The 460072-nt window shown below is 65.5% G+C and carries 419 protein-coding genes, 7 pseudogenes and 2 riboswitches (1 of these 428 cut by a window edge); of the genes and pseudogenes, 174 read left to right on the forward strand and 252 right to left on the reverse strand.

Translation table 11 applies throughout. The annotated features are described in order from the left end of the window. Window positions 1-1390 (forward strand): condensation domain-containing protein (locus KHP16_RS17610; protein ID WP_244835851.1); only part of this gene is annotated, 1390 nt, incomplete at its 5' end. Window positions 1391-1400: 10 nt separating this feature from the next. Further along, entirely contained in the window at window positions 1401-6977 is a 5577-nt protein-coding gene (locus KHP16_RS17615; RefSeq protein ID WP_211960765.1) for a non-ribosomal peptide synthetase, read from the forward strand. Window positions 6978-7002: 25 nt separating this feature from the next. On the opposite strand, the gene KHP16_RS17620 is transcribed toward KHP16_RS17615, so the two are convergent. After that, window positions 7003-7263 (reverse strand): hypothetical protein, encoded by a 261-nt coding sequence (locus tag KHP16_RS17620; protein ID WP_109584661.1) that lies wholly within the window; start codon window positions 7261-7263, stop codon window positions 7003-7005. Next, window positions 7260-8414 carry a PepSY-associated TM helix domain-containing protein gene (locus KHP16_RS17625; protein WP_115955082.1) on the reverse strand — a complete coding sequence of 385 codons (1155 nt, stop codon included), beginning with the start codon at window positions 8412-8414 and terminating at the stop codon, window positions 7260-7262. Before KHP16_RS17625 ends, KHP16_RS17620 begins: the two co-directional genes overlap by 4 nt. A gap of 139 nt (window positions 8415-8553) precedes the next feature. On the opposite strand from KHP16_RS17625, the gene KHP16_RS17630 reads away from it, so the two are divergent. Next, on the forward strand, window positions 8554-9615 hold the full coding sequence (locus tag KHP16_RS17630) for a GNAT family N-acetyltransferase (RefSeq protein ID WP_109584659.1): 1062 nt from the start codon (window positions 8554-8556) through the stop codon (window positions 9613-9615). A gap of 60 nt (window positions 9616-9675) precedes the next feature. Here the strand turns inward: KHP16_RS17630 and KHP16_RS17635 are convergent, their stop codons facing one another. Next, window positions 9676-11025: a lysine N(6)-hydroxylase/L-ornithine N(5)-oxygenase family protein gene (locus KHP16_RS17635; protein ID WP_244835853.1), complete on the reverse strand. Its 1350-nt coding sequence runs from the start codon at window positions 11023-11025 to the stop codon at window positions 9676-9678. Between the two features lie 152 nt (window positions 11026-11177). On the opposite strand from KHP16_RS17635, the gene KHP16_RS17640 reads away from it, so the two are divergent. From KHP16_RS17640 to KHP16_RS17660, 5 genes are all read left to right on the forward strand, one after another. Further along, window positions 11178-11396, forward strand: coding sequence for an MbtH family protein (locus KHP16_RS17640; RefSeq protein ID WP_109584657.1), 219 nt, complete (start codon window positions 11178-11180; stop codon window positions 11394-11396). A 3-nt stretch (window positions 11397-11399) separates the two neighbouring features. Beyond that, a complete protein-coding gene (locus KHP16_RS17645) occupies window positions 11400-12149 on the forward strand; it encodes a thioesterase II family protein (RefSeq protein WP_211960766.1) in 750 nt (249 codons plus the stop codon). Further along, window positions 12143-12898, forward strand: coding sequence for a 4'-phosphopantetheinyl transferase family protein (locus KHP16_RS17650; RefSeq protein ID WP_211960767.1), 756 nt, complete (start codon window positions 12143-12145; stop codon window positions 12896-12898). Before KHP16_RS17645 ends, KHP16_RS17650 begins: the two co-directional genes overlap by 7 nt. A gap of 7 nt (window positions 12899-12905) precedes the next feature. Beyond that, window positions 12906-13889 carry a TauD/TfdA family dioxygenase gene (locus KHP16_RS17655; protein ID WP_211960768.1) on the forward strand — a complete coding sequence of 328 codons (984 nt, stop codon included), beginning with the start codon at window positions 12906-12908 and terminating at the stop codon, window positions 13887-13889. A gap of 101 nt (window positions 13890-13990) precedes the next feature. Beyond that, window positions 13991-15058 carry a LacI family DNA-binding transcriptional regulator gene (locus KHP16_RS17660; protein WP_211960769.1) on the forward strand — a complete coding sequence of 356 codons (1068 nt, stop codon included), beginning with the start codon at window positions 13991-13993 and terminating at the stop codon, window positions 15056-15058. On the opposite strand, the gene gcvA is transcribed toward KHP16_RS17660, so the two are convergent. Continuing rightward, complete coding sequence (gene gcvA / locus KHP16_RS17665) at window positions 15051-15947, reverse strand: transcriptional regulator GcvA (protein ID WP_211960770.1); 897 nt, start codon at window positions 15945-15947, stop codon at window positions 15051-15053. The genes KHP16_RS17660 and gcvA overlap by 8 nt on opposite strands. 148 nt (window positions 15948-16095) lie before the next feature. Between gcvA and KHP16_RS17670 the strand changes: the two genes are divergently transcribed. Next, the gene (locus tag KHP16_RS17670) at window positions 16096-17385 is read left to right on the forward strand and encodes an adenylosuccinate synthase (RefSeq protein ID WP_211960771.1); all 1290 of its coding nucleotides are present in this window, start codon (window positions 16096-16098) and stop codon (window positions 17383-17385) included. 156 nt (window positions 17386-17541) lie between these two features. Here KHP16_RS17670 and KHP16_RS17675 read toward each other — a convergent pair whose 3' ends face one another. The 8 genes from KHP16_RS17675 to KHP16_RS17710 form a co-directional block, all read right to left on the reverse strand. Continuing rightward, window positions 17542-18546: a Bug family tripartite tricarboxylate transporter substrate binding protein gene (locus KHP16_RS17675; protein ID WP_109584650.1), complete on the reverse strand. Its 1005-nt coding sequence runs from the start codon at window positions 18544-18546 to the stop codon at window positions 17542-17544. A 10-nt stretch (window positions 18547-18556) separates the two neighbouring features. Beyond that, a complete protein-coding gene (locus KHP16_RS17680; protein WP_211960772.1) occupies window positions 18557-20554 on the reverse strand; it encodes a hydantoinase B/oxoprolinase family protein in 1998 nt (665 codons plus the stop codon). 3 nt (window positions 20555-20557) lie between these two features. Beyond that, window positions 20558-22612 (reverse strand): hydantoinase/oxoprolinase family protein, encoded by a 2055-nt coding sequence (locus tag KHP16_RS17685; RefSeq protein WP_211960773.1) that lies wholly within the window; start codon window positions 22610-22612, stop codon window positions 20558-20560. A 112-nt stretch (window positions 22613-22724) separates the two neighbouring features. Then, on the reverse strand, window positions 22725-23633 hold the full coding sequence (locus tag KHP16_RS17690) for a LysR family transcriptional regulator (protein WP_167468516.1): 909 nt from the start codon (window positions 23631-23633) through the stop codon (window positions 22725-22727). A 156-nt stretch (window positions 23634-23789) separates the two neighbouring features. Beyond that, window positions 23790-24071 carry a DUF4148 domain-containing protein gene (locus tag KHP16_RS17695; protein ID WP_211960774.1) on the reverse strand — a complete coding sequence of 94 codons (282 nt, stop codon included), beginning with the start codon at window positions 24069-24071 and terminating at the stop codon, window positions 23790-23792. A 134-nt stretch (window positions 24072-24205) separates the two neighbouring features. After that, window positions 24206-25168, reverse strand: a complete 963-nt coding sequence (locus tag KHP16_RS17700; RefSeq protein ID WP_211960958.1) for a tripartite tricarboxylate transporter substrate binding protein — start codon at window positions 25166-25168, stop codon at window positions 24206-24208. A 112-nt stretch (window positions 25169-25280) separates the two neighbouring features. Further along, the gene (locus tag KHP16_RS17705; protein WP_244835855.1) at window positions 25281-26372 is read right to left on the reverse strand and encodes a Bug family tripartite tricarboxylate transporter substrate binding protein; all 1092 of its coding nucleotides are present in this window, start codon (window positions 26370-26372) and stop codon (window positions 25281-25283) included. A 138-nt stretch (window positions 26373-26510) separates the two neighbouring features. Further along, the gene (locus KHP16_RS17710) at window positions 26511-26957 is read right to left on the reverse strand and encodes a winged helix-turn-helix transcriptional regulator (RefSeq protein ID WP_115955107.1); all 447 of its coding nucleotides are present in this window, start codon (window positions 26955-26957) and stop codon (window positions 26511-26513) included. Window positions 26958-27056: 99 nt separating this feature from the next. On the opposite strand from KHP16_RS17710, the gene KHP16_RS17715 reads away from it, so the two are divergent. The 3 genes from KHP16_RS17715 to KHP16_RS17725 all read left to right on the forward strand — a co-directional run bounded on the left by KHP16_RS17715 (window position 27057) and on the right by KHP16_RS17725 (window position 30531). Next, window positions 27057-28310 carry an MFS transporter gene (locus tag KHP16_RS17715; RefSeq protein WP_415831223.1) on the forward strand — a complete coding sequence of 418 codons (1254 nt, stop codon included), beginning with the start codon at window positions 27057-27059 and terminating at the stop codon, window positions 28308-28310. Between the two features lie 77 nt (window positions 28311-28387). Further along, the gene (locus KHP16_RS17720; protein ID WP_211960775.1) at window positions 28388-29320 is read left to right on the forward strand and encodes a LysR substrate-binding domain-containing protein; all 933 of its coding nucleotides are present in this window, start codon (window positions 28388-28390) and stop codon (window positions 29318-29320) included. Between the two features lie 80 nt (window positions 29321-29400). Beyond that, entirely contained in the window at window positions 29401-30531 is a 1131-nt protein-coding gene (locus KHP16_RS17725; protein ID WP_211960776.1) for a DSD1 family PLP-dependent enzyme, read from the forward strand. Between the two features lie 52 nt (window positions 30532-30583). On the opposite strand, the gene KHP16_RS17730 is transcribed toward KHP16_RS17725, so the two are convergent. Further along, window positions 30584-31573, reverse strand: coding sequence for a tripartite tricarboxylate transporter substrate binding protein (locus KHP16_RS17730; RefSeq protein ID WP_121492799.1), 990 nt, complete (start codon window positions 31571-31573; stop codon window positions 30584-30586). Window positions 31574-31704: 131 nt separating this feature from the next. On the opposite strand from KHP16_RS17730, the gene KHP16_RS17735 reads away from it, so the two are divergent. After that, the gene (locus KHP16_RS17735) at window positions 31705-33465 is read left to right on the forward strand and encodes an ABC transporter ATP-binding protein (RefSeq protein WP_244835859.1); all 1761 of its coding nucleotides are present in this window, start codon (window positions 31705-31707) and stop codon (window positions 33463-33465) included. 30 nt (window positions 33466-33495) lie between these two features. Here the strand turns inward: KHP16_RS17735 and KHP16_RS17740 are convergent, their stop codons facing one another. Then, complete coding sequence (locus KHP16_RS17740) at window positions 33496-34002, reverse strand: hypothetical protein (protein ID WP_211960777.1); 507 nt, start codon at window positions 34000-34002, stop codon at window positions 33496-33498. Between the two features lie 123 nt (window positions 34003-34125). Beyond that, window positions 34126-34803, reverse strand: a complete 678-nt coding sequence (locus KHP16_RS17745) for a GntR family transcriptional regulator (protein WP_121492800.1) — start codon at window positions 34801-34803, stop codon at window positions 34126-34128. Between the two features lie 116 nt (window positions 34804-34919). Between KHP16_RS17745 and KHP16_RS17750 the strand changes: the two genes are divergently transcribed. Both KHP16_RS17750 and KHP16_RS17755 read left to right on the forward strand, forming a co-directional pair. Continuing rightward, window positions 34920-35633 (forward strand): HAD-IA family hydrolase, encoded by a 714-nt coding sequence (locus KHP16_RS17750; RefSeq protein WP_211960778.1) that lies wholly within the window; start codon window positions 34920-34922, stop codon window positions 35631-35633. 40 nt (window positions 35634-35673) lie between these two features. After that, window positions 35674-35824: riboswitch (yybP-ykoY riboswitch) on the forward strand. A 72-nt stretch (window positions 35825-35896) separates the two neighbouring features. Beyond that, window positions 35897-36463: a manganese efflux pump MntP gene (locus KHP16_RS17755; protein ID WP_211960779.1), complete on the forward strand. Its 567-nt coding sequence runs from the start codon at window positions 35897-35899 to the stop codon at window positions 36461-36463. Between the two features lie 35 nt (window positions 36464-36498). Here the strand turns inward: KHP16_RS17755 and KHP16_RS17760 are convergent, their stop codons facing one another. Further along, on the reverse strand, window positions 36499-36927 hold the full coding sequence (locus tag KHP16_RS17760; RefSeq protein ID WP_115955119.1) for a TOBE domain-containing protein: 429 nt from the start codon (window positions 36925-36927) through the stop codon (window positions 36499-36501). Between the two features lie 73 nt (window positions 36928-37000). Further along, a complete protein-coding gene (locus KHP16_RS17765; RefSeq protein ID WP_115955121.1) occupies window positions 37001-37606 on the reverse strand; it encodes a TetR/AcrR family transcriptional regulator in 606 nt (201 codons plus the stop codon). A 71-nt stretch (window positions 37607-37677) separates the two neighbouring features. Between KHP16_RS17765 and KHP16_RS17770 the strand changes: the two genes are divergently transcribed. The 6 genes from KHP16_RS17770 to KHP16_RS17795 all read left to right on the forward strand — a co-directional run bounded on the left by KHP16_RS17770 (window position 37678) and on the right by KHP16_RS17795 (window position 43906). After that, the gene (locus KHP16_RS17770; protein WP_211960780.1) at window positions 37678-38478 is read left to right on the forward strand and encodes an SDR family NAD(P)-dependent oxidoreductase; all 801 of its coding nucleotides are present in this window, start codon (window positions 37678-37680) and stop codon (window positions 38476-38478) included. Between the two features lie 168 nt (window positions 38479-38646). Further along, window positions 38647-40608: a COG3904 family protein gene (locus tag KHP16_RS17775; RefSeq protein ID WP_211960781.1), complete on the forward strand. Its 1962-nt coding sequence runs from the start codon at window positions 38647-38649 to the stop codon at window positions 40606-40608. Between the two features lie 149 nt (window positions 40609-40757). Beyond that, window positions 40758-41294 carry a DUF421 domain-containing protein gene (locus tag KHP16_RS17780; RefSeq protein ID WP_121492803.1) on the forward strand — a complete coding sequence of 179 codons (537 nt, stop codon included), beginning with the start codon at window positions 40758-40760 and terminating at the stop codon, window positions 41292-41294. After that, window positions 41287-41793, forward strand: a complete 507-nt coding sequence (locus tag KHP16_RS17785; RefSeq protein ID WP_211960782.1) for a CinA family protein — start codon at window positions 41287-41289, stop codon at window positions 41791-41793. Before KHP16_RS17780 ends, KHP16_RS17785 begins: the two co-directional genes overlap by 8 nt. A gap of 219 nt (window positions 41794-42012) precedes the next feature. Continuing rightward, complete coding sequence (budC, locus tag KHP16_RS17790; RefSeq protein ID WP_211960783.1) at window positions 42013-42774, forward strand: meso-2,3-butanediol dehydrogenase; 762 nt, start codon at window positions 42013-42015, stop codon at window positions 42772-42774. Window positions 42775-42793: 19 nt separating this feature from the next. After that, window positions 42794-43906 carry a flavodoxin family protein gene (locus KHP16_RS17795; protein WP_211960784.1) on the forward strand — a complete coding sequence of 371 codons (1113 nt, stop codon included), beginning with the start codon at window positions 42794-42796 and terminating at the stop codon, window positions 43904-43906. Between the two features lie 2 nt (window positions 43907-43908). Here the strand turns inward: KHP16_RS17795 and KHP16_RS17800 are convergent, their stop codons facing one another. Next, a complete protein-coding gene (locus KHP16_RS17800) occupies window positions 43909-44967 on the reverse strand; it encodes a zinc-binding metallopeptidase family protein (protein ID WP_179594597.1) in 1059 nt (352 codons plus the stop codon). Between the two features lie 110 nt (window positions 44968-45077). Here KHP16_RS17800 and KHP16_RS17805 point away from each other — a divergent pair. The 5 genes and pseudogenes from KHP16_RS17805 to KHP16_RS17825 all read left to right on the forward strand — a co-directional run. Then, window positions 45078-45557: pseudogene (locus tag KHP16_RS17805) on the forward strand (aminotransferase class I/II-fold pyridoxal phosphate-dependent enzyme); the annotation flags it as partial. Window positions 45558-45631: 74 nt separating this feature from the next. Further along, window positions 45632-45817: a hypothetical protein gene (locus KHP16_RS17810; RefSeq protein WP_121492806.1), complete on the forward strand. Its 186-nt coding sequence runs from the start codon at window positions 45632-45634 to the stop codon at window positions 45815-45817. 155 nt (window positions 45818-45972) lie between these two features. Then, window positions 45973-47559 carry a MocR-like pyridoxine biosynthesis transcription factor PdxR gene (gene pdxR / locus KHP16_RS17815; protein WP_211960786.1) on the forward strand — a complete coding sequence of 529 codons (1587 nt, stop codon included), beginning with the start codon at window positions 45973-45975 and terminating at the stop codon, window positions 47557-47559. A gap of 97 nt (window positions 47560-47656) precedes the next feature. Next, entirely contained in the window at window positions 47657-48307 is a 651-nt protein-coding gene (locus tag KHP16_RS17820; RefSeq protein ID WP_121492808.1) for an FMN-binding negative transcriptional regulator, read from the forward strand. Window positions 48308-48539: 232 nt separating this feature from the next. Next, the gene (locus KHP16_RS17825; RefSeq protein ID WP_211960787.1) at window positions 48540-49949 is read left to right on the forward strand and encodes an amidase; all 1410 of its coding nucleotides are present in this window, start codon (window positions 48540-48542) and stop codon (window positions 49947-49949) included. A 6-nt stretch (window positions 49950-49955) separates the two neighbouring features. Here the strand turns inward: KHP16_RS17825 and KHP16_RS17830 are convergent, their stop codons facing one another. The 5 genes from KHP16_RS17830 to KHP16_RS17850 form a co-directional block, all read right to left on the reverse strand. Further along, window positions 49956-50762, reverse strand: coding sequence for an ABC transporter ATP-binding protein (locus KHP16_RS17830; RefSeq protein WP_211960788.1), 807 nt, complete (start codon window positions 50760-50762; stop codon window positions 49956-49958). Beyond that, window positions 50759-51538: an ABC transporter permease gene (locus KHP16_RS17835; RefSeq protein ID WP_211960789.1), complete on the reverse strand. Its 780-nt coding sequence runs from the start codon at window positions 51536-51538 to the stop codon at window positions 50759-50761. Before KHP16_RS17835 ends, KHP16_RS17830 begins: the two co-directional genes overlap by 4 nt. A 4-nt stretch (window positions 51539-51542) precedes the next feature. Next, window positions 51543-52571 (reverse strand): taurine ABC transporter substrate-binding protein, encoded by a 1029-nt coding sequence (locus tag KHP16_RS17840; protein WP_211960790.1) that lies wholly within the window; start codon window positions 52569-52571, stop codon window positions 51543-51545. A 130-nt stretch (window positions 52572-52701) separates the two neighbouring features. Then, the gene (locus tag KHP16_RS17845) at window positions 52702-53622 is read right to left on the reverse strand and encodes a pyridoxal-phosphate dependent enzyme (protein ID WP_211960791.1); all 921 of its coding nucleotides are present in this window, start codon (window positions 53620-53622) and stop codon (window positions 52702-52704) included. Window positions 53623-53703: 81 nt separating this feature from the next. After that, window positions 53704-54516, reverse strand: a complete 813-nt coding sequence (locus KHP16_RS17850) for a YggS family pyridoxal phosphate-dependent enzyme (RefSeq protein ID WP_211960792.1) — start codon at window positions 54514-54516, stop codon at window positions 53704-53706. A 178-nt stretch (window positions 54517-54694) separates the two neighbouring features. Here KHP16_RS17850 and KHP16_RS17855 point away from each other — a divergent pair, with 178 nt between their 5' ends. The 5 genes from KHP16_RS17855 to KHP16_RS17875 are packed head-to-tail and all read left to right on the forward strand — an operon-like array spanning window position 54695 to window position 59522. Continuing rightward, complete coding sequence (locus KHP16_RS17855) at window positions 54695-55462, forward strand: DeoR/GlpR family DNA-binding transcription regulator (protein WP_211960793.1); 768 nt, start codon at window positions 54695-54697, stop codon at window positions 55460-55462. A 39-nt stretch (window positions 55463-55501) separates the two neighbouring features. Then, window positions 55502-56488, forward strand: a complete 987-nt coding sequence (locus KHP16_RS17860; RefSeq protein WP_211960794.1) for an ABC transporter ATP-binding protein — start codon at window positions 55502-55504, stop codon at window positions 56486-56488. 55 nt (window positions 56489-56543) lie between these two features. Beyond that, on the forward strand, window positions 56544-57839 hold the full coding sequence (locus tag KHP16_RS17865) for an ABC transporter substrate-binding protein (protein ID WP_115955165.1): 1296 nt from the start codon (window positions 56544-56546) through the stop codon (window positions 57837-57839). Window positions 57840-57843: 4 nt separating this feature from the next. Beyond that, window positions 57844-58716: a carbohydrate ABC transporter permease gene (locus KHP16_RS17870; protein WP_121492814.1), complete on the forward strand. Its 873-nt coding sequence runs from the start codon at window positions 57844-57846 to the stop codon at window positions 58714-58716. Beyond that, complete coding sequence (locus KHP16_RS17875; RefSeq protein WP_211960795.1) at window positions 58713-59522, forward strand: carbohydrate ABC transporter permease; 810 nt, start codon at window positions 58713-58715, stop codon at window positions 59520-59522. Before KHP16_RS17870 ends, KHP16_RS17875 begins: the two co-directional genes overlap by 4 nt. Before the next feature lie 32 nt (window positions 59523-59554). Here the strand turns inward: KHP16_RS17875 and KHP16_RS17880 are convergent, their stop codons facing one another. From KHP16_RS17880 to KHP16_RS17890, 3 genes are all read right to left on the reverse strand, one after another. Beyond that, window positions 59555-61024: a LamG-like jellyroll fold domain-containing protein gene (locus KHP16_RS17880; protein ID WP_211960796.1), complete on the reverse strand. Its 1470-nt coding sequence runs from the start codon at window positions 61022-61024 to the stop codon at window positions 59555-59557. Between the two features lie 310 nt (window positions 61025-61334). Further along, window positions 61335-61859: a GNAT family N-acetyltransferase gene (locus KHP16_RS17885; protein WP_211960797.1), complete on the reverse strand. Its 525-nt coding sequence runs from the start codon at window positions 61857-61859 to the stop codon at window positions 61335-61337. Between the two features lie 60 nt (window positions 61860-61919). Then, window positions 61920-62834, reverse strand: coding sequence for a LysR family transcriptional regulator (locus KHP16_RS17890; RefSeq protein WP_211960798.1), 915 nt, complete (start codon window positions 62832-62834; stop codon window positions 61920-61922). A 93-nt stretch (window positions 62835-62927) separates the two neighbouring features. Between KHP16_RS17890 and KHP16_RS17895 the strand changes: the two genes are divergently transcribed. Genes KHP16_RS17895 through KHP16_RS17905 form a run of 3 tightly spaced genes read left to right on the forward strand, consistent with a single transcriptional unit; the run spans window position 62928 to window position 64479 of the window. Continuing rightward, window positions 62928-63512: a VOC family protein gene (locus tag KHP16_RS17895; protein ID WP_211960799.1), complete on the forward strand. Its 585-nt coding sequence runs from the start codon at window positions 62928-62930 to the stop codon at window positions 63510-63512. Continuing rightward, window positions 63509-63976: a hypothetical protein gene (locus tag KHP16_RS17900; protein WP_211960800.1), complete on the forward strand. Its 468-nt coding sequence runs from the start codon at window positions 63509-63511 to the stop codon at window positions 63974-63976. The genes KHP16_RS17895 and KHP16_RS17900 overlap by 4 nt, the downstream gene beginning before the upstream one ends. After that, complete coding sequence (locus tag KHP16_RS17905) at window positions 63973-64479, forward strand: nuclear transport factor 2 family protein (RefSeq protein WP_244835861.1); 507 nt, start codon at window positions 63973-63975, stop codon at window positions 64477-64479. Before KHP16_RS17900 ends, KHP16_RS17905 begins: the two co-directional genes overlap by 4 nt. A gap of 5 nt (window positions 64480-64484) precedes the next feature. Here the strand turns inward: KHP16_RS17905 and KHP16_RS17910 are convergent, their stop codons facing one another. Then, window positions 64485-64946: an Lrp/AsnC family transcriptional regulator gene (locus KHP16_RS17910; protein ID WP_109584610.1), complete on the reverse strand. Its 462-nt coding sequence runs from the start codon at window positions 64944-64946 to the stop codon at window positions 64485-64487. A 164-nt stretch (window positions 64947-65110) separates the two neighbouring features. Between KHP16_RS17910 and KHP16_RS17915 the strand changes: the two genes are divergently transcribed. Beyond that, a complete protein-coding gene (locus tag KHP16_RS17915; protein WP_211960801.1) occupies window positions 65111-66334 on the forward strand; it encodes a diaminopropionate ammonia-lyase in 1224 nt (407 codons plus the stop codon). Window positions 66335-66367: 33 nt separating this feature from the next. Here KHP16_RS17915 and KHP16_RS17920 read toward each other — a convergent pair whose 3' ends face one another. Next, a complete protein-coding gene (locus KHP16_RS17920; RefSeq protein ID WP_211960802.1) occupies window positions 66368-67297 on the reverse strand; it encodes a LysR family transcriptional regulator in 930 nt (309 codons plus the stop codon). Between the two features lie 141 nt (window positions 67298-67438). On the opposite strand from KHP16_RS17920, the gene KHP16_RS17925 reads away from it, so the two are divergent. Next, window positions 67439-68212: a LamB/YcsF family protein gene (locus tag KHP16_RS17925; protein WP_211960803.1), complete on the forward strand. Its 774-nt coding sequence runs from the start codon at window positions 67439-67441 to the stop codon at window positions 68210-68212. Between the two features lie 14 nt (window positions 68213-68226). Then, complete coding sequence (locus KHP16_RS17930) at window positions 68227-69237, forward strand: Bug family tripartite tricarboxylate transporter substrate binding protein (RefSeq protein WP_211960804.1); 1011 nt, start codon at window positions 68227-68229, stop codon at window positions 69235-69237. 15 nt (window positions 69238-69252) lie between these two features. Here KHP16_RS17930 and KHP16_RS17935 read toward each other — a convergent pair whose 3' ends face one another. The 7 genes from KHP16_RS17935 to KHP16_RS17965 all read right to left on the reverse strand — a co-directional run bounded on the left by KHP16_RS17935 (window position 69253) and on the right by KHP16_RS17965 (window position 75883). Continuing rightward, complete coding sequence (locus KHP16_RS17935) at window positions 69253-70506, reverse strand: type II toxin-antitoxin system HipA family toxin (RefSeq protein ID WP_211960805.1); 1254 nt, start codon at window positions 70504-70506, stop codon at window positions 69253-69255. Beyond that, the gene (locus KHP16_RS17940; RefSeq protein ID WP_211960806.1) at window positions 70490-70840 is read right to left on the reverse strand and encodes a helix-turn-helix domain-containing protein; all 351 of its coding nucleotides are present in this window, start codon (window positions 70838-70840) and stop codon (window positions 70490-70492) included. Before KHP16_RS17940 ends, KHP16_RS17935 begins: the two co-directional genes overlap by 17 nt. A 155-nt stretch (window positions 70841-70995) precedes the next feature. Continuing rightward, window positions 70996-71922, reverse strand: coding sequence for an alpha/beta hydrolase (locus KHP16_RS17945; RefSeq protein ID WP_211960807.1), 927 nt, complete (start codon window positions 71920-71922; stop codon window positions 70996-70998). A gap of 32 nt (window positions 71923-71954) precedes the next feature. After that, window positions 71955-73469, reverse strand: coding sequence for a GMC family oxidoreductase (locus KHP16_RS17950; RefSeq protein ID WP_211960808.1), 1515 nt, complete (start codon window positions 73467-73469; stop codon window positions 71955-71957). Between the two features lie 21 nt (window positions 73470-73490). After that, window positions 73491-74117: an isochorismatase family protein gene (locus tag KHP16_RS17955; protein WP_109584599.1), complete on the reverse strand. Its 627-nt coding sequence runs from the start codon at window positions 74115-74117 to the stop codon at window positions 73491-73493. Between the two features lie 136 nt (window positions 74118-74253). Then, on the reverse strand, window positions 74254-75162 hold the full coding sequence (locus tag KHP16_RS17960; RefSeq protein ID WP_109584598.1) for a LysR substrate-binding domain-containing protein: 909 nt from the start codon (window positions 75160-75162) through the stop codon (window positions 74254-74256). A gap of 67 nt (window positions 75163-75229) precedes the next feature. Continuing rightward, window positions 75230-75883 (reverse strand): TetR/AcrR family transcriptional regulator, encoded by a 654-nt coding sequence (locus tag KHP16_RS17965; protein ID WP_211960963.1) that lies wholly within the window; start codon window positions 75881-75883, stop codon window positions 75230-75232. Between the two features lie 102 nt (window positions 75884-75985). Between KHP16_RS17965 and KHP16_RS17970 the strand changes: the two genes are divergently transcribed. Genes KHP16_RS17970 through KHP16_RS17980 form a run of 3 tightly spaced genes read left to right on the forward strand, consistent with a single transcriptional unit; the run spans window position 75986 to window position 78870 of the window. Beyond that, the gene (locus KHP16_RS17970) at window positions 75986-76726 is read left to right on the forward strand and encodes an SDR family oxidoreductase (RefSeq protein ID WP_211960964.1); all 741 of its coding nucleotides are present in this window, start codon (window positions 75986-75988) and stop codon (window positions 76724-76726) included. After that, window positions 76723-77934, forward strand: coding sequence for an MFS transporter (locus KHP16_RS17975; RefSeq protein ID WP_211960809.1), 1212 nt, complete (start codon window positions 76723-76725; stop codon window positions 77932-77934). The genes KHP16_RS17970 and KHP16_RS17975 overlap by 4 nt, the downstream gene beginning before the upstream one ends. A gap of 3 nt (window positions 77935-77937) precedes the next feature. After that, complete coding sequence (locus KHP16_RS17980) at window positions 77938-78870, forward strand: LysR family transcriptional regulator (protein ID WP_115955195.1); 933 nt, start codon at window positions 77938-77940, stop codon at window positions 78868-78870. Here the strand turns inward: KHP16_RS17980 and KHP16_RS17985 are convergent. The 5 genes from KHP16_RS17985 to KHP16_RS18005 all read right to left on the reverse strand — a co-directional run bounded on the left by KHP16_RS17985 (window position 78867) and on the right by KHP16_RS18005 (window position 83659). Next, window positions 78867-79754 (reverse strand): fumarylacetoacetate hydrolase family protein, encoded by an 888-nt coding sequence (locus KHP16_RS17985; RefSeq protein ID WP_211960810.1) that lies wholly within the window; start codon window positions 79752-79754, stop codon window positions 78867-78869. The genes KHP16_RS17980 and KHP16_RS17985 overlap by 4 nt on opposite strands. A gap of 1 nt (window position 79755) precedes the next feature. Further along, the gene (locus KHP16_RS17990; RefSeq protein ID WP_211960811.1) at window positions 79756-80739 is read right to left on the reverse strand and encodes an alpha/beta hydrolase; all 984 of its coding nucleotides are present in this window, start codon (window positions 80737-80739) and stop codon (window positions 79756-79758) included. A 57-nt stretch (window positions 80740-80796) separates the two neighbouring features. Then, complete coding sequence (locus KHP16_RS17995) at window positions 80797-81756, reverse strand: Bug family tripartite tricarboxylate transporter substrate binding protein (protein ID WP_211960812.1); 960 nt, start codon at window positions 81754-81756, stop codon at window positions 80797-80799. Between the two features lie 78 nt (window positions 81757-81834). Beyond that, the gene (locus tag KHP16_RS18000; RefSeq protein ID WP_109584592.1) at window positions 81835-82371 is read right to left on the reverse strand and encodes a 3-isopropylmalate dehydratase small subunit; all 537 of its coding nucleotides are present in this window, start codon (window positions 82369-82371) and stop codon (window positions 81835-81837) included. After that, window positions 82364-83659, reverse strand: coding sequence for an aconitase family protein (locus tag KHP16_RS18005; protein WP_211960813.1), 1296 nt, complete (start codon window positions 83657-83659; stop codon window positions 82364-82366). The genes KHP16_RS18000 and KHP16_RS18005 overlap by 8 nt, the downstream gene beginning before the upstream one ends. 389 nt (window positions 83660-84048) lie before the next feature. On the opposite strand from KHP16_RS18005, the gene KHP16_RS18010 reads away from it, so the two are divergent. The 3 genes from KHP16_RS18010 (at window position 84049) to KHP16_RS18020 (ending at window position 86652) form a co-directional block, all read left to right on the forward strand. Continuing rightward, on the forward strand, window positions 84049-84408 hold the full coding sequence (locus tag KHP16_RS18010) for an outer membrane lipoprotein YfiB (protein ID WP_415831219.1): 360 nt from the start codon (window positions 84049-84051) through the stop codon (window positions 84406-84408). Window positions 84409-84723: 315 nt separating this feature from the next. Further along, complete coding sequence (locus tag KHP16_RS18015) at window positions 84724-85719, forward strand: Abi family protein (protein WP_211960815.1); 996 nt, start codon at window positions 84724-84726, stop codon at window positions 85717-85719. A gap of 420 nt (window positions 85720-86139) precedes the next feature. Continuing rightward, on the forward strand, window positions 86140-86652 hold the full coding sequence (locus tag KHP16_RS18020) for an outer membrane lipoprotein YfiB (protein WP_211960965.1): 513 nt from the start codon (window positions 86140-86142) through the stop codon (window positions 86650-86652). 450 nt (window positions 86653-87102) lie between these two features. On the opposite strand, the gene KHP16_RS18025 is transcribed toward KHP16_RS18020, so the two are convergent. Further along, window positions 87103-87444, reverse strand: coding sequence for a YHYH domain-containing protein (locus tag KHP16_RS18025; protein WP_211960816.1), 342 nt, complete (start codon window positions 87442-87444; stop codon window positions 87103-87105). Window positions 87445-88234: 790 nt separating this feature from the next. Beyond that, a complete protein-coding gene (locus KHP16_RS18030) occupies window positions 88235-89341 on the reverse strand; it encodes a DUF3800 domain-containing protein (RefSeq protein WP_211960817.1) in 1107 nt (368 codons plus the stop codon). A 772-nt stretch (window positions 89342-90113) separates the two neighbouring features. On the opposite strand from KHP16_RS18030, the gene KHP16_RS18035 reads away from it, so the two are divergent. The 4 genes from KHP16_RS18035 (at window position 90114) to KHP16_RS18050 (ending at window position 97471) form a co-directional block, all read left to right on the forward strand. After that, on the forward strand, window positions 90114-93875 hold the full coding sequence (locus KHP16_RS18035) for a DEAD/DEAH box helicase (protein WP_211960818.1): 3762 nt from the start codon (window positions 90114-90116) through the stop codon (window positions 93873-93875). 272 nt (window positions 93876-94147) lie between these two features. After that, on the forward strand, window positions 94148-94702 hold the full coding sequence (locus KHP16_RS28550) for a DUF4145 domain-containing protein (protein ID WP_280528144.1): 555 nt from the start codon (window positions 94148-94150) through the stop codon (window positions 94700-94702). 498 nt (window positions 94703-95200) lie between these two features. Then, the gene (locus KHP16_RS18045; RefSeq protein WP_211960820.1) at window positions 95201-96145 is read left to right on the forward strand and encodes a hypothetical protein; all 945 of its coding nucleotides are present in this window, start codon (window positions 95201-95203) and stop codon (window positions 96143-96145) included. Between the two features lie 33 nt (window positions 96146-96178). After that, a complete protein-coding gene (locus tag KHP16_RS18050; RefSeq protein ID WP_211960821.1) occupies window positions 96179-97471 on the forward strand; it encodes a phosphoribosyltransferase-like protein in 1293 nt (430 codons plus the stop codon). A gap of 625 nt (window positions 97472-98096) precedes the next feature. Here the strand turns inward: KHP16_RS18050 and KHP16_RS18055 are convergent. Continuing rightward, complete coding sequence (locus tag KHP16_RS18055; RefSeq protein ID WP_211960822.1) at window positions 98097-99392, reverse strand: RNA-binding domain-containing protein; 1296 nt, start codon at window positions 99390-99392, stop codon at window positions 98097-98099. 492 nt (window positions 99393-99884) lie between these two features. Between KHP16_RS18055 and KHP16_RS18060 the strand changes: the two genes are divergently transcribed. Both KHP16_RS18060 and KHP16_RS18065 read left to right on the forward strand, forming a co-directional pair. Continuing rightward, window positions 99885-100577, forward strand: coding sequence for an ArsR/SmtB family transcription factor (locus KHP16_RS18060; protein WP_211960823.1), 693 nt, complete (start codon window positions 99885-99887; stop codon window positions 100575-100577). Between the two features lie 106 nt (window positions 100578-100683). Then, window positions 100684-101190 carry a DUF6630 family protein gene (locus KHP16_RS18065; protein ID WP_109584574.1) on the forward strand — a complete coding sequence of 169 codons (507 nt, stop codon included), beginning with the start codon at window positions 100684-100686 and terminating at the stop codon, window positions 101188-101190. 3 nt (window positions 101191-101193) lie between these two features. Here the strand turns inward: KHP16_RS18065 and KHP16_RS18070 are convergent, their stop codons facing one another. Continuing rightward, the gene (locus KHP16_RS18070) at window positions 101194-102282 is read right to left on the reverse strand and encodes a LysR family transcriptional regulator (RefSeq protein WP_211960824.1); all 1089 of its coding nucleotides are present in this window, start codon (window positions 102280-102282) and stop codon (window positions 101194-101196) included. Between the two features lie 230 nt (window positions 102283-102512). On the opposite strand from KHP16_RS18070, the gene KHP16_RS18075 reads away from it, so the two are divergent. Further along, the gene (locus tag KHP16_RS18075; RefSeq protein WP_211960825.1) at window positions 102513-103913 is read left to right on the forward strand and encodes a carotenoid oxygenase family protein; all 1401 of its coding nucleotides are present in this window, start codon (window positions 102513-102515) and stop codon (window positions 103911-103913) included. A 38-nt stretch (window positions 103914-103951) separates the two neighbouring features. On the opposite strand, the gene KHP16_RS18080 is transcribed toward KHP16_RS18075, so the two are convergent. The 6 genes from KHP16_RS18080 to KHP16_RS18105 all read right to left on the reverse strand — a co-directional run bounded on the left by KHP16_RS18080 (window position 103952) and on the right by KHP16_RS18105 (window position 112275). Then, on the reverse strand, window positions 103952-105586 hold the full coding sequence (locus KHP16_RS18080; RefSeq protein WP_211960826.1) for a methyl-accepting chemotaxis protein: 1635 nt from the start codon (window positions 105584-105586) through the stop codon (window positions 103952-103954). 230 nt (window positions 105587-105816) lie between these two features. After that, window positions 105817-108963: a CusA/CzcA family heavy metal efflux RND transporter gene (locus tag KHP16_RS18085; RefSeq protein ID WP_211960827.1), complete on the reverse strand. Its 3147-nt coding sequence runs from the start codon at window positions 108961-108963 to the stop codon at window positions 105817-105819. Between the two features lie 14 nt (window positions 108964-108977). After that, a complete protein-coding gene (locus KHP16_RS18090; protein WP_211960828.1) occupies window positions 108978-110237 on the reverse strand; it encodes an efflux RND transporter periplasmic adaptor subunit in 1260 nt (419 codons plus the stop codon). 17 nt (window positions 110238-110254) lie between these two features. Continuing rightward, window positions 110255-111520, reverse strand: a complete 1266-nt coding sequence (locus KHP16_RS18095) for a TolC family protein (protein ID WP_121492833.1) — start codon at window positions 111518-111520, stop codon at window positions 110255-110257. 82 nt (window positions 111521-111602) lie between these two features. Beyond that, on the reverse strand, window positions 111603-111968 hold the full coding sequence (gene czcI / locus KHP16_RS28555; RefSeq protein ID WP_279636832.1) for a cation efflux protein, CzcI family: 366 nt from the start codon (window positions 111966-111968) through the stop codon (window positions 111603-111605). A gap of 28 nt (window positions 111969-111996) precedes the next feature. Then, window positions 111997-112275, reverse strand: coding sequence for a TFIIB-type zinc ribbon-containing protein (locus KHP16_RS18105; RefSeq protein ID WP_211960829.1), 279 nt, complete (start codon window positions 112273-112275; stop codon window positions 111997-111999). Between the two features lie 362 nt (window positions 112276-112637). Here KHP16_RS18105 and KHP16_RS18110 point away from each other — a divergent pair, with 362 nt between their 5' ends. From KHP16_RS18110 to KHP16_RS18130, 5 genes are all read left to right on the forward strand, one after another. Further along, window positions 112638-114119, forward strand: a complete 1482-nt coding sequence (locus KHP16_RS18110; protein ID WP_211960966.1) for an aminotransferase-like domain-containing protein — start codon at window positions 112638-112640, stop codon at window positions 114117-114119. Between the two features lie 357 nt (window positions 114120-114476). Further along, a complete protein-coding gene (locus KHP16_RS18115) occupies window positions 114477-116789 on the forward strand; it encodes an FdhF/YdeP family oxidoreductase (protein ID WP_211960830.1) in 2313 nt (770 codons plus the stop codon). A gap of 42 nt (window positions 116790-116831) precedes the next feature. Next, window positions 116832-116924: riboswitch (glycine riboswitch) on the forward strand. A gap of 167 nt (window positions 116925-117091) precedes the next feature. Next, entirely contained in the window at window positions 117092-118339 is a 1248-nt protein-coding gene (locus KHP16_RS18120) for a D-amino acid dehydrogenase (protein ID WP_211960831.1), read from the forward strand. Between the two features lie 95 nt (window positions 118340-118434). Further along, a complete protein-coding gene (locus KHP16_RS18125; RefSeq protein WP_211960832.1) occupies window positions 118435-119148 on the forward strand; it encodes a DJ-1/PfpI family protein in 714 nt (237 codons plus the stop codon). Beyond that, window positions 119145-120449, forward strand: coding sequence for an aminotransferase class I/II-fold pyridoxal phosphate-dependent enzyme (locus tag KHP16_RS18130; RefSeq protein ID WP_211960833.1), 1305 nt, complete (start codon window positions 119145-119147; stop codon window positions 120447-120449). Before KHP16_RS18125 ends, KHP16_RS18130 begins: the two co-directional genes overlap by 4 nt. A gap of 10 nt (window positions 120450-120459) precedes the next feature. On the opposite strand, the gene KHP16_RS18135 is transcribed toward KHP16_RS18130, so the two are convergent. The 8 genes from KHP16_RS18135 to KHP16_RS18170 all read right to left on the reverse strand — a co-directional run bounded on the left by KHP16_RS18135 (window position 120460) and on the right by KHP16_RS18170 (window position 128327). Continuing rightward, window positions 120460-121344: an MBL fold metallo-hydrolase gene (locus KHP16_RS18135; RefSeq protein ID WP_211960834.1), complete on the reverse strand. Its 885-nt coding sequence runs from the start codon at window positions 121342-121344 to the stop codon at window positions 120460-120462. A gap of 36 nt (window positions 121345-121380) precedes the next feature. After that, window positions 121381-121830 carry a cyanase gene (cynS, locus tag KHP16_RS18140; RefSeq protein ID WP_109584561.1) on the reverse strand — a complete coding sequence of 150 codons (450 nt, stop codon included), beginning with the start codon at window positions 121828-121830 and terminating at the stop codon, window positions 121381-121383. 40 nt (window positions 121831-121870) lie between these two features. Further along, complete coding sequence (locus KHP16_RS18145) at window positions 121871-122821, reverse strand: ABC transporter ATP-binding protein (RefSeq protein WP_109584560.1); 951 nt, start codon at window positions 122819-122821, stop codon at window positions 121871-121873. Window positions 122822-122828: 7 nt separating this feature from the next. Continuing rightward, window positions 122829-123740, reverse strand: a complete 912-nt coding sequence (gene ntrB, locus KHP16_RS18150; RefSeq protein ID WP_109584559.1) for a nitrate ABC transporter permease — start codon at window positions 123738-123740, stop codon at window positions 122829-122831. Between the two features lie 13 nt (window positions 123741-123753). Beyond that, on the reverse strand, window positions 123754-125169 hold the full coding sequence (locus tag KHP16_RS18155; protein ID WP_115955231.1) for a CmpA/NrtA family ABC transporter substrate-binding protein: 1416 nt from the start codon (window positions 125167-125169) through the stop codon (window positions 123754-123756). Window positions 125170-125242: 73 nt separating this feature from the next. Next, window positions 125243-126601 (reverse strand): FAD-dependent oxidoreductase, encoded by a 1359-nt coding sequence (locus KHP16_RS18160; protein ID WP_211960835.1) that lies wholly within the window; start codon window positions 126599-126601, stop codon window positions 125243-125245. Then, entirely contained in the window at window positions 126598-127737 is a 1140-nt protein-coding gene (locus KHP16_RS18165) for an acyl-CoA dehydrogenase family protein (protein ID WP_179594568.1), read from the reverse strand. Before KHP16_RS18165 ends, KHP16_RS18160 begins: the two co-directional genes overlap by 4 nt. A 50-nt stretch (window positions 127738-127787) precedes the next feature. Next, the gene (locus KHP16_RS18170; protein ID WP_109584555.1) at window positions 127788-128327 is read right to left on the reverse strand and encodes an OsmC family protein; all 540 of its coding nucleotides are present in this window, start codon (window positions 128325-128327) and stop codon (window positions 127788-127790) included. Window positions 128328-128649: 322 nt separating this feature from the next. Between KHP16_RS18170 and KHP16_RS18175 the strand changes: the two genes are divergently transcribed. From KHP16_RS18175 to KHP16_RS18185, 3 genes are all read left to right on the forward strand, one after another. Continuing rightward, window positions 128650-130173 carry a sigma-54-dependent Fis family transcriptional regulator gene (locus tag KHP16_RS18175; protein WP_115955392.1) on the forward strand — a complete coding sequence of 508 codons (1524 nt, stop codon included), beginning with the start codon at window positions 128650-128652 and terminating at the stop codon, window positions 130171-130173. A gap of 126 nt (window positions 130174-130299) precedes the next feature. Next, window positions 130300-131052 carry an SDR family NAD(P)-dependent oxidoreductase gene (locus KHP16_RS18180; protein ID WP_109584554.1) on the forward strand — a complete coding sequence of 251 codons (753 nt, stop codon included), beginning with the start codon at window positions 130300-130302 and terminating at the stop codon, window positions 131050-131052. A gap of 194 nt (window positions 131053-131246) precedes the next feature. Beyond that, window positions 131247-133487: a rhodanese-like domain-containing protein gene (locus KHP16_RS18185; protein WP_211960836.1), complete on the forward strand. Its 2241-nt coding sequence runs from the start codon at window positions 131247-131249 to the stop codon at window positions 133485-133487. A 36-nt stretch (window positions 133488-133523) separates the two neighbouring features. Here KHP16_RS18185 and metC read toward each other — a convergent pair whose 3' ends face one another. The 7 genes from metC to KHP16_RS18220 all read right to left on the reverse strand — a co-directional run bounded on the left by metC (window position 133524) and on the right by KHP16_RS18220 (window position 140622). Continuing rightward, the gene (metC, locus tag KHP16_RS18190) at window positions 133524-134741 is read right to left on the reverse strand and encodes a cystathionine beta-lyase (RefSeq protein ID WP_211960837.1); all 1218 of its coding nucleotides are present in this window, start codon (window positions 134739-134741) and stop codon (window positions 133524-133526) included. Continuing rightward, entirely contained in the window at window positions 134738-135568 is an 831-nt protein-coding gene (locus tag KHP16_RS18195) for an amino acid ABC transporter ATP-binding protein (protein ID WP_211960838.1), read from the reverse strand. The genes metC and KHP16_RS18195 overlap by 4 nt, the downstream gene beginning before the upstream one ends. Then, window positions 135555-136250 carry an amino acid ABC transporter permease gene (locus tag KHP16_RS18200; protein WP_109584550.1) on the reverse strand — a complete coding sequence of 232 codons (696 nt, stop codon included), beginning with the start codon at window positions 136248-136250 and terminating at the stop codon, window positions 135555-135557. Before KHP16_RS18200 ends, KHP16_RS18195 begins: the two co-directional genes overlap by 14 nt. Beyond that, window positions 136240-136980: an amino acid ABC transporter permease gene (locus KHP16_RS18205; protein WP_109584549.1), complete on the reverse strand. Its 741-nt coding sequence runs from the start codon at window positions 136978-136980 to the stop codon at window positions 136240-136242. The genes KHP16_RS18200 and KHP16_RS18205 overlap by 11 nt, the downstream gene beginning before the upstream one ends. Beyond that, window positions 136980-137771 carry a transporter substrate-binding domain-containing protein gene (locus KHP16_RS18210; protein WP_115955251.1) on the reverse strand — a complete coding sequence of 264 codons (792 nt, stop codon included), beginning with the start codon at window positions 137769-137771 and terminating at the stop codon, window positions 136980-136982. Before KHP16_RS18210 ends, KHP16_RS18205 begins: the two co-directional genes overlap by 1 nt. A 124-nt stretch (window positions 137772-137895) precedes the next feature. Beyond that, on the reverse strand, window positions 137896-138888 hold the full coding sequence (locus KHP16_RS18215) for a tripartite tricarboxylate transporter substrate binding protein (RefSeq protein ID WP_415831217.1): 993 nt from the start codon (window positions 138886-138888) through the stop codon (window positions 137896-137898). Window positions 138889-139008: 120 nt separating this feature from the next. Then, entirely contained in the window at window positions 139009-140622 is a 1614-nt protein-coding gene (locus KHP16_RS18220) for a rhodanese-like domain-containing protein (RefSeq protein WP_211960839.1), read from the reverse strand. Window positions 140623-140812: 190 nt separating this feature from the next. Between KHP16_RS18220 and lhpI the strand changes: the two genes are divergently transcribed. Next, window positions 140813-141763, forward strand: coding sequence for a bifunctional Delta(1)-pyrroline-2-carboxylate/Delta(1)-piperideine-2-carboxylate reductase (lhpI, locus tag KHP16_RS18225; RefSeq protein ID WP_211960840.1), 951 nt, complete (start codon window positions 140813-140815; stop codon window positions 141761-141763). A gap of 42 nt (window positions 141764-141805) precedes the next feature. Here lhpI and KHP16_RS18230 read toward each other — a convergent pair whose 3' ends face one another. Continuing rightward, window positions 141806-142972 carry a GGDEF domain-containing protein gene (locus KHP16_RS18230; protein WP_211960841.1) on the reverse strand — a complete coding sequence of 389 codons (1167 nt, stop codon included), beginning with the start codon at window positions 142970-142972 and terminating at the stop codon, window positions 141806-141808. A gap of 263 nt (window positions 142973-143235) precedes the next feature. Here KHP16_RS18230 and KHP16_RS18235 point away from each other — a divergent pair, with 263 nt between their 5' ends. Beyond that, the gene (locus KHP16_RS18235) at window positions 143236-143436 is read left to right on the forward strand and encodes a hypothetical protein (protein ID WP_211960842.1); all 201 of its coding nucleotides are present in this window, start codon (window positions 143236-143238) and stop codon (window positions 143434-143436) included. Here KHP16_RS18235 and KHP16_RS18240 read toward each other — a convergent pair. Beyond that, window positions 143433-144572 carry a citrate/2-methylcitrate synthase gene (locus tag KHP16_RS18240; protein WP_181366220.1) on the reverse strand — a complete coding sequence of 380 codons (1140 nt, stop codon included), beginning with the start codon at window positions 144570-144572 and terminating at the stop codon, window positions 143433-143435. The genes KHP16_RS18235 and KHP16_RS18240 overlap by 4 nt on opposite strands. Before the next feature lie 127 nt (window positions 144573-144699). Here KHP16_RS18240 and KHP16_RS18245 point away from each other — a divergent pair, with 127 nt between their 5' ends. The 4 genes from KHP16_RS18245 to KHP16_RS18260 all read left to right on the forward strand — a co-directional run bounded on the left by KHP16_RS18245 (window position 144700) and on the right by KHP16_RS18260 (window position 148135). Next, window positions 144700-145653 carry a 2-hydroxyacid dehydrogenase gene (locus tag KHP16_RS18245; protein ID WP_121492848.1) on the forward strand — a complete coding sequence of 318 codons (954 nt, stop codon included), beginning with the start codon at window positions 144700-144702 and terminating at the stop codon, window positions 145651-145653. 8 nt (window positions 145654-145661) lie between these two features. After that, complete coding sequence (locus tag KHP16_RS18250; RefSeq protein WP_211960843.1) at window positions 145662-146348, forward strand: fumarylacetoacetate hydrolase family protein; 687 nt, start codon at window positions 145662-145664, stop codon at window positions 146346-146348. Window positions 146349-146372: 24 nt separating this feature from the next. Next, window positions 146373-147131: an SDR family oxidoreductase gene (locus tag KHP16_RS18255; protein ID WP_211960844.1), complete on the forward strand. Its 759-nt coding sequence runs from the start codon at window positions 146373-146375 to the stop codon at window positions 147129-147131. 80 nt (window positions 147132-147211) lie between these two features. Next, a complete protein-coding gene (locus tag KHP16_RS18260; RefSeq protein ID WP_415831227.1) occupies window positions 147212-148135 on the forward strand; it encodes a Bug family tripartite tricarboxylate transporter substrate binding protein in 924 nt (307 codons plus the stop codon). A gap of 12 nt (window positions 148136-148147) precedes the next feature. Here KHP16_RS18260 and KHP16_RS18265 read toward each other — a convergent pair whose 3' ends face one another. Both KHP16_RS18265 and KHP16_RS18270 read right to left on the reverse strand, forming a co-directional pair. Then, the gene (locus tag KHP16_RS18265; protein ID WP_211960845.1) at window positions 148148-148759 is read right to left on the reverse strand and encodes a M23 family metallopeptidase; all 612 of its coding nucleotides are present in this window, start codon (window positions 148757-148759) and stop codon (window positions 148148-148150) included. Window positions 148760-148814: 55 nt separating this feature from the next. Further along, entirely contained in the window at window positions 148815-149711 is an 897-nt protein-coding gene (locus KHP16_RS18270; RefSeq protein ID WP_211960846.1) for a LysR family transcriptional regulator ArgP, read from the reverse strand. 72 nt (window positions 149712-149783) lie between these two features. Between KHP16_RS18270 and KHP16_RS18275 the strand changes: the two genes are divergently transcribed. The 3 genes from KHP16_RS18275 to KHP16_RS18285 all read left to right on the forward strand — a co-directional run bounded on the left by KHP16_RS18275 (window position 149784) and on the right by KHP16_RS18285 (window position 152708). Further along, entirely contained in the window at window positions 149784-150437 is a 654-nt protein-coding gene (locus tag KHP16_RS18275) for a LysE/ArgO family amino acid transporter (RefSeq protein WP_179594559.1), read from the forward strand. A 199-nt stretch (window positions 150438-150636) separates the two neighbouring features. After that, the gene (locus KHP16_RS18280) at window positions 150637-151359 is read left to right on the forward strand and encodes a substrate-binding periplasmic protein (protein WP_183084836.1); all 723 of its coding nucleotides are present in this window, start codon (window positions 150637-150639) and stop codon (window positions 151357-151359) included. Window positions 151360-151391: 32 nt separating this feature from the next. Continuing rightward, on the forward strand, window positions 151392-152708 hold the full coding sequence (locus KHP16_RS18285; RefSeq protein WP_179594558.1) for a GGDEF domain-containing protein: 1317 nt from the start codon (window positions 151392-151394) through the stop codon (window positions 152706-152708). 23 nt (window positions 152709-152731) lie between these two features. Here KHP16_RS18285 and KHP16_RS18290 read toward each other — a convergent pair whose 3' ends face one another. Next, window positions 152732-153799 (reverse strand): VWA domain-containing protein, encoded by a 1068-nt coding sequence (locus KHP16_RS18290; protein WP_211960847.1) that lies wholly within the window; start codon window positions 153797-153799, stop codon window positions 152732-152734. A 74-nt stretch (window positions 153800-153873) separates the two neighbouring features. On the opposite strand from KHP16_RS18290, the gene KHP16_RS18295 reads away from it, so the two are divergent. Genes KHP16_RS18295 through KHP16_RS18310 form a run of 4 tightly spaced genes read left to right on the forward strand, consistent with a single transcriptional unit; the run spans window position 153874 to window position 158095 of the window. After that, window positions 153874-154923 carry a S1C family serine protease gene (locus tag KHP16_RS18295; protein WP_109584533.1) on the forward strand — a complete coding sequence of 350 codons (1050 nt, stop codon included), beginning with the start codon at window positions 153874-153876 and terminating at the stop codon, window positions 154921-154923. Window positions 154924-154936: 13 nt separating this feature from the next. Then, window positions 154937-155950, forward strand: a complete 1014-nt coding sequence (locus tag KHP16_RS18300) for an AAA family ATPase (RefSeq protein ID WP_211960848.1) — start codon at window positions 154937-154939, stop codon at window positions 155948-155950. After that, window positions 155928-156995: a DUF58 domain-containing protein gene (locus KHP16_RS18305; protein WP_179594557.1), complete on the forward strand. Its 1068-nt coding sequence runs from the start codon at window positions 155928-155930 to the stop codon at window positions 156993-156995. Before KHP16_RS18300 ends, KHP16_RS18305 begins: the two co-directional genes overlap by 23 nt. After that, window positions 156992-158095: a VWA domain-containing protein gene (locus KHP16_RS18310; protein WP_179594556.1), complete on the forward strand. Its 1104-nt coding sequence runs from the start codon at window positions 156992-156994 to the stop codon at window positions 158093-158095. Before KHP16_RS18305 ends, KHP16_RS18310 begins: the two co-directional genes overlap by 4 nt. A 31-nt stretch (window positions 158096-158126) precedes the next feature. Here KHP16_RS18310 and KHP16_RS18315 read toward each other — a convergent pair whose 3' ends face one another. From KHP16_RS18315 to KHP16_RS18330, 4 genes are all read right to left on the reverse strand, one after another. Continuing rightward, window positions 158127-159716 carry a GMC oxidoreductase gene (locus KHP16_RS18315; RefSeq protein WP_211960849.1) on the reverse strand — a complete coding sequence of 530 codons (1590 nt, stop codon included), beginning with the start codon at window positions 159714-159716 and terminating at the stop codon, window positions 158127-158129. Window positions 159717-159724: 8 nt separating this feature from the next. Then, the gene (locus KHP16_RS18320; protein WP_244835868.1) at window positions 159725-161752 is read right to left on the reverse strand and encodes a preprotein translocase subunit YajC; all 2028 of its coding nucleotides are present in this window, start codon (window positions 161750-161752) and stop codon (window positions 159725-159727) included. Between the two features lie 161 nt (window positions 161753-161913). Then, the gene (gene ggt, locus KHP16_RS18325; protein ID WP_109584528.1) at window positions 161914-163539 is read right to left on the reverse strand and encodes a gamma-glutamyltransferase; all 1626 of its coding nucleotides are present in this window, start codon (window positions 163537-163539) and stop codon (window positions 161914-161916) included. 2 nt (window positions 163540-163541) lie between these two features. Beyond that, complete coding sequence (locus KHP16_RS18330; RefSeq protein ID WP_211960850.1) at window positions 163542-164525, reverse strand: Bug family tripartite tricarboxylate transporter substrate binding protein; 984 nt, start codon at window positions 164523-164525, stop codon at window positions 163542-163544. A gap of 122 nt (window positions 164526-164647) precedes the next feature. Between KHP16_RS18330 and KHP16_RS18335 the strand changes: the two genes are divergently transcribed. From KHP16_RS18335 to KHP16_RS18345, 3 genes are all read left to right on the forward strand, one after another. Further along, window positions 164648-165580 (forward strand): LysR family transcriptional regulator, encoded by a 933-nt coding sequence (locus KHP16_RS18335; RefSeq protein ID WP_244214853.1) that lies wholly within the window; start codon window positions 164648-164650, stop codon window positions 165578-165580. A 103-nt stretch (window positions 165581-165683) separates the two neighbouring features. Beyond that, window positions 165684-166220 (forward strand): TetR/AcrR family transcriptional regulator, encoded by a 537-nt coding sequence (locus KHP16_RS18340; RefSeq protein ID WP_244835870.1) that lies wholly within the window; start codon window positions 165684-165686, stop codon window positions 166218-166220. Between the two features lie 90 nt (window positions 166221-166310). Beyond that, a complete protein-coding gene (locus KHP16_RS18345) occupies window positions 166311-167051 on the forward strand; it encodes an SDR family oxidoreductase (RefSeq protein ID WP_211960852.1) in 741 nt (246 codons plus the stop codon). A gap of 51 nt (window positions 167052-167102) precedes the next feature. On the opposite strand, the gene KHP16_RS18350 is transcribed toward KHP16_RS18345, so the two are convergent. The 4 genes from KHP16_RS18350 to acnA form a co-directional block, all read right to left on the reverse strand. After that, window positions 167103-168584, reverse strand: a complete 1482-nt coding sequence (locus tag KHP16_RS18350; protein ID WP_211960853.1) for an ImmA/IrrE family metallo-endopeptidase — start codon at window positions 168582-168584, stop codon at window positions 167103-167105. Beyond that, window positions 168581-169027 (reverse strand): hypothetical protein, encoded by a 447-nt coding sequence (locus tag KHP16_RS18355; RefSeq protein WP_211960854.1) that lies wholly within the window; start codon window positions 169025-169027, stop codon window positions 168581-168583. Before KHP16_RS18355 ends, KHP16_RS18350 begins: the two co-directional genes overlap by 4 nt. A gap of 134 nt (window positions 169028-169161) precedes the next feature. Next, window positions 169162-170046, reverse strand: coding sequence for a GntR family transcriptional regulator (locus KHP16_RS18360; protein WP_211960855.1), 885 nt, complete (start codon window positions 170044-170046; stop codon window positions 169162-169164). Beyond that, window positions 170043-172733, reverse strand: a complete 2691-nt coding sequence (acnA, locus tag KHP16_RS18365) for an aconitate hydratase AcnA (RefSeq protein WP_211960856.1) — start codon at window positions 172731-172733, stop codon at window positions 170043-170045. Before acnA ends, KHP16_RS18360 begins: the two co-directional genes overlap by 4 nt. Window positions 172734-172917: 184 nt before the next feature. Between acnA and KHP16_RS18370 the strand changes: the two genes are divergently transcribed. The 3 genes from KHP16_RS18370 to KHP16_RS18380 all read left to right on the forward strand — a co-directional run bounded on the left by KHP16_RS18370 (window position 172918) and on the right by KHP16_RS18380 (window position 176493). Next, entirely contained in the window at window positions 172918-174234 is a 1317-nt protein-coding gene (locus tag KHP16_RS18370) for an MFS transporter (protein ID WP_109584522.1), read from the forward strand. 9 nt (window positions 174235-174243) lie between these two features. Further along, entirely contained in the window at window positions 174244-175470 is a 1227-nt protein-coding gene (locus KHP16_RS18375) for a metal-dependent hydrolase family protein (protein ID WP_115955285.1), read from the forward strand. A gap of 120 nt (window positions 175471-175590) precedes the next feature. Then, window positions 175591-176493: a LysR substrate-binding domain-containing protein gene (locus tag KHP16_RS18380; RefSeq protein ID WP_109584520.1), complete on the forward strand. Its 903-nt coding sequence runs from the start codon at window positions 175591-175593 to the stop codon at window positions 176491-176493. A 147-nt stretch (window positions 176494-176640) separates the two neighbouring features. On the opposite strand, the gene KHP16_RS18385 is transcribed toward KHP16_RS18380, so the two are convergent. From KHP16_RS18385 to KHP16_RS18420, 8 genes are read right to left on the reverse strand one after another with little or no spacing between them, the layout of a single operon-like run. Then, a complete protein-coding gene (locus tag KHP16_RS18385) occupies window positions 176641-177591 on the reverse strand; it encodes a 2-hydroxyacid dehydrogenase (protein WP_211960857.1) in 951 nt (316 codons plus the stop codon). 6 nt (window positions 177592-177597) lie between these two features. After that, window positions 177598-178641, reverse strand: coding sequence for an ABC transporter substrate-binding protein (locus tag KHP16_RS18390; protein WP_109584519.1), 1044 nt, complete (start codon window positions 178639-178641; stop codon window positions 177598-177600). Beyond that, window positions 178641-179882, reverse strand: a complete 1242-nt coding sequence (locus KHP16_RS18395; protein WP_211960858.1) for an NAD(P)/FAD-dependent oxidoreductase — start codon at window positions 179880-179882, stop codon at window positions 178641-178643. The genes KHP16_RS18390 and KHP16_RS18395 overlap by 1 nt, the downstream gene beginning before the upstream one ends. Further along, window positions 179875-181308: an FAD/NAD(P)-dependent oxidoreductase gene (locus KHP16_RS18400; RefSeq protein WP_211960859.1), complete on the reverse strand. Its 1434-nt coding sequence runs from the start codon at window positions 181306-181308 to the stop codon at window positions 179875-179877. The genes KHP16_RS18395 and KHP16_RS18400 overlap by 8 nt, the downstream gene beginning before the upstream one ends. Then, window positions 181305-181631 (reverse strand): (2Fe-2S)-binding protein, encoded by a 327-nt coding sequence (locus tag KHP16_RS18405; RefSeq protein ID WP_109584516.1) that lies wholly within the window; start codon window positions 181629-181631, stop codon window positions 181305-181307. Before KHP16_RS18405 ends, KHP16_RS18400 begins: the two co-directional genes overlap by 4 nt. Continuing rightward, a complete protein-coding gene (locus tag KHP16_RS18410; RefSeq protein ID WP_109584515.1) occupies window positions 181631-182425 on the reverse strand; it encodes an ABC transporter permease in 795 nt (264 codons plus the stop codon). Before KHP16_RS18410 ends, KHP16_RS18405 begins: the two co-directional genes overlap by 1 nt. Window positions 182426-182437: 12 nt before the next feature. Continuing rightward, entirely contained in the window at window positions 182438-183355 is a 918-nt protein-coding gene (locus tag KHP16_RS18415) for an ABC transporter permease (protein WP_211960860.1), read from the reverse strand. Beyond that, window positions 183352-184443, reverse strand: coding sequence for an ABC transporter ATP-binding protein (locus tag KHP16_RS18420; RefSeq protein WP_211960861.1), 1092 nt, complete (start codon window positions 184441-184443; stop codon window positions 183352-183354). Before KHP16_RS18420 ends, KHP16_RS18415 begins: the two co-directional genes overlap by 4 nt. Window positions 184444-184630: 187 nt before the next feature. Between KHP16_RS18420 and KHP16_RS18425 the strand changes: the two genes are divergently transcribed. Further along, window positions 184631-185446: an IclR family transcriptional regulator gene (locus KHP16_RS18425; protein ID WP_109584513.1), complete on the forward strand. Its 816-nt coding sequence runs from the start codon at window positions 184631-184633 to the stop codon at window positions 185444-185446. Window positions 185447-185473: 27 nt separating this feature from the next. Here the strand turns inward: KHP16_RS18425 and KHP16_RS18430 are convergent, their stop codons facing one another. The 4 genes from KHP16_RS18430 to KHP16_RS18445 all read right to left on the reverse strand — a co-directional run bounded on the left by KHP16_RS18430 (window position 185474) and on the right by KHP16_RS18445 (window position 190733). Next, complete coding sequence (locus KHP16_RS18430) at window positions 185474-186955, reverse strand: MmgE/PrpD family protein (protein ID WP_109584512.1); 1482 nt, start codon at window positions 186953-186955, stop codon at window positions 185474-185476. A 116-nt stretch (window positions 186956-187071) separates the two neighbouring features. Next, window positions 187072-187875 (reverse strand): sterol desaturase family protein, encoded by an 804-nt coding sequence (locus tag KHP16_RS18435; RefSeq protein WP_109584511.1) that lies wholly within the window; start codon window positions 187873-187875, stop codon window positions 187072-187074. A gap of 119 nt (window positions 187876-187994) precedes the next feature. After that, a complete protein-coding gene (locus KHP16_RS18440) occupies window positions 187995-189374 on the reverse strand; it encodes an MFS transporter (protein WP_109584510.1) in 1380 nt (459 codons plus the stop codon). Window positions 189375-189443: 69 nt separating this feature from the next. After that, window positions 189444-190733: an iron-containing alcohol dehydrogenase gene (locus tag KHP16_RS18445; protein WP_211960862.1), complete on the reverse strand. Its 1290-nt coding sequence runs from the start codon at window positions 190731-190733 to the stop codon at window positions 189444-189446. Between the two features lie 123 nt (window positions 190734-190856). Here KHP16_RS18445 and KHP16_RS18450 point away from each other — a divergent pair, with 123 nt between their 5' ends. Then, on the forward strand, window positions 190857-191585 hold the full coding sequence (locus KHP16_RS18450; protein WP_211960863.1) for a GntR family transcriptional regulator: 729 nt from the start codon (window positions 190857-190859) through the stop codon (window positions 191583-191585). Here KHP16_RS18450 and KHP16_RS18455 read toward each other — a convergent pair whose 3' ends face one another. Both KHP16_RS18455 and KHP16_RS18460 read right to left on the reverse strand, forming a co-directional pair. Beyond that, window positions 191586-192866, reverse strand: a complete 1281-nt coding sequence (locus KHP16_RS18455; RefSeq protein WP_244214855.1) for a GGDEF domain-containing protein — start codon at window positions 192864-192866, stop codon at window positions 191586-191588. Between the two features lie 128 nt (window positions 192867-192994). Beyond that, complete coding sequence (locus KHP16_RS18460; protein ID WP_109584507.1) at window positions 192995-193231, reverse strand: hypothetical protein; 237 nt, start codon at window positions 193229-193231, stop codon at window positions 192995-192997. A 318-nt stretch (window positions 193232-193549) separates the two neighbouring features. Here KHP16_RS18460 and KHP16_RS18465 point away from each other — a divergent pair, with 318 nt between their 5' ends. The 4 genes from KHP16_RS18465 to KHP16_RS18480 all read left to right on the forward strand — a co-directional run bounded on the left by KHP16_RS18465 (window position 193550) and on the right by KHP16_RS18480 (window position 198519). Continuing rightward, entirely contained in the window at window positions 193550-194638 is a 1089-nt protein-coding gene (locus KHP16_RS18465) for a tartrate dehydrogenase (protein ID WP_211960864.1), read from the forward strand. Window positions 194639-194768: 130 nt separating this feature from the next. After that, a complete protein-coding gene (locus KHP16_RS18470) occupies window positions 194769-196046 on the forward strand; it encodes a glycerate kinase type-2 family protein (RefSeq protein WP_211960865.1) in 1278 nt (425 codons plus the stop codon). A gap of 15 nt (window positions 196047-196061) precedes the next feature. After that, window positions 196062-197480 carry a pyruvate kinase gene (gene pyk / locus KHP16_RS18475; RefSeq protein WP_115955309.1) on the forward strand — a complete coding sequence of 473 codons (1419 nt, stop codon included), beginning with the start codon at window positions 196062-196064 and terminating at the stop codon, window positions 197478-197480. Between the two features lie 37 nt (window positions 197481-197517). Next, on the forward strand, window positions 197518-198519 hold the full coding sequence (locus KHP16_RS18480; RefSeq protein ID WP_109584503.1) for a Bug family tripartite tricarboxylate transporter substrate binding protein: 1002 nt from the start codon (window positions 197518-197520) through the stop codon (window positions 198517-198519). A 23-nt stretch (window positions 198520-198542) separates the two neighbouring features. Here the strand turns inward: KHP16_RS18480 and KHP16_RS18485 are convergent, their stop codons facing one another. Further along, window positions 198543-198872 carry a DUF2322 family protein gene (locus KHP16_RS18485; RefSeq protein WP_121492862.1) on the reverse strand — a complete coding sequence of 110 codons (330 nt, stop codon included), beginning with the start codon at window positions 198870-198872 and terminating at the stop codon, window positions 198543-198545. A gap of 260 nt (window positions 198873-199132) precedes the next feature. On the opposite strand from KHP16_RS18485, the gene KHP16_RS18490 reads away from it, so the two are divergent. The 4 genes from KHP16_RS18490 to KHP16_RS18505 all read left to right on the forward strand — a co-directional run bounded on the left by KHP16_RS18490 (window position 199133) and on the right by KHP16_RS18505 (window position 204185). Beyond that, window positions 199133-200353, forward strand: a complete 1221-nt coding sequence (locus KHP16_RS18490) for a Bcr/CflA family multidrug efflux MFS transporter (protein WP_244835872.1) — start codon at window positions 199133-199135, stop codon at window positions 200351-200353. Between the two features lie 161 nt (window positions 200354-200514). Continuing rightward, window positions 200515-201498: a sulfonate ABC transporter substrate-binding protein gene (locus KHP16_RS18495; protein ID WP_109584500.1), complete on the forward strand. Its 984-nt coding sequence runs from the start codon at window positions 200515-200517 to the stop codon at window positions 201496-201498. Between the two features lie 99 nt (window positions 201499-201597). After that, complete coding sequence (locus tag KHP16_RS18500; protein ID WP_109584499.1) at window positions 201598-202824, forward strand: acyl-CoA dehydrogenase family protein; 1227 nt, start codon at window positions 201598-201600, stop codon at window positions 202822-202824. Window positions 202825-202844: 20 nt separating this feature from the next. Further along, window positions 202845-204185, forward strand: a complete 1341-nt coding sequence (locus KHP16_RS18505) for an LLM class flavin-dependent oxidoreductase (protein WP_211960867.1) — start codon at window positions 202845-202847, stop codon at window positions 204183-204185. 4 nt (window positions 204186-204189) lie between these two features. Here the strand turns inward: KHP16_RS18505 and KHP16_RS18510 are convergent, their stop codons facing one another. The 4 genes from KHP16_RS18510 to KHP16_RS18525 all read right to left on the reverse strand — a co-directional run bounded on the left by KHP16_RS18510 (window position 204190) and on the right by KHP16_RS18525 (window position 209584). Then, window positions 204190-205914: an ABC transporter ATP-binding protein gene (locus KHP16_RS18510; RefSeq protein WP_211960868.1), complete on the reverse strand. Its 1725-nt coding sequence runs from the start codon at window positions 205912-205914 to the stop codon at window positions 204190-204192. A gap of 11 nt (window positions 205915-205925) precedes the next feature. Continuing rightward, window positions 205926-206852 (reverse strand): ABC transporter permease, encoded by a 927-nt coding sequence (locus KHP16_RS18515; protein WP_211960869.1) that lies wholly within the window; start codon window positions 206850-206852, stop codon window positions 205926-205928. Between the two features lie 16 nt (window positions 206853-206868). Further along, window positions 206869-207843, reverse strand: coding sequence for an ABC transporter permease (locus tag KHP16_RS18520; protein WP_211960969.1), 975 nt, complete (start codon window positions 207841-207843; stop codon window positions 206869-206871). Between the two features lie 76 nt (window positions 207844-207919). After that, window positions 207920-209584: an ABC transporter substrate-binding protein gene (locus KHP16_RS18525; protein ID WP_211960870.1), complete on the reverse strand. Its 1665-nt coding sequence runs from the start codon at window positions 209582-209584 to the stop codon at window positions 207920-207922. Between the two features lie 213 nt (window positions 209585-209797). Here KHP16_RS18525 and KHP16_RS18530 point away from each other — a divergent pair, with 213 nt between their 5' ends. Together KHP16_RS18530 and KHP16_RS18535 are read left to right on the forward strand one after the other, a co-directional pair. After that, window positions 209798-210748 (forward strand): TauD/TfdA dioxygenase family protein, encoded by a 951-nt coding sequence (locus KHP16_RS18530; protein ID WP_211960871.1) that lies wholly within the window; start codon window positions 209798-209800, stop codon window positions 210746-210748. A 329-nt stretch (window positions 210749-211077) separates the two neighbouring features. Then, on the forward strand, window positions 211078-211899 hold the full coding sequence (locus KHP16_RS18535; RefSeq protein WP_211960872.1) for an alpha/beta fold hydrolase: 822 nt from the start codon (window positions 211078-211080) through the stop codon (window positions 211897-211899). A gap of 10 nt (window positions 211900-211909) precedes the next feature. Here KHP16_RS18535 and KHP16_RS18540 read toward each other — a convergent pair whose 3' ends face one another. The 4 genes from KHP16_RS18540 to KHP16_RS18555 form a co-directional block, all read right to left on the reverse strand. Next, window positions 211910-212188 (reverse strand): 2Fe-2S iron-sulfur cluster-binding protein, encoded by a 279-nt coding sequence (locus tag KHP16_RS18540; protein ID WP_244835897.1) that lies wholly within the window; start codon window positions 212186-212188, stop codon window positions 211910-211912. Between the two features lie 95 nt (window positions 212189-212283). Continuing rightward, window positions 212284-212598: a ferredoxin gene (locus KHP16_RS18545; protein ID WP_109584669.1), complete on the reverse strand. Its 315-nt coding sequence runs from the start codon at window positions 212596-212598 to the stop codon at window positions 212284-212286. Next, the gene (locus tag KHP16_RS18550; protein WP_109584492.1) at window positions 212598-212900 is read right to left on the reverse strand and encodes a 2Fe-2S iron-sulfur cluster-binding protein; all 303 of its coding nucleotides are present in this window, start codon (window positions 212898-212900) and stop codon (window positions 212598-212600) included. Before KHP16_RS18550 ends, KHP16_RS18545 begins: the two co-directional genes overlap by 1 nt. Window positions 212901-212925: 25 nt before the next feature. Further along, the gene (locus KHP16_RS18555) at window positions 212926-214464 is read right to left on the reverse strand and encodes a hypothetical protein (RefSeq protein ID WP_109584491.1); all 1539 of its coding nucleotides are present in this window, start codon (window positions 214462-214464) and stop codon (window positions 212926-212928) included. A 314-nt stretch (window positions 214465-214778) separates the two neighbouring features. Between KHP16_RS18555 and KHP16_RS18560 the strand changes: the two genes are divergently transcribed. The 7 genes from KHP16_RS18560 (at window position 214779) to KHP16_RS18590 (ending at window position 220658) form a co-directional block, all read left to right on the forward strand. Continuing rightward, window positions 214779-215711, forward strand: a complete 933-nt coding sequence (locus tag KHP16_RS18560) for an ornithine cyclodeaminase family protein (protein ID WP_115955333.1) — start codon at window positions 214779-214781, stop codon at window positions 215709-215711. Window positions 215712-215767: 56 nt separating this feature from the next. Beyond that, window positions 215768-216487: a TenA family transcriptional regulator gene (locus KHP16_RS18565; RefSeq protein WP_109584489.1), complete on the forward strand. Its 720-nt coding sequence runs from the start codon at window positions 215768-215770 to the stop codon at window positions 216485-216487. Between the two features lie 17 nt (window positions 216488-216504). Then, on the forward strand, window positions 216505-217953 hold the full coding sequence (locus KHP16_RS18570) for an aldehyde dehydrogenase family protein (protein ID WP_115955415.1): 1449 nt from the start codon (window positions 216505-216507) through the stop codon (window positions 217951-217953). Window positions 217954-218004: 51 nt separating this feature from the next. Continuing rightward, complete coding sequence (locus KHP16_RS18575; RefSeq protein WP_109584488.1) at window positions 218005-218484, forward strand: GlcG/HbpS family heme-binding protein; 480 nt, start codon at window positions 218005-218007, stop codon at window positions 218482-218484. Window positions 218485-218504: 20 nt separating this feature from the next. After that, window positions 218505-219506: a 2Fe-2S iron-sulfur cluster-binding protein gene (locus tag KHP16_RS18580; RefSeq protein ID WP_211960874.1), complete on the forward strand. Its 1002-nt coding sequence runs from the start codon at window positions 218505-218507 to the stop codon at window positions 219504-219506. 101 nt (window positions 219507-219607) lie between these two features. After that, window positions 219608-220345, forward strand: coding sequence for a GntR family transcriptional regulator (locus tag KHP16_RS18585; protein ID WP_121492896.1), 738 nt, complete (start codon window positions 219608-219610; stop codon window positions 220343-220345). Between the two features lie 118 nt (window positions 220346-220463). Next, window positions 220464-220658, forward strand: a complete 195-nt coding sequence (locus tag KHP16_RS18590) for a hypothetical protein (protein ID WP_109584486.1) — start codon at window positions 220464-220466, stop codon at window positions 220656-220658. A gap of 17 nt (window positions 220659-220675) precedes the next feature. Here KHP16_RS18590 and KHP16_RS18595 read toward each other — a convergent pair whose 3' ends face one another. The 3 genes from KHP16_RS18595 to KHP16_RS18605 all read right to left on the reverse strand — a co-directional run bounded on the left by KHP16_RS18595 (window position 220676) and on the right by KHP16_RS18605 (window position 223311). Beyond that, entirely contained in the window at window positions 220676-221218 is a 543-nt protein-coding gene (locus tag KHP16_RS18595) for a cytochrome b (RefSeq protein WP_109584485.1), read from the reverse strand. Beyond that, on the reverse strand, window positions 221215-222327 hold the full coding sequence (locus KHP16_RS18600) for a catalase family peroxidase (protein WP_109584484.1): 1113 nt from the start codon (window positions 222325-222327) through the stop codon (window positions 221215-221217). Before KHP16_RS18600 ends, KHP16_RS18595 begins: the two co-directional genes overlap by 4 nt. A 192-nt stretch (window positions 222328-222519) precedes the next feature. Further along, entirely contained in the window at window positions 222520-223311 is a 792-nt protein-coding gene (locus KHP16_RS18605) for an SDR family oxidoreductase (RefSeq protein WP_115955335.1), read from the reverse strand. Between the two features lie 121 nt (window positions 223312-223432). Here KHP16_RS18605 and KHP16_RS18610 point away from each other — a divergent pair, with 121 nt between their 5' ends. After that, the gene (locus tag KHP16_RS18610; RefSeq protein WP_109584482.1) at window positions 223433-224401 is read left to right on the forward strand and encodes a LysR family transcriptional regulator; all 969 of its coding nucleotides are present in this window, start codon (window positions 223433-223435) and stop codon (window positions 224399-224401) included. Here KHP16_RS18610 and KHP16_RS18615 read toward each other — a convergent pair. The 14 genes and pseudogenes from KHP16_RS18615 to KHP16_RS18680 all read right to left on the reverse strand — a co-directional run bounded on the left by KHP16_RS18615 (window position 224380) and on the right by KHP16_RS18680 (window position 240818). Next, on the reverse strand, window positions 224380-224793 hold the full coding sequence (locus KHP16_RS18615; RefSeq protein ID WP_211960875.1) for a VOC family protein: 414 nt from the start codon (window positions 224791-224793) through the stop codon (window positions 224380-224382). The genes KHP16_RS18610 and KHP16_RS18615 overlap by 22 nt on opposite strands. A 176-nt stretch (window positions 224794-224969) precedes the next feature. After that, the gene (locus KHP16_RS18620) at window positions 224970-225587 is read right to left on the reverse strand and encodes a TetR/AcrR family transcriptional regulator (RefSeq protein WP_109584481.1); all 618 of its coding nucleotides are present in this window, start codon (window positions 225585-225587) and stop codon (window positions 224970-224972) included. Window positions 225588-225590: 3 nt separating this feature from the next. Next, the gene (locus KHP16_RS18625) at window positions 225591-226307 is read right to left on the reverse strand and encodes a hypothetical protein (protein WP_167468518.1); all 717 of its coding nucleotides are present in this window, start codon (window positions 226305-226307) and stop codon (window positions 225591-225593) included. Between the two features lie 300 nt (window positions 226308-226607). Continuing rightward, on the reverse strand, window positions 226608-227564 hold the full coding sequence (locus KHP16_RS18630) for a Bug family tripartite tricarboxylate transporter substrate binding protein (protein WP_415831225.1): 957 nt from the start codon (window positions 227562-227564) through the stop codon (window positions 226608-226610). Window positions 227565-227766: 202 nt separating this feature from the next. Continuing rightward, a complete protein-coding gene (locus KHP16_RS18635) occupies window positions 227767-228351 on the reverse strand; it encodes a glycerol-3-phosphate responsive antiterminator (protein ID WP_115955341.1) in 585 nt (194 codons plus the stop codon). A 2-nt stretch (window positions 228352-228353) separates the two neighbouring features. Further along, window positions 228354-229907 carry an FAD-binding oxidoreductase gene (locus KHP16_RS18640; RefSeq protein WP_115955343.1) on the reverse strand — a complete coding sequence of 518 codons (1554 nt, stop codon included), beginning with the start codon at window positions 229905-229907 and terminating at the stop codon, window positions 228354-228356. Beyond that, window positions 229904-231583 (reverse strand): glycerol-3-phosphate dehydrogenase/oxidase, encoded by a 1680-nt coding sequence (locus tag KHP16_RS18645; protein ID WP_109584476.1) that lies wholly within the window; start codon window positions 231581-231583, stop codon window positions 229904-229906. The genes KHP16_RS18640 and KHP16_RS18645 overlap by 4 nt, the downstream gene beginning before the upstream one ends. 22 nt (window positions 231584-231605) lie before the next feature. Further along, window positions 231606-233138: an FGGY family carbohydrate kinase gene (locus tag KHP16_RS18650; protein ID WP_109584475.1), complete on the reverse strand. Its 1533-nt coding sequence runs from the start codon at window positions 233136-233138 to the stop codon at window positions 231606-231608. Next, window positions 233135-234602, reverse strand: a pseudogene (locus KHP16_RS18655) (MFS transporter). The gene KHP16_RS18650 and the pseudogene KHP16_RS18655 overlap by 4 nt, the downstream one beginning before the upstream one ends. A gap of 201 nt (window positions 234603-234803) precedes the next feature. Next, window positions 234804-235724, reverse strand: a complete 921-nt coding sequence (locus tag KHP16_RS18660; RefSeq protein ID WP_109584474.1) for a LysR substrate-binding domain-containing protein — start codon at window positions 235722-235724, stop codon at window positions 234804-234806. Window positions 235725-235784: 60 nt separating this feature from the next. Further along, window positions 235785-237188 carry a M20 family metallopeptidase gene (locus tag KHP16_RS18665; RefSeq protein ID WP_211960877.1) on the reverse strand — a complete coding sequence of 468 codons (1404 nt, stop codon included), beginning with the start codon at window positions 237186-237188 and terminating at the stop codon, window positions 235785-235787. A 23-nt stretch (window positions 237189-237211) separates the two neighbouring features. After that, window positions 237212-238183, reverse strand: coding sequence for a Bug family tripartite tricarboxylate transporter substrate binding protein (locus tag KHP16_RS18670; protein WP_115955347.1), 972 nt, complete (start codon window positions 238181-238183; stop codon window positions 237212-237214). A 171-nt stretch (window positions 238184-238354) separates the two neighbouring features. Beyond that, on the reverse strand, window positions 238355-239248 hold the full coding sequence (locus tag KHP16_RS18675; RefSeq protein WP_121492875.1) for an NAD(P)-dependent oxidoreductase: 894 nt from the start codon (window positions 239246-239248) through the stop codon (window positions 238355-238357). Window positions 239249-239327: 79 nt separating this feature from the next. Next, on the reverse strand, window positions 239328-240818 hold the full coding sequence (locus tag KHP16_RS18680) for an aldehyde dehydrogenase family protein (RefSeq protein WP_115955351.1): 1491 nt from the start codon (window positions 240816-240818) through the stop codon (window positions 239328-239330). Between the two features lie 264 nt (window positions 240819-241082). On the opposite strand from KHP16_RS18680, the gene KHP16_RS18685 reads away from it, so the two are divergent. Next, window positions 241083-241475: a carboxymuconolactone decarboxylase family protein gene (locus KHP16_RS18685; RefSeq protein WP_244214859.1), complete on the forward strand. Its 393-nt coding sequence runs from the start codon at window positions 241083-241085 to the stop codon at window positions 241473-241475. A gap of 6 nt (window positions 241476-241481) precedes the next feature. On the opposite strand, the gene KHP16_RS18690 is transcribed toward KHP16_RS18685, so the two are convergent. The 7 genes from KHP16_RS18690 to KHP16_RS18720 form a co-directional block, all read right to left on the reverse strand. Beyond that, the gene (locus tag KHP16_RS18690; protein ID WP_167468519.1) at window positions 241482-242003 is read right to left on the reverse strand and encodes a DUF4142 domain-containing protein; all 522 of its coding nucleotides are present in this window, start codon (window positions 242001-242003) and stop codon (window positions 241482-241484) included. A 165-nt stretch (window positions 242004-242168) separates the two neighbouring features. After that, a complete protein-coding gene (locus KHP16_RS18695) occupies window positions 242169-242621 on the reverse strand; it encodes a PRC-barrel domain-containing protein (protein ID WP_115955355.1) in 453 nt (150 codons plus the stop codon). Between the two features lie 80 nt (window positions 242622-242701). Further along, on the reverse strand, window positions 242702-243718 hold the full coding sequence (locus tag KHP16_RS18700) for an SDR family oxidoreductase (RefSeq protein WP_121492876.1): 1017 nt from the start codon (window positions 243716-243718) through the stop codon (window positions 242702-242704). Between the two features lie 104 nt (window positions 243719-243822). Further along, window positions 243823-246018 (reverse strand): phosphocholine-specific phospholipase C, encoded by a 2196-nt coding sequence (locus KHP16_RS18705; protein WP_121492877.1) that lies wholly within the window; start codon window positions 246016-246018, stop codon window positions 243823-243825. A 130-nt stretch (window positions 246019-246148) separates the two neighbouring features. After that, a complete protein-coding gene (locus KHP16_RS18710) occupies window positions 246149-246352 on the reverse strand; it encodes a hypothetical protein (protein WP_146208470.1) in 204 nt (67 codons plus the stop codon). 324 nt (window positions 246353-246676) lie between these two features. Further along, on the reverse strand, window positions 246677-247777 hold the full coding sequence (gene alr, locus KHP16_RS18715) for an alanine racemase (protein WP_211960878.1): 1101 nt from the start codon (window positions 247775-247777) through the stop codon (window positions 246677-246679). A gap of 104 nt (window positions 247778-247881) precedes the next feature. Beyond that, entirely contained in the window at window positions 247882-248268 is a 387-nt protein-coding gene (locus tag KHP16_RS18720) for an HIT family protein (RefSeq protein WP_211960879.1), read from the reverse strand. A gap of 243 nt (window positions 248269-248511) precedes the next feature. Here KHP16_RS18720 and KHP16_RS18725 point away from each other — a divergent pair, with 243 nt between their 5' ends. Continuing rightward, window positions 248512-249480: a GSU2403 family nucleotidyltransferase fold protein gene (locus KHP16_RS18725; protein ID WP_244835876.1), complete on the forward strand. Its 969-nt coding sequence runs from the start codon at window positions 248512-248514 to the stop codon at window positions 249478-249480. A 9-nt stretch (window positions 249481-249489) separates the two neighbouring features. Here the strand turns inward: KHP16_RS18725 and KHP16_RS18730 are convergent, their stop codons facing one another. Then, complete coding sequence (locus tag KHP16_RS18730) at window positions 249490-250335, reverse strand: class II glutamine amidotransferase (RefSeq protein WP_211960880.1); 846 nt, start codon at window positions 250333-250335, stop codon at window positions 249490-249492. A gap of 221 nt (window positions 250336-250556) precedes the next feature. On the opposite strand from KHP16_RS18730, the gene KHP16_RS18735 reads away from it, so the two are divergent. After that, window positions 250557-251096 (forward strand): carboxymuconolactone decarboxylase family protein, encoded by a 540-nt coding sequence (locus KHP16_RS18735; protein WP_211960881.1) that lies wholly within the window; start codon window positions 250557-250559, stop codon window positions 251094-251096. A 26-nt stretch (window positions 251097-251122) separates the two neighbouring features. Beyond that, window positions 251123-251785 carry a peroxiredoxin-like family protein gene (locus tag KHP16_RS18740; RefSeq protein ID WP_109584461.1) on the forward strand — a complete coding sequence of 221 codons (663 nt, stop codon included), beginning with the start codon at window positions 251123-251125 and terminating at the stop codon, window positions 251783-251785. Here the strand turns inward: KHP16_RS18740 and KHP16_RS18745 are convergent. The 10 genes and pseudogenes from KHP16_RS18745 to KHP16_RS28705 form a co-directional block, all read right to left on the reverse strand. Further along, complete coding sequence (locus KHP16_RS18745) at window positions 251782-252339, reverse strand: BON domain-containing protein (protein ID WP_244835878.1); 558 nt, start codon at window positions 252337-252339, stop codon at window positions 251782-251784. The two genes, KHP16_RS18740 and KHP16_RS18745, sit on opposite strands and share 4 nt — an antisense overlap. 99 nt (window positions 252340-252438) lie before the next feature. Continuing rightward, on the reverse strand, window positions 252439-252642 hold the full coding sequence (locus KHP16_RS18750) for a hypothetical protein (protein WP_147452873.1): 204 nt from the start codon (window positions 252640-252642) through the stop codon (window positions 252439-252441). Window positions 252643-252717: 75 nt separating this feature from the next. After that, window positions 252718-253416: a hydrolase gene (locus KHP16_RS18755; protein WP_211960882.1), complete on the reverse strand. Its 699-nt coding sequence runs from the start codon at window positions 253414-253416 to the stop codon at window positions 252718-252720. A 180-nt stretch (window positions 253417-253596) separates the two neighbouring features. Further along, a complete protein-coding gene (locus tag KHP16_RS18760; protein WP_211960883.1) occupies window positions 253597-254334 on the reverse strand; it encodes a hypothetical protein in 738 nt (245 codons plus the stop codon). A gap of 345 nt (window positions 254335-254679) precedes the next feature. Further along, window positions 254680-255132: pseudogene (locus tag KHP16_RS28700) on the reverse strand (integrase core domain-containing protein). A gap of 381 nt (window positions 255133-255513) precedes the next feature. Further along, window positions 255514-255799, reverse strand: a pseudogene (locus KHP16_RS28390) (transposase); the annotation flags it as partial. A 479-nt stretch (window positions 255800-256278) separates the two neighbouring features. Beyond that, window positions 256279-256917, reverse strand: coding sequence for a GIY-YIG nuclease family protein (locus KHP16_RS18770; protein WP_211960884.1), 639 nt, complete (start codon window positions 256915-256917; stop codon window positions 256279-256281). Between the two features lie 325 nt (window positions 256918-257242). Further along, window positions 257243-257380, reverse strand: coding sequence for an Abi-alpha family protein (locus KHP16_RS18775; protein ID WP_211960885.1), 138 nt, complete (start codon window positions 257378-257380; stop codon window positions 257243-257245). Next, window positions 257377-257682, reverse strand: coding sequence for a hypothetical protein (locus KHP16_RS18780; protein ID WP_211960886.1), 306 nt, complete (start codon window positions 257680-257682; stop codon window positions 257377-257379). Before KHP16_RS18780 ends, KHP16_RS18775 begins: the two co-directional genes overlap by 4 nt. A 48-nt stretch (window positions 257683-257730) precedes the next feature. After that, window positions 257731-258645, reverse strand: a complete 915-nt coding sequence (locus KHP16_RS28705; RefSeq protein ID WP_415926788.1) for an Nmad2 family putative nucleotide modification protein — start codon at window positions 258643-258645, stop codon at window positions 257731-257733. Window positions 258646-259016: 371 nt separating this feature from the next. Between KHP16_RS28705 and KHP16_RS18790 the strand changes: the two genes are divergently transcribed. Together KHP16_RS18790 and KHP16_RS18795 are read left to right on the forward strand one after the other, a co-directional pair. After that, window positions 259017-259574: a hypothetical protein gene (locus tag KHP16_RS18790; RefSeq protein WP_211960888.1), complete on the forward strand. Its 558-nt coding sequence runs from the start codon at window positions 259017-259019 to the stop codon at window positions 259572-259574. Between the two features lie 170 nt (window positions 259575-259744). After that, complete coding sequence (locus KHP16_RS18795; RefSeq protein ID WP_211960889.1) at window positions 259745-260101, forward strand: hypothetical protein; 357 nt, start codon at window positions 259745-259747, stop codon at window positions 260099-260101. A 541-nt stretch (window positions 260102-260642) separates the two neighbouring features. Here KHP16_RS18795 and KHP16_RS18800 read toward each other — a convergent pair. From KHP16_RS18800 to KHP16_RS18810, 3 genes are all read right to left on the reverse strand, one after another. Next, the gene (locus KHP16_RS18800) at window positions 260643-260954 is read right to left on the reverse strand and encodes a hypothetical protein (protein ID WP_211960890.1); all 312 of its coding nucleotides are present in this window, start codon (window positions 260952-260954) and stop codon (window positions 260643-260645) included. Window positions 260955-261133: 179 nt separating this feature from the next. Next, complete coding sequence (locus KHP16_RS18805; protein ID WP_211960891.1) at window positions 261134-262534, reverse strand: CBASS cGAMP synthase; 1401 nt, start codon at window positions 262532-262534, stop codon at window positions 261134-261136. 3 nt (window positions 262535-262537) lie between these two features. Beyond that, window positions 262538-263539, reverse strand: coding sequence for a CBASS cGAMP-activated phospholipase (locus KHP16_RS18810; protein WP_211960892.1), 1002 nt, complete (start codon window positions 263537-263539; stop codon window positions 262538-262540). An 816-nt stretch (window positions 263540-264355) separates the two neighbouring features. Here KHP16_RS18810 and KHP16_RS18820 point away from each other — a divergent pair. Then, the gene (locus KHP16_RS18820) at window positions 264356-265156 is read left to right on the forward strand and encodes a hypothetical protein (RefSeq protein ID WP_211960894.1); all 801 of its coding nucleotides are present in this window, start codon (window positions 264356-264358) and stop codon (window positions 265154-265156) included. Between the two features lie 52 nt (window positions 265157-265208). On the opposite strand, the gene KHP16_RS18825 is transcribed toward KHP16_RS18820, so the two are convergent. The 3 genes and pseudogenes from KHP16_RS18825 to KHP16_RS28560 all read right to left on the reverse strand — a co-directional run. After that, window positions 265209-265697 carry a Mov34/MPN/PAD-1 family protein gene (locus KHP16_RS18825; RefSeq protein WP_211960895.1) on the reverse strand — a complete coding sequence of 163 codons (489 nt, stop codon included), beginning with the start codon at window positions 265695-265697 and terminating at the stop codon, window positions 265209-265211. Beyond that, complete coding sequence (locus tag KHP16_RS18830; RefSeq protein WP_244835880.1) at window positions 265682-266896, reverse strand: HesA/MoeB/ThiF family protein; 1215 nt, start codon at window positions 266894-266896, stop codon at window positions 265682-265684. Before KHP16_RS18830 ends, KHP16_RS18825 begins: the two co-directional genes overlap by 16 nt. A 78-nt stretch (window positions 266897-266974) precedes the next feature. Then, window positions 266975-267214, reverse strand: a pseudogene (locus tag KHP16_RS28560) (hypothetical protein); the annotation flags it as partial. On the opposite strand from KHP16_RS28560, the gene KHP16_RS18835 reads away from it, so the two are divergent. Then, on the forward strand, window positions 267192-267920 hold the full coding sequence (locus tag KHP16_RS18835; protein WP_211960896.1) for a hypothetical protein: 729 nt from the start codon (window positions 267192-267194) through the stop codon (window positions 267918-267920). The pseudogene KHP16_RS28560 and the gene KHP16_RS18835 overlap by 23 nt on opposite strands. A 662-nt stretch (window positions 267921-268582) precedes the next feature. Here KHP16_RS18835 and KHP16_RS28400 read toward each other — a convergent pair. The 14 genes and pseudogenes from KHP16_RS28400 to flgB form a co-directional block, all read right to left on the reverse strand. Next, window positions 268583-268899: pseudogene (locus KHP16_RS28400) on the reverse strand (integrase core domain-containing protein); the annotation flags it as partial. 202 nt (window positions 268900-269101) lie between these two features. Continuing rightward, window positions 269102-269650 carry a hypothetical protein gene (locus KHP16_RS18845; protein WP_109585462.1) on the reverse strand — a complete coding sequence of 183 codons (549 nt, stop codon included), beginning with the start codon at window positions 269648-269650 and terminating at the stop codon, window positions 269102-269104. Then, complete coding sequence (locus KHP16_RS18850) at window positions 269640-270137, reverse strand: hypothetical protein (RefSeq protein ID WP_211960897.1); 498 nt, start codon at window positions 270135-270137, stop codon at window positions 269640-269642. Before KHP16_RS18850 ends, KHP16_RS18845 begins: the two co-directional genes overlap by 11 nt. A gap of 191 nt (window positions 270138-270328) precedes the next feature. After that, window positions 270329-271549 (reverse strand): flagellar hook-associated protein FlgL, encoded by a 1221-nt coding sequence (flgL, locus tag KHP16_RS18855; RefSeq protein WP_109585474.1) that lies wholly within the window; start codon window positions 271547-271549, stop codon window positions 270329-270331. A gap of 35 nt (window positions 271550-271584) precedes the next feature. Next, window positions 271585-273504, reverse strand: a complete 1920-nt coding sequence (gene flgK / locus KHP16_RS18860) for a flagellar hook-associated protein FlgK (protein ID WP_109585460.1) — start codon at window positions 273502-273504, stop codon at window positions 271585-271587. Between the two features lie 253 nt (window positions 273505-273757). Beyond that, on the reverse strand, window positions 273758-274783 hold the full coding sequence (gene flgJ / locus KHP16_RS18865; RefSeq protein ID WP_109585459.1) for a flagellar assembly peptidoglycan hydrolase FlgJ: 1026 nt from the start codon (window positions 274781-274783) through the stop codon (window positions 273758-273760). Continuing rightward, window positions 274783-275991, reverse strand: a complete 1209-nt coding sequence (locus KHP16_RS18870; RefSeq protein ID WP_115955734.1) for a flagellar basal body P-ring protein FlgI — start codon at window positions 275989-275991, stop codon at window positions 274783-274785. The genes flgJ and KHP16_RS18870 overlap by 1 nt, the downstream gene beginning before the upstream one ends. 7 nt (window positions 275992-275998) lie before the next feature. Next, window positions 275999-276703 (reverse strand): flagellar basal body L-ring protein FlgH, encoded by a 705-nt coding sequence (gene flgH / locus KHP16_RS18875; RefSeq protein WP_109585457.1) that lies wholly within the window; start codon window positions 276701-276703, stop codon window positions 275999-276001. Between the two features lie 5 nt (window positions 276704-276708). Further along, on the reverse strand, window positions 276709-277494 hold the full coding sequence (gene flgG / locus KHP16_RS18880; RefSeq protein ID WP_109585456.1) for a flagellar basal-body rod protein FlgG: 786 nt from the start codon (window positions 277492-277494) through the stop codon (window positions 276709-276711). A gap of 46 nt (window positions 277495-277540) precedes the next feature. Continuing rightward, entirely contained in the window at window positions 277541-278284 is a 744-nt protein-coding gene (gene flgF, locus KHP16_RS18885; RefSeq protein WP_109585455.1) for a flagellar basal-body rod protein FlgF, read from the reverse strand. Between the two features lie 19 nt (window positions 278285-278303). Continuing rightward, window positions 278304-279539 (reverse strand): flagellar hook protein FlgE, encoded by a 1236-nt coding sequence (flgE, locus tag KHP16_RS18890; RefSeq protein WP_109585454.1) that lies wholly within the window; start codon window positions 279537-279539, stop codon window positions 278304-278306. Between the two features lie 43 nt (window positions 279540-279582). Continuing rightward, window positions 279583-280248, reverse strand: a complete 666-nt coding sequence (locus KHP16_RS18895; protein ID WP_109585453.1) for a flagellar hook assembly protein FlgD — start codon at window positions 280246-280248, stop codon at window positions 279583-279585. A 44-nt stretch (window positions 280249-280292) separates the two neighbouring features. Then, window positions 280293-280700, reverse strand: a complete 408-nt coding sequence (gene flgC, locus KHP16_RS18900) for a flagellar basal body rod protein FlgC (RefSeq protein ID WP_109585452.1) — start codon at window positions 280698-280700, stop codon at window positions 280293-280295. A gap of 34 nt (window positions 280701-280734) precedes the next feature. Then, on the reverse strand, window positions 280735-281142 hold the full coding sequence (flgB, locus tag KHP16_RS18905) for a flagellar basal body rod protein FlgB (RefSeq protein ID WP_109585451.1): 408 nt from the start codon (window positions 281140-281142) through the stop codon (window positions 280735-280737). 170 nt (window positions 281143-281312) lie between these two features. On the opposite strand from flgB, the gene flgA reads away from it, so the two are divergent. From flgA to KHP16_RS18935, 6 genes are all read left to right on the forward strand, one after another. Continuing rightward, a complete protein-coding gene (gene flgA / locus KHP16_RS18910) occupies window positions 281313-282089 on the forward strand; it encodes a flagellar basal body P-ring formation chaperone FlgA (RefSeq protein ID WP_115955736.1) in 777 nt (258 codons plus the stop codon). A 211-nt stretch (window positions 282090-282300) separates the two neighbouring features. Then, window positions 282301-282621: a flagellar biosynthesis anti-sigma factor FlgM gene (gene flgM, locus KHP16_RS18915; RefSeq protein WP_109585449.1), complete on the forward strand. Its 321-nt coding sequence runs from the start codon at window positions 282301-282303 to the stop codon at window positions 282619-282621. A gap of 1 nt (window position 282622) precedes the next feature. Beyond that, window positions 282623-283087, forward strand: a complete 465-nt coding sequence (locus KHP16_RS18920; protein ID WP_109585448.1) for a flagella synthesis protein FlgN — start codon at window positions 282623-282625, stop codon at window positions 283085-283087. 165 nt (window positions 283088-283252) lie between these two features. Next, window positions 283253-288412, forward strand: a complete 5160-nt coding sequence (locus KHP16_RS18925) for a trifunctional serine/threonine-protein kinase/ATP-binding protein/sensor histidine kinase (protein WP_211960898.1) — start codon at window positions 283253-283255, stop codon at window positions 288410-288412. A 66-nt stretch (window positions 288413-288478) separates the two neighbouring features. Next, the gene (locus KHP16_RS18930) at window positions 288479-289213 is read left to right on the forward strand and encodes a response regulator transcription factor (protein ID WP_244214886.1); all 735 of its coding nucleotides are present in this window, start codon (window positions 288479-288481) and stop codon (window positions 289211-289213) included. Window positions 289214-289367: 154 nt separating this feature from the next. Further along, the gene (locus tag KHP16_RS18935; protein WP_211960899.1) at window positions 289368-290264 is read left to right on the forward strand and encodes a sensor histidine kinase; all 897 of its coding nucleotides are present in this window, start codon (window positions 289368-289370) and stop codon (window positions 290262-290264) included. On the opposite strand, the gene KHP16_RS18940 is transcribed toward KHP16_RS18935, so the two are convergent. From KHP16_RS18940 to KHP16_RS19000, 13 genes are all read right to left on the reverse strand, one after another. Beyond that, entirely contained in the window at window positions 290251-290664 is a 414-nt protein-coding gene (locus KHP16_RS18940; RefSeq protein ID WP_179594665.1) for a flagellar protein FlhE, read from the reverse strand. The genes KHP16_RS18935 and KHP16_RS18940 overlap by 14 nt on opposite strands. A gap of 38 nt (window positions 290665-290702) precedes the next feature. Next, window positions 290703-291419, reverse strand: a complete 717-nt coding sequence (locus KHP16_RS18945) for an RNA polymerase sigma factor FliA (protein WP_109585443.1) — start codon at window positions 291417-291419, stop codon at window positions 290703-290705. Window positions 291420-291556: 137 nt separating this feature from the next. Continuing rightward, window positions 291557-292279, reverse strand: a complete 723-nt coding sequence (locus KHP16_RS18950; protein WP_244214887.1) for a MinD/ParA family ATP-binding protein — start codon at window positions 292277-292279, stop codon at window positions 291557-291559. A gap of 3 nt (window positions 292280-292282) precedes the next feature. After that, window positions 292283-294832, reverse strand: a complete 2550-nt coding sequence (gene flhF / locus KHP16_RS18955) for a flagellar biosynthesis protein FlhF (protein ID WP_211960900.1) — start codon at window positions 294830-294832, stop codon at window positions 292283-292285. A gap of 13 nt (window positions 294833-294845) precedes the next feature. After that, complete coding sequence (gene flhA, locus KHP16_RS18960; protein ID WP_109585441.1) at window positions 294846-296936, reverse strand: flagellar biosynthesis protein FlhA; 2091 nt, start codon at window positions 296934-296936, stop codon at window positions 294846-294848. Next, window positions 296933-298075: a flagellar biosynthesis protein FlhB gene (flhB, locus tag KHP16_RS18965; protein ID WP_115955780.1), complete on the reverse strand. Its 1143-nt coding sequence runs from the start codon at window positions 298073-298075 to the stop codon at window positions 296933-296935. Before flhB ends, flhA begins: the two co-directional genes overlap by 4 nt. 211 nt (window positions 298076-298286) lie before the next feature. Beyond that, window positions 298287-298991, reverse strand: a complete 705-nt coding sequence (locus KHP16_RS18970; RefSeq protein WP_109585440.1) for a YceH family protein — start codon at window positions 298989-298991, stop codon at window positions 298287-298289. 142 nt (window positions 298992-299133) lie between these two features. Continuing rightward, window positions 299134-299553, reverse strand: a complete 420-nt coding sequence (locus tag KHP16_RS18975; protein WP_109585439.1) for an organic hydroperoxide resistance protein — start codon at window positions 299551-299553, stop codon at window positions 299134-299136. Between the two features lie 53 nt (window positions 299554-299606). After that, window positions 299607-299924, reverse strand: coding sequence for a hydroxyquinol 1,2-dioxygenase (locus tag KHP16_RS18980; RefSeq protein ID WP_109585438.1), 318 nt, complete (start codon window positions 299922-299924; stop codon window positions 299607-299609). A 256-nt stretch (window positions 299925-300180) separates the two neighbouring features. Further along, window positions 300181-301497 (reverse strand): ATP-binding protein, encoded by a 1317-nt coding sequence (locus tag KHP16_RS18985; protein WP_109585437.1) that lies wholly within the window; start codon window positions 301495-301497, stop codon window positions 300181-300183. Further along, window positions 301494-302234 carry a response regulator gene (locus KHP16_RS18990; RefSeq protein ID WP_109585436.1) on the reverse strand — a complete coding sequence of 247 codons (741 nt, stop codon included), beginning with the start codon at window positions 302232-302234 and terminating at the stop codon, window positions 301494-301496. Before KHP16_RS18990 ends, KHP16_RS18985 begins: the two co-directional genes overlap by 4 nt. 202 nt (window positions 302235-302436) lie before the next feature. Further along, the gene (locus tag KHP16_RS18995; protein ID WP_211960901.1) at window positions 302437-303726 is read right to left on the reverse strand and encodes an ATP-binding protein; all 1290 of its coding nucleotides are present in this window, start codon (window positions 303724-303726) and stop codon (window positions 302437-302439) included. Next, window positions 303723-304466: a response regulator gene (locus KHP16_RS19000; RefSeq protein WP_109585434.1), complete on the reverse strand. Its 744-nt coding sequence runs from the start codon at window positions 304464-304466 to the stop codon at window positions 303723-303725. The genes KHP16_RS18995 and KHP16_RS19000 overlap by 4 nt, the downstream gene beginning before the upstream one ends. Before the next feature lie 214 nt (window positions 304467-304680). On the opposite strand from KHP16_RS19000, the gene KHP16_RS19005 reads away from it, so the two are divergent. Next, the gene (locus KHP16_RS19005; RefSeq protein WP_211960902.1) at window positions 304681-306507 is read left to right on the forward strand and encodes a redoxin domain-containing protein; all 1827 of its coding nucleotides are present in this window, start codon (window positions 304681-304683) and stop codon (window positions 306505-306507) included. 32 nt (window positions 306508-306539) lie between these two features. Continuing rightward, a complete protein-coding gene (maiA, locus tag KHP16_RS19010; RefSeq protein WP_109585471.1) occupies window positions 306540-307190 on the forward strand; it encodes a maleylacetoacetate isomerase in 651 nt (216 codons plus the stop codon). 46 nt (window positions 307191-307236) lie between these two features. Here the strand turns inward: maiA and KHP16_RS19015 are convergent, their stop codons facing one another. Next, window positions 307237-307647 (reverse strand): RidA family protein, encoded by a 411-nt coding sequence (locus KHP16_RS19015; RefSeq protein ID WP_208648310.1) that lies wholly within the window; start codon window positions 307645-307647, stop codon window positions 307237-307239. A 223-nt stretch (window positions 307648-307870) separates the two neighbouring features. Between KHP16_RS19015 and KHP16_RS19020 the strand changes: the two genes are divergently transcribed. From KHP16_RS19020 to KHP16_RS19045, 6 genes are all read left to right on the forward strand, one after another. Then, the gene (locus tag KHP16_RS19020; protein WP_211960903.1) at window positions 307871-310306 is read left to right on the forward strand and encodes a hypothetical protein; all 2436 of its coding nucleotides are present in this window, start codon (window positions 307871-307873) and stop codon (window positions 310304-310306) included. Window positions 310307-310413: 107 nt separating this feature from the next. Beyond that, window positions 310414-311625, forward strand: a complete 1212-nt coding sequence (locus KHP16_RS19025) for an efflux RND transporter periplasmic adaptor subunit (protein WP_211960904.1) — start codon at window positions 310414-310416, stop codon at window positions 311623-311625. Beyond that, window positions 311622-312326 (forward strand): ABC transporter ATP-binding protein, encoded by a 705-nt coding sequence (locus tag KHP16_RS19030; protein WP_109585430.1) that lies wholly within the window; start codon window positions 311622-311624, stop codon window positions 312324-312326. Before KHP16_RS19025 ends, KHP16_RS19030 begins: the two co-directional genes overlap by 4 nt. A gap of 7 nt (window positions 312327-312333) precedes the next feature. After that, entirely contained in the window at window positions 312334-313488 is a 1155-nt protein-coding gene (locus tag KHP16_RS19035; RefSeq protein WP_109585429.1) for an ABC transporter permease, read from the forward strand. 16 nt (window positions 313489-313504) lie between these two features. Continuing rightward, window positions 313505-314671, forward strand: a complete 1167-nt coding sequence (locus KHP16_RS19040) for an ABC transporter permease (protein WP_211960905.1) — start codon at window positions 313505-313507, stop codon at window positions 314669-314671. 295 nt (window positions 314672-314966) lie between these two features. Beyond that, window positions 314967-315611 (forward strand): carboxymuconolactone decarboxylase family protein, encoded by a 645-nt coding sequence (locus KHP16_RS19045; RefSeq protein ID WP_244214888.1) that lies wholly within the window; start codon window positions 314967-314969, stop codon window positions 315609-315611. 85 nt (window positions 315612-315696) lie between these two features. On the opposite strand, the gene KHP16_RS19050 is transcribed toward KHP16_RS19045, so the two are convergent. Then, window positions 315697-317067 (reverse strand): M20/M25/M40 family metallo-hydrolase, encoded by a 1371-nt coding sequence (locus KHP16_RS19050; RefSeq protein WP_415831349.1) that lies wholly within the window; start codon window positions 317065-317067, stop codon window positions 315697-315699. 233 nt (window positions 317068-317300) lie between these two features. Here KHP16_RS19050 and KHP16_RS28710 point away from each other — a divergent pair. Continuing rightward, window positions 317301-317429: pseudogene (locus KHP16_RS28710) on the forward strand (DUF2917 domain-containing protein); the annotation flags it as partial. A 41-nt stretch (window positions 317430-317470) separates the two neighbouring features. Here KHP16_RS28710 and KHP16_RS19055 read toward each other — a convergent pair. Next, entirely contained in the window at window positions 317471-318409 is a 939-nt protein-coding gene (locus KHP16_RS19055; protein ID WP_211960906.1) for a LysR substrate-binding domain-containing protein, read from the reverse strand. Between the two features lie 195 nt (window positions 318410-318604). Between KHP16_RS19055 and KHP16_RS19060 the strand changes: the two genes are divergently transcribed. From KHP16_RS19060 to KHP16_RS19095, 8 genes are all read left to right on the forward strand, one after another. Then, the gene (locus KHP16_RS19060; RefSeq protein ID WP_109585424.1) at window positions 318605-319834 is read left to right on the forward strand and encodes an MFS transporter; all 1230 of its coding nucleotides are present in this window, start codon (window positions 318605-318607) and stop codon (window positions 319832-319834) included. Between the two features lie 76 nt (window positions 319835-319910). Then, window positions 319911-320813: an SDR family NAD(P)-dependent oxidoreductase gene (locus KHP16_RS19065; RefSeq protein WP_211960907.1), complete on the forward strand. Its 903-nt coding sequence runs from the start codon at window positions 319911-319913 to the stop codon at window positions 320811-320813. 18 nt (window positions 320814-320831) lie between these two features. Next, on the forward strand, window positions 320832-321239 hold the full coding sequence (locus KHP16_RS19070) for a Zn-ribbon domain-containing OB-fold protein (protein WP_115955748.1): 408 nt from the start codon (window positions 320832-320834) through the stop codon (window positions 321237-321239). Continuing rightward, window positions 321236-322405, forward strand: coding sequence for an acetyl-CoA acetyltransferase (locus KHP16_RS19075; protein WP_109585421.1), 1170 nt, complete (start codon window positions 321236-321238; stop codon window positions 322403-322405). The genes KHP16_RS19070 and KHP16_RS19075 overlap by 4 nt, the downstream gene beginning before the upstream one ends. A 25-nt stretch (window positions 322406-322430) precedes the next feature. After that, on the forward strand, window positions 322431-323102 hold the full coding sequence (locus KHP16_RS19080) for a 3-oxoacid CoA-transferase subunit A (RefSeq protein WP_121493033.1): 672 nt from the start codon (window positions 322431-322433) through the stop codon (window positions 323100-323102). Beyond that, a complete protein-coding gene (locus KHP16_RS19085) occupies window positions 323099-323779 on the forward strand; it encodes a 3-oxoacid CoA-transferase subunit B (protein WP_115955750.1) in 681 nt (226 codons plus the stop codon). Before KHP16_RS19080 ends, KHP16_RS19085 begins: the two co-directional genes overlap by 4 nt. Before the next feature lie 65 nt (window positions 323780-323844). Further along, window positions 323845-324807 carry a tripartite tricarboxylate transporter substrate binding protein gene (locus KHP16_RS19090; protein ID WP_109585418.1) on the forward strand — a complete coding sequence of 321 codons (963 nt, stop codon included), beginning with the start codon at window positions 323845-323847 and terminating at the stop codon, window positions 324805-324807. A 64-nt stretch (window positions 324808-324871) separates the two neighbouring features. Continuing rightward, window positions 324872-325606: a GntR family transcriptional regulator gene (locus tag KHP16_RS19095; RefSeq protein ID WP_109585417.1), complete on the forward strand. Its 735-nt coding sequence runs from the start codon at window positions 324872-324874 to the stop codon at window positions 325604-325606. Between the two features lie 32 nt (window positions 325607-325638). On the opposite strand, the gene KHP16_RS19100 is transcribed toward KHP16_RS19095, so the two are convergent. After that, window positions 325639-325965 carry an NIPSNAP family protein gene (locus tag KHP16_RS19100; RefSeq protein WP_109585416.1) on the reverse strand — a complete coding sequence of 109 codons (327 nt, stop codon included), beginning with the start codon at window positions 325963-325965 and terminating at the stop codon, window positions 325639-325641. 131 nt (window positions 325966-326096) lie between these two features. Between KHP16_RS19100 and KHP16_RS19105 the strand changes: the two genes are divergently transcribed. Further along, window positions 326097-326813: an SDR family oxidoreductase gene (locus KHP16_RS19105; protein WP_109585415.1), complete on the forward strand. Its 717-nt coding sequence runs from the start codon at window positions 326097-326099 to the stop codon at window positions 326811-326813. A gap of 31 nt (window positions 326814-326844) precedes the next feature. On the opposite strand, the gene KHP16_RS19110 is transcribed toward KHP16_RS19105, so the two are convergent. The 3 genes from KHP16_RS19110 to KHP16_RS19120 form a co-directional block, all read right to left on the reverse strand. After that, a complete protein-coding gene (locus KHP16_RS19110) occupies window positions 326845-327909 on the reverse strand; it encodes a phytoene/squalene synthase family protein (RefSeq protein ID WP_109585414.1) in 1065 nt (354 codons plus the stop codon). 113 nt (window positions 327910-328022) lie between these two features. Continuing rightward, the gene (locus KHP16_RS19115; RefSeq protein ID WP_211960908.1) at window positions 328023-328718 is read right to left on the reverse strand and encodes a DsbA family oxidoreductase; all 696 of its coding nucleotides are present in this window, start codon (window positions 328716-328718) and stop codon (window positions 328023-328025) included. Between the two features lie 74 nt (window positions 328719-328792). Next, window positions 328793-329842, reverse strand: a complete 1050-nt coding sequence (locus KHP16_RS19120) for an aldo/keto reductase (RefSeq protein WP_211960909.1) — start codon at window positions 329840-329842, stop codon at window positions 328793-328795. A gap of 252 nt (window positions 329843-330094) precedes the next feature. On the opposite strand from KHP16_RS19120, the gene KHP16_RS19125 reads away from it, so the two are divergent. Further along, on the forward strand, window positions 330095-331093 hold the full coding sequence (locus KHP16_RS19125) for an AraC family transcriptional regulator (protein ID WP_211960910.1): 999 nt from the start codon (window positions 330095-330097) through the stop codon (window positions 331091-331093). 26 nt (window positions 331094-331119) lie between these two features. Here the strand turns inward: KHP16_RS19125 and mdcH are convergent, their stop codons facing one another. The 25 genes from mdcH to KHP16_RS19250 all read right to left on the reverse strand — a co-directional run bounded on the left by mdcH (window position 331120) and on the right by KHP16_RS19250 (window position 356981). Further along, window positions 331120-332040, reverse strand: a complete 921-nt coding sequence (mdcH, locus tag KHP16_RS19130) for a malonate decarboxylase subunit epsilon (RefSeq protein WP_109585411.1) — start codon at window positions 332038-332040, stop codon at window positions 331120-331122. Next, window positions 332037-332813 (reverse strand): malonate decarboxylase holo-ACP synthase, encoded by a 777-nt coding sequence (locus KHP16_RS19135; RefSeq protein ID WP_211960911.1) that lies wholly within the window; start codon window positions 332811-332813, stop codon window positions 332037-332039. Before KHP16_RS19135 ends, mdcH begins: the two co-directional genes overlap by 4 nt. A 3-nt stretch (window positions 332814-332816) precedes the next feature. Beyond that, window positions 332817-333638, reverse strand: a complete 822-nt coding sequence (gene mdcE / locus KHP16_RS28565) for a biotin-independent malonate decarboxylase subunit gamma (RefSeq protein WP_109585409.1) — start codon at window positions 333636-333638, stop codon at window positions 332817-332819. Next, a complete protein-coding gene (locus tag KHP16_RS28570) occupies window positions 333635-334486 on the reverse strand; it encodes a biotin-independent malonate decarboxylase subunit beta (protein WP_109585408.1) in 852 nt (283 codons plus the stop codon). Before KHP16_RS28570 ends, mdcE begins: the two co-directional genes overlap by 4 nt. Then, complete coding sequence (locus KHP16_RS19150; protein ID WP_109585407.1) at window positions 334483-334797, reverse strand: malonate decarboxylase subunit delta; 315 nt, start codon at window positions 334795-334797, stop codon at window positions 334483-334485. The genes KHP16_RS28570 and KHP16_RS19150 overlap by 4 nt, the downstream gene beginning before the upstream one ends. Before the next feature lie 2 nt (window positions 334798-334799). Continuing rightward, on the reverse strand, window positions 334800-335792 hold the full coding sequence (locus KHP16_RS19155) for a triphosphoribosyl-dephospho-CoA synthase (protein WP_211960912.1): 993 nt from the start codon (window positions 335790-335792) through the stop codon (window positions 334800-334802). After that, window positions 335792-337450, reverse strand: a complete 1659-nt coding sequence (gene mdcA / locus KHP16_RS19160; RefSeq protein ID WP_179594513.1) for a malonate decarboxylase subunit alpha — start codon at window positions 337448-337450, stop codon at window positions 335792-335794. Before mdcA ends, KHP16_RS19155 begins: the two co-directional genes overlap by 1 nt. Before the next feature lie 119 nt (window positions 337451-337569). After that, a complete protein-coding gene (locus tag KHP16_RS19165; protein WP_109585404.1) occupies window positions 337570-338481 on the reverse strand; it encodes a LysR family transcriptional regulator in 912 nt (303 codons plus the stop codon). A gap of 132 nt (window positions 338482-338613) precedes the next feature. Further along, window positions 338614-340869 (reverse strand): gamma-glutamyltransferase family protein, encoded by a 2256-nt coding sequence (locus KHP16_RS19170; protein WP_211960913.1) that lies wholly within the window; start codon window positions 340867-340869, stop codon window positions 338614-338616. A 147-nt stretch (window positions 340870-341016) separates the two neighbouring features. After that, window positions 341017-341802 (reverse strand): DUF4410 domain-containing protein, encoded by a 786-nt coding sequence (locus KHP16_RS19175; protein ID WP_121493039.1) that lies wholly within the window; start codon window positions 341800-341802, stop codon window positions 341017-341019. Between the two features lie 132 nt (window positions 341803-341934). Further along, entirely contained in the window at window positions 341935-343245 is a 1311-nt protein-coding gene (locus KHP16_RS19180; protein WP_121493040.1) for an ATP-binding protein, read from the reverse strand. Beyond that, window positions 343245-343958, reverse strand: coding sequence for a response regulator (locus KHP16_RS19185; RefSeq protein ID WP_121493041.1), 714 nt, complete (start codon window positions 343956-343958; stop codon window positions 343245-343247). Before KHP16_RS19185 ends, KHP16_RS19180 begins: the two co-directional genes overlap by 1 nt. 31 nt (window positions 343959-343989) lie before the next feature. Next, window positions 343990-344298 (reverse strand): EF-hand domain-containing protein, encoded by a 309-nt coding sequence (locus tag KHP16_RS19190; protein WP_121493042.1) that lies wholly within the window; start codon window positions 344296-344298, stop codon window positions 343990-343992. Between the two features lie 86 nt (window positions 344299-344384). Next, window positions 344385-345305 (reverse strand): hypothetical protein, encoded by a 921-nt coding sequence (locus tag KHP16_RS19195; RefSeq protein ID WP_121493043.1) that lies wholly within the window; start codon window positions 345303-345305, stop codon window positions 344385-344387. Between the two features lie 170 nt (window positions 345306-345475). Further along, window positions 345476-346600, reverse strand: coding sequence for an oxamate carbamoyltransferase subunit AllG family protein (locus KHP16_RS19200; RefSeq protein WP_121493044.1), 1125 nt, complete (start codon window positions 346598-346600; stop codon window positions 345476-345478). 20 nt (window positions 346601-346620) lie between these two features. Further along, window positions 346621-347886: an amidohydrolase/deacetylase family metallohydrolase gene (locus tag KHP16_RS19205; protein ID WP_121493045.1), complete on the reverse strand. Its 1266-nt coding sequence runs from the start codon at window positions 347884-347886 to the stop codon at window positions 346621-346623. A gap of 48 nt (window positions 347887-347934) precedes the next feature. Beyond that, a complete protein-coding gene (locus KHP16_RS19210) occupies window positions 347935-348639 on the reverse strand; it encodes an ABC transporter ATP-binding protein (RefSeq protein WP_109585395.1) in 705 nt (234 codons plus the stop codon). Then, the gene (locus tag KHP16_RS19215) at window positions 348626-349408 is read right to left on the reverse strand and encodes an ABC transporter ATP-binding protein (RefSeq protein WP_121493046.1); all 783 of its coding nucleotides are present in this window, start codon (window positions 349406-349408) and stop codon (window positions 348626-348628) included. Before KHP16_RS19215 ends, KHP16_RS19210 begins: the two co-directional genes overlap by 14 nt. After that, on the reverse strand, window positions 349405-350457 hold the full coding sequence (locus KHP16_RS19220) for a branched-chain amino acid ABC transporter permease (RefSeq protein WP_115955764.1): 1053 nt from the start codon (window positions 350455-350457) through the stop codon (window positions 349405-349407). Before KHP16_RS19220 ends, KHP16_RS19215 begins: the two co-directional genes overlap by 4 nt. Continuing rightward, complete coding sequence (locus tag KHP16_RS19225; protein ID WP_109585392.1) at window positions 350454-351326, reverse strand: branched-chain amino acid ABC transporter permease; 873 nt, start codon at window positions 351324-351326, stop codon at window positions 350454-350456. The genes KHP16_RS19220 and KHP16_RS19225 overlap by 4 nt, the downstream gene beginning before the upstream one ends. 37 nt (window positions 351327-351363) lie before the next feature. Continuing rightward, on the reverse strand, window positions 351364-352539 hold the full coding sequence (locus tag KHP16_RS19230) for an ABC transporter substrate-binding protein (protein WP_244214890.1): 1176 nt from the start codon (window positions 352537-352539) through the stop codon (window positions 351364-351366). A 57-nt stretch (window positions 352540-352596) separates the two neighbouring features. Further along, the gene (locus KHP16_RS19235) at window positions 352597-353235 is read right to left on the reverse strand and encodes an SRPBCC family protein (RefSeq protein ID WP_121493047.1); all 639 of its coding nucleotides are present in this window, start codon (window positions 353233-353235) and stop codon (window positions 352597-352599) included. A gap of 10 nt (window positions 353236-353245) precedes the next feature. After that, the gene (locus KHP16_RS19240) at window positions 353246-353767 is read right to left on the reverse strand and encodes a (2Fe-2S)-binding protein (protein ID WP_121493048.1); all 522 of its coding nucleotides are present in this window, start codon (window positions 353765-353767) and stop codon (window positions 353246-353248) included. Further along, window positions 353764-354582, reverse strand: a complete 819-nt coding sequence (locus tag KHP16_RS19245; protein WP_109585389.1) for an FAD binding domain-containing protein — start codon at window positions 354580-354582, stop codon at window positions 353764-353766. The genes KHP16_RS19240 and KHP16_RS19245 overlap by 4 nt, the downstream gene beginning before the upstream one ends. Beyond that, complete coding sequence (locus KHP16_RS19250; RefSeq protein WP_109585388.1) at window positions 354579-356981, reverse strand: xanthine dehydrogenase family protein molybdopterin-binding subunit; 2403 nt, start codon at window positions 356979-356981, stop codon at window positions 354579-354581. The genes KHP16_RS19245 and KHP16_RS19250 overlap by 4 nt, the downstream gene beginning before the upstream one ends. A 351-nt stretch (window positions 356982-357332) precedes the next feature. Here KHP16_RS19250 and KHP16_RS19255 point away from each other — a divergent pair, with 351 nt between their 5' ends. Next, window positions 357333-357842 (forward strand): MarR family winged helix-turn-helix transcriptional regulator, encoded by a 510-nt coding sequence (locus KHP16_RS19255; protein ID WP_109585387.1) that lies wholly within the window; start codon window positions 357333-357335, stop codon window positions 357840-357842. A gap of 30 nt (window positions 357843-357872) precedes the next feature. On the opposite strand, the gene KHP16_RS28635 is transcribed toward KHP16_RS19255, so the two are convergent. Continuing rightward, window positions 357873-358463 (reverse strand): FUSC family protein, encoded by a 591-nt coding sequence (locus KHP16_RS28635; RefSeq protein WP_310794135.1) that lies wholly within the window; start codon window positions 358461-358463, stop codon window positions 357873-357875. Then, window positions 358439-358951 carry a hypothetical protein gene (locus KHP16_RS28640; RefSeq protein ID WP_342344363.1) on the reverse strand — a complete coding sequence of 171 codons (513 nt, stop codon included), beginning with the start codon at window positions 358949-358951 and terminating at the stop codon, window positions 358439-358441. Before KHP16_RS28640 ends, KHP16_RS28635 begins: the two co-directional genes overlap by 25 nt. A 227-nt stretch (window positions 358952-359178) precedes the next feature. Here KHP16_RS28640 and pcaD point away from each other — a divergent pair, with 227 nt between their 5' ends. Beyond that, a complete protein-coding gene (pcaD, locus tag KHP16_RS19265) occupies window positions 359179-359955 on the forward strand; it encodes a 3-oxoadipate enol-lactonase (RefSeq protein ID WP_121493049.1) in 777 nt (258 codons plus the stop codon). Here pcaD and KHP16_RS19270 read toward each other — a convergent pair. Genes KHP16_RS19270 through KHP16_RS19280 form a run of 3 tightly spaced genes read right to left on the reverse strand, consistent with a single transcriptional unit; the run spans window position 359924 to window position 363566 of the window. After that, window positions 359924-360853: a LysR family transcriptional regulator gene (locus KHP16_RS19270; RefSeq protein WP_115955769.1), complete on the reverse strand. Its 930-nt coding sequence runs from the start codon at window positions 360851-360853 to the stop codon at window positions 359924-359926. The two genes, pcaD and KHP16_RS19270, sit on opposite strands and share 32 nt — an antisense overlap. A 50-nt stretch (window positions 360854-360903) precedes the next feature. Beyond that, window positions 360904-362238, reverse strand: a complete 1335-nt coding sequence (locus tag KHP16_RS19275) for an MFS transporter (RefSeq protein WP_211960914.1) — start codon at window positions 362236-362238, stop codon at window positions 360904-360906. A gap of 32 nt (window positions 362239-362270) precedes the next feature. After that, entirely contained in the window at window positions 362271-363566 is a 1296-nt protein-coding gene (locus KHP16_RS19280) for a M20/M25/M40 family metallo-hydrolase (protein WP_115955771.1), read from the reverse strand. 542 nt (window positions 363567-364108) lie between these two features. Here KHP16_RS19280 and urtA point away from each other — a divergent pair. The 10 genes from urtA to KHP16_RS19330 all read left to right on the forward strand — a co-directional run bounded on the left by urtA (window position 364109) and on the right by KHP16_RS19330 (window position 374209). Then, on the forward strand, window positions 364109-365308 hold the full coding sequence (urtA, locus tag KHP16_RS19285) for an urea ABC transporter substrate-binding protein (RefSeq protein ID WP_211960915.1): 1200 nt from the start codon (window positions 364109-364111) through the stop codon (window positions 365306-365308). Window positions 365309-365320: 12 nt separating this feature from the next. Further along, entirely contained in the window at window positions 365321-366223 is a 903-nt protein-coding gene (urtB, locus tag KHP16_RS19290; RefSeq protein WP_211960916.1) for an urea ABC transporter permease subunit UrtB, read from the forward strand. 4 nt (window positions 366224-366227) lie between these two features. Continuing rightward, entirely contained in the window at window positions 366228-367286 is a 1059-nt protein-coding gene (urtC, locus tag KHP16_RS19295; RefSeq protein WP_244835882.1) for an urea ABC transporter permease subunit UrtC, read from the forward strand. A gap of 41 nt (window positions 367287-367327) precedes the next feature. Next, window positions 367328-368095, forward strand: a complete 768-nt coding sequence (urtD, locus tag KHP16_RS19300) for an urea ABC transporter ATP-binding protein UrtD (protein ID WP_115955782.1) — start codon at window positions 367328-367330, stop codon at window positions 368093-368095. Between the two features lie 11 nt (window positions 368096-368106). Then, window positions 368107-368796, forward strand: coding sequence for an urea ABC transporter ATP-binding subunit UrtE (urtE, locus tag KHP16_RS19305; protein WP_109585380.1), 690 nt, complete (start codon window positions 368107-368109; stop codon window positions 368794-368796). Window positions 368797-368836: 40 nt separating this feature from the next. Next, window positions 368837-369874 carry an aliphatic amidase gene (locus KHP16_RS19310; RefSeq protein WP_109585379.1) on the forward strand — a complete coding sequence of 346 codons (1038 nt, stop codon included), beginning with the start codon at window positions 368837-368839 and terminating at the stop codon, window positions 369872-369874. Window positions 369875-369947: 73 nt separating this feature from the next. Further along, the gene (locus KHP16_RS19315) at window positions 369948-370754 is read left to right on the forward strand and encodes a CbbQ/NirQ/NorQ/GpvN family protein (RefSeq protein ID WP_179594499.1); all 807 of its coding nucleotides are present in this window, start codon (window positions 369948-369950) and stop codon (window positions 370752-370754) included. Further along, entirely contained in the window at window positions 370751-372412 is a 1662-nt protein-coding gene (locus tag KHP16_RS19320) for a nitric oxide reductase activation protein NorD (protein WP_211960917.1), read from the forward strand. Before KHP16_RS19315 ends, KHP16_RS19320 begins: the two co-directional genes overlap by 4 nt. Window positions 372413-372426: 14 nt before the next feature. After that, window positions 372427-373578, forward strand: a complete 1152-nt coding sequence (locus KHP16_RS19325) for a transporter substrate-binding domain-containing protein (RefSeq protein ID WP_109585376.1) — start codon at window positions 372427-372429, stop codon at window positions 373576-373578. A 1-nt stretch (window position 373579) separates the two neighbouring features. Next, window positions 373580-374209: an ANTAR domain-containing response regulator gene (locus KHP16_RS19330; RefSeq protein ID WP_109585375.1), complete on the forward strand. Its 630-nt coding sequence runs from the start codon at window positions 373580-373582 to the stop codon at window positions 374207-374209. Here KHP16_RS19330 and KHP16_RS19335 read toward each other — a convergent pair whose 3' ends face one another. The 3 genes from KHP16_RS19335 to KHP16_RS19345 form a co-directional block, all read right to left on the reverse strand. Continuing rightward, the gene (locus KHP16_RS19335; RefSeq protein WP_373561984.1) at window positions 374210-375598 is read right to left on the reverse strand and encodes a tripartite tricarboxylate transporter permease; all 1389 of its coding nucleotides are present in this window, start codon (window positions 375596-375598) and stop codon (window positions 374210-374212) included. A 16-nt stretch (window positions 375599-375614) separates the two neighbouring features. Continuing rightward, window positions 375615-376157: a hypothetical protein gene (locus KHP16_RS19340; protein ID WP_244835884.1), complete on the reverse strand. Its 543-nt coding sequence runs from the start codon at window positions 376155-376157 to the stop codon at window positions 375615-375617. Between the two features lie 118 nt (window positions 376158-376275). After that, on the reverse strand, window positions 376276-377559 hold the full coding sequence (locus tag KHP16_RS19345) for a hydroxymethylglutaryl-CoA reductase, degradative (RefSeq protein ID WP_115955775.1): 1284 nt from the start codon (window positions 377557-377559) through the stop codon (window positions 376276-376278). Window positions 377560-377657: 98 nt separating this feature from the next. Between KHP16_RS19345 and KHP16_RS19350 the strand changes: the two genes are divergently transcribed. Further along, entirely contained in the window at window positions 377658-379052 is a 1395-nt protein-coding gene (locus tag KHP16_RS19350) for an aminotransferase-like domain-containing protein (protein ID WP_211960918.1), read from the forward strand. Here the strand turns inward: KHP16_RS19350 and KHP16_RS19355 are convergent, their stop codons facing one another. From KHP16_RS19355 to KHP16_RS19370, 4 genes are all read right to left on the reverse strand, one after another. Then, complete coding sequence (locus KHP16_RS19355) at window positions 379053-379616, reverse strand: hypothetical protein (protein ID WP_179594495.1); 564 nt, start codon at window positions 379614-379616, stop codon at window positions 379053-379055. 37 nt (window positions 379617-379653) lie between these two features. After that, window positions 379654-382449 (reverse strand): EAL domain-containing protein, encoded by a 2796-nt coding sequence (locus KHP16_RS19360; RefSeq protein ID WP_211960919.1) that lies wholly within the window; start codon window positions 382447-382449, stop codon window positions 379654-379656. A gap of 203 nt (window positions 382450-382652) precedes the next feature. Beyond that, window positions 382653-383066 (reverse strand): Hsp20/alpha crystallin family protein, encoded by a 414-nt coding sequence (locus KHP16_RS19365; protein WP_109585370.1) that lies wholly within the window; start codon window positions 383064-383066, stop codon window positions 382653-382655. Between the two features lie 25 nt (window positions 383067-383091). Beyond that, complete coding sequence (locus KHP16_RS19370) at window positions 383092-383526, reverse strand: Hsp20/alpha crystallin family protein (protein ID WP_109585369.1); 435 nt, start codon at window positions 383524-383526, stop codon at window positions 383092-383094. Between the two features lie 307 nt (window positions 383527-383833). Here KHP16_RS19370 and KHP16_RS19375 point away from each other — a divergent pair, with 307 nt between their 5' ends. After that, complete coding sequence (locus KHP16_RS19375; protein WP_115955779.1) at window positions 383834-384241, forward strand: hypothetical protein; 408 nt, start codon at window positions 383834-383836, stop codon at window positions 384239-384241. Between the two features lie 130 nt (window positions 384242-384371). On the opposite strand, the gene KHP16_RS19380 is transcribed toward KHP16_RS19375, so the two are convergent. From KHP16_RS19380 to KHP16_RS19420, 9 genes are all read right to left on the reverse strand, one after another. After that, a complete protein-coding gene (locus tag KHP16_RS19380; protein WP_179594492.1) occupies window positions 384372-385070 on the reverse strand; it encodes a hydrolase in 699 nt (232 codons plus the stop codon). A 228-nt stretch (window positions 385071-385298) separates the two neighbouring features. Next, window positions 385299-386219 (reverse strand): tripartite tricarboxylate transporter substrate binding protein, encoded by a 921-nt coding sequence (locus KHP16_RS19385; RefSeq protein WP_244835898.1) that lies wholly within the window; start codon window positions 386217-386219, stop codon window positions 385299-385301. 218 nt (window positions 386220-386437) lie between these two features. Beyond that, window positions 386438-387505 carry a 2-aminoethylphosphonate aminotransferase gene (locus KHP16_RS19390; protein ID WP_211960921.1) on the reverse strand — a complete coding sequence of 356 codons (1068 nt, stop codon included), beginning with the start codon at window positions 387503-387505 and terminating at the stop codon, window positions 386438-386440. Beyond that, the gene (gene aepY, locus KHP16_RS19395) at window positions 387505-388698 is read right to left on the reverse strand and encodes a phosphonopyruvate decarboxylase (protein WP_211960922.1); all 1194 of its coding nucleotides are present in this window, start codon (window positions 388696-388698) and stop codon (window positions 387505-387507) included. Before aepY ends, KHP16_RS19390 begins: the two co-directional genes overlap by 1 nt. Continuing rightward, a complete protein-coding gene (gene aepX / locus KHP16_RS19400) occupies window positions 388695-390386 on the reverse strand; it encodes a phosphoenolpyruvate mutase (protein ID WP_109584694.1) in 1692 nt (563 codons plus the stop codon). Before aepX ends, aepY begins: the two co-directional genes overlap by 4 nt. Beyond that, window positions 390383-391147, reverse strand: a complete 765-nt coding sequence (locus KHP16_RS19405; RefSeq protein WP_109584695.1) for a phosphocholine cytidylyltransferase family protein — start codon at window positions 391145-391147, stop codon at window positions 390383-390385. The genes aepX and KHP16_RS19405 overlap by 4 nt, the downstream gene beginning before the upstream one ends. 69 nt (window positions 391148-391216) lie before the next feature. Further along, complete coding sequence (locus KHP16_RS19410; protein WP_211960923.1) at window positions 391217-392206, reverse strand: lysylphosphatidylglycerol synthase domain-containing protein; 990 nt, start codon at window positions 392204-392206, stop codon at window positions 391217-391219. Continuing rightward, the gene (locus KHP16_RS19415) at window positions 392203-393009 is read right to left on the reverse strand and encodes a HalD/BesD family halogenase (protein ID WP_375153840.1); all 807 of its coding nucleotides are present in this window, start codon (window positions 393007-393009) and stop codon (window positions 392203-392205) included. The genes KHP16_RS19410 and KHP16_RS19415 overlap by 4 nt, the downstream gene beginning before the upstream one ends. Window positions 393010-393031: 22 nt before the next feature. Next, window positions 393032-393700: a CDP-alcohol phosphatidyltransferase family protein gene (locus tag KHP16_RS19420; protein ID WP_109584698.1), complete on the reverse strand. Its 669-nt coding sequence runs from the start codon at window positions 393698-393700 to the stop codon at window positions 393032-393034. Window positions 393701-393910: 210 nt separating this feature from the next. On the opposite strand from KHP16_RS19420, the gene KHP16_RS19425 reads away from it, so the two are divergent. Next, on the forward strand, window positions 393911-394477 hold the full coding sequence (locus tag KHP16_RS19425; protein WP_109584860.1) for a TetR/AcrR family transcriptional regulator: 567 nt from the start codon (window positions 393911-393913) through the stop codon (window positions 394475-394477). Window positions 394478-394524: 47 nt separating this feature from the next. Then, complete coding sequence (locus KHP16_RS19430) at window positions 394525-395493, forward strand: quinone oxidoreductase family protein (RefSeq protein ID WP_179594488.1); 969 nt, start codon at window positions 394525-394527, stop codon at window positions 395491-395493. Between the two features lie 14 nt (window positions 395494-395507). Here KHP16_RS19430 and cynS (KHP16_RS19435) read toward each other — a convergent pair whose 3' ends face one another. After that, complete coding sequence (gene cynS / locus KHP16_RS19435; RefSeq protein ID WP_109584700.1) at window positions 395508-395978, reverse strand: cyanase; 471 nt, start codon at window positions 395976-395978, stop codon at window positions 395508-395510. Further along, window positions 395979-396653 (reverse strand): carbonic anhydrase, encoded by a 675-nt coding sequence (locus KHP16_RS19440; RefSeq protein WP_109584701.1) that lies wholly within the window; start codon window positions 396651-396653, stop codon window positions 395979-395981. A gap of 120 nt (window positions 396654-396773) precedes the next feature. Between KHP16_RS19440 and cynR the strand changes: the two genes are divergently transcribed. Next, window positions 396774-397715, forward strand: a complete 942-nt coding sequence (gene cynR / locus KHP16_RS19445; RefSeq protein WP_109584702.1) for a transcriptional regulator CynR — start codon at window positions 396774-396776, stop codon at window positions 397713-397715. Here cynR and KHP16_RS19450 read toward each other — a convergent pair. Next, on the reverse strand, window positions 397660-398205 hold the full coding sequence (locus KHP16_RS19450; protein WP_211960924.1) for a hypothetical protein: 546 nt from the start codon (window positions 398203-398205) through the stop codon (window positions 397660-397662). The genes cynR and KHP16_RS19450 overlap by 56 nt on opposite strands. An 84-nt stretch (window positions 398206-398289) precedes the next feature. Then, the gene (locus tag KHP16_RS19455; RefSeq protein ID WP_109584704.1) at window positions 398290-399609 is read right to left on the reverse strand and encodes an MFS transporter; all 1320 of its coding nucleotides are present in this window, start codon (window positions 399607-399609) and stop codon (window positions 398290-398292) included. A 203-nt stretch (window positions 399610-399812) separates the two neighbouring features. Here KHP16_RS19455 and cyoA point away from each other — a divergent pair, with 203 nt between their 5' ends. The 4 genes from cyoA to cyoD are packed head-to-tail and all read left to right on the forward strand — an operon-like array spanning window position 399813 to window position 403932. Then, window positions 399813-400805: a ubiquinol oxidase subunit II gene (gene cyoA, locus KHP16_RS19460; RefSeq protein WP_244214814.1), complete on the forward strand. Its 993-nt coding sequence runs from the start codon at window positions 399813-399815 to the stop codon at window positions 400803-400805. Window positions 400806-400854: 49 nt separating this feature from the next. Further along, window positions 400855-402858: a cytochrome o ubiquinol oxidase subunit I gene (gene cyoB / locus KHP16_RS19465; RefSeq protein WP_109584861.1), complete on the forward strand. Its 2004-nt coding sequence runs from the start codon at window positions 400855-400857 to the stop codon at window positions 402856-402858. Next, on the forward strand, window positions 402851-403507 hold the full coding sequence (gene cyoC, locus KHP16_RS19470; RefSeq protein ID WP_109584706.1) for a cytochrome o ubiquinol oxidase subunit III: 657 nt from the start codon (window positions 402851-402853) through the stop codon (window positions 403505-403507). Before cyoB ends, cyoC begins: the two co-directional genes overlap by 8 nt. Continuing rightward, complete coding sequence (gene cyoD, locus KHP16_RS19475; RefSeq protein ID WP_109584707.1) at window positions 403504-403932, forward strand: cytochrome o ubiquinol oxidase subunit IV; 429 nt, start codon at window positions 403504-403506, stop codon at window positions 403930-403932. The genes cyoC and cyoD overlap by 4 nt, the downstream gene beginning before the upstream one ends. Before the next feature lie 9 nt (window positions 403933-403941). Here cyoD and KHP16_RS19480 read toward each other — a convergent pair whose 3' ends face one another. The 5 genes from KHP16_RS19480 to KHP16_RS19500 form a co-directional block, all read right to left on the reverse strand. Next, complete coding sequence (locus tag KHP16_RS19480; RefSeq protein WP_109584708.1) at window positions 403942-405483, reverse strand: methyl-accepting chemotaxis protein; 1542 nt, start codon at window positions 405481-405483, stop codon at window positions 403942-403944. Between the two features lie 63 nt (window positions 405484-405546). Beyond that, entirely contained in the window at window positions 405547-406119 is a 573-nt protein-coding gene (locus tag KHP16_RS19485; protein ID WP_109584709.1) for a histidine phosphatase family protein, read from the reverse strand. A gap of 53 nt (window positions 406120-406172) precedes the next feature. After that, entirely contained in the window at window positions 406173-407417 is a 1245-nt protein-coding gene (locus tag KHP16_RS19490) for an MFS transporter (RefSeq protein WP_211960925.1), read from the reverse strand. A gap of 209 nt (window positions 407418-407626) precedes the next feature. Continuing rightward, on the reverse strand, window positions 407627-407761 hold the full coding sequence (locus tag KHP16_RS28575) for a hypothetical protein (protein WP_280528143.1): 135 nt from the start codon (window positions 407759-407761) through the stop codon (window positions 407627-407629). A gap of 225 nt (window positions 407762-407986) precedes the next feature. Next, a complete protein-coding gene (locus KHP16_RS19500) occupies window positions 407987-408391 on the reverse strand; it encodes an FKBP-type peptidyl-prolyl cis-trans isomerase (protein ID WP_109584862.1) in 405 nt (134 codons plus the stop codon). A gap of 144 nt (window positions 408392-408535) precedes the next feature. Here KHP16_RS19500 and KHP16_RS19505 point away from each other — a divergent pair, with 144 nt between their 5' ends. Further along, entirely contained in the window at window positions 408536-409267 is a 732-nt protein-coding gene (locus KHP16_RS19505; RefSeq protein WP_109584712.1) for a GntR family transcriptional regulator, read from the forward strand. A 93-nt stretch (window positions 409268-409360) separates the two neighbouring features. Then, a complete protein-coding gene (locus KHP16_RS19510) occupies window positions 409361-410857 on the forward strand; it encodes a fumarate hydratase (protein WP_109584713.1) in 1497 nt (498 codons plus the stop codon). A 22-nt stretch (window positions 410858-410879) separates the two neighbouring features. Here the strand turns inward: KHP16_RS19510 and KHP16_RS19515 are convergent, their stop codons facing one another. Continuing rightward, on the reverse strand, window positions 410880-411812 hold the full coding sequence (locus tag KHP16_RS19515; RefSeq protein WP_109584714.1) for a dihydrodipicolinate synthase family protein: 933 nt from the start codon (window positions 411810-411812) through the stop codon (window positions 410880-410882). Between the two features lie 50 nt (window positions 411813-411862). Between KHP16_RS19515 and KHP16_RS19520 the strand changes: the two genes are divergently transcribed. After that, window positions 411863-412819, forward strand: coding sequence for a LysR family transcriptional regulator (locus KHP16_RS19520; RefSeq protein WP_109584715.1), 957 nt, complete (start codon window positions 411863-411865; stop codon window positions 412817-412819). On the opposite strand, the gene KHP16_RS19525 is transcribed toward KHP16_RS19520, so the two are convergent. Next, window positions 412759-414531, reverse strand: a complete 1773-nt coding sequence (locus tag KHP16_RS19525; RefSeq protein ID WP_115954874.1) for an IlvD/Edd family dehydratase — start codon at window positions 414529-414531, stop codon at window positions 412759-412761. The genes KHP16_RS19520 and KHP16_RS19525 overlap by 61 nt on opposite strands. 92 nt (window positions 414532-414623) lie before the next feature. Next, a complete protein-coding gene (locus KHP16_RS19530) occupies window positions 414624-415619 on the reverse strand; it encodes a Bug family tripartite tricarboxylate transporter substrate binding protein (protein WP_244835886.1) in 996 nt (331 codons plus the stop codon). A 304-nt stretch (window positions 415620-415923) separates the two neighbouring features. Between KHP16_RS19530 and KHP16_RS19535 the strand changes: the two genes are divergently transcribed. Both KHP16_RS19535 and KHP16_RS19540 read left to right on the forward strand, forming a co-directional pair. After that, window positions 415924-416394 carry a hypothetical protein gene (locus tag KHP16_RS19535; RefSeq protein WP_211960927.1) on the forward strand — a complete coding sequence of 157 codons (471 nt, stop codon included), beginning with the start codon at window positions 415924-415926 and terminating at the stop codon, window positions 416392-416394. Between the two features lie 76 nt (window positions 416395-416470). After that, window positions 416471-417169 carry a dienelactone hydrolase family protein gene (locus KHP16_RS19540; protein WP_109584718.1) on the forward strand — a complete coding sequence of 233 codons (699 nt, stop codon included), beginning with the start codon at window positions 416471-416473 and terminating at the stop codon, window positions 417167-417169. Between the two features lie 34 nt (window positions 417170-417203). On the opposite strand, the gene KHP16_RS19545 is transcribed toward KHP16_RS19540, so the two are convergent. The 4 genes from KHP16_RS19545 to KHP16_RS19560 all read right to left on the reverse strand — a co-directional run bounded on the left by KHP16_RS19545 (window position 417204) and on the right by KHP16_RS19560 (window position 421600). Then, window positions 417204-418727, reverse strand: a complete 1524-nt coding sequence (locus KHP16_RS19545; RefSeq protein WP_211960928.1) for a tripartite tricarboxylate transporter permease — start codon at window positions 418725-418727, stop codon at window positions 417204-417206. Between the two features lie 10 nt (window positions 418728-418737). After that, complete coding sequence (locus KHP16_RS19550) at window positions 418738-419244, reverse strand: tripartite tricarboxylate transporter TctB family protein (protein WP_109584720.1); 507 nt, start codon at window positions 419242-419244, stop codon at window positions 418738-418740. Window positions 419245-419305: 61 nt separating this feature from the next. After that, entirely contained in the window at window positions 419306-420307 is a 1002-nt protein-coding gene (locus KHP16_RS19555; protein ID WP_109584864.1) for a Bug family tripartite tricarboxylate transporter substrate binding protein, read from the reverse strand. Window positions 420308-420394: 87 nt separating this feature from the next. Further along, window positions 420395-421600: a pyridoxal-phosphate-dependent aminotransferase family protein gene (locus KHP16_RS19560; RefSeq protein WP_115954880.1), complete on the reverse strand. Its 1206-nt coding sequence runs from the start codon at window positions 421598-421600 to the stop codon at window positions 420395-420397. Window positions 421601-421848: 248 nt separating this feature from the next. On the opposite strand from KHP16_RS19560, the gene KHP16_RS19565 reads away from it, so the two are divergent. Beyond that, window positions 421849-422541: a GntR family transcriptional regulator gene (locus KHP16_RS19565; protein ID WP_211960929.1), complete on the forward strand. Its 693-nt coding sequence runs from the start codon at window positions 421849-421851 to the stop codon at window positions 422539-422541. 78 nt (window positions 422542-422619) lie between these two features. Further along, complete coding sequence (locus tag KHP16_RS19570) at window positions 422620-425658, forward strand: FAD-binding and (Fe-S)-binding domain-containing protein (protein WP_211960930.1); 3039 nt, start codon at window positions 422620-422622, stop codon at window positions 425656-425658. 3 nt (window positions 425659-425661) lie between these two features. Here KHP16_RS19570 and KHP16_RS19575 read toward each other — a convergent pair whose 3' ends face one another. The 6 genes from KHP16_RS19575 to KHP16_RS19600 all read right to left on the reverse strand — a co-directional run bounded on the left by KHP16_RS19575 (window position 425662) and on the right by KHP16_RS19600 (window position 433090). After that, window positions 425662-428160, reverse strand: a complete 2499-nt coding sequence (locus tag KHP16_RS19575; protein WP_211960931.1) for a penicillin acylase family protein — start codon at window positions 428158-428160, stop codon at window positions 425662-425664. A gap of 130 nt (window positions 428161-428290) precedes the next feature. Beyond that, window positions 428291-429964 carry a sulfite reductase subunit alpha gene (locus KHP16_RS19580; RefSeq protein ID WP_211960932.1) on the reverse strand — a complete coding sequence of 558 codons (1674 nt, stop codon included), beginning with the start codon at window positions 429962-429964 and terminating at the stop codon, window positions 428291-428293. Next, on the reverse strand, window positions 429961-430965 hold the full coding sequence (locus KHP16_RS19585) for an FAD:protein FMN transferase (RefSeq protein ID WP_211960933.1): 1005 nt from the start codon (window positions 430963-430965) through the stop codon (window positions 429961-429963). The genes KHP16_RS19580 and KHP16_RS19585 overlap by 4 nt, the downstream gene beginning before the upstream one ends. Window positions 430966-430994: 29 nt before the next feature. Beyond that, a complete protein-coding gene (locus KHP16_RS19590; protein ID WP_244214816.1) occupies window positions 430995-431828 on the reverse strand; it encodes a DUF4198 domain-containing protein in 834 nt (277 codons plus the stop codon). A gap of 41 nt (window positions 431829-431869) precedes the next feature. After that, complete coding sequence (locus tag KHP16_RS19595; protein WP_109584727.1) at window positions 431870-432391, reverse strand: DUF2271 domain-containing protein; 522 nt, start codon at window positions 432389-432391, stop codon at window positions 431870-431872. Between the two features lie 33 nt (window positions 432392-432424). Continuing rightward, window positions 432425-433090, reverse strand: coding sequence for a PepSY-associated TM helix domain-containing protein (locus tag KHP16_RS19600; protein WP_211960934.1), 666 nt, complete (start codon window positions 433088-433090; stop codon window positions 432425-432427). Window positions 433091-433396: 306 nt separating this feature from the next. On the opposite strand from KHP16_RS19600, the gene KHP16_RS19605 reads away from it, so the two are divergent. Then, complete coding sequence (locus KHP16_RS19605; protein ID WP_244835888.1) at window positions 433397-434587, forward strand: mechanosensitive ion channel family protein; 1191 nt, start codon at window positions 433397-433399, stop codon at window positions 434585-434587. A gap of 4 nt (window positions 434588-434591) precedes the next feature. Here the strand turns inward: KHP16_RS19605 and KHP16_RS19610 are convergent, their stop codons facing one another. The 4 genes from KHP16_RS19610 to KHP16_RS19625 all read right to left on the reverse strand — a co-directional run bounded on the left by KHP16_RS19610 (window position 434592) and on the right by KHP16_RS19625 (window position 439483). Then, window positions 434592-435323: a DUF4198 domain-containing protein gene (locus KHP16_RS19610; protein WP_211960935.1), complete on the reverse strand. Its 732-nt coding sequence runs from the start codon at window positions 435321-435323 to the stop codon at window positions 434592-434594. Between the two features lie 33 nt (window positions 435324-435356). Then, window positions 435357-437738 (reverse strand): TonB-dependent receptor, encoded by a 2382-nt coding sequence (locus KHP16_RS19615; RefSeq protein WP_244835889.1) that lies wholly within the window; start codon window positions 437736-437738, stop codon window positions 435357-435359. 163 nt (window positions 437739-437901) lie between these two features. Continuing rightward, window positions 437902-438951: a FecR domain-containing protein gene (locus tag KHP16_RS19620; protein WP_211960937.1), complete on the reverse strand. Its 1050-nt coding sequence runs from the start codon at window positions 438949-438951 to the stop codon at window positions 437902-437904. Between the two features lie 10 nt (window positions 438952-438961). After that, window positions 438962-439483 (reverse strand): sigma-70 family RNA polymerase sigma factor, encoded by a 522-nt coding sequence (locus KHP16_RS19625; protein ID WP_109584733.1) that lies wholly within the window; start codon window positions 439481-439483, stop codon window positions 438962-438964. Window positions 439484-439724: 241 nt separating this feature from the next. Between KHP16_RS19625 and hisD the strand changes: the two genes are divergently transcribed. The 11 genes from hisD to KHP16_RS19680 all read left to right on the forward strand — a co-directional run bounded on the left by hisD (window position 439725) and on the right by KHP16_RS19680 (window position 450361). Further along, the gene (gene hisD / locus KHP16_RS19630; RefSeq protein WP_211960938.1) at window positions 439725-441047 is read left to right on the forward strand and encodes a histidinol dehydrogenase; all 1323 of its coding nucleotides are present in this window, start codon (window positions 439725-439727) and stop codon (window positions 441045-441047) included. Next, complete coding sequence (locus tag KHP16_RS19635; protein WP_211960939.1) at window positions 441044-441814, forward strand: SDR family NAD(P)-dependent oxidoreductase; 771 nt, start codon at window positions 441044-441046, stop codon at window positions 441812-441814. The genes hisD and KHP16_RS19635 overlap by 4 nt, the downstream gene beginning before the upstream one ends. After that, a complete protein-coding gene (locus tag KHP16_RS19640) occupies window positions 441811-442863 on the forward strand; it encodes a LacI family DNA-binding transcriptional regulator (RefSeq protein WP_179594473.1) in 1053 nt (350 codons plus the stop codon). The genes KHP16_RS19635 and KHP16_RS19640 overlap by 4 nt, the downstream gene beginning before the upstream one ends. Continuing rightward, on the forward strand, window positions 442860-443834 hold the full coding sequence (locus KHP16_RS19645; protein ID WP_211960940.1) for a 3-hydroxyacyl-CoA dehydrogenase: 975 nt from the start codon (window positions 442860-442862) through the stop codon (window positions 443832-443834). The genes KHP16_RS19640 and KHP16_RS19645 overlap by 4 nt, the downstream gene beginning before the upstream one ends. A gap of 57 nt (window positions 443835-443891) precedes the next feature. Then, the gene (locus KHP16_RS19650; protein WP_109584738.1) at window positions 443892-444887 is read left to right on the forward strand and encodes a Bug family tripartite tricarboxylate transporter substrate binding protein; all 996 of its coding nucleotides are present in this window, start codon (window positions 443892-443894) and stop codon (window positions 444885-444887) included. Between the two features lie 34 nt (window positions 444888-444921). Beyond that, complete coding sequence (gene leuC, locus KHP16_RS19655) at window positions 444922-446325, forward strand: 3-isopropylmalate dehydratase large subunit (RefSeq protein ID WP_115954904.1); 1404 nt, start codon at window positions 444922-444924, stop codon at window positions 446323-446325. Then, entirely contained in the window at window positions 446322-446927 is a 606-nt protein-coding gene (gene leuD / locus KHP16_RS19660; protein ID WP_211960941.1) for a 3-isopropylmalate dehydratase small subunit, read from the forward strand. Before leuC ends, leuD begins: the two co-directional genes overlap by 4 nt. 35 nt (window positions 446928-446962) lie before the next feature. Then, window positions 446963-447826, forward strand: a complete 864-nt coding sequence (locus KHP16_RS19665) for an isocitrate lyase/PEP mutase family protein (protein WP_115954908.1) — start codon at window positions 446963-446965, stop codon at window positions 447824-447826. An 81-nt stretch (window positions 447827-447907) separates the two neighbouring features. Next, a complete protein-coding gene (locus KHP16_RS19670) occupies window positions 447908-448885 on the forward strand; it encodes a tripartite tricarboxylate transporter substrate binding protein (protein ID WP_109584742.1) in 978 nt (325 codons plus the stop codon). 507 nt (window positions 448886-449392) lie between these two features. Beyond that, window positions 449393-449836 (forward strand): ferric iron uptake transcriptional regulator, encoded by a 444-nt coding sequence (gene fur, locus KHP16_RS19675; RefSeq protein WP_115955051.1) that lies wholly within the window; start codon window positions 449393-449395, stop codon window positions 449834-449836. 126 nt (window positions 449837-449962) lie between these two features. Further along, window positions 449963-450361, forward strand: a complete 399-nt coding sequence (locus tag KHP16_RS19680) for a hypothetical protein (protein ID WP_115954912.1) — start codon at window positions 449963-449965, stop codon at window positions 450359-450361. A gap of 28 nt (window positions 450362-450389) precedes the next feature. Here the strand turns inward: KHP16_RS19680 and KHP16_RS19685 are convergent, their stop codons facing one another. Then, window positions 450390-451295 carry a DMT family transporter gene (locus KHP16_RS19685; protein WP_109584744.1) on the reverse strand — a complete coding sequence of 302 codons (906 nt, stop codon included), beginning with the start codon at window positions 451293-451295 and terminating at the stop codon, window positions 450390-450392. Window positions 451296-451878: 583 nt separating this feature from the next. On the opposite strand from KHP16_RS19685, the gene KHP16_RS19690 reads away from it, so the two are divergent. Beyond that, entirely contained in the window at window positions 451879-452202 is a 324-nt protein-coding gene (locus tag KHP16_RS19690; RefSeq protein ID WP_115954916.1) for a PadR family transcriptional regulator, read from the forward strand. A 97-nt stretch (window positions 452203-452299) separates the two neighbouring features. Here KHP16_RS19690 and KHP16_RS19695 read toward each other — a convergent pair whose 3' ends face one another. Beyond that, a complete protein-coding gene (locus KHP16_RS19695; RefSeq protein ID WP_211960942.1) occupies window positions 452300-455164 on the reverse strand; it encodes a bifunctional diguanylate cyclase/phosphodiesterase in 2865 nt (954 codons plus the stop codon). Window positions 455165-455400: 236 nt separating this feature from the next. Between KHP16_RS19695 and KHP16_RS19700 the strand changes: the two genes are divergently transcribed. After that, window positions 455401-457386: a diguanylate cyclase domain-containing protein gene (locus KHP16_RS19700; protein ID WP_211960943.1), complete on the forward strand. Its 1986-nt coding sequence runs from the start codon at window positions 455401-455403 to the stop codon at window positions 457384-457386. A gap of 57 nt (window positions 457387-457443) precedes the next feature. On the opposite strand, the gene KHP16_RS19705 is transcribed toward KHP16_RS19700, so the two are convergent. Further along, window positions 457444-457815, reverse strand: a complete 372-nt coding sequence (locus KHP16_RS19705; RefSeq protein WP_109584748.1) for a hypothetical protein — start codon at window positions 457813-457815, stop codon at window positions 457444-457446. A gap of 242 nt (window positions 457816-458057) precedes the next feature. On the opposite strand from KHP16_RS19705, the gene KHP16_RS19710 reads away from it, so the two are divergent. After that, complete coding sequence (locus KHP16_RS19710) at window positions 458058-458408, forward strand: four-helix bundle copper-binding protein (protein ID WP_109584749.1); 351 nt, start codon at window positions 458058-458060, stop codon at window positions 458406-458408. Window positions 458409-458556: 148 nt separating this feature from the next. After that, window positions 458557-459972 carry a class II fumarate hydratase gene (gene fumC, locus KHP16_RS19715; protein ID WP_109584750.1) on the forward strand — a complete coding sequence of 472 codons (1416 nt, stop codon included), beginning with the start codon at window positions 458557-458559 and terminating at the stop codon, window positions 459970-459972. Window positions 459973-459988: 16 nt separating this feature from the next. Here fumC and KHP16_RS19720 read toward each other — a convergent pair whose 3' ends face one another. Then, a protein-coding gene (locus KHP16_RS19720; RefSeq protein ID WP_211960944.1) for an OPT/YSL family transporter crosses the window boundary here: on the reverse strand, window positions 459989-460072 show its 3' portion. The gene runs 1716 nt beyond the window's last position; 84 of the gene's 1800 nt are visible here — the last part of the coding sequence; the start codon falls outside the window, past its right edge; its stop codon occupies window positions 459989-459991.

Raw genomic sequence — 460072 nt, forward strand, 5'->3', positions numbered from 1 at the left:
CGCGCACGCCACCGACGAGGCCATGCCCACCGGCGAGGTGCCGTTGCTCCCCGTGCAGCGGGAGTTCTTTGAGACCGCCATCCCCGAGCGGCATCACTGGAATCAGGCGGTTTTGCTGCGGCCGAAAGAAGCGATCGATCTCGTGCGTTTGCAGGCGGCGGTGGATCGGGTCGTCGCGCATCATGATGCGTTGCGGATGCGGTTCAGTCAGCGCGATGGCCAATGGACGCAGCGGTACGCCGACACATCGGTCACCACGGTGACACACGAGCCCGTCGATACCGACGCGCTCACCGATGCATGCACGCGCGCGCAGCGGAGCCTGAACCTCGAACAAGGCCCGCTGCTGCGCGTGGCCCGCTTCACGCTCCCGGACGGCTCGCAGCGCCTGCTCATCGCCATCCATCACCTCGTCGTGGACGGTATCTCATGGCGCATCCTGCTGGAAGACCTCCAGCAAGCGTACAGGGACGATGCGCCGCTGCCCGCCCGCACCTCGTCCTATCAGACGTGGGCGCGGAGGCTGCAGCAATACGCCGACTCGACCACCATGTCGGGTGAGGCCGCGTTCTGGCTCGCGCAAGCCGACGCGCCGCAACCGGTCCCCGACCATGATGTGCCGGCACGAACCCGCGATGCCGCCCACGAGACCGTGCGGCTCGACGCCCACCGGACCTCGCAGTTGCTTCAGGACGCCCACGCTGCCTACCGCACACGCATCAACGACCTGCTGCTCGCGGCAGTGGCATCCTCCGTGGGACAGTGGCTCGGCCATTCACGCGTTGGCATCGTGCTCGAAGGGCATGGCCGCGCGTCCCTGTTCGAGGAGGTCGATCTGTCGCGCACGGTTGGGTGGTTCACGTCGATCTACCCGATCGTGGTTCCCGTGGGCCTCGACATCGGCGATGGCATCCGGCAGGCCAAGGAGGCGTTGCGCGCCGTGCCGCAACAGGGCATCGGCTATGGGCTGCTCAGGCATGACGGCCCCGATGCCGTCCGCAATGCCCTCGCGGTGCGCGACCTGCCGCGCATCACCTTCAACTATCTCGGCCAGTTCGATCAGGGCGCCAGCGATCCCGGCGCGCTGTTCGTGCGCGCCGACGAGCCCTCCGGTGCAGGCCGCGGCCCCGATGCCCCGCTGGGCAACTGGATCACGATCAACGGACAGGTCTTCGACGGCGTGCTCGAGTTCCGCATCGGCTATAGCCGCGCACAGTTCGTGACGATGCAGCCCCTGGCGGAGGCGTTGCAGGGCGCGCTGGAGCGCGTGGTCGACCACTGCATCGCGCAGAGCACCGACGCGCAGCATCAGAGCCTCACGCCGTCGGACCTTGTGAACGTGAAGATGGATCAGGCGTCGCTGGACGCGCTGCTCGACACCGTGTTGTAGGAACATAGGCATGACTTCGGAACGACGCAAGCAGGACATCGAAACCATCGCCGCGCTGACGCCTCTGCAGCAGGGCGTGTTATTCCACGCGCTGGAGCGCGGGCACGAAGACCCGTATCACTATCAGCGCGTGTTCGTGCTGGAGGGCGACCTCTCCGTGCCGCGCTTCGAGCAGGCATGGCAGCAGGCTGCCGACCGGCATCAGGCACTGCGCACCGACTATATCGTCGGGGAGAGCGACACGCCGTTGCAGGTGATCTACAAACAGCGGCCCGTCGCGATCGAACAGGTCGACTGGCGCGATCAGGACGCACAGCGCCAGCGCGCGGCCCTCGAAGCATGGCTCGCGGTGCGGCGCGCGGAGGGCTTTGCATTCCGTCGCGCGGCCGATGCGCGGTTACGACTGATGCGCGTGAGCGACGCCCAGTGGTGGCTCGCCTGGAGCTTCCACCACGTGCAGATGGATGGCTGGAGCGTCGGCATTGCGCTGTCCGACGTGCTGCGCGCCTATTGCGGAGATGCCCTGCCACCGTCGTCGCGGCCGTTCAGCAGCTATCTGCAATGGCTGGGGCAACGCGATCATGCAGCGTCGTTGACGCACTGGCGGTCGGTGCTCGATCTTGCCGACGGACGTACGCCGCTCCCTTGCGCCGGTATCGAACGGCGGGCCGCGCGCGCGGGCTATGCCGAGCAAAAGCTCAGTTGTCCGCCGGCACTCAGTACCGCGTTGCGCGATGCCGCGCGCGGGGCGGGCGTGACGCTCAATACCGTCGTGCAGTCGGCATGGGGATGGCTGCTGGCACGCCATGCCGGCACCGATGGCGCGCTGTTCGGCACAACCGTGTCCGGCCGCTCCGGCGAGCTGCCCGGTATCGAGCAGACCGTGGGGTTGTTCATCAACACACTGCCATTGCATGTGGCGTCGCCTGCCGACATGTCCGTGCGCGACTGGTGGCGGGCGGTGCAACGCACCGCTGTCTCGAACCAGCAGCATGAACATACGCCGCTGCCGGATATTCAGCGGTTGCGCGATGGCGGGTCGCTGTTCGACAGCATCGTCGTGTTCGAGAACTATCCCGTGGACGCGGCCCTCCGGCAGCCCATCGAAGGACTTTCCATCCGTCTGCTCGATCTTCGGCAGCCGACGGGCGGCGGCGATGCGGTCGCGACGCACGGGCGAAATAATTTTCCGCTGAGCCTCATCGCGGTGGGCGAAGCGCAGCTGCATCTGACGCTGGCGTATCGGCGCGACGCCTTTGACGACGAGGCCATCGCTGCCCTGCTGAGGCAACTGGAGGCGGGGCTTCAGGCGATGGCGGACGATCCGTCGCGGCCGCTGGGGACTGTGGCGCTGCCCGCCGCTGACGGCGACGGGGTGCTGCGCGGTGAGGCGGCCGCGCCCGCCCCGCACGTGCTGGACGCGTGGGCGCGGCATCTGGCCGCCGATGGCGATGCGCCTGCATTCCAGGACGACGCCACCGTGCTGACGCGTGCCCAGGCGGATGGCCTGGCGAATGGCCTGGCGAATGGCCTCGCGCATGCGCTGCGAGCGCGGGGCGCGGGGCCGGAGCGCGTGGTGGCGCTGTGCCTCGATCGGTCTGTGGCATTTGCCGTCGGCTGGCTGGGCGTGCTGAAGGCGGGCGCTATCTGCCTGCCGCTCGACCCGGCGCAGCCTCCCGAGCGCTTGCGGCAATTGCTGCATGACGCCGGGGCCGTGGCGATCGTTGGCGCCGCCGCCGCGACGGACCTGCCCGTGTTGGACCCAATGAGCGTAGCGCCTCGCGCCGACTCACCGATGCACGAGCCGCCGATGCACGAGCGGCCCGATCAGGGCGCCTACCTGATCTACACATCCGGTTCGACGGGCGCGCCAAAGGGCGTGGTCATCAGCCATCGCGCGATCGCCCACTACACGGCCGGCGTGCTGGCACGCCTCGGCCTGCCGCGGAATGCCAGCATGGCGATGGTATCGACGCCGGCGGCCGACCTTGGCCACACGATGCTGTTCGGCGCGATCTGCGGCGGCCATCTGCTGCATCTGATCCCGGCACGGCGCGCGACGGATCCTGATCGCTTTGCCGAGTACATGGCGAGGCATCGCGTCGGCGCGCTCAAGATCGTGCCGGCGCATCTGCGCGGACTGCTGGAGGCGAAGGACGCCGCCAACGTGCTGCCCGCCCATGCGCTGGTGCTCGGAGGCGAGGCAACGTCCGCCGACCTGGCCGCGCGTCTGCGGGCGCTACGGCCGGAGATGCAATTGTTCAACCACTATGGGCCCACCGAGACGACCGTCGGCGTGTTGACGCATCAAGCGGAGATGGCGGGCATTGTCGCGAGTGGACCGGCCGTGCCGACGGGCTCGCCCCTCCCCGGTACGCAGGTCTACGTGCTCGACCGCGGGCTGAATCCCGTGCCGCCTGGCGTATCCGGCGAACTGTATGTCGGCGGTCCGCAGGTGGCACGCGGTTACCTGCGTCAGCCGGGCGTGACCGCGAGCCGCTTCGTGCCGGATCCATTTGCGTCGGGTGGACGGATGTATCGCACGGGGGACCGTGTGCGTCAGGACGAAGCGGGCCGCATTCACTATATCGGCCGCGCGGACGATCAGGTCAAGATTCGGGGCTATCGTGTCGACCCCGGTGAGGTCGCGCATGCGGTCCGGGCCGTCGAAGGTGTACGCGACGCAGCCGTGCTCGTGCGCGACGGCCGACTCGTGGCCTGGTGCGTGCTGGACGACGCCACGCCAGACGCCGTGCGTGCCGCGCTGCGGGACACGCTGCCCGACCATATGGTGCCGTCGCATGTGGTGCGGGTGGACCGGCTGCCGGTCACCGCCAATGGCAAGCTTGACCGGCGCGCGCTGCCCGATCCCGACGCGGCGGCTGACGCGTTCGTCCCGCCGCGGACCGAGACCGAGATCGCGCTCGCGCAAATCTGGCAGGACGTGCTGGGTGTACCGCAGGTCAGTGCGGGAGACAACTTCTTCGCGCTCGGCGGCGATTCGATCCTGACGCTCAAGATCATCGCCCGGCTCAAGAAGGGAGGCCGGCGTCTGTTGCCGAAGCAGGTGTTCGAGCACCCGGTGCTGGCCGATCTTGCCGTGGCGATGGATGCGATGATGGATGCGGCGGCGGCGACCCCCGCAGCCTCGGTCGTCTCCACCCTCGCCGACCGGTCGCAGCCGCTGGCCCTGTCGTTCACGCAGCAGCGGCTGTGGTTCCTCTGGCTGCTCAATCCGCAGGGCGGGACCTATAACATCCCGCGCGCGGTGCGTCTGCGTGGCAGGCTCGATCGCAAAGCGCTGCAACGGACGTTCGATGCGCTCGTGGCGCGTCATGAGGCATTGCGTACGACGTTCGATGCCGAAGGCAGCGCGGTGTGGCAACGCATACGCACGCCCGAACCCGTGAAGATCGGCGTCACCGATTTGCGCGCGGCGCCCGATACCGCGCCGGCCCATGCCGACGCCGAAGCGTTGGCGCCGTTCGATCTGCGCGACGGACCGTTGCTGCGGGTGCGATTGCTCCAACTGGCCGATGACGACCATGTGCTGCTTGTCACGTTGCACCATATCGTTGCCGATGGCTGGTCGATGGGCATCGTGATCGACGAGTTCGCACGGTTGTATTCAGGCTTCGCCACTGGCGCGCCCGTGGCGCTTCCACCGCTGGTCCAGCAGTATGCGGACCATGCGGCATGGCAGCGGCGGCCCGAGCAGGCCGTCGCGATTGCGCGGCAGCTCGACTGGTGGCGTGGGCATCTCGATGGCGCGCCGCCTGTGTTGGCACTGCCGACCGATAAGCCGCGGCCGGCCATGCCTTCCCATGCGGCGGACGTGGTGCCGATTGTGTTTGCACCGGCGCTGGTGGCGCAACTACGCGAGGTCGCGCAGGCTTCGCGGACGACGCTGTTCGGCGTGTTGCTGGCGGCGTTCCAGACGCTGTTGTATCGCGTGTCCGGCGAGACCTCGCCGTGTGTCGGCGTGCCGATTGCCAACCGGCATCGGGTGGAGACGGCGGATGTGGTCGGGGTATTCATCAATACGCAGGTATGGCGGGCGCGGCTCTCGCCGGCCATGACGTATCGCGAACTGCTGGCGCAGGTGCGCGAGACCGCTGCCGGCGCGCAGGCGCATCAGGACCTGCCCTTCGAGCAACTGGTCGAGGCCTTGCAACCCGCGCGCGATGTGTCCCGCAATCCGCTGTTCCAGGTCATGGCGAATCATCAGCGGCGCGATCGCCAGGCGTCGCGGCGCATTGCCGGTTTGACGGTGGAGCCTGTGGAGCGCCTGTCGCGCCGGACGAAGATGGACCTCTCGCTCGATACGCAGGAGGATGAGAGCGGCGCGCTGGAGGGCGTGCTGGGCTATGCCACCGACTTGTTCGACGCGGCGACCGTGGCGCGGTGGCGCGATCGGTATCTCGACATTCTTGCGGCCATGGTGAACCGGCCGGATGGCGCGCTGGGCGCCACGGATGTGGTGCCCAGCGCGGCCGCGCCTGCTCGGCCGCCCGCTCGTCCATCCAAGTCGGTAGCGTATGTTCCGCCGCGCACGCCGACGCAGCGATGGCTTGCCGGTGTGTGGGCAGGCGTGTTGGCCGTGCCGCGCATCGGCATTCACGACGACGTCTTCGCGACCGGGGCTCATTCGCTGCTGTGCCTGCAGGTTCTGGCGCAATTGCGCGCGTCGCCGTTGGGCGCTGGTGTCGCGCTGCGCGACCTGATGCAGTATCCAACGATCGCCGCGTTGAGCGATGTCATCGATGGCCGCGTCGGAGAGAAGGATGGCGCGGTGCCGCTCAATCGCGTGGTGACAGGGCCGCCGCTCTTCTGTGTGCATGCGTCGTTCGGCACGGTGTCCGACTACGCGCCGCTGGCGCAGGCGCTCGATGGGCAGCGCACGGTCTATGGGCTGGCATGTCCGCCGGTGGAACGCCTGGGCGACATCGAGGCGCTGGCTTCCGCGCACGTCGAGGCGCTGCGTCGCGCGCAGCCGCACGGGCCGTACCACCTGCTCGGGTGGTCGCTGGGCGGCGCGCTGGCCGCGCGCATGGCGTCGATGCTCGAGCGATCTGGCGAACAGGTGGCGTTTCTCGGCCTTGTGGACAGCTATGTGCCGAGGGCGGCCGGACATGTGGGGCGGTCGCGCGGGTCGATCGGGGAGCTGGTGGACTATCTCGAGCAGGCACTGCCGGGGCTCGATCGGGCGGCGCTCGAGGTGGAGGCGAACGCCGCAGGGGCGGAGGACGAGGCGCCCGCGCGTGTCGAGCGGATCGTGCGCGCGGCATTTGCGCAGTCGGGCGACGCGTCTCAGGCGGTCGTTCAGTCGGAGGTGACGTGCATGCTCGATACCGCGACGCGCCTGCGCGCGCTTGTTGCGGCGATACCGCTTGCAACGGTGCGCGTGGCCGTGGACAACTGGTGGACCGTGGACCGGGCGGATGCGGATATCGAACGCATGCACGCGCTGCTGCCGTCGTGCCTTGCCGCACAGCGGATCGATGCGACCCACCTCGGCATCGTCCGCGCTCCCGACTGGATCGCGGCGGTTACTGCCCGGCTTGCACACGGCGAGGTGCCGGCCTGATCAGGAAGGCGGTGAGGGCCCCGCCTCACCGCCCATCGGCGCTGGGCTCACGCTCCGCGCCCGGCAAAGGCGCAACGCGCCGTGGTGCGGCGGCGCGCGTCCTGGCCGAGGGCTTCAGTGCGTACCAGAGGCCGGTGGCCGTCATGGCCCCGAGCGCGGCCCATGAGATCCAGTCCCAGATGCCATCCGCAAACAGCGCCGCGGCAAGCCCGACGAGACCGATGGCCGCGAGCCATAACGGCGCGCCGTAGATCCACAGGAACGTACCCGTCCGCTTGTCGCTCATCGCGCCGCCTCCGCCACCGCCGGCGCGCGATGCGATGCCTCGATGTCCCGCAGGCGGGTCTGCATCTGCCGCGTCCGTCCGATCCACAGGTACAGCCCGCTCCCCAGCAGCACGATGGCAATCACATCGAGCACTGCCCATAGCACCTTCAAAGGCATCGCGCCATAGTCTCCAAAATGCAGCGGCCCAGAGATCCGTAGCGCTGCCACATACCAGGGCATGTCCCGCTTGGCCGCGAACTGGCCCGTCTCCGCGTCCACCAGCACCGGCTTGATGAGCCGCGACGTGATATGCGCGTCCCCGCGCATGAACACCGCATAGTGACGCGGCCCCGCAAGCGGCGTCCCCGGGAAGGCGACGAACGCGGTGGTCATATGCGGCTCCTCGGCCTGCGCAAGACCGATGGCCTTGTCCAGGGAGCTCAGCGCGCGCGGCGCCCCCTGCCCCACGAACGGGGCGACCATCGCCTTGAGCTCCGTCGATTGCCAAATGCTGTAGGTCGGCTTCGCCAGCGTGAGCAGCACGCCGGTAATGCCGACCACGGTCAGCCACGACAGCGTCGCCATGCCCAGCACGTTATGCAGATCGAGCCATTTGAGCCGCGAGGAGCGTTCGCGCCGAACCGTGCCGAACGGCAGCTTCTTCATCAGCGGTCCATACACGACCACCCCCGAGACGATCGACACCACGAACAGCAGCCCCATGAAGCCGAGGAACAGCGTCCCCGGAAGACCCGCAAACAGATCGGTATGGAGCTTGACCATGATGAGCATGAAGCCCGACCGCAATGGGGTATCGCGCAGCAGATGCCCCGTGCGCGCGTCGTAGGTCAGCAGCGCCCCACCCTGCCGCGGCGACTCGCGCGAAGACAGCGAGACGAACCACACGGGCTCCTCGTCATCGGCGGTGACGAAGCGGACGGCACTGCCGGGCCGGCGTTCCAATGCGTCCGCCACGATGCGATCCACCGGCATGCGGGCCGTGTCCGCCGGCATCTCCGGCGCCTCCACGCCGTTGCCGAACCAATGGTCGATCTCGTGCCCGAACACGAGCGGCAGGCCGGTCAGGCACAGCAGCAGCAGGAAGATCGTGCAGACGAGGCTGGTCCATTTGTGGACCAGATACCAGATTCGAAACGTGCGGATATGCATGGCGATCCGGCGATTTTGAGAATGATTCGCATTTTAACGAGTGTCGTCGCGGACATCTACCTAAATTCGCCGCGATCCCACGCGTCTCCTCGGATATCGGCCCCGCGTGGGGCTGTGAGAACCCATCCGGGAAAACACCATGTCTACTGACTTCACGCCGATCCACGGCTTCCGCGCGTTCGAGGCGAGCGGCAGGCCACTGCTCGTCTCCGCCGACGGGGAACAGCTCACGGTGCGCGCACGGGGCGCCGCCGAAGCGGAGGCCAGCTTCGCGCTGATCCGCACCGGGACGCCCGTCCTGCGGCTCGCCAGCACGACGCTCGACGGCGACGCGCTGACCAACGCCACGCTGGCCGCGCTGGAGGCCGTTACGACCTGCTGGCGCGTGCCGGCGGCAGGCCTCGATATCGAGCACCCCGCCACGCTCGACGCGCTGACGCAAATGGGTCTGGCCGAACCGGCCCGCGGACTGCCGCACGCGCAGCGGCAGTGCCGCGCCGAAATGCTGTGGCAGCATGCGCCGCTCTGGATGCCCGCCAAGACGCCCTATCCGCTGCGCTACACGATGACGGGCGAGAAGCGCCATCCCGTCCGTCCGCCCAAACCGAATGGCACGGTTTACGCCCGCTACATTCCCTGGCTCGGCCGCACGCTCACGCTGCGCGCCGCGACCGTCCAGGGCGATACCCCGTTGCTGCATCGCTGGATGAACGATCCCGACGTGGCGTACTTCTGGCAGGAGGAAGGCGACGAGGACAAGCATCGGCGCTATCTGCAGGGGCTCGTCGACGACCCGCACATGCTGCCGCTGGTGGTCGGCCTCGACGACTCCCCTTTCGGCTATTTCGAGATCTATTGGGCCAGGGAGAACCGTCTCGCGCCGTTCTACGACGCGCACGACCACGACCGCGGCTGGCATGTGCTGATCGGTGAGCCGGCATTCCGTGGCAAGTCCTTCCTGACGGCCTGGTTCCCGGCGATCCAGCATTACCAGTTTCTGGACGACCCGCGCACCCAGCGTATCGTCGGCGAACCGCGCGCCGATCATCACCGGCAGATCGCCAATCTCGACAAGGCGGGGTTCTCGAAGGTGAAGGAGTTCGATTTCCCGCACAAGCGGGCGATGCTCGTGATGTTGCTGCGGGAGCGGTTCTTTGGCGAGGGGCTGTACCTTCCGCATACCGAGGCAAATACGGCCTGAGCCGAGCCCGTCATCCGGCACGAGCGCGGGCGGTCGGGCTACGGCCGCCCACGCTGTCCGTCATTGCGACATCGGCACTGCCTCGGCCATGGCCTGCCGCGCGTGGGGCACGGCGTCCAGCGCGGGGAGCATGCGATCGTGCAGCGCTTCCACGATCTCCTGCGAGCGGATCGACAGCACCGACAGCAGCGTATCGCTGAGGCCATGGCTGTCCTCGCAGGCCCCCTGCAGGAAGATCCGCGCTTCGCACGACTCGCAGGTCCTGAGCCGGTAGCGGCGATCGACGCCAAAGCCGTCCTCCGGCAGCAAGGTGCCGAGCGGCGCAAGCATGCGCTGATAGGCGTCGCGCCGGTAGCCGGTGGCCACGATCACGAGGTCGTAGACGTGACGCTCGGCGCCGCCCTCTTCCCGATCGCGCAGCAAGCATTCGATGCCGTCGACGGAGGGCGTCACGCGTTCGATGTCACGGCTCGCGAGCAATGCATGCGGGGCGTGACCGCGCACGCGTTGCAGGTAGAGCATGTGATAGATCCGCTCGATCAGATCGACATCCACCACCGAGTAGTTGGTATTGCGGAACTCGTCGAGCATGCGGCGGCGGCGCTCGTCGGGTTGCCAGTAGATATAGTCGGTGAAGCCCGGGTTGAAGATCTCGTTCACGAACGGACTGTCGTCCGAGGGCTTGAGCGCGCCACCGCGCATGATCAGGGACACCGATGCGTCGCTGAAGCGTTGTATCAGGTCCATATAGACCTCCGCGGCGCTCTGCCCGCCGCCGATCACCGCGATGCGCCGCGGCTGCAAACCCGGGTTGGCGGCCAGATGTTCCAGATAGCGCGACGAATGCACGATGCGCGCGTCGCGCTGACCCTCGAACGCTTCCGGCACGAGCGGCTCCCCGCCCACGCCGATCACGAGATTGCGCGCGAAGCGTTCGTGCAGCCGCCCTTCGGCGTCGCGCGACCGTACCAGGAGCCGGCGCACCGCATCGTCAGTACCGGTCCCGTGGTCGGGCAGGATTTCGACGACCTCTTCCCCGTAGTAACAGCGGTCCTCGAAGTGGCCCGCCACCCATGACAGGTAATCATTGAACTCGAGCCGCGACGGGAAGAACGTCTTCAGGTTGATGAACGATTCGAGCCGCCCCTTGGCATGCAGGTAGCTGATGAACGAGTAGGCGCTGCGCGGATTGCGCAGCGTCACGAGGTCCTTCATGAACGAGATCTGCATGTCGGCATCCTCCAGCAGCATGCCGCCGTGCCAGACGAACGACGGCTTGCGCTCGATGAACGCGAACTGGGCGCGCGTGCCGTGGCTGGCGGCGTGCTCCTCCATGGCGATGGCGAGGGCCACGTTGGAGGGGCCGAAGCCGATACCCAGAAAGTCGTATTCCATTGCTCGATTGTTCATGCTGTCGCACCTTTCTCCGTCTGAGAAGCCCGCATCGGATACGGGTTGTCCCCCAGTGACGAACCGGCGCGCGCGATATTTACCCCGCCGTCGCGCTAAATCGGCGGCGAGGTCGTTCGTCTATGGCATATCGACACCGGGAGACCGACAACATGAGCATCGACAGCGACACCATCGACTTCCACGTCGTGATCAACGACGAGCAGCAGTACTCGATCTGGCCCGCGTATCGGCCCGTGCCCGCGGGATGGAATACCGTGGGCGTGACGGCGCCGCGGGCGCAGTGCCTGGCCTATATCGAGGCGCATTGGACCGATATGCGGCCGGCCAGCTTGCGCGCGCAGATGGATGCCGCGGCGTCTTCCCACTGAACGATGCGCGAGCCGGTCACGCTCTGGTGCCTCCCCAATGCGGGTGCCAGCGCAGCGTTCTACGCGGGATGGCGCCGGCATTTGGCGCCGCCGCTTCACGCGGCGCTCAGGGTAGCGCCGCTCGAGCTGCCGGGGCGCGGGGCACGGGCGGCCGAGCCGTTGCTTGAGGATTTCGATGCGCTGTGCGATGACCTCGAACGCGCGCTGATCGGTCGGCTTTCGCCCGGTCAGCCCTATGCCTTGTTCGGGCACAGCATGGGCGCTTTGCTTGCGCATGAACTCGCCCATCGGCTGCGTGAGCGACATCCGCCGCTGGCGCTGTTTGTCGCGGGTGCGGCGGCGCCGTCGTTGCGGGACCCTTCGCGTTTTGCGGGGCCGCTGGACGATGCGAGCTTGCTGGCGCAGATGCGGGAGCTTGGCGGGACGCCGCCCGAATTGCTGGATGATCCCGAGATGATGGCGATCGCATTGCCAATCTTGCGGGCCGATTATCGGGTGTGCGCGAGCTATCGAAGCAATCGGCTGCACCCTGTAACCCCGCTAGCCTGCGCGCTGCATGCGTTTGGGGGGCGTGCGGATCGTGCCGTCGGGGATGCGATTGCCGGCTGGCGATTGGCGTCTACCGGGCACACCTCGTTGACCTGGTATGACGGAGGGCATTTCTTCCTGCGGGATGCTCTGGGGGACATGCTTGCCCGGATGGCCAGCATGTTGGCGGATGTTCGTGCATCGGATGCCGCGACGCCATGCTGATCGAGCGGACGTTCCGGACGTTTGGGTTGGCCGGTGCGGTGCGGTGGTGGCTGGTGCCGATTGCCATCGAGCGGGAGCCCGCGGACGACCTGTGGGCCGATCTCGATGCGCTGGAGCTTCAGCGATTGACCCACTACCGCCAGCGCGCCGACCGCGCGCGGTTCGCCACGGTGAGGGCGACCCTGCGCCGGCTGCTGGGCGAGCGCCTTGGGCTCGCGCCGCGCGACGTCGCGTTCGAGCCTGGCGTACGCGGCAAGCCTTGCCTGCACGTCGGATGCGATGGCGGTGGCGCGGACAGCGACGGCGGCCATGCCCGTGACGCCGGTCGCTGGCACTTCAACGTGTCCCACAGCGGCGCGTGGGGCGCCATCGTCATCGCGCCGGGGAGCGCGTGCGAGGCCGTCGGCATCGATATCGAGCAGTGCCTGCCCGTGGCGCCGATGCCCCTCGCGGACATCGCGTTCTCGGCGCGGGAAGCAGGCCATCTCGCCGCGATGCCCGACGAGCGAGCGCGCCTGGAGCGGTTCTACCAGCTTTGGACAGTGCGGGAGGCGTATGCCAAAGCCACGGCCACGGGCATTGCCGAGCCACGATGGCAAACGACCACCTTCGTCCCAGCGGCCGGGGGCCAGTGGCATGCCGACGATGGCGGCGCCACGCTCGCATGGTCGCTGCCGCTTCCCGATGACCTCGCGCAGTACCGGGCCGCGCTGGCGCTGACGTCGCAAACATTGACACCTACGACCTGAGGTTCGCATGACCGACCTATCCCAACCGACCGCCGCGCACTTGAGCCAGCACGACCTCCCGCGCATCATGCGCGCCACGCATCAAGGCGAGTCGCTACTGGAAGCCCTCCCCCGCCTGCAGGCCGACATCGAGGCCACGCTGCTCACCGTCGGCGGCGTGCTGCTCCGCGGTTTCGACGTCGGCGGGCCCGAAGGCTTTCGCGCGTTCGCGGCCGGCTTCGGCCACCCGCTGCTGACCTATGAGTTCGGCTCGACGCCCCGCAGCCAGGTCACCGGCGGCGTTTACACGTCCACCGAGTACCCGGCCCACCAGTCCATCCCGCTCCACAACGAGCAAGCCTACACACGCGACTGGCCGATGAAAATCTGGTTCTACTGCGAAACCGCCGCACCGGTCGGCGGCGAGACGCCGATTGCCGACAGCCGCGCGATCTATCGCGCCGTGGACGCGGGCACGCGCGAGCGCTTCGCATCGCGGGGCCTCATGTACGTGCGCAATTACGGCAACGGACTCGACGTCCCCTGGCAGCAGGTATTCAACACCGAAGACCGCGCGGAGGTCGAGGCGTACTGCGCGCGCCACCAGATCGCCTGCGAGTGGAAGGATGACGGCGAGCTTCGCACGCGCCAGCATGTTCAGGGCGTGGCCGCGCATCCGGTGACGGGGGAGCACGTGTGGTTCAATCAGGCCCACCTGTTCCACGCCTCGGCACTCACCGAGGAAATGCGCGAGGTGCTCGTCGATGCCGTCGGTGCCGACAACCTGCCGCGCGACGTGTTCTATGGCGACGGCACTCCCATCCCCGACACCGAACTCGATGCCGTGCGTGGCGTGCTGGAAGCGCACAAGATCGTGTTCCCGTGGCAACAGGGCGACGTCGTCATGCTCGACAACATGCTGACCGCGCATGCGCGCGAGCCGTTCAGCGGACCGCGCAAGGTCGTCGTCGCCATGGCGCAGGCGCACGGAGCGAACCACGGCGCGGGATGACCCGATGCCACGCCACCCTGTTACCTTGTTACTGGCCCAGCCGGGTCGCCCGCCGTAATCTGCGACAATGCTGGCCGGACGACTTCACGGAACAAGGCGACATGGCTTCGAGTCGGGATCACGTACCTCGCCGCGCGCCCACCGCGCACGATGTGGCCGCGCTCGCGGGCGTCTCGCAGTCGGCCGTGTCGCGCTGCTTCACGCCGGGCGCGAGTATCTCCGAAGAGACGCGGCAACGCGTGCAGGCGGCGGCCGAACAGCTTGGCTATCGTCCGAACCTGATCGCCCGCTCGCTGATCAAGCGCCGCTCGACGATTGTCGGCGTCGTCATCCCCGGTCTCCAGAATCCGTTCTACGCCGCGATGCTTGAGGCCCTGTCCGCCGACCTCGCCACCGCCGGCTATCGCATCCTGCTATTCAACGCGCCCGCCAGCGACACGCCCGATCCCGTGCTCGACGAGATGCTGAACTATCGCGTCGATGCGCTGATCCTGGTTTCGTCGTCGCTGTCGTCGGGCCTCGCCGATGAATGCCAGAAGATCGGCCTGCCCGTCGTGCAGCTCAACCGCACCACCGAACGCAGTACCGTATCCAGCGTGGTCGGCGACAACCGCGGCGGCGCGGAAGCGCTCGCGCGGTTTCTGCTCGCCTGCGAACACGAGCGCTTCGCGTTCATCGCCGGACTGGAGACGTCGTCCACCGGCAAGGCGCGCGAGGCGGCATTCCTCGGCACGCTTGGCGCGGCGGGCAAACCCGTCGCACGCGGCGTCGCCAACTACGTGTTCGAGGAGGCCGAGGCCGTCGCCCGCCAGATGCTCGGCGGCGCCGAGCCGCCCGATGCGATCTTCTGTGCCAGCGACCATATGGCCATCGCCGCGCTGGGCGTGGCGCACACGGAATTCGGACTCGCCGTCGGGCAGGACATTTCGATTGTCGGCTTCGACGATATCCAGATGGCGGCGTGGCCGCAGATCTCGCTGACGACGTTCCGCCAGCCCGTGCGCGCGATGTCTTCCCGTGCGGTCGCCATCATCGAAGCGCAGCTGCAGGGCACCGGGACCGGGCTCAGCGAAGTCGTGCCCGGCGACCTCGTCATTCGCGGCTCCACGCGCATGCCGTCGCACGGCGTTGTCGACCTCGGATACGAGCGCGTCTGGCGCCCTAGCTAGCGGAAAACGCCGCGCCAACCTCCAGCAGCCACGTCACGAATGCGGCGATCGCGGGCTCCTCGCGCCGCGCGTTGTGCACGTAACACCCATAACGCCACGCGGGCAACGCGGGGCGCTCGAACGGGAAGACGAGGCGGCCTTCCCTGACGTCCAGCGCCACCAGCGCGGTGGGCCCCATCGCAATGCCGAGCCCATCGATCGCGGCCTGCAACGTCAGGTAGAAGTGATCGAGCTGCAGCGACTGGCCGCCCGCGAGCTGCGGATTGCCGCACGCCGCGAGCCACTGCGGCCAGAGTTCGGGATAGGTCGCGGTGTGCAGCAGCGTGTGATGCGCGAGGTCCGATACGTCGCGGATCGGATGGGCCTGCAACACCTTCGGCGAACACACCGGCAGGCGCACCTCCGTCAGGAATTCGGTGACGACATAGCCGGCGGGCTGCTGCTCGCCGCCGCGAATGGCTACGTCGAAGGGCTCCCGCACGCGTTCGATGGGCTCGTCCGACGTTGTCAGCCGCACCTCGATCGATGGATGGGACAGCTGGAAGTTCGACAGCTGCGGCAACAGCCAGCGCAACGCGAATGTGGTCGGCGCATTGACGCGGATGACCTGCTGCCGCGTTGCCTTGAGCTGCTCCGCGGTGGCTAGCGCCAGCCGGTCCAGCGCCGCCGATACCTCCGAGAGATAGCGCCGGCCAAGCGGTGTCAGGACCACGCGGCGGCCACGCCGGTCGAACAGATCGTGGCCGAGCCATGACTCGAGCTGCGCCACCTGCCGGCTGACCGCGCCATGCGTGACGGAAAGCTCGTCCGCGGCGGCACTGAAGCTTTCGAGGCGCGCGGCGGCTTCGAAGACGCGGACGGCATTGAGGGGCGGTAGTCGACGTGGCATAGGAACAATAGGGCGCTATGTGAGTTTTCCTGACAAGCACACTGAGTTTATATCGATTTTCATCGTGGCGGATGGCGGCTACATTTCGTCCGCAGGAAACGGCATGACGTCGGACCTGTCTCGTTTAATCACCAGCAGGAGTCGATCGATGTCGAATGTCGTGGTAGTGGGCGCGCAGTGGGGCGATGAAGGAAAGGGACGAATCGTGGACTGGCTGGCGGAGCGCGCGGATATCGTTGCGCGCTACAACGGCGGCCACAATGCCGGCCATACGCTCGTCATCGACGGCAAGACGTACAAGCTCGCGCTGCTGCCGAGCGGCGTGGTGCGCGGCAAGCGCGGCGTCATCGGTAATGGCGTAGCGCTCGATCCGGAGGCGCTGCTTGCCGAAATCGGACGCATGGAGGCGCTGGGCGTACGCATCACGCCGGACCTGCTACAGATCGCCGAGACCGCGACGCTCGTGTTGCCGATTCACCGCGCCATCGACGCCGCGCAGGAACAGCTACGGACGCGCCTGCAGGAATGCCCGCTCGGCACGACGCTGCGCGGCATCGGTCCCGCCTACGAGGACAAGGTCGGCCGCCGGGCGCTGCGCGTTTGCGACCTCGCCAATCCGGAATACCTGTCGGCACGGCTGGACCTGCTGCTCGCGCACCATAACGCGTGGTTCCGCGGGCTGGGGTTGGAAACCTTCGACAAAGCGCCGCTGCTCGGCGCACTGCTCGCCATGGCGCCGAAGATCCTGCCGTTCGTCGGCCGCGTGTGGGAGCAGCTCGACGCCGCCCATCGTCATGGGCAATCGGTGGTCTTCGAAGGCTCGCAGGCCGTGATGCTCGATATCGACTGGGGCAGCTATCCGTACGTCACGTCGTCCAGCACGGTCGCCGCGGGCGCGGCCAGCGGCACCGGCATTGCCCCCTCCCGGATCGGTCATGTGCTGGGTGTCAGCAAGGTCTACGCGACGCGCGTGGGAGAAGGTCCGTTCGTGTCCGAGCTCGACGGCGCCCTCGGCGAACGGCTGCGCGACCGTGGCCGCGAGTATGGCGTCAACACGGGCCGTCCGCGCCGTTGCGGCTGGCTCGATGCGGTACAGCTGCGGCAAGCCGTCAAGGTCGGCGGCATCGACCGCCTGGCGCTGACGAAGCTCGACGTGCTCGATGGCTTCGAGACGATCAGCCTCTGCGTCGGCTATGAACGCGATGGGCAGCGCATCGACTACATCCCGGCGAGCGACGCGGCGCTGGCCGGCGTGCGTCCCGTGCTGCGCGAGTTTCCGGGCTGGTCGCGGCCGACGCAGGGTGCGCGCGCGATGGACGCATTGCCGGCGGAAGCCGTTGCCCTGATCGAGGCGATCGAGGCCGAAGTTGGCGTGCCGGTGACGATGGTCACCACCGGCGCCGAGCGCGACGATGTGGTGCTGCGGAACGTGGAGTGACCTGCGTTATGTGGAGTGACCTACGTTATGGTCGCTTCGGGAATGACGGCCAGGTTCGCGCGGGGTCCTGCATCTGTCGCATGCGCTGGCCGGAATGCAAAAAACCGCATGGCACACAGGTGCCATGCGGAAAGCCCTCACATCAATCGCACGTTCTCAGATCATCTGCACGCCGGCTTCCGTCATCAGCGCCTTCCAGCGTGGCAGCTCGTCGGACAGGAAGGACGCCAGCGCGGGCCGCGTCAGCGGCGGGTACCTGAGGAAGCCCATGTCGTTCACCGACTTCTGGATGCGCTCCTTCGCCAGCGACACGTTCACCTCCCTGTTCAGCAAGTCGAGAATGTCGTCCGGCGTCTTCTTCCGGGCGAACACCGCGTGCCACGATACAAGGTTGTACTTCTCGCGAATCGCGCTCTGGATGGTGGGCATCTGGGGCGCGAACGGCAGCGCCTGATCGCTCGTCACGGCCAGCGCCACGGCGCGTCCCGCCTGAACCATCGGCGCCGCTACCGACCACGCTTCCATCATGAACGTCAGGCGGCCCTCCACCAGATCGCTCGTGATGCGGTTGTCCTTGTAAGGGACGTGGACGATCGAGGGCAGGCCGACCTTCTTGAGGAAGATCGACGCCGCGACGTGCGACGACGTGCCGATACCATAGCTGCCATAGGACGCCGCCTGCTGGTTGCGCTTGAGGTAGTCGATGAGGCCCGTCACGCTCGTGACGCCCGTCTCCTTCCCGACGATCAGCACCAGCGGCAGTCCAACGGTGCGCGCGATCGGGGTGAAGTCCGCGATCGGGTCGTACGGCAGGTTCTTGTACAGCAGCAGGTTGGTCAGGAACGCCGCCGTGGTGTACAGCAGCGCGTGCCCGTCCGGCTGCGCGCGGAGCACGCTGGACGTACCGATGCTGCCGCTGGCTCCCGGCTTGTTCTCCGGAATGAACTTGCCACCGAAGCGCGTGCCGACGTCCGTCATGATCAGGCGGCCCATGTAATCGGTGCTGCCGCCCGCCGTAAACGGGATGACCACATTGACCGGGCTGGTCGGATACTCGACGGCCTTCTCGGCCCAGGCCATCCGCGGCAGGGCCGACGCCCCGCCGACACCGGCCCCGATGGCGGCCATCGCACGCAAGAAATTGCGACGCTGAAAACTCACGACTTTTCCCCTAGAACGTTAGCGTCGGCAGATCCGAATGGCGCTTCGCCAGCTCGGCATAGGCTGCATTGACCTTGGCGGCGCCGCCATCCTCGGCGGTGACACCTACCTCTTCTCCGATGGCAGTGAAGATCGAATTCTTCACGTAATGGCGCCATGTGATGGGCACCTGCGCGAGAATCTTCGTCAGCGCATCGTAGCGGCCGCGCGTCCAGACGGCCTCGAACGCATCGCGCTTCTCGCCATAGCTGAAGTGGGCACCGTCCTTCCACAGCGGGCGGGCGGCACGCAGCACACGCGTCTCGCTTTCGTTCACCGACAGGTCGTCAGTGAGCTCGACACCGTACACCGCGCGCGCGGCCTCGCGGCTCACGAACCCCGCCGCGACGTCGCGCGCCACCGCATGCACGCAGCGTTCGAACGGATCGCCATAACCCCCGCCGCCCGGACCGATGATGCGGAGCACGTCGCCCGGCATGCAGCTGACAACGTCGGAGTTCACGAGATCGACCTCGTTCGGCTGGCCCGGGTTGCGCAGGAACTGCGAATTGCCGCCGGCGTTGCCGCCGAGCACGCCCCAGGTGCTGAAGCGCGTGCGGTTGCGGTTACGCGCGGTCACCACGGAGTTCGGCGAGAACACCTTGAACTCCATGACCATGCCGAGGCCGCCGCGATACCGGCCCGCGCCGCCCGAGTCGCGCACCAGGCCGTACTTCATGACCTTGATGGGCACTTCGGTTTCGATCATTTCGACGGGCGTGTTTTTGAGGAACGAGCGATTGCCGCCGCTACCCTCGGCGCCGTCGTCCGACACCGAACCGCCACCGCCGCCGCTGATCGGCCCGATGGACGCCATGATCAGGCGGCCACGACGATCGTTGGTCTTGACGTTCATCAGCGATGCGCTGCCGGCCGGTGCGGCCGCGAGGCGCTCTGGCAGGGCCTGCTGGAACGCGCCAAGCACGGCCAGCTGCGACACCGCCACGGTCAGGCTGCGCATGCCGCAGGCGGCCGGGGCCTCTGCATTCATCACCGTGCCGCGCGGCAGGATGGCGTTCACGACACGCGACGTACCGGCGTTGAGCACGAGGTGCTCGTTCAGCGTGGCCAGCGTGTAGATCAGCGCGGGCGTCACCAGCGCGTGTTGCGGATGACCGCCCGTCGGCATGTTCAGCGACGAAGCCAGCTGCGGATCGCTGCCGGTAAAGTCCATCGTCAGTGCATCGCCCTTCACGGTCAGCGTGACCGCGATGCGGCACGGGTAGCCGTTCACGGAGTCCTCGTCGGCATAGTCCGCGAAGAAGTACTCGCCGTCGGGAATATCGCGCACGACCTCGCGGGCCTGGCGCTCGGCGTAGTCAAGCAGTTCCGTCTGCGCGGTCTTGAACACCTCCACGCCGAAGCGGCGGATGATCTCGTGAATGCGGCGCTCGCCCGAGTTCATCGCGGCGATATGCGCCTTCAGGTCGCCCCAGTTCTGGTCGGGCGTCCGCACGTTCAGCAGCAGGATGTTCAGCACGTCGTCGTTGAACTTGCCGCCTTCGACGAGCTTGGTCGGCGGAATGCGGATGCCTTCCTGATGCACTTCATTCAGCGATCGCGACAGCGATGCGGGCACCGCGCCGCCAACGTCGGTGTTGTGCACGTGGCCGGCCACGAAGCAGACCAGTTCACCCTCATGGAACACCGGCTTCCACATGTGGATGTCCGGCGTATGCGTGGCCACGAAGCCGCTGTACGGATCGTTGGTCAGGCAGATGTCGCCCTCGCGGTAGTCCTTCACCAGCGGCAGCACGCCTGAGTAGTTAATGCCCGTGTACCACGTCGCGCCGAGGCCCTTCGGCGACGCGAAGGTCTCGCCACCCGGCGTCACCAGTTGCGTCGTGAAGTCCTCCGTTTCCTTGACGAACGAGGAGTGCGCGGTGCGCATCACCGTGTACGCCATCACCTCGGTCGCCGCCGCGCAGTAGTCGGCGAGAATCTGAAGCGTTGCTCGATTGAGTTTCATCGTTTAATCCTGTTGAGCCGGGTTGGACGTGATGCGCAGGTTGCCGAACGCGTCCACGCGAACTTGCATATGCTGCGGAACGAAGGTGGTCGTGTCGTCTTGCGTGACGATCGCCGGGCCCGGGAACGTTTGCTGTGCGCGCAGCTCCGCGCGGCGATACACCGGGGTCTTGCGGCGCGCGCCGTCCGACCACACTTCCACCGTCTTGACCGGATCGGGGCTGCCGGTGCCCTCCGCGATGCGCGGCATGTTCGGCTGCGGCGTCTTGCCGCTGACCACCAGACGCAGGCTCACGATCTGGATCGATGCTTCCGGATCGCTGTGGCCGTAGAGCTTTTCATGCGCGTCGTGGAAGGCCTGGCGAATCGCGGCATAGTCGCCGGACTCGATGGCCTGCTCGTCGATCGTCGCCTCGATCTCGTACGACTGGCCGCGATAGCGCATGTCCGCCGTGTACACGTACTGCTCTTCCCCGCGGTAGTCCTGCTCCTCGCGCAGCCAGTTGATAGCGGTGCGGCGCAGGCGGCGGTATTCGGTCTGCAGGATGCCGACGGTCTCGGGTTCGAGGTCCTCGTACACCGTCTTGATGAAATCGTTCTTGAGGTCGGCGATCAGGCCGCCCATCGCGCTCAGCACGCCCGGCACCAGCGGCACGATGATCTCGGTCATCTCGAGTTCGCGTGCCAGCAGCGCGCCCATCATCGGGCCCGCGCCGCCGAACGGCAGCATGGCCATCGAACGCGGGTCCACGCCGAAACGCGTCACCAGGCCGCTGACCTTGGCGAACATGCCCGACACCGCGATGTTGATGATCGCTTCCGCCGTTTCTTCCACGGTCTGGTTCAGCTGCGTCGCGAGCGTGCCCACGGCGGTCCGCGCGCGCTCGATGTCCACCTTGACCGCGTTGAAGCCGATTTCGCCCTGGCCGACGATGCCGCAGACCGCGAACGCGTCGGTGATGGTCGGGCGCTCGCCGCCGCGACCGAAGCATGCGGGGCCGGGGCTAGAGCCCGCGCTGTCCGGGCCCACCTTCAGCACGCCGAGCGAGTCTACCCATGCAATCGAACCGCCGCCGTCGCCGATCGACGTCACCGACACCGATGGAATAAAGATCTGATGTTCGCCGATGTACTCGCCGATGCCATATTGCGGCTCGCCGTTTACGATCAGCGCCACGTCCGCGCTGGTGCCGCCGATATCGAGGCTCATGCACTCCGGCACGTCGCATTCCTTCGCGACGAACGCGGCGCCAATCACGCCCGATGCGGTGCCCGACAGGATCATCTGCACGCATTCGCGCTTGGCCTGCTCGGCGGTCATCACACCGCCGTTCGACTTGGTCACGCGCGGCTCGGGCTGCACGCCGGCCTGCTTCAGCGCGCGCTGGAACGACGACAGGTAATGCTCGACGCGCGGCTGCACATAACCGTTGATGATCGCCGTGGTGGTGCGCTCGAATTCGCGCACGATCGGCCAGATCTTGGCCGAGCTGAACACGGGCATTTCCGGTGCGAGGCTCTTGATCAGATCGCATGCGGCCTGCTCGTGCGCGGCATTGCGATACGAATGCAGGAACGACACGACCACGCCTTCGGCGCCGGCCTGCTTCGCCAGCGCGAGCGCTTCCGCCACGCTGTCGAGGTCGAGCGGCTCATCGACTTCGCCGTCGCGGAACAGACGTTCCTTGATGCCGAACACCATCTCGCGCGGCACCAGCGGCGCGGGACGCTTCGACAGCAGGTTGAACATGCTGGGCAGCTTCAGGCGGCCAAGTTCCAGTACGTCGCAGAAGCCTTCCGTGGTGAACAGCGCGAGCTTGAGGCCCTTGCGCTGGATGACCGCGTTGACGCCGACCGTCGTGCCGTGCGTGAAGTAGGTGACTTCCGCCGGATCGATGCCGTAGCGCTCGGTCAGCGTCTTCACGCCGGTGATGACTTCCGCGCCCGGCTCATCCGGGCGGGAGAACACCTTCAGCGCCTGGACCTGTAGCGTTTCCTCGTTCAGTACCGCAAAATCGGTGAACGAGCCACCAATATCCACACCAATTCGATAACCCATGATCGTCCCAACAGGTTGATTTCCGTTTGCACAGCGTTTGCTGTCAGGGAAACTGTAGAGACGCGCCGCCGGATCAACAATTGATCCTTTTTCAGACGGCCATTCCAGAAATTCAAAGCCCCTGGAATGCCACGGTATCGAGCAGCCAGCGGCGGAAGGCGGCGATGCCGGGCGCTTCCGTCCGGTCCGGGGAATAGAGCAGGTAGTAGCACTGCTGCGGACGGAAACAGGCATCGGACAGCTTGACGAGCTGTCCGCGCGCGATCGCTTCCTCCGTCAGGTAGTCGGGCAGCAGCGCGCAGCCCAGCCCGCTGACGGCAGCCTGAAATCCGAGCGAGAGGATGGAGTAACGCGGACCGCCGAGGCTATGCCCCTTCTCGTGGCCATGGGCGCGGAAGAACTCGCTCCATGCCTCGGGGAACAGCGACTGATGGAGCAACGGCAGTTCGGCGATCTCCGCCAGCGAGGGCATCTGCTTGCCGTCCAGCAACGACGGCGCGCATACGGGGTATGACTCCAGGCCCATCACGAGATCGCTGCCATAGCGCGCGGGCGGATTCGCATTCGTGACGATGGCCACGTCGAGCCCTTCCTCGTTGAGGTCGGGAATGCCCGTCCGCGTCGTGATGTTCAGCGTGATGTCGGGATAGTGCTTCGCGAAGTCGGAAAGCCGCGGCAGCAGCCAGAACGATGCAAACGAGGGCACCACCGACAGATTGAGGCTGCCAGCCTCGCCACGCATCGACATCAGGTCGGCGGTGGCGTCGTCGAGGTCGTCGATGATGCGCGTGACGCGCCGCAGGTATTCCTTGCCCGCGACCGTCGGCACCACGCCGTTGGGCGTGCGCTCGACGAGCTTGAGGCCGACGAAGGATTCGAGTTCCGAGACCTGCTTGCTGACCGCGCTCTGCGTCAGGGACATCTCGCGCGCGGCGAGCGTGATGCTGCCCAGGCGGGCCGTCGTCGCGAACGCGATCAGGTTCGAGATTGCCGGCAGGTTGCGTCGGCCAATGCGTTTCATCGGGTCAAATCGTATGTCATCGATCCGGAAGCGCAGCATCCAGAACTTTGAGGGGGCGTCATGGAAACATCAGCCGGGAATGTAGCATCGGCGCCTGGCGTCGCTCAAGCGCGGCATGCGAATCCAGCCCGGCAGGCGTCACCCGCCCCGTGCCGATCAACCTCCGCTCGACGATGGCGGTGCCGTCGCAGGCACCGTTGTGGCGCGCAGCCGCTGATACTCGGCGAGCTGCTTCTGCAATGAAGGGTCGAAGAACGGCGGCGCGCCGTCGCCACGGTACCGATTGCGCAGGCCCGCCTTCTCCCATGCCTCGAGATCGGCGCGGACTTCTTCGCGCGTAAGGCCGCGCGGCGCACCTTGATAGGGCGGATCGGCCGCTAGTGCGGCGGCCGGCGCGAGCGCGCTGGCCAGCAACGTGACGGATATCAGGCGCTTCATGTCTGCTCTCCCCGCCGGCACCCGACTGCCGGCAAACGACATCGACGATATGACGAGCATCTCCGGAGCAAGCATAGGCGCTATCGGAAAACTACCTCCGGCAACCGCGCAACGTTTCACGAGAATTCACGCGGCTACTCCAGCTTCACCCCGGCCTCCTGCACCACTTTGTGCCAGCGCACCAGTTCGGTGTCGATATGCACGCCGAGGGCCTCGGGCGTCGAACCCACCGGCTCGTAGCCGTTCGCCGCGATCTGCGCGCGCAAATCGGGCAGCGTCAGGACGCTTGCGATCTCCGTACTGAGCTTGTCCACGATCGCGCGTGGCGTGCCCGCGGGCGCAAGGATCGCGTACCAGCCATTGATATCGAAGCCCGGCACGCCGGCTTCCGCGAGCGTCGGCACGTCGGGCGCCAGGGCCGCGCGCTTGCTGCTGGTGACGGCCAGCGCCGTCATGCGACCCGCGCGAATCTGGGGCATCGATGTGGAAATGCTGTCGAAGGTCAGCTGGATATCGCCGGCCAGCATCGCGTTGACCACCTGCGCGCTGCCCTTGTACGGCACGTGCGTCATCTTCACGCCGGCCATCGCGTCGAACAACTCCCCGGCAAGATGACCCGTGTTGCCATTGCCCGCCGAACCGAACGTGATCTTGCCCGGTGCGGCCTTCGCGGCGGCAATCAGCTCCGGCACGGTGCGCGCCTTCAGCGACACGCTGCCTGCCAGAATCAGCGGCAGGTTGGCAACGAGCGAGACCGGTGCGAAATCCCTGCGTGTGTCGTAGGGCAGCTTCGGATAGAGGCTCGGATTGATCGCATGCGCGGCCAGCACCATGATGAGCGTGTAGCCGTCCGGCTTGCTACGTGCCAGCGCCTGCGATGCGATGGTGCCACCAGCGCCGGGGCGATAGTCGAGCACGATCGGCTGGCCGAGCTTCTCCTGCAGCTTGGAGCCGAGCGGCCGCGCGAGCAGGTCGGCACTGCCGCCGGGCGGATAGGGAATCAGCAACTGGATCGGCTTGGCGGGCCAGGCATCGGCAGCCGTGGCCGTCGGGACGGTCACGATCGTCGCGGCGGAGACAGCGCCGATGGCCGCCATCGCCAGCATCGCTTGCCGCCGTGTCAGTGGAACTGCTTCCGTTGGCTCCCGCTTTGGCATCGGCTTGGTCATCGTCCTCTCCTCTGGCTGTCGCGACGCAGTTTCGATGCGCCTATTGCAACGGAATGCCCGTGTCCTTGACCACGCGCGCCCAGCGCTGGCGCTCCTGATCGATGAACTGACCGAAATGCTGCGGCGTGTCGCCGCCCGCCTGACCGCCGAGTTCGGCGAGCCGGGTCTTGATCTGCGGCTCGGCCAATGCCGTGGACGCGGCCTTGTACAGCTGGTCGATCGCGGCAGGCGGCGTTCCCGCGCGCGCCACCAGTCCGAACCACGCCGTCACCTGAAAGTCGTCGTAGCCGGCCTCCTTCATCGTCGGCACGTCGGGCAGCTCGGGCACGCGCGTCGCGCTGGTGACCGCCAGCGCCCGCAGCTTGCCGGCCTGTATCTGCGGCAGAGAGCTTGGCAGGTTGTCGACCATCATCGTCACCTGTCCGGCGACGAGGTCTGCCACGGCCGGCGCGGCGCCCTTGTACGGCACGTGGATGATGTCGAGGCCCGCGCGCTTCTTGAACAGTTCCCCGGACAGATGCACGGACTGCCCGGTGCCCGACGAGCCGAACGACAGCTGACCCGGTTGCGTCTTCGCATACGAGACCAGTTCCGCCACGTTGTGCGCGGGCACCTTCGGGTGGACCACGAGGACATTGGGCACCGACACGACCAGCGTGATGGGCGTGAAATCCTGCGGCTTGTAGGGGAGCTGCTTATACAGCGCGTAGTTGATCGCGTTCGGGCCGATATTGCCCATCATCAGCGTGTAGCCGTCGGCAGGCGCCTGCAGCAGCGCCTGCGAGCCGATGATGCCCGCCCCGCCCGCGCGGTTATCGACGACGACAGGCTGCCCGAGGATCTCGCTCATGCGCTTGCCGACGAGCCGGGCGGCGATATCGGTGGTACCGCCGGCCGCGGCGGGCACGATCAGGCGGATCGGACGATCGGGATAGGCCGCGTGCGCGCCGCCGGCTATGGCGAGCGCCAGTAATGACGCGGCGATATATGACGCGGCGACATATGACGCGGCGATATATGGCGCAGCGATATGTGTGAGTCGCCCCGTGGATACCCGGCCCGGTCTCCATACCGAGGACGATCGGAGCGTCCATGCGGCGGCCCGGCGCGCAGCGCCCATCGCTGTGGTCATACCTGTCTCCTGTCCGGCATGGTTCCAACGTTCCGCTGGCAACGCCGTATTGTTTTATGGCGTGTTCACGATAGGCCACGCCGGGAGACAAGGGAATTCTTGTTTCCGAAGACTAGTCTTCGGGTTCGTGAAAGGAGATCACCCGACCTTCCTGACCTCGGTAGCGGCTGGCGCGATCACCGAGCCATCTTTGGCCAGCGGCTGCATGGGCGGCACGGGCCTCCCGGTGCGTTTGTCGATCAGCACCGAATGGGGCTCGCCGCGCGAAAACAGATGACGCTCCCCCCATTGACGCAGGGCCACGACGACAGGGAACAGCCGCTCGCCGGCGGGCGTCAGCACGTACTCGAGATAGGACGACCCGTCCGATGCCGGCTGCGTCTCGAGAATCCCCGCCTCGACGAGCTTCTGCAGCCGATCCGTCAGGATGTTCCGCGCCATGCCGAGCCCGCGCTGGAAATCCCCGAAGCGCCGGACGCCATCGAATGCATCGCGCACGATCAGCATCGACCAGCGGTCGCCGACGATGCCCAGCGAACGGGCGACGGGGCATGGGTCTTCACTGAGGGGGCGGGATCGGGTCATGACTGCGCTCGGGATGGAGTGGTTGCATTTTAAAACTGGTCGGCATAGCATTCAACCAGTTTCGTTTTGCAACTACTTCTGGACACCGAACGATTTGCCATGACGCACCCTGCCGCCCCTGCCGATCCAAACGATTGCCCTGCCTTGCCGTCTCCGCCGCCCATCGAGGGCGCGACGATGCCGCGCGCGCTCCTGATGCTCTTTGCCGTGGCAAGCGGACTCAGCGTTGCGAACGTGTATTACGCCCAGCCGCTGCTGGACGCCATCGCGCGCGATCTCGGCATCGCCGAGGCCGCGGTGGGTGGCGTCGTCACGATGACGCAGATTGGCTGCGCGCTCGCGCTCGTGCTCCTCGTTCCGCTTGGCGATCGTCTCGACCGCCGGCGGCTGATGATGGCGCAGCTCGCGGCACTGGCGATCGCACTGGTCGCGGTGGCCGCCGCGCGCACCACGCCGCTGCTCTACGCGGGCATGATCGCCGTCGGCATGCTGGGCACCGCGATGACGCAGGGATTGATCGCGTATGCCGCGAGCACGGCCACCGGCGACCTGGCTCGTGAACAGGGCCGCATCGTGGGCGCCGCGCAAAGCGGTGTCTTCATCGGGCTGCTCGGCGCCCGAGTGTTCTCGGGCGCCATTGGCGACCTGGCGGGCTGGCGCGGTGTCTATCTCGTCTCCGCATTGCTGATGCTTGCGCTCGCGGTGCCGCTATGGCGATCGCTGCCCCGGCTGCCTGCGGCTCGTGTCGCACCGTCCTTCACTGACCTTTTGGTTTCCATGCTCGGGCTTCTGCGAGAGGAGCGCGTCCTGCGGCAGCGCGGCCTGCTCGCGCTCGTACTCTTCGCGGCGCTGAATATCTTCTGGAGCGCGCTGGTCCTGCCGCTGAGCGCGCCGCCGTTCTCGTTTCCGCACACGGTCGTCGGCGCCTTCGGTCTGGTCGGCATCGTCGGCGCGCTGGCCGCCGCGCGCGCGGGGCACTGGGTGGACAGCGGGCACTCCGCCCGCACGACTACGGTTGCGCTGATTGTGCTGCTGCTTGCGTGGTGGCCTCTGTCCTGCCTGGAGGGTGCATCGAAGCCCATCGCGCTTGCCGCGCTCGTGCTTGGCATCGTGCTGCTCGATGCCGCCGCGCAGGCGCTGCACGTCACCAACCAGAGCCTGATCCTGCGCAACCGCCCGGAGGCGGCGGGCAGGCTCATCGGGCTGTACATGCTGTACTACGCCGTGGGCAGCGGGCTCGGGGCGATCGGCAGCACGATGGCGTATGCGCGAGGCGGATGGCTGGGGGTCTGCGCCCTCGGCGCCGGCGTCAGCGCGATCGGACTCGTGCTGTGGAGCCTGCGTCGCCGCTGATAAGCATTGGCCTCCATACCGCAAGTTCGTGTTTAATGGCGGAATCCATCGGCATTTAGTCCAGCTTAAGTCCCGCCATGCTCAGCCTTGACGATCTGCGCCTGATTCGCGCTGTCGGCGCATCCACTTCGCTCGCCGCCGCCGCGCAACTGCTCGACCTGACGCCGCCAGCGGTGACCGTTCGTCTCCAGCGCATCGAGGCGAAGCTGGGCGTGCGGCTGGCGGCACGGCAGTCGCGCGGCATTTCGCTGACGGACGAGGGTCATCGCCTGCATCAGGAGGCGATCGAACTGCTGGACCGCATGGAAGCCCTGCCCGCACGCATCTCGGGCGACGAGGGCGAGATTCGCGGCAAGCTGCGCATCGTGGCGCCGTTCGGCTTTGGACGGAAGCACGTCGCGCCGGTCGTACGCGACTTCCATCGCCAGCATCCGGAGCTCGAGATCTCGTTGCATCTGTCGGAGAGCCCGCTGTCCGATGCATCTGGCGCGGATCTGTTGATCACGATCGGCAAGCTCAAGTCGTCGTCGTGGGTCGCCCATCCGATCGCGCCGAACGAGCGCATTCTGTGCGCGAGCGCGGCCTATGCGCGGCGGTTGGCCGACCTCGCGCATCCATCGGACCTCGTACGCCATAGCTGCCTGTGCCTGCGCGAAAACGAGGAAGACGTGACGCGCTGGCGCTTCCTGCCGGGCAATGGCAGGCAGGCCGATGCGCGCAAGGCGGTCACGATCCGCGTGCCGGGCACGCTATCCTCGAACGACGGCACGATCATCTCCGACTGGGCGCTCGCGGGCCTCGGCATCGTCGAGCGATCCGAGTGGGATGTGGCCCCACTGATCGCCACGGGCAGGCTCGTCCGCCTGCTGTCGAACTGGAGCTTGCCGCCGGCCCCGGTCACGGCACTGCTGCCATCGCGTACGGGCGTCTCGCTGCGGCAGCGCACCTTCCTCGACGCGTTGCGCGCGGCCATGTCGCCGCCACCGTGGCGCAGCATTAAATCGCGCTAAATGAAGCATTCACCGAGCATTAATCACGGCGGACCGACGACCGCCTATAGTGTCGTCATTCGCAAGAGATCCCTGCCGCCATGCGCTTCGACAACCTCAACACCCCCGCCGCCCTGATCGACCTCGACCGCATGCAGCGCAACATCGCGCGCATGCAGTCGCGCATGGACGCACTCGGCGTCCGGTTTCGCCCGCACGTGAAGACGACGAAATGCCGCGAAGTCGCCGAGGCGCAGATTGCCGCCGGCGCCCGGGGCATCACCGTCTCGACGCTCAAGGAAGCCGAGCAGTTCTTCGACGCGGGGGTCCGCGACATCGTCTACGCCGTCGGCATGGCGCCGACCAAGCTCGCGCAGGCGCTGGCCCTGCGCCGCAAGGGCTGCGACCTCAAGATCGTCGCGGACAGCGTGCAGACCGCGGAAGCCATCGCGGCGTTCGGGCAGGCGCAGGGGGAAGTGTTCGACGTGTGGATCGAAGTCGACGTCGATGGCCACCGTTCGGGCATTCCACCCGAAAGCGGCACGCTGCTAGACGTGGGTCGCGCGCTCGTGTCTGGCGGCATGCGGCTCGGTGGCGTGATGGCGCATGCGGGCTCGAGCTACGACTACGACACGCACGATGCGCTCGTGAAGATCGCCGAGCAGGAACGCGCGGGCACCGTGCTGGCGGCGGAACGCCTGCGCGCGGCGGGCCTGCCCTGCGACGTGGTGAGCATCGGCTCCACGCCGACGGCGCTGACCGCGGAACAGCTGGCCGGCGTCACCGAGGTGCGCGCGGGCGTGTACGTGTTCTTCGACCTCGTCATGCACAACGTGGGCGTGTGCGAGACCTCGGACATCGCGCTGTCCGTGCTGACGACCGTGATCGGACATCAGACGGAAAAGGGCTGGGCCATCGTCGATTCGGGATGGATGGCGATGAGCCGCGACCGCGGCACGCAGGGCCGGCGGCGCGACTTCGGCTACGGTCAGGTCTGCTCGGAGGACGGCGACGTCCTGGACAGCTATGTCATCAGCGGTGCCAATCAGGAGCACGGCATCGTGTCGCGCGCGGGCACACCCGATCTGTCCATCGCCGACACCTTCCCGATCGGCACGAAGCTGCGCATCCTGCCGAACCACGCCTGCGCGACGGGCGCGCAGCACCCCGAATACCAGGCCGTTGGCGCGGATGGCTCCGTGCGGACATGGCCTCGGTTCTACGGCTGGTGACCTACGGCTGGTGATCGACGGCTGGTGATCCACGGCTGGTGACGTCCCTGCGTTAATCCGCGGTGGCGCCCGACCGCTTGACGACGGTCGCCCACTTGCGTATCTCGCTGTCGACGAACTTGCCAGTCTCCGCAGGCGACATCGGCATCGGCTCGGAGCCGCGGTCCGTGATGAACTTGTGCAGCTCCGGCGATTGCAGCGCCTTCACCGTTTCCGCATTAAGCTGACTCACGATGGCCGGCGGCGTGCCGGCCGGGACCATCATCACGGCCCAGCCGAGCGCTTCGAAGCCAGGTACGCCCTCTTCGCGCACCGTCGGCACCGCCTGCAATTGCGGCACGCGCTTCGCGGTGGTGACGGCAAGCGGCACCGCCTTGCCCGTATTGATCAGCGGCATGGCGGCCGTGACCGAGTCCACCATCAGCGGAATCTGGTTACCGAGGAAGTCGGCCTGCGCGGGACCGCTGCCTTTGTACGGGATATGCACCATGAAGATACCCGCCTGCGCTTTCAGCATTTCGGCGGATAGGTGCTGCGTACCGCCGATGCCCGCGCTGGCATAGCTGTACTTGCCCGGCGCGGCCTTAGCCTTGGCGATCAGTTCATGCAGCGACTTGAAGCCCGACTGCGGCGTGGCGAGGAACACCAGCGGCACCGAGAACACGCCGGTCACCGGCGCGAAGTCCTGCAGCGGATCGTAATTGACCTTCTTGTAGAGCGTCTGGTTGATGGCCATGGCACTGCCCGCCATCACCAGCGTATAGCCATCGGCCGGGGACTTGGCCGCGACTTCCATGCCGATATTGCCGCCCGCGCCCGCGCGGTTCTCCACGACGATCGACTGGCCCAGCTGCCTGCCGAGCTTCTCCGCGAGGGCACGCGCGAAAATGTCGGTGGCCTGCCCGGGCGGGAACGGGACAATCAGCTTGATGGGGCGGTCGGGATAGGCGGCGTGGGCGTTGGCGGCAATCCCCGCGATGGCGATCAACAGCGCGGCGGCGTACTTGCGCGATGGCTTCAATGGTGTCTCCTTGAATATCATGGCGACGTCTATGGTGGCGTCTTGCAAAGGTGAAAGGCTACCATGCCCGCCATGTCGGACGACGCGTGACGGCGAACGCTTGCTGCACAATAGAGCCCTTCGGCAATCACCCGACGAGGAGGGATGACTGCATGACGGAAATGCAAACCCCGAAGCTCTCACCGGACGCCGCCCGGCCACGCGCCATCGGCCTCGGTAGCGCCGCGCGGGAACTGTATCGCGCGCTCTGGCTGCATGCGGAGGGCGTGCGGGCCCATATGCTGGGCGCGGCGGCGCTGCTCTCCGCCGCGCAATTGCTGCGGCTGACCATGCCATGGCTCGCCGCGCAGGCCATCAACGCGCTCCAGCAAGGCCAGATGGAAACCGCTGGGCGATGCATTCTCTATCTCATCAGCGTCTATCTGCTGTCGTGGCTGCTGCATGGCCCGGGACGCGTACTCGAGCGCAATGTGGGCGTGCGGGTGCGGGAGCGGCTCGCCGATCAGCTCTATGCGCGCATCGCGTCGGCCCCGCTCGCATGGCGCGACGGCCATCATTCGGGCGAGCTCCAGCATCGCGTGGTCCAGTCGAGCCGAGCGCTGTCGGATTTCGCGCAGAATCAGTTCGGTTATCTTCAGAGCGCCTTCAACTTCGTCGGCCCGATCGTCGCGCTCGCGCTGCTTTCGCGCACCAGCGGCGCGATTGCCGTGACCGGCTACGTGATCGTCGCGCTGATCATCCTGCGCTTCGACCGCACGCTCATGCATCTGGCGCGCGCGGAGAACGATGCCGAGCGCCGCTATGCGGCCGCGTTGCTGGACTTCGTTGGCAACGCGGGCACCGTCATTGGCCTGCGTCTGCAGGCCGCGTCGCGCAGGTTGCTCGACCACCGCATGGCGGCGGTCATGGCGCCGCTACGCCGTGCGGTGATGGTCAACGAGGGCAAATGGTTTGCCGTCGATCTGCTTGGCATGGGGCTCACGTGGATTCTGGTCGTGGTCTACGTGCTGCAGTCGCGCCAGCCGGGCCAGGCCGTGCTGCTGGGCACGATCTTCATGATCTACCAGTATGCGCAACAGGCCGCGACCGTCGTCGGCGCGATGGCCACGAACTTCCAGAGCTTCGCGCGCATGCATACCGACTACGGCAGCGCGGAACCGATCTGGCAGGCGCCAGGCGACCCCGAAGCGGTCGTGCCCGCCGTCGTGCCCGATGCGCCGTGGCGGACGCTGGCCTTGCGCGGCGCGACGTGGCGCTACCCGAACGATGCGCGCGGCGGTTTGTACGGCGTGGATCTGGTGCTCCATCGCGGCGCGCGCGTGGCCCTGATCGGCCCCAGCGGCGGCGGCAAGAGCACGCTGTTGCGCGCGCTGGCAGGCTTGTATCGGCCGCAGGAAGGCGAACTGCTGCGCGATGGCGCGCCACGCGACTGGAGCGAACTACGGACGCTTGCCACGTTGATACCGCAGGAAGCGGAGGTGTTCGAAGCCAGCGTCGAAGAGAACCTGACGTTCGGCGTACCGGCCGACGCCGCGGCGCTGGAATCCGCGGTCCACGCGGGCGTGTTTGACGAGGTGTTGCAGCGCATGCCCGATGGGCTGGCCAGCCCGCTCAACGAACGTGGCAGCAATCTCTCGGGCGGACAGCGTCAGCGGCTTGCGCTGTCGCGCGGTGCGCTGGCCTCGGCGGGCAGCTCGCTGCTGCTGCTCGACGAGCCCACCAGCGCGCTCGATCCGCAATCCGAAGGACGCGTGTTCGATCGCATGTTCGCGGCGTTTCCCACGGCCTGCATCGTCGCCTCGGTCCACCGGCCGAGCCTGCTCGCGCGCTTCGATACCATCGTTGTGGTCGAAGCCGGCCGCGTGGTCGATGCCGGGCCGCGCGACGCGGTGCTCGCGCGGCGGCCCGCCTGAGGGGGATAGTGAACGGGACCGCGCCGCGGCTCAGCGAATCTTGCCGAAGCCGTCGGCTGCCCAGCGGCCCGCGCTCTCGCGCGTGAGGCGGAAGTCCGGGCGCACGTTGACGGTCGCCATGACATCGCCGAACGCGTTCACGGCGGTCAGCGTGCCAAAGGGCTCGAATTCGTCAGGCGTGATCGAGAGGCGCACGGAGATGACGTCATCGCCCATCTCGATCGACACCTGCTTGTTCAGCTGCGCGTGCAACTGCTGCTCGTGGCGGCGAATCACTTCGGAGGCGGTCTTTACCAGCGTCTGATGCGCGGTGGCGTCGAGCGGCTTCGGGTCGACCTTGTTGCGGCCCATGGTCCAGGGGCCGACGAGCGCGGGCTCGGCGCTGCCATCGCGAATCATCTCGACGGCCCAGCCTTCGCCGTCTTCGTTCTTGATGACGCGCGCAGTCCAGCCCTTGTCTTTCCAGAGACGCGGTTCGTGAATCTGCTCGGGTTCGCCCGTGTCGGGTGTGTCGGGTGTGTCGTGCTGCGAGTCCATGCGTAAGGCCGGAATGCGGGAAAGCGGGTCGGGCGTGGATTTTAGCCCAGGTGGCGTCGCCTCCCGCAGTGCACGCCGGCGTTACCGCAGTGGACGCTGGCGTTACCGCAGTGGACGCCTGCGCTACGCATCAGCCTGCAACCGCTCGATCAGCAGCTTGCCCGTGCCGGCGATATGCGCGCGCAGCAGATCGCACGCCGCGTCGACGTTTCGCTGGCGGCACAGCGCCAGTAGTTCCCGATGCTCGTGCTGCGATTGCTCGACGTGCGATGTCGCTTCCCACGTAAAGCGCAGGTAGCGCTCGAACCCGAGACGCAGGGTCTCCACGAGCGCGATGGTCCGGGCGCGGCCGCAGGCGGCATACAGCGTGCGGTGGAACTGCGCGTTCAGCAGGATGCGTTGCCCCACATCCTTCGCGCGATCGAGTTCCTTCGATAGCCGTTGCGCGGTATCGAGGTGCGCGTCGGTCATCAGGGGGATGGCCCAGGCCAGCGCCTGTCCTTCCACGAGTATACGCAGCGCGGTGGTCTCCTCCGCTTCTTCGGCGGACATCCGGGCCACGCTCACGCCGCGGCGCGGTTCGGCCACCAGGAAACACTCCCCGATCAGGTCCTTGAACGCCTCCCGCGCGACGGTCTGGCTCACGCCGAAGCGCGAGGCGATGGCGTCCTGCTTGAGCCGCTCCCCGGGCTGAAGCTTGCCCTGGATGATTTCGGTGCGGAGGGTGTCCACGAGGATGCCGGCCGTCGAGCGGTCCGGCATCGCCGTGACGGGGGCGTCGAGTTGTGATGAGGGCGGCATACGGGCGTCTCCAGTTGGCGGAATTCTACACCAACATGTCGACTTTACCGATTATCGATAATCGCTTATCGTTAACGACATCGCCTTACCGACCGACCCACATTGAGAACCTTCGCATGACGACGCTGCATCTTTCCGACTTCGACGCCATCACCTTCGACGTCTACGGCACCCTGATCGATTGGGAGCCTTCCATCGCCGCCTTCCTGCTCGACTGGGCCGCCGGACATGGTATTTCCGCCGACGCCGGCACGCTCGTCATGGCGTTCGACGGCGCACGGGCGCGTATTCAAAAGGAGCGCCCCGCCCATCTGTATCCCGAAGTGCTGAACCGCTGCTTCGACGAGATCTGCGCGCACTTCGGCGTCCTCCCCGACGCGGAGCGCCGCCGGCAGTTTTCGTTGAGCCCGCACACATGGCCGGCCTTCCCCGATAGCCATGACGGGCTCGTGCGGCTGCAGCAGTCCGTGCGCATCGGCGCGCTCAGCAATATCGACGTGGCATCGCTCGAAAGCTCATGTCGGATTCTCGATGTCCGCTTCGACGTGGTCGTCACCGCGCAGCGCGTGGGCGCCTACAAGCCGGACTGGCCGCACTTCGACACGGGTATCGGCGACCTCGCGCGGTTGGGGGTGCCGCGCGAAAGAATTCTGCACGTGGGGCAAAGCCTGCGGGCCGATATCACGCCGGCCAACAAGCTCGGATTGCGCAGCGTCTGGATCAACCGGCCCGATCGGCTGCTCGGCCTCTCGGGGGAAGGCGCGGCAGAGGCGCGCCCTGACCTCACCGTCTCCAGCCTCGCCGAACTGGTGGACGTGCTGACAGGCTGAAACGGTCACGATGGCAGGCGCGGTGGCGTCGTGTTAGCATCGACGCGTCTTAGGGGAGTAGCTTGCCTCCGTCAGGTTCGCCACGGAGGCGCCGGCGTCAACACACTTGGCCGCACAGGCCATGGCGCCGGCGGCAGGTTTCCGCAATGGAAGCCCGTTCTGCGAGACCTTTGACTTTTCGTTCACCAGCCGGGGCTGGCACTGAACGGCAAAGTCATTGGTCCATCTGTTGCCAGCCCCCTTTGTTACCCTTCTCGCTACCCATGACACTGGCATCGATCATCCTGCTGGCATTCGCCATGGCCACCGACGCTTTCGCCGCGGCCATCGGCAAGGGGGCGGCACTCTATCGGCCCAGGCTCTCGGAGGCCGTCAAGACGGGCGTCATCTTCGGCGTCATCGAAGCCATCACGCCTGCGGTGGGCTGGGCACTTGGCAGAGCGGCGTCGAACTATATCGCCGCATGGGATCACTGGATCGCGTTCGGATTGCTGACGGTGCTCGGCCTGCGCATGATGCTGAAGTTCTCCAGCGGGGAAGCGCACGAGGACAAGCCGCAGTCCCATTCGTTCTGGAATCTCGCCATCACGGGCTTTGCCACGAGCATCGATGCCATGGCGGTCGGCGTCGGTCTCGCATTCGTGAACGTCAACATCGCGGTCGCCGCCGGGGCCATCGGCATGGCAACCACGCTCATGGTCACGCTCGGCGTCATGATCGGCCGCCTCGTCGGCCCCGCGCTGGGTCGTTGGAGCGAAGCCATCGGCGGCGTGATCCTGATAGCGATCGGCGTGGTCATCCTGGTGGAGCACCTCCAGTTATTGACGTAGGGGAGCCCCCCTTCCCCGGGGCGTGCCGGTGAGTGTCAGGCGTCGATGCCGATGATCACGCTCGAGGCCTTGAACATCGCGGCGGCGGCGGCGCCCACGGCCAGCCCGAGGCGGTCCACGCTGCTGTTGGTGATGATGGCCGAGACGACGAGGCCGTTCGAACCGGTGATGGTCACGTCGGCATTGACGGCGCCCTTCGTCAGCGCTGTCACCTTGCCGTCCACGACATTGCGCGCCGACACCTTGCTGGGATCCGCACCCACCATGACGATCACCGATGTCGCCTTGACCAGCGCCAACGCCTTCGCGCCCGCCTTCAGGCCAAGACGCGTCGCGCTGTCATGCGTCACCGTGGCGACGATCTCCGCGCCGCCATCGGTCTTGATCGTGACTTCGTCATTGACGGCGCCCGCGGTGACCTGACCGACAACGCCGGAGAATTGATTGCGTGCACTGGTTTGCATGGCGAGGGTCCTTTCAATGGATGCATGCCAACAGAGACGCGTCAGTTTGGCCCCAGCCCGCACGCCTGACAAGTCATCCCATCGTGTGAGGCGCTTCCGTATCGGGCGCGATCGCCACGGCGAGCAGCGCTTCAAGGCGTTTGCCCAGTTTGCCGGGCGTCGCTCCGCGCAAGGCAGGCAGGTCGATGATCTGCCGCATCAGCTGGATGCCCGAGATGATGGCCAGAAAGACCGCGGCACGCTGAGCCGCGTCGGCGCCTGGCAATAACGTCGCCAGTGGCCGGGCAAAATGCGCGTCGATCTTCTTGCGGAGAATGGCGGTGGCCTGCGCGTTGTTGGACGAGCGCAGCAGAACTAGAAAGCCGTCCATCGGCGTGGTCCCGGGCGTCGTGCGCGCGAGCAACGCCTCCGCGACGTCGTGGCAGAGTGCCGCAAGGTCCGGCGCCGCCCGCAACGTGTCGCGCGTGAGGATGCCCGGCGCCGATAGCACCGTGTCCACGACTTCCTCGAACAACTGCTCCTTGGAGCCGAAATAGCGATTGACGAGCATCGCGGTGACGCCCGCGTTCTCGGCGATCTCGCGAACGCCCGCGTCGTAACCGGATTCGGTGAAAACCTTGCGTGCCGATTCGAGAATGGCTTCCCGCGTGGCGGTACCCTTCCTGCCTAGCGCCTTCATAATCACACACCCGTATACTTTTCGTCTTCGAAATTCTACACTAGTAGAAATTTTCGATGCAAGGGTATGGCATGGACTTGAACCTGAAAGGAAAACGCGCGCTGGTCACGGGATCGAGCGCGGGACTCGGTGAAGCGATCGCGAAGCTGCTGGCGGCCGAGGGTGCCACGGTGGTCGTGCACGGGCGGAGCGCCGAGCGCGCGCGGGCGGTAGCGGACGCGATCGGCGCGGCAGGCGGGCGCGCCGAAGTCGCGCTCGGCGATCTGGCCACCGACGAAGGCGCCGACGCCGTGGCGGCCAAGGCCACCGAAGGCGGCGCGATCGACATTCTCGTCAACAACGCCGGCTACTATCACCACCTGAACTGGACCACGGCACTCCCGGAAACCTGGGTGGAGACCTATCAGGTCAACGTGCTGTCCGGCGTCCGCATGATCCAGCGGCTGGTGCCCGCGATGCGCGCCCGCGGATGGGGCCGCGTCATCCAGATCGGCGGCGGCCTCGCGGGCCAGCCGATTCCCATGCAACCGGACTACAACGCCTCCCTGGCCGCGCGCCACAATCTGGCCGTCTCGCTGGCGCGCGACCTCAAGGACACGGGCGTGACCTCGAACATCGTCGCACCGGGCGCGATCCTCGTCCCGTCCGTGAAGGCGCTGCTGGAAACCATCGCGCCGAAATACGACTGGGGCGAGTCGTGGGAAGCCATCGAACGCGGCTGCGTCCGCGACCTCGTCCCCAACGACGTGGGCCGCCTCGGCCGCCCGGAAGAAATCGCGGGCGCCGTGGCATACCTGTCGAGCCCTTTCGCCGACTACATCAGCGGGGCAACGATCCGCGTGGACGCGGGCACCATCCGCTCGGCATTCTGACCGTGCGCTACCACTCCGCCGGCATGCCGTAATCCGGAGGAAGGTGGGGTATGTCGTGGTCGCGCAACGATCGTCCTCCCGCGGGGCGTTTAGGGTAGATTTAGCGCCCAATAGAACAATAAACACGGGTCGGTCATGAGGGCGAGCATGTTGGTCCGCGGCATGCGGATGGTGAATACCGTTCTGATCGGGGTGGCGGCCATCGGCCTGCTAGCCGCATTCGAGGTGTGGCGCACCGGGGGTGCCATCTACTCGCTGCTTGGCGCGTCGATCTGGCTGGCGCCGCTCTTCCTTACGCGGCAGGCGCTGGGACAGAACGCCAATGCGCAGGCGGTCAGGACCGCGACGATCGCGAACTTCGTACTGATGGGCTTCTGCGGGGTGGGCCTGCTTGGAGGGTTCGTGCGCGGCGAAGCGGGAACCACGGCCAATGCGGCTGTCGCGCGTGCCGTGCCCGTCCTGATCTTTGCCGGGCTCATCGTGCTGAACCTGCGGGCACTCTCACGGCGTACCCAGGACCTTGCGCTGGCGGCCAGTAGCGCGATCTCGCCTCGCGATGCCGTCTTCACCATCGGCAGCGACATCCCATCGGCACCCGCCGCGGTGAGCCAACCCGCGGAGCCGCCGGCCCGGGGACGCTATGTCATGCGCCACTGGCGCGGGCAGCTGCCGTTGCCGGTGTCCTACTGGATCAACGGCACCCTCGTCGCCACGCTGCTCGGCATGGCCCTGCCCGCGCTCGGCAAGCTGTTCGGCGTCAGCGACTCGCTGCGCCAGCTCGCGATGTTCTCCATCCTGGCGATCTGCGTGGTGTATCTGTCGTGGGTATGGTCGTTCGTGGGCATCTGGCGTTCCGCCGGTCGCCATGCGATGCGCGGCGGCAGCACGTTCTGGGCCTATGCCGCGCGCGGCAGCGTGCTGCTTGGCGTGTGTGCGGCCGTCGGGCAGATGGTGACCACCTACGGCCCCGAATTGCGCGAGTTCGCCGCGCTGGCGATGGGCAGGGATGCCATCGGCGAGGTCGACGTCAAGCCATCCCCGAATGGCGAAGCGGTCATCGTATGGGGCACGCTGCGCGAAGGGTCGGCGAAAACCGTGCTGACGGTGCTCGATCGCACGCCCTCCGCGCGCACGCTCATCCTGAACTCGAATGGCGGTCGCCTGCTCGAGGGGCGCGTGCTGGCCCAGGCCGTGCGTCAACGCGGCCTCAACACCTATGTGGAAGGCGAATGCAGCAGCGCCTGCACGTATGTGCTGATGGCGGGCGTGGATCGCGCCGCGACGCCGAACGCGAAGATCGGCTTCCACCGCGCGAGCTTCAGCGGCATGGATTCGGCCGTGGAAGGCGCCGCGGTGAAGTCGATGCTCGACTACTACCGCAAGGCTGGCCTGCCCGAAGACTTCGTGCGCCGCGTCAGTACGACGCCGGCGGACACCGTCTGGTATCCGAGCCGCGAGGAACTGCTGCGGACGCGCATCCTGACGCGCGTGGCACTGCGCAGCGAGGCGCCGGGCATGCTGATGCAGGTTGCCTCGCGCGACGCGCTGGCCGCGCGCCTGAAAACCTCTCCGCTGTATCGCGCCTTCGACCAGCGCTTTCCGGGTGCGGTCGATCGCGCCGCGGAACGCGCCTGGGCGGTCAAGACGCGCGGCGGCACCGATACCGAGATGGGCGCCGCCTTGCGCGGCGAGCTGAAGCAGGCCATGCCTGGGTTGCTGAGGCAGGCGAGCGACGACGCACTGACGGAGTTCGTCAAGCTGCTGGCGGCCGAGACCAACGCCGCACGCAACATCGGCGTGGAAGCCTGTTCGCATTTCCTCGAAGGCACGCTCGATACCTCGAACGCCCTGCCCCCCGTCCTCGTGGAGGAGGAAACAAAGACGATCGTGATGCTGCTGAACTCGCCGCCGCAGAAACCGCGGCAACAGGATCCGTACATGGCCGACGCGATGATGCGCGTGGCCCTGCAAAACCTGACGAAGGACCAGTCGCGCGCATTGACGGACAAGGCCTTCGGGGCACGGCAACCAGAAGCGCGTTGCGAGGCCACACTGAAGTTCTACCGCAACGTGGCCGCGATGCCGAGACCCGCGCAAAGCGCTGTGCTGTGGTCGATGTACCGGCGCTGATCCACGACCGCCGGCATGTCCGGAAAGCAGGCCAAGCGAACTGCTACACGAGCTGATCCATGAGCTTGATCCATGGACGCGACGCGCGTCCGGCGGCGATGTAGGACAGTTTCCGATTGCGGGAAACGGGCCGCGCGCCCAACACTGGCATGGAACCCATCGAACAGGAGACGCCCATGGGCGACATCCTCGCGGAGGTTTTCGGTCAGGGAGAAACGCTGGCGTGGTGGCAGATGGCCGCGCGCGCCGCGCTCATATTCGTTGCCGCATGGATCATGCTGCGTGGCGCGGGACGCCGGGCGTTCTCGCAGCAAACGCCGTTCGACCTCTGCATCATGCTGCTGCTGGGCGCCGTGCTGTCGCGCGCGGTCGTCGGTGCCAGCCCCATCGGCGGCACCCTCGCGGCGTCGCTGGTCCTCGTTGCACTGCACCGCTCGCTCGGCTTGCTCGCGAGCCGCTTTCCCGGCGTCGACCGGATCATCGGCGGCCATCGTATCGATCTCTTGCAGGGCGGCCGCATCGATCAGGACGCGATGCGACGCGCCATGCTGAGCGCCGAAGACCTGCAGGCGAATCTGCGCGCGAGCCTGCAGAGCGAGTCCCTTGCGGGTATCCAGCGCATCGTCGTGGAGCGCAACGGCAAGGTGACCTTTGTGCGGCGACAAGAGGAGACCGAACATGCATGATGCTCAGGAAGTTGCACACTATCTGGTACGTCACGGGGTCGTACTGGCCACAGCGGAGTCTTGTACGGCCGGACTGATCGCATCGAAGCTCGCGGAGGTGCCGGGATGCGGCAGCTGCCTGAGGCTTGCGGTCGTAACGTACGCGCCGGAAGCCAAGAACAACGTACTCGGCGTGGAACACGCGTTGATCGAGCGGCATGGCCTGACGAGCGAGCCCGTGTCGCTGGCCATGGCGCGCGGCGTGCTTGAAATGTCCGGCGCGGATCTCGCCGTGTCCAACACGGGCGTCGCCGACGAGGGCGCACCCGATGGCACCCCCGCCGGCACGCAGTGCTTCGCGTGGGTCGTTCGCGCGGCCGGACGTAGCGGGACGCCTATCGAGTACACGGAGACGAAACGCTTTCAAGGTGAGCGCAACGAGATCCGCGATGCGGCGGCGGCGTATGCGCTTGGGCGCATTCCGCACTATCTCGCGCTGGCCCGCGGTACGCCGGAGTAGCTGTCGGAGAGACGGCCCCGGCGACGCGGGACGCCTCCTACATGCCCTTACATGTACAAGTCGCTCGATGCTGCATTTTTGCACGGCGATCGCACGCGTTCGCGCACGCGGACCGAGGGCTGTCCAGCCCGCGCCACAGCGGCGTTGGCCGGTGTCGTGCGCGCAGCGGTATGAAATTTGCGCGCAGTGCTCCTGAACCTAAAAAAGGGGAGCGACATCATGAAGCGATTCGAAAACCGGGTAGTCATCGTCACCGGCGCCGGCTCCGGCATCGGTGCGGCCGCCGCGCGGCGGTTCGCGGCGGAAGGCGCGCGCGTCGTGCTGGCGGGCCGCACGCGCGAGAAACTGGAAAAGGTGGCTGCCGACCTGCCTGCCGACAAGCAACTGGTCCACGTGACTGACGTCAGCGACTACGAGCAGGTGGAGGGCCTCGTCCGCGCGGCGGTCGACAAATTCGGCCGGCTCGACGTGATGGTGAACAACGCGGGCGTAGCCTCCGAAGGACGTGCAACCGAGGACAGTTTCGAGGCCTGGCACAAGGTGATCTCGATCGACCTCGAAGGCGTGTTTCATGGCGCGCGTGCCGCGCTGCCGCATTTGATCAAGACCAAAGGCAGCATCGTCAATACCGCCTCGGTCTCGGGTCTCGGCGCGGACTGGAACATGGCCTTCTACAACACCGCGAAAGGCGGCGTGGTCAACCTCACGCGTTCGCTGGCGCTGGACTATGGCCGCGAAGGCGTGCGCATCAATTCGGTCTGCCCGTCGCTGACGCGCACGGACATGACCGTCGACATGTTCAAGGACGAGCAACTTGTCGAAAAATTCCGCGAGCGCATCGCGCTGGGCCGCACGGCGGAACCCGAGGACATCGCCGACGTCATCGCCTTCCTCGCGAGCGAGGACGCACGGTTCGTCACCGGCGTGAACCTGCCCGTCGATGGCGGGCTCAGTGCGTCGAACGGTCAACCACCGCAATAAGAAAGGGACAGGTGACCAGATGCCTCACGGGAATATTCTGCAAGACGATATCGACGACGCCGCACAGGACGTCCGCAAAGGCCAGGTAACAGAGCATCTGACGCGCGAGGAGTTCGGCCGGCGTTTTCGCGCGCGCTTCTACGACCCCGCGTTTCGCGCGGAAGATGCCGCGCTCGAGCGCATCGAGGCGATTGCGTGGGAAGCGTATAGCAACAGCCGCAAGGCCCCCATCACCGAGAAGGCCGGCCCCGGCGCGGCGGACCCCGGCTACGATCTCTCCGTCGAATGGCGGCAGGCGCGCGACGCCATTCGCGATGCACAGCGCCTGCAGCAGGATGCCGCGAGTGCAAGTCGCGTGCTGCTCATTGTCGCCTCCTCCCGGAACGACCTGACGTGTCCGGGCGAGATGTCGAAGTCATGGCGTCTGGCTGGCATCGTGCGAGCGCGCATGCAGGAGATGGGCATGGTCGTCGATACGCTCGACCTGAGCCGGCTGGCGTCCGACCCCGATCTGCACATCCATCCCTGCAAGGGGTGCGCATCGACGGCCATGCCGCTGTGCCACTGGCCTTGCAGCTGCTATCCGAACCACAGCCTCGGGCAGGTCAACGACTGGATGAACGAGATCTATGCGCGGTGGTCCGCCGCGCACGGCGTGGTGATCGTCACGCCCACGTACTGGTATCAGTCCACCAGCCCGCTCAAGCTGATGATGGACCGGCTCGTCTGCGCGGACGGCGGCAATCCCGATCCGAGCAGCACGCACGGCAAAAAGGTGCCGGAAGCCAAGGCAATGGAGCTCGGCGGATGGCATTATCCCAAGCATCTCGCAGGCCGCGTCTATGGGCTCGTCGTCCATGGCGATGTCGCGGGCGTCGAGGGGGTTCGCCGCGCGCTGAGCGACTGGCTCTCGTGGATGGGGCTGATCGATGCAGGCCAGTTCGGACAGCTGGATCGCTATATCGGTTACTACAAGCCGTATGCCACGTCGCACCGCGAGCTCGATGACGACACGGATGTCCAGGCTGAAGCGGCCAACGTCGGCGCGGCGGTGGCGCAGGCCATCCAGTTGCATCGGCAAGGCCGGCTGCCGGCGGTGGGCGAATCGTTCCGTACGCCCAGGCAGAAGTAACGTCAGGAACTGGCCTTGCTCGCCGCCGTGATGACGCGGTGGACGAAATGCAGTTTGTCCACCGCGGCGGGCGATAGCGAGAACGGATACGCATCGGGTAGGCCGAGACTACGATTAAGGCTGTTCATCGCGTAAGTCAGCGGCTGCCATCGTGCCAGCAGGCTCTGGAAATCCGAGCGGCCGATGGGCGTGCGGTCGGTCATCCCGGGGTCGGCCTGCGCGCGGGGTTGCAGTGTGAGCCCACTCCAGTTGGCGGTGTCCAGCGTGTCGACCATATGCAGGTAGTGGGCCCACGTCTCGGCCCAATCCTCGAACGGATGCATCGAGGCGTACGCGCTGATGAACCGGTCGGCATGATCGCTCGGCGGCCCAGCGTCGTAATAGTGCTTCTGGGCGGCGGCGTAATCCATGCGCTCGTCGCCGAACAGCTTGCGGAACGGCTGAATCCGGCGCGTGCCCGCGATGAGGTGCTGAAAGTAGAAGTGCCCGGATTCGTGCCGCAGGTGCCCCAGCAAGGTCCGATACGCCTCGCCCGCCCACGCCCGCGTGGTCTCGCGCTCGACGTCGTTCGCTTCCTTGACGTTGACGACGATGCAACCGTTGTCGTGTCCCGTCATGACGGGCTCGACGGCCGAAACATCCTCGAGGAACTTGAACGTCAGGTCGCCCCCCTCGCCATCGAAATGCGTGGGCAGATGCAAGGCCGACAGCGAGTACAGCAACCGCCGCTTTGCCTGTTCGAGCCGGTACCAGTACAACCTGTTATCGGGCTTGGCCAGCGCGGGAATGACGCGTGTCAGCCGGCAGGACTCGCATAGCGGATTTGAATCCTCGACTGGGACCATCCAGTTGCATACATGCTCCCGCGCATAATTGGCACACCGCCGATAGGTTTGCTCCGACGCCTCGGGAAGCATGCGCCACCCCTGCTCGTCGCTTCCTTCGAACGCTCCCACCTCCCGCAAACCGGGAACGTAGCCGAGCACGGCCTGACAGCGATTGCAGACGAAGCTCTCGAAGAAGACGAGGCTTTGGCAATGTGTGCAGTGGAATGTCTTCATGCCCGGACCATCGCAAGGTCCGTGCCACGCCTGCACATGATTCACCCGGCATGCATATATCCGGAAACGCCGTCCCATAGCAGCTTCAGCGCCGTGATGACCAGCAGGCCGTAGCAGGGCTCTCCAAGAGCGCTGCCACGGGATTGCGCGTAGGCGCCGTGCGTGCGCCGCCGGAATCGATCGCAAGGATCGAGCGGGCGATTCGCGCGACGACATGGCACACGCCGGCCCTGATGACGGGCATTGCGTGCGGCTGGATCGAGGATGGCACCGTGGCGATGCTCGAAGCCGGGAAGCGCCGCGACGCCCGCGCGCGGCAGCAAATCGTGACGGAGACGCTGGCTCATCTCAAGCCCGTCCGTCACCCGGCGTCCTATTTCGTCTGGCTGCCGATGCCGGAAGAGGTGCGCGCCGATGTGGTCGGCAAGGCGCTGATGCGCGCGCGCGTGCTCGTGTCCACCGCGCACCCTTACGCGACGTCGAAGCAGGTCCCGCATGCGCTGCGGCTGGCGCTCGGGTCGGTAGACATGGACACGCTGCGGCAATCGCTGAAGACGGTGGCCGACGCCGTCGGCACGTATGCGTATTAGAGCGCCGATGGCACGGCGTTTGCAGCGCTCCACGGACCGGCGCAACGCGTCGTCAACCCGATGGAGGACTCGAGATGGAGAAGCAGAGCAAGCGTTCCACCGCCAGCACCGAGCCGCTTAATCCCGGTGTGCGCACGGACAAGCAGCAGGTGAAGAGCCGCAGCGCGGATCCGGGGCAAAGCAGCTACGGCGGGTTCAAGAACGAGGACACGCGCCGTCAGCATCAAACGGATGCCAAGGGCGGGAACGGGAAGTCCTGACATTCCGGATGTAATAGCTACCGGCAACATGCGCTGGTAGCCGGGACGCGCCATGGCGGCGATGGAGGCGTCGGCGTTGGCCTGGTGTTGGCATCAAGCGGCAGACTGGTTATCGTATGTGACCCATATCGACATAAGCCAGTGAGCCGGTATTCATGCCAAGACGCCGCCAGGCCATGGAGTTGCCCTTCATGGGCAAGCTCGACCGCACGCAGGGCGAACTAGGCCGGCAGCTCACGCGCGTGCTGCGGGAAGCCATTCGCTCGGGCGAACTGAAGCCCGGCGAATCGCTTCCCTCCACCCGCCATCTGGCCGAGACCGTCGGCATCTCTCGCGGACTCGTGACCAACGCGTTTGAACAGCTCATCGCCGAAGGGTTCCTCGAAGCCCAGGCGGGGTCGAGCACACGCGTTTCCAGAAGCCTTTCGGCATTGCTTTCGACATTGCCCCCATCCGAAACGGCCGGGCAGCCCCGAAAGACAAGCAGGACAAACAGGACGAGCGCCACAATCCCCGCGCCAACGCTCCCGCCGCGCGCCGCGGCCTTTGCGGACGTCGCACGCCAGTTCACGCCCCTCCCACCCGTGCCGTTTGCGGTCTCGGTGCCGATCGGCCCCACCGCGCCCGACGACACCTGGCGAAAATTGGGCAACCGCACGCGAGGGCTGCGCGCCGCGGCGCCGTCGGGGTACGACGATCCGCAGGGCGTCCCCGCGCTCCGGGCGGCCATTGCCGATTACGTGCGCAAATCGCGCTCGGTGCATTGCACGCCCGGGCAGGTCATCATCACCGCCGGCACGCAGCAAGGCCTCTATCTCGCTTGCCAGATCCTGCTGGAGCCGACGGACCGCGCATGGGTCGAGGACCCCGCGTACCGCGGCATCACGGGCATTCTCGAAGCAACGGGCAACGCCATGCGGATGCTCCGAGTGCCGGTCGACGAATCCGGTATCGATGTCGAAGCGGGCATCCGCAAGGCACCCGATGCGCGCGTGGCGTTCGTGACCCCATCGCATCAGTATCCGCTCGGCATGCCGCTGAGCATGGCGCGGCGGACCGCGCTCGTCGCGTGGGCCAGAGCCAACGATGCATGGATCGTCGAGGACGACTACGACAGCGAACTCCGCTACGTCGGTCACCCTTTCCCCTCGCTTCAGGGCCTCGCGCCCGACCGCGTGATTTACCTCGGCACGTTCAGCAAGATCCTGTTTCCGTCGCTGCGGCTCGGCTACGCCATCGTGCCGGAGCATCTCGTGCCGTCCTTCTGCGGCGCGCGGGGGCTGATGGACCGACACCCGCCGAGCGCGGACCAGCATACCCTCGCTGCGTATATCGCCGAAGGCTACCTCGACCGGCATATCCGGCGCGTGCGGCTCGTCTACGCGGAGCGCCGCGAGCATCTGATCTCGACCATCGCATCGCGCATTCCGTCATCCCTTGCGTGGCTCCAGCCCGGAGATCAGGGCATGCATCTCGTCTTGTGGCTGGCGGCGCCGATCGACGACCTCGCCGTCGCGGCTCAGGCGATGGCGGCCGGCGTGGCGGTACGCGCCGTGTCGCCGCTGTATGCGGCCGGCAACGGGCGGCCGGGGCTGATCCTGGGCCTCGGCGGCTACACCGATGCGCAAACGGAAGCCGCGGTGGACAAGCTCGGCGCGATCATCGCCGCCGCATCCGGCGCCCCCCGGCCGCGAAAGCGCCGGGTATCCGCCAAAACGATCGCTGGCTCGATCGCTGGCTAGAATACTGGTCTAGTGAAATCACCTCAAAATGGCCCTTCACGGTGACACGTTGCGCGGCCATCATGCAGCCAGACCACGTCCCCAAGCGGAAGCGAACATGTACGTCCCTGCCCATTTCGAAGCCACCAACGTCGAAGATCTGCATCGCCTGATGCGCGATTTTCCGTTCGCGATCCTGATGACCCACGGCACGGCGGGACTCGATGCCAATCACCTGCCCTTCGAGCTCGATGCGGACGCCGGCAGGCACGGCGTGCTCCACGCCCACGTCGCGCGCAACAATCCCGTGTGGCAGGACGTGAAAACCGGTGACGACGTGCTCGTCGTGTTTCGCGCCGAAGACGCGTACATTTCGCCGAACTGGTATCCGAGCAAGCAAGAGACCCACAAGGCGGTGCCGACATGGAACTACCGCGTGGTCCACGCGCACGGCAAGATCACGATTCGCGACGATGAGCGCTATGTGCGCGGTGTCGTCGCCAAGCTCACGCGCAAGCATGAAGCGACGCAGCCCAAACCATGGAAGATGGGCGACGCACCGGCCGACTTCCTGGATCAGATGCTCAAGGCGATCGTTGGCATCGAGGTAGAGATCGAGCAACTCGTCGGCAAGTTCAAGCTCAGCCAGAACCGTGACGTGCGCGACAAGCTCAGCACCGGGGAAGCGCTCAAGGCGCAGGGTCACGTGGCCATCGGGCAGGCGCTGCTGGATGCGATTCCCGATGCGGCGATGAACCCGCAGCGTTGATCCCGCAGCGTTGATCCCGCAGCGTTGATCCCGCAGCGTTGATCCCGCAGCGCTGACCCGGCGGCGCCCGGCCACAGGCGCCGCCTTCGATACCTTCCCCCTCGACAGAAAAGCAGTTGACGTGCCGGGGCGGACCGTCTATCTTTCCCCCTAACAAACGTTAGGTAGGCAAATTGCTAAACCCCGGGGCCGCCGCGTTTGTGCCGACCAACACATTCACGAGGCCAACCCCATGACATCCGAACTCGTTTATCACGACGCCACCAGGCTTGCCGAACTCATCCGTACCAGAGAGGTTTCGCCAGTGGAGGTGGTGCAGGCCCACCTCGATCGCATTCAGGCGGTGGATCCCAAGGTCAATGCCATCGTCACGATTGCCGACGATGCGCTGCAGGCCGCGCGGGCGGCCGAAGCCGCCGTGCTGGACGGCGCGCCGCTAGGGCCCATGCATGGCGTGCCATTCACGGCAAAGGACTCCATCGACACGGCCGGCGTGCTGACGCAGCGCGGATCGCCGATCTTCAAAGGGCGGGTGCCGGATGCGGATGCGACGAGCGTCGCGCGCCTCAAGGCCGCGGGAGGCATTCTGCTCGCGAAAACCAACCTGCCGGAGTTCTCCTACTGGATAGAAAGCGACAACCTGTTGTCGGGCCGGTCGAACAACCCGTGGGATCTCGAACGGACGCCGGGCGGCTCTAGCGGCGGCGAATCCGCGGCGATTGCGGCGGGCATGTCGCCCCTCGGTCTCGGCACCGATCTCGCGATCTCGGTACGCGGCCCCGCCGCGCAGACCGGCATCGTGTCGCTCAAGGCGACGCACGGCCGCGTGCCGATGACCGGCATCTGGCCGCGCGCGCCGCGCCGATTCTGGCATGTCGGCCCAATGGCGCGATCGATTCGCGACCTCGCCATGGCCTTCTCGCAGCTGTCCGGCCCCGATGGCCTCGACGCGTTCGCCACCAGTACCGTGCCGTACGACGCGGGCATCGGCCGCGCGCCCGATCGCCAGCTACGCGTGGGCTGGCTTGTCGAGCCGGGCTTTGGCCCGATCGACCCGGAGGTCGGCGCCACGGTCCGCGCCGCCGCGGACGCCCTGCGCGATGCGGGCGCCTTCGTCGAGCCCGTACGCATTCCCGCGCTCGAGCGCGACTTCGCACTGGACGTATTCAACAAGCTGCACGTCATGGAGATGAAGCCCGCGTTCCGCGCCGCAACGGCGGGGCGCCGCGACGACGAGCTCTACATGATGGCGAAGACCATGCTGTCGTTACCGGACACCTCGCTGGAGGACTACATCGAGGCCGAACAGGCCGCGGAACGCCTCCGCGATGGCTATGCCGAGTATTTCTCGCGGTACGACGCGCTCATTACCCCCGTGCTGCCGATTCCCGCGCACAAGCATGGCCAGTCGTCGTTCACGATCAATGGCCAGACCGTCGGCGCCACCTATCTGCAAGGCGCCACGGTTCCCTTGAACGTGACCGGACTGCCCGGCCTGTCGATGCGGTTCGGCACGAGTCGCGAAGGTTTGCCGATCAACGTGCAGTTGGTGGGGAAATGGCAGGCGGAGTCCACGCTGCTGCATCTGGCATCGCTGCTGGAGTCGGTCAGCCCTGTGCGGGATCTGCGTCCGGCGCTTTAAGCGACATCAAGCAACTTTCAGCGGCTGCATCGCTTCCAGGTGCCTGCGTGCCTCCTCTCTGACCCGATGCAACGCATGCGCGCGCAGGGCGCCATACTGGGCATTCGTCGCCAGCGCTTCGGCATCGCGCGGATAGGCGAACGGCACACGGATCTCCTCGCGAATGCGACCGGGGCGCGCCGACATGACCAGGATGCGCGTGCCCAGCAGCAGCGCTTCATCGACGTCGTGCGTCACGAACAGGATCGTCGTCCGGCGCTGCGCCCAGGTACGCAGCAGCAGTTCCTGCATCAAGGCGCGCGTCTGCGCATCGAGCGCGCCGAACGGTTCGTCCATCAGCAGGATGTCCGGCTGCATGATCCACGCGCGTGCTAGCGCCACGCGCTGGCGCATGCCGCCGGACAACTCCCACGGCGAGGCATCGCGGTACGGCAGCAGCCCCATCTGCCAGAGTAGTTCCTCGGCTTGCGCCGCATACTCGGCCTCCGGCGTGCCCCGCATGCGCGCGCCAAAGGTCACGTTGCCCCAGACGTTCAGCCATGGATACAGCATCGGCTGCTGGAAGACCATGCCGCGCTCGGGAGAAGGCCCCTCGATGGTCCGGCCGTTGCTGGCCACGCGCCCCGCAAGCGGACGCTCGAAGCCCGCTATCAGATTGAGAATGGTCGACTTGCCGCAGCCGGAAGGACCGAGCAGGACGACGAACTCGCCCTCGTCGATACCCAGGTTGACGCGTTCCAATACCGGCGGCGTGGCCACCTTCCCTTCCGCGCCAAACGTGAACGTCACGTCGTCCAGAACGATATGTGTCATGCCTTGCCCGCCCACGGAACGATCCACTTCTGCAATGCCACCAGCGCCACGTCGAGCGCGTAGCCCACGATGCCGAGGATCAGGATGCCGATCATCACCACGTCGGTCCGAAGGTAGGACCCCGCGTTGACGATCATCCAGCCGACACCCGCGCTCGATGCCACCAGCTCCGCCGCGACCAGCGCCGTCCAGCCGATGCCGATCGACAGCCGGATGGTCGTGAACAGGTCGCCCGCGCAATGCGGAAACACGACGCGCCAGAACACCTGACGGCGGTTGAGCCCCAGCGTCTGCGCGACGCGGATATACCCCTCCGACACGCCGCGCACGGCGGCGGCGGCGCCTACCAGCACATTGAGGAATGTGGCGATGAAGATCAGGAAGAACTTCGACGCCTCGTCGATGCCGAGCCACACGATGGTCAGCGGAATCAGCGCGATCTTCGGCAACGGCCGCAGGAATTGCACGAACGGATTCAGCGCCGCAGCCAGCGTCTCGCTGCGTCCCATCAACAGGCCCAGCGGCACGCCAATGACGATGGACGCGACAAAGGCCGATGCGGCACGCGCGAGGCTGATCCCCACATGCTTCCACAGCGGAATCTGCCCATAACCGTCATGCCACAGATGCGACAACGATACGGCAAGCTCGGTGGGCGGCGGCAGGAATAGCGCGTCCACCCATCCGCGGCTTCCCGCGACCTGCCATAGCGCGAGCACGGCAACGACTGCCGCCGTGCTCACGGCCAGGCTGGAATACCGGCGATCCAGCACCATGCGCTTACTTGTCCGACTTGATCTGCTGCGCGAGCTTCAGATACCGGGGGTTAATGGCGTTCGCGAACGACGCCGGAATGTCTTGCTTGCGAATCTGGTCGATGCTGCCGAGGAACTCCGCGGTCTTCCGCACGGCACCGGCCAGCGTGCTGCTGTCTGGGCTGCTGCCATCGCCGAACCACTGCGGCTTGAGCTGATCCGCGATCGTTGGGTACTCGTTGCCGTTGATGGAATCCGTCACCGCCGCAGGCGTCGAGCCGAGTTCCTTCGCGATGGCTTCGGCGACTGCCTGCGGGTTCTTGCGATAGTTCGCGACCTGCTGTTCCAGCACGAGCAACAGCTTTGCCACCAGTTCCGGATGCTTCTCGCCGAACGCCTTGCTGACCGAGATGCCGTTGAAGATCAGATAGCCGTCCTTCTTCAGGTCCTTCGTGTAGAAGATCGGCTGCCCGCCATTGGCTTCCAGCGTCGAGTTGAATGGCGCCCAGACGTACCCGGCATCCACGTCGCCACGGCGCCATGCGGCGACGAGCTCGTCCGGCTTGAGCGGCACGAAACGGATCTTCGACCGGTCGATCTTGTTGAGCTGGATCGCGGTGTCGAGCGCATATTGGGCCGTGGAGTTGGCGGGATAGCCGACGGTATGCCCCGCGAGATCGTTCAGCGAGTTGATGTTCTTGCTCTTGCGCGCCACCAGCCGCTCGTAGGTCGCGATGTCGGCGGACACCCCGGCCAGCTCGATCGGCAGCTTGCGCACGATGGCGGAGACGGTGGGGCTCGAACCGAAGTTGGCGATATCGACGCTGTTGCTTGCGAAGAGATTCAGCACATCCGCGCCCGTGCCGAACTGCACCCACTTGACCGGCACGCCGAGCGCCTTCTCGAGCGAGCCATCGACCTTGGCGTTGACGATCAGCTGCGCGCCGCCGCTGTAGGCGATCCGGACTTCCTTCGGCAAGGGCTCGGCGGCCACAGTACTCGCCAGGGCAAAGGCAGCGCTGGCGACGAGCCAGTTGCGAAACGATGTTTTCATGGGGCGGTGGCAGGAATGATTGGGGCGTCCATGCTATGAAGGAAACCCGCGTGCCACAACGAATCGAATCAGATATCCACATGTGGCGCCCATGTCGCGCCTTCATCGTTTCGCGCATAAGCGCCGGTGGTCAAGCCAGCGTGCGCGCCCACTCCTGCAGTTGTGCCAGCGTTGCCACCACCCCGCCGCATACGACGATGAGGATCGTTTCCGCCTCGGCCAGTGCCGGGGAACGCTTCTCGGCGGCGGCCAATGCCGCGCCGCAGGCGGGTTCCACGAGCAGACGATGGTCCTCGAGCAGCTGAAGCGCGGCGGTCACCGCCTCACGGTCGGACACCTCGACGCTGGAGACCGGCAGGCGCCGGCTCCAGGCGAATGCCTCGGTGGCAGGACGCTTGGCCGCCAGCGACGTCGCGATGCCCGTCACCGCGGGCAGTTCCACGACGGCGCCCGCTTCGAGCGATCGGGCGAACGAGGCGGTGCCATGCGTTTCCGCCGCGACCAGCGGCACATCGTGCCAGCTCTGCCGGTGCATCCCCTCGGCCACGCCGCTCAGCAGACCGCCGCCACCGACCGACAGCACGACCGCATCCGGGCGGACGCCGGCTTCGGCGACTTCGTCGACGAGCGAGGCATGGCCGCTCCACAGCAGCGGATCGTCGAACGGGTGGATGAAGGCGGTGTGCGCGTCGAGCTTCGACTGAGCCAGCGCATTCGCCTCGGCCCACGATTGCCCGTGAACGATGACCTCGGCGCCTTCCAGGCGGAGCAGTTCGAGCGCGCGCGCCGACGTGGTTTCCGGCACGACCACGGTGACGGGGATGTTCAGCATGCGGCCGCAGTAGGCAACCGCGACGCCCGCATTGCCGCCCGACGACGAGACGAAGCGCCGCGCGCCGCGTTCGGCGTGCGTCATGCACGCGTGGCCGACGCCGCGAAGCTTGAACGAGCCGCTCGGCTGTAGCGCCTCCAGCTTGAGCCAGACGGTTTTCCCGAGGCGCGCGGACATCGGGAGGGAATGCAGGAGGGGGGTACGAATATGGAGCGGCATGCTGGGAACGGAATCGATGCGGGATGACGACGTTGGCCGGCGCGATGGAAAGACATCGGCGCGCCAACGCGCATTATGCCGTCATGCGCGCGCCGCCTCGGCGGTCGGCCAATAGTGGCTGTCCGGCGTCGCGCGCGCGCCGAAGATCGCCTGCCCGACGCGCACGACGGTCGCGCCCTCCTCGATGGCGATCTCGAAGTCGCCGGACATGCCCATCGACAGCGCGTCGAGCGCGACGCCCGCGGGCACATCGTGACGCAGCCGATCGCGCAGCCCGCGCAGTTGCACGAAGCAGGTCCGCACGCGCTCCGCCTCCGCCGATAACATCGCCAGGGTCATCAGTCCCTTCACGCGCAGGCTGGAGAACGCCGGCAGTTCGCGCAGGAACGCGGCGACGTCACCGGGCGCGAGACCGTACTTGCTGTCCTCGCCCGAGGTGTTCACCTGCACGAATACATCCAGCCCGCGGCCTTCGGCCTGTAGCCGCCGGTCGAGCGCCTCGGCCACCCGCAGGCTGTCGAGCGCCTGGAACTCGCTGGCGAACTGCGCCACGAGCTTTGCCTTGTTCGTTTGCAGATGGCCGATCACCGACCATTGGAGATCCGGAAGACCGCGCATCGACTCCCATTTGCGATGGGCTTCCTGCGGCTTGTTCTCGCCGAGCATCTGGCAGCCGGCCGCATGGGCCAGCCTCAGGATGGCTTCCGGCTTGGTCTTGCTGACCGGCAGCAGCCGTACGCCGGCAGGATCGCGACCCACGCGCTGACAGGCGGCCGCGATGCGCGCCCGCACCGCCGCAAGGTTGGCGCGGAAGTCGTCCACCGACGTGGCTTGCGGCCATTGGTTGTGGAGAGCGTGGAGGGTGCCGGTTGGCGGCGCGTTCAGCGATGACATGACAAGCCTCTTTCGATGCGGTGGCCCAGTATCGCGCGGGCGATGCGCCGCAATCCATCCATTCGTACACGGTTACTACCAATTCGTCCACGGTGCGTCTCACGCGCGCGGGCGTCATCCAAGTGACATATTGCCCGCTTACATTTTCATTCGAACGCACGACATGATCGAATGAGCCATGAGCTTAACCCCGCGCCAGCGCGAGATCTTCGGCTGGCTCAACGACGCTGGCTACCTGAGCACCGAACAGCTCGCCAGCCGCTTTGGCGTGAGTACGCAGACAATTCGCCGCGACATCAACGAGCTCAGCGTGCAGGGTCTCGCGCGGCGGACGCATGGCGGATTGAGTCTTTCGGCCAGCCAGCACAATCTTAGCTACCTGCAACGCAGCGCCAACCACGTCGAACGCAAGCGCCGCATCGCCGCGGTGGCTATCGCGATGCTGGAGGCGGACTCGACGGTGTTCCTGGGCTACGGCACGACCGTGGCGGACTTCGCGCGGGCCTTGCCGGCCGATCTGCCCTTGCGCGTCGTGACGAACAACCTCGGGGCCGTTCATGCGCTTGCCGACAAGCCACGCATCGAGACATGGGTGGCCGGCGGTCGCCTGCGCGCGGGCGACCTCGACGTCATGGGCAGCGCGTCGCTCGACTTTCTGCGCCGTTTTCGCGCGCACGTCGCGGTCTGCAGCGCGGCGGGCTTCGACGAAGACGGGGCCTTCTACGAATTTCAGCCCGAAGAGGCGGAGCTGAGCCGCGTGCTGCTGTCGAACAGCCACGTGCGCATGCTGCTGCTCGACAGCAGCAAGTATCTACACAACGCTCCGTGCCGCGTCGCCACGCTGCATGACGTCGATCACCTATACACCGATCACGAGGCAACCGATGTGCTTGCCACGCTGCCTTCGCTTTGCGAGCAGGCGAACGTCGCGCTGCATCTCTGCTGACCGCCCCCTGCTAACCGGACCGCTCCCCCTCCCACTGCCATGGCTTATCTGCGACTCGAACGGCTGCGACAGCGCTTCGGCGATCACGACGTGCTGCGCGGCATCGATCTCGAAATCGAACGTGGTGAATTCATCGCGCTGCTCGGCGCTTCGGGCTGCGGCAAGACTACGCTGCTGCGGCTGATTGCCGGCCTCGACCGCCCTGCCGAAGGCAGCATCCACATCGATGGCCGCGATGTCACGGCGCTCGACCCCGCGCAGCGGCTGCTCAGCATGGTGTTCCAGTCGTACGCGTTATTTCCCCACCTCAGCGTGGCGGACAACATCGTGTTCGGCCTGCGCGCGCGCAGGGTAGAACGCAACGAGCAGGCACGCCGCCTTCAACACGCCGCCGATCTGCTGGGACTCGGCACGCTGCTCGCTCGCAAACCCGGTGCGCTGTCCGGCGGGCAGAAGCAGCGCGTGGCGCTGGCCCGCGCGATCGTGTCGCAGCACCCGCTATGCCTGATGGACGAACCGCTGTCGAACCTCGATGCGCAACTGCGCGCGGAGATGCGCGCCGAGTTACGCAAGCTCCAGCAGCAACTTGGCCTCACAGTGGTCTACGTCACCCACGATCAGGTGGAAGCGATGAGCATGGCCGACCGGATCGTGCTGATGCATCAGGGCCAGATCGCGCAGCTTGGTACGCCGGCGCAGCTTTATGACCAGCCGGCGACGCCCGTGGTGGCCCGCTTTATCGGCCAGCCGCCGATGAACCTGATTCGCCTGCCCGGCGCCAGCGCGTGGACGGGCGTGCGGCCGGAACACATCGAATTTGGCGGTGGACATGCGGCTGTCGTGACACGCGCCGAGTATCACGGTGCGGACACGCTGATCGAAGTCATGCTGCACGGCCAGCCGCTGCTTGTGCGGCATGCCGGCCGCGTCTCGATGGTGCCGGGTACGGCCCTGTCGCTGCGCTGGTCTCCCGACCGCGAGCATCGTTTTGCCATCGATCCGATGACCGCGCCATCCCTGCCCTGATCGCTGATTCCCGACTGCCTCTGCGTCATTCCCCCATCGTCATCAAGGAGCCACCATGTCGTTCAAAACCCGATGCCTGGCGCTTGCGCTCGGCGCTGTCGCAGGCCTGACCGGCCTGACCCCGCTTGCCGCGTCCGCCGCCCAGACCCAGGTCACGATGTACTACCCCGTGTCCGTCGGCGGCCCGCTCACGCAGGTCGTGGACAAGCTCGTGGGCGAGTTCGAGCAATCGAACCCCGACGTCAAGGTCAATGCGATCTATGCGGGCAACTATGACGATGCGCGCACGAAGGCGCTGGCCGCGCTCAAGGCCGGCACACCGGTGCAGACGTCCGTGCTGTTCTCCATCGACCTGCACGAACTGAAGGACATGGGTGTCATCCGCCCGTTCGACGACTTCGCCACGTCGCCCGACGACAAGCAGTGGCTGCAGAGCTTCTACCCCGGCCTGATGGACAATGGCCGCGCCGATGGCAAGACGTGGGGCATCCCGTTCCAGCGTTCCACCATCGTGATGTTCTACAACAAGGACGCGTTCCGCCAGGCCGGCCTCGATCCGAACAAGCCGCCGCGCACGTGGGCCGAGATGCGCGAAGCGGCGGCCAAGCTCGTGCAGCGCGATGGCGCCAACACGAACCGCTGGGGCGTGATGATCCCATCCACCGGTTACGCGTACTGGATGTTCGGCGCGCTGACCAAGCAGAACTCGCAGACGCTGATGAACTCCGCCGGCACGCGCACGATGTTCGACAGCCCGAAGGCCGTTCAGGCGCTCGAATTCTGGACTTCGCTGTCGAAGGACGGCCTGAGCCCGAAGGGTCTGATCGAGTGGGGCACGCTGCGCCAGAACTTCGTCGAAGGGAAGACCGCGATGATGTGGCACTCCACCGGCAACCTGACGGCCGTGCTCAAGGAAGCCAGGTTCGACGTGGGCGTGGCGCCTCTGCCCGGCAACACCGAGCCGGGCTCGCCTACCGGCGGCGGCAACTTCTATCTGTTCAAGAGCGGCAGCGATGCCGAGCAGCGCGCCGCGTTCCGCCTGGTCAAGTTCCTGACCGCGCCCGAGCGTTCGGCGCAATGGAGCGTGGCAACCGGCTACATGGGTGTGAGTGCCGCGAGTTACGAAACCCCGACGCTCAAGGACTATGCCGCCAAGGTGCCGCAGACCCTCGTGGCGCGTGACCAGCTGTCCGTGGCCACTGCCGAGCTCTCCACGCACCAGTCCGGCCGCGTGCGCAAGATGCTCGAGGACGCGCTGCAATCCGCCATCGCGGGTCAGCAGGAGCCGCGCGCGGCGCTGACCGGCGCGCAGGCACAGGCGGACCGTGTTCTGAAGCCCTACCAGCGTTGATGGCATGAGCCACCCTCGTCAAGCCGCGCAGGCGTGGCTCATGCTGTTGCCCGCGCTGGTCCTGCTGGCCGCGTTCACATACTGGCCCATCGCAGGCAGTCTCTGGCATAGCTTGCATACGCAGGCGCCGGGCCTGCCGGCCTCGTTCTCCGGTGCCGAGCAGTTCGCGGCGCTGCTCGACGATCCCGTCTTTCGGCAGGCGCTGCGCAATAACCTCTGGTATGCCCTGGTGACCGTGCCGGTGTCGGTCGTGCTGGCGCTCGCCATGGCCCTGTGGGTGAACCAAAGCTATGCGGGGCGCGGTCTGCTGCGTCTGGCGTTCTTCACGCCGACCGTGCTGCCGATGGTGGCGGCCGCAAACGTCTGGTTGTTCTTCTATGCACCGGATATCGGCCTGCTGAACCGGCTGCTGGGCGGCGTTGGCATTGCCGGACGCAACTGGCTCGGCGATACGGACACCGCGTTGCCGGCGCTGATGGTGGTGACCATCTGGAAGGAAGCGGGGTTCTTCATGATCTTCTACCTCGCGGCCCTGCAATCGATCTCGACGGAACTGCTCGATGCCGCGCGGCTCGAGTCGCCTTCCGCGTGGTATCGGCTGCGGCGCGTGGTGCTTCCCCTGCTCGCGCCCACCACGCTGTTCGTTGTAGTCAATGCGCTGATCAACGCGTTCAAGCTCGTCGACCACATCTTCGTGCTCACGCGCGGCGGCCCCAATAACGCGAGCACGCTGCTGCTGTACTACCTCTACGAAATCGCGTTCAAGTTTCAGGACGCGAGCTATGCGGGCGCGCTGACCGTGGTGCTGTTGGCCCTGCTTGCGCTCTGCTCCGCCATCCAGTTCTGGCTGTCCCGCAATCGCGTGCACTACCGATGACCGCTTTCCGCCATGCATTGATTCCCGCAGCCGCGCTGGTCGCCGGCCTGTTGTGGATTTCGCCGCTGCTGTTGCTGTGTTGGGGCGCCTTCCATCCCGGTGGCGAAGCCATGCGGCTGAGCTTCGCGACGCCCTGGGGGCTCGGCAATTTTTCGCAGGCGTGGCATGTGGCGCCGTTCGCGCGGTATCTGATGAACACCGTGGCCATCGTCACGCTGCTGCTCGTGTTGCAGCTCACCGTCTGCACGCTGGCGGCGTTTGCGCTCGCCCGCATGCGGTTCACAGGGCGCGGGATTGTCTTCGGTCTCGTGCTGTTGCAGCTGATGGTGATGCCCGAGGTGCTGATCGCCGAGAACTACCTCACGATCGCGCGGCTGGGTCAGGTGGACGCCTACCTTGGCGTGGCGCTGCCTTACGTCGCCAGCGCGTTCGGCATCTTTCTGCTGCGGCAGACCTTCATGACCGTGCCGCAGGAGCTCGAAGACGCCGCGCGCATCGAAGGCCTGAGCCGGCTCGGCATTCTGCTGAAGGTCTACGTGCCGCTCGCGCGACCGACTTACCTCGCCTATGCGCTGGTATCGATCAGCTACCACTGGAACAATTTCCTGTGGCCGCTCGTCGCCACGCAGACCGAGAAGAGCCGCCCCGTCACCGTCGGCATGGCGCTGTTTGCCGCGCCCGAGACGGGTGTCGATTGGGGCGTACTGTCGGCCGGGACCCTGCTCTGCGTCGGGCCGCTCGTGCTGGCCTTCCTGCTGTTCCAGCGGCAGTTCATGCAGTCGTTCATGCAGGCCGGCGTCAAGTAGCCGGCCCGCATGTCGTCCTCAGCGTTGCGCGATCAGTGGTCGCGCCAGCGCTGCACCATCACCTGCTGGATCTTTCCCTTGAAGAAGTAGCGGCGATCGGTCGCGCCCTGCGGGTCCGCGCCGATGACGATCGGGCTCGTGTTGAGGCCGACGCCGCCCGTGACGGAGACCGACGGCGTGCGCTCGACGTTGTTCACCCACAGGCGCACCGCGCCGTTGCCGTCATAGGCGCCGACGATGAAGTATGAGTCCGTCCCGTTGAACAGCGAGAGCGGCGCGGTCGCGTACTGGTAACCGCCGTTCACATAGACGCCGAAGCGCAGCAGCGTGCCGGCCTGCTCCAGTGCAAACCCGCCCGAATCGCTCTTCGCGACGATGGCCGCGGTCGCGCCGGATGTCAGGTCGTCGAAGTTGACCACCGCGCTGACCATGAAGCCGCCGTTGGTGTCGTTGTCGGCCTGCCATGTGGTGGCCGACTGCGCGCCCGTGAACACCATGCTGCCGCCCACGCGGTCTTCATCGGATGCCACCGACAGCAATTCGAGCGCCGGGGTCGCGGTGCCTTGTGCGATGGCGTAACGCGTCGCATTGGTACGCGCGTACGTCAGCGGCCAGGCGGTCTGCTGCGCCGTATTCATATGCACGAGCGAGGTCGGCTCGGCGATCAGCGCGCGGGCGGACGTCGCCATCGGGGTCGTGCCGCGGTCGTAGTCGCTCGTGATGAAGTCGACGTCCTCGCGCAGGGCCGACAGATACAGCTCGCCCATGTTCGCCGGCGTGGTGTAGACGCCCACGCCGAGGCCGAGCATCCTGGCCTGCATCAGCGCGCCGAACAGGCTTGTCATGCGGTACTCGAGTTCCACGCCGTCGAAGCCGAGACTCTTGGTCGTGCGGATGTTGTTGCGGATATCGCTTTCGATGAGCGTATGAAATCGCACGTAATCGCGAATGCTGGCGAACTCCGATTGCGCGAGCAGCGCCTTGGCGCGTACCAGGTGGTTGTGGCGGCCATCCATGAACGCCCGCAGGAACACCGGGCGGCCGGCCTTGGCGTACCCCCAGTCGCGAATCGACCGCAGCACGGAGAGCATCATCGCGTCGCTGGCGGCGGCGGTGGAATAACTCTCCTTGATCTCGAGGAACAGTAAGCGGTCGCTTTGCTGGAGATTGCTATTCGACAAGGCATCCACAAAGCTCCCGACCGCAACACCGCTGTCGGCGTGCTCGACATACACCTGCCCATACGCATGCGCGGTGAGGTCGAACTCGATCAAGTCGAACCCACGCGACAGCGCGGTGGCCACCTGCGCATTGGTGGCGGCGGTACTAGAGCCGTAGCAGTTATGGCAGGAAAGCGCCACGGTATTGCCCAGCGGCGACACTGGAAGCGCGCGGCTGACACCGCTCCAGTAAGTACTCGCCTGCACTGCAATCGGCGCCGCGCAAAGGAGCAGCGCTCCCGCGCGAATGAAACGTCGGTACAACTGGATGGCTCGGGGCATTCAGGATCTCGTCGTGTTGAAGGTTTGGGAACACGGACCCCGACGCGATGCATCCACTCCCAGCGGGCCCGCCACCACACAAGCTCCTGGCTCGGCGACCCGAGCCTCACTCATGTGACGCCACCGATTCTCGGCAGCGTTCGGGGCAGCGGTATGACGGGGAGGTGACGGCGATATGAAACCGGCGGGCTTTCGTTTGCTCACATGAGCGAGTCGCTAACCTGGATAGCGCAAACGCGCATCTTAGCTGTGCAGCTAAACTAGCCGTTTCGCCTAATATGATCTATGCGTATCTTATGGCCGCGAGCCGTCATATTTGCTTGTGATAGAACGTCGTCCCGCAAAAGCTGCCGTCCGGCATCAGCGCGTAGTTCGGCACGTCACCGACCCGTTCCCATCCCGCCCGCTTGTACAGTCGCTCGGCATCTCCACCGGTGACGGTGTCCAGCACGAGCACCGACTTGCCCGCGGCGCGGGCGGCCTCGTCGACGGCGGCGAGCAGGCGTTCGGCGATGCCTTGCCGGCGGGCGTTGCGGTGGACGAGCATCTTGGCGACGTCGGCGCGATGCGGTTGGTTCTCCGGCTGAGCCGTGATCAGCTGCACCGTCCCGACGACCCGGCCCTCGTGTTCGGCGACCAGCAATACCCGCTCATCGCGCACCACGCCTTCGGCGACCTGCCGCCAGAACCGCTGCGCCGTCTCCCTCGCGATCGGCAACATAAAACTGACCGAGGCCCCGCCCTCGACGCAATCGATGAGGACATCGGAAAGCGGATCGATGTAATCGCTTACCTCATCGGGACCGATACGGCGGACGGTAACAGCGGCATTCATGTGACGCTCCAAAGAAGAGGTGGGAGACAAGCGGACACTACGCGGACTGCCCGCTCTCCATCAAGGCCACTGCCATACCGGCTCGGCAAGATGCTCGGCGAAGAAGTCGGATAGCGCGCGGATCTTTGCGGGTCTTGAGCGGGCGGAGGGGGTGACGAAGTACAGGCCGCCGCGGGCCATGTGCCATTCGGGCAGGAGGCGTTCGAGGCGGCCGTCGGACAGGTATTCGCTGGCGATGAACTCTGGGAGTTCGGAGATGGCGAGGCCTTCGAGCAGGACCGGGATCATCGCTTCCGAGTTGGTCACGCGCAGCGGGCCGCGGGGGACCACGCTTTCCTGCGTGCCGTCGTCATGCGTGAATTTCCATTCCTGCGTGCGCGCCCGGTAGGCATAGCTGAGGCACGCGCGGCCCGCCAGGTCGCGCGGATGCTGCGGGCGGCCGTAGCGTTCGAGGTAGGAGGGCGACGCAACGAGGTACTGCGTCACGGTGCACAACTGCCGCGCCACCATCGAGGAGTCGGGCAATACGGCGATTCGTAATGCCGCATCGAAGCCATCGGCAATAAGGTCGACGGTGGCATCCGACAGATGGAGGTCGACGGACAGCTCCGGATAACGCTCGAGCAGCTTCGGCAACAGCGGCGCCACCCAGCGCATGCCGAACGCCATCGGCACAGCCAGCCGCACCAGCCCGCGCGGGCTCAGCGAGAGCTCCATGGCTTCGCTCTCCAGTTCCTCCGCCTGCCGATAAATCTCCCCCGCCTTGCTGGCCACGTTGTAGCCGAACTCGGTCAGCGACAGCTGCCGCGACGTTCGATTCAATAACCGCCCGCCCAGGCGCTCCTCCAGCCTGCCCACCGCGCGGGAGACGGTCGGCACCGACACGCCCATCAGCCGCGCGGCCGCCGCGAACGAGCCTTCTTCCGCCACCCGCGCGAACATGGCGATGCCTTCGAAATCCGGAAACTTGCTCATTTCAATTCTGCAACGATGCGTTTCTTCGGATTCTATTTTGAATGCGGCGCGTCGTCGATATGCTGCGAATACGACTCGCCGTTTAGATTTCTCATGACAAGCCTGAAGCTCGGCCTGCTGAGCGCCGCCATTGCGCTCGGCACCTCGGCCTATGCAACACCCTCCCCTATGGCCGCCGCCACCTCCGCCATCCCCGCTACGACCACCCTCCAGGTCTCGACCCTCGATCACGTCGGCATGAACGTCCCCGACATCGATGCCGCCGTGACGTTCTTTTCCGACCTGTTCGGCGCGCGGATCGTCTCCGACATGCACCCCGAAGGCATACCCGCCGCATGGAAGACCCAGTTCCGCTGGCGCCCGACCAGCGACCTGAAGCGGTTCGTCATGGTCCAGCTGACCGGCGGCCCGAAGGTCGAGCTCTTTCAGTATGAAGGACCGGACATCGACCGAAGCCATCCCCACGGAGACGACATCGGCGCCAGCCACATCGCACTGCGGACAGACGACATCGCGCGCAGCCTGTCGATCGTGAAAGCCAAAGGACTGAAGGTCCTCAACGAGCCGATCACCAATGCGGACGGCGTCAAGTGGTTCTACTTCCTGACACCGTGGGGCGCGCAGATCGAACTCGTCTCCTTTACCAACCCTTCCCACTCTCAAACCCGAACGCAATGACGCAGATCGGTAATATCCCCCCGGTGTCGCCGTGGACCCACACGGCCGCAGACCTCGGGACGACCAATGCATCGTCGCCCCCGGCAGCGGCAGCGGCAGCGGCAGATCATGACGTCCAGCACGCAGAGGGCGATGCGCGGAACGAGCCTTCCGCCGACAAGCCAGCGGCATCCGCTGGCGACGCCACCAAGAACAAGCAGGCCGAATCCGCGAAGGCGATCCGCGAGCAGATCGAACGCATGCAACAGCAGCTCGCCGAACTGATGGCGCACCTACAGGCCGTACGTGCCGGGCATACCGACGAGCGCCAAAAGTCGGCCATGCTCGGCGCGCTGGAAACGCAGGTCGCCATGCTGCAATCCTCGATCATGGTCGCAACGATGAAGCTGGCCGAAGCCATCGCGAACGAGGGCGGCAAGATCCTGGACAGCACCGGCGGGAACCCGCCGGCGTCGCGCACATGACCATCGGGCTGACGCGGCAGTTGCACACCCGCCGCCTCCGCGCGGCACCGCTGGCATTGCAGGCAGTGCTGGCACTGATGGCACCCCTTGCGACACCCTCTCTCCATGCCCATGAGGCAACGATCATGACCCATACCGCGTCCGACGCCGTAGACCTCGCCGCCATGCAGCGGCTGCTGGACCGGCATTTCGAAATCTGGAACGCGCCGGTATCGCCCGCCACCATGGCGAAGTTCCAGGACATCTATACCGCGGACTTCTTCGTCGCGGACGAGCACGGCAAGGGGGTTGGCTACGAGCAGGTGGCCAAACTGATCCAGAAGGTGCAGTCAGGCCATCCGGACTTCGTGTTCACGCCCGCGCCCGCGTCGTGGAATCACGGGCTGGGCCGCGTGACATGGGGGTACGGGCCGAGAAGCAACCCAAATCAGGTGCGCGGGGAAGACATCTTCACCATCGAGAATGGCAAGCTGTCCAGTGCGCGGGTGTTCCTGGATAAATAGAGGGTTCAGGCCAACGGTACCGCCAGACTGACCTTCGACCGCTGCATCGACACGTAGGTCTTGAATTGCCTGATATTGCCCGAGCCGAAGAACAACTCACGCGTCAGGCCTTCATACTCGGTCATGTCCTTCACGTTCATGATCAGCAGAAAATCGAAGTCGCCGGTGACGTAGTACACCTGCTGCACCTGCGGACAAGCCACGAACCGGTGGCGGACCTCGTCGAGCAGGTCGAGCCGTTCGTTCTCGACCTTGACCTCGACCAGAATCGTGATGGGCCGACCGACCGCCGTCGGATCCACCACGGCGACCGTCGCCGTGATGACACCTTCCGCCTCCAGCGCGGCAATCCTTCGGTTGACCGCCGAAGGCGAGAGATTGACCGCCTCCGACAGCTGCCGCTGCGACAGCTTGCTGTTTGCCTGCAGCAGGCTCAGCAGCTTGATGTCATAGGAATCCAGAACCATGGCGCATTGGGGGAGAAGATTGGCGAGAGAACGTCGTGACAACGCGATTTTGCACGTTTGTTCCGTTTCCCGCCGCCAAATCGATTCGGCCGTGCGCGACTGCGACGCTACGATGGATCCGGTACCCCCTTTCTCCTCCTTTCCACCGCCGGATACGCCCGACCATGCTTATCGCCAATCCCCACGCCTCGCGGAAGCCCTACCCTGCCGACCTGCGCCAGATCATGAACATGGCGGCCGCCGAAGAGAGCCTCAGGTGGCTCTCCGCATGGGACCGTATGTCCAGCGAACCGACGCCCATCCATGACCTTCCCGATCAGGCCGCACGTCTCGGCGTGGCGCAGATCCTTGTCAAGGACGAGTCGGTACGCTCGCCGCTCGGCAGCTTCAAGGCGCTGGGCGCCCCCGTCGCACTGCTTCGGCTCATCCGCCGTCGCTGGCCGGCACATGACATCGATCCCACGCAACTGATCCGCGGCGCATACGCCAGCCTCGTCAAGGACTTCACCGTCATCAGCGCGACGGATGGCAACCACGGCCGGGCGCTGGCCGCCGCGGCAAAGAGCGTCGGATGCGCCTGTGTGATCGTGCTGCATGCGAACGTCAGCGCGGAGCGCGAGGAAGCCATCGCCGCCTATGGCGCGAAGATCGTGCGCATCGCGGGCAACTATGACGCGTCGGTCGAAGAAGCTGCTCGCCTTGCGGCGGCGAACGGGTGGGAGGTCGTCTCGGATACCTCGTACGACGGTTACGAGGACATCCCGCGCGACGTGATGCAGGGCTATGGCGCGATCGCCGCCGAGGCAATTCGGCAACTGCGCGCGCCATTCACGCATGTCATCCTGCAAGGCGGTGTCGGCGGCATGGCCGCGGGCGTCATCAGCTATCTGTGGGAGCGCTATGGCGAAAAGCGCCCCACGTTCATCGTCGTGGAACCGCGGCAGGCCGACTGCCTCTACCAGAGCGCAAGGGTCGGCTATCCGGCCAAAGCGACAGGATCAGTCGATTCGGTGATGGCGGGACTCGCCTGCGGCGAAACGTCGCCGCTCGCATGGAAGTTCCTGAACGAGAGCGTCGACGTCTTTATGACCCTCTCCGACGACGATGCCGTCGCGGCGATGGTCACGCTCGCGGCGGGCGGCGCGCGTGACATCCCCATCGTCTCCGGCGAGTCCGGCGCCGCGGGGTTCGCGGGGCTCGCGGTCTTGTGCGCGGATCCCGCACTGCGGCAGGAGGTCGGCCTCGATGCGAACTCTCGCGTCCTGCTCGTCAGCACGGAAGGCGCCACCGCGCCGCAGGTCTATCGGGAACTCGTTGGCGAGTCCGCGGACGCCATCATCGCGCGCCAGATCGTGCACCAGACCGCGCATCGGCAGCGCGACGTCTAGGATCTAGTCTCGCTCACGGCCAATCGGTGCCGCTCACTTCCGCTTGCCTCGGGGGCGCCGGTAAGCCGGCGACGACGCCACGTGCGCGTCCAGCTCCCGCAGAAACGGATTCAGGATAGACGACCGCGAACGCCGTGGATTCCATACGGCGCAGATCATCTGCCCCAGCGGCTTGCCATCGAGCGTCAGCGAGACGATTCGGCTCTTGTCCGTCGGCGCGCGATGATGGATGGCGGTCGAGGACACGATCGCGACGCCGTGTCCCGCGTCCGCCAGCGAAAGAATCGTCTGCGTGCTATCGCTCTCCAGCAGCGCATGCGGCCGCACGGCCGCGGCCAGGCAAGCGCGGTCGAAGAGACTGCGCGTCATGAACCCGCGCCTCAACAACAACACGGGATGCGTGGCAAGCGTCCGGATGTCCGCCGCCTCTCCCGATGGAAACTTGTGCTGCGCGGGCACGACCGCGAACAGCCGGCCCATGAAGAGTTCCTTGTATTCGAAGTCATGCCGTTCAGGCAGCGCGGCGATGGCCACGTGCGCCGTGCCCAACTGCAGTTGTTCGAGTAGATAGTCGTTCGGACCTTCGACAAGCGACGTCTCGATCGAGGGATACTTCTTCCGCATCGACACGAGCACGCCGGACAAGAGCCCTTCGATGGTCTGAGGGGTCGCTCCGATTCGCAGCAGCCCGACCTCTCCCCTGACCATCGATTCCACCCGCGACGACAACTCGAGCGCCTGATCCACGAGGCTCGCCGCCCGGGGGAACAGGTCCTCGCCCTCGGCCGTCAGGACGAGGCGCTTGCCGACGCGGTCGAACAGCTGGATGCCGAGCGCTTCCTCCAGCCCCTGGATCTGCCGAGACAACGCCGACTGGCTGATATGGAGCAATGGCGCGGCCTTCGACACGCTCAGCAGTTCCGCCACCACGACGAAGCAGCGCAGCGCTTTCAGATCGACCATCTTCGCCCTCTCGCCGCTTGCTTATGCATGTTGTGCATCGATGAACGCTCTATAAATGCATTGGACACAGTTTCAGGCCGATTCTACATTCAATGCAACGCGTACGAACGCGTCACGACCCCCACGACAGGAGCGACCTGGATGCAGCAAGAGATCAACCTCAACGCCGATATGGGCGAGAGCTTCGGCAAGTACACGATCGGCAATGACGCGGCGTTGATGAAGGTGATCCGGTCCGCCAACATCGCCTGCGGCTTCCATGCGGGAGATGCCACCGTGATGACGAAGACGGTCCGTCTCGCGCTGGAGTGCGGCGCCTCCATCGGCGCGCATCCGGGCTTCAACGATCTGTGGGGCTTCGGCCGCCGGCAGATCGCGATGAACGCGCAGGACCTCGAGTACATGATCACGTACCAGATTGGCGCACTGCAGGCGATCGCGGCCGCGCAGGGCGCGCGGGTCACGCACGTCAAGCCGCATGGGGCGCTCAACAACATGGCGCATCACGACTACGAGATCGCCAGCGCCATCGCGCGCGGCATCCGCGCCGCGGACCGCGAACTGATCTTCGTGGCGAATGCCTGCTCGGAAATGGTCAAGGCAGGCCATGCCAAGGAGCTGAAGGTGGCCGAAGAAGCGTACGTGGATCGCACCTACACGGACTCCGGCCTGATGACACCGCGCACGGAAGCGAACGCGGTCATCAAGGATGCACAGGTCGCCGCGCGGCAGGTGCTGTCGTTCATCGAGGAGCAGGCGATCATCACGGCATCGGGCAAGCGATTGCCTTCGGCCATTCGGTCGTTCTGCACGCACGGCGACGAGCCCACCGCGGTGACGCTCGCCACGCTCGTACGTGCCGAGCTAGAGCGCCAGGGTGTGCGCGTCGTGCCGCTGACCGAGATGTCCTTCTGACAGGAGAACCGATCATGAAACCGATCATGATGCCGCTGCGCACCGTCCTTCCGCGCGCGCTTGCGGTCGCCGCCCTCTGCCTTGCCGCGGCCGGCAATGCCGCTGCCGCCGCCGACCCCGCGGTAAAGTTCCCATCAAAGCCGATGCGCATCGTCGTGCCATTCCCGGCGGGCGGCTACTCGGACGCCCTCGCGCGGCTGATCGCGACGGACATGTCCAACGCGTTCGGACAACCCGTCGTGGTCGAGAACCGGCCTGGCGCCGGTGGCAACATTGGCGCAGACGTAGTCGCCAAGAGCCCGCCTGACGGCCACACGCTTGTCATGGGGACGATCGGCACGCAGGTCGTCAACCCGCTGATCTACCGCAACATCCCCTACAACGCGACGAAGGACTTCTCGCCGGTCGCGTTCGTCGCGGACGCGGAGACCGTGCTTGTCGTGAACCCCAAGGTGCCCGCGACGACGTTGACGCAAGTCGTCGCCCTCGCCAAGACGCGGCCCAACGAGTTGACCTTCGCCTCCGGCGGCACGGGCACAACGAGTCAGCTCGCGGGCGAACTATTCCAGTCCACGGCCGGCGTATCCATGACGCATGTGCCCTACAAGGGCAACGTGCCGGCGCTCAGCGACCTCGTGGGAGGTCAGGTCGCCATGTCGTTCGCCACGCTCGCGCCGGCGTTGCCGTTCATCAAGGGCGGCCAACTGGTGCCGATCGCGACGCTGGGCAAGACGCGCGCGCAGGCGTTGCCGAACACACCGACGCTCGCGGAAGCCGGGCTGCCCGGCGTAGAGGTCCGCAACTGGACGGGCATGCTCGCGCCCGCGGGCACGCCACTACCGATCCGCGAGAAACTGGCGATGCAGGTCGACAGGACGATGCAATCGCCCACGGTGAAAACGATGCTGGAGGCGCAGGAGCTGACGTACACGCGCATGGGACCCGATGCGTTCGATGGCTTCATCCGCGCCGAGTCGATCAAATGGAAGAAGGTGGTCGATCAGGCGAACATCAGGGCGGAATGAGCGCCCGCGCCGTCGCTATGCCTGAATGACGCTCGCCATCCGTTGAATTTCGATGGAGGGAAGCTTCAGCTTCCGTGCCTCTTCGCGCCAGTCCGCGATCGCAACACGCACCTCGTCAAGTATCGCCTGAGCGTCTTGCTTGCTTAGGCGGTACAGATCCGCCTGCGCCATGGCCACCGCAACGTTAGGCGATGCGTTCCTGCTGTCGATGGCGAGCGCGTGCTCCTGTTTTGCCATATTTGGATTGACATCGAATGCGGGGGAGAGCCGCCAGCCGGTCGGTTCACGAATGAATCCGTGGTTACGCAGGTGGTCGTCCCGATTGCCGACCAGGATGTTGAAGATGACGCGACGAAAGAGCTGTGCGAGGTCCTCGGCCACGTGCCCCTGCGCCCCGTGGTCCGAGATGAACTCGACGAGGTCGAGATAACTTCCGCCCGCTTCTCCGTCTCGCCGCTCGAGCAAGGTCATGGCAGACGCATACATCCGCCGTCCGCTGCCCACCCGGTCAAACCGGGATGAACAGAACGTGCCGTAGCGATCGGTGAGATGCGCCAACCGAGCGTCGGGCACGACGATGCCGGCCTTTTTCGACAGAAGGTGCATGAGATATTCCCAGCTGCCTACGTCATAACGGTCGTCCTTCGCAGGGAACTTGGCAATCCACAGCCGATTGTCGTCCGTGAAGTTGGCCTTCGGTCTGGCGCCCCCAAGCGAGGTACCGGGAGCGATGAGCATCGCAAGCCAGCGCTCATATTCCGGTAGCTTTTCGACGCCGGGCTCTTCAATACGGCGGCTGATGTGCGCCAGTTCCTTGAGATCGGTGACTGGAGGCGCAGCGCTCTGGTGGTTGTCGAGAAAAACACCATCGCTCCCGCGAAAGCGAAGCCCACCCATACGCGTGTGGTCGAAGACGCCAAGGAGGAAGTCCATCTCTTGCAGGGCCCGCATATTGCGCCCCTCGCGCTCGGCGGCAGCGGCCTCTCGGCGCTCCATCAGAACGCGGCCCCAGCGGTCGGGTGCAGAGTCCATAAATACGCCGAAAGCTGCGGCTTCCACTGGCGGATGCTGCTCGCCCCGCCACAGTTCCAGGCGCGGATCGAGCGCGAAGCGTGAATCGCTCTCGAGCCAGTCCTTGTCGTACTCGAACGAGGCGGCGACGTCGGTGCGGTGCGTGTGACGGTGTAGCTTACCCACCCGTTGGTTCACGCCGAGCTCTGGCGCGTCGAGATGCACGTCATAGGTGATTCGGTCAGGTGGCTTCGCCATGTCCACTCTTCCTCGTGGTGCCAGAGGCCTTGCGAATGCGCGGCTTCGGCTGGGGCAAGGCGAGATCCTGCAGCTTGCGGCCGAGCGTGTCATCGCGGGCAACCGCTTCGATGTCGCCGTCCAGACCTAGCACGCGCAAGGCACGCATATACGTTCCCATGGCGATGGTCGGGTCCCCGAGTTCCAGCCGGCGAAGCGTCTCTCGTGAGACCCCCATCCTCTCCGCGAACAACTCCGCAGTCAGTTGCCGGCGGAGCCGGGCAAGTCTGAGGCGCTCGCCGAGGGCGGCAAGCTGGCGAACCACAGAGGGAAACGGGGGCAGCGTCGTTTTCATGATGCCACATATATTAGCCAATATCGCCTTGATCGTCCAATATATGTGTATTCTGTTTGTAGCGCCTAACACATCACCCTATAAATTAGGCAAACTTCTCCGATTCGACTAACTTATGTGGTACAGCACAACGACAGGTCCTCCGGCCCTGCATTTCACAGATAGCTCGCGAGGAACCCCGCCACGCGATTCAGCGCGGCGCGCGCACTCGCGAGCTCGGCAACGTTGAAATGGAATACGTGATGCAGGCCCTCCCAGATTTCGAGCGTCACGGGATTCCCCAACTCGCGCGCCCGCTCAGCGTACCGGAGCGAATCATCGCGCAGCAGCTCCTCGCTTCCCGCCTGAATGTATAGAGGGGGCATGCCCGGCGGTATGCCAAACAGCGGTGAAGCCAGGGCATGTCTCGGGTCGGCGCCGGCAAGATACTTCCGCGCGCAATCCGCGAGGTAGTCCCGCGTCAGCAACACGTCGCGAACCCGGGGGTCGGTCATCGTCTCCCCTGACAGCGACAAGTCGGTCCATGGCGAGAACGCCGCGCCGGCCCTAAGCGCCGGCAGATTGCCATGGCCATCCCCGCTTGCCCCCGATTGGGCGTGCTGTACCAGTGACGCCATCACCGAGAGCGATAATCCTCCGCCGGCCGAATCCCCCACGATCGCAAGGCGGCGCACGCCCTGGCGCCCAAGCCATTTCACAGCGGCGAGGGCGATGTCGTGCGCCACGGGCAGCGCCCGCTCCGGCGCGAGGGGATAGTCGAGCAAGAACATCGGACGGTTCACCCGCTTCACAATCTGGCTCGCGAAGTGCCGGTACGCCGTAGCGGACCCGAGCACATAACCGCCACCATGCAGGTAGAGCAGGGCCGAATCGGTCGTACGGTCCTCCATTCCCGCCGGAAACAGCCACCATCCTCTGGCATCCGCCTCATCCACCGCCACGGCGGTCACGCCTGTCGCCGATGGCGTCGCCGCGACGAAGCTGTCGTAGGTAACCCGAAGATCGTCCCCTGCGCGCTCGGCCCAGAAGCGGACGAACGCATCCAGCAACGTTCGTTCCGCGGCGACGTCTTCCTCGATCAATGGAACACGCTGTGTTGAATGAGTGAAAGACATCATCGGCTCCAGTCGGTCACGCGCGCCGCGATATGCTCGGCCGCCATGATCGTCGTCAGGTTCGTCGCCACGGAAGGGATCTCGGGCAGGATCGATGCATCGACGACATGCAGGCCGCGGATGCCACGTACCGCGCCGAGCGTATCCACCACTGCGGAGGGATCATCTTCCGCACCCATCGGCGCGGTCGAGGTCGCATGCTGGTACGTGTCCAGCGCGGCGACGACAGCCGCTTCGAGTTCCACATCGGTCTGTATATGCCGTCCCGGTTCCATCTCGTGCGCGACCAGGTCAGAAAACGGTGCCGTGGCACCTATCTGGCGCGATAGCCGGACCCCTTCGAGTAGCCGGCGCCGATCACGCGCGGTGGAAAGAAAATTGAAATCGATACGCGGCGCGGCACGGGGATCGACACTGGCCAGCCGTACCGTGCCTGTGGATTCCGGCAGCGTCAGCGCGGTGGCCAGGACGATGGCGCCGCCCGTTGGGCTCGCATCGGCGTCCCAAATATGCGTGGCCGAGATATGCAGGTCCAGTTCTCCCGTTGCCGCGTCCTGCGAACGCGTCCAGAGGATTGCGCCGGCCGCGGGCGTCATCGCGTTGAACTCGCGCCGCAAGGCGTAGACGTTGTAGTAGAACGGGTGGTCCATCAGTCGGCGGCCCACAGGCAGATCGGCAACCGGCGCAATGCCGAGCGCGCGCAAGTCGTCCGCGGGACCGATTCCCGAACGCATCAGGATCGAGGGGCTTCCGTAGGCGCCCGCGGACAGGATGACCGCGCCGGCCGCGATCAGCGTGCCATCGACGAGCCGTACCCCATACGCGCGCCCACCTTCCATCATCACGCGATCGACTTCCGCTCCCGCGCGGATCTCGAGGTTCGCGCGCCGGCGCACCTCGCTGGTGAGATACGCGATGCCGGTGTTCTGCCGCACGCCGTCGACCACGTTGAGCGGATACGGCCCCACGCCATGCTGCGTCTCCGCGTTGAAGTCGGCGATGCGTTCGAAGCCGAGTGCGGCGGTGGCATCCACAAACCCGCGCAGCGACGGCGTCAGCGCCTTCGATGCCATCTGCCGGATCTGCAGCGGACCTTCACGTCCATGCCAGGCCTCGTCGCCATAGGGTGCGGACTCGAGTTTCCGAAAGCTCTGCAGGACCTCGGCGGGGGACCATCCCTTGATGCCGCGCCGCGCCCAGCGCTCGAAGTCCGCGGAACGCGCGCGCATCGCCACTGCCGCGTTCACCGCGGAGCTGCCGCCCAGGACGCGGCCGCGGCGTGCGTGAATCGCGTGCCCGATGCCCCCTGCCTCGGACTTGTACCCCCAGTCGTGCGCCGCGTCGCCGCCGACGCGGTCAGCCAGTGCAAGCGCGTCGGGGTAGCCGGACGGCCGATAGGCCGGACCCGCTTCCAGCAACAGGACGCGACGATGCGCGACTTCGCTCAGCCGGCGGGCCAGCACGGCACCCGCGCTGCCGCCGCCCACGATGACGATGTCGTATTCCATGGTCATTCTCCCGATCGGCGCTGGCGCTCAGCCGCGCGAGAAATACTGCTTGAGGCCGAACACGAGACCGCCGAACGGCATGCCCAACGCCGCGTAGACGGCCTGCGCTTCCGGTGCGGCGTTGTCGGCGAGGATTTCCACGGCCACGTTCGAGTAGCAGACCGGCACCACGCCAGCCTGCTGCATGCGGGCAACGCCCATCTGCACCTGCGTCTTCGAGAAGCCGCCGGAGGCATCGATCACAGCGAAACTGTCATAGCCCGCATCGAGGGCGGACATCGCGGGGAAGGCGAGGCAAACGTCGGTCGAGATTCCCGTGACAATCAGCTTCTTGCGGCCCGTCGCTTCCACAGCGGCGACCACGCGCGGCTCGTCCCATGCATTCACGGTCGTACGTTCGATCACTGGCACGCCGGGCAGCGCGTCAGCCAGCTCCGGGATCAGCGGGCCCCAGACGTTCTCGGTGGTCGTCGTCAAGATCACGGGCACACCGAGCGCGACCGCCGCCTTTGCAAGGCCCACCACGTTATGCGTCAGCTCCAGCGTGTCGATATCCCGCACGCCGGTGTAGAGGCCGATCTGGTGGTCCACCAGCAGCAGCACGGCGTTGTCACGGGTCAGGCGGTTGTTGCGGGAAGTGTTCTGGGCGTTCATGGGTTCTCTCCGTTGGGGTGGGACCGCATCCGGATTCGGTCGCGGCTTGAGAACCACTTTACTGATGGGACGATGAGAAAACAGCGGCTGCCGACGGAACCCAACGTCCCATTTTTGGGACGATTCGCGCCGGGAATCATTGCACCAGCAGCGGCACCTCCTCGGCCAGGTACTCACCAAACGCCCGCACGGACGGCAGCAACCCACGCCGAGACGGCATCAACAGCGTCAGCGTCGCCACGCCCGCGATCCATTGCGGCAGCACGCGCACGAGCTTGCCTGCGGCCATTTCGGCCTTGCCCACATAGCCGGGAAGCGCGACGATACCCACGCCTTCGCACGCGGCCGCCTTCAACGTCGCCATGTCGTCGCTCACCAGCGACGGCTGGTACGTCACGGCATGGAGCTGGTCCGCGTGACGGACATCGCGCAGGTTCCACACATACGTATCCTGCGGCGCACCGAGTGCGATGGCATCGTGCGCGGCGAGGTCCTCGGGCGAACCGGGCGTGCCTTTGCGGTCGAGATAGCGCGGGCTCGCGAACAACGTCCACGGAATCCGCGCGAGCGGACGCTGGACCAGCGACGAGTCGGGCAGCGGCGTCATATGCGCGCGCAGGCCCATGTCGAACCCCTCGTGGACCAGGTCCACATGCCGGTTCGTCGCATGCTCCACGATGCGCACGCGCGGATGCGTCGCCATAAAGCGCGGAATCAGCGTCGCGAGCACGAGCTGCGCCACCGCGACGGAACACGTGAAGCGGATCGTACCGCTCGGCTCGGCCGTGCGCGTGCGCACGACGTTCTCCGCCGCTTCCGCCTCGACGAGCATCGCCAGCGCGTGACGATGAAACTCCGCGCCGATCTCGGTGATGACGAACCGGCGCGACGTACGTTGAAGCAGCCTTGCGCCGAGCGCGGCTTCGAGGGCGAGGACGCGGCGGCTGATGCTGGACTTGGGGACGTCGAGCACGCGGGCGGCGGCAGTAATGCCCTGATGCTCGACGACCTTGGCGAAATAGTAGACGTCGTTGAGATCGATCATGGGAATACCATCATGGGCAATACCGTCATCGGCAATAGATCGCGGGACACAGGAAGCGCCGCTCCGCTCATGTTGCCTCGATCCGGCTGCTCGCTGTAGTCAGCGACTCCCATCCGGCCAGGGCGGCCTTCGCGATCTTCAACAAGGCGTGTCGGCTCATGCCATTTCGAGCCTGCATGGACATGCCCTGCTGGATCGTCATCAGGTAGGCGGCCAGCGTATCGATGTCGGTGGATGGCGCGATCTCCCCGGTCTGGACGCCCGCTTTGAGCTTCCTGGCGAGGTACCTTTCGCACTCGCGTCGCCGTTTGATCGCAACCGCGCGGACGTCGTCACCCTCGTCACCCTTGTCACCTATATCGCCCTTGTCGAGCGGACCAGCGGCCGATAGCACGACCAGGCACCCTGCCGGCTTGCCCTGCCGCGTAAATGCACGCGCGCTCTCCATCAAGAACTGTTCTGCCGCCTCATACGCGCTCTCGGCGTTCTGGACCGCCAACCATACCGAAGCGCCGTCCGTTTCGACATACAACGCCAGCGCGTCGCGGAACAGCGCTTCCTTCGAATGAAAGGCGGCGTAGAGGCTGGGCGAGCCGATGCCCATCGCCGATGTCAGATCTCCCATCGACGCGCTGTCGAAGCCCTTTTCCCAGAAGACGTTCATCGCTCTGGCAAGTGCGGCCTCTCTGTCAAAGGCCCTGGGTCTGCCGCGGCTAGCCATGGTGCGCTCCGTTATTTCTGTGTAGATCATTATATAAATCCCTTGACCGTTCGCCAACTCTCGCATAATTTTGTGTCAATCGACACAGAATTGGAGCGCATCATGGGAAGCCTTCAGGAAAAGCGGGCACTTGTCACGGGCGGCAGCCGAGGTATCGGCGCCGCCGTCGTACGGCGATTCGCCGCGGAGGGCGCGGCGGTGGCCGTGGGCTACGAGCGCGCCGCCAGTCGGGCCGAAGCCCTCGTCCGCCAGATCGTCGAAAGCGGCGGACGCGCCATTGCCGTGCAGATGGACGCGGCGGACGCCGCCTCCGTACGCGGAGCGGTAGCACGCGCGGCAGCCGAATGGGGCGGCCTCGACATCCTCGTCAACAACGCCGGGATCATCCGCGCGGGATCGATCGATGACATGTCGCTGGAAGACATCGACGCCACGCTAGCCGTCAACGTCCGCGCGGTGATGGTCGCTACGCTCGCGGCCCTGCCCTATATGAGCGAAGGCGGACGGATCATCAACACCGGCAGCAATCTCGCAGAGCGCGTACCCGATGCCGGCAAGACGCTCTATTCCGCAAGCAAAGCGGCACTGATTGGCTGGACCAAAGGCCTGGCCCGCGATCTGGGGCCGCGCGGCATCACCGTAAACCTGGTGCACCCGGGTTCGACCGACACCGATATGAATCCTGCCGATAGCCCCCGCGCGGACGCTCAGCGCGAACGCATGGCGATCAAACGATATGGCAGCCCTGACGATCTGGCCGCATTGTTTGCATTTATCGCCAGCCCCGAGGCGCGCTCCATCACCGGCGCCGGCTTCACCGCGGACGGCGGGGCGAACGCATGAACGCGCTCGCCCATCGACGTGAAGCCGACCTGAAGCGCGTGCTTCTCTTGCTCGCCCCGGCCATCGCGATAGTCGTCGGCACCGAGTTCATTGTGGTCGGGTTGCTTCAGCGCATCGCGATCGATCTCGGGATCTCGCTTGCGACCGCCGGACAACTAACCGCATTGTTCGCGCTGGCGGCGGCGATCGCGGGCCCCTTCGTCACACTCTTCGCCGGAAGGTTCGCCACGCGCAACGTATTGGTCGCCATACTTGCCATCTACGCCGTGGGCAACGCCGTCATGGCGTTGACGCCGAGTTTTCCGCTGATGCTGCTTGCGCGTATCGTGCAAGGCGCGGCATTGCCCGCATTCATCAGCGTGGGCACCGCCGAAGTCGGGCGGTTGGCGGTGGCCGGCAAAGGCAAGGCGCTCGCACGCGCCAATCTCGGCTTCGTGCTCGGCGTGCTGATCGCCCTGCCCGCCGGTATCGCGCTGGCGGAGGGGGCCAACTGGCGCCTGCCGTTCATCGTCCTGACCGCCGCGCCATTGATCGTCGCGGCAACGCTCGCAACGCTCCTCCCCGATACGGGCCCACATGTCCCGCCCAGCACGGCACACCAGCTTGGTCTGCTGCGTAATGGCACATTCATCACGCACCTGGCCCTGTCGATCGCGCTGATGGCCGCCATGTTCTCCGCCTACACTTACCTCGGCGTCCTGCTGGAAAGCGCCATCGGCCTCGATGCCGACGGCGTCGCGCTCGCGCTGCTCGCATTCGGCATCATCGGCCTCGGTGGCAATGCGATCGCGGGACGCGTGGCGGACCGCGCGCCCCTCCTCGCCACGGCAGTCATGGTGACGACGCTGGCGATATCGGTGATTGCCGCCAGCCGGTCGCACGACCTGCTAAAGGCCGCCGTGCCGCTCGCGATCTGGGGGCTGACCCACACCGCTGGTATCACGCTGAGCCAGATCCGCGTCACGCTCGCCGGTGCCGGTGCACCAGCCTTCGCCATGACGCTCAACGTGTCCGCGGCCAACCTCGGAATTGCACTGGGCGCCTCGGCGGGCGGATGGGCCGTCGACCAGTGGGGCCTGCCAATGCTTGGCGTGGCCCCGGGTATGCTCGCGCTGCTCGTCCTCCTCATCGCGTATGGTCTCGCCAACGCCGATGGTCTGCGCCTGCGCCTGCGCCTGCGATTCCGTCGCGCGCGCGCTGAGGCCTGATCCATGCACCTGAACCTTCATCAGCTGGATGCGTTCGCACGCGTCGCGCGGCTCGGCGGCTTCTCGCGAGCGGCCGAGCAAATGCATCTGAGCCAGGCGGGCCTCAGTATCCTGATACGCAAGCTCGAGACACGACTCTCGGTTCAGCTGTTCGAGCGGAACCCACGCGGCGTCACGCTTACTGCCTCCGGAAAAGGCCTGCTTCCGATCGCGGAGCGCATGCTGCAGGATGCGGCGTCGATCCTGAACAATAGTCAGCAGCTTGCCGAGCAAGCGGTCCGACGAATCACGGTCGCGCTGCCCCCTCTGCTTGCATCGACGCTACTGCCGGGTGTGCTGTCACAGTTCCAGGTCTCGCACCCGGCAGTGCATGTCAGCTTTCGGGAGTGCGTCGGCGACGAACTGGTTCATCACGTCTACACGCGAGGCGTCGACTTTGCCATGACATTCCAGCCCGCCGACAACGGTGAAGTGGAGAGCCTCCCCCTCGGCCGTGACCAGCTCTGCGTCGCCCACATGCCCGATCATCCGTTGTCGAGGCTGACCCGGGTTCGCTGGTCCGATCTCGTCGGCCTCCCCATCATCGTGAACGCGCCGGGCAGTGTCGCCCGGATGCTGGCGGAGGACGCGTTTGCGAGCATGCAGGAGCCGTTTCAGCCTGCCTTCGAGACGGGGAATCACATGACTTCCGTGGTCCTCGCCAGTGAAGGACTCGGCGTTGCTATCGTCTCCTCCACCGTTCAAGCACTCGCCCTGTCGATGAACGCCGTGGTGCGGACATTGATCGGCCCGCAGATCACGCGTTCGCTTCAGGTGCTGAAACGTCGCGGCTCGCCGCTGACCGAACCGGCAAGAGCCTTCCTGGACCTGTTCGGCAAGGCCGCGACACGCGAGATGTCGGCGGCGAGGGCGCCCATCTCGCGCCGTTCGCCTTAGGCGAACCGGTTCTCGATCGCGCCCAGGCCGTCCACTTCGATCCGCACACTGTCCCCGTTCCGCAGGTAGCGCGGCGGCGTCATCCCCATGCCAACGCCGGCGGGAGAGCCCGTTGCGATCACGTCCCCGGGATACAGCGTGATACCCCGGGAGCAGGTTTCGATCAGCGTGGGGATGTCGAAGATCAGATCCGTGGTCAGGGCATCCTGACGCAGTTCACGCTCCCCCGACGCGGTGGTCACCCAGCAGCGCACACGTGTGTTCGTACCGTCAAGCTCATCGGCGGTAACGATCCACGGGCCCATTGGGCAGAATGTGTCGAACGACTTGCCCAGATCCCATTGCTGATGGCGAATCTGCACGTCGCGCGCCGTCACGTCATTGATGATCGTGTAGCCATACACATGGTCCATGGCCGCTTCGCGGGAGATGTTCTTGCCGCCCTTGCCTATCACGATCGTCAGTTCGGCCTCGTAGTCGATCTGTGCCGACAAGGCGCCGGGCAACGCCACCGTATCGGTCGGCCCGATGACGGTCTCCGGGGCCTTTGTGAAGAAAATGGGCCACGCCGCCGGATCTGGCGCGTTGTCCTTGAACACCGTCGTCTCCAGCTCCTTCGCATGGGCACGGTAGTTGCGGCCCACGCACCACAGGTTGCGGCGCGGGACCGGCAGCGGCGCTTCCAGCTTCGCCTCGCGCAGATCGAAACTGTGTGGTTCGAGCGGAGGGAGCTCGCCGCCGTTGGCGACCGAGTGCTCGATCACGGCCAACGCGCCACGGTGCGCCAGATCGGCACGGAGCTGGAACGGGCGAAAGGATTTGCCATCACCAGAGACGATGCCTGTATGACGAGCGCCATCTTTAAGGATTACACCGATACGCATGTTAATTCCCAGAGGTTGAGTGAGTCATTCGATAGACGGGGGCCGGTTGCGTGAAGAACGAGCGGAGGATGTGATAGACCATCCTGTAGTTCTTCTGCTGAAAGCTGGCGTGGGCGATGCCCGCCATCACGGCGAACTGTTTGTCGCTGTTTGGCAGAAGACTGAAGAACTCAAGAAGATCTTCCTCGCTCGCGATGCCGTCGTACTCGCCGCGCATCACGATGGTCGGCATCGGCATCTTTGCGGGATCCACGATCGGCAGCTTCGAACACATGTCGACGTAGGTGCCCGTGGGCACCGAATCGTCCAGCGTCAGGATGGCATCGGCGAACGCGTTGACGGTCGCGTCATCCGCGGTGCCTGGATGATCGCGATTGAAAATGCTGTGGACGAATGCGTTGTCGATGGGACGCCGATTCTTGCTAAGCCACTCGTCGAGCCGCTTGCGCCGCGCCTCGAGCGTGGGACTGCCCTCTCCGGTCCACACAAACGCATCCAATGCGAGCCGCTCGACGCGTTCGGGATGCTGCTGCGCGAACAACGCCGCCTTCAGCGCACCGGACGAAATGCCATAGACGAGAAATCGCTCCGCCCCGGTATGCCCGGTCATGTACGTCGTCGCGGCAGCGAGGTCCGCCGCGCCATTCGCGATGTCGAAGTTGATGTCGCGATGTTTGCTGGATCGGCCATAGCCCTCGCTGTCGACGCACCACGTGTCGAACCCCTGTGCCGCGAACCAATCCATGACCGACGAGTCGGGCCGGCCCGGCACCTGCAGGTCGAAAGTGGGTTGCCCCGCCATCGACGATCCATGCACGAACAGAATCGTGCCGATCGGCTTCTGCCCGCCGGTCGGCGGCTTGCGCCACATGAAGAGATCGACGCCGCCGTCGCGGGTGGTCCAATGCTCTTCGCCGCCTGTCCACTGCACGTCCGGCTTCCGATACGAAGCCGTTGCCGCGGATTGATGGGTCGTCGTGTTCATAGGCTTTCCTCCTTGGAGAGATGGGTTCTCATGAATGTCAGGTCTGGTGGGATCGCTTCACTCCAGCGTGATGCGCATTTCACCGGCAAGCTTGCGGACATTGGCGACATAGCTTTTCAACATGTCGTCCATCTGATCGGGCGTGCTCGACACGGGCTCGGCACCCACGCCAACAAACACCTCACGCACGTCGGGAAGCTGGAGGATCCGCGCCAACTCCTTGCCGAACTTCTCGCGGATCGCTTTGGGCACCTTTGACGACACCACCGTCCCGAACCAATCGGCGCCGTCATAGCCGGGTGTGCTCGCCTGCGGCAGCGTGGGCGTACCCGGAATGAACCTAGCCCCTTCCGGTGAACTGCTGCCAAGGATCGCGATCTGGCCCGCCTTGGCAAGGCTGATGACATTGGGGGCCGGCGCGAAGGCATAGAGGAGCCTGCCGCCAATCACGTCGTTGATGGCTTCGGGGGTGCCACGATATGGAACATGCGTCGCCGAGAAGCCGCCCACGCGTGCGAGCATGGCGCCATGCAGATGCGCCGTGCTTCCCACGCCAGCCGAGCCATAGTTCACGCCTTGGGGAACGTCTTTCGCACGTGCTATCAGCTGCGCGGCATTGGCCAGCTTCTCTCTGGGCGATACGACGAGGAAGGCGGGAGAGCGGCCGATCAGTCCGATGCCGGCAATGTCGCGCAACGGGTCATACGCCAGCGCGCGGTCCAGCGCGGCATGCACGCCAAAGGCGCTGGGCACCATCATGACCGTCTGGCCATCAGGCTTCGCTGCCAGCAAGGCGGTGGCCCCCACGACGCCGCCGGCACCGGCCTTGTTCTCGACGATGACCGGCACCTTCCAGGCCTCCTGCAAGTGCCGCGCCAATACACGCGCGAGAATGTCCGTCGTGCCGCCGGCCGATGCCGGGACGATGACGCGGATGGTCTGGCCCGGCGCCGGAAACGCTGGCGCGGAATCCTGCGCCGAAGCACAGGTGGCGATAAGGGCGGCGGCGGTGGCCATCAGCCAATGACGAGGTCTTGCTGTAAGCGGCACGGGGAACTCCCGGAAGACGTGGAACAGAAATTGAGGCGCGATACGTCACGCGTCAGCGGCACCGCGTTCGCGTTGCCACCAGTGGGAGAGCCAGCCAGCGGTACCGCCCCGCGCGACGAGATCGCGCAGGATTGACGGGATGGGCGCGAGCCCGATGCGGGTGCCGCGTGTCTGGTTGACGAACAGGCCCGTGGCGAAATCCACTTCCAGCAGGTCGCCGTCGTCACAGAGGTCGAGGATGCCCGGGTTGGGCGCGAGCACCGGCACGCCTTCTCCCAGTGCAGCCCGATAAGCCTGCACCGGCATCGATTCGCACACCAGTCCGAGCCCAAGCGCACGCATCGCTATGTAGCCGGGAACCTTCGGCCCCATGCCGAATCGCTTGCCCGCGACCACGATGTCCCCCGGGCGGCATCGTGCGGCGAATCCGCTGCGGATCTCCTCGAACAGATGCGGCTTCAGGACTTCCGGATCGGTCTCGCGGGCCGTGACGAAGTGAGCCGGGACGATTCCGCCGGCGTGCGCCACGTCGTCGCCAAACTTGTGGCAACGGCCACGCAATATCCATTCGAACTCAGACATAGCTGGTCTCCAGTCGCTCGAGCAATGCAGCATCCGCGATCGCGGTGCGGGGGTCCGATATGCGTCCGGCGATCGCGGAGGCCGCGACCGTCGCCGGGCTTCCAAGATAGAGGCTGGCGTCTCGCGGGCCGAAGCGGCCCTTGTTGCTATTGGTCGCCGTGGAAATCGACACCTCTCCCGAGGCGAGCGGGCCCACGACGGCGTCGTTGCATGGGCCGCATCCCGCGGGTAACACGATCGCGCCCGCATCGAGGAACACTTGCATGAGTCCGTCTTCCGCGAGGCGCCTGGTCGAACGTTCCGAACCGGGCACGACAAACAGGCGCACTCCATCGGCTAGCTTCCGGCCCTTGAGCAGGCTGGCGGCAATGATCATGTCGTCGTACATGCCGGATCCGCACGAGCCGATGAAGGCGTGGTCCACCGGGGTGCCCAGCGAGGCTGCGACGTCGGTCGCATTCGTCACGTCTCCGGGCGGCACGACCTGCGGGCTTATCACCGTGAGGTCGATGGTCGCCTGCGCCTCGTATTGCGCGTCCGCGTCGGGAAAGACTGGCTCGAACGGCCGCTTCGCGTGCGTCGCGCAGTAACGCAGGATTTCCTCCGAGGGCGGTACGAAGACCCCCGCGGCGCGCATTTCTGTGGGCGTACTGCAGAGCGCTACACGCGCACCGAGGCCGAACTGATCCAGGTCGCCCGCCAGTTCGAGCACACGGTAGTCGAGATCGAAGGGAATACGTCCGGCTTGAATCTCGCGAGCGAGATAGAAGCCGACATCGCGTGCATACACGCCTTGAGGCAGCCGCCCCAGCAGTTCCAGTCGGACGGTGCGCGGCACTGTGATCCATGTCGTGCCCGTCGCCAGTACCCGCGCGATCTCGTTGCCGACACGCAGGCCCACCGCGCCGACCGCGCCGGCATTCGTCGCGTGGGTATCGTTATCGAAATAGAACATGCCCGGAAGAACCAGCCCCTCTTCCATCGGAAAGATGTGGCCGTGCCCTCCGCGGCCGGCGTCGTAGAAGTTCTGGATCTTCCAGCGCTTGACCGCTTTGCGGTTGTACGCCCCGCGTTCGGCAGCGCGCGCGCTGCCGTAGAGCACGTCATGGTCGCTGACGACCATGGTCTTCTCGGGCGCATGAATCCTGTCGATACCGATCGCGTCCAGCGTCTGCTTGGCTTCGCGCAATAGTCCATCGTGGACCATGACCATGTCAGGATCCGGAAACAACAAGGCGTCGGCCGCGACGCCGTCGCGGTGCGCGGGATCGCGGCTGACGCGGCCCATGATTTTCTCTATCGCTGTATAGCCCACGGCGTCTTCCCATTCGTTCGATTGGTATGACACGACTCTAGGGTTCACGCAGCGATTCGTAAATTATGGGGATGTCATAGCGATATTGCGGTTCTTTATGCCATGGCTCACACTTTCGCGATCGGATCGAAGTCGCAGCTGTGTGGCGCCGTGCTGCCGCCTGGTCCGACGCCTAAATCCCGATCAAACTCACCATCTCCTGATCATTCATGTCTCATCGCTCTTCATTCCAGTTGCGGCGTACCCTTTTGCTAGCAACCGCCGGGTTGGCAGCGTTGTCGCTAACCGGATGCGCGACACCCGAGTCGCGCAGTAGGCTGACACCTGCTCAGGTGGCCCTGTTGCAATCCGAGGGTTTCAAGTTGACCGACAACGGTTGGGAGCTGGGAATCTCGGACAAGGTCCTCTTTGGCGTCAACGAGGACACGATCACACCCGAGCGGCAGGCGCCGCTGTTGCGGCTGGGGCGTCTTCTCAGCGAAGCGGGAATCTCGGACCTTCGTGTGAACGGCCACACTGACGACACGGGCAGTGTCGAATACAACCAGCTGCTTTCCATACGCCGGGCGACTGCCGTGGCCAGGACACTGGAAAGTGCTGGCTTCTCCCAAGGCGAAATCAAGGTGCGAGGTCTCGGGAAGACGATGCCCATCGCCGACAATCGCACCGCCGCAGGGCGCGCGGAGAATCGTCGTGTGGCGATTATCGTCACGGTGGATTAACGACCCTCGCTCGTCCCTCTCCGTTCAGGCTACTAAACGCGAGGAGCAGGTCACCCACATTCCATGAAACGACTAGATGCACGGAAGCCGCACCGTCGTACCCTTCGGCAACAGGCGATGAGGCCCCTAGCAGTAATCGCGCATCGCCGCGAAGATGTTAGGGCGTAAAAAAACGAAAGGCCACCCAAGGTGGCCTTTCGCTTCATTGGCGTCGTGGATGTTGGCGGCTGTTGGTGCCTGCACTGTTGGTGCCTGCTGAATACCAAGAGCACAGCCAAGATTTGGCCCACGCGCGTACAGGCAAAGTCTAACGCAATGAGTACTCTCAAGCAACAGCATGTCGCAGGCGCGGTACGGGCGCTTTCGCGAGCAAGGTTGAGTAGCTACCAATCATTCTTCACGGCACTCACGGACCGGGAGGTCTTCGGCCTGTACTGTTGGAATGAATCGATATCGCAGTGCGTGTCGCGTGCATTGGCTTTCGCGGAGGTGGTCATGCGGAACCAGCTCCATGGCGCACTCAGCCGCCGCTACGGCGGGAACGGCTGTCCGACTTCGCGGGATTGGTACCTGCACCTCTGCTTGACCAAAGCTTCCGAGGAAGCGGTCAAGAAATTGACCCATGAGCGCTGCCGCGTCGGAGGTCGTTGGCAACTCGTGGCGCGCACTCCCATGCCATGGCCTGACGATGTCATATCAAAGCTGACTTTCGGATTTTGGTCTCACCTCCTGGATTCAAGTGAGGACGACACCGGCACGTCCATCGACTGGCCAAGCATCCTTGTCGAGGCTCTTCCAGGGCACAGGTATAAGAGCAAGACGTATTGGGCTTCGCGCAAGCACCGTGACCGTTTGTTCGCGAGGCTCGACTACTGCAATAGCCTCCGAAATCGCATCGCGCATCTCGAACCCATCTGGAAGGCTGGCCCTCTCCTGGAGGAAGATCGGCCGCGGCGACACCGAGCCTTAGAGATCGTTCAAGTATCGCCATCCAACCCGTCCGAGGCCATCGCAAGGCTGAGCCTCAGCTATGACCGCATCATGGAAATGATGAGATGGTTCTCTCCCGAGATGTACTCCACCTATCTCATCTCCGAAAGCCATCACCGCTTCAAGACATTGAACACCAGCGCCGGCCTTGATGCCTACCGCCTCCACGGCGGACATCGACGCGAACGACCGATCGAGATTGGCACATTCCGCCGCTTTCGCGAACTCAAGCGGGAGTTGAGGCGTGTTGGCAAACAGCATGGCGCGGCCGAGGTCGTGCAGGGCGGAAGAAAGCTGGCAATCTGGACTCCCTTGCTTTGAGGCACGAAAACGGAGCGAAACAACGTCCGCCGGCTCCGCCGCCCGGCGCTTCCGAAGGCTTGCAACCATGAATCGACAGGACCAGATAAATCTATGAGCAGAAGAGCGATATCTCACCAGCCAAATCGCTCGACTACCCGCTAGTGCGGGCATCACCAAGCGAAGCCTGGAATCTCGCCTGAAAATTGTTCGGGAAGCGTTGACCACCCAGGGCCTCAATGCAATTCGACCCGCAACATCACCCAATCCTTAACCGCCGCCCCGCGCTCGGCCGCATGGGGATGTCGCAGCGATATTGCGGTTCTTTATGCCATGGCTCACACTTCACGCGACCGGATCGAGGGCGCGGCTGTGTGGCACCATGCTGCTGCCTTGTGCGACGCCCAGATCCCGATAAAAATCTCACCCTCTCCTTCATTCATGTCTTATCGCTCCTCATTCCAGTTGCGGCGGGCCCTTTTGCTAACCACCGCCGGGTTGGCCGCATTGGCCCTAACCGGATGCGCGACACCCGAGTCGCGCGCCAGGCTGACACCTGCTCAGGTGGCCCTGTTGCAATCCGAGGGTTTCAAGTTGACCGACAACGGCTGGGAGCTAGGAATCTCGGACAAGGTCCTCTTTGGCGTCAATGAGGACACGATCACACCGGAGCGCCAGGCGCCGCTGTTGCGGCTGGGGCGTCTTCTCAGCGAAGCGGGAATCTCGGACCTTCGTGTGAACGGCCATACTGACGACACGGGCAGTGTCGAATACAACCAGCAACTCTCCATACGTCGGGCGACCGCCGTCGCCAGGACACTGGAAAGTGCTGGCTTCTCCCAAGGCGAAATCAAGGTGAGAGGTCTCGGCAAGACGATGCCCATCGCTGACAATCGCACCGCGGCAGGACGCGCGGAGAATCGTCGCGTGGCGATTATTGTCACTGTGGATTAAGTCCGGACAGCCCCCCGTTTCTCGTAGCCTCGGACGCATCATTCGATCGAACTACTAGATGCACGGGAGCCGCACCGGCGTACCCTTCGGCAACAAGCGATGAGGCCCCCGAGTAGAAATCGCGCATCGCGCGACGACAGGGGCGTAAAAAAAGGGGCGTAAAGAAAGGGGCGTAAAAAAAGGAGCGTAAAAAAACAAAAGGCCACACAAGGTGACCTTTCGCTTCATTGGCGTCGTGGATCGTGGCGGCTGTTGGCATCCTTTCGGATATCAAGAGCACAGCCAGGATTGATTCCACGCGCGTACATGCGAACTTTAACCTCATGAGCCCTCTGCAAGCAACAGCATGTCGTAGGCGCGATACGCACCCTCGCTAGAGCAAGGTTGAATGGCTATCGACGTTCTTCACAGCGCATGCGGATCGCGACGCGTCCGGTTTGCAGACACGCGCTAGCAGCCGCCGTAGTTCTTCCTGCCGCTCGCGGTAATCGTGTACGTCCCACCGCGAGGACCCGTGTAGCAGGTGGGGCCTGCGGACGGGCGTACGGCTGGCTTCGTCGCGTTTGCGCGCGGCGGGTTCGCTTGCATGAATTGCGCGGATGGCGCGGATGGCCCGCTCGTGCCGCCGCCGCGGTGACAGTGGTACTCACCCGTTTTTCGGTTGTTGTGGCACCCCTCCGCATTCAGCCCGCCACCGTGAGCGTGGGCATTCGGTGTGAGCAGCACGCAGAGGATGCCGCTCAGCACGGCACCTCTCGCCGTCGTCAGCGCGGCGAGGTGGAATTCGTTCATGGGACCGCGCATTATGATTTGTCTTGTGCGACGCAATGGCGACGCGAGGGGGCATTTTGGGGTTTCGGCTATGAAGGGCACTATCCCGCCGGAGTAGGGAGGGACGAGCAAGGAAGCGGCGATCGTCTCTGGAGACGGAGTCACAAAGGATATCGGCCTTCACGAAGCTTTGCAGAGCGACCGGTTCGTCGACCGCGGATGCATCTCAATCGAGGAGACCTTGATTTGAGGATGACCTCGGACATCAAAATTCTGGCAGTTGCCCCCGCTGAGTCCCTGACTCATATAGGCGCCCTGACCGAGGCCTCAAACAATAATCCTTTGCGTCACTTGTTGAGGATTAAAACGCGTTCCGGTTGTATCGCGCCCTCCTCCGCCTAGGACCTGTCGCTCCTTCGCTCGACCCGACGTATGCGCGCCCATGGAACTCTCCTGCAACGACGGCGCTAAAGATAAGGGCCACTATGGCAGGCCAGCGGCTGACGCCGCCATGATGGGAGCACGCACCAACGCGCCCAATCGAGGAAGATCCCCAGCCATCGGAGCACGCCAGGGGTGTCCGATTATTAGCATGCCGACACCGAAAACCACAGCGAACAAAAGGATGGTCGGCCACAGCGAGACGTCCTCAGTCAACTGGGGCCCACGAGCGGTGCCGGACACCTCACTAGGCTGCTAGAGCCACCAGATTGGTGGATGGAGCATTCAACTCTAGGCACTCTCCCATCGGTGCAAATTACCGGTGCCACTTGGCTCCCTGAACTAGTATGCGGTCCGGCGCCTACAATACTCAACAGATCCTCGTAACCTCCATCACTTCAGCGGCGGGCACGACTTGGTTCACCCCCTGCCCTGTCTCGGCATCGGTCGTCCACAGGAGTACGCCTAGCGTTCGGACATGGTCATTCATCTGCGCCTCGTCGCCAAGTTTCCGGGCCCGACAGAAGCGCATGACAGTTCCCGCAACGAGATCGGCTACCTGGATGCCTACAGACTCATGTGAAACCGCAAACTCCAGACTGCTCGCCTCTGAGAATTTGTAGTTGGCGTTCGGAAACTCGGGAAGCTCACCTGAGCGGGCGAGCTCTTCGGTCAAACCTTTGGCGTCACGCAGGATGTTCTCGTACTCCAACTGAACATCATGGACCAAGCGAACGTTAGCGATTTCCCCCTTCATGTACTTGTTGATACGTGCATAGATACTTGTGAACGACGTCAGGTTGGGAAGCATCCAAACTAGCTTATCGCGCTTGTTCCTGTCAGGGCTTGGCAAGAACCTCTGGAACGCCAAAGCATCTTCCGTCAGCATTTGCTCAAGGTCGTCGAGCGATTCAATGCACATCCTTCGAAGTGCCTCAGAAACCATCGGCAGCGCCGTGGTTGACATGACTGAAGTCGCGAAATCAATCTGGCTTTGCAGGGACTGACGCACGATATCGGCGCTTGGAGCCAAGCATGCATTCACATATCCCTCGAAAACTTCATCTGGTGCGTACGCATAGATGAAATCCGCAATCTGATTGCGAAAGTACATGACACCAGGGGACTCCGCTACACCTGCTGAAGGCGGCAGGACCTGAGTGTTCACGATGTGAATAGCGATGAAGTATTTCTTGTCAACGAGCTCCACAAATATCGGAAGTTCCTGCTTGCACAGCCAAGTGACAAGGTCGCCGACAAAGGACGGCTTGCTCACGAGGGACTTCGCCTTCAGTTCCCCACTTGGTAGCCGATACTTTTGGCGTAGTTCGGAGAGCTTTTCCGACAATGCCTTCTCATCTCGCAGACCGACAGCGGCGAGCACAAAGAACGGCTGATCTTTGAAGTCGAAACGATCCCCGGCTTTCACCGCGTCTCCGCTATGTCCACTTTCATCAAGATAGAACGTCCATGCCATTGAAATACCTCTCGTTTTGTTCTGTAACACGCAACTGCGTCGGGTGGCCGAAGGTGTCATCCATCAGCACTCGTCATCCGGTTCCTCGTTGAGCCTGCGGACTCGTCGGCTCCACCAGCGAAAATACAACCCATGCCTGCCATCGTGCACAGTTCCATGACCATACGGATGTAATTTGCAAGTCCACCTTGGAAACGCCGGAAGACGAACGCCGAAAGGACGGATAGGGCAAGCAGACTTGCCAGTGCTATCGCCCACGCGAGGAACGTGAACCAACCTTTTCTACCAAAGTCGGCGCGCCATCTGCGGGCATAGACTGCTCGTCCGGCTTAATGCACATCTATGAAAGATAACGCAGTGGTCGACAATCCATAGAACGTCTGAACCGAGTCCACTTCCTCCTCGTAACTAAACGGGCCGCTTCCATATGTAACCGTCTGGGGTCCACCCAGGTCGGTGCTGGTGGGAACACCAAGTGCCCTGCCTCCCCAGGAAAGTAGTACCCCCACAGCAAGCAAGACGATGATTCCGACACACCAAACAATCAGTTTTCGAGGCGCCATGGGGTCACGAGGTTACGGTAGGATATGTAGACCATATTGTCCCGCAATTTGAGCGCTGCGAGACGTGACTACGGATTAAAATGCACGCCTTAAATTAAGGTCCGCTGATGCATCCCTACGTCAATAGTCAATTCCAGAATCGCAAAGTTATATAATATGTTCGCCAAACAAAACAGACGCCGACAGTTAAACGTTAGGGGCAGTGGATCATGATGGCGAAGAACTTAATAACGGTAGAGCACAAGAGTAAGGTTCGCAACAATTGGAAGGAGGCAGAAGCGGCGGTCAATTTTTGGCAGGCACTCGAGTATCTTGCTCCACAGTCCCCACCAGCCGTAAAACTAGATGAATCGGTCTGGGAATTCGAGAGTGACGCATCCGAAGACGAACTGCCATGGAGCGACCCGAAGAAGCAAGCTATTCTTGACCGCCAAATCGGGGCAAATAGAAGGTTCCAGCTGTATGCTGGCATTATTGACGGGCCTTACTTCATTGAAACCGCGCGTCAATATCTTGGCGCGGACTCCATCGATCAAGCGGAAATGCGGCCGCCTTCGCCAGCTGCATGTGTGGTAATTAACGTCGATGGGAAGGGGCTAGCAAGCGGACAATTGTTTGTCAGCACAGTACCGTGGGCAATGGCTCAAATTTCCAGCGTATCGGGAACGGACACTCCCCTGAACTTCAGAGGGTTCTTTGGATCCGACGGGTTGGAAGAGAAGATTCGCGAAAAAGTCCAAGACCTCATGGTCGCGCGCCGACTCTTCGCGAAGAAGCCGGAAGGCGGGCTTGGACAGAACGAGACCTCCGTCGAGAATCCCGGAACCCCCGCGCCAGCGAAAGGCTCAATCGGCAGCACAACCCCACCCCTCGATGATACGCGCCGTGCCCCGGCCCCTGTGCGCCCGATTACATCGGAGGATGTTCGTGCTATCACTGCACTAGTCTTCGCGTTATCTGGCTGGCTGCCTGAGCAGCAAGAAAAGTGGCGCGTCCAGGCGCACTGGGCACCCGCAAAGGAGTCGGGCGATGCGGACTCCGTAGCTTCGCAAGACGACCCTCTGAACAGTTTCTATGCCGAAGATCTTGAGGAATTGGGCGATGCGATCGCGAGCCGGGACATTGGCACCGGGCTGAAAGCGTATCTCAGGGGCCAGGACTCTACAGGGCGCATCGATCTTGAATCTGACGTCAGTAAATTAATCTATGGCGTTTACCCTTCGAGGTTGCCACCGGGATGCTGGCCCTCCAAGCACCCACTCGTGACGGCGCAGCAGTTCGCCGTGAATACCGTGATGCAGGACCTTGCCCTTGATGGCGGTTTATTTTCGGTCAACGGTCCTCCTGGCACCGGCAAGACGACCATGCTCAAGGACATCGTTGCCGCCGTCGTAGTCAATCGTGCAGATGTCATGGTGGATTTCGATACACCGGCATCAGCGTTCAAGCGGCGTCTGGAGATTGAAGACTATCAATATCCTGTCTACGAACTTGACGCCCGTCTTCGTGGCTTTGGGATTGTCGTTTCGTCAGCCAACAATGGCGCCGTAGAGAACATCACGAAAGAACTTCCCGGCCTGGCTGCAATCGCAGACGACGTCGACATCGACTACTTCTCCAAGTTGGCCGATTCAGCGGCTGCACCACCCAAGGCAAAGAGACGGCCCACCACACGCCAGCGTTGGGGGCTCATCACCGCGGTGCTAGGCAACAAGTCCAATCGTAACCAGTTTGCCAGCCGATTCTGGCTCTCAGGCCTGCAGAAGAAGCCGAAAGAGGGGCAGCCAGCCGCCGAACTGGATCCCCTTCGCTTAAGATCACTGCAGGATCTCGTCAAGTCCGGAGATCATGGTGCGCTCTCATGGGAAGAAGCTCGCAGGCAATATCGAGAAGCCCGCCGTAAAGTGGATGCGTTGACTGCCATGGCGTCCCATACCGCCGATGCGATGCGAACGTGCGCGGCTGCCCAGCGTGATTTGTCTGAGGCTCACGCAGCGCTCGCGGAAAATCGGGATACGCTCGATGGGCAAATTGAGGCTGCGCATCATGCAAAGACTCGACTTGAAGCAGCCCACGTGGCTTACGAGCGCGCAGAACAATGGGTATCGCTTTGCACGAACTGGTCCGACGCGGATGCTCACCTGAGAAGTCAACAAAAAGCATATGAGGCTCTTAGTGAGAAGGTCGCTCCAACGGGTGTCGAGCAAGCCCGCAGCGAACTCGAGCGCGCGGTCGCCGCAGTGCGCAGCGCCCAGGAGGACATTGAATTCCATCACCGCAGCAAGCCCGGATTCCTATCTGAGCTTTTTCGCACTCAGTACAGTCGCCAGTGGAATGCTTATGCGGTTGACCTCGAAGGGCAGCTACGCAAGGCCCGCACGAAAGAGACTCGCGCAGTCGAGAATGTTGCCAACGAAGAGGTCCTGGCTCGAAAACTTGACGGGCAGAAGCGGGCGTTGGTGGCCGCGAGCGAGCGTAGTGCAAACTGCAGGACCAAGGCCTGCCTCGCCGGGCTGCCTCTTACCGACAACGCTGGTTCGGCGGTAGACGCCGATCTAGCTGATGGAATGCTCGCGAGCCTAATGGAGGGACGCGATAAGGCAGCCAGCATTGTGCGGAGATTGCGGAGCGAGGCTGCGACGGCACAACGTTTAGTCGACGCCACCCGCGCGAACATTGCTGCCGACCAAAAGCAGATGGCGCGAGCCGAAGCCGAACTGGAAGCCGCTCAGAAAATCCTAGCCGCCTCCCAGGTGCCGCCTGACAAGCTGCCGTTTTGGGACCTGGCGGCGCTGGGGCGCGAGGGATTGCACTGCGCTGTGCCCTACGACTTCCCTTCGCTCTTCCGAGCACGACGGGAAGTTTTTGTCGCGGCAATGAAGCTGCATCAGGCTTTCATTGTAGCTGCCTGGAATCCGCTTTCCCGCTCGCTCAGCGCGTTTGTAAACCTGCTACAGGGCAACCTCAACGTCGCGCAAATCACGAAGGGACCAATTCACTTGTGGGACGCGTTTTTTCTGGTGGTACCAGTCGTCTCCACAACTTTTGCTTCTTTCCCCCGACTTTTTCGCGGAATAGGTAGTGAGCAACTCGCTTGGCTGATGATTGACGAAGCTGGACAAGCGGCCCCTCAGCAGGCGGCGGGAGCAATCTGGCGCAGCAAACGCTCAGTCATCGTTGGCGATCCGCTTCAATTGGAGCCTGTCGTTGGCGTGCCAAAGGAACTGATGACGCCCTTGTTGCTCCGCTGTTCTGCGGAACCTCAATGGGCACCCCCACTAACCTCTGCACAGACGCTGGCCGATCGCGCCAACCGGTTTGGAATGTATCTTGGAGATGTCGACTCGGATGAGCGGATTTGGCTCGGGTCTCCTCTACTGGTCCACCGGCGGTGCCTCGACCCAATGTTCCGCATCGCCAACAGCATTGCGTACGACAATAAGATGGTCTACGGCGCAGGTGAGGATTCTGGTTCGCACGGCATCGGACCCAGTTGTTGGGTGCATGTTCCTGCCAAACACTCCGATGGACATTGGGTGGAAGCCCAAGCAAAGCGGACCATGGAACTGGTTGAGGAAATCTGCGCGGGAGATCTGATGACCAACGGGCAGTTCAAGGTCTACGTCATCACGCCGTTCCGGACAGTCGCTGAGAAGATCCGACGCCAGCTCTATCTTCGATACGGCGAGAAGAGCAAGGGCATGTCGGGCACCGTCCATACTTTCCAAGGGAAAGAAGCCGAGAATGTAGTGCTTCTTCTTGGCGGGAATCCGTCGAGTCCGGGCGTAATTTCATCGTTTGCCGGGGCGAAGCCAAATCTGGTCAACGTCGCTGTGACTCGTGCGAAGCGCCGGCTCTATGTTGTTGGGGACCATGGCTTCTGGACAGGGGCGTCTGACGTCCATCGAATCTTTACCCGCATGGCGGAGCACTTGGCCGAAGATGCCACAGATACCGAGGTCGCTGCGTAGATCATGTGGATAGCCAAGACGGTGGCCGGCGTTGTTGTACAGTAGCTGTACCAAATTCCCAAGGTTGTGCGCCTAAGGGTCGAACGTTACACCATGAGCGAAAGAACCATCAAGGAATTCTCAGTTCAGCAGAATGTAGGCCAAACGCTGGATGTACTATGCATTCAATGCAGCCGAGACACTGAGCATAAAATTGTCGCCCCTTCGTTTCGCGAGCCGGGTCCCAGGGCGAAGACGATTGGAGTATCGACTGGCAGGAGGATTACCAAATCCTGCAGTGCGGCGGGTGCAAGGCCGTCACCTTTCGCCATCATCACTACTTTTCAGAAGACGCCAACCCTTGGGAGCCCAACCACGGAAGGGATTACTACTATCCCAAGCGCGACGACAGGACGGCAAAGGAATTCGACCATGTTCCGACAACGCTCGGTCTTCTCTATGACGAGGTCGTACAGTGCTTCAACAACGGCTCGCTCATCTTGTGTGCTGCAGGCTTGCGCGCGCTAGTGGAGGGCCTGTGCTTGGACCGCGGCGTTAATGAGGGCCCAGTCCCCCAGCCCAATGGCGCCCCGAAGCGCTCCCGAAACCTTGAGGGTAAGATTTACGGTTTGCACGAACAAGGGGTTGTTACCGCAAGCAGTGCTGGCTTTCTTCACTCCCATCGGTTTCTTGGAAACGAAGCTGTTCATGCGCTGGCTCGGCCGCCGCGCGACGAGTTGGCGCTCGCAATAGACATCGTTGAGCACATGCTCGAGCAGGTCTATGAGATTCCCGCCAAGGCCGCCAGCTTGAAGAACGCAGGGGATGCTCGCCGGCAAAAAACCTAAGAGTCCGGGGATGCTGCCTGGAAGCGAAGCCCCATATGGAACGTTACCGGCCACAAGAGTGTCCTTCGGGTGCCGGACCCTTCTGAATTGACCAAGCGTTTAGAGCACCGCACTCGTGTCTACTTCAGAACAGCTTCAAACTGCACTGGAGCTCGTGAGTTAAAATCACAGTTCGTCCCTTTCGGCGCGGGATACCTGATCAGCCCCCTCATACGGTGGCGCCCCCCCGTCTCTCCCCTCCGAGGGAGGAGATGCGCGAGTGTGTTCTGTGCTATACTTTGCGCTATGACGAGGCTTTGTAAGGGAAGCGCATATCAAATTGATCATGCAGCTTCAAAAGTCCGCGCGGTCATCTTTCACCTTCGGGCGGGGTGGCGACTTCGTCAGTGGGGTGGATGCGCTAAAGACCCTGTCCTCTGCAAGTGGCTGGCTTGTGAGGTCTGACTATCCAGCAAACAGGCCCACGATTAGTGGGCTTTGGTTTTTTCTGGGGATAGAGTGCAAACACAACAGTATCCGCTAGTCGCGCAAACTCCGGTCGAACTCAACAAGGAAGACCTTCAAAGGGACATCGCCTCAAAGCTCCAGGAACTCGGCGCCGCGAAAGTCGTAGGAGCCAAACTCGCTCCAATCGTCGCTCAGGTACTTCCCGCCGGCACCATATACAAAAATTACCTTCCGACCACAAAGACACCTCGCCTGAAGGACTTTGTGGAGTTGTATCTATCGGATCTCATTTTCACCAACGACGAGCGGCAAGGCACCGATATCGTCTATGAGCTCAGGCAACAAAGATCTGACTCCCTAGCCGTCGTCAAGAACGGCGACGGGATGCTCTGGAAGTCCTTCGTTGCACTGTCGCCGTCCAGAAAACTCGTCTTTGACACCAGCATAGGCGAGATTGGCACTGTGCTCGTGACCGCTCAGCAGCCTGCGGAATGCGTAGAGATTCGTCCGGTTCAGTTCGAAGAACACCGCGAAATGTGCGAGCGCTTCGTAGCCAAACTCGGAAGCGAGCATCGCGACACCGCGGATCTAGCCGCCGTCGTCGAAAATTTTGATGAGCAATCATACCCACTCTGGCTGAAGGCACTGAGAACATCGCGGCCACCCCTGGACAAGGAGTGGGGCAAGTTCCGGCAAGACTCCGTGCTGAAACTCTTCCATGAACGCCTCATCGCGTTCCAGGTCAGTGAAGACCGGATTGCTCAGTTGAAAGTGCAACTCGAGAGAGACAGAGGGCAGGCTCAAGCAAACGCGACAGGCGTACCGCCTGCGACAGCAATCTCGAACGAGCCCTCGCTATCTGCGAAGGAGCTCAGGGAGCGTCGTGCACGTGAATTGCTCCATGCCGCCGTGGACAAAATGAGCTACGAGCAAATCCAGAAACTCGAAGTTCCTTTCGGAGTCCTGCTGGACCTGGCAGCAGTCCAAGCCAGTTAAGGCTTGTTCCGTAACCCGCTCTAGGCAAAGACCGTGGTTTCTCTCATTGTTGCAGTAAGCCCTACCCAAGCCGTCGGTATCGAGTCAATGCTGGAGGATCGAACCGCCGGCACTTGGCGCACACGTGTACTAATGCGTCACTTGGGCGCGAAGCCCCACGACAAAGAGACAAACAACGCAGCCATTGAAAGTTTGGTGAAGGACCATCCGGCAGCCATTGTCGTTGCAGCGGCGAATCTTTGTGGGGCGTGGCTCGAAGACGAGTATCTCAAGGTAAAGAGACTGTCGAAAGACAGACTGCACCTTGCAGTGAAATCTTGGATTGAGTCAGAAGGCCTGTCCTGGCGGTTGAATGCCGAGAAATGCAGCCAACGAGGCAGCTTCAAGTGGCAAAAAATTGACGACTGGTGCAATCAATTCCGTCTTGTCGACCCAGAGCGAGGGCACCGCGTTGCAGCAGCGATCCTGTCTCAGCTGAAAGTGGCCACGGTCGCTGAAATGGCGGATTGGTTTGATGGTCTACCACCGGTCGACCACAGCGTCTTCTTTATTGGCGCGGACCCACACAGCGGTGACCACGGTCTCGTCAACATCCTTTCGGCACGCATTGAAGGTCCGAAGCTTATCGAAGCCACCAAACTGCAACTCCAGACAGCGAACGCAGAGGTGCGCTTGTTCGCTGATGCAGCTTGGAGCGGCGGGGAGTCCGAGCGTCGACTTGAATGCCTATACAAACCGTGCAACAAGAAGGCCAGCGTCATCGGCCACGGAAATAAACTTCACCTGCGATTCGCATACCTCACCACTACCGCACAGGAAGCCCTCACGAAGAAGATCAATGTTCTTGAGGCGACAGGTGCTTGTTCACCAAACAGCGTCCAATCATCGTGCCCTGAGAACAACCTTCTGCATGTCAATCCGACCGGTAAGACCAAGGGCTTGGCATTCCAACGCAAGGATCTGAACGACTATGTCGATCCCGCAAATTCCTCGTCAATGAGGGATATCTGCAAGAGCATAGGAGTGCAAATTGCCAAGAAGAGGCCTCTCGGCACGGATGACGTTGCCTCCACCATCATGTTTGAGCACAGTATTCCTAGAGCAGTCTTGCCAGTGCTTATCTTCGGTGGCGCGAAGGTAAAAGCGCATGACGGTACGGAGTTTGTTTGGAAAGCATTGGTAGGCAGCAGCCACGTGGAAAAACCAGCAAATGCCGACAACGATGTGCACTGCAAAGAATGTCCCCTGGTGCGCGACGAGCGCGCAGCCCGAGAAGCGCAGGCGGCAGAGGCTGCTCAGGGAGAAGCATCCGCTGCTGCCGCTTAGTTCTTAAGCAGCAGCGCAGTTCGAAAGGGGCAACGCAAGACTCGCGTTGCCCCCCCCCCTCGAACCGATCCGCCAACGAGCAATCCAATACCCCGTCTCGAAGGCACAGATCTGGGCCTAATGGTTGGATAGCAGCAATTGCGGCTCGTCTCACACTCGCAGTCTGAATTCCGCCACACACGCCCTCGCGTATGAACGTGCATACCTTGGCACGCACGAATTCTTCCCTCCGACACCTATGTGCTGGCACGCCCCCCCCGAGGCGGCCGCAACGATCCGGCATCGCTAGCCATTCTCAACAGCACTAGCCTCCCAGTGACCTTCGGCGTCCACCTTTAAGGCGCAGCCGTCTTGATACGGCAAGGCAGCGCGACGGGTGAGTGCCGCCTCTGCCGTCTCTCCCAGCCTTCGAATCATCCAATCGCCAGGAGCCAAATACACAAATGCGGATGGCCACACGTGGGGCGGAACAGGACCGATGCCGGCCTGGCTTATCACGGGCAATGAAAGCGGGGCAGCGCGTCGAACACTTTCTGACGGAGGCAACACCGGTGTCGAAGGGATGACCGCAGGTCTCCAAAAGTCTGCTGGCTCCGACGTTTCGCTCGCGCGGGCCGAGGAAACGTCAGATCTCAGGGGAGATGCCAAGCCGGCGAACAAGCTCCTGCTGAAGCTCTAGGGTCGACAGCTTCTTCTTTCCCGCGTCGGTTTTCACATAGACCTCTTGCCCGCCGGTAGCAAATAGCAAAGTTCGTCGCATCGCGGGTACGCGAACCTCGACGATGTAGAGATCTTCGATGACTTTGAAGCGACCGTCGTTAATCGGATGAATTTCAATGCGATACGCGGTCGGTGCAATCGGAGGGACAATCTGAAACAGGCGCTCAGTAACGACTCGCCGCAGTTCGTCGCACTCGCGGACTGTGAGCCGCACACCGACAACTTCGCGGTCCTCATCTCGAATCCCCCAGAATATCGCGCCCTCCTGGATGTCTCCCGCGTTCAAAAACGCGACGGCGTATTGGTCGACCACACCCTTAATAGAGCCCAGAGGGTTGCTTCCCTTGACCTCCTTAAATTCACACGTACGGTTTTCTTGACGCGAGAAGGTACTGCCCAGCACCCAAGCAGCCCTCTTTTGCGGCTTGAGATTGGGACGACGGGACTCATACCTGTAGTCATACTGGGCCAACGCATCAGACGCTACGTTAGTTCGTCCGTCCAGGGATATCAGTTGCTGTCCGGCACGTCCTGCATCCGCCGCAAAGACGATTACTTGCGAATCCTGCGCGCACGCTTGAAGCAGTTTTATCATCACTGAGTTCAAATCCTGCGGCCAACGATCCCAATCGTCAACCAGCATCGGGAGCTTTACCCGCGCACGCCGACGGGCTGCTACCTGCCGGCTCAACTCCATCACGGCAACTTCTCCAGTCGAGCCTCCCCGATTGTGGAACACACCGCTTGCTCGGATGCGCATCCATACTAAGCCGTCCACGATTTGACGCGGAATTGCCCCTTCGACGTCTTCGATTCGTAAGCCATAGGGGTCCCACTGCCCAAGTCTAACGATGAGCTTCTGTCCTTCTGGGTCGGACATCGCAGATAGAGCTTCCAAGATCAGCGGACCAGTAGTCTTGGAGACAGTCACTCTGTCATCCGCGTCCCTGGTGACCGAGAGTTCTGCAACCTCCACTTGACTGCCCTCCTCCATCACGAGCTCCACTTCAGATGGGCCGAATCCGTCCTGTTTCACGGAAAGAGCGGGCCTTCCCACAATGGCGGCAAGCATTGCACCGGCGAGCTGGGTTTTCCCAGATGCGTTTCTACCCGTTACCCAATTGACCTCGCCCGGGGAGAAGCAATACTCGCCATCTGAGAACGGGCCGAAATTTCGGACTGTCACTTTCGTAAAGTTCATGAATTCTCGCTAACCAAGGGCGCGACAAGCCCGTCCTTTAGAGGTTTCTCGGGACGTAGTAGGTTAGCGCATGTGGCCTCTTGCACCGGTTGGGCGCGGCGACCTATCTCGTCTGGCGTGCTTCCTTTTCGGTATGACGCTCCTACGATACGTAGCAATTTCCCTGTGAAAACGAAAAGTGAAGCTCGTCGTCACTACGGGTCGTGAGCACCCTGCGCACTCCTACCTCGTTACGAAAGCCCCAAATTCCGGCGGACTTTCTACCGTGGTAGTTCGTGTTCTGCTGCGAGGCATGCTGCTTGTAGGCGTCGCCAATCACCACGAGAGAGCCATGGAGTGCGACCAATACATTTGGGAAGCACACTTTTGCATAGGAAAGCGCTTTTATGTTTAGGACAGCATTGTAATGTGCAAACAGGCTTTTTATGTCCGAGGTCAGAGGATCCTCCGATCTATACTCCCCACATCCCACCCTTCATCCCCCACCAAATAATGGAATACGCCCCCGGTATCAGCCACCTCGCAGGTCTTCTTGCCGACCCGGGTCGGGCCGCCATGCTGTGGGCGCTCATGGATGGTAGTGCGCGCCCTGCCGGGGAACTGGCGTTGATTGCGGGGTTGTCGGCCTCTTCCACCAGTGGGCATTTGAATCGGTTGTCCGAGGGTGGGTTGCTGGCGGTGGAGACGCGGGGGCGTAACCGGTATTACCGGCTTTCCACGCCGGAGATTGGCGTGGCGATCGAGGCGTTGGCTTCGGCTTCGCTGGCCAGTCAGCCGCCGCGGCTGCGGGCGGTGCCGGTGTCGCGGACCGCGCCGCCTGCCTTGCGGCAGGCGCGGACCTGTTATGACCATATGGCCGGTGAACTTGCAGTGGGCGTTTTCGATCGTATGAGGAACTCGGGATGGGTGGTCGTCGAGGGCACCTCGGTGGACCTCACGGCCGAGGGAGCCGAAGCGATGGTCGGGCTCGGTATCGACCTCGGCGACGCGCGCCGGAAGCGGCGGCAGTTTGCCTGCACCTGCCCCGACTGGAGCGAGCGGAAGCCGCATCTCGGAGGTGCGCTCGGGGCGGCGATGTTGCAGAACATGCTGACGCAGGGATGGATCGAAACCACCGCCACGTCGCGCGCGTTGCGGGTGACGCCGCGGGGACAACGGGCGATTGCGGGGATCGCGGCCGCATAGCGGTCAGCCACTCACGCACGCGCCTGGTGGTTGCCTCGCACCCCCGCCCTGCGGCATCATCCCGTCCCTGCAAACGACTGAACCGGCAAGACAAGGAGACCGAACGATGGCGATTGAACTGGAAGACGACGCGGCCGATGCGGTCAGCCGGCTCATCGGGCTGATCAACCTTGGAGACAGCGCGCAGACCGAGCGTCAGCAGGCGCTGTTCGACGAATCGCTCGAAGACGCCGAGGAAGACGATGCCGATGGCGAGGAACTGCTCTGGGTCCTCAAGGACATCATCGACTGGGAGTCGGGCTTCTATGTCGATTGGAAGGATGCCGAATCGTTTATCGGCAGCATGAACCAGCTGTGCGAGCGGATCGATCTCGAGATCGACTGGGGCGTGGAGGACACCGAGGATGAGGACTTCCTGGAGAGCACCAGTGTCCCCGAACTCATGGAGATCGCGTTCAATCAGCTGCGCGTGGCGGGCTATACGCTGTGGAACTGGGACACCGGCGGCGACGCCTACGCGGGATGGATCACGCGTAGCGAGGACGATGAGGAGATGATCGAGATCGCCGAGACGCTCAACATCGAGCTACGTACCGGCGATCAGCCTTATTGACCTTCAAACCCCGTCGTCAAGCGTGACGATGGGGGGTGTGCCGTCTGGCGGGGGCACCAACGCGCCATCGATACCCCCCGCCACGTGGATCCCGGCACCGGCATCCGCGAGTCCATCGGGCAAACCCAGCGACTCTGCCGTCAGCGTCGCCCACTTCGGCGCCGCGCCAAGCAGCGTGCGTGGGATAGGCTTGCGGCCGTCCGGCACGCCCAGGGTTTCCTCCAGCACATCAAGGAATGCACGCACGCTCGCCGGCATCAGCTTGCGCGCGGGCATGAGTACATAGACCTTCAGCGGCGACGACATGTAATTGGGCAGCACGCGAACCAGCTGGCCATGGCCGAGCTGCTCCTGCACGAAGCGCGGCGACAGCCGTGCGACGCCGAGTCCGTCGATCGCGCCCTTGAGCCGCACTTCCGCGTTGTGCGTGCAGATGCGCGGCTCCACCTCCATCGTGTGCATTTCCACACCGTCGCGCAGAAATTCCCAGCGACCGTCGTCGATGCTGCCCAGCGTCGGCCAGCCTTCGAGGTCCTGCGGCACGCGCGGCAGGCCGCGCTCGCGGATCAGCGATGGCGCCGCATAGAACGCGCGCTCGATCAGCACCACGCGCTTGCTGGCGAACGAGCTGTCGTGGAGACCCGTATCCGTCATCACGAACGCGAGGTCATACCCGTGCCGGATCAGATCGGGTTGGTCCCAACTGACGTCGAGCTGCACGCGCAGCGACGGATGCAGCTTGAGCAGCCGCGACAGCGAGGGAGAGAGATGTTGGGAGCCCACTTCGTAGGGCGTGGCGATGCGCAGCGTGCCGCTGACCTCCGCGCTGACGGACGCGGCTTCCGCGCTGATCTCGCGCAATTCGCCGAATAGCGGCGCGACCCGCTCGTAGAGTTGCTGCCCGCGCTGCGTCACGCGCACGCGGCGCGTCGTGCGTTCGAACAACCGGATGCCAAGCTGACCTTCGAGCCGCGCCACCGCGGCGCTCGCCGATGACTTGGGGACCTCGGCAAGCTCCGCGCCTTGGGTGAACCCCCCGCCTTCCACCACGCGGCAGAAGATTTCCCAGTCCTTCCAGTCGATCGATTTCATCCGGTACTCCGTGCGTCGGCGCCCATCCGGACGCCGACCGCGATTGTCCCACAACATGAACAATGATGAAGTCCACGTTCCCGGCAGGGTTAAGCGGCGGCGGAGACGTTTCGCGCGACGTTTCGCGTTCGGCCAACGGATTCGTATTCGCACGCTTCCCCTTGGCTGGGCCCGCCCGAACTGTCAAGATGCCGCTACCGCTCTCGAACGACCGGCACACGAGGTACCGCATGAGCCTGCCCTTTCCTCCCCACTTCTACTTGTCCGGCAACTTCGCGCCTATCTCGATAGAGGGCGAAGCGCATGACCTGCCCATCGTCGGCGAGTTGCCGCGTGCGCTGCATGGCACCCTGTATCGCAACGGACCGAACCCACAGTTCGCGCCACGGGACAATGACTACCACTGGTTCACCGGCGATGGCATGGTCCACGCGTTCGAACTCGAGGATGGCCGCGCCCGTTACCGCAACCGATGGGTCCGGACGCGCAAGTTCGAACTGGAGCGCGCGGCGGGGCAGGCGCTGTTCGGCAGCTGGGGCAACCCCGCGACGACCGATCCCTCGGTGCGCGACGAGACATCGAACCTCGCAAATACCAACGTCGTCTGGCATGCCGGCCGATTGCTCGCGCTCGAAGAAGCCGATCCGCCGGTCGAACTGGATCCGCGCACGCTCGCCACGCGGGGCGAGTACCGCTACGACGGCAACCTGCGCGGCGCGATGACCGCGCATCCGAAGATCGATCCCGTTACCGGAGAGATGGTGTACTTCGCGTATTCGGCCTCTGGCCCGCTGTCCAACGGCGTGGCATTCGGCGTCGTCGATGGGGAGGGACGCATCGCGCGCACCGCGTCGTTCGATGCGCCGTTCTCGAGCATGGTGCACGACTTCCTTGTGACACCGCGCTATGCGCTGTTTCCGATCCTGCCGATCGTCGGCAGCATGGAACGCGCGATGCGGGGAGAGTCGATGTACCTGTGGGAGCCCGACCGTGGCGCGCATATCGGCATCCTCCCGCGCGATGGCGACGTGGCGAAGCTCCGCTGGTTCCGCGGGGAGTCCTGCTACGTGTTCCACACGATGAACGCCTGGGAAGACGGGGATCTGATTCACGCCGACGTGCTGCAGTACGACAACCCCGGCATGTTCAACCCCGGCGCCACGGGGCCGGGCACGCGCGCCCGGTTGTGCCGCTGGACCTTCGACATGGCCGGCGACAGCGATACGTTTCAGCGCACATGGCTCGACGATCTAGGTAGCGAGTTCCCGCGCATCGACGATCGCTACACGACGCTGCCGTACCGGCATGGCTACTTCGCGTCGCGCATGCACGCGGATTCGCTACGTTCCACGTACGACACGCTCGTGCATGTCGATCAGCTGACGGGCAAGCGGCGCATGCACACGCTGCCGCTCGGCGATGCGTTGTCGGAGCCTGTCTTCGTCCCGCGCGGGGACGATGCCGATGAAGGCGATGGCTGGCTGCTGGCCACGGTCTATCGTGGCCAGCAGCATCGCAGCGATCTAGTGGTGTATGACGCGGACGACGTCTCCGCGGGCCCCGTAGCGACGGTGCAGCTATCGCACCGCGTGCCGTACGGCTTCCACGGGAACTGGGTGCCCGCGGTGTAGGTCACCCACGCCCCTCAACGCCCCAGGCCCTCAGGCCCTCAGGCCGCGATGGCCTGACGCGGCTGCCAGGCGCCCGCCTGCGGCGCTTCGATCAGCCGCGACGTCATGACCTGCCCGCTCGGCAGCCGGAAGAACGAGACGGCTTCGTCGAGCTCGCGCCCCTGCTCTTCCAGCGAGCGCGACGCCGTCGCGGCCTCGTGCACGAGCGTGGCGTTCTGCTGCGTGACCTGATCGATCTGCACGATCGCCTGGTTCACCTGTTCGATACCGCGGCCCTGCTCCGCCGAAGCCGAGGAGATCTCCTGCACGATCGCGGTCACGCGGCCCACGGCGTCGGTCACCGCGCTCATGGTCTGCCCCGCTTCGCTTGCGAGGGACGAACCGGCGGTGACCTGCTCCACCGACGTCTCGATCAACTCCTTGATCTCCTTGGCGGCATTCGACGAGCGCTGCGCGAGGCTACGCACCTCGCTGGCCACGACGGCGAAGCCGCGGCCCTGTTCGCCCGCGCGCGCGGCTTCCACGGCGGCATTGAGCGCGAGGATGTTCGTCTGGAACGCGATGCTCTCGATGATGCCGGTGATCTCCGCAATCTTGACCGAGCTGGCGCTGATGCCCTCCATCGTGTGCACCACGCGGCCAACGGTCTCGCTGCCACGCTGCGCGACATCGGCGGCGGTGCGAGCGAGGTCGCTCGCCTGGCGCGCGTTCTCGGCGTTGTGGCGCACCGTGGCGGTGAGCTCTTCCATGCTTGCGGCGGTCTCTTCAAGCGACGCGGCCTGCTGTTCGGTGCGGCTCGACAGATCCATGTTGCCGTTGGCGATCTCCGCGGTGGCAATGCCGATGTTCGCGCTCGAGTCGCGTACGCGCGCCACCGTTTCGGTCAGGCGATCGTTCATGTCGCGCAGGGCGCCCAGCAGCCGGCCCGTCTCGTCATCCGACGTCACGTCGATGCGCGTGCCGAGTTCGCCGCGCGCCACCGTGCGCGCGAGTTCCACCGCCCGCTGGATAGGGCCCGTAATCGCGCGCGTCAGCAGCAGTCCGCCGATCAGGCCGAACGCCACGGCGGCGATCGACGCAACGATCAGCAGGTTGCGCTGCGTCACGTAGTCGTCCTGCAAGCGCCGCACCATCTCGTGCTGCCGCTCGTACGTGAAACTCAGATAGGCGTCGGTAGCCTTGACCAGCGCCGCCAGCAACGGGCGGCACTCCGCGTTCATCTTCGCGATGGCTGCCCCCTGCTGCTTGTCGAGCGCCAGACCGACGATCGCGGTGGCAACCGGCCCGTACCTGGCCTCCACGCGGTCCACTTCGCCCACCAGATCGCGCGCGCCCTGGCTTGCATTCCCGCGCACGATCATGTCCTTGAGCCTGGCGAGGTTCTTCGTCACATCGTCATGCGCGCGCAGGACCTCGGTACGCTCGAGTTCGAGGTCCGCGGGCGTGGTCACGAGGACAAGATTGCGCGCGGCGATCGCGCGGCGATCCACCGCCGTGCGGACCTCGATGGCCATGTTGGCGCGTGCGTTGAGTCCGTTGATGTACTCGTTGAAGCCATCGATGGCGCGATTGAGCGCGTATAGCGATAACCCTGACACCACCAGCACGACAAGTGCCAGCACGCCGAAGCCAGCCAGCAGCTTCGTCTTGATGGATAGATTGCGGAATGCCACGGCTCTTCCCCCCTCTTTCTCTTCCCGGTTGCAATAAAGAGACGCGCCCGCTAGTGACGCGTTGCACCGCTGAATGAGCCCGTTCCTGCATATCTGTGCGGCAACTTATGCGATCTTGTAGTCGTTGTCGCCAGACATTTGTTTGTGAGCAGCCTAACGGCAGATTCGGCCGTAGCTAACCCCCCCGACGGTGGGGGGACGGACACAAGGGGGGTGAGATCGAGGCGGCGCTAAAGCCCCCGAACGTTGTCTTCCCGGCGATGCGCCCACCGGTAGAGGGCCGGCAGCACAAGAAGGGTCAGCGCCGTCGACGACAATATGCCGCCGATCACCACGGTGGCGAGCGGCCGCTGCACTTCGGCTCCGGTACCCGTGGCAACCGCCATCGGCACGAAGCCCAGCGAAGCGACCAGCGCCGTCATCAGCACCGGCCGCAACCGCGTCAGCGCGCCTTCGCGCACCGCGGCCTCCAGCGGCTGCCCCGCCTCCCGCAGCGTCCGGATGAACGACAGCATCACCAGCCCGTTCAGTACCGCCACGCCGCATAGCGCGATAAAGCCGACCGCGGCGGTAATCGACAGCGGAATGCCGCGCAGCCACAGCGCCAGGATGCCGCCGGTCAGCGCGAACGGAATGCCCGTAAAGACAAGCAAACCATCGCGCAGGTTGCCGAACATCGCGAACAACAGCACGAGCACCAGCAACAGCGCGACAGGCACGACAATCTTGAGCCGCGCGGTAGCGGATTGCAGCTGCTCGAACGTCCCGCCCCACGCGGTCCAGTAGCCGGCGGGAATCTTCACCTGCCGCTGGAGCGCGGACTCGGCCTCGCTGACGAACGACCCGATATCGCGCCCCCGCACGTTTGCGCTGACCACGATGCGCCGCTTGCCATCCTCGCGCGAGACCTGATTCGGGCCGGGTGCTACATCGAGCGTGGCGACCTCGCTCAGGGGGATGAACGTCGTGCGCGCGTCGGTGGCCGACCCCTTCGGCAGCGGCACCGGCAGGCGACGCAACGACTCCACATCGTCGCGCACGGCGTCGGGCAGCCGCACGACGATGTCGAAGCGGCGATCTCCCGCGAAGAACGTACCCGCCTCGCGTCCGCCGATCGCGATCGCTACCGCGTCCTGCACGTCGCGCATGTTGAGTCCATGCCGCGCGGCTTTCTGGCGATCGATCTGAACGGTGAGCATCGGCAGCCCTGTGGTCTGTTCTACCTTGACCTCGTTCGCGCCGCGAATCCCCTGCAGCACCGCGGCCACGCGGTTCGCGGTCGCTTCCAGCACCGCGTTGTCGTCGCCGAAGATCTTGACGGCGACATCGGAGCGCACGCCGGAGATCAGCTCGTTGAACCGCAATTGAATCGGCTGCGAAAACTCGTAAAGGTTGCCCGGGATCTTGCCGCTCTCCTGCTGGATGGCCGCGACAAGTTCCGCGTGCGTCTTGCGGGGTTCGGGCCACTGGTCGCGCGGCTTGAGCATGATGTAGCCGTCCGAGATGTTCGGCGGCATCGGGTCCGACGCAATCTCGGCGGTACCCGTGCGCGCGAAGATGCGTTCGATCTCCGGAAACTTCGCCATGAGCGTGCGCTCGATCTGCTCCTGCATCGCAACCGATTGCGTCAGGCTCGTGCCGGGAATGCGCAGCGCCTGGATCGCGATATCGCCCTCGTTGAGGTTCGGCACGAACTCGCTGCCTAGCCGAGACGCCACCGCCGTGCACACCACCACAATCATGGCAGCGAGCGCGAACACGACCGGCGTGTTGGCCAGCGTCCGGTCGAGCATTGGCGCATAGCGCGCGCGTGCCCAGCCCATGAGGCGGTTCTCCTTCTCCGCCACGCGCTCGCCGATGAACAGCGCGACCGCCGCGGGCACGAACGTGACCGACAGGATCATCGCCCCGATCAGCGCGATGACCACCGTGAACGCCATCGGATGGAACATCTTGCCTTCCACGCCCGTCAGCGCGAACACCGGCAGGTAGACGATCATGATGATCAGTTGCCCGAACAGCAGCGGACGCCGTGCCTCCCGCGCGGCGGCGAATACCTCGTCGAACCGCTCGCGCCGCGTCAAGGGGCGTCTCAGCGCGGCCTGCGCATGGGCGAGCCGCCGGACGCAGTTCTCGACGATCACCACCGCGCCGTCGATGATGATGCCGAAGTCGAGCGCCCCCAGGCTCATCAGGTTGGCGCTGACGCGGTACTGCACCATGCCCGTGAACGTGAAGAGCATCGCCAGCGGGATGATCAGTGCCGTGATCAGCGCCGCGCGGATATTTCCGAGGAACAGGAAGAGGATGGCAATGACAAGCACCGCGCCCTCCAGCAGGTTCTTCTTGACCGTGGCGATCGCCTTGTCGACGAGCTTCGTGCGGTCGTAGACCGTCACCACTTTCACGCCCTCGGGCAGCGTGCGGTTGATGGCCTCTACGCGCGCCGCCACGGCCTGCGAGACCGCGCGGCTGTTCTCGCCGATCAGCATGAACACGGTGCCGAGCACGACCTCGCGGCCGTTCTCGGTGGCGGCGCCCGTGCGCAATTCGCGGCCGGACTCTACCGCCGCCACGTCTCGCACGCGGATCGGCTGGCCTTGCGCGGTGCCGACGATGACTTGCCCGATATCGTCGATCGACTTCACCTGCCCGGGCACGCGGACGAGGTACTGCTCGCCGCGACGCTCGATATACCCCGCGCCCACGTTGTCGTTGTTCTTGTCGAGGGCGCCGACCACATCGGCCAGCGTCAGCCCGTACGACGACATCCGCTCCAGACTGGGCGCGACGAGGTATTGGCGGTCGAAGCCGCCGATCGCGTTGACGTCCGCCACGCCCGTCACGTTACGCAGTTGCGGGCGCACGATCCAGTCCTGGATCTCGCGCAGATCGGCCGCGTCGTAGGGACTGCCGTCAGGCTTGCGCGCACCGGGCTCCGCTTCGACAGTCCACAGGTAGATCTCTCCAAGCCCGGTGGAGATCGGCCCCATCGCGGGCGTGATGCCGTCCGGCAGCGACGACCGTGCCTCCTGAATGCGCTGGTTGACGAGTTGCCGCGCGAAGTAGATGTCGGTGCCGTCGCGGAAGATCACCGTGACTTGCGACAGGCCGTAGCGCGACAGCGAGCGCGTCTGCACGAGGCCGGGCAGCCCGGCCATGACCGTCTCCAGGGGATACGTGATGCGCTGCTCGGTCTCCAGCGGCGAATAGCCAGGCGCGTGGGTGTTGATCTGCACCTGTACGTTAGTGATGTCGGGCACCGCATCGATCGGCAGCCGCGTGTAGTTGTACCCGCCGAGCAGCGCCATGCCCAGCACGGCCAGCAGGACGAGCCATCGTTGCTCGATGGCGAAGCGAATGAGACGTTCGAACATGCGCGCCTCCCGCTTCAGTGGCTATGCTCGGTGCCGGCCTTGCCGAGCTCCGCCTTCAGCACGAAGCTGTTGGCGGCCGCATAGCGGCGGCCGGGCTCGAGGCCGGAGACGATCTCGGACACGGTGTCGGAGGTCCGTCCCACGGTGACGGGCTGCGCGCGGAAACCGTCTGGCGTCTCCACGAACACCACCGTGCGGCCTTCGACCTGCTGCACCGCGCCAGCGACGACCGCTACCGGCACCTGCTGTGCGGCGCCCAGCACGTTGACCGTAACGAACAGGCCCGGACGCCATGCCATGTCCGGGTTGGTGAGCGTCACGCGCGCCTTGGCGGTACGCGTCTGCTCGCCCAGCAGCGCGCCCACATACGACACCGCGCCATCGGCCTTGCCGTCCGATGCCGTCGAACGAATGGTGGCGCGCTCGCCAACGCGGACGTTGCCGAGATCGCGCGCGGAGACGACGAACTCGGCCCAGACGGAACGCAGGTCGGAGATCGTGAAGATGGCCGCATCGGCCGCCACCGCCTCGCCGAGCGTCAGGTGTTTCTCGACGATCATCCCGTCGAACGGCGCACGAAGCTCAAAGCGATTGAGCGCGCCACCGCCACCCCCGCCCCCATCCGCGCCGATCGCGGTCAGCTTCTGCCGCGCGTTCTGCACGCTGATCTCGGCCTCCTGCAACGCATTGCGCGCCGCGAGGTAGTCCTGTTCCGCGGAGATTTTTTGCTCCCACAACGACTTCTCGCGCGCATAGGTCGTGCGCGCGAGTTCGAGCCGCCGTTGCGCGGCGAGCAGTTCGCTGCGCTGGTCGGACAACGCGCTGCTGGCGATCACGGCCAGCACCTGTCCCTTGCGCACCATCTGGCCGAGGTCGGCGGGCACGGCTTCCACCACGCCGGCCAGCCGTGGCACCACGTGGGCGGTGCGGTCTTCGTTGAAGCGGATCTCGCCGGGAAAGGACAGCGCGCCTTGCACGGTGCCCGCCCTGGCCTCCGTGACGGTGATGCCGGCTTGGAGGATCTGCTCGCGGGTCAGGCGTACGGCGTCCTGAGCAGGCGCAGCGGTAGGCGCCGATGCGCCGCCGGCGGATGGCTTGTCATCGCCATGGGCGTGGCTGGTTTCCTCGCGCGCTCGCTCGTGATCGCTATCGTGACCGCTATGGTGATCGTGGTCGTCGCCACCGCGGCCCACCATCAGCACCGCGGCTGTGGCCAGCAGGCCCGTCATCAGGATCGCGATGATCGTCGTCTTCTGCTTGTTCGTCATGGTCATGTCTGTAGCGCGTTCGGTCAGCGGCCGAGAATGCGGTCGATCGTGGTAGCGGATTGATACGTCCGCGCGAGCACGCCCAGATAGCGGATCCGCGCCTGGAACAGCGTGCGCTGGGCGTCCAGCACGTCGAGGTAGTTGAACTTGCCCGACTCGAAGCCGATCGTCGCGGCGCGATAGGCCTGCTCGGCCGCGGGCAGCACCGTGCCCTTGAGCGTCTGCGCCGAGGCGCGAGAGACGGACAGCACGTTGGAGGCGACGAGCAGGTCGTTGCCGAGGCGGATACGCGCGGCGAGGTACTCGTCCTGCGCCTTGTCCGCGCGCCGGATCGCTTCGTACAGGTTGCCCTGGTTACGGTCGAACAGCGGCAGCGGGATCGACACGCCAATCACGGCCATATTGCGGTTGGCATCGTTGTCGCGCTTGGCGCCGACGCTAACCGTCAGGTCCGGATACTGGCGGCTGCGCTCGACGCCGATCACGGCCTGCCGCCGCTCGATCTCGACACGGCTCGCGACAATGTCAGGCGATTCGTCGAGCGCCGCGCGCAGCGCCTCAGGCGCGGGCCGGGAGGGCAACGCGTCGAGGTTCCCCTGCGCCTCGGAAAACTGCGGAGCATCGTTGCCCCACAGCGCCGTCAGCGCCTGTCTCGCGCTCCGCAACTCGGCCGTTGCCTCGTTCAGCTCCAGTTCGACGTTGGCCTGCTCCACGCGCGCCTTGGTCTCTTCGACCGGCGACACCTTGCCGGCAGCCACGCGTTTCGCGGCCACATCGGTACCGCGCGTGGCGATGTCGAGCGAGCCCTGCGCGAGCTTGACGCGCTCCTGCGCGATGAGCACGGTGAAAAAACGTTCGATCACGGCCGCGCGAAGGTCCGCACGAATGCTGCCGAGCGACGCCTGCGCGAACTCGCGCCCGCGTTCGGCGGCCGCGATGCGGGCCGAGCGCTTGCCGCCCAGTTCGATCGGCACATTGATCTGAGCGGTCGAGGTGCGGGACGCGCGGCGGGTGTCCTCCATCAGCGTCGCGATCTCGGGGTTCGGGATCACGCGCGCCTGCATGACCGCGCCTTCGCTCGCGTCGACCTCGCGGCCGGCCGCGGACAGCGTGAAATTACCGCCCGCGGCAAAGGCGAGCGCGGCATCGAGCGTCAGCGGGCCGGCGGGTTCGGTGACCGCATTGGCATAACCGGGCGCCGGCGGAAGCGCCTGCGCGTGCGTGGATAGTGAAACGAATGAGCTGGTAATAGCGGCCGCCAGCCCGAGCGGCAACAGAAGGGTTCGCATCGAATTGCACCTGAATGAATAGCAGGAGAATCCGGCGGGACGGCTGGCTGGAAATCAGGAAGACAGGACGCGTCTCGCCGGGTCAGGCGAGACGGGACCAGTTGGGACGTTCCGGTGCCTCGGGCACATGTGACTGAATCTTGCGGTCTACCGCGGCGATCGCCGCGGGAATCCGCTCGTGCGTGGTCACCCCGGATGGGGTGATCGAAGCGAGCGGCGTCGACGCGACGTGGCAGTAGTCGCAGTCGGCGTCGGCCAGCAGCTTCGTATCGTTCGTTGCATCGTGCTGCTTCACGTCCTGCTGCTGGCTGGCGTCGTGCCGATGCTCGTGATGCCCCAGATGCGATCGCGCCGGTTGCTGTTCGTGCTGGCAATACGGCACCGCCGCGGACCAGGCGAACTGGAACGGCAAGACGAGCAGCAGGAAGATCAGGAAAAAACGGCGCACAGGTGCAGGTGAATCCGAAACCGATAGCTTAATCGAAAATTTCTTCGAGCCAGGATTTGCGGCGCTTGCCATGCCCATATCCCTGGTCGCGGGGGGGCTGCTGCGGGTAGCGAGAGTCGGACGACCCGTGACGCTCGCGCGCCGCGCGCGGGGCCGGCGACACGCCGGAATCGGTGGCGCGTTCGATCAGCTTGTCCAGTTCCCCGCGATCGAGCCAGACGCCGCGGCATTGCGGGCAGTAATCGATCTCAATGCCCTGACGGTCCGTCATCGTGAGCACAGCATCTGGGCAGACGGGACATTTCATGGGGAGGTCTCCATTCGAAAGCGTTGCGACGCGAACATTTTATGGGCGCCCTCTCCTATCGAAACGTTTCTGACCGAAATGTAATGTCGATAGGCGTCTTCGCCACATTGCCCGCGAGAATTGCCATAAAGGTTGCACCGCTTTCACATTCGCCCGCGCTGTTTCGTCATGTATGGTCAAGCAGTCAAAGTTAATGACGGATCTGTCATTGTTCTGAGCGGAATTTGTCCGGCTGGGCTCCTTAATGTGTCGCCATGTGTTCAACGCAGAATGCGCCCACCCGGAGTCTCCCGATGATCGCGACAACGCTCGAATCCCGCCACGACGTCCTGCCCGGCCAAACCGGGTCCGATATCTCGTCCATGCTCTATCACCGCCTTGCCGATGCCATCGAGCGGTCCATCGATCAGGGCATCTTCCGCGCGGGCGAGCGGATTCCGTCGGTACGGCAAGCCAGCCAGCAACATCGCATCAGCATCAACACCGTGGTGCGCGCCTATCTGCTGCTGGAAAGCCGTGGCGTGATCGAGAGCCGGCCGCAGTCGGGGTTCTTCGTGCGGCCGCGCGTGGACTTCTCCGCGATGGCCTCCCCGGCATCCGCCGCCTGCGACACCGGGCGGCTCATCGCCATGCATGACGGCTTGCGGGGTCCGAGCGACGACAATATCGACGTCACGTCGCTCGTGCTCGGCACGCTGCGCGCGATCCAGCAGGACAATGCGATGCCGCTAGGCTCGCCCTATCCCGATACCGCGCTGCTGCCGTCGCAGCGCATCGCGCAATACGTTGGCGTGCAGGCGCGCCGCTGCGAAGACAGCGCGATGCTCGATGGTCTGCCGCCCGGGCATCCGGCACTGATCCGACAGCTCGCGCGGCGCTACGTCGAGCGCGGGCAGCCGGCCGATCCCAACGAATTCATCGTGACATGCGGCGCAACCGAAGCGGTGCGTCTCTGTTTGCAAGCCGTGGCGCGGCCGGGCGATGCGGTGGTCGTGGAGTCGCCGTGCTACTACGGCATGCTCGAGACCATCACGCACCTCGGCATGCGTGCCATCGAGATTCCGAGCGATGCGTCCGGGAGCATCGACATGGCGTTGCTGCGCGAGACGCTCGACACGCAGACCGTGGCCGCGTGCGTGATCACCGCGAACTTCCCGAACCCGTTGGGTCGTCAGATGCCCGAGGACAAGAAGCGCGAGCTCGTCGAGCTGCTCACGGGACAGGACATTCCTATCGTCGAGAACGACGAGTACAGCGAGTTGTATGTGGGCGCGCAGCATCCGACTTCACTGAAGACATATGACACGCGCGGCCTCGTGCTCCACTGCGGATCGTTCTCGCGATGCCTCACGCATCGGCATCGGATCGGATGGGCTCTGCCGGGACGCTTCCGCCAGCAGGTGGAGAAACTCAAGTTCCTGAGCGCGATCACCACGCCGCCGAGCGTGCAACTCGCGATCGCCGAGTATCTGCAGCACGACGGCTACGATCATCATCTGCGCCGGCTGCGCCGCCGCATCGTGCAGAACGCCAGCATCGCCATCGGCGCGATTCGCCGCTGCTTCCCCGCGGGCACGCGCGTGCATGCACCCGAAGGCGGATACCTGCTGTGGATCGAACTTCCGCACGGCGTCGACACGCTGGCGATGTACCGCAGTGCGCTCGCATGCGGCATCTCCATCGCGCCGGGCCGCCTGTTCGGCAGCGACCATCGCTTCGCCAACTTCCTGCGGCTGAACTTCAGCGGGGAATGGACGAGCGCGACCGATCGCGCGATACAGACGCTCGGCGAGCTCGCCACGGCATCGATGGCGACCTCGGATCGCCCCCACGGCCTGCATTGACGCCTGGAAAAAGGTGCCCGGAGTCGCCGCGCGCGCAGCACCCGCCGGAACGCCTCACCCTGGCGGACTCCGGGCACCAGTGCAGCCAATGCGCCAGGGTGAAAACGGCTCGCTCCTCATTGATGTGAGGAGCAACGACAAAACACAAGCATCGTCCGCCTGCACTGTAGTGCGAATGCGCTACGCCGGGGGACACAGTGCATCGGCGCCAGAGGCAATACAGCGCGGTTGGGAAACACAGCCGGCACTGTGTCCTCCCGACGTTCAACGGGTTGTATCCGTTTGTACCGCGATGCCAGACCTAATCTTGGAACCACCGAGCATTCACGCCCCCTGAAGATCGAAGGAAACAAAGTCATGAGCAGCAAGCCGACCCCCGAAGACGGTTACATCGCCCCCTATACCCACCCCGCAGCGGGATGGGGCGCTCTCAAGTACGTGGCCATCAATCTCGTCAAGGAGAAGGTGGCCGGCGGCAAGTACGTGACGCTGTTCCGGCAGAACCAGCCCGACGGCTTCGACTGTCCCGGCTGCGCATGGCCCGATCGCGAACATGGATCGACCTTCGAGTTCTGCGAGAACGGCGTGAAGGCCGTGGCGGCGGAAGCCACGAGCAAGCGCGTGACGCCCGAGTTTTTCGCCGAGAACTCCGTCACGTCGCTGCTGACGCAGACGGACTACGAACTCGAGCAGCATGGGCGCCTGACGCATCCGATGGTCTACGACGCCGTCGCGGACCGGTATGTCGAGATCGACTGGGACGAGGCCTTCGCGCTGGTCGCGCGTCATCTGCGCGGACTCGATTCGCCGGACCAGGCCGCGTTCTACACGTCGGGCCGGGCGAGCAACGAAGCGGCCTTCCTGTATCAGCTGTTCGTGCGCGCATACGGCACCAATAATTTCCCCGATTGCTCGAACATGTGCCACGAGGCCACGAGTCGCGGCATGCCGGTGACCGTTGGCGTCGGCAAGGCGACCGTGCTGCTCGATGACTTCGAGCATGCGGATACCATCCTGATCTTCGGGCACAACGCGGCGACCAACCACCCGCGCATGCTCGGCGAACTGCGCGAATGCGCGCGCCGCGGCGCAATGATCGTGTCGATCAATCCGCTGCGCGAACGCGGCATGGAGCGCTTCACGAGCCCGCAGCACGCGTCGGAGATGATCACGGGCAGCAGCACGAAGATTGCCTCGATGTTCGTGCAGCCGCAGCTCGGCGGCGACTTCGCGTTGATCAAGGGCATGGCCAAGCGCCTGATCGAAATGGACGACGCCGCCCGCGAACGCGGCGAGCCGCCGTTCATCGATGAGGACTTCGTTCAGCGTCATACGCATGGCTACGACGTGTTTGTCGCGGACCTGCGTGCGGAGAACTGGGCAGACATCGTCGAGCAGTCCGGCACGACGTTCGAGGAGATCGACGCGCTGACGGGCGTCTATGCACGGGGCAAGAATGTGATCGCGTGCTGGGGCATGGGCCTGACGCAGCACAAGAACTCCGTGCCCACGATCCAGATCCTGACCAACCTGATGATGATGCGCGGCAATATCGGGCGCCCGGGTGCGGGTCTGCTGCCCGTGCGCGGCCACTCGAACGTGCAGGGCAATCGCACGGTGGGCATCGAGGAGCAGCCCACCGAGGCCTTCCTGGACCGCCTGGAAAAGGTCTTCAACTTCGAGCCGCCGCGCCACCATGGCTATGACGTGGTGCGCACGATCTCGGCAATGCTCGAGGGCAAAGTGAAGGTCTTCGTCGGGCTGGGCGGCAACTTCGCGGCCGCCACGCCGGACACGCCGCGCACGCAGCAGGCGCTGCGTCAGTGCGACCTGACGGTGCATATCGCCACCAAGCTCAACCGCAGCCATCTGATCCACGGCCGCGATGCCCTGATCCTGCCCACGCTGGGCCGCACGGAAGTCGATATGCAGAATGGCGTGGCGCAGGGCGTGACCGTGGAAGACTCCGTCTGCATGGTGCACGTGTCGTACGGCATGAACCAGCCGGCCTCGCCGCACCTGATGTCGGAGACCGCGATCATCGCCAACATGGCGGCCGCCACGCTCGGCAATCGCAAGATCGACTGGCTCTGGTATGCGCAGGACTACTCGCGCATCCGCAACGCGATCGAGAAAGTGCTGCCGGGATTCGAGGACTACAACGCGCGCATCGCGGTGCCCGGCGGCTTCCATCTGACGCCCCCCGCGCGCGATCGCATCTGGGATACGCCGTCGGGCAAGGCCGAGTTCATCGTGCATCCGATCGTCAAGGACACGCCGATCCATCAGGCGCGCGCCGAGCATGGCGACAAGCTGCTCGTCATGATGACCACGCGCTCGCACGATCAATACAACACCACGATCTATGGCCTCAACGACCGCTATCGCGGCGTGTTCGGCCTGCGCCGGGTGGTCTTCATCAACCCGTCGGACATGGATCGCCTGGGCTTCAAGGCGGGCCAGCATGTCGACATCACCAGCGTCTGGGCCGACGGCGTGACGCGCCATGTCGAGGACTTCCGCCTCGTACCGTACGACATCCCGGTCGGCTGCATCGGTACCTACTACCCCGAGACCAATCCGCTGGTGCCGCTGGAAAGCACGGGCGATGGCTGCGGTACGCCGACGTCCAAGTCGGTGCCGGTGTTGTTGACGGCCAGCGCGGCCTGACAGATCTCACTTGACACCTTCGGCGGTTGATAGGCATAGTTGCCCTCGACATCGGGAGAGTCCGTGCCACCGTGCACGGCGCCGAAGGAGCAACCGCCCCGGAATCTCTCAGGCACCCCGGACCGGTGTCACCATTGCACTCTGAAGAACCGCGGCGCGTACGTCCGCCGCCGGTACCGAAGGAGCAAGCGGCGCATCTTTCCTGCTGCCGCGAATCTCTCAGGTCAAGGACAGAGGGGGCGTCCGTATTGCGCAATCCTGCGCGCGGACTGCCATTTCCCTGACGTCCGGAAGACCTTTCCATGAAAAACATCGCAGTGATTGGCGGCGGCATCACCGGCGCCACGACCGCCTACGCCCTTGCCCGGCGCGGCCTCTCCGTCACGATGTTCGAGCGTCACCGCTATGCGGCGATGGAGACGTCGTTCGCCAACGGCGGGCAGTTGTCCGCTTCCAACGCGGAGACATGGACGCACTGGTCCACGCTGTTCAAGGGCCTCAAGTGGATGCTGCGCAGCGATGCGCCGCTGCTCGTCAATCCGCGTCCGTCCTGGCACAAACTGAGCTGGTTCGCCGAGTTCATCGCCTCGATGCCGCGGTACCGCGCCAACACGGTGGAAACCGCGCGCCTCGCCATCGCCGCGCGCGACCATCTGTTCGCTTGGGCGGACGCGGAGGGCATCGACTTCGACCTCAAGCGGCGCGGCATCCTCCATATCTATCGCAACAAGGGGGGCTTCGACCATGCGGGCCGGGTTTCGCAGATGCTGGCCGAAGGCGGACTCGCGCGGCACGCCGTGACGCCCGAGGAGATGCGCGCCATCGAGCCGACGCTGGCCGGCACCTACTACGGCGGCTACTACACCGAGAGCGACTCCACCGGCGACATCCACAAGTTCACCACCGGTATCGCCGCGGCAGCCGCGCGGCACGGCGTCACCACGCTGTACGACCAGCAGGTGACGTCGGTAAGGACGGACGGCACCTCTGCCGTCATCACATCGGTATGCGACGGGCTGCCTGCAACGCGGGAGTTCGACGCGGTGGTGGTCTGCGCGGGCGTGGCGAGCCGCGACTTCGCGCGTCAGTTCGGCGACCGCGTGAACATTTACCCGGTCAAGGGTTACTCCATCACGGTCAACCTCAACGATGCGCAGAGCCAGGCGTCTGCGCCGATCGTCAGCCTGCTCGACGACGAGACCAAGCTCGTCACCAGCCGCCTCGGCGCCGACCGATTCCGCGTGGCGGGCACGGCCGAGTTCAATGGCATCAACCGCGACATCCGCGCGGATCGCATCCGTCCGCTGATCGACTGGGTTCATCAGTGCTTTCCGGGTGTCAGCACGCGCAGCGTGGTGCCATGGGCGGGGCTGCGTCCGATGATGCCGGACATGATGCCTCGCGTCGGGCGCGGCCGCGCGGCGAACGTGTTCTACAACACGGGCCACGGCCATCTCGGATGGACGCTCTCGGCGGCCACCGCCGAGATGGTCGGCGATGTGGTGGCCGGCGTGGCGGCCAGCGGGCAGGTAAGGCTGGCTGTGGCATAGCGAGTTGACAGGGGTCCGGGATCGTCCTATCTTTTGTCCTAGTTCATATATTATATGAACTAGGACATTATCGACTTCCGCGCACAGGAGGCGCCATGACCCCTATCCCCACCGACATTCCCCTGAAGATCGGCGGCCTCATCTTTCCGAAGATGGACCAGTGCGATTTCACCGGCCCGTTCGAGGCGCTCGCGCGCGTGCCCAACTCGACGTTCTTCACCATCTGGAAGGACACGCAGCCCGTGCGCGATATGGCAGGCATGCAACTGCTGCCCGACACCACGTTCGACGAAGCGCCCCAGCTCGATGTGCTTTTGGTGCCGGGTGGCCATGGCCAGGAGGCGTTGATGGCCGACGAAGCGGTGCTCGGCTTCATCCGCCGCCAGGCCGCGTCCGCGCGGTATATATACTCCGTCTGCACCGGCGCCCTGCTCTGCGGCGCGGCGGGCCTGCTGCAAGGCAAGCGCGCGACCACGCACTGGACCGCGATGGAGACGCTGCCATACTTCGGCGCGATCCCCAGCGACGACCGCGTGGTCATCGACGGGAAGTACGTGAGCGCGGGGGGCGTAACATCCGGGATCGACGGCTCGCTGATCATGGTGTCCCTGCTGCGCGGCGAAACCGCGGCGCAGGAGTTGCAGCTGTACATGAACTACGACCCGCAGCCGCCGTTCAACGCGGGCTCGCCAAAGACGGCGCCGGCATCGATCGTGCAGACCGTTACGCAACGCGCCGCACCGATCACGGCCCAGCGGCTCGCGACCGCGAAGGCATATCAGGACAAGGCTTCCAACCCATCACGATGAAAGCGGCGGAGATTTTCAGCAGTCTGGAGGACCGGATCGTTCGCGGCGAGCTGCGCGCGGGCGATGCCTTGCCGACCGTGCGGGAGGCCGCCGAGCTCTGGCGGGTCAACAAGAACACGGTTGCCGCGGCATACCGCATGTTGCAGAACGCGGGGCTGATCTTCAGTTCCGGGCGGAATGGCTCGGTGGTCGGCGGTCCGGTGGCGCCGCATGCGGCCACTGGCTGGACGCCATCGTATGACGGGGTCATCGCCGCCAATGGTGGCAATCCCGATCGTGCGTTGCTGCCCAGCGCGCTGATGGTGCGCGCGCAGCTGCAGAAGATCTCGACCGACCCGCTCCTGTATGGCGAGGCGGATGAGGCGGTCCCGTTGTTGCAATGGGCCCGCGAGTCTTTCGCGGGCGACGGTGTGCCCGCCGAGTCCCTGTTCGTCGGCAGCGGAACGATGGCCGTGCTGGACATCGCCCTGCGTAACTGCCTGTCACCGGGCGATGCGGTCGCGCTCGAAGACCCCGCCTATGCGACGACCATCGGGCTGGTACGGTCCATCGGGCTGAAGCCGGTGCCGATGGCCATGGACGCGCAGGGCGTGCGGCCTGAAGCATTGCAGGCCGCCATCCAGGCCGGCTGCAAGGCGGTAATCGTCAGCACGCGGGCGCAGAATCCCACCGGCATCTGTACGTCTGCCGAGCGCGCGAAGCAACTGGCGCCCATCGTCGCCATGGCGAAGCAAACCCTGTTCCTCGACGACGATCACTCCAGCCTGCTCGAACTCGCGCCTTACCGGTCCGTTGTCTCTGCGAATGCCGAGCGTTGGCTGGTAACGCGTTCTGTCTCCAAGTTTCTGGGCCCCGACATGCGCGTGGCCGTCGCGGCCGGCGATGCGCTGACGGTCGCGCGCATCGCGCGGGCGCAGGCCTATGCAATGGGATGGGTCAGTTCGATGCTGCAGCGGCTCGTGGGCGGCCTCCTGCAACAACCCGCGGTGCTGTCCCGCGTGCGTGAGGCGGGCGCCGTCTATCGCGAGCGATATGCCTACATGAAGAAGGCCCTGCGCGGTATCGGCATCGAAACGGTGGGCACCGCGGGCTTCAATATCTGGGTGCCGTGCGAGAACGAGGCGCTCGTTGCACAGAGCCTGCTCGGCAGCGGCTGGCGCATCCGCACCGGCGCGGACTTCACGATCGAAGCGGCACCCGGCTTTCGTGTGACGACGGCCGCGCTGGACAAGGACGCAGCGGATGCGTTTGTGGCGGCATTGGCCCAGGCAATGACCGTGCGGCCGCAGCAGCTGGCCTGACGCCAACCGTTCACGCGGAGTGCAATGCCAACGGTACCTTCAGATAGGCCGTGCCATTATCCTCCGCTTCCGGCATGCGGCCGGCGCGGATGTTGATCTGTACCGAGGGATAGTAGAGGTTGGGCAACGCCAGCGTGGCGTCGCGCGCGGTGCGCATGGCTACGAAATCTTCCATCGACATCTCGTCGCGGACATGGACGTTGGCGCGTCGCTGCGTGAGGACGTCGGTTTGCCAGCGAACCTGCGGGCGACCGGCTGGCGGATAGTCGTGGCACAGGAATAGCCGGGTCTCCGGCGGCAGCGACAGCAGGCGGCGGATCGAGCGATACAGCCTGGTTGCGTCGCCTCCGGGAAAATCGCAGCGGGCGGTGCCCACGTCCGGGTGGAACAGCGTGTCCCCCACGAACACCGCGTCGCCATCGATGCGGTAGGCGATGTCGGCCGGTGTGTGCCCCGGCACATGCATCGTGGTGGCGGGCAGCGATCCGATGGTGAACGGCTCGTCGTCGCCGAACAGATGATCGAAATCGGCGCCGGCGGCCGCTCCGGCAGGCCCGCGCAGCCCGGCGAGATTGAACGTCTCGCCGAACACGCGCTGCACCTCCACGATATGCCTGCTGATGCCGACACGTCCGCCCAGTTGCCCCTTCAGATACGCGGACGCCGACACGTGGTCGGCATGCACGTGCGTCTCCAGCAGCCATTCCACGGCGAGCCCCTGCGCGCGCACGTAGCCGGCCACGCGATCGGCCGGTTCCGTCAGCAAGCGGCCATGCCGCACGTCGAGGCCGAGCACGGGGTCGATGATCGCGCAGCGCGCGTCGCCTTCCCCATGAACGACGTACGTGAACGTGGCCGATGCGGGATCGAAGAAGGGTTGGATATGAGCCGGCATGCCAGGCACCCCGAATCGCTTGTGACAGGTAGCAGGTTAGTACGTCTTGTAGGGCAGGAACTTGCCCGACAGCACGACGTTCACGCGATCGCCCTTCGGGTCGTGCGTGCGCTGGATGTCCATCGAGAAATCGATCGCGCTCATGATGCCGTCGCCGAACTCTTCATGGATCAGTTCCTTGATGGTCGTGCCATACACATTCACCAGTTCGTACCAGCGATAGATCAGCGGATCCGTCGGCACGGCGGTCGGCAGCGACCCCTTGTACGGCACGACCTGCAGCCATGCCACCGCCTCGTCCGACAGTTCGAACAGCTTGCCAATGGCCTCCGCCTGCGCCTTGTCGAAGGTCATCTGGCCGAGGCAGCCCGCCGTCGTCCACTCCTTCGACATGCCGGTCAGTTCAGCCACATCCGCCCACTTGATGCCCTTGCGGACCTTGGCGGAAACGATCATCTGGGTCACTTCTTCACGGCTGGAAATCATGTTGCCTCCTGGCAGGTTGTGTGGGTCAAATCGGGGAAAACTACGCGACGGCGCTGACACCGGCGGCGCCGCCCGCCGCCACGTCGTCGTCCGTCTCGAGGCCGGGACGAACGATGCGTGTGACGGGCAGCTCGGCGACATCGCCCGAGCGCTGCTGGATGGTCGTGGAACGACGCACCAGAAAATCGACGAGGTGGTTGCGGATGCGATAGAACTGCGGATCGTGGTGGATCGTCTCGCGCGTGCGGGCGCGCGGCAGCGTGTTCACCACGATCTCGGCGATGCGTGCCTTCGGACCATTGCTCATCAGGAAGATCTTGTCCGCGAGCAGGATGGCCTCGTCCACATCGTGCGTGATCATGAAGACGGTCTGATGCGTGGCCGCGCAGATCTTGAGCAGCTCGTCCTGGATCACGCCGCGCGTAAGCGCATCGAGCGCGCCGAACGGCTCGTCCATCAGCAGCATCTTCGGTTCCACCGCGAATGCGCGCGCGATGCCCACGCGCTGCTTCATGCCGCCCGACAGCTCGGACGGCTTCTTCTTCGCGGCGGCCGTGAGGCCCACCATCTCGATGAAGCGCGCGCCATGTTCGGCGATCTGCCGGCGCGACCATTTCGGATGCCGCGAGCGCACCGCGAACGCGATGTTCTGCTCCACCGTCAGCCACGGCAGCAGCGCATGACCTTGAAAGACGACGCCACGGTCGAGGCTCGGACCGGCGACCTCCTTGCCGTCCATGATCACGTAGCCGCCACTGGCTTCCTCGAGCCCGGCCAGCACATTGAGGATCGTGCTCTTGCCGCAGCCCGAATGGCCGATCACGCAGACGAACTCGCCGCGCTCGATCTCGAAGCCGACGTTCTCGAACACCGGCGGCAGATCGGGGCGATAACGCTTGCTCAGTGCCTCGACGGAGAGGAAGGACCGTCCCGCATGACCGGAAGCGCCGCCGCCGGCCGCACCCCCGGCATCGGTTTGCGAGAGGAACATCGCGCGCTTATTCCGCATAACTCACCTTCAGTTGAAGCCGTGCAAACAGCATGTCCAGCACCATCCCCACCACGCCGATCACCAGCACCGCGAAGATCACGTTGGAGAGCGACAGGTTGTTCCATTCGTTCCACAGGAAGTAACCGATGCCGCTGCCGCCGATCAGCATCTCAGCCGCCACGATCACCAGCCACGCGATGCCCATCGAGATGCGCATGCCCGTGATGATGGTCGGCGCCGCGGCAGGCAGCACCACCCGAAAGGCTTTCCGCAGCGGCGTGACCTCGAGCGTGCGCGCCACGTTGAGCCAGTCCTTCCGCACGCCCGCCACGCCGAACGCCGTGTTGATCAGCATCGGCCAAATCGAGCAGATAAAGATCACGAAGATGCCGGAGACCGTCGAGTCCTGGATCGTGTACAGCGCGATGGGCATCCACGCGAGTGGCGAGATTGGCTTGAGCACCTGCACGAACGGATCGATCGCGCGATACAGCAGCGGCGACATGCCGATGACAAACCCGAGGGGAATGGCCACCAGCATGGCCAGCAGATAACCAAGTCCCACGCGCACGAGCGAATGGGCCAGCTGGATACCGATGCCTTTGTCATTGGGACCGCGATCGTAGAACGGGCTCTTGAGATGGCCCATTGCCACCGTTGCGAACTGCGCAGGTGTCGGGAAGCCCGTGGCGCGCTTCTCCCCGGCGCTCTGCGCGGGGCCGGCGGGGGGCGCCTGGCCCATCAGCGCGGCATACTCCGCGGCGTCGGCATCGGCGCCGCTCTGCGCGGCGTGCGATGTGCCCACGCCACCCGCGCCACCCGTGCCCCGCGGCTGCGTCGATACCTGCCAGATGCCGAGCAGCAGCAACAGCATCACCAGCGACAGGATCGCGGCGCGGATCTTCACTTGCGTCGTCATGACTCCTCCTGCCTCAGGCGCGCTTGATCTCGAAGCTATCGACGTAGCGCTGCGGCGCACTCGCGTCGTACACCTTGCCCATCACCGTGATCGGACGATTGCCGTTCTTGCCCCCGCTGGCCGCTTCCGTCATGCCGAGCGCCGCCATCTGCTTTTGCGCGTCGGTCAGCAGGAAGACCTGCTGCGCGATCTGCTGATAGTTGACGTCGCCCTTGATGTAGCCCCAGCGCTTCATCTGCGTGAGCATCCACGTGGCCATCGAGTACCACGGCATCGGATCGAAATCCGCGCGATCGGGTTCGTTGCGGACCTTGCCCAGGCCATCGGCAAAGCGGCCGCTCAGCGCCTGCAGGATCACGGTCTCCGGCTGGTTGAGGTAGTTCGCGGGCGCGATGGCCTTGGCGATATCCGCGCGGTTCTCCTGCTTGCGCGCCATGGCGGCGGCATTGAGGACCGAGCGATAGAGCGCCGCGAACGTATTGGGGTTCTGCTCGATGAAGGCCTGCGACGTGCCGAACGCGCAGCAAGGGTGGCCGTTCCAGATCTCCTTCGACAGGATGTGGATGAAGCCGATCTGGTCGTACACCGCGCGCTGGTTGAACGGGTCCGGCCCGAGGAAGCCATCGATATTGCCCGCGCGCAGGTTCGCGATCATCTCCGCCGGCGGCGTGACGCGCAGCTGCACGTCGCGGTCCGGGTCGAGCCCATGCTCCGCCAGGTAGTAGCGCAGCAGGAAGTTGTGCATCGAGTATTCGAACGGAATCGCGAACTTGAAGCCCTTCCAGTTGCGCGGATCGCGATTGTCCTTGTGTTTGAGCGCGAGCGTGATCGCCTGGCCGTTGATGTTCTGGATCGTAGCCACGCGCATCGGCTGCGCGGACGAGCCGAGCCCCATCGAGATGGCCAGCGGCATCGGCGCGAGGAAGTGCGATGCGTCCAGTTCCCGGTTGAGCATCTGGTCGCGCACAAGCGCCCAGCCCGCCGTCTTGACGAGCGTAACGTCCAGGCCCTGCGCCTCGTACATGCCCATCGGCGAGGCCATGATCAGCGGCGTCGCGCAGTTGATGGGAATGAAGCCGACCTTGAGCGACTTCTTCTCGATGGGCCCCGACTTCTCGAGCGCCGCGGCGCGCAGGTCGTCCATCGGCAGCATCGAACCGACCGCGGCCATCACGGCGCTTGCTCCGACCGCCTTGAGCAGGCGGCGGCGCGTCGCATCCTCGGGGAACAGCGCGCGCACGGCGGCCGCCTCGACAAAGTCGTTCGACAGCAGCTCCGCATCGCTCGCGCGAGCGCGTCGTGCTTCCGCCGCGGCGCGATCGTGCGCGTCCTGCGAATGATGCTGGCCGCACTGGCAGCCGGACAGCGACGTGTCCGCATCGTAGGGGCGGTACAGGCTCTGATCGCCTCGCTTGCTCTGTTCGTTCATCTCGGGCACCTTGGATCGTTGAGAGGTCTTTCTGCGGTCTGGCTTCGGGAATACGGGAAATACTCGGGAATGCTCAGGCTGCGATGGCCTGTCTGGCGGTACCCGCCTGCAACGTCGCGATGGCCACGCCATCGCGCCACTGCTGCATATGAAGAAAGTCGGCCGTTTCGTCGATCACGCGCCATTCGCCATCGCGCATGGGCGTGCCATGCACCACGATGGGTACGGATCGCGTCTTGAGGCGCACCACGGGATGGCGATGTTCGTAGCGCGCCCCGCCATGGCCGGTCACCGCGTGCGCGATCGCCGCCGCCTGCTGCGCGATCGGCTCGATGAAGCGGCACGGCGCTCCGTCCACGCTGATGCAATCGCCCAGCGCGTACACGTCGCGCGCGCTGGCCTGGAGCGTTTGCGGATCGACGACAAGGCCTTTGTCGAAAGCAAGTCCCGCGCCACGTGCCACCCGGCCGTCGGTAACAAGACCGGTCGCCACGACGATTTCGTCGGCGTCGATCGTGGCGCCATCGGCGAGGCTCAGCCGCTTGCTGCCGCCTTCGGTTTGCGCAACGCCAGCCACCACGCTGGCGCCCATGAAACGCACGCCGATCTGCGCGAGGCCCGCGCGCAGCCGCAGCGCCGCCGCTTCCGGCAGCATGTTGGCGAGCGGCAGCGGCTGCACGTCGATGAGCGTTACGGTATGCCCCGCGCGCGCGAAGTCTTCGGCAAGCTCGCAGCCGATCATGCCCGCGCCGACGATGGCGACCCGCTGCCCGTCTTGTCGCTGCCCTCCGGCCAGCCGCGCCTGCAGACGTGTCCATCCGGCCAGGTCGTTCACGCGCCAGCACAATGACGGCGCCAGCGCCGCGGGCATCGCGGGCCGCGCGCCAATGGCCATGATCAGGTGCGTATAACGCAGCGTGCCGCGCGTGGTGCGCAGCTGGTGCGTCGCCGGCGTGAGGCCGACGACGAAGGTCTCCGTCAGCAAGCGCACACCCAGCCGCCGTGCCGCATCGATGGCCGATTCGCGCACGAGCGAGGCGGGCGCCATGCCGCGGCTGAGGGCGATCGACAGCTCGGGCTTGTGATAGCGGTCGCCCGCGCAGGACGTCACCATCGTGATGGGCACGTCGGCATCGAGCCGCCGGATCGCCTCCACGGCGCTCCATCCCGCGATACCGGCGCCGACCACGACGATGCCGCGGCCACGCGCGGTAACGGGAACCGGCGATGCCGCGGGCGGCATCATGACCGCCACGTACGGTTCGAAGTCCGCCTTGACCACACCGCACAGCGGGCACTCCCAGTCGTCGGGAATGTCCTCGAAGCGCGTGCCCGGCGCGAGGCCACTGTCCGCGTCGCCCTTCTCTTCGTCATAGATGAGCCCGCATGCGCGGCAGATGAACTGGCGCCACGGCTTGGTTGCGGCGCTCATGCCGGCACCTCCTCGCGCGACAGGCGTGCCATTTCCCAGCGCAGATGCTTGATGGCCGGCGTGACGATCGCCGCGAAGTGCGCCTCCCGGATGCGCCGTTGCGCGGCCGAGCTCATGAGGTAACCGCGCGCGCCCTGATGCAGGAGGGCGGACTGCGATGCGCGGAGCGCCAGTTCGGCGCCCTGCGCGCGTGCGTCGAGGACGTCGAGCAGATAGTCCTTGCCGCCATCGAAGGGATTTGCCGCGAGCCGTGCCACGCGCTGCTCGAGTTCATCGAGCTCCCCCTGGATCTCGTCGGGCCGATCGTTGAGGAAGCGGTTGACGTGGCCGAGCAACGGCTCCACCTCCAGCATCGCATCGATACTGCCCTGCACGATGCCGGTGGCCATGCCGATCTGCAGCAGGATGAACGCCGCGCGGATGCGGGCGATGAACGGCTGCGCCGGATCGGCGATCAACAGGTCTTCGCCGACGAACAGGTCGTCCACACGCACGCCCCATGTGCTTGTGCCTTCCATGCCCGAGAACTCGGGACACTGCCGCAGCGTGACCGCACCCGTGCAATGGAGCATGAACATGATGTCGTGCGACGGCGCGCCGTCATCGCGATAGACGGTGGCAATCGCGCCGCAGTACTGCCCCTGCGCGATATGGCTGACCCACGGCAACGCGCCGCTCACGCGATAGCCCCCGGGCACACGCGTGGCGCGCAGCAGCATCTTCTCGATGCCCGCGAACGCCTTCATCGGGTTCGAGAGCGCCGTGCCGCCCAGCGTCTGGCCTGTCGCGTGCGTGGACAGCAGCGTTTGCAGCGCGGGGTTGCCCGAGGCCTCCATGTAGAGGCCGCAGACGTCGTGGCACCATGCGAGGAACCCCGTGGAACCGCAACGCCGGCTGATCGCCCGCATCGCGTCGAGCGCAAGGCCATACCGCGCGCCGCTGCCCGACAGATGCGCGGCGAACGCGCCGGCCCTGCCGAGTCCGGCCATGATCTCGCGGGGATAGTGCCCCTCGTGATCGATGCGGGAGGCCGCCTCCGCCAGCGGTCCGTCGGCGATCGACGTGACCTGCCGCATCACCATCGCGTCGGTCCACGATGGCTCGAATATCGATGCACTGCCTACAACGGTGGTCATGGCGGTTCTCCCGTGGGTCTTGACCTTCGGTACGCGTCGTCGCTGGCTTGTTATTCGGCCAGGCCGATCGAGAACGCCACGGGATTGCGCATGGTATTGGCCACCGGCGAATGGAAGTTGGCGTGCTGCACGATGTCGTCGAGCTGCTCGCGCGTGGCGTCGCCTTCGATCAGCACCTTCACGCGAATCGCCTGGAAGCCCATGTCCGATGGCTGGCGCTCCGCACCGCCCGCTCCCCAGGCAGCCGTGTTGCTGATATCGGCTTCGAGGAACACCTCCAGGCGCGACAGACGGACTTCGCGGTACGTGGCCACGGCCGTGATGCCGACGCACAGGCAACCGCCCAGCGCGGACAGCGCAATCTCGCCGGGCGCGGGCACGGTGTTCTCGCCAAACAGGTGGGGCGGCTCGTCTACGACGACGGGGTTGTGATCGCCCGTGAAGCTCCACGAACGAAACTGGCCCTTCATGACGGTATGGACCTTGTTGATGCCGCGGCGTTGGGGGTTCTCGCGGCCGGCGGCGGCGAACTTCAGAAGGCCCTCGCGATCGATCGGACGCAGGTAGGTGGTAACGGTCTCGGTGGTCAAGGCGTGCTCCGTGTGGGGGTTGGGTTCGGGACAGGCGGCGTTGCCTGTTATGACCCTTATCGCAATGGGCGTGCCAATGGGCGGAAGGCATCGCAAGCCGTTGATTTGCTTATGTTTTATGAAGATCGGCTGTCTGCACGGAACGAGGGGGAGGCGACCAAATTGTCGACAATGTCGACAATTTGTCAGGTCGCGCGGCATACTTCGGCGATCCGAGCAAGGAGCCCCTACGGTGCGCGAGCAGACGACGACCCCGGAAACCGACCCCGAAGCCGGCCTTGGCTACTGGCGGCAGCAGGAAATGCTGTTGCTGGAGCAGGTCATGGCGCTGGTCGGCCGCAGCCTCTCCCCCGACGTGACGCTGCGCGAGATGCTCCATCTGATGTCAGAGCTCTTGGGTCTCAATCGCGGCCGGGTGGTCCTGCTTGACGAGGAGACCGATACCGCCAGCATTCGCTTCGCGTACGGCCTCACACGCAAGGAGATCGCGATGGGCGTGTACAAGGTCGGAGAAGGCATCACGGGCCGCGTGCTCGCCGCGGGTCAGCTGACCATCGTGCAGGACATCGATCAGGAACCGCGATTCCTGTTCCGCGCGGTGCAGCGCGCGCATCTGCCCGAAGGCATGGTGTCGTTCATCGCGATGCCCATCAAGATCGCGCAGCAGACCGTGGGCGTGCTCGCGTGCCATCGCATCCGCATGCGCAATCGCGCGCTCAGCGACGACCTCACGATCCTGCGGATCCTTTCAACGCTGGCGGGGCAGCTGTTGCAATTGCAGGCCACCTTGCGCGCCCGCACGAAAGTGCTCGAGCAGCGCAACGAGATGCTGTCGCGCGCGCTCCAGACGGAAGCGGCGCGCTACGGCATCGTCGGCACGGCGCCCTCGGTGCTGCAGGCGATCTCCGAACTGGAGCGCGTGTCCGACGCCACGGCGAGCGTGCTGCTGATGGGCGCGTCCGGCACCGGCAAGGAATTGTTCGCGCGCGCGTTGCACCTCGCCAGTCCGCGGCGCGAGCGTCCCTTCATCAAGATCAACTGCGCGGCCATTCCCGAAACGCTGTTCGAGTCGGAACTGTTCGGCTACGAGCGTGGCGCGTTCACGGGGGCCAACGCCGCACGCGCGGGATGGTTCGAGCAGGCCAATACGGGCACGATCTTCCTCGACGAGATCGGCGAGTTGCCGCTGTCCATGCAGACCAAGCTGCTGCGCACGCTGCAGGAAGGCACGATCACGCGGCTCGGCGGCAAGCGGGAGATCGCCATCGATGTGCGCCTCGTTGCGGCGACCAATCGCGACCTGGAACAAGAAGCCGCGCGTGGTGCGTTTCGGCAAGACCTCTACTACCGGCTCAACGTGATTCCCATCCGGCTGCCCGCGCTCGCCGATCGCCGCGAAGACATCCCCGCGCTCGTCCTCCATTTCCTCAATCACATCAACCAGACGCACCAGCGCAACGTCAACCTCACGCAGGCGGCGATCAACCGGCTCCAGAACCATGACTGGCCCGGCAATATCCGCGAACTGTCGAACCTGATCGAACGGCTGGTGCTGCTGGCGGACAATGCGATCGTCGACGCGCCCGAGGTCGAGCGCATCCTGCCGAAGGGCGATGCCACGGGCCGTGTCGCGGCGCCGCCGGCGGCCATCCCCGCGCGTGCCGCGACGCCTGACATCGCCCCGCCGCTGGTCCGCCCCTACACGCCCGCCCGGTCGCACTCCGTACAGGAGTTGCGGCAGGCACTCGCCGACGCCGGCGGGAACAAATCGCGCGCGGCGCAGCAGCTGGGGCTCACGGTGAGGCAGTTCGTTTATCGGCTGGACAAGCTCGATGTAATCCCATAGCGGTCCAACAGCCCGTCATTACATTTTTGCAACGATGGTTTGCAATCACTGCTGTTTCTTCTTTGTTCGTGAGCGAATAAGCTTCGTTCATCGGATCTCGGATCCCAAACGTTCAAGGAGAACATCATGGCTGGCAAACTCGAAGGCAAGGTCGCACTGGTTACTGGCGGTACGAGCGGCATCGGTCTGGCGACCGCGAAGCGTTTCGCAAAAGAAGGGGCATACGTCTACGTGACGGGCCGCCGTCAGGCGGAACTCGATGCGGCAGTCGCCGCGATCGGCAACGCCACCGGCGTGCGCGTCGATTCCTCGAAGCTCGATCAGCTCGACAAGCTCTACGAACAAATCCAGGGCGAGCGCGGCCATCTCGACGTGCTGTTCGCCAACGCCGGCGGCGGTTCGATGCTGCCGCTGGGCGCCATCACGGAAGAGCAGTACGACGACACGTTCAACCGCAATGTGAAGGGCGTGCTGTTCACGGTCCAGAAGGCACTGCCTGTGCTGGCCAAGGGTGCCTCCATCATCCTCACCGGTTCGACGGCGGGCAGCGCGGGCACCGCAGCCTTCAGCGTGTATTCCGCATCGAAGGCCGCGGTGCGCGCCTTCGTCCGTAGCTGGATCCTCGACCTGAAGGATCGCAACGTCCGCGTGAATACGCTGAGCCCCGGCGCTACGCGCACCCCGGGCCTCGTGGAACTGGCCGGCCCCGATGCAGCTCAGCAGCAAGGCCTCGTGGACTACCTGGCCTCGCAGATCCCGATGGGCCGCGTCGGCGAACCGGAAGAGATCGCCGCGGCGGCCGTCTTCCTCGCGTCGGACGACGCCAGCTTCGTCAACGGCATCGAGCTGTTCGTGGACGGCGGCCAGCAGCAGATCTGATCCACGCGACGCCCGCGCCGCCAGCGCCGCCGGCTTGATGTCGCCGAGCGGGCTGAGCGGCGCGGCGACATCAAGCCGGCGGCGCCCGTAAAGCATAACGGTCTGCGCAATTGTTCGTTCCCCTGCCTGCGGCACGCTCATAGAGTGGGAGTCTGCCATCCCACATCCGGACCATTCGTCCGTCACAGACCAGCATGAGCGCGCATTCCCAAACTTACGCCACAACCGGCGACATCTACAGCCGTCGCCAGGCCGCCGTGACGGCCTTTATCGCCGCCGCAAAACAGCACCTCGACAGCGATGCCCCGCTGACGCACGACCGCCTCAAGCCCGTGGCCGAAGCGCTCGAGCAACTGGGCCTGCAACGCGACCTGTTCCCCGATGACCATTTCCGCGTCAGCGCGGAGTATCCCGCGCAGGTGTATCGACTCACGGAAGATCCGGACGGCCGGTACGCGCTGTACGTGTCCGCCGGACTGCCCGGCAAATCCCAGCCGCCGCACGATCACACGACGTGGGCCATCATCGCCGGTATCACGGGCCGCGAACGCAACGTCTTCTTCAAGCGCGAGAAGACCGGCGATCCCACGCGCGACACGCTGCACGAGCGCGGCGGCAGCGACGTCGTGGCCGGCACGTCGGTCAGGCTGCTGCCCGACGACGTGCATACGATCGAGCTGATCGGGGAGGATCGCGGCCTGCATCTCCATTTCTACGGGCTCGCGCTGGACAGGCTCCATCACCGCGTCGTCTTCGACAGTCCGCAAGGCGGCAGCTTCCGTACGTTCGGCCCGCCGCGACGTCTGGCGGCGCCGGTCATCGATGCGGCGGCGCTCAAGGCCGCGCTGAGCGATGGCCAGGAGATCGCGCTGCTGGACGTGCGCGAGGCGGGCGTCTTCGCGCGCGGCCATCTGCTGCTGGCGGCTTCCGCGCCGCTGTGGCGGCTGGAGTTGCTCATCGACAGACTGGTTCCGCGCCGCGATACGCGTATCGTCCTGACGGATGGCGGCGACCATCGCGACCAGCTTGCGCACGACGCGGCCGCCAAGCTCGCGCGGCTCGGCTGGCATAACGTTGCCGTGCTCGAAGGCGGCGTCGCGGCATGGGCGGAGGCGGGCAACGAAGTCTTCAGCGGCAGCAACGTGCCCAGCAAGGCGTTCGGTGAGGTCATCGAGCATCGGAAGCACACACCCTGGATCGACGCGCGCGACCTGCACGCACGCATCGAACGCGGCGACGACATCGTCGTGGTCGATAGCCGCACGACCGAGGAGTTCGCCGACTTCAGCCTGCCATTCGCGCACAGCGTGCCGGGCGCCGAACTCGTCTATCGCATCGGCGAACTGGCGCCGCGGCCGGAGACGCTCGTGGTCGTCAACTGCGCCGGACGCACGCGCAGCATCGTCGGCGCGCAAACGCTGATCGACGCGGGCATTCCGAATCCGGTGGTCTCCCTCAAGGACGGCACCATGGCGTGGCTGCTCGAAGGCCGCGCGCTCGCGCATGGCCGCGCGACGCCGCTGCCGGAACCTTCCCCGGAAGCCATCGCGCAGGCGCGCGAGCGTGCCGAACGCGTCGCCAAAGCTGCCGGTGTGCAACGCATCGACGGGGACACGCTGGCCAGCTTTCTGCAGGGCCATGACGGCCACGAACGCCGCACGGTTTACCGTTTCGATATCCGCACACGCGCGGAGTACGAGTCGGGCCATCTGCCAGATTGGCGCTGGGCACCGGGTGGGCAGCTCGTGCAGGCCACGGACGAGTACGTCGGCACGCGCCACGCACGCATCGTGCTGGCAGACTTCGATGGCGTGCGCGCGCTGACCACCGCCGCATGGCTTGCACAGCTGGGCGCACATGACGTGTTCGTGTATACGCCCGCGGCGAATGCCGAGCTTGTCACGGGACCGGAGCCGATCCGCGTGCTGCCGTCGCGAACCGCCGCCGCCACGATATCCGTGCAGCAGGCCCGACAGCAGTTGGAAGCCGGCCGCGCGCGATTGTTCGACGTGGAGCGCCGCGCGCCTTACGAAAAGCGCCATGCGGAAGGCGCGTGGTTCGCGGTGCCGGATCAGCTGGAGGCACTGGTCGCGGACCTGCCCGCCGAGCAGGCCATCTTCCTGACCTCCTCCGACGGCGTCCTCGCCCGCATCGTTGCCGCCGAGCTCGCGGCACGGACGAAGCGGGAGGTCCGGGCGCTGACGGGCGGCACGCAGGCATGGGTGGCGGCCGGCCTCCCGACGGGAAGCGGCGCGGCGCGTGTACTCACCGGCGACGACGACTACTGGTTCAGCCCGTACCATCAGCCGACGGAGGTCCAGCGCCACGCGGGCTTCCGTTCCTACCTCGACTGGGAAGTGGGCCTTGTGGCGCAACTCGAGCGCGAGGGCGACATCGGCTTCCGGCTCGTGCAGACCGCCGGCGACGCCAGATAAGCCGCCGGCAGACGTCAGGAACGGCCGGGCCTTCGGTCAGCGCAACGCGCGATGGAAGGCCTGGTCGAGGTCGGCAATGAGGTCGCGCGCGTCCTCCAGCCCGACATGCAGGCGGATGACGGGCGCGGGATCCTGCCAGGCGCGATAGGCCCGCAGCCTGTCGGGCGGCGCCACGAGCGCAAGGCTCTCGTAGCCGCCCCACGACGCGCCGATCGCGAACAGCCGCAAGGCATTGACGAACCGCCCTGCCGCCGCGGCATCGGCCCCGCGCAATGCAAACGACACCAGCCCGCTCGCTCCCGTGAAGTCGCGCCGCCACAGCGCATGGCCGGGATCGTCCGGCAACGCGGGATAGAACGTCCGGCTCACCTGTGCTTGTCCATGCAGCCATTGCGCGACGGCTGTCGCGTTGGCCTGATGCTGCGCGAGCCGGACCGGCAGCGTGCGAAGCCCGCGCAACGCGAGGTAAGCATCGTCGGCGCCGATCGTCAGGCCGAGCGCTTCATGTGCCGTGCCGATGCGTCGGGCCAGATCGTCGCTATCGACGATGACCGCGCCCTGCATCACGTCCGAATGGCCCGCGATGTATTTCGTCGACGCCTGCACCGAGATATTCGCGCCAAGCGCCAGCGGCTGGAGGAACCAGCCGCCGCTCCACGTGTTGTCGATGGCCACCGGCACACCGCGGTCTCGCGCAACCGCCGCCAAGGCCGGCAGGTCCAGCACGTCGAACAGCAGCGAGCCCGGCGATTCGAGGTACACGAGCTTCGTCTCGGGCCGGATCAGCGCCGCGAGGTCATCGTGATGCGGGGAGAAATACTCGAGCGTGATACCAAGCCGCTGCAGCAGGTCGAGATCGACACGGCGCAGCGGCGCGTACACGCTGTCGGACACCAGCGCATGGTCGCCGGGTCCCAGCAGCGCGAGCAGCACGAGCGAGATCGCCGACAGCCCCGATGGCGTGAGGAATGCACGCCGGCCGCCCTCGAGCTCGCACAGCGCGTCCTCGAGCGCCGCATGCGTATCGAGCCCATGCCGGCCATAGGTCGGCACGCGCTCTTGCGCGGCGCGGCGGTGCTGCCGATCGGCGAGCGTCTCCACGCTGTCGAAGCGCACGGTACTCGTGCGCACGACCGGGACGTTGACGGGGCCGACGCCCTCATGAAGACGCGCCGCGCCGGCGTGCAGCAGCCGCGTGTGGTGGCCGCGTGGGGCAAGCGCCGGGTCAGGTTGTGAATGATTGCCTTCGCTCATGCGGAATCCTCTGCGGTTTGCAACGATGGGGAGCGCGGCGCGTAGGCCGCGTTGAAGGAGGCCGGCAGGCGAGGCACGGCGCCGAGCGCCCGGCGCAGGAATGCGCGGGTCCGTTCCTGCACCGGCTGCCCGAAGATCTGCTCGGGCGGCCCATGCTCGACGATGCGCCCGGCCTCCGTGAAATAGATGCGGTCGCTGATCTCCGCGGCGAACCGCATCTCGTGCGTCACGAGTACGCAGGTCAGGCCCTCGTCGACGAGCTCGCGGATCACGGTCAGCACTTCGCCCACCGTTTCCGGGTCGAGGGCCGACGTCACCTCGTCGAAGAGAATCAGCTCCGGGCGCATCGCAAGCGCGCGCGCAATGGCGACGCGTTGCTGCTGTCCGCCGGAAAGCTCGCCGGGATAGGCGCTGGCCTTGCCGGCCAGTCCGACCTTGCCGAGCAGCGCGTGCGCGTCGTGTTCCGCCTCCGCCCGCCCGCGTCCGATCACGCGCGTGGGCGCGATGACAAGGTTCTCGAGCACGGTCAGATGCGGAAACAGGTTGTACTGCTGGAAAACGAAACCCACGCGCTTGCGCAACGCGATGAGATCGGCTTCTGTCTGCAACGTATCGACGGCGGTATCGCCGACGAGAATGCTGCCGCGCTGCGGACGGAGTAGCCCCGTCATGCATCGCAGGATCGTGCTCTTGCCGGAGCCGGACGGCCCGATGATCGTCACGGCCTCGCCGCGCCGCACATCGACGTCGATACCCTTGAGGACCTCCGTGCCGCCAAACGCAAGATGCACGTCCCGTAGCGTGACGGCTGTATCAATATCGGGCATGGCGGCGCTCCAGTGCGCGCGTGGCGCGCGAGATGGGATAGCAATACAACAGGAACAGCATCAGGAGGCTGAAATAGATAAGGATCGTGAAGTCCGTGCGCGCGACGGTATTGCTGGCAACCTGCGCGGCGTCCACCACGTCGTGCACGCCCACCAGCGATGCGAACGATGTGCTCATCGTGATGCTCGCGTACAGGTTCATCCAGGGCGGCAGCATGCGGCGCACGCACTGCGGCAACACGATGAGCCGATAGATCTGCCCACGCCGGAAGGCCAGCGATTGCGCGGCCTCCCACTGCGCGCTCGGGATCGACTGGATCGCGCCACGGAAGATTTCCGCCACGTTCGCGCTGGCTGGCAGCGCCAGCCCCAGCACGACCTTGACCCAGTCCGGGAACGGCACCGTCCACTGTCCCACCTGCCACTCGAACGGAAACACATAGGTCGTGAAGTAGACGAGCACGAGCACTGGCGCGTTACGGAATGCCTGGACCCACCAGCGCGCCGCCACGCGAAGGGGGCGCAGCGCGGAGAGCGACAACGCGCCGATGACGAGGCCCGCCACCGTGCCGATCGCCATGGCCAGCACGCTGATACCGATATTGGCGGCCATGCCGCGCAGCAGCACGGGCATCCATGTCGCCAGATGGCCGAAGGCGAGTTCGATGGAATCACTGACCATAGCCGGGCATGCGCAGGCGGCGCTCGAGCCATCGTCCCGCCACGCTGACGAGCCACGTCAGCAGCCCGAACCACGCGAGGATCAGCAGCAGCAATTCGAGCACGTTGTCGCGCTGCGTCCAGATCATGATCGATTCATAAGTGACATCGCCCACGGCAATCGCGGAGGCGAGCGCGGTCATCTTGACGAGATCGACGAGGTTGTTGACCAGCGCGGGCAGCGCGAAGCGCACGGCGAGCGGCAGTTCCACGCGCGCGAGCATCTGCCGGCGGGAAAAACCAAGCGAGCGCGCCGCTTCCAGCGTGACGCGCGGCACCGCTTCGATGCCCGCCCGCAATGCCTCCGCGTGGAACACGGCCTTGTGCAGGGACACGACGAGCACGACCCAGAAGAACGGCGTGAGCGGATTGCTCCCCCCATGCTGGCCGAGCCATTGCGTGATCAGCATGTTCAACACGAGAAACCCGCAGTACAGCTGTACCAGCGTCGGCGTATTGCGCGTCAGTTCGACAAAGGCGCGAGCCGGTGCCGCCAGCACACGCCGGCCCGACGTCAGCATGGCCGCCAGCAGCGCGCCTGCGGCGAGGCTCACCGGTATCGTGAGCACACACAGTTCGAGGCTTACGCGCAGCCCGCGCAGAAATGCCGTGCGCTCTGCCGTGTCCAGCAGAAAGCCGTAATTAAGGCCGATCGCCTTCAGCGCGGCGATCAGGCCGCCAACGGTCTCCATCAGGCCGGCTGGCGCAACTGCTTCTGCAGCTCCGGCAGCAGCGGCTGCGGCGGCGTAATGCCAAGGCGCTTCTCGGTGTCGATGAGCCAGCCCGTGCGATGCCACGTCTGCACGACCTTGTCGACGGCGGCGACCGTATCGCTCTCGCCTTTGCGCGCCCAGACGACCGACGGCGCCGGCAGGATTTCCGTGGGGATGGGGGCGGCATAGCCGGCCCACTCCGCGTTGGTACGCAGCAGCGGATGGATCAGCGTCGCATCGTGCACGGCGGCCACGCACTGTCCGCCCCGCAACGCGAGCAACGATTCCGCCGCCGTCTTGAACCCGCGCACTTGCGCGCCGTACTGTTCCTGCAGCGGCTTGACGAAGCTGCTGCCCTGCGACGCGCATACGGTCTTGCCGCGCAGGTCCTCCCATTGATGGATGCCGCTGGTCTTGAGCACCGCGGCCGTGCCGCCCACGCGATAGAACGGCGTGGGCGCGTACGACAGGATCTCTCCGCGATCGGCGTTGTACTCCATCGACGCGATCAGCAGATCGACCTTGCCTTGCTGAAGAAACTGGACGCGATTGGACGGGTTGACCTGCACCAGTTCGGCTTCCACGCCGAGCCGCTTGGCGAGATCGCGCGCGAGCTCCGGATTCCAGCCCACGAGTTGCTGCGTCGCCGGGTCGATCGAGCCGAACGGGCCGCCGTTGACGAGCACGCCGATCGCGACCTTGCCGCGCTGGCGAATCTTGTCGAGCGTCGCGTCGGCCCAGGCCGTCGAGACCCCGGTCGTCAGAAGCATGAGGGCGGCGACGGCGCGAATTTTTGTACGGACTTGCGGGCGAAACTGAGGGCGGCGAACAGCAATATGCTTGGACATGGCGATGGCAGGAAGGGTGTTGGCAAACATGGGATCGATGCCGGGTTCAGTTGAGCGTCAGTCCCGCCGAAGCGATCACGGCGGCATAGCGCGGGAGATCGCGCGTCAGCGTGGCATCGAGCTCGCGCGGATTCGACGCCACGACGTTGAAGCCGGCTTCTTCGAGTTGGGCATGCGTGGCGGGGTCGGCAAGCACGGCGGCGGCGTCGCGATAGATGCGCTCGACGACTTCCGTCGGCGTGCCTGCCGGCGCGAGCAGACCCTGCCAGCTCTCGACGGCGAAGTCTTTCACGCCCGCCTCCGCCATCGTGGGCACCTGCGGCAACGCCTTCGAGCGATAGGGCGTGGTCACGGCGAGCGCGGTGAGCTTGCCCGTGCGCACGTAGTCGGTGACGGCGGCGAGCGTGATCAGCGTGGCATCGATATGCCCGCCGAGCAGATCGAGCGTGGCGGGTCCGCCGCCCGGATAGGGAATGTAGTTGACGCGAATACCGAGCTGCCGCGCGAGCATTTCGTGCGCGACGTGCGCGATGCCGCCATTGCCCGGAAGTCCCAGCGCCAGTTCGCCCGGCTTGCGGCGGGTGTAGGTCACGTAGTCCTGGAACGAACGGACGCCGAGGTCGGGCCGCACGACAAGAATTTGCGGACTGACCACGGCCTTGATCACGCCGCGAAATGCGTGATTCGTATCGTAGGGCAGGCGCTTGAACAGCGAGGCGTTCAGCGTCACGCCTTCGCCGCCGAGCAGCAGCGTGCGGCCGTCGGGCGCCGCGCGCGCGACCTGTGCCGCGCCGATCGTACCGCTTCCCCCCGCGACGTTCTCGACGATCACGGTCTGATGCCAGCGCTCCGCAAGTTTTACCGCGAGGATGCGCGCGAGCTTGTCGGCGCTGCCGCCAGCCGAGACCGGAACGACGATGCGCACGGGCTTGCCGTTGTCACTGGCGCCCGGCCCCTGCGCGCCACAGGGCAGCGCCATCGCGAGAAGGGCAACGGCGGCGATGAAACGTTTGACACTGGGAAGGGTACGGCGCGGCATGATCGGTACGAAGCGGTTGGCTCGGATGTGGAACCAACTAGCTTAGTGAGCGACACGCCGGATCAGAACGAATCGTTTCGCGCATCCATATGCGCATATGCACGGAACGCTCGGGGGGATTCAGCTGTGCGCGGGCAGGCGGAAGGTGGCGAGTTCCTGCGCGTCGAGTTGCGCGATCAGGCCCGTCTCCCACGCGAGGTAAGCGCGCGCGGCTTCCTTGTTGCCGTCATGTCGGTCATGCACGAAAAAGAGGTAGTCGATGCAGCGCGCATCGGGCAGCGATTGCACGCCTGCATGCAATGTGTGGCCCGCTTCCGTCCACGCGCCGATGCCGCCGGCCAGCACGCGCACGTCCCGATAGCCATGCGCATGCAGGTCGCCGATGGCGAGACGGGCTGCGGCGGCGCTCTTCTTGTCGTCGACCACCACGATCGAGACGGACTTCGGCACAGCGCCGAGATCCTCCGCCAGCCGCGGACGGATCGACCACACGCTGCCGGGTATGTGGCCCGCGCGATAGGCCATGCTGTCGCGAAGATCCACGACGCGCGCGGCACCGGCGGCAAGACTGGCCTGCAACTCCGCCGGCGAGATCGAGCTTGCGTCGTGCGGCGTCGGCAGCGGGCCGGAGCGCGCCGACAGATGCGCCGCGCGTCCGGCATCGAGGCCGCCTTGCAGGACCACCGCATCGTGTCCCATCTGCCGCAGCCAGCTGGCGATGATGGGCGCGCGCACACCATCCGCATCGAAAACGATCAGCCGCGCGCGGCGGACGCCGACGTACTGGTCTGTCGCCTGCACGAGCTGACCGCCGGGCGTATGCTGCGCGCCCGGCAGCGTGCCGGCCGCGTATTCCTGCCCCGTCCGCACGTCGCAGAGGAATGTGGTCCGGCTGGCGTCGGCGAGCCACGCGGCCGCATCCGTCGCGGCGATATGCGGCACATCCAGACGCGACGAGAGCGCCTGCACGCCGCTGCGCGCGCGGCGCACCGATTGCGGCGACAGCGTGTCCGGATAACGCGCCGTGCCGCCATGCTCGAGTTCATGACCGCTCAGGTACCAGCCCTGCGTACCGTTCTCGAGCGCATACACCGGGTTCTCGACACCCGCATTGATCAGCGACTGGGCACCGATGATGCTGCGCGTCCGGCCGGCGCAATTGATGACGACGGGCGTCGAGGCGTCCGGCACGATGTCGCGCAGACGATAAGCGAGTTCGCCGTTGGGGCAACAGATCGCACCGGGGATATTCATCTTGCCGAACTCGCTCACCGGGCGCCCATCGAGCACGACGGGCGCGTTCGCGGAACCCTGCATGGCGGCGAGTTCGGCCGCCGTGACGCGAGGCGTCCCGAAATGATGCTCGACCAGTTCGCCGAAGACCTTCGAGGGAACGTTGACGCCCTTGAAGATCGCGTGCCCGGCGGCCTGCCACGCCGGCACACCGCCAGCCAGCACATGCACGTTCGTATAGCCAAGCACGGCCAGCGCGCGCGCGGCGGCGTCCGCCACGCCATCGCCATCATCGACGAGCGCGATGCGCACGTCGGGGCGTGGCGCCAGGCGTCCCACGTCGGCTTCGAGCCGGCTGAACGGCAGCGGCACCGCGAACAGCGGATGGCCTTCGCCATACTGCCCGTGCTCGCGCACATCGAACAGCGCGATCTCCTGATCGTCGTGGACCCACGATTTGAGCGTTGCGGCGTCGATCGTGCGGATGGAAGCGTTCGGCATGTCGGATTGGTCGAGAGGCGCGTCGAAGAGGCGGACCATTCTAGGCACCTCGCCGAGACCCGCAAAGCTGCGAATTGTCATGCGGTTATGCGCGAATCGTATATGAGGCATCCATGCCGACACCTCCCGATGACGCGCGCGGCGCAATCGGGCTAGCATTGGCGATCTTCCACATCCAGAAGGAGCCGTCGTGCTGCAACCCGATGCCGCGCTGCTGAGAGCGCTGCTGCCGTTCCCGCGACTGATACCCGCCCTGCGCGATGCATTCGCCGCCGGTGCCACCGTGCCGCTTCGACACACGCACCATATCGGCGAGGCCGGCCAGCCCGGCGCCGGTATCTCCCTGCTGATGCCCGCCTGGGACGATGCCGGCTTCTACGGCGTCAAGATCGTCAACATCTTCGAGGGCAACGCCGCGCACGGACTGCCCGGGCTGCACTCGACCTACATGCTGTACGACGCGCGGACCGGCGCGCCGCTGGCCATGTTCGACGGCAACGAGATCACCTCGCGCCGCACGGCGGCCGCGGCCGCGCTGGCGGCGGACTATCTGGCGCGCCCGGACGCGCGTTCGCTGCTCGTGGTCGGCGCGGGCCGCGTGGGCAGCCTCGTGGCACCGGCCATGGCGGCCGTGCGTCAGCTGGACCGCATCGCCATCTGGAATCGGGATACCGCGGCGGCGGCGCGCTGCGCGCAGGCATGGCGCGATCAGGGCCTGCCCGCGGCCGTGGCAGACGATCTGGAGGCCGCCGTGCGAGAGGCCGATATCGTCAGCTGCGCGACGCTCGCCACGACGCCGATTATTCGCGGCGAATGGCTGGCTGCCGGCAGCCACCTCGACCTCATCGGCAGTTTCACGCCCCGCATGACCGAAGCCGACCCCGCGTGCTTCGCCAACGCCTCGGTCTGGGTCGATACGGACGAGGCGCCAGCGAAGGCCGGCGACCTGATCAACGCGTTCGCGGCGGGCTGCCTCTCACCGGAGGCACTGCGCGGGAATCTGACCGATCTTGCGCGGGGCACCCGCGGGGGCCGGGAGTCGGCGGATGAGCGGACCGTGTTCAAGGGGGTCGGCACGGCGCTGGAAGACCTCGCCAGCGCGCGCCTCGCCTATCAACAACTCACCGCCTCCGCACGCTGACGCGTCGGCGAGTGCGGGACGGGGCGACGCTTGCCGCGATGGTCACGCCACGAGCGCCGCGCCGGCAATCTCGAGCCGGTTGCCGCCCAATGACTTCGCGCGATACAGCGCCTGATCCGCCGCCGCCAATGCAGCGGTGAGCGTGGGCGCGTTATCGTCGTACTGCGCCAGGCCAATGCTGACGGTGGCCAGAATGCCACTGCTCTCGATACGGTTAGGAATCGCTTCCGCGAAACCCCGGGCGATGGCCTGCCCCAGTGCCGGCGCGCGGCGCGCGTGGTCGCCGGTCAGCAGCGCCGCGAATTCCTCGCCGCCGATGCGGGCGAGCAGCACATCTGCGCCCAGCACACCGCGCGCGATGTCCGCGAAGGACCTCAATACGGTGTCGCCGGTCTGATGCCCGTGAATGTCGTTGATGGCCTTGAACTGGTCGAGGTCGAACGCCAGCACGGCCACGGAGCCATGGCCGCGGGCGCCATCGAGGATGCGCGCGCCATGTTCGAAAAACCAGCGGCGGTTCCCGAGGCGCGTCAGGTAATCGGTCTGCGACTCGCGCAGCAACTGGCCATGCATCTCCTCGCGGATGAGCTTGAGCAACGTCATCGGCAGCACGACCGAGAACAGCACGCCCTCGTACATCGTGATCTTGCTCGCCATCGATTGCGCGACGGGACCGTACGCGGTGACGACCCACGGGAGGATGACCGTGCGCGCCACGTAGAACAGGGAATGAATACCGGTGACCGCGGCGACGATGCGCCGCGAATGCAGCGACTTCATCTCCTCGCAGCGCAGCATCTCCCACGCCGTCATGCCGCTGATCAGCGCGATCGGAAACGCGCTGACGTAGGCCCAGATCGCATCCTGATAGCGTGCGCCGCCGATGAGCCATATCGATGCCATGCCGATCAGGATGACCGCCGCGCGCCCCCGCACGTTGCGCCCGTTGAGGGACGCCACGCCGCCGAGAATCAGCAGATAGCCGCACAGCATGATGAGGTTGCTGATCATGGCGCCGCTGAAGCCGGGCAGCTTCTTGCGGACGAGCACCATCACGCAGCCGGTCGCGAGCGTCGCGAATCCGGCCGCCAGGATACGCAGCGAACGGCTGCGCCTGGGGTTCGTCCGGTGCTCCCAGAAAATCATGCCGGCGCTGGCCAGCAGCGTGCCGATTGCCAAGAGGTAAAGGGTGAGTAGATCGACGTACATCCCGAATGTAAAGACATTGCGCCAGTCATGCGGAGGTCCCCGCGGCGCCAGCCGAATTCTACGTTGGAATTCCCATCGCGCGATGGGCCGAATCGTTCACTTTTGAGGGTTTCCCGCGAGGCAAACCCTCACTTCTGTCCATCGGCACCGCGGTCCCGACATTGAGGGTCCGGCGCGAGATTTTCCGTGGCGATGGACATGGACGAACTTACCCGGCGTCCACGCGTCCTACCTTTTTGTTCGCAGTTGCCCTTCAGAACGCCATGAAAGACACCACAGGAAGCCACCCCCTGCGCGCCGACGGCCGTGCCGGCCGGGTTATCGCGGCCATCGCCACGACATTGACAGTGATCGCCGTGCTGGGCGCCGTCAGCGGTTGCGCATCGCGCCCGGACAATAGCCAGTCCGGCATCAGCGTCTATGGCGTCGTCGATGAAGGCGTCAGCCTCACACGCGATCGCTAGTCCCGGTGGACGCCGGCCCTCTCCGGCATGGTCCCCACATACCGCCCACGCGGACGGATGACCTGCGCGATGCCGAGTTGTTCGATGCTGTGGGCCAGCAGCCCGATGCTGCGCGCCGTGGCGAACATGCCGAAGGCGGCATCGTCGGGCAGCCCGTGATGCATCACGAGCGCCGCCAGCGCGACGTCGATGTTGGGCTGCAACCCGGTGAGTTCGGTCGCCTTGTCGATGAAACGCGCGATCACCTCGGGTGGCTCGAAAAGCGCCAGCAGCGCCGCCGCGCGCGGATCGCCATCGGGGTACAGGTGGTGCCCGAAGCCCGCGAACGGCTGGCCCGTCGTCAGATGGTGGGCAATCACCTGATCTTCCCCACGCCGCTCCACCTCGCTGAACAATGCCCGCACGCGGCCCGACGCGTCGCCGTGCAAGGGACCGGACAACGTCGTCAGCCCCGACAGCAGGCATGCCGGCAGCGACGCGCCGTTCGATGCCGCGATGCGCGCCGCGAAGGCCGAACTGGTCAGTTCGTGATCCACCAGCAGGACCATCGCGGTCCGCAGTAATTCGGCGACCTTCGCGGGCTGCTTCCAGCCCTGCGCGAAACGCAGATGCAGCGGCTGCCGGCCCGGCTGCGCGCCGAATGCATTGGCCAGTTGTCCAACGAGGCTCTGCCCTTCCCCATGCAGCACGCGGGTCGTGCGCCCGTGCGTCGAATGCCCGGTCGCCGCGAGCGTCGCCAGCGATGTGAAGGCGGCCACGCGGCCCGGCTGCGCGACGCGTACCGCCGACGACAGATCGACGGGCGACTGGGCGCTCCATAGCCATTGCGCCGCTTCTTCCAGCGTGGCGGACGCCGCCATCGTCACGGCATCCTGCCCCCGGTAGTACAGCCGCTCGCGCACGAACGTAGAGATCGACGTGGGAATGCTCGGCTCCGCGCCGAACAGCGTGTTCGCCGCGAGCGTCTCGTGCTTGCGTCCCGCCTGCTTGCGCCGCGCGAGCGTCGCCACGTCCTCGGCGCGATAGAGGCTGCGCCGCGTATCCGCGGGGTCGGACGTCACCTCCAGCTTGCCGCGGCTCACATACGCGTAGATCGTCTGCGGCCGTACGCCGAGGCGCTCGCAGGCCTCGTCCATGGTGATCCAGGTCGCCACCGGCTTCACTCCATCATCGATTTATGTTGATTTTATAGATCAATATTGCTTCATCAATCAAGTATTACATACCATGGAGTCAACCTTCAACGCGAAACGGCCAGCACACATGAAGCCGCAGATCCTGCAACTCAATCCCATCCTCATTCCGGCGATCAACGACGAACTCGCCGCCCTCTATGAGGTCCACAAGTTTTTTGAAATCGCGGATCAGGCGGCGTGGCTCCAGACGCACGGCGCATCGATCGAGGCCGTGATCACGGGTGGCCATACTGGTATCTCTCGCGCCATGCTCGAGCAGTTGCCTTCGCTCAAGGTGGTGGCCGTCAATGGCGTCGGCACGGATGCCGTGGACCTCGCGTATTGCCGCGAGCGCGGCCTGCCTGTGACCGCGACGTTGGGCGCGCTGACCGAAGACGTGGCCGATCTGGCCATCGGCCTGCTGATTGCGGCCTGCCGCAACATCTGCGCGGGCGACCGGTTCGTGCGCGATGGCCAGTGGGAACTGCATCCGTCGCCGAGCGCGATTCCGCTCGCGCGCCGCTTCAGCGGCATGAACGTCGGCATCGTCGGCATGGGCCGCGTGGGCCGCGCCGTCGCCACGCGCGCCGCCGCGTTCGGTTGCCCGATCCGTTATACGGACCTCGCGCCGATGGCAGACGTGCCGCACGCATTCGTCGCGGACCTGCGCGACCTCGCGCGTGCGAGCGATGCGCTCGTGCTCTGCGCGGCGGCTGACAAGGCGGAAGGCATCGTCGACGCCGCGGTGCTCGATGCGTTGGGACCGCGCGGTTTCCTCGTCAACGTCGCGCGGGGCCGGCTGGTCAACGAAGCGGATCTTGCCGAGGCCATCACGGCAGGCCGTATCGCGGGCGCCGGCCTCGACGTGTTCGTCGATGAGCCGCGCGTACCGCTCGCCCTGCGCCAATCCGATCGCACCACGCTGCAGGCGCACCGCGCAAGCGCCACGTGGGAGACCCGCACCGCGATGGCGCGCATGGTGCTGGACAGCGTGGCGCAGGGTCTCGCGGGCCAGCGTCCCACGATGAGCCTGACCACGTGAACGTGGCAATGGACTACGTCTTTCCGCCCGCCCCGCAGATCTCGCTTGCGATCGACGGCAGCGACGCGCGCTTCCCAGTGACACGCGTGTTCTGCATCGGCCGCAACTATCGCTGGAGTCCCGACGAAGCCCGTCCTTCGAAGATGCCGGCCTGGTTCATGAAGCCCGCGACGGCGGTGGTGCCCGCGGAAGGCGCACTGCCGTATCCGCCCGACACGGCGGAGTTCTGCCACGAAGTCGAACTCGTCGTCGCCATCGGCCGCGGGGGACGCGATATCGATGCCATCGACGCGGCCTCGCATATCTGGGGCTACGCGGTGGGACTCGACATGACGCGGCGCGACCTGCAGCAACTCGCCAGGCGCGCGGGCGATCCGTGGGAGCCGTCGAAGGCGTTCGACTGTTCGGCGCCCTGCGGACCGATCGTGCCGGTGGCGACGTGCGGCCATCCGCGCGCGGGGTCAATCCGGCTCGCGGTCAACCGGGTCCCGCGTCAGCAGGACGATCTCTCTGGCCTGCTATTTCCCGTGCCGGAGCTCGTCGCGATGCTGTCGCGATCGGTGACGCTGATGCCCGGCGATCTGGTCTTCACCGGCACCCCCGTGGGCGTCGGCGCACTGCAATCCGGCGACGTGATCGACGCCAGCATCGGCGGCATTGGAGAAGTATCGATGACCGTGACCGCCCCTGAATAAGACATCCCACACAGGAGACAGCTCTTGAATGCATCCCGAAAGATCGCCCTCGTGACCGGTGCCGGCAGCGGTGTCGGCCGCCTCACCGCGCTGGCGCTGCTCGACGACGGCTGGACCGTCGTGCTCGCGGGCCGCCGCCCCGAGCCGTTGCAGACGCTCGCGGCCGAAGCAGCCGAACGCGGACAGCATGCGGTGGCAATGCCGACCGACGTGACGGACCCCGGCAGCGTGCAGGCGTTGTTCGACAACATCGAAAGCGAGTTCGGCCGCGTGGACGTGGTTTTCAACAACGCCGGTGTCAATGCGCCCGCGGTGCCGATGGACGAACTGCCGCTGGACAAGTGGTTCAACGTCATCAACACCAACGTCACGGGCGTGTTCCTGTGCGCGCGTGCCGCGTTCGGCCTCATGCGCCGGCAGTCGCCGCAGGGCGGCCGCATCATCAACAACGGCTCGATCTCGGCGCATACGCCGCGCCCGTTCACGGCGCCGTACACCGCGAGCAAGCATGCGGTCACGGGCATCACCAAGGCGCTCGCGCTCGATGGCCGTGCCTACAACATCGTCGCCAGCCAGATCGACATCGGCAATGCGCTGACGGAATTGTCGGAGCGCATGACGCGCGGCGTGCTGCAGGCCAACGGCACCACGGCGCCGGAACCGATGATGGATGCGAAGCACGTGGCCAACGCAGTGCGCCATATGGCCTCGCTGCCGCTCGAGGCGAACGTGCTGACGATGACCGTGATGGCCAGCAACATGCCGTTCGTCGGCCGCGGCTGATTCACCCAATCAAAATACATAAGGAGACAACAATGACGATCCACAAGCTGATCAAGACCTTTGCCGCGGGTGCGGCGTTCATGGTGGCGGGCGTGGCCCTCGCGCAGAACTATCCCACGCGTCCCGTGACGATCATCGTCCCCGCGCCCGCGGGCGGTGGCATCGACCTGATCGCGCGCGTGGTGGGGGAGAAGCTGTCCGTGAAACTGGGCCAGCCGTTCATCGTCGAGAACCGCCCGGGCGCTTCGAACAACCTCGGCACCGCCGTGCTCGCCAACGCCAAACCCGACGGCTACACCATCGGCATCGTCGCGGGCAGCCACAACACCAACAAGTTCCTGTTCAAGAACCTGGGCTGGGATCCCGAGAAGAGCTTCGAGCCGATCGTCTACACGCACGAGATTCCGCTCGTCTTCGCGGTGTATCCGAAGCTGCCGGTGAAGACGCTGCCGGAGCTCGTCAGCTGGATGAAGGCGAACCCGGCCGAAGCGAAGGTCGCGACGTCGGGACGCGGCAGCGCTCAGGAAATGGCGGCCGAGATGTTCCGCATGGATAGCGGCGCGCCCGTGCTCCTCGTGCCGTACAAAGGTTCGTCGGCCGCGCATCCCGACCTGATCGCCGGCCGCACCGTGCTCTATATCGATACCGTCAGCGCGATCGCGGAACAGGTCAAGTCCGGCAACGTGCGCGCGCTGGCGGTGTCGACCAGGACGCGCTCGAAGGCATTGCCGAATGTGCCGACCGCGGAGGAACAGGGGCTGAAGGGGTACGCCGCGAATACCAACGGCGGCTTCCTCGCGCCCGCGGGCACGCCGAAGGACATCGTCAACAAGCTGAACGCGGAGATCAATGCCGCACTGAAGCTGCCGGAAGTCCGCAGCAAGCTCGAGGCCGCTGGCATCGAGGTGCAGGGCGGCACGCCCGAGCAATACGCGGCCGTGATCAAGTCCGACCTCGCGAAGTGGGGCAAGGTCGTCCGGGAAGCGAATATCCAGCCAGAATGACGAACGATTCGGCTATCGGGGCGAGGCGGCCGGCCGCGCGTCGGACGCGTTCCTGAGCATCGGATACGGGTTGATCGCGCCGCCCGCCGCATAGATGCCGTAGTGCAGATGCGGGGGCGTACCGCGCGCGTTGCCCGTGTCGCCGACATAGCCCAGCACTGTGCCAACGGCTACGCGATCCCCCGGGCCGACGTCGCCATGGCGTTCGAGGTGCGCGTAGTAATGCATCTGACGGCCCGGCCCCATGACCCACACGACGTTGCCGCCGAGCGTATTGGTGCCCGTGCGCGTCACGATGCCTTCGGTCGCCGACAACACGGGGCGGCCCCGCGTTGCGAAGATGTCGATGCCCTCGTGCCGACGGCCGCCCGATCGCGCGCCGCCCCAGGTGTCGCGCAACGCCTGACGCGACACGCCCTGCACGGGCACGGGCAACGCTGTGGGCGCGGGCAGGCTGGCGAGCTGGCCCGCGTAGATGACACGGTCGATCGCCGGCTTTACCCACGGCCATGCCACCCACACGATCGCTACGATCGTCGCGGGTACGCTCCAGCGCGATAGTCCGCGTGACGGCGGTACGGCCGTGGGACGGGTGTCGTCCCGGGGCGAAGGCGGTTCGGTCATGCAGGTGTGATCGCCGCATGCGCTGGAAATTCCCCCGAAGCCGCACAACGCGCCGCTATGGCGGGAGCAGCATCGCGCGCGCGGCGGCCATGACCTCCCGGCTCAGCCCGTCAAGCAACGCGGAGGCCGCGCGCGCGTGCTGCCAGTACAGCGGCACGTCCAACGGGGCATCGGGCAACAGCTCCACCAGGGAGCCGTCCGCCAGGTGTCCGGCGATCAGCGCTCGCGGATGCAGGCCCCACCCCATCCCCTCCACGGTGGCGACCACGAACGCGTGCGTCGACGGCAAGGTATGCCGCGGCAATTCGACATCGCGGTGGCACAACCGCCGGACCCAGCGCGACTGCAGCGCGTCCTTGACGTTGAACACGAGGCTCGGCGCGCGCGCGAGCGAGCCGGCGCCAACGCCGTCCGCGAAGTACCGCGCGACGAAGGCCGGGCTCGCGGCCGCGACATAGCGCATCGCGCCGAGCGGCTGGCTGTTGCATCCGGTGACGGGCCGCGCCGTGCCCGTCACCGCGGCCATGACCGCGCCGCTGCGTAGCCACTCGGTCGTGTAGTCCTGGTCGTCGACGGCCACCTCCATGAGCACCGGATGCGCGGCGGCGAATCTTGCGAGGGCCGGCGCGACCCAGCTCGCGAGGCTGTCCGCATTGACGGCCACGGGCAGGGCAACGCGAGTCACCCCTTCCGGGGCGAGCGCGGGCAGCGTGCCTTGCAATTCCTGCTCGAGCAGCCGCACCCGATCGACGTGCTGGCATAAGCGGCGCCCGGTCTCGGTCGGGCGGCACGGCTGGTCGCGCACGACCAGCGCACAGCCGACGCGCTCCTCGAGCAGCCGGATTCTCTGCGAGATCGCGGACGGCGTGACGTTCAGCGCGCGGGCAGCGCGCTCGAAGCTCCCCTCGCGGATCACTGCCGCCAGCGCGGACAGGGCAGCGTAGTCCAGCATCGTTAAGCCCACCTAATGTCGATGAAGACAAGATAGTTTGTCTTCATTCAGGAAGACGGGCAAGCTGCGCGCATGGACTCGATTGCACTTTCTATTCCTTCCCCCTCGCTAGCCGTGTTCGCGCAAGGCGTGGCGCTGAGCTTCGGCCTGATCGTGGCGATCGGCGCGCAGAACGCCTTCGTACTGCGGCAGGGGCTGCGGCGCGAACACGTGGGCTGGATCGTCGCGTTCTGCGCGGCAGCCGACGCATTGCTGATTGGCGCCGGTGTGCTGGGTATGGCACAAGCGCTCGGCGAACGTCCGGCCCTCGCGCGATGGCTGGCGTTCGCCGGGGCGGCATTTCTCGCCGTGTATGGCTGGCGCGCGCTGCAACGCGCGCGACACGACCAGCGGCTGGAGGCGACGGAAGCGCGCGGCGGCGTCAGCCGTCGCGCGGCGCTCGCCCAGGCGGCGGCGTTCACGCTGTTGAACCCGCACGTATATCTCGACACCGTGTTGCTCGTCGGCAGCATCGGCGCGCAACAGGCGGCGACGCTGCGCATCTGGTTCGTCGCGGGAGCGAGTGCGGCCAGCCTGTGCTGGTTCGGCATGCTCGGGTTCGGGGCGCGCTGGCTCGCACCATGGTTCGCCCGCCCGGTGGCCTGGCGCGTGCTCGATGCAATCATCGGGGTGACGATGTTCGTGCTGTCGGGCCTGCTGATGCGGCAGGCCATCGCGGGCGTTTAGGCGAACGCTTCAGTTTGCTCAATTTCGTTCTGACTTTGCCGTTAAAGCTCCGCAGGGGCTGACTGCGGGGAACCCGTGTTGCGGGTGTGCGCAGCAGAGCACTCAACGCATTCTGCGCCGCATCACCATGGATATTCATCGCTTCCGCCCGCGCCGCTTTGCTGCCGTCTTCGCTGCCGTCGTTGCAGGCTCCCTCACCTTGTCTTTGTGGTTCTCCATCGCAACCGCGTCAGCGGCGGAGCCCATCACCATCGTCCTGTACTCCGAATCCGGCCAGCGGCCCCTGTCGTTCGAAGACAACGGCGTGCCCAAGGGCGCCTATGTCGAGAACCTCAAGCGCGTGCTCAAGCGGATGCCAGAGTACAAAGTGCAGATCCGCTTTGCCTCGTGGGCGCGCACGGTAGAAGAAGCGCGCAACGGCAATGCGGCGGGCATCCTCGGCGTCTACTACCGCCCCGCCGAGCGCCCTTTCCTCAATCATTCCAAGGCCTTCTATACCGAGGAGGTCGCGGTGCACTGCAATCGCGATTCGATCGAAGGCCGGACTTTCCGGACCTACCCCGACGACTTTGCCGGACTGCGCTTCGGCAATCAACGCGGCTACCTCGCTCCGGGCAAGCCTTTCTTCAACATGGTGGCCGCGGGCAAGATCGAGCTCGTGCAGGGTCACGAGTTCCACGACCTGGTCAAGAAGATGCTGGTTCAGGAGATCGACTGCGTGGTCAACCCGAGCGTCGTCATCAACGAGGCGCTGATCACGCTGGAGGCGCAGGGCATTCCCGAACGCATGCGTTACAAGTCCCGGCGCGTGCTGACGATCAAGAACGAGACCGTGCATATCGGCTTCAGCAAGAAGTACGAGGAATCGCATCCGGAGCTGGCCCGCTTCCGGCAGTTGTTCGACAAGGCCGTGGATGAATAGAATGCTGACCTGACTCCCGAGATCGCGCTTTCATGCCACTGCTGCCGCCGGTTCGTTCGATCCGGAACAGGATGATCGTCCTGTTTATCGTTGCCACGACCACGACGCTGGGGGCATTCGCCGCGCATCGGCAATGGCAGTTGCGGCAGGATCTGGAGCAGCGCTTCGAACGGACGCGCGTGGAGGTGACGGACGGCCTGCGGCAAAGCCTGGCCGGTCCCGCCTGGGCACTCAACGTCGATATCCTGCGCACCGCGCTGGAGGCCACGCTGATCCACCCCGAGGTCACGGGCGCGTGCATCTATTCGCCGGATGGGCAGGAGATCTACGCGGAAGTGCATCGGCCGGCCATGCACGCCTCGGCCTGCTCGGCCACGCGCACGCACGATGTGCTCAGCGAGGTGACGATCTATCCGCCGGACGACATCGACGCCGATCGTCGCGCCCAGCCGATCGGCAAGGCGATTATCCGCTTCACGCGCGACAACATGCGGCAGGCCCTGCGCGCCGCCATGGTGCAGGGCCTGACCGAGGTAGTCGCGATCGATGTGGTGCTGGTGCTGCTGCTCACGTTTGGGCTGCGGATGGTGTTCGGCCCGCTGGAGCATCTGCGCACGGCGCTGTTCCGGCTTGCCTCGAGCCAGGGCGACCGCCTCGACGAACTGTCGCGGCTCGGGCGTACCGAATTCGACAGCGTGATCGACGGCTTCAACCGCGTGTTGCGCCGGCTGCAGGCCACGCAGGCCGAACTTGTCGAAAAGAACCGGCAGCTGGAAGTCGTCTCCAAGACCGACCAGCTGACGGGTGTGTTCAACCGCCGCCATCTGGACGAGGTACTGAACAGCGCGCTGGCCTATACACGCCACGACGGCATGCCGTTCTCGATCATCCTGCTCGACGTCGACCGCTTCAAGTCGGTCAACGACACCTACGGGCACCAGGTCGGCGACCGCGTGCTCGTGGAGATCGCGCGCTGCATCCTCGAGGTCAAGCGCGTCACCGATACCGTGGGCCGCTGGGGCGGCGAGGAATTCCTGCTGATCTGCGCGGACACGAACCTCGACGATGCCGTGCGCTTCGCGGAAACGTTGCGCGACGCCATCGCCACGCGCACGTTCTCCGTCACGGGGCAGATGACGGCCAGCCTCGGCGTCGCATGCGTGCAGGACGGCGACACGATCCACGGCACCATCTCGCGCGCGGATCAGGCCCTGTACCGCGGCAAGGAACGCGGACGCAATCGCGTGGAGTATGCGCCCGCGCTGGAAGAACCTCCTGCGGAACACGCGGACGATACGCCGTTCGGCGACGCCTCCGGCAAGCGGGTCGGCGACCCCATCACAGAGTAACGCCGTCCCTCGGCGATCCGCCGTCAGCGCCGGAACCAGAGAATCGATAACGTTCCGGCCAGAACGAGCAGCAACACCGCGCCGGCCGCGAACAGCGCGCTGACTTCGGTCTCCTTGCGCTCGAGCGCAAAGCGCGCGGTAAGCTGGCGGTAGACCTTGCTGAGATCCGAGGCCGAGCCCGCCTGGAAATACTCACCGCCCGTCATGGTCGCGACCGCGCGCAGCGCGGGTTCGTCGAGCTGCATGAAGTAGGACAGGCTATTGTCGCCGCCGGTCACGCCCTGCGGCGAACCGAAGCCCACGGTATAGACACGCACGCCACGCTGGGCGGCCATGCGCGCGGCCTCGATCGGATCCGGACCCGTCGTCCGGCGGCCATCGCTCAGCAGGATCACCGCGCCATGCCGATAGGAACCCGGCTCCGCTGCCGGCCGTTGCTGCTGGCGCTTCCGCGCCGCATCCGCCGCCGCGGCCTCGTCGAGGGAGCCCGTCCGGTTGCCGCGCTCCCATGCGGTGCCGCCGTTGAACAGGATGTTCTCGAGGTCGATTCCATCGTCCGGAAACAGCACCGCCAACGCCTGGATCAAACCGCTGCCTGTCGCGGTCCCACGCTGTAGCTGGAAGCGGTCGAGCGCATCGAGCATATCTTGCCGATTGTTCGTCGGGGGCTGCACGACGGTGGCGGTCGTCGCAAACGTAACAATGCCCAGCCGGACACTCGAAGGCAGCCCAACGATCAGATCGCGCGCGGCCTGCTGGGCCGCAACGATGCGGGACGGCGCCACGTCCGTGGCTTCCATGCTGCGTGAAGTATCGACGGCCAATACCAGCGTGAGCACATCAGCAGGCAATGTCACGGTCGCGCTGGGCCGCGCGCACGCAAGAATCGCGGCGGTCAGTGCGAAAAAGAAAAGGAGAGGCGGGATGTGGCGCCGCACACGATGGCGGGGACCTAATGCAGCGCGCGGCAGCGCAAGGCTGGCATAAAGCAGCGCGATCTTTTTCCGCCGCGCGAGCAGATAGACGTAGGCCGCTGCCAGCAACGGAAGCGCGAGCAGCAACCAGAGCATTTGCGGCCAGATAAACTGCATGCCCTGCTCCTTGGCGCGTGGACAAGAGGATGGTACTGTATTTTTGAAAGCGGTACGGGACGTCGGAGGCTGCAATGAAGCGGGTGACGGTCTACGGATGGATCGCGGTGTCGATCGCACTGGTGTTTGCTGCCGGTGTGGGGACCGTCTGGCTCGCGCAGCCCAAGCCCCGTGTGCTCACGCAGGCGGACATCGATGCAGCGGTCCTGCATACGCTGACAACGAAGAGTCTGCCATCGCGCACCGCGCGCGCCGCCGAAGCGGTGCGCGAATCGGTCGTCGAGATCCGCGGTTACTCCCCCTCCGAGAAGACCCTCGCCGCCGCCGCGGCACCCAATTCGCCCAACGCCCCCCCCAAAAAAGCGGAGAAGCAGGACCCGAAGCGCAAGCCGGATAAGAAGGATTCCGGACAGGACCGCGCGGGCAAATCGGCCAAGCCACCGCCGCCCGGACCCTCCCGCCCCGACGAACTCGCGAAGGATCCCGCACGCGATGCCACCAGGGATCCCTCCGGTGGCAAGGACAAGTCCAACGACCGCCGCAAGGACGCGACCGGACCCAAGGGCGCGCCCGCGGGTGACGACGAGCCGAGCCATATCGGCTCTGGCGTGGTCGTGACCGAGAGCGGTACCGTCATCACCAACTATCACGTCGTGGCGGGCGCCCGGCGCCTGGAAGTGCGTTTTCACGACGGTTATGTGGCCGAGGCCACAGTCGTACAGGCGATTCCCGAAAAAGACCTCGCCATCGTCAAGCCGATGTCGATTCCCGACGACCTGCCCGCGGCAACCCTCGGTTCCAGCCGCGACCTCGCGCCGGGTTCGGAAGTGGTCGCCGTGGGTTTTCCGTTCGGCATCGGCCCATCCGTATCGGCTGGCGTGGTGTCGGGCCTCGATCGCGAGTTCATTTCGCCGGACAGCAAGGTCAAGCTCGACAAGCTGATCCAGTTCGACGCGGCGGCCAATCCCGGCAATTCCGGCGGGCCGCTCGTCAACATGAACGGCGAAGTGGTCGGCATCGTCACCGCCATCCTCAACCCCAGCCAGAGCGGCACCTTCATCGGCATCGGCTTTGCGATCACGATCGAAAGTGCAGGCGGTTCCCTCGGATCTTCCCCTTTCTAAGACGCGGAGGCCTATGAACGACCAAGCCCGTGGTGCTGCGGACAGCGCCAACATGATGGAGCGCCTGCTGTTCGAGGTAAAACGCGTCGTGGTCGGTCAGGACCACTTTCTGGAGCGCGTGCTCGTGGCCATGCTCGCGGGCGGCCACCTGCTCGTGGAAGGCGTGCCGGGGCTCGCCAAGACGCTGACGGTGAACACGCTGGCGCGCACGATGAGCGGGACGTTCAAGCGCATCCAGTTCACGCCGGACCTGCTGCCTGCCGACCTGATCGGCACGCGCATGTACAACCAGGGCACGGGGGAGTTTTCCACCGTGCGGGGGCCGGTGTTCGCCAACCTGCTGCTCGCGGATGAAATCAACCGCGCGCCAGCCAAGGTCCAGAGCGCGTTGCTCGAGGTCATGCAGGAAAAGCAGGTGACGATCGCCGGTGAGACGCACCGCGTGCCCGCGCCGTTCCTCGTCATGGCCACGCAGAACCCGATCGAAACCGAAGGCACCTATCCGCTGCCGGAGGCGCAGGTGGACCGCTTCATGATGAAGGTGCTCGTCGGCTATCCGAGCGAGGAAGAAGAGGTCGTCATCGTCAATCGCGTGACGGGCCCGCGCATGAACGTCGGCGCGATCGCCACGCCGGAATTGCTGGCAGAGCTTCAGGACGAGTGCCGCCGGGTGTACGTGGACCCGGGTCTGATCCAGTATGCGGTGCGCGTGGTCGCGGCCACGCGCAAGCCCAGCGCGTATGGCCTCGAGGACATGGACCGCTACGTGACGTTCGGCGCGAGCCCGCGCGCGACCATCGGTCTGATCGAAGGCGCCCGCGCGCTGGCCTACCTGCGCGCGCGGCACTATGCGCTGCCCGAAGACGTGATCGACCTCGTGCCCGACGTGCTGCGCCACCGGCTTGCTCTCTCGTACGAGGCGATGTCCGATGGGATCACGGCGGACCAGCTGATCGCACGCATCCTCAAGGTGCTGCCCGTTCCCGAACGCCCGTTGGAATCCCATGTTCGGGCGGCTGCGCGGTAAGCGCCAGCGCGGCGCGGAGGCCGCGCCCTCTTCTGCCGCGCCCTCGCCGTCAGGCGAGCGCGCCGGGCTCGGTTCCGGCCATACCGATGCGCTGGTACGGCGGCTGGAGTGGACCGTCGTGCGGCGGCTCGATGGGCTGCTGCAGGGCGACTACCGGACGCTGTTCCGGGGCTTTGGTCTCGACCTTGCCGATCTGCGCGAATACCAGCCAGGCGACGATGTCCGCCATATCGACTGGAACGTCACCGCTCGATTGCAGGTGCCGCACGTCCGCGAGTTCCAGGAAGACCGCGAGGTGTCGGTCTGGTTTCTGCTCGACCTCAGTGGGTCCATCGGCTTCGGCTCCGGCGAGGTGAGCAAACGCGATGTGCTCGGCGATTTCACCACGGTGATGGGGCTGCTGCTGACGCGCTATGGCAACCGCGTAGGCGCGGTGCTCTATGGTGGATCGAGGGGGGCGGACAAGAACGCCGGCAAGCGAGACGCCCCCCGGCACGAGCCGAGCGCCGCCGTGATCCCCGCGCGCGCGGGCCGCCGCCATCTGCTGCACATGATCGACCGCATGCATGCAACGCCCGCCGCATCGCCGGGCGACACGCAATTGCGCGACCTGCTCGATCGCGCGCGGGGCGTGGCCACGCGACGCTCCGTGATGTTCGTCGTCTCCGATTTCATCAGCACGCCGGGCTGGCAGGCCGCGCTCGGCACGCTCGCGCGCCGCCATGAAGTCGTGGCCGTGCGGCTCGTCGACCCGCTCGAGACCGCCATGCCGGACCTCGGCCTCGTGGTGCTGCAGGATGCCGAGACCGGCGAACAGCTGTTCGTCGACACGCACGACCCCGCCTTCCGCAAGCGCTTTGCAGAGGCCGCCGAAGCGCGTGAGGCGGAACTGCGCCAGGGGTTGGCGCGCGCGGGCGTGGCGTGCCTCGAGCTGTCGACATACGCGCGGCTCGACCTCGCGTTGCTGCACTTCGCACGGCAGCAACAGCACCGCCAGAGCGCGAGCCGCGTCAACGCCGAGACGCTCGCCAAGGGAGCCGCGTGATGGACGCCATCGACCGTCTTCCGGTGCTCAGCTTCCTGTGGCCCAGCATGCTGTGGCTGCTCGCGCTGGTGCTGCTGCTGGCGGTGGGATACGTCTGGCTCGACAAACGTCGGCGGCGGACAGCCATCGCCTATCCCGCGCTGAAGACGATCGGACCCGCGCAGACATCGGGCGCGGGATGGCGGCGCCACGTGCCGCCGGTGCTGGCGCTGCTCGGGTTGACCTCGCTCGTCGTGGCCATTGCACGCCCGCAGGCGATCATGACCCTGCCTTCGCGCATCGAGACGGTGATCCTCGTCATCGACCTGTCGGGCAGCATGCGCGCGCAGGACGTGAAACCGAGCCGCATTCGTGCCGCGCAGCAGGCCGCGAAGGTCCTCGTGGATGCGCAGCCCTCGCGTGTCAGCACGGGCGTGGTCGCCATGGCGGGTACCGCGGCGCTCGCACAGGCGCCGAGCCGCCACAAGGACGAGGTCGCCACAGCCATCGACAAGCTTCAGCCGCAGGGTGGCACCGCGCTTGGCAATGGCCTGCTTATCGCATTGACTGCACTGCTGCCGCAACTGAACAACGATGCCGCGCGGATGCTCAGCGATGACGATGACGCGATTCCGGTCCGGAAGCCGAAACCGGCGGCGAACGGCGCCGCTGGCGGCTCGGGAAGCAACGCGGGTCCGCCGCCCGAGGCCGCGCAGCCCGGCTCCTACGCGGCGGGCGCCATCGTCCTGTTCTCCGACGGCGAGAGTAACGCCGGACCGGCGGCATTGCAGGCCGCGCAACTGGCGGCCGAGAACGGCGTGCGCATCTACACCGTGGGCGTCGGCACCACCGACGGCGTCGTGCTCAAGGTCGATGGCCTGTCATCCCGCGTCAAGCTCGACGAACAGGCGCTGAAGCAGGTGGCCGATGCCACCAGCGGCCAGTACTTCCGACTCGAGGATGCGAGCAAGCTGACGCAGGTGTATGAGGCCCTGCATGCCAGGCTCTCGCTGGGCAAGCGGGACCAGATCGAAGTCACGGCGTTCTTCGCGGCATTGGGCGCAATCCTCGCCACGATCGCCGGCATGCTCTCGCTTTGGTGGTTTGGCCGCGTACTGTAGCCGGGTCCCGCATCGCTGCGGCCTGCGCTGGTCAATGCAGCATTAGCGCGACATTACGTTCGGCCAGCGCGGCAATCGTGCGCGATGGGTTGAGCCCCAGCGCGCGTGGCACGATCGCGCCGTCCATTACGTACAGCCCGTCATAGCCAAACACACGTCCGCGCCCATCGACGACGCCATCGGCCGGCGACGCGCCCATGTTGCAGCCGCCGAGCGGATGCGGCGTGACGAGGTTGCGCAGCACGGTCCACGTCGGCGGCACATGCACCCGGCCGCCGGTGGCTTCCGACAGCATGCGATGCGCCGCGATCATGCTCTCGATCACCGGTGCCGAGCCACGATACGACCATGACAGGTTCAATGCGCGCCGCCACGGCGCATACCACTTCCGCCGCAGCAGCAGTTGCCCGTCGCCGGGCTCCAGCGCCTGGCCGAACCACGGCATCATCGTCTCGAGCGGATCGCCGTCCGACACTATCGCGCCCAACTCCCGCCAGAAGCGTCGCAGCTTGCCGCGAGGGGACCTGCGGATCCTGTCGTGGATGAAGTTGTGCGCGAGGTCGGGAATGCCGCCATCCTCGACGAACAGTGACTGAAAGCCGGGCCCCGCGCGATCGAGCAGATCGATCACGCAGGAGATGGTCACGCCATGCGACGGCGACACCCGCCGGTCCGGATAAAACGCCGGCGTGACGAAATCCCCGTTGTGCGCCCACCCGAATCCCAGCCTCGGCGAGAGCCCACGCAGCGTGCGATGTTCGTCCCGGCAGCGCAGCAGCAGTTCCGTGCTGCCGATGGACCCCGCGGCGAGCAACACGCTTGTGCCCGTCACGCTGCCCGGTATCCGTGCGTGCGTGCCGGTCTCCAGCCGCTCGAAATGCACGCGCCAGCCCTTTCCGAGCGGCTCCAGCTTGTGCACGAGATGCAGCGGCCAGATCTCCGCGCCATACGTTCTGGCGACGGCCAGGTAATTGAGGTCGAGCGTGTTCTTCGCGCTGACCTGGCAGCCGATATCGCAGTTGCCGCAATGCACGCACGTGCCCTGCATCTTGCCGTGCGCGTTGACGAATGCGACCGAGTGGCGATCCGCGCGCGCGTCCGGCAGATTCGGCGACCAGTTGGGCGAGAAGCTCACCGCCAGCGGGAGCTTGCGAAAGCGATCGCCCCAGCCGCATCGTTCGGCCGCCTCGCGCATCAGCCGCTCTCGCGCGCTTTCCTGCCCCACGGGTACGGTCTGCACATCGAGCATGCGGCCGACTTCTTCGTAGTACGGCTGCAGGACCTCGTACGTGATCTCGGGCGGCCAGCCGCGCAGGAACACCTCGGGCTTCGCTTCGACAGACACGTTCGCGTAGATCAGCGAACCGCCGCCGACCCCGGCGCCGGCGATGACCCACACATCGCGGAACGTGCGAAGGTCCGCCCAGCCATTGAAGCGATGCGGATACGCCTGATCCCATAACCACGGCGCGTCCACGCCGCGGGGGTATGTACCTGGCGTCCATTCGCGGCCACGCTCCAGCACCAGCACCTTGCGCCCCGCCTGCGCGAGACGGCAGGCGGAAACCGCGCCGCCGAAGCCGCTGCCGATGACGATCGCGTCGTAGTCGCATGCACTCATGGCGGCACTCAATGTGGGGGTGGACGAAGGATCTCGATCGGCGGCTCGATCAGCCGCACGCTTGCCGGGGGCGATGGCTCGCCGTTCTCGGGTACGAAACGCGGACCATGATCGCCGGGCTGCACGCGCAAACGCCACGTGCTCTGGATCTGCGTCAGCACCCTGGCGCCGCGCCCCAGCGTCCATCGCTTGCAGACGCGTTCGAGTTTCAGCGGATAGACGGTGAGCCGGTCGTCTTCGAAGCGCATGCGCAGGAAACACTTGTAGTCCTCGATGCGCTGGGAGGAGAACACTTCCTCCGCATGCAGACCCCATGCCCGGTTGGTCAGCACCATCCACACACCGAACAACAGACCGCCCAGCGTGCCCCCAAGCACCAGCGTCTCGGCGACGAACAATGCGACCTGGCGGAGATCGTCGGCACCCAAGCCGAGTCGGTACAGGTTGACGCGCCCCATCAGCCAGAACACCGCCACTGACAGTCCAACATGCAGCAGCCCATGCACAGCGCCAGCGAGAAACGCCAGATACGTCGCGCGCTTGACGCCCGACGCCGACAGCGCGCCGCACCAGCCGACGATCGCCAATACGTACACGACCGACCCGGGACTATGCGCAACCGCCCAGAACACCTGTCGCCATGCCTCCCCCGCATCGCCGATCGAGGGCGGCAGATCGGCGAGCACCTCCATCACGCTGCGCCCGCCGCGCATGGGGCTCGGCACCTTGCTGGCGCTTTGCACCATCCAGATCCATAACAGATACAGCACGGCCAGCACGCCGCACAGGGACAGATTGCGGGTGGGCAGCCGCCATGCGCGGTCGCGCAATCGCCTGGAGGTGGGCTTGTCCGGATACACCGCCGCGAGCGTGTAATGCTGCTTCACGCCCGCCACCGTGATGGGCTTGGGCGGATCCGGCAACGCATGCGTGCCGTGCAGGAACGCGCCCCCGCCCCCGCACGTGATGCGCTGGGGCGCCTGCATGCCCGCCTGCGTGGCGCGCAGCGGAGCGTAGCGCGCATAGTGATGCGAATCGCCCGCCAGCACGAGCGCGAGGTGCTCGCCGAGCAGTACCTCGATTTCCCGCAGGCTCCGGAAACGCGGCGTGAGCGTTTCGATGGACGGCAACGCCTTGCGTCCTTCGCGCTGGACGCGCTCGGCCTCGTCCACCCAACTCGGTTCCGGCGTGCACACCACGACGCGATCCCCGGATTGCAATGCCTTGCGCATTTCGTTGAAGTAGTCGCGCTGCGGACGGTCGATCGCCGACTCCAGTTGCAGATCGAGCCCCCATATCCACCACCCGGGCCGAACCTTCAGCGCGTAGTAACTCGTGCGCTGCTTCGTGACCCATCGGCCCACGGGCTTGCCGTTGCAGAACAACTGCGCAAACCCGCGCAGCCCGTCGTACCAGTCATGATTGCCGGGGGTCGCGAGCATCCACGGCGCATCCGGGATCGCGATGGGCGCTTCCGGATCGCTGGCCGGCGCGTCGGACACGGGTGCCGGCGACGCCGCGCGGAAGGGATCGAGGAAGCGCGTGCGATAGCCATTGCGCGCGGGCGTCGGATAGACCTGATCGCCGCCGAGCAGCAGCACGCGGCTCGCGGGCAGCGTGCGCGGCACCGGTTGCGCGATCGTCACGGGCTGGCTCACGCAGAGCGCCATCGAGTAAGTGGAATCCCATCCGTCGCCGGTGTCGGCCAGATAGTCGATCCATACGCCGCCCTTGTCGGGATCGTAGGGATCGTCCGGATCGCCGGTAGCGGCCACCTCCTGTGGCACTTGCAGCGGCGGATTGCTGGCAACCGGCATCAGTGCCGCCTGCACTTCGCGCGGATCGGCGAAAGCACCGAGCGTCGTGGCGACGGCCGTGCGCAATCCCGTGCGCGCGAGTTGCAGCGGGCCTAGCCAGTTGACCATCGGCTCCTGGGTATAGAGCTCGATGCGGCCGTTGGTCGCCGCCGCACCGTTGCCCGCGTGAGCAGCGGCCGGTGCTACGACGTTGCCCACATCGATCGTGTCGTCAGCCACCGTACGGCCCCCCAGCGACTTGTCGCTCCAACTGCGCCAACTGCACCGTGAATGGAGTGATTCATAGTGTATGACGCGCAAAATAGCAAACCGCGCGTGGGCAAGGCACCACGCGCGGCTGGGGTTGTACCAAGGGATTCCCGTCAGATGCTGACGGGTGGCTAAGCGATGTCCGCGGTGGAATACGCCACACCGTCGCGTCCCGGGTCCGCACCGCCTTCGAGCATCGCGCCGACAATGCGGATCGCATGCACCCACGCGATCGTGTAGTTGTACGGATTGCGAATGACCTCGTAGCCGGTCTTCTCCAGTTCCCGCGCCACCGATCGCGGAATGCGGTTGCTGATGTCGATCGCATTGCTCGTCGACGAGAAGCGCGGCATCGAGACGGCCTGCTGCATCGGCATGCCGAAGTCGACCACGTTCATGATGGCCTGCAACACGCCCATCGCGATCTGCGTGCCGCCGGGCGCGCCGAGCACGATCTCGGGCTTGCCGTCGCGGAACACGATGGTCGGGCAGGAGGACGTGAAGCGCCGCTTGCCCGGCGCGATGCTGCCCGCGCGGCCGGGACGCGGGTCGAACACGCCCATGCAGCCGTTGTACATGAAGCCGAGACCCGGGGTAATCGCGCCCGATGGCATGGCGAGCGAGTGCGTCAGCGACACGCAGTTGCCGTCGCGGTCCACCACGGAGAGATGCGTGGTGTCGCGCGGCACGACGTGGCCGGGGTTCACGCGCGTCACGGCGACACGCTCGCCCGCGCGCACCGCCGCGGCGGTGCGGTCCGCCCGCGCATCCGACAGCAGGTCCGCAAGCGGCACGTCGACGAATTCGGGATCGCCGATATGCAGGTCCTTGTCCACGGTGGCCTGCTTCATGACTTCGCAGACGATGCGCATGTACTCCGGCGAATTGTGCGCCATCGCGCCGATGTCGAAACGTTCCAGCGCATGGAGCATCTCCAGCAGCATCGCACCGCCGCCGGGGGGCTGGTTCGTCGTCACCACGCGATCGCGGTATTTGCCCACGAGCGGCTTCTGCCGGATCACGCGATAGGTCTCGAGGTCCTTGCGCGTGAGCAGGCCGCCATGCGCGCGCATATCGGCATCGATGCGGTCCGCGATCGCGCCGCAATAGAACGCATCGGCGCCGGCTTGCGCGATTTCCGCGAGCACCGACGCATAGTCGCCGTTGACGATGGGCATGCCGATGGTCTTCGGTTGCCCATCGTCCTTGCAGTAGATCGCCCGGCCGGACGCGCTGAAAGCCAGCCGCTCGCGGTTGCTCGCGCGGCCGAGCGTCGCGTCATCGTTCCAGAACGCGTACATGCCAGGACGCACGAAGTAGCCGTCGCGCGCCCACGCGATGGCGGGGGCCACCACTTCCGCCCACGGCAGGCGGCCGTGCGCGGCGTGCATCGCTTCGAGACCGCGCAGCGTGCCCGGCGTGGCGATCGATTGATAGCCGATGTCGTTGACGCGGTCCTTGATGAAGAAACCGAAGCCGTCGCGCGCCTCGCCTTCGAGCATATCCGCCCACATGTCGGGCCGCGCGCTGCCGGGCGCGGTGGCATGGAAGTCGAAGTACTCGTGCACGGCGCCTTCGGGCTTGTACACCACGCCCGTGCCGAAGCCCGCGATGCCACACATCAGCGGGTCGACCACGGTCTGCGCCAGCGCGCAGGCGACCGCCGCATCGACCGCGTTGCCGCCCGCCCTGAGGATCTCGACGCCCGATTCCGCGGCCTCCGGCTGCGGGCACACCACCATTCCGGTCTCGTACATGGTCAGTTCGCCTTGAATTCGATGTTTGCGATGGCTTCCTGCACCTTGGCGGTATCGCGCGCCGTCAGTTGCATCAACCGTTCCATGGGGCCGGGCATGGCCACCACCTGCATGGTCTTGAGCTTTTCGAGGGTGGCCTTGTCCGCCAGGAATCGCTGCGTCGAGGCGTGCAGGCGCGTAAGCACTTCAGGCGGGGTGCCCGCCTTCGCGGCCACGCCCATCCAGCCGAGATCGTCGAAGCCGACGAGGCCGAGTTCCGAGGCCGTGGGGACATCGGGCAGATCGGCGGCGCGCTTGGGCGCGAACTGCACCAGCGGCACGAGTTTGCCGGCCTTGATTTGCGGCATGGCCGATCCCATCACCGGCGCCATGACCTGCGTCTGGCCACCGACCGTGGCGACGATGCCATCGGGCTCGCCCTTGTAAGGGATATGTGTCAGGCGGATGTTCTGGTTCTTCTGGAACAGCTCGACGACCACGTGCGTGGAATTGCCCGCGCCCGACGAAGCGAAATCGATCGCGCCCGGTTTCGCCTTGGCGGCGGCGATCAGGTCGGCGAGCGTGCGATAGCCGGTCTGGGGGTTGGCGACCAGCACGAACGGCACCGTGGTGAGCACGGCCACCGGCGTGAAATCCTTCTCGGGCGAGTAGCTCAGCGGCGCGTAAGCGAACTTGTTCAGCACCATCTGCGACACGCCGGCCAGGAATAGCGTGCAGCCGTCGGCCGGCTGCGCCAGCACCGACTTGGCCGCGATCACGCCGCCCGCGCCCGCGCGGTTCTCCACCACCACGGTGGAGCCGATGTCGCGCCCGACGTATTCCGCCCACATGCGCGCGAGCGTATCGGTGCTGCCGCCGGCCTGCTGCGACACCACCAGCTTGATCGGCCGCGTGTTGCCGGGCTCGCCGCAGGCCATCGCCGCAGCCGATGCACTGATAGCGAGCACCGTCGCCAGCAGTTTCCCCACAATGGAGATTTTCCTCATGTCGTATCCTTCTTCGTGTGCGGTAGTATTCGATTGCCATGCGGCCGCAGGCGCGACAATATTGGCGCGGTGGCGAAGGAACGGCCAGTGAAATGTTCCGAACCAAGTATGAGTAAATACTCATGGATCAGTCTCCCGACACCGTGGCATGGGCTCGGCGGCTGCGCATGCGCCACCTTGAATCCTTCCTCGTCCTCAACGAGGCGGGCACGCTGACGCTGGCGGCAGAGCGATTACATATGACGCAGTCCGCAGTCTCGCACTGGCTCAGCGAGATGGAAGACCTCGTGGGCGCGAAGCTGGTCTTACGCGGCAAGCGCATGACACTGACGGCGGCCGGCGAGGCGGTACGAAAGCTTGCCCTGCGGGTGCTGGGCGAAGTCAGCCGGACGAGCGACGAACTGGTGTCGCTGGCCAAGGGCGATGTTGCGCGGCTCCATATCGGCAGCGTGACCGCGGGCGTGGCGCATCTGATCCCCCGCGCGATCGTCGCGTTTCAGGCGCGGCATGCCGACGTGGCGTTTCAGGTCACGGAGGGGACGTTCAATGTCTTGCTGAGCCGGCTGGAAGAACGCGAGTACGACCTGATCGTCGGGTCGATCGATGCGCGCGCGTATGGCCCGCACCTCGAACATGAGGTGCTGTTCGCCGACGACATCGCGATCGTCGTCAGTCCGGACCACCCGCTTGCCCGAGCGGCGGCGGTGTCATGGGCGGACCTGTACCAGTATGCATGGGTGATGCCTCCACGCGAGACACTGATGCGCGTGCGGCTCGACACCACGCTGCTGGAACGCGGCGGCGCGGGCATCAAGCCGAGCATCGAGACGGGATCGGTCGTCGTCCTAGAGTCCGTCGTGCGCGGCAGCACCTATATCGGCGTCTGCTCCGCGGCGATTGCCCGCCACCTTGCCAGCCTCGGCCTGGTCACCGTATTGCCCATTGCCGACGTCGGCTCGTTTGGACCAGTGGGCGCGGTGTGGCGCCGGGGTGGGCAGAACGAGACCATGGCAAACTTTTTGGCATTGTTGAGGGCCGAGGCGTCGGCACGGTGATCCGCCCCGTCATTTATTATTGACACATCAGTCCATAACAACTATCTTTCGATCCATGGTGAGACCAAGAGAATTCGATCGGGACGCCGCGCTGGCCAGCGCCATGACGCTCTTCCGTCAGAAGGGCTTCGCCGCGACGTCCACGGACGACCTGCTGAAGGCCATGGGTATCGGCCGGCAGAGCATGTACAACGCGTTCGGCGACAAATGGCAGCTCTATCTGGAGGTCTTGCGAACCTACCAGCAGAACATGCTCGGCGCGCATCTGACGCGGCTCAATGGCAAGGCATCGCCGCTCGAGGGCATTCGCGACCTGCTGAACGGGCTGGTACCGGTGGATGACGCGCTGCGCAAGCTAGGCTGTCTCGGCGTAAGCGCGGTGGGGGAGTTCGGTACCAGCGAGGCGGAGCTCGGCAAACTGGCGCAGACGGTATCGCAGGCGCTGGGCGCGCGCCTTGCCGAACGGATTCGCGAAGGGCAGGCCATGGGCGAGATCGACGCGCGCATCGATGCCGCCGAGGGGGCGGCATTCGTGCAGACCACGATGACCGGCTTCCAGGTTGCGGCCCGGGCGGGCGCCGGCGTTGCGGATATGCGGCGGCTGGCGGATTTTGTAGTAGGGAGACTCGCGGCCTCCTGAAGCTTCTCAAGCGTCGGTGGTTCCCGGTGGGAACGTCGCCGGCATTTTTTTGCCGTGTTATGGACTAATCAATCAATAACTGGAAATCCCATGCAACAGACACCTTCCCCCGCGCGCAAGGCCGCGCTCGTCTTCGGCGGCTCGCGCGGCATCGGCGCGGCAACGGTCGAGCGTCTCGGGAAAGACGGGTTCGCCGTCGCATTCACCTATGTATCGAGCCCGGACAAGGCACAGGCACTGGTCGAGCGCGTCACGGCGGCAGGCGGCGAGGCGTTCGCGATTCGCGCCGACAGCGCCGATCCCGCCGCCATCCGCGATGCGGTCGCGCAGGCCGTGGCACGCTTCGGCACGCTGAGCGTAACCGTGATCAACGCGGGCATTTTCCGCATGGCGACCGTCGATGCAGTCAGGCTGGAGGACCTGGACGCGATGCTGGCTGTGAACGTACGCGGGGTCTATCTGTCGATTCAGGCCACGGTGCCGCATCTGCGCGACGGTGCGCGTGTCATCACGATCGGCAGCAACGTGGCGCTGCATACCCGCACACCGGGATCCAGCGTCTATCAGATGACCAAGACGGCCGTCGCCGGCATGGTCAAAGGCATCGCCCTCGACCTTGCGCCGCGCGGCATCACCGTCAACAACGTGCAGCCCGGCCCCACCGATACCGACATCAACGCTGGCGCTACGGAGATCCTGGCCGGCATGAGTCCCCTCAAGCGCGTAGCCGAACCGTCGGAGATCGCGGGTCTGGTCTCCTACCTGGCAGGGGATGACGCCGGGTTCGTGACGGGGGCAAGTCTGACGATCGATGGGGGATGGACGCTGTAATTGGTGGCGCTGGTAGCGACGTACGGGGATCGGCCTGCGGGGCAGCATGGCTTACAAGCCTCTCAAGCGCTCCCTTTCGTTGTCCCCGATGAGATCGACGTTGTAGAGGTGTTCGACCAACGCCGAGTATCCGATGCCCGCCTCTTTCGCCAACTGAGCGATCTTGACTTGATCGACCCCATCGAGACGCTTCGCAAGCGAGGCGTTCGACGCCAGGAACATTGCTGCGAATGCATTGGCGCGTTTCTCGGTTCTCGCCGGTGCCCAAGGTCCACTGACATGCGAAATCTTCCGGGCATGCGTGCGATCAAAAAGGATATGGCACAACTCGTGCGCCAACGTGAACCGTCTTCCCGCCGTATTGGCGTTGAAGGCGCTCTTCGTATTGACCATGATCGCCGGCGAAAAGCCACTGCCCGCGACGGCGACGCCCCTGACAGAATCCGTAGCGAGCTCGACGTCCTCGATCGCAATCCCCAAACAATCGAGAATGTGTTGAATATCGACGAATAGTTGGTTGGCGGGAATACCCAGTTCGTCCCGTACCTCCTCCGCTAGCCTGTATCCCTCCTCGTAGGGTGGGCACCACAACTCCACTTCCGGGTTTCCTGTGATCTCATGAAGCACGCCTTTCTCAATTCCGCCGCGATATCGGTGGAGAAACTGGACAAGGCGATTCACGTCGCATTCTTCGATCGCGACGTTGATGCCACCGAACATCAGCACGGCGGCGTCCAGATGCTCGATCGCGGGGATGTCATCAACGAGGTTCAGCTCATGCTCCAACGCCATGTCGCGACGGGCATCGGTGAGCATGCTCTGAATGCTTGTCCCCACATGGCGCACCTCGAGTTCACTGACTGGCGTGCGCCGGAGCTTCAGAAAATCGCTGCGAAGCAACGCGACGCGCGATGTGTCTGCTTCCGATTGCGTGATGGCGGTCGTTGTCGCCCAATCGAGAAATTGCCATAGGGGCTCTGCAACGGCGCGTACCGGGAGCAACGCATATCCAGGCCGTAGCGCGAGTAGAAATCCGTCCGGTGCAAACGAAGGCTGCCTGTCGAGCCACGAAATCTCGATGTCGTCCGCCATCCGGCGAAAGTAGACGTCCGGATATAGCGCACTGGCGTCCGCCGCGCGAAGTGAATGACGGCGCCACCAATCCTGCGTTCGCTTGTACAGCGCAAGGTGGTGCGGATCGGACGATGCAATGGCGCGCTCCAATGCAACGAACGTCGCGGCTGCGGCCGGTTCGCCCGACTTGTCACTCCACGCGTAGCCTTGCTCATGCAATAGCCATGTCCATGACTGGATAAGCCATTCCAATATTGGAGACAAATACCAAGACAGATGGTCTCGCGTCGCATCTCCAAACCGATTTTCTGTCAGGACTTGATGGCCTACGGTAATCCGCAGGTCCGCTGTCGACCAGCCTTCCTCCAGCGGCAGACGAGACCGCTCCTCGATGTCACTCGTCCATCGCGCTGCGATTTCGAATCGGTCTGGTGAACCAAAGGTTATGAATTCGTTCATGCGACATCACTGGTCAAGGCCCAATGGAGATCTCCGGCGCCGGCCGGTCGGTATAGCCGAAGATCGCGCTTGGACACTTTCCCTTCCTCTCGCCACGAGCGCAGAATCTCCGCCGGCACGCTTTCCCATGGAATCGGGTAGCCATGCCACGTCTCATCACCGCTGAGCTTCGCCTCGAACGCAATGCCATTCGCCGTAGCAAACCGTCTGCGGCCATTCTGCCATTCGATGGATGCCTCGAACATGCGATGTGCTGCCGTCATCGTCCAGTCGTGCTGGAAAGGATCGCCCGCGTAGCCCCCTGACTCGACTCGATGGGTCCACTCCGGGCAAAGTGTGCCCTTACGCGTCTCGATCGGCCGGTTTTTGTGCTTTTGCGAGCCGCGATATGGAGATGTTCTTGCGCGGCATTCCGCCGAACCTTTGTCATCAGCTTCGTTCATCGTTATTGCAAAGGCAAGACTTCAACCGCACCCGCACGGTGACCGCCCTCTTCGAACGCAATCACATGTGCAACCGCAGTCAGTGTATCAGGGGCCACTTGCCGAGCTTCTGGCAATTCTACGATTTGTCCGTGCTACCGCGCCAGTACGTCCCGGATGCTCGCCAGCGCCGTCAGCGTATGTTCGAGATGTTCGCGCATGGCTCGTGAAGCGTCTTCGTTGCGGCCATGTTCCAGCAGCGACAGGATGTGCAGGTGCTGCCGTGCGTGCGCGGCGTAGCGCGTGCGGTTGCGGGTCGAGCGGTAGGAAAGGAGCCGGCGGACGCGGTTGACGCGGCGGATGGCGTCGATGAAGAACGCGTTGCCCGATGCTTCGACCAGTGCTTCGTGGAACCGGACGCCGCGGTCGTGTAGTTGGTCGGCGGTGTCGGTATCGATGCCACCGTCGAGCAGGTGCTGTTCCGCCGCGCGCAGGCGTTCGAGGGTGCGGGCGTCCAGCGTATAGCCCGGCTCGAGCAATGCAGCGGGTTCCAGCGCGAGCCGCATGCGGTAGGACTGCAGCAGCGAGTCGGGGGTCGTCAGCATCGTCGAGAACTGCCACCCGTAGCCCGGTTTGCGCTCGCCCCAGCCTTCCCGCGCAATGCGCGTGAGCATGGTGTTCAGTTGCGCGGCCGTCAGGCCGTAGCGCGCGCGCAGCGTTTGCTCCGCGACTTCCATCGGCAGGTCGCCGTCGAGCAGATCTTCGGCCAGCTGGAAGTACGCCGCCGTGACCGTGTCCGGCGTCGCGGCTTCCAGCGTTTCCACCGGCCGCGCGACGAAGAAGCCGCGATGTTTCTCGCGCGTGACGATGCCCTTTTCGTGCAGCAGCGCCAGCGCCTCGTTGACGGGCGAGCGCGAGACGCGCAGGCGGTCCGCTAGCATCTGCGCCGGCAGGTGTGTGCCCACCGGCAGCTGCTCGGCGTGGATCAGCGCGACGATCTGGTTGACGACCTGGAGGGCGATCGACCGGTCTTGAGTCATGAGGCGGGCGGTAACGAGGACGATGACAAGGACGGTGACGGTGACGATGGAGACATTCCCTGTTCCGCGAGCGTCTGTTGCAGGATGGCCGGAATCACGCCGCCGTGCCGCAGCAGGGCGACCTCACGCCGGGTCTCCACCGCGGCGACGGCGTCGAACGCTTCCACGCGCCCATCCGCTCGTTCGATCCGGACCGGTATGGTACATCGCGGCATGAGTGTGGTCGCATCGGCCTCGATGTGCAAACGGTCGCCGGGCCGGATGGCCAGCGTGTGGGGATCGACGCCGTCCGGCATCCGCAGCGGCAGGATGCCCATGCCGATGAGGTTGGAACGATGGATCCGCTCGAAGCTCGTGGCCAGTACCGCGCGAATGCCGAGCAGCCGCTGCCCCTTTGCGGCCCAGTCGCGCGAGGAGCCCGTGCCGTAGCGCGCGCCCGCAATTAGCACGACGGCCTCGGCAGCCTGCCGGTATCGCTCTGCCGCTTCGAAGATCGGCAGCACCTCGCCGCTGGGTACGTGCAGGGTATGCGCGGTAGGCGCGTCGGGTTGCAGCAGGTTGACGAGCGTGCGGTTGTAGAACGCCGCGCGCACCATCGCCTCCCAGTTGCCGCGGCGCGAAGCGAACACATTGAGGTCGTCGCGATCGTCGCCGCGGCTGACGAGGAAGTCGGCGACGAAGCTGTCCCGAGGAATCGCGCTGGCGGGCGAGATATGGTCGGTGGTGACGTCGTCGCCAAGGACCAGCAGGGGCCAGGCGGTGTACTTGCCCAGTTGCGAGCCCCACTGTGGGTCGGTCGACGCGAACGGCGGCCGGCGCAGCGTCGTGGATGTGTCGCGCCACGGATACCGGGCGCTGCTCGTGACAGGCAGCTCGGCCCATGCCGGATTGCGCGACGCCTGCGCGAATGCTACGGCGTAGTCGCCAGGCGCCTCGCCGGAGGCGAGCGCGGCGTCGATGTCCCCGCGCGTCGGCCAGAGGTCGGCGAGATAGACAGGCGTGCCATCGGGGGCGATTTGCACGGGCTCCCTGCTCAGGTCGCGCGCCGCATCGCCCGCGAGCGCGAAGGCGATAACCAGTGGGGGCGACATGATGAACGCGAGGTCGAGATCTGGATGGATACGGCCCGGGAAATTGCGGTTGCCGGACAGCATCGCCACAGGACGTGCGGATTGCCGCGCGATGGCATCGCGCATTGGCTGCGTCAGCGGGCCCGAGTTGCCGATGCAGGTGGTGCAGCCGAAGCCAACGATATCGAATCCCACCGCCGACAGGTCTTCCAGCAGTCCGCTGCGTTCGAGATATCGCGCGGCCGCCGGCGAGCCCGGGGCCAGCGACGTCTTGATCCACGGTGCGACCGTCAGCCCGCGGGCGCGGGCCTTGCGGGCGACGATGCCCGCAGACATCAGCAGCGCGGGGTCGGACGTGTTGGTGCAACTCGTGATGGCCGCAATGGCTACGGGATACGTGGGCATCGATCCGTTGCGCGCCGCCCCATCGATCGGAAATGCCGCAAGGGCGCGCGCGGTGTCCTTATAGGGCAGCAGATCCTGCGGCCGCCGCGGACCGGCGACATGCATGCCAACCGTGGACAGGTCGATCTCGATCGTCCGCGTGTAGCGGGGCGTAGCCTCGGGATCGAACCACAGCCCAGCGCGCATCGCGTACTCGCGCACGAGCGCGATATGCCCCGCCTCGCGCCCCGTCGTCCGCAGATAGTCGAGCGTCCGCGCATCCACCGGAAAGAAGCCCGTGGTCGCGCCATACTCTGGCGCCATATTGGCCACCACCGCGCGATCCCCAGCGCTCAATGCCGACACACCCGGCCCAAAGAACTCGACGAACTCGCCCGACACGCCGATGGCCCGCAGACGCTGGGTGACGGTGAGCGCGAGATCGGTGGCGAGCGTACCCGCCGGCAACGTATGCGTCAGGCGCACACCAATGACATCGGGAATCCGCTGCATCACCGGCATCCCGAACATCACGGTCTGCGCCTCGAGCCCACCCACGCCCCAGCCCAGCACGCCGATGCCATTGATCATCGGCGTATGACTGTCGGTGCCGATGAGCGTATCGGGCACCGCCCACATCTCGCCATCGCGTTCGACGGTGGTGACCACCGTGGCCAGCTGCTCGAGGTTGATCGTATGCATGATGCCCGTGCCGGGCGGATGGATCCGCACGCCCCGCAATGCGCGCGACGCCCAACGCAGGAAACCGTAACGCTCGGCATTGCGCTGGCATTCGATACGCAGGTTCTCGGCCGCCGCATCGCCGCGCGCGAACGCTTCGACGGCGAGCGAATGGTCGACCGATGCATCGACGGGCAACGTCGGGCTCAGCGCGGCCGGATCGGCGCCCGCCTCCGCCAGCGCGTCGCGCATGGCGGCGATATCGACGAGCGCAGGGGTGCTCGTCGTGTCGTGCATCAACACGCGTGCGGGCTGGAACTCGATCTCCGCTTCGCTGGTACCCGACTCCAGCCAGGCAACGATGGCCGCGATGGCGTGCTGGCGTTCATCGCCCTCCATGTTGCGCGCGACATTCTCGGCGAGCAGCCGCAGCACCACGGGCAATCGCGGGAGCGACGGGCCGATCCACGCGCGCAGATCGATGTGGCGATACGCGCGATCGCCTACGGTAAAGGTGGCGGGCGGCGGGCGGAACAGGGGGTGGGGGTTCATGCCGCCACTTTGCATAAGTTCGCGTATAAATGCAAACAAGCCCGTATCAGGGAAGACCCTGATACGCATGCGCTCTCGTCATGCATGCATGCGCAGCAATCGTTTGTCGCGTCATACGCCCGCCCCTAACATCGGTCAGAGCCTAGAAGGACCGACTACAGACCGACCAAGGGAGAGTGACCCCATGCATGCCAGCGCCCCTGCCCGCCGCGCTTCACCCGCCACCAGCGCGCCACCCCATGTCGGGGCGAGCCAGCGCCGCCGCGCCATCGTTGCCACCGTCATCGGCAACGGCCTCGAATGGTTCGACTTCACCGTGTACAGCTTCTTCGCGGTGATCATCGCCAAGCTGTTCTTTCCGACCGGCAATGAACTGACGTCGCTGCTGCTGGCCGTGGCGACGTTCGGCGTCGGCTTCTTCATGCGGCCCGTGGGCGGCATCCTGCTCGGCGTCTACGCGGACCGCGTGGGCCGCAAGGCGGCACTGTCGCTGACCATCCTGCTGATGGCGGCCGGCACGACGCTGATCGGCATCGCACCGACCTATGAACAGATCGGCCTGTTCGCGCCGATGCTCATCGTCATCGCCCGCCTGATGCAGGGCTTCTCCGCCGGCGGCGAGATGGGGGGCGCCACCGCGTTCCTCACCGAATACGCGCCCGAGGATCAGCGCGCGTATTACTCGAGCTGGATTCAGGCGAGCATCGGCGTGGCCGTGCTGCTTGGCGCGGCCGTGGGCACGTTCGTCACGGCGTCGCTGAGTACCGAAGCGCTGAACAGCTGGGGCTGGCGCCTGCCATTCCTTATCGGCATGATCATCGGCCCGGTCGGCTACTACATCCGTCATCACCTCGACGAGACGCCGACGTTCCAGGCCGCCACGGACAAGACCGACTCGCCGCTGAAGGAAGTGCTGCGCGACTACCCGCGCCAGACCGCCGCAAGCTTCTCGATGGTGATCCTGTGGACCGTGTGCACGTACGTGCTGCTGTTCTACATGCCGACGTACGCCGTCAAGGTCCTGCACGTGCCCCAATCGACGGGCTTCGTCGCCGGTATGGCCGGTGGCCTCGCCATCATGGTGTTCGCGCCGATCGTCGGCCGCATCGCCGATCGCCACGGCCGCCGCGGGCTGCTATCCGGCTCCGCCGCGCTGATCTTCGTGCTGGCATGGCCGATGTTCGCGTACATCAATGCGGTGCCGGGCCTCGCCTCGCTGCTTGTGTTCCAGATCGTGTTCGGCGTGCTCATCGCGACGTACACCGGTCCGATCCTCGCGGCCTTCTCGGAACTGTTCCCCGCCAAGGTGCTGTCCACGGGACTGTCCGTCGCCTATAACCTTGCAGTGACGATCTTCGGTGGCTTCGCGTCGTTCTTCATCACGTGGCTGATCGCCAGCACGGGCAGCACGATGGCGCCCGCGATCTACGTGATGATCGCCGCGGCCATCAGCTTCTGCGGCACGCGACTGGTGCGCGAGCCCGCCTATCTGCGCAAGTAACGACTCAACATGACTCAACTGCTTTTCAAGGGCGGCAACGTCCTCGACCCCGTCCGCGGCAATCTGCGCCAACGACACGATGTCCTGATCGACGGCGAGCGCATCGTCGAAGTCTCCGGCACCCCGATCCACGCGCCCAATGCGAAGGTGATCGACGTCGCGGGCAAGACGGTGATGCCTGGCCTGATCGACCTCCACGTTCACGTGCTCGCGTCGCTGGCCAACCTGGGCATCAACGCGGTGCAGCCCAATGTACTGGTGGCGTTCCGCGCGATGCCGATCATGCGCGGCATGCTCGAGCGCGGCTTCACCACCGTGCGCGACGCGGGCGGTGCCGACTGGGGCCTCTCGCAGGCGGTGGCCACAGGCCTCGTCCCCGGCCCCCGGATCTTCCCGTCAGGCAAGGCGCTCTCTCAGACGGGCGGCCACGGCGACTTCCGTCCGCGCAGCGATGTGCTCGAACCCTGCTCGTGCGCGTTCCGTGCCGGTGCGATCGCGCGCGTGGCGGATGGCGTGGATGCCGTACGACTCGCGGTGCGCGAGGAGATCCAGAAGGGCGCCACGCAGATCAAGATCATGGCCTCCGGCGGCGTCGCGTCGCCGACCGATCCGATCGGCAATACGCAGTACAGCGAGGAAGAAATCCGCGCCATCGTCGCCGAGGCGGAAGCCGCACAGACGTACGTGATGGCCCATGCCTACACGGGGCGCGCGATCACCCGCGCGGTGCGATGCGGCGCCCGCACGATCGAACACGGCAATCTCGTCGATATGGCCGCCGCGCGCGTGATGCGCGAGCATGGTGCGTTCGTGGTGCCGACGCTGATTACCTATGACGCGCTCGCGCGCGATGGCGCACGCCTCGGCCTGCCCGCCGACTCGGTGGCCAAGATCGAGACCGTGCGGGAAGCCGGCCGCGCCTCGCTCGCCATCTACGCGGAAGCAGGCGTGCCGATGGGCTTCGGCTCCGATCTGCTTGGCGAAATGCACCAGTACCAGTCCGAAGAGTTCCTGATTCGCGCAGAACTGCTGGGCAACGCGGAAGCGGTGCGCTCGGCCACGTCGATCGCGGCCGACATCCTGCAGCGCGAAGGCGAACTCGGCACGATCGCGGCCGGCGCGCTGGCCGATGTGCTCGTGGTCGATGGCGACCCGCTGAAGGACATTCGCGTCCTGGCCGGTCCCGATGCCCGCATCGAACTCGTGATGCAGGCAGGCCGCATTCACAACGCCTGACCGATGGGGGCACGGCGAGGCCGGTGGCACGGGCCTTGCTCGATGGGACGTCTTTTGCAGGGAGCGCCATGGTTGCGTTTACCATTGGCGCCACCCCCGCTTCACGAGACGCCAATCCCCATGCGAATTTCTCCGCTACCACCGCTGCCCTGCCTGGTCGCCTTCGAATCGGCGATGCGGCACGGCAGCTTCACGCGTGCGGCCGCCGAGCTGCATCTGACGCAGAGCGCAATCAGCCGTCAGGTCGCGCAGCTCGAACGCTTTCTTGGCAAGAAGCTCTTCATCCGCGAGACGCGCGCACTGCGGCTGACCGTCAGCGGACAGCAGTACGCGGAGCAGGTGCAACGCCTGCTCGTGGATTGCGCGGAAGCGACCGAGGACGTCATGAAGCGCAAGGGGCAGGTCGAGCTGACCGTCGCGTGTTCTTCCGGCGTAGCCGTGCTGTGGCTCACGCCCCGACTCGCCGCGTTCCGGGCGCGCCATCCGGATTTCCGTATCCGCCTCGTCGTCAACGACAGCCTCGCCTCGCTGGCCGGCACCGACTTCGACATCGGCCTCTACTACCTGCGCGAAGGCGCGCCAAGCGGCGTCGCCTCGCGGCGGCTCTATGACGAGGAAGTGTTTCCCGTCTGCGCGCCGCACTATCTGAACGGCCGGACGCTGTCGGTGTCCGACTTGCCCAATGAATCGCTGCTCGTGCTGGAGGACGCGCAGCGCCAGTGGATGTCCTGGCCGGCGTGGTTCGCGCGCAATGGTCTGCGCGAAACGCGCTTCGAGCGTGAAGTGGTCGTCAACACCTATCCCGTGCTCGTGCAGATGGCCATCGAGGGTCAGGGCATCGTGCTCGGCTGGCGTCATATGATCGATCGCTGTCTCGAAGCCGGACTGCTCGTGCGCGCGTGCGATGCGAGCGCGTCCCTCGGCGGCGGCTATTACGCGGTGTGGCCACGGGACCGCGCCGAACCGGTGGCGGCGCGGACATTCCGGCAATGGCTCGTCGAGGAGAGCGGCGCGGACGCCTGAGGCGGGTGCGCGGCGGAACCCCGCAGATATCTGCGCGGTGGTGCTGCCGTTGTGCGCCGGCGTGGTGTGGGACCGGTGGGACCAGTGGGACCGGGTGGTGACGGCTCGGCGCGCGACGCCGGCGCCGATCGCCCGCTGAACGGTGCATCAATACCCGCGCGCCGCTTCGTACAGATCCGGCACCGGTTCCCCCGCTTCGGCAAGGCGGATCAGCGTGGCCGCGCGGTGGGCGCGGTCCGTGCGCGACGGGGTTGATGCGCAATGCGGCGTGACCACGACGCGGGGGTGGTCCCAGAGCGGCGAGTCCTTCGGCAACGGTTCGGTGTCGAACACGTCGAGCATTGCCGTCGACAGATGGCCGGCATCGAGCAGCGCAAGCAGGTCGGCGGTGACCACGTGCGCGGCACGGCCGACGTTCAGCACGCTGGCGCCCTGCGGCAGCAGCGATAGCCGCGCGCGGTCGAGCAAGCCAACGGTGTCCGCAGTCTGCGGCAACAGGTTCACCAGGATGTCGCAGTCCGCAAGGAACGCTGGCAGCTGCGCCATGCCGTGGGACGTCGTGACGCCCGCGATGGTCTTGGGCGAGCGCGACCAGCCCGAGGTCTGAAAGCCAAGCGTCGCAAGATAGCGCGCCGCATAAAGACCGAGCGCCCCGAGTCCGAGTACGCCCACGCGCGTACGGCGCGCGAGCGGCATGTCGGGCGGGATGCGCCAGTGACGCTCGGCCTGTTGCCGCGCGATCGTCCGCATGTCGCGCATCAGCATCAGCGCGGACATCCCGACGAACTCCGCCATGCCTTCACGCGTCTCCGGCAGAATCATTCGCGCGAGCGGGACGTGACGCGGGTAATCGGCATCGGCGAGCACGTGATCGACGCCCGCGCCCGTGCTGATGACGAGCCGCAGGTTCGGAAAGCTCGCCAGCACGCCGGCCTCGGGCTCCCACACGAGCGCGTGCGTCACCGCGGCCGCATCGATGCCGGGCTCGCCCCACATGCGCACCTCGGCCTCGGGCAGCGCCGCGGCGAATGCGGCGCGCCACTCGGGCATCGCGGCGGCGCCGCCGGACTTGACCACTACGAGCAGTCGTTCAGGCATCGCGAATCAGCGCTCCACCTGACGGTTCCACTGGCGGTCCCAGTTCGACCGGTTCTGGTTGATCTGCGTCCAGTCGACAGTCACGGCGGTCTTCAGGTAGTCCTTCATCTGCGCGAGCTCCTGACCCGCCTTGCCCGTCGCCGTGACCTCGGTATTGGTCGGGTTGTACGACCCGCCTTCGAGCGCGGCCTTCTGCGCTTCGGGACTCAGCAGATAAGCGGCCAGCTTCTGCGACAGTTCCTGCTCGGTATTGTTGGCGATGACGCATTGCGCGACCATCAACACGACTGCGCCCTCCTTCGGCGGCGCGTACGCGACGGGCAGCCCGCGCGACTGGAAGATCGTGGTCATGCTCGGCGTGAACGGGAACACCGCGGCTTCACCGGACTGCACCATCTCCGACAGCTTGGCGGAGTTCGATACGTATTCGAGGACGTTCGGACCCACGGTGGTCGGCCACGCCTTGAAGCCCGGTTCCACGTTCGACTCGTTGCCACCGCGAATCCGGTTAAGCATCAGGAAGCCGTGCAGGCCAAATGTCGACGACGGCAGCGACTGGAACACGACCTTGCCCTTGTACTTCGGATCGCCGAGGTCCTGCCAGCTCGTCGGCGGCGCCCAGCCCTTCTCCTTGAAGATCTTGGTGTTGTAGCCGATGCCCGTCATGCTCATGGTCACGCCCGTGGCCATATCGTTCTCGATGTGCGCCTGCGGATAGAGCTTCTTCGTGTTGGCCGAAGCCGGCTGCTTCTCGCACAGGCCCATGCGGATGGCGCGGTACATCAGCCCGTCGTCGAGGAACATCAGGTGCAGCTGCGGCTTCGCGCGTGCGGCGAGCGCCTTCGCGAGGATGTCCGACGAAGTGCCGGGCACCACGACGATCTTCACGTCGTTGGCTTTCTCGAAGGCCTTGAACACGTGTTCGGAGTAGGTCTTCTCCATCGCGCCGCCGTTCATGCCCACGTAGAGCGTGCGTGTGGCGGCCTGCGCGGTAACCATGCCGCAGCACAGCGCGGCGATCGCACCGAGTCCGGTGAGGAAGTGTTTCATCAGTGAGCTCCTTGTGTCGTGGGGGCCGTGGCGGCGTGGTTATGTTGTTGCGTTTGTAGAGGTTGATGAGGCGGCGGGGGCGGCAGGGTCGGCGCGAAGCGCCGCAGGTCGAAGGTCTCGATCGGCGTCGGCGTCTGCCCATCGACGACGAGTTCCGCGAGCACCTCACCCGCGGCGGGACCGATCTCGAAGCCCGCCCCCGAGAACCCGAAACCGTGGAACAGTCCAGGCGTGCCCGGACTGGCGCACAGCACGGGCTGCCGGTCCGGCAAATAGCCTTCGATGCCGCTCCATGTGCGAATGATCTGGGCATGCTCGAGCCGCGGCACCAGCGCGGCAAGACTACGCATCTGGCGGAACAGCGCGGACGTCGTCGAGCGGATCGCATCCACGCCCGCCTCGCCCGGTTCCACGCGCCCGCCGCCGAACACGACGTTGCCGCGCGCGACCTGCCGGCAATAGATATCGCCGCCTTCGATGCCGAGGCTCAGGGGCAGGAAGTACGGCATGGGCTCCGTGACCGCCATCGCGGGATGACCCTGCGTGAGCGGCACGATGTCCCCGAAGCGCGCGGCGAGTGGGGCTGCCCACGCTCCCGCGCAGTTGAGCAGGGATGCGGCATGCACGGTCAGGCCCGACGCGGTCGACGCGTGGAAACCGTTATGCGTGCGGCCGACGTCGACCACCTCCTCGCGCTCGCGGATCACGGTGCCCGCGTCGCGCGCCGCGCGGGCGAATGCGGGGGCGACGAGGCGCGGATTGGCCTGTCCGTCCTCGGGACTCAGCGAGGCCCCGGCGAGTCCTTCGCCGACCCATGGGAAGCGGTCGCGCAACGCGGCCGCGCCGATCAGTTCGAGATCCAGACCGTAAGCCGCGGCACCATCGCGATACCGCTCCAGCTTGCCGAAGTCTTCGGCCGTGCGCGCAAACTTCAGATGCCCGCTGCGCACATACTCGCCATCGGTACCCAGCAACGCTGGGAGCGACTGCCAGATGCGATGCGCGCGCTGCGCGAGCGGCAGCTGCCCGAATGCACGGCCCTGCCGCCGCACGCCGCCAAAATTGATACCGCTCGAACGCGCGCCACACAGGTCGCGCTCGAGCAGGACCACCGACATGCCGCGCCGGCACAGCGCGATGGCGGCAGAGGTGCCGACGATGCCGCCGCCGATGATCAGCACGTCGGTCTTCAGCACGTCGGTCTTCAGCACGTCGGTCTTCAGCGATCGGCGCTCAGCCATGTGGCACCTCTTCTTGCGACGGCGCGATGAGCTCTTCCGCCGCGAACGCGGAGATCGGCACCGGTTTCACGGGCGCCTGCCCGCGCAGCCGGCCGATAGCGTCGATGGGCTTTCCGCAGGCGTGCGCGACGATCTCCGCGCCCGCCGCACCGCACATGCGTCCCTGGCAACGGCCCATGCCGAGCCGGCACAGCGCCTTGACGCGATTCATTTCGTCCGCGCCAAGGGTGGCGACCGTCTCGCGGATATCGCCCGCGGTCACGGCCTCGCAGCGGCAGACCAGCGTGTCGTCGGTGACCCCGGCAGCCCAGTCGCGCGGGAATGGGAAGGCATGCTCGATGCCCGTGCGGAAGCGTTCGATGCGCGCGAGCTCGGTGTCGAGCGACGCCAGCCTTGCATCGTCGCGATAAATGCCTCGCTTCGCCAGCAGTTGTAGCGCCGCGCGTTCACCCGCGCGCTCGGCGCCATCGGCACCGAGGATGCGCGCGCCGTCGCCCGCCACGTACACGCCCGGCACCGTGGTGACGCCCCGATCCTGCTCGACGAGGTGCGCGCGCTGCTGCGCGTCGAACACGAAGCGGCAGCCGAGCAGATCGGCGAGCTGGTGCTCCGGGCGGAGGCCGTAGCCAAACCCGAGCGCGTCGCAGGCAATCGTTTGCACATCGCCGGCATCCCGAGGCTGCCATCGCACAGCGCTCACCCGCGCATCACCGTCCACGCCCACGAGGCGCGCGCCCTGATGCACGGGGACCCCGTGCGCGCGCAACCAGGCAACGTAGTACAGTCCCTTGGCCAGCACGCCCGGCAGCCGGCTCATCGCGGGTACCGCGCGAAGTTGCTCGCCCGGCGTCGCATAGTCGAGCACGGCGCGCACGCGCGCACCGGCCTTGCGGTATTGATAGGCGACCAGGTACAGCAGTGGCCCGCTGCCCGCGAACACCACGTCGCTGCCGATCGCGCAGCCCTGGAACTTGAGCGCGATCTGCGCGCCGCCAAGCGCATAGACGCCCGGTGTGGTCCAGCCCGGCACCGGGAGAATGCGATCGGTTGCGCCCGTCGCAAGAATGATGTCCCGCCATGCCACCTGCGTGTAACGATCGGCCGTAGCACTCCACAGATCGAGATGCCGCGCGTCCGCATTCCAGACGAGTTGTCCGGGCAGGTAATCGACGTGCGGCAGCAGGTCCGCGAACGTATCGTGGATCGACCGCGCCCGGCTGGCCTCGAAGCCATACAGCTGCGTTGCCGGCCGTCCGAAACCCGGCGGTTGCTGCCGATATATCTGGCCGCCCCAGCGAGGGGCCTCATCGACGACGAGCGGCCGCACGCCATGCCGCACGAGCGTCTGCGCCGCCCGCACACCCGCCGGGCCAGCACCGACGATCACCGTCGCCGGAGGCGCTGCGGTGGTGGTCCGGTCCGTCATGGCGCCTCCACGGAGGCGGCGCCGACGGACACAGATGCCGGGGCGGGCTGCGTCATCAACCGCATGCCCGCCTGCAACATCGTCGTGCAGGCCCGCACGCGCTCGCCGCGGGCCGTCCATACGATGCAGTCGTGGCACGCGCCCATCATGCAGAATCCCGCGCGCGGCGTCGCCGTGAATTCATTGTCGCGCAGCCGGTGACGTTGCGTCAGGATCGCCGTCAGCACGGTGTCCCCCGCCAGCGCCTCGCAGCGCTCGCCATCGAGTTCGAACACGAGCATCGCGCGCTGCAGTTCCTGCAGCCGTTGCAGCTGTCCCGCCATCACGAGCGCCCCACGAGAATGCGATCGAGCCCGTAGACGCGGTCGATCGCGAGCATCGCCACCGCGGTCAGCGCGATCATCAGCGCCGACACCGCGGCCATCATTGGATCGACGGACTCGGTGGCGTACATATACATGCGCACCGGCAACGTCACCGTCGACGGCGACGTGACGAACACCGACATCGTGACCTCGTCGAAGCTATTGATGAACGCCAGCATCCAGCCACCGGTGACGCCGGGCAGGATCATGGGCAACGTAATGCGGCGAAACACCGTGGCGCGGCTCGCGCCGAGGGACACGGCGGCCTGCTCCGCGCTGGCATCGAATCCCGCGAGCGCGGACACGACCTGCCGCATCACGTAGGGAGTGATGACCATCGCGTGGGCGAGCAGCAGCCAGCCGAGGCTGCCCGCGCCGCCGACGAGCGAGAACATGCGCATCAGCGCCACGCCGAGCACAAGGTGGGGAATCAGCAGCGGCGACAGCAGCAACGCATTGATCGCGTTGCGGCCGGGGAACGTGTAGCGCGTGATGGCAATGCCCGCGGGCACGGCAATCAGGCAGCACAACGTCGCACTGCATGCGGCCAGTCCCAGGCTGATCCAGAACGAATGAAGAAACTCGTCGTGCTCGAACAGCGTGTGGAACCACCGCAGGGAGAACGACGTAGTGGGCAGCGTGAGCGTTTCTTCGGGCGTGAACGCCACAAGGCAGACGACCACGAGGGGTGCAAGCGTGAAGGTCACGACAAGCGCATTGAAGATCAGGGCGAGCGGTCCGTTCTTGTTCATCGCGTTCTTCCCTTATCCCAGACGCTTGCGATAACGCTGCTCGAGCAAGCGGTTGTAGCTGAGCATGATCAAGAGATTGGCCAGCAGCAATACGATGGCCAGCGCCGCGCCTAGCGGCCAGTTGAGGGTGTTCAGATACTCGTCGTAGACCAGCGTCGCCACCATCTTGAGACGGCGGCCGCCGAGCAGACCGGGGATCGCGAACGAGCTTGCGCTGAGGCCGAACACGATGAGGCTGCCAGACAGGATGCCGGGCGTCATCTGCGGCAGCACGATACGGCGCAGCGTCGTGAAGAACGAGGCATTGAGCGAGAGCGCGGCGTCGGCGGCACTCGGGTCGATCTTCTGGAGCGTGGTCCACACCGGGATGATCATGAACGGCAGCATCACGTGCACAAGGCCGATGATGATGGCCGTGTTCGTGTAAAGCAGCTTCACTTCCTCGAAACCGAGCGCCTGAAGCAACTGGTTCACGAGCCCGCCGTTGCCGAGCAGGATGCTCCAGCCGAACGCGCGCACGACCACCGAGACGAGCAGCGGAGCGAGCACCACGACGAGCAGGATCGATCGCCACGGATTGCGCATGCGGCTGAGGATATAGGCCTCCGGCACGCCGATCACCACGCTGAAGAACGTGACGACGAGCGCGATCCAGAACGTCCGCCACAGAATGGCGTAGTAATAGGGATCCGTGACGATCGCCACGAAGTTGGACAGCGTCACGCCGTCGACCATCGAGCCGAGGTTGTGGTCGAACACGCCGAACGCGAGCACGGCGGTCAGTACCAGCGGCGTGACGAGCATCACGAGAAACAGCACCACGCCGGGCGCCGTCATCAGCCATGGGGTGGCGTGGCGGGGGCCCGGTGCGTCGGGCGCACCGGAGGGGCCGGACGTCGCGGTGTCCGAAGCCGGTACGGTCGTGCTCATGCCGCCACCGCCTCGGTGGTGTTGGCCGCGGCCGGCAGCACGCGCACGCTGACGTCGTCCCACGAGACGCCGGTCGTGGCGCCATCGGCCACCGCGGCCGCGCCGTCATTGCCGGACATCGCCACGAGTTCTCCGAGCGGCGTCTCCAGCCGATAGAGCCAGTGGCTGCCGAGGAAGAAGCGTTCGGCCACGCGGCCATCGATACGGCCCGTGCCGGCCGATGTCAGGCGGATCTTCTCGGGGCGCAGACTGAACAAGATGGCCGTGCCCGCCGCCAGTGTCACGGCGGGCGCGGCCAGCGGCAGCCCGGGCATCGCGTCGAGCACCACGCCAGCGGCACCGCTGGCATCGACGCGTACTCGCCCGGGGAGCAGGTTGCTCTTGCCGACGAAAGACGAAACGAATGCATTGGACGGCTGCTCGTACAGCGCGTAAGGCGCGTCCGCCTGCACGAGCATGCCTTGTTCCATCACCACCACGCGATCGCTGACGGACAGCGCCTCGTGCTGGTCGTGCGTCACCATGATGGTGGTAGTACCGACCGTCCGCTGGATGCGCCGCAGCTCGAACTGCATCTCTTCGCGCAGCTTGGCGTCGAGGTTCGACAGCGGCTCGTCGAGCAGCAGCACGGGCGGCTCGATCACGAGCGCGCGTGCCAATGCGACGCGCTGACGCTGACCGCCGGACAGCTCTCGCGGATAGCGTCCCTCCCGACCTTCCAGATGCACGAGGGAGAGCACGCGCTTGACGCGCGCCTCCTGTTCGGCGCGAGAGACCTTGCGCATTTCAAGGCCGAAGCGCACGTTCTCCGCGACGGTCATGTGCGGGAATAACGCGTAACTCTGGAACACGATGCCGAGGCCCCGCGTATTGGGGCGCGCGTGCGTGATATCGCGGCCGGCCAGGGTGATACGGCCCTGGGAGACGGGCGTGAACCCCGCGATCATCTGCAGGCAGGTCGTCTTGCCGCAGCCCGAGGGGCCGAGCAGCGAAACGAATTCGCCTTGTTCCACGGACAAGTTCATCGACTTGACGACCTGAAGGTCGCCATAGAACTTGTTCACATTGCTCAACGTAAGGAATGACATGGGGGCAGGTTCCTTCTGATCGCGTACCGATCGCGTTCGGATCGTGTTGACGTTCATTTGAGCAGGAAATATTCCCGTTTGCGTGGATAATTCGGTTCAACGAGATTTTTTTCTTTTTTATTTCGATGAACGGAATTCGAACGCTGTTTTTCCCGTATTTCGTTCCGTCAACAGGAACTTGCCACTCATGGAAGACCCTCAGGAAACAGGCGTAGGCGGCGCCGCCCGGATCATGGCCGTCATGCGCGTGCTCGCCATGCACCAGGCGAGCGCATCGCGCGTCAAGGATGTGGCGGAACAGGCGGGACTGACGCAGGCGACCACGCACCGCGTGCTGCAATCGCTGGTCAAGGAGGGGATGGTGGAGCAGGACGCGCGCACCAAGCGCTATCGGCTCGGCATCGAATTCTTCGTGCTGGCGGCGCAGGCGGGGAATGTCAACGGGTTACGGCAGTTATGCCGCCCCGTGCTGCTGCGTCTTGGTGCGCGACTCAACGATGCGATCTTCCTGCTGGTGCGCAGCGGCTTCGACGCCATTTGCCTGGACCGAAATGAAGGTCCCTATGCGATCCGCACATTCACCGGCGGCGTCGGCGGTCGCGTCCCGCTCGGCGTGGGCCAGGCCGCGATGGCGATCCTCGCGTTCCTGCCCGAGGCCGAACGCGAGGCGGTGCTCCAGTTCAATCTGCCGAGACTGCGCGAGTTCGGCGTGCACGACGAGGTGTCGCTGCGCAGCGAAGTCGAACTGATCCGCGAGTGCGGCTATGCGTCACGCCGCACGGGCCTGCTCGAAGGGATGGCCGGCGTGGCGGTGCCGATTCTCGACCGCGAGGGACGCGCGGTGGCGGCGCTAGGCGTCGGCACGCTGATCGAGCGGCTCAGTCCCGACCGGCTGCCGATCGTCGTGGACCTCATGAAACGCGAGGCCGCGACCGTGACCCAGCAGATCAACCCGTTCGATCCGACGTTATGGAACCCGGCCGCCGAACTGGCTAATCGCTGAGAGTGCTGGATTCGCTGAACTCGCCGATCAGGCCATGAGCAGCGATCGCAGCTCGCGGATATTGCCGACCCGTTCCAGGTCGTTCACGCGCGCGATCAGCTTCCCTGCCTTGTCCTTGCCGAGCACGGGCGCAATCAGGTCCCGCACCTTGGCATTGACCGCCGCGGTATCCAGCGGGTTTTCCTTCGTGCCCGGCGGGAATCGCGTGAAGTGGGTGAGTTTGGTGCCATCGTCCAGGGTTACCTCGACGACGGCACCGCGCGGCGCGGCGGGGTCCATCAACTGCTGGCTGCCCTCGATCGTGACCTTGTCGCGCTCCGCGACGATTCGAGGATCTTTCATCAGCGCCACATCGTGGCTGTCGTGGAATGACACCGCGCCCTTGACCAGCGCCACCGCGACGAGGTGCCGGCAGTTGACATCCGGCATCGCGCTATCGCCGACGATGCCGACCGCGTCGGTCGGCAGCTTCACCACGATCGCGCGCACCCTGTCCGGCGTGAGACCATGCTGTTTGCGGAGCGTCAGCAGTGCGTCGAGCGGCGACTGGATCGGATAGCCGACGGAGAACGTCTTGATCGCGGTCTCCGTCACATAGAAGCGCGAGCCAAGTCCCTCGACCATCGCCTCGGGTTTCGGCGCCGAGGACAGCGCGATGAACAGGTTGTGGGTGCCGTCGAGCACGTCCGGCACACCGGTGAGGCCCGCCTGCACCATCGATACGGCAGTAACGCCATTGCGGGCGCCCATGCCGGCGAAGTCGAAGGCCTTCTCGATATGGTCCTTGTCCTTGACCCAGCTCCATAGCCCGGACACCTGCTGCGCAGAGTACGAGATGGCATACCGCATGCCAGTCTCATCGAGCCGCGCGAGCGATGCCGCCGCGCCCAGAGCACCGAACGTGGATGACGTGCCTTCCGCGCTGCGATGCGAGCCGCGCACGAGGTCCGGGCCCAGGGCCATTAGCAGCCGGCAGCACAGGTCATAGCCCAGCGCGACCGCGCGGATCATCTCGGTACCGCTGCGCCCTTCCACTTCGCCCATCGCGAAGGCGGCGGGCACCACGCTGCTGCCGGGATGCGCCTTGGTGACGGGCTCGAAGTCGTCGGTCTCGTCCGCATGCGCGCACATCGCGTTGGCGAGGGCCGCGTTGACGGCCGTGGTGCGCAGCGAGCTTGCCACAACCGAGGCCTGCGGCGCGCCGCCCAGCGACCGCACATACTTGACGGCCATTTCGCCTGGCCGCATGCGCGCGCCCGACACCATCGCGCCAATCGTATCCAGGATGCGATGCTTGGTCGCGGTCTGCACGTCTTCCGGCAGCGCGGTGTCGCGAGCGGACACCATATAGCGCGCGAGGCGCGCGGTGACGTCCGTTTGCGCGGCCTTGCCCGCGCTCGCGCCTCCTTCCCCGCCCTCCGCCGCGCGCAGCGGCGTGGCGGCAAGCGCCGCCAGCGCGCCGCCCGCATGCAGTACGCGACGGCGATTCGGGTTGTGTTGCTGCGTCATGTCCTTGTCTCCCATGTTGGCGTTGTTATCCGCACATGGTCGCAGGCGCAGCGTCGCAGGGGAATTGCAAATTTGCGTGCCATTGATGCATGGCGCGCATCAGTGCATCCCCGCGTTCACGCCATGGCGCGACGCTCGTCGTCATCGAGCACCGGGCCGTCCAGCGTCACGCGCGAATGGTCGGTGCGGAATCTCTGGATGATGGGCTTCAGTTCTTCCTTCACGTGTTCCTCGCTGTAGCCGTTGAACAGATGACCGATGAGGCCACGGCGCAAGTCCGACGTCCCCATGATGTAGTCCGCGATCGGGAACGTGAGGTTCATGTTGTACTTCATCATGATGCCCATGTTGTGATGCGCGATGTGGTGCCGGCGAATCGTGTTGACGAACGGCATGTTGCGGACGAACCAGTTGTCGTGCACGTGGCAGCAGTAGTGGAACGTCTCGTAGACGAGGTACTGCGCCACCATCGTGATGAAGACGAAGTAGCCCGCATTGGTGTTGAACAGTACCGAGGCCAGATAGCCAAGGCCGCAGCCGCCCACTCCAAGCGTCGTCAGCACGCGCCACGGAAAGAACACGATGCGAAATTCCCGGGTCGTGTCGATCGTCGGTTCCTGGTCGGTGAAGTACTGATGATGCTGCCGCGTATGGCGCTCGTAGATCGCCCGCAGCGCGAACACGTCGATGCGCCGATGCATGACATACCGGTGCAGGAACCACTCGACGAAGTTGCCCGCGAGGAAGACGGGCAGGATCAGCATCCATTCCCACGTCACGTCGTGCAGTTTGCCGATGGCGTAGTACAGCGCGGCGGCGCCGACGCCGTAGATCACGATCACGTGCAGCAGCCCGTTGTAGGCGGGATGAATATCGGCCTTGTATTGCGCCCGGAACTGGCGCTGGCGTTCGGTCATCATTTCAGGTCTCCATTGGATGGCCAACTAACATATCAGTTGGATATAAAAACGGTTGTGCGGTAAAAAAGCCCCTGCGCACAGGGGCGATCCGGCCTGGGGTCGGCCGTCGTGCCGGCGGACTAGCCGGACACTTCCTCGAGCGCCTTGCCACGCGTTTCCACACCGAGGGCCAGCACCACGACGGCGGCGAGCGCGAACGACAGCGCGCCGAGCGTGAAGACGCCGCCCTGCCCCGTCATCGGCAGCAGCACGCCCACGAGGTATGGCCCCACGAGCGAGCCGATGCGGCCGACCGAGGACGCGAAACCGGAACCCGTGGCGCGCGAGCGCGTGGGATACAACTCGGGCGTATAGGCATACAGCACGGACCACATGCCGAACATGAAGAACTGCATGCACAGGCCCGCGGCAATCAACTGTTCCACTGGTACCTTGTTGACGGCAGCCTGCCCGTAGGCGAAGGCGGCAAGCGCGCTTCCGAGCAGCATCAGCGCGGATGTCGGCTTGCGCCCCCATTTCTCGAGCAACCACGCCGAGAAGATGAAGCCCGGAATACCGGCCAGCGAGATATACACGGTGTAGAGCACCGACTTGGTCACGGCATATCCCGCCTGCTGCAGCAGTGCCCCGAGCCATGTCGTCAGGCCGTAGTAGCCGAGCAATGCGAGGAACCACACCGACCACAGCATGATCGTGCGGCGCGCATAGGGGCCCGTCCACAGTTCCATGAACCGTGCCTTGCGGTTCGTGTTCGTACGCGCCGCATAGCCCGCCACGACCGGCGGCAATGGCGCGCCCGAAGCGCGCTCCACACGCTGCTCGATCCCGGCCATCACCGCATCGGCCTCCCGCGTACGGCCGACATCCTCGAGCCAGCGCGGAGACTCCGGCACGATGCGGCGTACCACGAAGACGAAGATCGCGGGCACCGACAACGCGATGAAGATGCCGCGCCAGCCAATGACCGGCAAAAGCGCGTAGGTCAGCACGCCCGCCGCGATGAAGCCGATCGGCCAGAACCCTTCTAGTATGGCGACGTATTTGCCGCGACTCTTCGCCGGGACGATCTCGGACACCATCGACAGGCCGATGGGAAATTCCATGCCCATGCCAAAGCCGAGCAGCACGCGGTACAGCATCAGCGCCGTGACGTCCTGCGCAAACCCGCACATCAGGCTGCCCACGCCCCAGAAGATCATGCTGACCTGAAACACGGGCTTGCGGCCGAAGCGATCCGCGAGCAGGCCCGCCACAGCGGCACCGAGGAACATGCCAAGGAAACTCGAACTGGCCAGCAGGCCCGTCTGCGTGGCCGAGAGCCCGAACTCGGCCTTGATGGAGCCGAGCACGAAGGTCATGAGCCCCAGGTCCATCGAATCGAAGAACCACGCGGTGGCGATGATGCCGAACAGCGAGCGCTGATAGCGCGTCATCGGCAATCGCTCGAGCCGCGCCGCGATGCTCGTCTCGAGCCTGAGGGCGCCTACGGACATGTCCATGGTTGTCTCCTGTTTGTGCGTGTGGCGCGCTCTGTGTCCGGCGCGCTTGTCTTGGAAAGCGGGGGGGCGCTATGCGGCCTGTACGTCGAGCGGGGGATGAGCCCGTCCCTCGTCGAACGAAAGCTCGCCGGACCATGCGCTGCGGACGATGCGCGCATAGCGCTGGGCCACGTCGGGCACCGGGAAAGCCTTCGCCAGACGCGTCACGGCGAGCGCGTCGCGCGTCAGCGTATCGAGGTCCGCTTTGCGGATGCCACATGCCTCCAGCGTGACGGGCACGCCGAGGGCGCCGATGAGGTCGCGCAGGACCACGGGCAGGCGAGCCATGGCGACATCCGCATCGGCATCGTCAATGCCGAACAGGCGCGCGATGGTCAGCAACTCGTCGCGCCGCACATCGCGCAGCGCATCGAGGACATAGGGCAGCATCACCGCATTGGTGGTGCCGTGCGACAGGTGCGTGAGGCCGGCGACGGCATAGGCAATCCCATGCACGGCGTTGAGGCCCGCGCTGCCGTAAGACATCGCGGCATAGAGGCTCGCGTGGCTCATGCCTATGCGTGCTTCTCGCATCGCGGCGGGGTCGGTGGCCGCGTGGCTGCGGCGAAGATGTTCCGCGCACAGCCGGATCGATTCGCGCGCGAACAGCATGGTCAGCGCCGTGCGGCCGCTATAGCCGGGGTCCGGGTCGTCGCCGAAGTCGAACGCCGCGGCATCCATCGTCACGTACGACTCGATCGCATGGGTGAGGGCATCGATACCCGCGTCCGCGGCGACGCGCGGCGGGCACGTGAACGTGAATTCGGGATCGATCAGCGCGATGGCGGGCCGCAGGCGGTTATCCATCACCGCGATCTTGGTGGCGTTGTCCGGATCCACGAGGATCGCACCCGGCGTCGCCTCCGAGCCCGTGCCCGCGGTGGTCGGCATTGCGACGATCGGAAGCACCGGCGTCGCGCTGTCGATGCGGCCGATGAACGAACCGATCGGGGCGCCCGCCGGCAGTGTCAGGCACAGCGCTTTGGCCAGATCGATGTTGCTGCCCCCGCCCAGTGCGATGACGTGGTCGATATCGGCGGTCTCGGGCGCGGCACGCAATGTGGCGGTGGCCGCATCGCAAAGCGTCGTGGTCGGATCTGGCGCCCCGCCGTCGTAGACCGTGAGCGTCACGCCGAGCGCGCGCGCCGCCGTGACCAGTTCATCGACCCACGGTGTGGCCGAGGTGAAGAACTTGTCCGTCACGACGAGCCCGCGCCGGTAACCGAGCCGCTGCAGCAGAGCGGGTAGCCGCGCGCGTGCCCCGGTACCCATGATCAGGCGCGCCGGGGCGCAGAAGTGTACGAGGTCCTCCACCAGCATGCCGTCTCCTGTGGTCGGTACACTACTCGTGTACATCTAATATATTACTGACATGCTAGCAGAAAACATTCGGGATGCAAGGACCAGATAGAATGGTCGGCCTGTGCCTGCCGACATTCGCTCATGACAGCAAGATCCGCCTCCCGCGCTCCGTCTCGTACCAACAAGGCACCGCCCGCTCCGGAATCCGACGAACCCGCTGGTCAGCGCGGCAAGCTGACCGACCAGGCATACGAACAGATCGAGGAAGCGATCGTGACGCTCCGGCTGGCGCCGGGCAGTTCGGTGTCCGAATTGCAGTTGAGCGAGATGACGGGCATCGGCCGCACGCCCATCCGCGAGGCCATCCAGCGCCTGGCGCGCGAGCATCTGATCATGGTGTTGCCGCAGCGCGGCCTGCTGATCGCACCGATGGACGTGGCGCGTCAGCTGCGGCTGCTGGAGACGCGGCGTGAGGTGGAGCGGCTGATTTGCCGCAGCGCGGCCAGGCGCGCGTCCGACGCGCAGCGCGAACATTTCCGGCGGCTCGCGACCGAGTTCGAGACCTCTTCCCGCAACGGGGACGACATCACGTTCGTACGCGCGGACCGCGAGTTCAACGAGCTATGCCTGGTTGCCGCGCGGAACGAGTTCGCCGAGGGCGCCATGCGGCTGATGCACGGGCTGTCGCGTCGGTTCTGGTATCTGCATTACAAGGAAGCCGCCGATCTGCCGATGATGTCCAGGCTCCATGCGGCGGTGGCGTCCGCCATCGCGCAAGGAGACATGGAGGCCGCGGGGCAGGCGCTCGACGCGCTGCTCGACAATATCGAGGCGTTCACGCGCGCGACAGTGCTCGGCGATTACCGCTGACTAGCGGGTCACCGTGGGCGCGCCAAGGCCATCGATGACCGTGGCGCGGCCCCGGTCATCGACCTCGACACCGGACAGGGGGAACGGCACGCTGCCGGGATGGGTTGCCGCGACCGATAGTTCGTCGGTCCACTGCAGGCAGCGAATGCTGTTGCGCCCGGCCTTCTTGGCGTCGTAGAGCAGCGCGTCCGCCGCCGCGATCAGCGTGGCCTCCGACACCGTGCGCCTGACGGTCGCGAAATTCGCCGACAGGACGCCGATGCTCATCGTCGCGGCGATCTCCTTGCCTGACACGTCGGGAATGGGGTTCTGCTCCACAGCCAGGCGCAGCCGCTCGGCCACGCGCATCGCGCGCTCGAGGTCGGTCTGCGGCAACACCAGCAGAAACTCCTCGCCGCCATAGCGCACCACGCTATCGAGTTCTCCACGCGTCATCGCCTGAAGCGTGCCGGCGACGTACTGCAGCACCGCATCGCCGCTCTGGTGACCGTAGTTGTCATTGATGCGCTTGAAATGATCGATGTCGCAGACCATCAGCGTCATCCAATGCCGGTTCTTGCGCGCGCGCATCATCTCCGACGGCAACAGCGTCGCATGCAGATGGCGCCGGTTGAAACAGCCCGACAGGTGGTCGCGGATCGACAGGTGCTTGAGCTCCATCAGCACGCGATACTCGTCGCGCCACAGCTGATGGTAGCGCCGCGCGGCGACGATGCCGAAGCTGTTGACGAGCAGCAGCAGCATCGACATGGTGACGTCGTCCGAGGGCTTGAGTTCGCCACGTTCGAGCGCGATCACAATGAACGCGAGCGTGGACGCGAACGCGATTGCGATCGACGTGATGAGCCGGTTCGGGATGAACACGTAAACGACCACGAGCATGATGCACAGGGACATCGCGTGCCATGGCAGTTCGCCCGCGCGGAACCAGACCACGAGCATGAACACCGCCATCCCGACGATTTCCGCGGCGCTTGCCGCGAGCCGATGCGGGGCGATCGCATGGATCTCGTCCCGCACGAGATAGAGCCCGAAACCCGCCGTGAAAGCAACCAGAAGCCGGCCGACAAGCAGGATCAGCGCGTGCGTGCCATAGCCGAGGGCCGCGAAGTCCGTGAGCGAGAACGCGACATAGAACAGCGAGCAGAACACAAGCGTCATGCGCAGGGACGCGCGTGTGCGATCCAGATGGTGACGCTGGAAGTCCCGCTCGGTGTCGGGATCGACGAACTCCACGCGCACAGGATCGATCGAGAAATCGGTGTGGACAGCGGCTTTCAATGTCGGGAACGCGGATACCAGAAGGGTGCAATGTAGTACAAACTGACCGATCGAGGGCGGATTATCTCGAATCTGATGGCACTGGCATATTTGGCATTCCGTACTACGGTATCAACGCCCCCGTCCGCTCAACACAGGATCAATTCGGTCGCGACCTCCATGGGGGAAGGATCCGGACATATCTGGCCGGCCTCGATCAGTTTCAGGATTCGCCACCAGCCGATGACCTCCGCGTCCATCGGTTCTCCCGGTTTGTAGAGTTCCGCGTAGGACTCCATATGCGTAATCGGCGAGCGGATGATCCTGAGTCGATATCCGCCTTTCATTTGCCGCACGATGCGTATTTGATTGGATGACAGCCCCATAGATGCCTCCCGACGAATGCCCGCATTCCACCCCGGATTCACGAGGAAGATGTTCGCAAATGTCGTGCCGCCAGGCTGAGTCGCCCGGCGGGACGGGGGCTCCGCAGTAAGTGAACGACTACTGATACTGAATCGCTACGTAACTCCTACAGGCGCTTGCATCAATGACATATCCGTGACGAAACGACCCACCCTGCTCGCGGAGGCCTATCACCTTTAATCTGAAGTTAAGAATGGCTTAACTTTGGCCGCGATCCAGCGCGGCGGTCTCCCTCGAGAATGCGTTCACCGTTGACACAGTGAACCAGGAGACAACCGATGAAGACCTACAAGATCGCTACCATTCCCGGCGATGGCATTGGCAAGGAAGTGGTGCCCGCGGGCCGGGAGGTCATGGGGGCGCTGGTAGCCGCCGGAGCGGACTTCCGGTTCGAGTTCGAGGACTTCGACTGGGGTGGAGACTATTACCGGAAGCACGGCGTAATGATGCCGGCCGATGGGCTCGATGCGCTGCGTGGGAAGGACGCGATCCTGTTCGGTTCCGCCGGGGATAACCAGATTCCCGACCACATCACATTGTGGGGTCTGCGCCTCAAGATCTGCCAGGGCTTCGACCAGTACGCCAACGTGCGGCCGACGCGGATCCTGCCCGGCATCGACGGTCCGCTCAAGCGCTGCGCGCCAGAGGACCTGAACTGGGTCATTGTGCGCGAAAACTCGGAGGGCGAGTACTCGGGCGTGGGTGGCCGCGTGCATCAGGGACATCCCATCGAAGCGGCGACGGACGTGTCGATGATGACGCGTGTGGGCGTCGAGCGCATCCTGCGATTTGCGTTCCGCCTCGCCCAGTCGCGGCCGCGCAAGCTGCTGACGGTAATCACCAAATCCAATGCCCAGCGCCATGCGATGGTGATGTGGGATGAAGTGGCCGTGCAGGTGGCGAAGGAATTCCCGGACGTGACGTGGGACAAGGAGCTCGTCGATGCCGCCACCGCGCGCATGGTCAATCGTCCCAGGTCGCTCGACACCATCGTTGCCACGAACCTCCACGCGGACATCCTCAGCGATCTGGCCGCCGCACTCGCGGGCAGCCTCGGCATCGCGCCCACGGGCAACATCGACCCCGAGCGCCGCTATCCGTCGATGTTCGAGCCGATCCATGGTTCCGCGTTCGACATCATGGGCAAGGGCCTGGCCAATCCAGTCGGCACGTTCTGGTCCGTCGTGATGCTGCTCGAGCATCTCGGCGAGCACGCCGCCGCGCAGCGCGTCATGGGCGCCATCGAGTCGGTCACCGCCGACCCCGCGCTGCATACCGGCGATCTTGGCGGCAAAGCGACCACCGTGCAGGTGACGAAGGCCGTGTGCGACTACCTGAAGCGCGCGGCGGTGGCCAAGGCCGCCTGACGTCTTGACGCATCTGCGCTACCGCCCCGGTAGTACCCGCCCCTAGCCGTTCCCGCACCCAATGTTCCGGGTGCGGCGGGTTTCCTATGCCCGCCCGAACCACAGCCGCCAGAGCTGGATGGAGACACGCATGTTCCACGACGATGCACGCGCGTTGTTGCGACGGATGTTCGATGCCGCGATCGCGGCCGCGCAGTCGTCGCGCACGCTCTCGCGGCATCTTCCCCCTCCCCCGGCCTCGCCGCGCGGCAGGACGGTCGTGATCGGCGCGGGCAAGGCGTCCGCCGCGATGGCGCGGGCGTTCGAGGACGCGTGGGCCGGCCCGCTCGAAGGCCTCGTCGTCACGCGCTATGGCTATGCCGTACCCTGCGACCGCATTGACATCGTCGAAGCCGCGCACCCCGTGCCTGACGCGGCGGGTCTCGATGCGGCGCGCCGCATGCTCGAACTCGTTTCCGGACTCACGGAAGACGATCTGGTCGTCAGCCTGATCTCCGGCGGCGGTTCCTCGCTGTTACCGCTGCCGCTGAATGGCCTGTCGCTGGCGGACAAGCAGGCCGTCAACCGCGCGCTGCTCGACTCCGGCGCAACCATCACGGAAATGAACTGCGTGCGCCGTCATCTCTCGGCGATCAAGGGCGGCCGCCTCGCCCTCGCCTGCCATCCCGCGCGCGTGCACAACCTGCTGATCTCCGACGTGCCGGGCGACGATCCCATCGACATCGCCTCCGGACCGACCGTGCCCGATCCGACCACCCGCGCGGAAGCCATCGACATCGTGCGGCGCTACGGCATTGCCGTGCCCGACGGCGTGATGGCCGCGCTGGCATCCGATGCCGCGGAGACGGTCAAGCCTGGCGACACGCGCTTGCCGCCCATCGACACGACGCTGATCGCCACGCCGCGCATGGCGTTGGAAGCCGCCGCCGACGTTGCGCGACAAGCCGGCCTTGCCGTGCATGTGCTCGGCGACGCGATCGAAGGCGAGGCGCGCGACGTCGGCAAGGTGCTCGGCGCCATCGCCCGGCATGTGGCGGAGACCGGCGAGCCCTTCACGACGCCATGCGTGCTGCTGTCCGGCGGCGAGACCACCGTGACCGTGCGGGAAGCCGGTCGCGGGGGCCGCAATGTCGAGTTCCTCCTCTCGCTGGCGCTGACGTTGCGCGGCATGCCCGGTGTCTACGCGCTTGCGGGCGATACCGATGGCGTGGACGGCAAAGAAGAGATTGCCGGTGCGGTCGTCGCGCCGGACACGCTGGAACGTGCGCGGCAGCAAGGCTTGCGCGCGCGGGACGCGCTTGCGAACAACGATGGCCATGGTTTCTTCGGCGCGCTCGGCGATGCCGTGATAACGGGCCCCACCCTGACCAATGTGAACGACTTTCGGGCGATCCTCATCGCGCCCTGATCTGGAGGATGTCCAATGCGACGCCTGCGCAATGCCAAGATCGTGGCCACTCTCGGCCCCGCCAGCACGACGCCCGAAACCATCGGCGCGTTGTTCGATGCCGGAGCCGATGTCTTCCGCCTCAACTTCAGCCACGGCACCCACGAGGATCATCGCCATCGCCTGGAGACCATTCGTGCGATCGAGCGCGAGCGTGGCCGGCCGATCGGCGTGCTGCTGGACCTGCAGGGTCCCAAACTGCGCATCGGCACGTTCGCCGAAGGACCCGTGCAACTCGCCACGCATGCCGCATTCCGGCTGGACCTCGACGCTTCGACGCCTGGCTCCGTCACGCGCGTCAACCTGCCGCATCCCGAGATTTTCGCGGCGCTGCATGACGGCGCGGAACTGCTGCTGGACGACGGCAAGATCCGCCTGCGCGTCGATCGCCGCGGCGAGGACTTTGCGGAAACCACGGTCATCGATGGCGGCATGCTGTCCGACCGCAAGGGCGTGAATGTGCCCGGCGTGGTACTGCCGATGTCCGCGATGACGGAAAAGGATCGCCGCGACCTCGACTTCGGCCTCGGACTCGGCGTGGACTGGATCGCGCTGTCGTTCGTGCAGCGCGCGGAGGACATCGAGGAGATCAAGGCGATCGTCGGCCATCGCGCGGGCATCGTCGCCAAGCTGGAAAAGCCCGCGGCGATCCAGAGCCTCGAGGCGATCGTCGCCGCCGCCGATGCGGTGATGGTCGCGCGCGGCGACCTCGGCGTGGAGATGCCGGCGGAGCTCGTGCCATCGCTGCAGAAGCAGATCGTGCGCGCATGCCGCAAGGCCGGCAAACCCGTGATCGTCGCCACGCAGATGCTGGAATCGATGATCTCCGCACCGGTCCCCACGCGCGCCGAGGCTTCGGACGTGGCCACCGCGATCTACGACGGCGCGGACGCGGTAATGCTGTCCGCCGAATCCGCATCGGGGCGCTTTCCGGTGGAGGCGGTCGCGATGATGAACCGCATCGTCACGCGGACGGAGTCCGATCCGCTCTATCACGACGCGATCGAGGCCTCCCACACGCCGCCGCGCGCGGAAGCCGCCGATGCCATCGGCTATGCGGTCCGGCATGTCGCCGCGCTGCTCAAGGTGCCCGCCACCGTGGCGTACACCAGCTCGGGCTACTCGGCCCTGCGCATGGCGCGCGAACGTCCCGAGGTACCGATCCTGGGCATGACGCCGCGCGTGGCCACCGCGCGCCGGCTCGCGCTCGCCTGGGGCGTGCACGCGGTGCTTTGCCACGAAGTGGCGGACGTGCTCGAGATGACGGAACTCGCGGGCCACACGGTACGGAAGGAAGGCTTCGGAGAAAGCGGCCAGCCGATCGTGATTTCCGCCGGACTGCCGTTCGCGGTGGCCGGTACCACGAACCTGCTGCGCATTGCTCAGGTGCAGTGACGCCTCACCCCACACCATAAAACATCGGAGACAAATCATGCGTACTTCTCACCGTGCCCACCCCACCGCGCGCATCTTGCGGGCCTCCCTGCTGGCGCTTGGCTTCGTCGTCGCCGCCACGGCCGCCGCGCAGGACAAGGACTGGCCGTCCAAGCCGATCAGCCTGATCGTGCCGTTCCCGTCGGGCGGCACCACCGACGTGCTGGCGCGCGCGCTCGGCGACCAGCTCTCGAAGACCCTTGGCCAGCCCGTCATCGTCGAGAACCGTCCCGGCGCGGGCGCGACCGTCGGCGCCGATTACGTGGCCAAAGCGAAGCCGGATGGCTATACGCTGCTGATGGGGGCGGTGCACCACACGATTGCGACCAGCGTGTACCGCAAGCTGCCGTACAGTTTCCAGAAGGACCTCGCGCCGATCACGCCGATCGCGATGGTGCCCAACGTGCTGGTGGTGAACCCCGCGAAGACGCCCGCGAAAAACGTTGCGGAGTTTGTCGCCCTGGCGAAGAAGGCATCGCCCGAGTTCTCGTATGGCTCCAATGGCAACGGCACCGCGCAACACCTCATCGGGACGCAGTTCCAGGCCGCCACGGGTACGACATTGCTGCACGTGCCGTACAAGGGCAGCGGCCCGCTGACGACCGACCTGCTCGGCGGTCAGGTCACCATGTCGTTCGACACGCTGACTACCGTGCTGCCGCACATCAAGGCGGGCAAGCTTCAGGCGCTCGCGGTGACGACGGCCAGGCGGTCGAGCGCGATGCCCGATGTGCCGACGATGGAAGAGGCCGGGCTCAAGGGCTTCGACATCGGCACGTGGTTCGGCGTGCTGGCGCCGGCGGCCACGCCCAAGCCGATCGTCACGCGGCTGAACGCGGAGATCGTGAAGATCGTCAACTCGCCCGATTTCCGGCAACGCATGCATGCGGCCGGCGCGGAACCGCTGTCGAGCACGCCCGAAGCATTCGCGAAGCGCATCGACGACGAGACCGCGAAATTCGCCGGCCTCGTCAAGGAAGGCAAGGTGACGATCGAATAGGGTTCGCTTCCGGGCTTATGCGCTTATGCATTCACCACGCGGATCTCCAGCGAGGGCGCGCCGTCGGCGATCTCGAGCAGGCGATCGACGTTCGGATGGGCGCCGGGCCGGTTACGCGCATCCACGGTGTGCTCGGCGAATACGGCGAGCCCATGCTGGGCCGCCGCGGCGTCGAGCTTGCCGAATGACGCGCGCAGATAGTTGTAGACCGCGACGGAACCCTTCTTGCCCGGAACGTTGTCGATCGTGGCGGCGATTGCGCCGCCCGCGTCCACGAGCTCGATGCGCGCGATGGCGTCGATGCCGGGCAGTTGCGCGAGGTTGTCCTTGAAATCGCTGGCGGGTTGGATCACTGAAAGCACTCCGTAAGGTTGGGGATGGATGTGGGCGTCATTGTATTCCTCGCGCAACCCCCGGCCATCTATGAACAGCCTTCAACAGCCTATCCATGCGCGGGGGCTTAATCGGGGGCGGGTAAACACCGTAAGATCACACATTCCTCCAGATGTGTCGCCCCCTCCCTCTCCGCGCAATGCAGCCTTGCCCTCCTTCACCGACCGCGTCGGCAGCACCGACCGCGCCCACATCCGCACCCGCCCCCGCTCCAGCACCGTTGACGCCCGCGAGCGCGGCCCAGGCCAGCAACCCGCTGCGCCTGATGCTGATTCTCAGCGCGCTGATGTCGTTTGCGTCGATCTCCACCGACATGTACCTGCCGGCGCTGCCCGCCATCGCGCGCGAGCTGCACGCGAGCGCGGCGAGCATCGAGCTGACGCTGTCCGCGTTCCTGATCGGCTTCACCGCCGGCCAGTTGCTGTGGGGACCCATCGCGGACCGGCGCGGGCGGCGGCTGCCGATTGCGGCAGGCCTCGTGTTCTTCGTGATCGGTTCGGCCGGGTGCGCGCTGTCCGACACGGTGTGGCAGATGATGGGCTGGCGCGTCGTGCAGGCGCTTGGCGCGAGCGTGGGTCCGGTGCTGGCGCGCGCCATGGTGCGTGACCTCTACGCGCGGGAAGATGGCGCGCGCATGCTCTCCACGCTCATCCTGATCATGGGCATCGCGCCGCTGGCCGGCCCGCTGCTCGGCGGGCAGATCCTCGCGCTCTGGAACTGGCAGGGCATTTTCTGGACGCTTGTGATCGTCGGCCTGCTGACCATCGGCGCGCTGCGCTTCCTGCCGGAGACGCTGCCCGCCGCCCGACGCGTGACGACGCCCCTGCGCTATGTCCTGAAGGACTATGTCGCGCTGGCGCAGGACGCGCGACTAATCGGGTACGGGCTCTCGGGGGGCTTCTATTACGCGGGCGCCTATGCGTTCGTGATCGGCACGCCGTTCGCTTACATCGAGTATTACCACGTGTCGCCGCAGATGTACGGCCTGCTGTTCGGCTTCAACGTGCTGGGCATGATGGGCGCCAACTTCCTCAACGCGCGCCTGCTGCGCGCCATCGGCAGCGCGCGGCTGTTCCATCTCGGCACATGGATCCTCGCGCTGTCCGGCATCGTGCTCGCCCTTGACGCCCGATTCGGCTGGGGCGGCCTTGCGGGCCTCGTGCTGCCGCTGTTTTTCTATATGTCGATGAACGGCTTCATCGTCGCGAACTCCGTCGCGGGCGCGCTCGCCGCGTTCCCGCACAAGGCCGGCTCCGCCTCGTCGCTGCTCGGGGCGATGCATTACGGCAGCGGCATCCTCAGCGCGGCCCTGGTCGGATGGTGCGCCGACGGCACGCCGTGGACGATGGGCTGGATCATGGGCGTCTCCGGGGTAGGCAGCCTCGTGACGTCGATCGTCTCCACGCGGATTCATGCGCGGCGGGCGCTGACGGTTCGCTGATGGTTCGCTGACGGTCGATCGCGTCGTCCCGGCGTCACCACCAGCGGCCGCATAACGACATGCGGCCGCACCGCATGCGCACATGACAATACGTTCGTTCCCGTCAGGGGCGGATTCTGGCGACCATTGCCAGTCCCATCCCATCTCGACAGGAACGACTCATGGCCCACCTGACTCCCTGGCTCCGCCGGATCACCTCCGCCCTCGGCGCAACCGCCCTGCTGGCGGGCATTGTCGCCACCGCACCCGCCCACGCCGCCGACCAGACCGTTCGCGTCGGCTTCCAGAAGGCCGGACTGCTTGCCGTGCTCAAGGCCCAGGGCTCGCTCGAGAAGAAACTCGCTCCGCTCGGCTACAAGGTCGAATGGAAGGAATTCCCGGCCGGTCCGCAGTTGCTCGAGGCCCTCAATGCGAACGGCATCGACTTTGGCTACACCGGCGCCCCGCCGGCCGTGTTCGCGCAGGCCGCGAAGACGGACTTCGTGTACGTGGGCGCGGAGCCCGGCGGCAAGTCCAATGAAGCGCTCTTCGTGCTTGAAAGCTCGCCGTTCCGTACCGTGAGCGATCTCAAGGGCAAGCGCATCGCGCTGCAGAAGGGATCCAGCTCCAACTACCTGCTGGTGCAGCTGCTCAAGAAGAACGGTCTGTCCTTTGCCGATATCCAGCCGATCTACCTGCCGCCCGCCGATGCCCGCGCCGCTTTCGAGAGCGGCAAGGTCGACGCCTGGGTGGTCTGGGACCCGTACTACGCGCTGGCCCAGCAGTCGCTGAAGGTGCGTACCGTGGCCGACTATGAAGGCGTACCGTCGCCGTTCAACTTCTACGAAGCCACGCGCCGGTTTGCCGAAGGCCATCCGAAAGCCGTGAACGCGATCCTCGAACAACTTCGCGCGTCGGGCCTGTGGGTGACCAAGCATCCGACCGAGACCGCCAACCTGCTCGCGCCGTCGCTGGGCCTCTCCGTGCCGATCGTCGAGACGTGGCTCAAACGCGTGCCTTATGGCGTCACGCCCGTCACCCCCGAGGTCACCGCGACCCAGCAGCGCGTGGCGGACCTGTTCCACGAGCAGAAGCTGATTCCGGTGCCCGTGGTCGTGAGCCAGAACGTGTGGCAGGCGAACTTCTCGCTGGCCGCCAAGGACTGACCAGCGCCGAAGCACATATCCATATCCTGATTCCTTCGTTCCAGCGGCACAGCGCCGGCCATATGCTTGCAGGTCATGTGTCGCTGACAGGAAGGTTTCATGAACGCCCCTTTGCAACTCGATTCGCTGGACTCGCTGTACCCGCTGCAAACCGCGCTTGACGCCCTGCCGGAGCTTGCCCGGCAGATCGGCGCCGATGCCGCCGCGCGTGAAGCGCGACGCGTGCTGCCGTACGAAGGCTTCGCGCTGTTCCGCAAGTCCGGGCTCGGCGCGCTGCGGCTGCCGGTCGCTTGGGGCGGACTCGGTGGCACGCTCGTCGATCTGTTCGATGCGGTCACGACGATTGCCGCGGAAGAGTCCAACGTCGCGCATGCGCTGCGCATCCACTACGACCAGACGGAAGTGCTGCGGCTGTCGCCGCGCTCTCCGTTCCACGACGTGCAGATCCGGCGCATCGTGGAAGGCGCGATCTTCGGCGGCGCATCCACCGAGCGCACGACATCGCGCCCCGGTGAAATCCAGACCGCGCTGCGCCGCGACGGCGATCGTTACCTGCTTTCCGGCCGCAAGTATTATTCCACCGGCACCGCGTTCTCCGACTACGCGCGCATCAACGTGCTCGGCGTCGATGGGGAACCCGTCCTGATCGTGATTCCCGTGAACCGCCCCGGCTTCAGCATCGTCGATGACTGGGACGGCATGGGCCAACGCATGACCGCGAGCGGCAGCCTGGTGTTCGACAACGTCGAGGTCTTTCCCGACGAGGTGGCTCCGCGCGACAGCACCACGCTCGTGGGCCGCCATTGTGGCGCGCTGCGGCAGCTGCACCTCGTCGCCGTCGCGGCCGGCATCGTGCGCAATGCATGGCACGATGCGCGCCGCTACGTCATCGAGCACGGTCGTCCCGCGCTCCACAGCCCCGCGCCGAGCGCGCGCGAGGACCATTTCATCCAGGGCGTGATCGGCGACCTCGCGGCACATAGCCATGCGATCGACGGACTCGTGCGCGAAAACGCCCGCGCGCTGGACCGATCGGCCGATGCCATCGCCAACGGCGCGGCCAACGCCGAGGAACTGGTGCTGGCCGGCGCGCTCGCCACCGCCCAGACGCAACTCGTGGTCAGCAAGCTCGCGCTGCATGCGGGCGAGCGCATGTTCGAAGCGGGCGGCGCATCGTTTACGGCGCGCGCCCACAACTTCGATCGCCACTGGCGCAACCTGCGCACGATCTTCAGCCACAATCCGCTCCTGCACAAGGCGCGCGTCGTGGGGGCCTACCACCTCAACGGCGAAACCACGCACCTGACGGAAGGCCGCGTTTTCTGAAGCATCTCCGGACATCTTCCATGACCAAGGCCACGCCACCGCGTCAGCTCCATCTGAACCTCAACGCGCTGCATTCGGGCTTCGTGCCTTCGGCATGGCGCGTGCCCGATGCCGATCCCCGCGCGTTCGTCGACATCCAGCACTACGTCCGGCTCGCGCAGATCGCCGAGGCCGGCAAGTTCGACGCGATGTTCCTCGCGGACAACGCCTCGATCGCCGACCAGATCGACTTTCGCCCGATCACTGCGCTCGAGCCCACGCTGCTGCTCGCGTGCGTGGCCATGGCCACCACGCACATCGGACTCGTGGCGACGCTCTCTACGAGCTACAACGAGCCGTACAACGTCGCGCGCCGCTTTGCCACGCTCGACATCGTGAGCAACGGCCGCGCGGGATGGAACGTCGTGACGACGGCCGATGCCGGCTCCGCGCGCAACTTCGGCCGCCTCGCGCCGCCCGATCACGCGCAGCGTTACGCACGCGCCGACGAGTTCACGCGCGTGGTCAAGTCGCTGTGGGACAGCTGGGAGGACGGCGCGTTTGTCGGCGACAAGCATTCCGGGCGCTTTGTCGACACCGCAAAACTGCAGCCCATCGCCCATCACGGCGCGTTCTTCGATGTGCAGGGCCCGCTCAATCAGCCGCGTCCGCCGCAGGGACACCCGGTGCTGTTCCAGGCTGGCGGCTCGTCCGATGGCCGCGAGCTGGCGGCACTCCATGCGGAAGCCGTGTTTTCCGCGGCACAGTCGTTCGAGGAAGCGTTCGCTTACCGCGCGGAGATCAACCAGCGTGCCGAAGCGCTCGGCCGCGGGCAGCATGCGGTCAAGGTGTTGCCCGGCCTCACGACGATCATCGGCGCCACGGAGGCCGAAGCGATCGCCCGGCGCGATGCACTGGTCGACCTCATTCCCTGGACATATAGCCTGAACCGCCTTGCCGGCACGCTCGGTATCTCCGCGGACCGGCTGTCGCTCGACCAGCCGCTGCCGGACGACCTCGTGCGGCCCGCGAACGGCAACCATACCTTCTTCCGTGCGACCGTGGCCTTCGCCCAGCAGCGTGGCCTGACCGTGCGCAACCTGATCCGCGAGCTCGCGGGCGGCGGTGGTCATCGCGTCATCGTCGGCACGCCCGAACAGATCGCCGACGATATCGAGCACTGGTTCGTCAACGGCGCGGCTGACGGCTTCAACCTGATGCCGGATGTGCTGCCCGACGGGGTGCAGGCGTTCGTCGATGGCGTGGTGCCGATCCTCCAGAAACGCGGGCTGTTCCGTACCGAATACGAAGGACGCACCCTGCGCGATCATCTGGGACTGGCACGTCCGCAGGGACGGACCTCCGCGCGCAAGGTGGCCTGACGATCTAGCTGTCGGCGAAGGAAGGAGTCGCCATGGAAGGAGTGGCGATGGAGGGAATGGCGTCGAGCAACTGCCGCGTGTAGGGATGCGCCGGCGCCGTCCAGATCTGCTCCCGGTCGCCGCTCTCCACCAGTTGCCCGGCCTTCATGACGAGCACACGATCGGCGATATAGCGCACCACGCCCAGGTCATGGGAGATGAACAGACACGCCAGACCATACTCGGCCTGCAGATCCGCGATCAGATTCAGCACTTGCGCCTGCACCGAGACGTCGAGCGCGGATACGGGCTCATCGCATACGAGCAATCGCGGCTGCACGATCAACGCTCGGGCGATGCCGATGCGTTGCCGCTGACCGCCGGAGAACTCATGCGGGTAGCGCTGCAACGCCGAGGCCGGCAGGCCCACGCGCTCGATCATCGCGTGCGCGCGCTCGCGCCGCACGCGTCCGTCCCGCACGCCGTGAATGCGCAATGCATCCTCCAGCAGCGCGCCGACGGTCTTGCGCGGATTCAGCGAGCCGTAGGGATCCTGAAACACGAGTTGCATGGCACCGCGCCACGGCCGCAGCCGGCGTCGCGCGATGCCCGCGATGTCCGTCCCGTCGAACACGATGCGGCCACCGTCGTGATCGGATAGCCGAAGGATCGCCCGAGCGAGCGTCGACTTGCCGCAGCCCGATTCCCCGACCAATCCCACTGTCTCGCCGGCGGCGATCGAGAACGACACGTCGCGCACCGCATGCGCCGCATGGCGACCGGTGCGATGAATCACGTCGAGCCCTTCCACGCGGATCAGCGGGGATGCGGCATTCGTCTTGACCGGAGTGGGTCGTCGAGGCTCCGGCTGCGCGAGCCGGAACGAGGCCGCCGTGCCATCGGCGCGGCGTTCCACACGGAGTTCGGGCAATCGCGCCCGTCGGTAGTGTGGTGCCTCGCCCCGCGCATGCATCCCGCTCAACGATGCGCCGAGCAGCGCGCGCGAGTAGTCATGCCGTGGCGCCTCGAACAATGCCTTCGCCGTCTGTTCTTCCACCTTGCGGCCATCGTGCATCACCGCCACACGATCGGCCCAGCGCGACACGACGCCAAGATCGTGCGTGATCAGCAACACGCTCATCGAGAGTTCGCGACGCAACGAGTCGAGAAGCTCGAGGATCTGCGCCTGCACCGTGACGTCCAGCGCGGTCGTCGGTTCATCCGCGACGAGCAGCCGCGGGGAGCAGGCGATCGCCATCGCGATCATCACGCGCTGGCGCTGGCCGCCGGACAGCTGGTGCGGATAGGCGTGAAACCGCCGCTGCGGCTCGGGTATGCGAACGAGATCGAGCAGTTCCACCGCGCGCGAGATCGCAGCCTGCGCCGGCAACGCGCGATGCAGCCGCAGGGCTTCGACCACCTGCTCGCCGACCGTATGCACGGGGTTCAGCGACGTCATCGGCTCCTGGAAGATCATCGACACGTCATTCCCCCGCACGGCGGTGATCTCTCGCTCGGGCAGGGCCAGCAGATCGCGGCCGTCCAGCAGGACGCGGCCCGCCACGCGCGCGGCAGGCGACAGCAGCCGCAGGATCGCCAGCGCGGTCGTGGACTTGCCGCAGCCCGACTCGCCGACGAGCGCGACGGTCTCGGCCTCGCCGACGTCGAGGTCGAGCGAGGCCACGGCCGGGCGATCAGCCCCTGGGTAGGACACGGTGAGCCCTCGCAGCGACAGCAAAGGTTGCGTCATGATGATTGTCCTCACCGCGTGCCGCGCGGATCGAATGCCGCGGCGAGGCCGTCGCCGATCAGATTGAGCGCCAGCACGGTCAGCACGATGGCCATGCCCGGCAGCACGCAGACGTACCAGTCGGTACGCAGCACCTCGCGGCCCGCGCCGACCATATTCCCCCAACTGGCGACGTTCGGATCCCCAAGGCCGAGGAAGGCCAGGCTCGACTCCGTGAGGATCGCCGTGGCCACCATCAGCGACGCGGACACCAGCACCGGCGTCAGCACGTTTGGCAGGATGTCGTGCGCGATGATGCGCGCGTCGCTCGCGCCGAGTGCCTCGCTGGCGAGCACCATGTCGCCATGCCGCAGCCGCAACACTTCCGCGCGCACGAGCCGCGCGAGCGCGGGCCACGACGTGATGCCGATGGCCAGCGCGATCTTGCCAATGGAAGGCTGCGCCACCGCGACGATCGCCAGCGCGAACAGAAACGACGGAATGGTCTGGAAGAACGTGGTCACGATGCCGAACGCCCGATCGATGCGCCCGTTGAAATCGTTGCCGTAATAGCCGGCCGCGATCCCGCCGGCCACGCCGAGCACCACCGCAATCGCGGTGGAGACCGCCGCGATCGTCAGCGAGGCGCGCGTCCCGTGAAACAGTCCGGCCAGGATATCCCGGCCGAGCATGTCGGACCCTAGCGGATAGGCGGCATCGCGGCCGGGCCACAGCAATGGCTCGGTTGCCATGTCCAGGGGGTCGCCCGGAAACAGCCAGCCCGCGGTCAGCGCGGCCGCCACGACGATCGACAACAACACGGTGCCAACCCAGGCGCTCGGCGAGGCGAGCAACCGCCGCAGCGCGCCGCGCTGGGGAAGACCCGCCGGCGCGGACGGCAGCGGCTCGATCTCGCCGGCAGCGGCCGTGACGGCCAGCAATGGAGAGGACGAAGACATGAACGGCTCCCGGAATTCAGTGCGGCAGGCGGATGCGGGGATCCACGCGCGCGTAGACCGCATCCACGATCCAGTTGACGACGATGACAACGACCGAGCTGCACAGCAGGATGCCCAGCAGCAGGTTGTAGTCGCGTTGATAGAGCGCGTCGAACGCGGTGCGTCCCAGGCCGGGCCACGCGAACACGGTCTCGACGATCACGGCGCCGCCGATCACCGAACTCGCCTGCACGCCGATCATCGTGATCAGCGGCAGCAGCGCGTTACGCAGGACATGACGTGTCAGCACACGCCGCGCGGGCGCCCCCTTCGCCACCGCCGTACGCACAAAGTCCTGTCGCCGCACTTCGATCATGCTGGCACGCATCAGCCGCACGTACACGGCCATGTAGAACAAGCCGAGCGTAATGGCCGGCAGGATGAGATGCCGTGCCACGTCGAGCGCGTAGCGCCAGCCCGTGTATCCCGATTCGACCGTGAACATGCCCCCCACGGGGAGCCAGTCGAGCCACACGGAGAACACGAGGACCAGCATCAGTCCGATCCAGAACAGCGGGGTGGCAAAGCACAGCAATGCGGCCGCCGAGATGGCGGTGTCGAGCAGCTTGCCCGCGCGGCCCGCCGCCAGCACGCCGAGGCCCGCGCCCAGCACCACCGCGAACGCGATGCTCGCCCCCATCAGCAGAAGCGTGGCGGGAAGACGTTGCGCGATCAGGTCGAAGACCGGCATGCCCTGCCGGTGCGAGAAACCGAGGTCGAGTTGCGCCAGGTGCCACAGGTACTTGTACAGCTGCACCCACAGCGGCTGGTCCAGGCCAAACTGCGCGCGCAGCGCGGCGATGTATTCGGGCGTCGCGGCACCCGCCTCGCCGGCGAGCACCTGCGCGGCATCGCCTGGCGCCAGCCGCAGCAGGAAGAAATTGACGATCGCGATGCCGAGCACCACGCCCGCAAGCTGCGCGACGCGCCGGGCGACGATCCGCCACGGCAGCACGCGCGCAAGGGGAAGCGTGGCCGCAGGCACCTCGACCGGCGCGGCGGCAGGACGCGGGTCCACGTTGCGCCTCCTACTTGCCCGCGTCGGCACGCGCGACGGTCGCGCTCGCGCCAGGCGGCTGCGCGAACCATGCGTTCTTGAGGGAAGCGTAGATCTGATCCACGCCGCTGACCGTGTCGCGCAGGGACGCCGATTGCACCGTGAAGAATCGCAGCTCGAGCAGCGGTACGGACGGCAGGTCGTTCTGCACCACGGTCTGGAAGCGCTTGAACAGCTCCACGCGCTCGGTCTGGCTCGGCGATCCCTGGGCTTCGTCGATGAGCTTGTTCGCTTCTTCGCCGCGATAGCCCGAGCCGTTCGACCACGGAATGTTCTTGCCGACCGTGTCCGCGCGGTAGGCGCGCGTCACGCCGACGAGCGGATCCGCAAAGCCCGCGAACCACACGACCGCGAGATCGAAGTCGCGGTCGCCATAGACGCGCTTCGTATAGGTCGGTGTGTCCTGCGTGCGCACGGTCACGTCGACGCCGACTCGCTTGAGTGCCTGCTTGATGTATTCGGCGCTACGCTTGTAGTCGTCGCCATATGGCAGGTAGTCGATCTGAATCTTCAGGCGGTTGCCGTCCGGGCCGCGCTTGAGTCCCGCCGCATCGAGCAGCGCCTCGGCCTTGGCCGGGTCGTACGCGTATTTAGGCACCGCGGGGTTGAAGAATTGCGTCAGCGTCGATACCACGGGGCTCACCGCCGGCTTACCGAAGCCGAACCACACGACCTTGTTCAGCGCGTTGAGGTCGATCGCATGGGCGAGCGCCTGACGGACGCGTACGTCCTTGAAGTACGGGCGATCGACGTTCACGTCCATGAACAGCCACGGCGAGATCCAGTCGTAGCCGCGCGTCTCCAGCTTCAGCGACGGCAACTGCGCCAGGCGCTGCGCATCCTTGAGCGGCACCGGATTGAACGGCGCGTACTGCGCCTCGCCCTTCTCCAGCGCGGCCGCGCGCGCACTCGCGTCCGGAATCACCTTGAAGACGATCTTGTCCAGATACGGCTTGCCCTTGTCCCAGTAGTTCGGATTGCGCTCGAGCACAATGTAGTTGCCCTTGCTCCATTCCTTGAACACGAACGGACCGGTGCCCACCGGCTTGTTGTTGTACGGGTTGTTGAGGATGTCGGTGCCTTCATACAGGTGCTTCGGCAATACCTGCGCGCCGTTGCTGTTCAGCGAACTGAGCACCGCGAGCGACGGCTCGGAGAAGTGCAGCACCACGGTGAGCGGGTCCGGCGTATCGACCTGCGTCACCTTGCCGAACAGGATCTGGTTGCGCGGATGGAGCTTCTTCCAGACGTTCTCCAGCGTCCATTTGACGTCCGCCGACGTGAACGGCTTGCCGTCGTGCCACTTGACGTTGGGCCGCAGGTGGAACGTCAGCGTCTTGGAATCCTTCGAGATGTCCCAGCGCTCGGCCAGCGCCGGCTTGAGCTTGAAGTTGTTGTCGTATTCGACGAGCCCGTCGAATACATTCGCGCTGAAGAAGCCCGTCGGCGCGGCAGAGTTGAGCGCCGACGTCAGGATCACCGGTTCGGGCTGGATGATGGCGGTCAGCGTACCGCCCGTCCGCGGGCTCTCGGCGGCGGGGGCAGCGGAGCCGGAGGGGGCGGCCGAGACATATGGGCTCGCCAGCAGCGTCATGGCTGCGGGCAGCAGGATCGCCCGAACAAGTTTCTGAATCATGGGAGGCGCGGGAAAGAGATGGGTCAGCCAATATAGGGAGCCCGCGGCCCCGCGCGAACGAACGTTTACGCATGCCGTTATGCGCCGCCTGTCCATATCGAACCGCGAAATCCTTCGTTCTGCGGCGCGGCCCGGGAGGCATATGTTGAGCATCGTTACGGTGCATCCGGTGCATCCCATCGATGCATCCCATTCCTCACGGAGACCTTCCCCATGACGCAGCACCCTCAGCAATCGATTCCCATCGACCTCGACGTCCGTCCGGTTTCCGGACGCATTGGCGCCGAAGTCCGCGGCGTGCGACTCGACGGCGATCTGCCGGCGGCGACGTTCGAAGCCATTCGCGCGGCGCTGCTGCGCCACAAGGTGCTGTTCTTCCGCGAGCAGGGGCACCTCGACGATGCCACGCAGGAGGCGTTTGGCTCGCTGTTCGGCCCGCCGGTGCCGCACCCGACCGTGCCCGTGCGCGCCGGCACGCAGTATCTGCTGGAGCTCGACTCGCAGCACGGCGGCGGCCGCGCGAACTCATGGCATACCGACGTGACATTCGACCTCGCGTATCCACAGGTCTCGGTGCTGCGCGCGGTAGAGGTCCCCGCATACGGCGGCGACACGGTGTGGGCCAACACCGCCGCGGCGTACGAGGAGCTGCCGCAGCCACTGCGCGAGCTGGCGGACAAACTCTGGGCATTGCACACCAACGACTACGACTATGCGGGTTCGCGCGTGCTGCCTCATGCGCCGGATGCCCAGCACTATCGCGACGTGTTCACGCGCACTGTCTACGAGACCGAGCACCCCGTCGTGCGCGTGCATCCGGAGACCGGGGAACGCACGCTCGTACTCGGGCATTTCGTCAAGCGCCTGCTCGGGTATTCCGCCACGGACTCCGCGCATCTGATCTCGGTGCTGCAGAGCCATGTGCATCGGCTGGAGAACACGGTGCGGTGGCGCTGGCAGACCGGCGATGTCGCGATCTGGGACAATCGCGCGACGCAACACTATGCGATCAACGATTACGGCGATACGCGCCGCATCGTGCGCCGCGTGACCATCGCGGGCGATGTGCCCGTGAGCGTCGATGGCGAGCGCAGCCGGGCGATCAAGCCAGTGCGCGATGGCAGTATCCATGCGCCGCCGGCGGAAACGCGAAAAGCGGCTTGATGGTGTGATGCCGGGTGTCGGCGGCGCCGATCCATCGACGCGGTCGATCATCAGGAGTTAAATTCGCCATTTTGGCTTTGGCGAAGTGTCGTTTAGGCTGTCCCCATCGTTCAAACAGAGCCTCGCTGCCGATCATGTCCGTCGGCACGCGCGGCCACGAGGAGACCGCCTTGACCTTTTCCCATGCCGACGTAAGTTCTGATATGCACCGGCCCGCCCGGCGCCGCTTCCTGCAAGCGGGCGCCGCGACTGTCGCGGGAACATTCGCCGCCACATTTGCAGCCACGTTGGCGGGCACCGGTTGCGCAACCCGACCGGAACCTGCCGCGATGCGCGCCACCCGCATTCGATCCTCCGCCAGCGATGGCGTCGAGCTTGCCGTGTTCGAGTCCGGCAACCCCAATGGCCGCCCCGTCATCTTCATCCACGGTTTCGCCCAGAGCCACGAGAGCTGGTCGAAGCAAATGTCGGCGCCCGAGCTACAGCAGCTGCGGCTGATATCGTTCGACCTGCGCGGCCACGGCGACTCCGGCAAGCCGCTTGTCAAGGAGGCGTATCACGAGAACGTGCGCTGGGCCGAGGACGTGCGATCGGTCATCCGCGCCACCGGTGCGCGCAAGCCAGCGATCGTCACGTGGTCGTATGGCGGCCGCGTGGTCAACGACTACCTCACGGCATTCGGCGACGGCGAGATCGGCAGCCTCAACTACGTGGCCGCCACGTCGACGAGCGCGCCATTCGGGCAGGGGCGACAGGCACGGCTGATGGTGCCGATGATGTCCAACGATGCGATGGAAGCGGAGAAAGGCACAGAGGCCTTCCTGCGCGCCTGCTTCTCGCGCCCGCCGACCGCGGCCGAACTGGCGGGGATGGAGCGCTTCAATGCAAAGACGCCCGTCGCCGTGCGCAAGCTGCTTGCCGGCAGGCCAGCCGCCTACGACGACACGCTGCGCGCCATTCGGGTACCGATGCTCGTCACGCACGGCCGTGAGGATCAAATCTCGGCTGTGGCCATGAGCGAATACACGCACAAGCTCGTGCCGCATTCGACGTTGTCGATCTACGAGGGCATCGGACACGGCACGTTCTTCGAGGATCCGGCGCGCTTCAATGCCGAACTGCTGGCGTTGATGGCGAAGCAGGCGGCATGACGACCCGCGCTCAACGCGCCGGCTTCGGTTCCCACGACACGGCGATATCGCCGTTGACGAACGTCTGGCATGCCATGCGGTAACCCTCCGCAAGGTCCTGCTCCGACAGATGCTTGCGCTCCTTCGGCTTGACCGCGTCGGTGTGCTCGAGGCCCTGCTCGATCCTGCATCGGCAGGTGCCGCAGATGCCGCCGCCGCACTTGAATGGAATGCCGCCCTGCTCGCGCAGCGAGATGCGGAGCAGGTTACTGTTGCTCGCCGCCGTGACGGTCTTGCCCGCGTTGGTCAGGAATGTGACCTCGACGGTTGCGCGCTCGGCGGTAGAGGTCGCGGTAGGGGTCGCGGTAGGGGGTGCGGCGGGCGCGGTGCCCAGCGTTTCCTGTGTCATCGTTTCTTCAGCGAGAGGTCCATCGTTCCGAACTTGGCGAGGTCCCGCAGCGCGGCGCGCGCGGCGTCCAGCGTGTCGAACCGTTCGAGGAACTTCGATGGCACCAGGTTGATCGTCTCGGCATCGCTCCCACCGGTCTCGTCGATCACGCGCACCTTCACCGGCTGATGAAGTTCGGCAATGACGAAGCTCGCGGTGGCGCGGCCGTAGAACACGTAGTCGTAGGTTTCCAGCGGCCGGAGGGCGTCGAGCGTGCCCTCCATAGGTTCGGTACGGAACTGCCCCGGCTTGCTGGCGAGGATCACGTACATCATGCCGGCAACTCTTCCTGGCAGAGCTCGATGTCGTGCGTCAGCCAGATCTGGCAGGCGAGGCGGAAGCCCTGCTCGATGCGCTCGCCGAGCTGCTTCTTCTCCTTCCAGTTCGGCGGCGGCAAATTCTCGGCGCCGGCCAGCACCTTGCACGCGCACTTCGAGCATTTGCCCATGCCGCACTCGTAACGCAGGTTCGGATACGGAAACTGCTTGATGCCGGCACGCACCACGAGGTTGGTCTCGGGCTTGACCTCGTCGGTGAAGACCTGTCCGTTCTTGTGAAAGACAACTTTCGGCATAAATATCCCAGCGTGTTACTTGTAATCAGTGCCAGATGAACATCGCGCAGATCGTCGAGACGACGAGACCCGCGATCACCGGCAACAGCAGCGCGCGCACCGCCTCGAGCACGGGCACCCGCGCGAAGCCCGCCACCGCGATCAGCGACGACCACGCGATGAGCGTGCCGCCACCGGTCCATACCGCGCCCATCTGGCCCACGGCCGCGAGTGTCGCGGAATCGAAGCCGACCACCGGACCCAGCGCGCCGGCGAGCGTGCCAGTCAGAGGGAGGCCCGCGAAACCGGAGCCGTCGATGCCGGTGATCATGCCGACCAGCAGCACGCCGAACGCAACGAGCACATGGTTGTCGGGAATCATGTGTTGATAGGCCTGGATCAGCTCGAACAACAGGCTCGGGGCCTTGCCCGCATCCACGCCGAGGATCTGCGCGGCGGTCTCGCCCGCGCCGACGAAGAAGAAGCCCGCGATAGGCAGCACCGATCCCATCGCCTTGAACGCGAACACGAAGCCATCCGTGATGTGCTCGGGGCAGACGTCGAGCATGCGGCGCGGACCTTCGGCAGCCAGCGTGGCCAGCATCATCAGCACCGCGGCAACGCCGCCGACCAGCGCGGCCGCCGCGCCACCCTTGAGGTCAGGCATGCCGCTGGCCAGCTTCGGGAGCACCATCAGCGTCACCACGCAGACAAAGGCGATCGGCGTCAGCACGGCGAAGAACTTCGACCACTTGATGCGGCGCTGCGCGACCATGGCCAGGCTGCGTTCGATGTTGGCATCGGTGACGAGCGGCTCCTCATGCGACGTGCCGCGCGCGATCTCGGCCTTGTCGAACGTGCCCGTGGCTTCGACTTCCGGGTCGATGCCATTGGCCTTCGCCTGCCATTTGTCGAGCAGCGCGCCGCTTGCCGGAACGATATGCCGGCGCATCGACAAATAGGCCAGCGCCAGCGCGATGGCGCCGGTGATGATGGACAGCACCAGCGCGCGATCCGCGACGACCGCCGCGCTCACTGCCGCACCCGCGGCTTTCGCGCTGATGCCCGGCGCCACGCCAATGACATAGTCCGAGGACAGCGCCATGCCTTGCCCCGCGATGGCGATCGCCATCGCACCCGCCAGCGGGGGAAGCCCCGCGGCAATCGCGGCCGGCAGCAGGATCGCCGAGACCAGCGGTACCGCGGGCGTCGGCCAGAAGAACAGCGAGATCACATAGGTAATGCCGGCGAGGATGAAGTAGGCGCTATGCCCGTTTTTCATGATCACGCGGAAGGGTTCGACCATCCGGATATCGGATCGCAATGTCTTGAGCGCATTGAGCAACGCGGTCATGAACGCGATCACCAGAAAGATGTTGAACAGCTCCTTCGCCGCCACGAGGCTCGCCCCGAAGATGCCGCCTAGCGCGCTGACCGGATTCCCGGTGATGGCAAAGATGACGCAGAAGGTGCCGACGATCGACGGCACGACGACGTTGGCGCGCAGGATCATGGTCAGCACGATAACCATGACGCCCAATAGATATACCCAGTGGGCAATGCCGATCTCTACCGTTGGTTGCATGAGGCTCCCCTGATGTGGGGCCCTGGTGGGGGCAGGTTTGATGAGATAGTGAAATTTCCGTTTCGTATACTATATTCCGACACCACCGGAAGACAAGCGAAAACCGACTGGGTTAGGGAAACTCCGCGCCAGCACCCCGCCACGGTGCCGAAAGCCGCGTAGATGCACGGTTTGCGCGCATCCCGCACCGTTTTCGACATCGTCGTTGACGCGGTATGCCCCAAAAACTCCGCTAGCAATTTCTTTAGCAATGTGTAGACTGTATACCGAATTGCAGTCATAGCCGGTCATGACTGGCTCCAACTCGCCGACACATGCTCCACATCACCGACGAACAAATCGATCGCCACGTCAGCGCGACGGACGCGCAGGCGGCCATGCTGGCGGCCTTCCGCAGTTTCGGCCAGCAGCGCGCCGCCATGCAGGAGCGCATCCGCACCGAGGCCGGAGGCGTCAAGCTGTCCACCCTGGGCGCCGTCATTCCGGATCAGCAGGTGGCGGGTGCCAAGGTCTACACGACGATCGCGGGACAGTTCTCGTTCGTGATCCTGTTGTTTTCGACCGTCGATGGCGCCCCGCTTGCTTCCTTCGATGCCGGAGCGATCACGCGGCTGCGTACCGCGGCGTGCACGGTGCTGGCGGCGCAGCGGCTGGCACGGCCGGACGCGCAAACCCTGGCGCTGTTCGGCGCTGGCACGCAGGGCGCGCAGCATGCACTGCAGCTATCGGCCGCGCTGCCGCTCGAACGCATCCTGATCAGCGACCCGCATGCCGACGCCTCGGTAGCGGAACGGCTGACCGCGCAGTGCGGCATTCCCGCGACCTTCGCTACGCCCGAGGCATGCGTGGCGGAGGCGGACATTGTCGTCACGGCGTCCCGGTCCACCACGCCGCTGTTCGCCGGCGCGTCGCTGCGCCGCGGCGCCTTCGTTGCGGCGATCGGCTCCAGCCTGCCGCATACGCGCGAGCTCGATGACACGGCGCTTTCGCGCGCGGCCGCGGTGGTCGTCGAATGGCGGACGCAATCGCTGCGCGAAGCGGGCGACCTCGTTCTCGCCGATCCCGCCGTACTGCCCGATCGCAAGATCGTCGAACTCGGCGATGTCCTGCTGGACCGCCATGTCGTGCGGCAAAGCGACGACGACATCGTCATCTACAAATCCGTCGGCGTCGGCCTCGAGGACATTGCCCTCGCCGGCGTTGCCTACCAGCGGATCACCGCAGCCCGGGAAGCCCGGGCCGCATGACTCGCACTGTCAGTCCCCTCCCCTCATTCATCCCAGACCAGTCAAGGAGCCCCCAAATGGCAGAACTGATGAACCGTGAAGACTTTCGCGCCGCGCTCGAGAACGCAATCAAGGGCAAGAGCGCCAACCAGGCGCCCTTCAGCAAGGCATGGGCAAGCGGCACGCTGACGCGCGAGCACCTGTCGCGCTGGGCGGAGAACCACTACCACTACGTGGGTCCGTTCGCCGACTACCTCGCTTATATCTATGCGCGCACGCCGGACCATATGACCGAGGCCAAGGACTTCCTGCTGGCCAACATGTACGAGGAAGAAATCGGTGGCGACCGCCACACCGACCTGCTGGTCCGCTTTGCCGAAGCCTGCGGCACCACGCGTGAACGCGTGGTCAACCCCGACAACATGTCGCCGACCACGCGCGGCCTGCAGAGCTGGTGCTACGCGGTGGCGATGCGTGAAGATCCGGTCGTCGCGGTGGCCGGCCTCGTCGTCGGCCTGGAATCGCAGGTCCCGTCGATCTATCGCAAGCAGACGCCCACGCTGCGCGAGAAATACGGCTTCACCGACGAGGAAGTCGAATTCTTCGACCTGCATATCGTGTCCGACGAAATCCACGGCGAACGCGGCTACCAGATCGTGCTGGAGCACGCCAACACGCCGGAACTGCAGGCGCGCTGCCTGAAGATCTGCGAGATCGGCGCCCAGATGCGACTGCTGTACACGACCGCGCTCTACTACGACTACGTCGAGACCAAGCCGGCCGCGATCGCCGCGTGATGCACGGGGCCACGACGATGACGGACATCTACCGCAACTACATCGACGGCGAATGGTGCGACAGCGTGAGCGGTCGCCTGTTCGACAACATCAACCCGGCCGATACGCGCGAGGTCGTGAGCCGCCACGCGGCTTCCGACGCGCGCGACGCGGAGGCGGCCGTCGCGGCGGCGGCCGCCGCTTTTCCGGCATGGCGCAAGACGCCGATCGGCAAGCGCGCGAAGATCCTCAACGATGCCGCCGCATGGCTCGAAGCCAATGCCGATGCGTTCGCCGCGGAACTCACGCGCGAGGAAGGCAAGGCGCTGAACCTCGCGCGCGACGAGATCGTGCGCTCGGCGCAGACGCTGCGCTTCTATGCGGTAGAGGGCCAGACCTACTCGGGCGAGACCTTCCCGCAGGACGACCCCGACATGGTCGTGTACACGCAACGCGAGCCGCTGGGCGTGGTCACCGTCATCTCGCCCTGGAACTTCCCGGTGTCCATTCCCGCGCGCAAGATCGCGCCGGCGCTGATCGCGGGCAACACGGTCGTGTTCAAGCCGTCGTCGGACGCGCCGCTCTCCGGCCTGCGTCTGGCGGAAGCCTTCGTCAAGGCAGGTATCCCGCGCGGCGTGCTGAACTTCATCACCGGCAGCGCGGGCGAAGTGGGCGAGACGATCGTCGCCTCGCCGGCCATCCGCGCGGTGTCGTTCACCGGCTCGACGTCCGCGGGCGAGCAGATCCATCGCTCGGTATCGATGACCACGCGCACGCAGATGGAGCTCGGCGGCAAGAACCCGCTGATCGTGATGGAAGACGCCGATCTGGATCAGGCCGTCGATCTCGCGGTCAAGGGCGGCCTGTCGCTGTCCGGCCAGGCGTGCACGGGCACGAGCCGCATCATCGTGATGGCCGAGGTTCGCCAGGCTTTCACCGACAAGCTGGTGGCGCGCGTGAAGTCGCTCAAGATCGGCAGCGGCATGCAGCCGGGGATGGACCTCGGGCCGCTCGCCACGCGCAAGCAGCGCGAGACCGTCCTCGGTTATATCGAGATCGGCAAGCGAGAAGCGACGCTGCTGGCGGGTGGCAACGCGCTGACCGAGGGCGACTTCGCGCACGGCTACTACGTGGCGCCGACGGTCTTCACCGACGTGACGATGTCCATGCGCATCGCGCGCGAGGAAATCTTCGGGCCGGTGCTGGCGATCATCGAGGCAAGCAGCTATGCCGATGCCATGGCGAAGGCCAACGACACCGAGTACGGCCTGTCAGCGGCGATCGCCACGCGCAATCCGCGTTATGCGCATGACTTTGCCAACGACATCGAGTCGGGAACGGTCAAGATCAACCGCACGACGACAGGCAACCTCGTCAACGCGCCGTTCGGCGGGCTCAAGCGTTCGAGCACCGCCACGTTCCGCGAGTCCGGCCGCGCCGGCATCGAGTTCTATACCCAGATCAAGACCGTATATCGCGGTTGTTGAATCGCGTTTTTTGAATCGCGGTTGCTCAATCGCGATTGTTCAGGAGCATTCATGAAAGCAAGCATCAAGCTCGAGTTGCGCGAAGCCCGCGCGATGGTCGACGCGGCCGTCGCCAAGGCGAAGGACATCGGCGTACTGGAGTCCATCTGCATCGTCGATGACGGCGGCTACCCGCTGCTGCTCGAGCGCATGGACGGCGCGCGCATCACCGGTCCGCAGATCGCGTGGAACAAGGCGTTCACCGCGGCCGGCCACAAGCGCTCGACGCATCTGTTCAACACGGCGCCCAACGGCCCCGCGCTGCCCGGCAACGAGGCATTCGGCATCCAGTGGAGCTTCGAAGGCAAGTTCGCCGTGTTCGTCGGCGGCTTTCCGGTGGTGGTGAACGGCGAGGTGATCGGCGGCGTCGGCCTCTCGGGCGGCAATGGCGAGCAGGACACGGCGTGCGGCGTGGCCGCGCTCGAAGCGCTGCGCGACCTGCTGGCCGGCGAGGACCTGCAGGTGCTCGCACAGGCCGACATCAAGAAGTAAGCGTTGGGGGGCCACCAGTCATGTCCTATCGCATTCATGTCATCGAAACGCAGGCCACATTCGAGGTGAACGAAGGCGAATCGGTACTCGACGGCGCCTTGCGCTCGGGGGTGTGCCTCGCGCACGAATGCACGTTCGGCGGCTGCGGCACCTGCCGCGTGCAGATCGTCGAAGGCGCGGTCGCATACGACGAGTTTCCGATGGCGCTGACCGAAGAGGAAGCGGCCACCGGTGCGGCGCTCGCGTGCCAGGCACGGCCGACGGCGGACCTTGTGCTCAGCGTGGCCCGCGATGGCGGCGTGGACATCCCCGCGCAGCGCGTGACGGCGACCGTGCGCGAGGTGGGCTGGCTCGGCCCCGATGTCGCGCATCTGCGCATGCAGCTGCCCGACGACGTGCCGGTGAAATACGCACCCGGCCAGTACATGAAGATCCTGCTCGACGACGGCACGCATCGCAGCTTCTCGATGGCATCGGCGCCGCGCGGGAACGAGGTGGACTTCCATGTGCGGCGCATCGCCGGCGGCCGCTTCACCGCCACGCGACTGCCGTCGCTGGAGCCCGGCGACCGGCTGGAGGTCGAAGTGCCGCACGGCAGCTTCAGCCTGCGCAAGGAAGACTACCGGCCGCTACTGATGATTGCCACGGGCACGGGGCTTGCGCCCATCAAGAGCATGCTCGAGTCGTTGATGGACGATCCCGACTGCCCGCCGGTCTCGCTCTACTGGGGTGCGCGAACGCTGGAAGATCTGTATCTGCACCAAGAGATTGCCTCGGCGTGGGGGGAGCGCCTGTACGACTTCCAGTACGTGCCGGTGCTATCGCGCGCGGGCGACGATTGGCAGGGACGCCGCGGCCATGTGCAGGACGCCGTGTGCCAGGATCATGGGGACCTGTCCGAGCACGCCATCTATCTGTGCGGTTCGCCCAACATGATCCGCGATGCGCGGCAGACGTTCGCCGCCCTCGGCGCACAGACACCGTTCGTCTACGCGGATGGCTTCACCTTCCAGCATGCCTGAGGCGCTCCTCAGGTCCTCTTGAGGCGGTCCAGGTGAGTTCGGGAGGGCGGCTGTGATGTTGACCGTATACAATAGCGGCATTCACGCCGCCTTCCATGATCATGAACGACGCCTCCGCGGGCATTCCCCGGTCCACGACGCCCGACCTTCCGGTAGCCAGCCTCGGCGCCCAGCATTCTCCGCTGTTCGCGCTGGTCACCGACACGCTGCGCCAGCGTATTCTCGGCGGCCAGTATGAGCAGGGCGAGCGGCTCGTCGAGAACACGCTCTCGCAGGAGCTTGGCGTTTCCCGCATTCCGGTGCGCGAAGCGCTGCGCGCGCTGGCCGCGGAGGGGCTGGTCAAGATCGAGCCGCGTCGCGGTGCCTCGGTGGCGCGGCTGTCGCCCAATATCGCGCGGGAGATGGTGGAAGTGCGCGCCACGCTGGAAGGGCTCAATGCCAAGCTGGCGGCGCAACGCCGCGACCCCGCGCTGATTGCGGAGATCGAGAAGGTACTGGAAGAAGGGAACGCCGCCGTCAATAGCGGCCAGACCGAGCGCTTCGTCGAACTGAATTCCCGCTTCCATGAGGTGCTCGGCAATATCGCCGCAAACAGCGTGCTGCAGGACATGATGCGCTCGCTGCGCGAACGTACCGCGCTGCTCTTCGCGCCGGCGAACCTGAGCCGGGCCCGCATCAACTGGGACGAGCATGCCCAGATTCTGCAGGCCGTCATCGCCGGGGACGCGGACCTTGCTTCGCTGCTGGCCACGCGCCACGTCTACAGCGCGGCGAAAGCCGTCGAGGCGATGCATCCGCAAGACGCCCACCCCTCGGACGGCGACGGCCCGCGCGCCTGACGGACCACTCCCGCCACGCCACTGCCCCATGGACGCTCACGCCCATGCCGCAGCGTGGTGCACTGCACCAATGTAGTGTATACTGTAGTCCGATTTGCGAACCACAGTAGGGAACATCATGTCGTCCAAGCATTACCCGGAGGCCGCTTACTACCACCGTCCGGTCGGCGCGCAACTGCTGCGCCACTACGCCCGCCGCGACGCCGTGCGGCACGCCACACCGCTGCTGCCGTCTTTCGCCGACATCGCCCGGATGCTGGCGTGGGTGCCGGCCCTGTTCGAGCGCAAGCCCGGCACCGCACGGCAGAACTGACGACTTATCGGGGGGCCTTATTGCGCCTTACCCGTCGTCATCGACTCCAGCACGCCATCGCGCCGGATCAGCCCGTGGAACAGGGCCGCCGCGAAGTGCAACAGCAACACCGCGAACAGCGCGAATGCGCCGACCGTATGCGCCTGCCGCAGGATGGCGTACAGGTGCGGATCATGCGGCAAGATCGGCGGGAGCTCGGTCTGCCCGAACAGGATGATCGGGAAGCCGCCCGCGGATTGCATGCCCCATCCCACCAGCGGCATGGCCAGCATCAGCGCATACAACGCGAGATGCGAAGCATGCGCGGCCACGCGTTGCAGCGCGGGCAGCGAAGCCGGCAGCGGCGGCGGGCGGTGCGTCAGCCGGTAGATCACCCGCAGCACGGCGAGGCAGAAAATTGCAATGCCGATTGGCCGATGCACGGTCAGCAATGCCGTATAGCGGTCCGACACCGTCGATACCATGCCGATGCCGATGAACAGCATCGACACGATCAACACCGCCATCACCCAATGCAGCGCGCGCGATACGAACGAGAAGCCCTGGACGTCGTTGCTCATGATTTACCTCCAGTCTTCACTTCGGTTTCGGTGACCGCGCTCGGCGGCTTGGCGCCGCGCTCTTCCTCGCGCAGCAGGAACGAGCGGGCATAGGCGGCCGACCGCGCGCTCGGGATGGCATCGGCCGACGTGGTAATGCCCGCGGGCAGCACGGTCGGATCGAACGTGATGTCGGTGCAGGTGGCACCGGCACTGTCCTCGCTCACGAGCTTGTCGAGCGTGACGGTTCCGATGTCGATGTGCTTGCGCTCTTCCGGCCATGGGATGTCCGGCCGCACGGGATCGCTGGCCTGCCCGATCGTCACGATCAACTTCCACTTCAGCGGCTGCGCCGCGTCCTTGATCAACGCATCGAACAGGTAGTTCTTGTCCGGCTGCTGCGGACCGAGCGGTGCAAAGGCCTGTTCCGGCACCACCGACCAGCGCACCGGCACCGACGCGCCCTCGCGGTTCACGAACAGGAACGTATTCAGGCCGTTGTAGGTCGCGTTCGCAAACCCGGACGAAGCCTGCCGCTTGCCCACGATACCGACCGCCTTCAGAAAGTCCGGATGCGCGGCGACGAACGCCTTCATCTTCTCGGGATCGGGCTTGCCCGTCTTGGGATCCGGCACGCCCGTCATCATCTGCGCATAGAACGCGTCCACGTCTGCGAACGGGAAGACGGGAATATCGATCATTGCCATGCGCCATTCCTCGGCGCCCGTGGGATCGATCTGCAAGGCAAGGCTGCGGATCAGGCCCGGTGCGTCAGGCACATACGGCATGCCACCCGCAAAGGCGAAGCGGCCCACCACCGGATACTTCCCCGGCGCGAGCAGCCTGGCCCGGCTGTATTCCGTGCCGGCGCCGGTGCTCTCGAACCAGCCCACGGCGCAGACGCCCTTCGCATGGTTGCGGCGGAAACCGATGTGCTTGCCGGCCGTCGCCTCGAAACCGTCGACGACGCGATGCGGCGACAGCCGCTCCGGTGTCAGCCAGCCGCCCGTGTACGCGAATGCGCCGGCCAGGCACAACGTCGCCAGGCCGATCACGCCGAAGCGGACCGCCAGCGCGCCGGGGCCGAGTCTGGGTGGAAGCCCGGAGGGATTCCGCTTGTCTTGGTCCATGGTCACTCCTGCTGTATGCACAGCAACTTGATTTTGTGGGGGTGGCGACGGAACAATCGCCACCTTGGCAAGGTATGCCAAGGGGCGAAAGGAAACCATCCGACGATGGCTTGCCGCATCCGAATTTTTGGCTTGGTTCGCCTATACGTTTGTATAGGACAAGAATGTGCGTTTGAAGGAAGAAACGACGAATCAGACCAGCGCCGCACCGCCGTCAAGGTGCAGCGTCGCGCCATTCATGAAGCCGTTGGTCATGAGGAAGACCACGCCCGCCGCGGCTTCTTCCGCCGTGCCGAGGCGGTGCAGCGGCAGTTGCTGCGTCAGCGCATCGACGTAGGCATCGCGGCCGGCCCCCAGGGTGCGGGCGAGCAGCGGGGTATCGATCGGCCCAGGGGACAGCGTGTTCACGCGTAACGGCGCCAGTTCGAGGGCGAGTCCGCGGGCGAAGGCTTCCATCGCAGCGGAAGCAGCGGCCAGCACGGCCGTGCCGTAGGCGTTGGGCCGATCGGCAAGCACGCCGGAGATCAAGGTCACCGATCCATGCTTGTCGAGGCGATCCCCTAATGCGCGGATGGCGTGCACAGCGGCCCAGATGCGTTCGTCGAACGCGCCCTGCAGATGACCGATATCGGCTTCCCGGATCTTGCCCGCCACGAAGGTGCCTGCCAGCAGGACGAGGTGGTCGACATGCGGAATGTCAGTGAGCGCCCGCTCGATATCCGCGGCCGAGCGCACGTCACCGGCGCGCCAGCCTTCAAAGCCATGCTGCTCGGCGAGACGCTGTGCCGTCTCCGCATCGCGGCCGACGATGACGACATGGGCACCGAGCGCCCTGGCCTGAATGGCCGCCGACAGGCCGATGCCCGACGTGCCGCCGATGATGACGGCGCGTTGGCCGTCGAGGCGTTGCGCCTTTGATTGGGTCCGGTTCTGGGCCTGGTTCTGAGCCTGGTGCGGGGGCTGAGAAAGTTCGAGGGTGTTCATCGCTAATCTCCGATGTTGGGGAAGACGCCGGGAAAACGCGATTACGGCGTCGTTGGAGAAGATCGTAGATTGAAGCGCCCTCCTTGAAAATCCGGCCAGCATTCGCTTTAATAGTGCCGTCATGGAACAAATTGGCATTGAACGACTGACCGGACTGCTCGCCTTCGCCCGTGCCGCGTCGCTGGGCAGCTATACCGCTGCCGCGCGATCGCTCGCGGTGTCGCCGTCCGCGGTCAGCAAGAGCATCCAGCGGCTTGAACAGAATTTCGGGCTGCGCCTGTTCCATCGGACCACACGATCGCTGACGCTGACCGCGGAAGGCCGCGATCTGCTCGAGCGCGCGCAGCGTCTGCTGCGCGACGCCGAAGAGATCGAGCAGGCGGTGGTCGCCGCGCGCGCCGAGCCGGCGGGCACGCTCAAGATCGCCGCGGCCCTGCCCATTGGCGTCAATATCCTCGCGCCCGCACTGCCCGCGTTCCGCGCGCGGTTCCCGAAGGTCGTCGTGGATCTGCGGCTGGGCGACCAGTACGTCGACCTCGTCGAGGAAGGCATCGACGTGGCCATCCGCGTCGGCGATCCGGGCGACTCGCGCCTGATCTCGCGCCATCTGGCGCCGCACAGGGTGGGGCTCTTTGCCGCGCCGTCTTACCTCGCGCGGCGTGGCATCCCGACGGGTCCGGAAGATCTCATGCACCACGAGTGCGTGAATTTTCGCTACCAGCGCACCGGGCAGGAAGCCGCATGGCCGTTCCGCTCGGCCGATCGCATCGGGGACTATCGGCCGAACGCGGGATTGATCATGGACGTTAGCGACGCGGTGGTCGCCGCGCTCGCCGCCGGCGGGGGCATCGGACTGTCCGCCACCTACGTTGCGGCCAGCCGCGTGAAGCATGGTGAGCTCGTGCCCGTCCTGCACGCATTCTCGCAGGACCGGTTTCCGATCACCGCGCTCTGGCCCGAGAGCCGGCGCGGCAACCCGACGGTCAAGGCGTTCGTGGCGTTTCTGTCCGAGGTCTTCCCCTCACCGACGCCGTGGGACAGCTTGGTCAGTGCCGCGGCGGCAACGCTTCATTCCTCGAACGTCCCCTGATACTCCGGCGCGGCGTCCGAGCGCGTGTTCAGTTCGAACATCACACCGCCCGGTTCACGACAGAAGAAGCGCGAGCCGCGGCCGTTGTTGAAGATGCCGGTCTCCAGCTGCACGCCTTCGGACCGGAACGTGTCGTACAGCGCCTGCAGGGCTTCCAGCGTCGGAAGTTCGAAGCCCGCGTGGAAATTACGCGGCCATTCGGGGCGATAGTCGCTCGCGTGGTCGATCACCACGTCGAAGCCCTGCCGCTTGATGATGTACGACTGTTCCCAACGCCCGGCAATGCTGAAGCCGAGATAGCGTTCGAAGAACTGTGCCGTCGCGGCGGTGTCCGCGGAGGGGAAGCTCAGATGGTTGAGCTTCATGGTCTGCATGATATGAGTGTCGGTCATCGTGATCGCTCTGGATGATGGCGCGAAGGCGGGATGCCGTCGCTGCACGATGACTTGAGAATATAAGCAATTGCTCATATTTCGTACTCGCATGACCGCGCCGACGCGATGGCCCCGAAAACCCCGATACGTCATGCGTTTTGTGATGCGCGACCCGATCGCCGCGCACCCGCTGCTCACATTCTCGCGCGCGAACCGCGGGACAGATAGCCAAAGACCGCCGCCCGCAGCCGTATCTCGAGATCGTGTATGTCCTGCTCACCCCGCTCGCCCGCCGCATCCACCATGCCGCGAATCATCGCGAGCAAGTCGCCCGCCGCAACGTCCGGTTTGGGGTGCGCGGGTGCCGCGCGCCGGACGATGGTCAGCACCAATTGCTCGATCTCCGCCTTCGAGACCTCGCCCTGGATCGCGGGCCGCCCTTCTTCGATATCGAGCAGCCGTGCCAGCCGTGGCCGTTGCAGTTGCTGCCGGGCGCAAGCGCCGATCAGGTATTCGAGCGCGGCCTTGCCGCTGCGCATCCCGAGGGCCGCGGCCATGTCGTCATGAAACGCCCGCGACTCGCGCCGGATCAGCGCGACGGTGAGCGCGTCCTTGCCGGGGAAATATTGATAGAGCGAGCCAATGCTGACGCCGGCGCGCTGGGCCACCGCGTTGGTATTGAAGCCTTCGAAGCCATGCTGCTCCAGCACCTGCGCGGCCGCCTCCACGATCGCGGCAACCGTCTCTTCAGCGCGTCCCTGCGTTGGCGCCTTGCGCGGCCGCAGCGCCTGTTTCGATGCCCGCGTGGCCATGGATCAATCGTTGTCGAGGATCGGACGCAATTGCGTAAAGTCGTTCGGATAGTACGGCGGCACGGCGTCCGGATTTTTCTTGCGCGCGAGGTCGACGAAGCGTCGATCGGCTTCAAAGACGAGCATGACTTCGTGCTTGCGGATGCCCAGGGCCTGCGCGCGCTCGAGGTCGCGAATGCTTTTTGCGCGATACGCGATGGTGCGCATCAGCAGGTCGTAGAGCACCTTGGGGCGCCGCGCGATCGCCTCCTGCACCGCCTCCTCTTCCTTCTTCAGCAGGCGCGTCCATAATCGCGACGTCTTGAGCCCCTCCGTGTGCTCCGCCATGGAGGCGAGCTGTGTCTTCTGCAGCGTGGCGTCGAACGGCACGCCGGTCTCGGTCAGATAGTGCTGGAGTTCCACCACGTCCAGATCGAGCAGCCGCGTGTGCGTGGGTCGGTTCGCTGGCGTCGGCACGTAGTTGATGTCCGTCCAGTTCGACGGGAATGCCGCGAGCTTCTCGAAGGTTTCACGCCATTCGTCATACTCCCGCCAGCGCCATTCGCGATTCTTGAAAAAGCGCTCGTAGCCGCGCGTGAAGTACCCGCCGAGGTTCAGGCCGTCGCTGCCGCTCTCCTTGACCAGCAGCAGCAGTTCGGCCACGTCGTCCTGCGACAGGCCCTCAACCGTGGCCATGACTTCCGCGTAGACGCGGTCGTACGCGCTCTTGGGCATGCTCACGATCGGCGGCGCCGGGCGTGCCGCGGCCGTTCGCGCGACCGGTGCCGGCGCGGACGCGGCGCCCGCGGTACGCCCGCGCGCCTTTTTCGCTCTCCGTTTTTTCAGGAAATTCAGGAAACTCATCGACTACGGCCCTCTGACGCCTCTGCCTGCTCGGCAACTATTTTCTCAGATACTCTAACGCGTCTTGCCCATGAAAAAAGCCATGCCCTTGCGAGCATGGCTTGTTTTCGTGAGAAAACCGGGCGGTGAGCGGCTGACGGTGGGCTCTATGCCCCGCCGCCGGCACGCCGGACGCAGTCAGTCGAGGGAGATCTTGCCCGCCTTGACGATCTCCGCGTAGCGCACGGTATCGCGCTCGATCCGCTTGCGGAACTCGTCGGACGTGCCGCCGACGGGCACGAAGCCGAGGTCCGTCAGCTTCTTCGCGACGTCCGGGCTCGCCGTCGCCGCGGCGATTTCCTTCGCCATGCGGTCCACGATCGGCTGCGGCGTGCCGGCCGGCGCCAGCAGGCCCGTCCACGAGCTCATGACGAAGCCCGGGAAGCCCGCTTCCTCCATCGTCGGGATATTCGGTTCGCCGGGCCAGCGCTTGGCCGACGCCACCGCGAGCACGTTGATCTTGCCGGACTTCACATGCGGCATCGGCACGAGCAACGGGTCGAATGCGACCGACACCTCGCCCGAAACCAGGGCGGGCAGGATCGGCGCACTGCCGTTGTACGGGACGTGCGTCATCTTGACCTTCGACTCCATCGCCAGGCGTTCGCCGGTCAGATGCGCCGAACTGCCGATGCCGCTCGAGCCGAACGTCAGCGTGTCCGGATGCTTCCTGCCATAGGCCACCAGTTCGCCGACGGTCTTCACCGGCACCTTCTTGCTCGCGAACAGGAACAGTGGCAGCTCGGCCATCTCCGCGACGGGCACGAGGTCCGAGGGCTTGTAGCTCAGCTTCGAATACAGCGACATGTTGGCGCTATACGCGGCCAGCACCGAAACGAAGGTGTAGCCGTCCGGCGCGGAGCGCGCGGCCACACCGACACCCAGCGTGCTGTTCGCGCCGGGCTTGTTCTCGATGATGATCGGCTGGCCGAGACTCTGCGCCACCTTCTCGAACACCACGCGCGACACCGTATCGGTGGAACCGCCTGGCGTATAAGGCACGATGACCTTGATGGGCTTGCCGGGCCAGGCGTCGGCCGCAACCGCGGGAATGGACGCGGCGCCCGCGAGAAGCGCCGCGAAAATGCTGGCCACCGTGGCAGCGCGGGAAAGGGTAATGCTCAAGTTTGTCTCCGGATGTCTTATGTTGCCGCTTGATAGGGCGGCATCATTATGACGGCCGGAAATGGCCCAAATGTCGGGACAAACCATGAATCGGCGGTACCCCACGCCATGCGGTGTGCGATTGCCGGTCAGCGAAGGGGCGTAGTTCCGCGATGCGAGACAAGCGCCAGTGCTACCCCTTCAGGGCCTTCGCTTCGAGATTCCAGAGCTTGCGATCGCTGGTGGAGATCGCCACCGCGCCGTGCGCCAGCGCCGTCACGATATCGCCCTTGTTGCAGACGAACCCCGAAGTGACGATCGGCGGCAGCGCCTTGCGGTCGGCTTCCGGCAAATGCGGCAGCATGGGCGCGGGCATCAGTTGCACGAGGTTGGGGTCGCTCTGCTCCAGCGCCTTCACGCTGCGCGGCCATGTCGAGCGGTCGGTCACGAAGACCTTCTGCATCGTCACCATGTTCGCGCGATTGGCGCGCTGGATGGTGGCCACGCGCGTGGAAACCAGGCTGACGACGCCGATGTCGGCCAGGTACTCGACGCCGCCCTTGTCCTGCGACAGTCCTTCGCAACTGTCGATATTGACGATCGCATACTTGCCGGCCCGTGTGAGTGTGGCGATCACGGGCTGCAGCTTGCGGAGATCGACATTGGCCACGATCGAGACTTCCGCCTCGCTGTCGACGAAGGCGTCGATCTGCTCCGTGCCGTACAGCGTGGCAATGACCGGATGTCGTGTCAGGCGGGCGCCGAGAGACCTGTCCATGGTTACTTCTTGACTTCGTTGGCGAGCACGTCGGTGAGGCCGAGCTTGCCGGGGTTGAGGATGTTCTGCGGATCTAGCGCGCGCTTCACCGTCTCCAGCACGGAGAAGGCGGTGTCGAGCGAAGGTGCCATGTAAGGCGCGCGCAGCAGGCCGATACCGTGGTGATGGCTCAACGCGGCATTGTATTGGATCAACACCGCATTGGCGGCGTCCCACGCCTGCCGGTACCACTTTTGCCGGTCTTCCACGGCTACGTCCCCGCGCAGCGAGAAATACAGGCACGCGCCATCGACATAGGCGTGCGACTGATGCGCCGATCCTGCGAGCGTTCCCGGCACCGCGTTAATGGCCGCCACCACGGCATCGTAGATTGCGGGCAGATCGCGCCACGGCCCGGCCATCTCGAGCGTATCCGCCACAAAGCCCGGACTGCGCTTGAACCCTTCGGCGCTCTTGCCCGTGAGATACCGCGTGTCCAGCCACCGCTCGAAGATCGTATCGCCATCGAGCTTGTCGCCGAGTTCCGCGCACACGCGCTCGCTGATGGCCAGCACCGCGTCGACCATCTCGCGCGGCCCCTCGTCGGCGATCAGCAGGACGTTGCTCTCGGGCAGGCCGAACTGCACGCCGCTCTCGAGCGCATCGTAGAGCCGCAGCGCCGCCGGGTTCGCCCCCCTCTGCATGATCTCGCGGCAGGCCTCCAGGCCGATCGCGAAGGACTTGAAGCCGTAGGCGATCGCGCGCCCATAATCGGGCAGGCGATGGAGCCTGAGGCGCGCGCGCACGATCACGCCGAGCGTGCCCTCGGAGCCGATGAACATCTGCTGGAGGTCCGGACCGAGGGCCGCGCGCGGATAGCCGCCGACGGTGATCAGCCGGCCATCGGCCAACACCACGTCCATGCCAACGACCATGTCCTCGATTTTCCCGTAGCGCGTGGACAACTGCCCCGCGCCGCGGCAGGCGATCCATCCGCCGACGGTGCTGATGGCGAACGACGATGGCCAGTGGCCCATCGTCATGCCGAATTCCTGCTGGATGGTCTCCTCGAAAATGTCGCCGAACATGCCTGCTTCCACTTCGACGATCTGGCTGTCGCGATCGAAGCCCAGCATGCGGTTGAGCTCGCACACATCGAGCACGATACCGCCCCGCAAGGGCAGCGCGGCACCGGTCACGTTACTGCGTCCCGCCGATACGGTGACGGGGATGGCCCGCGCGTTCGCGATGCGCATCACGGCCTGGACCTGCTCCACCGTCGATACGCGCACGATCGCGCCGCGGGGCGTGGCGGGCCTGCCGCCCGTCTCCGTCATCATCGAACCGGCCCACCAGTCGCGCGTCCATTTGACCACGTCGCTCGTATTCGTCAGCACCTCATCGGCGGTTGTGCGCAAGGCGTCGAGCGTGGCGTCGTCGATGCGCACGGCGTCGCGTTGCAGGCCCGGCACATCGGGCGCCTCGGCGATGGTCGTCGCGAAGTGCGGAGGCGTATGGGCACCCACTACGTAGTTGCGGCGGTTGTAGCCGCGTTTGATGGCTTCCTTGCTGATCATGCTGCTTCTCCCATGAGTACGGATTTTTCGAGGGCGACGGCGGACAGGTAGTCGCTGACCTGCCGTGCGACGGCCGCCTCGGACACACCGAGTTCGGCCTGGAGGATCTGGGCCACGCGCGGCGCCGCGCGCGCCGAAGCATCGCGTGCCATCAACCGGGCGCGGATGCGGCGGGACAAGACGTCATCGACGGTGCAGGCCATCTCGTGACGGACTGCATAGACGATCTCCGCTTCCGTGTGCGGGAGACCGTCGACAAGGGGGCGCGCCAGCGATGGATCGGCCTGCAGGATGTCGCTGACGAAACGGGCCTCGGTGCCATAGCGTTCGCCGAGATGCGCGGACATGCCGCCCGACGCGACGATCGCCTGCGGGTCGTAGCCCGCCGCGCCGAGCAGATACGCCGACTTCGTCCGGCACTTCGCGCGCTTGCCGATGACCTTCTCCGCCGCATCAATGGTCTGCTCGGCCATATGCCGCGACGTCGTGAGTTTGCCGCCGACGATCGTCACGAGTCCGTCCGGGGCCACATGGATCTCGTGATTGCGCCTGATTTCGAGCGTCTTGCCGCCAGGCGGCGCGACTAGCGGCCGGCAGCCGGCGATGCTGCCGACGACGTCTTCCGGCTGCAGGTCGGTTCTTAGCGCGGAACGCGCGCCCGCGAGCAGGAAGTCGAGCTCCTCCCGCGTGCACATGACATTGTCGAGGTCGCCTTCGTAGTCTTCGTCGGTAGTGCCGAGGTACGACACGTTGCCCCACCGCGTGATGGTTGCGCGGCGGCTGCGGCCGGGCACGGGAATCGTGACCGTGCAATCGTTGCGGATCTTGAGCCACGGCACCGCCACGTGCACGCCCTTGGCCGGCCGCACGTGCAGCGTCTTCTCCTCGTTCTTGCGGCCGCCGGTCCAGTCGCGCAGCCACACACCCGTGGCCATGATGACCACGCCCGCGCGCACGCGCAGTTCACGGCCATCCGCATGCACGATGGCGCCATCGACCTTGCCGTGACCGTCACGCGTGATCTCTATCACGCGCGCATGGTTGGCCACGGCGGCGCCGTGGAACGCGGCCGTGCGCGCGATATTGAGGGTCAGGCGCGCATCGTCAACGCGGGCATCGAAGTACATGAAGCCGCCCTTCAGATGCTCCTCGTTGAACGTTGGACAGTGCGACAGCACCTCTGCCTTGGTAAGCCGCTGGTGGAGAATGCCCTCACGCCAGCCGCCCGCGAGGTCATAGGTCCACAGCAGGCCTTCGAAAGCTTTGGCAAGACGTTTGTCGAACACGCCGTCGCGTTCCAGGATCGGCAGCAGAAACGGCAAACGCTGCACGAGGTGACGCGCGTTGCGCCGCAGCCGCTGGCGTTCCAGCAGCGAATGCCGCACGAGCCCGAGATTGCCCTGCTCGATATAGCGAAGGCCGCCGTGCACCATCTTCGAGGACTTGGAGGACGTGCCGGACGCGAAATCGCTCTTCTCGACGAGCGCCACGCGATAGCCGCGCAGGCTTGCATCGAGCGCCGCATAGGCGCCCGTCACCCCGCCGCCGACGATGAGCACGTCGAACGTATCGCTCTCCAGGCGCCGGAGTTGTTCCTCCCGAACCAGCCTCAGCGGTTCGGTGCGCGTCATCTCGGCGCGTTCGCGGCTTGCGCCGCGGGATGGCAGAACCATCATGTTGCGAGTCTCTCCTGATGGGTCAATGCGCGGTGGACGCTTGCGCGCCACGCACATGGTTGAGTTCCGAGGCGACGCGCGCATGCCAAAGCGCGCGCCGGGCGGCACGTTCGTCCTCGCCGATCGCGGGCATGAACGTGGCATCGGGCGCCGTAGTGGTACGGGCCTGCTGCAGCGAGTCCCATAACAACCCGGAGCCGCCCGCGAGATAAGCAATCCCGCGCAAGCTGGCGCGATCGCTCTCCCGCATACGATGGATGGGCAGGCCCGTGAGATCGGCCTGCATCTGCAGCAGGGGATCGCTGGCCGACAGCCCGCCGCCGACCACGAGTTCCGTGACCGGCACACCGGCCATGTCGCGATTGGCTTCGATGCATGACGCGACCGAATGCGCCACGCCCTCCAGGATCGCGAAGGCAAGCTCGGCCTGCGTCGTGGACATCGACATGCCGTTGATCGTCGCGCGCGCGTCGGGCGTCATGCTTGGCACGCGCAGCCCCGTGAGTGCCGGAATGAACGTCACACCGCGCGAGGTGTTGACGGTGGCGGCGAGCGCGCTGATCTGCCGCGCGTCGTCGAACCAGTGCATGCGGTCGCAGATCCAGTTCAGCGCGGATCCCGTCGTCGCGACGAAGGTCTCCACCGAGAAGTGCGACACCCCCTCGACACGGCGCGCGGTCATCGTCAGCGTGCTGTCGGACTGGCCGCAGCGCGATGGCAATTGAGGACCGGTGACGAGATCGACGAAGCTGCCCGTGCCGTGCAGGCACATCGATTGCCCGGCATCGAGGCACCCAAGGCCCACCGCGCCCGCGAGCTGATCGCCCGCGCACGCGAGAATCGGGACATCGATGCCCAGCACGTCGGCGCGCGTCCGACCGAAGTCGTCCGCATCCTGATGCAGCGCCGGCAGCAGTTCGCGCGGAAAGCCCACCGCGTCGACCCAATCCTGAAGATACCGATGCTCGCCGAGCACATAGGCGCTGCATGACGTGGCATTGGTCGGCGTGGTCATGCACGCGCGCGCGGTGGACAGATGCCAGAGCAGCCAGCTATCCACCGTACCGAATGCGAGGCGTCGCGCCGCCCATGCTTCCGCTACAGCGGGCGTCTCCCGCAGATGCCGCGCGGCCCACAGATATGGCGAGCGTACGCCCACGGGCCGGCCTACGGATGCGCGCAGCGGCGCGTCCCACGTGGCGGCCAATCGGTCGAGTTCGCTGGCATAGCGCGTGTCCTGCCAAACCATCGCGGGTACCAGCGCGCGACCGGTTTGCATGTCCCACAGGATGGCCGTCGCGCGCTGCGTGGCGATGGCCATCGCGATCACGTTGAAGTTCTCGCGCGCGGCCTGCGCGAGAGTCGCTCGGCAAACGGCGATGGTCTTCTCCAGCAGCACGTTTGCATCCTGCTCGACCACGCCGGGACGCGGCGACTCGACCTGCAGGGTCGTGTACTCGAGGCACGACACATGCCCGTCGGCGGCAACGACCGCGGCTCGTGTGCCCGACGTGCCCTCGTCGATCGCAAGGATGACGTTCGTCTTGTCGCTCATGTGCGGGTCTTTTCGATAATGGGGTTCATGAAACCGGCCCCATCGCGGGCATCGCCGCGGAACTGCGGGGCGTTGGCTTCGTTGTCGGGATGAATGGCCGTGCGCGTCGGGTCCCAGCGGATCGCGAAACAGATGATGCTGGCGATGAACGGCACGACGGACAGGATGAGGAACGTGGTCTCCAGACCGTACTTCGCGCGGAAGATCGGGAACACGAGCAGGCCGAGCGCGGCGCCGATCGAACCAAGCGCGCCGATTACGCCATTAGCGCCTGCGCGCAGTTCGCTGCGGAACGACAGCGACGACAGGCTCTTGCCATTGGCACCGGGACCGCCGGAGTGAAACAGGATGAACAGCGACGGTACGACGACCGCGAGCCACGTCGGCATGCGGCCATTGAACAGGCCCAGCGTCAGCAGCATGACGAACACCGCGGCGAAGCCGATCGCCGAGGCACGGCGCAGACCGAGCTTGCGGCCGATCAGCGGCGACAGGAAGCCCCCGAAAATGCCGCAGACGTTGAACACCAGCGCGCCGATCGTCGCGTAAACGAAGTCCTTGCCGAACAGCGCGGCGCTGATCAGCGGGAGATACCACCCGATGCCGAAGTACTGGATCGACTGGCCGATCTGCACCGTCGCCGCCAGGATCGTGCGCGGCAGATAGATGCCGCGGAAGATCAGCAGCACATTGGCGAGCCCGCGACGCGCAAGGTTGGTGACCGGAATGCGCTCGGATTGCGGCGCGGCGGCAAACGGGCGGCCATAGATGCGCGTCATCGCCACGGCCGCAGCTTCAAGGCGCTCCTTGCGGGCGAGCCACGTCGGGCTCTCCACGAGGAACAGCGCCTGCAGCACGAGGATCAGCGCCCCAAACACGGCCGTGGCCGCCACCGAGTAGCGCCAGATGGTGTCGCCGACATTCCAAGAATAGAACACCAGGGCGAGCACGAGGTTCAGGCACACCGCCGTGTACCACATCCCCTGCCACGTGTTGAGACGGCTCTTGAGCTTGACCGGCGTGAACTCGGCGAGCACCGCCATCGCGATGGCGAAGTCGATGCCGTAGGCGGCACCAACGAAGAACCGGCCCACGAGGATCATCTCGAAGTCGGGCGCGAACACGACCAGCAGCGCACCCGTGACGGCAAAGATCTTGGCGAGAATCAGCGATCTTGGCGAGAATCAGCGGCCTGACGCGGCCCCACCGGTCGGCCATCCAGCCGCCGATCGGATTGAACGCGATGGCGACCCACGACGCAAACGAAGTGAGCAGCGCGACCTGCGATGGCTCCAGCCGCAGGTTACGCGTCATCGGGCCGAGGCCCGCGCTCAATGCCGAATTGGAGAATGCGTCGAGGAACAGCCCGCCGAGCGCCAGCCACCAGATCACGGCGGCGCGGCCTTGGATACCAGGACAGGAGTCGATGAAAGCGATGACATCGTCGATGCCACGCAGCTTGATGGGCGGCTTGGATGCCGCTGATGATGACGGCGATGCCGAATCATAGGCAGAGGGTTGCACGGCGGTCTCCTTATCGTTGTTCTGTAAGAGGCCGCAGCAAACCGCACGCGCTATGAGACCATCTTACAGATGGTCTCTTATCTAGATCTGCCAGCGCAATTTAAGCGCTGGACAATCGACTGTCAACCGGGAAAACCCGCCCTACGTCTTCGCTCCCTTCCGCAACATCCGGCTGTACGAGATCAGCATCTTCGCGAATTCGCCGGTGATCGGCGGGAGCGGTACCGCGGTGCGCTGCACGAGGCAGAGGTCGGCGGGTGGAATGGTTTCGGCGATCTTGATTTCGCGCAGCGCGTCCTGAAAGCCTTCCTGTTCCAGGGTGATCCGCGGCGCGAGAAACAGCAGGTCGGTTCGCGATACGAGGTTCAGTGTGTCGTACAGCGACTCCACCGTGACGACGATGTTCGGGGTTTCCAGACCCGCATGGTGAAACAGGTCGACGAGCCGGTTCGACGGTAAGCCCGCCTGACCCGGTGGCCGCGTGTTGACCCACTCGCATTCCGCCAGCGACTTGATGCTGCGCGCCCGCTCCAGGGGGTGACCGACACGGCAGACGATCGCGGGTTCGGATTTGCCGAGGCGCGTGCTGGTCAGGTCCGTCACGTCGGTGCGGCGCGAGACGAGCGTCAGCGCGAAGTCGATGCGGCCCTCCCGGATACCGCTCAGCAGTGAACTGGCCGGGCCGCTCGCGAGGTGCACCGAGAACAATGGAAAGCGCTGGCGGAACGCGCGCAGCACCGGCGGGACGATGCGCGCGAACGCTTCCGACGAGACGCCCACGTTCATCGAGCCGACGAGGTTCCCCTGAAAGCTCTGGAACTCCTGCTCGGTGCGCTCGCATTCCCCGAGAATGATGCGCGAGCGCGCGAGCAGCGTTTCGCCCGGTCCCGTGAGCACGATCCCGCGATTACCGCGTGCGAACAGGCTGACGCCGAGCGAGGTCTCGAGCCGCTTGATCTGTTGCGTCAGGCCGCTCTGCGCGAGGTCGAGCGAACGCGCTGCCGCGCGGATGCTGCCGTGTTCGACGACGGCGGCGAACGCTCTCAACTGATCCAGGGTCATGACGGGAGACAGGCATTGGTGATCACTGCTCCGTAGTGAACACCGCGGGCGATCTCCCTGTCAAACCCGCGCCGCCACCTCCGGCAGCGTACCTCGCTCGCCCAGATCCCAGTAAAGCCCCGCCATGATGCGCAAGCCCTCGCGCGTGACCTCGGTCAGCATGTGCTCATCGGGCCCGTGTTGCGCGCAGGCGGGGTACGAGTGCGGAACCCAGATCGTGGGCAATCGCAGCACGTCGGCGAACACATCGTTGGGCAACGTCCCCGCCAGGTTCGGCAGGACGGCGGGCGGTGTGCCCGTGCTTGCCGCGATCGAATCCGAGGCCCATCGCACCCATGGATGTTCGACATCGAGCCGCGTCGCGGCGCCGCTCATCGTGATGCCGATCTCGACGTCGTCGAACCCGTGGGCATCGAGGTGACCGCGCAGGATGGGCTCCAGTTCCTCCCAGCGCGTGCCCACGACGAAACGCAACTGGCAGTGCGCCACGGCCGAGGGCGGAATGGCGTTGACGGGACGCTGCGGCGACCCCGCGCCCAGCGCCAGCACCTCGATCGTGTTCCACGCGACGAGCCGCTCGGCCGCAGACAGGCCGGGCTCGCCCCATTCGGGTGTGAACGGCGGATCGTCCTTGCCCCCGCCGAGTTCGAAGTCCGCCAGCGCGGCGCGCACGGCAGGGGGAATCTCCGGCGGCATCAGGTCGGGCACAAGCATGCGGCCCTGTGCATCGACGATCGTGGCCAGGGCGTTGGCGATCACCGTCGCGGGATTCGAGATGACGCCGCCCCAGTTGCCCGAGTGATAGGCCCGCTCGCGCGCCCGCATCGACAGCGTGAAGTTGACCATGCCGCGCGAGCCGAGGAACAGCGTCGGCCGTCCCGCCGCGACGCGCGGACCATCGCAGCCGATGAACAGGTCGGCGCGCAATGCCGCGGCATTGGCTTCGCAGAACTCGCGCAGGCCTGGCGACCCTGCCTCTTCGCCCATCTCCATCAATACGATCACGTTGTAGCCCAGCTTGCCACCGCGCGCGGCAAGCACCTGCTCGAGCGCCGCGAGATTGATCGTGTGCTGACCCTTGTTGTCGGCCGTGCCGCGTCCGTACCAGCGGTCGCCATCGGCGGTCAGCACCCACGGGCCCTGCCCCTTCCGCCAGCTGGGCTCCTGCCCATTGACGACATCGCCATGCCCGTAGGTGAGCACGGTCGGCGCGGCAACATCCTCCACGCGCTTCGCCACCAGGAACGGGCCGCCCGTCTCTACCGGGTTCGGCGAGACCGTGACCGTGAAGCCCAGGCGCTGGAGCCACGGCACGATCTCGGCGTCGAAATACTCGCCGAGCGTGGCGGGATCGGCGCCCAGATCGCTCTCCGAGCGAATGGCCACGCGGCGCGCGAGGTCGGTGAACAGGTGGCCGTCGTCAAGGTATCGGGTCGCTGACTGCAACGCTGCGGAACGTGTCATGGTTCGATCTCGAAAGGTAGGGATCAATCCTGCATCATGTTGTTGGCCTTTGCCACCGGCGCGAGTTTCTTCGTATCGGCACGCACCGATTCGGTGTACTTGCCCGGGGTACCGTACTCGGGATCGAAGCCGAGGTTCACGAGCTTCTCCTGCACCGCCGGCTCCGCCATCACGCCCGCGAGTTCCGCGACGAGCTTCTGCTTCACCGGCGCGGGCACACCCTTCGGCGCGACGACCGCGAACCACGAATCCATGCGGAAGCCCGGGAAGCCGCTCTCGGCGATCGTCGGCACGTTCGGCAGCATCGGGTTCCGCTTCGTCCCCGTTACCGCGAGCGCGCGAACCTTGCCGCTCTTGAGCGCGGCCACGGACGCGGGTACCGCGTCGAAGCTTAGCGGGATCTGTCCACCCATCACGTCGGTCATCGCCGGCGCGCTGCCCTTATACGGTACGTGCAGGACTTTGACGCCCGCCGCGTTCCACAGCATCTCACCCGCGAAGTTAACGGTGGAGCCCGTGCCATGCGAGCCGTACGAGTACGTGCCTGGCTTGGCGTTGATGTCCGTCAGCAACTGCGGCAGCGTCTGCGCCGCGACACCGCTGTTGGCAAGCAGCACGAGCGACGCGCTGCCCACCATGCCGATCGGATCGAAGCTCGACTCGGGGTTGTAGTTGAGCTTGCTGTAGATGATGGGGTTCACCACGAACGTCGTCGACGTGCCAAGCAGCAGCGTGTAGCCATCGGGCGCGGCACGGGCCACCTGTTCGGCGCCGACGATCGTCGCCGCGCCAGGCTTGTAGTCGATGACGACCTGTTGCTTCAGGCGCTCGCTCAGCTGGATCGAGACCACACGCGCCACGGAGTCCACGCTTCCGCCGGGGGGAAACGGCACCACGAGGCGGATCGGACGATCGGGAAATTCCGCCAGCGCCGCGCCGGACAGCAGCGCGAGGGAGACGCCAACACAGGAAACGAGAATCCGCGGAAAAGACATCGTGCACTCCAGGTGTGATCAGTGGGACGGTGGTTGCGTACCTTCAAAAGTCGCCGGCTGGCAGGGCCGGGCGGCGGTTGGACGGGAGAGAGATCGTTGGGAATGCGTGCCGTATGCCCGGGTGATTGTCACCTCTGTGTGCATACGACATGGGTACAGGAGCGTAAGCGGTCAGACGCGCGCCGGAGACTTGCTCCGTTCGAAGTTGACGATGCGGTTGAAGTCCTCGCCGTCGGCCAGCGACGCGGCGCTCGACTTCCAGATATCGCCGACCACCTCGACGGTCGGCAGGTCGAGCCCGAGCGCCTCGCCCAGCGACACGGCAAGATTCACGTCCTTGCGCATCAGCTGCATCGTGAAGCCGGAGCTGTACGTATTGTTCAGGATGCGGCTCGGATAGTTGAACAGCGTCACGCCGCTGCGGCCCGATCCCGCGTTCACGGCTTCGATCAGCTGCTCCGTGGAAATGCCCGCCGCATTGGCCAGGCGGAACGCCTCGCTCGCGGTTACCAGGTGCGATGCCGTCAGCAGGTTGTTGATCAGCTTGGCGACATGGCCGGCGCTGACGTCGCCGATATGGAAGCGCTTGGTGCCCATCGCCGACAGGACGGGCTGCGCGTGTGCGACGTCGGCCTCCGAGCCGCCGATGAACATCGTGAGTTCGCCCTTGAGCGCGCCGCTCGGGCCGCCGCTCACGGGCGCATCGATGAAGCGGATGCCCTTCTCCTTCAACGCAGGGGCGAGCTCGCGCGTAATCTGCGGGTCGGCCGTCGTCGTGTCGATGAGGACAAGACCGGGGCTCGCCAGCTCGAGCAGCCCATCCTCGCCTTCAAGCAGGGCGCGCACGATGGCGGAGGTGGGCAGCGACAGCACGATGGTCGCGCATTCCCGGGCGAGCTGCGCCAGGTTATCGCCGATGGGAATACCGGCCTGGCGGGCAGCGCCCACGGCCTGTTCGGATTTGTCGAGCCCGAGTACGGTGTAGCCGGCGCGCTGCAGCGAAAGGGCCATGCCCCGGCCCATGTTGCCGAGACCGATGACGCCTACGGTTTTGGTGTTGTTCATCGTGTGATCTGATCAAATGGTTGCGGTGTGAATCGAATGAGCCTTGGACTCGGGATGCGTTCGCTTGAACAAGGGCGCCTCAATCGCCCTCGGCAATCGGCAGCCAGACGCTCTTGGTTTTCGTGTACTCGTACAGACATTCCGCGCCGCTCGACCGGCCATAGCCGCTGCTGTCGTTGCCGCCGAACGGCGTCGCGACATGCATGTCGCGATACATGTTGATCCACAGCAGGCCGGCATTGACCTGCGCCGCCACGCGATGCGCACGCGCGACATCGCGCGTCCATACCGCGCCGGCCAGCGCGAACTCGCTGTCGTTGGCGATCGCGATTGCGTCGGCCTCGGTGTCGAACGGAATCGCGACGACCACCGGACCGAACACTTCCTCGCGCGCGATGCGCATCGTGTTGTTCACGTGACTGAGCACGGTCGGCCTGACGAAGAAGCCCGGCCCGCCTGGCGGCGTAACGCCGCCGGTCACGAGTCGCGCGCCTTCGTCGAGGCCCATCGCGACCATGCGCTGGATGCGCTCGTATTGCGCACGGTTGTTGATCGGCCCGCCGTCGGCCGTTTCATCGAGCGGATGGCCGATACGATAGTCCGCCACGGCGCGGCCCACGGACTCGACAAAGCGGTCGTACACACCGTGCTGCACGAGCAGCCGCGAGCCGGCCGCGCAGTTCTGGCCCGTATTGGCACAGGCGGCCACCACGGCCGCGCGGCATGCCGCATCGAGGTCCGCATCGTCAAACACGATGTTGGCCGACTTGCCGCCGAGTTCCAGCAGGCATGAGATCGGCCGCTGCGCCGCGGCGGCATTCACTGCGCGCCCCGTCTGCGTGGAGCCCACGAACACGACCTTCTTCGTGATGGGATTGCCGATGGCCGCGTCGCCTATCGTCTTGCCAAGGCCGTTGACCACGTTCAGCGTGCCCGAAGGCAGGCCCGCCTCCCGGGCGAGCTTCGCCAGCGCGAGCGCGGTGAGCGGCGTGAGTTCGGACGGCTTGAGCAGCACGGCGTTGCCCATGGCCAGCGCGGGCGCCACGTTCCATGCGGCGAGGTAGATCGGCGAGTTCCAGGGCGTAATCGCGAGCACGACGCCAAGCGGCTCGCGCAGCGTGTAGTTGAGCTGGCCGCCCGGCACTGGAATCACGTTCCCGAGGAACTTGTCGGTCCATCCCGCGTAGTAGCGAAAGATCTCCGCGACGGCAGCGACCTGCGCGCGGGCCGCCTTGATCGTCTTGCCACTCGTGATCGCTTCGAGTCGCGCCAGCGGCTCGGCATCCCGGCGGACGAGATGCCCCAGCTGCGCAAGCGCTTCGCCGCGGCGCTGGGCGGAGAACGCGGCCCACTGCTTCTGTCCGGCCTGGCAACTCCCCAGCGCGGCGTGCACGATGCACGCATCGGTATCGGCGAACTGCAGCAGCGTTTGCCCGGTGGCGGGATCGACGAGCGGCAGCATGGCGCCGCTACCCGTGACGAGTTCGCTCCCGATAAACGAGCCGATTTCGCTGGGCGGCCCCACGAGCGACGCGACGAGCGCATGGAAGTCCGACGAAGATTGATTCATGTCCCTGGCCTGGCAAGAACGGCACCCGATCGCGGGCGCCAACGCGGTGCACGACGGCGATGTCGTCATGCGATGAGGGCAAGTCTAGGGTTGGGAGTAGCGTTAGCGAAAGATGCTAATTCTGTTCTCGCGATCACCATAAGTTCTCACCATGGACGGTGGCCGACGTCGATCACATTCCGTGATCGTGAGAACTATGCAGACATCTTTGCTTCTCGCCGCACGCGCCGCAGACTTTGCGCATCGACAACGCGAGGAGCGACCATGAGCAAGGCTATGAGCAATGAATTGTTTGACAAGGGCGAGCAGGTTCGCCGCGAGGTGCTGGGCGAGGAGTACGTCGTCAATTCCACGCGCAATACCGACGCCTTCAGCGAACCCATTCGCGAGTTCGCGATCAAGAACCTGTGGGGCGACATCTGGAGCCGCCCGGGCCTCGACCGCCGTTCGCGCAGCATCGGCGTGCTGTCGATCCTTGCGGCGCAGGGACGGACGGGCGAATTGAAGACGCATATTCGCGCGGCGCTGAACAATGGCCTCACGCGCGAAGAGATCGGGGAAGTGTTCCTCCAGTCGGCGATGTACTGCGGAATTCCCGCGGGCAGCGAGGCAACGCGGGTGGCCAAGCTGTTGTTCGCGGAGATGGACGCGAAATAAGCGTGATTACTTGCCGAGCTTCGCGTCCAACGCCTTCGCCATCTCCAGATGATGCCGCAGCGAGGGCAGCGTACGCTGCGCGAGCGCCTTGACTTCCGAGTGCTTGGCCTTGTCGGCGGCATCCCTGAACAGATTCACCGCGTCCTGATGCGCGTCGACACCGATCTTGCGGATGTAGGCGGCGTCGAACGCTGCGCCTTTGAGTTGTTCCAGCGCGCGCACGTCGCGCTGCTGCCCTTCCAGCGGTGACTCCGGCACCTGGATGCCGAGTTTCCCGGCTATTTGCTTGAGCTGCGTATCGACGGTCTGATGGTCCTCGATCATCTTCTTCGCGAACGCCTTGACGTCGGGGCTCGAAGCACGGATTTCCGCGAGGCGGCTGGCTTCGATCTCCATCGCGCCGGCCGTTCCCGCGCGGCGCAGGAACATCGCGTCGGTGTCGCTCGCAGGCGCGCCGCCGGGGACGTCGGTGAGCGGCGCGGCATGCGCCGCGGTCACGCCAATCGGTGACGACGACAAAGCGGTCATGACCGCGATTGCCGCAACCGTCACCATGTGTCCAGCGATGCATGTATTCCGCATGATCCCGCTCCTGGCAATGACGTTACCAATTTGCATCCGAGGGCGGCATGCGCTGTACAAATTGCACGCACCCTCGGCCTTCACCGGGATTCACCCGGCGGCGATCCACGGTCAGATCGGGGGCAGCCCCGCCGACGCACCGGTCGAGATCCAGTACGGATCGCGTTCGTAATACTGGTGAACCGACGTCCCCCACTGCGGGTCCGCCATGCTCGGCCAGCTGTCCTTGTTGAAGCCCGGCGCATCCTTGATGCGATCCGCCGTCAATCCAAGGCGGAAGCACTTGGCATCCGTATCCATCACGAGCGCCGACCACGGAATGGCATGCAACGTATCCCCGATGCCGAGGAACCCGCCGGTGGTCAGCACCGCATAGGCGACGCGTCCACGCGGCACGTCGATCATCACTTCCTTGATTTCACCGACATGCTCGCCATCCGAGCTATACACATTCGTGTTTTCGAGGCTCGATGCCGCCATCACTTCCGGGCCCGGGCCTTCCCCGACACCGGAGCCGACGATATTGGCGCCCTGGTTCGAGGTGAGTGCTTGATTCGCGTCCATCACGGTTCTCCTTGAAGAGTCATCCTCTGGTGTGGAACCATGCGTGCTGCAATCACCGTGCCCATCGGCATGGCTTCGCGTTACGGGTTGCCCTTGCCGCCCGATGCACCGAACACCTGCCCCGTCACGTAACTGGCCTCCGACGAAGCCAGCGACACGTAGAGCGGCGCGATCTCGGCCGGTTGGCCCGGACGTTGCATGGGTGTATCGCTGCCGAACGCCTTGAGCTTCGCCATCGTCTGTCCACCCGACACTTGCAGCGGGGTCCAGAACGGCCCCGGTGCCACCGCATTGACGCGAATGCCCTTGCTGGCCATCTGCTTGGCGAGGCCCTTCGTAAAGTTCGTGATGGTCGCCTTCGTCGCGGCGTAGTCGAGCAGGTTCTCCGACGGATCGGTCGCGTTCACCGAACTCGTGTTGATGATCGCGGCACCGGCAGGCAGATGGGGAATGGCGGCCTTGGTGATCCAGAACATCGCATAGACGTTCGTCTTGAAGGTCCAGTCGAACTGTTCCGTCGTGATGTCCAGAATCGAGTCGTGGCTTTGCTGGCGCCCCGCATTGTTGACGAGGATGTCGAGGCCGCCAAGTTCGCGCACGGCGCTGGCAACCAACTGCCGGCAGAACGGCTCGTCGCGGATATCGCCGGGCAGCAACACGGCCTTGCGCCCTGCCTGCTGGATGTACTGCGCGACCTCGCGCGCGTCGGATTCCTCGGCGGGGAGGTAGTTGATGGCCACATCCGCGCCTTCGCGCGCGAACGCGATCGCGGTGGCGCGTCCCAGGCCGGAATCGCCGCCCGTGATCAATGCCTTGCGGCCTGCAAGGCGCCCGCTGCCGCGATAGCTCTGCTCGCCATGATCGGGGCGCGGCGTCATCTTGCCCGCGAGGCCCGGCCACGGTTGCGTCTGCTCGGGAAACGGCGCGCGCGGATAACCCGCGCGCGGATCGCGCACGCCGCCCTGCGCGGCGCCGGGCGTGGCCGTGGCGGCGGTTTCCGCTGCGACGGCCGTGCCGCTGCCGACTGCAACCGCGAGCCCTGCTCCTGCGTGTTGCAGCCAGCGGCGGCGCGAATCCGATACGTTGTGGTCTGTCATCTGGTTCTCCGAGGGATCGTTGGGATCGTTGGGATCGTTGGGACGTCGTAACGTCCTTCGGAGAACCTTGCTGCAACTTGCGGGCCAATGCTCCCGCGTTCGATTTAGGCCTGTCCCATGGCCGGGTCGCTCACCGAGTCCTTGCCGGTCTCGACGCGTCCCGCGACGCGACGCCGGAACGAGGCCTGCCTGTCGCAGACGATCGCAAAGTCGTACCAGTTGCCGCTATCGCCAAGCGTCCAGCGCAGTTCGCCGACGCGACCCGGCTGCACCGTCTGCGTCGATGGGCCATCGTTGCGATAAGCCTGCGCGGTGGCGGTGAAGGTCGCCGGTTGCGTGCCGCGGTTGTAGAGCTTGACCTGCAACGCGGGCGGATCGCACAGCTCGTAGCAGACCTGGATCTCCACGCCACCCGCCGATGCCTGCTCGCCGACGTTACCGGTGAACTGGCGGTGGTAGCCGTTCGGACCCAGCACCCACAGGTCGTACTTGCCGCCATCGGCCGCGACGTTCCATACGCCTTCGAAGGTCTTGCCCGCTTCCACGACGTAGCGGCGTGGCATCGCATCGAGGTGCAGCTTGTCGTAGACATGGAACACGGCGGCCGCGTTGCCCGTGCTGGTGTTCGCGAAGCTCAGCGTGACGGTGCCGGCGGCATCGATGCGCGACGTCGTGTGAAGCTCGTAGGGGAGCGCTCTGGAGGGACGCGTGCCTGTTTCCTGCTTCGGCGCGACGCCCGTGGTCGGCACCGGGATGGCGGGAAGGGCCTTCTGCGCGATGGCCAGGTTGTCCACGGCAACCTTGGTGGTACGGCCGGACAGCGTGGGCAGCTTCTCGCTGTTGGGGTTCACGAAGTTGAATGCCGACGTCAGGTCGCCGCACACGGCGCGGCGATACGCGCCGATCTGCGGCTCTCTGACGCCGAATCGCTTTTCGAGGAAGAGCAGCGTCGACGTGTGATCGAACGTCTGCGAGTTGACCCAGCCACCGCGGCTCCATGGCGAGACCACCCACATCGGCACGCGGGGACCGGGACCGAACGGCTTGCCGTCCATCGTCAGCTGGTTGGCCGTGGCGGGCGTGTAGTTGAAGTATTCGAAGGCCATGTCCGCGTCGGACAGCGTGCTGCCGCCGGCCAGCGTGCCATCGGCATTGCGCGAGGGCGCGGACGGCGGTGGCAGATGGTCGAAGAAGCCGTCGTTCTCGTCGTAGTTGATGAGCAGCACGGTCTTGCTCCACACCTCGGGGTTCGCGGTCAGCGCATCGAGTACCTGCTGGACGTACCAGCCGCCCTGCGCGGGGCTCGAGGGTCCCGGGTGTTCGCTGTACGTGGACGGTGCGATGATCCACGAGACCGAGGGCAGCGTGCCGTTCTGCACGTCGTCGCGCAGCGCCTGCAGGAAGCCGTCGGGCATCGTGTTGCCGAAGCCGCGGGCGAGCGGGCTCAGCGCATCGTCGATCGCGGGATCGTAGGCCGGCGACACGTCGGGCAGCGCGACCGGACGGCGCGCCGCGGGCATGGCCTCCATGGCAGCGCGCCAATGGCGGAAGCTCATCATCTCGTTGCAGCCGTAGTTGTCGGCGAGACTCTGGTAGACCTTCCAGCTCACGCCGGCGTCGACGAGGCGGTCAGCGTAAGTCTTCCACGTCCAGCCCTGCGTCGAAGGACCGACGTCGTTGCCGCCGTTGAACTCGTTCACCATGGCCGCGACGTTGTCACCGCTGGGACCATTGGTGCCGGTCCAGTAGAACAGGCGGTTCGGGATCGTGCCCGTGTGCATCGAGCAGTGATACGCGTCGCACAACGTGAAGGCGTCGGCCAGTGCGCGCTGGAAGGGGATTTCCGCTGTCTCGTAGTACGACATCGACAGGCGGTTCTTCGCGACGGGCCAGCGGTTCATGCGACCGTGGTCCCATGCGGCCTGCGCATCGGGCCACGTATGCGGCGTGCCGCCCGCGCGTTGCGCGTTGCCCTGCGTCGCATCGAGGCGGTACGGCGTGATGATGTTGCCCGTGCTGTCGGTCTGGTACAGGACATTCTTGCCGTTGGCGAGCGGAATGCCGAAGCGATCGCCGTAGCCCCGCACACCGCGGAACGTACCGAAGTAACTGTCGAAGGCGCGGTTCTCGAGCATCAGCAACACGACGTGCTGCACGTCCTGGATGGTGCCCGTGGCGTTGTTGGCTTCAATGGCCAGCGCGCGGCGGATGCTGGGCGGGAACGAGGCGAGCGTGGCCGCCGCGGCGGCGGTGCCCAGCGTGTTGCGCAGGAAGTTTCGCTTGGAAGGATTGAAGGTCATGCCGGTTGGTGTCTGTTCGTTTTTGTGATCCTGCCGGAGGCCATCGCGTGGTAGCGACGGACGTTGGCCTCTTGACGTGCCTGCTGGCGGCAGCGTTGATCGACGGCTCGGTCGATGGCCGCCTTGTCAATCACGGCGCGGGCGCGCAATGGGCCGTCGCGCATGCGGCCGGAGCCGTTCCGCCGCCGGGCGTCGTGCCGTTGTTGCCGTTGTTGCCATTGCCGGGCGGACCGTTGTCGTCGCCGCCGCAGGCACTCAGCAGCATGGACAGACACAGGATGCCGGCACCGAGCAACGGCCGGCCATAGTGGGAGATCCTACTTTCTCTTGTCATGGGTCATGATCCGCGCAACTGGCCGAGCGCCCGGCCGGTATCGGCCATGATGGTTTCTGGAATGGGTCTTGCAGACCGGGCACCCCTCGCCGGGGGGGTTCCCGGTTCAGGAGAGACCGGAGTCTAGGAACGCGATATGTCAGAGATGTGACCGACACCGCGGCCAAGCGGGCGCTTGAATGTGCGAAGAGAGGGTTGGCGCTGACGCGCGTGCGTGGTATTCACGCGCGTCGTAGTGGGCGGGGTCGCTGGAGATTATTCCGTCTGCGATGATTGCAGACGTGACAATGTTGCCCGAGTGCGACGGGACGTTTCTGTCGATGCTCAGGGCCCGGCGCGCACGGGCACGCGCGGCGCCACCGCGCACATGAGCTCATACCCGATCGTGCCGGCCGCGGCCGCCACATCGTCGATGGGCACATGCTTGCCCCAGAGTTCGACCGGCGTTCCGACGTTTGCTTCCGGACAAGCCTCGAGGTCTACGGCGAGCATGTCCATCGATACGCGGCCCAGCGTACGCGTCATGCGTTCGCCCACGCGCACGGGCGCAAAGTGCCCGGCGTGCGACGATGCGATGCGCGGATATCCATCCGCATAGCCGCATGCGACGATGCCGATCCGCTGGCGCCGCGTGGCCACATAGTGGGAGCCATAGCCGACCGCTTGCCCGGCCTCGATCTGCTGCACACCGAGAATCCGGCTCGCAAGCGTCTGCGTCGGCTGGAGACCCGTCCCCGCGAGATCCCGCGCATTACCCGAGGGCGACGCGCCGTACAGCATGATGCCGGCGCGGACCCAGTCGTATCGGCACTCGTGATGCCACAGCGTGGCCGCGGAGTTGGCCAGCGACACGGGGCCGGGCAATCCCTGCGTCGTCGCGCGGAAGCATTCCCACTGCGCGGAGATTCCGGTCTCCGTGTCCGCGTCGGCGAAGTGGCTCATATGCCCGAGCGTGCCGATCGCCTCGACCGCCTGTGCGCGCCGAAACGCGGCGCGGTAATGCTCGGGCGCGAAACCCAGGCGGTTCATGCCCGAGTTCAGCTTCAGGAAGACATCGATGGCCCCTCGCGGCAACTGGCCCCTGCGCGAGGCGAGTTCGAGCATGCGCAACTGCGCCTCGTCATGAACCGCCGTGGTGAGCCGCAGGGACGCGAGCAACGGCACATCGGTCTCGTCGAAGAACCCTTCGAGCAACAGGATCGGCTTCTCCCAACCAAGCTCGCGCAACCGCACCGCCTCGTCGAGATCGAGCAGCGCGAACCCATCGGCATCTGACAGCGCGGGGTAGACCCGCTCGATCCCATGCCCATAGGCATTGGCCTTGACCACGGCCCACACCTTCGACGCCGGACTCAGGCGGCGCGCGACGGCGAGGTTGTTTTCAAGCGCGGAAAGATGAATCGTGGCGGAGATGGGCCGTGGCATGGCGGGAATGGCAGGTGGCTGAGTGGCTTGGCGTGAATGGTTGCTATGTTAGTGATGAGTTCGCAGTTGGAGTTGCTGAAAACATGCTGGAATTCAGCAAAGAGTTATGTGGGATGTTGGATGTTGGGGAGATTGGAGGGGCCAATGGCGCCCGTGCAGCCATGCTCGACATAAAACTTCACGTGCGCATGGTCCACGCCAAACCCGCCCATATCGCATCCGGTGCGCCCCACATCCCGGAAGATCTGATCGAGCATGCGCCGCACCACCTTGGTGGCTTCCATCATCCGGTCCATCACCACGGCATCGAGCTCGGCCAGATTGCTGCGATAGTGCGCCTTGGTAACGAGCACGGCGAAGCCCGGCGTGTAGGCATAGATAGAGAGAAACGCCACATGGTGCGCGTCCTCCCATATCGTGTGACAGGGCGCGGTGCCACGCACCACCTGACAGAAGATGCAATCCTGGTCCGACGCGTCAAACGAATCCATGCCCCAGTCTCCTGTGCGCCCACACGCAACGTTTACGAGGACCAAGGCTCACATGCCCGGGAAGCCGAAACAATCAGCGTTTCGTTAATGTTGGAAGCTGACTGCAGCGTCGATCAGCGCCGGTGAACCGGCGGGGCGGTTTCAAAGCGTTTTCCATATTTTCGATATTACTTTGAAACTCGCATATTAGATGGCTTTTACGCCTCTTTTTAGGCGGTCAACTGGGCGGTTTCAAAGTAAAATATGTTTTTCAGCATCGACTTTGAAACCATGGACCCATGGCTAGAACTTGGAGAGGAGGCCCTCCGGCAATACATCGATGCACGGAGTGTGTTCGAGGCGTGTGAAGTGGCCCGAGAGAAGGCGGCCCTGGTGCGCGGCGGCATGATCTGGAGGACAGTCAAGGAGCGGGAGTATCTGATCCGCACCAGATCCGACGGTAGTCAAAATAGTCTGGGAGCCAGGTCGGAGGACACGGAACAGGTCTACAGAAAATTTGTCGAGCGCAAGGAGTCGGCAGAGGCACGGGTCAAATCGCTCAAGGAGGAACTCGACAAACAGCAACGTCTGAACCGGGCGCTCTTCGTCGGCCGGGCTCCGGACATACTGGTCGGCATCCTGAACATGCTGGATCGCCTGTCGATCTCCGAACATTTCATCGTCGTAGGTACTCATGCGCTCTACGCGTATGAGTCCGCCGCAGGGGTCAGGCTTCAAGAAGCCGCACTGGCCACCCGCGATGTGGATCTTCTGTGGGACACGCGCAAACGGCTCCAGTTTGTCTCGCGTATGAAAGCGATGGATACATCGATGCTCGGTGCACTGCGAAAGGTAGACAAAACCTTCGAACTGGACGAGCTTCAACCTTTCACCGCGGTCAATTCGAAAGGCTTTGAAGTCGACATCATTCGTCGCGAACATGGCGATGATGATCCGCATCCTCTGAGACTGACCGACGACGAGGGAGACTTCTGGGCGGTACAGGCGCGCCGGGCAAACGTGCTGTTGAGCGCTAAACCGTTCAGTACCCCTATTGTCGCCACCTCGGGAAAGATGGCGCGAATGAGAACCATCGATCCGAGGACGTTCGTGGAATTCAAACGATGGATGGCGGATTTGCCCGACCGGGACCCGGTCAAGGTGTCACGAGACCGGCTGCAGGCCTCCATTGTCGAAAGGCTGACCGCGGACCGACTCTCGCATCTCCGGTGAGCGTGATACCTATGCACCCACCTTCGGCATCCTCGGCACGAAGCATCCCTGTTCGATTTCCCCGCCCTTCGCCATCAGGATCGTCGCTTCGGGGATTTCTTCCCACACGCCTTGCACATCGATCAGCGGTTCGGAGAGGACGAGGAAGGCGTCGTCGCCGGCTGCGATGATGCGGGGGTCTTCGGGGTAAAGGGCGCGGAGCTGACGGAAGGACGTGCTGTGGAAGAGCGAGCGCGATTCGGTTTCGCTCGAGTAGCGGACGGCTACGATTTGCTGGCCGTCGGTGACGCATACCGTCATGTTCAGCGGATATTGGACATCGTAGCGATGTCCCACTTCTTCGATGAACCCCGCCATCTGTTCCAGCGCGCTTCGCGGGTCTCGCTCGAGGCCGAAGGTCAGGGCCAGGAAGAACATGATCTCGGAATCCGTCGAGCCTTCGATCCACCGGAAGAGGTGGGGCGCCACCGCCATCATCAGGTCGCGGCGCAGGAGCGGAAATTCGCGGATCAGGCCGTTGTGGACGAACAGCCAGCGGCCGAAGCGGAATGGGTGGCAGTTGGTTTCCTGCGTCGGCGTGCCTGTGGCCGCGCGCACGTGCGCCACGAACAGCGGCGCCCGGACGGCGCGCGCGGTCTCGCGCAGGTTCGTGTCGCTCCAGGCCGGATGCAGGCATCGATACCGGAACGGCAGTTCCGAGTGGCGGCCATACCAGCCGACGCCGAATCCGTCGCCGTTCGTGGTGGTATGCCCGAGCCGCGCGTTCAGGCTCTGGTCGATGAGGGAATGTTCCGGCTGAAACAAGACCGCCTCCAGTGGGACGGAACGGCCGGAATAGGCCAGCCAACGGCACATGAGCACGTCTCCTTGGTGTGGGTGCTTCACATGAGCATAGCAATTGTGCGGAAGTTGTGATGTCGGGCAAGCGCGGACGTTCCTCCACACCATTCATTCCAATCCAGAATGAATGATATGACTCATCCCCATCTTAATCTCCGAAAAGGAATCAACCATAGTGCAGTCACCCCAACGGAACGCCAGCCCCGGCGTCCGGTAACCAAGACTGGAGTGACATCATGAGCAAGATCAACGTCCCGACTCGGGAAGACGTTTCCCCCGCCAACCAGGCCATCTTCGACAAACTGAAGGCCAGCCTCGGCATGGTGCCGAACCTCTACGCCACCTTCGCGCACGCCGAGCACGCGCTGGGCAACTATCTGGCGTTCCAGAACGGCAAGAGCTCCATCATCGGCAAGGCGCGCGAGGTCGTGAACCTTGTGGTGAGCGAGGTAAACCGTTGCGAGTACTGCCTCGCGGCGCATACGGTCATCGGCAAGATGAACGGTTTCACCGACGAACAGGTGCTCGAGATTCGCGGCGGCACAGCCACCTTCGATGCCCGGCTGGATGCGCTGGCGCGGCTGACGCGCAATATCGCGCTGAACCGCGGCCATGCCGATCCCGCACTCGTCGATGCGTTCTTCGACGCCGGCTGGACGAAGGGCAACCTCGTCGACGCCATCGTTGTCATCGGCGACAAGACGGTGACCAACTACCTGCATGCCACCACGCAGGTACCCGTGGACTTCCCCGCCGCGCCGAAGCTGCCGGTCTGACGATCGCGTTCCCACAAGGATTCAACATGACGCTGCAAGCCAAACTCGACGCGTTCAAGGCCGACTTCAAGGCCGGCAAGCCGCCTTACAACGCCCCGCCAGAGATCCATCCGGTCATGGAGCGCGCCACCGCGGAACTGTTCGCGAGCGGACAGGCCGATCGGGCCATCCATACAGGCGACCGCGCGCCCGCGTTCGAACTGCGGGATCAGAACGACAATCCAGTCTCATCGGCGGCGCTGCTGGCGCAGGGACCGCTGATCGTCACGTTCTACCGTGGCGTCTGGTGTCCGTACTGCAATATCGAACTGCAGGCGCTGAACGAGATCCTGCCGGAGGTTCGCGCGCTGGGTGCGAACCTCGTCGCGATCTCGCCGCAGAAGCAGGTGAACAGCCGGAAGTCGGTTCGCCAGAACCAGCTGGATTTTCCGGTGCTGTCCGACGTGCACGGCGAGGTCGGCGCGGCGTTCGGTCTGCGCTTTTCGCTACCCGATTATCTGGTCGCGCTGTATCAACAGCTCGGGAACGATCTGCCTGCCTTCAACGACGACCCGTCATGGACACTGCCGATGCCGGCGCGGTATGTCATCGGACGGGATGGCGTGGTGCGGTATGCAGAGGTGAACCCGGATTACACACGCCGCCCGGAGCCGGGCGACATGCTGACGGTCCTCCGAGATATGCGCTAAGGCCGCCGTCCATCGGGTCCATCGGGTCCATCGGGCCCATCGCGCCCATTGCGCCTATGGAACGGCGCGTACGGCAGGCTTCGCGCCGCATCCCGCGTGGTTTGATCCGCGACGCGCTCCACATCGGGAATCTCGCGCATGGCCGCCATGAATCTGGCCGTCGGAAACTGCGGGCCAACGCAGCCCTGCACGAGAATCCAGCGCTGCCAGACGGTGATCCACAACGTGCTCTGCTTCCACTCGGGCATGTTCGTGGTCAACCATTGCAGTCGTCTGCGCGCGGTGTCGGCAATCTCCTGATCGTAGGCAAACGCATTGGGCAACCGGCAACGACCCTCGATCCAACAGTGGTTGCCATGCTCGATCCGATGATGCGAGTCCCGCTTCCACTCCGCCTCGGTGATGCGCGGGCCGGCGGGCTCGGGGCAATCGGGGATTGCGGAGGAAATCTGGAAGAAGGGGTCGTGACCGCGGTTTAGGAGGGGTTCTTCGGCATGAAGACTACCCGGGACCGCCAGGGACATAGCGGACACCCAAACGCGGATCGACACCATGACCGCTCCTTCCCCGATGGCTAGATCTGCCGTTCAGTATAGGAGGCGGGTGCATGCCGTAACGGCCCCGAGCCACGAAGGAGGGCCGCGATCGAACGATCAGCGTGCTGCGAGAATCGTCGTTCTGGCAAACGTCGTCGGTGAACGCCTGCCCAGCGTGCTCCGTGCCGCCAGCGCGCACACTGCAAGCGTGCCGGCCAGGATGCCGAGGGAGGAGGATGTGTGTGCGTGTGTCGTGAAGCCTGTCGCGAAGGCGACGGCGGCCGTTTCCAGGGTGCGGCCGAGTTTTTGGTTGCGTGTCATAGCGGTGTGCGCCCGTCGCCTGCGTGATCGTTCATGGCGGCGCGTCTTTGATGCCGCGCCGCCGCTCTTGTGAGATCAGTACTCGGTCACCGGCGCATGGACCGGGGCGATCGAGGCGTGGGGCGTCTGCGTGCGCTGCGCCGCCTTGTGCACCATCGTGTAGGCGTAGTCGATGCCCATGCCGTACGCGCCCGAGTGTTCCTTGGCCAGACCCGTCACCGCGTCGTACGTTTCCTTGTTCTTCCAGTCGCGCTGCCATTCCAGCAGCACCTGCTGCCACGTCACCGGCACCACGCCCGCCTGGACCATGCGCTGCATCGCGTAGTCATGCGCTTCCTTGGTCGTGCCGCCCGACGCATCGGCCACCATGTAGATCTCGTAGTCGCCTTCGAGCATCGCGCTCAGCGCGAACGTCGTGTTGCACACTTCCGTCCACAGACCCGCCACGACGATCTTCTTGCGGCCATTCGCCGCCAGCGAATCGCGGACCTTCTGGTCATCCCACGAATTCATCGACGTCCGTTCGAGCGTTTGCTTGCCGGGGAACACGTCGAGCAGTTCGGGATAGGTGTACCCGGAGAAGGAATCCGACTCGACCGTCGTGATCGTGGTCGGCACGTCGAAGATCTTCGCTGCCTTGGCCAGGCCCACCACGTTGTTCTTCATGGTCTGGCGGTCCATCGACTGCACGCCGAAGGCCATCTGGGGCTGGTGGTCGATGATGATCAGCTGGCTGTTGCGCGGGGTCAGGACTTGCAGCTTGGCGTTCGACATGGTTTCTCTCCGGTAAAGGTAAAAGGCAATTCAATAAGTTTGAGGTTGTTCTCGGCCAGCGCCGGCTTCGCTTGTTGGCTTTGTTTTCGCCCTGTCTGCGTTGCCGCGCTGTCCATGTGCAGAACTATAGCGGTCGCCTTCCCGGAGAAAGTCGGCTATCGCTGTCATAGTTATTCAATATTATTGAATAAGCATTTCTGCTATGAGAATCGGCTTTGCCATAGCCGCTAGCGAAGCGCCTCCGGCATGCGCATATGTCCGATGCAGCCGCGCCACCCCTTGGTCTTTCGTCGCGGTGTACCCGAGCTTCTCCCGGAACGCCTCCAGCCGGGCACGCGAGGCGCCGAGGATCTCGCTCCAGGTGGCCAACCCGATGCGGAGCTGAGGCTCGGTATGGAAGCAACCGAAGACCCTTCCGCGCTGCAATAGCGTGCTGGCCGCCTGGTCCGTCATCTCGTTGGAGACTGCAAGGAACGTCCAATGGGTGTTGGCCTTGTCGAATCGCTCGTCCTGGCACACGGTCATGGCATAGCTCTCGAGCTGCGCCTTGACTGCCAGATCGATGCATTGCGAGGGCCGCTTCAGCTCGACGACCAGATATTCCCGGCGAGTGGTGGCGTACGCCGGCACCTCTCGGCCCAACAAGAGATCGATGACGGCCTCGCTACCGTCGTCGCGCACGACACGCGGCTGCCTGCCGCGCGTTTTCTCATTGGGTCGCAGCAGGGCCAGATGCTTGCGCAGGACCGTGCTCAGGTTCTCGTCGCTGCTAGTGAGTAGATACTCCTCTCCAAACAGCCATGTCTCGCCCGCTAGCATGCGGTGCAATTGCAGACGCTCCTTCGTGGACCGCTTGCTCTCGGGCAAGAACAGCAACTCTTGCAGTCCCGCAAGAAACTGAAGGCGATCCGCAACCATCTTGCTCGCTCGATGATCGATGACAGCGTCGTGTACTGGAGCAGGTCCACGAGTTCGGTTTGCTTGTCCTTTGGCAGACCTAGCACCTCGGTCAAAATTTTCTTGAGCGAATCGGGGCTCTCGTCCAACGCCGTCTTTAGCATCCGCAGCGTGAACTGTCGATCCTTGGGCTTGCCGTTGCGAAAAGAGTCGAGATATTGATGCACGCTCAGCGCGCAGATATCGAAGACCTCACGACGCGCTGCCTCGACGACGTCCAACGCGTCGCCACAGAAGGGATATGCACCCTCGGCTTTCCATAGGCTGACGAGCTCCGAAGCGCTAGCGGCTTTGCGGCGTCGATGGTCAGCCAGGGACGTGTCGAGTTTCGGAGGGTGGGGAGGGATAGCCTGCGAGGAGGCCTCCAAGTAGGTATTCAGTTGGGGTGACATGCGATTGATCGTTGGACGTGCCGTGCGCGGCAGTGCTGCACCTTGCAAGGCGGAATGTTGGCCCCGGAGATTCACATGTTTGCCACGCGCTGAAAATCGTCGTTTGTCTAATCGAGCAATGGGAGGGTGACCCGCCCCGGTTGTAGTACGGCGTGCGATCAGAGTCCGGGGTCAAAAACTCCACCTGTCCCCTGGCAAATTGCTCAGGCGACAGGTAGCAGAGCGAGCTGTGAGGCCGATCGGTGTTGTACTCATTGCGCCAATTCTCTATCAGCATCCGAGCGTGACGCATTGAAACGAGGCAGTGTTAGTTCAGGCATTCATCGCGGAACCGCCCGTTGAAGCTTTCGATGTAGGCGTTCTCCACCGGTGACCAGGCCGGATGAAGGACAGCATGACGCCGGCCTCATAAGCCCATGCATCCAACACCTTCCAAGCGAACTCCGGACCGTTGTCCCCTGTGATGGACGCCGGCAAGCCGCGTGCCTCCTTCAATCTCTCGAGAACCTGCTTTACTCTCAGGCCATCTCTGATTCGGGCCCGTTGCAACCGGCCGCGAATTGCGCTCGACAACAGCAATGCGTTTGCGTTGCCGCTTACGTAGTTCGCCAGCCAGCCTTCCCGTTGCAGCACCACGAGAATCCGGCGATAGCCATAGCGACGCATTCATAGTGAAACAGCGATCGCGGAATTCCAACCAGCCCGCAGGCCCGGGTGACACCCGTGGCGCGCTCGGTCACCAACGTCCGGACCGCATCGCGCATGGCCGGCGGGCTCACTATTTTCGCGACAGCAGATCCTTCAGCGCCGCGTTGTCGAGCATCGAATCGGCCAGCAGGCGCTTGAGCTTGTTGTTCTCCTGCTCCAGCCAGGCGCTGCACATCGGAGACCGTCATCCCGCCGAACTTCGCCTTCCAGTTAGAAAAGGTAGCCTCGGAGACGCCGTGTTTGCATCAAAGCTCTGCGGGTTTCAATCCTGCCTCGGCCTCCTTCAGCACGCCGATGATCTGTTCTTCGGTGAATCGCTCCTTCATGACCGCCCCTCCTTGGGAACGGACTCTACATCGTCACGCTACTAAATAGGGGGAGCATGTCACTTACCGAGCCGCGTCCTTCAGCCTCTTCAGCGGATGTAGGCTTGGCAGCGAATCATTGCAATGCCGCAGAGGAACGGGCGCGCCTGTGATAGATCGCGAAGACCTATGGCTTGGCGACGGAAAGAGGCAGATACACGGCCCAGCCTTGCTCAGAAGCCACAGTGAGAAACATTTCAAGCGCTTCTCGCCGAGTGTAGCCATACGCAATCTGGCGACCGTTGGAAAGGGCGTAGTGGTATTTTCGATGAGCGGGGCCTACCTCATCCGCGGGTACCGTCGTGATTGTCATCGTGGCATCCGCCAAGACGCCGTCTATTTTTACGACCAAATGGTCCTTACCTACAGCCATAGCATTATTCCTTCGATCCTAGCGAGCGCTCTCGAATATCACCATTCAGGCCTGCCCACTCCGTGCTTCATTGCGCCCCGTTCCACGCACCCGGTGCAGCCTGGATACGCCGGTGAATGTCAGCAATCTCGCGAACGAACGGAATCGCGTCCTCAGAAAAGAACTCCCGCGCATTGTTCAGACGGAACGGTGCTAGCAGCTTATGCAGAGCGTGTTCCAGCAGATCGTAGTTGTCCACTCGATACGCCTCAAGCTCCTCGAACTGGAACATTGCACCCGTCGTGTACAGCTGGCGAATGCGAGCGGCGAGCTCTTGCGTCGTGTAGCCAATCTTGACGATGCGTTTGCCTTCTTTTGTATAAACCCCTGTTCCAAGCACGTAGACAATCCCGTTCAGCCGCTCGAGGTCTTCGCCATCACCACCGTCCAAGACTTGCTCGATTGCCTGGCTTGACTCAATTGATACCTTATATGGTTTTGTCGAACGGTCAATCAGATACCGGCTGTCGGTTCGTACAGTGGTGTAGATAGCGGACAACAAAGCGTGGTCGAGGTCCTTGTAGTGGCCCGCGTCGATATTCCTAACCGCGGCTTCTGTACCGTAGAAAGCCGGATAGTCTCGCTTAATACGGTCCCGAATCTCTTGGGGGGTAATGCTCGCCCCGGTTGCAGCAACAACCTCGTAAACGGCATCGGAAAACTTCATTTCAATCCTCTCTTAGCGCTCCGACAAGCAAGCTCGATGAAACAACCGGCCCAGACCGCTGAGTTCGATGAACCAGAAGTCGAAATCGGCTTCCCTCACACCCTTGTACGTGTCATTCCAAGGGTCGTTGGTGTATGAAACGATGCCCAAAGTCACCAGGGTGTTCAATGTAGGTGTCCAGCAATTCGGGTCGGGCGAGCTCCTCGGGACGCACAGCAACGCCTTCAAGGTGTCGCCTCTGACTTTCTAACAGCTTTGACGCGCTGACTAACGCTTTACGAGCGTTTCTCAGCAATACGTCAACGCCCTTCCGCGGCGGTCGCATTTAAGCGGCCAGTTGACCTGCGGAGATCTGCTCGATCAGCACGGCTTCATCTGGCGCCAGTTGGCCAACGATCTGAATGAATGCAGGATGCGCTTCGCCGACCCGCTCGCGATCCATCCCCCTGGAAAGCAAGTTCACAAACATATTGCCAACGCTGCTTTCTCGTCGTGGAACCTGAGCTGCTCTGCAATCGGCAACGCCAACGACTCAACCGGGGATATGCGTCGATCCTCCGGGACTTGGTCGATGGATTTTCGGAGATGCCTCGCCAGCCTATTCTGATAGGCTGCACCGTACGGCAGGAATAGCACCAAGCGAAGCATCTCCACGATGTCTTCGCCAAATTTGCCCGTCTCATTCAAGGCTGGCGATATCGCGTCATCGTAGGCGGCCTTGAATACCTCCGGCGGAATACTCTTAAGCATATCAAGCTCACTCATCGCACACCTTCAATCTGGTTTTCGCATCGAAGAAGACAGCTATTGTGGCTAGCACATTTTGCGATTCTTTGCTGCCAGGACCGTAGCTCCACGAACGTCTTGAGTGTCTGTACAGTTCCGCGGCGATGTTGGGCTACACCGAGCTGCAAGTGAGGCCTCCTGATTATTCTGTCGCCATTCGATAGGTAGCCCAAGAACGCCGCCTACCGGAGGAAGCCACACAGTGAATGCCGCTAGATCCGACGCAGACCATCGCATTTCGACATCCTTGCCGTCATCGTAGACGTTGCGAATTCCCCGAGCACTACTGATGAACGCAGAAATCAGCTTCTCAGCCCATTGCACGCCTCGAGGCAATGCTTGAGCGTTCCTTCCCCAGTACCAGAATCTCTCGCCGACAAAGACGCGGTTGGCGTCCATGTCCTGCTTCTCAATTCCCTCGCCTGGCGGCGCAGCCTGATGCTGCGTGGTCTCACCTGTGTGAAACAACTTCCCCTCCCTGTCCAACCGGTAGAAATTGTCTCCACATTGTTCCTCCAGGCTTCCACTGAGCTTGGGGCGCTTACTGGCGAAGCGATCTGCCGTGTAGTAGGAGTCCAGCTCCAAACGCGTGTCCACATGCATGGCATAGAGAAGACGCCATATGTGTGGTGTCCCGAGCTTGCTTCGAAGTGGGGAGCCGGCCAGCCCCAGTATCCAGTCACCGGGTTTGCTGCGAGACCGCTGGTGGTTAGGTGTGCATATTGCCAGGGTACAAGTTCCATGAAATGGATTTGGCGCATGGCCGCTATCGCTTGTCATGACGTAAGCGCACACCAACCGAGTCTCTGGAGTCATAGAAAAATACTGCGCTATCCGGAAACTCGACCAACTAAGTTGGCGAGCTCTTCGCGTTGAGTTTCGAAACGAGGAAGGTCGCGATTGACGACCGGCGTACTGGTTAACTCGAGATTTTCTCGCCATCCCCCTTCATAGAGAATACCGCTGGAGTGGTATGCGATAGCAGCTAAGGGAGAATGGGCGACCAATTGGGCAGTACTATTGGTAGCGCCGTCAGTAACTCAGCCCTCCGCCAATCTAGTCAACTCTTCCAGCACCTCTGCCTTGAAGTTCTCGAACACAAGCCAATTTCGATGCTCTCGTCGCCAGTACCCTCTACCCCGACAGATCGGCTCGAAAAGTTGACGTCCCGGCTCGCAAACCGGATGGTAGACAGTGATGTTGTTTCTGGGTAATTCACGTACGAACACCAGTACACCGTGAATCGAAAACGTCCATACTCCGTCTCGCCGAAACATATGACCTCCTGGTTGAAAAGTGAGCCCAGCCTAGTCATGGCGTCGCAGACGAAACAGTCACCAACAGCGGAAGAAACTGTGTTGCACGGAAAAATTCCATTACAAATCAATGGCGCTCAAGAAGAGGTGTCCGCGCGAGCAACCGATGCCAACACCGACGAGAAGGCGGCTCTTGAAGCGTTCCTCGCATTTTTCAAACGGCAAGAACGGGAGACACGCGTCCTGAAAGTTGCTAAGGCGCTGACACAAGACTCGCTACAGCGGCTCAAAGACGACAAGAGGGTCACCGCTTATACGTCTCAGCAAGTTGCGGATATGACGGGGCACCAGATTGGCCCGGAGAGAGCCACAGGTTGGCTCTCCAAAGTCTGGGATGAGTTGGAGAAGCGCCTTGAAGAGTGGGAAATCGGGGTGCAAGACACCGCCCGCGAAGCTGGACTTACAGTCTATGCTTGGCCGAGGAAGACTCAGGGCGCCGGGGGCGCTGGCAACAATTCGTCCTTCGGGATCGTTTTCCTCCAATTGCAGTGCGTGAGGAGTTGGCTCCTGCATCGGACTCTGGCGGCATCCGCTACGCCCGCGACCTCACTTTGAAGCCGGCGTTCTGGGTAAAGCCTCTGGTTCACGCCGGATTCGCCCTAAAAGGCTGGCGGCGAACCTTGTTCCTCGGCTCAGGCCTTGTGAGCCTAGTCATATTCGGAACGGTTCTGGCTTGGCTGTGGGTCGTTCTATCGACCGGTTATGCTTCTCTCCCCGTGGCAGGCGTGACCTTGCTACTTCTCCTCGCCGCGATGGTCGGATGGATGGCGATTTCAGTTCTACGCCCCTTCTGGCGCCTCATTGACCTGCGCATCATCATGGCTCCCGACATCCTGGTGTCGATCCGCGAGCGAAGCGTCCAGTTAGAAGCAGCAAAGGAAAAAGACGACGACGGCAACAACGTGCGGGTCATTAGGCTGGTCCGCTACTGTGGCAACTGTACATTCTGCGGAGAACTGGTTCACCTAGAAGAGGGTCGCCGAGAGTTCGCCGGACGATTGATAGGCCGGTGCGATGAACACCCTGCAGAACACATCTTCTCGTTCGATAGACACACCCGGACTGGCCATCCGCTGCGATAATCTGCAGCTTATGGGGGATTGTCTCCCGCTTAATCAGATGGCAATGGCAACATCCACATTTATTTCATGGTGGGGCGCCGGCCTCTCAACGGTTCTGGCACTCGTAAAAATCTGGGAACTCTGGCGCGACAGGTTCCGTGTCGAGACAAGCTACACCTTCACGTCACACCCCGGAATTGGGGACAAAATACGCATACGTAACCTTTCGAATCGACCGCAGATTCTCACAGATTGGACGCAATACGTCCGTTATCGCTACGCCAGCGGGCACACATGGGACGGGGAGTGGCACCCTTCCCGAATGGTTCCAGCGTGCAGTGAATGCCGAGCAGTCGGTGCAACACGTTCTGGTGGCGTAAGGTGACAATAGCAACTGCACTCCCGCGGGCCACCAGACAGCAACAGCAAGCGATGGTTGTCTACCAGTCGACTACTGGACGAGGCGCGGAGCCGATTGATTGGAGTTGAGGACGCTATCGGCGGCCGTCTGCTGCTACCAGCGCCGTTGATCAATGATTTCGGCTATTTGCAGCTCAGAATGCTATACGAGATAGTTGCGCTGTGCTGTCTCAACCCCCGTGGCGACATAGAGGCAACAAACACTTCCAAGTTGCAATAAACCTATGAGGCCGACAAATTGATGAGGATGCTGGCAGAGCTTCTTCCGAACTTCTATCCGCATCCGGTAGTCGTCTCCTCCACTGAGAACAGTCACCACCTGGAAAAAATCCAGCAAGACTTCCTCCGCGAGGAGGATCTCATACAGCTCTATCACGAATGCGGAGGACGACTTCACAAAGGTAGCCTTGCGAAGTTTCGATCGTCCGCGCCGCGTGCACACCAGGCGGACCACGAGGCAATCCTTACCTAGCATAAGAAGTTTGCTACGCTACTCTCAGTCCATCACGTAGCGTCTTACAACTCCTTGTCCCACTATCTTTGCTTTCTGTCGCATGAATCGAGAAATGGCGAAGCCATGGTTGTCCTAGCGAAAGCCCCGGATGCGTAACGCGCTAGCAAGACTATGCCCATTCAACGGCGACCGACACGCGTTCGAAGGCCCATCCATGCGCGCCGAGTTCCCCCTGCGAATTTGGCGGGATTGGCCCTGATGTTGACTTGCACACGTCGGACAGCATGGATTGTGCCGTTGCATCGGATAACGCAGTCCATGAAATGCTTGCCAATGTACTGCGTCGACTCCTCTGATTCGAGCATTCCGATCCCGCCTCGAGAATGGCCTAAGTCGCCAATGGTGTCTGCATCTTCGCCGCAGTTTCGGACCGTCCATTCGACGTGTGCATACGCTGGTATGACATGTGGGTTCGCAATCGAGAAGACGAGCCAACGACGGCGTTCAATGCTTGGGATTTCGTTATAGTAGGTCGCCTGAAGATTGCCGCCCTCTCGATCGTACACGTCGATGCGAATCTCAGGTATCGGCATTAGCGCATTGCCGGCGGGGCCTTCCACTTCTACAATATCCGCCTCGGGCAGTGGCATAAGGTACGACAGCGCGGTAGCCCATGCGAATGCGGCCGAGGCTTCATCCTCCGCCACTTGGGCCGCGTCTCCGGCTTCCATGAGAGCATTCAGCTTCCCGAGGAACACGTTCCAGCCGCCCCTTGGAATGCGATTCAGATCTTCATCACGATTGACGGGGTTCGGAACGCGCGAACTTTCAACGAAACGTCCATACATGCCCCGAACCAAGGTTGCGAGCGCATCGTCATCCGCCATTCCTTGGACGCCCATCGGCCGAAGGCCCTGAAATACCTGAGTAGCGACAACTGTCAGCACAATCGACGACGGTCTGGCGTCAGGAAGCGCATCGAATGTTATCGCCGCCCACGCCTTCAGATATCGAATCAGGCGTCGCAGCAACTCCCTCTCATCAACCGGCAAAGCGTCCCGAAACCAAACATAGATTCCCTTGGGATCGCTAGCTTCCCATTTGTTCGACAGGCACGCCAACCGACGCTCCTGCGTCACAGTGTCCAAGTGATATGTGGGGGTATCGATATGGAACTGCTCTGCATAGATCACTCGCGAGCATCGCTCCTTCGGCTCCTCTATGCTTCGGATGTCACGGTTAGTCTTACTATGGCGAACCAGCTCATCTTGAACCCACTGCCGAAGTTGCACTGGACTCGGCCAAGCACCGCCCGCTTTTTGGTGCCATCCGAAATAGAGACCAACATCGACGTCGTACTCCTCGCCTTTGCGGACGGGCTTAATCAACGTGCCGTACTTGTAGGATCCTTGCAACCACGTGGAGATTGGGTACCCCTTCTTTCCGAGCTCGGCCTTCAAGTGCTCAGCTAACGCGTTCCATTGCTCTTGAAGGAACTCACGCTGCCTTGTCGTCGGAGTAACGCGACCGTAGAGCGTCTGCTCCGCCGCCCCATTGAATAGTCGAGAAGCATTGCCCATCGATTACTTCTCCCCCTTGAACAGTTGCAGCTGTGGCAAGTGCGATAGAAATAGCGGCAGTTTGTCACCCATGACGTTGCTGGCATGCTTGTCGGCCAGTCCCAGCAGGGTTTTTTTGGCCGCTTCGGTAGCCACATCAAGTCCCAAGTCGCCGGCCTGCTCGTCTCCAGCGACATGGTCGATCCTGAGGTAGCGGTCCTCAAGACGATGCCGAACGATTTGCTCTACGAACTGTTGCTGCGCGGAAATGATGACCGAGAAGAGGCGCTGTCCGGCCATCCAATCTGAGACGCCAAACTGGCGTCCCAAACTCCTCGCAATGGAATAGTTCCGGGTTGTCGTACCAATACTCAGGAGGCGAAAGTTCTCCTTCGGAACGCCAAAGTAATGCTCTGCCTCATGCATCGCCACCAGGTCAGGAGCGTTTGCAAACAGGCCTCCATCGGCATAGACGTTGGATTCCACCTCAGCCAACTCGAAGAACGTTGGGGCCGCCGCGGTTGCTAGCGCGATGTCCACGACCTTGAACTTGCAATCGCGGGTCCAAGTCTCCTTGTGTCGGGTCTTGAAGACCTGCGGCTCGCCCATTGTCACGTTCACAGCAGGAATCGCAACCGGGTGTAGCGCCTCACCAAGGAGGGTATCCTCCGGAATCAGCTTTGCGATCGTGTCACGTAGATTCGATGCCGCATATCGAGGTCGACGCAGATGCCTTAAGAAGTCCCAGACTTGTCCGCGAATCGTCGTGGGTTTCTCATGAAACGGGAATATCGTCTCCCCATCCTCGCAAAACACTTCGACAACGCGAGACATCGGAATCTCGAATGCTGCCGCGAGAGCGATGATGCCTCCAATAGAGGTGCCGCTGACCAGGTCAAAACACGTGGCGATGGGCTTCTTATGGTGCTCTTCGATTTTCTGGAGCACACGGGCAGTAAACAGCCCCCTGTAGCCCCCACCGGTCAGCGCCAGCGCCTGAAACGGCTGCTCCTTCGTCCACTCCATGACCCATCCCTAATATCGTTTTAGTGACCCGACTGGTGGGCTGCACCATTGACAGCCACGCCAGCTCGACCCCGTCCTCGTCGCCTCTTATTTCTTTTCGTTCCTTCTCTGCGTCGGCCCTTGACCGCGCGACGACGTTCTCTGCAGTTAGCGGCTTCGGCCGCATTGCTGGAAAAATGATGTACGTTACATCGTTAGGAATTCCGACGCCAGAGCCACCTTTCCCGATCCACTGTGGATTCCCCAATTCCGCATGTGCAGCAACTGAGGTTTCACAAAAGCGAAAATAAGATCCCGAATCTCCCACAATCCCGAATGCCCACCTCTCACCGCGCATAATGACGGGCAAATCCCCCTTTCGAATATCCCTGGCACTCATGAAGGAGACTCCTTGTCCCGGCACGTAGCCAGGCACCACTGCGAAAGGCACCACCTCAGCGTCGAAGTATCTCTTTGAGCTAGTTCGACATGAAGAAAATTCTCATCAGCGAAGCACCCCGTATCTAAAGTCTCAATGACTTCGAACCGACGACAGTTCCAGTGGAGACAAGCGGATCGATCTCCCCATCTTTCATCGGTAGAGCACAGTGCCCAGCACCGCTAGAATTGCTCAGTTCGTCAACTAGCTAATCGCGCGTCGACGCGAAATTCTGACATTATCTTCCTATAATCATGGTCAAAAGAATCCCTTCGCAACCTACGCCCGCTCCTCGCTACGAGCAGAGAATTGTCCTATTCCTCGACTTCTTAGGCTTCAAGGATCTGGTTAGCCGTACTACTAGCGACCCGGACTTTCTTAAGAAGCTCATTAGCGCCATGAACGCGGTTGGCACTATCGGCAGCGATGATGCAGAGTTTCTCAAGAGTCAACGTGTCACCCAGTTCTCCGACTGCATCGTTGTCTCCTACCTGGTAACAGAAAGATCCGCAGTCTTCTGGCTCCTCAACAGCATCGCTCTCCAAGTTCTCAGCTTGGCGGAAAATGGGTTTCTGGTCCGCGGCGGGCTAACTGTCGGCCGACTCTATCACTCAGATCGCCACGTGGTAGGTCCCGCGATGAACGAAGCATATCGGATAGAATCCCAGGTCGCTAAGTATCCTCGCATCGTCATCGACCCCAAGGTACTTGAAGTTGCGAAACGCGCACGGAGAGAGGGGCATACTCCGGAAGAGGAGGCTACGTATGCGAAGTCCTTCATGACAAAGGATTCCGATGGCGAGTACTTCTTTGACTATGTCTCTTGGAACTCCGTCGTGGCAATCAGTGGTGGCGAAAGCGACGTTTACGGCTCCTATCTTGGAGCTCTGAGCAAGCTAATCCGGGATGGACTTCGACACGACAACCCGTACGTCCAAGAGAAATATCTGTGGCTTCACAAGTTGTACGTCACCGCCATCCGTCAATTCACGGATACTCCATCGAACGGGAAGGGGCGGAAGGAGAACTCTGCGCTCTTCGCGGAAATTGAGAGTCTTCCGGTTTTCAATATCGATGCAAAGTTGGCCCGCAGCGCAATTAAGAAGTCGATGACTGCAGCGAAGAAGGCATCGAAGAAAAAGAGCAAGGCACAGGGTACGAAATCAAGCCCAACTTCGAACAAAGGTCGAAAATCATGACGATCGCGGGTTCCGTCGATGATGTTTCTTCCGTGCAACAGCGCCCCTTTCTTTATAGGCCGCGCGGCGGCACTAGGACAATGTCACCTTTGAGGTCTTTCCCCTCGCCAACACCCACCCATATCGCGCACTGATTTCCGACGATGAGAAATACCATCGGCACCGCCTTGCTGGCACATAGCCTTCGCCACTCGCCCATATCAATGGATGATGGAGAAGGCCTCGCTTCCGGGTGTGTGTGCCACTCGCCAAGATAGTCCATCGTCTGCTTCTGCGCCCTCCAGTGACGAAGCGCGATGCGCTGGTGGCTTTCCGCCTGTCGATGGAATCGGAATCGTTGCTGCTTGTCGCCTGGCTGCGGCGACGAGATCGCCACGATGTGCAAGTGGTGTTGTCTGCGATATCCCATCAGAATTCCGCCTGACTCCGGCGAATTCAGGTCGACCTGTCGAAACTGGAACAGACGCTCCAGTACCTCAGCCTCAATGAGTATCTTTGCACCGTCGCACAGCGGATGCGGAATAATCAGCGATGCTGGCATGCTGGACAGTTAGTGGTAGGCGCAATGTCCTGGTTCCTTATGCGCTTCGCGTCCGCGGTCTCGAGATAGCGAGTTCGAAATCGTGGGCTAACTTCATGCTTGAGCCAGTCACTGACCATATCAGCAGCCAGGGCTGCGGCTGACATCGGTGCTGACACCGCGTACGGCGTGTATGAGCTACAACCTCGGAACTGCTTGCGTGGAGGAGAGTCCAGGATCTGGAATCTCTCCTGCCGATAGTTCGGTCCGATGCCGTGACGAAGACACTGGAAACACCCGTACTTGTCAGAGTCAGACCATAGACCCTGTACGCACTCACCGTTTCCCTTAACCCAGACGTATAGCATCGGCCCAAGACGGTGCTTCATGTGTGCAGCATTGACTAAGGTGCTCAATGCCTCTTCACCCGTTGCATCAATGACCAGGTCCGTCGAGAAGAACGCATCATTCAGTCTCGGCGAGGTAGTCTCCACTTCGACGTTCACGTAAGGAAATTGACGCAGTAGATCATCCTTCAAGGCTTCAGCCTTGTTCTGATGCAATGCCGGGAAGCCCAACGCATGGCGGCCCAGATTGTCCGGCTCAAGCCTGCCGAAGTCGATGAGACGTAGCACGCCATTTTTCCCAGTGCCGGCACCCAGGCGGACCAAGGCTTGGGCCAGATACCCTCCGATCGCACCGCATCCAATCAAGGTCAGCCCCTTGCCAGTGAGGCTGGGATACTCAAGATTGCGGGAGTGAATATACGCTGGCGAGATGTCGTCAAGGCGAAGTCGTACAACGTTCGTGCCAGCCCCGGCGTTGTGCAGGTAGTTTCGAAATCGCTTGGGCGCGAGCCGAAAGCCCAAGCGGTGCTTCGTGTCCAACCAAAACATGACACCGAAGCGACCTATCGGCGTATTGAATGCAATAACACATCCTTCACGCTCCAGATAGGATCGATCTGCGCCAAGGCGATGCTGAATCTGAGTGGAAAGGTCAGCGTCCCAGGCCCTTACCCAAGCGAAGAACTCTTTGATCGTGGTCGGCAATCCTTCTTCGGGTACACCCGGGGCATTCGCGCTTTCAAAGACAAAGCAAGTGAAAACGCCCTTGACCACGTCATCTGTCTCGAATCCTTTACCGACCCGGCGTGCCGCGGAGGCATCGCGAGCAATCAGTGCCTTACGTTGTCCCTCCTGCTTGACGAGGAAGTACATCGCAGTGTCGGCATCGGAATCGAGTTCGTCTACCAAGACAGGATAAGCAGGAGGATTTTGGCCGACTACCCAGTATGCAGCGAACTCGTTGGCGATATCCGCGGCCCGCGACTTGCCACTGGAAATGCGATGCAGGACATCAGCCGCAGCTGCTAGGCACTGCTTGATGGCCTCGTCTGGTTCGAAACGATCCAGGATGACCGACCCTGGAGAGAAATAGCAAAGGCCGCCGAGGGCATCGACGTGCTCGAGAATAGTTGGTGAGCAGATCCATGTGAGGACACAAAGGAGTTCTATGACTACCTCAGCACGCCATATCTACGACCAGCCGGCACTTGCGCCCCTGCTCACGATTTACAGGACGGTGGCCGTCAATCTATTGACGCGCGGCGAGTCGGCGGGTGGCCGTGTTTCATTGCCAACCACGGAGGCACTCTCGTACTACATTGCGGAGCGCGCGGGCGAAGTACAGGTGGCTATAGATTTTCTGGCTTTTGCTGGTGATAGGATGAAGGAAACGCTGTCCGGCACCGGCGAATTTCGGGAGCGCGATTACCAGTACCACTATGAGAACGTATTGTTCCGAGCGGTGGGAACCGTAGATCGTCTCTTCCTTTTGGCAGGGACCTCAGCGTTCATGAGTCGAAAGGAGCTTAGCTCCACGCGCGCCAATGAGAACGTGAAGCGGTGCCTCAAGAAGAATTACCTGACCGGCGCGCTCGCGGTATTAGAAGAGGCAGAATCTCTAGTAAAGCCGCTGAAGAAGGGCAGAAACAAAGTCGCGCATGTCGCAGGGTACACGGATACGTTGTTGATCGCTGCAAGTATCGACCGGACTCCCGAGGTGGATGCGATCTATCGTCGGGAGTTGGAGAACTACCATCGCCAGGGCATCGAAACGGTCACAACTTTGCACGCTGAACTCGCAAAATTGGCTGAAAAATTGGTCGTCGAGTTGGCGCTCGTCTTCGAGTTTATCGTCGAGGAACACAACACTCCGTCGCGGAAGCGTAAGAAGTCCTAAGGTGGACTTTGAGGATTGCGGCCCGAAGCGGCAAACTCGGACCGCAACTTTGACCGCAGATCCTCAACCGTCGACTCCTCGGAGATCCCTAGCACAGGATCTGCCCGTACAACATGCGGATGCGTCCACGGCGGCCACTCCTCAGGGCAGTCGTAGGTCTGCCATCGTTCAGATGAATGCACGGAGATTCCCGCCAACCATTGATCACTCTCCTCGTCTTGCTGGAGAGATTATCAAGGCCATGCAATGTTGGGAATCTTCCTCCAGCAATTTCCGGACTAACCGGCACGATTGCGCCTGTTGCGCTCGCAACCAATGAGGTCTCCATGATGTTCACAAGGACATGGCGCAATGGCACGCCTGGGATGTCGGCCGTCGCGGCCTTCTGCAATTGCTCGCTTAGAACCAAATCATGCAGCGCATATACGGTGCTAGCGCTGGGTACTGCATCCGGCCCCCCCGAAACGCTTCATTACTGAGCCGACCCTTTATGGCGTCGACAACAACGAACGATGCGTCCCATGAACCCTCTCTTTTCCTCATTGGGCGACCTTAGCCGTTTGGTGAACGCTCCGCGCTCAATAACGTTGCCCCGGGCAACCAGGAGTGACGGGCTGCGATGGCGTACGCCATATTGACTCAATCTGACCCGCCCCCCGGTTTTAGTACGGCATGCGATTAGAGTTCGGCGTTAAAAACTCTGCCGGTCCCCTGGCAAATTGCTCAGCGGTCAGGTAGCCGAGCGAGCTGTGAGGCCGCTCGGTGTTGTACTCATCGCGCCAATTCTCTATCAGCATCCGAGCGCGAGGCATGGAAACGAACCAGTGTTCGTTCAGGCATTCATTGCGGAACGGCCGCTGAAGCTTTCGATGTAGGCGTTCCCCACAGGCTTACCAGGCCGGATGAAGGACAGCATGACGCTGGCCTCATATGCTCATGCATCCAACACCTTACCAGCGAACTCCGGACCGTTGTCCACGTCACGGTATCAAACACCGGCGGCAGGTCAACCGGACTGGCCGAGCGAGAACTACCCCGCCTTGTTCCGAAGCGGGTAATCGTGCCGACGCCGAAGACGTTGGAGGTGTCGCCAAAGGGCGTCGATGATGACATCGGCATCCAGATGGTCTTCGAGTGCGATGTAGAACGTGTCGCGCAGAAGCGCTGAACGAACCATCCACTCAAGCCTCTATCGATGACGTCGAGACGTGGGCGTCGCGGATCTGCTCGATCAGGCCGCTCAGGACTCGGAACGTGAGTTCCGGGGTCACGACCGAAGGTGCGGGCTTGCTGGGATTGCGGTGAGCAATCCAATCCCGATATTGCTTGATCTGCTTGGCTCGGCCAATGAGGTCGACGTCGACCTCCGGTTTGAAGAGGTCCATGACGTCGTGGAACCGCCAATACTCGACCTCCTTGCCAAACTTGTCGGCCAGCCGAGCGGCGTAGCTCACAGGGCGGCCAAGAGCCAGCCATGCCCTGGCAGTCTGCAGCTGCTCGATGAGCATCCGCTCGAACGTGGCGAACAGCGCGAGGACGGCCAGATCGGCTGCCTGCTGCCGCGCGCGCTGAAGCGCGACTACAGCATCTTGCGGCGTCTCTCGGGTGAACGGTAGTTCGTGCATGAACGCCGCATTCTGGTCGCGAATGATCTTGTCCACGACATTGAAGCATTCGCTTGCCACGATATAGGCATCGTAGACCGGCCGCAGCAGATAATCAGAGATCATACGTCGACACGTCCGTCAGCAAATCGAAGAACAGGACTTCGTCAAGGCGTTTGGGCCGCCACATGGTAGGACCCGTCCAATACCATCCGCTTCGATCGGCTCCATACGCAAACGGTCTGCGAGCACCGCGCACGATGCGACCGTTCTCGATCGTGCATGGGGTGTACTCGGGACCATCACCGCCGTGGAACATCAGCGCGTGGGAATACCTGCGGCCGCTCAGATCGACGCGCCCATCCGCGCCAATCGCGCATGCAGCAATGGGGATGACTTCTGCCACAGGCACCCTCTGCTTCGAGATATGAAGACCCGGCGCTTCATATTTACCCGCGACTTGCTCATTCAAGGTCCGCGAAAAATATTTGACGTCCAGGTCACGGCCGTTGCACCACTTCGTGATGTCTTCCAGCAGGACAACTACCCGCTGCACGAACTCACGGCCGAGCTCCTCGTTGAGCTCGCTATCCTCGTCATCTGCATAGTGCATCAAGACCCCTCGTATCAATCCAATCGTGGGTCCAGAGATTCACATGTTTGCCGCGCGTGGGAAATCGTCGTTTCTTCAATCAGGCATGCGAGGGTCTGAGCGAGGAGGCGGCACGACACCGGCTTCCGGTGGAAATGAAAAAGGGTCGCTAACGCGACCCTTTTCAACAGCCTCACAAACTTCAGAAACGCTTACAGGAACCTGAACAGATTCATCCCCTGGATCTGCATGAACGATTGCTGTGCGCCCTGCAGCGCGGTGGAGCGCTGGTAGTACTCGCTGATGGCTGCCGCGTAGTCCAGGTCCGTCAGGCTCGACAGCGTGGCCTGGTTGGTCAGGTCGCGGTTCGTGCCGATCGTGTCCAGCGAGTCCAGTTCCTGCATGCGCGAGCCGATCGAGGAGCGGACGGTCAGGACGTTGTCCAGCGAGTTCGAGAACTGGCGGATGCCGGTGGCCAGCACGTTTTGCAGGTTGGCGTTGGCCGTCTCGTCGGTCAGCGGCTGCTTGAGCGCGTTGATCACGTTCTGCAGGTTGGTGAACATGTCCCCGCCGGCTTGCTGCGCCGGCTTGATGGACATCGTGTCGCCGTTTGCCGGTGCGCCCTTGACCGAGAACGTGACGCCGCCGGCCGAGATGGCGACGCCTTCGTTGTAGTCCGTCGCGGGCACGACCTGCGTTCCCGTCGTCGTGTCGGTGATCGTGTACTGCATGCGGCCGGCGCCGTTCGGGGCGAAGTTCAGCGTGAACGAGTGGCCGTAGAGCGGGTTGGTCGGGTCCGACGCGGACACCGAGCTGAAGGTGCCGGTGCCGGTATTGGCGCTATTGCCCGTCAGCACGTAGCCAGCGTTGGCCGTCACGCTCTGGAACACTTCCGCGCCGTTGTTGCCAGCCTGCATCTGGCGAGCCACGTCGACCTGCAGCAACTGGTGGCCGGTGTCGCCCTGATAGACGGCGCCACCCGCGGCGTTCTTGGTGAACGGCACCGTGCTCGACTGCAGACCGGCGAACAGATAGTTGCCGTTGCCATCGTCGGCGTTGGCCAGACCGAACAACTGGTCGTACTGGCCCTGCAGGGCCGTCGCGAGCGTGGCGCGGTCGTTGTCGGACATCGTGCCGTTACCGGCGTTGACAAGCAGCGTCTGAATGTTCTGTACGGTCGTCGTGACCGTTTGCAGCGTGCTTTCCGACAGGCCCAGGGTCGCGTCGGCCTGCTTGCGCGAGGTTGCGTACTGCCCGTTGACCGAACCGGCCAGCGAGACGCCCAGCGCGCGGCTGGCCGCGACAGGATCGTCGGACGGCGACAGCACGCGACGGCCCGTGCCGAGCTGCTGCTGCACGTGCAGCAGCGCCGACTGCTGGCTGTTCATCGACGACAGGCCCTGGGTGTAGAGCGTGGAGGAGGCTACGCGAATCATGGCTAGTTTCCTTCAGTTCCGTGGTGCTGCCGTCAGGCAATGCTGATGAGCGTGTCGAAGATCTGGCTGGCCGTCTGGATCACGCGCGCATTGGCCTGATACAGCTGCTGGAACTGCAGCATGTTGACGGTTTCCTCGTCCATGTTCACGCCCGAGATCGATTGCTGCGCCGTGTAGATCTGCGTCGTCACGCTGTCCTGCGACGTGGACTGGATCTTGATCGACTGCGCCTTGCTGCCGACATCGTTGACCAGCTGCGCATACGCATCGTTGAAGCTCGACACGCCGTTGATCGTCTTCGCGGTCTGCAGCTTCGCCAGTTGCAGCATGTTGCCGTTGTCGGCCACGGCGCCGGAGTTGTTCGACAGCGTGATGGTGTCGCCCGCGGCCGGCGTGCCGCTGAAGCTGAACGTCATGCCGTTGATCGTGTAGTCGACGTTGCTGCCGTTTGGCGTGGGCGTCGGCTGCGGTGCGAGCAGCGTGCCCGAGGCATCGGTGAACCGATAGCCGGCCGGGGCAACGGTGCTGTAGGTCGCGGTGATCTTGCCGGCCAGCGGCGTCCAGCCCGGCGCCACCGCGGTCAGCTTGGCTGCACCGCTGCCGGAGTTGCCGGTGGTGGCATCCGCGCGCGCCGGCGAGGCGGCGGCAACCTTCGCCGGGTCGACGATCTTGACGTCGAACGCCGCGGCCGCGTTACGCGTCGGCTGGATCTCGAACGAGTCGTTGGCGGCCATGCCGGCACTGATGTTCAGCGTGAAGCCGTCGGTCGTCGTCAGCGCCATCGGCGCGGCGCCCGCGGAGGTGCCCACCACCTTGTCGTCCGACTTGCGGATGACCGAATAGTTGGTGCCGTCGAACCTGAGCGTGTAATCGCTCGTCGTCAGCGCGCCAGCACTCGTGATCTGCGCGGAGACGGTGGCGGTACCGGTGTTGCCCTGCTTGCCATAGACGGTCGGACCGCCGATCGAGAACAGGTCGGTGCCGGCGGCGCCGTTGAGGTCGATGCCGAGCTTGTGCTGGTCGTTGAACGTCTGGCCCAGCGCGATGGAGATGCGGCCAATCGCGTTCTGCGCGCTGTCCAGCGTATCGCTGCGGAATGCGAGCATGCCGCCGAGCGAACCGCCGGTGATCGCGCCTTCGTCGGCTTCCTGCACGGAGCCGTTCGGCAGCGTGAAGGCGATCTCCGTACGGCTGCCGTCCGTCGCCGACTGCACCGCCTTCAGGTTGTACGAATCGGAACCCATCACCAGCGGCTGGCCGTTGGCGGTGAGGATGTTGTACGAGGTGCCGCCGTCCTGCACGACGACCTTGGCGCCGATCAGCGTGTTGAGCTCCTGCACGATCTGATCGCGCTGGTCGAGCAGGTCGTTGGGCGGCTGACCGCCGGCCTGCGCGCTCATACGGGTGATCTCGGTGTTGAGCTTGGCGATCTGCGCGGTGTAGGTGTTGACCTGATCCACCGTGGTCGAGATCTGCGTGTTGACGCCGTCCTGCAGTTGCTTGAGGTAGCTGCTGGCGGACTTGATCTGGCCAGCGAGCGCCTGCGCGGCGGACAGCATGCCCTGACGCACCGCCGGGTCGGCCGGCGTGTCGGACACGGACTGCACCGACGCGAAGAACTTCTGCATCAGCGGCGCGAGACCGCCCTTCTGGTCGGCGAGCAGGTTGTCGATCTGCGAGATCTGATCGGAGTACGTGGACAGCTGCGCGCTGGCGGACGTGGCGCCACGCAGCTGGTTGGTAAGGAACGAGTCGTAGACGCGCTGCACGGACAGCGTGTTGGACCCCTGGCCATAGAAGCCGGAGCCGCGCATCTGGCCGCCGGCCGACGCGATGATCGTGTTCTGGCGCGTATAGCCGGACGTAGCGGCGTTGGCGAAGTTGTGGCCAGTCGTCGAGAGCGCGTTCTGCGCGACGTTGAGCCCCGAAAGACCGATATTGAAGAGAGACATTTGCTCTGACCCCGGATCAGTTGGCTACCTTCGGCACACGGCCGAGGGCGGTGAATGTGCTAGATAACGGCAGAAACATGGCGGGACTTTAGCGGCGCTTAGCGTCCCGTTTTGTTAGCGTTCATTACAGGATCGACGCATGTTCGGCGCACGTTCGACGCAATACAACGAACGAAGCAGGCGTGTTGAAGCCCTTCCCGCGCATAGCGCGGGAAGGGCCCGTCTGCCGCCCGGACGTCCGAGACCGTGCGTCTTACGACGACACCTTCTTCATGATCCGAACCAGCTTCTCGCCATAGGCCGGATCGGTGGCGTAGCCCGCGCGCTGCAGCCCATGCGCTGCCTCGTCGGCGTTGTTGGCGGCCACCACGCCGGCATAGCGCGGGTTAGTCGTCAGCAGACGCGCGTAGTCAGCGCATGCTTCGTCGTAGGAGCCATAAGCACGGAACTTCGCGCGCACCTTCTGCGGCTGGCCGTCCACGTACTCGGTCGTCATGACTTCCGCCACCGGACCGCGCCAGTTGGCACCGGCCTTGATGCCGAACACGTTGAACGTGGTGCTGCCGTCGGCATTGGTGATCTCGCGGCGGCCCCAGCCGGACTCGAGCGCGGCCTGGCCGACGATGAGCTTGGCCGGCACGCCGGTCGCGCGCGAGGCCGCCATGGCCGGCGCGGCCATGCGGTTCACGAATTCGCTGATGTGGGCCGGCGAGTCGTCGGGCAACTGGCCCAGCGATGCCTGTCCGCCCTGCCATTCGTTCGCGGCCTGGTACTGGCGCACGCCGGTCGTCGGACTCCACGAACCCCCGGGCAGGACGGTGCCGATCGGGGGCGGGCCGTCCGCATCGGTCGCGCCGCGACTGTCCAGCATCGCGGCCATCTGGGCGTTCTGCGCGTTCTGCGCGCTGAGCGCAGCCTGCGCGCCCGTGATGGACGGCGTGACCTGCTGGGGCACCTGGACGCCCGCGGCGCGCGCGAGCTGGCGGTACATCACGTCGGCCAGTCCGATACCGCGCGCGGACATCTGCTGCGAGAGCTGCTGGTCCATCATCGACATGTACAGCTTGGTCTGCTGGCTGTCGAACATGCCATCCTGCGGCGTGGCATCGCGCATGCTCTTGAGGACCATCTGCGTGAACACGGCCTCGAACTGCTTGGCCGCGGCCTTCAGCGTCTGGTCGTTGTTGCCCGCGCGCGCCTGGTTCTTGAGCGCCTCGAAGCCCTGCGTATCGAGCGCGAAGCGCTGCGAGATATCGCCAGCGGCAGTGTCCAGCGCCATCAGATGATCTCCAGTTCCGCGCGCAGCGCGCCCGAAGCGCGCATCGCTTCCAGAATCGTCTGCAGGTCCGCCGGCGTCGCGCCAAGGGCGTTCAGCCCCTTGACCACGGCGGCCAGCGACGCGCCGGCCTTGACGATCTGCAGCGAGCCGCCGCCCTGCTTGAGGTCGATCTGCGATACGGGCGCAACGACGGTCTGGCCGCCGCTGAACGGCGCGGGCTGACTGATCACCGGCTGCGTGTTGATGACGACCGAGAGGTTGCCATGCGCAATCGCGCAGTCTTCCACGGTCACGGCCTGGTTCATCACGATCGAACCGGTCCGCGCATTGAGGATGACCTTGGCGGGTCCGCGCGCCCGCGTGACGTCGATGTTCTCGATGCGCGCCAGGAAGTTGACGCGCTCGGTCGGCGTCTGCGGCGTGCGCAGCTGTACCACGCGGCCATCGACGGCCTGCGCGACGCCGGGACCCATCGTGCGGTTGATCGCCTCGATCACGCGCTCGGCCGTGCCGAAGTCCGTGTCCTTGAGTTCGAGGTTCAGGTAGCCGCCTTCCGGCTGGAACGAGGGCACCGAGCGCTCGACCACGCCACCATTGGCGATGCGGCCGACCGCGAGCTGGTTGATCTGCACCTTGCTGCCGTTGGCCGACGCACCGGCGCCGCCGACGAGCAGGTTGCCCTGCGCGATCGCGTAGACCTGGCCGTCGGCGCCCTTGAGCGGCGTCATCAGCAGCGTGCCGCCGCGCAGGCTCTTGGCATTACCCATCGACGACACCACGACGTCGAGCTGGCTGCCCGGCTGCGCGAACGGCGGCAGCGTGGCCGTCACCATCACGGCGGCCACGTTCTTGAGCTGCATGTTGCGGCCCGCGGGCAGCGTCACGCCGAGCTGCGACAGCATGTTCGTCAAGCTTTGCGTGGTGAACGGAGTCTGCGTGGTCTGGTCGCCGGTGTTGTCCAGGCCGACGACGAGGCCGTAGCCGACGAGCGGGTTGTCGCGTACGCCCTGGAAGTTCACCAGATTCTTGAGGCGCTCGGCGCGCGCGCTGCCCATCGTCGCGCCGAGCACGAGCGCGACCATCATCGCGAAGGTCAGCACGCTGGCGAGCGCGGCAAGAAAGACCGCGCGACCTGAGCGGGACGTAAGGCCGGGCGGGATGCCCAACGGCGAGCCTGGCTTCTGGAAAGGCGTCGGAGGCAAAAACATGGCGGGATCAGTACGGTAAGACATTGAGGAAGAAGCGCTGGAGCCAGCCCATGTTCTGCACTTCGTCGATGTACCCCTTGGCGGTGTACTCGATGCGCGCATCCGCCACCTGCGTGGACGGTACGGCGTTGTCGCCGGTGATCGTGCGCGGGTTCACCACGCCCGAGAACCGGATGTATTCCGCACCCTGGTTGATGGCCATCTGCTTCTCGCCGGACACCACCAGGTTGCCGTTCGGCAGCACTTCGAGCACGGTCACGGTAATGGTGCCGTTGAACGTGTTCGCGGCCGACGCGCCACCGCTGGCCTTCATGCCGTTGGTGCCGGTGATATCGGCGTTCTGGGACGAGCTGAACAGCCCGCCCAGCGCACGAGGCACCGCGTTGAATGCGAGCGCGGTGTTGCCCGTACGGCTTGCGTTGGTGCCCGAGTTCTTCGTGGCGTTGACGTTTTCGTTGATCACGATCGTCAGGATGTCGCCGACGTTGCGCGGGCGGCGATCCTCGAACAGCGGGTTGCCCGCGTACGATGCCTGGAAGATGGAGCCCGACGGCGCCATCACGTTGCGCTGTTCGGCGCGCGCGCTGGTCGGCAGCTGTACGAGCGGCTCCTTGGGGACCAGCGCGCAGCCACCGGTGGCCAGCACGGCGATGCCGGTCAGGCAATACAGCGCGATCGTGCCCATGCGGGACACCGAGGTGGCTTGAGTCATCACTATCATCCCATCTGGGTCAGGCGCTGCAGCATCTGGTCAGACGTCTGCACGGCCTTGCTGTTGATCTCGTAAGCGCGCTGGGTCTGGATCATGCTGACCAGTTCTTCCACCACGTTCACGTTGGACGATTCCACATAGCCGCCCTGCAGCGTGCCGGCGCCGTTCAGACCGGGCACCGACGTGTTGGGCGCGCCGGAGGCGTCGGTCTGCGCGTACAGGTTCTCGCCCAGGCTTTCGAGGCCGGTCGGGTTCGGGAACGTCGCGAGCTGGATCTGGCCCACGTTGACGGCATTGGTCTGACCCGGCGTCGTCACGGTCACCGTACCGTCGCGCGCGATCGACAGCGACGTGTAGTTGGCCGGCAGCGTGATGGCGGGGTTCAGCACGAAGCCGCTCGACGTGGTCAGCTGGCCGTTGGGGTCCACCTGGAACGAACCGTCGCGCGTGTATGACGTGGTGCCGTCCGGCATCGTGACCTGGAAGAAGCCCTGGCCGATGATCGCGACGTCGCGCGAGTTGCCGGTCTGCTGGGGGTTGCCCTGCGTGTGGATGCGCTCCGTCGCGACGGGACGCACACCGGTACCGAGTTGCAGGCCCGAGGGCAGCACGGTCTGGTCCGACGACAGCGCGCCGGGCTGGCGGATCGTCTGGTACATCAGTTCTTCGAACACCGCGCGGCTGCGCTTGAAGCCCGTGGTCGACACGTTGGCCAGGTTGTTCGAGATCACGTCCATCTGCGTCTGCTGCGCATCCAGACCGGTCTTGGCAATCCAAAGAGAGCGGATCATGTTGTTCCTTCTGTATCTGCTGTGAGCGTGGCGGGTGCTGCGCGCGTCAGTTGTTGCCCAGCAGCGCGTTCGCGCGCTGGTCGTTCGAATCCACGCCGGAGATCATCTTCATCTGCATCTCGAAACGGCGGGCGTTGGCGATCATGTCCACCATCGCTTCCACGGGATTCACGTTGCTGCCTTCCAACGCGCCCGAGATCACCTTCACGTTCGGGTCCGCTTGCAGCGGCGCCGCGCCCTGGCGCAGACGGAACAGGCCGTCGTCGCCACGCGCGAGCGAATCCGGGGGGGCGTTGACCACACGGATGCGGCCAAGCTGCGCGAGGCCGTTGGGCTGGTCGCCCGGGCCACGCGCCACGACGCTGCCATCGTTGCCGATGGTCAGCTGTGCGTTCTGCGGTACCGCCATCGGACCGCCTTCGCCGAGCACCTGCAGACCCGTCGAGGTCTGCAGCTGGCCGTCGGCCGACACCTGCAGCGAGCCGGCGCGCGTATAGGCTTCGGTACCGTCCGGCAGTTGCACTGCCAGCCAGCCGTTGCCGGTGAACGCGAGGTCCAGGTCGCGGCCGGTGTAGGTCAGCGGGCCCGCCTTCATGTCCGCGCCCGGCGTGGACGCGAGCGTGAACGAGCGGGTCTGCGTTTCCTGCCCCACCACCGGCACCGCGCGATACATGTTGATCTGCGCGCGGAAGGCCGGCGTGGAAGCGTTGGCCAGGTTGTTCGATACCGCGGCCTGCTGGTCGAGTATCTGCTTGGCGCCCGACAGGGCGGTATAGATCAGGCGATCCATGGCGGTCCGTCAGCGCGCGTCAGATGTTCACCAGGGTCTGCAGGACGGTGTCCTGCGCCTTGATGGTCTGGGCGTTCGCCTGATAGTTGCGCTGCGCGACGATCAGGTTCACCAGTTCGCCCGAGAGGTCCACGTTGGATTGCTCCACCGCGTTCGATTGCAGCGTGCCCATGGAGCCGCCGGCGGCGCCGAGCAGTTCCTGGCCCGATGCGCCGGTAGCCGACCACACGTTGTTGCCTTCCGGCTTCAGGCCTTCGGCGTTGGCGAATGCCGCCAGCGCGATCGTGCCCAGCGAGCGGGTCTGCTCGTTCGAGTACGAACCGAGGATCGTGCCGTCTTCCTGCACGCTGAAGCCGAGAAGCGCGCCCGACGAGTAGCCGTTCTGCACGATCGACTTCGGATCGTTGTCGGCGCCGAACTGCGTGGAACCGGCCAGGTTCAGCGTCATGTTCATGGCCTGCGCGCCGTTGGCGGCCGGCATCGTCAGTGCCGGGTTCGCCGGCGTGGTGCCCTGCAGGACGCCGGCGTTCGTGAACGACATGGTCACCGGCGTGCCGCCGACGATGTTGCCGTTGGCATCCAGCACGCGCATGGTCCAGTCGGTACCGCCAGGCACCGTCGGCGCGGCGCCCGACTTCGAGAAGTAGGCGGTCAGCTGCACCTTGTTGCCGAGCGAGTCGTACGCGGTGATCGGCGTGGTGTAGTTGTACATGTCCTTGGTCGGCAGCACGGCCGGTGCGGGCGGCGCGGCCGGCGTGGTGGCGAACGCGGTCGTCGGCACGGTGCTGCGCGAGTCCAGCTGGAACTGCGCGGTGATCTGCGTGGTGGCCTGCGGCGGCAGCTGCGCGTTGCTGATCGTGATCGGCTGCGGAACGCCCGTGGTCTGGCCGGCAGCGTAGCCCGTCACCTGCAGGCCGCTTGCGTTGACCAGACGGCCGTCCGGCAGTTGCTGCAGCTGGCCATTACGCGAGTAATAGACCTGACCCTGATCGTTGACGAGGCGGAAGAAGCCGTTGCCGTTGCTGATCGCGGTGTCCAGGCTACGGCCCGATGACGCAATATTGCCGTTGCCGAACGACTGCACCACCGAGTTCACGCGCACGCCCAGGCCGATCTTGGAGCCGGCGTAGACGTCGGCGAACTGCGCCGTGGAGGCCTTGAAACCAACGGTGTTCGCGTTGGCGATGTTGTTACCAATCACGTCCAGGTTGGACGCCGCGGCATTCAGGCCGCTTACCCCTTGACCGAAACCCATGACTTTCCCCTTTTAAGGCTGTCTTTCGATATTTGAATCAGACTTACGAGATGCGGCGAACGTCGTCGACGTTGGCCGTGGTACCGTCCTCGAGATTGACCAGCACGCCCGTGCTGTCGCCGCTAATGCCCTGTACCTTGCCGGTGACCAGCGCGACGGGGCTGACATCCTTGCCGCCGGCCGTGGCCGTGACCTTGAACTTGTAGTCGCCGTCCGCAACCATGCCGCCCTGATCGTTCTTGCCGTCCCAGGCGATGTCGTGCACGCCGGCGGTCTGGCCCTTCATGTCGATCGTCCGGACCACGTTGCCCGTGGCGTCCAGCACCTGCACCTGCACCGTATCGGCGGTGCTCGGAATGTCCACGGCGATCCGGCCCGGCACGCCGCCATCGACCGACACGGCGCTGCCCGGCACCAGCACGGTACGCCCGATGAGGTTGGCGGAGTCCATCGCACGGCTGGCCGCGGTCTGCGACAGCAGCGCGTTCAGCGTCGAGTTGACGTTCTGCAGGCTGCTCACCGTGGAGATTTGCGCGAGCTGCGACGTCAGCTGCGAGTTGTCCATCGGGTTGAGCGGATCCTGGTTGTTCATCTGCGTGACGAGCATCTTCAGAAAGTTGTTCTGGATGTCTGCCGCGCTGGCGCTGCCGCCCGCAAGGGCGCTGTTGAGGGCGGAGTTGTCGTTGCCGACGCTCGAAGTCGTAGTCATCGTTGTTCCCTGCTAGTCCTGAGTTCTGTAGATCGTGGAGAGCGTCACTGACCGATGGTCAGCGTCTTGAGCATCATGGTCTTCGCGGTGTTGAGCACCTCGACGTTGGCCTGATACGAGCGCGAGGCGGAGATCATGTTCACCATCTCCTCCACCGGGTTCACGTTCGGCATCGTCACGTAGCCGTTCGCGTCGGCAAGCGGATGCGCGGGGTTGTGGACCTTGCGTGCCGGCGACGGGTCTTCCATGACGCCTTCCACCTGCACGCCGCCCACGTCGGTCTGACCCGGCGTCGGCGCCATGCCGAAGATGACCTGCTTGGCGCGATACGGCTGACCATTCGGCGCAACGGCGCTGTCCGCGTTGGCGAGGTTGGACGCCGTCACGTTCATGCGTTGCGACTGGGCCGCCATCGCGGAACCCGATACGTCGAAAATGCTCATCGAGGGCATGGTTCGCTCCTTAGCTCCGGATCATTGGCTCTGGTTAGCTCTGGATCGCCGCAAGCATCGTCTTGATCTTGCCGCTGACCACCGTGAGGCCCATCTCGTAGTGCACGGTGTTGTCCGCGAACGCCACGCGCTCGGTATCCATTTCCACGGTGTTGCCGTCGATGCTCGACTGCAACGGAATGCGGTACTGCAGATCGTCGTCGTTCGAGGCGGGCGCCTGCGCGGCCAGGTGACGCGTCTGCGTGGTGGAGAGCGACAGGCCCTCGTTGCGCTGGCCGCGCTCCACCGATTCGGTCAGCTTGCTCGCGAAGTCGAAGTCGCGCGCCTTGTAGCCCGGCGTATCCGCGTGGGCAATGTTGGAGGCAATCACCGATTGCCGCTGGCTACGGAGGCTGAGCGCGTCCTGCTGGAATCGCAATGCCGCATCGAGTCTGTCGATCATGTCTGTCTGCCTTTCCTGCAAATGGGGCTTCTTCAGGGTTGCCATCTTAGGTGCGGGGTTGTCGAGCCAATCGTTCGAATAGGGATGAGAAATCCGCGCAATTCGCGACGCTCTCCCGCGCGCGCCTGCCTACAATGGCTCCACGTATTCATCCTTGCTGGGATGCTTCAATGACTCGTTTTCTACTGGCTGCCAGGCTGCTTGCACTGGTCGGGCTTGCCATTCCTTCGATTGCTTCGATTGCCCCGCTGCCCGCGCATGCGGCTCCGCCACAGGCAGCGCAAGCCGCGCAGGTGACACCCGTGCCGAACCCGTCGGTGGTCAATCCCTTTCCGGAAGACCCCGTCCGCTCCGCCGTCGAACAGTTCCTGCTGCGTCAGGCCGTGGGCCTGCCCGGCAAGGTCAGCGTGCAGGTAATTCCGCCTTCGGGCGGCCGCGCGCCGGACTGCGTGGCGCCGGATCCGTTCCTTCCCGCGGGCGCCGCGCCGTGGGGTCGCGTGAACGTGGGCGTGCGCTGCGGCGGCGACCGGCCGTGGACGCGCTATATCCAGGCACGCGTGTCCGTGCTGACCGACTATTACGTGGCGGCTCGCGCCATGGCTCCGGGGGAACCCATCGATGTCGCGGACCTCGAGCTGCGGCAGGGCGACCTCGCGGCGCTGCCGCGCGCGGTGGTCACCGATCCGGCGCAGGTAGCGGGCGCCGTGGCGGCGAACCGCATCGCGGCCGGCTCGCCCATGCGCACAGACCTGATGAAGAAGGCGATTGCCGTGCGGTCCGGTCAGACGGTGACGGTGACCGTGGAAGGCGACGCCTTCCAGCTCAGCAGCGAAGGCAAGGTGCTGGCGGACGCCGCGCCGGGCTCGTCGGTGCAGGTGCGTCTGCGCAACGGTCAGGTCGTGAGCGGCCTGGTGCGGAACGCTGATACGGTCGTTTTACAACAGTGACGGCGTCGGCGCCGTTCCTGAAGAATTGGCAGCAAGAAGACTGAAGTAACTGCTGGAATCCCTGAGGTAGGCGGCCGGTAGGGCGCCGTGCGAGAATGCCGACGCCTCTCCCCCAAAAAGTGTGGGAAAGCGTACGTTCAGGCACTTCGAAACCCTAAAGTTTCGGGATCGATCGTCCGTTAAGTCAGAGGAAACCAGCAAGGAATACCCCGTGAAGATCAATCAATCCACCACGACCAGGCCGGCGGACAACGCTGCCGGCGATGCTGCCCGTCCGGCGGCCGCCGCGGCAACGCCGCAGGATCCGGCCGCGCTGAGCGGCGTGCGCGTGAGCCCGCTGGCCGCGCAAGTGCGCGAGATCGGCAATCGCCTGGTCAACGACACCGACGACGATATCGATACGGCCAAGGTCGAGGAGATCCGCCAGGCAATCGCCGAAGGCCGGATCAAGATCGATCCCAGCAAGATCGCCGACGGCTTGCTCGCGTCTCTGCGCGAGCTCGCCCAGGGCGATACTCAACAACCTAGCTGACATGACCCAACAAGCCCTGATCCAGACACTGAAGCGTGAATCCGATGCCATCCTGGCATTTGGCCGTGCCCTCGCCGACGAGCGGGACGCACTCAAGCGTAATGACTTCCAGGCCCTGAGCGAACTGCTCAGCCGGAAAGTGGAACTGGCTCAGGCACTCTCGCGCGAGACTGCCGCGCGGGAGGCGCAGATGATCGCGCTGGGTCTGCGCGTGGGTCCCGGCGGCCTGCTGATCGGCCGCCCCGTCGACGCGGCCGTGACCGACGCATGGCGCAAGATCGTGTTCTTCGCGCAGAAGGCGAAGGAATCGAACGAGGTCAATGGCGCGATCGTGAACGCGCACCTCGAATTCACGCAGGAAGCCATTCAGGTCCTGCGTCACGGCGACGCCGGTCCCAACGAAATGTACGGCCGCGACGGCAAGTCGCAGAACGCGGCCGCGGGCGTCACGCTCGCCGCGGGCTGACCCGGCACGAGCCAGGCCGACACGCGCGAATCTGGCATGCCTTCCGCTCCGGCATGGAGCGGATAGTCGATCTGACGGGCGCTCGTCATCCGTATGCGTCCGCGCATGGGCGTATGCCGCTAACGCGGCAGCTATAATGCGCAGCGACTGCACGCGGCCTGCGCCATGATCGATCTCTCCAGCCGAAGCTTCATCGAGTTGTATCGCGGCACGCCGCGCCTCGAGCGCGCCGTTGCCGCACGCGCGACCTCGCTGCTGGTGGCGGGCCGGGGCGATGCGGCACGCGGCCTCGCCGCCGATACGCTTCAGCGCGAATACGCGCTGCGCGACCGGCTCGACGAGCGCTGGGCCATCGTCCCGCGTGCCCTGGTCGCCTACGGCGACGCCACGGTGCTGGTACTCAACGATCCCGGTGGCGTCCCGCTCGCCTTCGATCCCGCCCGGCCGCTCCACGCCCAACTCTCCCTCGCTATCCGCCTTGCCGTCAGCGTTGCCGCCATGCACGCCGCGGGCATCGTGCATTGCGCGCTGACGCCGGGCCGCTTTCTGATCGACCCGCGCCAGACCGACGGCGTGCCGCGCATAGCGGGATTCGGCGCGGCCGTGCATGCGCGGAGCCGCGCGGGCACGCAGGCCGAGTGGGACGACCTCGCATTGCGATACATGGCGCCCGAACTGTCGGGACGCATGAACGTGCATGTGGACGCGCGCGCGGATCTGTATGCGTTGGGCGGCATCCTCTACGAAATGCTCGCGGGGCGGCCGCCGTTCGATTTCTCCGACACTGCCGCCGGCGTGCACGCGCATGCCACGCAGGTTCCATCGCCGCCGCATCTCGTCGTGCCCGATGTCCCGGCATCTTTTTCCCGCATCGTGATGAAGCTGCTGGAGAAAGCGCCCGAGCAACGCTACGCCAGCGCCGACGAACTGCTGGCCGATCTGCGGCAGTGCGAGGCGCTGCGGCGCCGGCATGGCGAGATTCCCGCGCTGGCGTTCGATCGGCAGGCCGCGCTGCGGCGCCTGCGCCAGGCAGAACACATGTTCGGCCGCGAGCACGAGGTGGCGGCACTGCTTCGCGCCTATCGCGCGGTGGCCGATACGGGCCACGCCCGCGTGGCGTGGGTCTCCGGCGATGCGGGCATCGGCAAGTCGACACTGTTGCAGGCCGTTGCGGCCAGTATCGGCCAGCATCACGCGGCGCTGATCGCGAGCGTAAAAAGCGAGGAAGCCCGGCGCGGCGCGCCATACGGTCTGCTGGTACAGGCCCTGGAGCAGCTGCTGCAATATGTGATCGGCTGCCCCGACGACGAATATACAGCGTGGCGCGAACGTATTCGCGCCGCCGTCGATCCCGTGGCGCGCACGCTGATAGCGCTGCTGCCCGCGCTGTCGGTCGTGCTGGGTCCGCTGCCGGATGCGCCGGACGCGCCCGATGGCTCGCCGCTGATCGAACGGGAGCGCGTGCAGCAGGCCATCGCGCGGCTGCTGGCTTGCTTCGCCACGAAAGACCGGCCGCTCGTCCTCGTGCTCGACGATTTGCAGTGGGCGGACGTGGGCACGCTGCAGGTGCTCGAGCGGCTGCTGCAGCATCATGTGCATGGGCCCTTGCCGCATGGGCCGTTGCCACGCACACCGTCCGCCGACACACCGTTCGCCGAAACGTCGCTGTTGCTGATCGGCGCATTCCGCTCCCGCGAAGTTGGCACCGACCATATGCTGCGCGCCGGCCTGCTCGCCGATTGCGGTATGCGCATCGCGCTCGGGCCGCTACACGAGCGTGCCCTGCTGGCATGGCTGGCGAGCGCCCTGCGGCGCGATGTCCACGCCGTCACGGGGCTCGGGCCGCTGGCCGAAGAGGTCGGGCGCAAGACCGAACGCAATCCGTTCTTCGTGCTGCAGATGCTGCGCGTGCTCGCCGATGACGGCCTTCTTGCCTACGACGAGGAAGCCGCCACATGGCGCTGGAGTCTGGAACGCATCATCACGCATCACACCATCGGGTCGTTCGGCACCGTGGTGGAACTGCTCACGCACCGGCTGGACCAAATGCCCGCCGACGCGCGCGAACTGCTGCGCCTGCTATCGTGCCTGGGGGATCGCGCCTCCACCGAGACCATCGCGATCGCGGCCGATCTGGAACTGGACACCACGCAGCGCGCGATGCAACTGGCTGCCGATGCCGGCGCCCTGCAACGCGACGGCAGCGACTGGGCCTTCGCGCACGACCGCATCCGTGAAGCCGTGTACGCATCGATTGCACCGGAGGCGCGGGGCATCTGGCACCTTCGCATCGCCCGGCGCCTGCTCGCGCATCCGGTGGCGCAGGCCGACGTGTTCGCAATGGCGACGCAGGTCGGCCTTGCGCGCGACGTGGTGGCGGACCCCGGCGAGCGGCGTGCGTTCGCGCGCCTCAACATCGACGCCGGCCTGCACGCCAAGGCCGCGACGGCCCACCATTCCGCGCTAGCGTTCTTCCGTACGGCGCTGGCCTTCCTCGGCGAAGACGACGATAGCGAAGACGGCCTGACCGCGCGCATGGTCTGCGGGGAGGCCGAGTTCATGACGGGCGCCCTCGCGGCCGCGGAGGCGCGGCTCGCCCGGCTGGAGGCCGTGGCGGGCGACGACGTGTTCGGCGCGGGTCTCGCCCGTCTGCGCGTCGCGCTGTACACCACGCTGGGCCGCTACGACATGGCGCTCCGCGTGGGGCTCGCGTTTCTGAACAAGACAGGCGTGCCGCTGCCGATGCAGGCCACCGACGAGGACGTGAAGCGCGAGCACGCGCAGATGCGTGGCTGGCTCGATCGGCACGGCGTCCATGGCCTACGCGCGCTGCCGATCGCCAGCGAGCCTCTGCGGCACGCGCTGGCCGACATCATCGCGGACATGATCCCGCCCGCGCTGTTCACCAACCGCCGGCTCTACGATCTCATCCTGCTCCGTAGCGTGAACCTCGCGATCGCGCACGGCCATTGCGACGGCTCCGCCTACGTGTACGTCTGCATGAACATGATTGTGGGCATGCGCGACAACGATTTTGCGGCATCGCGGGCATTCGGCGAACTCGCACTGCATCTGGTCGACGAGCGCCGTCGCGAACGCTATCGCGGCCGCGTGTACATGTCGTTCGGACTGCTCGTCGTGCCGTGGATCATGCCAGCTCGCACGAGCCGCCATTACATCCGCCGCGCGTACGACATCACCGTGGAGAGCGGCGATCATACGTTCGCTGTCTACTGCGCGCGCAACGAGGCGAGCGTGATGCTGTTCGCGGGCGACACGCTGGACGACGTACGCGCGGCCGCGGTGCGCGGTCTGGCGATCGCGCGGGATGCGAACTTCCAGCTCGTCATCGATTCGCTGCTCGCGCAAAGGGCGTTGCTGGCGCGGTTGCAGGGGACGGCTACCGACGAGGAGCCGCTGCCGCCGGTGCCCGCGGCGGACGGCCCGCCGACGCTGGTCGACTGCGCCTACTGGGTCCACCGGTTGCAGGCGGACCTGCTCTTCGGCGACCTCGATGCCGCGCTCACGGCACGGGACCGGGCCGCCGCAAGCTCGGAAGCCGCGCGGGCGTTTGTCGAGACGGCGGACCTCGCCTGTTATGGCGCGCTGGCCCTGCTGGCACTACCTTCGCGCGACGATGGACAGGAGGCCGCGCTCCAGCGGCACGTGGCCGATCTCGAGCGATGGGCGCATGCGTGCCCCGACAATTTCCTCTCGCGCCATCAACTCGTTCGCGCGGAACTGGCGCGCACGCGGGACCGGGCCATCGACGCCAGCGATGCGTACGCCGCCGCGGTGCAGCACGCGCGCCGGCAGGGCTTTACGCAAATCGAGGCGCTCGCGGCCGAGCTCGCGGGCGAATTCCACGCCCGGCGCGGCGATGAGGTCGCGTCGCATGCCTATCTGCGGCATGCCCGCGGCGCCTGGCAGCGCTGGGGCGCGACCGCGAAGGTGCGCGCACTGGAGGCGCGTCACGCGAGCCTGGCCGAGGTCGAGGCAGGCGGCGCGCACGCAAATCGGCTGCGCGAACTCGACGTGCAGGCGGTACTGCGCATCTCCAACGCGCTCGCGAGCAATATCGTGCCCGCGCGGCTTGTCGACACACTGATGCAAACCGCGCTGGAGAGCGCGGGCGCGGAGCTCGGCGTGCTGGTACTCGTGCGCGAGGGCGTATGGCATGTGCCCGCGCGCGCACAGGTCGTCGAGGGCACCATCGTCGTCACGCAGGAACCGGTGCTGGCGGCCTCCGATGTATTGCCCGTGTCGATTGTGCAGACGGTCGCGCGTACGCACGAACGGCTCGTGATCGACGACATGCGCGCCCCGCAGGCGCACACCTTTACGCACGCCCAGGACGATTACATCCGCCGCCATCAGCCGCGTTCGGTGCTGTGCGTCCCGCTGATGCGCTATGCCGCGCTGGTCGGCGTGCTCTACCTCGAGAACAACCTCGCGGCCAAGATGTTCACCGCCGACAAGGCAGGCGTGCTCGAGGTCATCGCTTCGCAGGCCGCCTTCGCGCTGGAGAATGCGCGGCTCTACGAAGCGTTGTTCGAGCAGAACGCGCAACGCACGCGCGCGGAGGCGCAGCTGCGCACGGCGCTCGACGAACTCGAACGCGCGAGCCGGCTGCGCGCGATGGGCGAGCTCGTCGCCTCCATCGTGCACGAGGTTGGGCAGCCGCTCGCCGCGGTCAGCACCTCCGCGAGCGCGGCGCTGCGGTGGCTCGACCACGATCCGCCCGATATCGTCGAGACGCGCCAGATGCTTTCGCATATCGGCGCGAGCGCGACACGCGCCAACGCGGTATTCCAGAACCTGCGCGCCAAGTCACGCACGACGGCGCCGCACTTCGAACCGATCGATCTTGGCGACGCGCTGCACGAGGCGATCACGTTCGTCGCGCGGCCGCTGGAAACACTTGGCGTACTGCTGAGCCTGCATATCCCCGAGCCGCCGCTCACCGTTCACGGCGACCGCATCCAGTTACAGCAGGTCGCGATCAATCTGCTCATGAACGGTGCCGAGTCGATGACCGCGGTCGCGCCGCATGCGCGGCGGCTCTCGCTGACGTGCGTGCGGGAGGCGGACGGCATCGTGCGCATGATCGTCGAGGACAGCGGCTGCGGTATCGACCCCGGCATTGCGGACCGCCTGTTCGAACCGCTGTTCACGACCAAGCAGAACGGCATGGGCATGGGGCTGGCCATCGTTAATTCGATCGTCGACGCCCACGGCGGCACGCTCGCCTTCGCCCCGCGCGAGGGGGGCGGCACGCGCGCCATGGTGTCCTTGCCCAGGCAACGGCCCGCACACCTGACGTGACCGCGCGGCGCGCTTCTGATACCGTTGCGAGCCAGGTTCCCAGGTATTGCCGCGTACGGCTTCAACATGTCCAACGTCCCATCGCCCCGCCCCCCAGAGAGCACCACTCGCCCCATGCGCCGCGAGGCGAGCGCCGGCTCGCCCGCCACGGCCGAAGTTCGGGTGGCGTCCGCGGTGGCTTCGGGGGTGGCCTATATCGTCGATGACGACGAGCTCGTGCGCGGCGCGCTGAGCAGCCTGCTGCGATCGATCCATCTGGAGGTCCGTGCGTACGGTTCGGTCGAGGAGTTCGTGACCGCGCCGCGTCCGGCGGACGTACCGTCCTGTCTCGTGCTCGACGTCCGTCTGCGCGGCCAGAGTGGACTTGCATTCCAGAAGTCACTCGCCGATAGCGGCGAGCCCCACATCCCGATCGTCTTCATGACCGCGCATGGCGACATCGCCATGAGCGTCAAGGCGATGAAGGCGGGCGCGGTGGACTTCCTGGCCAAGCCGTTCCGCGATCAGGACATGATCGATGCCGTCGTGTCGGCGATCGAGCGCGATGCCGCGCGGCTTGAAGTCGAGCGCTCAGTGAAGGATCTGCGCGCGGGGTGGGAATCGCTCACGCCGCGCGAACGCGAGGTGCTCGAACTCGTGGCCAAAGGCCTCATGAACAAGCAGATCGCGGACGTCATGGGCATCGCGCTGATCACGGCCAAGCTCCATCGCGGGCAGGCCATGCGCAAGATGGACGCGTGCTCGGTGGCGGACCTCATGCACAAGATGCAGTTGCTGGGCCTTGGTCATACCACGCGCTAAGCGCTGATTTTCCAGCAGATTTCCGACCTCCCGACTAGGGGACTCACACTTTGGTAAGGGTTCCCCGAACCCTCGTTTGCTGGTGTGCCGGCGCGTCCCGTGGTGTCATCGCTACCGTGCCCGCAGATCCATTCGCGGCACGAGGGAGACCATCATGACAATCCATCCGGACCTGCCGGGCATGATCATGGCCACGCTGGCCACGCTGGCCGCGCTGGGCCTGCTCGCCGCGATGCATGCGTTCGTCCAGCATTTGGCAATCGTCCGCCTGGCCAAGGCCATCGAGCGTCACGGCGGCGAAGGCAGTCCGCCGGTGCTGCCCGACGCGGGTGTCGGCGGGGTTGCGAGGCTGGCCCGCGCGATCAACGGCTGCCGCGCGCGCAATGCGCAGCGGGAAGCCGAACTGCTGGAGGTGCTGGCGGCCTACGCGCACGACCTGCGCACGCCGCTCACGCGCATGCGCCTGCGTTGCGATCTGCTCGACGACGAGGACATGCATCGCGCGATGACGCGCGACCTGATCGAAATGCGCGACCTCGTGGAAGCGAGCCTGGCGTGCGCGCGGCTGCGCCGCAGCACGACCGAGCCGATGCGGCGGGTCGATGCCGACGGCCTGCTCGACCGCCTCGTGGAGGACTATCGCGAGACGGGCCGGCGCGTGGAATTGCAGGGACGCGTGGGGCAGCCCGTCATCACGTGCCCGCATGCGCTGCGACGCGTGCTCGTCAATCTGATCGACAATGCGCTTCACTACGGCAGCCACGTGCGGCTGTGCGTGCGCATCAATGCAAGCGGGCTCGAGTTCGCAGTCCAGGATTCCGGGCCAGGCATCGCTCCCGCGGAGATGGAAGCCGTGTTCGCCGCGTGGTATCGGGCGCCCGCCACGGCGACGCGCGCGCCCGGCACGGGGCTCGGGCTTGCCATCGCACGACGGCTCGCTCTGGCGATGCGCGGCGATCTGCATCTCGAGAACCGCCACGCTGGCGGTCTGGAGGCGCGGCTCACGCTCCCCATCGCCCAGCTCGAAGGTAGCTGGGTCAGCGGTAGCTGACCGTGACCTCGTTGCTGCGTCCCTGCAGCACGGGCAGGACGCCCTGCCCCGGCACGCGGAACGCGAAGACGAAGCCTTTGGCGGCATCGTCACCGCTGAACGCATCGGTCTTGCCTTCCGGCGATGACAGCATGACGCAACGCTGGGCATTGCACAGATAGGCCTGCAAATCGACGGGCGGGATGCGCGCAAAGCTGTAGCGCCAGCGCACCGAGGTAATGACGCCCTCGGACTGCGGCATCATCGCGCCCGGCTGGATCGGCGCGGACAGCGTGCGCTGGCCGCGGCCCGTGATGGTCGGGCCGACGACGGAAGCGTTCCACGCATGGCGCGAGCCGAGTTCGAGCGTCGCGCGCGTGATGTGGTCGGATGGCGCGGCGGCTGCAGCGCCGCTGGCCATCGTGACTATGCACAACAGCGCAAGCTTCGGGGTTCGCATCACAGCAATCCGCGTAGCTGATTGCGCAGGCGCGTAATGGCCTGGCTGCGGATCTGGCAGACGCGCGACTCCGTGACGTCGAGCACGGCGCCGATCTCGCGCAGGTTCAGTTCCTGGTCGTAGCACAGCGACAGCACGAGCTTCTCGCGTTCCGGCAGCTTTTCGATCGCGCGGATCAGCGCCTCCCGCATGCCGCTCTCCATCAGCACCGTGAGCGGATTCGCGTCGTCGGTCACGCCGAGGTGGCGGTCAAGGAAGTCCTCCTCCCCCGATCGCTCGAAGTCTTCGTAGTGCAGCAGCTGGCAGCCGTACACTTCGTTGAGCAGCTGCTGATATTCCTCGAGCGGCAGTTCCATCTCGGCGGCCACTTCCGAATCCACGGGCGTGCGGCCGAGCTTCTGCTCGAGGCCACGCTGCGTGCGTTCGATGCGGCGTGTGAACTGCCGCAAGCTGCGCGACTGCCAGTCGTTGGCGCGCACCTCGTCGAGCATCGCGCCACGAATGCGCTGGCTTGCATAGGTTTCGAAACGCGCGCCATGGTTGTCTTCGTAGCGCTTGGCCGCATCGAGCAGGCCGATCATGCCGGCCTGGATCAGGTCGTCGATCTGCACGCTGGCCGGAAGCTTGGCCGCCAGTTGCAACGCGATGCGTCGCACCAGAGGCGCATGTGACTTGACCACGTCTGCCTGTTCGAGCTTTCCCTGAATCGTATACATGGTGGAATTCTCGGTTAATGCTGGTTACTCTGCCGGCGCCCCGTCGTTTCGGGGCGCAAGCTGGCTTTTGGTCGGTCTTGTTCTTATCGACTTCTTGTTGACTGCTTGTTGACTGCTTGTTGACTTCTTGTTGGTCCTTACGCGGGCATGGCGGCTGCCATGCTTCGCGGTGCTGCCGCGTCCGCGCGCAACGGCCAGCCATTGACGGCACCGGCCATGCGACGCAACGCCGTGGTGGCCGCGGCGGCCGGAAAGGCCTCCACCACGCAGCGTCCGAGGTGCAGGCCGCGCACGACCAGTGGATCCACTGGCAACGCGCCCGCACTGCTCGCTTCCACACCGAGGTACTGGCCCGCCGTGCGCGCCAGATTCCCGGTGATTGCCGTGACCGCCGCCTCGCTGGTCGCCATATTGACGACCAGGTGGAAGCGCCGGCACGCGTAAAGATGATGCAGCCGCTTGATGCACGCATAAGCGGCCGTGATCGATGTGGCGTCTGGCCGCATCACGATCACGAAGTTATGGGCCGCGCCGGCCAGCGGCGACAGCGAACCGTCCTGCATGGCGCGCGCGTCGATAACGACGGTGCGCACGTCCGTGAGCGGCGTGCGACCTGCCAGCACATCGTCGAGCGACGCGCTGGGGGTCGTGCCGGCCAGCCGGGTCGCACGGGCGCCCTGCCGGTCTTCATCGACCAGGAGCACGCGCTCACCCTGCAGCGACAGCGCATTCGTCAGCCCGAGCGCGACGGTCGTCGCACCCGCGCCGGGCTCGCTCGCCACGACCGCGATGCGCCGCGTCACGCGCGGCGCCAGCATGCGGCGCAGGCTTTCAGCCTGATCGGAACCGAGGATGGACAAGGCTTACTCTCCCATCGACGCCATCGAGGCCATCGCGTCCATTTGCATGGCTTCGGCCGATCCCGCGTCCATCGATCGCGCGAATTGCGTCGCGGCCAGCGCGGCGGATGGCGGCGCGACGTCTTTCACGGCGGCCAAGGGAGCGGCCATGGAGGTGGCCATCGGGGTGGTCATCGAACGGCCCGGATAGTTCTCCAGCACGTCGAGCAGCGCGAGCAGGCGGCTCATCCCTTCGTTCAGCACGGTGCCCTGTACCGGCGCATTGACGCGCGCCAGGGCGCGGCCGGCGAGGCGCGACAGGAACGCCGGCGCGGTGGCGCTCGGCGCATGCTGCAGGCGCAGCGTGGTCAGACCGAGCTGGATCGAGACGAGATTGGTATGGATCGATGCGTCGGCATCGGCGCCCGAACGCTCCCCTGCCTCCAGCCCGAAATGTTCCGCGGCATGACGCAGCGTTCGGAACTGCTCTTCGGCGCCATCGGCCCAGCGCGACCAGCGCGCGACGTGTGCGGCCTCGCCGGCGAGGGCGGCGTCGCAGAGGATGTACTCGGTGGAAAGCATCTCGCCGGATGCGCGATCGACCAGGCGCGACACCACGAGGCACGCCTCGATGCCGGCTTCCGAGCCGTCCGTGCGCACTCGCGCGGCGGTACGGACCTGGCCTTCGGGCACGCGCACGATGCAGTGGCCCAGCCACTGCACGGCGTCGCGATCGCGCCACGGTAATTCGCCGATCGCATGGAACGTCAGCGTGTCGGCGATGGTGTCGAGCTTGTTGGCCATACCGTTGGCGATGACGCGCGTCGTCTTGCGCGTACCGGCCACCCAGCGTTCGCCGGTCTGTTGCCAGCGCGCGAGCGTGGTCGTGGTCGGCAGCGATGCGTGCAGATTGACCACGGTTCGCGCGGCGGCGAGCGTGGCGCGCACCGTGGCGGCCTCTGCTTCGGCTTCCGCTTCGGCGAGCGACTGCCGCGTGCGGGACGACGGCACGAGCGTGGTCGCGAGCGGCATGCCGTCGCGATCGGCGAGCCACAGGGTCTGCTGCAGCAGTTGCGGCGCGCGGCGGCCCTGCGTGGGCAGGGTGGCGGTGCTCGTCACCGCGAGCACGTAGCGATCGCACGCGCGCGCGGCGTCGCGGCACATCGTCAGGCGAACCTGTTGCGCGGCCTGGCGCAGCGCCGGGCCGCCGGTGGCGCGCTGCTGCCACAGCGAGCGCGCGAGTTCGAATCCATACTGCGCGGCGTTCAGTTCTTCGACGCAGACGCCAACCGCGTTGGCGCTGTCCGTCAGCGAACGGAGCACGTCGTCGGCGCCGCTTTGCTGCGCGGCCGGTGCGCGCCCATCGCGCACTTCGTCCGCGGCGGCCTGACGGCGGGCCGCATCGGCGTCCGCGAACAGCGAGCCGCGGCGCGGCGTCAGGAACGCGCGCTCGACCAGCGCCGCGCCCTGTGCAAGTTCAAGGTGCTCGGGCACGCGCTGGCCAGTGGACGCATAGAACACCGGCAGGCGGTGACGGATCACGACGTCGAGCACGGAGCCCAGGTGCGTCGCTTCATCGAGCTTGCTGATGATGCAGCCGTCCAGACCTGGGGCATTCGCACCCGCGGCCGGCAGGGCATCGTGACGGTAGGCGTGCACCACCTCGTTGAGTGTGTCGCCGTGGCTCGCGCCGTTGAGCACCAGCACGCGCTGCACGGGTGCCTGCACGCCGGCCAGCATCGCAATCTGGTCGGACAGGCTGCGGTCGCGCTGGCTCATGCCCACGGTATCGATGATGACGAGGTGCTTCTCCTTCATCGCGTTGAGCGCGAAGCGCAGGTCGGCCGCGTCCTTCACCGCGTGCACGGGCACGCCGAGAATGTCGCCGTAGATGCGCAGCTGCTCGTGCGCGCCGATCCGGAAGCTGTCGGTAGTCAGCAGGGCGAGCTGCTCGGGACCGTGTCGCAGCACGAACCGCGCCGCCAGCTTCGCGGTGGTCGTGGTCTTGCCGACGCCGGTCGGGCCGATCAGCGCGAGTACGCCGCCCTGCGCGAACAGCGCGTCTTCATCGGACAGCACGGGCACCTTGCGCGCGAGTTCCTGACGGATCCAGCCCATTGCGGCGGGACGGTCGTAGCCGACCGGCAGCTTGCTCAGCAGCGTGCGCGACAGCTGGCCGGAGAAGCCCGCGTTGACGAGCCATTCGAAGAGCGACTCCCGCAACGGATCGCCGGCGGACACGCCCGGCGCGTTGCCGCCCGACAAACCCGCGAACTGGCGCTCGAGCATCGCCCGCATGGAGGCGAGCTCGCCGCGCAGGTCGCCGAGCTCGGCGCCATCCTGCGGCGCGGTCGCCAGCAGCGATGCGGCGGGCTGCGCCACGATGGGCGTCGGCTCGACGTACTGGACGGCCGTCGCCGAAACGGCGCCGAGATCGGTATCGCGCATCGCGACGATCTCCACACCGCCCTCGACGGTCCGGTTGGACAGGACCACGGCGTCAGGGCCCATGGCCTCGCGCACCTTGCGCATCGCTTCGCGGCCATTCGCCGCCACAAACTTTGCCACGCTCATGTTCGTAGGTTCCTCAGGCAGCGCCGCCGATCATCGCGGTGATGCGGATATTGCGGTTGTCCGGTACTTCGGCATGCGACAGCACCTTCAGTTGCGGCAGCGTCCGGCGCAGGAAGCGCGCCATCAGCGGACGCAGCGGCGACGGCACGAGCAGCACCGGATCGAGACCCAGTTGCTCCTGACGCGCGACTGCGCCCTGCGCCTGTTGCAGCAGCGCATCGGCCAGACCCGGCTCGATGCCGCCGCCATTCGACAGCGCCTGCGTCAGCACGCGCTCGAGACCCGCGTCGAGGCTGATGACCTGCAGATCCGCGTTGTTCGGGAACAGCTGCTGCGTGATCGCACGACCCAGCGCCATGCGGACCAGCGCCGTGAGTTCGGTGGGATCGCTGATCTTCGGCGCATGCTCGGCGATCACGTCCAGGATCGTGCGCATGTCGCGGATGGGGACCCCTTCGTCCAGCAGGTTCTGCAGCACCTTCTGCAGGCCCGTCAGCGAGATGGTCTTCGGCACGAGGTCTTCGGTCAGCTTCGGCGAATCCTTTGCGATGCGGTCCAGCAGCGCCTGCACTTCCTGACGGCCGAGCAGTTCGGAGGCGTGCATCTGAATCAGGTGGTTCAGGTGCGTGGCGACCACCGTGCTCGCATCGACCACCGTGTAACCGTAGGCCTGTGCCTGCTCCTTGAGGCCTGCGTCGATCCACACGGCCGGCAGGCCGAAGGCGGGGTCGCGCGTGGCGGCGCCCGGCAGCGTGCCGGTGACCTGTCCCGGGTTGATCGCCATCCACTGGCCCGGTGTCGCTTCGCCCTGGCCGATCTCCACGCCCTTGAGCGTGATGCGGTAGGCGTTCGGCTTGAGTTCGAGGTTGTCGCGGATGTGCACCACGGGCACCAGGAAGCCGATGTCCTGCGCGATCTTCTTGCGAATGCTCTTGATGCGGCCGAGCAGCTCGCCGTTCTGCGCGCGGTCGACCAGCGTGATCAGGCGGTAGCCGACTTCCATGCCCAGGGGATCCACCAGCGTCACGTCGTCCCACGTCGCTTCGGTGGTTTCCGGCGCCACTGCCGGCGCGCGTTCGTCGCGCTTCTGCTGCGTCTGCGCGGCCGCTGCGTCGCGGCGCATCGTGTAGCGACCGAACCAGGCGAGCGAGCCGGCCAGCAGCAGGAATGCGAAATGCGGCATGCCCGGGATGATGCCCATCATGCCGATGATGCCGGCGGTCAGGAACATCACGCGCGGGTTGGAGAACAGCTGGCCCGTAAGCTGCTGGCCGACGTCCTGCTCGTTCGACACGCGCGACACGATCACACCGGCGGCGGTGGAGATGATCAGCGCCGGGATCTGCGCCACGAGGCCGTCACCGATCGTCAGCAGCGTGTAGTTGCGCACGGCCGTGGAGAAGTCCAGGTCGTGCTGCACCATGCCGACCACCATGCCCGCGGCAATGTTGATGAACATGATGAGCAGACCGGCCACGGCATCGCCACGCACGAACTTGCTGGCACCGTCCATCGCGCCGTAGAAGTCGGATTCCTGCGCCACTTCGGCGCGGCGCTTCTTGGCGCCTTCCTCGTTGATCAGGCCCGCGTTCAGGTCGGCGTCGATCGCCATCTGCTTGCCGGGCATCGCATCGAGCATGAAGCGCGCGCCCACCTCGGCGATACGGCCCGCACCTTTGGTAATCACCATGAAGTTGATGACCACGAGGATCGCGAACACCACGATACCGACCGCGAAGTTGCCGCCGACCAGGAAGTGGCCGAACGCCTCGATCACCTTGCCAGCGGCGTCCGGACCCGTATGGCCCTCGAGCAGCACCACGCGGGTGGAGGCAACGTTCAGCGACAGGCGGAGCAGCGTCGTGAACAGCAGCACGGCCGGGAACGCCGCGAAGTCGAGCGCCTTCTGCGTGTACATACCGACCAGCAGCACCATGATCGACAGCGCGATGTTGAAGGTGAACAGCAGATCGAGGACGACCGCAGGCAGCGGCAGGATCATCATGCCGAGGATCATGACGATCAGCAGCGGTCCGGCCAGGGCCTTCATCTGCGCGCCCGATCGGACGCCAGGCATGTTGAATAGATTGGTCAGTGCGTTCATGCGCGGCTTTCCGGTACGGCGAGTTCATCGGGCACAAACAGTTCCGTCGGGCCGCCCGGCTGCGGACCGTTGGAGTAGTGCCAGTTCTTGAGTTGGAAGACCCAGGCCAGGACCTCGGCCACGGCGGTGTACAGGCCCGAGGGGATTTCATGGCCGATGTCCACATGACGATGCAGCGCCCGCGCCAGCGGCGGCGCGGAGAGGATCGGCACGCGATGTTCGGCGGCCAACTCGCGAATGCGAGCGGCCACTTCGTCTGCACCCTTTGCCACGACGCGCGGGGCGCTCATGCGGCCTTCCTCGTACTTGAGCGCCACGGCGAAGTGCGTCGGGTTGGTCACGACCACGTCCGCCTTGGGCACCTCGGCCATCATCCGGCGGCGCGCGATCGCGCGTTGCTGCTGGCGGATACGCGCCTTGATGTGCGGATCGCCGTCGCTTTCCTTCATTTCCTGCTTGATCTCTTCCTTCGTCATGCGGAGCTTCTTGTAGAAGGTCCACATCTGCCAGGGCACGTCGATGGCGGCGACCAGCAGCAGGGAACCGGCCACGACGCCGCACACGTAGAGCACGAGTTCCGCCATGTGCAGCAGCGCCTCGTTGACCGGCGCGCTCATCAGCGCGATGGCCTCGGGCAGGCGGCGCCACAGCATCCACGAGGCCACGCCGCCGACGAGCAGCGACTTGGCGATGGCCTTGGCGAGTTCCACGAGCGCCTGCGTCGAGAACATGCGGCCGATGCCCTTGAGCGGCGACAGGCGCGTGAAATCCGGCGCGAACGACTTGGTCGAAAACAGCCAGCCGCCCAGCGCCAGCGGCCCGACAAGCGCGGCGACGGCGAAGATCAGCAGGATCGGCAGGAAGACCAGCAGGCAATCCCAGATCATCACCGCGAACTGGGAAAGCATGCGATGGGTATCGAACGCGGTCGCGGGCTCGAACGCCAGCCCGGCGTGCATCGCCATGTTGAGCTGGCGGCCGAGCGTGCCGCCGAACAGCCACAGCGTGAACACGCCCGTCATCAGCATCATGAACGTGCCGAGCTCGCGCGAACGCACCACCTGGCCCTCTTCGCGCGCCTTCTCCAGGCGCCGGGCTGTGGCGGGTTCGGTTTTCTCGAGATCGCTTTCCTCGGACATGACGCTCCATACGTCCATTGCGAAGCGCGCGGACGGCCCTTCGTTAGCGTGGATTATCAAATCCTCGCGGGGCGGGCATTAGGAGGAAAAGGGAGGGAAATCCGCGCCTGTTTGGGGAATGAGCGGTCGCGGGGGTTAACGGTGCGGGAGGGAGGAAGCTTTAGGGGCGAGAAAAAATATGGCGATTACATTACATCGCCACGACGGCAGGTCATTCGCCCGGCTTCGGTACGGCGATGCCGAGTTGCCCCGCCATTTCCTCCACTAGCGCCCGAAGCCTGGCGACCTCGTCGGCCAGTTCCCGATGGCCGATGCGCAGGGACTCGATTTCCGAAGGCGAGATGTGCGCCGCGCCGGGGCTGGCGTTGGTGGCCGCCAACGGTTCGGGCATCGCGACTTCGCCGCACAGCAGATGCATCCATCGGCTTTCCCGTTCGCCCGGGGCGCGGGGCAGGCGGACGACGAACGGCGGCTCGTGCGCGGCCAGTTCGTCGAGGAACGCCTCGACGGACGAGATATCGGCAAACGCGTGCAGCCGCGCCGAATTGAGGCGCAACTCGGCGGGCGTCTGCGGTCCGCGCAGCAGCAGCGTGGCGAGTAGCGCCGCGGACTGGCTGGGCACGCCGAGGACGCGGCCGAGGTTCTGCTCGAAGCGCGGCACGCGGCTGCTGCTGCCTTCGAAGACGAGGCTCAACGACTTCAGCCCGTCGATCGCGGTCAGCACTTCGTCCTCGCTGACATTCATGACGGGCGAGCGCGCGGTCTTCTGGTTACAACCGGCCGTCAAGGCGTTGAGCGTCAGCGGATACGTGTCGGGTACCGTGTACTGCTTCTCGAGCAAGACGGCCACCACGCGGCCCTCGATGGGTGTCAGGGCGCGGATCGGGGGACGGGATGCGGGAGACTCGGGGGCCATCGTTGCGGTAGGAATTCCATCTGGTGAGCGCACATTGAAACCCATGCGCCGTGATTACGCAATGTCGGCCGATATCGCCAGGATGGACAAAGCCCCCATCAGGGGGCTTCGGAACTGCGGGACTTCGATGTGTCGCCGATCGTCAGACCAGATTGATCTCGACGTGGATGTTGCCGGCCGTGGCCTTCGAATACGGGCACGTCTGGTGCGCGGTATCCACGAGCTGGCGCGCGACCTCGCGCTCGACGCCCGGAATATGGACGTTCAGCCGGGCCTGCAGCAGATAGGCATCGCCATGCTTCCCCAGGTCCACTTCCGTATCCACGCTCAGGTCCGCGGGCAGCTTGATCTTCTGCTTGCCGGCGGCCAGGCCGATCGCGCCGATAAAGCAGGCGGACCAGCCCGCCGCGAACAGCTGCTCGGGGTTCGTGCCGGAACCGTTCGAGCCCGGCGAAGACAGCTGGATATTCAGGCGGCCATCGTCGCTACGGGCTTCGCCATCGCGGCCACCCGACGTGGTGTGGACCTTGCCGGTGTACAGGACTTTTTCGATGCGGGTCATGTTGTGCTCCTTGTTATAAGTGGAAGGCTGACAAGCTGCGGGAAAACCCGGGCTCAGGCGTACGCGCCGTCGAGATACGGGTCGACGCTGCGGCCCGGCTCGGCGGACACGCCGGTACGGTCCCGGCCGGCGACGAACGCGGCGCGTGCGCCATCGAAGTACGGCTCAACGTTGCGGGCGCCGTCCGAGTACGGGCTGCGCGGCTCGCTGACGGTACGGGCGCCGTCGTAGTAAGGGCTGCGCTGGTCCTGGACCGAACGCGCGCCATCGGTGTACGGGTCGCGCGGGCTCGACACGGCTGCCTGGGCGGCGGCGGCCGAAGCGGCGAGGGCGACGGCGAGAAGAACTTGCTTGGCGAAATTGGCGTTCATGATGGGTTCCTTTTGATATGCAGTGGATCGGTTCGGGCGACGCGCCGGTATGTCGTCGCCATGGATGCCATTAAAGTTGACCGACGTATCGCGCCCGTATCGGCATCGCGGCGATTGTGTGAGCCGACGTATCCGTCCGGGAGGCTGATACATCCGTGTACAAACTCGCTTTCCTTCCCACGCCGACAGAAAAAAAAGCCGCGGTGCACGCCACCGGTACGGGCGCACTGCCGCGGCTCAAGGGAGAGAAAATGGTTCAGGCCGGCAGCGTCAGCCGGGCTTCGAGCCCGCCTTCCCTGCGGTTGGCGAGCGCGAGCTTGCCGCCAAGTGCGTTGGCAAGCTGCTGGGCGATGGCAAGGCCGAGCCCCGTGCCACCCGTGCCCCGATTACGCGACGCCTCCAGCCGATAGAACGGCTGCAGCACACGCTCGAGTTCCCCATCGGGGATGCCCGGTCCGCGGTCGCGCACGGCAATCGAGAGCCCGCCGTCCTGCATGCGATCGACGGCGACGCTGACCTCGCCACCGAACTTCAGCGCGTTGTCGATCAGATTGGTCAGGATGCGCCGCAGCGCCTGCGGACGCGTGACCACCGGCGCATCGAGGTGCCCGTCGATGGCGATCGGATGGCCGCCATCGCGGTAGTCGCAGGCAATGCTGTCCAGCAATGCGTCGGGGTCGATCCGCACGGGCGCCTCCTCGCCACCGTGCAGCGTGCGCGCATACGTCACGCCTTCGCGCACGAGGTGCTCCATCTCGCGCAGGTCCCCATGCAGCTTCACGCGCGTCTCGCAGTTCTCCATCAGGTCCAGCCGCAGGCGCATGCGCGTGATCGGCGTCTGCAGATCGTGCGAGATGGCGGCCAGGATCTGGATGCGTTCGGACAGATAGCCCGCGATGCGCGCCTGCATCGCATTGAATGCGGTCGCCGCATGCACGACCTCGTCGGGTCCCCGCTCGGGAATCGGGGCGCCCTTGAGATCCGGCCCGAGATTCTCGGCGGCCGCGGCCAACTGCTTGAGCGGCCGCGTGACGAAGCGAACCGCGAGCCATGCGCAGGCGCCGATCATCGCCAACTGGACGCAGAACAGCACAGGCAGCCATGTCGAGAGCACGATACCGCTGGGCTTGACGTCCACCGTCAGCGGGCTGCCGTCGGCAAGCGTCAGATGCACCTGAAAATGCTCGTTGGGGCCGGGTACTGCGTTCACCGTCGTCGTGTAGCGTGGCGCGAGCACGCTGACGATAGCCGCCGCCGCACGTTGCGACATCGCCGATGCGGGCGCGGGGCCCGCTGTGCCTGTGCCGAGCAGATAGGTGTAGCTGCCGCGATCGAGCCGCCGCACCCACATCGGGCGCTCCGCCGCGGGCAACCGGTCGAGGATCGCGACCGATCCCGCGACGTCGACTTCGAGGTTGCCGAGCATGAGCTTGTTGGCCGCCTGCATGCGCTCGATGAGCACGACCCCGAACGACAGCCCCTGCGCGAGCGTCAGCCCGACCACCAGAATGACCATCAGGCGCGCGAACAGGGTGCGCGGCCAGAGCTTTCGTGCGCGGGCAGCGAGGATCATGGGCGGGCCTCACGGATTTCGACGGCGGACGAGAACACGTAGCCTTCGTTGCGGACGGTCTTGATATAGCGCGGCTCGCGCGCGTCGTCGCGCAGGCGCTGTCGCAGGCGGCTGACCATCAGGTCGATCGATCGCTCGAACAACTCGGCGTCGCGGCCCTGCGTGAAGTTCAGCAGCTGGTCACGGTTTAGGACGCGCTGCGGATGATCGAGGAACGTGCGCAGCAGCCGGTACTCGGCACCGCTCAGGGAGACGATCACATCGGTATCGTCCACGAGATGGCGCGCGGTGGTGTCGAGCCGCCAGCTGCCGAACGACAACACCGTGGCCGCCTCCGTCACCTGCAGGTTCGGCGGCAGCATGCGTGTCCTGCGCAGCACCGAACGGATGCGGGCGAGTAGTTCGCGCGCGGCGAATGGCTTGACGAGGTAATCGTCCGCGCCCATCTCGAGGCCGAGGATGCGATCGGTTTCCTCGTGTCGCGCCGTCAGCATCAGGATGGGGGTATGACGCTTCTCGCCGGCGCGCAGGTCGCGGCACAGTTGCAGGCCATCCTCGCCGGGCAGCATGAGGTCCAGCACGATCAGGTCCACCGAGCCCTTGTCCAGCAATGCACGCATCTGCTGTCCATTGGCCGCCAGCGACGCACGCATGCCCTGGCTCTCGAGGTAGGTCCCCACCAGTTCGCGGATCTCGCGATCGTCGTCGACGATCAGGATATGGTCGGACAGGGTCATAACACGGCTCCGCGCAGCGCGGCAATCATGCGCTATCCAGCGCGGTAACCGGATTATGGGAGGGGCCGGAGGGGTCCATGTATCACTGTGTATCTGCGCGTTCGCGCGACAAGAAACATTTCAAATTCGCGCGGCAGTGAGACAGGCGGGATACATCCCGCGCCCGGCGGCGTGGCGCATGAGGCCACGCCTCAGGCTAACGTCAGGCCAGCCGGATCTCCGCAATGAGCCCGCCGCCCTCGCGATTGCGGAGCTTCAGCGACCCGCCGATGGCGATCATCAGCTGATGCGCGATCGCCAGGCCGAGGCCCGTGCCACCCGTCTCGCGGCTGCGCGAGTTCTCGAGCCGCATGAACGGCTGGAGCACTGCTTCGAGCTTGTCCTCGGGAATGCCGCTGCCGCGATCCATGACCGAGATCGTCACGACGTCGCCGGCGCGCGCGACCAGCAACTCGGCCGCGCCGCCGAACTTGATGGCGTTGTCGATCAGGTTGGTCATCACGCGCCGCAGCGCGTGCGGCCGCGTGACAACGGCCCCGCCTACATTGCCGAGGATCTTCACATCCTTGCCGGTGTCCTGGTAATCGTAGGTCAGGCTTTCGACGAATGCGCCGATGTCGATGCGCGACGGTTTCTCGCCATCGCCCTGCGTGGTGCGCGCATACGCGAGTCCTTCCTGCACGAGGCGTTCGATCTCTTCGAGGTCGTGCACGAGCTTGGTTTTCTCCACCGAATCGTCGGCCATTTCCGCGCGCAGCTTCATGCGCGTGATCGGCGTCTGCAAGTCGTGAGAGATTGCGGCGAGAATCTGCACGCGCTCTTCGACGAAACGGGCAATGCGTGTGCGCATCGCGTTAAAAGCTGTGGCCGCATGGGCCACCTCGGTGGGTCCGTCCTCGTCCAGCGGCGGCCCCTTGGCATTGGGATCGAGCGTATCCGCCGCGTTGGCCAGCCTGGCCAGCGGGCGAATGGACTGCCGCACCGCGTACCAGCAGCACAGGATCAGTAGCACCAGTTGCGCGATCAGCACGTAGGGCAGCCACTCCGCGACCGGCGTCATGCGCGGATGCACGTCGATGGTCAGCGGACTGCCATCGCTCAGCGTCAGATGCGCCTGCAGGCGCTTGCCGTCGTTGGGAATCTTCTCCACCTTGACCGGGAACCGGCCGCCGCTGGCCTCGGTGATGCGCGCGGCGATATCGAGGCTGCGCTGGTCCTCGGCCGGCACGCCAGGCAGGCCGGGACCGAGCATGTACTGGTAGTTGCCGCGGTTCACGAGGGGCAGCCATTGCGGCCGTTCGGCGGCGGGCAGGCGGTCGAGCATGGCCAGCGTGGTGGCGACATCGGTCTCGAGCGTCCCCAGCATGACCTGCCGCGCGGACATATAGCGCTCGGAGAACAGCACCGTGAACGACATCAGGTGCGCGACGATAAGCCCGGCCAGCAGGATCAGGAACAGCCGCGAGCCGAGCGAGCGGGGCCAGAGGCTCATTGACGGGCTTCTTTGATCTCGACGGGCACCGAGAACACGTAGCCCTCGTTGCGGACGGTCTTGATGTACATCGGCTCGCGCGCGTCGTCGTTGAGCCGCTGGCGGAGGCGGCTGACGAGCAGGTCGACCGACCGTTCGAAGAGTTCCGCTTCGCGGCCCTGCGTGAGATTCAGCAACTGGTCGCGATTCAGCACGCGCTGCGGATGATCGACGAACACCCGCAGCAGCCTGTATTCCCCGCCGCTCAGGGCGACGATGGTGCCTTCCTTGTCGATGAGATGACGGGCGGTGGTATCGAGCTCCCACTCGCCGAACGCAAGCAGCTGACCCGCCTCGGTGATTTGCAGGTTCGGCGGCAGCATGCGTGTGCGGCGCAGCACCGCCTTGATCCGCGCGAGGAGCTCTCGCGCGGCAAAGGGCTTGGCGAGGTAGTCGTCCGCGCCCATTTCGAGGCCGATGATGCGGTCGGTCTCGTCGTCGCGCGCCGTCAGCATCATGATCGGCGTGGTCTTGTGCTTGCCGGCCCGGAGTTCGCGGCACAGCACGAGCCCATCGTCACCGGGCAGCATCACGTCGAGCACGATCAGGTCCACCGAGTTCGTGTCGAGGAATGCCCGCATGTGCCGGCCGTCTGGCGCCACGGTGACACGCAGTCCGTTCTTGGTGAGATACGTCGAGACCAATTCGCGGATTTCCCGATCGTCGTCCACGATCAGGATGTGGTCGATGTGCGCGTCCATAGTTTCTGCCTTGCGGAATCAATAAAAGAACGTCAGGGAAGCACGTCCCGCCTGCATGTGCAGCATTGTATTCGTTTGTATCCTCATTGTTGTGTATCGCAATGTATCTGGCGGCGCTTTCCGCACAGTGTCTTACGTAAGCGGTCAGCGACGACACATCGCGGACAATCGCGCGCGGTCTCATGCCGGCATACCCAGCTTATGAGGCCCCATCATGACCTTGCTGATACTTGCCTTCGTTGGCGGCGCGCTGACGATCCTGAGCCCCTGCATCCTTCCGGTGCTGCCGTTCGTGTTCTCCCGCGCCGGCCGGCCCTTCGCCACCAGCACCCTGCCGATGCTCGCGGGCATGGCGCTGACGTTCGCGGCGGTCGCTTCGCTGGCCTCGGTCGCCGGCGGCTGGGTCGTCCACTTCAACGAATTTGGACGAATCGCCGCGCTGGTGCTGCTGGGCGTGTTCGGCCTGTCGCTGCTTCTGCCCCGGCTCGCGGATACGCTGACCGCGCCGCTGGTGGCCTTCGGCAATCGGCTGGCCGCGCGCCATGCAGACGCCGCGCCGGCCTCGGCGGCGCGCGCGATCGGGGGCTCGCTGCTGCTCGGCGTGGCCACGGGCATGCTCTGGGCGCCGTGCGCGGGTCCTATCCTCGGCATCGTGCTCACCGGCGCGGCCCTCCGCGGCGCGAGCGTGCAGTCGACGCTGCTGCTCGTCGCCTATGCCGCAGGCGCTGCCACGTCGCTCGCCATTGCGCTAGGTGTGGGCGGCCGCCTCTTTGCGGCGATGCGGGGTTCGCTCGGCGCGGCACAAGGCCTGCGCCGCGGCCTCGGCGTCGGCGTGCTCGCCGGGGTGGTCGCCATCGGCTTTGGCGCGGACACGGGTCTTCTCGCGCGGCTCGGTGGCGACAAGACCAGCCGCATCGAGCAGGCATTGATCGATGCGCTGCGTTCGCGTAACCAGCTGGAGGCCAGCAACAACGTCGGCAATACCGACGGGCCGGGCGTACTGCTCGCCGCGAACGACATGCGCGACGGCATCAGCGATGGGCCGACAGATCGGACGAACTACCGCAGCGGCCTGCCGGTCGAGGGGCGCATGCCCGCACTCGACGGCGCCGTCGAATGGCTGAACTCGCCGCCCCTCACGCGCGAGCAGCTGCGCGGCAAGCCCACGCTCGTCTATTTCTGGACGTATTCCTGCATCAACTGCATCCGCACGCTGCCGTACCTGCGCGCGTGGGCGGAGAAGTATCCCGGCCTGCAGATCGTGGCCGTACATACGCCGGAGTTCGCGTTCGAGAAAAAGTCCGAGAACATTCGCCGCGCGCTCGCGGATTTCCGCATCCAGTTCCCGGTCGCCGTCGATAGCGATTACAAGATCTGGCGCGCGTTCGACAACAACTACTGGCCCGCCGCGTACTTCGTCGATGCCAACGGCCAGATCCGCCACCACCAGTTCGGCGAGGGCGACTATGCCCGCTCGGAGCAGGTCATCCAGGCGCTGCTCAAGGAAGCCGGCAATCGCAACGTGCCGACGGACACGGTCACGCCGGATGCCAAGGGCGCGCAGGCCGCGCCGGACCTGCGGAACATCGGCTCGGGCGAGACGTACCTCGGCTACCAGCAGGCGACGGACTTCGAGGCCACGGGTTTCGGCGGACGCCTGCTCCCCGACGCGCCCCGCGACTACCAGGTGGGCTCGCCGCGCCTCAATCACTGGGGCCTGAAGGGCAACTGGACCGTCAATGCCGACAACGCGACCGTGAACCGCGCCGATGGAAGCGTCGTCATGCGCTTTCGCGCGCGCGACCTCCACCTCGTGCTGGGACCCGCGGCGGATGGCAAGGCCGTGCGTTTTATCGTGACCATCGATGGCAAGGCGCCTGGCGCCAGCCATGGTGCCGATATCGACGCCGCCGGCAACGGCGCCGTCACCGCGACGCGCCTGTACCAGCTGGTGCGACAGGCCGGTGACGTCGGCGAGCGCACGTTCGAGATCCGATTCCTCGATCCGGGCGCCAAGGCATATGTATTTACGTTTGGTTGATCATCGATACCAGGACAATGATGGAGCGTCCCATGAAGCTATACAGTAACGAAATTTCCTCGGCGTCGTCGCGCGTGCGTATCGCGCTGGCGATCAAGGGCATCGCGCCCGAAATCCTGTCCGTGTCCATCCTCGGGCCCGATGCCGAGAATCGCCAGCGCGACTACCTCGCGCTGAACCCGCAGGGTCTGGTGCCGGCCCTGCTGACCGAGAACGGCACGTTGATCACGCAGTCGCTGTCGATCGTCGAGTATCTTGACGAGCGGTTCCCGCAGCCGCCGCTGCTGCCCGCGGACCTCGAAGCACGCGCGTTCACGCGCACGGTGGCACTGGCCATCGCCGCGGAGATCCACGCGCTGGTGCCGCCGCGCGTGGCCGCGCAACTGGGTTCGCTGGGGCTGGATGCGAATGCCATCGGCGACTGGAACCGCCACTGGATTCGCGAGGGCCTGGGCGCGGTGGAATCGTTGCTGAATGGACGCCGATCGGGCCGATCGGGCCGATCATGCCAGTACGTCGCGGGGGACACGCCCACCGTCGGCGACCTGTTCCTGTTCCCGCAGGCCATCAACGCCGAGCGCGCGGGACTCCCGCTGGCGCTATGGCCCAACCTCGCAGAGGTGGTGAACAACCTGCGCGCCGTGCCGGCATTCGCGGAGAACGCGCCCGCGCCGCGGAGATAGATCACCACGCGAAGGCGCCGCGCCCCATCCAGAGATCAGGCCGGCGTCAGGCGCTGGCCGGCCGCACCGCGACCATGTCGATCTCGATGAGCGCGCCCTTCGCCAGTCCCGTCACGCCGATGCACGTGCGCGCGGGGCGGCGGCCGACGGGCCAGTAGCTCGCGTAGGTCTTGTTCATCGTGTCGTAGTCCCGGTCGAAGTCGGTCAGGTAGACACGGACCTGCAGCACGTGCTCGAGGCCGAGCTTGCAACCTTCGAGCACCGTGGTGAGGTTCTTCATGACCTGGTGCGTCTGCGCCTCGATGCCCTCCGGATAGCCCGAATCGAGGCCAGTGCCAAGGAACGGCATCTGCCCTGTCACGAACACGAAGCCGTTGGCTTCCACGGCATGGCTGAACGGGGCCACGGGGTCCGGCGCGCCGGCCAGCATATGGAAGACGGGGGTGGCTGCGGTCATCGTTGAAGCTCTCCTTGTAAGACGGGGTTGGGCGACAGGCGTCAGGTATCGGCGATGCGATGCATCGCATTGTGCAGCAAATCCGCACCGGCTCCCGTCTTCCGTCATCTTCCGTTCTCCGCTCGCTCGCATTTCGTAAGGCGACCATTCCCAAGATGGCTCTCCACGCCTACTTTGGTCTCACGGTGCATGTCGCACCGACGGCCACCTCAGGAGAGGCAACTTGCGAACTACCGCTGCATCCGTAACGCGCAACGCCCGCCAGACGCGGCGCTTGACCGTAGTCGCCGCAGCGCTGGTCATTTGGGTCGGCACCGTGTCGGCAGCACAGGCCGGCACGCCCCCTCGCGCGTGTCTGTTCTTCTCGGGCTCGGGCGGGCAGATGGAAGCCAAACCACGCTGCACCGGGCCCGATACGATATTGGAACTTTCCGGGCCTGACCGGCCGATCCTTCAGGAAGTGCGTGTCACCGGGCCCGGTGTGCTGTTCCTCTCGGACAAGCCCGCGCTGTCCGGCCGCGTGTGGCGGGGACCGTCGTCGGGCAAGGCAGATGCCCTGGCCGCCCGAAGCATTCCGCGCGCAGCCATCGCCTCGGCATTACTGATCCCCACAGCGTGCTTCTACGAGGATGCCAATTTCCTGAGCCGTACCCGCTGCTACCGGCCTGGGAGTATCGTGGGGGAACTGCTCGCGCTCGACCGATCGATTTCGTCGCTTCAAGTCCCGACGGGCCTCAGCGTGCGTGCTTTTCTGGGGCGACACGGTACAGGGGCCATGACCACGTTCACCGCGGATGCCAACTGGTCCGCGCTCAATCGCATTGGCGCCAACGATGCCTTCCGATCGCTGCAGGTAGCGCGTACCCGCTTGTGCGCGAGCCGCTGCCCAGTTCCCGCCGGCGATGCCTATGATCTGCACGCCCTGTTCGGGGCACACTGGAAGCGCGGTGCGGACCCGCAGCCAACACTGACGTGGCCGGTGGAGGTCGGTGCGGGCACACAGATGGCGATTCGCTACGGCCAGCGTCTCACGGTGTTCCATAGCGGCGGCGCGACGTGGGTGCATGTTCGCGGGCGCGGCCCGGCCTCGATGCTCCTGCCGGAGCATCCCGACGTGCGGTACGTGTCCGTCGCAATGGCCTTTCGCGTGGGCGAATCATTCGACGTGCAGCTTGTCCGCAGCGATGCCGACCGCCGCTTCATCGATGCAACCGCCATCGCGACCCTACCGTGGCCGGCGCAGGCGGACGACGTCATCACGCTGCTCAACCTGGGCCAACAAGACGCCCCGGTGCTCGACCATCCTCGCGTGGCGGTCGTCGCCGCCGCATCGACACAAGAAGCACCGAAGGCAGGTTTCGGCACGCAGGTGCTATTGCGCGGCGCGGCGACCGGGATCGATCCCCCAGTGCATCGGGTCGCGACACGCGCCTCGCACGGTGAGGCGGTATTGGTTCAATACTTTCCCGACGATCGAGATCCGCTGGCAATGTCTGCCGCATCGCGCGTATGCAGGGTGCCGCTGGATCGTGTCATCGCGCTACCCAGCGGCGTGACAAGCGGCAAGCCCGACGCAACGCTTCCCACGCGTCCCACGCGTGGCATCGGCAATTGGGAAGTGTGCGCCAACCGCGTGATGACCGTGATCACGCTCTATCAGACGCTGTTCCCCCAGGGCTGGGATATCGCTAGATTCCGCGCCGTGATCCGGCGCGTCCTCGAACATGCCCCCCTGCATCGCGAGTCGGGCACCGACGCGGACGAGGCAACGTTCGTCGCCGCCGTACGAGAGCAAACGGATGCCGAAGACACGCGCCTGGCCGACGCGGTGCTTGGTTTTCATCACGCCAACATCATCCGGGCCTACTCCATTGCCGGCCGCGCCGACCTCGAAGTGCTGGCGGCGGACCGCGACGCGCTGGGCGCCGCCGCATGCAACGGTTCGGCGCCGACGGCCCAGATGAGCAGCGCGAGTGCGCACACGCTCGGCTGGTATCGCTATGATCTTTCCAACTACGTCCACCGCACCGTCCTACCGCGAGAGCTTCGCAACGGCGTCTCGTCATCATTGCTCCACGAGCCCTTCGTGGTCACCGTCGCCACGCGCGAGCAGGAGGACGATATCGCGGCGCTTGCCGTCCAGATTTATCGATGGCAGCAGCAATACATGCAGGCGCTGCTCCCCGGCGTGCCGATCCCCACCCTCGGCACGCCGGACCTACCGGAGCCGACGGAGCCCCCGACCACACGGCCCCCATGCCGCGCCGACCTGCCTCACGCGGGCCGCGACTTCCTCGCGGCGACCGGGTACTCGATGACGCAGGGCATCGACGACGCATTGCGGCACGCTCACGCGCGCACGTATGCGGATAGCGTCTTTGTGACCGTGCTGTTCCGCCGGCAGGCCGCGGCCGTGCTCTACGGCCATATTCCGGGGACGGGCTCGACCGAGGCCGAGGTCCTGATGCTGGTCAGCGCGCCGGAGAACGTACTGGACCCGAACCGCGATGGGGCCATCCGCGGCGCCGGGGCGGCCGCGCTCAACGCCTTCCTCCAGGAAGCCGCCAGTCGTGGCATGACAGCAGTCCGTGTGCAGGCGATCTCAGGACCGGCCACCAAAGTGACAAAGGCGGGCTTTCGGCTCGACGACGAACTCTAGGGCGGGGAACGGAAGCGCCGAGCGGCGGACGCTATACTTCCGGAGCGCCGCCCATCCGGGTGGCCGCGCGCCCGTCGGCGCCCCGCAACGGCAACAGGTTCCGGAAATTGGCTGATCAAGATCTATCGAAACTGAAAATCGACCGGCGCGCGCCAGCCGCGGTCCCGCGCCGCCGGCCCTGGTGGCGTTATGCCGCGATCCTCGTGGTGCTGCTCGTGCTCGCGGGCATCGCCATGCGGCTGGCGGGTCCGCAGGCCGTTGAGACGGCGACCGTCACCACCGCGTATCCGACCCAGAACTACACGCTGCTCAATGCCACCGGCTACGTTGTGCCGCAGCGGAAGGCCGCGGTCGCGTCCAAGGCGCAGGGTCGTCTCGAATGGCTTGGCGTGCTCGAAGGCTCGCGCGTCAAGCGGGACGAGATCATCGCGCGGCTGGAGAGCCGCGACGTGGAGGCCTCGCTCGCGCAGGCCGCCGCCCAGGTGAAGGTCTCTCGCGCCAACCTCGAACTGCAGCAGGCGGAACTACGCGATGCGGAGATCAGCCTGCGCCGGTCCCAGACGCTGCTCGAGCCCAAGGCGATCCCTCAGGCGCAGTACGATTCCGATCTCGCGCGATACAACAAGGCCAAGGCCTCCGTCAGCAGCGCGGCGGCATCGATTGCCTCCGCCGAGGCCAATGCACGCGCCGCGCAGGTGGCCGTCGACCAGACCGTGATCCGCGCGCCGTTCGACGGCGTGGTGCTGACCAAGCAGGCCAACGTCGGCGACAACATCACGCCGTTCTCGCAGGCGTCCGATACCAAGGGCGCGGTGGTGACCCTCGCGGATATGGATACGCTCGAGGTCGAGGCGGACGTCGCCGAGTCAAACATCGCCCGGATCACGCTGAACCAGCCGTGCGAGTTGCTGCTCGATGCGCTGCCCGATACCCGCTTCGCGGGACAGGTGTCGCGCATCGTGCCGACCGTGGACAGGTCGAAGGCCACCGTGCTGGTCAAGGTGCGGTTCGTCGATCGCGATGCCCGTGTGCTGCCCGACATGAGCGCCAAGATCGCGTTCCTTTCCAAGGCCGCGCCCGCCGAGGACCGCAAACCCGTGACTGCGGTGCAGCCCGCGGCCGTGGTTACGCGCGACGGCAAGCAGGTCGTGTTCGTGGTGCGTGACGGCAGGGTGGCCGAAGTGCCGGTCACCGCCGGCCCGAAGGTGGGCGACCTGGTGTCCGTGCAGGGCGTCAAGGCGGGCGACGTCGTGGTGCTGGCGCCCGGCGACAAGCTCAACGACGGCGCGAAGGTCAGCGTCGCCAGGAAGACGTCATGAGCACACCCGGCGCGGCCACCCCGCTCGTCGATATCCGCCACGTCGCCAAATCGTACCGGCGCGGCGCGCAGACGGTGCCGGTGTTGACCGATATCACGCTGGAGATCGCGGAGGGCGATTTCATCTCGCTGATGGGACCGTCGGGATCGGGCAAGAGCACGCTGCTGAATCTGATCGCGGGCATCGATCGCCCCGACAGCGGCGAGCTGCTGGTAGCCGGCCTCGATATCTCGCAGCTGCCGGAGGCATCGCTCGCCGAATGGCGCGCCGGCCATGTCGGCTTCATCTTCCAGTTCTACAACCTGATGCCCGTGCTCAATGCGTTCGAAAACGTCGAGCTGCCGCTGATGATGACGCGGCTGACGCGCGCGGAGCGCCGGGAACGCGTGGAGATGGTGCTGAGCATGGTGAATCTCGCGGACCGCATGGACCACTATCCGTCCGAACTGTCGGGCGGCCAGCAGCAGCGTGTGGCGATCGCGCGCGCGCTGATCACCGATCCGATGCTGATCGTCGCCGATGAGCCGACCGGCGATCTCGACCGCACGTCCGCCACCGAGATCCTCGCCATGATGCAGCGCCTCAATGGCGAACTCGGCAAGACCATCATCATGGTCACGCACGATGCGCACGCGGCCAATGCGGCGAAGTCCCTGGTGCATCTGGAAAAAGGTGAACTGAGCCGGGGTGAGCTCGGCTGAGCCGCTTATGTACGTACTCAAGCTGATCTCCCGCAACCTGCTGCGCCACAAGCTGCGCACGTCGCTGACGCTGCTCGGGCTGGTCATCGCGGTGCTGGCGTTCGGGCTGCTGCAGACGGTCGTGGACGCGTGGTACGCGGGGGCATCGGCCGCTTCCAATGCGCGGCTGATCACGCGCAATGCGATATCGCTGGTGTTCCCGCTGCCCCTCAGCTACGAGAACCGCATCCGCGGCGTGGACGGCGTGACGCTGATCGCGCGATCGAGCTGGTTTGGCGGGACGTACCGCGAGCCGAAGAACTTCTTCGCGCAGTTCGCGGTCTCGGACAACTACCTCGATCTTTATCCCGAGTTCATCCTGCCGGATGCGCAGCGCACGGACTACAACCGCGATCGCAAGGGTGCACTCGTGGGGCGCCAGCTCGCGGACCAGTTCGGCTTCAAGGTCGGCGATGTGATCCCGATCAAGGGCACGATTTATCCCGGCACGTGGGAGTTTATCGTGCGGGGCATTTTCGATGGGCGCGATGCCAGTACGATCACGCGCACGATGCTGTTCCATTGGGACTATCTCAACGAGACCGTGCGCAAGCGCGGCTCGCGGCAGGTCGATCAGGTCGGCGTGTTCGTACTCGGGGTGTCCGATCCCGACAACGCGGCGGGGATCTCGCGCAATGTGGATGCGGTGTTCCGCAACTCGCTCGCCGAGACGCTGACCGAGACCGAACAGGCCTTCCAGCTGGGCTTCGTCGCGATGTCCAACCAGATCATCGCGGCCATCCGGCTCGTCTCCTATGTGGTCATCGTCATCATCATGGCGGTCATGGCCAATGCGATGGCGATGAGCGCGCGTGAGCGCACGGTGGAGTACGCCACGCTCAAGGCTTTGGGTTTCGGTCCGGGCTTCCTAGCGCTGATCGTGTTCGGCGAGTCGATCCTCATGGGTCTGGTCGGCGGCGCCATCGGGATGCTCGCGACCCCGCCATTGGCGGCCGCGTTCAAGCAGGCCGTGGGCGGCGTGCTGCCCGTTTTCAATGTGTCGCGCGAGACGATGCAGATGCAGGCGCTGTGCGCGCTCGTGGTGGGCGTCGTCGCCGGTATCGTGCCCGCGATTCAGGCGGCGCGCGTGCGGATCGTCGAAGGCCTGCGGGCCATCGGCTGAGGCGGAAGCGACGGCCATGGCGATTCTCCTTTCCTATATCGCGCGCAACCTCTGGGCGCGCAGGCTCACTACCGCGCTGACGGCGGGCGGGCTCGCGCTCGTGGTGTTCGTCTACGCCACGATGCTGATGCTCGATGCCGGCCTCAAGCAGACGCTCGTGACCACGGGCGAGCCCGACAACGTCGTCGTGATTCGCAAGGGCGCGGAGACCGAGATCCAGAGCGCGATCTACCGCGATCAGGCGAGCATCATGGAGATGCACCCCGCGGTCGCGCTTGGCGGTGACGGTCGGCCGATGTCGTCGAAGGAAGCGATCGTGCTGATCTCGCTGAACAAGATCGGCTCCGACAAGGCGTCGAACGTGGTGATTCGCGGAGTGTCGCCGCGGGGCCTCGAACTCCGTCCGCAGATCCGGCTCGTGGCGGGCAGGATGTTCCGGCCGGGCTCGTCCGAGATCGTCGTCGGCAGCGGCATCGCGAAGGGCTTCAGCGGCATGCAGATCGGCGAACATCTGCATTTCGCCCAGCGGGACTGGACCGTGGTCGGCCATTTCGATGCCGGCGGCAGCGGGTTCGATTCCGAGATCTGGGGCGACGTCGATCAGCTCATGCAGTCGTTCCGGCGCACGAACTACTCCGCGATGATCGTGCGGCTGGCGCGCAGCGACCAGTTCGAGACGTTTCGCAAGGACGTCGACGTCGATCCGCGGCTAGCCAACGAAGCCAAGCGCGAGCAGACGTTCTACAGCGACCAGTCGCGGGCGCTGTCCACGTTCATCAATATCCTGGGGGTGACGCTCACCACGATCTTCTCGATCGCCGCGATGATCGGCGCGATGATTACGATGTACGCATCGGTGGCCAACCGGGTGGCGGAGATCGGCACGCTGCGGGCCCTTGGCTTCAAGCGCGCCAACGTGCTGGTCGCTTTCCTGCTCGAAGCCATTCTCCTCGGCCTCGTTGGCGGCATCGCGGGGCTGATGGGGGCCGCGCTGATGCAGTTCGCCTCGTTCTCGACCACCAACTTCCAGACCTTCGCCGACCTGTCGTTCCGCTTCCTGCTGACCCCGTCGGTCGTCATCCGCACGCTGATCTTCTCGATGGCCATGGGCCTGATCGGCGGCCTCCTACCCGCCCTGCGCGCCGCCCGCATGAACATCGTGGACGCCCTGCGCGCCCGCTGAAGTCGTAACTCTCCGAGATCACGCCGGATCCGTGTGTCACGTTATATCGTCGTCCCGCTACCGACTGTAGATGCCTCGCAACCGGTTGCTCCGGTGGAAGACTGCCCGGTGTCGTGACACCGGACGGAGGCTTCATGGGCGCGGCGACCTTTCGCCGCGCCCTTCGGCCTTGATGCTCCCCGTTCAACGCGGGCTTTCCGCCTCGGCGTTTGTCGAATGCTGCAGGAAAATCGTTGCGCCGGTCATCACCCGAGCGGATGATGCGGAAAAACCACGACAACGACACAGGATGACAATGACATTCAAGCACGCTCTCATGGCCGCCTCGCTGGCGGCGCTGGTTGGCAATGCCTCGGCCGCCGACGACCGGATGCCACCGATTCCGGCGGACAAACTGTCCGATGCGCAGAAGAAATCGATCGAACTGCTGTCGGAAGGCACGCCCGCTGGCGGTGCGCCGCGGAATATTGGCGCGGGGCCGTGGGTGCCGTTGCTGCGCAGTCCCGAGTTGCTGAACCGGCTTCAGCGGATGGGATCCTACCTTCGCTATGAGAGTGCACTCGATGCGCGTCTCAGCGAGTTCGTGATCCTGCTGACCGCACGTGACTGGAGCAATCAGTACGAGTGGCTGGCCCACCAGAAGCTGGCCGTGAAGGCGGGCGTCGCGCCGGCGGTAACGCAGGCCATTGCCGAGGGACGGCGGCCCACGGGCATGAGCCCGGACGAGGAGATGGTCTACGACTTCATCGACGAGCTGCTGCGGAACCGCAGCGTCAGCGATCCGACGTATGCGCGAGTGAAGGATCGCTTCGGCGAGCGAGGCGTCATCGACCTGATTGCGATCAACGGTTACTACAGCATGCTCGCCGCCGTGCTCAACGTGGCGCAGACGCCGTTACCGGGCGGCGCGCCGCAGCAGATTCCAACCCTGCCGAGATAATCAGCGAGAGAAGCCGAGGCCCCGCTGCCGCGGGGCCCCCGCCACTTCAACGCGGAACATCAACGCGAAACCTCAACGCTAAACATCAACGCGCGCGCTTCGGCAGCACCGGCGGCACGACACCGTCCACGCCCACGAGGCCCAGCACGGTCGTCATCGCGAGCTGCGCGCCCTCCCATGCATTGGCCGGATCGAACCACTCGTCACGCGAGTGCGAGCCACCGGACTTGCCGCCGCTGCCAAGAATCACGGCGGGAATGCCAAGCGACATCGGCACGTTCGCATCCGTGCTGCCGCCGCGCAGCGACGGCTTCTCCTTGCCGTGGCCCTGAATCACGCGCACGGCGGACTGCACGATCACGGCATCGGTCGCGGTCTGGCCGGCCGGGCGGTCTCCGATGAGTTTCTTCTCGAAGGTGATCTGTTTCGCAGCCTCCGGCGACCAGCGCTTGTTCTCCTCGTTCACCCCCGCCTCGATCGCCGCCATGATCTGCTTCTCCGTTTCGAGCAGCGCAGGCGTGCCGTTCGAGCGGATATCGATCGCCATCCGCGCATCGCCGGCAATCGCGTTGACCGACGTACCGCCACCGACGGTACCGACCGTGAACGTCGTCTTGGGATCGGTCGGTGTGCGCACGTCGCTGATCTTGCCGATTGCCCGGCCCATCGCGTGAATCGCGCTGGGCAGGCCGAAGGCGCCAAAGCTGTGGCCACCGGGTCCGCGGAAGGTGATTTCGTAACGATGGCTGCCCGTCCCCTGCGTCAGCACGCTGCCGCCGGTGCCCGGCTCCAGACCGACCATGCCATCGATGTCGGGATGATCGCGGAACAGCGCCTTCATGCCGCGCAGATTGCCCAGTTCCTCTTCGCCAACGTTGCCCACGAACACGATATCGCCGACTGTCCGCACCTTGTTGTCGTTCAGCACCTTGATCATGGACAGCAGCACGGCCAGCCCACGCGTGTCGTCGGCAATGCCGGGCGCGTACAACTTGCCGTCGCGCTCCTTGACGGTCACGTCGGTCCCCTCGGGAAACACGGTGTCGAGGTGCGCGGACACGACGATGCGCGGGCCATTGCCCGTGCCCTTGCGGATGCCGATCGCATTGCCCTCGCTGTCCATATGCGCATCGGTCAGGCCCAATGCCTTGAGGCGCCCCAGAAAATACTCCGCGCGCTGCTTCTCCTTGAACGGCGGCGACGGAATCTGCGTCATCGTCTTCAACTCGGCAAGCGTGCGCGCATCGTCGGCCTGGATATCCGCGAGCACCTTCTTCACGATCGGGGCGCTTTCGAGCTTCGTGTAGGCGCCGTCGACCGCCGGCGACACGGGGCCGACGGGAAAGGTCTGCGCAACCGAAGCCTGGCTCGCGAGCACGAGCACCGCGACGCAGGGCGCGGCAACCATGGACGAACGGACCAACTGCAAGGCGTTGAAGCGATTTCGATGGGTCATGGGGGCGCTATGTCATGTGGGTAAGACATTAGATTCTGCCAGCACATTCCCCTCGCGGCGACCATGGGGGCGACCACGGCGACGACCTGTCTCGCCACGGCAACGCCCGCCCCCGCCGCATGCGCGGCGCGTATGGCTGCATCGCACAACGGTCATGGCAGGCCCGCCCTACTGGCGCCACACTGGAATCGGTCACGGAACCCAGTGGCCGAACACGCGCACCGGAGCCCCTCATGTACACGATCCTCGTCGATCGATCCTGCCTCGCCCTCCAGCTCCGCCCGGGCGATATCGTGCGTTGCCGACAGGGCGCCCTGTGGCTGACGGCGGAGACGCGCGAGCGCTGCAATGACGACGTCGTGCTCGCGCAAGGCGACTGCTATCGGGTCACGGCGCGCGGCAGCTACTTCATCAGCGCGCCAGGCGGGGAACCCGCGCTCTGTGCGATCGACGCCTCGTTGCGGATCCAGTCGGCGACCCGGCGCACATCCTCGCGCGGGTGGTCGCTCGCATGGATCAGCCAATAGGCATTGGGACTCGGCACCCTGTCCGCGAGACCGGGCACGCGCACGAGTTGTCCTCCTTCGATCAGCGGCTGGATCAGCTGCAGCCGCCCGAGCGCGACACCCTGCCCCGCCAACGCCGCGTGGATGGTCTGGTCATAGAGGTTGAACCGCAGGATGCCTCGCTTGCTGGCCTGACGGTAGCCGCGCTGGTTGAGCCAGCTGCGCCACTGCAGCCATGGCCGCGGATCGTCGAAGTCGAGCAGCGGATAACGCGCGAGCGCATCGATATCGGACACCGCCTCCACGCCCAGCGATGGATGCGCGACCGGCGCGATCGTTTCCCCGAACAGCCGCAGCGCCCCCTCCGGCGCCACCGCCGCGCGGCAGTAGCGGATCGCGAGGTCTATGCCGTCGGCGCGCAGCTCGCTGATCTGATTGCTGGCGGAGAGCCGCACATCGAGATGGGGATACCGGCGCTGCAACGTGTTGAGCCGCGGCAGCAGCCACAGGCCGGACACGCCGATACTTGCCGTGATCGTGACCGGCTGGTGCGCTTCGCCGCGACGGATCTCGGCGGCCACGTCCTGCAACTGCTGCATGGCGGCATCGGCCGTCCGAAACAGCCGCTCGCCTTCGGGCGTGAACGCCACGCCGCGATGCTGCCGGACAAACAGTTGCACACCCAGCTGGTCCTCGAGCGCCCGAATCTGCCGGCTGACCGCGGACTGCGTGAGGCATAGATCGTCCGCGGCCTGCGTGACGCTCATGCGCCGGCCCACGGCCACGAAACCCTTGAGCAGATCCAGCGGAAACAGTCTCGCCAGCGCCACAGACATGCGTTTGCCTCATGCGTGAAAGCAGAATGGCGCCATTACAGCACGAGTCGGCCCGGCATGCGAGCCACCACACCGGACTTCGAGGCCATCTTGCCATGCGCGCCGGGAATGCCAAACGGCCTCAGATATCGTTTGCGCCCGGCCGCGCGATCGGCTGAAATCAGGGCATCTCAACGCCGAGCGCGCGGATACGCCATGACAAACTCTTCGCAACGCTGGTGGCAAACGACCTGGGGCCTCGTGCTCGCGGGCGGCCTGATCATGGGCATCGCGCTCGGGGTCCGTCACGTGCAGGGCATGTTCCTTCTGCCGATCATCATGGATCGCGGCTGGACACGCGAGAGCTTTGGGCTCGCGATGGCGGTGCAGAACCTGACGTGGGGCCTCGCCCAACCGGTCACGGGCATGCTCGCCGACCGCTTCGGCTCGTGGAAAGTCATGGTCGGCGGTTTGCTGCTGTACGGCATCGGGCTGATCGCGATGACGCACGCGACGACAGTACAGATGTTTATCTGGACCGGCGGCATCTGCATCGGCATCGCGCAATCGGGCACGACGTTCGGCGTGGTCTACGGCGCCCTGAGCCGCATGGTGCCGCCCGCGCGGCGCAGCTGGGCGCTCGGCGTCGCCGGCGCCATTGGGGGAATTGGCCAGTTCCTGCTGGTGCCCACGGCCCAGGCCATGCTGTCGGGAATGGGATGGCGCAGCGCACTGCTCTGGTTCGGTATCGTCGCGCTGGTGTTGCTCCCCATGGGGCTGCCCTTTCAGGACCGAAAGCCGGTGATGGCGGAAGAGGATGCCGCACAGCCGCGCCTCTTGCCCGCACTGCGCGAGGCGTTCGCCCACCGGGGCTTCTGGCTGCTCAATCTCGGCTTCCTTGCCTGCGGATTCCAGCTGGCCTTCATCGCCAGCCATCTGCCGGCGTATCTCATCGACAAGGGGCTGCAGCCGCGGGACGGCATGGCCGCGCTCGCGATCATCGCGTTGTCGAACGTCGCCGGCATCTACGTCTTCGGGCTGCTCGGCGCGCGCTACACACGCAAGTACCTGCTGGCCATGATCTACCTGCTGCGCACCGCGACGATGGCCCTGTTCGTGCTGCTGCCGCTGACGTCGCCAGGCCTTTACCTCTTCGCCGCCGCCATGGGCTTCATGTGGCTCGGCACCGTACCGCTGACCAACGGCATCGTGTCGCAGATCTTTGGCGTGCGGTACCTCGCCACGCTGTTCGGCTTCGTGTTCTTCGGGCATCAGCTCGGCTCGTTCCTCGGCGTGTGGCTGGGCGGCGCCGTGTTCGAGGCCACGCATTCCTACGACCTCGTGTGGCTATGCGCGATGGCGCTGGGCGTGGTGGCCGCGGCCCTGCACTGGCCGATCGACGACCGGGAGCTCGTCCGCGCCGCGCCGGGGCTCGCCATGCGCTGACAACGATCCCTTGACTTCCATATGTCCATGTCACAGAATATGTTCGAACATAAACAGAACATATTGCGAGGCAGACATGGATGGCAAGGTAGTTGTGGTGACGGGCGCCTGCGGCGGCATCGGCCGCGGGATCGCACTGGCGCTGGCCCAGGCTGGCGCGAAGGTCGTCGTCAATGACGTCGGGGTATCCCTGACCGGAGAAGGCGGCGACACCACTATCACCGATCGCCTCGTCGAGGAGATCCGCGCGGCGGGCGGCACCGCCGTCGCCAATACCGACAGCGTCACGACCTGGCAGGGCGCGGCGAACATCGTGGCCAGCGCGCTCGATCACTTTGGCCGTATCGACGGCGTCATCAACAACGCCGGCAATCTGCGCGACCGCTTCTTCCACAACATGAACGAGGAAGAATGGCGCGCCGTCATCGACGTGCATCTGCACGGCACCTTCTTCGTCAGCCGCGCGGCCGCCCCGCACTTCAAGGCCCAGAACGCCGGCGCCTACGTGCACATGACGTCCACCTCCGGACTCATCGGCAATTTCGGGCAGGCGAACTATTCGGCGGCCAAGCTCGGCATCGCGGCGCTGTCGAAGTCCATCGCACTGGACATGCAGAAGTTCAACGTGCGCTCGAACTGCATCGCGCCGTTCGCATGGAGCCGCATGACCGACTCCATCCCGGCCAGCACGCCCGAGGAAGCCGCGCGCGTGGAAAAGCTCAAGAAAATGGAAGCGCACAAGATCGCGCCCATGGCCGTGTATCTGGTCAGCGATGCGGCCAGCGCAGTGAGCGGTCAGATCTTCGGCGTGCGCGCCAACGAAATCCTGCTGTTCAGCCAGCCGCGACCCGTTCGCTCCGTCCATTGCAGCGACGGCTGGACGCCCGAACGCATCGCTGAAGTCGCGATCCCCGCCATGCAGACCAGCTTTCACGACCTTGAGCGCTCGCCGGACGTCGTGTGCTGGGACCCGATCTGATTCGCACCGAGGTTATCCATGCCAACACCCGCACCTCAGGACGGCGCGCAGCCGCTGGGTCCTGAACAAACCTATTTCCGATACCTGCAAGCCGGCGAATGGCGCGTGCCAAAGTGCCGCACCTGCGGCACCTTCGTGTTCTTCCCGCGCGTGAACTGCCTCGCCTGCGGTAACGATGCGTTCGACTGGGTCGCACCGGCCGGCCACGGCACCATCTACTCGACGACGGTGATGCGGCGTCCCGCCGAAGCGGGCGGGGATCGCAACCTGTGCCTCGTAGACCTCGATGAAGGCTTTCGCATGATGAGCCGTGTCGAGGGCGTCGATGCGGCCGTCCCGAAAATCGGCGACCGTGTCCGCGCGACCGTCCGCCAGGAGGGCGATGCCCACCTCGTGGTCTTCGAACGCACGGAGGCCACGGCATGAGCGATAACAAGTTGCGAGGCGCCACCGCCATCGTCGGCGTTGGACAGGCGGGCATGGGCACCGCCCACGGCTTCACGGAAATGGAAATCCTCGCCCAGGCCGCCGCCCGCGCGGTAGCGGACGCGGGCATGACCATGGCCGATATCGACGGCCTGTGCACATGCAGCGCATCGGCCACGATGTGGGGCATGCCCGTGGCGGAATACCTTGGCATCCGCCCGACGTTCCTCGACAGCACGATGCTCGGCGGCTCGAGCTTCGTCGCCCACCTGCTGCCCGCGATGCATGCGCTGGCCTCCGGCGAATGCAATGCAGTGCTGGTCTGCTACGGCAGCACGCAACGCACGGGCGCCGTCGATCGCGCCGCAGTGACGAAGATGCGGCAGGTGCTCGATCCCCAACCCTATGAGACACCATATCAGCCCATGCAGCCGATCAGTGCCTATGCGCTGGCGGCGGCGCGTCATATGGCGATGTACGGCACCACGCGCGAGCAACTCGCCGAAGTCGCCGTGGCGGCGCGCGCGTGGGCGCGGCTCAATCCGGAGGCGTTTTCGCGCGATCCGCTGACGATCGACGATGTGCTGTCGTCGCGCATGATCTGCGACCCGCTGACGATACGCGACTGCTGCCTGCTGACCGACGGCGCGGGCGCCTTCGTGCTCGTGCGCGCGGATCGCGCGAAAGACACGCCGCATGCGCCCGCCTATGTGCTCGGCAACGCGTCCGCGATCTGGCATCGGCAGATTTCCTCGATGCACGACCTGACCGTGACCGCCGCGCGGGAGTCCGGCGCACGCGCGTATCGCATGGCAGGCGTCGGCAAGGACGATATCGACCTGCTGTGCCTCTACGACGCGTTCACGATCAACACGATCCTGTTCCTCGAGGACCTGGGCTTCTGTCCGAAGGGCGAAGGCGGCAACTTCGTGAGCGGCGGCAATATCGCGCCGGGCGGCTCGCTGCCGGTCAACACCAACGGCGGCGGTCTCTCGTTCGGCCATCCGGGCATGTACGGCGTGTTCCTGATCATCGAGGCGGTGCGCCAATTGCGCGGCGAGGCCGGCGAACGGCAGCAGCGCGCGGAGATCGCGCTCGTGCATGGCAATGGCGCCACGCTGTCCAGCCAGTCCACCGCGATTCTCGGTACAGCGGCCGCGTTGTAGGCAAGTCGACATCACAGGTAACGACATGATCAACAAGATTGCACCCACACTGCGCGACGCGGTAGCGGGCATCCACGACGGCGCAACCATCATGGTGACGGGTTTCGGCGATGCGGGCCTGCCCGTCGAACTGCTGCACGCGCTGATCGACCAGGGCGCGAAGGACCTCACCGTCATCAGCAACAATGCCGGCACCGGAACCACGGGCCTCGCCGCGCTGCTGGCGGCGGGGCGCGTACGGAAGATGATCTGTACCTATCCCAAGTCCTCGGGCGGCGACGTGTTCCGCGCGCTGTACAAGGAGAAGAAGATCGCGCTCGAACTCGTGCCGCAGGGCACGCTAATCGAGCGTATGCGCGCCGCCGGGGCCGGACTCGGTCCGTTCTACACGCCCACGGGCTACGGCACACCGATCGCCGAAGGCAAACCCCAGACCGTCTACAACGGCCGCGGCTTCGTGCTCGAGGAACCGTTGCATGCGGACTTCGCGCTGGTGAAAGGCCATCACGCCGATCGCTGGGGCAACCTCACGTATCGCCTGGCGGCGCGCGGCTTCGGACCGGTCATGTGCACGGCGGCGAAATGCGCGATCGTGCAGGTCGATGAGATCGTGCCGCTTGGCACGCTGCCGCCCGAGCAGATCGTGACGCCGGGCATCTTCGTCAGCCGCGTCGTGCGAAAGGACAGCCAGCAATGAGCGCAATCATCGAACCGAGCAGGAAACTGAGCCGCGACGCGGTCGCGCAACGCGTGGCGGACGACATCGCGCCGGGCAGCTACGTGAACATCGGGCTCGGCATGCCCACGTTGGTGGCCCGGTATCTCGACCCGAAGAAGGAGATCGTGCTTCATAGCGAGAACGGCATCCTTGGCATCGGCGACCTCACACCCGGCGACGAAGGCGATGAGGATCTGATCAACGCGAGCAAGGCGCGCGTGCAGCTGATCCTCGGGTCATCCATCTGCGACCAGTCGCTCTCGTTCGCGATGATGCGCGGCGGTCATCTCGACGCCACGATCCTCGGCGCCTTTCAGGTGGCAAGCAATGGCGACATCGCCAGCTGGGCCACCGACGACACCGAGGGAGTGCCCGGCATCGGCGGCGCGATGGACCTCGTCGCGGGCGCGCGCAAGGTCATCGTCGTGATGGAACACACCACGCGCGAAGGCAAGCCTCGCCTGCTCGAGCGCTGCACGTTTCCGCTGACAGGCAAGGGGTCGGTCGATGTCGTCTACACCGACCTCGCCGTGATCGCGGTCGACCCCGACAAGGGCTTCGTCGTGCAGGCGATGGTGGAGGGGATGACCCCGGAAGCCTTGCAGGCCGTGACCGAAGCCCGGCTGACGTTCGCCGACACGCTAATCAGACTCTGATCCCCCGCAGAGGGGAAGCGGAAGCATATCCAGTTAGCCATACAGACGCAGATGGAGCGAGACAAATGAACCACAGGATCAGACAGTTTATCGGCGGCGTGCTGTTCTCTGCCGCCACGGCCGCCAGCGCGGCCACCTTTCCCGATCGGCCGATCGAGCTCGTCATTCCGTACCCGCCGGGCGGCACCGCGGACGTCGTTGCGCGGCCGCTGTCGGCCGGATTGCAAAAGGCGCTCGGCGTACCGGTGGTGGTGCAGTACAAGGCCGGCGCCAGCGGATCGATCGCCACGCAGTACGTCGCGCGCGCGAATCCCGACGGCTACACGCTGGTGATGGTGCTGGCCGCGCACGCGATCAATCCGAGCCTGTATCCGAATCTGCCGTATGACTCGGTCAAGGATTTCGCACCGGTGTCGATGGTCGCGAAGCTGCCGCTCGTGCTCTACACGAATCCGAAGTTCGGACCGAAGACCGTGCAGGAATTTCTCAGCTATGCCAAGGCGCATCCGGGACAGGTATCGGTAGGCTCCGCCGGAAATGGCAACACGAGCCATCTTGCGCTGGAACTGTTCTCGACGATGGCCGGCGTGAAGTTGCTGCACGTGCCGTACAAGGGCGGCGGCCCGTCGATCGCCGCGGCGATGGGCGGCGAGGTGAACGCAGTGTTCGCGGGTCCTGACAGCCTGAACCAGGCGCAGGCCGGCCGGCTCCGCGTGATCGGCGTGACCAGCACGCAGCGGCTGTCTCTGACGCCCGAGACGCCGACCATTCAGGAAGCCGGTCTCAAGGGCTACGAAGTCGAGGGCTGGTATGGATTGCTGGCCCCCGCGGGCACGCCGGCACCGGTCATCAACACGCTGAACAAGGCGGTGGCGCAAGTCCTCGCCGACCCGCAGTTCCGCAAGACCGTGGGCGACCTCGGCTATGTGCCGACGGGGTCCACGCCGAGCGGATTCATGGACTACGTCAAACAGGAAATGACGCGGTGGTCGAAGGTCGTGAAGGACGCCAACATCAAGCTTGAATGACGCGACCACGGTTATATAATCCGCAGGCCATCCACCCAGGCCTGCAAACGGCCGTGACGAAGTCATGAAGCCGCGTTACCTCGAGCTGACGGGGCAGTTGCTGGAAGAGATCGCTTCCGGTGCCTACCCTGTCGGCACCAGCCTTCCTGGCGAACTCGATCTTGCAGACAAATACGGTGTCAGCCGCGGCACGGTCCGCGCCGCGCTGGATCAGATTCAGACGCTCGGCCTGATCTCGCGCCGCAAGCGCGTGGGCACGCGAGTGGAATCGTTGACGCCGCGCCCGCCCGAATACGCGCCCAGCATCTCGACCATCGACGAGCTCATGCAGTACAGCGCGAACACCGAGCGCGCGATTCACAGCGTGCGGCATCTCGTGGTCGATATCGAGATGGCGCAGTACCTCGGCTGCGAGCCGGGCACGCGCTGGATGGAGATCCAGGCCGGACGCTTCGACGCGGCGCGTCCCGATCGCGCTGTGACCTGGTACTACGTATACGTGCGTAGCGCGGATGGCGAGAAGATCCGGCGCAAGCTGCGCCGAAGCCAGCAGCTGATCTGCGACCTCGTGTGCGAGGTCAACAATGGATACGTGCAGGAGATTCGGCAAACCGTGCGCGCGGTCGGCGTTCCCGAATCGCTCGCCGAGCGCCTCGCCGCGGAACCGGGCGCGCATGCCCTGCAATTCGTGCGGCAGTACTACGACCAGACGGGCGCGTTGATCGAAGTCTCGGTGAGCCTGCAGCCGGCGGACCGGTTCGCGTACACGACGGTGCTTCACCGCCGGCCACAGGGCTAGTCACAGAACGGGTTGGTCGGCGACCGTGCCGCTCAGCGAAGCGCGGAGAACGCGGTCGGCGTGAGGAAGTGGTTCTCGACGCGTTCGACGATCGGCCTTTCGGCTTCGGTGGCCCCACGCGCGGCAATCCATTCCTTGTCGGCCTGGAAAGCGTTCCACTTTTCCTCGCGCTCGGCCAGGCTCTCCCATTGCAGCATGTACGTCAGCGCATGGTTGCTGGGGCCGGCCAGCGTCGTCCAGAAGCCGATCTGCCTGATGCCGTATTTCTCGAAGAAGCCCAGCGTGATGTTGTTGAACCGGTCCAGCAGCGCCGGCAGGCGCGTGGGGGCGCAATGGTAGATCCGCATCTCGACGATCATTCGCGTGTTCTCCGTTGAATTCGCATGGTGGTGTCGTCCCCGTTCGGGGGCTGGCGGCGTCCCATGAGCGGGATCGGCGCCAAGATGGCATTATCGCGATTACTGCAGAAAAATCGACGGGAGATTGCCACATGAGCGAAACCGCTGTGCTGATCACCGGCGCCTCCAAGGGCATCGGCCTCGCGATCGCGCGCCAGATGGCGGCGCAGGGACATCAGGTCATCGGACTGGCGCGCCATGTGGAAGGCGTGGCGTTTCCGGGCAGGCTGCTGGCGTGCGACCTGGCGGACGTCGGCCAGACGCAGGAGGTGCTCGCCTGTCTGTCCGATACGTACGAAGTCGACCGCATCGTCAACAACGTCGGCATCGCGAGTCCGCAGCCGCTGGGCGGTATCGAACTCGGGACCCTGCAGCAGGTCTTCGACCTCAACGTGCGCGCGGCCGTCCAGGTCACGCAGTTCTTCGTGGAGTCGCTCAAGCAGCGGCGTGCCGGTCGCATCGTCAATGTGGTGAGCCGCGCGATCCACGGCGGCTATGACCGTACGGCCTATTCCGCCGCCAAGAATGCACTGGTCGGGTGCACACTGAGCTGGGCGCTCGAACTGGCGGGCCATGGCATCACGTCCAATGCCGTGGCACCGGGACCGATCGAGACCGAACTGTTCCGCAAGTCGCGGCCGGTGGGCAGCGAGGGTGAGCGCAAGGTACTGGCATCGATCCCGATGGGCCGGCTTGGCACGACGGACGAGGTGGCCGCCGCGGTGTGCTTCCTCTTGTCCGATGCGGCGGGTTTCATCACCGGGCAGGTACTCGGCGTAGACGGCGGCGGCAGCATCGGCGGCCGCTGATCCGGCCATTGAAGTCGTCTTCGGCCGGGCGTCAGTGGCGCAGGCTGGCCTCGATCTCCGCGAACAACCGCTCGGCCCAGTTTCGGATCCGGCTGTCCCAGCTCACCGTGGTCAGGGAATACGCAAGAATGCGGTAGACGTCGTTGCGCTGGATTTTCGACGCCTGGCGCGGATCGAGCCACGCCGGATTGCGGGCGAGCAGCGCCAGCGTTTCCAGCCCGATAAAGATCGGCCACAGACTCGCAAGCCGCAGGCGCAGCGCGCCGCGCGGAATCGCGAGCGTATAGGCCAGCGCCTCGCGGTAGTGATCGAGCGTCCGGCGCAACAGCGCGTCGAGCACCGGCCGCGCGCGTTGCGATGCGTCGGGGCCGAGCAGGTCCTGCGGCGTCAAGCCGATCGGCGTGAGGAGTTCCAGCGGCAGATAGCACCGTCCGATGCGCAGGTCCTTGCCGCAGTCGCGCAGCACATTGGTCATCTGCAGTGCCTTGCCGAACCGCACGCCCCGGGCGAGCATGACCTCGGGCAGCTCGCGCAACGTGCCCGGCAGATGGGCATAGGTCATCGTGGTCCAGAACTCGCCGACGCAACCGGCCACGAGGTAGGTATAACGGTCCAGCGCTTCGGCCTCGCGCAGGGCCACGATCTCCCCGGCGTTTTCGTCGGGGAACGTCCGCAGGTCGAACTCCATGCCGCTCGTCAGCGTCGTCAGGATCTCCCGCACCGCCTGGCGGTCCGGGCTGCCGAGTTGCTGGAGGACGTCGAGCGCGGGGCCGAGCGATTCGAGCAGCGTGCGTTCGTCCGACTGGATCTGCTGGGTGCCGACTTCCGCCGCCAACTGGCGCAGCAGGCTGTCCCGGGTCGATGCGTCCCCGGACACGCCCAGAATCTCGTCCCGGAATGCCATCAGCAGCGCCAGACGGCGCGTGGGCGAGACGAGGGAAGTGTCGGCGATGGTGTCCGCCGCGCGCGCCAGCAGGTACGCCAGCCCGATGGGGTCGCGCATGCCTGCCGGCAGGATGCGCATGGTCAGGTAGAAGGAGCGCGAAACGCCCTTCAGCAGAGGGCCGAGCAGGAACGCCCGGGTGTTGTCGGACATGGAAACCGCGTGGATAACAGAAAGTGATCCGCGATTGTATATGGCAACCGCGCCCCGGCCTGAAACCTCCAGGCCGGGAACTCCACGCTACGGTGCGCGCGTTCCGACGCGGCTCAGGTGGCGGAGCGGTCGGGCGATTGCGCCGATTGCGCCGATTGCGCCGATTTCGCGACGATCTCGCGGATCGCCTGCTCGAAGGCCTCGGGCGGCTGGCCGCCCGTCACCAGGTAGCGGTCGTTGAAGATGATCGACGGCACCGACTGGATGCCCATGCGCTGGTAGTGGGACTCTTCCTCGCGCACATCCTCCGCATAGGCGCCGGAGTCCAGCACGGCGCGCGCTTGCGCGCGATCGAGACCGGCAGCCTCTACCGCGTCGAGCAGCACGTCGTGGTTCGACGTGTCGCGGTTGTCGCCGAAGTAAGTTCGCAGCAGCGCCATCTTCAGCGCGAGCTGCGCGCCCGCGGGACCTTCCTCGCGTGCCCATTGCAGCAGGCGGTGCGCGTCGAAGGTGTTGTAGATATGCGTGCGCGCGCCGAACGTGAAACCGACGCCGGCGCCGCGCTCCCGGATCATCGCCTGCGACTCGAGCACCTGCGCTTCGGTGCGGCCGTATTTGCGGCCGATATGCTCGACGATCGGCTCGCCTTCGGGAGGCATTTGCGGATTCAGCTCGAACGGATGCAGCACGATCTCGGCGGAGACCTCGTCACCGAGCCGTTCGAGCGCGCGCTGCAGCGACGAGATGCCGACCGCGCACCACGGGCAGGCCACATCGGAAACGACGTCGATCTTCAGGGATTGGGACATGATGGGTAACCTGTAAAACTGCGACTTGCTGCCCATCTTAGCGGCTTTCCAATAACCCTGCCGGGCGGCGGTCTTCAGCGTGCCGCCGCCTCCGCGAGCTGTTGCAGGCGGCGCTCGCCCTGGCGTTCCAGCATCCATCCCGGATATTCGGCCGGCATGGTGCTGACCTTGTCGAGGAGCTCGAGCTCGGCCGGACCGAGTCGCACGTTCGTCGCAGCGATGTTGTCCTCGAGCTGGTCCATGCGGCGCGCCCCGATGATCACCGACGTGACGACCTTCTGGTGCAGCAGCCATGCCAGCGCGATCTGCGCGACCGACACCCGGCGCGCATCCGCGATGCCGCGCATCGCATCGATGACGTTGTAGGCACGTTCGACATTGACGGGCGGAAAGTCGAACGTCGCCCGACGGCTGCCCGCCTGCGCGTCGCGGTCGCGCCCGTACTTGCCGCTGAGCAGGCCGCCGGCGAGCGGACTCCATACCATCAGGCCCAGCCCTTCCGACTGGAGCATGGGCGCGATCTCGCGCTCGAGGTCACGCCCCGCGACCGTGTAGTACGCCTGAAGCGAGGCAAAACGCGGCAGGCCGCCGCGCTCCGCGATGCCGATCGCCTTCATGATCTGCCAAGCCGCCCAGTTGGACACGCCGACGTAGCGCACATGGCCCTGACGCACGAGCAGGTCCAGCGCATGGAGCGTCTCCTCGATCGGCGTGGCTGGGTCGAAGCCGTGCAGCTGGTACAGGTCGATGTGGTCGAGCTGCAACCGCTTCAGGCTTGCCTTGGCGGCGTCGAGCAGGTGGTGCCGCGACAGGCCGCGCGAGTTGATGCCGCGCGTGCCGGACTCGCCGAATCCCTTCGTGGCGACGATCACGTTCTCCCGCGGCACGTTGAGGTTGCGCAACGCCTGCCCGAGGATGACCTCCGAGCGGCCGTCGGAGTACACGTTGGCGGTGTCGATGAAGTTGATGCCCGCTTCGATGGCGCTTGCCACGATCTGGTCCGCCTCCGCCTGCTGCACGGTGCCGATCTGGCTCCACAGCGCGCCGTCGCCGCCAAAGGTCATGGTGCCGAGGCAGAGTTCCGAGACGAACAGGCCCGTATTGCCGAGAGTGTTGTAACGCATGGTGCCGACTCCTTTCCTGCAAGGTTGCCCGGCCGTGAGGCCGGTGGCGAATTATGCGAACGGGAGGCGGGTCAGGAGGTGCCGGATCCTATTGTCTTTTTGCACGATTCTCCAGACCTGCGGCTGGAGGATTGGGCAGTAATCGATTCCGGTATAAGCTGCATGCAGGCAATCTGTTCATCCCTGCCGCTTCCGTGACACGTCTCGCCGCGCCTTGCCAACGCCCCGCTTGAGCCCCGCCATCGCAACGCTATGTCTTCGACCGCCCAGCTGCCGCCGCCAACTCTGGACCCAACCGTCACGCCGCCCACACGCGCGTCCGCGCGGACCACGCCGCCGTGCATGGAGGATCTGGCACGGGCGGAACTCGTGGCCCTGCTCACGCGCCTGACCGAAGACAGGGAAGGATCGTTCGACACCGCCGTGCCGGGGCTGTCGATCCATCGCGTGTGCAATCCCGGCACGCCCAGGCACGTGCTCCAGCAATCGGCATTCGCGGTGATCGCGCAGGGGTCCAAGCGGCTGCTGATCGGGGACGAGGTCTACGAATACGACCCCATGCATTACCTCGTGTCTTCGGTCGACCTGCCGGTGGTCGCCAAGGTGTCGACCTTCAGCGCGACGCAGCCTTATCTGGGCATGCGGCTGGCGATCGATCCGGAGGAACTTGGCACGCTGATCGGCGACGGGCACCTGCCGCCGATCGGGCCGATGATGACGGCCGATGCGCCGCGTGGGATGTATGTGCAGCGGCTCGACGCGACGCTGCTGGACGTCGTGCTGCGACTGCTGCGGCTGCTGGAAACGCCACGCGATATCCCGGTGCTGGCGCCCCTCGTGCGCCGCGAGTTGCTGTATCGGCTGCTGATGAATGGGCAGGGCTCGCTGCTGCGGCAGAGCGCGCTCAAGGACAGCCAGATGCACCGGGTGGCGCGGGCGATCCGGTTGTTGCGGGAGCGGTATGCGCAGCCGTTACGCGTGGAGTCTCTGGCGCGCGACTTGCACATGAGCGCGTCCTCGTTGCACTTCCACTTCAAGGAGGTGACCGCGATGTCGCCGCTGCAATATCAGAAGCAGCTCCGCCTGCAGGAGGCCCGGCGCATGATGCTGGCGGGGGACGTCACGGTCGCCATGGCGGCGCATGCGGTGGGGTACGAGAGCACGTCCCAGTTCAGCCGGGAGTACAGCCGCCTGTTTGGGGCGCCGCCATTGCGGGACAAGAAGCGGTGGATCGAAGAAGGGATGGTGTAGGAAGCGAATCGACTTCCACGACACAGCTAGCCGCCGTAGCGCGCGGCGAGTATGAGCACGCTGTCGATGCGCGTGTCGGCGCAGGCGACGGCGACTTCGAACTCGGAGGCGGCGAGCCGCGTCAGCACGTTGCCGGGCGGCATCTCTACCGCCAGCCGCATCCCCGTCTCGCGGGCCAGTTGCATCGTGTCATGCCAGCGCACGGGCATCGCCATGTTCGCCGCCAGATCCTCGACGATGCGCGCGGGATCGCGCAGCTGTCGCGCGGCGCTGGCGCTGAAATAGCGCAGCTTCGGCCGCGCGGGCGCCACGTCCGCGAACGCGCGCGCGAGGGCCGCCGCCTGTGGCGCGAGCAGCGCGCAATGCGACGGCACCGCGATCGCCACCGGCCTGGCGGCCTGCGCGCCGGCCGCCATCGCGAGCTCGCCTACGCGCGCCATGGCACCCGCCTCTCCGGCGATCACGAACTGTGCGGGGGCATTGAGGTTGGCCAGATACACCGGCGTCTGCTCCCCATGGACCATGGCAACGATGCGCTCCAGCGCGGACTGATCGAGCCCGAGGATCGCGGTCATGCCGTAGCCATGCGGATAGGCGTCCTCCATGAGCTTGCCGCGCAGCGCCACCAGCCGGACCGCTTCCTCGTAGCGCAGCACACCCGCGATCACGGCCGCAGGAAACGCGCCGATCGACAGCCCGGCGACGGCATCGACGCCAGCCCCGCCATCGATCAGCACGCGTGCCGTCGCCACCCCCGCGGCGAGCAGGCACAGCTGTACCGAGACCGTCGACGCCAGCGCCTGGGCGGTGTCGAGCATGCGGATATCGCGGCCCAGCACCTCGCTGGCCGCATCCAGCGTCTTTGCGACGACGGGGTGGTCTGGCAATGCGTGCAGCATGCCCGCGCGTTGCGCGCCCTGCCCCGGAAATGTCAGCAGCGTGCTCATGGGTGCCCGGCCCCGAGCGGGCCGGCCTGAGACTGACGATAAACCTGACCCTGATCCTGATCCTGATCCTGGGGCGCGTGCCACGGATCCTCGCACAGGACCGGCCCGCGATCGGTCTTGAGCAGCACGCGTCCACCGGTACGCAGGCGCTCCGCGAGCGCAAATCCCCCGTAGGGCGTGCCGACCTGAATGTCCACCCGCACGCCGCCCGCCGACAGCGCGAGTTCGGCGAACCACTGCATGTCATCCGCCGTCAGCGGCACAGGACAGTCGATCAGCAAATCGATATCGCTGGCGGCATGCAGCACGTCGATCCCGGAGGCCAGGCTGAACCCGACCGCGCCGGTCAATCCCCAATGCCAGCCCCCCTTGGCCGCACCCGCTTCAAGCCGCCGCGACAGGTCCACCAGCGCCGCCAGTGCCGGTATCGCATCGCGCCCCGGATGCGCGCGCCAGCGGGCTAGCCGCGCGACCTCGCCCGGCGTCACCACGCGCGCGCATTCGTCCGGCCGCAGCCAGGCCCCATGCCGCGCCGCGCGCGTCAATCCACGCAGCCCGACGGGAATGCGCCCCGCATCGTCCCGATCGCGCCGCACGACGACTGGCGCGCGTGCGAGCCACGCCGCGTTGGCCCACGCCGGCAACGGGCCCTCATGGCGCCGGTCACCCGCCGCGGACACGCCCGCGCCGTCGATCCGCGCCAGCCCGCGTTCCGCCACGAACGCGTGCGGATCGCGCAGCCAGATCAGGTCATGCGGCCGCGGCGCGTCCATCGCTCAATCGCGCCACTGCGCGGCCAGGCATTCGCGCACGCGCGAGGACGCCTGACGGTTCTCGCCGCCGAGCCGGCTGCGCAGATCGCGACGCGGGTCAGCCGCAATGTCGGCCAACGCCGCGTCGAGCGTGCCGCGCACGGCAGCCAGGTCCTCCGCGGTCGGCGCCTCGGCCTGCGCGACAGGAATCGTCTTCCACAGCAGCCCCAGCGACGCATAGTTGTCGATGTCGTAGGCCATCGGTGGCACGGTGGCCGCAAATGCCTCGAGCGCTTCCACGGACCGCATCGTGATGCGCGCGGCGGCCTCCTTGCCCATCGCATGCACCTGCACGCCGCCATCGGCCAGCGCAAGCAGGCGATTCGCCTGATAACCATGCGCGAGGAACGCGCCCGACATCGCCTTGCCGACCAGCAGCGCCACCACCGGGTGGCCGTTCAACCGCGCGGTCGCATAGGCGTCCGCCGCGCTGGCCAACGATTGATGGATGCCGAACGCTTCCTCTCGCCGGCCATACGCCTGACTCGGCGTATCGACGACCGCGATGATCGGCCGCTTGACCGCTGCATCGCGATCGGCCGTCACCACTTCCTGCACGGCGCGCGCGAGCGACCAGCCCTCCAGCAACCCGACTTCGCCACGGCGCGCACGCGGGAACGCGCTGTCCGCGTCCGGCACCACGGCAATGAAGCGTGCCGGCGCGCCGCCGATCTGCGTGTCGGCCACCTGCACCGATCGCGGAAAGCCCGGCACGCGCGGCGCATTCGACGTCAGGGCCGCGAGCCACGCTTCGCCGCGCCGGCTACCTGCTGCATCGTTGCTCATGATTGACCTCCTTGCCCATACAGCTTGCGGACTGTCTTCGGTTCGGGTTGCGACGTTGGATCGTAATCCGACAGCCGATGCAGATAGTCCTCCTGACGGCGGCTCCGCACGTCCTCGCCCACCGGCTCGGCGACGAGCGCCGCCACCGCTTCTCGCACTGTCGCCGAATCGTCGTCCACGTAGACATCGGCGAGCCCCGTGGCCAGCCGCTGCTCGCCTCCGGTGAAACTCCAGATGAACGGCCGGTCGCGCGAATCGTATTCGGCGATGCCCGCTTCCTGTTCGATCACGGCGGGGCCGTTCAACCCCAGCCGTCCCTCGCGCGTCATCACGAGCTTGCTGCAGAGACCCGCGGCAATCGACATGCCGCCGAAGCAGCCTACCGTGCCCGCGATGACACCGATCACCGGTTGATAGCGGCGCAGATCGACGATCGCGGCATGGATCTCCGCGATAGCGGCCAGCCCGAGATTCGCTTCCTGCAACCGCACGCCGCCGGTCTCGAACAGAATGACCGCTCGCGTGGGGATGCCCTGACGGTTGTCTTCGGCCGCGAGCTCCAGCGCGCCGGCGAGCTTGGCGCCGCCGACTTCGCCGAGGCTGCCCCCCTGGAACGCCCCTTCGATCGCGAGCACCACCGCCGGCTGACCGCCGATCGTACCCTTTGCCACGATCACGCCGTCATCGCCCTGCGGCACCACGCCCTGGCGCTCGAGCCATGGCGATACGAGCCCATCGAACGGACCCGCAAGCTCGCGGAACGTGCCGGCATCCAGCAGCGCCCGCGCACGGGCACGCGCACCGAGCTCGACGAAGCTCTCGCGCGATAGCAATGTGGCATGCGTCATGACGCCTCCTTGCCATCGGCGCTCAATGCTTCAAAGGCTTCGGCGAGCCGCATGCCGACCACACCCGGCGTCGCGCCGAAGTCGTGGATACGGATGCGCATCGCCGCACGCGGCTCGGCGCGGAATACGCGCGACAGCTGCGCGTCCCACACCTTGCCGTAGCCATCGACCGACGTCGTGACGTCGATCGCCGTCTTGCCGGACTCGCCCGGCTCGACCAGCACCTCGAGGTCGCCGGAGCCGACCACGCCCACGAGAATGCGGCGCGTGGCCGGTTCGCCAGCGGGGTATTCGAACTGGAGTCGTTCCATCATCAATCTCCATGAAGATCTTCGTACCGTGCGCCGTCCTCAAGCGGCAGACGGTCCAGAAATAAGGTGGCGGCCAGCAGATCGGCGGCACCGCCCGGCGAGGCCCGCCGTGCAAGCATGCCCGCCTCCAGCCCATGCAGCTGCCTGCGGCCGCATAGCGTGCCGATGCCGCCGGCATCGAGCACCGCGGCCGCGCCGGCCTGCATATGCGCGAGCCCCTCGGTGCCCGCACGCGCGAGCACGCAGGTATCGTCGAGCGTGGCCATGATCGCCAGCAGTGCATTGACGCGCGCGCTCGGTTCCGCGTCCCCGCGCGCGCGGCTCGCGTGCAGCATCGGCAGGCCATGGCGTATCACGTGCGGGAAGCCCGCCTCTGCCTGCCCGCGCGCACCGTTCACGCCGTACGCCCGGCAGGCGAGTTCGCCTTTGTTGCCCGTATGCTCGGGACGAAAGCGGTCGGCGTGGCGGGCAATGGCGGCTGCGGTATCGGCCACACTCGCCGCCATACTCGCGGCTACCCTCGCTGCCGCCGGTCGAACATGGGTGGTGTCATCCCGGGTGGCGCCATCGCCGGTGCGGTCATCGCTGGCGCTGGCGTCGCGCATCGGCACGAGCGCCGCACCGGCGACCAGCAGCCCGAGGCACCAGATCGCGCCACGATGGGTGTTGATGCCGCCCGTGGCCGCCATCATGGCCGCCTCCGCGTCGCGGCCGAGGGCGCCAAGCCGCTCGCGCAGCGTCTGGCCGGGAGCGCCGGCCTCCAGCGCGGCGGCTGCCATGGCCGTGAAAGCGGGACGCAGGCTGTACGCGGACGTGCGCATCAATGCCAGCGTGAGGTCGGTGTGCGCACCGCTGCCGCGTGCATCGACAAGTCCCGGTTTCGGCGCGAGCTCCGCTTCATCGAGGAGCGCGTCGACAGCGAGGTTGGCAAGCATCGCGGCACGCAGCGGCGCCGTTTGCCGCGCGGCGCGCCATTGAGGCATCGGCGTCGCCATCACCAGCTCCTGAAGCGCGCGGGCGGCTCATACAGTCCGCCCGACCACTCGACGAGATCGGCCATGCTCTTCGCCGCAAGCAGCGAGCGCGTGGCTTCGCCACGATGCACGCCGAGGTCCTCCGGCAGCGCGATCAGGCCATCGCTGCGCATTTGACGCGTCGAGGCGGGATCATGTCGCAGGCCGATCGGCGTAACCCCCGCCACGGCCGCGATCATCCGGCGGCGTTCCTCGAGCGACCGCGCCTTGTACAGATACGCGATACCTTCTTCGGTCAGTACGTGGGTCACGTCATCGCCATAGATCATCACCGGCGCAAGCGGCATGCCGCTGTCCCTGGCCACCTGCACCGCATCCATCGATTCGACGAACGTCGGCTTGCCGCCAGCCTGGAAGGTCTCCACCATCTGCACCACGAGCTTGCGGCCGCGCGCGAGCGGGTCGTCGGTCTCGATCAGGTCGAGCCACGCGGGCGTGGCATGACGCCGGCCGCCGGGGTTATGGCCCATGTTCGGCGCGCCGCCGAATCCGGAGAGCCGTCCGCGGGTCACCGTCGAGGAATGACCGTCACCGTCGATCTGCAGCGTCGAACCGATGAACAGGTCCACCGCATACTGGCCCGCGAGCTGGCAGATCGCGCGATTGGAGCGCATCGAACCATCCGCGCCCGTGAAGAACACATCGGGCCGCGCGGCCACGTAGTTCTCCATGCCGAGTTCGCTGCCGAAGCTGTGCACGCTCTCGACCCAGCCGCTTTCGATCGCGGGGATGAGCGTCGGATGAGGATTGAGCGTCCAGTATTTGCAGATCTTGCCCTTGAGCCCGAGCTTCTCGCCATACGTCGGCAGGATCAGTTCGATGGCCGCGGTGTTGAAGCCGATACCATGGTTCAGCGACTGCACGTTGTGACGCTCGTAGATGCCGCGGATGGCCATCATCGCCATGAGCACGTGGACGGGCTTGATCAGGCGCGGATCGCGCGTGAACAGCGGCTCGCAGAAAAACGGCTTGTCCGCCTGCACCACGTAGTCGATCCAGGAGCCCGGGATATCGACGCGCGGCATGTCGGCGGGGTCATCGACGATCTCGTTGACCTGCGCGATGACGATGCCATCGCGGAACGCGGCCGCCTCGACCAGCGCCGGCGTGTCCTCGGTGCTGGCGCCCGTATAGAGATTACCCTGGCGATCCGCCTTGTAGCCGGCGATCAGGACCACCTGCGGCGTCAGGTCGACATACAGCCGCGAATAGAGCTCGATATAGGTGTGGATCGCGCCGACCTCCAGCTGGCCATCGGCGAGGAACTGGGAGATCCGCAGGCTCTGGGCGCCCGCGTACGCAAAGTCCAGCTTGCGCGCGATGCCGCGCTCGAACAGGTCGAGGTGCTCGACGCGGCTCACGCTGGGAATGATCATGTGGAGGTCGTGGATCTTGCCCGGATCCACTTCCGCCAGCGAGCGCGACAGGAAGTCGGCCTGTTTCTGGTTATTGCCCTCGAGCACCACGCGGTCGCCCGGGGCCGTCACGGCCTCGAGAAACGGCACGATGTCGTCCGTAGGCACCACCTTGCCGTCGGCAAAGCGGGCGCCCAGCGCCTGGCGGCGGCGTTTCTCCGCGCGGCGGGTGTCCCATTGTCTGTTTGCGGTGAGCGTTGGCATCGCGACTCCATACACTGCATGTGCTGTCGATGCTTACCAAGATACGCACGCGCCGCGGAGCGAACAATGACGCACTGCGACGAATCGTTACGCTAGGCGGAAACGCCCCCCGGCCGACTCTAGCGGCCCACCCGCGTCATCCGGCACACGGCCGCCAGCGCCAGCAGGTTGGGATCCCGCTCCCGGCGGCGCAGGAAGCTGAGCCCGATGGTCTGCTTCATGCCGAATTCGGCCGTCAGCGGAATCAGCGCCACGTTCCCCGCGGCCATGTCGCGCACGCGCCCCGGCAACAGCGTATAGCCGATGCCACCGCCAACGAGGTTCATCAGCGAGAAGATGTCGCCGACCTTCATCACGATATTCGGCTCGAAGTCCGCGATGCGGAACGCTTCCTCGAAACCGCTCGAGGTCACGAAGCCCTCCCCCAGCGACACGAACGGCTCGTCCCGGCACAGACGCAGGTCCACGGCTTCCATCTGCGCGTAGCGGGAGTCCGCGGGCGCGGCGAAGAAGATATCGTCTTCGAACAGGGGAATCGACTCGATCTCGGGATCGGGTTCGGGCAGCCCGGTCAGCGCGGCATCGATCGCGCCCTGCTTGAGCTTGTACAGCAGGTCCGCGTTGGAGCCGAGCACCAGTTCCGCCTGCAGATCGGGCCGGCGCGTCTTGATGCCGATGACAACCTGAGGCACCGTGCGGATGGTCAGCGAATAGAGCGAACCGATCTTGAGCTGATCGGCCGAATAGCCCGCGGCCTCCCGCGTGATGCGAATGCCGTCGGCCATGGTCTTGAGCACGTCGCGCGCCACGTCGGCCAGCACATGGGCGGCTTCGGTCGGCAGCAGGTTGCGCCCCTCGTGCCGGAACAGCGCGCAGCGCATGCCTTCTTCGAGCGAATGCAGTGCACGGTGCACGCTGACGGTGCTCACGTCCAGCGCCTCCGCGGCCTTGGCGAGGTTGCCGGTCTCCATGAACGCGAGCAGGGCCTCTAGCTTGCGGAACGTGATTTCTTCGCTGATGCGGCTGGGCATGGGCAACGGTGGACGGCAAACGGGTGGAATGTCGCCCAATGATAGCGGACCGTAACCGTACCAAACGCGGAATACAAAAACCGGCCTCGCGCGCGGGACGCGAGGCCGGTTTCCGGGCTGCGATATCGACGGTCAGTAACCGTTGGCGGCGCCGTTGCGTCGATTGTCGGCCGCCCCGCTGTAGACCGGGAAGCCGTTGCCGTCATACGAGACCGAGATCCCGCTGAGGCCGCTCGTCAGCCCCGTCACCTGTGCGTTGGCCGCCGTGTTGCCGTACGTCGAGATCAGGTTGGCGACCTGGCTGGCGATCGGCTTGCCTGCTTCCAGCTGCGCGAGCCCGTTCTGGCCCGTGAAGTTGTCCGCGTTGATGGCGGCCTGCAGATCCATGCCGTAGATCTCGTGGCCGAGGAACGTCTTGACGATGTAGTCAGGGATCGGACCGCCGCCAGCGGAGCCCCACACCAGACGGATACGACCCTGGGCATCGAATGCGATCGACGGCGAGATCGAGCTGCGGGGACGCTTGTTCGCCGCGTAGCCGTTCACGTCCAGCCCGGGCGTGCTCGCCGAAAAGTTGGACATCGCGTTATTGATCATGATGCCGGCCGCCTCGATGTGAGCCCCCCAATGCGTGTTGATGGTCGTGGTCATCGACAAGGCGTTGCCGTAACCGTCCACGATCGCCACGTTGCTGGTGGTGTTCCAGTCCTCGGCATGCAGCGGCGCCTCGTTCTTCGCCAGCATCGTGTTGCGCACGGCCTTCGGCTTGACGACCTTGCCACCGGTCGACGCCACCGATGCCACCGATGCCATCGTGTCGTAACCGGTCGGATCGGTCGCGGCGAACGCGGCAATCCCGTCGGCCGTGCCGCCCGTCGGCACCGTGGCGAGCGCGGTGGTGCCGATCAGCGCGGCACGCGTGTCGAGGTAGGCCGAAGACAGCAGCGTATTCACGCGCGCATGGACGTTCGAGAACGCCGGGTCGCCCACGATATTGCGGCGGTCGGCATTGGCCAGGCGGCTGCCTTCCGTCACCAGATGCAGGTAGTCCGTGCCGTTGAACGCGGTGGCCGCCACGTTCTTGCGCTCGAGCAAGCCCAGGTTGTACAGCTGCACCACGCCACCGAACGACGGCGACGGCTGCGTGTAGATCGTGAAGCCGAAGCGCGTGCCGACGAGCGGCTTCCGTTCCACCGCGCGATACGCGCCGAAGTCCGCCGCCGTCATCAGGCTCGGGATCCTGGCGACTGTACCCGCCACCGAGGGCGAGGCCGCGGTGCCCGCGGCGGGCAGCAGCGAGTAGCACGGCAGCTGGCCAGTGGTCAGCTTGGTGATGATCGCGGGCGCGATGGTCCCGGCCGGGTCGTAGAACGCGGCGGCGCCACCGTCACGCACCGTGGTCATCGACGCAGCGAGTTCCGGATTCTTGATGAGCGTGCCGACCGGCAGCGGCTTCTGTCGGGTCGCATCGGCGGGATCGCAGTAGCGCGCGTTGATGTCGGGGTACTTGCAGCGCGGCGCGCCCTTGGCCGTACCGGCCGAGTTCACCCATGCGGACACGCCCGTGCCGGCCGTAACCGGATTGCCGTCGTCGTCGTACTCGCCGGAGTCCGAGTACAGCGTCTCGTACATGTAGGGCGTCATCGGGAAGCCATCGGTCGCGAGCTGGATCGCGTCGTCCCACAGCTTGTTCCACGCCGTCTTGCCGTAAAGGTTGTGCACCATGTCGAGCACCGCAAGCGTCCCTGGCACGCCGACCGCGCGGGCGGAGATGTTGGTGTTGCCCTGCTGCGAGGAAATGCTCGCGTTGGCCACGAGACCGGTCTTGCACAGGTTGTACGGCGCGGTCGTCGAGACGTCCTGCGCCGTGGCCTTGTAGATATCCGCTACGCCGCCGGTGTTCGCGGGCGACGACGAGAAGCCGTCGAACGTGCGCACCTGCTTGCTCGCGCCGTCGTAATAGGTGATCACGGTACCGCCGCCGATGCCCGAGGCAAACGGCTCCGCCACGCCAAGCACGGCCTGCACCGCGATGGCCGCATCGATCGCGGTGCCGCCGTTGGCGAGCACCTTGCAACCGGACGCGGAGGCGTTCACGTCGGCCGACGTCACCATCATGTTGGTCCCCGTGATGCCGACCGTCTGACCGTACGGCGCGCCAGCCTGCTGCGTGCACAACGAGGGATCGAACTTGACGCTGCGGACCGGGGTGGCGGGATCGGAGGGGGTGGCTGGAGGGGTCGTTCCACCGGTACTGCCGGTCGGCGGCGGATCGGAATCGCCGCCACAGCCCGCGACGGCCATTGCCAATGCGATGCCCAGCGCCGTCCCTTTCGCCGTCCCTTTCGCCGTCCCTGTCGCTTTCCCTAAGGCGCGACCTGTCTTCATGGTTTTCACTGCATGCTCCCGTTATGTGTGAAGGTTTCTCTTTTTATTTTTCTAACGGGAGAGTAAGCAACGAACGTGCCGTTTGAAAATGTCCGTTGTTTACAGCGTATTTCTAGATAGTTGCGGGCGTAATCAAAATCTGAACGATCACATCGTGATGCTACGGGTCCAGCCGTTCGAAGCGGTGTCGTTGACGACCTGCTTCGCGATGGCATCGGCAAGGCGCTTGCCGTCAGCCGAGATGGTGTCGTGCCTGGCTTCCGACGCACCGTGCACGCCCGCGCCGGCGGCCGCGGACATCGCGACATGGCCGGCCACCGCGCCGACACCGGCGGTTTCCGCGACACCGGGCATATGACCGCTGTCCGCGTTGGACGAGAACTGCTCGAGCGACACCGCGGCACCGTTGGCCGGTTGATACAGGACCTGCACCGACGCCCCCACATCGCTCTTGCCGGCGCCGAGACCGATCAGCAGGCGGCGGCGCGACTTGCCTTCGTCGATCTTGCTGAAGTCGCCGGTAACGATGAGCGCGTTGACGCCGGCGGGAACGGGCCCGTCGAGACGCTCGGCATTGAGACCCTTCGCGCGCAGGTCCCGCACGATCTCGTTCGCGACCGCTTCACGCGCCTGCATCGCCGCCTGCATCGCCGCCTGCATCTCCGCCTGATACTGCGAGTCGGCCGACGATTCGCCCGAGGCCATGCTGGCGACCCTCTTGACCATGCCGCCGCTGTCAAGGCGAACCATGTCGGTGTTGGCGGCAAACGGCGTGACGTAGATGATGTCCGCATGCACGGGCGCGGCGAACGGCGTGCGATCGATATCGGCGGTCTGCGCGCTGGCGCAGCCGGTCATGAGCATCGTGGCGGCGGCGGCAGCGGTCAACACGACGGTCTTGGCTTGCTGAAAGAGGCGGGCGGTGGTTTGCATGATGATCTCCTGATGTGGGTTTCGCTGTCGGGACGCTGCGGTGGCCGCGACGTCGTTGGCTTGGGACCCAGTATGGAAAACATGCGCCCGACTATCCAGGCATCAGTTATGTCGAGAAATGTCACGCCAACATCAGGGCGCGGGCAGCGCCACCACGGCCTCCATGCCGCCGCCTTCGCGCGCGCGAAAGCGGAGCGTGCCACCGTGCAGACGCGCGATGCGATCGACGATCGCCAGGCCCAGTCCTGTGCCTTTCGTCTGCGTGCGCGCGTTATCGCCACGGCTGAACGGCTCCTTGAGCCGCTCCAGCGCCTCCGGCGAGATGCCGCTGCCGCGATCGCCGACGGCCACGTAGGCGATGCCGTCCTCGCGCCACGAGCGTACCGCGAAGCCGGTCTTGCCGTAGACGATGGCGTTCTGCATCAGGTTCATCAGCAGCCGCATCATGCTGATTGGCCGGAACGGGACCGGCGGCAGATCACCGAGCGTGAGATCGAAGTCATGGCCGAGCCCCGCGAAGTCCGACGCGAGCTGCCCGATGAGTGCATTGAGGTCGCCCGGTTCCGGCGCCTCCCGTTCCCCGCTACCCGCGTAGTCCATGAATTGCTGAAGGATCGTGTCGATCTGGTCGAGATAGCCCTCGGCCGACGACACGAAGCCATCGCCGGCGCCGCGCGGCAGCGACATGGCCATGGCCAGCCGCAGCTTGGTGAGCGGCGTGCGGATGTCGTGCGAAATGCCCGCGAGCATCAGCGCGCGCGTCGCCTCGGCCTGTTGCAGCGATTGCAGCATCTGGTTGAAGGCATGGCTCACCTGCGCGATCTCGGTGGGCCCGTCCGTCGGTTGAGGCGGCGGCGTGCGGCCGGCACTCAGCTCGCGCGCGGCGCTGGCCAGCGTCTGGAGCGGGCGGTTCAGGTAACGCTGCAGCAGCAGGCCCGTGAGCGCCGCCAGCAAGGCGAGTCCGAGCGAGAGGAACAGCGTGGTGGTGATGCCGCTGGCCTGTGCGTCCGCCGTCATCGGCAGGGAGACCCAGCGCGGCTCTCCGGCCACATGCAGGCGAATCCAGAGCCGTTCGATCTCGCCGCTCTGCCATCGCACGGGCATATCGGGCGGTAGCTGCGCGCGCAGCGCGCGCACGAAGGTCTCGCGCTGCCAGGTGCCGAAGAAGTGTGCCAGCCCCTGCCCATGCGGCGCGGTTTCGCCCGGCACCTGGGTCTGCGCGTTGAGCCGTGCCGCCACATCGAGCCCGGCATCGCGGGGCATCGACACCAGCACGGTGTCGAGCGTCCTCACGTAATCGGCGAAGATCGTGGCGGCGCGCTCGATGCGTGGGCGCTGCACGAAGTGCAGAAGCACCGTCAACGAGCAGGCCTGCGTGAACGCCACCAGCGCGACCAGCAGCGCGATATTGCGCGCGAGCAGCGAACGCGGCAGCAGCCGCATCATGCCTCCACGCCGGCCACCAGCATGTAGCCGACGCCCCACACCGTCTTGACGAAGCGGGGCTTGGACGGGTCTTCCTCGATGATCTGCCGCAGCCGCAGAATCTGTACGTCGATGCTGCGATCGAGCGCGTTATGGTCACGGCCGCGCGCCCGCGCGAGCAGGTTGTCGCGGCTGACCGGGCGGTTCGGCGAGGAGCCGAGCGCATGCAGCAGCAGCATCTGCGCCGAATGCATCTCAACGGGCTCGCCGCCACGCCGCAGCGTCTGCTTGCCGACGTCGAACTCGAATTCGCCGAAGCGCAGCGTCTGCGAGGTCACGGTGGGATCGCCGGCGGCCATCTTCTGGCGGCGCAGCAGCGCGCGGATGCGCGCCACCAGTTCGTCGGGAAGGAACGGCTTGGCGAGGTAATCGTCGGCGCCGGTCTCGAGGCCGAGCACGCGGTCGACGGGATCGCCCTTGGCCGTGAGCATGAGTATGGGGAGCGTCTGGCCTTCCGCGCGGAGCCTGCGACACACCGATAGTCCGTCCTCTGGCTCCATCATCAGGTCCAGCACGAGGAGGTCGTAAGGCTCGCGTTGCAGGTAACGGTCCAGCTGCTTGCCGTCGGCGACGGTCCGTACGGTGAATCCGTGGCCCGTCAGGAAGCGCTGCAACATGTTGCGCAGCTCGGCCTCGTCGTCGAGCACCATGATCCTGTTCGCCTGATCCATGCGCGTCTCCCCTGCGTCGTGTCCGCGATGACTATCGACTCATCATCTGCTTCGCCATGAACGCCTCGATCTGCGGCAGCGTGATATAGCCCGCGCGCTGCGTGTCGATCTCGTCGAAGTGCCGCGCGACCATCGGCATGCCGGTAGCGGCCTGCTCCCGCGTGAGCTTGCCGTCGCGGGTCGTGTTCGCGTTGGCGAAGCGCGACTGCAACTGCTGCTCGGCGCGCGCCATGCGGGCCGCGTGGGGCGCATCGGGTGTGGTCCCCGGCGCCGGGCTGGCCTGTGCATAGGCACCTGCCGAAACGATACACAAGAAAAGTGCTGCAATCATCCGATTCATGATGAACTCCGTGGGTTGGCCGACACGATGAGATCGCCAGCGCCGGCCGGTTGAAACCAACTTAGGTCAGGACACTGCGTGGGGCTTCACGCCCAGTGCGCGGGCACCCAGACGCGGCCGATCCAGTGACCGGGGACATAGACCGCCACGCGCGGCGGCGCGGGTGGGGCCACGTAAGGGGCCACGTAGGGCGCCACGTAGACAACCTTCGGCGCGGGCGCCACATACACCGGCGGCTTCGGCGGCGCGGGCGCGTAGACCGTGACCGGAGGCAGCACGTATGGCGTTACCGCGGGCGGCGGCGGTACCACCACCGCTGGGGCCGGGGCGACGGCTACCGTCGCCCCGGCCGTCGTCACGCCGCCGGTCGCCACCACGGCCGTCGTGCTGCTGCCGGCCGTCACGACGCCGCCATGCACGACCGTCGTGCCCCCGCCGGTGGTCACCACGCCGCCCGACACCTGCGTGGCACTGCCGCCGTGGTACACCGTGCCGCCATTGCTTCCGCTCATGGTGCCGCCGCGATAGCAGGTGTTGCCGGCGCAACTGGTCGCGGCCGAGTGGTCATAGGTGTTGCCATTGCCGGTGGTGACGGAGCCGGTCGAGCTGTACTGGCCCGGGCCTTCGCGCGTCACGCTACCCGAGGTGGTGGCCGAGCGGCCGTCGGACCCGGTGAGGTCGCCGGTGTGCGCGCACGTGCCGCCGGCGCAGCTGGTCGAGCCATCGTGCTGCACCTGACGGCCGTCAGGACCGGTGGCGGTCCCGCTGTTCGAGAACTGGCCGGGCGCGGTGCGCGTGACCGAACCTGTGTTGGTGCCGATGCCGCCGTACGGGCCGATGGCGCCGCCGGCGTGATTGCAGGTGCCGCCGCCGCACGAGACGGCATGCGCGCCGTTGTAGGTGCCACGCGGAGTGTAGGCGGTGCCGTGACCGGTCCAGCTGGCGAACGCCGGCGTGCTGGCGATGATGAGCGTCGCGGCGGCGGAGATGAGCGTGAGCGATTTCATGTGAACTCCTTTCGGTTCGGATCTGCACCGCCGCAGGGGTGCGGTGCCGGTGACGGGACGAACTATAGAAGTCGGTCCGCGCGATCCAAACCCGAAAGACATGTCACGGTGTTACACGCCAACGCCATGACATCGGGCGACATCAATTGCCCGATGCGCCCGGCTACCGCCTAACCGAAGAGGCCGATGGGCGGCTGATAGAAGCCTCGCCCGATGAGTCCCGCATCTCCGGCATCATCGAGGATCGCAAGATTGACGATCGGCACGCACGCTGTCTCGCGCACGCGACCCGCATCGACGATGCCCGAGATCGCATCGGTCACGCATGCGCGGCGCGACGAGAGGTCCGCCGGCAGCCAGCGCTCCCAATCCGCGCGCAACGCGGGCGAGAGCATCAGCGCCTGCCCGCCCAGTCCGCCGAAGTCGATGACCGCGCTGTCGCCGATCGCGCCGAGTGCCACGGTCGAGTCGTGCGCAGGCAGCCGAATGCCGACGGGGGGCGAGGCCGGCACGGTTCGCCATGCGGTGTCGCCATGCAGGCGCATGCCGAAGTCCACGCCATTGCCGCCCGCCGCCGCGATGCCTCGCGGCTGACGGCCCAGATGCCAGCAAGCGGTCGCCATCAGGATCGGCAGCACGAAGCCCGCATTCGCCCCGACCGCCGCCAGCGCCTCCGCCGGCAATCCCGCCAGCGCGGTGACCAGCGCGGCATTGGCCGCCACGGTGCGGCCATGACAATCGTCGCCGTGGGCCAGCGCTTCGGCGATCAGCGGCATCATCGCGACCGCGTGGACGCGCAGCCAGCCGTCGAGGATATCGAGGCCATATGCGGAGACAGTTTCCAGACGGGCGCGCGCACCGGCATCGCGGGTGCCGAAGCGCAGCGCGGGCGGAGGCCCCTCGATCAGCGGCGCGTACGCCACCGACGCGCCGTCGCCGACGACCGCGAGGGGCATCGAGCCGGATACGACCTGTGCGAGCGGCGTCGCCACGCCATGGTCCTGAGCGGGCATCAGCGTGACCTTAGCCGCGTCCAGCAGTGCGATCGCCGCCGCGGCATCGGCGGCGAGACCCTCGAACAGCATCGCCTGGACGGCCGCATGGCGAACCGGTGCGGGCACGGCATCGACGCTGGCAAACGGCGGCCCCGCATGCAGCAGCACGCTGGGCGGCAGATCGGGCAGCACCGCGTCGCGGCGTCTGACCCCCTGCCACAGCGCGCCGGCGTAGGGACGCGCGAGCGCCGCGGCATCGGGCGCACGTTCGGCATTGGCGAGAGTAGGCGTGGTGGTCATGCGTGCGGCTCCTCGTGGCGTCAGGCAGCCTGCGCGAGCGGCAGAATCGGAGACTGCGCGTCGAAGCGCTCGCCCGCGCGCAGGCAGAAGCTCGGCGACAGCCAGCGGTCGGTCACGACCTCGGTGCCTTCGTTGTCGCGCATCACCCAGCGGCCACGCGCGTCGTCGATAACGCTCACGTCCGCCACGCCACCCACCTTGAGCACGCCGAGTTCGCCTTCCATGCCGATCATTTGCGCGGCGTTGCGCGTGACCATCGCCACCACGTGTTCGAGCGGCAGGCCCAGCGCGATCATGCTTGTCATCGCCGAGACCAGACCGAAGCGCGCGTTGCCTTTGAACAAATGGTCTTCCTCGTCCGGATGGAAGTCGGGCGTTCCCGGTGGGGCCGGCACCGACGTGTTGTACCCGTGCATGTCCGCGCCGAGCGTGTCGGGAATGACGCCCGCATCGAGCACGATGCGGGCGGTCTTGAAGCTGAAGTGCGAGCCGTGGCCGACGTCGATCTTGAGGCCGCGCGCAATCGCTTCCGGCACCAGCGGATGGATCTTGCCGTCGATCTCGACGAAACCGCCCGGGTGGCGGCTGAACGGATGAGCCAGGATGTCGCCGGGCTTGAGCATCTCCACGACCTGGTTGAAGATCGAATCCGGATTCACCGCGCGGCCGCCGTCTTCGGGCTTCGGCCACAGCTGGCCGAAGTGGATATACACCGGCAGGTCCGCCTCGCGGCCGATACGCGTGGCGATGCGCATCACGTCGACACCCCATCGCGCAAAGCCGCCGATCTCCGCGTGCGCCTTGAGACCGCGCACGATGTCGCCATTGCTGCGCGCGGATTTGACGGTCGCATCGACGTCGAGGCATTCGGGCCGGTAGAGCTCCGGATAGTAGTGGCCTTCGAGTCCGCCCACCAGATACGCGGACAGAAACGCCAGCACGCGCGTATGCGAGGGCTTTGCAACGTATTGCCGGAAGCCGGGCAGCGTGATGCAGCTCGGACCGCCCTGATCGACGAGCGTGGTCACGCCGGAATGCACGCCGCACATGTCGGCGTTGAGGCCGAAGCGGCCCGTGACGCCTTCATACACGTGTGCATGTGTGTCGATGAGGCCGGGCAGCACGAGCTTGCCGCGGCAGTCGATCACCTCCGCGTCGCCAGCCTGCGCGGCAAGGTCCGCGCCGATCGCCGCGACGGTCGTGCCGTCGATCAGCACATCGAATACGCCATCGCGCTGGCTGGAGGGGTCGATTACCCGTCCGCCTTTCAGGAGCTTCTTTGTCATGTGAGGTCAGTGTGAAGTTTCGATTGACGTGCGGTACGAGACCGCACGCTAGCCGCCCAGATACGCGCGACGAATATTCGGGTCCGCCAGCATCTTGTCGGCCGGCCCTTCGTTGACCACGCGCCCGTTCTCGAGCAGATACGCGCGGTCGCACATCTCCAGCGCCGCGTAGGCGTTCTGCTCGACCATCAGCACGGTCGTGCCTTCGCGGCGCACTTCGAGGATCAGTTCGAAGATCATCTCGACGAAGTTGGGGGCGAGGCCCAGAGACGGCTCATCGAACATCACGAGCCGCGGCCGCGCCATCAGCGCACGCGCAATGGCCAGCATCTGCTGCTCGCCGCCGGACAGCGTTCCGGCGGCCTGCTTCAGCCGTTCACGCAGGCGCGGGAAACGATCGAGCATGCGTTCGCGATCCTGCCGCACGCGGTTGCGGTCGATGCGGCGATACGCGCCCATCTCGAGGTTCTCCGCCACCGTCAGTTGCGGAAACACGCGCCGCCCTTCCGGGCAGTGCGCGACACCGCGCTCGATGACAGCGGCCGCCGATGCGCCCGAGATCTGGTGGCCATCGAACGTGATGCGGCCATGCACGAGCGGCTCGAGGCCGCTGATCGCGCGCAGCGTGGTCGACTTGCCCGCCCCGTTGGCACCGATCAGCGTGACGAGCTCCCCTTCGCGTACTTCGATGGAGACGCGCTCGACGCCGACGGCCGGGCCGTACCGTACCGAAATCTGTTCAACCTTGAGCACGTTTGAGCCCCGATCCGAGATAGGCCCGGATGACTTCCGGGTCCTGCTGAATGTCCGCCGGCTTGCCGGTCGCAATACGCTTGCCGTGATTGAGCACGACGATATGGTCGGAGATCGACATCACCATGTGCATGTCGTGCTCCACCAGCAGCACCGTGATGCCGCTGTCGCGGATGCGCCGGACCATCGTCTTGAACGCATCGGTCTCCGAGGGATTGAGGCCTGCCGCCGGCTCGTCGAGCAACAGGATGCGCGGCCGCGCGGCCAGCGCGATCGCCACGCCGAGCAGGCGCTGTTCGCCGTAGGCGAGGCTCGATGCCAGTTCTTCGGCACGATGCTCCAGCCCGACGAAACCGAGCAATTCCTCCGCGCGGGAATGCAGCGCGCGCTCCTCTTCCCGGACACGGCGGCCGCGCGTCAGTGCCTGCCACAGTCCCGAGCGGCCCTGCAGATGCAGCGCGGTCAGCACATTGTCGAAGACCGTGCAGCCCGGAAATACGTTCGTGCGCTGGAAACTGCGGACGAGGCCGAGTTCGGCAATCTTCTCGGGCGGCAGTCCGACCACATTGCGGCCGAACACGCGGATCTCTCCCGCCGTGGGGCGCATATACCCCGAGATCGCGTTGAACGTGGTGGTCTTGCCCGCGCCATTCGGCCCGATCAGGCTGACGATCTGGCCCTCTTCCACATCGAAGCTCACGGTGTCCATCGCCTTGAGGCCGGCGATGTCCATCGTCACGCCGCCCAGGGTCAATACGGCTGCGCTCATGCTTCGTCTCCCTTCGCCGGCACCGCCATGGCGATCGGCGAGGTCACCGCCGTCGGCCGCGCGCGGCGGCGCAGCTTCGCGAAGGCCGGCACGATGCCGCGCGGCAGCACGATCAGGATCACGATCATCAGCGTGCCGTACAGCATCCATTGCATCTCGGGCGCCATCACGCCGCGCAGCGCTTCCGGCATCAGGCCGAAGATCAGCCCGCCGACGACAGGGCCGGCCAGCGTGCCCTTGCCGCCAGCGATCACCATGATCACCATCGTGATCGTGAACATGAACATGAAGACGTCCGGATCGATGATCTGCACCGTATGCGCGTAGAGTCCGCCCGCCGCGCCGGCGATGCCAGCCGATACCAGCGTGGCGATGCGCAGATAGCGCGAGGCCTCGATGCCGATGGACCGCGCAAGCGTTTCGTTCTCGCGCAGCGCGACCATCGCGCGGCCCACGCGGCTGCGCACGATCGCCGCCACGGTGAACCATGCGATCGTGCCCGCCGCCAGCACGAGCCAGTAGCGCGCGGCCTTCGACGTGAGATCGATCACGCCCTGGCCGGGCACCCACATCGTGAGCGCCGGAATGTTGTTGAGCGCCATCGGGCCTTCCGTCAAGTCGACCCAGTTAAGCGCGACCATGCGCATGACCTGCGCGAAACTGATCGTCACGATGACGAAGTAGGCGCCGCGCACGCGGAACGCCAGCTTGCCGACGAGCCAGCCAGACAGGCTTGCCATCGCGATGCCCGCGAGGAATGCCAGCCAGACGGGCTTGGGGGCCACGACGAACGGCGCATCGAAGCCGACGAACGTCACGTCGAAGCCCAGCGACAGCAGCGCGCTGGTATAGGCGCCGATGCCGAAGAATGCCACGTGGCCGAGGCTCAATTGCCCCGTGTAGCCAAGCAGCAGGTTGAGGCTGATAGCCGCGACGATGAAGATGCCGCACGAGGCCATCACCGACAACACGTAGGGGTCCGGCCACAGCACCGGCAGCAGCGCGAGGGCCGCCACACAGGCGAGGGGCGTGAATCTTGCGATGGTCATCCCACACGCTCCTTGGTGGAAAAGAGGCCCTGCGGCCGCACGATCATGACGATGAGGATGACGAGAAAGCCGATGGCATCGCGATAGGCGGTTGACACGTAGCCCGCGCCGAACTCCTCGACGAGGCCCAGCGTGAAGCCGCCCAGCGCGGCGCCCGGCAGGTTGCCGAGGCCGCCGAGGATGACGATCGCGAAGGCCTTCAGGCTGGCAAGGTCGCCCATCGTCGGGTTGACGACGAACACGGGTGCCAGCAGCGCGCCGGCCACCGCCGCGAGCGACGAGCCGAGCGCGAAGGTCAGCGTGTACATGTACGGCACCTTGACGCCGACGATTTCAGCCGCGTCGCGATCCTGGAACGTCGCGCGCATCGCCAGGCCCAGCCGTGTGCGCTCGATCAGCAGGTAGAACAGGCCGAGCAGCACGACGGCCGTGCATAGCACGAACAGGCGGATCGGCGAGACCGAGACCAGACCGAATACCAGCGGCTCCTGCGAGAACGGCGAGGGCACCGCCTTGGCAACCCCGCCCCAGAGCAGCAGTTCACCGTTCTGCATCACGATCATCACGCCGATCATGATGAGCATGATCTCGTCCATCGCGGCGAGGTTGCGCCGCCGCAGCAGCACGTACTCGATCAGCGCGCCGACGGCAAAGCCGCCCACGGCCGCGAGGATCAGCGAGCCGAAGAAGTTGAGGCCGAGCACCGATACCACCGCGTAGGCGATATAGGCGCCGAGCGCATAGAGCTCGCCGTGCGCGAAGTTGACGACCCGCATGATGCCGAAGATCAGCGTGAGGCCGATCCCCAGCAACGCATAGGTCGCCCCGAGCACGAGTCCGTTCAGCGCATGCTGCAGGAACGATTCCACTGTGTTTCCCCTGTCCGTGGGCGGCTGCGGTGCGGTGTTACTTCACCGAGACCGCGCCGTCCTTGAGCTCGACCACATAGATGTTCGGCTCGGCCTGGCCGCTTTCCTTGCCCGCCGGGCCTTCCTTGATGAACGCGATGTCGCCGTTCACGCCCTTGAGCTTGACCTTCCACAGCGCGTCGCGGATCGCGGCGGGCTCTGCCTTGCCGGCCACGCGAATCGCTTCGGCAATGGTCAGGATCGCGTCATAGCCACGGAAGCCTTCGGTCTGGCCCGCGAAGTCCAGCTTGCGCGCGTTCCAGCCCGCGACAAAGTCCTTCGCCACCTCCGGATACTGGGCACGCTCGACGGCCCAGGGCGCGAAGAACAGCAGGTGCTGGCTCGCGTAGCCCTTCGGTCCCGGCGTCTTCAGCAGCGGCTCGGGGAACGAGCCGCCCGTCGTGATGATCCGTTGCGGCAGGCGCTGCTCCGCCGCCTGGCGGATGGCCAGCGTCAGCTGTTCGATGCCGGACGTGACGATCAGCGTGTCCGCGCCGGTGCTCTTGAGCGAGGCCAGCTGCGCCGACAGATCGGTGGCGTCGGGCGCCATCGTTTCCGTGCGGCCCACGGCGATCCCCTTGCTCTCGAACGCCTTGCGGAACTCGGCGGCGGCGCCGAGGCCCCAGTCGTTGTTGACCGACAGGAAGTCCACCTTCTTGATGGCGGGGTTGAACGACGACAGGTGCTTCGCGAACGCGGCGGCTTCCATCGCCGACGTCGGGCTCGTGCGGAAGATCCACGGGTTACCGGCGGTGGTGATCTTCGTCGACGACGCAGTTTCCACGACCATCGGCACGCCGTACTCGACGAGCTTCGGCATGACGGCGAGCGTGAACGTCGAGCTCCATGCGCCCATCAGCACGGGCACCTTGTCCTTGAGGATCAGCTTCTCGGCCGAGTTCACCGCCTCGCGCGGGTTCGACTTGTTGTCCTCGATGACGAGTTCGATCTTGCGGCCAAGCACACCGCCGCGGCTGTTGATGACGTCGGCCGCGATGCGCGCGCCGTTGGTCACGTAGGTGCCCGACGCGGCCACCGCGCCGGTCAGCGGCTCCGTGACGCCGATCTTTATGGTTTCCTGAGCGCTGGCGTATGGCGCGCCGTACGCGAGGGCGCAGGCGGCCACCATGGCGGCATGACGAAGGGGGGCGCTACGCTTGCTGCGGATCCACATGGGGATCTCCTTGTTCGAGATGAGACAGGACGATGGGGACTGCGAAAGACTTGCGGCTCAGGCGTTCTTGCGTCCGCGCCACCATTGGCGCAGCCAGGCCTTGAAGACGCTCCACAGGTCGATGGAGGCGGCAGGGGCCGGCGCCGATGTGGCTGGCCGCGTTGCGGACTGGGCCGCGATGGGCGTCGGGTCGGCCGTTACGGCGTCGGCGGTGGGCCCGTCGGTGGGCTCGACAGTGGGCTCATCCGCCGGCAACGCCGCCTGCAGGTTCGCCGCGAACTCACGCGTCAGTTGCTCGGCAAGCGCGCGGACGATGCCCTCGCGGCTGAACTGCGCAAGCGCGCCGGTAACCGCATAGTCCACGGCCACCACGACTTCCGTGCCCGCGCCGGCAGGCTGCAGCGCAAACCGTGCCACACCCTTGACGCGGCTCTGCGTCTTGCCATCGACGGCCGCCCCGCTGAACGACCCCTTGCGCGCGGCGGCATCCTGTTCCAGTTCCCCCTGTCCCTTGAAGCGCGCGGCGATCGGGCCGAGCTTGACCTGAAACAGCAGCGGCACCTTGTTGCCATCGACCGTGGCATCGTCCGGAATCGACGCGCCGGGAAGGCAGTTGACCAGCAGACGCACGTCCTGAAACGCCTGCCATACCGCGTCGGGCGCGGTGGCCAGCGTGAAACGTTGTTCGATTTCCATGCAGCGCTCCTCAGGCAGCCAGTTCGGATTGGGCACGACGCTCGCGCAGAACGCGCTGGATCGCGCGCACGATGCCGATGTACCCCGTACAGCGGCACAGATTGCCCGCCAGCTCTTCCTGGATACGCGCCTCGTCCGCGTCCGGCAGACGCAGCACGATGTCGCGCGCGGTCATCAGCATGCCGGGCGTGCAATACCCGCATTGCAGTGCGTGTTCCGCCGTGAACGCCGCGCGCAGCTGCGCCATCACGGCGTCGTCATCGAAGGCTTCGAGCGTACGAACGCGCTTGCCGACGAAACGCACCGCCGATTGCAGGCACGACCGCTGCGGCATGCCATCCACCTCGACCGTGCAGGCGCCGCAAACACCGTGCTCGCAGCCGATATGCGTGGCGGTCAGGCCGCAGTGGTCGCGCAGCGCATCGGCAAGATGCGTGCGGTCCTCGAGCTCGAGCGCGTAGTGGCGGCCGTTCACGTCGAGGTCGATTCGCGTGGTGTGGGCCTCGGGGAAAATCAGTTCTGGGGCGCTCATCGCGGAGTCTCCATATCCATGACAGCCAGCCGCAGCATTTCGGCGAGCTGGGTGGTGCGCGCGGGATCGACGTCGATGCCGGCTTCCGCGAGCCACGCCGTGCGTTGGGAAGCGTCGGCCAGCGAGGCAATCAGCCCCTCGCCTTCGAACACGCGTGGAGCGCCGTCGAGCGCGCCGATCACGAGGCGTTCCACGCCGCGCGCGGGGTCCCGCAGCGCGCAGACCAGCGCATGCGCAAACTCACCGGTCTTGCGGCAGAACTTGCGGTAGGACCATTGCGCCTGCGCGGACAAGCGGGGTACGGTAATCGCCGTCAGCAGTTCGCCTTCGGCCAGCTGGGTCTCGAACGCGGCCAGCATGAATTCGGCGGCAGGCAGCGTACGCACGCCATCGGGACCTTCGAGGCGCAGCGTCGCGCCGACCAGCGGCATCGTGCTGACCCAGTCGGCGGCTGGATCGGCGTGGCACAGGCTGCCGCCGATCGTGCCGCGGTTGCGCACGGCGCGATAGGCGATGCCGCGTGCCACGGCAGGCATGAGGCCCCGCGTCGGATCGGGCAGCTTGCCATCTTCGAATGCCGCGTGCGTGCACATGGCGCCGAAGGTGATGGCGTCAGCGTCCTCACGCACCGCGCGCAAGGCGTCGATGCCGTCGAGATCGGCCAGCACCTCCGGTTGCGCCAGGCGCAGGTTCAGCATGGCGCCCAGCGACTGCCCGCCTGCGATGGCCTTGCCACCCCAACCCGCCTCGCGCAGCGCGCGCGTGGTGGCGTCGATCGAGACGCCACGTTCGATGCGATAGGCGACCGCCTTCATTGCGCGCCCTCCCCAACGTTCCCGCGGTTTGCTTCAGCCAGCGCGGCGAGCACACGCTCCGGGCTCGCCGGACATTGCGTCAGTTCCGCGCCAAGCGCGTGCAGCGCGTCGTTCACGGCGTTGATGATCGCGGCCGGTGGCGCGATCGCACCGCCTTCGCCCAGGCCTTTCTGCCCGTACTTGCTGTGGGGGCTCGGCGTTTCCATATGCAGAAGCTTGAGCGGCGGCATTTCGCCGGCGCCGGGCAACAGGTAGTCGGCCATGGTCGAGGCCAGCGGCTGGCCTTCCGTATCGAAAGGCATCTCTTCGTAGAGCGCCGTGCCGATGCCCTGCGCGAGGCCACCGATGATCTGGCCGTCGACGATCAGCGGGTTCAGCAGCACGCCGCCGTCTTCGCAGATCGCGTAGTCGAGCAGCGTCACCTTGCCGGTGGCCGTATCGACTTCCACCGCGCAGGCATGCGTGGCGTAGCTGAACGTGCCCGTATCGGGCTGTGTCTTGTAGCCCGTGACCACTTCAAGCCCGCCCGGATCGACACCGGCCGGCACCTTCTGCGGCGCGCGGTACCACGTGTAGGCGATCTCGGCGAGCGTCATGCCGCCGGACTGTCCCGGTTCCTTCACCACGCCATCGATCAGTTGCAGCGACGCCGCCGGCTTGCCGAGTACGCCCGCGGCGATGCCGATGAGGCGCTGCGCGAGCACATCGCATGCCGCGCCAACCGCGCCGCCCGCCATCACGGCGCAGCGTGATCCCCACGTGCCGGTCGAATACGGCGACACGGCCGTATCGCCATGTACGACGCGCACCTTGTCGATCCCGATGCCGAGCACCGTGTGCGCGACCTGCGCCATCGACGTCTCCATACCCTGCCCGTGCGAATGCACGCCAAGGCGGAGTTCGAGGACGCCATCGGGCGTGATGCGCGCCGCGCACTGCTCGTGACCCGGCACCATCGGGATGCCCCAGCCGTGATAGACCGACGTGCCGTGCGCGCCCTGCTCGCAGTAGACGGACAGCCCGAGGCCGATGCGCTTCGTCCGGCCCGCCGCATTAGATTCGCGTTGCCGCGCGCGCCAGCGCTGCCAGTCGAGCGCGGCGACCGCGCGCGTCATGCTCTCCGCATAGTCGCCCGAGTCGAACAGCTTGCCGGTGATATTGACGAAGGGCATCGCGCTCGCCGGCACGAGGCTGCGCGCGCGCAGTTCATACGGCTCGATGCCAAGGTCCCGCGCGGCGGCGTCCATCATCAGTTCGATGGCGAAGCAAACGCCGGTACGCGCGACGCCGCGATATGGCAGGATGCCAGGCTTGTTCGTCGCCATCGCGCGCGAGCGGCACGTGTAGCGATCCATCGTGTACGGGCCCGGCAGGATCGACGCCACCTGCGAGGCTTCGAGGCATGCGCTGAACGGGTAGAGCGAGTACGCGCCGGAGTCCACCATCGCGTCGCATTCGATGCTTACGAGCCGGCCATCGGACTCGACCTCGATCGCGATGTCATAGGCGTGCTCGCGGCAGTTGGCGTTGGCGCTGAGTTGCTCGCGGCGATCTTCGATCCAGCGCACGGGACGGTCGAGATGGCGCGCGAGCCAGGCGCAGCAGACTTCCTCGGGCAGCAGCAGGCCCTTGTAGCCGAAGCCGCCGCCCACGTCCGGCGAAATCACGCGCACCTGGCCTTCGTCCAGGCCGAGGCATTCCGCGAGGCCCGTGCGGTTGATGTGCGGCACCTGCGCGGCGGTGTACATCACCAGCTGGTCGAGGCGATGGTCCCACCAGCACAGCACCGCGCGGCCTTCCATTGGCATCATGCACTGCCGTGCCGTGCGGAGGTGGCGATGGTAGCGGCGGGTGTCCGGCTTCGACGCCGCATCCCCGCCCTTCTCGATGCGCGTCTCCACAAACACGTTGTCGCTCCATGCGTCATGCACGCGCGAATCGGAGGTGCCCGCGGTCTCCATATCGGCGAGCACAGGCAGTTCGTCGTAGTCGACCTCTACCTGCGCGGCGATATCTTCGGCGCGCGCCCGAGTCGGGGCGATGCAGGCGGCCACGAGCTCGCCCACATGACGCACCTTGTCGCTCGCCAGCGGATGCTGTACCGAACGCTTGAACCCCGGCAGACCCGCCGCGGCGAGGATCGGCGCGACGCCCTGCAAATCCGCCATTGTGTACACCAACGTTTCCATACCGGCGGGCTTGTGAATGGCGCCGAGCCGGGCATGGGCCACGGGGCTCCGGACGAAAGCGACATCGAGCATGTCCGGCATGCGGATGTCGCCAACGAACTGGCCTCGGCCGAGCAGCAGCCGCTGGTCTTCCTTGCGCGGCACGCGTTCGCCGATGCCCTGTGGCCGGGCAGTGGGCGCGAGATGTTCCCTCGGGGTTGGAGCGTTCATGCGGTTGGGGGCGTCGTGTTGTGGTTGCCGGCTTTACCGGCTGTGCGCTGCATAAAGCAACGCGTGTGCCACCTGACAAGCTCACACCTCCCACACCCCTCCCAAGCCGTTGATTCGATTGGGAAAGCGTGCCGAAAAAATTATGTGCCATACCCCATAACTGGAGACGCCGGGCCGCCGCGCGCACCAGTCTGAACCGAGTTTTCACCCATAAATGGGGCATACCCCATTGTTGTTGGTGCGGCAAAACGCTTTACGGGTGATCGTTTCATGGAGCCAGGCATCCGGCGATGCGTCGAAATACGTGGCATACTCCCCAAATCGCCCATGGGCCATCCAGTTCCACTTTTCATGATTCGCGAAGACAGCCTTCCCCTGCTCGAGGCCGAGCTTGCGGCCGTCCAGCAGCGCTCGGTGCTCTACTCGCGCCCGGGATTCCTGATCCGGCGGCTGCATCAGATCCACGGTGGTCTGTTTCTGGAGGAGACCAGCGAGTTCAACATCACGCCGGTCCAGTACAGCCTGATGTCCGCGCTGCTGGAACAAGGCGAACTCGATCAAAATTCGCTGGCGATGGCAATCGGCCTCGAACGCACGACGGTGGCCGAGGTGTTGCCGCGGCTCGAAGCGCGCGGGTTGATCGAGCGCCGGCAGTCGCCGCTCGACGGCCGCGTCAAACTCGTGCGTCTCGCACGCAAGGGCCGCACGCTGGTTCAGCGCATGCAGGAGGCCGTGGAGCGCGCGCACGCGCGCACGATCGAGCATCTGACGCCCGCCGAGCGCGACCTGTTCATGCTGATGATGATCCGGATCGTCGAGGCGAGCGATGTCCCGGGCGTCGCGCCCTTGCGCGGCAGCTGAGGCACCGCGGGCACCGGGGGCACCGGGGCCTTACGTCTCCTTCGCCTCGCGCAGCGGAAACATCAGCATTGCCGCCGCAATCCCCAGCACGCCCCCAAGCAATGTTTCCCACGCGCGCGCAACGAGGACCGCAAGCGAATGCTCGCCGGTGACGGCCAGCGTCACCACCAGCGTGAAGGCGAACGCGCCGCAGGCCACGTCATAGCGCTCGGGCAGCGCCATCGCATACACAATCATCGCGAACGACGCGGCGCACCAGATCAGCAGTGGCAGATGCGCGGCCAGCGGCAGGCAGATCAGGCCGAACGGCACGCCGACGAGCGTACCGACGATCCGCCGCCGCCCGCGCTCCAGCGTCGCCGCCGCGGTGCCCGTCACCACATACACGCACGCGGTCACGCCCCATGCAGACTCGATCAATCCGAACACGCTGTTCAGCGCGACGACGATCAACGAGGCCGTGGCGGCCTGCACGCCCATGACGAACTCCGGCGAGCCAAATCGCGGCCGCACGATCGGCGCGAGCGGTGGCGCCGGCACAGGCTGTTCCGCGGGCCCGGTCAGCATGCGTGGCACCACGGCGGAGAGCATCGCGATCAGCATCGCCGCGACAATCGCCATCGCATCGCGCGGCCCAAGGCCTGAGTATAGCCAAGCAGCTGACCGATATAAAGTTGCGAGCCGACGCCCGTGCCCAGCACGCCGTAGCGCCGCAGGAACCCCACAAAGAACGCGCCGCTGATCAACACCCACTCGCCCCCGGCGCGCAGATGCGCGGCGAGCCAGGGCGAGACGAGCGCGTAGACCATCGCGCCCGCCGCGGCGGCCATGCATAGCACGACGAGATCGCGCGCCGACGCGAACCGCGTGGTCCGAGCTTCCGACACGCTGGCCCACAGCGCGAAGCCTGCGGCCAGCGTGACAAGCGGTGCCGCATCGGGCAGACCGGTCGTGACATCGTGTAACGCCCCGAGCGCCGCCGCGATGCCATAGGCCGTGACAAGCCGCAGCCCCTTGATCCGGCGATGGGTGCCCGGGTCGATGCGGTCCAGCCACCGGGCGAGCCGCCGCGCGAGACGCTGGGCGTGAGAAGCGAAGGCGCGGCGCAAAGGGTCCTCCGGCGAAGGATAGGCTCCCGCTATTTAACGCCGCCGCGTGCGCGCATGCAATGCGCGCCGAAAGGGGCATTGGAAGGGGTATTGGAAGGGGTATTGGAAGGGGTATTGGAAGGGGTATTGGAAGGGGTATTGGAAGGGGTATTGGAAGGGGTATTGGCGCCGCCCGCGCGCCGCGACGCTATGATCGTGCCTTCCTTCCCCGCTTCCCGGAGATTCGCGTGCCCTACTTCGACCATGCCGGCGCCCGCCTGTTCTACACCATCGACGGCCCCGCCGACGCGCCTGCCATCGTGTTCTCGAACTCGCTCGGGACCGATCACAGCATGTGGCAACCGCAGGCCGACGCGCTCGCCGGCGAGTATCGCGTAATTCGGTACGACACGCGTGGCCACGCCCGCTCGACGTTCGATGGGCAGCCATTCGGCGTGGACACGCTCGGCCGCGACGTCATCGCCATCCTCGATGCGCTGAAGATCGAGACCGCCGCGTTCTGCGGACTATCGATGGGCGGAACCACCGGGCAGTGGCTCGGTATTCATGCGCCGCAGCGCTTCTCCCACATCGTGCTGGCCAACACCGCCGCGAAGATCGGCGGCACCGACGGCTGGAACACGCGGATAGCAACGGTGCTGAAGGACGGCATGGGCGTCATGGTGGATGCGTCGGTCCAGCGCTGGTTCAAGCCCGACTTCATCGCGAGCAAAGCGGATGCCATCGCACCGCTGCGCGCGGTACTCGCCGCGCTCGACCCGCAAGGCTACGCCGCGAGCTGCGCCGCCGTCCGCGACGCGGACTTCCGCGCCACCGTGTCTTCCATCCGCGTCCCGGTCCTCGTCATCGCCGGCACCGACGACCCCTCCACCACCGCCGCGGAAGGCCGCGCGCTGGCCGACGCGATCCCCGGCGCCCACTACGTCGAGTTGCCAGCCGCCCACATCTCGAGCTTCGAGCAACCGGCGCGTTTCACGCAGGCATTGCGGGACTTTCTGCGCTAACGGCGGGCGGCGGTCCCAGCCGTCCGACGAATACCCGCCGGCAGATATCGAGGAAGTCGCGACTGAGGACATTGCCTTCGGCCTGCAGGGCGGTGGCTGCAATAATGGGCAGCCGCACATCAGGCATCAGCGGCACGGCGCGCAATCCCATGGCTTCCGCACCAAGCGCGGTGGCCGCCTCGACAATGCCCACACGCCCGCAGCGCGCCGCCAGCGCCATCACCGAGTGATAGGACAGCGCCTGCACGCTCGATGTCACGTCAATACCAAGATCACGGCAGGTCTGTGCAAGCAGGCGGCCGACCGGATCTTCCGGGTCCGGGCCGATCAGAGGATGCTCCCCGAGGAAGGCGAGTTCGATCGCGTTGACGGGCGGGACGACACCGGGGGGGCCGATACACATGAGCCGGCTCATCGCGAGCAATTCCTCACGGACCGCCGGATGCGGCACGTTGTGGAACAGGATGCCGATGTCCGCGTCCAGCAAGGCGAGGTCCGTCGCCGCCTGGTCGGAATAGATCGCGCGAACGGTGATGTGGGCGTTTGGATAGCGCAGCGTCATCTCGGCGACGGCATCCGCCACGAGCGTCTCCGCCAAAGCCGGCGCCGCGATGATGCGAAGCGTGTCCGAGCGCTCGCCCCGCAGGTTCTCGGCCAGCTTGCGAATCGCGCCGAGCTGCGCGTCGAGCTTCTCCATCTCCGGATACAGCCGCAGCGCCTCGCGCGTGGCAACCAGGCGTCCGCGCACGCGCTGAAACAGCACGTAGCCGAGCTGCCGCTCCGCGCTATGCAGGATCTGCGTGACGGCCGGCTGGCTCAGGTTGAGCAGCTCGGCCGCCGCGCTGAGCGTGCCGGTGACGCGAATGGCGTTGATGACCTCGATATGGCGCAGTCTCATCGGCACTTCCCCCTGTTGCGGCTTCGGCGGCCATTATGCGCCCGCGCCGCCTACGCCTTCTGCGGCAGGGCCCCGTCCGCGCTCGCGTCGGGAGCGTCTGCTCCGGCGGACACCGCACGCTGCCGTCGGAAGTGCAGCAGACAAGCCAGCGCCAGCATCACCGTCGCCATCACGTAGTAGGCGGGGATCATCTTGCTTCCCGTCGCCCTGGACAGCCACGCGCACGCCAGCAGCGACAGCCCGCCCACCACGGTGAAGTTCAGGTTGTGAATCAGCGCCAGCCCGGTGGTACGCGTACCATGCGGAAACAACTCCGCGAGAAAGGCCGGCATCGCGCCCTGGAAGACCATCACGCACGCGGTCAGTCCGGTCACGCAGGTCACATACACCGGCACCGTCGGTACATTGACCATCCACAGGAACGCGGGCACCGTCAACACCGCGGTCAACAGCGTGCCGAGCGTGATCATGGTCAGCTGGCCATGCCGATCGGACAATGCGCCGAAGACCGGCGGCAGGACGATCTGGGCCAGGGCATAGCCCATGGCGCCGTACATCGAATCCGCCACGGAGAGGCCAAGCTCCTTCTGGGCGTACAACGGGATATAGACGCCGAGGAGATAGTTGGTCGACGCCGCCAGCGAGTAGACACCGATCGCGCAGGCGATGCGCGCCTTCGCCGTCGCCAGCGTCGTGCGAACGGGATTCGCCTCGTGCCCCCCTGCCTTGAACTCTGGCGTCTCGTCCACGCGGCGGCGCAGCCAGTAGCCGAACGGCACGATGACGAGGCCGAGGACGAACGGCAGCCGCCACGCCCACGCTACGATCTGTTCGCTGGGCACCGACGCGGTCAGCGCGTAAGTCACCACGCTCGCCAGACCCGTGGCCAACCCGATGCCAACGACCTGAAAACTCGCGAAATAGCCGCGCCGATGCCTGGGCGCGTGCTCGGTGACGAAGGACACCGACGTCCCGAACTCGCCGCCCGCGGAGAAGCCCTGGAGGAACTTGCCGGCCACCAGCACCACCGTGCCCGCGATTCCCCATGCCGCGTAGGACGGCGCGAACGCGATCATCGCGGTGCCGACGCCCATCGCCCAGATGGTGAGCATCATCCCGGACTTGCGGCCATGGCGATCGGCATAGCTGCCGATGACGAGCGCGCCCAGCGGCCGGACGAAGTAGCTGACGCCGAAAGTGGCCAGCGTCACCAGCAGCGACGTATAGGGATCCGCCGTGGGGAAGAACACCTTTGCGATATAGACGGCAAGAAATCCATAGATGAAGAGGTCGTAAAACTCAAGCATGTTGCCGACGAGCGCCGAACTGATGACGCGGCGAAAGCGGCTGCGGGTATCCTGATCGAGTGCATGTGTCTGCGGCATGACGGACTCCGGTGTGTGCGACGGGGCCGCCATCAAGCGGTCAGGAAATCGAAGCCGGCGAGCGCGAAGGCTTCCGCCAGCGCGCGCAACTCGGCAATCGAGACATGTTCGTCTGGCGCGCCCATGTTGCGAGGCGTGAGCCCGCATACGACGGTCGGCACGCCCGCGCGGCGGTACAACCGGGCATCGGAGGCACCCACGCGCATGTTCACCACGGATGGCACGCCCGAGACCTCCTCGCAACAGCGCCGCAATGTCGCGATGACTGGATGGTCCGGCGTGGTCCAGCTGGGTTCGTAGCGGCGCTCGACGATCGCTTCCACGCCCGGGCACTTCTGCAGGATCTGCGCCAGTTCATGTTCCACGTCCGCCACGCTCGTCCCGACAGGCAGCCGCAGATCGACGGTCGCCTCCGCTTCATCCGCGACCAGGTTGGGCAGTCGGCCGCCGCGGATGGTGCCGATGGTCATCGTGATCCGGCGCAGCACATCGCTTTCGCCGGTGCCGGACAGCGCCTCGGAGACGGCACCCGCTTCGCGAATCGCGGCCAGCACCGTGGGCGGCGACGACACCGGCATATCCCGCAGACCCATCAGCGCATCGAGCGCGCGCATCAGCTTCTCGATCGCGCTGTCACCCTTGTGGACATGCGCGGCATGCGCGGATGCGCCGCGCGCACGCAGCGTCAGCCACACCATGCCCTTCTCGCCGAAACGCAGCACGCGCATCGAACCCGTGTCCGCGCTGATCATTGCGTCGCCGCGTGCATGAGGCACATGTTCCAGCAGGTACTGGGTCCCTTCCACTCCCATCGTTTCCTCATCGCCCACGAACGTGGCCACCACGGCGCCGCGCCAGGCATGCCGGCAATCCGCGAGCTGACGCATCGCAACGAGGATGGCCGCGATGCCACCCTTCATGTCCGACACGCCCAGCCCGTAAAGATCGCCGCCCCGCACTTCTCCCGCGGCATCAGCGGTCCATGCTCCGGCGTTGACCAGCGGAAACGTGTCCATGTGGCCGTTGAACACCAGCGTGCGTCCTGGACCGTTTCCTTCTAGCCGCAGCACCAGGTTCATCACATGCGGCAGCGTGCCGTAGCGTTCCACGCGCACGCCAGGGATATCCGCCGCCAGGGCGGCGATTTCGTCGGCCATGGCATGCGTGTCGCCCGGCGGGGAGGCGCTGGGCACCGCGATCAGACGGCGTGCAATGTCGATGGCATCGGTCGACGCGGCGTGCGCGGCGGATGCCAGGCGCGCACGCGTATCGTGCGGCGCCGCTGTGATGGGGATGGCCGAGGCCGTAGTGTCGAGGATGTCGTGCATGGCGATGGGACGGAATCGAAGTGGGGATCGGTGTGTGCCGCAAGTCGTCCATGACGTCGATGACGTCGATGACGCCAATGACGAATGCGTGAATCCATCTTCGGTGCGGTACGGTGCGCCGTCCAATTAGCAAGTGATGCGTGCCTATAAGAAAAATCACGGTCCCGCACCGTCCTCGCGCATGCCGCACCGCAATAGCTCAATGCGTGCGCCGCAACGGGGAATGCAGCATGATTTGCGGGGCATCCGTAAAAATCCCTACACCCGCCGCAAATCCTTATGCTATAAATCCCTGCAAGACGAGATGTCGTCTCACAACATGTCGCGCTAGCTGCCAATATTGCCAGCGGAGCGCAAGGCAATAGAGCCCGAACCGGTGAAGACCGGTTCGGGCTTTTTTCGTTTCCGGTTTCCTGCGCGTTGTTCCTGCGCGTTTCGTAGTGCCCCTGTCGAATGGATGCCACGGCAACCAGGGCGGAGCTTTGTCTGAATTTTCGATAACAACATGGCGCCGATCGCGCCACATGGCCTAGGAGAATACGATGAGCCAGTTCAATCGCCGCCGCTTCGTCAAAACCACCGGATCGCTGCTAGCGCTGAGCGCGGCGTCTGGCACGCTGCTGCGCCCGCTCGCTGCCGCGGCGCAAGGACAGGAGCCCGTGAAGCTCGGGTTGCTGCATTCGCTGTCGGGCACCATCGCCATTGCGGAAGCATCGCTCGTCGATGCGGAGAAGATGGCCGTGGACGAGATCAATGCCTCCGGCGGCATCATGGGCCGCAAGATCGAAGTGGTGGTCGAGGACGGCGCGAGCGAGAACCCGATCTTTGCCGAGAAGGCGCGCAAGCTGCTGGAACGGGACAAGTGCGCGGCGATCATCGGCTGCTATACGTCGGCCTCTCGCAAAGCCGTGCTGCCCGCGCTGGCGCGCGCCAACGGACTGCTGTTCTACCCCACGTACTACGAGGGGCAGGAGCAGGACAAGCACGTCATCTACCCGTCGCAGGAAGCCACGCAGTCCGTGATCGCGGCCATCGACTGGATGGCGCGCGAGAAGGGCAAGACCATCTTCCTGGTCGGCTCCGACTACATCTATCCGCGCACCTGCAACAAGATCGCCAAGGCTACGATCTCGAAGCTCGGCGGCAAGCTGGCGGGAGAGGAGTACGCACCGCTGGGCCACACCGAGTTCTCGTCGATCATCAACAAGATCAAAGCCGCAAAGCCCGACTGCATCTACAGCACCGTGGTGGGCGGCTCCAACGTCGCGTTCTACAAGCAGCTGCGCGCGGCGGGACTCGACGGCAGCAAGATCACGCTGTTGTCCACTGTGGTGTCCGAGAACGAGATCGAGGGCATCGGCAAGGACAACGCGGCGGGCTACTACGCGTGCATGGGCTACTTCCAGAGCCTGAAGAACCCGGCCAACGAGCGCTTCGTCAAGGCATTCAAGACGCGCTATGGCCAGGAGCGCGTGATCGGCGATCCGATGGAAGTGGCCTACAACAGCGTCTACCTGTGGAAGCTCGCGGCGGAGAAGGCGAAGACCTTCGATCCGGAGAAGGTCGCCGCCGCCGCGGGCGGCGTCACGCTGGACGCGCCCGAGGGCACGGTGCGCGTGCACGCCACAAACCATCACGTCTGGAAAAAGGTGCGCGTCGGCCGCGCGCGTGCCGACGGCCAGTTCGACATCGTATGGGAATCCTCGAATCTCATCGAACCGAATCCGTTCCCGCAGCTGTAACGGAGACGAAGCATGGATATCGACATCGTCGCGATGCAAGTGTTCAACGGCATCAGCCTGTTCACGATCCTGTTCCTCATGGCAATCGGGCTGGCGATCGTGTTCGGGCTGATGGGCGTCATCAACATGGCCCATGGCGAGCTGATGGCGCTCGGCGCGTACATGACATTCCTGACGTCCCGCGCGTTCGAGCACTGGGCGCCGCAATGGATGGACGGGTACCTGTTCGCCGCGATCCCGGTAGCGTTTGCCACCACGTTCGCGGCGGGCTACGTGCTGGAGCGCGGCTTCATCCGCTTCTTCTACGACCGCCCGCTGGACACGCTGCTGGCCACGTGGGGCCTCAGCCTGATCCTGCAGCAGACCTACCGGACCGTGTTCGGCCCGCAGGAGGTCAGCGTGCCGCTCGCGTCGTGGCTGTCAGGCGCATGGGAGCCGGTCGGCGGCATCCAGTTGCCGCTCACGCGCATCTTCGTGATCGGCCTGACCGCCGTGGTGGCCCTCGCGGTGTACCTGTTGCTCTATCGCACGCGATGGGGGCTGCGTGTGCGCGCCGTGACGCAGAACCGCGCGATGAGCGATGCCGTCGGCATCAACACGGATCGCGTGGATGCCGCCACGTTCGCGCTCGGGTCCGGACTCGCGGGGATCGCGGGCTGCGTGTTCACGATGATCGGCTCGACCAATCCCGGTACCGGACAGCTCTATATCGTCGATTCATTCATCGTGGTCGTGTTCGGCGGCGTGCAGAGCCTGATCGGCACCGCGCTGTCGGGCTTCACGATCGCGCAGTCGCAAACCACGCTCGAGTACCTGATGAGCGGTTCGATGGCGAAGGTGGCGATTCTGCTGCTCGTGATCACGGCGCTGTACTTCCGCCCCAACGGGTTGTTCGCGCGCAAGGCGCGGAGGTGATGTCATGAAATCCGCCATGAAACTCGTCTATCGCAAGACCGACCTCGCCGCGCTCGCCGCCGTCGCCGTCTTGCTGCTCGCAGTGCTGCCTCTCGCACTCGACGCGTTCCGCCTGAACCTCGTCGGCAAGTACCTCGCCTTCTCGTTCGTCGCCATCGGCATCGTCATCACCTGGGGGTATGGTGGCATCCTGAGCCTGGGCCAGGGCATCTTCTTCGGGCTCGGCGGCTACATGATGGCGATGTTCCTGAAGCTGGAGGCATCCGCGCCCGAGCTGCCCGACTTCATGGTCTGGAGCAGCGTGGAGAAGCTGCCGTTATGGTGGCAGCCGTTCCACAGTTTCACCGCCACCGTCGTGCTGATCCTCGTGCTGCCGGCACTGCTCGCCTACGGCCTGTCCTATGCCGTGTTCAAGCGCCGTCTCAGCGGCGTGTACTTCGCGATCGTCACGCTTTGCCTGGCCACCACGCTCACCGTACTGATCATCGGCCAGCAGGGCGACACCGGCGGCGCCAACGGCATCACCGACTTTCGCACCCTGCTCGGCATGGACGTGGTCGGCGATGCGTCACGGCAGGTCATCTACTTCGTACAGGCCGGCGCCATCCTCGTGCTCATGGCCCTCGCCGTAGCCCTGCTCCGTAGCCGCTTCGGCAAGGTCCTCATCGCGATCCGCGACAGCGAGGACCGCGTGCGATTCAGCGGCTACAACACCGCGCACTTCAAGGCCTTCGTCTTTATGCTCGCGGCCATCCTCAGCGCGATCGGCGGGGCGTTCTACACGCTGCAGGTCGGGCTCATCTCGCCGGGCGTCGTCGGCGTGGTGACCTCCGTGGAGATGGTGATCTTCGCGGCCGTTGGCGGCCGGCTCTCCGTGCCCGGCGCCGTGGTCGGCGCACTGCTCGTCGGCTTCCTCAAGTCGTGGCTGTCGGAAACCTTCCCGCAGATCTGGCTCTACTTTCTCGGCGCGATCTTCATCGTGGTGGTCGTCGCCATGCCCAATGGACTCGCCGGGCTATTCAGCAACGCCGGTGGCGCTCGCCGCGCGAAGGAGAGCCCATGAACGCGGAACTCGATATGGACAACATGATGCCCGCTTCCGCGATGGCCGCCACGCAGGCCGAACCTGCGGCGCCCGTGGCCGGCTGCCTGGAGATCGATGCCCTGACGGTGTCTTTCGACGGATTTCGCGCGGTCGACGGACTGAGTCTGCGCGTGGACCCGTGCGAGCTGCGCGTGATCATCGGCCCCAATGGCGCCGGCAAGACCACGCTGCTGGACATGATCTGCGGCAAGACACGACCGACCTCGGGTCGCGTGCTGTTCGAAGGCCGGGACCTCGCCCTGATGCCGGAGCACGAAATCGTCCGCGCGGGCGTCGGCCGCAAGTTCCAGACACCGTCGGTCTACGAAGACCTCACGGTGTTCGAGAACTTCGAGATCTCGCTGCCCAACGCGCACGGGGTGCTGCGCTCGGTGTTCTTCCACCGGCGCAGCGACGTGATCGCGCGTATCGAGTCCATCGCGGACATGGTGTTCCTCCGCGATCGGCTCGACGGCAAGGCGGGACGGCTGAGCCACGGGCAAAAACAATGGCTCGAGATCGGCATGCTGCTGCTCCAGGAGCCGCGCCTGCTGCTGCTCGACGAGCCCGTCGCGGGCATGAGCCCACGCGAACGTGAACTCACGGCCGCGCTGCTTTCGCGCATCGCGCAAGGCAAGTCGGTCATCGTGATCGAACATGACATGGACTTCGTCCGCCAGATCGCGAGCAAGGTCACCGTGCTGCATCAAGGCCGCGTGCTCAGCGAGGGGACCGTAGCCGAAGTACAGGCGGACCCGCGCGTCATCGATGTCTACCTCGGCCACTAGGAGCCACCGCCATGCTCGAAGTGCAACGACTCAATGTGGCCTACCGCGAATCGCATGTCATCAAGGATGTGTCCTTCGCGGTAGCGGAGCGCGAATCCGTGGCGATCATGGGCCGCAACGGCATGGGCAAGACGACGCTGCTCAAGTCGCTGATCGGCATGCTGCCCGCGCGGAGCGGCAGCATCCGCCTGCGCGGCACGGAACTCAGCGGCCTGCGCGGCCACGCGCGCGTGCGGCAGGGGCTCGCATTCGTGCCGCAGGGTCGCATGATCTTTCCCGCGCTGACCGTGGAGCAGAACATCCTGACCGGCACCGAGTACTCGCGCTATCGCGCCGTGCCCGACTACATCTACGCGTGCTTTCCCGTCCTGCGCGACATGCGCAACCGGCGCGGCGGCAATCTCAGCGGCGGCCAGCAGCAGATGCTCGCCATCGCGCGCGCGCTGGTTTCCGACCCGCGGGTGCTGATCCTCGACGAGCCGACCGAGGGCATCCAGCCTTCGATCATCAAGGACATTGCGCGCACGCTCAACACGCTCCGCAAGGAGCGCGGCTTCGCGATCGTCGTGTCCGAGCAGATGCTCAGCTTCGCGCTGGATCTCGCGGACAGGTTTCTCGTCATCGACGGCGGGCGCATCGTGCACGAGGAAGCGCGCGAAACGCTCGATCAGGAGAAAGTGCGGTCGTTCCTGACCGTGTGACGTTCGATTTGTTCTACCCGTTCTATCAAGGAGAAGTGACATGCGACACGGTGATATCGGTAGCTCGAAAGATACGGTTGGCGTGGCAGTGGTGAACTACAAGATGCCGCGGCTGCATACGAAGGCCGAGGTGCTCGACAACGCGCGGAAGATCGCCGAAATGCTCGTCGGCATGAAGCAGGGCCTGCCCGGCATGGATCTCGTCGTGTTTCCCGAATACTCGACGCACGGCATCATGTATGACGCGAAGGAGATGTACGAGACGGCCTCGCAAATTCCCGGCGAAGAGACGGAAATCTTCGCGGCCGCCTGCCGCAAGGCCAACGTCTGGGGTGTGTTCTCGCTGACGGGCGAGCGCCACGAGGAACATCCGAACAAGGCGCCGTACAACACGCTCATCCTGATGAACAATCAGGGCGAGATCGTCCAGAAGTACCGCAAGATCATGCCGTGGGCACCGATCGAAGGCTGGTATCCGGGCGACTGCACCTACGTATCGGAAGGGCCGAAGGGCCTCAAGGTCAGCCTGATCATCTGCGACGACGGCAACTATCCGGAAATCTGGCGCGACTGCGCGATGCGCGGCGCGGAACTGATCGTGCGGTGCCAGGGCTATATGTACCCGGCGCGCGACCAGCAGATGATGGTCGCCAAGACCATGGCATGGATGAACAACAGCTATGTTGCAGTCGCCAATGCCACGGGGTTCGACGGCGTGTACTCGTACTTCGGTGGCTCATCGCTCATCGGCTTCGATGGCCGCACGCTCGGTGAATGCGGCACGGAAGAGATGGGCATCCAGTATGGCGAGTTCTCCCTGAGCCTGATCCGCGACGCGCGCAAGAACCAGCAGTCGAACAACCATCTGTTCAAGCTGCTGCATCGCGGCTATACGGGCAAGCTCAATTCGGGAGAAGGCGCGCAGGGCGTCGCCGCCTGTCCGTTTGTGTTCTACGACAAGTGGGTCAACGATCCGGACGGCACGCGCAAGATGGTCGAGTCACTTACGCGCTCGACGATCGGCACGCCGGAATGCCCGATCGAGGGGATTCCGCACGAGCAGGCCGAGCACCGCTGATGCCGAACGCCCGCCGCGGGTGCCGCGGTGGGCAAATCTTCCCCTGCGATCTCAACACGATCCCGACTCCTCAATGTCCAATGCCATCGCCGCTTATCGCATCGACACCGAACCGTTCTATCAACCCGTTGCGCAGGAAGTGGCGTGGTTCGAGCATGCCTACGCGCACCGGTTGCCGACCGTGCTCAAGGGGCCGACCGGCTGCGGCAAGACCCGCTTTATCGAGTATATGGCGTGGAAGCTGCAAAAGCCGCTGATTACGGTCGCCTGCAACGAAGACATGACCGCGTCCGACCTCGTCGGCCGCTATCTGCTGGACGTGCATGGCACAGCATGGCACGACGGACCGCTCACCACGGCCGTGCGCGAGGGCGCGATCTGCTACCTCGACGAGATCGTGGAGGCGCGACAGGATACGACCGTGATCATCCATCCGCTGACCGATGCGCGCCGCATCCTGCCGCTCGACAAGAAGGGCGAGCTGATTCACGCGCATCGGGACTTCCAGCTGGTCGTGTCGTACAACCCCGGCTATCAAAGCCGCGCCAAGGACATGAAACCCTCCACGCGCCAACGGTTCGTCGCCATGCAGTTCGACTACCCGGACGCCGCCGCGGAGGCCCGTATCGTGGCGGCCGAGGCCGATATCGCTCCGGCACTCGCCACGCAGCTCGTAGATATCGCGACACGCACCCGCGCGCTGCGCCATCGCGGTCTCGACGAAGGCGCTTCCACGCGCATGCTGATCCACGCGGGCACGCTCATCCGCTCGGGCGTGTCGCCCCGGGATAGCTGCGACATGACGATGACGCACGCCCTGACCGACGACCCCGACATGGCGCTCGCGCTGCGCGGATTGATCGAGGCCACGTTCGCATGACGGGTCCGGACGTCTCCGCATCGCTGGATCCGCTGCTGACCGGACTTGCCGGGAGTGGCATGACGGTGGCCACCGCGCCGCGGCTGCGCCGCCCCGTGCTGACGACCACGCATCTGCTCATCCCGGCCCTCGACACCTACACCGCGTCGTATGCGACGCAGCGCGCCGTCGTGGCCCATGCCGCCGCGCACCTGCGCTACTCGCCGCGCGCGCAGCCTTCGCGCGGCCTCAAGCCGTTGAGCGTGGCCGTGATCGCCGCCATCGAGGATGCGCGCGTGGACAGCCTCATGCTGCGCGACTGCCCCGGTGTGCGCGCGTGGCTGCTGCCCGCGCTACGCGAGGCAGCCGATCCCCACGGCCTGAGCTTTCGCGCGATGATGAGCCGCCTCGGCGCGGCATTGCTCGACGATGACTGGCCGGACGACAACTACTGGGTCGACAAGGCGCGGCGCGGGTTCGCGGCATTGCGTACGCGCCTGCACGACTATGCCGCGTTCCGCGAGATGGCCTCGATCCTCGCCAACGACCTTGGCCAGATGCGCGTGCGCTTCGACGCGAACGACTACGCCGTACCCGCGCTCTACCGCGACGACAACAGCTTCCTGTGGGATCACGATCGCTCCACACCGCCGCCCGACGCCGACCCGCTCACGCTGGCGGCCACATCGGGCTACCAGCGAAGCGACCGCGATGACGACGCAGACGAACGCGACGAGTCTATTGCCGAAGTCCCACGGCCGGCGCAGACCAACGAACTCTCGCGCACGGCGTACCCCGAGTGGGACTACCGGCTGGAGCTCGCACGGCAGGACTGGTGCACGGTGATTGAACGTCCGCCCGCCGCGCAAGCGATCATGCACGCCGCGGCCGCGCAATCGGACCTTCAGCGGCTCGGTTCCCGCCTTGCATTGCCCCATCGCCAGCGCCTGAGCCGTGACCGGCGGCTGCGGCGCCAGCTCGAAGGCGAATCGCTCGACCTCGACGCGGCCGTCACCGTGATGATCGATCGCCGGCTCGGCCTCGCGCCGGAACCGCGCCTGTTCCTGCGGCCCGCGCGTGGCACGCCACACTTCAGCATCCTGCTGCTCGTCGATGCCTCGGCTTCCACGAACGACCCGGTGACCGGCATCGGCGGCGGCACCACGGTGCTGGATGTCGAACGCACCGCCACGGCCATGCTGGCCCACGCGGCGGCCGAATGCGGGCATCGGGTCGCCATCCATGCGTTCTCGTCCGACACGCGAGAGGCCGTCAATTACTATCGCCTGCTGGATTTCGGCGACCGGCTCGACGGCTCGGCACGCACGAGGCTTGGCGCACTGGCCGGCCGCTTCTCCACGCGCATCGGCGCCGCACTGCGCCATGCGACCACGTGCGTGATGGACGAGCCCAACCCGCACCGCGCGATCGTCATCGTCACGGACGGCGAGCCCTCCGATGTCGACGTGTTCGATCGCCGCTACCTCGCGGAGGACGCGCGCGCCGCCGCGCAAGCCGCGCGCCGCGCCGGTGTGGCCGTTTGCGGCGTGACCATCGACGCGGGTGCGGCGCCGTACATTCGCACCATCCTCGGGCATGGCAACTTCTGTATCGCCGATACGGCGCGGGCCTTGCCTGCGCAACTCTCGGCAATATATGCTCGTCTCGTGTCCAACTAGCGATACCGCGTAACATGGCCAACAAGGATCCCGTGCGCGTCGGCGTGCTGTTCTCCGAGACCGGCGCCACTTCGACGATCGGTCACTCGCAGCTGCAGGGATCGCTGCTCGCGATCGAGGAGATCAACGCGGCGGGCGGCCTCGATGGCCGCGAGCTGGTGCCCGTGGTCTACGACGCGCAATCCACGCCGGCCGTCTATGCGCGCCTGGCCGAACGCCTGATCGTGCAGGACCGTGTGAACACGATATTCGGCTGCTACATGTCGAGCAGCCGCAAGGCCGTGCTGCCCGTGGTCGAGCGCTGGAACAAGCTGCTGTTCTACCCCACGCTGTACGAAGGCTTCGAGTTCTCGAACAACATCCTGTACACCGGTGCCGCGCCGAACCAGAACAGCGTGCAGCTGGCCGAGTTCATGACGGCGAATTTCGGCGCACGCGTATATCTCGTGGGCTCGGACTACATCTATCCGTACGAGTCCAATCGCATCATGGGCGAGCTCGTGTTGCAACGCCAGGACAGCGAGAAGGTCGGGGAGCGCTATGTGCCTCTGGATGCGGGCGAACGGGACTTCGCGCCGATCGTCGCGGATATCCGGGCGAAGCAGCCGGACTTCATTTTCTCCACCGTGGTGGGCAATTCGACCGCCGCGTTCTACCGCGCGTATGCGGAGGCGGGCCTCGATCCGCGAACGATGCCGATCGCAAGCCTTACCACCTCCGAGGCGGAGATCAGCCAGATGGGCGCCGACGTCGCCACGGGCCACGTGACCGCGGCCCCCTATTTCCAGTCGATCCAGCGCGAGGACAACGTCAAATGCCTTGAACGTCTGCGTCGCCGCTTTGGCGACTCGGTGCCTAACCTGTGCTGGGAAGCCGCCTACTTCCAGATGCATGTCTACGCCAACGCGTTCCGCCAGTGCGGCGAGGACGAGATCCTGCGCATCATGCCCCATCTCCTCGGCAGCGAATTCGACGCCCCGCAGGGCCGCATCCGCATCGACCCCTCGAACCATCATACCTGCCTGTATCCTCGCATCGGCATCGCCAATTCGCGCGGCCAGTTCACCATCGTGCGGGAGGCCACGCGTCCGGTCCATCCCGATCCATACCTCGTCACGCATTCGCTCGGGGACTGGACCACGACGCTGACGACGCTGGAGCTCTGACGTGGGCGCGGAAGGCCAGCGTCGCACCATTCGGGCGACGCCTCAGATCCTGAAAGACCTGCGCTCGCTGCGGGTGCTGGTCTTTCATCCCGACGACGCGGACGGCAAGCAGCTGACCGACCAGCTGCAGCGCATCGGCTGCCAGGTGCAGGCCTTTTGGCCGCCGCTGCCGACGCTGCCCGAGGGGATCGACGCGGTGTTCCTCGCCGTGCGTCCGGATTGCATCGAACTGGGCTTCGACTGGTTCAAGGCCGAGAATGCGCCCACGCTGATCGCGGTGGTGAATTACGAGAATCCGACGATCGTCGAGGCCGTATTGCATATCGGCGCACAGGCGGTACTCGGCTCGCCCGTGCGTTCGTTCGGTCTGCTGTCCTCGCTCGTGGTGGCGCGGCAGGTGCACGGGCAGGCCGGTGCTTCCTACCGCAAGATCCGCAAGCTGGAGGCCAAGCTTGTCGGCGTGCGGCAGATCGAAGAGGCCAAGAACATCCTGATGCGCACGCGGCAGATCAGCGACGGCGCGGCCTATGACCTCATCCGCGATCAGGCCATGAGCAAGCGCGTCACCACAGAGGTCATCGCCGCCGCCATCATCAACGCCAACGAGATCCTGTCGATCGGCAAGACATGATCAGCCGGCCAGCTTGAGCAGCGCCGGCACGGTCAGTACCGCGGTGTAGTAACCCATGAACTGCACGCCGGTGTTGAAGCCGATCGTGCGTGACAGCAGGCCGCCCATCAGGCCCATGGTCAGGATGACGAGCAGGCCGCCGAGACCGCCCTCCCACACGCTGATGACGAGGATCAGGCCCACGAACGTGGCGATGATCGCCTCGTGCGAGATGCGGCGAGACACGAACAGCGCCGCGCGGCGGGCGTAGTTCATCGCGAACGGGTACGACACGAGCGCGGCGAGGGCTACCGCGAGCAGGCCGTACCCGAGGAACTCCCAGTGATTGAGCAGGTTGTGCAGATTGTGCGTCTGCCCGCCCCCCGCATCGACCGTGAAGACCGGTGGCGCGTTGAACAGCGGCGCCGCGGGTCCTGCCGCCACGGGGCTCAGCGGCAACCCGAATGCGATTAGCGGAATCAGGGCCTCCGCGATATACGTGGCCTCCGTCACGCCATTGCGCGCGGCCAGGACCGTGGTGAGGCGGTGGTAGGCGTGGCGCACGCGGGAGCCGACCACTTCGCCGAGCACCACGGTCATCGCCACGGGACTGAACACGAAGGTCGCGCTCGAAATCGCCGCGGTGGCGACAGTCCAGCGCGTTTGCTGGCGATCGAGCACGCGGAACGGGTTCGGAAAGTACCCCGCCCACCCCTTGACGTCCGGCGCGATGGCGAACGTGCGCACCTTGTCGCGCCGCATGCGCTTGCGATCGGTCGGCGAGATCACCGAGTACAGGTCCGCGATCAACGGACCGATCGCGATGCCGAGGAAATAGCTGATGCTGAGCTTGACGCCGTACTTCGCCGTGACCGTCTGCAACGCGACGACGACGAAGACGAACGGCACGAGCGTCGCTACCGAGGCCCAACGGCCGGTGGAACTGTACGCGATGATCACGGCGGCGACCACGAAGATCCACGGCGCTGCCTTGGTAATCGTGCTACCGAACGGCGCGAGCAGCACCGCGAACAGCACCGCCAGCGGCACGGCGACGAACGCGGCAATGATCGCGCCCGATATCATCTTGCGCAGCGCGATGTGCGGCACGCCGAGATTGCGCAGGTGATTGGCATCCTGCAACAGCGGTGTCGCCAGCGTGTCACCGGGAATGCCGAGCAGCGCGGTGGGGATCGCGTGTGTCATGTGCTTGGCCACGGCGCCCGCAAGGAAGAACGTGAACACGCCTTCGGGCGGCACGCCCAGCAGGACGACCAGCAGCGTCAGCGGGGCGAGCGTGGTCGTTTCGTCGGTGCCCGAGACCAGGCCGATCGCCGCGAAGACCACCGCGCCGACGAGGCCCATGCCGGCGGCCACGAGGATATGGGACAGCAGTGCGGATTCCATCATCGTTCGTCTCCCGTCCTTACGATGACGCCGACATGGGCGACACCGCGGTCCGCGCGTTGCCGGCCGCGCTGGCCCCCGTGGCCTCGGCGTCTTCGGCGTCCCAGCTTTGGGCACGCGCTTGTGCGACGCGCACCGTTGCCGCTCGCTCCCGCGCGGCGAACAGCTCGAGCAGTTGCAAGGCCTCGAGCTCACGCACGGCGGCTTGCGGCAGATCGGCGATCGATCCAAGACCGCCATTCTCCGCGGCCAGCTTGTCGAGCACCTCTTCCCGCCACGCGGGATCCGCCGCGGCGTCTTCCGTGACCTCGCGCTTGGGCGCAAACAGCATCGCGCACAGTACGCCCGACAGCAGGCAGCCGCCGAGCCCCGCGAGCATCGCGTAGGCACGCGCAAGCTCCGGTGTGGCGACGACGGCCGTGAGCACGCGGCTCGCGGCAAAGTAGGCGGCGATGCTGACACTGGCCCCGATCGCGATGGCCCAGGCGAGATGCCGCGTGTCCGCGGTATCTCCCCAGACCTCGACCAGGCGCCAGGCCGGTGAGGCGGCTTGAGGTTTCATCGACTTGTCTCCGTAGTGGCCCGTCTTGCCGCGCCGATGTCCCGGCGCGCGGCAGACGGTGCTCTGGTTCTCATGCTGTGCCATATGGGCGTGGCGCGCCTGGCGTCAAGCCAAAACGTTATGCCCGCAGCTCCGCGAGCAACGCCACCGCCCGATCGGTCCGCACGTCCTTCTCTTCGGCCATCCGCTTCGCGACACGATCGACTTCCTCGCCGACCGCCCCGGCCACCAGCGCGATATTGCGCGCGTGCAGCGCCATATGGCCGCGCTGGATGCCTTCCGTGGCCAGGGCGCGCAGCGCCCCGAGATTCTGGGCGAGTCCGACGGCCGCCGCAATCTCGCCGAGCTCCTGCGCGGACTTCACGTCGAGGATCTTCAGCGCGAGCCGCGCGAGCGGATGCGTCTTCGTCGCGCCGCCGACGAGCCCCACGGGCATCGGCAGTTCGATGGTGCCCACGAGCGCGCCGCCGGCGTCTTTCTCCCAGTGCGTGAGCGACGTGTACTGGCCATTGCGGCAGGCGTAGGCATGGGCGCCGGCTTCCACCGCGCGCCAGTCGTTGCCCGTGGCGACAATCACGGGGTCGATCCCGTTCATGATGCCCTTGTTGTGCGTGGCCGCGCGGTATGGGTCGATCGCCGCGAACACATAGGCGTCGATCACGCCTTCGACGATCTCCTCGCCGCTGCGCTCCTTCGTTGCCAGCGCCGACGCGGGCAGACGGACGCGGGCCCGGGCGAGGCGCAGGTCCGCGAGGTTCGACAGGATGCGCAGGCGTACCGAGCCGCCGGTGATCTTCTCCACGAGCGGCGACACGGCCTCGGCCATCGTATTGACCGTATTGGCGCCCATGGCGTCGCGCACATCGACAATCAGGTGCATGACGACCATCGGCCCGCGCGGCGTGTCCTCGAACACGTGCACGGCGATGTCCTTGCAGCCGCCGCCCAGGCCGATCAGCACCTTGTCGCGGCTGTTGGCCAGCGCGAGAATCTCTTCGCGCTGTCGCAGCAGGGCATGACGGGCGCCATGCGGATCGGCCACGCCGAGCACCTGCACCTGCGCACGCATCAGCGGCTGCGTGCTCGATGTCTCGAAGCCGCCGCAGTCGCGGGCGAGCTTGGCCATGAACGAGGCCGCAGCCACCACGGACGGCTCTTCCACGACCATCGGGACAAGGACGTCACGGCCGTTCACGCGGAAATTGCCGGCCACGCCGAACGGCAGCTCGAACGTGCCGACGACGTTTTCGATCATGCCGTCCGCCAGCGCGGTGCCGAGCGCGCCGGGTTCGGCGAGCAGCTGAAGATCTTCGGGCGAGAGCGAGGCAGCGCCGGCCAGGTGCTGTAGGCGTTGCTCGGGCGTGAGGGCGCGGAAATTCGGAAGCCGGGAGTCGAGGCTCACGGTGTCTCCTTGTTGGTATGGAATGGTGACACTTTAGGTCCACTGTACCCATGAAAAAAGGTACAGTTCGGCAGGACACTGCTTCCCTCCCTGCCCCAATGACCCGTTCGACGACCCTCTCCGCCACGCTGGCCAACTCGCTGGAGCGCCAGATCGTCGAAGGTGCCTACCGTGCCGGCGACAAGCTGCCCTCGCTGCGCGAGCTGGCTTCCCTGCACGGCTACAGCAAGAACACGATCGTCGCGGCGTTCGAGCTGCTCGTCAGCCGCGGGCTCGTCGAACCGCGTCGCGGAGCCGGCTACTTCGTGCTGGACCAGCAGGCCAAGGCCCGGCCCGACGAGGAGACGGGTTCGTTACGGCGGGCGATGGATATCGTCTGGCTCATGCGCGAGCAGCTCAAGAGCCGGCCCGATGTGCTCGCGGTGGGCGATGGATTTCCCCCGGTCGAATGGCTCGCCGAGGCGCGGCTCGACAAGTATCACCACAAGGTCGCGCGCACCGGGCTTGGCGCCTTGTTCCGCTATGGCAATCGCTTTGGCTACAGCCCGCTGCGCGACCATCTCGTGCGGAAGCTCGGCGATGTCGGGGTGGGCGCCGATGCGCGACAGATCGTGCTGACGCATGGCGCCAACGATGCGCTGGATCTCGTCATCCGCTACTTCGTCCCGCCGGGGGCCACGGTCTTCGTCGATGACCCGGGGTATTACCCCCTGTTCGGCAAGCTCAAGCTGGCGGGCGCCCAAATCGTCGGCGTGCCGCGGCTTTCCGACGGGCCCGATCTCGATGCGCTGGAACAACTGCTGATGCAGCGGCGACCCCGCCTGTTCTTCACGCAATCGGTCGGGCACAACCCCACGGGCTCGGACCTGTCCGCCGCCAAGGCGTATCGCGTGCTACAGCTCGCCCAGAAGTACGACGTGATGCTGATCGAGGACGACGCGCTGGCGGACTTCAAACCCACCACGCTGCCTCGGCTGTCGGCGCTTGACCAGCTCACGCGCACGATCTACGTCGGCAGCTTTTCCAAGTCGTTCTCGGCGGCGCTACGGGTGGGGTTCATCGCGTGCAGCGCGGACCTGGCGAGCGATCTCGCCGACCTCAAGGCCCTGATCCACGTGAGCAGCTCGGAGTACTGCGAGCGGACGATCGACGTGATCCTGAGCGAGGGGCACTACCAACGCTACATCGCGCGGCTGCGCGCCCGGATGACCGCCGCCACGGCGAAAGCCCATGCGCTATTCGACCGCCTCGGCATCGACATCTTCGCGCGCACGGAGCAGAGCCTCTACCTGTGGGGCACGATGCCGGGCGTCGCCGACTCGCTGGTCGTCGCCGAACGCATGCTGGCCCAGAACGTCATGATCGCTCCCGGCCGCGTCTTCCGCGTGAACGCGGAGGCTACGTCGCCGTGGTCCCGCTTCAACATCGGCGCGGTCCTGGACCCGCGCTTCGAACGCGCGCTCGGGGCCGTGCTGGCGCACGTAGGAGATTGATTACAGCGGCGCCGGCACCCTGGCCGCCGGCGCGGCCGGAGCCGGTGCCGGTCCCGTGGGCTGCGCGCCGCCATAGGCGAAGTACTTCGCCTTCGCGCCCTTCGCCCAGTAAGCCGTCGTGAACTGCTTGCTGTCGCGGCCATAGAGCAGCTCGATGCTGCCATTGGCCGCGGCCCATTCCGCATACCCATTCTCGGCACCCGGATCGGTCTTCCGCTTCGACTCGTAGCGCGCATCGAGTTTCTTCGTCACCTCGCCGAGCGCCGTGCGGTCGAACGTCAGCGTGACCAGAGCCACCGCATCCGACCCATCGCAATTGACGATCACGCGCGTCAGCCCCGGCAGATTGAACCGCTCGAGATGCTTGATCTCGATGGCATCCCCACCTGCCCACGCGGCCTTGCCCGCGTTCACATGGTTCTGCGCATGCGTGAGCTTCGCGCATTTGCTGACACCAAGTTCGAGTCCCAGCGGTGCCGCGGCGGGCGGCGCGGGCTGCGCGAGGGCGCCAGTGGAAACGGCGGCGAAGATGAACACACCAGCAAAACGAAAAGCCTTGAGCATCGTGAGACAGAGTTCCGGAATAAGCGTCTGCGCAATATTACGGCCTTTTCTCCCCCAAACTGAAACGCAGGGCGTCGGGAATCTCCGGCCGCCAGGCCAGCGCCTTGGCTTCGGCTTCCGACATCGGCTTGCCCAGCAGATAGCCCTGCGCCTCGTCATACCCTTCTTCCCGGATCACGCCGAGCTGCTCCGGCGTCTCGATGCCCTCGGCCGTCGTGGTCACCCGAAAGGCGACGCCCAGGCTCCGTACGGCATGCAATATCGCGCGCGCCTCGCAGGAGTTGCCGAGATCGGACACGAAGGAACGATCGAGCTTGATCTTGTCGAAGGTAAAGCTCCTCAGATAGCTGAGCGAAGAGTATCCCGTTCCAAAGTCATCCATCGCAATGCGAACGCCGAGCCGGCGCAATTCCCGTAGCGCCTCGAGGTTGGCCCCATTGCTCCGCATCAGTACCGACTCGGTGATCTCTATCTCCAGCCGGCTGGCATGGGCCCCCGCACTGCTCAGCGCGCTTTCCACCGACTGAATGAGCTTGCGGCCCCTGAACTGGGAAGGGGACAGATTCACGCTCACACGGATATGCTCTGGCCACTGGCCCAGCTGGCGGCACGCCTCTTTCAACACCCACTCGCCGATCGGCACGATCAGCCCGGTCTCCTCGGCCAGCGGAATGAAGTCGGACGGCGATACCAGGCCAAGCTCGGGGTGACGCCATCTCAGGAGCGCCTCGAAGCTGCAGATGCCACCGCTGCGAATGTCATAGATCGGCTGATAGTGCAGTTCGAGCTGGCCGTGCGACACCGCATGATGCAGGGCCCGCTTCGTTTCGAGGCGCAGCTTCGTGCGCGCCGGATCGTTGGTCCCCAGAAAGCGATAGGTGCCCGGCCCCTCGGCCTTGGCATCGTAGAGCGCCATGTCGGCGGCCTGCAGCAATGTGGTGGCGTCCGCGCCATCGTCAGGCATCATGGCGATGCCGATGCATGCGTCCAGCGAAACATACACATCGCGCAGCCGGTACGGATGCGATACATCCTGCAGGATCCGCTGAGCGAGCTGCTCGACGGCATGGATATCCGATGGCGACACCTGCATCACGACGAACTCGTCGCCGCCGATCCGCGCGACGAAGTGAGGTTCGGACACGCATTCCGCCAGTCGCTGCGCCACCTCCTTGAGAACGACATCGCCGCCGCTGTGGCCAAAGGCATCGTTGACGCCCTTGAATCCATCGAGGTCTACATAGAGCAGGGCCGCGCGATGACCATCGTCCGAGCTGGCCAGCAGCCGCTCCATCCGCTCCTGCCAGAACAGCCGATTCGCGATGCCTGTCAACACATCGCGCCGCGCGATCCGCTCTAGCTCCTTCTGCGACGCAAGCAGTTGCCGCTCAGCCTCCCTTCTTGCGGAGATATCGCGCAGGAAGACAGAGACGCCGTCGGCGCCGGGGTAGACGTGCACCTCATACCAGGCGCTCAGCGTCCGCATGTAGTGCTCGAAGGTGGTCGCCCGCCCCGCGTCCAGCGCGTTGCGATACTGCCGCGCGAACTCTCCCTGCGTCTCCTCCGGAAACACGTCCCAGATCGAACGCCCGAGCGCGGGATTCCGGCCGGCCATGGCATGGGCGGCATTGCGGTTGAAGTACCTCAGCCGCCAGTCGCGATCCAGCTGGACGACGCAGTCCGTCGTGCTCTCCAGCACCTCGGTCATTCGACGCGCGAGGGCCTCGAGTTCCCGCTTGGCGGTTCTCGCCTGTTCGTTGGCGATGGTGGCCTCCGTCACGTCAATCGAGATGACGACGAACCGCGTCATCGCCTCGTCCGCGTTGGGAACGCGGAACACGACGGAATCGAGCCATTGCGTCGCGCCGTCGCGAAGGACGCGCGAGTGAGCAAACTTCGCCGTGCGACCGGAACGGGCCTCCGCCAGCGCATGCTCCGCCGTGGACCTCGCCTCCGGCGGCAGGAAGTTCGGCCAGTACTTCCCGATCACCGCGCCGGCAGACTTGAGCTGCAATGTGCGGACTGCGGAGGCATTGACGTAAAGCACGCGCCCATCGGCATCGAGCACGCGAATGCTGGCTGGACTGTTGTCGAGTATGTCCTTCGCGAAACGCTCGCTGGTCTCGCGTGCCAGACTCGCCGAGCGGCTATCGTCGATATCCTCGAGCGCGCCGTACCACTTGATGACTCTTCCCTCCGCGCCGAGGCGCGGGAACGCATGGGCGCGAAACCAGCGGTAGGCGCCATCCTGCAGGCGCAGCCGATAGTCGTGGACGAACTCACGCCGCGTGGCGACGGCATGCGCCCACTCGCGCGTGACGTGCTCGAGGTCGTCCGGATGGACGCGTTGCTGCCATCCGGCGCCCAACGCGTCTTCGGCGCGCACGCCGGTCAGGGACGTCCAACGCTGCGAGGCTTCCGTGATCTGGCCATGCTCGTCGGCCGTCCACTGAATCTGCGGGTTGAGCGTGACGCGATGCCGATAGTTTTCCTCGCTCTCCGCAAGCGCCTGGCTCGCCGAACGCTCGTAGAGGCTCTGTGCATCGCCCGTGCACAGATACACGATCGTCAGCGGCTCGCCGCCCGTCTCGACGACGAACTCCTCTCGATGCCACGAGGCAGGGGGAATAAAAGCCGCAATATCCGCGTCCATTTTCCCGACGAGGGCAGACAGCGGCAACTGCAAAAAATCACAGGCACTTTCGTTTGCAAAAAGCCATTCCCCTTGCGCGCTCTTCACAACAATTGGCAGGGGAAACTTTTGAAAAATCCGCGTGAAATAGATCTCAGTGGGGTGCTGTTGACACTGATCAGCCATGGTGATGTGCGGCACTCTCCAAGCCGTTCGAGGCGGGCCAATTGTAGGGATTACACAGAAGTTGTCTCTTGTCGTCTTCTTGTATGGATTTTTTGCCGACCGTGACGATTAACGCTAATAGTAGCTTTGTTAACGGAGAAAATCTCCGGCTTTTAAGGGGGCCGCAAAACAAAGGGGCCGGTGCAAGACCGGCCCCGTTTAAAGCGAATTATCGAACGCTACGCCACACGGACCTCGATGCGCCGCGGTTTGGCCTCTTCTCTGCGCGGGATCAGCAACGTCAGTACGCCGTTCTGCAGTTGCGCATCGATCCTCGCGGTGTCGAAGTCCGGGCTCACGTTGAACGCGCGGGAAAAGCGCGGTTGCTGCAGCTCCGTGTACTGCACGCGCAGCCCCGCCGCCACCGGCACAGACGCCTCGGCCTCGATGGACAGCAGGCCATCCTGCATCCTGACCTCGAGACTGTCTCGCGTGACGCCTGGAAGGTCGGCCCATAAGGTGATGCCGTGCGCATCTTCGACGATATCGACCGCCGGCGTGATCGCGGGACGTCGTGCGGCCGCGGTGGTGTTGGTGCTCTCCGCGGACACAGGCTGTGTCGCGGCAGGAGCGATTTGCGTATTGTCGGTCATGATTTCTCTCCGGAAGATCGATCGGTCACTGGACAGTGATGGAGCGAGGCTTTGACGCTTCTCGCTTGCCGATGGAAATCACCAGGCAGCCGTTCACGTAGGTTGCGCTGACCTTGTCCGGGTCGGCGTTATCGGGCAACTCCACGGTGCGCCGGAAGCTGCCGTGGAAGCGCTCCTGCGCGTAGCGCCTGCGGCCTTCCGCCGAAGGTTCCACCGCCGCCTTGCGCTCACCGCTCACGGTCAGCAGACCCTTGTCGATGGAAACTTCGAAATCCCCCGCCTCCATACCGGGTGCGAACGCCACCACCTCGATCGATTCGTCGGTCGCACCGATATTGACTTGCGGGAAGGCTGAGCGCGTTGCTCTCAGGCTCGACGGCAAGTCGAACAACGTCGCCATCTGCCGCTGCATCCGCTCAAACTCGGACAAGAGATCATTCCTGAAAAAGTAGCCACTCATGTCAGTTCTCCAAAATGAATGCGGTCGACGCCGGGCACGGGAAACTTCATGCCCTCGCGACGAGTCGGAAATATTGGCTGTGCGGAGGTTTTCAAGAGGCTGAGAAGCGGCACGGCTACCGTTGCGTGCCGTCCGTCGAAAGGTGGCGATTAGAGCAACCCCTCTAAACTTCGTCCTTGCTTATCTATCTAGTAGTAGATAATATTCAGCCCATCGACGCACCTACCTAGCAGTAGATACATAAGGGTGGATGCCCAACCGAACCAGATACCGGGTCCGCGAAGCGGCCCAACGCAAGGAGCCAATCATGAATGCCAAGACCATCCTCACCGCCGCCGCCCTCGCCGCCGCCTTTATCGGCGGTACCGCCCAAGCCGCCCAAGGCGCGCGTGACCCGTATCTGGACGGTGCCCGCACCGTCAGCGAACCGCGCAGCACCTTCACCGACGGCGCACGCATCAGCAACCGCGATGGCTTCACCGACGGTGCCCGCACCGCCGACCCGTACCTCGACGGCGCCCGCGTCGGCAAGGCCGACCCGTTCACCGACGGGGCCCGCATTGTGGCCGGTCTGGACCGCGTGGGGGTCTCCGCAGAACCGAGCCGCAAGGTTGACCCGTACACCGACGGCGCCCGCGACATCAACCGCCCGCGTAGCCCGTACTACGACGGCGCCCGCGGTACCGATGTCTACACCGACGGCGCGCTAGTCTGATCGCCTAAACCAGTTGCTCCGGCCCCTCGTCTCGCGGACCCTCCCACCGCGACCGAGGGGCGCAAGAAGAAACCGGCGGCTTGCGAGCCGCCGGTTTCCTTTTGTTCAGCTGTTATCGCTACCGCCGTGATCAGTACTCGGTCACCGGCGCATGGACCGGGGCGATCGAGGCGTGGGGCGTCTGCGTGCGCTGCGCCGCCTTGTGCACCATCGTGTAGGCGTAGTCGATGCCCATGCCGTACGCGCCCGAGTGTTCCTTGGCCAGACCCGTCACCGCGTCGTACGTTTCCTTGTTCTTCCAGTCGCGCTGCCATTCCAGCAGCACCTGCTGCCACGTCACCGGCACCACGCCCGCCTGGATCATGCGCTGCATCGCGTAGTCATGCGCTTCCTTGGTCGTGCCGCCCGACGCATCGGCCACCATGTAGATCTCGTAGTCGCCTTCGAGCATCGCGCTCAGCGCGAACGTCGTGTTGCACACCTCCGTCCACAGACCCGCCACGACGATCTTCTTGCGGCCATTCGCCGCCAGCGAATCGCGCACCTTCTGGTCATCCCACGAGTTCATCGACGTCCGTTCGAGCGTTTGCTTGCCGGGGAACACGTCGAGCAGTTCGGGATAGGTGTACCCGGAGAAGGAATCCGACTCGACCGTCGTGATCGTGGTCGGCACGTCGAAGATCTTCGCTGCCTTGGCCAGGCCCACCACGTTGTTCTTCATGGTCTGGCGGTCCATCGACTGCACGCCGAAGGCCATCTGGGGCTGGTGGTCGATGATGATCAGCTGGCTGTTGCGCGGGGTCAGGACTTGCAGCTTGGCGTTCGACATGGTTTCTCTCCGGTAAAGGTAAAAGGTAATTCAATAAGTTTGAGGTTATTCTGGGCCAGCGCCGGCTTCGCTTGTTGGCTTTGTTTTCGCCCTGTCTGCGTTTGCCGCGCTGTCCATGTGCAGAACTATAGCGGTCGCCTTCCCGGAGAAAGTCGGCTATCGCTGTCATAGTTATTCAATATTATTGAACAAGCGCTCGCACCCTCAATTTGCCCCCTCAAGCGGCCACTAGTCCACCGTTGCCCCCGATGCCTTGACGACCTTGCCCCACTTGTCGATTTCGCGCGCGATGAACCTGCCCGTGTCGGCCGGCGACGTCCACGCCGCCGCGAAGCCCTGCGTGGCAAAGCGCGCGCGGACGTCCTCCTGCGTGAGGACGGCCTTGAGCGCGTCGCTGAGCTTGTTCACCACCGCGGGCGGTGTGTTGGCCGGCACCAGCAGCGCATTCCAGGCCGTGGCTTCGTAACCCGCCACGCCGGCTTCCGCCATCGTCGGCACGTCCGGCGCCGCGGGCGAGCGTGCGGTGCCGGTCACGGCCAGCGCCTTGAGCTTGCCGTCACGCACGAACGGCATCGAGGAAAGCATCGTGTCGAACATCACGGTGGCCTGACCCGCCATGACGTCGGTAAGCGCGGGCGCACTGCCCTTGTACGGCACGTGGGTCATCTTCACGCCCGCCATGCTGTCGAACAGTTCCGCAGCCAGATGCGTGGATTGCCCGTTGCCCGAACTCGCGAACGTGATGGCGCCCGGCTTCGCCCTGGCCAGCGCAATCAGCTCGGCAACATTCTTTGCCGGCGTCGAGGGCGCGGTAACAAGGACAAGCGGACCGCTCGTCAGCATCGATACCGGCGCGAAGTCCTTGCTCGTGCTGTAGCCCGGCTTCGTGAACAGCGTCATGTTGATGGCATGCGCCGTCGTCGCGACGAGCAGCGTATAGCCGTCAGGCGCCGACTTGGCGACGGTATCGGCACCGATGTTGCCGCCCGCGCCGGGACGGTTGTCGACGACGATGGTCTGGCCGAGACGTTCGGAGAGTTTCTGCCCCACGACGCGCGCCACGATGTCCGTGGGCCCGCCGGGCGGGTAGGGCACGATCATGCGGATCGGCTTGGTCGGCCATTCCTGTGCGGTGGCCAACGACACCATCGACAGGGACCAGAGGGGCAACAAGGCCGCGGCCACGAGGGGCCGCAGCGGAAACCTGCGTTGGGGGGTCATGCGCTCTCCTGACTCGCTGCGGTTTTGCGGGATGAAATGACATCGAAAGCGTGATCAGAGCGCTTATAGGCGCGCTCGCGCATCGATGTCACTTTGCACCGCATCAAAGTTTCGTCGGCCGAAACTCTGGCGAGCCAGGTGGAGCGTTATTGACTGACGAGTTCGCGAAAACCCTGAAGCAGGCGGTCCATGTCCTCCGCCGTGAGCGCGCCCATCGTGGAGATACGGAACAGTTCCGACGACAGCCCGCCCTGCCCCGCGTAGATGACAAAGCCACGGGTCTTGAGTCCGTCATGCAGCTGTTCGTACGTCACGCCCGCGGGCAGACGATACGCGCGCAGCACCACCGACGATTGCTCGGGTGCCCACAGCGGCGCGATGCCGAGATCGGCCAGCCCGACACGCACCTGCTCCGCCAGCGCCGCATAGCGCTGGTGACGCGCCCGCCAGCCGCCCTCGTCCTCGAACTCTCGCAGCGCTTCCACGAGTGCGTAGAACGCATGCACGGACGGCGTGAACGGCGTGTTGCGCTGATCCTGCAGCCTGGCCATGCGGCCGAGGTCGAGGTAGTAGGCGCGCTGGGCCGCATTGGCGAGCGCCGCGCGGCGCGTGACCACGAAGGCCGCGCCCGGTACACCGTGCAGGCACTTATTGGCCGTGGCGGCCACGGCATCGATGCTGCCCGAGAAGTCGACCGCCTCGGCACCGAAGCTGCTCACCGCGTCGACGAGCAGACGCACCTTGCGCGCCTGGCACAGCGCGTCGATCGCGGCCAGGTCGTTCAGACGGCCCGTCGTCGTTTCGTGATGAATCACGGTAACGTGCGTGATCGCCGGATCGGCGTCCAGCGCGGCCGCCACACGCGACAGGTCCGGCGCGCTCTTCCAGTCGTGCGTGACCAGCGTATGGGCGATGCGATATTGCGTCGCGATCTGCGCGATGCGCTCGCCGTACACACCGTTCTGCACAATCAGCAGCTTGCCCTGTTCGGGGACGAGCGACGCGATCATGCTTTCGACGGCGGCCGTGCCCGACCCGGTCATCAGCACGGCGGACCATTGAGCGGGATCGAGCGCGTACACGCCCAGCAGGCGGGCGCGCGCTTCATCCTGCAGATCGAAGAACTCGCCTTCACGGTGGCACAGGTCGGTTTGCAACAGGCTCTTGCGCACACGCTCGCTCAGCGTGACAGGACCTGGGTTCAGCAACAGCATCAGTTTTCTCCCTGCTCGGTACGACCCTGATCGGCACCGATATGCCGGCCCAGACGTGTCTTCACCTGCACCGGCGATACCGTCGGACGCGGCAGCCCGTCGGGCGTGCCGGCGCTGATGGCCAGCCGCACGAAACGCGTGCCGTCTCCGGGGGTCGACGATAATACTTCGTCGATCAGATCGAGCCGGTCGCCTTCCACCGCCGATGCATAGCCGCATGCCGCGGCAATACCCGCGAACGAGACGTTGCGCGACACCGTCGCCTGGCCGCCCGTCGAATCGTGCGCGCCGTTGTCGAGCAGCACATGCGTGAGGTTGGATGGACCGTACGCGCCTAGGGTCGCGAACACGCCCATGCGCATCAGTGCCGCGCCGTCGCCATCGACGGCCACGACTCTGAGGTCGGGACGTGCAAGGGCAAGGCCCAGCGCGAACGGCGTGAGGCACCCCATCGAGCCCACCATGTACAGCTGGTTCGGCCGATCGTCGAGCGCATAGAGCTCGCGGCCACAGAAGCCGGTCGACGCCACGACGACCGTGCCTTCGAGCGGCGTGTGCGCGATCACGCGTTCCAGCGCGGCGCGGCGCGTCGGCAGCGCCGCCTCCGCGACGCCATGCCAGGCGGTCTGCGCCGCCGCGCGCGAGCGCGCGGGCAACGCCGGCTGCGATGCCAGCGCATACGGCGCCACGCTGCCCTTTTGCATGATCAGCGCATAGGGACGTCCCGTGCTGTCCATGTGCGCGATCGCGCGGTCAAGCGCCGGGCCGACCGCGTCGGCCTCTGTCGGGAACAACTCCCATGGAATGTCCATGGTGTCGAGCATCGCCGGCGTAATCGGTCCCATCAGCGCGTGCTGCGGTTCGTCGGACGCGCCGCCCGGCTGGCCGCGCCACGTGACGATCAGCAGTTGCGGAAGACGGAACGTCCACGTGAGCGACGTGAGCGGGCTCACGGCATTGCCGAGGCCCGAGTTCTGCATCATCGTCACGCCGCGGCGGCCTTCGCGCGCCCCTTGCGTGACGCCCGCGATGAACGCCACCGCATCGCCCTCGTTCGCAGCCGACACGTAATGCAGCGTCGGGTCCTGCACCACGTAGTTGATGAACGGCGTCAGGTACGAGCATGGCACGCCTGCGTACCATTCGAAGCCGCGCGCCCGCGCGGCCTCGACGAACTCGACCGCTTCGATCATCGGGCACCCTCGTTGCCGGCGCCGGTCGCGAACGGGGTCTGCGAGTGCGCGAAGTCGCCCGCCAGGCGGAAGTCCTCGAGGTCGTTCACACCGCGCCAGTGGCCATGCACGTAGGTCACGGCCACTTCCTCGCCCTGCGCGACGAGCGCGTTGAGCAGGTCGGGTACGTCGAGCGAGTCGAAGTCCGGACGCGCGCGCAGTTCGCCCAGCAGTTTCCGCAGCTTGGCCACGCCTTCGCCGCGCACGTTCAGCAGGCCGATCCAGCGGCCATGGGCCTTGCCTTCGCCGCCGTTCTCGTCATCGGACACCTTGCGCAGCGTGACCTTCTGACCGAACAGATCGCGATCGTCGGCCGAGGAGGTCCACACAAAGTCGCGCACGCTCTGGTTCGATGCCCCGGTCTCCGAAGAATCCACCACCACCGTGAACGGCGCGTCGCTCTCGACGAGGTCGCGCAGGATATAGCTGCGGAACAGCAGATCGCCATAAGCGATCACGGTGTCGCCCTGCAGCGCATCGGCCGCGCAAGCCAGCGACGCGAGCTCGCCGGTCTGCGCATGGCGCTCGTTGACCGTGAGCTTGATGCCCGCCGCATCGATCGCCTTGGCCTGATAGCCGCCAACGACGGTGATGTCATTGATGCCCTGCTTCTTGAAGCCATCGACGAGATGGCGCAGCAGCGGCTTGCCGGCGATCGGCAGCATGACCTTGGGCTTGTCCTCGGTCAGTGCCTCGAGGCCCTTGCCGCGGCCCGCGGCAAGCACCACGGCCGCGCCTGGGCCCGAACCGCCCGACAGGTAGATCTTCTCGGCTTCCGAATACTCGTCCGCGTCCTGCAGGCGGAAGATCTCGTTCACGGTGGCAATGCGGTCTTCCACGTTGACCAGCGTCTCGTTCTCGTAGATGTCCTTCGCCACTGCCTGCATCGACGATGCGGCCACGCGGATCAGGTGGTTCGCCCAGATCACGAGGCTGATGCCGGCCTTGCGGTACGCATCGGTCGGCGTGCTGTAGTACTTGGTCGGCACGATCACGATCGGGCAACGGCCGGCCCACTCGCGGGCGAAGGTCAGGATCTCGTCCGCCTTCGACAACTTGCTGTGGATCAGGATCGCGTCGGCACCGGCCTGATGGTAGGCCTCGGCGCGGCGCAGGGCTTCATCCATGCCCCAACCCGCGATCAGCGCTTCCACACGCGCGACGATCGAGAAGTTGTCGTCGGCCTGCGAGTCCTTGCCGGCCTTGATCTTGCCGCAGAACTCGTCCATGTCGGCGAGGGGCTGGCGCTCGCCGCCGATGAAGCTGTTGGTCTTCGGGAACTGCTTGTCCTCGATGCACACGCCGGCGATGCCGCGCTGCTCGAGCTTGCGCACCAGGCGGCGCACGTTGTTGAAGTTGCCGTAGCCGGTGTCGCCGTCGAGCAGAATCGGCAGGTCGCTGGCATCGGCCATGAACTCGAGGTTGTCGACGACCTGAGTCCAGCTGGCCTCGTTGTTGTCGCGCACGCCGAACTGCGCGGAAATGGCCAGGCCCGAGGCCCAGATGCCCTTGAAGCCCGCCTCGCGCACGATGCGCGCGGACAGGCCGTTGTGGGCTTCCATGATGAATTCGAGGTCATTGCTCTGGAGCATCTGGCGCAGACGGGCCGCGCGCGAGGTCGAAAGCAGGTTCGGGTCGATGGCGTTCATTGAGCAACTCCTACAGGTCGCGTCAGTTGGGGCAGGACTTCTTCGGCGGCGCGTGTCACATCGCCAGGGAAATCGATTTCAATCCAGGGGGCGCCGGTTACGTCGGCGGTATCGAACGTGTGGCCGCCCTCGAGCAGCAGGTCGCGCACTGCTTCTTCGTGGGGCATCTTCGCGCGGCCGCTGTCCACGTATCCGGCCACGATTTCGGCCAGGCGGCGCGCGGTCTTCTCGTCGAAACGGAAGAAACCGACGGATTCGCCGATGGTGTCGTACTCGAGATCGGCCATCAGCTGCTTGCGCAGTTCCACGGGCACGCCGTTCTTCAGGCACAGCTTGACCGGCTCGTCGCCGGCCTCGAAGTCGCGATCGATCAGCAGGCGGTTGGTGCTCTCGCCCGCGACCAGCGCCTTGAGGATGCGCTCGTCATAGAGCACATCCGCGTCCATCAACAGCACGTCGCCGCCGCGCGTCATGGCGTCCGCCACGGTATGCACGGTCAGCACGCTGCCAAGGTCGTAGCGTTCGTTGATGACGATTTCCGGGCGCTGCGCGAGACCAAGGCGTTCCACTTCGGCCTGCACCTGCTGAGGCTCGAAGCCGAGCGCGAGCACGATGTCCTGCACGCCCGCGGCATTCAGCATGCGCACGTGCCGCTCGAGCAACGTGGTTCCGTCGAAGCGCAGCAGGCACTTGGGGAACTGCGCCCCGGGCTGCTGCTGCAATCGCAGGCCAAGGCCCGCGGCAAGGATGATGGCTCGCATGATTCTGTGACTCGCGTTAAAAAATAAATCGGCCCCGATGCGGCAGCGTCCCGCAGGGTCGGCCGCCCGTCATTCGGAAGCTTCCAAAGCCGCGCGTCTGCGCTGGAACTTCCGTTCACTCAAATGCAGATACAACAGGCCCGGCAGGCCAAGGATCAGCTCGCGCACACGCTTGGCCAGCGACAGCACCAGCGCCATGTCTGGCGGCAGGCCGACCAGCGGCGCCAGCAGCAGATACCCGCCCTCCTGCGCGCCGAGCGAACCCGGAATCGCGAAGGCCGCGCCGCGAATGGCCTGTCCGACCGACTCCAGCAACAACGCGTCGACCCAGCTCACCGGATGACCGAGGAAATGCATGATGAGCCAGACTTCGGCGGTGCCGACGATCCAGCCGATCAGATTCAGGAAAAAGCTTGCCGCCACGCGGCCCTTCTCGCCATACAGTTCGCGGATCGCTTCGTCCACCGCGTCCGCGCCGACCGTCAGGCCTTTCCAGTCGCGCTTGCCGAACACCTTCGACAGCAGCCGCAACATGCGGCCGAACATGCCGCGCCGTTGCAGGACGACAAACCCCACCACCGCCAGCGCCAGCACCGCCGTGGCCGCGATCACGGGTCCACGTTCGCCCGCGAGGCCGCCGTTCGCGCTGAACAGCAGCACCCCACCGAGCGCGAAAAGGATCTGCGACAGCGCCTGCGCGGTGGTGCTGACCGTGATCGCCGCCGCGGCATCGCGAATGCGCGCGCCGCGATGCGACAGGTACCGCACCATCAGCACGGGGCCGCCGAGCTGCCCCGCGGGCAGCAGGCTGTTGACCGATTCGCCGACCCAGCGCGTCAGGATCGCGTCGCGGATCTTGCCTTCGCCATGCCGGTGCATCAGCACCCAGATCGATGCCGCATCGAGCAGCAGCGGAATCAGGTGGAACGCGGCGATGAGCGCGAGGCCCCATTTGGCCACCAGCAGCGTCGACACCACCGCATCGAAACCACGCCATGCAAGCAGCGCGACGAACAGTGCCGCGCCGATCGTAAACAGAAGTACTGCAGCACGAGTCACGCGCGATTCTTCCCACCCGACAGCAGGCGCCGGAACACCTGACGGAAACCGAAGTACGCGACCGCATCCTTCATATTGGAGATCAATCGCAGCCACGGACGCATGCCTGGGTCGGTCACATACTCGAATGTGAGCGAAACCCGGAACTCGTTGGCGCGCGCCGGCGTGATGCGGTGGCGCAGCTTGTCGCCGTCGAACAGCACGAGGCCGCCCGGTGGAATCGCGACGGAGCCCGGCTCGTCGGCGCGATCCTTGTCGCGCGTGTGCAATTCGTAGTCCAGCCGGCACGACGACTCGTCGATCACGCCAAGCAGCACCGTGTATCGGCGGCCGTCGTAGTACGAGGTGTCGTAATGCCACCCGATGTGGTCGCCCTCGCGCGTGTAGTAGTACAGCGCGTACGCGTGCGGATCGGTCGCGGGGCATACCTGAAGGCGGTCGCCGGTCATCTGCTCGAGCCAGCCGATGAGCGCCTTCGAGCGATAGAGTTCGGCGATGAACGGCGCATGCTCGTCGATCGTATGCCGGCTCACGCTGCCGCCCTGCTTGTGGCCGGGCAGGTAGTTGCGGTTGATGTGCGGCTGCAGTTCGCGCGCCAGCCGGATCAGCTGCGCCGTCGCGTCCGGCGCGAGGAACTTGTCGAGATACAGGAACGCGCCCTGGCGGACGAAATCTTCGCGCAGCGCGGCGTTGTCCAATGCGGCGGTCTCGCGCGCGACATCGGCGTCGGGCGTGGACGCGGCGCGTGCCGCATGCGGTTGCGACGTGCCGGGCAGGGTCACGTCGGATGCGCTCGCGCGCATGGCCTGGTCAGTCATGGGTACCTCAGGCGTCCTTGGAATTCATGACGGGCTGGGTGCGGCGCACCACCCGCCAGTAGTCGACGATGCACCACGCCGCAAAGATGGGCGCGCCGATGGCGGCGGCCTTCAGGAAGGGGGCGATGCCATCGAACAGCGTGACGAGCGGCAGCAGGTACAGCACGTCTTCGGTCTCGAAGCCGGCGGCGCGCGCCTGCTTCGTGCCGCTCTTGCCCACCATCGACTCGATGCGCATGCGCAGGAAGAAGATCAGCGCCACGGCGATGCCGGCGATGGTGCCAAGCGCGGCGGAGCCGAGCGGGCCCTTTTCATCCGGGCTCGCGATAGCCACGCCCATGCAGCCGAACAGCAGGATCGTAACGAGCGCATCGGCAGCCAGATCGTAGAAATGGCCGAACTTGCTGCCCTTCCCGCTGATGCGGGCCAGTTCACCGTCGGTGTGATCGACGAAGTTCGACAGCACGATCAGGAAGGCGCCGATGTTTGTCCACAAATACCCGCCGCGCGTCAGCGCGATTGCGCCGGCAAGGCCGATCAGGAGGCGGACGGTCGTCAGGTGGTTGGGCGTGACGCGGGTGTGCTTGAGGGGGCGGACCAGGCGACGCGCGAGGCGTGCATCCCAGGTCGGCGGCAGAGGCGGCTCGTCTGGAAAATTTGTCGAATTGTTGTTCATCCGGAAACTATCCAGGAAGCGAGAGAAAGGCTGGGGGGCAAAACGTCAAACGTCAAACAGTACGCCGGCGACCTGCGATTGACAAGTATCCCCGCAGACAGGTGCCGGGCGGGTTGGCTCTGGCGCGAAGAATACTCCAACTCGCCATGAGGCGTATTTTTTGGGAAGGTATTTCTTGACTATTCAGTCCAGAATATGTACAACTCCAGCATGGCTAGACCCAAGGCATTCGACAAGGACCGCGCGCTGGACGCCGCCATCGGCGTATTCCGGCAACACGGCTTCGAGGGCACCTCGACGGAGATGCTGACGCAGGCGATGGGTATCGGCAGGCAAAGCCTGTACGACACCTACGGCGACAAGTGGCAATTGTATTGCCTCGCCGTGGACCGTTACACTTCGATAGAAGCAAGCGCTCACATCAATGCATTGCGCAGTGCGGGGAAGGCTTACGATGGCATCGCTGCAATGATCGAGCGCGTGGTCGCGGAGGCGGACCACGCGTGTCTCGGCGTGCATTCGATTTGCGAGTTCGGGAATACGCAACCCGAGCTGTCGGCCATCCATGGTCGCGCGTATCGGATGCTCGCCTCGGCGATCGCCAGCCGGGCGGCGGAAGCGCAGGCCGCCGGCGATGTCTCGGCCGCCCTGACGCCCGACACCGTGGCGACGCACGTCATGGCGAGCTTCTCCGCCATCCGGCTCGCCGCCCGTGGCGGCGCGGACCCCGCGCAGCTCGAGGTCATCGGCTCGATGACGCTGCGGGCGCTGCGCTGATTTTTTTTGCTCAATTCTGGAATGATCGTTCAATTAAGGAGATCGTCATGAAGGTCATCACGATGGATCGCCCCGGTGGCGCGGAAGTCCTCAAACTCGACGAACAGCCGGATCCCGAGGTCGGGCACGGCGAGGTGTTGGTGGACGTGGCGGCAGCGGGCGTCAATTTCATGGATATCGGCGTACGCCATGGCGAGTTCTGGCCCGAGTACGGATACCCGAAGCGCCTGGGCGTCGAGGGCGCCGGGCGTGTGGTGACCGTGGGCCGAGATGTCGGGCATCTGCGTCCGGGACAGCGCGTGGCATGGATCTACGTGCCCGGCAGCTATGCGGACCGCATCGTCGCGCCGGCGACGGCACTGGTGCCGATTCCCGACGACATCGACGATCGCACGGCGGCGGCCGTCATGATGCAGGGCATCACGGCCAGCCACTTTGCTACCGACTTCTATCCGGTGCAGCCTGGCGACGTCGCGCTCGTCCATGCGGCGGCGGGCGGCGTCGGACAACTGCTGTCCCAGATCATCCGCCTGCGCGGCGGCCGTGTCATCGGCCGCGTCTCCTCGACGGACAAGGTGGCTGCGGCCAAAGGCGCTGGCGCGGAACATGTGATCGTCGATCACAGCGGGCGGTTCGCCGACGAGGTGCTGCGCCTCACGGAAGGCGAGGGCGTGCATGCGGTCTTCGACGGCTCGGGCCCGCTCACGTTCAGGGATTCGCTGGCCTCGCTGCGCCGATCCGGCACGTTCTGCTGGTACGGTCCGGTGCTCGGCGGTCCGGGGCCCCTCGAGATCATGAAGCTGCCGCGCAGCATCAAGATTGGCTATGCGACATTCTTCGATCACATCCACACGCCCGCGCTGCTGCGCGAGAAGGCGACCCAATTGTTCGAATGGATTCGCCAGGGCCAGCTGCGCGTGAATATCGGCGGGGTGTATCCACTGGCGGATGCGGCTCGGGCCCACCGGGCCATGGAGAGCCGCGCCACCACCGGCAAGCTGCTGCTGGTGCCTTGAAGGGGCACGGTGGGTCAGAACGGCTTGGTGGGGAGGTACTTGCCGTCGAGCGTGATCACCGCGCGATGGCCGCCTTCCGGATCTTCGACCTTCTTGATGTCCAGCTTGAAGTTGATCGCGCTGATGATGCCGTCGCCAAACTTCTCGTGCACGAGCACCTTCAGCGTCGAGCCGTAGACCTGCACCATCTCGTAGAACCGGTAGATGGTCGGATCGGTCGGTACGCCGCCCGGAATGCTGCCGCGGACGGGAATGGTTTGCAGCAGGCGGATGGCATCGTCATCGAGGTCCAGGCGGGCGGCCACGATCCTGGCCACGTCGGCCGGCAATGGATGCTGACCGAGCAGCGCGGCAGTGACGAACGCCAGGCTCAGGCCAGTGCCTTCGTTGATCTGTTCGAACGTGAGGCCCTTGCGGTCCTTGGCTTCGATAATGACGTCCGTCAGGTTCTGGCGGGTGGTTTGGCTGACTTGCGATTGCGGCATTTATGCCTCCTTGGCAGGGGAACGAGTAGCGGGGGTGGTGCGGGTTGCGGCCACCGTACGGTGATCCGCGAGGGAAACGAATTGTTCGGTGATGCCGTCGAAGGCATCGATGGAGCCGGTCCCGATGTCGTAGACCCAGCCGTGGATCGTGAGGCGGCCTTCGCCGAGCGCCTTCGCCACGGACGGATGCGTCCTCAGGTTGGCGATCTGCGCCTTCACGTTTTCGCGGACCATGCCATCGACGCGGGCCTTGTCGTCGGCATGCTCGCGCGACGCGTTGATGGCCTTGGCGGCATCCGCGTGGCGCAGCCACCCAGCCACCTGCGGCATATGGTCGAGGCAGGTGCACTTCGCTACCGCTGTCATCGCGCCGCAATCCGAGTGGCCGCAGATCACGATATCGCTGACGCCCAGCCCGACCACCGCGTATTCCACGCTCGCGGAAACGCCGCCGGGCTGCACACCGTATGACGGCACGATATTGCCGGCATTGCGAATGACGAACAGATCGCCGGGCTCACGCTGGGTCAGCAGTTCCGGCACCACGCGGCTGTCGGAGCACGCAATGAACAGGGTCGGCGGTTTCTGCGTGGTGGCCAGGCGCTTGAACAGCTCGGACCGCTTGGGAAACTCCTCCCGCTGAAATTTCAGGAAACCTTCGATCAGGTCTTGCATGGCTCGCTCCATCGGTGGCAACGTCGTTCGCTGTGATGCAAGCATCGGCGTTCTGAGCTATAACGTCAAAGACGGGTTTATTATGTTTTTGATAGGCAAAACCAATAACAGACGGGCTCCATGCTGCTGCGCCACATCCGCTATTTCCTGGCCGTTGCCGAGACGGGCAATTTCACGCGCGCCGCGGAGCTGGTGCACGTGTCCCAGCCCACGCTGTCCCAGCAGATCCGCCAGCTCGAGGACGCGCTCGGCGCGCAGCTATTCGACCGCACCGGCAGGACGACCCGGTTGACCGACGCCGGCGAGGCCTATCTGGTGCATGCCCGGCGGGCGATCCACGATCTGGAGGCGGGCCGCCGGGCGATCCACGATGTGGGCGAGCTCACGCGGGGCAACCTGCGGCTTGGGATGACGCCGACGTTCACCCCGTATCTGTTCAGCCAACTGGTCGTGGCCTTCAATGCACGCTATCCGAACATCTCGCTCAGCATCCGCGAGATGCCGCAGGAGCGCGTCGAACCGTTGCTGGCCGACGATGCCATCGATATCGGCATTGCGTTCGACGACATCCATCTGCCCGAAGTGGAAGCGCTGTCGCTCTTCGAGGAGGCGCTGTCGCTGATGGTCGGCATCCAGCATCCGCATGCGAAGCGACGCACGGCCCTGAAAGCGGCCGATCTTGAGCGCGAGTCGATGGCGCTGCTCACACGGGAGTTCGCGACGCGTGGCTACATCGAGCGGTATTTCGCGCCGCTCGGCATCGTGCCGAAGATCATGATCGAGATGAACTCCGTGTCGGGCGTGATCGAAGCGGTGCGCAGCGGCCGGTTCGCCACCGTGCTGCCGTCGGCAATCGCCAACGTGCACGACGATCTGCGCATCCTGAAGCTGGAGGTGCCGCTTCCGCCGCGGCGCGCCGCCCTCCTTCAGCGCAAGGGCGCTTATCAGACGGCGGCGGCGCGAGCCTTCATCGCGTTCGCGATGGAAGGTCTGGAGACGATGCTGCCTACTGCCGGGGCGCCGCTGCCGACGCCGCCACATGGCGCGGGTAGTGCTGTGTGAAACGGACCGCCGCGCACAGGGCCGCCACGGTTAGCAGTGCACCTGCACCGGGGCGCGTCCGCATCAGCACGTCGGCGCCGATCAGGGCCAGGAAGGCCAGCGCCCAGACTCCGGTAATGACGTAGTTGATCCGCACGAAGGTCGGATGGCGCCACAGTGATGGGGGCACCCGTTCCCGCGCATACTGCATCGTGAACGGCATGCCGATGGCCATCGAGGCCAGTACCACGCCGAGCAGACCCGCATCCACGACCATGCGCACCTGCGCGATGCTCCACGCCGGTTGCTCGCGCCACGCATACAGCGCCAGCGCGCCGAACAGGATCACGGTGCCGATCTCGAGCACCTTCACCGATCGTCCGGTCGCGGCATCGCGGACGACGAGCGCCAGTGCCATGACCGCGCCCGCGGTCAGACCGGCCAGAATGCCGAGCAGGTGCTCGACGATCGCGAATGCAAGAAAAGGGGAAAAACCCAGCAGGATGTTCATGTTCGGCTCCAGGGTCGTTGCGTGAAATGGTGGCGTGGAAACCATCGTACGCAGCGACAATGAGCCGAAAATGAGCGAAGCGCGCTATTGCTGGTGCGTGCCCAGCGACCGGTTGATCCGCAGCGCCAGCAGCGTGCAAACCACGCCCGACAGCAGATACAGGCTGACCGCCACCAGCCCGAAACGGGCCGACAGCCCCAGCGCGACGAGCGGTGCGAAGGCCGCGCCGAACAGCCAGCCGAAATCCGTGGTCAGCGCCGCGCCCGTATAACGGTAGCGCCGTTCGAAGTTCGAGGTGACGACGCCCGCCGCCTGTCCATAGGACAAGCCCAGCAGCGCGAAGCCAATCAGGATGAACATGTCCTGCCCGGTGGCGCCCCCGTCGAGCAGCCATGGCGCAAACAGGCTGAACACGCCGATGAGCAGCGCCATCGTCCCCAGCATCGTGCGCCGGCCCACGCGGTCGGCGATCCAGCCCGACAGCACGGTACTGATGATGGCGATCGCCGCGCCCACGATCTGTATCGCCAGCACGTCGCCCAGCTCCTGCGTCTTGTGCAACTGGATCCATGACAGCGGAAACACCGTCACGAGGTGGAACAGCGCATAGCTGGCGAGGGCGGCAAAAGCGCCGAGGAAGATATTGCCGGCCTGGGCCTGCATGATCTCCACCGTGGTAATCGGCTCGAGTTCGACCTCGTCCAGCAGACGGGTGTATTCGTGCGTGACCACGAGCCGCAGCCGCGCGAACAGCGCGACGACGTTGATGGCGAACGCGACGTAGAACGGGTAGCGCCAGCCCCAGTCGAGGAACTCGGCCTCGGTCAGGCTCGCATGCAGGAACAGGAACAACGCGCCCGCCACGATGAAGCCGGTCGGCGCGCCGAGCTGCCCCAGCATCGCGTACCAGCCGCGTCGCTCGGGCGGCGTGTTGAGTGCGAGCAGCGACGGCAGTCCATCCCACGACCCCCCGAATGCCACCCCTTGCAGGAAGCGGAACACGGACAGCAGCACGATCGAAGTCGTCCCCAGTGTCGCGTAGGTCGGCAGGAACGCGATGCCCACCGTGGCGGTACCCAGCAGGAACAGCGAAGCCGTCAGCTTGGTGCCGCGTCCCCATCGCCGCTGGATGCGCATGAACAAGGACGTTCCAAACGGCCGTCCGATAAACGCAAACGAGAACACCGTGAACGCAAGCAGGAGCCCTTCGAGTTCGCCGGCAAACGGGAAATAGACCGAGGGGAACACGAGCACCGAGGCGATGCCGTACGTGAAGAAGTCGAAGTACTCGGACGCCCGCCCGATCACGACACCCGTGGCGATCTCGGCCGGAGCGATTTGGGCATGTCCGTGCGCCGGAGGTGCAGCCGGCGACTCCCGATGCTGATGGGTCAGACTCGACATCGTGGCTCCTAGTCAACAAATTTTTGTGAGATGCGACGTACTGCAATCACAAGAATAGCGCCTAAACTCCAATAAAACCCGAATCGTTTGTAGTGTCACACTCGGGCTGCTGTAACTCAATCATCACTTCTGCGAATATGGGACGCTCAGAACCGGCGGTGCGATCACATTTCGGGGTGCGGGGAGCTATCAAACTCGTCACCATGTCCGGCCTGACCATGGGCCTTGCAGGATGCAACGCAGTGCTGCTCTCACCGTCGGGTGATCTGGCAGTCAAGCAGCGCGATCTCATCATCATCGCCACGTGCCTGATGCTGCTGATCATCGTTCCGGTGATCACGATGACGCTGGTATTCGCCTTCCGATACCGGGAGTCCAACACGGAGGCGACCTACAACCCCGACTGGGACCACTCGACCACGCTGGAGCTGGGCATCTGGTCGGCACCGCTGCTGATCATCATCGCGCTGGGTGCCGTGACGTGGGTGAGTACCCACCAGCTCGACCCCTATCGCCCGCTCACGCATCTGGACGATCGCCGCCCGATTCCCGCGGGCACCAAGCCGCTGACCGTCGAGGTGGTCGCGCTCGACTGGAAATGGCTGTTCCTCTATCCCGAGCAGGGTATCGCCACCGTCAACGAGCTCGTGGCGCCGGTGGACCAGCCCATCCGCTTCAAGATCACGGCCACCGATGTCATGAATTCGTTCTTCATTCCGGCGCTCGCGGGCCAGGTCTACGCGATGCCGGGCATGGAGACCAAGCTCCACGCGGTCATCAATCGCCCCGGCGTCTATGACGGCTTCTCGGCCAACTACAGCGGCGCCGGCTTCTCGCAGATGCGGTTCAAGTTCCACGGGATGTCGAACGAGGATTTCGCACGCTGGGTCGCCAAGGCCAAGTCGGAGGGCGCCCAGCTGTCGCGGGACGCCTACGTCAAGCTGGCCAAGCCCAGCGAGGCCGAACCCGTGCAGCACTTCGCCAGCGTGGCGCCGGGGCTGTACGACGCGATCCTGAACCGCTGCGTGGAGGGCGGGACGTGCCGTGCCGATGTGATGGCGCTCGACGCCACGCGCGGCAAGTTCGACCCGTCCGCGTACGTCTGCACCGCCAGCAACACGATCGGCGCCGACGCCACCGCGGTGACCGGCGACGCCGTCGCCGACGCGCTCGGCAATCGCCGCCTGGTTCGCTGACACGCTTCTCGACAACTTCTGATGGCCGCTACGGCCTTTGGTGATCAACATGCCCGAGCGTTCCGAACTCGCCACGCAGATTTTCGGCCGGCTTACGTGGGAAGCCATTCCGTATCACGAGCCCATCCTGCTCGTTACCTTCATCGTGGTCGCGCTGGGCGGGCTCGCCCTGGTCGGCGCGCTGACCTACTTCCGCGTCTGGGGTTATCTCTGGCACGAGTGGTTCACGAGCATCGATCACAAGAAGATCGGGATCATGTACGTGATCCTCGGCGTGATCATGCTGCTGCGCGGCTTTGCCGATGCGGTCATGATGCGGATCCAGCAGGCCGTCGCTTTCGGTGACAACCTTGGCTACCTGCCGCCGCATCACTACGATCAGATCTTCACGGCGCACGGCGTGATCATGATCTTCTTCGTGGCGATGCCCCTCGTCACGGGGCTGATGAACTTCGTCGTGCCACTCCAGATCGGCGCGCGCGACGTCGCGTTTCCGTTCCTGAACAATTTCAGCTTCTGGATGACGACTGGCGGCGCAATCCTCGTGATGATGTCGCTGTTCGTTGGTGAGTTCGCGAAGACCGGCTGGCTCGCCTATCCGCCGTTATCGGGCATTCTCCACAGTCCCGATGTCGGCGTGGATTACTACATATGGGCGCTACAGGTGGCGGGGGTCGGGACATTGTTATCAGGGATCAATCTACTGGTGACAATCATCAAGATGCGCGCGCCCGGCATGAGCCTGATGCGCATGCCGATCTTCACGTGGACCTCGCTGTGCACGAACGTGCTGATCATCGCGGCATTCCCGGTGCTGACCGCGGCGCTCGGCCTGCTGGCGCTCGACCGCTACGTCGGCACCAACTTCTTCACCGTCGATAACGGCGGCAGCGCGATGATGTACGTGAACCTGATCTGGATCTGGGGGCACCCCGAGGTCTATATCCTGGTGCTGCCCGTGTTCGGCGTGTTCTCGGAAGTCGTCGCCACCTTCTGCCGCAAGCGCCTGTTCGGCTATGCGTCGATGGTGTATGCGACCGTCGTGATCACGGTGCTGTCCTACCTTGTCTGGCTGCACCACTTCTTCACGATGGGATCGGGGGCCAGCGTCAACTCGTTCTTCGGCATCACGACGATGATCATCTCCATCCCGACCGGGGCGAAGGTGTTCAACTGGCTGTTCACGATGTACCACGGCCGCATCCGCTTCGAGGTGCCGATGCTGTGGACCGTCGGATTCATGGTCACCTTCGTGATCGGCGGCATGACCGGCGTGCTGCTCGCGGTGCCGCCCGCCGACTTCTCCCTGCACAACAGCCTGTTCCTGATCGCCCACTTCCACAACGTGATCATCGGCGGCGTGCTGTTCGGCCTCATGGCCGGCATCACGTACTGGTTCCCGAAAGCCTTCGGCTACCGCCTCGATCCGTTCTGGGGCAAGTGCTCGTTCTGGTTCTGGCTCGTCGGCTTCTACTTCGCCTTCATGCCGCTGTACTGGCTGGGCCTGCTCGGCGTGACCCGGCGCATGAACCACTTCCAGGATCCGTCGCTGCAGATCTGGTTCCAGCTGGCCGCGTTTGGCGCGTTCCTGATCGCGCTCGGTATCGCCAGCTTCCTGATCCAGCTGTTCGTGAGCTTCCGGCGCCGGGAGGCGCTGCGCGATACCACGGGGGATCCGTGGAATGGCCGCACGCTGGAATGGTCGACCTCGTCGCCGCCGCCGCAATACAACTTCGCGTTCACGCCCATCGTGCATGACACCGACGCGTGGTGGCAGATGAAGCAGCATGGCTACAAGCGTCCGCTCGAAGGCTTCATCCCGATCCATATGCCGAAGAACACCGCCGCTGGCATCGTGCTCGCCGCACTGAGTTCCATCTGCGCATTCGGCCTGATCTGGCATATCTGGTGGCTCGTGGTCGTCTCGTTCGCCGCCACGATCTTCGGCGCCATTTATCACACCTTCAACTACAAGCGCGATTACTACATCCCGGCCGACGACGTGGTCCGGACCGAAGCCGCGCGCACTCAACTGCTAGGCAGCCATGGCTGATACGACGATCCCCCTCGCCGGCGGCGCGGCCGCGCCCGAAGACGGTTCGCGGCAGGAGCCGCTGCAGTTCTACATTCCCAAGGAACATCATCCGGCCAACGGGACGCTGCTCGGGTTCTGGTTCTACCTGATGAGCGACTGCCTGATCTTCGCTTGCCTGTTCGCCGCTTACGGCGTGCTGGGCCGCGAGTATGCGGGCGGTCCCACGGGTGCCGAGCTGTTCGACCTGCCTCTCGTCGCGCTCAATACGACGTTCCTGCTGCTCTCGTCCATCACGTACGGTTTCGCGATGCTCGAGATGCAGAAGCGGAACCTGCGCGGCACGCAGATCTGGCTGGCCATCACGGGGCTGTTCGGCGTGGCCTTCCTCTGCGTGGAGCTCTATGAGTTCGCGCACCTGATCCACGAAGGCGCCGGGCCGCGGCGCAGCGCGTTCCTGACATCGTTCTTCGCGCTGGTCAGCACGCACGGGCTGCACGTGACCTTCGGCATCGTCTGGCTCATCACGCTGATGTTCCAGCTCGGCAAGCACGGCCTGATCACCGCCAACCGGCGCCGGCTGCTGTGCCTGTCGATGTTCTGGCACTTTCTGGACGTCGTGTGGATCGGCGTCTTTACCTTCGTCTATCTGATGGGAGTCCTGCCATGAGCGCGCATGACGAGGCAATCGGCCACGGCCATGACGACGATCATGGCCACGACGAGCTGGCGGGGGCCGCGCATTCGACGATGAGCGGTTACGTCACGGGTTTCGTGCTGTCGGTCGTGCTGACCGCGATACCGTTCTGGCTGGTGATGGGGAAAGTGTTCGACAAGTCGTCGACGACGGCGCTGGTGTTGCTCGGCCTCGGCGCCGTGCAGATCGTCGTTCACATGATCTACTTCCTGCACATGAATGCGCGCTCGGAGAACGGCTGGACGCTGCTCGCGCTGATCTTCACGCTCGTGCTCGTGGTGATCACGCTGTCGGGCACGCTCTGGGTGATGTTCCACCTGAACACGAACATGATGCCCAACATGCAGAACGTCCAGCTTCCGGAGGGCGGGCAAATCGTGCCGCCCAAGTCCCCTTGACCGAGCGCCTTAAGCCGCAAGGCGGAAGATCGCTACGGCTTCCTTGAGCCGCTGGGCCTGCTCTTCGAGCGAGCCCGCGGCGGCCGCGGCCTGCTCCACCAGCGCGGCGTTCTGCTGCGTCACGGTGTCCATCTGCGTCACGGCCTGATTCACCTGCTCGATGCCGGCGCTCTGCTCCGCGGAGGCCGCGCTGATCTCGCCCATGATGTCCGTCACGCGCTTCACCGCGCTGACGATCTGCTCCATGGTCTGACCCGCTTCCGAAACGAGTTCGGAGCCCCGTTCGACACGCTCGGCCGAGTCCCCAATCAGCGACTTGATTTCTTTCGCCGCCGTGGCGCTGCGTTGCGCGAGGCTGCGCACCTCGCCCGCCACCACCGCAAAACCACGGCCCTGCTCGCCCGCGCGCGCCGCTTCCACCGCTGCGTTAAGCGCCAGGATGTTGGTCTGGAACGCGATGCCCTCGATCACGGCGATGATGTCGACGACCTTGCGCGACGCGCCGCTGATCTCCTCCATCGTGTTGACCACCTGGCCCACCACCTCGCCACCCTTGATGGCGACGTCCGACGCATTGACGGCCAGCGAGCTCGCCTGACGCGCATTGTCCGCGTTCTGGCGCACGATGCCGGTGAGCTGCTCCATGCTCGATGCGGTTTCCTCGAGCGAGGACGCCTGCTCTTCGGTACGCTGCGACAGGTCGGTATTGCCCACGGCGATCTGGCTGGTGCCCGTGGCGATGGCTTCCGTACCGTGGCGGACCTCCTGCACGATGCCGAGGATGTTCTCGTTCATCTCGCGCAGCGCCTCGAGCAGCTGGCCCGTCTCGTCGGTGCGGTCCACGTCGATGCGGCTGGTCAGGTCGCCCGATGCCACGGTGCGCGCGATATGCACCGCACGGTGCAGCGGACGCGTGATGCCGATGGTGAGCCAGAACGCGAAGCCGGCACCGATCGCCAGCATCACCACGCCAAGCGCGATCATGCGGTTACGGGCAGCAAGATAGGTCTCGTTGATTTCCTTCGCGGTATCGTCGATCGACGCGCGCTGGATATCGAGCAGCTTCTGGATCTCGGCAAGGTAGGCATCGCCGGCCGGCACGAACTCGGTCTCCAGCACCTTGTTCGCTTCGTCGGTCTGGCCTTCCTTCTTGAAGCGCGCGATCTTGTCGCGCGACTCGTTGTACGGGTTGCGCACCTGCAGGATCTTCTGGAACGCGGCCTTTTCGGCATCGGAGACCAGCATCGGCTCGATCTTGTCGCGCATCGCGGCAATCGTGTCGGCCGACCACTTGGTCTCCTTCGCGAAGAAGGCACCCAGCGTCGGGTCGGCACTCTTCGCGGTCGCCGTCGTGCGACGCACGCTCGCGTACATCAGCCGATACCAGTCGCTGACGATACGTTCCTTTGCCAGCGGTTCCTGCATCATGGCATGCGTGTGGCTGGCAACGTCTTGTAGCCGCGACATGCCGTAAACGGTCATGAGAAGGGACAGCAATAACACCACGCCAAAGCCAATGCCGAGGCGTACGCCAATACCGAGGTTTTTCATTTCATCTGCCTGATGAGTGCCATTGGACGAACTATCGGCAGCGAGTAGCCGTTCCTTGAATGCCTAATCCAGCACGCGTACGCGGCGTTGTCCGCCGTTCACTGGCAGTTCGATGGCCACGCCCCCCGCGCTTCGCGCGCCGTGCCCCGTCAGCGCGGAGATCACCACCTGATGCGTGACCATCAGGTAAGGGCCGCCTTTCGGGTCGAGGCTATCGATGAATCGGGACAGGCGTTCGGTCTGGGCGGTGCGCGCGGCGCCCTCGGCCTCGAAGAAGGAGTTGAGCATCGGCTCGACGCGCACGGGACCGACATCCATCAGCCGCGCGGTTTCCTGGCACCGGCACCACGCGCTACTCATGACGCGCGTCGGCCGGAAGCCGTCCCGTCGCCATGCCGCGCCGAGGTCGACCGCCTGTTGCCGGCCGGCGGCATCCAGGTTGCGTTGTGTCCTGCAATCGTCGATCCGGAACCCCGGCGGATCGCCAAGGCCGGGCGCGCTGGCATGCCGCAGGATCACCAGCACGTTAGGCTGCCGCAGCGACGCGTCGGCCACCGACGGCTGGGCCACGCCGAGGGCGGGCGCCACCAGCAGCAATACGGGTAGGAGGCGTGCGAACACGAAAGACAGGGCCATCGCGCACTCCGGCAGCGAACAAACCCCTTCAACATAGCACGCGCGCCGGGCGGTCAGCTCTCGGCAACCGCCTGCCCCGGGCCTTTGGCGGTCACCGTCCCATGTCCGATCGCACTGAACACGTAAGGTACGAGCGCGACGATCACGATCACTGCGGCGGTGCCGAAGATCACGCCGTAGGCCGTAGCGTTCGGCCACATGCGGTCGTGGCCGACGTTCGCGAGCACGCCGAACCCCCACGACGTGAGCGCCGAGCCGAGGAATACGAAGGAGTTCAGCACGCCTAACCCGCGCCCGCGCTTGGCGGCCGGCAGCAGGCCGCGGCCCTGCGCCATGACCAGCGGGTGCAGCATGCCGATGGTCGTCAACAGCCCCATGCAGGCGACGCTCTGCGCCACCCCCTGCCCCGGCCAGATCGCCAGCAGCACGGCACCACAGGTCGCGAAGCATGCCCAGCCGAGGATCGTCTGCTTGAGCGATGTGCGCCGGACCAGCACGGGCAACAGGAACGCCGTGGCAAACCCCGTCAGGCTCAGCAGCGTCAGCGCGACGCCCCGAGGGCCGGCGGCGAGTCCGTACACGTTCGCCAGATACGGTCCACTCCAGGCATTGCGGAACGCGGTGCCCGCGGCCATCGCCACGCACAGTGGAATCAGCAGCCAGAGCGAACGCATGCCAAGCAGGCGCGCGCTGTCGATGAGCATGCCGCCCATCGGGGCATGGCGCGCGTCGGCGTGGCCGGTGTCGCGCACGTGGCGCCAGACGCCATAACACGCGACGACCATGCAGACCGCGGAGATACCCATCGCGTAGCGCCAGCCGATCCATTGAGACATCCAGCCCAGCGGTGCCGTCGCGCACAGTGCGCCGATCATGCCCATCGCGTTCGACCGGCTGACCTCGCGCATATACCGTTTCTCGTCCAAATGCTCCGACGCGAAATGCATCAACCCCATGAACACCGGCGCGCAGGCCAGGCCAAGGCCGATCTGCGCGAGCATGGCCGCGCCGCCACCCGGTGCGACGACGAACATGATCGAGGAAATCGCGCCCACGCCGAGCAGCAGCGCGGTGGGGCGGCCGACGCCGTAGCGGTCGAACGCCAGTCCCACTGGAATCTGCGCGGCCGCGAACGCGAGGAAGAAGCACGACGACAACGCCCCGAAGCCCGCTGGCGACAACGCGAAATCGTGCTGGAGTTCGGGCGCGATGACCGCGAGGCAACTGCGATAGAACTGGCTTAGCACGAACGCGAACGTCAGCAGCGCGATGCCGCGATCGGCATCGGACGGTCTCATCGCGGCAACGGGGTCGGGGTGCGCACGGGCACGGGAAGGGGCCTCGGAAACTGCGGGCGTTGGGGGACGCTTCACGGTCCGATCTCTGGCCGGATTGTTCAACTTGCACTCTCTTGTCGGAATCCCACCATGCAGCGATTCGATCGTTCTGCACGGCAGGCGCGAGTTCGGGCTCGCGGATGGAGCGCCAATTCTACCCGCGCCGGGGCTCAGGCCAGAAAGCGCTTCCATTCATCGTGGCCATCGTCGCCGTCGGCGACCAGCACGATGGCCTGGCGGCATCGTTCGCACCGGTAGAGATGGGCGCTGCCTTGCGAAGCCGTCGCAAGCGTAGCCGCTTTCACTAGGTACGCATGGGGCGGAACGTGGCCGGGGCGGCCAATAAGCCGCATGCAAAGCTCGCACGGATGCCTGGACATGACTGCACTCCACTGCCTCTCGCGGCACAAATTGCTGCGCCGCAACACAAATTCAGTATAGGAGCCGCCGCTTTCGAATCAAATGTCGCCCTGCAAAAAAGAACGCCCTCGCGAGGAGGGCGTTCTTTGGTTACGGATGAAGACAGCGTATCAGCTGCCGATGCCGAGCAGTTCCACTTCGAAGTTCAGGGTCGCGTTCGGCGGGATCGCGCCCGGCACGCCGCGCGCGCCATAGGCGGTGGAGGCCGGGCAGGTGAGCTTGGCCTTGCCGCCGACCTGCATCTTCTGCACGCCCTCGGTCCAGCATGGGATGACGCGATTGAGCGGGAACGAGATCGGCTGGCCGCGCTTGTACGAGCTGTCGAATTCGGTGCCGTCGGTAAGCGTGCCGCGGTAATGGACCTTGACGGTGTCCGTGGCCTTCGGCGATGCGCCCGTGCCCTTGGTCAGATGCTGGATCGTCATGCCGGAAGGCAGCGTCTCCGGCGCGGACGGCTGGGCGTGCGCGGCGCCGGCCAGGGCCAGCGCCGCGATAACGAACGAGAGTTTCTTCATGAGTAGCTTCGGTGTCGAGTCGAAGTAGGAGGAAAACACGAGTGTACCCCGTTCGATCGTGCGTTCCACGGTGCTTGGCTTCGGGGGCGGCTATCGTTAGCATTTGCGTCGTCACCCCCTCACCTCACAGGACTTCCCCCGTTTATGGAGCCACGCCACGCAGAGCTGACCAAGGCGCTCATTCAGGACATCACCAGCGGCGTCTATCCGGTCGGCTCCAGCCTGCCCGGCGAACTCGAGCTTGCCGACAAGTACGGCGTGAGCCGCGGCACCGTCCGGGTCGCGCTCACGCGCATCCAGGAATTGGGCATGGTCTCGCGCAAGAAGCGCGCGGGCACGCGCGTGGAAGCTTCGGCACCGCAATCGGGCGAGTACATGCCGCGCCTGTCGTCCATCGAGGAGCTCGCGCAGTACGGTGCCGCCACCGCGCGCAGAATCCATGGCGCGCACGATGTGGTCATGGACGTCGACATGGCAAGGCATCTCGGCTGCCCGCCCGGCTCTCGGTGGCTGCACATCCCCACGTCGCGTACGAATCCAGCCGCCCCCGATCATCCGGTCGCCTGGTCCGATGTCTATGTGACGGCCGACGACGGCACGAAGATCAAGGGCAAGCTCAAGACGTCGCAGGGTCTCATCTGCGAACTGGTCGGCCAGACTTCGGGCCGCGTGGTGAAAGAGATTCATCAGACCGTTCGCGCGATTGGCATCCCCGCGGCGCTTGCCCGCACGCTCGGGACGGAGCCTGGCGCCTATGCGTTGGAGTTCGTGCGGCGCTACTACGATCAATCGGACCGCCTGTTCGAAGTGGTGGTCAGCGTGCATCCCGCCGACCGTTTTTCCTATTCGACCGTCTTGCAGCGTCAGAGCCTCTGAATCGGACCGGCTTCCGGACGGTGCAACTTTCGCGCGGCGCCGCTTTGTGTCAATATGTTCAAACATATTCCGCAGAGAATGCCGGGGCCCCGCATGACCGTCGTATTTCAGGAAGACATCGCCGACAGCGTCGCCGATGCGCTGCAATTCGTCAGCTATTACCATCCCGCCGATTTCGTCGAGGCATTGCGCCGCGCGTGGGAAGCGGAACCGCCCGGCGCGGCGCGCAGCGCCCTGACGCAATTGCTCGTAAACAGCCGCATGGCCGCGCGCGGGCATCGGCCCATCTGCCAGGACACCGGTGTCGCGCAGGTCTTCCTTCGCGTCGGCATGGACGTGCGGTTGGCCACGCGCGATGGCAGCGCGCTGCGCAGCCTGCAGGACGTGGTCAACGACGGCGTGCGGCGTGCCTATACACTGGCTGACAACCCTCTGCGCGCGACAATGGTCGGCTCGCCGCTCGGCGCGCGTCGCAACACGGGCGACAACACGCCCGGCTTCGTCGATGTCGAACTGGTCACAGGCGATACCGTCGAGATGATCGTCGTCGCCAAGGGCGGCGGGGGCGACGTGAAAGCGAAATTCGCCACGCTCAATCCGAGCGATTCGCTCGTCGACTGGATCATCGACGCGATTCCGCAGATGGGCGCCGGCTGGTGCCCGCCTGGCGTGCTGGGCGTGGGCATCGGCGGCACGCCCGAGCAGGCGATGCGCGCCGCCAAGCAATCGCTGTTCGCGCCGGTCGACATCCACACCATCCGCGCGCGTGGCGCGAACGATGACGTCGAGGCGCTGCGGCTGGAGCTGCATGACCGCATCAACGCGCTCGGCATCGGCGCACAAGGCCTCGGCGGGCTGACCACAGTACTCGACGTCAAGGTCGGCGCGCTGCCGAGTCATGCAGCCGCGTTGCCCGTTGCCCTGATTCCGAACTGCGCGGCCACACGCTTCGTCCGTTGCACGCTCGACGGCTCCGGCCCCGCGACATTCGAGCCGCCCGATCCCGCTATCTGGCGCGATATCCCAGATACGATGCCCACGGAGGCGGATGCCCTCGTCGTCGACCTCGATACGCTGACCGCCGATACCGTTGCGCGGTGGAAAGTGGGACAGACGCTGCGTCTGCGCGGCAGGCTGCTGACCGCGCGCGATGCCGCGCACAAGCGATTGATGGCGATGCTCGACGCGGGCGACCCACTCCCGGTGTCACTGCGCGACCGTGCGGTCTACTACGTGGGTCCGGTCGATCCCGTGGGCGATGAAGCGGTGGGCCCCGCCGGTCCGACCACCGCCACGCGCATGGACAAGTTCCTGCCGCGACTGCTCGCCGAGACAGGTCTGCGTGTGATGGTGGGCAAGGCCGAACGGGGCCCGGCCGCCATCGACGCGATTCGCGACAACGGCGCGGCCTACCTCACGGCGGTGGGCGGTGCGGCCTACCTGATCTCCAAAGCCATACGCAAGTCGCGCGTTGTGGCGTTTCCCGACCTCGGCATGGAAGCGATGTACGAATTCGAGGTCGAGGACATGCCCGTCACTGTGGCCGTCGATGCGCGCGGACGCTCCATCCACACGGTGTTCCAGCGCTGACGTGTGCCGACGTGTGCTGGCGTCAGGCGAGGGCCGCGCGCGGATCATGCCGCGCCAGGCGGCGCAGCAAGTGATCGACTTCGGCGCGCGCGGTGGCCGACATCGCGGCTGCGGGCTTGCGCTGCGCGGCCGAGGTCAGCAAGCCGCGCCGCATCATCACGTACTTGCGCACGGCAAGACCCGCGCCCGGCTGCTGCTCGTAGCGCAGCAGCGGCAGATGCGCATCGAACAGGTCGTGCGCGGCCTCGCGCTCCCCCGCCGCGTTCAGCCGCACGACGTCGCAGAGCATGTCGGGGAAACAGTAGCCCGTGTTCGCGCCATCGGCACCGCGCTCCACCTCGTAGTCGAGGAACAGGCCGTTGTTGCCGCACAGGATCGAGATATGGCGCATCGAGCCGTCCTTCTCGAAGCCGCGCAGCGTGGAAATCTTCTCGAGCCCGGGCCAGTCTTCATGCTTGAGCATGGCGCATGACGGCAGTTCGGTGACGATGCGGCGGATCACGCCGGGTGTCATCTGCACCGAGAACGTCAGCGGATAGTCCTGGATCACGAACGGCACGTCGTCGCCGATCGCTTCCACGGCCTGCCGGTAGTAGCCGACGATCTGATCGTCCGTGCGCAGCGTATTGGGCGGCGCGATCATCACGCCCGCGGCACCGCGGTCCATGACTTCACGCGTCAGGGCGCGCATCGCCGCGAAGCCGGGTGCGGATACGCCCACCACCACGGGCAGCGCGCCGGCACGCTGGATCATGCGTGCGGCGACATCGACCGACTCCGCGTGTTCGAGCTTCGGTGCTTCGCCGAGCTGGCCGAGCACCGTGATCCCGGTGGCCCCGCATTCGAGATAGAAGTCGGTGAGGCGATCGATCGACGCGGTGTCGATGCTGCCGTCGTCGAGGAACGGCGTGGGTGCAATCGGGAATACGCCCTTGGCGTCGGGGGTCAGCAGCATGGTCTCTCCTGAAGGTAGGTAATGCCGTCCGAACTTGTTAACATGGCGGCATGGATGTCCGATTCCTGCAAAGCTTCGTCACGGTCGTCGATGTGGGTTCCCTCGCGGAAGCCGCGCGCCGGCTCGACCTGACACCCGCCGCCATCGCCGCGCGCCTTCACGCGCTGGAGGAAGAGCTCGGCGTGCCGCTCGTGCGGCGCGCGGGCCGTTCCGTCGTCCCCACCGAGGCGGGCATCCGCATCCTCGACCGCGCGCGGCAGGTCATCCGCGACATCCGCGACATGGGCTCGGTCGCCTCCGGCGATGCGTCGCTCGGCGAATTCCGGCTCGGGTCGTTCGTCACGGCGATGGGGAGCATCGTACCGCCGTTGCTCGGACAACTCTATCGCCGTCATCCCAACGTCAACCTGTTCGTCAAACCCGGACGCTCCATCGAACTGTGCGAGAGCCTCACGCGCGGCGAACTCGATGCGGCCATCGTGGTGGAGCCGCAGTTCGCCGTGGCCAAAGGTTATCAATGGGTGGAGTTCATGGCGGAACCCCTCGTGGTGGTCGCGCCGGCCGCGATGGCGGGGCGCGATCCGCACGAGCTGCTCGCCAGCGAGCATTTCATCCGCTACGACCGCTCCGTGCTCGGTGGCCAGCTCGCGGACCGGTACCTGCGCGATCATGGCATCCGGCCAAGGCAGCGGCTCGAAGTGGATGGGCTGATGGTCATCGCCGCGCTCGTGGGCGAAGGGCTTGGCGTGGCTCTCGTGCCCGACTGGCGGCCGATGTGGGATGCCGGCCTTGGCATCGCGCGCTGCCCGCTGCCCGACCGCGCCCCGGTCCGGCGCGTGGGCCTGATCTGGTCGACGCACGGGCCGCGCGCCACGCTGGCCGAGGCACTGCTGGCCGAAGCGCGCGCGCTGTTCGAGACCCCGCTGTTCGAGACCCCGTTCGACCCTCACTCTGGCGTCTTGCCACGAGACTCGGGCAAGCGCAGAAAGTCGAAGTCAACGCCCTGATCGGCCTGCGTCACGGTCTGCAGGAACAGCTTCAGGTAACCGCGCGAAGCGCTGGGCTCCACGATCGGGGATGCTTCCCGGCGCCGTCGCAGTTCGTCGTCCGGGACCAGCAGGCTCAGCTCGCGCCGGCTCACGCTCAAACGGATGCGATCGCCGGTTCGCACCAGGGCGAGCGGGCCGCCGACCGCGGCTTCCGGCGTCACGTGCAGCACCACCGTGCCGAACGCCGTGCCGCTCATGCGGCCATCCGAGATCCGCACCATGTCCTTTACGCCCTTGCGCGCGAGCTTGCGCGGGATGGGAATGTAGCCGGCCTCGGGCATGCCCGGGGCCCCCTTGGGGCCGATGTTGCGCAGCACGAGGATGTCCTCGGCGTTGACGTCGAGATCGTCGAGGTCGATGCGCTCGACGAGGTCCTGCGAGTTCTCGAACACGACGACGCGGCCCTCGTGCTCCATCAGCTTCGCGTCGGCGGCCGACTGCTTGATAATCGCGCCGCCCGGTGCGAGATTGCCGTTCAGCACGGCGATGCCACCCTGCGGATAGATAGGATCCTGGATCGACCGCACCACGTCCTGCTGGAACGGCTCGCCCGCCGCGTCGATTTCCTCGCCCAGCGTGCGGCCCGTCACCGTGAGCGCGTCAAGACGCAGCAACGGCTTCAGTTCACGCAGCAGCGTGGCCATGCCGCCGGCCTTGTGGAAATCCTCCATGTAGTGCTGGCCCGTCGGCTTGAGGTCCAGCAGCACGGGCGTCTCGCGGCCCATGCGGTCGAGCGCCTGCATGTCGATGTCGAGGCCCATGCGGCCCGCGATCGCGGCCAGATGCACGATGCCATTGGTCGAGCCGCCGATCGACAGCAGCACGCGCATCGCGTTCTCGAACGCGGCGGGGGTCAAAATGCGATCGATGGTGAGACGCTCCTTCGCCATCTCCACCGCGCGCGCGCCGGTGAGTTCGGCCATGCGGATGCGGTCGGCCGTGACGGCGGGAGGCGTCGCCGAGCCGGGCAGGCTCATGCCCATCGCCTCGGCCAGGCAGGCCATCGTGCTGGCCGTGCCCATCACCGAACAGGTGCCCACGCTGGCGACCAGCTGGTTGTTGACCTGGCCCGTCTCCTGCTCGTCGATCTCCCCCGCGCGGAACTTGCCCCAATAGCGGCGGCAGTCCGTGCAGGCGCCGACGCGTTCGCTGCGGTGCGAACCGGTCAGCATGGCGCCGGTGACCAGCTGGATGGCGGGCACGCCGGCCGAGGCCGCGCCCATCAGCTGCGCGGGCACGGTCTTGTCGCAGCCGCCGATCAGCACCACGGCGTCCATCGGCTGGGCGCGGATCATTTCCTCCGTGTCCATCGACATCAGGTTGCGCAGGTACATGCTCGTCGGCGCGGCGAAGCTCTCGTGCACGGAAATCGTCGGGAACGGCATTGGCAGGCCGCCCGCGAGCATGATGCCGCGCTTCACGGCCTCGATGAGCTGCGGCATGTTGCCGTGGCACGGGTTATAGGCGCTGCCCGTGTCGGCGATGCCGATCACGGGACGGTCCAGCGCGCTGTCCGTATAGCCCGACCCCTTGATGAAGGCCTTGCGCAGGAACAGCGAGAAGCCCAGGTCGCCGTAGTTGGTCAGCCCCTTGCGCAGGCCGCTGGCATTGCCTACCGGCTGGCCTTGCTGGGCGTTGTCTTTGGTGGGGTCTTTCGGTTTCTGGGTCATGATGATGTGCAGGCTTTCTTCAGCGATACGAAAATCGAAATCTCACGCGGCGACAGTGGTGGCGGCGGTGGTGGCGTCAGTGGCCGGGTCGGTCAGCCGTCCGACTTGATCTGCGCCTCCGTGATGACCTTTTCCCAGCGGCTCACTTCCGTGCGCAGCCGCTCGGCGGACTTGTCTGGGGAGGTGGGCGACGCGGCATAGACCCCCTGCTTCAGGAACTGGTCCTTGACGTCCGGATTGTCGAGCATCTTCGCGATCGCCGCGTTGAGGCGCTCCACGATGGCCGGGGGCGTGCCCGCGGGTGCCAGCACGCCGAACTTCGACGCCACGTCGAGCTGCGGCATGCCGGCTTCCGTGGCGGACGGCACGTCGGGTAGCATCGAAATGCGCTTTGGCGCCGCCACGGCGAGCGCGCGCAGCTGGCCCGCCTTGATGAAGGGCTGCGCCGCCGGCACGGTCTCCACCATCATGTTCACCTGTCCCGCCACGAGGTCCGTCATCGCGGGACCGCTGCCCTTGTAGGGCACGTGGACCATATCGATGCCGGCCTCTTTCCTGAACAGCTCGGCCGCCATGCGTTGCGGCGCGCCGGCGCCCGACGACGCGTAGTTCAGCTTGCCAGGATTGGCCTTGCCGTACTGAATGAGCTCGGGCAGCGTGTTGACCGGCAGCTTCGGATTGACGACCACCACCAGCGGCACGGAGCCGACCACCATCACCGGCGCGAAGTCCTTGATCAGGTCGTAGCGCAGCTTGCCCTTCTCCAGCGTCGCCATCGTCGAGTGCGACGTCAGCGCGCCCATGAGCAGCGTGTAACCATCCGGCGCGGATTTGGCCACGACCTCGGCGCCGATATTGCCGCCCGCGCCGCCACGGTTGTCCACCACCACCTGCTGCCCCAGCGCCTCGCCCAGCTTCTGCGCGATGATCCGCCCAATCACGTCGGTCGCGCCGCCCGGAGGATAGGGCACCACGAGGCGGATGGGCTTGTCTGGATAGGCGGCATGGGCGGGGATGGCGCAGGGAAGCGTCAGTAATACACATAACGTCGCGCCCAGCGCGCGGCGCCGGCTCATGTGGGTGGTCATCGGTCGTCTCCTGAGTATTGTTATAGGGAGCACGCCTGCACGGCACCTCGCGAACCCAAGCCGCACGCGCTACCCGGCCACCAGTCTCGCGCCGCCGGGAAGAAGAGAAAAGCGACTGTGAGACTGATTAACCTTAAAATTTTTATTGTTTCGAAGTAGTAGTTCTGCGATGAGAAGATTCTCACTACTCCATTTGGAAAAGCGGCTTTTTGCGCCAGATCAATGGTTTGGTAGATAGCTATGACGCGTGGCGGAGATGGTGGAAAAATGCGGCGCATTGCAAACATGAAACGAGAGGCAACACGTGGACATTGAGCAGTTGGGCATCATCGGCGGCATCATCCTCGCCACGGCCGCAGGGGTCTTCGGTGCATTGACATTTATTTCGACGTACATGGAAGACAAGGTGCAAAAGGGAATCAAGCCCCTTATCGCGTCGATCGAGGGCCTCGACAAGAAGTTCACCGCATCGATCGAGGGCATCGACAAGAAGTTCGATCTGATGATGGAAGTGATGAGTCGAGGCTTTAAGGATGTCGATAAGCGGTTCGAGCAGGTGGACAAGCGCTTCGAGCAGGTGGACAAGCGTTTTGAGCAAGTGGACAAGCGGTTCGAGCAAGTGGACAAGCGCTTCGAGAAAATGGAACACCGCATGGAGCAGATGGACACACGCATCGGTCATATGGACAAGCGCATCGAGCTGATGGACGGACGCATCGAGCAAATCGACGTGCGGCTCGGGCACGTGGAGGAACAGCTCGTCCGGAAGTCTTAGCGCTGAAATGGCCCATCGTCGCCGGGGCTGCTAAGCTCAAGCTTTTGCATTCCCGGCCCTTACCAGGAGACCTACCATGTCCCAGCGCATTTCGATCGATACCCCCGACGGCAGCTTCGCCGCCTACCTTGCCACCCCGGACCCCGCCACCGCCCGCGGCACTGCGATCGTGGTGATTCAGGAGATCTTCGGGATCAACGCGGATATGCGCGAGACCTGCGACAACTTCGCGCGGGACGGGTTTCTGGCCATCTGTCCGGATCTGTACTGGCGGCAGGAACCGAACGTCGAGCTCACGGACAAGACCAAGGAAGAGTGGGACAAGGCGTTCGCGCTGCTGAATGGGTTCAACATCGACAAGGGTGTCGAAGACATCGCCTCGACGATTGCATTCGTACGCACGCTGCCCAGCGTCACGGGCGGTGTCGGTGCGGTGGGATATTGCCTCGGTGGCCTGCTGGCGTTTTTGACGGCCACGCGTACCGATGCAGATAGCGCCGTGTCGTACTACGGCGTCAATCTGGACAAGTTCCTCGGCGAGGCTGGCAAGATCCAGAGCCCGCTGCTGATGCACATCGCCGAAGAGGACGAATTCGTGCCGGCGGAAGCCCGCGCGAAGATCATTGAGGCACTCAAGGACAACCCGCACGTCGAGATCCACACGTATCCGGGCTGCCAGCACGCCTTCGCGCGGAACAATGGCATCCATTACGTCGATGCGGCGGCCAAGGCCGCCAATGCGCGCACGCTGAAGGCGTTCGAGGCGATGCGTTAAACGGTGTCGCGCCGGGCAGCGGAATGAGGCGCCATCATTCCGCTGCGCTCTGCGTCTGCAACGCCCGCCGACGCTTGCGCGCATCGAGCATGCCGCCCAACACCGGCCACACCAGAACGACGATCGCCAGCCCCATGATCGTGCCGACGAGCCCGTTGGACCAGAACACATCCATCTGCCCCTGCGACATCAGCATCGTCTGACGGAATGCATCCTCCGCCCGATCCCCAAGCACGAGCGCGAGCACGAGTGGCGCCAGCGGATAGTCGAGCTTCTTGAGGATGTAGCCGACCACACCGAAGATCAGCATGAGCCAGACGTCGAACATCGCGTTATGCACGGTGTAGGCTCCGATCGCACAGACGACAAGAATCAGCGGCGCGATGATCGCGAACGGGATGCGCAGGATCGCCGCGAACAGCGGCACGGTCGATAGCACCACGATCAGCCCGGCAAGATTTCCGAGATACATGCTCGCGATCAGGCCCCACACAAACGTCTTCTGCTCGGCGAAGAGCAGGGGACCCGGCTGCAGCCCCCAGATCATCAGACCGCCCAGCAGCACGGCAGCCGTGGCCGACCCGGGAATGCCGAGTGCAAGCATCGGCAGCAGCGCGCTGGTACCGGCCGCATGGGCCGCGCATTCGGGCGCGATCACGCCTTCCACGTTGCCGCGCCCGAACGTCTCGCGATTGCGGGCGAAACGCTTGGCCACGCCGTAACCCATGAACGACGCCGCCGTGGCGCCGCCCGGCGTCACGCCGAGCCAGCAGCCGATGACTGACGAGCGGATCAGCGTCATCCAGTAGCGCGGCAGTTCGGCCCAGGTCTTGAGCACGACCTTCAGATCGATGTTCGCGCGCTTGCCGCGGAAAGCGATGCCCTCTTCCATCGTCATCAGGATTTCGCTGATCCCGAACAGGCCAATCACGACCACGAGGAAGTCGAAGCCGCGCAGCAATTCGGTGGAACCGTATGTCATGCGCAGCGTGCCCGATACCGTGTCCATGCCGACGACCGCGAGCGCAAAGCCGATGCACATCGCGATGACGATCTTGGCCTTCGCCTCCTTGCCCATGCCAATGAAGCTGCAAAACGTGAGGAGGTACACCGCGAAGAATTCCGGCGGTCCAAAACGCAACGCGAATTTGGCCACCAGCGGTGCAAGAAACGTGATCAGCAACACGCCCGCCAGCGCCCCGAGAAACGAGCCCGTGAACGCGGACGTGAGCGCGCGCCCGGCCTCGCCCTGCTGCGCCATCGGATAGCCGTCGAACGTCGTGGCCACCGACCACGCCTCCCCGGGAATATTGAACAGGATCGACGTGATCGCCCCGCCGAACAACGCGCCCCAATAAATGCAGGAGAGCATGATGATCGCCGACGTGGGCTCCATCGAGAACGTCAGCGGTAACAGGATCGCCACCCCATTGGGGCCGCCCAGCCCCGGCAGCACACCCACCACGATGCCGAGCAGGATGCCAGCGAGCATGAGCCCCACGTTGTGCCACGACATCGCCACCGCGAAGCCACCCATCAATGCATTGAGTTCATCCATCGCGGCTCCCTCAGAAGCCGAAGGCCGCTTCGAGCGGACCCTTCGGCAGCGGCACGCGGAACTGCATCTCGAAGATCCAGAACAGCGCGGCATTGACCAGCACACCGGTGGCCACCGAGCGCCACCACGAGAATTTGCCGAGCAGGATCATGAAGCCGATCACAAACAGCGCTGACGCGACATAGATGCCAAGGAAACCGATCGCGACCACGTAGACGGTCAGCGGCACGAGAATCACGGCGACCTGCTTCAGCTGCGGCCACGTGACGAAGGTCTCGCCAGGCTCCATGCGCCACGCATGCCACAGCACAAACAGGCATGCGATGAAAATGAGCGCGCCGATGCGCATCGGGAAGTAGCCGGCCTCCGGGCCGTCGGGTGCCCAGCCGGCACCAATGCTGTAGTTGCTGACCATCACCACCACGGCGCCCGCCGCGATCAGCAGCGCGACGACGATCTCCGCCGTGCGTACCGTGATCGCCGCCGGTGCCGCGGCCTCCTGTGGATGCTCGCCCATGATCGGGTCTCCTGATTGGCATCGGAAAGCCCTCGCCCGTTGCAGGCGAGGGGTACAGCCGTCAACGCGCGGCAGCGACGAAGCCGGCGGCCTTGATGATGTCCTTGTGGCGGTTCTCGTCGGCGGTGAGGAAGTCCGTGAGTTTCTGGCCGACCAGGAAGTCGTTCTTGAGCGCGTTCTTCTCGAGGTATTCCTTCCACTCCGGCGTGGCCACGACCTTCTGCATCAGATCGACATAGAACTTCTGCTGATCGGGCGTGACGCCGCCAGGCAGCATGAACACCCGCAACATCTCGTATTCGACGTCGAGGCCCGCTTCCTTGCAGGTGGGAATGTCGCCCCAGCTCTGCGTGCCCGTGATCTTCGTCGAGTACTGCATGCGCGCCGGCGCGAACACACACAATGCGCGATGCTCGCCCGCGCGCCATTGCCCGATCGATTCGGAGGGATTGTTGACGTTGGAGTCGATGTGCTTGCCCGACAATTGCGTGGCGGCCTCGCCGCCGCCCTTGTACGGGATGTAGATGAAGCGCACGCCGGCCTTGCGCTCCACCTGCGCGGTGATGATCTGGTCCTCGCGCTTGGAACTGGTGCCGCCCATCTTGAGTTTGCCCGGGCTCTCCTTCGCCTTGGCGAGGTAGTCGGCCGGGGTCTTGTATGGGTCCTGCGCGTTGGTCCACAGCACGAATTCGTCCTGCGCCACCATCGCCACGGGCGTGAGATCGCGCCAGTTGAACGGCAGCTGGCTGATCATCGGCACGGTGTACAGCGCCGAGGACGTCACCAGCAGCTTGTGCGGATCGCCCTTGGACGCCTTCGTGTCCATCAGCCCTTCCGCGCCGCTCGCGCCAGCCTTGTTGACGACGATGATCGGCTGGTTCATCAGCTTGTGCTTGGCGATGATGCCCTGTATCGATCGCGCCATCTGGTCCGATGCGCCGCCCGCGCTGAACGGCACCACCATTTCCACCGGCTTGGTGGGCTCCCACGCGAACGCCGGCGCGACCATCGCACCGAGCAGGGACACACACGACAACTGCAACTGCAACTTGCTAAGCAACATCATGGCTTGTCTCCTTGGATGGACACCGTGCGGTCTGCTGCCGCATCGGTGGTTCTTGCCAAAACTTGCTGCTGCGCGCAGTGAGGATCAGGCCGCGCGCAATGCCGGCTGCGCCGCCGCGGCGCGCAGGCTTTCCATGGCGGCGAGCACGCCGCCGGCCTTGTGCGGTACGTTCGCGAGCGCGAGGCCCATTTCCACGCCGGCCAGCGTGCCCATCAACGTGAGGTCGTTGAAGTCACCGAGGTGTCCGATACGGAAGATTTTGCCGGAGACCTTCGACAGCCCCTGGCCGAGCGACATGTTGAAGTTCTCGAGCACGACCTTGCGGAACGCGTCGGCGCTATGGCCCTCCGGCATGACCACGGCGGTCAGCGCGGGGCTGTATTCGGCAGGGTTCTGGCACAGGATCTCGAGGCCCCAGCCGCGCACGGCGGCACGCGTGGCCTCGGCATGGCGCTTGTGGCGGGCGAACACGTTCGGCAGCCCTTCCTCGAACAGCATGTCGCACGCTTCGGACAGGCCGTAGAGCAGGTTGGTCGCGGGCGTGTACGGCCAGAAGCCGTTCTTGTTCGCTTCGATGATCTCTTCCCACCCCCAGAACGCCTTCGGCAGCTTCGCGTTCGCCGAGGCCGCGATGGCCTTCTGGCTGACGGCATTGAACGAGATGCCCGGCGGCAGCATCAGGCCCTTCTGCGAGCCGGAGACGGTCACATCCACGCCCCACTCGTCGTGGCGATAGTCAACCGAACCCAGCGAGGAGATCGTATCGACGAGCAGCAGCGCCGGATGATTGGCGGCATCGATCGCACGCCGCACCGCCGCGATGTCGGACGTGACGCCGGTCGACGTCTCGTTGTGCACGACGCAGACGGCCTTGATCGCGTGGGCCTTGTCCTCGGTCAGCCGCGCGCCGATGGCGGCCGCGTCCACGCCATGACGCCAGTCGCCACCGAGGAACTCGGAGACGAGGCCGAGCTTGTCGGCCATGCGCTTCCACAGCGAGGCGAAGTGGCCGGTCTCGAACATCAGCACGTGATCGCCGGGCGAGAGGGTGTTGACGAGAGCGGCCTCCCAGGCGCCGGTACCGGACGCGGGATAGATCACCACGGGCTGCTGCGTCTGGAACACCTTGCGGATATCCGCGAGCACCTTCTTGCCCAGTTGCTGGAACTCGGGACCGCGATGGTCGATGGTCGGATAATCCATCGCGCGGAGCACCCGGTCGGGCACATTGGTCGGCCCGGGAATCTGCAGGAAGTGCCGGCCGCTGGGGTGGGAGTTCAGTCGGATCATATCGCCTCGTGTCTCAATTTGAATTTTGTATTCAAAAACTGGGAATGCACTGCGGGACTGGCTTACGAGATAATGATGCCCGGCCCCTGCGCCGCCCTCCCTGTTAAAAACCCTTATAAATCAAAGATTATTCGTTATTGTCGTCGTCTTTTTTGCACGTTTCGGCGTGCCCGACTGCTTTGGCATGCAGTTCGTGCTTGCCCCAGAGTAGGTTTTGAATACAATACTGTCAAGCCGCGAAATCACCGATGAGCCTCAATCCGAACCCTTCCTCCCAGGCCGTTGACCGCCAGATCCTGCATGTGGCGGTCGCCCAGCGCCTGCGCGCGATGATCCTGGAAGGCGAACTCGCGCCCGGAACGCGGCTGAACGAACGCGTCCTCTGCGACCAGCTGCAGGTATCGCGCACGCCGTTGCGCGAGGCCTTCAAGGTGCTGGCCGGCGATGGTCTCGTGACACTGTTGCCGAACCGCGGCGCCGAGGTCGTCCAGCTATCGCAGGAGACCATCGATCATCTGTTCGAGATGATGGGCGCGCTGGAGGGGCTCTCCGGCGAACTCGCCTGCGAACGCATCGGCGACGCCGAACTGAACGAGATTCGCGCGTTGCACTTCGAAATGCTCGCCTGCCATGCGCGGCGCGACCTGCCCAATTACTACGCGCTGAACCGCCGCATCCACGACGCCATCAATGCGGCGGCACGCAATCCCATCCTCGAGGAGACCTACCGACGCATCAACCTGCGCATTCAGGCGCTGCGTTTTCGCTCGAACTTCGATCAGGAAAAATGGGACATGGCCGTGCTGGAGCACGGTGCGATGCTCGACTGCCTGGCGAAGCGCGACGGCGCGGGCCTGCGTGACATCCTGCGCGCGCACCTCAAGCACAAGCGCGACGCGCTGATCGCCGAACTAGAACGCGTACAGGGCGCCGCCGCCTGAGGCAACGGGCCGCTTTGCGGTCCGGCCGCCGGCGGCGTCGTCGCCCGAGTGCGTGCAGCAACCGGAGACCCCACGCCCATGGCATTGCCGACCACTCCCACGCCGCCCGGCGTGCAACCGCTTCACTTCATGCCGCGCGGTGGCGCCGCCCCGACGCAGCAATCGCCGCTCTACCGGCGGCTGGCCGCGGAATTGCGCGGCGACGTGCTGTTCGATGCCGCGAGCCGCGGCCGCTACGCCACGGATGCGTCCATCTATCAGGTCATGCCGATCGGCGTGGTGGTGCCGCGCGACGAGGCCGACGCGCGCCTCGCGCTCGATATCGCGCGGGACCTCCGCGCACCGCTGCTGCCGCGTGGCGGCGGCACGAGCCAGTGCGGACAGACTGTCGGCGAAGCGCTCGTCATCGACAACAGCAAATGGCTGAACCAGGTCATCGACTTCGATCCGGTCGCGCGCACGGTCACCGTGCAGCCCGGCATCGTGCTCGATCATCTGAACGCCTGGCTCAAGCCGCATGGCCTGTGGTTTCCCGTCGATGTCTCCACGGCCGCGCAATGCACGATCGGCGGCATGACGGGCAACAACTCCTGCGGTTCGCGTTCGATCCAGTACGGCAACATGGTGCACAACGTGCTGGGCATCGAGGCCATCCTCGCGAACGGCGACGAGGTACGCTTCGATGGCGGCTGGCCCGCGGAAGGCGCGCCCCATCGCGCGATTGCCGATGGCGTCCGGCGCATCGCCGACCGCGAGCGCGAGGCCATTGCCGAGATGTATCCGCACGTGCTGCGCCGCGTCGGCGGCTACAACCTCGATATCTTCGATCCGCAAAGCGAGAAGCCCTACACCAGCGACGGCAGCGTCAACCTCGCGCATCTGCTTGTCGGGTCCGAGGGCACGCTGGCCTACTTCAAGCGCATCACGCTTCAGCTCGCGCCGCTGCCGACGCACAAGACGCTCGGGGTGGTGAACTTCCCCACGTTCTATCAGGCGATGGACATGACGCGGCATATCGTGGGGCTGCGCCCCGCCGCCGTCGAGCTCGTCGATCGCACGATGATCGACCTGTCGCGCCGCAACCCGGCCTTCCGCCCCGTCATCGAGCACGCGCTCGTGGGCGAGCCCGAAGCGATCCTGCTCGTCGAGTTCGCCGGTGAACAACGCGACGGCACAGTCCGCGATCTTGCGCGCCTCGTTGAACTGATGGCGGACCTCGGCCTGCCGGGTTCCGTCGTCGAGATGCCCGAAGCCGGCCCGCAGAAGGCGCTGTGGGAAGTGCGCAAGGCCGGCCTCAACATCATGATGAGCATGAAGGGCGATGGCAAACCCGTGTCCTTCATCGAGGATTGCGCGGTACCGCTCGAACATCTGGCCGAGTACACGGCGCGGCTGACCGACGTCTTCCACAAGCACGGCACGCGCGGCACGTGGTACGCGCACGCCAGCGTGGGCACGCTGCATGTTCGCCCCATCCTCGACATGCGCCGCGATGGCGCGGCCAAGATGCGCGCGATCGCGGAGGAAGCAGCCGCCATGGTGCGGGAATACAAGGGCGCGTACTCGGGCGAGCATGGCGACGGCATCTGCCGCGGCGAGTGGGTGTCCTGGCAGTTCGGCCCCTCGCTGAACCGCGCGTTCGAAGAGGTCAAGGCGCTGTTCGATCCCGACAATCGTTGCAATCCCGGCAAGATCGTGCGCACGCCACGCATGGACGATGCCACGCTGTTCCGCTTTCCGCCGGGCTACACCGTCAAGCCGCTGGTCCCCGCGCTCGACTGGTCCGCATGGAACGTCACGCGCGACCCCGTCACCGAGGCGGAGAGCGCGCCGGGCACGGGGCTCGATCCCGCGCGCGGCCTCGCCGCCGCGGTCGAGATGTGCAACAACAATGGCCATTGCCGCAAGTTCGACGCGGGCACGATGTGTCCCAGCTATCGCGTCACACGCGACGAGCAGCACCTGACGCGCGGTCGAGCCAACACCCTGCGGCTTGCCTTGTCGGGGCAGCTTGGGCCCGAGGGCATTCTCGATCCCGCGGTCAAGGACACGCTCGACCTCTGCGTGTCATGCAAGGGCTGCAAGCGAGACTGCCCCACGGGCGTCGACATGGCGAAGGTCAAGATCGAGGTCCGCGCGGCGCATGCGCGCGCGGGCCATCTGCGTCTGCGCGACAAGCTGGTGGCGTTCCTGCCGCGCTATGCGGGCACGGCGAGTCGCATGCCGTGGCTGTTCAACCTGCGCGACAGCATCCCGGGGCTGCCGCAGCTTGGCGAGCGGCTGCTGGGACTTTCCGCGCGGCGTTCGCTGCCGCGCTGGCAGCCGGCGTTCGTCGATGGGCGTTACCAGCGCAAGCATGCCGCCCAGAAGGAGGTCGTGCTGTTCGTCGACACCTTCAACAACCATATGGAGCCCGAAAACGCGCGCGCCGCGCAGCGCGTGCTCGAGCGCGCCGGCTACACGGTGCACCTGTCGGGCGTGCCCGGCGATCGGCCGTTGTGCTGCGGCCGCACGTTCCTCGCGGCCGGGCTCGTCGATGAGGCAAAGGCCGAAGCAAAACGTTCGCTCGACGCGCTGCTGCCCTTCGTCTCACGCGGTGTGGCGATCGTCGGGCTCGAGCCGTCGTGCCTGCTCAGCATGCGTGACGAATTCCTGCAATACGGGTATGGCGCCGCGGCGCAATCGCTGGCCGACAATGCATTCCTGTTCGAGGAGTTCCTCGTCCGCGAGCATGCGGCGGGACGGTTCGCACCGACGCTCCATGCGATCGGCAAATCGCGCGCGATGCTGCATGGCCACTGCCATCAGAAGGCGTTCGATGCGGTGCGCCCCGTCGAGCAGGTGCTCGGCTGGATTCCAGGGCTCAAGGCGGAGCTGATCGAATCGTCGTGCTGCGGCATGGCGGGCAGCTTCGGCTACGAAGCGGAGCATCACGACGTGTCGATGCGGATGGGAGAGCTGTCGCTACTCCCCGCCGTGCGCAAGGCCGGCGACGATGCGGTCATCGTCGCCGACGGGACCAGTTGCCGCCATCAGATTCACGATGGTGCGCAACGTGAAGCGCTGCACGTTGCGCGCGTGCTCGAGATGGCGATGCAGCCTCAGCCTCAACCTTGACGCTTAACGCTGCGCCCCCTGTGGTACCAGCTCCACGCGCTCGACGCTTTCCTTCTCGACGGCCTTGCGCGAATACACGAGCGGGAAGTACTGTCCCTTGGCCCACACTGGCGCGAGATCGCGGTAGTGTGGGTTCGCGGGGTTGCCTGACTGCCCTGGCGTGTTGACCGCGCGCGAGGCATCCCAGTTGCCGACATCGAGCACCATGCGATACGACGCGCCCGCGGTCAGCTGGAAGTCGCTGTTGCGATAGGTCGTCGCCATCGGGGTGAAGGCCGAGCCGCCAATCGGCCCCGCGTTCACGTCGTACTGCTTGCGCGCGGCGTCATCGAGAATCGGACTCAGCGGGTGGTTGAACACGGCCGTGTGCAGCTTGCCCCATTGCCATGCGCGCATGTCGGGCCCGAGTTTCTGCTCGACTTCGACGATGGCGCCGCGCAGCGAGGCAAGCATGACCTCGTTGCGCCGTGCCGCACCCATCCACGGGTCGGGCTGCTCGAGTACCGCGATCACGCGCGCCGCATCGCCCGCGCCGACCAGTTTGGCGCCTTCCGGCGACAGCGCCGCGCGGACCACGGCGGGCCGCAGGTGCTTGCTGAACCAGACCTCGAACAAGGCGGCGGGCGCGCTGTCCGCGCGCTCGTTGCCATCCCAGCCGCGCAGCATGTCCAGCGCGCCGCGCAGCTTCGGATCGGCGGTCTCCACATCCTTCAGCAGCGCGACCACGCGTTGCGCGGGCAGCGACACCGTGTCCGTCTGCCATGCCATCGAGTCGGCCAGCGAGCTGCGCGCATTCGCGCCGACAACCGCCTTGAGCCGGCGCGCGCGGGAACTGTCGCTCCACTCGTAGCCGACCCCCTTCTGCGCGGCGGGATGGTCCGGCGGGATATTGTTCTCGTTCGCCGTGACGACGTATCCCGCCGGCGGGTTATAGGTCCACGGGAGCTCGTCCATGTTCCGATAGCCCGCCCACTCGTAGCGGCCATCGCCGGGCACCGGCGTCAGGCCATCCCAGTTGGGACGGATCACCGTGAGCCCGCCCGGCAGCCAGCCGATATTGCCGCCGCGGTCGGCGAACACCTGGTTCTCGCCGGGCGCGCCCCAGCGGTTCATCGCCGCGCGGAACTGGTCCCAGTTCTGGGCGCGCATATAGTCCATCGAGCCAAAGTACGGCGCCATGCCGACGTCCAGCCACGCCGCGCGCAGCGCATAGGCACGGTGGCCATTGGTGTCGGCATATAGCAGGGGGCCATGGCGCGTGTAGTCGATGGTGACGGTGCGCGGCGTGGGCTCGCCCTTGACCGCGATCTGCTCGGTCACGGTCTTCATCGGTTCCCAGCGGCCCTGGTAACGGTACTCGTTCGGCTGCGCGGGATTGGTCTCGTAGACGTAGAGATCTTCCTGATCCATGTAGAAGCGCGTGAGTCCGAACGCGATCGTGCCGTTGTGGCCGATCGAAATGCCCGGAAGGAACGGCTCGCCCGCGCCGATCACGGACAGGCCCGGCGCGTTCAGATGGCTGATGTAGCGCAGGCTTGGCGCACCGTGCGCGCGGTGAGGATCGTTGGCGAGAATCGGCCGGCCGGTAGTCGTGCGGGCGCCGGCGATGACCCAGTTGTTGGAGCCTAGGCTGCGCGCGAGATCGCTGGCCGGATCCTGCAGCACGTACAGTTCGTCGAGGGGAACCTCCGTCTTGCGCTCGGCGCGCGCGGGTCCCCACCAGTCTTTCGGGAACCGCGGGGCGGCGGTGGCGAGCTCATAGGCACGCTTGAGTTCCGCGGCCGGAATCCCGCAGGGGTCGAGACCCTCGGGCAGCTTCGGCTCGATCGGCGGCTCGAGCTCGCGGCGCAGCCAGTCCGCGCGCACCGCATCGGGCTTGACCTGGCAATAGATCTGCGCGCGATCCACCTCGCCCGTGAAGTTCAGCGTGAGGCCATGGTGGCGAATGCGGACGATATCCTCGGCACGCCAGTAGGACGGCTTGTAGTTCAGTTGCCGGAATTCGGGCGGCAGCAGTTCGGGATGCGCTTCAGTCTGCGATACGAAGGCATTCACGCCGGCGACAAACGCCTCGGCCACGCGCTTGGCGTCGGACCCGTATGCGAGCCATTCGCGGTACATGTCGCCACGGAACAGTACGGCGCGCGCCATGCGGTCGCCATCGACATAGTTGGGGCCGAAGTCCTTTGCCATTTCGCCCAGTCCGCGCTTGCGCCACAGGTCGATCTGGAACAGCCGGTCGCGCGCGGCCATGAAGCCCTGGGCGTAGAACGCGTCGTACAGCGTCCCCGCATAGATGTGCGGAACGCCCCAGCGATCGACGAGGATGCTGGCGGGCTTTTCAAGGCCCGGGGCGACATAGCGGTCTGGAGGCGCGGCGAATGCGGCGTGCGCGGTGCCGGCCAATGCCAGGGCGGCGACGGTACGCGTGAGCGTGTGAGCGAGCGGGGGGCGGGAACGTGTGTGGCGTGGGGCGCGGCGGCCGCGATCCTGACGATGCATGGGTCTCCTGTTGTCGTTGTGGGCTCAACGATCGAGGATAGACAACACCGCGCGCAATGACGAGCCCCATGACGCGTCCGTCACGTCAAACGGGTGTTTGCCGCGGAGCCGGTTACACGTCCGGCTCAACTTAATACACGTCGCGTCGGTAGCGTCCGTCTTCCGCCATCTGCCGCAACGCATCGTCGCCGACGATCGACACCAGCGCATCGTGCACGCCTCCCGCCATCCCCTGCAGGCTGCCGCAAACATAGACCGCCGCGCCTTGCGCGATCCAATCGCGCAGCGTTACACCATGCGCCGCCACCACGTGCTGCACATAACGCAGCGGACCGCCATCGCGTGAATACACACGATCCACCCGCTGCAGCAGCCCGCTTGCCTGCCACCTGACGATGTCCGCGTCGTGGAACGCATCGTGGGCGGCCGAACGTTCGCCGAATAGCAGCCAGTTGCGACGATGGCCCGCCGCTTCGCGCGCCTTCAGCTGGGCACGCAAACCCGCGAGGCCCGTGCCGTTGCCGATCAGGATCAGCGGCCGGCCGTCGGCTGGCGGGTGGAAAGCGCGATTGACGCGCACGCGCAGCGCAATGGCCGTGCCGACGGGTGCATGTTCCGTGAGCCAGCCCGACGCGAGGCCCAGGCGCCCGTCGTCGTGGCGCGTCTGGCGAACGAGTAGTTCGAGCCGTCCATCCGCGGGCAGCGAGGCGATCGAATACTCGCGATGCGGCAATGCGGGGAGCGCATCGACGATGCGCTGCGGCGGCAGGCCCACAAGTGTGTCGATGTGCGCGTCAGGCAAGGGCAATCGCGTCGCCAGCGCCTCGGCAAGCGTTGCCGGTCGGCCGTCGCACCGCACCGGCGTGGCGCCGTCGAGCGACAGCCGCGCGAGCAATGCCGCCGCGAAGCCGGGCCCGTGGCGCGGGCCGACCTCGGCGATATCGCCGGCCGACCAGTCGAGCGCCGCGGGATCTTCCGGTATCAGCGCAAGATGGAACGCGGGCGCGCCCGCGCTGCCCGGATTGAGCAGGCGCCGTTCCACGAGCCGCCAGCGCCCGTAGCGGGGGCGTTCCCAGTCCGCGATCTCGGCACCGCCCGACAGCGCAGACAGATGGTTCTGCCAGTGCCGCAGCGCGCCGGGGTCGCCGTTATCGACCTCGACCATGTCGAACAGCGGCTGCGCGTGATGGCGCTGCAGCCAGGTGGACAACGTGTGGCCGAACGCGCAGAAGCGCGCGTAGCTGCTGTCGCCCAGCGCGAGAATGCCGTAACGCAGTTGCCGCAGGCTTTCGGGCGCCACCCCCGCGATGAGGCGGCGCGTGAAACCGGAGGCGCTGTCCGGGGCATCGCCCTCGCCTGTCGTGCTGACGAGGAAGAGCGCCTGCCCGCAGGCGGCCAGCTGTCTGCCGTCGAGATCGGCGAACGACGTCACGCGCACCGGCACACCGGCGCCGCGCAACGCGCGCGCGGTTTGCTCCGCGAGCTGCTCGGCGAACCCGGTCTGGCTCGCGAACGCGATCAGCGTCGGGAGATCGGCATCGGCATCGGCATCGGCATCGGCATCGGCATCGGCATCGGCATCGGCATTGTGGGGCGCGTTGCCTGACGTGATTCCCCATGCCGCGCGCGCGGCGCGCCGGCGCCGATGCCGCGCGAGGATACCCACGCAGAACGCGAGGTAAGCCGCGACCACACCCGCCGCCATCGTCCAGCGATCCCGCGCGGTCAAGGCCAGCACGCCGCCAGCGATCGCTACGATGGCGGCGATAGGAGCGATAGCGGCGAACGTCGGCAGGGATTTCATTGCATCATCGCAGCGAACGCGGCGGAGAGGTGTTCGTCGAAGCCATGCGGCGTCCGCACGAGGAAGCGGGCCGCAAGCGCTTGGCGATCGGCCGCCTGACATCCCGCATCGGGACCGAGTACCGTCAGCGCGGTAGACCACGCATCCGCCATCATCGCGTCTTCATGCAGCACCGTCACGGAAGCCAGCGCATGCGTGGCCGGATAGCCCGTGCGCGGATCGATCGTATGCGCATAGCGGCGGCCATCCTGCTCGAAGTAGCGGCGGTAGTCGCCAGACGTCGCCACAGACAGGCCACAGAGCGCCACCAGCGTGCGCGCCCCCTCAGGCTCGGTCTCCGCCACCGGCGACTCGAGTTCGACCCACCACGGCATGCCGTCCGCCTTGACGCCATGACCACGCAGTTCGCCGCCGATCTCGACGAGATGACTCGTCACGCCCGCGGCTGTCAGGTAGCGCGACACGGTATCCACCGCGAAGCCCTTGGCAATCGCGCAGAAGTCGAGCGATGCGCCGCCCGGCTGCAACACCGCGCGGCGGGCGTCATCGGTCCGCAAGCGGAGCCAGCCGCATTGTTCGCGCAGGCGCGCGATGGCGTCCGGCGCCGGAGCGGCCTCCCGTCGGCCAGCGGGACCGAAGCCCCACAGGTCTACCAGCGCGCCCGCGCTGGGATCGTAGGCACCGCCGCTTTCGCGCGCGATGCGCAATGCGGTCGTGAGCACGGTGAAGGCGTCTTCGGGCAGGACGATCCACTCGCCCGCCGCCGCGCGGTTATAGCGGCTCACGTCGGAGTCGGTGGACCAGTTGCTCATTTGCGCGATGACATCGTCGAACACAGTACGAATGCCTTCACCGAGCGAAGACGGATCGCTCGGCGGCGGCAATTCCGCGGCGACGGACCACGTGGTGCCCATCGTCTCGCCCGCCCATTGCCACGCGCGCGCGCCCACTGCCGGCAGGGGCGGCTCGCGTAACGTGAGGGGGATCAACACGCGGTTCATCGCGTCGTTATTGCGGCCTCATTGGGGCCTCATTGCGGTAACACCTCGACCGTCACGGCGTACGTCGCGCGCCGCGCCTTGATCGCGCTGCTGGACGTCTTGTCGTCGCGCACCTCGGCTTCCATCCAGTACATGCCCGGCGCGGGCCACTTCACGCTGAACTTGCCGTCCGCGTCGGTGTTGACCGCCATCTCGTTGAGCTTGTCGCGATAGCGAATGCCGCCCGGTACCACTTCGACCTTGAGGTTGCTCGCCGGCTTGCCATCGAGCAGCAGCCGGAAGTTGGCGGCTTCGCCCGCGACGAGGTCGTTCGGATGCGTGATCGGCTGCAGTTCGAGCCCCTTGCCCGTCGGGGCAAAGGCCTTGTTGCTCGGCTTGCCGGCCGTCACGTACGTTTCCACACGGCCGAGCGTCTCCGTGGTCTGCAGGCCCTCCGCATTGGCTGGCACCGCGGTGGCGAGCGCTTCGGCGGTGCCGCGGAAACGCCTGGTCTCGCCGTTGACTTTCCAGTTCGCGAATACGCCGTTGTTCACCACGGCCACACGGTACGTGCCCGGTTGCGTCAGGTGCAGGTCGAACGTGCTGCGGAACTTGCCCGTGGCGGCGTTCTCGGGCTTGAGGGCCGCACCGTCAGGGCCCGTGACGACGAGGCCGTCGAGACGCATCGGGACATGTTCGAAGATGAACAGGTCGTTGGACACGGCAGCGTCCACGGTCACCCAGGGATCGTTGCCCGCCAGCACGGTGGTCGATGGCAGCAGCCACTGACGGTGCGCGTGCGCGGCGAGCGGAGCGAGGGCGGCGAGCGCGAGCAGCGAAGCGCGCACGGCGAGGCGTTGCAGAGAACGAGCGGGTGTGTTCATGGCGGGCTCCATATGGGGATGCGAGTTCAGGATGTCTGGGATCAGGGCTTGAGGTCGATGCTGACCGTGCCCAGTTCATGCTCGCCCTGGGCCTTCGCGTTCTGCGCGGACTGCGGCGGCCACGTGAACGGCACGCGCACGAGTTCGCGTCCGCCGACCTCGCGCGCGGCTTCCACCACGAGCTGATAGCTCCCAGCGGGCAGCTTGCCCAGCGGCGCCTTGCCATCGGTGAAGGTCAGCGAATGTTCGCCCGGGGCGCGCGTGGCGCCGGAAATGCCGTCGGCCGGCATCTGCATGTCGCGTCCTGCCTTGCGCCACCACGTGCGCATGTCCTTGAGCCACTTGGTGCCGTGGTCTTCCTTGCTCTTGGCGTCGTACCAGACCGCCACCGTCGACACCGGGGTCTGATCGGCGCGCTCGATCCAGATCGAGACATAGGGGCGGTGATATTCCGCAACGGTGAGGCGCGGGATCTCCACCTTGACGGTCATGTCGGCCGCCACGGCGTTCACGCCGGGAATCGCGGCCATGCCGGTCAGGGTAACGGTGAGCAGTCGGCGCATGTCAGGAAAGCCTTTCCTTGCAGTAGGGTGGGATCAATGGATGAACAGGATGACGAGCAGCAGCGGCAGGACCATGCCAAACCCCACAAGGGGCCACGTCGCCGCGCGGCCGCCCGCATGCAGCTTCAGCAGGAACAGTCCGGTCACGCTGAAGACGAGGCACGCGATAGCGAACGCGTCGATGAACCAGCTCCACGCGTGGCCGGTGTTGCGGCCCTTGTGCAAATCATTGAGATAGGAGATCCAGCCGCGCGTCGTCACTTCGTACTGGACTTCGCCGTCGTCGAGGGCGACGCTGACCCACGCGTCGCCACCGGGGCGCGGCAGGGCGACGTAGACCTCGTCGGACGACCATTCGGCCTCGCGCGTCGACGCCTCGACATCAAGCGTGCGCGCCAGCCAGTCGGCCAGCACTGGCGGGACGCCCGATTTCGCATCGGCCTTGCCACGCGCGCCATCCGCTGCGGCAGGGGCGGCACGCCGCAGCGCGCGGAGGGCGTCGGCGGGCAGCGTCTCCTGCCGCGTCACAACCTTCGGGCGGCCTTCGATCTGCCCGGCATGATTGAGCGTAAAGCCCGTGACCGCGAACATCAGCATCCCGATCAGGCAGATCGCGGAACTGATCCAGTGCCACTGGTGGAGATGCTTGAGCCAGAACGCGCGGCGCTGCTGGCCGGAAGCTGGCTGGGTGTCGATCATGGGGGCGAAGGCTCGCGACTGCGGTGACAGCGGCGTCACAGGGAAAGCGCAGGCCGGAGGATGATAATGGTTCTCAATTTGGAGGGCAACGCGCGCCGCCGCGACCGTGTTACGGATCATTACGGGGTCGCCGCTCGGGCTGCGACGACTGTGGCGGACTGTGGCGAACTGTGGCGAACGATGGCGCGATGTGACAGCGAGTGGCCGAGTGTGCCTGCACATTGGATGTCATCCGGCGTGCGGAGTGGTGACTACAATGCTTGGAGCGTGACGACACCTGGGCGGCGGAGGGCTATGTTCGGAGACATGTTTCGCATCGTCGAAGGGCCGGACGGCTGGCCCCGGGTCTACGCGCAGACCGACAGCCTGCCCGTGGCGATCGCGATCGTCGCCGGATTGCTGCTGACCATCGCGCTCGCCAGCGTGCTTTGCTACGCGGTCACGCGCGTCCTCCTGCTCTGGACCGTGCGCCGGCTCGCGCGCGGGGAGCATCGCAAGTGGCTGCGCGCGGCGGAGAAGCGGCGGGTGTTCGACCGTCTGGCGCCGATCGTGCCCGCGTTCATCGTCTACGTGTCCGCGCCGTTGCTCACTGGCATTACGTTTCCGATCGTCTCGATGCTCGGACGCCCCGTGGGAGTGATTGCCGCGTGCTTCATGGTCTTCGCCGCCCTGCGCGCGGGCTTCGCGTTCCTTGGCAGCATCGAGGATCGATACAGCCATTTCCCGCATGCGAGCGAGCGGCCGATCAAGAGCTTCCTTCAGGTCGCGACGATCGTGCTGTACCTGATGGCGCTGATCGCCATCGTCTCGCTGCTGCTCGATCGATCTCCCACCTACTTCCTCACCGGCGTGAGCGCGATGACCGCGCTGCTGATCATCGTGTTCCGCGACTCGCTGCTTGGCTTCGTCGCGAGCATCCAGCTGGCCGCGTACGACATGCTGCGCATCGGCGACTGGATCGAAGTCCCCGGTTATGTCGCCGATGGCGTGGTCACCGATATCTCGCTGAACACGATCAAGGTGCAGAACTTCGACAATACCATCGTCACGCTGCCGAGCTACGTGCTGCTCAGCAACGGCGTCAAGAACTGGCGCGGCATGATGGAGGCGGGGGCGCGCCGCGTGCGGCATGCGATTCCGTTCGATGCGGATAGTGTGCGGCTGTGCGACGACGCGATGCTGAGTACGTTGCGCACGAGCCCCGCGCTGCGGTTGCCCTCCGCGCTGGACGCCACGGCGGCATGCGAAGCCATGACCAACCTCGGCATGCTGCGCGCGTACATGATGGCCTACTTCCGTGCGCATCCGGCCATCCGCGCCGATATGCCGCTCGTGATCCGTCACGTGCAATCGACGAGCCAGGGCCTGCCGCTCGAGGTCTTCCTGTTCGTCAACGTGACCGACTGGGAGACGTACGAACAGGTCCAGTCGGACCTGTTCGACCACGTCTACGGCGTGTTGCCGGTCTTCGGCTTACGTGTGTGGCAAAAGCGCTAGCACGCTACTTCGCGGGCGAAGGCGTTGCCGCCGGTGGCGCGGGAAGCGGCTCCACGCCATCGGCCTTGATATACGTCACCGAGGTCACGTAATTCACGGCCGTATAGCGCTCCGCGCCCTTGGCGCCCGTGCGCTCGCCCGGCGTCTGGTCGTTGTGATGAACCTCCGCGACGTAGGTGCCCTTCCACGGCATATCGAACTTCACGGCGCCATACTCGTCCGTATTGGCCTCCTTCGCCCAGCCGGACTGCGTCACGAGCGCGACCTTGGTCTTCGGCAGCGGCTTGCCCTGGAAGTACAGCTTGAACGCGCCCGCGTCGCCCGTCGGGACGAGGTCGAGCGGCAGCCTCGGCGGCTGCGCGGCAAAGTCGGTGATCCAGCGGGCGGCGGGGTAGTACCAGTTGGCCATGTCCTTGTCGGCACGCTTGAACGCGTAGAGCGGATAACTCGCGTCCTGCGCGACCACGGACTCGCCCGCGGTCGCGATGAAGGGCAGCGCGAAACCGCTGGCAGTCTTCACGCCGGCGGCGGATTTTTCGCCCTTCGATGAGAGCAGCGTGGCGCTCGGCGCAACGAACTTGTCGAGCAGGCCCGGCGATGCTTCGCGCAGGTTGTCGCCGAACTCGCCGAAGCGGATCACCGCGCGCTGGTCCGCGGGTTCGATCCAGATCTGGTGCGCCTGAGCGGCGGAGGAGAGAGTCATCAACGCGAATGCGATGGCGGTCGTCTTGGTCATCGGTATTTCCTTATCGGCTAGCGCGGCGAAACGTCAGAAGTCGATCTGCGCGGACAGCAGCACCGTTCGCGGAGCCGCCACTGTCGCATAGGTGCCGCTCACGAGCCAGTAGTCGGAGTTGAAAAGGTTCTCGACATTGGCGCGGAACACCACGGACTTGCCCATGACCTTGGTGCGGTACCGCGCGCCCACGTCGTAACGCGTCCACGACGGCACGCGCAGCGTATTGGCCGCGTTGAAGTAGACGCCCGACGTGTTGATGATGCGGCCCGACAGGCTCAGCCCCGGCACCCACGGCATATCCCAGTCCACGCCGAAGTTGAACGTGCGGTCCGGCACGCCGTTGGCATCCTTGCCGTCGTTCACGCCACCGGCGGTGCGGGACAGCTTGGCATCGTAGAACGTGGCACTGGCCAGCAGCCGCAACCCCCGCACGACTTCGCCGTAGGCCGACAGCTCGATACCGCGATTCTTCTGCTCGCCGTCGAAGCTGTAGATATTCGTGGCGGGATCCGTCACCGCGCTCGGACGCTTGATCTGGAACGCGGCCAGGCTCGTCGAAATGCGTCCCCAGTCCACCTTCACGCCGGTTTCCATCTGGCGCGACTTGTACGGCGCGAACACCTGTCCCGCGTTGGCCGCCGTAGTCGGCGCCACGCCGCCGCGCGTCAGGCCGGACGTGTAGTTGCCGTACAGCGAGACGTTGGTCAGCGGCTTGACCACGAAGCCGGCGAGCGGGGACACCGCGCTCGCGTCATAGTTCGAGGTCAGCGCGCCCGTTGTCGTCGAATAGTTGTTCAGCGACACTTTCTGATGACGCAGGCCGCCCGTCAGCAGGATGCGGTCATCGAGGAACGATATCGTGTCGGTCACGGCCACGCTGGTCAGCGCGGTGTCGGACGCCTTTTGCGCATCGGTGCGCGCGCCCATCACGGCGGGCAGCGGCGCCGGATCGTAGATGTTCGAAGCCACGGCCGACGACGCCGGATTCGCGATGTACGCGTTGCCCAGTTCCTGGTCGAGACGCGTGAAGCCGACGTTCACCGTATGACCCACGCCGAACGTCGCGAACGTCGCGCGGGCGCCCACTTCCGCCGTGCTCGTCTTGCTGTAGGAATCGTAGTACGAGTTGTTGACGCGGAAGTTGCCGAGCGCATCCACCGGGCCCGACGGAAAGGTCTGGTAAGCGGAGCCGCCACGGTAGCCACCCGTGGCGTAGACCATGAGGTTTGGCGAAATGTCGTACTCGAGGCGGGACATCACGGCCGAGTCATGCAGCCACAGCTGCGTGCCGGGGAAGAAATTGCGGTGGCCCGACGGCGCATCGGGGATCGACGTGACACCCGCCGCGAAGCCAACCTGCGGACGGAAGTTCTCGATGCCCTCGTGCTGCGAGTAGGCATCGAGCGACCAGCGCAGGTTTCGGCCGCGATAGTCGAGAGCGAGCGCGCCGAGGCCGAGTTCCTGCCGGCCGTCGTCGATGTTGCTCTTGCCGTTCTTGTACACGCCGTTGACGCGCACGCCCCACTCGTTATTCTCCCCGAAGCGGCGGCCCACGTCGGCCTGTACGCCCAGGATCGACTTGCTTTCGTAGGTCGTGGTCAGGCGCGTCAGCGGCTCGTCGCCCGCGCGCTTGGTCGTGATGTTGATCGCGCCGCCGACGCTGCCGTTCGGGCCGATGCCGTTCATCAGCGTGCCCGGTCCCTTGAGCACCTCCACGCGCTCCATGATGGCGGCCGGCATGCGGCTCGACGACACGAGGCCGTAGAGACCATTGATGCCAACGTCGCCGCTCGCCACGGTATAGCCGCGAATCTGGAAGTCTTCGCCGAAGCCGCCCGTCGAGGTCAGCGTCCGCACGGAGGACTCGTTGATGACTACGTCCGCCAGCGTGCGGGCCTGCGTGTTCTCGATGGTTTCGGCCGTGTAGTTCATCGTGCTGAACGGCGTGTCCATGACGTCGAGCGAACCGAGGATGCCGAGACTGCCGCCGCGCGCTACCTGGCCGCCCGCGTATTCCGGTTGCAGGCGCGTGTCGAGCGAAGCGGTTACGGTCACGGGCGGCAGCGTCGCGCCGCTGGCGCTCGCGGCGGGAGTGCCCGCCGGGCTGACGACCTGGTAGCTGCCGTTCGACTGCTCGACCACGGTCAGGCCCGAGCCCGCAAGCAGCGTGTCGAGGCCCGCCCGCGCGGAGTAGTTGCCGTTCAGGCCAGCGCTTTGCTTGCCGGCGGCGATCTCCGGCTTGAACGAGAGCATGATGCCTGCGTCGCGGCCAAAGCGGCTCAGGTTGTCTTCCAGCGTGCCGGCGGGAATCGCATAGGCGCGCGTGGCAGCCTGTGCGTGGGCGGCAACCGGCATGACGGCCGAGGCGGCCACCGCACCGCCAAGGCCACCCAATGCGATACGGCCTACCATGGACGTCAGCAGTTTGCGGCGAATGACACGAGGAGACTGACGCTCGCGCGTCCGGACGTGACCCATGAGTGAAACCTTTCGATGGAAGAGAGTTGAAGTACCTGTCTTCCCTGACCCGTGAGTTTCGAAAAGAGATCAGATATCTCGAAAAATTTTCAGCGGGTCATCGCGTCGTGGGCGCGCCGGGCGGTACGAGGCGGATCTCGTCGCCGCCCCAGAACCGGCTGACGGTTTGCTGGCGCACGTTGAGCGTGGTTCCAAGGGTGTCGAGCACCTTCCCCACGTCATCGACGGGGAACGAGCCGGAGACCAGCACGTCGCGCAGTGCGGGATCGCACGACAGCGTCTTGCGGCTGTAGCGGCCGAGCTCCGCGATAAAGTCGCCAAGCCGCATGCTGCGCGCGACGATGAAGCCCTCGGCCCATGCCATGCCGGCTCTGCTGGCCACTTCCGGCACGGTAATGGTCTGCGCGGTGTAGCTGGCGCTGTAACCGGACTGCAGCACGAGCTTGCGGGCGGGATTGTCGCGCGGCCGAATTTCCACGGCGCCCGTGTAGACGGCCACGCCGGTGCCGTGCGCATGATGGCGCATCACGTACTGCGTGCCGAGCGCACGGGCCGTGCCGAATGCGGTCTCGACGAGGAACGGGCGCGGGACCGGTTCGCGGTCCGGTGCTGTCGTGATCAGGATCTCGCCCGCAAGCAGCCGCACGCGACGCTCGGTGGCATCGAAGAGGATGTCCACCGCGCTCGCGGTATTGAGCATCAGCGTGGTGCCGTCGGACAGTACGACCTTGCGGCGATCGCCGACACCGGTGCGATAGTCCGCGGTCCACGCGCGCCAGCCTGATGGCTCCCGCGCGCGCCATGTCACGCCGCCCGCGACGAGCAGGACCGCAACGGCCTTGAGCGCATGCCGTCGCGTGCGCGAGGCCGTCGGCATCAGGGCCGCGCGCGCGATGCCCGCGGTGGCCGGCGTCGCCAGCGGCTGCAATCGGCCCTGCACGGATTCGATCCGGCGCCACGCGCGCTCGTGGTCGGGATGTGCGGCGCGCCATTGCCGCCACGCCGCCACGACTTCCGGCGACACCTCGGCGTCCTGCAATTCCACCAGCCATTCCAGCGCCTGCTCGGCGATATGCGGCGGGATGGATGCGGCATCCGACGTTGCCTGATACCAGGTGGACTGCGCGGGGTACGAGGGTGGTTTCATCGCTGGGCCGTCACGCGACGAAGGACAGGTCGGCGAAGTAACAGCGCTGCAGCGCCTTGACGAGGTATCGCTTGACCGTGGGCACCGAGATGCCGAGCTCCTCGGCAATCTGGGCATGCGTCTGACCATCGAGCTGGGAGAGCAGGAACGCCTGACGCACGATCGGCGGCAGGCCGTCGAGCAACCGGTCCAGTTCGACCAGCGTCTCCAGCAGCATCGCGCGCGCTTCCGGCGAGAGGCCGACATCCTGAGGCGCGAGCGCGAGCGCTTCGAGATAAGCCTGCTCGAGCTTCTCGCGGCGCCAGTGATTCGACATCAGGTTCCGCGCCACGGTCGTCAGGTACGCGCGTGGCTCGTCGAGCTGCGCCGGCACACGATCGCTGTTGAGCAGCCGCACGAAGGTGTCCTGCGCCAGGTCCGCCGCATGCTCGGCGCTACCGAGCCGGCGATGCAGCCAGCCGCGCAGCCAGGAATGGTGGTCCACATACAGTGCGGCAACAGCGGAGGGAAGGACGGAACCGGAAGTGCTCATGGAGCGTAATGATAATCATTGTTACTCTCGAATATCCAATTTGTCGGCAAATCGGTACCTCCGATGTCGAGCGATTACAACGCATTGCGGCGTAATCGCCGGTTTGAATGTCCTCCGCGCCGCGCTCAGGGTAACTACCGACTTTGCATACGAATGCAAGAATACTAATCTGCATACGTATGCACCTGCTTATGCACCGCCCTATGCACGTGCGCCCCGACAGATCCCAACAGGAGACACCATGATTCGTTACCTCAAGCGTGGACGCGACGTGCAGGCCCGGGCCGACGACGACACCGCCGTCCGCAACACCGTCGAAGGCATCATTCGCGACATCGAGTCGCGCGGCGACGCGGCAGTGCGCGAGTACAGCAGGAAGTTCGACAACTGGGAGCCGGAGGACTTCCGGTTGTCGCAGGCCGCGATCGAAAAGGCGATGAAGAGTCTGTCCGAGCGGGAGTTGGAAGATATTCGCTTCGCCCAGACGCAGGTCCGCAACTTCGCCCAGATCCAGCGCGACTCGATGCTCGACGTGGAAGTCGAGACCCGCCCCGGCGTGTTCCTCGGTCACCGCCATGTGCCGATCAACGCGGTGGGCTGCTACATCCCCGGCGGCAAATATCCGCTGCTGGCCTCCGCGCACATGAGCGTGCTGACGGCGAAGGTCGCGGGCGTCCAGCGCGTGGTCGCCACGGCGCCCCCCTTCCACGGCGAGCCGCATCCCGCCATCGTCGCCGCCATGCACATGGCCGGCGCGGACGAGATCCTCGTGCTCGGCGGCGTGCAGGCCGTGGTGGCGATGGCCGTCGGCACCAACAGCATCGCGCCGGTAGACATGCTGGTCGGTCCGGGCAACATGTTCGTGGCGGAAGCCAAGCGCCAGTTGTTCGGTCGCGTCGGCATCGACCTGTTCGCGGGCCCGACCGAGACGCTCGTCATCGCCGACGATTCGGTGGACGGCGAGATGTGCGCGGTCGACCTGCTCGGTCAGGCCGAGCATGGTCCCACCTCGCCCGCCGTGCTGCTGACGGACAGCGAAGCGCTTGCCCACGCGACGATGGCCGAGGTCGAGCGCCAACTCAAGATCCTGCCGACCGCCGCGATCGCCGCCAAGTCGTGGGCCGAGTTCGGCGAGGTCATCGTCTGCGACACGCGCGAAGAGATGCTGCAGAAGGCCGATGAACTCGCGTCCGAGCACGTGCAGGTGATGACGCGCGACCCGGACTGGTTCCTGAACAATATGACCAACTACGGCGCGCTGTTCCTCGGCCCGCGCACGAACGTCGCCTTCGGCGACAAGTGCATCGGCACCAACCACACGCTGCCGACGAACAAGGCCGCGCGTTATACCGGCGGCCTGTGGGTGGGCAAGTTCCTGAAGACATGCACGTTCCAGCGCGTGACCACGGATGCGGCCAGCGCCGAGATCGGCGAATACTGCTCGCGCCTGTGCCATATGGAAAACTTCGCGGGCCACGGCGAACAGGCGAACCTCCGCGTGCGCCGCTACGGCAGTCGTCCGGACGTGCCGTGGTACGAGCCGGTCCCGGAGCTTCAGGGATGACAGCCGCGCTGCCCTCGTTCGGTGGATTCCGTCTCGACGGCAAGCGCGCGCTCGTCACGGGCGGGGGCCGTGGCCTCGGTCTCGCGGCGGGCGTGGCGCTGGCGCAGGCCGGTGCCGCCGTTACGCTCGCGGCCCGATCGGGCGCGGAACTCGAAGCCGCCTGCGCCGCGATTCGCGAGCAGGGCGGCACCGCGGACGCTCTGGTGCTGGACGTCACCGACTCGTCCGCCGTGCGCCGTGTGATCGAGAGCCGTCCGCCGTACCAGATTCTCGTCAACAACGCGGGCATGAACCGCCCGAAGCTGCTGACCGAAACGGCCGATGAAGACATCGATGCGGTATTCGCGCTCAACGTCAAGGCCACCTTCTACGTCGCCCGCGAGGTGGCCCGCAGCCTGCAAGCCGCGGGTCTGCCGGGCTCCATCATCAATGTCTCGTCGCAGATGGGACACGTGGGCAGCCCGCGCCGGACGCTCTACTGCGCGAGCAAGCATGCGGTCGAAGGCATGAGCAAGGCGCTCGCGTGGGAACTCGGTCCCTCGGGCATCCGCGTGAACACGCTGTGCCCGACCTTCATCGAGACCGCCTTCACCGCGCCGATGTTCGAGGATCCCGCCTTCCGCAAGTTCGTGGTCGACAAGATCGCGCTTGGACGCGTCGGCAAGATCGACGAGGTCATGGGGCCGGTCGTGTTCCTCGCCAGCGATGCGTCGAGCCTGATGACGGGCAGCGCGCTGATGCTCGACGGCGGCTGGACTGCGGCATGAAAGCAAAGGTCACCGCGCACGACGTGGCCCGGCTGGCGGAGGTGTCACAGTCCGCCGTCAGCCGCGCGTTCACGCCGGGCGCGAGCGTGGCACCCGACACGCGCGAGCGGATTCATACCGCCGCGCGGCAGCTCGGTTATCGCCCGAACGCCATCGCGCGCAGTCTGATCACGCGGCGCAGCCGGATCATCGGCCTCGTCATGAGCTACCTCGAGAACCAGTTCTATCCAGTGGTCATCGAGCAACTGTGCCAGGCGCTGCAGCAGGACGGCTATCACGTGCTGCTGTTCATCAGCGACACGGAAGATGCCGACAACGTGCTGATGGACATTCTCCAGTATCAGGTCGATGGCATCGTCATGGCATCGACGACGCTGTCTTCGGCGCTGGCCAACGACTGCATCGACGCCGGCATTCCCGTGGTGATGTTCAACCGCGTGGCGCAGAGGCGCACGATGGGCGGCTACGCGACGAGCGCCGTCACTTCGCAGAACCGCGCGGGGGGCCGCCTGGTCGGCGAGCTCCTCGTCAGCAACGGCCATCGCCGCATCGCGTGGCTGGCGGGAGCGGAGAACGCCTCGACGAGCCACGAGCGCGAAGCCGGCCTGTGCGACGCCCTCGCCGCCGCGGACTTGCAACTCCATGCGCGCGGCGTGGGCCATTACGACTTCGCCGAAGCACGGCGCGCGGTGCTGGCACTGTTCCGCGATCCGGCCAATCGGCCCGATGCCCTCTTCTGCGCGAACGACCATATGGCCATCGCGGCGCTGGAGACCCTGCGCACCGAACTCGGCCTGCACGTGCCGCGCGACGTATCGGTCGTCGGCTTCGACAACGTGCCGCAGGCGGCCTGGCCTTCGTTCGATCTCACCACGGTGCAGCAAAACGTCGGGCAAATGGTGGATGCCACGCGAACCCTGCTGTTCGAGCAGATTGGCGGACAGGTGCTGGCCCGCGGCGTCACCGTGCCGTGCGTGCTCGTCGAGCGCGGCACCGTGCGCGCGCGGTCCGTCGAATACCAAACACACAAGACAAGCGAGACGACATGACAGAGAAGCAAGACCTCCGCGCGCTCTGCGCCGGCCGCCCCGTGGCCATCGTCGGCGCCGGCCTCGTGGGCGCCGGCTGGGCCATCGTTTTTGCGCGCGCGGGACTCTCCGTGAAGATGTTCGACGCCAACGCGGACATCACGCGCAAGGCCGTGCCACTGATTGCGTCCCAGCTCGAAGGGCTGCGGCGCCATGGGCTTATCGATGAGGATCCGGCCGCCGTGCTGGCGCGCATCACGCCGGTCGCCACGCTGGCCGAAGCGGTCGATGGCGCCGCCTATGTGCAGGAGTCCGTGCTCGAGCGCGTGGACGTCAAGCGACGGCTGATGGAGGACCTTGACGCGCTGCTCGCGCCCGACGCCATCGTCGGTAGTTCCACCTCCGGCATTCCCGGCTCGGATTTCGCGCTGGGCCTGTCGATCTCGCCGCGCGTGTTGATCGCCCATCCGGTGAACCCGCCCTACCTCGTTCCGGTCGTGGAACTGGTGCCTTCGCCCGAGACGTCGCCCGCGACCGCCGCCTTCGCCGATGCGCTGATGCGCGCGGTGGGGCAGACCGTCGTGCATGTGCGCAAGGAGGTGGAAGGCTTCGTGCTGAACCGCCTGCAGGCCGTGCTGCTGCGCGAGGCCTGGGCGCTGGTGCAGGACGGCGTGGCCAGTTGCGAGGACATCGACAAGACCATCCGCGACGGCCTTGGCTGGCGCTGGTCCTTCATGGGACCGTTCGAGACGATCGACCTCAACGCGCCCGGCGGCGTGGCCGACTACGCCGTCCGGCTGGGTCCGCTGTACCAGCGCATCGCGCGCGCGGGCTCGCATGAGTCCCCGTGGGACGCCGCATTGATCGGACAGGTGGAGGCGCAGCGTCGCGAGCACCTGTCCCACGCGGACCTCGAATCGCGCCGCGCGTGGCGCGACGAACGGCTGATGGAGTTTGCCGCTGCCCGACGGCGGGAGCAAACGCCGGGCTAGCCGCCAGACACGCAAGGGCACGCAGAGGCCCATCCCCAACATAACAGGAGACATCCGATGAAACTGCCTCGCCAACCCCTCACCGCCACCATCGCCACCATCGCCACCATCGCATTGACCGTGTGCGGGCTATCGCCGGCGTACGCGCAGAGCGACTATCCGAACAAACCCATCCGCCTGGTCGTGCCATTCGCCAACGCTGGCGTGACCGACACCAGCGCGCGGATCGTGGCCGAGAAGCTGGGCCAGCAACTGGGCCAGCAGATCGTCGTCGATAACAAGCCGGGCGCCGGCGGGAACATCGGCACGCAAATGGTGGCCAAGGCCGAACCCGATGGCTATACCCTGCTGCTCGGTTACGACGGCACGCTCGTCATCAATCCGAACGTCTACGCCAAGGTACCGTTCGACCCAGTCAAGGACTTCGCGCCGATCGGCAAGATCGGGGACGCGCTACTGCTGATCGCCGCCAATCCGAAGCTCGGCGTGAAGAACGTCGCCGATCTCCAGAAGTATGCGAAGACGCTGCCCGGCGGCGTATCCTACGGTAGCGCCGGCAACGGCAGCACCACGCACCTCGCCGGCGAAATGTTCCATCAGCGCACGGGCATGGCGATGACGCACGTGCCGTACAAGGGTGGCGGCCAGGCGCTGCTCGACGTGGTGGGCGGCACGCTGCCAATCACCTTCGCGGCGGTGACGGGCGCGATGCCGTTCGTCAAGAGCGGTCAGGTAGAGCCGCTGGCGGTGACGTCGCGCGAGCGCGCGCCCTCGCTGCCGAATGTGCCGACGTTGATAGAGGCCGGACTCAAGGACTTCGAGATCAATTCCTGGGTCGGCCTGCTGGCCCCCGCGAAAACGCCGAAGCCCGTGCTCGACAAGCTCAGCGCCGCGCTGCAGAAAGTGTTGAACGATCCCGCGATGCGCGAGCGTCTGGCCTCGCTCGGCATCGTCGCCACGCCGGGTACGCCCGATGCGTATGGCAAGGAAATCGTGCGCGACCTCGAGAAGAACAAGGCGATCACCAAAGCCGCGCATATCAGCCTCGACTGAGTCGTTTCGTTTGCAATCGCATGGACTCCACACCATGACCACTTTATTCGACAAGATCTGGGCGGCCCACGCGGTCGCCCGCAATGACGCCGGCGAGGACCTGATCTACATCGATCGGCACCTCGTGCAGGAGGTCTCGAGCCCGCAGGCCTTCGCCAGCATGGCCGAATCCGGCCACACGCTGCGCTCGTCGCCGCGCCATATCGCGGTGCAGGATCACAACGTCCCCACCACGGCCGATCGCCTCACGAACATCCCGAACGCGGAAAGCCGCGAGCAGATTGCCACCCTGCGCCGCAATACGCAGGCAACGGGTATGCGCCTGTACGACCTCGACCATCCGCTGCAGGGCATCGTCCATGTGATCGCGCCCGAGCTCGGCTACGTGCTGCCCGGCAGCACCGTGGTCTGCGGCGACTCGCACAGCGCCACGCTTGGCGCGATGGGCGCGGTGGCCTGGGGCATCGGTACCTCTGAAGTGGCGCACGTGATGAGCACGCAGAGCCTGTGGATGCGCAAGCCGCGCACGCTCGGCATCCGGGTTTCCGGGGCACTGGCCACTGGCGTCTATGCAAAGGATCTCGCGCTGGCGATCATCCATCATATCGGCACCAGCGGCGGCAATGGCTATGGCGTCGAATACTTCGGCCCCACCGTGGAAGCGTTGTCGATGGAAGCGCGGCTCACGCTGTGCAACATGACCATCGAGGCCGGTTCGCGCTTCGGGCTGATCGCGCCGGACGCCACGACGCTCGCTTATCTGCGCGACCGCGTGCAGGGCGCCGCGCGCGAGCACTTCGAGGCCGCCGCACGCGCCTGGCGCACGCTGCGCACCGATGGCCCCGACGATTTCGATCGTCGCGTCGACTTCGACGCCCGCACTGTCGCGCCGCTCGTGACGTGGGGCACCACGCCCGCGGACAGCGCCACATTCTCGGGCCGCGTCGGTGACGGCGCCGTGCTGGACGAGCCGGCCGAGCGTCATCGCATCGAGGAGAACCTGGTCTACATGGGGCTCGAGATGGGTCAGGCGCTATCGTCGGTGCCGATCGACGTGGCCTTCATTGGCTCCTGCACAAACGGCCGGCTCGAGGACCTGCGTGCCGCGGCGGACGTGGTCCGCGGCCGCCGCGTGGCTTCTAACGTCCGCGCGCTCGTGGTGCCCGGCTCGGGCAGCGTCAAGCGCGCCGCCGAGGCCGAGGGGCTCGCGCAGGTCTTTGTCGATGCGGGGTTCGAGTGGCGCGAGTCGGGCTGCTCGATGTGCATCGGCATGAACGGCGACAGTCTCGCCCCGGGCGAGCGCTGCGCCTCCACGTCCAACCGCAATTTCGAAAACCGGCAGGGACAAGGTGGACGCACGCACCTGATGAGCCCCGCCGCCGTCGCGGCCTCCGCGCTGCAAGGGCGCCTGACCGATCCCCGGGAGTACCTCGCATGAAAGCCGTCATCGCAGAAGTCCAGGGCCGCGCCGCGGTCATGCAGCGCGACGACATCGACACCGATGCCATTTTTCCGGGACGCTTCCTGCGCCTCGTGCAGCGCACGGGCATGGGCGCGCATCTGTTCGCCGATTGGCTCGCCGAAGGCCGGCCCGAGGTGGCGTTCATGGCCGACGCCACGCCACCGCGCATGGTCGTCGCGCTGCAAAACTTCGGCTGCGGCTCGTCGCGCGAGCATGCGGTGTGGGCGTTATCCGACTACGGCGTGAAGGCCGTCATCGCGCTGTCGTTCGGTGACATCTTCCGCAACAACTGCGTGAAGAACGGCGTGGTCGCGGCGATCGTCACGCCGGTAGATCACGCGCGGCTGCTGCAGGCGCTCGGCGAGCACAAGGATGCATCGCTGCTGCTGCGCGTGGCCGAACGCACGCTGCGGCTGCCCGACGGCGCCACCATCCCCATCACGCTTGCCGACGGCCACGCCGAGCAACTGCTCTCGGCGGAGGACGAAGTCGACCGCACGCTGGCGCACGAGGCGGCCCTGCGTGCTTACGAAGCGCGTGTGCAGCGCGAGCAGCCGTGGCTGGCCTCGATGGGCTGACCCGCTTCCTCTCTTGTTTCTCTACCGGAGCCACCATGGCCAATCCCATTCTTCGCGAGAAGCTCGCCGCGGGCGAGTTCATCACCATCCCCGGCGTGCAGGACATGATCGCCACCGTCATGACCAACAAGGTCGGCTTCGACATCATCTACGGATCGGGCTACTGGCTCACGGCGTCAAGCCTCGGCTTGCCCGATGCCGGCATCGCGACCTACACGCAGATGGTCGATCGCATGCGCACCATCACGCGGACCTCGAAAGCCGCGCTGATCGCCGATGCGGACACGGGCTATGGCGGCCTGCTCAACGTGCACCACACCGTGCGCGGGTACGAGGAGGCCGGCGTCACCGCGATCCAGATCGAGGATCAGGAGTTTCCGAAGAAGTGCGGCCACACGCCATTCAAGCGTTGCGTGCCCATCGAGGACATGGTCGAGAAGATCAAGGTCGCGTCGGAAGCGCGCCAGGACAAGGAGAACTTTTTGATCATCGCGCGCACCGACGCGCGCGCGAGCCTCGGCGTCGACGACGCCATGCGCCGCATGGAAGCCTATGCGAAGGCGGGCGCCGACATCCTGTTCTTCGAGGCGCCGCAATCGGAAGACGAAATGCGACGCGCTTGCGAGGCCTTCGACCTGCCAATGATGGCCAACATGGCCGATGGCGGGAAGACGCCGATCCTGCCGGCCAGCGTGTTGAAGGAGATAGGCTACTCGCTGGCGATTTTCCCCGCCATGACGAGCCTCGTGGCGGCCGCCGCGATGGAAAAGTCCCTGCGCCACCTGAAGGAAGCCGGTACCAGCCTGTCGCCGGACATTCCCATGGCCGACTTCAACGAGTTCTGCCGCCTGATCGGCTTCGAAGAGGTCTGGGATTTCGAAAAGCGCTGGGCGCGATAGCGGCCCGCATCGCTTCGGCCCCCATCAGGACCCGCTTACGACCTGACGTGACCACATAACAAAGATCTGGAGGAGACCCATATGCCGAACCACCCCAAACAGCGCGCCGCCGCGCTGGCCCTCATCGCCCTCGCCGCGGTGGCCGCCACCCCGGCCACGTTCGCACAGCCCGCATGGAAGCCCGATCGCCCCGTGACCATCGTGGTGCCCTACGTGCCGGGCGGCGGCACGGACGCCTCCGCGCGCGCGACGGCCAAGCTGCTCGGCGAGCAGTGGGGCGTGCCTGTACTCGTCGTCAATCAGCCCGGCGCGGACGGCCTGATCGGTACGCGCAAGGTCACGGAGTCCAAGCCCGACGGCTACACGCTGCTCCTGCAGACGCCCGCCATCGTGCTGACCAAGCACGCGCCGTCATTCACGGGCACCGATCCGCTCACCGCGCTGGTCCCCGTCACCAACATCGCGCAGTCGCCCGGCGTGATCGTGGCCAACGGCAAGTTCCCGGCGACATCGCTGCCGGAACTGATCAAGTACTGCAAGGCGGCGACGACGCCCTGCTCGATGGGAACCGGTGAAAACGTCGCCAAGCTCTTCGGCCAGCAGCTGAAGGCCGAGGTGCTGCCGAACCTTATCGTCGTCAACTACAAGGGCACCGCGGCCATCATCACCGACATGATCGCCAATAACGTGAACTTCGCCGTGACCGGCGTGGCATCCGCGCTGCCGCACCAGAAGGCCGGCACGCTCAAGATCGTCGCGAACCAGGGGACCCACCGCTTTGCGGGGGCGCCCGATGTGCGGACCGTCATCGAGACGGGCATGCCGCAGTACGAATACACGACGTGGTTCGGCCTGTTCGCGCCGAAGGGCACGCCGCCGGCGGTCACGCAAAGCATCTACGAGGCGGTGCGCGAAGCCATGCGCCAGCCCGAACTGCAGACGGCGATCACGGCGGTCGGGGCCGAGCCGCTCGTCAACACGCCCGATGAATTCGCGGCGCAGGTGCGCAAGGAAGACGCGCGCTTTACCGCGCTGGCCAAGCGCTTCCCGCTGAACTAGTACCCCCATTGTCCCCATGGCCTTGCGAAAATAGTGCTTGTAATGAGATCGATTCGCATTTACTATGGCCTCACTGACTGCTTCACACGGTGCACGGCACCAGGCAGACAGTGAAGAATTCCGGATCGGTGTGAAACGCCACGTGACACACCGCTCGTTACCGACTTTTGTGGGGACCGCTCCGTCACGCGGAGCGTTTGGCAGTAGCCAGCCATCGGAAGATCAGGAAAGCATCCAGACCCCGCTTTCTTGATCGCGTCATCCGGTGGCAAGCCAGGCCGCCTTTTTATTCCGCGCGCCGTGCAGGCACGGCGCACCGCCCGGGACGACCGCCAAGGCGCCCTCGTCCCGGGTGTCCATTCCGCCTGAATTTTCCCGTCATGGATGCCCGATGCGGGCGATGCGAGTCATCGCCCCCGCAGGATGGCCTTCGCGCGCGCCGTCGCGCGGCGCGCCGGTTCCGTGATCGCCCCAAAACGCTCAACGCGCTATGTGGCGCGAATCGCCATGTCCTTGTCACCCGTGATGACCGATCCCCGCCTCAAGCATGCCGGCCTCAAGGCCACCTCGCCTCGCATGTACGTGCTCGAGGCCTTTCGCACCAGCGACCGGCGCCACCTCAGCGCCGAAGACGTCTATCGCATCCTCCTGACGCAGGACGTCGATGCCGGCTTGTCCACCGTCTATCGCGTGCTGAACCAGCTCGTGCAGGCCAATATCCTCCTGCGCCATACCTTCGAGGCCGACCACGCCGTGTTCGAACTGAACGAGGGTGGGCACCACGATCATCTGATCTGCGTCACCTGCGGTCGGGTGGAGGAGTTTCGGGACGAGCACATCGAGCGGCGCCAGCGGGAGGTCGCCGCGGATAACGACTTCGAACTGCGTGAACACATGCTGGTGCTCTACGGCCTGTGTCCCGCGTGCCAGCCGCGTGCGACCGACGACTGAAACAGTCCACGTGGCGTGGCGACAACGTCTCTTACAGAATGGGGAAGGCTTGTTACAAAGCCGCTAGAACCGTAATACGCCACACCGGTAGAGTGGAGGTACAGCATCACACTACTGGTGAACACAATGAACAAGCGTCCCCTGATCGCATCTACCCTGACCGCCGCGGCCCTTGGCCTGGCCGCGCTGACCGCCTCCACCGCCGCGCAGGCGCGCGTCGATGTCGATGTGAACATCGGCGCCCCGGCCCCGGTCTACGTCGCCCCGGCGCCCGTCTACGCGGCACCCGCGTACGCGCCGCCGCCGCCCGCCCCCGTCGTCGTCGCGCCGGCGCCTGTCGTGGTCGCCCCGGTGGTCATCGGGTGGCACGGCGACCGCTACTGGGACGGCCGCCGCTGGTACTCGCGCCACGAATGGCGCGACTGGCACGATCGCGGCCGTCACTGGGGTCCAGGCGGTCCCGGCCCGGGCCCGCGCGGCCACTACGCGGACCATGACCACGATCGCGGCCCGCATCACCACTAACGACTGACGCCGTGCCGGCGAAACGCCGTCAGGCGGTGCGCGCCTGCGCGGCCGGCTTGGCCGGCCGGAGCACCATCCAGACGGCGCCGCCAATCAGCGCCATGCCGACGGCGTGCGCCGCCGAGAGCGTCTCGCCGAGGAAGATCCAGCCCCAGACGATGCCGAAAGGCGGAATCAGGAACGTGACGGTCAGCGAGCGGACCGGCCCGATGTCGGCGATCAACCGGAAGTACATGACGTAGGCGATGGCAGTACAGAACATCCCGAGCGCGAGCATGGCGGCCCAGACCCCTGGGCCTGCCAGCGGCAACGTGTTCTCGCGGATGAGCGCCGCGGCACTGAACGGCAACAGGAACAGCGTCGCGCCGATGAGGCTGCCCGCGGCGACCAGGCGATTGTCCAGGCCGCCCTGCGCGGTGATCCAGCGGCGCGTCAGGAATCCGGCCAATCCATAACAGAGCGTCGCCACGAGGCACGCCGCGGCGCCCAGCAGCACCATCGGCGAGAACGTGACTGGACCCGTCCGCGTCAGCACCGCCACGCCAAGCAAACCCAGCACCACGCCGATCGCCTTCGCGCGGGTCAGCGGTTCGGCGAAGAACAGCGCGCCGATCAGTACGCCCATCAGCGGGGTCATCGCGTTGAACACGGCGGAATAGCCCGCCGGTAGCCACAGCGCCGCCACCGCGTACATCACGAAAGGAATGCCGGAATTGATGACCCCGAGTGTCATCACGGCGCGCCACTTGCCGCGCATATCCCAATGCACGCGCATGAGGACGAGACATGCGGCGAGGGTGACGGCGCCGATCAGCACGCGGAAGAATGCCGCAGGAAGAGGCCCTAGCACCGGGGCGCCGATGCGAATGAACAGGAAGCTGGCGCCCCAGATCGCGGACAGCGCCAGCAGGCGAACGATATCGGTGGATTTCATGCGGAGTGAAAGTGGGAGGCTGGGTGACGGCGATAAGCACGGCTTGTGAGGTGTTGCGCGGAACACACAACATCGATGGATTGCAACGATCCGGTGCAAGTTGGACTGCCGCAATACCTGCTAACGGTCATTACAGCGGCTTCTGAAGCACCTCGCAAGCCGCTTTCGGACATCCGATCGCACGCGGACATTCCACACCGCTTGAATCGGGATAACTGGCAAAACGCCTGTTTAATGCACAGAAAGTGGGCAAAAGTGCTATTCGTTGCAGATACGCTGCGGTCGGCACATCACTTCACCCGACATGACACCCCCCAAATGGAGGGGTCGCTACCACAAGACGTGACATCGCGTATTCGATTCCTTTAAACTCTGTTCTGCGCCAGAGTTAATTGACCCCTCCGACGCATTCCCGACAAGCCGCCAGGGCCCTCCTGGCGGCTTCTTTTTTTGTGCAAAGCGGGAATGGAGTATCGTACGCGACGGGGGCCGCGCCATGGGGCGGGTTTCGCGCGCGTTGCTTTGTAATCCGGCGTAAACTGCCGGCGTCAACCGCCATCCCCAGTTCTGCGTTGCCTCCGAAATGAAAAGACAGTTTCTTGGCCTGCTGGCCCGCGTCTATGTGATGCAATTTGCCCTGGAGGTGCCCGCCACCGTCGCCATGCTCGCCGAAATGCTCGTCGAGTACGGCTTCCAGGTGGATATCGGCAGCGTGCGACCGCTATTGCGAGCGTTGCAGATGGAGGGATACCTGGAGAGCGTCTTGCGCGACGGCATCGGCCGGGTCTACCTGCTGACCGAAATGGGCCGCGAGGAACTCGCGAGCAGCCGGTCCCGCATCGACGAACTGTATCGGCGCCTGCATAACCCCGAAGGCAGCCACACGCTGATACCGAGCCAGACCTGAACGGCCGGCTCTCCCCTCATCGGATACGGCATGGATCATGGTCCATGCCGTTTTTTATTGGGCCAGCGTACCCGTTTCTGCGTCGTGTCGGACGCGGTCAGATGCGCGCGGGCGCCACGTCCCGCATCGGCACTTCGAGTCCCGACGACAGGATGTCGTGCAGGCGCGAGAGCGTGACGGGCGGGCAGAACAGGAAGCCCTGCACCGCGTCGCATCCGTCATGACGCAGCACATCGAACTGCGCCTGCGACTCCACGCCTTCCGCCACCACCTGCAACTGCAGCTGATGCCCCAGTGTGATGATGGCCGCCGCGACCGCGCGATCGTGGCCCGGCGATGCCACGTCATCGACAAACGATTTGTCGATCTTGAGCTTGCTGATGGGAAGACGCGTGAGGTAGCCGAGTCCCGAGTAGCCCGTGCCGAAGTCGTCGATCGACAGGCCCACGCCGAGATCGCGAATCTGGCGGAACGTATCGATCGTCGTATCGCCGCCTTCGACGAGAATGCCCTCGGTCACTTCGATGGTGAGGCAGTCCGGCGGCAGGCCCGCGGCATCGAGGCAATGCATGACCGTCTCCGGGAAGCCCGGCTGGCGCAGTTGCAACGGCGAGATGTTGACCGCGACGTCGATTTCGCGATGCAGCTCGTTGCGCAGCATCTGGATATCGCGGCAGGCGGTCGCAAGGATCCATTCGCCGAGCTGGCCGATCAGGCCGCATTGCTCGGCAATCGGGATGAATTCCGCGGGCTGCATGATGCCGCGCTCCGGCGTTTCCCACCCCACGAGGGCTTCCACGCCAATGACGTGGCGCGTGCCGACATCGACGATGGGCTGGTATCGCAGGTAAAACTCGTGCTCGGCCAGCGCGCGCCGCAATAGCGCCTCGATCGTGAATCGCGTGAGGGAGGCTTCCGCCATCTCGCTGGCGAAGCGGCGCAACTGCGCCCGGCCGCCCTGTTTCGCCGCGTACATCGCCGAGTCGGCCGACTTGAGCAGGTCCGTCAGCGAGTCGCCGTCGTCCGGATAGATGGCCATGCCGAGCGATGGCGTGACGCGCAGCGCCTGTCCGGCGAGCTGAAGTTCCTCGGAAACGCGCGCGAGGATCTTCGACGCGGCGAGTTCGGCCTCGCTGTCGTGGCGAAGGTCGCCTAGCACGACGGCGAACTCGTCGCCGCCCATGCGCGCCACCACGTCGCGCGGCCGGACCGCGCCGCGAATGCGGTCCGCGATCGTGCGCAGGACATCGTCGCCGACCGGATGGCCCAGCGATTCGTTGATGTGCTTGAAGTGATCGAGGTCCAGCAGCAGCAGCGCCACGCGGTTGCCCTTGCGCCGTGCGTCCTGCAACAGCATCTCGGTCCGGTCGTGCAGTTCCGTGCGATTGGGCAGGCCGGTCAGCGCGTCGTGCTGCGCGAGATGGCGGATGTATTCGTCCACGCGCCGGCGCTCGGTCAGGTCGTGCGCGATCGCCAGATAACCGCCGTCGCCGGGACGCGCATCGGACATCGCGGTCACCGTCACATGCACTGGCAGCCGGGAGCTGCCCTTGCGCAGGTAAGTCGTCTCGCGTTCGTCCGCCAGGCCCAACCGCGGCTTTGCCACCAGCGCGGGCAGTCCCGGCGCTACCAGCGTGCCGAGATCCTGCGACAGGTCGCGCGCACGCGCCGCCAGTTCGTCGGGATCGTAAAGACTGGCGTATGGCATGCGGCTGACAAGTTCGGCCTCCGTGTACCAGAGCATGCGCAGACCCGCGCGGTTGATGCTGGTGATCATGCCGGCTTCGTCGAACGTAATCACGCAGAAGGCGGCGTGGTCGAGCAGCCGGACATAGCGCGCGGCGGCCGTCGCCGCTTCGAGTTCGGCCTGCGTCAGCGACCGGCGCAGCCGATCGTTTTCTTCAACGCTGGCTTCGCGCGCGCGCTCCGCGAGCTGCCGGGCGTCGCGACGTTGCCGCGCAAGCCAGCCCGCCAGCCACGCCATCGCCGCCGTCGCCAGCGCGCCCAGCCCAAGCGCGCGCATGCCGGCCTGGCTGCGATGGGTGGCCTCGAAGGCCGGACGCGTGGCCGCGTGCAATGTCCACATGACGCCGCCGAAGTGCAGCAGCCGGTCCGCTTCGACCATCGGCTTGCGGCCGTCGGCGCGGCGCTCGCCATCGGCACCGTCGCCAGACAGCAGGTTCGTCGATGTGCGGGTGTTGCCTTCATACAGTGTCAGCACGAGGTCGCCGGCCGCGGCGCCGCTCACACCCCGCATCAGATCGCCCAGGCGCAGCGTGGCATACACGTAGCCGCTCACCGCTGCGCGGCGTTCGTCGCGCGTGGCGGCGGGCATGCCGGCGGGGAACACGGGCACGTACAGCACGGCGCCGCGCTGATGGGTCTGCGCCTCGACTTCCCGCACGAGTTCAAGCCCCTTCGTCAGCGTGGCGTGCCCTGTATCGCGCGCGGTCTCCATGGCGGCGCGCCGCGTGGGGTCGCTGAGCATGTCGTACCCGACGGCGCGCGCATTGCGGCCGGCGAACGGCTCCACATAGACGATGGGGGCGTACAACGGACGTTCGCCCGCGGGATGGATCTCGAAGTCGCCGAGGCCTTCGCCGCGTATCGTTTCGATAAGCGCCGGTGCCTGGTCGGCCGTGACAAGCTTCACGTAGCCGATCGACAGGGTGCCCGGCGGCAGTTCGTCGAATTGCGCCGTATAGACATAGCCGCGCCACTGCGCGCGTGTCGTGGCGGGATCCGCCGCGATCAGGGCCGCCGCGCCGCGCAACAGGCGTTCGTTTTCTTCCAGCCGTGCACGAATCGCGTCGGCCGTGCGATCGAGCAGCGCCGCCGCATCCTGTTGAGCCACCTGATGCTCGAGCCGTTTGGCCTGCTGCCATGCCCCCGCCGTCAGCAAGGCGCCTCCCGCTGCGACCAGCAGCGCGAGCAACCCAGGCGATAGGAACGGCAATTTCATGGCAGGACAGATAAGAGCGACGGGTGCGACGATCCGGCGGCAGCCGGGGACCCGACGGGACGGCGCACTATACCTTGCCGCCTTAAACGCTGACAGTGCCACGCCGCACACAGGTCACATTCGCGCCACACCGCGAGGAGACCCCCATAGCGGGACTTGTCAAAGGTCCGTCAAACGCCTGTCAAACCGTGCTTCCTCCGGCTGACTGCGTCGCATGCAGCGTGCTACCGTTCCATATGCCTCGTTTCTTGCCTTCGCTCAAAGCGCGAATCGCACTGGTCACGGCGGCGCTCGTTGCCGTCTTCGGAGCTGGGATCGTTCTCGGCTCGCTCTATTACGCCCATCGCGACCTGCGCGACGCGCTTCAGAACCAGCAGGACTCCATCGTCAAGCTTACGGCCGACCAGCTCGACACCGCCATGGACGACCGCATTCTGCTGCTCAGCCACCTGGCGCCGCAGTTACGCGACAACCTTGCGGCCAGTGCCACGCGGCCCGTCGCCGAGGTAGGCGCCAAGCTGCTCGAGACGCTGCAGCGCTCGATCCCGATTCCCACCGCCTTCAACGCGCTCATGGTGGCCGACGCCAGCGGCCGGCTGCTCACGGCCCCGAACGTGCCGGTGGAGGTGTCCGACCGCAGCTACTTCCGTGAAGCCGCCCGCACGCTGTCGCCGGTCGTCACGGCGCCGATACGCGCGCGCGTGTCTGGCGCCATGGGCGTCCTCGTCGTGGTACCGGTCCTGTCGGACACCAGTGCGTTTCTTGGCGTGGCGGGCGGCTGGCTCGATCTGTCGAGCTCGAACTTTCTGGTCGAGCTCTCGCACGTGCGGCTCGGCAACACGGGGTTCTACTGCCTCGTGTCCTCGGGTCCCGATCCGGTCTACGTCCAGCACCCCGATGCCACGCAGCGCCAGCAACCGGCGCGCGCGGTGGGGGATACGTGTGGCGTGGACGACAACACGTCCTGGCTCGAATTCCTGACGCCGACGCGACCCGTCATCGCGCGTTATCTCATGGCCACCACCGGCTGGGAACTCGTGACCGTGCTGCCGGCCAGGGAAGCGTTCGCGCCGCTGAAGCAAATGCAGCAACGCTTCGTGCTGATGTCGGGTCTCGCACTGGTGGTCGTGGCCGCGCTGCTGTGGCTCGTGATCCGGCGAATGCTCGCGCCGCTGTCGCGTCTGCATCAGGTGGTGCGCGACAGCGCCGGCGACGCTTCCGCGTTCGAGCAACTGCCGCTCCGCCCGCACCGGGACGAGATCGGAGACGTCACGCGCGCATTCGTCCGGCTGATGCGCGACGTGCGGCAGCGCGGCATGCTGCTCGCGCGCAGCGAGCGGCGGCTGCGCGCGGTCACCGATACGTTGCCCGCTTTGCTTGCATTCATCGACACGGACGAACGTTACGTCTTCAACAACATCGCCTACGAACGCGCGTTTGGCATGCCGCTGGGAAAAATTCGGGGCAAGACCGTGCGCGAGCTGCTCGGCGAGGCACGTTATGCGCGCGCCAGGCCGCACCTGCAGCGCGCGCTCGCCGGCCATATCGTCAGCTTCGATGCCGAGTACGAAGACCCCGAACCGCATTGGATGGAGATGACGTACCGCCCCGAATGGAGCGAGGACGGAAAACAGGTCGTTGGCGTGCACATCCACGCGCAGGACATCACGCAGCGCAAGCTGGAGACATTGCGGCTGTCGCGCATGTCCCAGACCGACCATCTGACGCAGCTGTTCAACCGCAGCGCCTTCGAGTCGCATCTGCACGCGGCGATGGCACGTAGCCGCGAGGATGGCCGGCTCATGGCGCTACTGTTCCTCGACATGGATCGCTTCAAGGCCGTCAACGACCAGCATGGGCATGCGGTGGGCGACATGTTGTTGCAGGCATTCGCGCTGCGGCTACGGCGCTGCGTGCGTGACGCCGATGTGGTCGCGCGGCTGGGCGGCGACGAATTCGCGGTGATCCTGGAGAATATCGACAGCGCCGCCAGCGCGCGCGGGGTGGCGGAGTCGATCCTGAACGCGGTGGCGCGCGGCTTCCACTTCGACGGTGTGCCCGCCGATGTCGACGTCAGCATCGGCATCGCGTTATTTCAGGGCGGCATGACGACGGAAGACGCGCTGATGCGCGGCGCGGATGTCCTGCTCTATCGCGCCAAGACGCAGGGTCGCGGCCGATACGAGATCGGCCCGCCGGAGTTGCTCGAGGCGGAAATCTAGGGCGCCGCCGGACTTTCAGCGCCGAAAGCTGGCCCCCGTAAACTCCGCCTTCAACCGTCAGTGCGGAGTTGACTTGTCCGAAGCGTCCGATGCCTGGGGTGCCGTCGCGTCGAACGCGACATGCGTACCGTCGGCATGCTGGTAACCCAGCTTGGTCCCCTCGCCCATCATCTTCTCGTAGGCCAGCATCGCCTCGGCCACGGCCTTCGACTCGCCCTTGAACACGAGCACGTCGTTGCCGCAGTTCGGACATTGCCCACCGAAGATCGCGTCGATGCCACGCAGTCCCGGCGCTTCGAGCGCTTCGAAGTCCTTGAATGCCGTCTTGCACGCGCCGCACACCAATTGCTGCGGGCGCAGCGCGTCCACACGCGCCTGTGCCTGTTGCGCCCGCTCTTCGGGCGTCCCTCGCCGCTTTGCTTCACCCATGGTAACTGTCCCTATCTGCGGCTGACTCGCGCCAAACCCATCTAACAATCGCCGAACGTCCACGATTTCAAACGTGGGCGTCGCTTCGAGCGCGTGCGCCGTCTCATGCGTACGGCGGTGCGTCATTGTAGCGCCGGCCCGCGCGTCACGCGGCGCAATGGCACCCCGGCTGCTATTGTGAAAGCAGGCCGTCCGGCGACGCTGCCTGCCCGGACGACCAGTCACCCCCAAGGAGAAGTCTGATGATCCGACCTTCAGTGCAGGAAAGCTTCAGTCGCTATGCGGCATGCATCGAAGCTTGCAACGCGTGCGCGGCCGCTTGTCTCAAATGCGCCGCGGCGTGTCTGGAAGAGCCCGACGTGCGCAAGATGACCCGCTGCATCGCGCTCGATATGGACTGCGCGGGCATCTGCGCGCTGGCCTCCTCGTACATGCTGCGCAACAGCGAATTCGCGGCGCTCGTCTGCGAAGATTGCGCCGAGGTCTGCAAGTGGTGCAAGGAAGAGTGCGAACATCACGACAGTTGGCATTGCCAGGAGTGCGCGAAGGCCTGCGCGGCATGCATGGACGCCTGCCTCAAGATGACCGCCTGAGAACGACACCTGCATGACACGCCGATGGGCCCCGCACGCAATGCGCATGAAGGCGGAAGGGGCATCGGCGCGTTTCACGACGATCGTTGGGCAACGCGGATATTCTAGAGGGCTCTGTCGCCCCTTCTCTTGAATCAGGAGTCCGTTCATGTCCGACACGTCCTCGTCCACGCAGACGTCTACCCGCATCGAGAAAGACAGCCTGGGAGATGTTCCCGTCCCGGCCGATCACCTGTGGGGGGCGCAGACCGAGCGCTCGCGCCAGAACTTCCGCATCGGCATCGAGAAGATGCCGCCGTCGCTAATCGAGGCCTTCGCGATCCTCAAGCTCTGCGCCGCGCGGGCCAATCGCGAGCTCGGCGTCCTCAAGCCGGAACTCGCCGACGCGATCGAGCGCGCCGCGGAGGAAGTCATCGGCGGCAAGTGGCCGGACGAGTTTCCACTCTCCGTCTGGCAGACCGGCTCGGGTACGCAGACGAACATGAACCTCAACGAGGTCATCGCCAATCGCGCGATCCAGTTGCTCGGCGGCGAGGTCGGCAGCAAGAAGCCCGTGCATCCGAACGACCACGTCAACGCCAGCCAGTCGTCCAACGACAGCTTTCCGACGGCGATGCATATCGCCGCGACGCGCGCGATCCAGCAGAAGCTGCTGCCGGCGCTGGAACTGCTGCAGCAGACGTTTGCACGCAAGGTCGAGGCGTTCTCCGATATCGTCAAGGTGGGCCGTACCCATTTGCAGGATGCCGTGCCGCTGACGCTCGGCCAGGAATTCTCGGGCTACATGACGCAGGTGGCCGATGCGCAGTCGCGCCTGCAGCAGGCCATGCTGCGCGCGATGCCGGTGGCGCAAGGTGGCACCGCGGTGGGCACCGGCCTCAATTCGCCGGATGGCTTTGCCGCGGCGTTCGCACGCGCGCTCGCGGGCTACACCGGCCTGCCGTTCGAACCGGCGCCGAACCGCTACGCGCTGCAGGCCGCGCACGACGCGCTGGCCGACCTCTCCGGCGCGCTCAATACCACGGCCTCGTCGTTCCTCAAGATCGCGAAGGACTTCATGCTGCTGGGTTCGGGCCCGCGCGCGGGCTTCGCCGAACTGATCCTGCCCGCGAACGAGCCCGGCTCGTCCATCATGCCAGGCAAGGTCAATCCGACGCAGGCCGAAGCCCTTGCGATGGTGTGTTGCCGCGTCATCGGCAACCACACGACGGTGACGTTCGCGAACGGCCTCGGCACGCTCGAACTCAACGCGTACAAGCCGGTGATCATCTACAGCCTGCTGCAGTCGGTCACGCTGCTTGCCGATGCGGCCGCCAGCTTCGCCGAGCATATGGTTGAAGGCGTCGAGCCCGATCGCGCGCGCATCCAGGAACTGCTTGAACGATCGCTGATGACGGTGACGGCGCTGAACCCGCACATCGGCTACGACAAGGCAGCCGAAATCGCCAAGCTCGCGGTGAAAAAGAACCTGTCGCTGCGCGAAGCGGCGATCGCGTCGGGCCATGTGACCGAGGAACAGTTCGCGCAATGGATCGACTTCAAGGGCATGACGAAAGAGGTCTGATTATTCAATCGCCCCGCTAGCCACCTAACGTGGCGGCCAGTCCTGCCAGCCCGATCGCCAGCGCGGCCAGCGCGTCGCCGGCGATCAGGCCGCCACCGAT

Origin of the sequence: Cupriavidus plantarum, assembly GCF_905397285.1 — a bacterium.
GTDB lineage: Bacteria > Pseudomonadota > Gammaproteobacteria > Burkholderiales > Burkholderiaceae > Cupriavidus > Cupriavidus plantarum.

Coding starts and splice junctions, on each gene's coding strand:
- KHP16_RS17615 (WP_211960765.1), top strand. CDS start 1,401: ATGACTTCGGAACGACGCAAGCAGGACATCGAAACCATCGCCGCGCTG.
- KHP16_RS17620 (WP_109584661.1), bottom strand. CDS start 7,263: ATGAGCGACAAGCGGACGGGTACGTTCCTGTGGATCTACGGCGCGCCG.
- KHP16_RS17625 (WP_115955082.1), bottom strand. CDS start 8,414: ATGCATATCCGCACGTTTCGAATCTGGTATCTGGTCCACAAATGGACC.
- KHP16_RS17630 (WP_109584659.1), top strand. CDS start 8,554: ATGTCTACTGACTTCACGCCGATCCACGGCTTCCGCGCGTTCGAGGCG.
- KHP16_RS17635 (WP_244835853.1), bottom strand. CDS start 11,025: ATGAACAATCGAGCAATGGAATACGACTTTCTGGGTATCGGCTTCGGC.
- KHP16_RS17640 (WP_109584657.1), top strand. CDS start 11,178: ATGAGCATCGACAGCGACACCATCGACTTCCACGTCGTGATCAACGAC.
- KHP16_RS17645 (WP_211960766.1), top strand. CDS start 11,400: ATGCGCGAGCCGGTCACGCTCTGGTGCCTCCCCAATGCGGGTGCCAGC.
- KHP16_RS17650 (WP_211960767.1), top strand. CDS start 12,143: ATGCTGATCGAGCGGACGTTCCGGACGTTTGGGTTGGCCGGTGCGGTG.
- KHP16_RS17655 (WP_211960768.1), top strand. CDS start 12,906: ATGACCGACCTATCCCAACCGACCGCCGCGCACTTGAGCCAGCACGAC.
- KHP16_RS17660 (WP_211960769.1), top strand. CDS start 13,991: ATGGCTTCGAGTCGGGATCACGTACCTCGCCGCGCGCCCACCGCGCAC.
- gcvA (WP_211960770.1), bottom strand. CDS start 15,947: ATGCCACGTCGACTACCGCCCCTCAATGCCGTCCGCGTCTTCGAAGCC.
- KHP16_RS17670 (WP_211960771.1), top strand. CDS start 16,096: ATGTCGAATGTCGTGGTAGTGGGCGCGCAGTGGGGCGATGAAGGAAAG.
- KHP16_RS17680 (WP_211960772.1), bottom strand. CDS start 20,554: ATGAAACTCAATCGAGCAACGCTTCAGATTCTCGCCGACTACTGCGCG.
- KHP16_RS17685 (WP_211960773.1), bottom strand. CDS start 22,612: ATGGGTTATCGAATTGGTGTGGATATTGGTGGCTCGTTCACCGATTTT.
- KHP16_RS17690 (WP_167468516.1), bottom strand. CDS start 23,633: ATGAAACGCATTGGCCGACGCAACCTGCCGGCAATCTCGAACCTGATC.
- KHP16_RS17695 (WP_211960774.1), bottom strand. CDS start 24,071: ATGAAGCGCCTGATATCCGTCACGTTGCTGGCCAGCGCGCTCGCGCCG.
- KHP16_RS17700 (WP_211960958.1), bottom strand. CDS start 25,168: ATGGCGGCCATCGGCGCTGTCTCCGCCGCGACGATCGTGACCGTCCCG.
- KHP16_RS17705 (WP_244835855.1), bottom strand. CDS start 26,372: ATGACCACAGCGATGGGCGCTGCGCGCCGGGCCGCCGCATGGACGCTC.
- KHP16_RS17710 (WP_115955107.1), bottom strand. CDS start 26,957: ATGACCCGATCCCGCCCCCTCAGTGAAGACCCATGCCCCGTCGCCCGT.
- KHP16_RS17715 (WP_415831223.1), top strand. CDS start 27,057: ATGACGCACCCTGCCGCCCCTGCCGATCCAAACGATTGCCCTGCCTTG.
- KHP16_RS17720 (WP_211960775.1), top strand. CDS start 28,388: ATGCTCAGCCTTGACGATCTGCGCCTGATTCGCGCTGTCGGCGCATCC.
- KHP16_RS17725 (WP_211960776.1), top strand. CDS start 29,401: ATGCGCTTCGACAACCTCAACACCCCCGCCGCCCTGATCGACCTCGAC.
- KHP16_RS17730 (WP_121492799.1), bottom strand. CDS start 31,573: ATGATATTCAAGGAGACACCATTGAAGCCATCGCGCAAGTACGCCGCC.
- KHP16_RS17735 (WP_244835859.1), top strand. CDS start 31,705: ATGACGGAAATGCAAACCCCGAAGCTCTCACCGGACGCCGCCCGGCCA.
- KHP16_RS17740 (WP_211960777.1), bottom strand. CDS start 34,002: ATGGACTCGCAGCACGACACACCCGACACACCCGACACGGGCGAACCC.
- KHP16_RS17745 (WP_121492800.1), bottom strand. CDS start 34,803: ATGCCGCCCTCATCACAACTCGACGCCCCCGTCACGGCGATGCCGGAC.
- KHP16_RS17750 (WP_211960778.1), top strand. CDS start 34,920: ATGACGACGCTGCATCTTTCCGACTTCGACGCCATCACCTTCGACGTC.
- KHP16_RS17755 (WP_211960779.1), top strand. CDS start 35,897: ATGACACTGGCATCGATCATCCTGCTGGCATTCGCCATGGCCACCGAC.
- KHP16_RS17760 (WP_115955119.1), bottom strand. CDS start 36,927: ATGCAAACCAGTGCACGCAATCAATTCTCCGGCGTTGTCGGTCAGGTC.
- KHP16_RS17765 (WP_115955121.1), bottom strand. CDS start 37,606: ATGAAGGCGCTAGGCAGGAAGGGTACCGCCACGCGGGAAGCCATTCTC.
- KHP16_RS17770 (WP_211960780.1), top strand. CDS start 37,678: ATGGACTTGAACCTGAAAGGAAAACGCGCGCTGGTCACGGGATCGAGC.
- KHP16_RS17775 (WP_211960781.1), top strand. CDS start 38,647: ATGGTGAATACCGTTCTGATCGGGGTGGCGGCCATCGGCCTGCTAGCC.
- KHP16_RS17780 (WP_121492803.1), top strand. CDS start 40,758: ATGGAACCCATCGAACAGGAGACGCCCATGGGCGACATCCTCGCGGAG.
- KHP16_RS17785 (WP_211960782.1), top strand. CDS start 41,287: ATGCATGATGCTCAGGAAGTTGCACACTATCTGGTACGTCACGGGGTC.
- budC (WP_211960783.1), top strand. CDS start 42,013: ATGAAGCGATTCGAAAACCGGGTAGTCATCGTCACCGGCGCCGGCTCC.
- KHP16_RS17795 (WP_211960784.1), top strand. CDS start 42,794: ATGCCTCACGGGAATATTCTGCAAGACGATATCGACGACGCCGCACAG.
- KHP16_RS17800 (WP_179594597.1), bottom strand. CDS start 44,967: ATGAAGACATTCCACTGCACACATTGCCAAAGCCTCGTCTTCTTCGAG.
- KHP16_RS17810 (WP_121492806.1), top strand. CDS start 45,632: ATGGAGAAGCAGAGCAAGCGTTCCACCGCCAGCACCGAGCCGCTTAAT.
- pdxR (WP_211960786.1), top strand. CDS start 45,973: ATGCCAAGACGCCGCCAGGCCATGGAGTTGCCCTTCATGGGCAAGCTC.
- KHP16_RS17820 (WP_121492808.1), top strand. CDS start 47,657: ATGTACGTCCCTGCCCATTTCGAAGCCACCAACGTCGAAGATCTGCAT.
- KHP16_RS17825 (WP_211960787.1), top strand. CDS start 48,540: ATGACATCCGAACTCGTTTATCACGACGCCACCAGGCTTGCCGAACTC.
- KHP16_RS17830 (WP_211960788.1), bottom strand. CDS start 50,762: ATGACACATATCGTTCTGGACGACGTGACGTTCACGTTTGGCGCGGAA.
- KHP16_RS17835 (WP_211960789.1), bottom strand. CDS start 51,538: ATGGTGCTGGATCGCCGGTATTCCAGCCTGGCCGTGAGCACGGCGGCA.
- KHP16_RS17840 (WP_211960790.1), bottom strand. CDS start 52,571: ATGAAAACATCGTTTCGCAACTGGCTCGTCGCCAGCGCTGCCTTTGCC.
- KHP16_RS17845 (WP_211960791.1), bottom strand. CDS start 53,622: ATGCCGCTCCATATTCGTACCCCCCTCCTGCATTCCCTCCCGATGTCC.
- KHP16_RS17850 (WP_211960792.1), bottom strand. CDS start 54,516: ATGTCATCGCTGAACGCGCCGCCAACCGGCACCCTCCACGCTCTCCAC.
- KHP16_RS17855 (WP_211960793.1), top strand. CDS start 54,695: ATGAGCTTAACCCCGCGCCAGCGCGAGATCTTCGGCTGGCTCAACGAC.
- KHP16_RS17860 (WP_211960794.1), top strand. CDS start 55,502: ATGGCTTATCTGCGACTCGAACGGCTGCGACAGCGCTTCGGCGATCAC.
- KHP16_RS17865 (WP_115955165.1), top strand. CDS start 56,544: ATGTCGTTCAAAACCCGATGCCTGGCGCTTGCGCTCGGCGCTGTCGCA.
- KHP16_RS17870 (WP_121492814.1), top strand. CDS start 57,844: ATGAGCCACCCTCGTCAAGCCGCGCAGGCGTGGCTCATGCTGTTGCCC.
- KHP16_RS17875 (WP_211960795.1), top strand. CDS start 58,713: ATGACCGCTTTCCGCCATGCATTGATTCCCGCAGCCGCGCTGGTCGCC.
- KHP16_RS17880 (WP_211960796.1), bottom strand. CDS start 61,024: ATGCCCCGAGCCATCCAGTTGTACCGACGTTTCATTCGCGCGGGAGCG.
- KHP16_RS17885 (WP_211960797.1), bottom strand. CDS start 61,859: ATGAATGCCGCTGTTACCGTCCGCCGTATCGGTCCCGATGAGGTAAGC.
- KHP16_RS17890 (WP_211960798.1), bottom strand. CDS start 62,834: ATGAGCAAGTTTCCGGATTTCGAAGGCATCGCCATGTTCGCGCGGGTG.
- KHP16_RS17895 (WP_211960799.1), top strand. CDS start 62,928: ATGACAAGCCTGAAGCTCGGCCTGCTGAGCGCCGCCATTGCGCTCGGC.
- KHP16_RS17900 (WP_211960800.1), top strand. CDS start 63,509: ATGACGCAGATCGGTAATATCCCCCCGGTGTCGCCGTGGACCCACACG.
- KHP16_RS17905 (WP_244835861.1), top strand. CDS start 63,973: ATGACCATCGGGCTGACGCGGCAGTTGCACACCCGCCGCCTCCGCGCG.
- KHP16_RS17910 (WP_109584610.1), bottom strand. CDS start 64,946: ATGGTTCTGGATTCCTATGACATCAAGCTGCTGAGCCTGCTGCAGGCA.
- KHP16_RS17915 (WP_211960801.1), top strand. CDS start 65,111: ATGCTTATCGCCAATCCCCACGCCTCGCGGAAGCCCTACCCTGCCGAC.
- KHP16_RS17920 (WP_211960802.1), bottom strand. CDS start 67,297: ATGGTCGATCTGAAAGCGCTGCGCTGCTTCGTCGTGGTGGCGGAACTG.
- KHP16_RS17925 (WP_211960803.1), top strand. CDS start 67,439: ATGCAGCAAGAGATCAACCTCAACGCCGATATGGGCGAGAGCTTCGGC.
- KHP16_RS17930 (WP_211960804.1), top strand. CDS start 68,227: ATGAAACCGATCATGATGCCGCTGCGCACCGTCCTTCCGCGCGCGCTT.
- KHP16_RS17935 (WP_211960805.1), bottom strand. CDS start 70,506: ATGGCGAAGCCACCTGACCGAATCACCTATGACGTGCATCTCGACGCG.
- KHP16_RS17940 (WP_211960806.1), bottom strand. CDS start 70,840: ATGAAAACGACGCTGCCCCCGTTTCCCTCTGTGGTTCGCCAGCTTGCC.
- KHP16_RS17950 (WP_211960808.1), bottom strand. CDS start 73,469: ATGACCATGGAATACGACATCGTCATCGTGGGCGGCGGCAGCGCGGGT.
- KHP16_RS17955 (WP_109584599.1), bottom strand. CDS start 74,117: ATGAACGCCCAGAACACTTCCCGCAACAACCGCCTGACCCGTGACAAC.
- KHP16_RS17960 (WP_109584598.1), bottom strand. CDS start 75,162: ATGATCGATCTCAACGACGTCTACTATTTCGCCAAGGTCGTCGAGCAT.
- KHP16_RS17965 (WP_211960963.1), bottom strand. CDS start 75,883: ATGGCTAGCCGCGGCAGACCCAGGGCCTTTGACAGAGAGGCCGCACTT.
- KHP16_RS17970 (WP_211960964.1), top strand. CDS start 75,986: ATGGGAAGCCTTCAGGAAAAGCGGGCACTTGTCACGGGCGGCAGCCGA.
- KHP16_RS17975 (WP_211960809.1), top strand. CDS start 76,723: ATGAACGCGCTCGCCCATCGACGTGAAGCCGACCTGAAGCGCGTGCTT.
- KHP16_RS17980 (WP_115955195.1), top strand. CDS start 77,938: ATGCACCTGAACCTTCATCAGCTGGATGCGTTCGCACGCGTCGCGCGG.
- KHP16_RS17985 (WP_211960810.1), bottom strand. CDS start 79,754: ATGCGTATCGGTGTAATCCTTAAAGATGGCGCTCGTCATACAGGCATC.
- KHP16_RS17990 (WP_211960811.1), bottom strand. CDS start 80,739: ATGAACACGACGACCCATCAATCCGCGGCAACGGCTTCGTATCGGAAG.
- KHP16_RS17995 (WP_211960812.1), bottom strand. CDS start 81,756: ATGGCCACCGCCGCCGCCCTTATCGCCACCTGTGCTTCGGCGCAGGAT.
- KHP16_RS18000 (WP_109584592.1), bottom strand. CDS start 82,371: ATGTCTGAGTTCGAATGGATATTGCGTGGCCGTTGCCACAAGTTTGGC.
- KHP16_RS18005 (WP_211960813.1), bottom strand. CDS start 83,659: ATGGGCCGCGTCAGCCGCGATCCCGCGCACCGCGACGGCGTCGCGGCC.
- KHP16_RS18015 (WP_211960815.1), top strand. CDS start 84,724: ATGAGTACTCTCAAGCAACAGCATGTCGCAGGCGCGGTACGGGCGCTT.
- KHP16_RS18020 (WP_211960965.1), top strand. CDS start 86,140: ATGTCTTATCGCTCCTCATTCCAGTTGCGGCGGGCCCTTTTGCTAACC.
- KHP16_RS18025 (WP_211960816.1), bottom strand. CDS start 87,444: ATGAACGAATTCCACCTCGCCGCGCTGACGACGGCGAGAGGTGCCGTG.
- KHP16_RS18030 (WP_211960817.1), bottom strand. CDS start 89,341: ATGGCATGGACGTTCTATCTTGATGAAAGTGGACATAGCGGAGACGCG.
- KHP16_RS18035 (WP_211960818.1), top strand. CDS start 90,114: ATGATGGCGAAGAACTTAATAACGGTAGAGCACAAGAGTAAGGTTCGC.
- KHP16_RS18055 (WP_211960822.1), bottom strand. CDS start 99,392: ATGAACTTTACGAAAGTGACAGTCCGAAATTTCGGCCCGTTCTCAGAT.
- KHP16_RS18060 (WP_211960823.1), top strand. CDS start 99,885: ATGGAATACGCCCCCGGTATCAGCCACCTCGCAGGTCTTCTTGCCGAC.
- KHP16_RS18065 (WP_109584574.1), top strand. CDS start 100,684: ATGGCGATTGAACTGGAAGACGACGCGGCCGATGCGGTCAGCCGGCTC.
- KHP16_RS18070 (WP_211960824.1), bottom strand. CDS start 102,282: ATGAAATCGATCGACTGGAAGGACTGGGAAATCTTCTGCCGCGTGGTG.
- KHP16_RS18075 (WP_211960825.1), top strand. CDS start 102,513: ATGAGCCTGCCCTTTCCTCCCCACTTCTACTTGTCCGGCAACTTCGCG.
- KHP16_RS18085 (WP_211960827.1), bottom strand. CDS start 108,963: ATGTTCGAACGTCTCATTCGCTTCGCCATCGAGCAACGATGGCTCGTC.
- KHP16_RS18090 (WP_211960828.1), bottom strand. CDS start 110,237: ATGACCATGACGAACAAGCAGAAGACGACGATCATCGCGATCCTGATG.
- KHP16_RS18095 (WP_121492833.1), bottom strand. CDS start 111,520: ATGCGAACCCTTCTGTTGCCGCTCGGGCTGGCGGCCGCTATTACCAGC.
- KHP16_RS18105 (WP_211960829.1), bottom strand. CDS start 112,275: ATGAAATGTCCCGTCTGCCCAGATGCTGTGCTCACGATGACGGACCGT.
- KHP16_RS18110 (WP_211960966.1), top strand. CDS start 112,638: ATGCTCTATCACCGCCTTGCCGATGCCATCGAGCGGTCCATCGATCAG.
- KHP16_RS18115 (WP_211960830.1), top strand. CDS start 114,477: ATGAGCAGCAAGCCGACCCCCGAAGACGGTTACATCGCCCCCTATACC.
- KHP16_RS18120 (WP_211960831.1), top strand. CDS start 117,092: ATGAAAAACATCGCAGTGATTGGCGGCGGCATCACCGGCGCCACGACC.
- KHP16_RS18125 (WP_211960832.1), top strand. CDS start 118,435: ATGACCCCTATCCCCACCGACATTCCCCTGAAGATCGGCGGCCTCATC.
- KHP16_RS18130 (WP_211960833.1), top strand. CDS start 119,145: ATGAAAGCGGCGGAGATTTTCAGCAGTCTGGAGGACCGGATCGTTCGC.
- KHP16_RS18135 (WP_211960834.1), bottom strand. CDS start 121,344: ATGCCGGCTCATATCCAACCCTTCTTCGATCCCGCATCGGCCACGTTC.
- cynS (WP_109584561.1), bottom strand. CDS start 121,830: ATGATTTCCAGCCGTGAAGAAGTGACCCAGATGATCGTTTCCGCCAAG.
- KHP16_RS18145 (WP_109584560.1), bottom strand. CDS start 122,821: ATGTTCCTCTCGCAAACCGATGCCGGGGGTGCGGCCGGCGGCGGCGCT.
- ntrB (WP_109584559.1), bottom strand. CDS start 123,740: ATGACGACGCAAGTGAAGATCCGCGCCGCGATCCTGTCGCTGGTGATG.
- KHP16_RS18155 (WP_115955231.1), bottom strand. CDS start 125,169: ATGAACGAACAGAGCAAGCGAGGCGATCAGAGCCTGTACCGCCCCTAC.
- KHP16_RS18160 (WP_211960835.1), bottom strand. CDS start 126,601: ATGAGCGCCGCAACCAAGCCGTGGCGCCAGTTCATCTGCCGCGCATGC.
- KHP16_RS18165 (WP_179594568.1), bottom strand. CDS start 127,737: ATGACCACCGTTGTAGGCAGTGCATCGATATTCGAGCCATCGTGGACC.
- KHP16_RS18175 (WP_115955392.1), top strand. CDS start 128,650: ATGGCGCTGGTCGGCCGCAGCCTCTCCCCCGACGTGACGCTGCGCGAG.
- KHP16_RS18180 (WP_109584554.1), top strand. CDS start 130,300: ATGGCTGGCAAACTCGAAGGCAAGGTCGCACTGGTTACTGGCGGTACG.
- KHP16_RS18185 (WP_211960836.1), top strand. CDS start 131,247: ATGAGCGCGCATTCCCAAACTTACGCCACAACCGGCGACATCTACAGC.
- metC (WP_211960837.1), bottom strand. CDS start 134,741: ATGAGCGAAGGCAATCATTCACAACCTGACCCGGCGCTTGCCCCACGC.
- KHP16_RS18195 (WP_211960838.1), bottom strand. CDS start 135,568: ATGCCCGATATTGATACAGCCGTCACGCTACGGGACGTGCATCTTGCG.
- KHP16_RS18200 (WP_109584550.1), bottom strand. CDS start 136,250: ATGGTCAGTGATTCCATCGAACTCGCCTTCGGCCATCTGGCGACATGG.
- KHP16_RS18205 (WP_109584549.1), bottom strand. CDS start 136,980: ATGGAGACCGTTGGCGGCCTGATCGCCGCGCTGAAGGCGATCGGCCTT.
- KHP16_RS18210 (WP_115955251.1), bottom strand. CDS start 137,771: ATGCTTCTGACGACCGGGGTCTCGACGGCCTGGGCCGACGCGACGCTC.
- KHP16_RS18215 (WP_415831217.1), bottom strand. CDS start 138,888: ATGCCGCGCCGTACCCTTCCCAGTGTCAAACGTTTCATCGCCGCCGTT.
- KHP16_RS18220 (WP_211960839.1), bottom strand. CDS start 140,622: ATGCCGAACGCTTCCATCCGCACGATCGACGCCGCAACGCTCAAATCG.
- KHP16_RS18230 (WP_211960841.1), bottom strand. CDS start 142,972: ATGTACGTCGATCTACTCACCCTTTACCTCTTGGCAATCGGCACGCTG.
- KHP16_RS18235 (WP_211960842.1), top strand. CDS start 143,236: ATGAAAGACACCACAGGAAGCCACCCCCTGCGCGCCGACGGCCGTGCC.
- KHP16_RS18240 (WP_181366220.1), bottom strand. CDS start 144,572: ATGGACGAGGCCTGCGAGCGCCTCGGCGTACGGCCGCAGACGATCTAC.
- KHP16_RS18245 (WP_121492848.1), top strand. CDS start 144,700: ATGAAGCCGCAGATCCTGCAACTCAATCCCATCCTCATTCCGGCGATC.
- KHP16_RS18250 (WP_211960843.1), top strand. CDS start 145,662: ATGGACTACGTCTTTCCGCCCGCCCCGCAGATCTCGCTTGCGATCGAC.
- KHP16_RS18260 (WP_415831227.1), top strand. CDS start 147,212: ATGGTGGCGGGCGTGGCCCTCGCGCAGAACTATCCCACGCGTCCCGTG.
- KHP16_RS18265 (WP_211960845.1), bottom strand. CDS start 148,759: ATGACCGAACCGCCTTCGCCCCGGGACGACACCCGTCCCACGGCCGTA.
- KHP16_RS18270 (WP_211960846.1), bottom strand. CDS start 149,711: ATGCTGGACTACGCTGCCCTGTCCGCGCTGGCGGCAGTGATCCGCGAG.
- KHP16_RS18275 (WP_179594559.1), top strand. CDS start 149,784: ATGGACTCGATTGCACTTTCTATTCCTTCCCCCTCGCTAGCCGTGTTC.
- KHP16_RS18285 (WP_179594558.1), top strand. CDS start 151,392: ATGCCACTGCTGCCGCCGGTTCGTTCGATCCGGAACAGGATGATCGTC.
- KHP16_RS18290 (WP_211960847.1), bottom strand. CDS start 153,799: ATGCAGTTTATCTGGCCGCAAATGCTCTGGTTGCTGCTCGCGCTTCCG.
- KHP16_RS18295 (WP_109584533.1), top strand. CDS start 153,874: ATGAAGCGGGTGACGGTCTACGGATGGATCGCGGTGTCGATCGCACTG.
- KHP16_RS18300 (WP_211960848.1), top strand. CDS start 154,937: ATGAACGACCAAGCCCGTGGTGCTGCGGACAGCGCCAACATGATGGAG.
- KHP16_RS18305 (WP_179594557.1), top strand. CDS start 155,928: ATGTTCGGGCGGCTGCGCGGTAAGCGCCAGCGCGGCGCGGAGGCCGCG.
- KHP16_RS18315 (WP_211960849.1), bottom strand. CDS start 159,716: ATGAGTGCATGCGACTACGACGCGATCGTCATCGGCAGCGGCTTCGGC.
- ggt (WP_109584528.1), bottom strand. CDS start 163,539: ATGTACGAGACCGGAATGGTGGTGTGCCCGCAGCCGGAGGCCGCGGAA.
- KHP16_RS18330 (WP_211960850.1), bottom strand. CDS start 164,525: ATGAGGAAAATCTCCATTGTGGGGAAACTGCTGGCGACGGTGCTCGCT.
- KHP16_RS18335 (WP_244214853.1), top strand. CDS start 164,648: ATGGATCAGTCTCCCGACACCGTGGCATGGGCTCGGCGGCTGCGCATG.
- KHP16_RS18340 (WP_244835870.1), top strand. CDS start 165,684: ATGACGCTCTTCCGTCAGAAGGGCTTCGCCGCGACGTCCACGGACGAC.
- KHP16_RS18345 (WP_211960852.1), top strand. CDS start 166,311: ATGCAACAGACACCTTCCCCCGCGCGCAAGGCCGCGCTCGTCTTCGGC.
- KHP16_RS18350 (WP_211960853.1), bottom strand. CDS start 168,584: ATGAACGAATTCATAACCTTTGGTTCACCAGACCGATTCGAAATCGCA.
- KHP16_RS18355 (WP_211960854.1), bottom strand. CDS start 169,027: ATGAACGAAGCTGATGACAAAGGTTCGGCGGAATGCCGCGCAAGAACA.
- KHP16_RS18360 (WP_211960855.1), bottom strand. CDS start 170,046: ATGACTCAAGACCGGTCGATCGCCCTCCAGGTCGTCAACCAGATCGTC.
- acnA (WP_211960856.1), bottom strand. CDS start 172,733: ATGAACCCCCACCCCCTGTTCCGCCCGCCGCCCGCCACCTTTACCGTA.
- KHP16_RS18370 (WP_109584522.1), top strand. CDS start 172,918: ATGCATGCCAGCGCCCCTGCCCGCCGCGCTTCACCCGCCACCAGCGCG.
- KHP16_RS18375 (WP_115955285.1), top strand. CDS start 174,244: ATGACTCAACTGCTTTTCAAGGGCGGCAACGTCCTCGACCCCGTCCGC.
- KHP16_RS18380 (WP_109584520.1), top strand. CDS start 175,591: ATGCGAATTTCTCCGCTACCACCGCTGCCCTGCCTGGTCGCCTTCGAA.
- KHP16_RS18385 (WP_211960857.1), bottom strand. CDS start 177,591: ATGCCTGAACGACTGCTCGTAGTGGTCAAGTCCGGCGGCGCCGCCGCG.
- KHP16_RS18390 (WP_109584519.1), bottom strand. CDS start 178,641: ATGAAACACTTCCTCACCGGACTCGGTGCGATCGCCGCGCTGTGCTGC.
- KHP16_RS18395 (WP_211960858.1), bottom strand. CDS start 179,882: ATGGCTGAGCGCCGATCGCTGAAGACCGACGTGCTGAAGACCGACGTG.
- KHP16_RS18400 (WP_211960859.1), bottom strand. CDS start 181,308: ATGACGGACCGGACCACCACCGCAGCGCCTCCGGCGACGGTGATCGTC.
- KHP16_RS18405 (WP_109584516.1), bottom strand. CDS start 181,631: ATGGCGGGACAGCTGCAACGGCTGCAGGAACTGCAGCGCGCGATGCTC.
- KHP16_RS18410 (WP_109584515.1), bottom strand. CDS start 182,425: ATGAACAAGAACGGACCGCTCGCCCTGATCTTCAATGCGCTTGTCGTG.
- KHP16_RS18415 (WP_211960860.1), bottom strand. CDS start 183,355: ATGAGCACGACCGTACCGGCTTCGGACACCGCGACGTCCGGCCCCTCC.
- KHP16_RS18420 (WP_211960861.1), bottom strand. CDS start 184,443: ATGTCATTCCTTACGTTGAGCAATGTGAACAAGTTCTATGGCGACCTT.
- KHP16_RS18425 (WP_109584513.1), top strand. CDS start 184,631: ATGGAAGACCCTCAGGAAACAGGCGTAGGCGGCGCCGCCCGGATCATG.
- KHP16_RS18430 (WP_109584512.1), bottom strand. CDS start 186,955: ATGACGCAGCAACACAACCCGAATCGCCGTCGCGTACTGCATGCGGGC.
- KHP16_RS18435 (WP_109584511.1), bottom strand. CDS start 187,875: ATGATGACCGAACGCCAGCGCCAGTTCCGGGCGCAATACAAGGCCGAT.
- KHP16_RS18440 (WP_109584510.1), bottom strand. CDS start 189,374: ATGGACATGTCCGTAGGCGCCCTCAGGCTCGAGACGAGCATCGCGGCG.
- KHP16_RS18445 (WP_211960862.1), bottom strand. CDS start 190,733: ATGCTGGTGGAGGACCTCGTACACTTCTGCGCCCCGGCGCGCCTGATC.
- KHP16_RS18450 (WP_211960863.1), top strand. CDS start 190,857: ATGACAGCAAGATCCGCCTCCCGCGCTCCGTCTCGTACCAACAAGGCA.
- KHP16_RS18460 (WP_109584507.1), bottom strand. CDS start 193,231: ATGGGGCTGTCATCCAATCAAATACGCATCGTGCGGCAAATGAAAGGC.
- KHP16_RS18465 (WP_211960864.1), top strand. CDS start 193,550: ATGAAGACCTACAAGATCGCTACCATTCCCGGCGATGGCATTGGCAAG.
- KHP16_RS18470 (WP_211960865.1), top strand. CDS start 194,769: ATGTTCCACGACGATGCACGCGCGTTGTTGCGACGGATGTTCGATGCC.
- pyk (WP_115955309.1), top strand. CDS start 196,062: ATGCGACGCCTGCGCAATGCCAAGATCGTGGCCACTCTCGGCCCCGCC.
- KHP16_RS18480 (WP_109584503.1), top strand. CDS start 197,518: ATGCGTACTTCTCACCGTGCCCACCCCACCGCGCGCATCTTGCGGGCC.
- KHP16_RS18495 (WP_109584500.1), top strand. CDS start 200,515: ATGGCCCACCTGACTCCCTGGCTCCGCCGGATCACCTCCGCCCTCGGC.
- KHP16_RS18500 (WP_109584499.1), top strand. CDS start 201,598: ATGAACGCCCCTTTGCAACTCGATTCGCTGGACTCGCTGTACCCGCTG.
- KHP16_RS18505 (WP_211960867.1), top strand. CDS start 202,845: ATGACCAAGGCCACGCCACCGCGTCAGCTCCATCTGAACCTCAACGCG.
- KHP16_RS18510 (WP_211960868.1), bottom strand. CDS start 205,914: ATGACGCAACCTTTGCTGTCGCTGCGAGGGCTCACCGTGTCCTACCCA.
- KHP16_RS18515 (WP_211960869.1), bottom strand. CDS start 206,852: ATGTCTTCGTCCTCTCCATTGCTGGCCGTCACGGCCGCTGCCGGCGAG.
- KHP16_RS18525 (WP_211960870.1), bottom strand. CDS start 209,584: ATGATTCAGAAACTTGTTCGGGCGATCCTGCTGCCCGCAGCCATGACG.
- KHP16_RS18530 (WP_211960871.1), top strand. CDS start 209,798: ATGACGCAGCACCCTCAGCAATCGATTCCCATCGACCTCGACGTCCGT.
- KHP16_RS18535 (WP_211960872.1), top strand. CDS start 211,078: ATGCGCGCCACCCGCATTCGATCCTCCGCCAGCGATGGCGTCGAGCTT.
- KHP16_RS18545 (WP_109584669.1), bottom strand. CDS start 212,598: ATGTACGTGATCCTCGCCAGCAAGCCGGGGCAGTTCCGTACCGAACCT.
- KHP16_RS18550 (WP_109584492.1), bottom strand. CDS start 212,900: ATGCCGAAAGTTGTCTTTCACAAGAACGGACAGGTCTTCACCGACGAG.
- KHP16_RS18555 (WP_109584491.1), bottom strand. CDS start 214,464: ATGCAACCAACGGTAGAGATCGGCATTGCCCACTGGGTATATCTATTG.
- KHP16_RS18560 (WP_115955333.1), top strand. CDS start 214,779: ATGCTCCACATCACCGACGAACAAATCGATCGCCACGTCAGCGCGACG.
- KHP16_RS18565 (WP_109584489.1), top strand. CDS start 215,768: ATGGCAGAACTGATGAACCGTGAAGACTTTCGCGCCGCGCTCGAGAAC.
- KHP16_RS18570 (WP_115955415.1), top strand. CDS start 216,505: ATGACGGACATCTACCGCAACTACATCGACGGCGAATGGTGCGACAGC.
- KHP16_RS18575 (WP_109584488.1), top strand. CDS start 218,005: ATGAAAGCAAGCATCAAGCTCGAGTTGCGCGAAGCCCGCGCGATGGTC.
- KHP16_RS18580 (WP_211960874.1), top strand. CDS start 218,505: ATGTCCTATCGCATTCATGTCATCGAAACGCAGGCCACATTCGAGGTG.
- KHP16_RS18585 (WP_121492896.1), top strand. CDS start 219,608: ATGAACGACGCCTCCGCGGGCATTCCCCGGTCCACGACGCCCGACCTT.
- KHP16_RS18590 (WP_109584486.1), top strand. CDS start 220,464: ATGTCGTCCAAGCATTACCCGGAGGCCGCTTACTACCACCGTCCGGTC.
- KHP16_RS18595 (WP_109584485.1), bottom strand. CDS start 221,218: ATGAGCAACGACGTCCAGGGCTTCTCGTTCGTATCGCGCGCGCTGCAT.
- KHP16_RS18600 (WP_109584484.1), bottom strand. CDS start 222,327: ATGGACCAAGACAAGCGGAATCCCTCCGGGCTTCCACCCAGACTCGGC.
- KHP16_RS18605 (WP_115955335.1), bottom strand. CDS start 223,311: ATGAACACCCTCGAACTTTCTCAGCCCCCGCACCAGGCTCAGAACCAG.
- KHP16_RS18610 (WP_109584482.1), top strand. CDS start 223,433: ATGGAACAAATTGGCATTGAACGACTGACCGGACTGCTCGCCTTCGCC.
- KHP16_RS18615 (WP_211960875.1), bottom strand. CDS start 224,793: ATGACCGACACTCATATCATGCAGACCATGAAGCTCAACCATCTGAGC.
- KHP16_RS18620 (WP_109584481.1), bottom strand. CDS start 225,587: ATGGCCACGCGGGCATCGAAACAGGCGCTGCGGCCGCGCAAGGCGCCA.
- KHP16_RS18635 (WP_115955341.1), bottom strand. CDS start 228,351: ATGGACAGGTCTCTCGGCGCCCGCCTGACACGACATCCGGTCATTGCC.
- KHP16_RS18640 (WP_115955343.1), bottom strand. CDS start 229,907: ATGATCAGCAAGGAAGCCATCAAACGCGGCTACAACCGCCGCAACTAC.
- KHP16_RS18645 (WP_109584476.1), bottom strand. CDS start 231,583: ATGATGGTTCTGCCATCCCGCGGCGCAAGCCGCGAACGCGCCGAGATG.
- KHP16_RS18650 (WP_109584475.1), bottom strand. CDS start 233,138: ATGAGCGACAAGACGAACGTCATCCTTGCGATCGACGAGGGCACGTCG.
- KHP16_RS18660 (WP_109584474.1), bottom strand. CDS start 235,724: ATGACCCTGGATCAGTTGAGAGCGTTCGCCGCCGTCGTCGAACACGGC.
- KHP16_RS18665 (WP_211960877.1), bottom strand. CDS start 237,188: ATGACACGTTCCGCAGCGTTGCAGTCAGCGACCCGATACCTTGACGAC.
- KHP16_RS18670 (WP_115955347.1), bottom strand. CDS start 238,183: ATGTCTTTTCCGCGGATTCTCGTTTCCTGTGTTGGCGTCTCCCTCGCG.
- KHP16_RS18675 (WP_121492875.1), bottom strand. CDS start 239,248: ATGAACAACACCAAAACCGTAGGCGTCATCGGTCTCGGCAACATGGGC.
- KHP16_RS18680 (WP_115955351.1), bottom strand. CDS start 240,818: ATGAATCAATCTTCGTCGGACTTCCATGCGCTCGTCGCGTCGCTCGTG.
- KHP16_RS18685 (WP_244214859.1), top strand. CDS start 241,083: ATGAGCAAGGCTATGAGCAATGAATTGTTTGACAAGGGCGAGCAGGTT.
- KHP16_RS18690 (WP_167468519.1), bottom strand. CDS start 242,003: ATGACCGCTTTGTCGTCGTCACCGATTGGCGTGACCGCGGCGCATGCC.
- KHP16_RS18695 (WP_115955355.1), bottom strand. CDS start 242,621: ATGGACGCGAATCAAGCACTCACCTCGAACCAGGGCGCCAATATCGTC.
- KHP16_RS18700 (WP_121492876.1), bottom strand. CDS start 243,718: ATGACAGACCACAACGTATCGGATTCGCGCCGCCGCTGGCTGCAACAC.
- KHP16_RS18705 (WP_121492877.1), bottom strand. CDS start 246,018: ATGACCTTCAATCCTTCCAAGCGAAACTTCCTGCGCAACACGCTGGGC.
- KHP16_RS18710 (WP_146208470.1), bottom strand. CDS start 246,352: ATGACAAGAGAAAGTAGGATCTCCCACTATGGCCGGCCGTTGCTCGGT.
- alr (WP_211960878.1), bottom strand. CDS start 247,777: ATGCCACGGCCCATCTCCGCCACGATTCATCTTTCCGCGCTTGAAAAC.
- KHP16_RS18720 (WP_211960879.1), bottom strand. CDS start 248,268: ATGGATTCGTTTGACGCGTCGGACCAGGATTGCATCTTCTGTCAGGTG.
- KHP16_RS18725 (WP_244835876.1), top strand. CDS start 248,512: ATGTTTTTCAGCATCGACTTTGAAACCATGGACCCATGGCTAGAACTT.
- KHP16_RS18730 (WP_211960880.1), bottom strand. CDS start 250,335: ATGTGCCGTTGGCTGGCCTATTCCGGCCGTTCCGTCCCACTGGAGGCG.
- KHP16_RS18735 (WP_211960881.1), top strand. CDS start 250,557: ATGAGCAAGATCAACGTCCCGACTCGGGAAGACGTTTCCCCCGCCAAC.
- KHP16_RS18740 (WP_109584461.1), top strand. CDS start 251,123: ATGACGCTGCAAGCCAAACTCGACGCGTTCAAGGCCGACTTCAAGGCC.
- KHP16_RS18745 (WP_244835878.1), bottom strand. CDS start 252,339: ATGGTGTCGATCCGCGTTTGGGTGTCCGCTATGTCCCTGGCGGTCCCG.
- KHP16_RS18750 (WP_147452873.1), bottom strand. CDS start 252,642: ATGACACGCAACCAAAAACTCGGCCGCACCCTGGAAACGGCCGCCGTC.
- KHP16_RS18755 (WP_211960882.1), bottom strand. CDS start 253,416: ATGTCGAACGCCAAGCTGCAAGTCCTGACCCCGCGCAACAGCCAGCTG.
- KHP16_RS18760 (WP_211960883.1), bottom strand. CDS start 254,334: ATGGTTGCGGATCGCCTTCAGTTTCTTGCGGGACTGCAAGAGTTGCTG.
- KHP16_RS18770 (WP_211960884.1), bottom strand. CDS start 256,917: ATGAAGTTTTCCGATGCCGTTTACGAGGTTGTTGCTGCAACCGGGGCG.
- KHP16_RS18780 (WP_211960886.1), bottom strand. CDS start 257,682: ATGAGTGAGCTTGATATGCTTAAGAGTATTCCGCCGGAGGTATTCAAG.
- KHP16_RS28705 (WP_415926788.1), bottom strand. CDS start 258,645: ATGGCGAGAAAATCTCGAGTTAACCAGTACGCCGGTCGTCAATCGCGA.
- KHP16_RS18790 (WP_211960888.1), top strand. CDS start 259,017: ATGGCGTCGCAGACGAAACAGTCACCAACAGCGGAAGAAACTGTGTTG.
- KHP16_RS18805 (WP_211960891.1), bottom strand. CDS start 262,534: ATGGGCAATGCTTCTCGACTATTCAATGGGGCGGCGGAGCAGACGCTC.
- KHP16_RS18810 (WP_211960892.1), bottom strand. CDS start 263,539: ATGGAGTGGACGAAGGAGCAGCCGTTTCAGGCGCTGGCGCTGACCGGT.
- KHP16_RS18820 (WP_211960894.1), top strand. CDS start 264,356: ATGAACGCGGTTGGCACTATCGGCAGCGATGATGCAGAGTTTCTCAAG.
- KHP16_RS18825 (WP_211960895.1), bottom strand. CDS start 265,697: ATGCCAGCATCGCTGATTATTCCGCATCCGCTGTGCGACGGTGCAAAG.
- KHP16_RS18830 (WP_244835880.1), bottom strand. CDS start 266,896: ATGTACTTCCTCGTCAAGCAGGAGGGACAACGTAAGGCACTGATTGCT.
- KHP16_RS18835 (WP_211960896.1), top strand. CDS start 267,192: ATGACTACCTCAGCACGCCATATCTACGACCAGCCGGCACTTGCGCCC.
- KHP16_RS18845 (WP_109585462.1), bottom strand. CDS start 269,650: ATGATCTCTGATTATCTGCTGCGGCCGGTCTACGATGCCTATATCGTG.
- KHP16_RS18850 (WP_211960897.1), bottom strand. CDS start 270,137: ATGCACTATGCAGATGACGAGGATAGCGAGCTCAACGAGGAGCTCGGC.
- flgK (WP_109585460.1), bottom strand. CDS start 273,504: ATGTCTCTCTTCAATATCGGTCTTTCGGGGCTCAACGTCGCGCAGAAC.
- flgJ (WP_109585459.1), bottom strand. CDS start 274,783: ATGGCGCTGGACACTGCCGCTGGCGATATCTCGCAGCGCTTCGCGCTC.
- KHP16_RS18870 (WP_115955734.1), bottom strand. CDS start 275,991: ATGTTTTTGCCTCCGACGCCTTTCCAGAAGCCAGGCTCGCCGTTGGGC.
- flgH (WP_109585457.1), bottom strand. CDS start 276,703: ATGACTCAAGCCACCTCGGTGTCCCGCATGGGCACGATCGCGCTGTAT.
- flgG (WP_109585456.1), bottom strand. CDS start 277,494: ATGATCCGCTCTCTTTGGATTGCCAAGACCGGTCTGGATGCGCAGCAG.
- flgF (WP_109585455.1), bottom strand. CDS start 278,284: ATGGATCGCCTGATCTATACCGCCCTGTCGGGCGCCAAGCAGATACTC.
- flgE (WP_109585454.1), bottom strand. CDS start 279,539: ATGGGTTTCGGTCAAGGGGTAAGCGGCCTGAATGCCGCGGCGTCCAAC.
- KHP16_RS18895 (WP_109585453.1), bottom strand. CDS start 280,248: ATGACTACGACTTCGAGCGTCGGCAACGACAACTCCGCCCTCAACAGC.
- flgC (WP_109585452.1), bottom strand. CDS start 280,700: ATGCCCTCGATGAGCATTTTCGACGTATCGGGTTCCGCGATGGCGGCC.
- flgB (WP_109585451.1), bottom strand. CDS start 281,142: ATGATCGACAGACTCGATGCGGCATTGCGATTCCAGCAGGACGCGCTC.
- flgA (WP_115955736.1), top strand. CDS start 281,313: ATGACTCGTTTTCTACTGGCTGCCAGGCTGCTTGCACTGGTCGGGCTT.
- KHP16_RS18920 (WP_109585448.1), top strand. CDS start 282,623: ATGACCCAACAAGCCCTGATCCAGACACTGAAGCGTGAATCCGATGCC.
- KHP16_RS18925 (WP_211960898.1), top strand. CDS start 283,253: ATGATCGATCTCTCCAGCCGAAGCTTCATCGAGTTGTATCGCGGCACG.
- KHP16_RS18930 (WP_244214886.1), top strand. CDS start 288,479: ATGTCCAACGTCCCATCGCCCCGCCCCCCAGAGAGCACCACTCGCCCC.
- KHP16_RS18935 (WP_211960899.1), top strand. CDS start 289,368: ATGACAATCCATCCGGACCTGCCGGGCATGATCATGGCCACGCTGGCC.
- KHP16_RS18940 (WP_179594665.1), bottom strand. CDS start 290,664: ATGGCCAGCGGCGCTGCAGCCGCCGCGCCATCCGACCACATCACGCGC.
- KHP16_RS18945 (WP_109585443.1), bottom strand. CDS start 291,419: ATGTATACGATTCAGGGAAAGCTCGAACAGGCAGACGTGGTCAAGTCA.
- flhF (WP_211960900.1), bottom strand. CDS start 294,832: ATGAGCGTGGCAAAGTTTGTGGCGGCGAATGGCCGCGAAGCGATGCGC.
- flhA (WP_109585441.1), bottom strand. CDS start 296,936: ATGAACGCACTGACCAATCTATTCAACATGCCTGGCGTCCGATCGGGC.
- flhB (WP_115955780.1), bottom strand. CDS start 298,075: ATGTCCGAGGAAAGCGATCTCGAGAAAACCGAACCCGCCACAGCCCGG.
- KHP16_RS18970 (WP_109585440.1), bottom strand. CDS start 298,991: ATGGCCCCCGAGTCTCCCGCATCCCGTCCCCCGATCCGCGCCCTGACA.
- KHP16_RS18975 (WP_109585439.1), bottom strand. CDS start 299,553: ATGACCCGCATCGAAAAAGTCCTGTACACCGGCAAGGTCCACACCACG.
- KHP16_RS18980 (WP_109585438.1), bottom strand. CDS start 299,924: ATGAACGCCAATTTCGCCAAGCAAGTTCTTCTCGCCGTCGCCCTCGCC.
- KHP16_RS18985 (WP_109585437.1), bottom strand. CDS start 301,497: ATGATCCTCGCTGCCCGCGCACGAAAGCTCTGGCCGCGCACCCTGTTC.
- KHP16_RS18990 (WP_109585436.1), bottom strand. CDS start 302,234: ATGACCCTGTCCGACCATATCCTGATCGTCGACGACGATCGCGAGATC.
- KHP16_RS18995 (WP_211960901.1), bottom strand. CDS start 303,726: ATGAGCCTCTGGCCCCGCTCGCTCGGCTCGCGGCTGTTCCTGATCCTG.
- KHP16_RS19000 (WP_109585434.1), bottom strand. CDS start 304,466: ATGGACGCGCACATCGACCACATCCTGATCGTGGACGACGATCGGGAA.
- KHP16_RS19005 (WP_211960902.1), top strand. CDS start 304,681: ATGACCTTGCTGATACTTGCCTTCGTTGGCGGCGCGCTGACGATCCTG.
- maiA (WP_109585471.1), top strand. CDS start 306,540: ATGAAGCTATACAGTAACGAAATTTCCTCGGCGTCGTCGCGCGTGCGT.
- KHP16_RS19015 (WP_208648310.1), bottom strand. CDS start 307,647: ATGACCGCAGCCACCCCCGTCTTCCATATGCTGGCCGGCGCGCCGGAC.
- KHP16_RS19030 (WP_109585430.1), top strand. CDS start 311,622: ATGAGCACACCCGGCGCGGCCACCCCGCTCGTCGATATCCGCCACGTC.
- KHP16_RS19035 (WP_109585429.1), top strand. CDS start 312,334: ATGTACGTACTCAAGCTGATCTCCCGCAACCTGCTGCGCCACAAGCTG.
- KHP16_RS19040 (WP_211960905.1), top strand. CDS start 313,505: ATGGCGATTCTCCTTTCCTATATCGCGCGCAACCTCTGGGCGCGCAGG.
- KHP16_RS19045 (WP_244214888.1), top strand. CDS start 314,967: ATGACATTCAAGCACGCTCTCATGGCCGCCTCGCTGGCGGCGCTGGTT.
- KHP16_RS19050 (WP_415831349.1), bottom strand. CDS start 317,067: ATGACCCATCGAAATCGCTTCAACGCCTTGCAGTTGGTCCGTTCGTCC.
- KHP16_RS19055 (WP_211960906.1), bottom strand. CDS start 318,409: ATGTCTGTGGCGCTGGCGAGACTGTTTCCGCTGGATCTGCTCAAGGGT.
- KHP16_RS19060 (WP_109585424.1), top strand. CDS start 318,605: ATGACAAACTCTTCGCAACGCTGGTGGCAAACGACCTGGGGCCTCGTG.
- KHP16_RS19065 (WP_211960907.1), top strand. CDS start 319,911: ATGGATGGCAAGGTAGTTGTGGTGACGGGCGCCTGCGGCGGCATCGGC.
- KHP16_RS19070 (WP_115955748.1), top strand. CDS start 320,832: ATGCCAACACCCGCACCTCAGGACGGCGCGCAGCCGCTGGGTCCTGAA.
- KHP16_RS19075 (WP_109585421.1), top strand. CDS start 321,236: ATGAGCGATAACAAGTTGCGAGGCGCCACCGCCATCGTCGGCGTTGGA.
- KHP16_RS19080 (WP_121493033.1), top strand. CDS start 322,431: ATGATCAACAAGATTGCACCCACACTGCGCGACGCGGTAGCGGGCATC.
- KHP16_RS19085 (WP_115955750.1), top strand. CDS start 323,099: ATGAGCGCAATCATCGAACCGAGCAGGAAACTGAGCCGCGACGCGGTC.
- KHP16_RS19090 (WP_109585418.1), top strand. CDS start 323,845: ATGAACCACAGGATCAGACAGTTTATCGGCGGCGTGCTGTTCTCTGCC.
- KHP16_RS19095 (WP_109585417.1), top strand. CDS start 324,872: ATGAAGCCGCGTTACCTCGAGCTGACGGGGCAGTTGCTGGAAGAGATC.
- KHP16_RS19100 (WP_109585416.1), bottom strand. CDS start 325,965: ATGATCGTCGAGATGCGGATCTACCATTGCGCCCCCACGCGCCTGCCG.
- KHP16_RS19105 (WP_109585415.1), top strand. CDS start 326,097: ATGAGCGAAACCGCTGTGCTGATCACCGGCGCCTCCAAGGGCATCGGC.
- KHP16_RS19110 (WP_109585414.1), bottom strand. CDS start 327,909: ATGTCCGACAACACCCGGGCGTTCCTGCTCGGCCCTCTGCTGAAGGGC.
- KHP16_RS19115 (WP_211960908.1), bottom strand. CDS start 328,718: ATGTCCCAATCCCTGAAGATCGACGTCGTTTCCGATGTGGCCTGCCCG.
- KHP16_RS19120 (WP_211960909.1), bottom strand. CDS start 329,842: ATGCGTTACAACACTCTCGGCAATACGGGCCTGTTCGTCTCGGAACTC.
- KHP16_RS19125 (WP_211960910.1), top strand. CDS start 330,095: ATGTCTTCGACCGCCCAGCTGCCGCCGCCAACTCTGGACCCAACCGTC.
- mdcH (WP_109585411.1), bottom strand. CDS start 332,040: ATGAGCACGCTGCTGACATTTCCGGGGCAGGGCGCGCAACGCGCGGGC.
- KHP16_RS19135 (WP_211960911.1), bottom strand. CDS start 332,813: ATGGACGCGCCGCGGCCGCATGACCTGATCTGGCTGCGCGATCCGCAC.
- mdcE (WP_109585409.1), bottom strand. CDS start 333,638: ATGAGCAACGATGCAGCAGGTAGCCGGCGCGGCGAAGCGTGGCTCGCG.
- KHP16_RS28570 (WP_109585408.1), bottom strand. CDS start 334,486: ATGACGCATGCCACATTGCTATCGCGCGAGAGCTTCGTCGAGCTCGGT.
- KHP16_RS19150 (WP_109585407.1), bottom strand. CDS start 334,797: ATGGAACGACTCCAGTTCGAATACCCCGCTGGCGAACCGGCCACGCGC.
- KHP16_RS19155 (WP_211960912.1), bottom strand. CDS start 335,792: ATGGCGACGCCGATGCCTCAATGGCGCGCCGCGCGGCAAACGGCGCCG.
- mdcA (WP_179594513.1), bottom strand. CDS start 337,450: ATGCCAACGCTCACCGCAAACAGACAATGGGACACCCGCCGCGCGGAG.
- KHP16_RS19165 (WP_109585404.1), bottom strand. CDS start 338,481: ATGCCCAGCCGCATCAGCGAAGAAATCACGTTCCGCAAGCTAGAGGCC.
- KHP16_RS19170 (WP_211960913.1), bottom strand. CDS start 340,869: ATGAAGACAGGTCGCGCCTTAGGGAAAGCGACAGGGACGGCGAAAGGG.
- KHP16_RS19175 (WP_121493039.1), bottom strand. CDS start 341,802: ATGCAAACCACCGCCCGCCTCTTTCAGCAAGCCAAGACCGTCGTGTTG.
- KHP16_RS19180 (WP_121493040.1), bottom strand. CDS start 343,245: ATGCGGCTGCTGCCGCGTTCGCTGCTCGCGCGCAATATCGCGCTGCTG.
- KHP16_RS19185 (WP_121493041.1), bottom strand. CDS start 343,958: ATGGATCAGGCGAACAGGATCATGGTGCTCGACGACGAGGCCGAGCTG.
- KHP16_RS19190 (WP_121493042.1), bottom strand. CDS start 344,298: ATGAATCGGATGATTGCAGCACTTTTCTTGTGTATCGTTTCGGCAGGT.
- KHP16_RS19195 (WP_121493043.1), bottom strand. CDS start 345,305: ATGAAATCGCTCACGCTCATCTCCGCCGCCGCGACGCTCATCATCGCC.
- KHP16_RS19200 (WP_121493044.1), bottom strand. CDS start 346,600: ATGACCACCACGCCTACTCTCGCCAATGCCGAACGTGCGCCCGATGCC.
- KHP16_RS19205 (WP_121493045.1), bottom strand. CDS start 347,886: ATGACAAAGAAGCTCCTGAAAGGCGGACGGGTAATCGACCCCTCCAGC.
- KHP16_RS19215 (WP_121493046.1), bottom strand. CDS start 349,408: ATGAGCGCAGCCGTATTGACCCTGGGCGGCGTGACGATGGACATCGCC.
- KHP16_RS19220 (WP_115955764.1), bottom strand. CDS start 350,457: ATGACCATCGCAAGATTCACGCCCCTCGCCTGTGTGGCGGCCCTCGCG.
- KHP16_RS19230 (WP_244214890.1), bottom strand. CDS start 352,539: ATGTGGATCCGCAGCAAGCGTAGCGCCCCCCTTCGTCATGCCGCCATG.
- KHP16_RS19235 (WP_121493047.1), bottom strand. CDS start 353,235: ATGGAAATCGAACAACGTTTCACGCTGGCCACCGCGCCCGACGCGGTA.
- KHP16_RS19240 (WP_121493048.1), bottom strand. CDS start 353,767: ATGAGCGCCCCAGAACTGATTTTCCCCGAGGCCCACACCACGCGAATC.
- KHP16_RS19245 (WP_109585389.1), bottom strand. CDS start 354,582: ATGAAGGCGGTCGCCTATCGCATCGAACGTGGCGTCTCGATCGACGCC.
- KHP16_RS19250 (WP_109585388.1), bottom strand. CDS start 356,981: ATGAACGCTCCAACCCCGAGGGAACATCTCGCGCCCACTGCCCGGCCA.
- KHP16_RS19255 (WP_109585387.1), top strand. CDS start 357,333: ATGATTCGCGAAGACAGCCTTCCCCTGCTCGAGGCCGAGCTTGCGGCC.
- KHP16_RS28635 (WP_310794135.1), bottom strand. CDS start 358,463: ATGGCGATTGTCGCGGCGATGCTGATCGCGATGCTCTCCGCCGTGGTG.
- KHP16_RS19270 (WP_115955769.1), bottom strand. CDS start 360,853: ATGAGACTGCGCCATATCGAGGTCATCAACGCCATTCGCGTCACCGGC.
- KHP16_RS19275 (WP_211960914.1), bottom strand. CDS start 362,238: ATGCCGCAGACACATGCACTCGATCAGGATACCCGCAGCCGCTTTCGC.
- KHP16_RS19280 (WP_115955771.1), bottom strand. CDS start 363,566: ATGCACGACATCCTCGACACTACGGCCTCGGCCATCCCCATCACAGCG.
- urtA (WP_211960915.1), top strand. CDS start 364,109: ATGAGCCAGTTCAATCGCCGCCGCTTCGTCAAAACCACCGGATCGCTG.
- urtB (WP_211960916.1), top strand. CDS start 365,321: ATGGATATCGACATCGTCGCGATGCAAGTGTTCAACGGCATCAGCCTG.
- urtC (WP_244835882.1), top strand. CDS start 366,228: ATGAAATCCGCCATGAAACTCGTCTATCGCAAGACCGACCTCGCCGCG.
- urtD (WP_115955782.1), top strand. CDS start 367,328: ATGGCCGCCACGCAGGCCGAACCTGCGGCGCCCGTGGCCGGCTGCCTG.
- urtE (WP_109585380.1), top strand. CDS start 368,107: ATGCTCGAAGTGCAACGACTCAATGTGGCCTACCGCGAATCGCATGTC.
- KHP16_RS19310 (WP_109585379.1), top strand. CDS start 368,837: ATGCGACACGGTGATATCGGTAGCTCGAAAGATACGGTTGGCGTGGCA.
- KHP16_RS19315 (WP_179594499.1), top strand. CDS start 369,948: ATGTCCAATGCCATCGCCGCTTATCGCATCGACACCGAACCGTTCTAT.
- KHP16_RS19320 (WP_211960917.1), top strand. CDS start 370,751: ATGACGGGTCCGGACGTCTCCGCATCGCTGGATCCGCTGCTGACCGGA.
- KHP16_RS19325 (WP_109585376.1), top strand. CDS start 372,427: ATGGCCAACAAGGATCCCGTGCGCGTCGGCGTGCTGTTCTCCGAGACC.
- KHP16_RS19335 (WP_373561984.1), bottom strand. CDS start 375,598: ATGATGGAATCCGCACTGCTGTCCCATATCCTCGTGGCCGCCGGCATG.
- KHP16_RS19340 (WP_244835884.1), bottom strand. CDS start 376,157: ATGAAACCTCAAGCCGCCTCACCGGCCTGGCGCCTGGTCGAGGTCTGG.
- KHP16_RS19350 (WP_211960918.1), top strand. CDS start 377,658: ATGACCCGTTCGACGACCCTCTCCGCCACGCTGGCCAACTCGCTGGAG.
- KHP16_RS19355 (WP_179594495.1), bottom strand. CDS start 379,616: ATGCTCAAGGCTTTTCGTTTTGCTGGTGTGTTCATCTTCGCCGCCGTT.
- KHP16_RS19365 (WP_109585370.1), bottom strand. CDS start 383,066: ATGACCGACAATACGCAAATCGCTCCTGCCGCGACACAGCCTGTGTCC.
- KHP16_RS19370 (WP_109585369.1), bottom strand. CDS start 383,526: ATGAGTGGCTACTTTTTCAGGAATGATCTCTTGTCCGAGTTTGAGCGG.
- KHP16_RS19375 (WP_115955779.1), top strand. CDS start 383,834: ATGAATGCCAAGACCATCCTCACCGCCGCCGCCCTCGCCGCCGCCTTT.
- KHP16_RS19380 (WP_179594492.1), bottom strand. CDS start 385,070: ATGTCGAACGCCAAGCTGCAAGTCCTGACCCCGCGCAACAGCCAGCTG.
- KHP16_RS19385 (WP_244835898.1), bottom strand. CDS start 386,219: ATGGTGTCGTTGGCCACCGCACAGGAATGGCCGACCAAGCCGATCCGC.
- KHP16_RS19390 (WP_211960921.1), bottom strand. CDS start 387,505: ATGCTGTTGCTGAACCCAGGTCCTGTCACGCTGAGCGAGCGTGTGCGC.
- aepY (WP_211960922.1), bottom strand. CDS start 388,698: ATGATCGAAGCGGTCGAGTTCGTCGAGGCCGCGCGGGCGCGCGGCTTC.
- aepX (WP_109584694.1), bottom strand. CDS start 390,386: ATGAACGCCATCGACCCGAACCTGCTTTCGACCTCGCGCGCGGCCCGT.
- KHP16_RS19405 (WP_109584695.1), bottom strand. CDS start 391,147: ATGCGAGCCATCATCCTTGCCGCGGGCCTTGGCCTGCGATTGCAGCAG.
- KHP16_RS19415 (WP_375153840.1), bottom strand. CDS start 393,009: ATGCGCGCGAGCGCATCCGACGTGACCCTGCCCGGCACGTCGCAACCG.
- KHP16_RS19420 (WP_109584698.1), bottom strand. CDS start 393,700: ATGAACAACAATTCGACAAATTTTCCAGACGAGCCGCCTCTGCCGCCG.
- KHP16_RS19425 (WP_109584860.1), top strand. CDS start 393,911: ATGGCTAGACCCAAGGCATTCGACAAGGACCGCGCGCTGGACGCCGCC.
- KHP16_RS19430 (WP_179594488.1), top strand. CDS start 394,525: ATGAAGGTCATCACGATGGATCGCCCCGGTGGCGCGGAAGTCCTCAAA.
- cynS (WP_109584700.1), bottom strand. CDS start 395,978: ATGCCGCAATCGCAAGTCAGCCAAACCACCCGCCAGAACCTGACGGAC.
- KHP16_RS19440 (WP_109584701.1), bottom strand. CDS start 396,653: ATGCAAGACCTGATCGAAGGTTTCCTGAAATTTCAGCGGGAGGAGTTT.
- cynR (WP_109584702.1), top strand. CDS start 396,774: ATGCTGCTGCGCCACATCCGCTATTTCCTGGCCGTTGCCGAGACGGGC.
- KHP16_RS19450 (WP_211960924.1), bottom strand. CDS start 398,205: ATGAACATCCTGCTGGGTTTTTCCCCTTTTCTTGCATTCGCGATCGTC.
- KHP16_RS19455 (WP_109584704.1), bottom strand. CDS start 399,609: ATGTCGAGTCTGACCCATCAGCATCGGGAGTCGCCGGCTGCACCTCCG.
- cyoA (WP_244214814.1), top strand. CDS start 399,813: ATGTCCGGCCTGACCATGGGCCTTGCAGGATGCAACGCAGTGCTGCTC.
- cyoB (WP_109584861.1), top strand. CDS start 400,855: ATGCCCGAGCGTTCCGAACTCGCCACGCAGATTTTCGGCCGGCTTACG.
- cyoC (WP_109584706.1), top strand. CDS start 402,851: ATGGCTGATACGACGATCCCCCTCGCCGGCGGCGCGGCCGCGCCCGAA.
- cyoD (WP_109584707.1), top strand. CDS start 403,504: ATGAGCGCGCATGACGAGGCAATCGGCCACGGCCATGACGACGATCAT.
- KHP16_RS19480 (WP_109584708.1), bottom strand. CDS start 405,483: ATGAAAAACCTCGGTATTGGCGTACGCCTCGGCATTGGCTTTGGCGTG.
- KHP16_RS19485 (WP_109584709.1), bottom strand. CDS start 406,119: ATGGCCCTGTCTTTCGTGTTCGCACGCCTCCTACCCGTATTGCTGCTG.
- KHP16_RS19490 (WP_211960925.1), bottom strand. CDS start 407,417: ATGAGACCGTCCGATGCCGATCGCGGCATCGCGCTGCTGACGTTCGCG.
- KHP16_RS19500 (WP_109584862.1), bottom strand. CDS start 408,391: ATGAAGAAACTCTCGTTCGTTATCGCGGCGCTGGCCCTGGCCGGCGCC.
- KHP16_RS19505 (WP_109584712.1), top strand. CDS start 408,536: ATGGAGCCACGCCACGCAGAGCTGACCAAGGCGCTCATTCAGGACATC.
- KHP16_RS19510 (WP_109584713.1), top strand. CDS start 409,361: ATGACCGTCGTATTTCAGGAAGACATCGCCGACAGCGTCGCCGATGCG.
- KHP16_RS19515 (WP_109584714.1), bottom strand. CDS start 411,812: ATGCTGCTGACCCCCGACGCCAAGGGCGTATTCCCGATTGCACCCACG.
- KHP16_RS19520 (WP_109584715.1), top strand. CDS start 411,863: ATGGATGTCCGATTCCTGCAAAGCTTCGTCACGGTCGTCGATGTGGGT.
- KHP16_RS19525 (WP_115954874.1), bottom strand. CDS start 414,531: ATGACCCAGAAACCGAAAGACCCCACCAAAGACAACGCCCAGCAAGGC.
- KHP16_RS19530 (WP_244835886.1), bottom strand. CDS start 415,619: ATGACCACCCACATGAGCCGGCGCCGCGCGCTGGGCGCGACGTTATGT.
- KHP16_RS19540 (WP_109584718.1), top strand. CDS start 416,471: ATGTCCCAGCGCATTTCGATCGATACCCCCGACGGCAGCTTCGCCGCC.
- KHP16_RS19545 (WP_211960928.1), bottom strand. CDS start 418,727: ATGGATGAACTCAATGCATTGATGGGTGGCTTCGCGGTGGCGATGTCG.
- KHP16_RS19550 (WP_109584720.1), bottom strand. CDS start 419,244: ATGGGCGAGCATCCACAGGAGGCCGCGGCACCGGCGGCGATCACGGTA.
- KHP16_RS19555 (WP_109584864.1), bottom strand. CDS start 420,307: ATGTTGCTTAGCAAGTTGCAGTTGCAGTTGTCGTGTGTGTCCCTGCTC.
- KHP16_RS19560 (WP_115954880.1), bottom strand. CDS start 421,600: ATGATCCGACTGAACTCCCACCCCAGCGGCCGGCACTTCCTGCAGATT.
- KHP16_RS19565 (WP_211960929.1), top strand. CDS start 421,849: ATGAGCCTCAATCCGAACCCTTCCTCCCAGGCCGTTGACCGCCAGATC.
- KHP16_RS19570 (WP_211960930.1), top strand. CDS start 422,620: ATGGCATTGCCGACCACTCCCACGCCGCCCGGCGTGCAACCGCTTCAC.
- KHP16_RS19575 (WP_211960931.1), bottom strand. CDS start 428,160: ATGCATCGTCAGGATCGCGGCCGCCGCGCCCCACGCCACACACGTTCC.
- KHP16_RS19580 (WP_211960932.1), bottom strand. CDS start 429,964: ATGAAATCCCTGCCGACGTTCGCCGCTATCGCTCCTATCGCCGCCATC.
- KHP16_RS19585 (WP_211960933.1), bottom strand. CDS start 430,965: ATGAACCGCGTGTTGATCCCCCTCACGTTACGCGAGCCGCCCCTGCCG.
- KHP16_RS19590 (WP_244214816.1), bottom strand. CDS start 431,828: ATGAACACACCCGCTCGTTCTCTGCAACGCCTCGCCGTGCGCGCTTCG.
- KHP16_RS19595 (WP_109584727.1), bottom strand. CDS start 432,391: ATGCGCCGACTGCTCACCGTTACCCTGACCGGCATGGCCGCGATTCCC.
- KHP16_RS19600 (WP_211960934.1), bottom strand. CDS start 433,090: ATGATCGACACCCAGCCAGCTTCCGGCCAGCAGCGCCGCGCGTTCTGG.
- KHP16_RS19605 (WP_244835888.1), top strand. CDS start 433,397: ATGTTTCGCATCGTCGAAGGGCCGGACGGCTGGCCCCGGGTCTACGCG.
- KHP16_RS19610 (WP_211960935.1), bottom strand. CDS start 435,323: ATGACCAAGACGACCGCCATCGCATTCGCGTTGATGACTCTCTCCTCC.
- KHP16_RS19615 (WP_244835889.1), bottom strand. CDS start 437,738: ATGGTAGGCCGTATCGCATTGGGTGGCCTTGGCGGTGCGGTGGCCGCC.
- KHP16_RS19620 (WP_211960937.1), bottom strand. CDS start 438,951: ATGAAACCACCCTCGTACCCCGCGCAGTCCACCTGGTATCAGGCAACG.
- KHP16_RS19625 (WP_109584733.1), bottom strand. CDS start 439,483: ATGAGCACTTCCGGTTCCGTCCTTCCCTCCGCTGTTGCCGCACTGTAT.
- hisD (WP_211960938.1), top strand. CDS start 439,725: ATGATTCGTTACCTCAAGCGTGGACGCGACGTGCAGGCCCGGGCCGAC.
- KHP16_RS19635 (WP_211960939.1), top strand. CDS start 441,044: ATGACAGCCGCGCTGCCCTCGTTCGGTGGATTCCGTCTCGACGGCAAG.
- KHP16_RS19640 (WP_179594473.1), top strand. CDS start 441,811: ATGAAAGCAAAGGTCACCGCGCACGACGTGGCCCGGCTGGCGGAGGTG.
- KHP16_RS19645 (WP_211960940.1), top strand. CDS start 442,860: ATGACAGAGAAGCAAGACCTCCGCGCGCTCTGCGCCGGCCGCCCCGTG.
- KHP16_RS19650 (WP_109584738.1), top strand. CDS start 443,892: ATGAAACTGCCTCGCCAACCCCTCACCGCCACCATCGCCACCATCGCC.
- leuC (WP_115954904.1), top strand. CDS start 444,922: ATGACCACTTTATTCGACAAGATCTGGGCGGCCCACGCGGTCGCCCGC.
- leuD (WP_211960941.1), top strand. CDS start 446,322: ATGAAAGCCGTCATCGCAGAAGTCCAGGGCCGCGCCGCGGTCATGCAG.
- KHP16_RS19665 (WP_115954908.1), top strand. CDS start 446,963: ATGGCCAATCCCATTCTTCGCGAGAAGCTCGCCGCGGGCGAGTTCATC.
- KHP16_RS19670 (WP_109584742.1), top strand. CDS start 447,908: ATGCCGAACCACCCCAAACAGCGCGCCGCCGCGCTGGCCCTCATCGCC.
- fur (WP_115955051.1), top strand. CDS start 449,393: ATGTCCTTGTCACCCGTGATGACCGATCCCCGCCTCAAGCATGCCGGC.
- KHP16_RS19680 (WP_115954912.1), top strand. CDS start 449,963: ATGAACAAGCGTCCCCTGATCGCATCTACCCTGACCGCCGCGGCCCTT.
- KHP16_RS19685 (WP_109584744.1), bottom strand. CDS start 451,295: ATGAAATCCACCGATATCGTTCGCCTGCTGGCGCTGTCCGCGATCTGG.
- KHP16_RS19690 (WP_115954916.1), top strand. CDS start 451,879: ATGAAAAGACAGTTTCTTGGCCTGCTGGCCCGCGTCTATGTGATGCAA.
- KHP16_RS19695 (WP_211960942.1), bottom strand. CDS start 455,164: ATGAAATTGCCGTTCCTATCGCCTGGGTTGCTCGCGCTGCTGGTCGCA.
- KHP16_RS19700 (WP_211960943.1), top strand. CDS start 455,401: ATGCCTCGTTTCTTGCCTTCGCTCAAAGCGCGAATCGCACTGGTCACG.
- KHP16_RS19705 (WP_109584748.1), bottom strand. CDS start 457,815: ATGGGTGAAGCAAAGCGGCGAGGGACGCCCGAAGAGCGGGCGCAACAG.
- KHP16_RS19710 (WP_109584749.1), top strand. CDS start 458,058: ATGATCCGACCTTCAGTGCAGGAAAGCTTCAGTCGCTATGCGGCATGC.
- fumC (WP_109584750.1), top strand. CDS start 458,557: ATGTCCGACACGTCCTCGTCCACGCAGACGTCTACCCGCATCGAGAAA.